The sequence below is a fragment of the Propionivibrio sp. genome (assembly GCF_047602565.1).
GTDB lineage: Bacteria > Pseudomonadota > Gammaproteobacteria > Burkholderiales > Rhodocyclaceae > Propionivibrio.
In genome coordinates, this window is the sequence record NZ_JASGGX010000001.1 from 111,361 (window position 1) to 572,733 (window position 461,373).

The window sequence follows — 461,373 nt, forward strand, 5'->3', positions numbered from 1 at the left end:
CTGTTCCCGGCCTGGAGCGGCGCGCTCACCTTCACCGACGATGACGGGCTGACGGGAGTCCGCGCCGCCTGGGGAGAAGCGTTCATTCAGGCGGGTTCCGCCACGCCGGGCAAGTGCTGGGCGGAGCGCCGGGGCCGGCTGCACCAGTGCGCTCCCGACGCCTCCGGTCCGCTGTCGCTGATGTGCTCCCATTTCGTCCGCTGCGGCCTGAACCGGCGCGTCCGGCATGCCGTCTGCGCCCCCTTGCCGATCAGCGAGGATCGTTCCGGCGTCCTGCATCTGGTTTCCTTCGAGGCGATGAACGAGTGGGAACTGCGCCGGGCAGGGTGGGCCGCGGAAGCGCTGGCCGACGCCCTCAAGATGTCGCTGGCGAACCTTCGCCTGCGCACCGCGCTCCGCCAGCAGGCGGTCAGCGACGCGATGACCGGACTCTACAACCGCCGCTATTTCGACGAGATGATGCGCCGGGAACTGAATCGGGCCCAACGGACCGGCGAGAGTCTCGTCCTGGCGATCATCGACATCGACGACTTCAAGCAATTCAACGATTCCTTCGGCCATGAGGCGGGCGACAGGGTGCTCAGAGTCGTCGCCGACGAGATCCGCCGCTTCGTCCGGTCCTACGACATCGCCTGCCGGATCGGCGGCGAGGAATTGGCCATCATCATGCCGCGCGTCCTGGTCGACGAGGCGAGCGCCCGCCTGGAGGAGCTTCGCCACCAGATCGGCCTCCTCGACGTGGCGCATGCTGGCATCCGGTTGCCGCCGATCTCCGTGTCGATGGGCCTTGCCGCCATGGACCCCGACAGGCCGGACGACCTGCAGCACCGCGCCGACATGGCGCTGTATGCCGCGAAACGCACCGGCAAGAACCGCATACGATGCTGGGAGGCGGCCCTCGATCCTCTTGCCGGGAATCGGAAGCCGCCCGATCGAACCACGGACGGCCGGCATGCGGCCGATGAGTAGAACTTGCGGCATTTCTTACCGGGCGACACGTTCCCGAGTCCGGCGGTCCCGTCCGCTTTCTCCGCTCTTCCGCGCGCGGCGCATGCGATGCGGAGCACGCGCGCCGACGGCGTGGGCGGCATGCGTTTTGCCGACTGTTCTCCGATGATGGCAAGCGCACTCCCCTCGGAGAAATCTTCCCGGGCGTCAAGACGGCGTTGAAAGACAGGACACTGATCCCGGGGCGCGGGCGGAGCATGCCGGCGGCGCCGGCGCCATCTTTTTTCGAACCTCCAGCCGATGCGAAGGAAAAGCCCATGACTACCCGCAAGAAATCAGGCCAGGACACCCCCGATACGAACGCCAAGCCCCGGCGGCGCGGCGAAACCCGGCAGGAAAAGAAGGAGGCGGCCGAGATGCCCCTGCGCTCCAACGACGTCACGGCGGAGCAGGGGCACGCGGCCAGCGCGCTGGCCGCGTCCGTGCCGTTCAACCGCCTGAAGGCGCTGGAGCACGGCCACGACAACGCGCTGGCGCCGCCCGCGGGCAGCGCCATGGAACCGGCCGCCGCGCCCCTGACGGCGAGCACCTGCTCGGAGATCAACGGCACGGTCAAGACGGGCGGCGCGGCGGCCCCCGGCATGAACGCGGCGATCGCGCCGCTCGACCGCGTGCGCGCGGACGGGGGAGGGCAGCGGCTGACCACCAACCAGGGCGTGCCCGTCGCCGACAACCAGAACTCGCTGAAGGCCGGGCTGCGCGGGCCGGCGCTCCTGGAAGACTTCATCCTGCGCGAGAAGATCACGCACTTCGACCACGAACGCATTCCCGAGCGCATCGTGCATGCGCGCGGCTCGGGCGCGCACGGGTTCTTCCAGGCCTACCGGGCGCTGGGCGAATACACGCGCGCCGCGCCGTTCGCGGCCGAGGGGAAGATCACGCCGGTATTCGTGCGCTTTTCCACGGTCGCTGGCGAGCGCGGCTCGAAGGACACGGCGCGCGACGTGCGCGGGTTCGCGGTCAAGTTCTACACGGAAGAGGGCAACTGGGACCTGGTCGGCAACAACATGCCGGTGTTCTTCATCCAGGACGCCATGAAATTCCCGGACCTGGTGCACGCGGTGAAGCCCGAGCCGCACCACGGCATGCCGCAGGCCGCCTCGGCGCACGACACCTTCTGGGATTTCGTGTCGCTGATGCCGGAATCGACGCACATGCTGATGTGGCTGATGTCGGACCGCGCCATCCCGCGCAGCTACCGCATGATGCAGGGCTTCGGCGTGCATACCTTCCGGCTGGTCAACGCCGACGGCGCGTCCGTCTTCTGCAAGTTCCACTGGAAGCCGCTGCTCGGCACGCACGCGCTGGTGTGGGACGAAGCGGTGAAGATCTCCGGCGCCGATCCCGATTACCACCGGCGCGACCTGTGGGAGGCGATCGAGGCGGGCGACTTCCCCGAATGGGAGCTCGGGCTGCAGATCTTCACCGAGGAGCAGGCCGAGGGCTTCAGCTTCGACGTGCTCGACGCCACCAAGCTGATTCCCGAGGAACTGGTGCCGCTGGTTCCGGCCGGGCGCCTGGTGCTCAACCGGAACCCGGACAACTTTTTCGCCGAGACCGAGCAGGTGGCGTTCTGCGCCGCGCACGTCATCCCCGGCATCGACTTCAGCAACGATCCGCTGCTGGCCGGCCGCATCCATTCGTACGTCGATACGCAGATCTCCCGCCTCGGCGGCCCGAATTTCCACGAGATTCCCGTCAATTCGCCGGTCGCCGCGGTGCACAACAACCAGCGGGACGGCATGCACCGGCAGGCGATCCATCGCGGGCGCGTGGCCTACGAGCCGAATTCGCTGGGCGGCGGCTGCCCGCACCAGGCCGGGACGGCGGGATTCGTCTCCTTTCCGCAGCCGGTGGCCGAGGACAAGGTGCGCGGCAAGCCCGAGAAATTCGCCGAGCACTACGCGCAGGCCACCCTGTTCTTCAACAGCCAGAGCGACGTGGAAAAGGAGCACATCGCCGCCGCCTTCCGCTTCGAGCTGAGCAAGGTGACGGTGCCCGCCGTGCGCGAACGGATGGTGGCTTCGCTGATCAACGTGTCGGCCGAACTCGCCGCGGAAGTCGCCGCCGGGCTGGGCATGAAGCTGCCGGCGGCGCTGCCCGTGGCCGCCGCCGCGCCGCCGACGCCGGAGGTGGAAGTCTCGCCGGCCTTGTCGCTGCTGGCGCTGCCCGGCGAATGCGGCATCCGCACCCGGCGCGTCGCCCTGCTGATCGGCGACGGCGTGCATGGCGCCTCGATCGGCGCGGTGCTGGCGGCGCTGGACGCCGGGGGCGCGGTCGGGCATCTGGTCGGCGGGCACGTCGGGAAATTCGTCACCGACACCGGTGCCGAGATCGAGGCCGACCGCTCGCTGGAGAACTCCCCGTCGGTACTGTTCGACGCGCTGGTCCTGCCCGACGGCGCGCGGACGGCCACCGCGCTGGCGCTCGATCCCCACACCACCGCGTACCTGTCGGACGCCTTCAGGCACGGCAAGCCGATTCTCTGCCTGGGCTCGTCGCAGCGGCTGCTGGAAATGGCCGGCATCCCGGAGCCGCCGACCGGCGACGGCCGCGTGCTGGTGAGCGGCGGCGACGAGGTCGACGGCATCCTGCCCCGCTTCATCGCCGCGCTGGCCGCGCACCGCCTTGCCCCGCGCGGCCGTCCGCCGCAGCCGTGAACGGACGCGCCGGCCGCGCGCCGGGCCGCCTAGCGTTCCCCGGAATACTCCTTGAGGCGGTTGTAGAGCGTCTTCAGGCTGACGCCGAGCGCCGCGGCGGTGCGCTCCTTGTGATGATTGAAATGTTCGAGCGTGGCCATGATCAGGTTGAACTCGGCCTCCGCCATCGAGGTGCCGATGGGAATGGTGATGCTCGGCGGCGCATCCGACGGCTCGGGCGCCGCGAGCGGCGGGGCCGCCTCGGAGGAGGGCTCGCCGGCCGGCAGCCAGTCGTCGCCGACGATTTCGCCCGGCGCCATCACGTAGGCGCGATGCACGAAATTGCGCAATTCGCGCACGTTGCCGGGCCAGGCGTATTCGGCGAGGCGCTTCAGCGTTTCGGGAGAGAAGCGCTTGACCACGCCTTCCTTCTTGTTGATCTCGGCGAGGAAATGCTCGGCCAGGATGGGCAGGTCGTCGCTGCGCTCGCGCAGGGGCGGCACCGCGATGGGAAAGACGTTCAGCCGGTAATAGAGATCCTCGCGCAGCTTGCCGGCTTCGATGGCCAGCTTGGGCGAGCGGTTGGTGGCGGCGATCACCCGCACGTCGGTGTCCTGTACCTGCGTCGAGCCGACGCGCATGAAGGTCCCCGTTTCCAGCACGCGCAGCAGTTTCACCTGCAGTTCGAGCGGCATTTCGGTGACCTCGTCGAGGAACAGGGTGCCGCCGTTGGCGCGCTCGAAGAAGCCCTGGTGCTGGCGGTCCGCGCCGGTGAAGCTGCCTTTCTCGTGGCCGAAGATCTCGCTTTCCATCAGGTTCGGCGAGATGGCGCCGCAATTGATCGCCAGGAACGGGCGCGTGCGGCGGCGCGACAGGTCATGCACGCTGCGCGCCACGACTTCCTTGCCGGTGCCGCTTTCGCCGGTGATCAGCACGGTCACGGAAGTCACCGCGACGCGGGCGATCTGCTGATAGATCTCCTGCATGCACGCCGAGCGGCCCCACAGGTTGCCGAAGTGCCCCTCGCGCGCCAGCTCCTCGTTGAGGGTTTCCACTTCGGTCTGCAGCATCGCCGGCTGCGTCACCGTGGCCAGGATGTTCTTCAGGTGCTTGACGTTCAGGGGCTTGACCAGATAATCGGCGGCGCCCAGGCGAAAGGCCTGGATCGAGGTCTCCAGGCTGGCGTAGCCGGTGATCAGCACCACCTGCGAATGCCGCAGCAGTTCGGGATCATCGAAGAGTTCTATGCCGCTCCCGTCGGGCAGCTGCAGGTCCAGCAGCACGATGTCCGGACGCTGCAGCGTGATCTGTCGCCGGGCCTCCAGCAGGGAAAACGCCGTAGCCACGGTGAAGTTCTCGGCGGCGACGAGCACCGCCATCATTTCCGCCGAATCCCGGTCATCGTCAACGATCAGTGCGTGGGGCATCGGAAACATCCTGTCTCAAGTTGAAACGGAGAATGACATGCGCTTTTCCCCGGAAGAAGGGCGCCGCGCGCGCCGGGGGGATGGCGCCTGTGCTGATTTCGCCATAGGGACATCGCCGTCCAGGAAAAGTGCCTCCGATCATGGGCACAGGATTTGCCTCGAACCGTTACGCCGAAAGGCGGCTGTGCCGACTCTTTCCTGGAGAAGCAAGATGACGACGAATACGGATTCTATACTCGGTTCCGGCAATGGGGATGACAACGCGCCCGAACGGGACGCGGACAAGGCGAACCCCGCGATCGACCGCCTGCGCGAAAAGGCGAGCTGCGCCAGCGAGGCGCTGCGGCATGGCCTCGAAGACCTCGGCGAACTGCAGGACCGCTGTCTCGACGACTGCCGCGCCTGCGTGCGCGAACACCCGCTGTCCTCGGTGCTGATCGGGGTGGCGGCGGGCCTCATCCTGGCGCGCCTGCTCTTCCGCTAGGCCATGCGCCCGCAGGGGACGGAAAGCGGCGGCCGGCCGCCGCGCGGGGCGGCCGGGGAGGCGAGCCGCGCCGGCCCGGCGCCGCGTTCGGCGCGGGAGGCGCTGGGCTGGCTGCTGGAGGACGTGCCGGGGCTGATCGGCGACCGCGTGCGCATCTTTTCCCTGGAGCTCAGGCGCGTGCGCCTGTCGGCCGGGCAGGTGGCCCTCCTGGGCGCGGCGGCGGCCATCCTCGGCCTGACCGCGTGGCTGGCGGCCTGGGTGCTGCTGGCCGTCGCGCTGCACGCCGGCGGACTGTCCTGGGCGGCCGCGCTGGCGATCGTCCTGGCGATCAACGCGCTCGGCGCCTGGCTGGCGCTGCGGCGCATCGCCGCGCTGGCGCGGGCCTTCGCCTTTCCCGCCACCCTGCGCAGCCTGGGCATCGCCGAGGCGCCGGCGCGGCAGCCCGCGCCGGCGGCCCCGGAAAACGCGGCGAGGCCGCTGTGAACGAGTCCGCGCCCCGGCACGCTGCCCATGCGGCGCCCGCGTCCGCCGACGAGCTCGACGCCGCGCTCCGGGAGGCTGAACTGGTCATGCTCCGGCGCGACGAGCGCGTGCGGCGGACGCTCGAACGCCTCACGCGCGGCGCGCGGCTCGCCGGCTTCGGGCGCGTCGCGCTGGTCCTCGCCGCCGGCGCGGCGCTGTGGGGCCTGCGCGCGCTGTTCCGCGGCGGACGCGGCGGCAGCTCCGGCGTGGCGCTCGCCGACCGCGTCGGGCCGCTGCTGCCGCCGCAGTGGCAGGGCGTGTCCCGCCTCGCGCTCAGTCTGGCGGCCACGGCCGCCGGCCAGTATTTCGCCGCGCGCCGGGCCCGCCGCGCCCGCGCCGGCGCGCCTCCCGACGTGCCTCCCGACGTGCCGCCGCCATGAGCGAGCTGTTCACGTTCACCCTGCCGCCGCTGGAAATCGTCGTGCGCGGCACGCTGGTCTACTGGTTCATCTTCCTGCTGTTCCGCCTGCTGCTGCGGCGCGACGTCGGCGCCATCGGCATCGCCGACGTGCTGTTCCTGGTGCTCATCGCCGACGCCTCGCAGAACGCCATGGCCGGCGAATACAAGTCGGTCGCCGACGGTTTCCTGCTGATCGCCACCATCGCCGGCTGGAACTACCTGCTCGACTGGGCGAGCTACCGCTTCCCCGCCTTCCACCGCCTGATCGAGCCGAAGCCCCTGCTGCTGATCGAGAACGGACGCCTGCGGCGCGACAACATGCGGCGCGAGTTCATCACGCTGGAAGAGCTGGAAGCCAAGCTGCGGGAGAAGGGGATCACGCGCATCGAGGACGTGTGGCAGGCCAACCTGGAAAACGACGGCGAGATCAGCCTGGTCAAGAAGGAGCAGGCCGGCGCCCCAGCCTCCTGATCCGCGCCGCCGCCGGGAATGGGGCTTGCCCGTTCCGCTCGGCGTTTCTTGTCTGGAGAGCGGCTATGGCGAAGAAGGCATCCTCAAGCAAACTCACCGCGCGCAGGAAGGCGGCGCACCGGCCGCCCGCGCCGGCCGGCCCGCGCGGCGGATCGCCCGGCGCCTGGAGCGACGAGGAAATCGAAGCGACGTCGCGCGATTCGCTGATGGAGGAAAACGTGGACATCGCCCCGGAGGACGCGGCCAGCTCCGCGCCGCCGGCGCCGGAAGCGATCGAGGTCGATCCCCCGGATACGCCGGAGGATACGTCCGGCGCGGAGAGCGAGACCGGCAGCGCACGCCCGGCCGGCCGCGAGCGCCCTAGTCGTCCAGGATGATCCGCATCAGCTTGCCGACGGGCACCGGCTTGAGGAGGTGCTCGTCGAAGCCGGCGGACAGCGCCTTCTGCCGGTCGCTCTCGTTGCCGTAGCCGGAGAAGGCGACCAGCTTGCCGCGGAAGCCGCTGCCGCGGCATATGCGGGCGATCTCGTAGCCGGTGAATTCCGGCAGGCCGATGTCCACCACGGCCACGTCCGGAGCGAGCTGCAGGATCATGTCGAGCCCGCCGCGGCCGTCGTGCGCGCCGAACACGGTATGCCCCTCGGCGCGCAGCAGCTCGGTCAGGCTGGCGACGATGTCCTCGTTGTCGTCCACCACCACGATGCGCCGGGGCCGGCGGTGGCCGGCGTCGCCCGCGGGCGGCTGCTCGCGCAGCACCTGCGGCTCGATCGCCGGCAGGGTCACCCGCATCAGCGTGCCGGTGCCCGGCGAGCGGTTGCCCGCCACGATCCGCCCGTGATGCATCTCCACCAGCCGCCGGACCAGGGTGAGGCCGATGCCCAGGCCGCCGCCCCGGCGGTCGAGGCTGCGCTTGCCCTGGATGAACAGGTCGAATATGCGCGGCAGCAGCTCCGGCGGGATGCCGGGGCCGTTGTCGGCGACCTCCAGCACCGCCTCGCCGTCCTCGCGCGCCACCCGGACGTCGATGCGGCCGCCGGCCGGCGTGTATTTCACCGCGTTGATCACCAGGTTGTTGACGATCTGCTCCATGCGCGTGGCGTTGCCCTCGATCCAGGCCTCGTGCAGGTCGGGCACCACATGGTGCTCGCGCAGCTCGCCGGAGAGGGCCAGGGTGTTGACCACCCGGTCGGCCAGCGCGTCGAGCGCCAGCGGATAGCGCGGCATCTCGACGCGGCCGGCCATGACCCGCGACACGTCGAGCAGGTCGTCCATCATGTGCGAGAGGTGGCGGGTCTGGCGGGCGATGATGCCGCGCGCCGTGCGCGCGATCTCGGTGTTGCCGTCAACCTGGTTGAGCACTTCGGTGCTGCAGCCGATCGCGGAGAGCGGATTGCGCAGTTCGTGCCCGAGCATGGCCAGGAACTCGTCCTTCGAGCGGTTGGCCGCCTCGGCCTCGCGCCGCGCCTCCTCCGCCCGGGCGACGAGCGCGTCGCGCTCGCGTTCCGCGATCTTCTGCTCGGTCATGTCCACGGTCACGCCGACGATGTGCTGCGGCTTGCCCTGGTCGTAGATGATGCGCAGGCGGCTCGACAGCCAGCGCGACGAGCCGTCGGGCAGATGCACGCAGTAGTCGACCTTGCCGATCTCCTCGCCGGCGGCGACGCTGCGGCGCACGGTGCGCAGGGTGCGCCGCCAGTCCTCGCCGTCGATGCGCCGCGTCCAGGCCGCGAGCGAGCCGAGATCCTGCGTTTCCGAGAAGCCGAAGAGCATCGACTGGCCGGGCGTCCACACCACGCTGCGCTCGTCGACCACGTACTGGAAGAAGCCCACGTGCCCGGTCTCCTGCGCCAGATCGACCAGGCGCTGGCTTTCCCGCAGCTTTCGCTCGGCGATCAGCAGGTGTTTTTCGGAGAGCTTGCGCGCCGTGATGTCCATGACCGCGCCGACCGCGCCCTGCGGCTGGCGGCGCTCGTCGAGCAGGGGGATCGCGCTGGCGATGACGAAGATCGGCTCGCGGCCCGGCGCCCGGACTTCCAGCTCCATCCCGGTGATCGTCTCGCCGCTGGCGGCCGCGCGCTGCAGCGGCTGCTGGTCCGGGCGCAGGAGCACGCCCTGGTAGAGCACCGCGGCCTCGTCCTGGCGCTCCGCGCCGCCGAAGAGCTTGCTCATGGCCTCGTTGTGGGTCACGTAGCGGCATTCGCGGTCGTGGGCGAAGGCCAGCCCGATGGGGCTGCCGAGCAGCACGGCCTCGAATTCGGCCGCCTTCTTTTCGAGCAGCTCGCCCTTCCGGCGGATCAGCTCCCGGTTTTCCTCCTCCTGCCGCCGCGCCTCGGCCAGCGAATCGCGCAGGATGGCGATCTCGCGCACGGCGATGGTCTCCGAGCTCATGGAAATGTCGTGGCCGGCCAGCCGGCGCAGCGGCTTGATCAGCTTCTGCGCGACCAGGAAGGAGATGAGGAAGCCCAGGCCCAGGCAGCTGCCCACCGTGGCGATCGCCATCAGCAGCGTCTTGGCGTGGATCACGTCCAGCGGCCGGGTCGGCATGCCCACCGCGACGATCCAGCCCGACGCCGGCACGGTGGCCCAGCCGACCAGCGAGGTGTCGTTCTCCACGGTGACCAGCTTTTCCAGCCCGGACGGGCGGCTGCGCATCAGCGCCTGGTTGGCCTTGGCCACTTCCGTGCCGATGAATTTCTCCGGCATGCGGTTGCGCGCCATCATCCGGAAATTGCGGTCGATGAGGGCGGTGCGGCCCGGCTCGGCCGGCGCCGAGTCCATGATGATCCGCTGCCAGACGGTGAACGACAGGCGCGCCCCCAGGTAAAGGCGGGTTTCGCCGTCGATGATCACCGGCACCTCGATGGCGGTGGCGAAGGTGCCGTCGTCCTCGCGCAGCAGGTTCGAGACGGCCCACTGGTGCATTTCCGGCGCGCCCTGCGCGGCGGAGGGCGGGGCGCCGTCGGGATGCGCCGAATCGAGCAGCATTTCCCCGGCGGCGCTTTTCAGGTAGATGCTGTTCCAGCCCTTCTTCAGCAGCGGCTGGCGGCGCAGCAGCTGCCCGAAGGCCTGGTAGTCGCCGTGCTGGATGTCGTCCTGGTAGCTGAGGATCTTGAGCACGTCGACCGACGACTGGATTTCCCGGTCCACGCTCTGGCTGATCGACGCGGCGCTCTGCACCACCTCGTCGAGCAGGCGCTGCCGGTTGATGTTGGACTGCACCCACACCTGCCCGGACATCAGCAGCGAGATGGGCAGGGCGGCGATCAGCATCACCGCCAGCACGTAGGTGCGGATCGAGGCGGTCGGCAGATGACAGAGTCGGCGGATCGAGTTGAGCACGCTGTCCGGATTCCCAGGAAAGGAAGAAGAGGCCGGCGCTCCGGCCTTCGGGATGACCCGTCCGGCGCGCGAACGTTCCAGTGGCCCGCGCTCCCTCCCCTTCAAGGGGAGGGTTGGGGTGGGGATGGGGTAAGGGATGTCAACTCGCTCATGGTATCGCAGCGAAACCCCATCCCCCTCCCAGCCTCCCCCTTGAAGGGGGAGGAGTTGACGGCCGTCAGGACGGCGGCGTTTTTTCCTACCGTTCCAGAAACGCCAGCAGCCTTCCCTCCGCCGCCCGCAGGCCGTCGCGCCGGTCGGGCGGTTCCGGCAGCCGGCTCAGCACGTCGGCCGGGCTGCCGGTCGCCGTCTCCTGGATCAGCGCCAGCACCTGCGGATGGATGTACGACTTGCGGCAGACGTCCACGGTATTGCCCAGCCTCCGGGCAATTGCCGCGACGATCTCGCGCGGGCGGCTCGCGCCGCCCGGGTTCATGCCGGCGAGGCACGCCTGCCGGGCCAGTTCGAGCGCCTCGACGCTGCCGTGCCAGGTGCGGAAATCCTTGGCCGTGAAGCGCTCGCCGGCCAGGTCCGACAGGTAGTCGTTCACGTCGCCCGAGCCGATGCCGCGCAGCACGCCGTCCTGTTCGTACCGGAACAGCTCCTGCCCCGGCAGCTCCTTGCAGCGCCGGACGATGCGCACGATGCGGGGGTCTTCGAGCTTCAGCCGGTGCACCACGCCGTGCTTGCCGCGAAAGGACAGGACCATGGCGCCGCCCGCGCTGCCGGCGTGGCGGTTGCGCAGGGTGGTCAGCCCGTACGAGCCGTTTTCCCGCGCATACACGTCGTTGCCGACGCGCGCGTAGGTGGTGTCGAGCAGGCGCACCAGCGTGGCCAGCGCCACCTCGTGCGAGACGGTCGTCCCGTCGTAGGCCGCCAGCGCGCGCATCACCTGCCGCCGGATGGACGGCAGCGCCCGGCCGAAGGCCGCGAGCCGGGAAAACTTGTCGGCGCCGCGCCGGGCGTTCCATTCGGCGTGGTAGCGGTACTGCTTGCGGCCGCGCGCGTCGCGGCCGGTCGCCTGCGGGTGTCCGTTGGGCAGGGGGCAGATCCAGACGTCGGTGTAGGCCGGCGGCACGGCCAGGCGGCGGATGCGTTCGAGCTCGGCGGCGTCGCCGATCGGTTTGCCGTCGGGCCCGCGATAGACGAACCCGTCCGGCCCCGGCTCGCGCCGGATTCCCGGACGGGCGTCGCTGACGTGCACCAGCCGCATGGGTCCTGCCCGGCGGACCGGGCCAGACCGCCCGGCGGCCCGGCACGGCGGGCCGGGGCTAGCGTCCGCCCTTGCCGGTGGCGCCGTTCAGGGCCTGCGCCTGGGCCAGGTGGTTACGCAGGTGGGGCAGCTGCTTCTCCGCCCACGCCTTGATCTCCGGGTCCTTCGCGTCGCGCGCCGCCTTCTGGAAGCGCTTGATGGCGTCCTGGTGGTCGTCGACGCCCACCTTCTTCACGAAGTCGCGATCGAAGTGGTCCGACTTGCGGAGATTGTCCATCGCCAGGCGTTTCATCGCCGGCAGCTCGCCCGGCAGCTCCACGTTGCGCATGCCCGCCAGCCCCTTGAGCTCCTCGTTCGCGGCTGCGTGATCGCCGGCGAGGGTCTGGGCGAAGGATTTCACTTCCGCGCTGGAGGCGTGTTCGACCGCCAGCCGGGCGGCTTCGACTTCGTAGGTGCCGGAGACGGCGGCGTCCTTCAGGAAATCCCGGTCGGCGCGGCTGACCTTGTCCTTGGCCGCCGCCTTGTCGTCGGCCACCAGCACCATGTCGACGCCGTACATCCGGCGCAGCGCCGCCGCCTGCGTCTGGCCGCCGCCGTCCCACAGGGTGGTGCTACCACCGGTGCCGGGCGCGGCGGGGCTCGGCGCACCGCTGCCCGGCGCCGGGGCCGGAGCCTCGGAAGCGGGGGGCGAGGGCGGCGGCGGAGGCGGCGTCTCCGGCATCGACGGTGCGGCCGGGCTGCCTGCGCTGGGCGGGGTCGCCGGCGCGGTCTGCGGCGGCGGCGGGTTGTTGCGGTTGCAGGCGGTCATCGCGGCGGCGAGGGCGATTGCCAGGAACAGGGTCTTCTCTTTGCTCATCGTATTCATCGGGTTTCCTTTCATGACTCATGAAGGCGGCAGGCGCCTACCTGTTCAACTGCAGGCTGTCGCGCAGCGCGCGCACCTGTTCGAGGTTGCGTTCCGCGCCCTCGTACTGGCGCTCGATCACCGACAGCAAGGGTTCCGGCAAGGACTTTTCGAGCGCCGCGCCATACTTCGCCACGGCGCTCCGTTCGCCGCGTTCGCATTCGTCGAGGACGGCCAGGTCGTCGGAAGCGGAAAGCGTGCTGCGCACCGAAACCCAGCCCCGGTGCAGCGCGCCCGGCACGGTGCCGCCGGTTTCCGGCTTGCCGCCCAGGGCGACCACGTGGCCCTGCAGTTCGCCCGCCGCCAGGCGGCAGTCCTCGGCGCGGCGGGTGAGCAGGGCGGCCAGGTCGCCCGACTTGGCGTGCTCGGCGCAGGAGCGGAATCCGTACTCCCCGTCCTTGCAGGTCTCGATCAGGTCGTTCAGCGTATCCAGGATGTCGTCGTCGTCCATCGTGTCCTCCTTTCCCGGTGTCGCGTCTCCGGGGGTGCATCGCCTTCGCGGCATCCGGCGTGCCTGTCCCCGGCGGCATGCCGCTTGCCCCGCGCAGGCATGCAAACGAAGAAGGACCGGCTCGACCCCGCGCCGCCGCCCCGCCACGTGCTCGACGCCACCATGTTCTGGAGCCGGGCCGGCGGCGGCGTCCACCGCTACCTGCTGCGCAAGCGGGCCTGGCTGCGCGCGCGGCCCGGCTGGCGCCACACCCTGGTCGCGCCGGGCGTGCACGGCGCCGGCATGGTGGACTGCGGCGGCTGCGCGCTGCCGTTTTCCGGCGGCTACCGCCTGCCGTGGCGGCGGCCGCACGCGGCGCGGCTGATCGAGCGCCAGCAGCCCGACCTGATCGAGGCCGGCGATCCCTTCCTGCTGGCCTGGGCGGCGCTCGACGCCGCGCGCCGGCAGGGCATCCCGACGGTGGCCTTCTGCCACAGCGATCCGGGCGCCATGGCCGCGCGGCTGCTCGGCGCGCTGTGCCGCCGCGCCGCCGACGCCTACCTGCGGCACGCCTACGCGCACTTCGATCTGGTGCTCGCCCCGAGCCGGACGACCGCCGAGGCGCTGGCGGCGCTGGGCATCGCACACGTCGAGCGGCAGCCGCTCGGCGTCGATGCCGGCCTCTTCCATCCGGCGCGGCGCGACGCGGGCTGGCGCCGCGCGCTCGGCTTTCCCGACGCGGCCCGGCTGCTGCTGTACACGGGCCGCTTCGCGCTGGAGAAGAACCTGGAGATCCTCGTCCAGGCCGTCGAACGGCTGGGGCCGCCGTACCTGCTGGTGGCCGTCGGCGCCGGGCCGCTGCCGCCAGCCGGCGCGCGGGTCAGGGTGCTGCCGTACGTGCCGGGGGAGCGCGCGCTGGCGCGCATCTACGCCAGCGTCGACGGCTTCGTCCATGCCGGCGACCAGGAAACCTTCGGACTATCGGCGCTCGAAGCGATGGCGTCTGGCACGCCGATCGCCGTGCGCGGCACGGCGGGACTGGCCGAACTCGCGGACGGCGGCTGCGGCGTCGCCGTCGCCTCCGCGTCGGTCGCCGCCTGGGCCGAGGCCATCGAGAGCCTGTTCGACGCCGGCCGGGAGCGCCGCGTCGCGGCCGCCCGGGCGCGCGCCGAAACGCTCGACTGGAATCGCGTGATCCCGGCGCTGGTCGGCCGCTACCAGCGGCTGCTGGCGGGCAAGGCCGGAGGCGGCGCGTGAGCATGGCGGGCGGCGAGGCCGGCGTCCTGACGGTGACCCTCCACGACGTGGCGCCGACCACCCGGCCGGCCTGCGAGGCCCTGCTGGCGGCGATCGCGCGCCGCGCCGGGATTCCGCTCACGCTGCTGGTGGTGCCCCGCTACCACGGCCAGCCGGCCGACGCGGAGTTCGAGCGCTGGCTGGACCGGGCCGCCGGCCGCGGCGCCGAACTGGCGCTGCACGGCTTCACCCACCGCGACGACGGCCGGCCGCGCGGCTGGCTCGATCGCCTGCGGCGGCGCTGGTACACGGCCGGCGAGGGCGAATTCGCCGGCCTCGACGAAGCGCAGGCCCGCCGCCTGCTGCATGCCGGCCGCAACTGGTTCGCGGCGCGCGGCTGGCCGCTGCACGGCTTCGTCGCGCCGGCCTGGCTGATGAGCGCCGGCACGCGCACGGCGCTGCAGACGGCCGGCTTCGACTACACCGCGACGCTGTCCCGCCTGATCCGGCTGCCCGCCGGGCGCGAGCTCGCCAGCCTGGGTGTGGTCTACAGCACGCGCGCGCCGTGGCGCCGGGCGGCGTCGCTGCGCTGGGGCGCGCTGGTCGCCGCCGCGCAGCGCGAGCGGGCGCTGCTGCGGCTCGAACTGCATCCGCCGGACGCGCTCTACCCGGACGTGCTGGCATCGTGGCTGGAACTGCTGGAGGCGGCGCTGGCCACGCGCCAGCCGCTCACGGTGGCCGACGCCGTGCGCCGGCTGGAGCCCCGTTTCGGGCCGCCGCGCGCGCCGTCACAGTGAGAGCAGCAGGGCGACTCCGGCGCCGAGGCTGGCGCCGGCCAGCACGTCGCTCGGGTAATGCAGGCCGAGCACCACGCGCGACGCGGCGACCAGCGCGACGAAGAGCCACAGCGGCACGGCCAGCGCGGGGTAATGCCGGGCGATGACGATGGCGAAGGCGACCGCGTGCATGACGTGCCCGCTGGGAAAGCTGAAGCGGTCGATGGCGCGAGCCCGGGCGCGGATGCCGGGACAGTCGACGAACGGGCGCGCCCGCCGCACGTGGTGCTTCAGGGCGACGTTGAGCGCCACGTTGGCGGCGCCGACCAGCAGCATGTCGAGCAGGCAGTCCTTCCAGCCGGGCGACTCCAGCCACGGCAGCACGACGATCGCCGCGTACCACAGCGGCCCGTCGCCGAGCCAGCTGGCCGCGCGCAGGACCGCCAGCATCGCCGGCCAGGACGCCGCGCGGTGCATGCGCGCGGCCAGGCGCCGGTCCGACTCGGCGTAGCGCCAGAACGCCGCCTGCCGCCGCGACGCGGCCGCCTGCTCACGCCAGGGCCACACGGCGCCGTCGTTCCGGGAAGCCGGCCACGGCGCGCAGCAGGCATTTCTCGAAATGCCCGAGCGCCGTGTTCCAGTCGGCCGCCAGTGCCGTCAGGCGGGCCTGCCGGCGCATTGCCGCGAGGCCGCCGTCCGGCGCGGCCGCCCGGCGACAGGCCGCGGCGAGCGTGGCGATGAAGGCCGGATCGTCGCCGGGTTCGACGGCGAAGCCGTTGTCGCCGTGCGCCACCAGTTCCGCGACCGCCGCGCTGCGGAAGCCGACCACCGCGAGTCCGGAGGCCAGGGCTTCCAGCGTGACGTTGCCGAAGGTCTCGCTTTCGCTGGGAAAGACGAACAGGTCGGCGCTGGCGTAGTGGCGGGCGAGGTCCTCGCCGCGGCGCTGGCCGACGAAGCGGGCGGCCGGGAAGCGCGCCTCCAGCTCGCGGCGCTGCGGCCCGTCGCCGACCACGATCATGCAGGCGGCGGGCACGGCCGCGCGCGCCGCGTCGAACGCCCGCAGCGCCAGATCGACCCGTTTTTCGCGCGCCAGGCGGCCGACGTACAGCAGTACCGGCGGCTCTCCGGCGGCCGCTCCCCAGGCCTCGCGCAGCCCGGGGCTGCGGCGCTTCGGCGAGAACAGCGCGGTATCGACGCCGCGCCCGGCCACTTCGAGCCGGTGGAAGCCGCTCTCGGCGAGCGCGCGCTGCGCCAGGCGGGTCGGCACGAAGGTGCGCGTCGCCCGGTTGTGGAAAATCCGCAGGTAGCGCGCGATGACCGGCTGCAGCCAGCCCAACCGGTAATACTTGCTGTAAGTGTGGAAGTTGGTCCGGAAATCGGTGGTCGCCGGCAGGCCGAGGCGCCTGGCGGCGCTCAGGGCGGCCCAGCCGAGCGGCCCCTCGGTGGCGATGTGCACCAGATCGGGCGCCTGCCGCGCGAAGCGCCGGGCGACCGTGGCCGGCAGCGCCAGCCCGCAGCGCAACTCCGGGTACATCGGCAGGGGAATCCCGGCGGTCAGCCATTCCTCGCGGTCCGGCCGGCGCGTTTCGCCCCGCTGCTGCGGCCGGATCAGGTCGACGTCGTGGCCGCGGGCGCGGAGAAAGCCGACGGTGCGTTCGACGGTCAGCGCGACGCCGTTGATCTCCGGCGGGTAGGTTTCGGTGACGTAGGCGATGCGCATGGCGGCGGAGTTCCTTCGCAAAAAGGGAAGCGGGGCGGCCGCCCGCCGGGGCGCCGTCTCCCCCGACGGGCGGCAACGGCTGTGCCCGGCGGGGCAAGGCGCGCCGTTTGCCCCGCCGGGGAGCAAGGCGCCGCGCCCGGCCGGGTTCGGCGCGTCCACCCGGAATGGAGCACGCCGCGAACCCGCCATGAAACCTTTCCCCTCCCTCGATTTCGACGCCCTGAAAGGCCGTTTCTGGCACGCCGTGCCGCGGCCGCTGCGCTGGCCCCTACACATCGCGGTGGACGCCGGCGAACGCTGGTCCGCCGCCAGCGGCGCCCAGCTGAGCGCCTCGATCGCCTTCTACACCATGTTCGCGCTGGCGCCGCTGCTGGTGATCACCATCGCGGTGGCCGGCGTGGTGTTCGGCCCCGAGGCCGCACGCGGGCAGATCGTCGGCGAGATCTCGCACCTCGTCGGCCCGGTCGCCGCGCAGGCCATCGAGGGCATGATCGCCTCGGCCTGGCGCAATCCGGGCGGCCTGCGCGCCGCGCTGATCGGCACGGTCACGCTGCTGATCGGCGCCTCGGGCGCCTTCCTCGAACTGCGCCGGGCGCTCAACGCCATCGGCCGCGTCGCGCCGCCGAAGGCGTCGGCGGTCGGCACCTTCCTGCGCATCCGGCTGACCGCCTTCGCGCTCCTGCTCGGCTGCGGCTTCCTGGCCATCGCCTCGCTGCTGCTCAGCGCGGCGCTGGTCGCCTTCACCAATTTCCTGACCGCGCGCTACGCGGCGCTGACCGTGCTCGTCACCGTGGTCGACCTGACCGTCTCCGCCGGCCTGCTGACCGCCGCCTTCGCCGCGCTGATCCGCTGGCTGCCCGACGTGCCGCCGTCGCGCAAGGGCATCTGGATCTCGGCCGCCGCCAGCGCGGTGTTGTTCACCTTCGGCAAGTCGCTGATCAGCCTCTACCTCGGCCGCTCGTCGGTGGCGTCGAGCTACGGCGCCGCCGGCTCGTTCGTGGTGCTGCTGCTGTGGATCAACTATTCGGCGCAGATCCTGCTCTACGGCGCGGCGCTCGGCCGCGTCAGCGACGAATACGACCGCACCCGCAGCCGCGCCCGCAAGCGCCGTCAGGCGCGCTGGCGGAAGCGCCCGGCGGCGGCCCCGCTGCGCGACCTGGCGGCGATGAAATGATCAGACGGCGAAGGCGCCCGCGCACGCCGGCAGCGCGTGCGCCGGCCGGGCGCCCTCGCTGACGGCCACCAGCGCACGCAGGACGGTCCGGGAGCCGCGTAGGGCGTCATGCGCCGCCTGGGACTGGGCCAGTTCATTGGCGATGAGCCGATGCACGACGTGGGCGCAGGCGTCCCACGAAAAGCGCGAAACCGCGCTGCGCATCGCGGCGAGGCGGCCGTCCCGCTCCCGGCCGCCGTGCAGCGCCTTTTCGCAGGCGGCGATGAAGGCCTCGATGCCGTCGGCCACCAGCACCACGTCGGAATGGATGGCGATCACGTCGTCGATCGAGGTGCTGATCACCGGCTTTTCCGCCGCCAGGTATTCGAGCGTCTTGGTCGGATTGACGAAGCGCGTGCTCTCGTCGCGCACGAAGGGGATCAGGCAGGCGTCCCAGCTGGCCATCAGGTAGGGCAGGCAGGCGTAGCTCTGCCGGCCCAGCCAGTGGATGTTGTCGCGCCGGGGCAGGGTGGCGGGATCGATGCGGGCGACCGGCCCGACCATGACGAAATGCCACTCCGGCCGGCGCCGGGCGACCCGTTCGAGCAGGTCGACGTTCAGGCGCTCGTCGATCACGCCGCAGAAGCCGAAACGCGGCGCGCCGACCGGGCCCAGGAGGCGGGCGGCGCGCGCCGCCAGCTTGCCGTCGGCGAGGCCGGCGGGGGAGAAGTGCGGCGCGTCGACCGCGCTCGGCAGGCAATGGACGTGCGGGTTGAGCCGCCGCTTGGCCTCGTAGAGCGACGGCCCGCCGGTGAACACCAGCGCGGCGATCCTGAGCAGCACGCTTTCGCGCCGGCGCCATTGCGGCGGCGCCTTCCGCGACGCGGACAGGGCGTCCACGCAGTCGTAGACCACCATGCGCGGGCGCAGGCCGGCGATCAGCGGCAGGGGCAGCGGCGTGCAGAACCAGGCCAGGTAGTCGTCGATGCGCTGGCGGCGCAGGTACTCGGCGAGCAGGGGGCGGAGCACCGCCAGCTGGTCGTCGTGGAAGCCCGGCGCCGCGACCGGCGTGCGCGGGCGCAGCACGTCGAGCCCCGCCAGCCGGGACAGCACGTCGAGGCGGGCCGGCCCGGCGCCGGGCACCGGCTCCTCGACGAAAACGACGTGATAGTGGCGCGCCAGGCGGGACATCAGGTGTTGCGCGCGCTGGTAGACGTCGTCCCAGCGCCGATGCGAGAAAACGAAAAGGTGGGTCATGGGGTTTCCTTGTAGGGACGGGCGGCCGCGTGGCCGCCTCGTGTCCGGCCCGATGGCAGGCGCGCGGGAATGATCGGACGCACGCCGCCTGGGGCAATCGACGTACCTCCGGCGCGGACCGTCGGCGGCCGCCCCGCGCCGCGCGGGAACCGTCCGGCCGGTAATTCTTACGGAAAAAAAGGCCGGACCGCGCGGCGCGCGCGGGAAGGATTCACCGGCCTCTTCCGGCCTCTTCCGGCCGAACGCCCGGCCCGTGGAGAAGGCGCCCGCATGCGGTCGCAATGGCATATCGCTTGCTTCAATCCTCCCGCGGCCTGTTCAGGGCCGTTTTGTTGCCGCGAACAAAAGGAGGACTGTCCATGGGATCACTCATCCAGAGCGCCGGGCAGCGGCAGCAGCAGGGGCTTTCCCCCCGGCTGCAGCGTGCCGTGCGCCTGTTGCAGCTGTCCTCGCTGGACTTCGCCCAGGAAGTCAACGAGATGCTCGGCCGGAATCCCTTCCTCGAAGCGGATGAAGACACCGGCGAGACGGTCGTCGGCGAGGAAGCGGCGGCTGTCGCCGAAATGCCGTTCGCCCACGAGGCGAAACCGGAATTCACCGCCGCGCCGGAGTCCGACGCCCTGCCGGAGAGCGCCGCCGGGGACGACGGCGCCGGCATCGACCCGCCGTCGATCCAGGAGACGTGGCATGCCGACGGCACGCCGATCACCCGCCGCAACGACGACGGCGTCAATTTCCTCGAAATGCACGCCATCGAGGATTCGCTCAGCGACCACCTGCTGGGCCAGCTCCACGTGCTCTCGCTGACCCCGCGCGACACGGCGATCGCCGAGGCCGTCATAGGCTCGCTGGACGACGACGGCTATTTGCGCTTCGCGCTGCCCGAGCTGCTCGGGATCACGGACCTGGCGCCGCCGCCGAACGAGGAGGAGCTGCAGATCGCGCTCTCGCGGGTACAGGCGCTCGAACCCGCCGGCGTGGGCGCGCGCAGCGTCCAGGAATGCCTGCTGCTGCAGCTGGCCGCCATCCCGTGCGACGACGCCCGCGCGCTGGCGCGCACGGTCATCGAGGGCCACCTCAACCTGCTCGCGGCGCGCGACGTGGCCGGCCTGGCGCGGCTCACCGGGCAGACGCCGGCGCGCATCGAGGCAGTGCTGGAATGCATCCGCCGGCTCGACCCCCGGCCCGGCTGGCGCTTCGGCGCGTCGCACGTGCACTACATCACTCCGGACGTGGTGGTGAAGAAGGTGCGCGGCGCGTGGACCGCCATGCTCAACCCGGCGATCGTGCCGCGCGTCCGCCTGAATCACGTGTATGCCGAGATGTTCCAGCGCAACCGCACCGGCCAGCACGCCGAACTGGCGGCGCACCTGGTCAACGCGCGCTGGACGGTGACCAACGTCGAGCAGCGCTTCGCCACCATCCTCAGCGTCGCGCAGGCCATCGTCAGGCACCAGAGCCTCTTTCTGGAATACGGGCCGCTGGCCATGAAGCCGCTCGGCCTGCGCGAGATCGCGGACGAGGTGGGCGTGCACGAATCCACCGTCTCGCGCGTCACCAACAACAAGTTCATGGCCACGCCGCTGGGCGTCTTCGAGCTGAAGTACTTCTTCTCGCGCGCCATGAGCACCGCCAGCGGCGGCGCATGCTCGGCCACCGCCATCCGCGGACTGATCAACGACATGATCGCCTCCGAATCCGCCGGCGCCCCGCTGTCCGACGTCGAGATCGCCCGGCTGCTGTCGCGCCAGGGCATCCGCATCGCGCGGCGCACGGTCACCAAGTACCGGCAGCAGCTCCGCCTGGAACCCTTCGAGAAACGCTGCCGGCACGGCTGATTCAGTTGGTCGGCTCGAAGCAGCTGCGCCACTGGCCGCAGCTGCCGGTGGCGCGGGTGCGGCGGCCGTCCGGCGCCGCCGGCACGGCGCGTTTGCCGCGAGCCGTGGATTCGTCGCCGGTGGCGGGAGTCGGACCGAGGTCGCATGCCGGCGGAGTCGCCGGTTGCATGGGCATCGATGACGGCCGAATCGGGCTGGAGGGCAGCATGGCGATTTCCTTTGCATGGCGGGAACGACGTCCGCAAGCGGCAAGTGCCATTCCTGCCGTCATCCCCGCCGGCTCCGGCGGGCACCCGGCTTGCCGCTCCGGGCCGACTTCCCACGGATGAAGGACGGTATGGTGACCGACATTTTGCCGAAACTGAGACAGTGGCTGCTGCATCGCCAGGCGGCCCCGGGCCGGAACCGACGCGGCCGGCGGGAACGGCTGTCGGAACGGGAAACCTCGCTGAACGCGCAGCTGTTCGGTACCAGCCAGATGGAGGAGTACGGCCGCACGCTGGCGCTGTCCCACCGGCTGGCCGGGCACCATCTGGCGGACCGGCTGATGGCCCGGCTGGACGCCAACGAGGCCGTCCTGCACGACGTCTGCAGCCTGCTGGTCGGGGACGTCACGGCGAAGCGCCCGATCGTGCCGGCCGGCGAATGGCTGCTGGACAACTTCTACCTCGTCGAGGAGCAGATCCGCGTTGCCCGGCGCGACCTGCCGAAGGGCTACAGCCGCGAACTGCCGCGCCTCGACCAGCCGCTGGCCGCCGCCGGCCCGCGCGAAGCGAAGACCGGCTGCCCGCGCATCTACGACATCGCGCTGCAGATCGTCGCGCACGGCGACGGCCGGGTGGATTCCGACATCCTCATCCGCTTCATCGCCGCCTACCAGAGCGTGGCCGTGCTCAAGCTCGGGGAGCTGTGGGCCACCTCGATCATGCTGCGCTTGGCGGTGATCGAGAACCTGCGCCGGCTGGCGGCGAGCATCGCGGCCGACCGGCAGCGCCGGGAAATGGCCGGCACCTGGGCGGAACACCTGATCGCGGTGGCCGAGCAGGACCCCAAGAACCTGATCCTGTCGGTCGCCGACATGGCGCGCTCGAATCCGCCGCTGGACAGCGCCTTCGTCGCCGAGATCGCCCGCCGCCTGCAGGGGCGGGGGCCGGCGCTGGCGCTGCCGCTGAACTGGATCGAGCAGCAGCTTTCGGACGCCGGGCAGACCATCGAGCAGGTGGTCAAGATCGAGAACCAGCGGCAGGCGGCCGATCAGGTCTCGATCAGCAACAGCATCGGCAGCCTGCGCTTCCTGGGCAGCATGGACTGGCGCGAGTTCGTCGAATCGATGAGCGCCGTCGAGCAGGTCCTCAAGGCCGACCCGAGCGGCGTCTACGGGCGCATGGACTTCGGCACGCGCGATCATTACCGCCACGCCGTCGAGCGCCTCGCGCGCCGCTCCAGCCTGCCCGAGACGGAGGTGGCGCAGAAGGCGCTGGCCCTGGCCACCGAGCCGCCGCCCTCGGTGCCGCCGGGCGACGCCGCCCAGGCGCGGCACGTCGGCTATTACCTGGTCGACAAGGGCCTGCCCGACCTGCAGGCGGCGATCGGCTACCGCGCCTCGCGGCGGGCCGCGCTGCGGCGGGGGTTCGCGCGCTTCGCGCTGGCTTCCTATCTGGTGCCCATCGGCCTGCTGACGGCGGCCGGCGCCGCGTTCCTGCTGTCGGTGACGGACCTGGGGAGCGCGTCCCGCTTCGCCGCGCCGTTCCCCGCGCTGGCCGGGCCGGCCGCCTGGGGGCTGGCCGGCGGCGCCGTCGTGCTGGCGCTGCTGGTCGCCAGCCAGCTGGCCGTGGCGCTGGTGAACTGGTGCGTGCCGATGCTGGTGCGTCCGCGTTTCCTGCCGCGCATGGACTTTTCCGGCGGCATCCCGGCGCGCGCCCGGACGCTGGTGGTGGTGCCCTGCCTGCTGACCAGCGAGGCGGGCGTCGAGGCGCTGCTCGAAGCCCTGGAAGTGCGGTTTCTCGCCAACCGCGACGACCGCCTGCATTTCGGCCTGCTCACCGATTTCGCCGACGCTGATCAACAGCACCTGCCGCAGGACGAGCCGCTGATCGAGCTGGCCCGCAGGCGCATCCGCGAACTGAACGACAAGTACCGGGTCGGCCAGGACCAGTCGTGGGACGACATCTTCTTTCTGTTCCACCGCGAGCGGACGTGGAATCCGGCGGAAGGCGTGTGGATGGGCTACGAGCGCAAGCGCGGCAAGCTGGCCGCGCTCAACGCGCTGCTGCGTCCGGAGCGGGCGGAGGACGTGCCGGCCAACGGCTTCGCGCTGGTCGTCGGCGACGCCTCCATCCTGAACAACGTCAAGTACGTGATCACGCTCGACACCGACACGCTGTTGCCGCGCGACGCGGCCCGCCAGTTCGTCGGGGTCATGGCGCACCCGCTGAACCGGCCGCGCTTCGACGCGGCGCGGAACGTGGTGGTCGACGGCTACGGCATCCTGCAGCCGCGCGTGGCGGCCCGGCTGATCGGCTCCAACCGTTCGCTGCACGCCCGGCTGCACAGCCGCGATTCGGGCATCGATCCCTACACGCGCGCGGTGTCCGACGTCTATCAGGACGTCTTCGGCGAAGGCTCGTTCATCGGCAAGGGCATCTACGACGTCGACGCCTTCGAGCGGGCGCTCGGCGGCCGCTTCCCGGAGAACCGGATTCTCAGCCACGACCTGCTGGAGGGGTGCTACGCCCGCTCCGGGCTGTTGAGCGACGTCGAGCTGTTCGAGGAATACCCGGCCCGCTACCTGGACGACGTGAGCCGGCGGCACCGCTGGATTCGCGGCGACTGGCAGCTGCTCGGCTGGCTGCGCCGCCGCGTGCCGGACCATCCGCGCGAACGCAATCCGCTGTCCTTCCTCTCCCAATGGAAGCTCTTCGACAACCTGCGCCGCAGCCTGGTGCCGGTGGCCACGGTCCTGCTGCTGCTCGCGGTCTGGGCGTTTTCCCCGGTGCCGGGCCTCGGCACGCTGCTCATCCTGTGCGTGCCGTTCTTCCCCATCGCCTGCGCCCTGGCCGGCGATCTGCTGCGCCGGCCGGACGGCGGCTCGTGGCGGATGCAGCTCGCGCTGGCCGGCCAGAACGTCCGCTGGCGGCTGGCCCAGCTGGCGTTCGAGCTGGCCTGCTCGGCCTACGAGGCGTTCTACTGCCTGTCCGCCATCGGCCGCACCCTCTGGCGCATGGGCGTCACCCACCGGCGGATGCTCGAATGGAACCCGGCGGCGCACGCCGACCGGGGCAAACCCCGCGGCTCCGAGGCGGGCCAGCTGGCGGCCAGCTTCGCCGCCATGGCCTTCGCGCCGCTGCTGGCCGCCGCCACGGCCGCCTGGCTGGCGGCCGGCCGGCCGGCGGCGCTGCCGGCCGCGGCGCCGCTCCTGCTGCTGTGGCTGGCCTCGCCGGCGCTCGCCTGGTGGCTGAGCCGCCCGCTGCGGTCGCGCGCGACGGCGCTGACGCGCGACCAGCTCGTCTTCCTGCGCAAGCTTTCCCGGCGCACCTGGGCGTTCTTCGAAACGTTCGTCGGGCCGGAGGACAACTGGCTGCCGCCGGACAATTTCCAGCAGTACCGCATCGCCCGCGCGGCGCACCGCACCTCGCCGACCAACATCGGCATGGCGCTGCTCGCCAACCTGTCGGCGCACGACTTCGGCTATCTGCCCGCCGGCCGCCTGGTCGAGCGCACGGCCAACACCCTGGCCACCATGCAGAGGCTCGAACGGCACGCCAGCCATTTCCTGAACTGGTACGACACGCAGACCCTGCAGCCGCTGCTGCCGCGCTACGTCTCGTCGGTGGACAGCGGCAACCTGGCGGGGCACCTGCTCATCCTGCGCGCCGGCCTGCTGGAGCTGCTGCATGCCCCGCTGGTCGACGCGCGCATTTTCGAGGGGCTCGGCGACACGCTGGCGCTGGCCGCCGAGAGCGCGGGCAAGGCGGCCGCCGGCGAGATCGACGCCTTCGACGACGCGCTGCGGGCGGCCTCGGCGCGGCCGCCGGCCGGCGTCGCCGCGCTGCGCACCGCGCTCGTCCGGCTGGAGCAGCGCGCCGCCGGCCTGCTGGAGCGCCTCGAAAAAATGGCGGCGCCCGGCCCGGCGCCGGCGGCCACCGAGGCGGGGGCGAAGCCGGGCCTGCCCGACGCCGTCGGCTGGGCGAGGGCGCTGAAAGAGCAATGCCGCGCGGCGATCGACGAGATGGAGTTCCTGCTCGCCGATGCCGACGACGTGCCGGGCACGCACACCGTGGCCAGGCTGGCCGCCGCCGGACACGCCGGCGCCGCCGCGCGCAAGGAGCGGATCGAAGCGCTGGCGCGGCAGGCCGCCGAACTGGCCGAATTCGACTACGACTTCCTCTACGACAAGTCGCACCGCCTGCTCAGCATCGGCTACAACGTCACCGACCACCGCCTGGACGCGAGCTATTACGACCTGCTCGCCTCGGAAGCGCGCCTGTGCGCCTTCGTCGCCATCGCGCAGGGCCGGCTGCCCCGCGAAAGCTGGTTCGCCATGGGGCGCCTGCTCACCGGTACCAGCCAGGGGCCGGTGCTGCTCTCCTGGAGCGGCTCGATGTTCGAGTACCTGATGCCGCTGCTGATCATGCCGACCTGCGAGGGTTCGCTGCTCGACCAGACCTACAAGGCGGCCGTCACCGCGCAGCAGGAGTACGGCGCCCTGCGCGGCGTGCCGTGGGGCATTTCGGAATCGGGCTACAACACGGTCGACGCCTACGCCAATTACCAGTACCGCGCCTTCGGCGTGCCCGACCTGGGGCTCAAGCGCGGCCTCGGCGACGATCTGGTGGTGGCGCCCTACGCCTGCATGATGGCGCTGATGGTCGCCCCCGAGGCGGCCTGCGCCAACCTGCAGCGCCTGGCGGCCGACGGCCTGCTCGGGCGCTTCGGCTTCTACGAGGCGGTCGACTACACGCCCGCGCGGCAGCGGCGCGGCGAGGCGCGGGCGATCGTCTACTCGCACATGGCGCACCACCAGGGCATGAGCCTGCTGGCGCTGCTCTACCTGCTGCGCGGCCGGCCGATGCAGGCGCGCTTCGTCGCCGACCTGCAGTTCCAGACCGCCTTGCCGCTGCTCGAAGAGCGCATCCCCAAGGCCATGGTGCTGTCCTCGCACACCGTCCAGCTGTCCGAGGTGCGCTCGGCGCGGGTGACCAAGGAAGCGCCGGTACGCATCTTCTCCACCCCCGAAACGTCGGTGCCGGAGGTGCAACTGCTGTCCAACGGCCGCTACCACGTCATGGTCACCCAGGCCGGCGGCGGCTACAGCCGCTGGCAGGACATCGCGGTGACCCGCTGGCGCGAGGACGCCACCCGCGACCACTGGGGCACCTTCTGCTACCTGCGCGAACTGCCCGACGGCCGCGCCCGGCCGGGCGCCGCGCCCGGCCGCTTCTGGTCGTCGGCCTACCAGCCGGTGCTCGGGCGGCCGGAGCGCTACCAGGCCATCTTCAGCGAGGGCCGCGCCGAGTTCCGCCGCCGCGATCCGGTCGGCGCCGGCGACGGCAGCGAGCCCGGCTACTTCGAGACGCACACCGAGATCGTGGTGTCGCCCGAGGACGATATCGAACTGCGCCGCATCCGCATCACCAACCGCTCGCGCCAGCACCGGCAGGTGGAGATCACCGGCTATGCCGAGATCGCCATCGCGCCGGCGGCCATGGACGAAGCGCATCCGGCCTTCAGCAAGCTGTTCGTGCAGACCGAGATCCTGCCCGGCCGGCAGGCCGTGCTGTGCACGCGGCGGCCGCGCGCGCCGGACGAACGGCCACCCTGGATGGTGCATCTGCTGACGCCGCACGGCATCGAACCGCTCGATGCCTCCTGCGAGACCGACCGGGCGCGCTTCATCGGCCGCGGCCGCAGCACCGCCGACCCGCTGGCCATGAACACGCTCGATCCGTTGCCGGGCAGCGCCGGCCCGGTGCTCGACCCGGTCGCCGTGGTGCGCTGCGTGGTCCGCCTGGAACCGGACCAGACGGCGGTTTTCGACATGCTGTCCGGCATGGCCGAGACGCGCGAGGCGGTGGTGGCGCTCGCCGGGAAATACCGCGACCGCCGGCTGGCCGACCGCGTCTTCGACCTGGCCTGGAGCCACAGCCAGGTGGTGCTGCGCCAGCTCAACGCCAGCGACGAGGACGCCGTGCTCTACGCCCGGCTGGCCGGCTCGATCCTGTTCGCCAACGCGGGCCTGCGGGCCGATCCGTCGCTGCTGGCGCGCAACCGGCGCGGACAGCCCGCGCTGTGGGGCTACGCCATTTCCGGCGACCTGCCGATCGTGCTGGTGCGCATCGGCGACGCGGCCAACGTCGGCTTCGTGAAGCGCCTGGTCGAGGCCCACACCTACTGGCGGTTGAAGGGGCTGGCGGTGGACCTGGTGATCTGGAACGAGGACCGCGCCGGCTACCGCCAGGAGCTGCAGGACCGCATCATGGGCCTGATCGCGTCGAGCGCCGAGGCGGCGCTGGTGGACAGGCCGGGCGGCATCTTCGTGCGCCAGGCCGAGCAGATCTCGGGCGAGGATCGCGTGCTGCTGCAGGCGGTGGCGCGGATCATCCTGAGCGACGCGCGGGGCAGCATCGAGCAGCAGCTCGACGACCGCCGCCGCGCCGAGCTGCGCGTGCCGCGCCTGCGGCCGACGCGCACCTACCGCCCCGAACGCGCGTCGGCCGACGCGCCGCCGCAGGGCCTGCTGCTGGCCAACGGGCTGGGCGGCTTCGCGGCCGACGGGCGCGAATACGTGATCACGCTGGCGCCGGGGCGGAAGACGCCGGCGCCGTGGGTGAACGTGCTGGCCAATCCGTCGTTCGGCTGCATCGTCTCGGAAAGCGGCGGCGGCTACGTGTGGGCCGAGAACGCCCACGAGTACCGGCTGACGCCGTGGCACAACGATCCGGTCGGCGACGCCTCCGGCGAGGCCGTGTACCTGCGTGACGAGGAGACCGGCCGCTTCTGGTCGCCGGCCGCGCTGCCGGCGGGCGCGGACCTCGCCCACGTGGTCCGCCACGGCTTCGGCTACAGCGTGTTCGAGACGACCGGCGAGGGCATCCGCTCGGAATTGTGGGTGTACGTGGCGCTCGATGCGCCGGTGCGCTTCTCGGTGCTCAAGCTGCGCAACGTCTCCGGGCGCGCGCGCCGGCTGACGGTGACCGCCTACGTCGAATGGGTGCTGGCGGACCTGCGCACGCGCTCGGCGATGCACGTGCAGACCGAGATCGATTCGGTCACCGGCGCGCTGTGCGCGCGCAACCCCTACAGCACGGAGTTCGGCGAGCGGGTTGCCTTTCTCGACGCCGACGGCGGCGAGGAACGGACGCTGACCGGCGACCGCGCCGAGTTCCTCGGCCGCAACGGCTCGCCGGCCGATCCGGCGGCCATGAAGCGCGCCCGCCTGTCGGGGCGCGTCGGCGCCGGCCTGGATCCCTGCGGCGCGCTCCAGCTCGGCGTCGAGCTGGCCGACGGGCAGGAGCGCGAGCTGGTCTTCCGCCTCGGCGCGGGCGCCGGCATGGAGGACGCCGTGGCGCTGGCGCGGCGCTTCCGGGGCACGGTGGCGGCGCGCGCCGCGCTGGAGAAGGTACGCGGGTACTGGAACCGGACGCTGGACGCGGTGCGCGTCGAGACGCCGGACGCGGCGGTGAACGTGCTGGCCAACGGCTGGCTGGTCTACCAGACCCTGGCCTGCCGCGTCTGGGGCCGCAGCGGTTATTACCAGTCGGGCGGCGCCTTCGGCTTCCGCGACCAGCTGCAGGACGCGATGGCGCTGGTGCACGCCGCGCCCGGCGTGCTGCGCGAGCAGCTCCTGCGCTGCGCCGGGCGCCAGTTCGCCGAGGGCGACGTGCAGCACTGGTGGCATCCGCCGGCCGGCCGCGGGGTGCGCACGCGCTGCTCGGACGATTACCTGTGGCTGCCGGTGGCGGCCCTGCGCTACGTGGAAACGACCGGCGACCACGGCGTGCTCGACGAATCGGCCGGCTTCCTGGAAGGCCGGCCGGTCAACCCCGGCGAGGAGTCCTACTACGATCTGCCCGGCCACGCGGCCGAGACCGCCACGCTCTACGAGCATTGCCGGCGCGCCATCCGGCACGGCCTGCGCTTCGGCGAGCACGGCCTGCCGCTGATCGGCGCGGGCGACTGGAACGACGGCATGAACCTGGTCGGCCTCGGCGGCAAAGGCGAAAGCGTCTGGCTCGGCTTCTTCCTGTACGCGCTGCTGACCCGCTTCGCCGGGCTGGCGCGCGGCCGGGGCGACGCCGGCTTCGCCTCGATCTGCGAGGAGGAGGCCGGGCGGCTGCGGACCAACCTGGAGGCGCACGGCTGGGACGGCCAGTGGTATCGCCGCGCCTACTTCGACGACGGCACGCCGCTCGGCTCGCGGCTCAACGAGGAATGCCGCATCGACTCGCTGGCGCAGAGCTGGTCGGTGCTGTCCGGCGCCGGTGCGCCCGAGCGGGCGCGGCAGGCCATGGAGGAGCTGGACCGGCAGCTGGTGCGCCGGGAGCCCCGGCTGGTCCAGCTGCTCGACCCGCCGTTCGACCATTCGGCGCTCAATCCCGGCTACATCCGCGGCTACGTCCCCGGCGTGCGCGAGAACGGCGGGCAATACACGCACGCCGCGGTGTGGGCGACGATGGCCTTCGCCGCGCTGGGCGACCATCGGCGGGCGTGGGAACTGCTCGGGCTGATCAATCCCGTCAACCACGCGCGGTCGGACGAGGAGGCGGAGCTCTACAAGGTCGAACCCTACGTCGTCTCGGCCGACGTCTATGCCCGGCCGCCGCATACCGGCCGGGGCGGCTGGAGCTGGTACACCGGCTCGGCCGGCTGGGCCTACCGGCTGATCGTCGAAGCGCTGCTCGGGCTGCGTCGCGAAGGATCGTCGCTCGTCGTCGAGCCGTGTCTGCCGGACGAGTGGGACGGCATGACGCTCCATTACCGGGTCGGCGAGGCGACGACCTACCGCATCGCCATCGGGCGCGACGCCGATCTGGCCGGCGAGGGGCCGCTCGGCGTCGCCGCCGTGCGGGTGAACGGGGTCGACCAGCCCGACGCGCGCATCCGCCTGGCGGATGACGGTCGGGAGCATGCGGTCGAAGTCAGGGTCGGCCGGGCGGCGGCGCCGCGGCTGTCCAGGCGGGCCTAGGCAGGAGTCAAGGTGATCGGGAAATCCGGGCGGCGCGGTGCGCTCAGCGGCGGGAGTGGGACTTGCGGCCGGCCGTTTCGCCGTGTTCGGCGCGCGTCTTGTTCACGGTCCGGGCCGCGATTTCCTTGGCCCGGTCCTCGTTCTCTCCGCGTTCCTCGGCGCTTTCCTTGATGTGCTCGTACTGGCGCTTGCGTTTGTTGCTCCATTGCGTCTGTGCCATGCCGTTCTCCTCAGGTGTTGATGATTTCGCCGCCGTTGGGATGCAGCACCTGGCCGCTCATGTAGCTGGCATCCGCGGAGGCGAGAAACACGTACGACGGCGAGATTTCGTCGGGCTGGCCCGGCCGTCCCATGGGCGTGTCCTCGCCGAATTTCCCCACTTTCTCCGCGTCGAAGGTCAACGGAATCAGCGGCGTCCAGACAGGGCCGGGCGCGACCGCGTTGACCCGGATGTTGCGCTCGGCGAGCTGCTTGGACAGCGAGCGGGTGAAGGCGACGATGGCGCCCTTGGAGGACGCATAGTCGAGCAGGGTCGGATTCCCCCGGTAGGCGGTGACGGACGCGGTGTTGATGATGCAGCCGCCGTCCGGAATGTGGGGCAGCGCCTCGCGGCATAGGTCGAATAGCCCGAAGAAGTTGGTGCGGAAGGTCTGCTCCAACTGCTCGCGGGTGACGTCGGCGATGTCCTCCTGCGGATGCTGCTCGGCCGCGTTGTTGATCAGGATGTCGATTTTCCCGAACACGTCGACCGCCTTGCGCACCAGCTGCCGCGGTACCTCCGGGTCGCGCAGGTCGCCGGCCGCGATCTGGCAGCGGACGCCTTCCGCGACGACCGCTTCCTCGGTCTGCCGGGCGTCCTCGTGCTCATCGAGGTAGGCGATGAACACGTCGGCGCCTTCCTTGGCGAAACAGATCGCCGTCGAGCGGCCGATGCCGCTGTCGCCGCCGGTGATCAGCGCCACCTTGCCGCGCAGCTTGCCGCTGCCGACGTACTGGGTGGCGAACGAAAGCGGCGTCTGCCGCATCTCGCTCTCCTTGCCCGGCTGGGTGTCCAGCTGCTGCGGCTGCGGCTTGAATTCCTCGGGGTCCTGCGTCTGCTGCCTTTGCTCTTCGCGCATGTCCGTTCTCCTTGCGTCGGGTCCGTATCCCCGTTCTCGGCAAGGCACATGCCTGCCCGGCGACGCCCCCGGAGAAAGAAACGCGGACGACGGGCCGATGTCGTTATGAGTTAATGAAATTTTCATATAACTGCCGAATGGAAAATCCTATTAGCTAATTTGCGCGGATGCTTTAAGCAAATAGGCAAAGAATCGTTCGTTTTACTTTTCCGTCACTCAATAATGCATAAGCCACTTGTCGCAACGTGGTTTTTTGGCCCGGCCCGTTCCTGCCTGCCGGGGCCACGACGGAAATACGATGGAATCAACGATACGAATTCTCGCGGCGACGTTTCTTGCGGTGTTCACGGCCCATGCTCAACCTCGCGCGCTTCTCGCGGCTCGGCCTGCCGGCGGCATTCGTCCTGTTCGCCCTGCTGATGGCCTCCGCCGCGATGCTCATCGGGCTGGGCGGCGAGCCGGTCGCGCACGCCGCGCTGGAAGGGGAATCCGATGTCGCGGCCCGATAGCGCCCCGTCCGTCGCGGCGGACATTCTTCTGCGGCGGTCCCCGGCCCGCCGCGACATTTCGACAAAGGATATCGATTCCATGAGCCAGCGCACACAGCACATCGCCATCTACGGCAAGGGCGGCATCGGCAAGTCGACGACCACCTCGAACATCGCGGCGGCGCTGGCCGAGGCCGGCTACCGCGTCGTCCAGATCGGCTGCGATCCGAAAAGCGATTCGACCGTCACGCTGCGCGGCGGCAATTACCTGCCGACCGTGCTGGACAGCACGCGCGACGGCGGCCGGGTCCGCCTCGAAGACATTTCCGTCGTCGGCTTCAAGGGCGTGCTTTGCGTCGAGGCGGGTGGTCCGGTGCCGGGCGTCGGCTGCGCCGGGCGCGGCATCAACGCGGCCATCACCTTGCTGCAGGAGTTGCGCCTGTTCGAGGATTTCAAGCCCGACGTGGTGCTCTACGACGTGCTCGGCGACGTCGTCTGCGGCGGCTTCGCGGTGCCCATCCGGGAGGGGCTGACCGACCGCGTGTACGTGGTTTCGTCCTCGGATTTCATGGCCATCTACGCGGCCAACAACCTGTTCAAGGCGATCAACAAATACGCGCCGTCGGGCGGCGCCCGGCTGGGCGGCGTCATCGCCAACGGCCTGGTGGCGCCGTATGCCAGGGCTCTGGTCGACGACTTCGCCGGCCAGACCGGCACCCGCGTCGTGGAGTACGTCCCGCGCTCGCCGGTCGTCGCTCAGGCGGAGCTGTACGGGCAGACGGTGATCGAGGCCAGCCCCGCCTCGGCGCACGCCGAGCTGTACCGGGCATTGGCCCGCGCCGTGCTCGGCGACGTCGAGGCGGTCATTCCGAAACCCTTGTCGGTCAACGACCTGCGCAACTGGGCGCGCAAGTGGGGCGACCTGATCCTGAAGGACGAACAGATCGTCGCGCCGGCCACCGCCGTGCTGTCGGCGGCGTAGGCGGGAGGGAGCACGGCATGTCCTACGTCCGCCAGCGCACGGCGCCGATCCGCGAGAAACGGCTGGGCACGCTCGGCGCCTGGTACGGCAGCGCCGGCAGCCTCCTGCGCGAAGCCGCCGGCGGCAGCCTGGTCCCGCGTATCCGCACCTTCGCGCAGGATGCCGCCAGCGACCTGACCTACGCGCTCGAACTGCTGTCGACGTGGGAGGACGTCGCCATCGTCGTCCACGGCCCGGCCGGATGCGCGGCCGGCCTGCGTGCCGGACGCGAGGCGCGGGCGCCCTGGCTGGTGACCAACATCGACGAGCGGGATTCGATCCTGGGCGGCGACGCCAGGCTGCGCTCGGCGATTTCCGCAGCGCATCGGCGGCACGCGCCGCGCGCCATCTTCGTCGTTTCGTCGCCGGTGGTGATCATCAACAACGACGATATCGATTCCACGACCGAGGCGGCGCGCGAAGAGCTCGGCATCCCGGTCGTGCCGGTCTATGCCGACGGCTTCCGCTCGAAGATCGCGGCGACCGGCTTCGACGTCGTCGCGCATGGACTGCTCAAGCATCTGGTACCACGGTCCGGCAAGCCGGGGGAGCACATCAACCTGCTGAGCCTGAGCGAGGGCCGCGCGGACGTCGACGGCATCCGGGCGCTGCTGGCCGAGGCGGGGATCGAGGCCTTGCCGTTCCCACGCTTCGGCCGTCCCGACGAAGCGCCCCGGACGGCCGGCGCGCGGCTCTCGGTCGCGCTCAACGCGGCCGAGGCGCATTACGCCGGCGAGGCGCTGCGGGCGGACCATGCGGTTCCGTTCCTCGCGCCGCCGGCGCCGGTCGGCGTCGAAGGCACGGCGCGCTGGCTGGCGGCGATCGGCGAGGCGCTTGGTCGGGGCGAGGGCATGGCGCGCCTCGTGGCCCGTGAAAAGCGGCGTCTCGAACCGCGCCTGGCGGATGCCGCGGCGCTGCGCGGACGGCGCGTCTTCATTCATCTCCCACCCGATCATGCCTTCGCCTTTGGGCGGCTGGCGGGCGAACTCGGCCTCGAAGTCGTCGGCGTCAAGGTGCCGTACCTCGACCCGGCGCACGTCGCCCAACTGCAGGACCTGGCGGCGGGCAACGACGCCTTGCCGGTTCTGGTCGGGGAAGGCCAGCCGTTCGAGGAAATCGGCCTGCTGCGCTCGTCCCGTCCGGATCTCTATCTCGGACGCGGCCTCGCGTCGATGCACGCCGCCCGTCTCGGTATCGCCGCCCTGGACGTCGGCGGGCTGGCCTATCTCGGCTTCGCCGGGGTGGAGAACCTGCTGGAGCGGATCGAGCGGCGCCTGGCGAACACGGCGTTCCAGGACTTTCTCGCCGAGGGGGAGACCGACCCCTACACCCAGGCATGGCGGCAGAAGAGCGCCTATTGGTACATCAAGCACGAGGTGAAATGATGTCGTCGATCCTGCAGGAAGACCGCAACGGCTGCGCCTTGCACGGCGCGCTCAAGCTGCTCGACGCCATCAAGGGCGTGGTGCCCATCGTGCACGCCAGCGCCGGCTGCGGAGTCAACGCGCGCTTCGTCGACAACGCGCCGCACGCGGCGGTCGGCCGGCATTTTCGCGGCGTGCTCGAAACCAGCGCGACCACCCTCTACGAGAAGCATGTCGTGTTCGGCGGCACCGCGCGCCTGCGCGAGCAGATCAAGAACACGCTCAAGGTGCTCAACGGCGATCTGTACGTGGTGGCCAGCGGCTGCGTGCCGGAGGTCGTCGGCGACGACGTGCCGGCCATGATCAAGGAAGCGCGCGACCAGCGCTTCCCGGTGATCGGCATCAGCACGCCCGGCTTCAAGGGCAACGCCTACGCCGGCTACGAGCTCGCCGCGCAAGGCGTGGTCGAGGGTCTTGCCGGCCTGTTCGAGGCGGGCGGCGAGGCCAGGGCCGGCCGAGTCAATCTGCTCGGCGTGGTGCCGGAGCAGGATGCCTTCTGGGAGGGCGACCTGCTCGAACTCGAGGCGCTGCTCGGCTCCATCGGGCTCGAAGCCAACCGTCTGGTCGGCATCGGACAGGACGTCAAGCACTGGAAGAATGCCCTGCACGCCCGGCTCAGCCTGGTCGTCTCCCCGTGGGGGCTGGGGGCCGCGCGGTTCCTGCGCGAGCGCTTCGGCATCCCGTACCTGCACTTCGGCTGGCTGCCCGTCGGCGGCCGCGACGTCGGCCGACTGCTCGAGGAAGTCGGCGCCGCGCTGCGGATCGAGGAAGCGGTGATCGACGACGCGCTGCGCCGCTACGAACGCCAGACCCGCTACTTTCTGCAGAAAGCGGCCGGCGCCTGGGTACGGGACGATCTGCAGAAGCGTGTGGCGATCGTCGCGCCGAGCGCGCTGGCGGTCGGGCTCGCGCGCTTTCTTGCCGGCACCTTCGGGCAGGTCGTCCGGCTCGCCGTGCTGACCGACGAGCCGCCGGAGCCGCTGCGCGACGATTTGCGCTCGGCGCTGCACGAGCGCTCGCCGGGCACCGAGATCGTCTTCGCCGCCAGCCGTGGCGATATCGCGGACCACCTGGCGCGCGCGCGGCCGGAAGCCGTCTTCGGTAGCGATCTCGAACGGGAGGAGGCCGACCGGCTGGACGCGGCGCTGGTCGAGGTCGCCACCCCGATACGCCGCACGCTCGTGCTGAACCGCAGCTGCATCGGCTTCGGCGGGGCGCTGGCGCTCGTCGAGCGCTTCGCCGAAGCCGCCCTGCGGCACGACACGGCGCGCACGGGAGGAACGCCGCGCAACCAGACACCCGAGGTATCCGAGCCCTCTTTTTTACCCGAAAGGAAGACAGCATGAGCGTCAATCAGGATAGCGCCATCGACATCAAGCGCAAGCTCTACCAGGAACTCGAACTGAAGGCCGAATTCAACCAGGACGGCTTCGCGCTCGGACACGACGTGCTGCGGCATATCGACGCCGGCGGCGGCAGGCAGGAACAGGTGCAGTGCCTGTTCAACTACAACCGGAACACCGATCCCCGGCTCAGCCTGCCGTCGTTTCTCGTCCTGCCGCACGGGCTGGTCGTGCCTTTCCGCCATGACGGCAAGTTGACGCATCGGCTCGAATTCGACGGCGGCAACTTCTACGCCGTGCATCGCGACGGCACCGCCTACCCGGTGACCGTGCCGGAACGGCCGAAGTACTACGACAAGCTGACCAGCGACGGCACGCCGATGCGCACGGTGGCCGTGCACAACACGGGCGGCGTGATCTTCGTGGCCTACTCGAACGAGTGCGCGCTGCAGTTGACGAGCAAGGATTGCCTGTTTTGCAACATCAATGCCACCAAGGCGACCTACGGCGAAATCCAGGGCGTCAAGTGGAAATATCCGGACCAGATCGGCGAGACGGCGGCCGCGGCCTACCAGGAAGGCAACCGCCATCTCACGATTTCCGGCGGATTCGTGCCCGAGCGGCGCGAAGTCGACTACTACCTGGATGTCGCCGAGTCGATCCGCGAGCACACCGGACTCGACGACTTCAACGGCACGGCGTGCATCGGCGCGCCGCGCGACCTGACGATCATCGAAAAGTACAAGGAAGCCGGCTACCGCACCCTGGCGATCAACATCGAGGTGTGGAACGAGCATTTCTTCCGCGCCTATTGCCCGGGCAAGGAAAAGGAATGTGGCGGCCGGGATCACTGGGTGGCGGCGCTGGAATACGGCGTCGGCGTGTTCGGTTTCGGGCGCGTCCGCTCCAACATGGTCGGCGGGCTGGAGAGCAAGGATTCGACGCTGGAGGGGATCGACTATCTCACCTCCAAGGGCGTTCTGGCCATTTCGCCGGCGTGGATTCCCAATCCGGGCTCGGCGCTCGAAGGGCACCGTTCGCCTGAGCCCGAATGGCATCTCGACGTGGCGAAGAAGACCTACGAGATTTATCGCAAGCGCGGGTTCACCTGGGATCAGGTTTACGACGGCAACGCGGCGCCGCTGACGCTCCTGCACGATATCTATCGCATCGAGGAACGGCGTTTCCCGGTTTTCGAGACGGCGCGCGCCGCCGCTCTGGCCGCCGCTTAGGGGAAAAGACAATGCCCCGGGTCCTGCTGATCACCGGCGCCTCTCGCGGCATCGGCGCCGCCACTGCCGTGCTGGCCGCCGAACGCGGTTTCGACGTCGCCGTCAATTACCGGCGCGACGCCGAGGCTGCCGGGCGCGTGGTCGACGCCGTTCGCGAAAAAGGCCGGCGCGCGGTGGCGATCCAGGCCGACGTCGCTGTCGCGGCCGACGTGGAACGCCTGTTCAAGACGGTGGATGAGACGCTCGGCCCGCTCTCCGCGCTGGTCAACGGCGCCGGCATCGGTTCCGGCGGCGCCCGCGTGGAGGATACGGACCCCGTGGAACTGGAGCGCCTGTTCCGCACCAACGTGATCGGCCTGATCCTGGCCTCGCGCGAGGCCGTCCGCCGGTTGTCCACGCGCCACGGCGGGCAGGGCGGGGCGATCGTCAACGTTTCCTCCATGGCCGCCACCATCGGCGGCCGCCCCGGCGCCTCGCACTACGCGGCCAGCAAGGGCGCCGTCGACGCCTTCACCACCGGGCTAGCCAAGGAGGTCGCGGGCGAGGGGATTCGTGCCGTCGCCGTGCGCCCCGGTTTCACGCGCACGGACATGACCCGATCCTGGTCCGCCGACCCGCAGCTGTTCGCCGACATCGCCGCCACCATTCCCTTCGGCCGGCCGGCGGAAGCTGCCGAGATCGCGCGGCCCATCGTCTGGCTGCTGTCGGAAGAAGCTTCCTTCGTATCCGGCGCGCACCTGGATATCTCCGGGGGAGGTTTCTTGATCGGGGCCGGGCGGCCTGAGCGGCCACGAAGAATATGAAATTGCACGGAATGCGGTTTTTTAACTACTGAAGAAGAGGATGTCATGAAAGTAAAAGGATTGATTCTGGCGCTACTACTCGAAGCCTCCGCGATGCTTTCTCCCGTATCGGTTTCCGCGGCTGAACCCATCAAGGTGCGTTTCGGTGTCGACTCGCATGTGTTCAGCACTCAATACTGGGTGGCCAAGGAGAAAGGATTCTTCGAAAAAAGGGGAATCGCGCCTGAAATATCGGTTTATTCGTACGGAATCGATACGATCAATGCCGCGCTTCTCGATCAGGTCGATTTCGCCGAGGGGTACGATTTCGCCATTCTTTCCCGATTGTCCGGCGGGGATCTGAAGATAATTTCCTACATTCAGCACATCAAGGCCGAAGCCAACCAAGTGGTGGCGCGCGACGGAATCACCAGGCCCGAGGAATTGGCAGGGAAAAAAATCGGCGTACAGAAGGCAACGCAGAACGAGTACGTCGTTCACAAATATCTCGCTCGATTCGGGCTTGAAGGCAAGGTGACGAAAGTCGGCTTCACGTCGAATCCGGAAATATTCGCCGCATTCGATCGCGGCGACATCCAGGCGACGATATTCAATTCGACGTTCCTGGAAAAAGCCTTGAAGATCAAGGGAGTCAAGGTAATCAACACCCAGGCCGACATCCCCCACGCGGGGAAAGGCTTCGCGCTGGTGACGGGCAAGTTCCACAACGCCCACCCCGAAGTCACCCGCAAGGTCCTCGAAGCGCTCGACGAGTCGACGAGATTCATCCTATCGAATCCGAAAGAGGCGGCGGACATAATCTTCAAAACGGTCAAGATTCCGAGGGATGTCCTTCTCGATGATCTGCAGGAGAAAAACATTCTTCTGGATATCCACTTCACTCAGGACGAGTATCGCCAACTCAGGGATATCGGCGAGTATTCCGTGAAGAACAACCTCATCCGCGGCGGCTACAACCTTGACGACCATATCCTCCTGGAGCCGCTTCGCTCTGTCCTGCCACAAAAAGTCTCCGTCGTGCAGGGCAAAAAATAATCCCCTCAAATGGAGATCGACATGTCGACCGGTTTGATTGAACGGAACAAGTCCGTTTCGATATTGAATCTCGGAAAGTCGTTTCGCGCACCTTCAAGAAGGCATGAACAGGTGCATGTGCTGAGCGACGTGAATCTGCATCTCGAACAGGGCGACTTCTACGTTCTTCTCGGTCCGAGCGGCTGCGGAAAATCGACACTGCTGAATATCATCGCGGGATTCATCGACAAAACGGAAGGTGATCTGGTGGTAAACGGCAGGCACACGCAACGGCCCGGCGTCAACCGTGGAGTCGTGTTCCAGCATCCCGATTCCTCTCTCTTCCCGTGGCTGAATGTCCGGGAAAACATCGAATTCGGATTGCGCATGCGTGGAGTAGGGCGCCGGGAACGCGAGGATACGATAGACAGGTTCATCGGGCTGGTGGGACTTTCCAGCCATGAGCACAAATTCCCCAGCGAGATCTCCGGCGGCATGAAACAACGGGTGCAGATCGCCCGGGTCCTTTCAAACAATCCTTCGATCATGTTGATGGACGAGCCGTTCGGAGCGCTGGACGCGCAGACGCGAAGGCTGATGCAAAGGGAGCTCGTCCGCATATGGCAGGCAACGGGCAACACAATAATATTCGTGACCCACGACATCCAGGAGGCCGTCCTGCTCGGGCAGCGGATCGGGATCATGTCGCGTTCGCCGCACGCGACCATCCGCACGGATTACGAGATTGATCTCCCGTATCCGCGGGACGAGACAAGCCCCGAGTTCAGCGCGTGGTACAGAAAAATCCTCTTTCACTTCGAAGACTACACAATATAGGGGCAACCGTAGCACGTATGGTCAAGGCTATATTCACCAAGCTTCTCAGGGCCGGGGTGATCTCCTGGATTCTGTTTGTCGTGGCATGGCAGATCATTGCCTCATGGTTTTCGAAGCCGGACTATCTACCGGGGCCGATAACGACGGTAATCGGATCGTTTGAACTGATCGAGGACGGCTCGCTGCTCAGCTTTTCCTTGATAAGCCTTTCCCGGGTCGTGCGCGGATGGCTGCTCGGCGTGAGCATCGCGCTCCCCTTGGGGCTTCTGCTCGGGCGCGTACGCGCCGCGCGGCTGCTGATCGAACCCTATCTGGACTTTTTCAGATTCATCCCGGCGCTTGCGTTTCTGACGTTGTTCGTGCTCTGGTTTGGCATCGACGATCTGTCAAAGGTCCTGCTGATCGCGTACGCGACGACTTTCATCATCACGATCAATACGGCGGCGGGCGTTTTCGCGCTCGAGGAAGACAAAATCAGAGCCGCGCGGTCGCTTGGCGCGAGCGAATTCCAGATTCTGAAGCATGTCGTCGTTCCGGCGACCATCCCGTATATCTTCACGGGAATGCGCATAGCGATGGGGAATTCCTTCGCCGCCATAGTCGGAGCCGAAATGATCGCCGCCAAGGAAGGGCTTGGGTACCTGATCTGGACATCCCGGCTTTACTTCAGAACGGACTGGGTGTTCATCGGGATAATTTTCCTTGGCATCCTCGGCTTCATCGCCGACCGGGTTCTTCGCTTTACGGGAGCGCGGGTTTTGAGGAAGTACGGCATAAAACATGAGTCAAATTTCAAGAATTAGCCGAAAGTCACCTGTGACCATTTCGAAGTCCTCGATACGGCCGAGGGCAACGCAGGGTTCTTCTACACTAAACGCGAGACCGTTTGATGGAACACATGTTATGGATAATACCATCTACTAAAGTTTACATAATACAAATTATGCGCTTATTTAACCACTCCAGGAGAACGGTTTTCATACCATCGTCACGCATCAACGTCAGTTAATTCGTTCCTCGCTTTTTGCCTTCGGCATCGGAGAAAATACCGCCTTTCGGAAAACAATAATTTAAGAACTATTTGTTTTCCGTCAAAAAGATTTGTCGATTTTTGGCGGTAATCATGGGCAGCCCCCGCTCCGGCCATCAGGCCGCTTACGAAAAATGGTTCGCCCGGCACGAAATCGCGCGGAAAAAAATGCGCATCGGCCGTGGCATGAAGGTTCCCGGCGAACCCCCGATGCCGCCCGGACCAGAAGACGTCCGGATCATCCTGCAGGAGAGCTTGCGCTACGTCGGCGAACGGCGCGCCGCACTCCTGTGCAATGTGCACCGCACCACGATCAAACGATGGCTGGACGGCACCGTTCAAATCCCGCAGGCCGCCTACGACATGATCCGGTTCCATGCGGAAGGCGTCCCGCCCGGATGCGGCGACGGCTGGCGCGGTTTTTCCTGGTCAGGCAATACCTTGACCTGCCCGGACGGCCGAACGACGCTCACAGCATTCGAGATCGCAGGCATCGGCTACAAGAACACCCTGATTGACGTGCTACGCGAGCGCATCCAGCAGCTGGAGCTGCAACTGGTGGAAATGACTACCCGCGTAAATTGGGGTTCGGCGAACGATGCTTATTCGCATGGCCAGGACGTGCGTTCCAAAGCTTTCAACCCCAAGTAAACAAATACCCACCTAACCAACAGCCCCAACGCTTGCCTCAACTTGCACCGGCTTCGGCCCAAAAATCGATTCACGAATCATAGTTTCGTTCGGTATATCGGACACCTTGAACCGAACAAGCTTCACACCCGCATCAGACAATGCCTTGTTTTTCTTGTCGTCAGCACGAATTCTGGACTCTTTAAGATGCGAGGAATCATCCAGCTCAACAGCAGCAACAACGGAAAAATTCTTGCGGCAGATCAGGAAATCAAGACTCATACGATTGATTCGATTGTTCCATTCGTGAAATCTAGCACCTTTTTCAACTCCCAACACGCGCGACAGCTGAACCTGAGAGAGAACGACATAGTCAGGCAAGGCCGTAACAAGTCGATGAAAAAGAACTTGTTCCGGTTGAGTCAGAATCTTTTTCACATAAAACGGCCATCGGCCTGAGGCTGTTTTTTTCTTCAAAAAAACACTAATCAAGGCTACCAAAAGTAATAGAACAATCAGAAAAATAACAACTTTCATATCTCCCCCATGAAAGCATGAAAAAACTAATCAGCTACCACACTTCAGCCGGTAAATCTCATCATTGACCTCACGATGCCGCCGATTCAGCTCATCGCTATTCCGCGTTCTCTGCCAATCGATGATCTGTTTCTTTTCTTCCCATAGCAGCTTGCAAGTCTTTTCATTGTCACGCTTGACTTTAGCGGCCTCACGGCGATCACGTTCGCGCTGATCCTGAAACTGGCGATCTGCCGAATTCAGCCGGTCCTTGAGGTATTGGCCTTGCTGCCGCTGATCGTTTGTCAACACTTGCGTGGTATTAACCGGAGGCATGTCCTGCGCATTAACACGCTTGGTTTCATTGGCCCCTTGTTCTTCACATCTTTGATCGGAAAAGATTTTCTTTCCGTTTTTCACACAATGGTAAATAGCGCTTTGCGATAGCGCGGCAGAACTGAAAAGCCCAAAAAGCACAGCAAGAAAGGTTTTCATGTTAGGTGGCAAAAAGACGAAATCATAGCGCATCCCTTCGGGAACGCGTGCTGCCAGGGGTTCCGTCGCTACGCGACCGGCTTCGCCGCCCTTCTGCCCGCTTGCGCCTACGCGCTCCGCTTGCTCAACAGCAGACGGAAGCACGCCGCTACGCGGCATCGAGTCGGGCCTTGCGGCCCTTGTGGTTTGCGGAAACCGAGACGCCTTTGCGCCTTCCTTGGCCGTGAACCGTCCTAAACGATTGCAGCGCCCTAAAACGCCGACGAATACCACGGGGCAAGCGGAATTCAAGGGCCGGAAAAAAACGGTAATGCGTGTTTTTTTCCTGAAATCCTCGCCCGTTCGGTCCTCGCTTCGCTCCGGTCCGCATGCGGCCTCCGGTTTCACCCTTGATTTCCGCAAGCCTGCCCCGTGGTATCCGACGGCACGGGCACTGCAATCAGGACGGATCACAACCAAGAAAGGAGAAATCATGCAAAAGCAATCTCAACCGCAAACCACCAACAACCCCAAGGAACGGGATGCATCAGTCCAGATCAGGGCAGGAAGGCATACGCCGGGACCGTGGAAAGTAGATGCCAATTGCGGAGACGCCGGCGGGTTAGTGGTTTTGGCTGCAAACAACGACCGTATTGCAAGAGTCTGCTGGTACGGAAAGCAATCGGAAACTCCGGGGGCTGAAAAAGACAACGCCCGACTGATCGCGGCCGCACCGGAATTGCTGGAGGCAGCGGAACAGCTGATCGAAGCCTTGCGAGCTGGCCCGCCCAGAGTCATCGGATACGACAGAGACGGCGCAAACCAAAAGGCTTTTAACCACGGATGGAACTCAAACGCCGACCGCCTGTATGAACTGGCCAGAAACGCCCGTGCCGCGATCGCAAAAGCTCGCGGTCAATAGAACACAAAGACCGGGAAACCGGCCTTCCAGAACACCCCAAAAACTACTGTATAAGGACACGAAAATGACTGACAAAGCAAGATATCTGCGGAATGGACTCAGAATGGAAGCAAAAAAAGAACATGAAGAAAACGGATGGAACATTCCTGACGAAAACCTCGATAGCTACTGCATAGGACGCCTATCGGTGATCACCAGCGACCTAACCAACAGCGATAAATACGCCCGAGAAAGAGCAAAAAAGAGAATCCGCGAACTGGTCAAAATCGGAAAGGAGGCGGAAGCAGAAAAACTCACGCCAGACAATGACAACGAACTTCCCGGCATGTGGACTAAATCCGACTTTACCGGAGGGCAATGCGGATGAAAGCAGCTGACCGGTCGGCCGCCCTCACGGCCGAACTGCCGGGCATGCCTCGCGCTGTACGGCGAGGACGCCCACCCAAGGCCAACGCCATGACTGACGCGGAACGGACCCGAAAATACCGACAAGCCAGAAAACCCATGAAGATCGGCGAACGGATGGCAACCACAATCCGACGGTTCGCGCAGGAATTCGATTTGACCGAGGACGAAGTTATAGCGCACCTCCTGCGCTTCGCCTTATGCAACCGCAACTGGCAACAAACATCTTGCCCGTCCAATCCAGTAACCGCGTGCTACGGGTGCTACAAGTTCATGCCTCTCAACGATCTTGATATCCACCGCCAAGTGCTGGCGGACTTTAGGTCAGTAGTGTCGTTCTTCTCAGAAGCATCGAGAGGTGACGAAAACTCGCCAGCTTACCTTCAGTTAAAGCGGACAATATCTAACGTGCAATCGATAATTGCGGAAATTGAAGGACGCGCAGATGAATGAGCATTACCGCACGTATGTCGATTTTGGCCGGCGCCTGGCAAGCGATCGCGGAATTCTCTGGGACGTTCGGCTCCAGGACGACGGAATGGCAGTGCAGGAAGATGCGTGGAACATCACGCAGTTTGTGAACGACTCCCCTCCCCCTGTCCACTGGGTGCGCGATTTCGGTCTCGATGTAAAGGCCTTGCAATCCATCAACGAAAAACGTGGACAACAGAACCTCACTGCGCTCGAGAAAACACCGCTATCACCTGCTTGGATCGAGTTCTTCAAGGCAGCGGTCGTCGAACAACTTTTCTTCAAGAAAAACACGACGGGACACGTCATTCAGAATGTTGCCCGGCCATTGAGGGTGTTGGCGACTGCTGCGATGGGTCGCGAACCCTGGGATTTGCGGCTGGACGATATTGCGTTTGCTTATGACGTGGCGAAGGGTATTCAGGCTTCCGGGAAATTGGCCGACCTCGTCCTTGGACTCGTGAAAACACTGATTGACGCGAACCATATTGCCGACGTTGGCCCCCTCTCCCCTTTGTTATCGTTCGAGCGCCAAGGCGTTAGAAACAAACGAGCCCGACACACAAAATCTGTGGATGAGCTACGTTCTGATCTCGTGGCCCGAAAACACGCCGAGAAACTCCCTGAACGTCGTGCATTCTGGGAGCTGGTGCGTATTGTTTTCACAGAGAATCCGAGAACTTTTCTTGATCAACTTCGATTTGCTCAAGCCAAGGTGATCCTACTGTGTGGGCTTCGTGTGGGTGAGGCCAGTCTACTGCCAGCGGACTGGAAGCGCGTGCGCGAGTATTACGACACTTCCGGTCGCGCGGCCGGCGAACTTGGCGGGTACTCAAAGGCGCTGATGCTGCGGCATTTTGCCGAAAAGCAGCAGAGCGAAAACGCCGATAGCGTCGCATTGTTTGAGGCAACTCAATATGTGCCGGAGATGTTTGAGGAAGTTCTGACAGAGGCGCTTGATCAGTCTGTCAGATTGACGCAGCCTTTGCGGGAAACACTTCGACGCCAAGTCGAGGAAAACCGAATTCTCCCGTGGTTTCAACGCGATCAGCTGATTTCCGCCGTTGAACTCTACCCTTTCCTCACTGGAAATCCTGTGTTGCTGGGCCTATCTGACGACGAGCAGAATATGTGGCAAACCAAGTATCGGGCCGGCTTTAACTATCAGTACTTCGATGAGCTCTACCACAGTCAATTGAAGCAATTGCGTTTCACCTCCGTCGGGCTGTCTCCCGCGCTCTATGTCTTCTATCATCGGCTCAAGGGCAAGATCGCGTTCCGCCAAAAGGATGGATCTCTTTGGCGGAATGCCCGAATGCAATGGGCGGAGGTCTTCTTTCGCGTGGAAGAGATGGAAGACTATCTCGCGGGAATCCAGACGAAACTCTCTGATCAGTCGCCTTTCCGTTTGTCGACCGGCGATGAAATCAAACCGTGGGATCTCATGTTCTTGATGCCAAAACGCGCACTTGCTGAAGGGCGAAACGATGGGCTCTGCGACATCACTCGGTACTATTCGGTCGGCCGTTTTAGTCCTGAGATGATGATGCTTTCCCTCTCTGGAAAAGAGAATGATGGCTACCCTACCCTCTTCTCTTGCTACGGAGAGAATGATGAAGATCGATCATTGTCGTTAAAACCGCATTCCTTGCGACATCTACAGAACACCGAGCTGTTCAGGCTCGGCGTTGCCGACACGATCATCACCAAACGTTTTAATCGCAAAAGCGTCGCGCAGAGTTACGAATACGATCATCGAAGCTTGGCTGAGGATCTTGAGCAAATCGAGCTGTCGCAAGAGGTTGAGATTGCATTGGGAAGTAAGGCGGCGACCGTCGCGCGCCTGATAAAAGCTGGAAAGGCAACTGGCCCAATCGTCGAAGCATTCAAGAAGATCCAGCAAACGCGGGGCGATGACGACGCCTTCGAGTTCCTGAAGATCGAGGCCGATGGATTTCATTCAACGCCCTATGGGCATTGCATCAACAGTTTTACCGTTGATCCTTGCCCGAAGCATCTTGAGTGTTTCGCCGGGTGTCGCCATCTAACGGCGACCGACATGCCGAAACAGCGGCAGCATCTTATTCAACTTGAAGGACGATTCAAAAACGCCTTGGAAGCCGTTGCCGCACGTCCTGCCAATACGATTGGCAGAGACAATCAATTGATACACGTAAAGAACCGCCTGGAGGCAGTTCGGCAGGTACTGGCCACACCGCATGGCCATGCCGTTTTTCCAGACGGAAAAGACTTGTCCGAGTCCAATACGCAACCAAGGAGTGTGCTTGATGTCCGCCCAGAGCTCTGATGAAAAGCAGCCTGCTGACACGGCTTTGATTGAAATCCTTGAAGGCTTGCTGGAACGTAACGAGGACATCACAGCACGTGCTGTGGCTCGCTTACACCCAGCTATTGGTCACGCATCCACCATCACAAGAAGTCCGGAGCAGTTGGCACTGGTCAGTCAGTTTCAGATGAAGCAGCGGGAAATCCGCAAACACTTGGGTCGCCAGACAAAGCGATCTAAAGAGAGCATCGCGGCCGAATTGGCAACCAAAGATCAGCGAATTGCCGAACTAGAAAAACAAGTCGATATCCTTCGTGCCTCTCACATCGCCATGATTCGGGCCGTTGGGGAAATGGGGGGTATGAGCAAATGGATGAAGTTTTATGAGAATTTCAAGGAGGTTCGCAATCAACTGGACATCTCGCCCTGATTGGATTCAGCTTCTGGCTGAGGGCTTGTTACCTCACAAAGCCTAGGCTCGGATTGGCGTAGGCCAAGGAGCCAGATTTAGATCCGGGGTACTTGAGATTCCGCTGGTTCTGGTTTTCAATCACCGATCAGTGAGCAGGCAACATAGTAGAACTGCCATTCCAGGCGAACTCGCCGGCGGGTCCTTTACCAATACCGATCGTGAGTATCACGCCGGATTCGGGACGGCTATGCGCGGCTTGATTCACGCGCTGTTTTCTGTCGATCCAGATCTGGTGCGGAAACGTGCCGTGAGCACTAGCCCTATCTTCTGCCGTCGTTTAATGTGGTCCGTCCAACGATAAGAAGGAGGAACAAGATTGCAGAACCATACGACACGCCCGCGGCCCGTTTACCACCTTGGAAACGCGGAGCACGCGGAGGATTTAATCCGCGCGGTCGGTGAGGCGTTCGATGTCCGTTGGCTGAGTCAGCATGGCACTCATCGGATCGGATCGGTTTGGGCTCGACGGGATCCACTCGCGTCATCGGAGCTTGTTTGCTTTGGCAGTGCTTTGGTACGCGTACGGGATCTCGCACCAGGGTGGCTTAAGAAGACCGTTCGGCGCATCAAAAAATCTCCTGCCGATGCACACGGTCTGATCTCCGAGATTCTGACGTTCGGACAATTGTCAGTGCCCGATGGTTCGCTCGAGTTGGCAGTCGATAGTCAGCCAGGTTTTGACGCCATCGCGCATCATGGGAATGGATGGAAGCATTTCATCTCCGTAAAGAACCACGACATATCGGACAAGGAAAAACAGTTCCAGCAGGCTGGGCGTCGAATCCGCAAAGCGTGGCAGAACCGGATCGGACTGGAAAAAAGATCGGGAGGGGTTGTTGTGATCTCCCAAGTTCCGTTTGAAGCACATCACGAGGCCGCAGTTGTTGAGCTATTAAAAAGTGAGTGCGCGCCAGACGGCAGGCGGTTGCTATTCGATGAAGCGATATACGTGAGTTGGGGAGGCCCCTACAATCACATTCAACCGTTAAGTACAGCACGCCTCTCGGATCACATTGTCGTCGTTGCTGCCCAACCCACTAGTGAGCAGGACCGTTTCAAAACTGGTTTGCGAAAGGCCATACAACAGATTGAAAAGCACACCCCCAACGAACCGAATACCTGCAGAATCGTCCATATGCGGGTTCACGAAAGCGCGGACCTCGGCCTACTCGAAGCATTGGCAAACGAGCTTGCAGCGCAGCCAGCTTATGCCGTGGATGGAGTATTTCTGTTACAACCCAGTCTGCTTCACGACGCAGTGAGCTCGCAAGTTCTCCACACAGTGAGGATGGGGGGAGCAGGACGAAAATTCATCCAATTTGCTCAAAGTCGCGCCGGAAGTCACACCACCCCGTACACCTACCAATTCGGTGTCGGTGCGTTATCAGATAAGCCTTCCCAAATACAACTAAGTGGTCCGCTCGGCTCTAGTGTTACGTTGCACCCTCACTCGTACGTTTTTCAGCAAGGTGACTATTACGTTGACGCGACGCCTGGCAAGGGTGGAGTACTCGAAGCAAACATCAGTACACCGGCGCCAGGGATTGCGATACACGCCGTCGCCAGGATTCAGGGAGGCGAGTTCGTTATACAGCCATTAAGTCCGGAATCTGATCGCCTGTACCTGCTTTAGATCGCGACCGGCATATGCCCTATGCTTCGTACCATACTGGCGGAGAAAAGTAGCCTTTCAGGGATGAAGAAAAATGAATGGCAGCAGCCACACCCACTGCAGCCGCACGGTTCGCGAGAGCTGAACGGCCGCATTGGCCGAGGCCCGATCGTCGGCCAATACTGCCATTGAACTCCTAGCGAAACTCAGGCTGTAACGTGGCGGTTACATACCTTTGTCACGCATAGTAGTCTGAAGGGCCGTTTGCCGTTCTGCGTTAAGCCGATTGTTATGCGGCATGTAGCCTAGTTTTCATGGGGTTCAGATTTCTCGAAGAGATATTTACCTGTGAACCAAACCGCTCGCCCGAGGTTGTGGATAAGCTGCTCACCTTGCCTTAGATACGAGTTGCTTTGGTCAATGCCTGCGAGCTTGATGGCATCCGTGACTTTTGATCCAGTCGGATGCGCATCACCGACGCGCATATCATAGGTGCCAGCAATTTCGGCAAAAACTTGGCGGGCTTTATCGGTTCCAACTTTCTGGGACAATATATCTTGCAAAAGCTTGTTTGAGCCGAGCTTTTCTTTCTCCGCGTGGATTGAAAGTTTGCGAAGGTCGCGAATATTGAGTCGGTCTGAGAATACGCGGACAAGCTCTTTCGCCAGTCTTAGCAATGACGCCTGGTCCCTGCTGTGGAAGCGAGACACCTGCTGCATCGCCGACTCGTCATCGATATCGTGGCTGAACAAGGCAACCCCGAACTTGTCGCGGAAGCCTTGTTCGAGCATTCGCATGCTCCCAAAGAGCTTTTCCTCAACCGCATGTGTAGACGCCGGTTGGGTCTTGACTTGCGCCGATAACAATTCTCCTGAGACCTTCCCGTCCGGAGCAACGTTATGGGCTGCCCAGATATGCTGCTCCCAAGCTGTGAGACGAGCGATGTCATAGGCGTAGACGGTTAGCAAGTCAGCCGAATTGATACCGAAGTGCGTAGCGTAGCCGGAAGTCGAGCAAATAGCACCAGTCTCTGCCGTGTACCACTTCAGGGCGAAGCCGCGGTGGCCTAGAAGGTCGGTCACTACACTTGAACGAAACCACAGCCATCGACCAATATCTTCGTTGTCCAATTCGGAAGACGCCATACGTTTGCCGTCAGTCTCGACAATAAACTGAGGGAGATTTGCGTCTGCATCTCCACGAACTCGCATGCTTCGGGATTGATGTTCAATCCATTCATCTCGCCAGAATTCACCCTCAACCCGAATACCTTCATAACCGCCACGTTGACCTTTCGAGCTTTCATGGCCGGTGTTGTGGTCATTTTCTGGCCCCATCACAGGAGCGTCTTCATCTTCATCGACGTCCGTTCGCCAGGCACGGAACATCGCCCAGCTCCCTCCGAAAACGTCACTAATGTCGCGGATGAGGAGTTCAAACCGGCCGCCGTCCCGCTCTTCTTGAAGTTCTGCCAGTTCTGCGTAGTCACTGCCTTCAAGCGATGGCACGTTTTCCACTCTTTGATGGTAATAGGAGAGGCGAAGTGAAAGATTTCTTGCGGCCAAATAGTCAAGGAGAAATTCTCGCTTGATCTCGATCAGTTGATGTTCGCCGCTTTCATTGAAACTCTCGCGGGCTACCACAACGAAATCCTCTTCAGGCCGAACCCAGTTCGCTCCCTCTTTAATTAGGCGGAGCGCAACTACCAAATCAGGATTCAATATCCATCGTTTTCCACCCACCACAGGCTGAAGATGTTCGAAGACGAGGTTGACGCCTATTGGCTCCTTATCGTTGTACTGGAATTGGTCGATGGACGCGTAATAACCGTCTTCATAAGCATAAGGCGCCACGGTATGCCCTATTCCAATATCGCTCCAGCCAAGGTGCTCCTCCACCAACTTCCGATGCTCTGGTGGAAATGCAGCAGACCCACAACCAAAATAGTCGCCAATATGGCCTACGTCTTTGACATCTCCCTTCTTGTTATTCACTGATGCCCTCAACGGAACCCAAGTTGCGCTCGCGAATGCTCGGCGAGTCTCTTTTTTTGGGTAATCCAATCTCTATTCATAGTCAGTCTTCCGCCATCAACTCAATGCAACGTGGATTCCTGTCACATAACGTGAAGGTCACCGGCGCCTTGCGGCTTTATCGTGCAGCGCCGGCGGACCAAAAGGCTAGAGCTTAAAGTGCTTTCGAATACTTGGAATAAGCTCATTTGCCAGGTCAGCCGAAGAAGCCTTTTCGGGAAGGCGGACATACTTCTTCATTTGAAGAAATAACGGTAGGTCCTCATGTGCAACAGCACTATCAACAGCGGTAAGTAGCAGTATGTCATGACCAGTACCGAAGCGAGTGAGGAAGCCCTCCATCTCTTTTTCGCACCAAGATGACTTTAGGAAATAGGGCGTAACGAAGAAAATCACCGCCCCGGATGAAGAAATTCCTTCCTGAATTGCAGTAACTATCGTTTGTCCATAGTCAATACTGACTTTGTCGTACCAAACTGGCAGCCCCTTTGCGGTGAGGTATGGGATGACATCTTCGACAAACGGCTTGTCATATGAGGCATGGCTGATGAAAACTGGTAAGGTTTTCCCAAGGGGGCGCATCGAAATCACCGTCGCGATCTCTGATCGCTCTTTAAAGCGGAACAAGGACTCAGCAATATCGACACTGTCGGGTTGAGCCGCGGTTGCCATGTTGAATCGCTTCCTCCCTGACTCGGCAAGCAGCTCATCCATCGGGATGTCGGGCCTATATCGGGCACCGCATGAGCGCAACAAGTCTCTCATCGCCTGAATCTGGTTGTCAGTTGGTCGCTCATACCCAAGAACAACAAAGAATTCCAGGTTGTATGGATTGCTGTTGACGAATAGTGCACACATCGCCAATTCGTCTGCATTCTGATCTGCTAGAAGGGTTTTAAGCACACGGAGAACCCGGGAATGCTCGCCGTAATCGCATTCCCAAACAAAATCGCGATGTTGGAGTGTCATGAGGCCTGTAAAAAAGTAGTTGAGTGGTCGAGATAAGCCGTTATCGCGAGTGGAAGAAATATTCTTTCAATATGGCGCCAAGGTTCCCCGCCTAGTCTTTCTATCTCCTGCCATCAGGAGCAATCAGAAATGGCACACCTTAAAGCCCTAAACGAATGCACGCTTGAAGATCATTCCTGAATCGCTATCGGTATATCGAGCAACAACAGCGCCATCCAAGCTGAAATCAAATGTTCCATCAAGTTCTTTGCGCTCTTCCGGAATGTAAATTTCGTCCTCGTTGAACGTCACGATGTACTGGAATCCAGGATACAACTGGCTTTGTCGATGAACGTAGTTGAGGGTGTTAACCATTGTCCGTTTGGCAATGCCATGAAAAACACCATCATGAACCAAGAATCGGGGAAGTTGCCGTTGTGTCCTGACGGAATGCAGGAATACTAATAAGTCGTAGGCGACAAGTTTCAAATTGAAACGCCCAAGAGCGTCCGACTTGGGTACTTCAATTCCAACATTAAACGGGATTTGGTTGCGCCTAGTATTAGAAGTTGTTGACACGTCAAAATAGGCGGAAGCACTAAGATCAGAGCTTGTCAAAATGGCGTTATCGACGATCTCTCTGAACAAGGTGCGAAGAGCATCCAGCTTGTCTTCGGCACCTTGAATGTCTTCATAAATCGATACCCGAGCCTCAGAGATGTCAATATCAATCTTTTGAAGCTCGCCATTGGTCTCATCGATTCTGTGCAGTATTTGGACGTTCTTCTCTAAAGCGGATTTCTCGGCAGCTAATTCTTCGTAAGTGTTGGCAATGCTATCTAGCTCACCCTTTTCTTCAAGTTGGTGCAGGAGGGCCGCGCGCTGGTTCTCTAGAGCTGTGATTTCTAACTCAACCTCACGCAAAGATGACTCAATATGTTTTTCTCTTTCGAGGTTGTGGCGCAGGCGATTTTCTATAAGGGTTTTCTTAAATTCGATAATCTCGTCCAACTGCTTCTTTACCAAAGCGGCAAAGGCAGTTGAAAGCTCTTCGTACATTGATGTTACTTCAGCAACATCAATATTGAGCGAGGAAACGCTCAATTCACGAAGACGCTTGAGCTTTCTTGATAGTGAGTGAAAGGTCTTTAGCCGATCGTTGATTTGATCATTGATGGTAGAAAGGCTAGCTTCAATCTCCTTGTACTTTTCAAGGAACTTGTAGTCGCGTAGGCTCTTCTCCAAAAGCGATACCCGTTGCTCAAGAACCAAGCGCTCAGATTTGAATTCTGATAATTTCTTGCCGGTTGAGCGTTCGATTTGTTCCGTCAGTGTTTTGACGAATTTTTGTTGATCGCGATAGCGCTTGAGACGTGAACCATATTCAAATAAAGCATCGTTTGGCAGCCCAAGCAGAAAGAAGTTGTATGCGAATTTCTCATGCGCCGTAGCCCGATACGGGAAAAAGTCAAGCGGGTCGGATCGCTGCCTTTGGTCCAGATCGTCCTTCACGAAAAAATTGAAGAGGGTGCGGAACCTATCCCCTTCATAACGAACCGATTCGTCAGTGATTGGAAACATCTTGTCGATTAGGATGGATCGAATTTCGCGAATTTCGTAATCGGACAATCTGTTCGGGCTTGTGCCAAACTCGATGATTCCCTTTTTCTTGCCAAAACTACGGCGGATATAGTGACTCTCGCCAAGAATTTTCAGCTTAAGCGTTATGGTATGGTGCTCGTCGCGAAGGAAGTCGTATCGTTTCTGAGCAAATAGTGTGTCGGCGCCCTCGGACAGCAAAGCGTAATCGATCAAGCGGATGAGGGATGATTTGCCGATCCCATTGATACCGCTTTCCTGCTTATTCCGTCCGTATTTTCCAAGAATAATGTTAAGCCCATGTCGAAACTCAACCTCCTTGTTCAGCAGCCCGGAGTCGGAGTACAGTTCTTCAAGCATAGGGGGGCATTTCAAAGGAAAGTTGTTCTACTCGGTGAATAGCGGATTCATCGAGGCGAAGGCGTGAATTCTCCTGCTCTATGTAGCCAAGGGCGAAAAGGAATGTCACTGAGTTGATAAACATATCCGGTGTTCTGCGCTTGTCTTTCTTTAGGAAATCTTCCATTAGCAATGCAGCGAGAACGAAACTCCCACGTTTTTTTAGGAAGCGAATAATGTCTGCCGCCATGACCATAATGTTCATCGACAGGTCGCTTTCCGGGTGCGGTAGGATCAAAGTACAACCTCAGCAACGTGTGATCCCGATTTCTCGGCGGGGGTCTGCGTTCCGATCAGGCATTGTTCAAAAATCCAGAAGAGCAATGCCCGAATGATGTCGCGGTATTCGCCGTCATCGACGCTTGAATACTTGCCAAGATATTGAAGGGTCAGGTTGTTGATCTTCACAGCAAAAGAATCGCCATAGGCTGATACGTAGTCGTTTCGAATTCGGCGCTTGATTCGCTTCTTCTCTTCGTCATCAAAAGCCTCGAAGGCACTCGCAATGGCGACGAAATACTCTTCTTGTAGATCGCTGTATTCCTGATCGACGGTATCGACTTCATGGGGGGCAAAATTTAAGCGAATCTTATCGGTCACGTAGAGCGGTGAGTTGTATTCGATTACCCCATCGCCGTCTGCATTTTTAAGGATGTCTTCCAATAGCCCACTAATAACATCCAGCGAAAGCAGGTCGGTAGAAATCTTCAGGCTCTCAACAACCTTGCGACGGCTTGCGCATGTAAGCTCGTTGTTGATCATGTGGAGAATTGCATCAATTCCCATGACCGGACTTCCGGCCTGTAATTCGTCAACAAATTTGATTTCGTGTGGCGCAGGCTCTCGGTTGATCACCACGATCCAGTTGGGGTACGTGACGTGCCAGTTTTGCTTGTAGGAAGTGTGGTCGCCCTGTACCTTTTTCTCGAAAGCTTTTTTCACCTTGGATGGAGCTTGCCCATCGGGCCCCCAACAAGCTATCACTGCGTTCTTGGAGAAGATAATCCCGTCTGCGCCGCCATCCTTTACCCGGCGTGTGGCCATGAAGCCATCTGAACCGTAACGATGGTGCATAAGTTCGACAACGAACTCTTGGAAATCATCGCCAGTAAGGCTGGAAACTTGCAGGCGAAGCTGATTCTGGAGTGCGTCCCGGATCATTATTCCCCCTAAAGAGTTGTTTTTAGCTATTTGAAGTTGCGTATTTTAGACCTGATCATCCCCTGAATGAAGCAGAATGGGCGCGCCAAGGACGACGAGTTCAGGGGTTCCCGAGCCGGTTGGGTTGGCAGGCGCGGCTGCCAGCGTCGCAAAGCGGGTCAGGTCGACGTTCCCCCAGATTTCATGAATGATCGTCAGCAAGGCATTCAGGACCGCGATCCATTCGACGGCTGGGACGGTAGCTTTGAATCAGAAGCGACCGACAAGGACGCTGACTGACGACCGCGTGTCCGGTCTGGCGCGCTCGCGGTGTTGCATCAGACGTCGGGATCTTGGTAATTGCTGTTGCGTTGTCGCGTTAATTGCACGCAACAAAGAGGTTGAGTGTTGTTTTGCAACGATTATTTTGTACAAATCGACCCGCAATTTACATGCTGCGGCTTATTGGAGATGCAACACTTTCCATTATTACCTAGATTGCGATTTACGACTATCCCAGTCGTCCCTTTCCCCGTACCCAAATCATCCATGCAAAAACCGGGTCGGAGTTTCGAGATCGGAATACGTCTTGCTGTGATAAAGCGCCGACACGAACTTACGCCACAGGAGATCCGGTTCTCCCAAACTGAAACCGTAGAAGCCGTCGGCTCCATTGTTGTTGCCGCGCAGCGCCAGGGAACGTATGTGTGAAATGTCGCTGCGCCCGAGTTGCACGACCGTTTCGAACCAGACATTCAGCGGCAGCGGCTTGTTGGCGCGAGCCTGGAAGCCATAGCGCGATACTTCGATGACTTCGATGGGGATTCCGTGGCCTTCTTCCGTCCCCTGTCCCTGTACGATGAGTTTCGCCGGACACCTCACCGAGAAACGTTCATGGCGCCGGATAGGAATGGCGTCGGCCCCCGTCGAGAGTTCAGGAAGGACTTCTCTGTAGTCGGGCAAATCGTAGATGGTGTGCAGCAGTACCTTTTTCCTGGCGCTCAGATTCCGGAACGTATCGGTGCGAACGTTGAAGAAATAGTCGATCAGGTCAGGCGTCAATACCGGATCGTTCGTGGTGTAGAAGCGCCGGTTCGGAAATTCGATATTGGGCAGTTTGATTTGCGTGAAGTAGGCGTAAAGGTTCCGGTGCGGCGGTTTGGAGGCGTAGTGCTTGCGGAAGATTTCCGGGGCTTCCTTGAGATCGAGCGTCGCTCCGACGGCGGGAGCGCCATTCACGAAGTCATAGTTTTCCACGACGTTCGCCGTGAGCCGTTGAAAGAACAGCAGCGACTCATACATCTCGATGTGGCTGGGATTGACGGCGATGACGAGATGTCGCGTATCGAAGAAGGTCGTGCAGTACTCATACATGAACTTCATCAGCGGGAACAGGATGCTGCCGCCGGTTCTGCGAAACCCCTTGTGCACCGCTAGTGCGGATACTTCGGCAATCTGCCCTTTCTTTGCCCGGACGGCGCTCAGATCGAAGATTTTCTGCAGCGGAACGCCGAGGGCGCTCTCACGAATCAGAGAAATGGTTCCCACCACCTTGCCGTCGTATTTGGCGCACAGCGTGGTCGTCGTCGGCAAGGCGTGATAGATCGTCACGCGCATTCCGGACGGATGCGGTTTCATGAAGCCGCTGTCCACATAAGCGTCGTGCAGGAGCTTGAAACAGGCCTCCAGCTCCTCGCGGGTTTCGGCGATTTTCAGGACCAGCCTGGGATTCGGGGACGGGTTGCAGTCGGCGAATGAGCGAAACACTTTGAAGCGCTGACTCTTTGGCAGCCACGAGACCGCTTTCCTGGAGGCCTGATGCACCATTCTGCGCGCGACCAAACGGAGTCTTTTCAGCATCTTGCGCTCCCCCATGCCTGCCAAATTCCCGGTTTCATCATACTAGCTTTGCCGGGAAAACAAAGCCTGAGCTTCCGCCGGACTTCGAGTCCGGCCTCTGTCTCATCGTTGCTCGTCGTTCGTAAACGGTGCTTCCCATGATGCCGGCGTGGAACGGCGGACGGCCTTGTGCAGCAGATGGTATGTAAGGAGAGGAAACGGCATGCGGAGCCAGTGCGAGCGGACGTAAAGCGCGCCTCGCGCGAGAGGCGTCCCGGCCGTGTTGCAGCTCGCATGCGCCGGCCGCAATGCGCGCCGATAACAGAAGTCCGTGAGCAAGGACGTTATGGGGGCAGGTTTCCCCGCCTCGGTCGTCGCCTCGACGACGTCCGGAGGAATCGGCGTTTCCAGCAGTTCGCCGCAAAACCTCGCCGCGTAATGGAGCGGGCGTGTCAGCCCCAGTTCTCGGGCGCGCGGCACGACCCTGCTCCAGAAATCCGGATTTTTTCCGAAATGCCTGAACAGGCTGTCCAGATCGAAAAGATCGCGCAAACCGTTGTCGAGGCTGCCTTCATGAAAGAGATGGGCCGCGCTGTGCAGCAGCATGTTAACCGGCTCCAGGACGAAAAGTCCGTCATGTCCGGGCAAGGCAACGCTGTTTCGGAAGAGCGCCGGAGTGTTGACCTTGAGCCGCGCCGTCTCGGGCAGGATCGCGTGATGCACGTCGATGTTGGTACCTCGCCGGATATGGCGCATTGGCGGAATCTCGTGCATCCATCGGCGGTAGTAACGCTGATCGTACTCGTCGTGATGCGTTCCCTGCCATCCGTTCAACATCAGCCGGCTTTCGACCGCAGCGAGGCGGGATTTGGGCACCAGGATGTCGATGTCGGAAAAGGTTCGTCCATGCGCTGCCGGCAGATCCGCCATGACGTAGGCGGCGCCTTTCAGGAGAATGACGCCTGTTTCGGCGACGACGCCTTCCAGCGCCGCGAGGATGCACCGTACTTCCCAGCGCATCGCCTTGTCCTGCCTTTCGACCATGCGCAGCGCGGAAACCAGGTGCAGACGCGACCGCTGGGGAACGGCGCCAAGCAAACCCGCCTCGATCAGCCGATACGCCAGACGCGCCAGCAGATTGGCGCGTCTGCCCTGCCGGATCAGCAGATCCCACTCCACCTCGGACAAACGCAGCGATTCCCGCGGCTCCAGCAAAGCCGTCACGATGAGATCGCGCGGCATCATTCGGCGCCTTCCGCCTGCAGCGCGTCGAAGGCACGCACGGCATCGTCCAGATCGCTGTACGTGAAACGAAGGCAGCGACAGGCATCGATCAACCGCCCCACCGCTGAGAATCCATGGGTACCGTGAATGTCGTAATTGAACGACTGCTGGGCGAGCAGCATGAAGGTTTCCGCCTTGCGATGCGCCTCCAGCAGCGGGGACGACTCCGCGGAATAACGCGGCACGACGACCCAGGCCGGCCGCGCCGGACGCTCGACCATCCCGACGCTTCCCGCCGGCGGGCGCATCAATGCGATCGTCCCTTTGCTGGTATCGCTGACGGGGCGCGTCATCACGACCTCCGGGGCAAACCGCTGGATGATGCCGATCGAGGCGTTCTTCAGATTGACCGGACGGCACATCCCGTACAGCAGGTTCGTGTCCATGTCGAGGAGCGCGAGTTCGTCCGAGAGAAGACGCCAGCCTCTGGTGACGAGCGCCGCGCAAAGCGTGCTCTTTCCGGCGCCCGGCGGGCCGGGCAGGACCGCCGCCCTCCCCCCTCTTTCGACGACCGCGGCGTGGATGATCAGGTACTGGTGGCTATGGGCGGCGACACACCAGTTCAGGCCCCACTCCAACATGGCGAACGCCTGATTCGCAGGCAGCGGGATGAACGAGGGCCGTCCATCGAAAAAGAAACGGGCTCGCGCCCGGATTCGGCCGAACACACCCGAATCGTAGAGGACGGCGACGTGGAAATCGGCAAACGAATCAACCGCGCGAATATCGAATTGCGCGTACATCAACCCGATGTCCCGGGCAACGCTCTCGATATCGGAGCGTACGCGTACGACGAAAGGCTTCAGATCCAGCAATAGCTCGCCGCGCCGGAGGAGCGCCACGAGTTCCTTTTCCGAATGGTCCGATACTTTCAATTCTGATGGGCGGACACCAGCTGGATATCCTGGAGTTGGGACAAGACCTCCCGGATTATATCCAGCGCGGCGCCGGCATCGTGATCCCTGAAAGCGTCGGCCAGGTGCTCGTACACCATTTCCGGAGTGCGGGGAGCGGTTTCCAACAACCGGAGAACCTCGACCGCCAGGGCGCTGACCAAATGGGTATCGCCGCTGGCGCCGCTATAGACGACTGCCAGCTCGTCGTCCCAGGAGTAAAACTGGGTCTCTTCGGGCGAAACGAGTGTCCAGGCCACCCTTTCGCGTTCCGACCGGTCCGTCGCCACCCTCGAATCGGCGATCAGGGCGTCGCGATCCAGTTATTCTGGAGGTATTGAACGATGTCGCTCTGGCTCCACACCACGGACGCCAGATGCGGCGGGCTGTACGATCCGCTGGCCATCGTTTTCAGCGTCTGTAGGGAGATGCACCTGCTGATGGAAGGAAGAAGATACGCGTTGAGCTGGGCGACGACGATTGTTCTCTGGAAAAGCGTGCTGTCCCTGCTCAGGAAGTCCACCACCTTGGCGTCCGTCTTGACTCCCGGCGGCAACACCAGCCCTTTGCCCTGGATGGCCGACATCTTGGCCTTTTTCCAGTACTTGTCCTTGTCTTTTTCGTTGTCGCTGAATCCCAGCTTTGCCCACGGCTTGCCGAGACCGGCACGAGCGGTGTTGTTCTTCCAGTTGTCTATGGTCCACGTCTCGTCAACGTAGGAGTCGTGCCCCGCATTGGTCATCAGGCTGGTGGTCGGGTCCAATTGCTCGGACCCCCAAGCCGACGGAGATTTGCAGTGCCATGCCAGAACGGGACGGCTCGCCAGAGTCAGGACGATCGGCGCGAGTCCCACGCCTTTCTTGAGCATCCGCCGCCGTGCGGAACCCGTCGCCGTATCCACGGACTCGGGTACGTGTGGCGCCAAGTTGCTTTCTTGTTCAGGTGTATTTGCCTTGTCACTCATCGCGGATCCCTAGTTTCTGAATCGGGCTGTTGAGCCACTATAACGACATCCGGGGTACTCGGATGTGATCTATGGCACAGTTCTGTGGCACCCCATCCATGCAAAATCTGTACCTGATACTTAAAACCCTTCTCTAACCATCTATTAATAATGATCTTTTTCAGCGCCCGAATCTTCGGCCTGTGGATCGCAATGAGGATGTGTAAAGTTTAGCGACAGTCTGTTTCGAGTTCACTGTCCAAGCAGTTCCCGCAAATAGACTACCGGTATGGCGAAGCTTATCCCCGACGGTTGGGAAAGCGAGGATTCTTTCGTGCCCTTGACGAAGACCATGTTGATGATGCCGATGACCTCCCCGGTATCCATATTCAAAAGCGGTCCGCCACTGTTGCCGGGATACGCCGTGCCGTCGAGTTGATAGATATCGAAGGTGCCGCTTTTCAGGCGCCGGATCACCTTCTCGGTGAGCTGCTGCGCCGTCGCGCCCGGTAGCGCAATGGGCGTGATCGCCGAAATGATCGCGCGGTGCGTGACCGGCGTCAGGCCGAGCACCGCGCCGATCGGGAAACCGATGAACGCCACCTCCTGCCCTTCCCTCACCGTTTCCTTGCTGAGGGAAATCGGTGGCAGCGGCGGCCCTTCGATTTTCAGCAATGCCAGGTCGTGGGATTTGTCGATCTCGATCAAGCTCGCCGTGCGCTGCTGCGACTCGCTGCCTCCCGAGGGAATCCGCACCACCAGTGCTTCGCTGCCCGACGCGGACAACGATTCCGGAATGACGTGGGCGTTGGTCGCGATCACGTTTCCCGTGCCCAGGACGAAGCCTGTTCCACGCATACCGAAAGCGGGACTCCGGGTGCGGTCGAAGGTGCCGACGGCAACGATCGAGGGCTTGACGCGCTGGATCATGTCGGGCAGCGGCGAGGCGATTGCCGGAAACGCCAATGCCAGCACGGTCAGGACGACCGCAAGCATCTGGCCGAATGCGCGCCGGAGTCTGTCGTACGGCATCGTGGCCTCCCCTGGATTACCCTTGCCGCTTGTTGGCACGGCGAATGCGCGGAAGTTCCGGCGAAGGGTCGGTGATCTGCGGATCGAACGGATGCTCATCCTGCTCGAACAGGTGCAGAATCCGGCCGACGTAATCCCGCGTTTCCGCATACGGCGGAATCCCGCGATATCGGTTGACCGCGCCCTCCCCGGCGTTGTACGCGGCGGCGACCAGCGAAACGTTGCCTTCGAAATAGGCCAGCAGCCAGCGCAGATAGGCCATCCCGCCGCGGATGTTCTGTTCGGGATCGAACGGCTTCTTGACGTTGAAGCGCGCCGAAGTCTCGGGGATGAGCTGCATCAGGCCCTGCGCATTCTTGGGCGAGACCGCGGCCGGCTCGAAGTTCGACTCCGCGCGGATGACCGCCATGGCCAGCCGCGGGCTGATGCCGTATTCGGGCGCCAGTTTCCGCACCAGACCGAGTATCTTCTGCTGTACTAGGTTGTCCGCGCGGAACACGTAGTCGTCGTCGATGACCCTCTTTGCCGCAATCATGCAGTCGGGCAGCGGCGTCGCCGATTCGCCGACGAAACGCAGCATTTTCCTGGACTGTTCGTGCCCCTGGCGCGCCGCGAGCTGGAAGAACGCCGAGGCCAGTTCGTCGTTGTGCGGAACGCCACGCCCGTTCGCATACATCCAGCCGAGGCTGAACTGCGCTTCCGCATCGCCATGCCGGGCGCCGTCGCAATAAAGACTGGCCGCGCGCAAGGGGTCCTTGGGAACGCCTTCTCCATGTTCGTAGGAGCGCGCCTCCATGCGCAACAGCAGCAGTTCCTCCGGGCCGGGCCGGGCTGCAGACTTTTCCGCCGCCTGCGAGGAAAGGCAAAGCGGCACGATGATCGCCCCGGCCAACGCCGCCACAGCGGTGCGGGATTTAACGGAAGGAGCTCTCACGATCAGGCTCCACAGGCGCGGCCGGCGACGCAAGCCGCGCTAGGTACCAGGGCATGGCGACCCGTATTCCCTCCGCCAGCCTGTGCGTCGGCGCATAGCCGAGCAGCCGCGCCGCCTTGGCAATATCGGCCTGCGAGTGGCGCACGTCGCCCGCGCGAAAATCGCGATACAAGGGCGCGTCCACGCGCCAGCCGGGACGATGTTCGAGCAGGGCGTCGCGCAACAGCCCGAACAGCATATTCAGGGAGGTACGTTCGTTGAGGGCGATGTTGTAAACCTGGTTGACCGCCTCCGGATTCTCGGCTGTCGCCGCCAGCAGATTGGCCTGCACGGCATTCGCCACGAAACAGAAATCGCGGCTGGTCTCGCCGTCGCCGTTGATCAGCACGTCTTCGCCGAGCAGCATCGCCCGCGTCCAGCGCGGGATCACCGCGGCATAAGCGCCCTCCGGGTCCTGGCGCGGACCGAACACGTTGAAATAGCGCAGCCCGATCGACGCCAGACCGTAACAGCGGCCGAACACGTCGGCGTACAACTCGTTGACCCGCTTGGTGACGGCGTAGGGCGACAGCAACTGGCCGATGTTCTCCTCGACCTTGGGCAGTGCCGGATGGTCGCCGTACGTCGAACTCGACGCGGCATAGACGAAACGCCTCACGCCGGCGTCCCTGGCCGCCACCAGCATATTGAGGAAGCCGTCGATGTTCGCCGCGTTGGTCGTCAGCGGATCGGCCAGCGAGCGCGGCACCGAACCCAGGGCCGCCTGATGCAGGACGTAGTCGACGCCCTGGCAGGCGGTGCGGCAGTCGTCCGGCCGGCGGATGTCGCCTTCGATGAACAGGAATTTCCGCCATTGGGCCGGCGTCACCGCATCGCGGATTTCATCGAGATTGCGCCGATGTCCCGTCGCGAAGTTGTCCAGGCCGACCACCGTCTGATCGAGCGCGAGCAGGGTTTCGACGAGATGCGAGCCGATGAAGCCGGCACAGCCGGTCACCAGCCAGCGCGCCGGGCGCGACGGCAGGCCTTGCCGAAGCTGTTCGTAAGCGGTCAGAGGCGCCACACGGTGACTCCCCATTTTTTCAGCTGCGCTTCGTCGAACAGGCTTTTCACGTCCGTCAAGACGCCTCCGGGCTGCAATTTTTCCAGGTAGTCGGCAAGGGGCCGGTCCCGGAAAACCTGGTGCGCCACCGCGGCGACGATCGCTGCCGCCTTCGGCAGATCCTCCCAAGGCGTCAGCTCGACGCCGTACTCGTGCCCCGCCTCCTCGGCGTCCGCCACGGGCTCATGCACGATCACGCGCGCGCCGTAGGACTGCAATTCGCGGATGACGTCGATCACTCGCGAGTTGCGCAGGTCCGGGCAATCCTCCTTGAAGGTCAGGCCCAGCACGACGATCGGGGCATCCTTGATCTGCCAGCCGTTGCGCACGAGGTTCTTGACCGTCTGTTCGGCGATGAACTTGCCCATCCCGTCGTTGATCTTGCGCCCGGCCAGGATGACCTCGGGATGGTAGCCGAGCATCTCCGCCTTGTGCGTCAGGTAATACGGGTCCACGCCGATGCAATGGCCGCCGACCAATCCCGGCCGGAAAGGCAGGAAATTCCATTTGGTCCCCGCCGCCTTGAGCACCTCCTGCGTATCGATGCCGACGCGGTCGAAAATGATGGCCAGCTCGTTCATCAACGCGATGTTCAGGTCGCGCTGCGTGTTTTCGATGACCTTGGCCGCTTCCGCGACCTTGATGCTCGACGCCGGATAGACGCCCGCGGCGACGATGCTCGCGTACATTTCGCGGACACGTTCGAGCGTCTCGGGCGTGTCGCCAGACACCACCTTGACGATCTTGGTCAGCGTACGTTCCTTGTCGCCCGGGTTGATCCGCTCCGGCGAATAGCCGACAAAGAAATCGCGCTTCCATTTCAGCCCGGATTCCCGTTCGATGATCGGGATGCAGACTTCTTCGGTCGCGCCAGGGTAAACCGTCGATTCGAAGACGACGATCGCGCCGTGCTTGAGGTTCTTTCCGACCGACCGCGAGGCGCCGACCAGCGGACCGAAATCCGGCTGATGCGCCGCATCGACCGGCGTCGGTACAGCCACCACGATGAAGTCGGCTTCCGCCAGGGCGGCTGGATCGTTTCCGACTTCGAGCCGCACCGCCGCCCGCAGCTCCTCCTCGCTGACTTCGCCCGTGGGATCGATGAACTTCCGGTAATGGGCGATCTTGCTTACCGACAGATCGAAGCCGATCGTCCGCCATTTCTTGCCGAATTCCACGGCCAGGGGCAATCCCACGTAGCCCAGGCCCACTACTGCGACTGTCGTCATCCTCACACTCCCTTCGGGTCGTTATTTCAGGCCTTGCAGCAGCTCGTTGACCTCGCCGCTTCTTGGAAACCTGTCGCCAAGCGTCGCCAGTTCGTCGAGCATCGGCTTGGCGTCCGTGTTCTTTCCGGCCTTGACGAGCGCTTTGGCCAGGTTGAGCTTGATCATCGCATTGTTCGGAGCAAGCGAATGCGCCGTCTTCATCAGTTCGACGCCCCGCTCGAGATCGCCCTTGGCCACCAGCAGCGAGCCTAAGGTATCGACGATGTTTGCCTGATCAGGGGCCAGCTTGTACGCTTTTTCCGCCAGCTCGATGGCCTTCGGGTCCTTGGTCTGCCCCAGAGCCCAGGCCAGGTTGTTCAACAGGGCCGGGTTGTCGGGTTGATTGTCCAGCAACGTCCGGTAGTGCCGGATCGCCACCGGATAGTCGTTGCGGGAGATGGCCGATTCGGCCAGATAAAGCCGGAACTGGAGATCCTTGGGATGCTCCTTCAGCCATCCTTCGGCAAACCTGTCGGCTTCGCCGGGAACGTTCTGCGCCGACAACGCGGCATGGAGCTTGATCGCCAGCTCGTTGGCGCCGGTCTGCCTGATGCCGTTGCGATAGGCGTCCGCTGCCTCTTTCCACGCCTTGCCCACGGCATGAGCATCGCCTTCGAGCAGGTAGCCGACCGGGTTCTTGGGAGCCTGTTTCTGGATGTTGCGCGCCGTCGCCAAGGCGTTCGCGGTACGCCCGGCGTCCAGATCCAGCATCATCATGCCGCGCTGCGCCTCGATCGAATCGGGTTTGATCGACAGCGCCTTGCGCAGACTTTGCATGGCGGCGTCCTTGTCCTTCGCTGCCACGTGGATTTCGGCCATGCGCAGGTAAGGCTGCACGGAGTTGGGCGTCAGGGTGGCCAGACGGCCGTAAACGGAAAGCGCCTGGTTGTAATTCTCGGCCGCCTGCTGCGCCCTGCCCTCGGCGTCCAGGATCAGCGGGTTGTCGGGCAAGGACCCCGATGCCTCCTGGGCGGCCGCCACCGCCTTCTTCGGCTCCTTCGTACCCAGGTGGAAATTGATCAGCGCCAGGCGCGAGGCAACATCGGTGGGGTTCACGGCCACGGACTTGTTGATCAGCGCCAGCACGTCGTCCGGCTTTCCGCCGGTACGCGCCTGCAGTTCCGCGAGCGCGAGCAGCGCCGGCGAGCTCTTCGGATTCTTGGCCAGCACGCCGTCGAAACGTTTCTTCGCCTCGTCCGGCTTCTTATCGGCCAGGTCGAGCCGCGCCAGGCTCGCCGCCGCCGGGAAGTACGCCGGGTCCTTCTGCAGGGCTTTCTCGAAGCTCTTCCGGGCGCCCCCCATGTCGCGCTTGCCGAGCAGCGCGGTGCCGCGCAGGTTGTCGATCAGCGGATTGTCCGGCTGCTTTTTCTCCAGGCCATCGACGGATTTCAGCGCCTGGTCGAATTTACGGTCGCGCAGCTGGGAGGCGATCAGCGCCATGTCCGCCCGGACCCCGGTATCGGTGGAGGCGATCTTCTCCAGTTCCTTGTAGGCCGTTTCGGTTTCGCCCCTGGCCAGGTGCGAGAGCGCGACCGCCGTCTGCTTGCTTTTGTTTTCCGGGTCGAGAGCCGCCGCTTTCGCGAAATAGAAACCACCTCGCTCGACGTCGCCGTTCTGAACGTAGACTTCGCCGGCCAAGGCGAGCATGTCCGAATTGTCGTCGATCTTGTCGAGGATCGGCTGCAGGATGCCGAGCGCCTTGTCGGGCTGTCCGCTGCGCAGGTAGGAGGCAATCAGTATGCGGCGCGATATGCCGAGCTCGGGTGTTTTGGAGAGCACGGCATGCAGATATCGTTCGGCGGTGGCATAGGATTTGAGTTCGTACTCGATGGCTCCCGCCAACTGCTGCCCGATCACGCTGTCGGGAACTACCCGGAGGTGCTGCTGGATCGCCTCGCGCGCTTCCTTGAATTTTTTCTGCCGATAGAACAATTCCGCCTGGACGTACGTCGTCTGCGGGCTTGCCGGCATGAGCTTGCGCATGGCTTCGAACTGCTTTTCCGCCTCGTCGAGCTTGCCGGCTTCCATCTGGCGCGAAATCAGCGAGATGTGCGCCGGCACGTAGTCCGGCCGGGCATCGAGAATCTGGCGGTAGAGGTCCTGCGCCTCCTGGGATTTGCCCTGGAAAGCCAGAAGATCCCCCTTGAGTTGTCTCGCCTCGAGGAATTTGGGATTTTTTTCCAGCGCCGAATCGAGCAGCGCCATCGCCCCGGCCACGTCACGGCCGGCTACCTTGAGTCTGGCCTGGCCGAAAACCGCCGGTCCGTAATCGGCCACGGCGGACAGCGCGGCGTCAAACGCCTGCTTCGCCGCATCCGGCTTGCCTTGGACCAGATAGGCGTTGCCGAGCGTGGTCTGCAGCTCCGCCCGGCCTTCCGGCGAGGACAACTGCGTCTTGCCGAACTCGTCGACGACCTTCTTGGTCTGCCCGAGCTGCAGCAGAACCCGCGCCTGGAGAGGAACCAGCTGGTCCGCCGGATATTTCAGGTCGGCCGCCTTGCGCAACTCCACGTCGGCGCCCGAGACGTCGCCTTCGTCGAGCAGCGCCTTGCCCAGCAGGAACCGCGCTTCGGCCAGGTCGGGCTTGCTTTGCAGCGCGTTCTTCAACTGAATCACCGCCGCCTTGGCGTCGTTCTTCGCCAGATAATCCTTGGCCGACGCCAGCATGGCATCCGGGCTGTCGGTACCGCAGGCGGTCAGCGACAGGACGAGCAGAAATGCTGAAACCGCTTTGAAACCAGTTATTTTCGGATTTTTCATGAAGGTTCCAATCAGAAAGCCGAGCATTCGGAAAGTCGGATCATTTTAGTCCGTAGCGGTACATCAGGTCGTACAGCGTCGGCCGGCTCACGCCGAGCGATTCGGCGGCGCGCAGCACGTTCCCGTCGACGCGCCCGAGCGCCGCGATGATCACGCGCTTCTCGGCATCCTCGCGCGCCTGCCGCAGATCGAGCGCGACGTCTTCCTGGCCCGCGGCGGCTCCCAGGCCGATGTCATCGAAGGTGATCTGGTTGCCGTCGGCCATGATCACCGCCCGCTTGATGCAGTTTTCCAGTTCGCGCACGTTGCCCGGCCAGGGATGTTTTTCGATGGCGCGGATCGCGTCTTCGCGCAGGGTCATGCCACCGCGCTTGTACTCGTCGGCGAAACGGCGCACGAACGCATGCGCCAGCAGCGCCGCGTCACCCCGCCTGTCGCGCAGCGGAGGCAGGGCGACGACGATTTCGGCGAGGCGATAGTACAGGTCTTCGCGGAACCGGCCTTCCTTGATCAGCGTCTTGAGGTCCTGGTGCGTCGCGCAGACGATGCGCACGTTGACGGGAATTTCCTGCCGCCCGCCGATGCGCTCGATGACGCGCTCCTGCAGGAAACGCAGGAGCTTGGCCTGCAGCGGCATCGGCAGGTCGCCGATCTCGTCGAGCATCAGCGTGCCGCCGTTGGCCACTTCGATCTTGCCGGGCGTCGTCTTCACCGCGCCGGTGAACGCGCCTTTCTCGTAGCCGAAAAGCTCGCTTTCCAGCAGGGTATCCGGGATCGCCGCGCAGTTGATGGCGAAGAAACGCTCCTTGCGCCGCGACGAGGCGGCATGCACGCCGCGGGCGATCAGCTCCTTGCCGGTGCCGCTTTCGCCGAGCACGAGCACGGTCGCGTCGCTGGCCGCGACCTTCTCGACGGTGCGGCACACCCGCAGCACGTCCGGATCGCGCGTGATCAGCCCGGCCAGCACGTCCGGCTGGTGCATGAGCTGCAGGCGGACGTTTTCTTGCTGCAGGTCGTACAGGCGGTAGGCGCGGTCGATCGTCAGTCCCAGCATGTCGATCTCGAACGGCTTGGCGAAGAAATCGTAGGCGCCCAGGGCGACCGCGCGCAGCGCGTTGCTGCGATCGTTCTGGCCGGTGAGGACGATGACTTTCGTTTCCGGCGCGATGGAGAGCGTGTCCTCGAGCAGCTTGAAGCCTTCGGAAACGGAGTCGGCGTCCGGCGGCAAGCCCAGGTCCATGGTCACTACCGGCGGCTGATGGCGGCGGATCAGGGCCACCGCGCTCTCCCGATCGCCGGCGGTCAACGTCTCGTATTGATCGAACGCCCAGCGAAGCTGCTTCTGCAGCGCCGGATCGTCCTCGACGATCAGCAACGGACGCTGTTTTTCGGTACTCATACGGAAACTCCTACTCTTGAAGGCATTTCAGTTCCCACTTCGGTCAATGGTAGCAACAAACTTACTTGAGTACCGACGCCGACTTCGCTATCGACCGATATTTTTCCGCCGAGTTCGTGGACGTACTGAAAACTCTCGTAGGCACCGATTCCCATGCCCGCCGGCTTGGTGGTCTGGAAGGGCTTGAACAGGCGCTCCCGCAGGAATTCCGGACTCATGCCGTGCCCCGTATCGCGGACGAGCACGAAGGCATACCCGTCCCGCTTCTCCATCTTGACCCACACCCGCCCGCCCTGCTCCGTCGCATCCAGGGCATTCTGCACGACGTGGCCGATGACCCGCTCCACCCGATCCTCGTGCCCCTTGGCGACGACCTTGTCGGCCAGGTCGACCTCGACCTCGCGGCCCTGGCGCGATTTTGCCGTCTGGATACGGCGGATCACCGCGCCGAGATCGATGCCGCGCGGACTATCCAGCGGCGTCGCGCCCTCGCGCAACTGCATCATCAACTGCCGCATGCGCTCGACCGCGTGCTCGACGGTCATCAGCATGTCCTGCTGGAATTCCGGGTTGTCCCGATGGCGCTCGGCGTTCTTCAGCATCAGCGACAGCTGCGCGACGATGTTCTTCAGATCGTGCACCACGAAGGCCGACATGCGGTTGAAGGCATCGAACTTGCGTACTTCGAGCAAGGCCTCCGCCGCCCGCATCTGCCCGAGAAACGCCCCGGCCTGCCGCCCGGCAGTTTTGAGCAGATCGTTGACTTCCCAATTCACCTCCATCGCGGTGCGCGCCGTCGCCAGGATCACGAAGCCGATCATTTCGCTGCCCGCGGCCAGGGGCACGACCAGCCATGCATTGGGCACGTCGGTGAGCCAGGCGGGCAGTTCCAACGTCCCGTAACGGCGCGGCACCACCCGGTACTCCTCGAGATTGATGATCCAGCCGCTGGTCAGCAGGAAGGTGCACAGGCTGCTGCCGGCATCCTCCGTCATCGCGGTTTCCGGCATGTTCCAGCAGGTGGACTGCGCGTAGAAGCGCCCGGACGAATCCTTCAGCCAAAGCGACCCCGCCGGACTCTCGACCATGTCGGCGAGGCCCTTGATCACGTGCCTGCCCATCTCCGAGGAACCGTCCTGCGCGGACAAGGTGTTGGTAAACCGCAGCCACTCCTCGCGGTAGTCGTACCGGTAGCTGAAAAAGTGTTTGCCGATCAGCACCCTGAGCTTTGCCCGCAACGCCCCCGACAGGCTGAGGACGCCCAGCAGCAGCAGCGCGGCGAAAAGCAGCGCCAGCTGAAAGGCGCGCCCCCATTCGCCGCCGAAGTAGCGCACGTAATAGCCGGCCGCCGACATGAATATGAGATAGATGCCGACGGCGATCAGCGACACCGACCGCAGCGCGGCGCGCTGCGACAGGACGAGGCGTCTCCTCCAGTCCTTGCTGCGCGAGGTGGACAGGGCCACCAGGGGAACCGTCAGGGCGTGCACGAAACCGCGGATACTGAAGGCATCGCCGTCTATCCGGCTGAACAGCAGCGCGTCGGAAAAAAGGTAGAGGTCGAAGAGTATCGCCCCGCCCAGGCCGAGGCACAGCGGTTTGACGCTCCACCGCAATTCGTGGCTGACGCTGCGCCACAACTGTTCGAGCAGCACCAGGGCGAACACGGCGCCTCCCAGCGCGTCGAGCAGCACGATGCGCTGCGGCGGCAAGCGAAAGGCGACGTTCCAGAACATCATGATTTGCGCGATGGCGCCGATCGCAAGCAGGGTGACGCCGATCGACGCCAGCGAATTCCATCGTGAGGACGGCTTTTGCGAGGAGGAATCTGCCGGCAGCAATAGGACGAGCAGGAAGCAGAACCAAGCGCCGTAGCGCAGCAGATCGGCAAACAGGCTGCCCGCCAGGAAAGCTGCATGGCCGGTCAGGGAAAAGGCCAGGCTGAAAACGCCCCACAGGGCGCTCAGCACCACGGCCACGAACAAGGTCCGGCTGCGCAGGCTGGTTTTCCATGCGGCCGCATGAAAAATGGCGAAAGCCGCAAAGACGAAACCGGCCAAGCCGTAACTCCAGGCGCTCAGGGTGTTCAAGCCCGTTTCCACCCGACCAACCTCCTCAGTTCAGGTTCCGCACGAAAGACACTATGACACATCCTGAGAAGGCCCGGGAGCGTCCGGCCGAAACCTCGGAACCCGCCCTGCATCGCGGCATTGACGCCCGTCGACGCACCGTCGCGGAGCTATTGCGCGCCCTTGCCGGTCACCACCACGCCGATGGTTTCGAACAGAATGACGATATCCAGGAAAAGCGTATGGTTCTTCACGTAGTAAAGGTCATACTGGAGCTTCTGGATGGAATCATCCACCGAGGCGCCATAGTGGTAGCTGACCTGGGCCCATCCGGTCACGCCCGGCTTGACGCTGTGCCTGACCGCGTAGAAGGGAATGTCGCGGGTCAGCTGGTCCACGAAATACGGCCGCTCCGGACGCGGGCCGACCAGGCTCATGTCCCCCGTCAGCACGCTGTAGAGTTGCGGCAGCTCGTCGATGCGCAGTTTCCGGATCACCCGGCCGACGCGGGTCGTGCGGTCGTCGTTGGCCGTCGCCCAGCGCGGCTTGCCGTCGCCTTCCGCGTCCCGGCGCATGCTGCGGAACTTCACCACGTTGAACAGGCGTCCGTTGAGCCCGACGCGCTCCTGTCGGTAAAAGACCGGAAAGCCGTCTTCGATGATGATCGCCAAGGCCGTCAGCAGCATCACCGGCGCGGCCAGCAGCAACAGAATGCTGGCCGCGGTGACGTCGAACACGCGCTTGACGAAGGTGCGCGCCCAGCCTTGGCGGAAACCCTCGCCGAAAATCAGCCAGCCGACCTTCAGCGAATCCAGCCGGATCTGGCCGAGCGCCCGCTCGAAATAGCTCGCCAAGTCGAGCACATTGACGCCGGACAGCTTGCAGTCGAGCAGTTCGCGCAAGGGCAGCACGCCGCCACGGCGTTCCTGTACGGCGATGATGATCTCGTTGACGTTCAGCGCGTACGCCGTATCCGACAAGGAACGGGAGCGCGGCAGCAGCAGTTGCTCCGGCACGCAGACCTCGGATTCGGACGGCCCCGGATAGAAGCCGACGATCTGGATGTCCGGGTCCGACTTCTTCAGCACCTTGCCGACGGTTCTCGCCTCCGGCCCCGACCCGAAGATGAGGACGCGATTGACCATGAGCACTCCCGTGCGGCTGTGCATCGTATATACGCGGTGCGCCAGCGTTCCGAACAATGCCGCCAGGCCGGACAAGAGCAGCAGTTTCTGGTTTTCGTCGGCGATCGAAAGCAGGGCGAAAACCGTGTAGGCGATGGGGATCGAGAGATACAGCGACAGGACGACGCGCGCGCGCGTCTGCGCCACCGTCCGGTTGTGCGCGCGGTTGTACAGCCCCAGCCAGGAGTTGAACATCACCATGATGAAGGCGTAGACGGCCGCATAGACGACGACCGTTTCCAGGTCGGTCCGTCCGCCGATGCCCCACAGCAGCACGGCCAGCACCACGCATACGACCGGAAACACGATATCCAGAACGATCTGCAGGATCGTCTTCCAGTGAATCCAATGGCTGAATACCTTGATCATGCTTGCTACCCCTGGCCGCTACCCCGGGTACAGGGGCCGTCCGACACCACAGTATCGGCCCCGACGGAGTTCATTTTGAAACAGAAACGCCGACTTCTTTTCTTGAGGGGATTAAACATCCAAACAGATTTCAACGCCGTGACAAAATTCACAAGCGATACAAATAATTCGCAACTCTGTTTTTGATGCCAACACAAAACACTATAAATCAATGAACTATATAAACCAGAAAAGCAAAAGGATATACAGCCAACATCGATGAAAAGAATGTGACTATACCATGGACATCGGTTGAATCAAAATGACTTTGTCGATCGTTGTTCTTCAAATCCGACGACCATGGCCCAGGCGAGGAACGAGCCGGCCAAGGTGGCCACCCGGGGCATGTCGAGAATGCTGACGATCGAGCCCAACACCAGCATTCCTGCAACGGAAGACAGCAGTTCGATCGAGAAAGTTTCTCCCGCCGAAGCGGCCCGGAAAAGCCGCCGGCACACCAGGAAGACGGCACACAGGAATCCTGCCAGTCCCACGGCTCCCGTTTCCACGAGAAGTTCGAGGTAGAAATTGTCGATATGCCACGGCAGAAAGTACCGGAACGACTGGGGAAACCAGCGCCCCTCGGCTTCGTCGAAACCCGCGTTGGCCAGCAGGTTCCCGCCGTCGGCCGCGAGCCGCATTGCCGAGATCTCGATGGTGCTGCCGGGCGTCAGCACGGACGCCAGGAAGACTCCATGCCCGATGGCGCGCCACGAGGTTTCGGCGCCAAACACGCGGCTGGAGAACGACGCGCTCCGCTCCTGCCATTCGCCGCCCTCGACGCTTACGATTCTCGCGCTGCAGCGCGATGGATAAAGCAGATGGGCAGCACAGACCTGCAAGAGCAGCGTGCCGCCCCGCTCGCTGCGCGCCTGCATGGAAAACCGGTACGGCACGCCCGGGACGGGATCGATCCGCTGCGAAAGCGCAAAAAATGTGCCGGGCGATCGCCCTTTCAGCAGCCCATCCGGGCCGGACAATCTCGCCCCGCGCGTGCCGTCGCCCAAACCGGCCGCCGCGAAGTTTCCCGGCAGCACCACGCCCAATTTCCGCTGAACCTCAGGCGACGGGAATCTCCCGAGCCCGATTCCGAAAAGCCAGTCCGTGGGGGACTCCAACGCGCCGAGCGCCTGCTCCCAGTGTGCGAGCCGCCCGGCGAAATCGCGCGTCGTCTCCTGCAAGCGGCTGTTCATGAAGGAATCCGTCCCGAAAACCATGAACGCTTCGACGCCGACCAGGGCGATGAGCGACAGGCTGGCGGGCCGCACCCGCGCCGGCTGCGATGAATGCCGCCGGCGCGCCTGCCAGCGATGCAGCAGTCCGTGCATGATCGCGGCGCCGGCCGCCGTGAATACGACCCCGCGCGAGAAGGTCGTCAGACAGGCGTACACGAAGGCCAGGATGAACGCGCCCAGGAGCAGGCGCCCGATTGGCGGCAACGGTCGCCTCCAGGCCCAGGCCAGCAGCGGCGCGATCAGCACGAGGTAGACGTCGAGCGCCGCGCCGCCGTGATGCATCTCCCAGAAAAGCCCGACGGTCCGGTAAGGCGTATGCACGTTCAGCAGACCGGGATAAGACGCCCGTTCCCAAAGGACCGCCAGGACCACCCAGACGCTGCCCAGCAGCGATGCCCAGAAAAACCTTGCCAGCATTTCCGGGCGCGGCACGGCAGCGCGGGAGGCGTCCAGTAAGGGCAGCAGCAGCGCGGTCCACACCAGGCTTTTGCCGACCCGCAGGGCGTTCAGCGGCGAAGCGTATCCGGCGAAGCTATTGACGTCCTGCATCGACACCCCGGCCGCTCCCCATGCGATCAGGCAGCCGGCGGCGGCCGTCAGCCAGGCCAAGGTCCCGGCATGGCGCAGATCGGAACCACCCCACCACACCCTGAAATAGCCACCTGCCAGCACGGCCAGTACCAGCAGATCGAATTCATCGACGATCAGCCAGCCGGTCCACGGCGCGAAGTTGAGGATTGGGAGCAGCGCCGGCAAGGCGAGGATGCCCAGCCACGGCCGCCAGGCGGACAGCAGCGCGGCGGCAAGAAAGGCCGACACCGCGAACGCCGGCCATAACGGATGCGCCACCGCCAGGACGGATCCCGCCGTCAGGCAGACCAGCGCGATCGCCGCGCCGGCCCGGCGACGGCATGGGCCTACCCGGCCCGGTGGTCGTTCGGGATGCGCGCCAGCCATTGCAGGGTGGCGTTTTCCACTTCGTCCCGCCAGGCAGCGGTGGAAAACGTATGGTCGGCATCGGGCAGATCCACCCGGCTTACGTTCCCGGCCGCCAACAGGCCGGACCAGGCGGCGTTGACGCGGGTATATTCGATGAATTCCTTCGCCGTGTAATCGCGCCCGCTGAGGATCAGCAGTACCGCGCCGCGAAAGATCCCCAGTCCATTCACCATGCGTTCTCGGAACGACGGCGCACGTATCGGGGAATCCGCCGTTCCGCGCGTTTTTACGGCGCTTGCAAGAAAGTCGCGCAGGGAAGCGGCGACGTTCATTTTCCCTGTCAGCAGCCGGCTCCAGAATTCCCGTTGCAGTAGCCGTTGTCCGTAGTAGTGCTTGATGCGGGTCTGCGCCAGGCCGGCTTCCGAACGGACCCAGGGATTGAGCAGCGCCACGCCGGCGATGCGGGCATCGTCGGTCGTATCCAGATGCATGAGGATCGCCGACGCGGCATCGCACAATCCCCACAGCACGCACCGGCTCATCTGCGGACACTGGCGCATGAACGCGTCGATGGCGCCGGCGATATCCTCGCCGACCTCTTCGAAGGAACGCATGGCGCCTTCGCTGTCGCCCATGCCGCGGTAGTCGAAGCGGAGCACCGGGTAGCCCGCGGCGGCCAGCCGGCGCGAGAGCAGAAGAAACTGCCGATGACTGCCGGCCCGGTATTGCGGCCCGCCGACGGCGATCAGGACGCCGCAGTCGCGGGGCGTTTCCGGGAGCGCCGCGATGCCCAGCAAGCACTCGCCGGCAACGTGGAACGTCAGCGGGACTTCGACGAAGTTCATGCCGTCGCGCCGCCGTCCAGCGCGGCCAACGTCGCCGTCAGCAAACCGGGACATTCCGCGATTTCCGTGGTCTGCCAGAACGACGGTCCGTACACGGCGGAGCCGCGAACGGCGTGTCCCTGCACCCGCCATTTTTCCAGTTCGACCGGTCGCGGCCGGCGACAAGCCGCCTTCCGGCGCGCCGGCAATCTCCAGCCATTCGATCCGCAGGGTCCGTCCGGGCAAGGCCAGTCCGGCGCCGCCCAGGCCGCGCGCCAATCCGGGAGAAAGCGTGTAGCCGGCGATCTCGACCGGGCGATCCTGTTCCAGGTCAGCTTTCAGCCGATCCATCATGCCCTGCCCCTGCCCGGACAGCATTTCTCCGGCGATCTTCAGGCGCAGGAACTGCTGGAGGTGCTGCCGGCCCGAGGAAACCGGCTGCCAGAACAGTAGCCCCGCAACCTCATCGAGCCGATGCGCCGCCGCCGTGGCGACCAGGCAGCCGGCGCGCAGGCCCCACAACCATGGCGCGGTGCCGGTCCGCCGGCGCAACCAGGCGGCGGCCAGGCACACGTCGTCGATCCAGTCCGGCCACGCGGCGTCTCCGAAATCGCCGGCGCTGTCGCCACAACCGTACAGGTCGATCTGCAGCACCGCGTAACCGGCCGCCGCCATGGCGCGCGCCTGCAGCGCCGCCATGCGCCGCGCCTTGTTCATCTCCTCGGCGAAGGGATGGACATAGACCAGCGCCCCGCGCACAGGGATACCGGGTTCGGCGCTATGCAGGATGCAGAACCGCTGCCCTCGCCCGGCCGGCAGGAAAAAAGCCTCGAACGCCATGCGGCGGACAGATCAGCCGTTCAGCTTGCCCTGCACGAAATCGGTCAGCGTACCCACCGTCGCAAAGGCCGTGCCATCGATCTCGTCGTCCTCGACGATGAAGCCGAAACGCTCTTCCATCGACGTGATCAGCGCCACGACGGCCATCGAATCGAGCTTCCGGAATGGCGCCGAGCAGCGCGGTGTCGCGCGTGAAGGAACGGCTGCGCCCCTTGAGGCTCAGCACGTCGTCGAGGATCGCCAGCACCTCGTTGTGAATGTCCATGTATTCTCCTCGTCCGCCGGTGCGGCGGAACTGCCGAAATGGTTTGGGGGCAGAGATTATACTGTCACGGATGCGCGGGGAATCCGTTCCCGTCGCCGCCGCCGGCCGTGCCGGCATCGAATGCGCCATCCGACGCGACACGCCGACGGAACAAATTCGCTGCGCCATGAATCTCTAGTCGATAAAATCGAACTTCGAGTCTGCCTCGTGAGGAAAAAAATGACCGACTCCTGTCTGCTCCCGGATCTCATTGCGCGCTCGGCCGAGCGCTTCCCGGAAAACACCGCGTTGACCTACGGCACGGACTCGATGACGTATGCCGGCCTGCATGCCGCCGTCACCCGGTTCGCGGGCGGGATCGTCGGCCTGGGCCTGCAGCGCGGCGAGCGCGTCGCCATCTACCTCGAAAAGCGCTGCGAGACCGTGATCGCCAGTTTCGGCGCGCCGGCCGCCGGCGGCGTGTTTGTGCCACTCAATCCGCTGCTGAAGCCCGAACAGGTCGCCTACATCCTGCGCGACTGCAACGTGCGCATCCTGGTCACTTCGCCGGAGCGCCACGCGCTGTTGGCGGAGACGCTGGCTGCTTGCGCCGATCTGCGCCACGTGGTGCTGGTCGGCGACGATTCGCCCGCAACCCGCGAGGAGACGTACGCACGCATCGGCTGGAATGCGCTGCTGGCGATGCCTGCGCGCGCCGGCCACCGGGTGATCGACACGGACATGACGGCGATCCTCTACACCTCCGGCAGCACGGGCAAGCCGAAAGGCGTCGTACTTTCGCACCGGAACATGGTGGCCGGCGCGAAAAGCGTCGCCGGTTACTTGGAAAATACGGCCGAGGACACCTTGCTCGCCGCCCTCCCCCTGTCGTTCGACGCCGGTTTCAGCCAGCTCACCACGGCGTTCCACGTCGGCGCCCGTGTGGTGCTGCTCAATTACCTGCTGCCGCGCGACGTGTTGAAGGCGCTGGAACGCGAGCGCGTCACGGGACTCACCGCCGTGCCGCCGCTGTACATCCAGCTGGCGCAGCTCGACTGGCCGGCGACGATCACCGAACACCTGCGCTATTTCGCCAACACCGGCGGGCGCATGCCGCGCGAGACGTTGAGCGCCTTGCGCGCGCGCATGCCGAAGACCCGGCCTTTCCTGATGTACGGGTTGACCGAAGCCTTCCGTTCGACCTTCCTGCCGCCCGACGAGGTCGACCGGCGCCCGGATTCGATCGGCAAGGCTATCCCGAACGCCGAGATCCTGGTCCTGCGCGAGGACGGCACGCCCTGCGCGCCCGAGGAGCCGGGAGAACTGGTGCACCGCGGCGCGCTGGTCGGCATGGGCTACTGGAACGATCCGGAAAAGACGGCGGAACGCTACAAGCCGCTGCCTGCCCGCACGCCGGGCCGCGAACCGGGGCTGGTGATTCCCGAACTGGCGGTTTACTCGGGCGATACCGTGCGCATGGACGCGGAAGGCTTCCTGTACTTCATCGGCCGGCGCGACGAGATGATGAAGACCTCCGGCTACCGCGTCAGCCCGACCGAGGTCGAGGAAGTGCTCTACGCCACCAGGCTGGTCGGCGAGTGCGTGGCCTTCGGCGTCGATCACGACGTGCTCGGCCAGGCGATCCAGGTCGTCGCCACGCCGCCCGACGGCGCCGGACTCGACGTCGAGGCGCTGCTTGCCGAATGCCGTAAGCGCATGCCGGCGTACATGGTGCCGCACGGCATCGACGTGCGCCCCGGGCCGCTGCCGCGCAACCCCAACGGCAAGATCGACCGCAAGACGCTGTCGACCGAATGGGTGGAGAAACGCGCGTGATGGCCGACACGACGGCACTCACAACGCCAGGCCGCAAGACGGCCAATTGACCACGGAGCCGATCATGCAAGCCAGCGAACGCGCCACGCCCAGGCACGCGCCGATGCACCAGTTTCCTGTCGAGGACGGCGAACTGCGGGTCGGCGGCATTCCCCTGACCCGTCTCGCCGCGCGCGTCGGGCAGACGCCTTTTTACGCCTACGACCGCCGCCTGGTGACGCAGCGCGTCGAAGCCTTGCGCGCCGCATTGCCCGAGGCGTTGAAGATTCATTACGCGATGAAGGCTAACCCCATGCCGGCGCTCGTCGCGCACATGGCGCAGCAGGTGGACGGCATCGACGTGGCCTCCGGCGGCGAGCTCAAGGTGGCGCTGGACTGCGGCGCCGATCCGCGCGACGTGAGTTTCGCCGGACCGGGCAAGAGCGAAGCCGATCTGCACCGGGCCGTGGCGGCCGGCGTCCTGATCAACGTCGAATCGTTCCGGGAAGTCGCCGTGCTGGCGCGCATCCACGCGGAAACGGGCTATGCCGTGCGTGTCGCCGTGCGCGTGAACCCGGATTTCGAACTCAAAAGCTCGGGCATGAAAATGGGCGGCGGCCCCAAGCAGTTCGGCGTGGACGCCGAGCAGGTGCCCGAACTGCTGGCCGGGATCGGCCGCGCGGAACTGGATTTCGAGGGCTTCCACCTCTTCGCCGGTGCGCAGAACCTGAAAGCCGAGGCCATCGTCGAGGCCCAGCGCAAGAGCTATGAGCTGGCGCTGACATTGTCCGAATCCGCCCCCGCGCCGGTGCGCACGCTGAACCTGGGCGGCGGCTTCGGCATTCCCTATTTTCCGGGCGAACAGCCGCTCGACCTGGCGCCTGTCGCCGCGAATCTCGGAGAACTGTCGCAACGCGCCGGACGCGATTTCCCGGGCGCAGAACTGGTCGTCGAACTCGGGCGCTATCTCGTCGGCGAGGCCGGGCTCTACGTCGCCCGGGTCATCGACCGCAAGGTCTCGCGCGGCCAGGTGTTCCTCGTCACAGACGGCGGCCTGCACCATCATCTGTCCGCTTCCGGCAATTTCGGGCAGGTCATCCGCAAGAACTACCCGGCCGCCATCGGCAGCCGGATGGCATCGTCCGAACGCGAAACGGCGACGGTCGTCGGCCCGCTGTGCACCCCGCTCGACCTGTTGGCCGACCGGATGGAACTCGCCAGGGCCGAGCCCGGCGACCTGGTGGTGATCTACCAGTCCGGCGCCTACGGCTTCACCGCCAGCCCGCAGGCTTTCCTGGGCCATCCGGCCTGCGTCGAAGTGCTGGTGTAGCGGCTGCCGTCCCGCGATGTCGTCGATGCCCTTGCAGCTCGCGCGTTTCGATCCTTCGTCGTTCGATTTCCCCCGGCCAAAAGTGCCGTTGCTGCCCAATCGCACCGTGAGTTCCGGCAACGGCATTCCGATCACGGGCTTTTTCAAGACCACCCAATACGGTTTTCGCAGTTTCGCGCGCGGACGCTATGCCCTGGGAGCGGCATACCGCCTGTGCGGCATCGGCCCAGAAAAGATCCTGATGGCGCCGGCCTACCACTGCCTGAGCATGCTCGATCCGGCCATCGCGCTCGGCGCCAAGGTGCTGCTTTATCCACTTCGCCCCGACCTCTCGCCCGACATTGAAAAGTTCGACGCCCTGTTCGCCAAGGCCGACCGTCCGGTGAGCGCCCTACTCGCCACGCATTACTTTGGGCTGGCGCAGAATTTTGTGCCGCTGCGGAGTTGGTGCGCGGCAAAAGGCATCACCCTCATAGAGGACTGCTCGCACGTTCTGTTTACCGAAACGGTGCAGGCGCCGCGCACCGGCACTTTCGGAAAATACGTCACCGCCAGTCCGTACAAGTTTTTTGCTTGCGAAGATGGCGGCCTGTTGTGCGCGGCCGAGCCGGGTCTGCTCGGCATGACCGTTGTCGAATCTCCAAGCTGGCGCGACGAAGCGCGCGGGTTTAAACACCTCATGGAAATGCGACGGCCTCCGCCGCTCGCCAATACCGGATCAGCGTCGACCGCCCACCCGCTACCCGCTGAAACTCCGCTCTTCGAGTTGGCCTATGGCCGACCTTCGCCGTACTTCGTCCCTGCCGACGCGCGAAAATCGGCCTTGCGTCTCTCGCGTTGGCTCGTCCGCCGCGCCTCGGTGCATGACCTTGCCGCTGCCCGGCGCCGCAACTACGCGCGCTGGCTCGACGCCACGGCCACGCTGCCGAACTGCCTCCCTCTTTACCCCGACTGGCCGGCGGACGGCGTGCCCTACATGTTTCCGCTGTTGATCGATACTCCCCTCCCGCACTTCTTCTTGCTGAAGCAGGCCGGCATGCCCATCTGGCGCTGGGACGAGATGGCCATCTCCGATTGCCCCGTCTCGCGCCGTTACCAGTTGCATCTGCTGCACCTGCCTTGCCACCAGGGCCTGGACGAAGCGCAAATGGACTGGATGATCGATGTGCTGAGATCGGTCCTGCGACGGACTGGCGAGGACGGCTGCCGCGAGGCTGGCCGATGACTTGGGAAGTACACGCGGCGCGCGAGGCGTTCCCCCGATTTGCCGGAGAGTGGGATCGTCTGAACGAAACGCTGTTCGGCGGGCACCCTTTTTTCGACAGCCGCTTCGTCGGCCCGTTACTGAAGCATTTCGCCACCGGAGACGAGTTCCTGTGCATCGAGCGATCGGACGGACCGAAGGGGCGGATAACCGGGGCGCTCATCGCGCAACCCCAAGGGTACGGACGCTGGGTTTCGTTCCGTCCTTCGCAGGCGCAGATTACCGCGGTACTGCTCGATGACGCCGAGCGGCTCGCCACGCTGTTACCCGCTTTGCCGGGATTCGCCTGGACCATCGAGTTGATTGCCATCGACCCGCGATTTGCGCCTTGCATGGAAAAAATGAATCGCACGGCGCACGTTTCGGCCCAGGCATATACGATCGGTATCGACGGCGCCCTTGCTTTCGATGGCTATTGGAGCCAGCGGCCGAAGAATTTGCGCGCCAACCTGCGTCGCTATTTCAACCGGCTCGACCAGGAGTTCGGCGGCTTTTCCCTGATCCGGCATGCGCGGCCAGAAGACATGGACGAAGCCGTCACGCGTTTCGGCACGATCGAATCGTCCGGATGGAAGGGCAAGGCCGGAACGGCCGTCGCGCCCGACAACACCCAGGGAAGCTTCTACGCGGAAATCATGGAATCGTTCGCGCACGCCGGACAGGCGGCGGTCTACGAGCTGCGCGTCGGCGACCGGTTGGCGGCGTCGCGTTTGATGATCGAAAACGCGGACCTGTCGATCATCTTGAAGACCACTTATGACGAAACGCTGGCGCGGATCGCGCCGGGACGTCTGCAACTCAATCGCGTGATCGAAGACCGCCTGACGAACCATCCGGGACAAACGCTTGAGTTCTACACCAACGCCACCCGTGATCAACGCGAGTGGGCCACCTTCGGTTGCACGATCCTGAACGTGCAGATATTCCGCAGAGCTTTTTTCTCGACCGCTTTCGCCGTGCTCAAAAGCTTGCGCAACGCGCTGCCAGGAGCATCGATGCCGGGCGAACCGCCCGAAGGAGTGATAGTGGACACCTGCACCGGGCTGGAAACGCTGCGCGAGGCGGGATTGGATCTGTCCGGCCTGTCGCGGGAAAAACCGATCGAAGCCTCCACGGAGTGGTTCGAGCTGCTGCAACGCTCGGTATTTGCCGGCGATGCCGGCGTGCGTTACCACTACATGGCCGACGACAAGCGGGTCACGGCGCTGCTGCCGACGCGCCACACCGGTCTGAGAGTCAGGAAAATCGAGGCATTGGGCAATTTCTACACGTCGCTGTACGCGCCGCTCAAGACGGATGAATCGGATTCGGACGCATTGAAACACCTGCTGGCGCACGTGGCGGCTCATCGAGGCGGCGCCCACCTCATGCGTTTCGCGCCGATGGACCCGGATTCACCTGCGTTTTATGAGCTGTACGATCATTTGCTGGCGATCGGCTGGACGCCATTCCGCTTCTTCTGCTTCGGCAACTGGTATTTGAAGATCGAAAGGAACTGGGAAGACTACCTCAAGCACCGCAGCGCCAACCTGCGCAGCCGAATCAAGCGGAAAACCCGGCGGTTCACCGAAGAAGGCGGTGTTCTGGAAGTTGTCTCCGATCCGAGGCGGGTCGATGAGGCGATCTCAGCATTCCAGGAGGTCTATTCAGCCAGCTGGAAAATACCGGAACCGTTTCCCGAATTCGTCCCCGCGCTGATCCGCCAGCTCGCATCGTCCGGCGCGCTGCGCATGGGGATCGCCTGGCTGCGGGGCCGGCCTGTCGCGGCGCAACTATGGATCGTCACGGACAGTACGGCCAGCATCTACAAAGTGGCGTACCACGAGGGTTTTGCCTCCTACTCGCCGGGAACCGTGCTCACCGCCCATCTGATGCAACACGTTATCGATCGTGACCGGGTGAGCGAAGTGGACTTCCTGATCGGTGACGACGATTACAAAAAAATCTGGATGAACCACAGGCGGGAACGCTGGGGAATCGTGGCCTACAATCCGCTGACATTCATCGGCTGCATCCTGCTGCTGCGCGAGATGCTTGCACGCTGGGTAAAATCGGTGCTCGTCAAGGCGGAGCCGCATGCCTTGCCGCAACCGGAGTCGCACCCCTCATTCAAGGACAAATAACTCTTCACGCATGAAGCGACTTCTCATGATCGCCTACCACTTCCCCCCTCTGGCGGGAAGCAGCGGTATCCAGCGCACCTTGCGCTTTGCGCAGCACCTGCCGAAATTCGGCTGGGAACCTCTCGTGCTCACGGCACACCCGCGCGCCTATGAACGTACCAGCGACGACCTGATGGCCGATGTGCCGCCCGGCGTGATCGTGCGGCGGGCCTTCGCGCTCGATACCGCGCGCCATTTGTCCGTTGGCGGGCGCTACATGGCCGCCATGGCCCGGCCCGATCGCTGGATGAGCTGGAAATTCGGCGCCGTGCGCGAAGGGATGCGCATGATCCGCGAGTTCGCGCCGCAGGCCATCTGGTCAACCTATCCCATCGCCACGGCCCATGCAATCGGTGCCGCGCTCCAGAAGCGCAGCGGCCTGCCGTGGATCGCCGACTTCCGCGACCCGATGGTGCAGGACGGTTATCCGGCCGATCCGCTCGTGCGCAAGAGCTTCCAGCAGATCGAAAAGGAGACTTTCTCGTCGGCAAGCGCCTCCACCTTCACTACGCCAAGCGCGGCGCGGACCTACCGCGAACGTTTCCCGGCCTCCGCCGGCAGCATCGAGGTCCTGGAGAACGGCTACGATGAAGAAACGTTCGCACAAGTCGAAGCAGCGGCCGGACTGCCCGCCGGCGATCGCGCGCGGGAAGTCGTGCTGCTGCACAGCGGAATCGTCTATCCCTCCGAACGCGATCCGACACAGCTGTTCGAGGCGCTGGGGCAACTCGGGTCGAGCGGGCGGATCGCGCCCGGCATGCTGAAGATCCGCTTTCGCGCCGCCGTGCATGACGGCTTTCTGCGCGATCTCGCGGCCCGATATGGCGTCAACAAATTCATCGAATGCCTGCCCCCCATTCCTTACCGCGAGGCGCTCTCGGAAATGCTCGCGGCCGACGGACTCCTAGTCATGCAGGCGTCGAACTGCAATGAGCAGATTCCGGCCAAGATTTATGAATACTTACGCTCGAAGCGCCCGATCCTGGCGCTGACCGACCCGCACGGAGACACGGCCGCGGTGCTGCGCCAGGCGGGCATCGCGGATATCGTGCGCCTGGATTCGGTCTCCGAGATTCAGGAGAGGCTTCCATCTTTCACGGAAACGATCCGCCAGAACAGCTACACTTTACCTTCGCAGCAGGCCGTGAAAAGTGCGTCGCGCGAGGGGCGGACGGCTCAACTGGCCGGATTGCTTGATTCGCTGATGGCTGGCCGCAACCGGACAGCCGGAACTGGAGGATGAAGATGATTCGTCTGTTGCGGGCACTATCGCTGCCACTCCTCTTCGCTGCGTGGATGCAGGCCAACGGCGCCGAACCCCTCCTGCCCGGCGAACTGGTGCGTGTAGGCCCGGACCGGACGGTCAAAACGATTTCCGCCGCGGCCAAGCTGGTTCCCGATGGCGGCGTGGTCGAGGTCGATGCCGGGGAGTACGTCGGTGACGTCGCCGTCTGGGTCAACAAGAACGTCAAGGTGCGCACCGTCGGCGGCCGCGTGCGTCTCGACGCCGCCGGAGCCGCCGCCGAGGGCAAGGGCATCTGGGTCGTGCGCGGCGGCAAGGTCGAGGTCGATGGTTTCGACTTCGTTAACGCCGCGGTTTCCCATCACAACGGTGCCGGCATCCGGCTGGAGAAAGGCCAGCTGACCGTACGCAACAGCACTTTCACGCGGAATCAGAACGGCATCCTTACCGGAAACGACAAGGCGGGCATTGTCGAGATCGAAAACTGCGAGTTCGGTTACAACGGTTTTGGCGACGGGCAAAGCCATAATCTGTACGTCGGGGGCATTGCCCGGCTGACCGTGACCGGCAGTTATTTCCATCATGCCAACGTCGGGCACCTGCTCAAAAGCAGGGCGGCCGAAAACCACATCTTCTACAACCGGCTGACCGACGAAACAGGCGGGAAAGCCAGTTATGAACTGGAATTTCCGAGTGGAGGCGTCGTTTATGCCGTGGGCAACGTCATCCAGCAAAGTTCCACCACCGAGAATCCCAGCATCGTCTCCTACGGGGCGGAAGGAAGCTTCTGGCCGGTCAACGCGCTCTACCTGGTGAACAACACGCTGGTGGACAATCGCCCGCAGAACGGGGTTTTTCTGCAAGTCCGCAAAGGCCTTGGCACTGTGACCGCGGTGAACAACCTGCTGGTCGGCCAGGGCAAGCTGGAAACCGCCGGTCCGGGCGACTATCGCAACAACTTCAACGTCGACTGGGACGAATTCGTGCTCGCGGCGCGCGAGGACTACCGCCTGCGTCCGGCTTCGAAACTGCGTGGCAAGGGAATCGAACCACCGGCGGTTGCCGGTGTCGATCTCCGGCCGGCCAAGGAATACGTCCACCCGCGCTCGGTACATGACGTTCGCCCGAAAAAATTGAGTCCCGGAGCATTCCAGAATTGAAACCCATCCTGGCACGACAAGACAAACAGACCATGCATTCCGCGACGACGACCGCTTCTTCCGGCTTCGTTTCCGGCTATCCCCGCTTCCCGGACGCCGAGACGTCCGCGCTCGCCCGTGAGGAAGGCGATCTGGCCGCCTGGACGCGGCTGATCGGCGGGACGGGGATCGGGGCGTTCGCCGGAGTCGCCGGGGATTTCGCCGTGGCCCTGCAGCTGGATGGACGGACTTTCCTCGCCATCGACCGCTTCGCGATCCAGACCTTGTGCTATCGGATCGACGACGGCGTGCTGAAATTCGCTCCGCGCGCCAATGAACTGGCCGACCCGACCACCGAGATAGATCCGCAGGCGATCTTCGATTACCTGTACTCGCACGTCATCCCTTCGCCGCGGACCATTTTCAAGGGGATATACCGCGTTCCGCCGGCGCATTACGTGCTGTTCGAGGATGGCCAACTGACCGTGGCGCCCTACTGGACTCCCGAGTTTCGGGAAGACGGCTCCCGTTCGTTCGAAAGCCTGCGCGACGAATTCCGCGACCTGTTGCGGCAGGCCGTCGCGCGCCAGCTCGCGCTGAATGGAGGAAAGGCCGGCTGCTTCCTGAGCGGAGGAACGGATAGTTCGACAGTCGCCGGGATGATCGGTCTGGTTCGCGGCACGCCGGCGGCAACCTATTCGATCGGATTCCAGGCCGAAGGCTACGACGAAATGGCCTATGCCCGTATCGCCGCCCGCCATTTCAATACCGAGCACCACGAGTACTACGTCACGCCGGACGATCTGGTGCGCAGCATAGCCGAGGTCGCCATCCATTATGACCAACCGTTCGGCAACTCGTCCGCCCTGCCGGCCTTCTACTGTGCCCGCATGGCCAAGGAGAACGGGATCACCCGGATTCTTGCGGGCGACGGAGGCGACGAGCTTTTCGGCGGCAATTCGCGCTACGCCAAGCATCGTGTCTTCGACTGGTATCAGTACGTCCCGGGAGCCGTCCGCAAAGGACTCATGGAACCCATTCTGAAAACGGATCTTGCCCGGCGGTTGCCGCTCGCCCGCAAGGGGGCGAGCTATGTCGAACAGGCCCGGGCACCGATGCCCGACCGGCTGGCGATGTACAACCTGATCGCCCGGCTCGGTCTCGACGAGGTGCTGACGCCGGAACTCCTGGCGCAGGTCGACGTCGACGCGCCGTTGCGGCAGCAGCAGGACGTGTGGAACGGCGCGGTGACCGGCAGCGGCACCAACCGGCATCTCGCCTTCGACTGGCGCTTCACGCTCGCCGAATGCGACTTGCCCAAGGTATACGGAACGACGTCCCTGGCGGAGTTGGACGTGGGTTTCCCGATGCTCGATGACGATCTGCTGGCGTTCTCGCTGCGGTTGCCGGCGGAGTACAAAGTCAAGGGCCTCAAACTGCGCTGGTTTTTCAAGGAAGCCTTGCGCGGTTTCCTTCCGGACGAAATCATCGTCAAGAAGAAACAGGGATTCGGCCTGCCCTTCGGCCCATGGGCGACCCGGCACGATGCGTTGAGAAAACTGGCTTCCGAATCCGTGCGAGGCCTGGCCGACCGCGGCATCCTGCGCACCGATTTCGTGGAGACGCTCCTGACCAGGCACCTCCACGAGCATCCCGGCTATTACGGGGAAATGATCTGGATTTCCATGATGCTCGAACAGTGGCTGCAGTCCCGGTCCCCGAGATTCACTCTCGCGGGCGGTTAGCCCGAGCCCGACCCGATCGGCTCCAATCACGAAGAGAGGGAAACATGTTGAATATCTGCGTTCTTTACGGCGGCAAATCGGGCGAACACGAGGTATCCCTCAAATCGGCGGCCTCCGTCGTCAAAAATCTCGACCCCTCGAAATATCGCGTCACCGTGATCGGCATCGACAAGGCCGGGTACTGGCATCTGCAAGATCCAGTGATATCCCGGACTGTTCCGGGCGAAGGCGAGGCGCTGTGCATCACGCCCTCCTCCACGCCGGTGTCGATCGTGCCGGCCGACGGCATTCACGCCGGAGCAGCCGGGCGGCTGGCCATCGATTGCGTGTTCCCGGTATTGCACGGCAGTTTCGGGGAAGACGGCACGGTCCAGGGCCTGCTCGAGATCGCGGGCCTTCCCTACGTCGGGGCGGGCGTGCTGGGCAGCGCCGCCTCGATGGACAAGGAAGCCGCCAAGCGCCTGTGGCGGGATGCGGGGCTGCCGATCGTGGACTTCGCGGTCGTCGACCGGGCGAGCACCCGGGACGAGTGCGCGGCGGCTGGAGATCGCCTGGGCTGGCCGCTTTTCGTCAAGCCCTGCTCCGCGGGTTCGTCGCTGGGGGCTGCGCAGGTGGCGGACAAGGCAGCGCTGGAAGCCGCCCTGACGGATGCCCTCAAGTACGACCGGCGCGCGCTGCTCGAACGCTTCATCAATGCCCGCGAGATCGAATGCGCGGTCATCGGCAACTCCGGAAACATAAGCGCCTTCGTGCCTGGCGAGATCGTCCCCGGAGGCACGCACGGATTCTACGACTACGCAGCGAAATACACCGACCCGGACGGGGCGAGCCTCGTCGACACGGCTGTCCTGCCGCAGGAGACCCGCGACTTCATCATGCGCACGGCAAAGGCCGCTTACGTGGCAGTCCGCTGCGAAGGCATGGCGCGCGTCGATTTCTTCCTCGACAAGGATACGGGCCGGGTATTTCTAAACGAAATCAACACGATACCGGGGTTTACCAACATCAGCATGTTCCCGCGGATGTGCGTCGCGTCCGGCCTCTCCTATCCGGCGCTGCTGGACACCCTCATCGGGATGGCAGTGGCGCGGCACGAGGAGAGAAAATCCATTCGCTGTGAAAAATAGCGATTGAGGACCGCTTCCCGACAGGTTCGCGGACAACCGCCCGGCCGGGTCCGGAATCCTTGCAGGCGAGCTCTTTGGCAGGAACCCACTCATGCAGCGAAGAGACTTTTTGAACGGTCTGATTGCCGCTTGCGGCTGGGGGTTGGCGGCTAGCGCGAAAAGTGCGCCCCGCGCCGAGGCTGCCGCCGAGCAGGAGCATTTCCGCATTCCGGCGTGGCGGCAGGCGATCCAGCCGGGCCGGATCGCGCAGATCGGCCGCAACCGTCTTTCCGATCTCGATCCCGCGAAAAACCCGGCGATCAACCCCGTCTATCCGAACGCTCCCGAATGGAGCGGATCGCTGGGACAAGCGGGAGTCGTGCTGCCGTGGTGCGGCGCCTGCTGGGATGAGCACGGAGGAACCCTTTGGCTTCCCCTGCAGGGAGGACACGGCGATTACGCGGGAAACGAAGGGTACCGACTCAGGCTGATCGACGACCAGCCCGCATGGGTCATGACCCGTCCGCCCTCCGGCGCCATCGGGAACATTCTGAAGACCCAGGACGGAAAGGAGTTGACCGGCAACTATGCGGACGGCCGCCCGCGCGCGGTGCACAGCTTCAACAAGCCCGTCTATGTTCCCGGCATTGGGCCGGTCATGGTCGTGCAGGGCAACACCTCCTGGAACGGCTCGATGGGGACCGCGCGGACGCTGCTGCTTGATGAGCAGACCGGCGAATGGTCGGTCAAGGCCGTGCATCCCTCGCCCGGCGCGACGATGGCCGGCGCCGGCTGCTACGACCCCTCCCGGCACCTGATCTGGTACAAGAGCTCCGCGGAAGGCCACCCGAGCTATCTGGATCTGCGCAACTGGAACTGGGTCGTGCTCACCCGCTGGGCCAAGGACCCCTCATGGAGCGCGAAGCGTCTGATCTTCCTGCCCGAACACGATCTCATCTTCCAGGTGGACGGCGCCAAACCAAACAAATTCTGCGTGTGGGACCCGGAAAGAGGTTCCCTTTACACCCCTACAGCCATCGGCACCTTCCCGAAAGGATTGGTCTTTAACGGAGGTTCCGGCTGTGAATGGGACGGAACCAGAATACTGGCCTGGCACCATGCCGGCAGCACAACGTCCATAGGAACTTTGACGCCCACCGGCGAACCAAGAAGGGACCCCTGGGCATGGGGGGAAATCGAGTTCTCCGGTATCACGCCGAGTGCCGCCGTGCCAAACGGAACGTATGGCCGGTTCGCCTACAGCAGAAAGCTGAAAGGGTGTGTGTTGCAAAACGCGGTCAACACGCGGACATATTTTTTCGCAATCGGTTGAGAAGACCGCAAGAGCGCGTCGAGACGTTCCATGCGGCACCCCGGCGCCGCGCCTGTGCTTGCGGGAGGCTAGACCGATGAGTGACAAGGTAATGGACCGTTCGCCCGGCAAGACACTCGGGGATTTCCGATCCGCCCTGGCCTGGAGAATCCGGCGGACGTGGGCCCCTTTCGTCGAGCGCGCCACCGATCGTTCGGCCATCGCGGCCGCCAAGGCCTGGCGGCCGTTTTAGCGGAATCCGGTATTCTTTGGCATCACCGGCAGCGCGGGCAAAAGCACGACCAAGGAACTACTGACCGGCATCCTGGCGCAGCGAAGGCGAGGACTCGGGACATCGGGCAACGAGAACGTGCTGCCGTTCATTGCGCGCATGATCCTCAGGATGCGCCCCGAGCACGATTTTTGCGTAGCGGAGCTCACCGAGGGCAAACCCGGCGTGATGGACGAATGCTGCCCCTGCTACGACCCGGCGTGGGCATCGTCACGGTGGCCAGGAATGACCATGTATCCGCTTACGAGTCGCCAGAAGGCATCGCGCGGAAGATGGGCAAGTTGGTGGCCTCGCTGCCGCGGTCCGGAACGGCGGTGCTCAACGCGGATGATGAGCGCGTTCTGGCCATGGCCGACGCATGCCGGGGCCGGATCATCACGTACGGACTTTCCCCGGCCGCTCGCCTGCGCGCGGAAGCATCGACGCGGCATGGCCCGGCCGCCTCGCGCTGACCGTCATTTACGGCGATGAACGCGTCCGGGTGCGTACCCGGCTCTGCGGCGCGCATTTCGTGCCGTCGGTGCTCGGCGCCATCGGTGGCGGACTGGCGAGCGGCCTGAGCCTGACCGAATGCGCGGAAGCCATCGAACACATTGCGCCTTTCACAGGGCGCATGCAGCCTGTGACTACCGACGACGGAGTGACCTTCATCCGCGACGATTTCAAGGCGCCGCTATGGACGCTTGACGCTTCCCTCGAATTCATGCGCGCGGCGCACGCGGCGCGCAAGATCGTGGTCATCGGCGAGTTGTCGGATACGGGCCCGGGCAAGGGAGAAAAATACGCCAAAGCCGCGAACAAGGTGCTCGACGTCGCTGACATTGCCGTGTTTGCCGGCCCCTGGGCCTCGAGCGCCCACAAGGGCCGTTGCGGCGAGCCGCCTGGAGATCATCCTCGCGCGCAGCGGCAGCATTGCCTGCTGGAGAGACGACTGCAAGCGGGTGATGTTCTGCGATGCCTGCCCCGGCAGGCATCGTCCCTGGGAAGTGCCTACTCAGGCATCCCTTGACCGTTCGGCCCTGGAATCGACGACCCTCCGCTCGCGCCTTTGCAACCGGAAACCACCGTCGTCGTTGGCCTTGGCAACTGCGACGCCAAGTACGATGGAACGCCGCACAACATCGGCTTTGCCTGCATGGATCACATGGCGGCTTTCCTTGCGTTCACCTGGGAGACATTGCCCGGAGCCTGGATGGCACGCAGCATGGAGAGCGGTTAACTGATCTGCCTCATCAAGGAGCGGCAGCACATGAACCTGACCGGCGGCGTGCTGAAACAGCTTGCGGAGAATCTGGCCTTCACGCCGGAGCGGTGCATCTTGGTGTTTGACGATCTTGACCTGCCGCTCGGGAAAGTACGCCGGCGAATAGCCGGAGGCGCCGGCACCCATCGCGGCCGTCGCCTCGGTTCTTGAAGCATTTCAGACCGACGCGTTCCGGCGGGTGAAGATCGGAGTGGGCAAGGATGGGGCGAAAAGCAGGCAGATCGACTACTTGCTGTCACCGTTCGATGCATCGGACCGCGAAGCTGTCCGCCAGTCGATTCAGGCAGCCGCCGCGCAAGTGCTCGAACTCGCAAGAACACTAAATTGCCTTGACCGCCGACAGCAGCACCAGAACGCCGTCAAGCGACCTGAGCCTCTGTAACGCCGAGCGTGGTCGGCAATTCATATTTCCCTTTGCAGGTCTTCATGCATTCGTAGTAGGCCAGCCCTGCTTTCAAGGCATAGCCATAGTTTCCCAGCCCGAGTTTCGTAGCCCACAACATCAGCCGTAGACTGCCTTTATGCAGCACGCGGAACGGGAAATCCGGAGCCGACAACATGGCTTTGGCGCGTTCGATCAGATCATCGTCCGGACTCGATCGATACGCGCTGGACGAACCTCCACCCCATTGATCCGGCAGATCGTCGGGCACCGGAACAATGCTTGGCGTGTGCCCCGGATACGCTTGCCAGGGAACTTCGCGAACAGCCGGATCGAAGGACGACAGCCACTGCACGTAAAAGCGATGATACAGGCACGGATCGACGGGAAGTGCTGTCAGGTATTCGAGAAACTCGCTGTCGTAGAACGGAACCTGGAATTCGAGGCGGTGCTGATCGATCGTCTCGAAATGCTTTACCAGGTGCCGGCGCGGCCCATTGAGGTTGAGGAAGATGTAGAACGCACGTACGGGATCGGGATAATCGATTTCCTTCAATTCGTCCAGCAGGCGTTTCTGCAGATGTCCCCGCAAGGACGAAGCGACATCGTCATTCAGGATTCTCGATAATAGCGACTTCCTTTGCTGTTGCAGGAAGACGTCGACAGCGCCGGCGCTGTCTCCGGCCCGCAAGGTCTTGACGATCTCCGGCGTGATATAGACGTGCCCCAGGCCGACGCTTCCCCCCTCCCCGGTCCATACGACGTTGAGACGCTCGGGCATCCGCTCCGCGCGGCGCGGCGATGCGCGCCACGCATCCGCCATGATCGCCGACCAGTTGGGGTTGGCGCCCGCGGGAGTTTCGTGATGGACGGCGCCGCTCTTTTCCGCATACTGGAGCGCGAAAACTTGGTCCTGCGTGCGCGGGGGCGAGAAATTGAAGGTATATACCCGTGCGCCTTCGGCAAGAAGGCCCGCCACCGTACAACGCGAATCGAGTCCACCGCTGAGATAGGCGAACGTCGTCCGGTCGCCGCGAAGACGCCGGCGTATCGCCTGCTGGAACAGATGATGCGTCGCCTCCCGCATCTCCTCGCCAGAAGCCTGCACCAGCTTGATCGCATCCCACCGGAAGTAGCGTGACGAGCGGATGCCATCCGGCCCCACGGTGATCATCTCGCAGGGCAGCATCATTCTGATTCCCGCATACGGCGTACCGCCGCCGAAGGGATAGCCAAAACCGGTGATCTCCACGAGAGCGACCACATCCATCGTCTTGGGCAGGTCGTCGAGTGCCTCCAGAATCCTCAACGCGCTGGAAAAAAAGACGAATTGCTCGGTGACGGCATAATAAAGCGTGCGCAGGCCGAGGCGGTCGGCCACCAGTCGCGCAGTGCCATGGCGCGGATCGAAATACGCGGCGCAAAAAGTGCCGCTTGCATGGCGCAGCGGGCTGAAATCCCCATTGTCCCAGGCTGCCTGCAGATACTCGAGATGCGCGTCGCGTTCCTCGCCTCGCGGACCGTCGCAGACGAGCAGCGGCTCGCCAGCCAGCATGGCAAAGCTTCCCTCCGGCGATTGGTGGTGCGCCGGCCGGCCGAAGGCGCCAATGTCAACCTTGATGAAAAAACAATGCGGCGTACGAAATTCGATCGGCCGATCGGCCGGGTCCCGCGAAATCGTTCGCCTCAATGCGGCGCACAGCGCATCCGGGACGGACGCCGAAGGAGTGCGGCTGATCACGCCTGCGAGAATTGTCATTGCGTTCTCCGTTTTTTTCTTCCGGTGCCGAGCATAATGCAAAGCGGGCCGGGCGTAGCCATATCCGCGTGGCGCACCGTCGTCCTCGTCAGGCCACTTCCCGGAGCCTTTCGACCACCCTGCTCATCCGGGTCGACGCGGACCCCTTGACGAAAACGCAGTCGCCGGGATGTACCAGCTTGGCGATTTGATCGGCGCATGCTTCGCTGGTCTCGAACCAGATATCCGGATTGTAGCGCCTGGCAAGGTCCCCTACGCCGACCAGGAGATCCGACCGACTGCGGGCATAGGCTGCAATCTCCTCGTGGAAGGATGCGTCGTTCTCGCCCAGTTCACTCATGCCACCCAATACCGCCAGCTTGCGGGTGCCTTGTCCGGCTTCACGCGCCAAAGTGTCGAGACCGAGTTTCATCGATAGGGGGTTCGCGTTGTACGTATCGTCAATGATCAGAATATCGCCAACCTGCAGCCGATTCAGGCGACCTTTCGGGTTCTTGAAATCCTTGAGCGCGGAGGCGACGACTTCATCCGGAATACCCATGTACCGGCAGATGGCGCGGGCAATGTTCTGCGAGAGTTCCACCCCCTGGCCCGGTACCTTGACGACGGGAGCGCGTGCCATCTGCTCGAAGCGCGCGACATACTCATGATCCTGCCCCAGGACGACCAGTCCCGACGGCGGCACGGCACGGACGAGCGCCCCCTTTTCCTCGATCACGCCATCGATGGTCTTGAGCTTTTGCAGGTGGGCCGCGCCGATGCGCGTCACCACGGATACCGTCGGCGGCGCCAGGGCTACCAGCTCATGGAGATTGGCCGTATCTCCGACCCCGCACTCCAGGACCATGACCTTCGGGTAGCTGCCGCAGAGGACGCGCATGGCCCGAAATGGCAGCAACAGGAGCAGCGCCATCCTGTCCAGGTAGTTCCAAGGCAGTTCGAGCACGCCGTCAAACCTGAGCAGGGTCGCGGCAACCCCGAGATTGTCGTTCATGTTCTCGACGGTCGAGCCCACCGGACCGACGATCCTCCCGGCTTCCTTGCTGGCAAGGACGGAGGCGATCAGCGCGGTCGTCGTGCTTTTCCCGACGGACCCCGTGACGGCGATGATGAACGGCTTGCGAATCCGGAAAACGAGCTTCCCCAGGAAGATGGTGAATGACTCCAGTCTGCGTAGCGGAACCAATGGCTCCAAGATCCGATCTACAACGAATCTCTTTAGTCTGTGGACCATTTCACATGCTCCATGGTTATGGACCGTCCGGATGTTTCGGAAAGGAAGCGACTTTGCGCAATGTCACAAGAAACGTTGCACCGCCGAAGCACTGGCAAGATCATCGGTTTTCGAGGTATGGGCTTCCGCATTTTTTTGGGTTAACTTACTCTAACCCCCTAGAGCCACTCGGGCGCCCGGAAGTTCCTCGACAGCCGAACAGATCCAAGGGAGGACACGGGAGATGCAGTTCATCATCCGGAAAGTGAAACGTTTCTTCATCGACCGCATACTGGAATCGATCATTCCGGAAAGGCGCCTGGTGGCGTACGTGATTTTTCTCGGCCGATGCGTACATCGGATGCGCAAGCCGTACGTCATCGCGGTAACCGGATCGGCCGGCAAGAGCACGACGACGGAGATGATCGGCTCCACCCTGTCGCACCCCGATGCCGAAAGATTGATCGGGCCGATCTTCTACACCCGGGAGAACATGAACGACAATTGGGGAGTAGCCGCCACCCTCCTCCGCTTCGACCAGTTTCTAATGGTTCCATGGAATCAGGCGGCGCGGATGTGGCTGGTGATTCGCGCCACGTACCGGGCCCTGCGCGCGCTGATCGGAACGTATCCCAAAGTATTCGTGCTGGAGTGCGGCGTCGGCCCCACGGCGGACCTGGAACGTCTCGTCACCATCGCGCCGCCGGATATTACCGTCGTCACCACGATCGGCGCGGCGCATCTGGAGAAGATGAAGACGCTCGACGGCCTGGTCGAGGAAAAAGGCGCCCTGGTCCGGGCCGTACCTTCCCGCGGACTGGTGATCCTGGGCGACGGCCACCCTTACGTGGAGCGGCTGCGCGGGATGGCGCGCGCGCCCGTGGTGACGGTCCAGGGCCGCGGAGTGGAACTGGCGCGGAACGTCGCCCTGGCCGTCTGCCGGCAGCTCGGCATACCGGCGCCAATCGCCGAATCGGCGACCCGTGACTTCAAGAATCCGCCTGGCCGGCTCGACAGCTTCGATGTCGGAGGAATGACGGTCATCGACGACACCTACAATGCCAACCCGCTGTCGATGAGGCTCGGCCTCGATACGCTCAAGGAGGTCGCGGGCGATCGACGGCGACTGGCCATTCTCGGCGCCATGGCTGAACTGGGTGACGACGGCTCGCGCTACCACGAGGAAATCGGCGTTCACGCGCGAGTCTGCGCCGATGTGGTGATCGGTGTCGGCGAGCTCGCCAGGCACTACAAACCGGATATCTGGTTCGAGACCAGCGCGGCGTGCGCCGAACGCATCGCGCAACTCATCCGCGAAAACGACTACCTTCTGGTCAAGGGGTCGCATTCCTCCCAGATGTGGAAGGTGGTGGTCCGGCTTAAGGAAATGACTAAAGCTTCGGTGGCCTAGGCGCGTTTCGTCACGACGATGCTGCGCACGACGTCGAGCACCTGCAGCGCTCCCTTGCGGTCGATAACCAGCGACGCGCCCAGGTAAGACAACGCGCCGACGGCAATCAGGACGCACATGCGCATCGCGCCGTGCAGTTCGTCACCGATCAGATGGCGTACTGCGAAAACGGCAGCGTACATGATCAATGCCGCGCCTGCCGGCGACGACAGCGCCTGGAAAAACTGCCTCGGACGCAATCCGAGCACCGGCGCGCAGCTCACGTAGAAAGGAAGATATACCGCCGGAGCGATGATCAGCGAAACAAGGCTCAAACCGGTCAACCCGCCTACCGAGGTGCCGAGGAACAGCAGCGGAGGTCCGATCAGAAGGGCACGGCAGGTGTTGCGTAGCGTAAGATCGGTGCGACCCAGCCCCTGCGTGGCCGTCCCCACGAAATTGGCGAAGATCCGCAGCGGCACCACCAGCGCCAGCACCTGCAACGGCAGGATCGACATCATCCATTTGGGGCCGAGGATCACTTCGACGATCTCCGGCGCGATGCTGGACATTCCCCATAGCACCGGAAACGCGAAACACGCCAGCACCCGGATGCCCAGCAGGACATACTGGGAAACCCTGGCAAGATCGCCCTGGATGCTCGAAAAGGCGGGAAACGCGACGCCGTTGACCAGTCCGTTGAGCTTCTGGCTCGGCAAGGATGCGAGATTCACGCCGACGGAATAGAAGCCGTACAGTTCGTTCCCCAGTATCCGCGCCCCAATGAACGTGTCGCTCTGCGCGCAGAACATGCCGATCATCCCGGCCAGCGTCATGTTGCCGCCGAAGGTCAGCACCGAGCGCATGCCTTTCAGCGAGAAGCTCGGCAAGTGGGGAAACGGCGACAGCCAGTTCATGCCGATCGTGTGCAGGATCTGCCCGACGAAGGTTCCGGCCACCAGCGACCAGACGCCGCCCCCCGCCCAGGCCACGCCAAGCGTCGTGCAGCTGGCGAGAATGGTTTCGATCAGGTCGAGCAGCGACCGGCTGCGGTACTCCATCCGCCGCAGCAGCTGGACGCTCGGGATGACGTTCAACGCGCCGAGGAGAAACTGCAGCGAGAGAACCCGGATCAGCAAGGTCACTTTCGGTTCGCTGTAAAACGCCGCGATGAGCGGTGCGGCGAGGAACAGGATCAACGCCAGCCCCACATTGATCGCCAGGACGATGCCGAACGTCTGCTTCATCATGTCCAGGCCCAGCTCGGCCTTCTGCACGAGAGCGGGGCCGAGCCCCAGTTCGGCGAACATCTGGAAGAACATGATGAACGCCGTGGCCATCGCCAGCAGCCCGTAGTCGGCCGGCGTCAGGATGCGCACCACGAGAAGCGTGATTGCCCAGGAAATGACCTGGCTGGCCAGTCTGACGCTGGCAGTCCAGCGAAACCCGGACAGCGTCTTTGCTCTGAGAGTCATCGTATTTTGATCTGCAACGGGCCGCCGCTCGGGGATTCGTCGGGAACCCGCGAGGGACGCCGATCCGTCATCTGAAAGTCTGCGATTCTAGCAGCCGCGTCGCGCCGGGAAGACAGAAACGTTCACGCAGGAGGCGAATCCGCCGCTGTTCGAGGAGCATGCAAGGCATCCTTGATCAACCTGAACACCTGGCCGGACGCCTTGCTCAAGGCTGCGTCCACCTCAGCTTGTTTTTCGGGCGGGAACGGCTCCAGAACGAATTCATCGACGGTCTGCCCCGGTTCCGGTTTCCCGACTCCGATTTTCACGCGGCCGATCCGATCGTCCTGGAAGGCCTCGATGATCGACCGGACGCCCCGGTGCCCGCCATCGCCGCCGCGCAATCGTCCGCGAATGGTCCCCAGCGGCAAGTCCATGTCGTCGTGCAGGAGGATGCACTCGCCGGGGCCGAAGCCGGCTTTACCAGCGAGCCGGGCCAGCGGCGGCCCGAGATCATTCATCCGGGCCAGCGGCTTGACCAGAAGAATGTCCTGGCCCTCCCATTTCGTCCGGGCGAGGTGTGCCAGCTCCATCTCTGTCGTCCACGCCGCGCCCAGGCGCTCGGCCAGCAGATCGACGGCCTGTTGCCCGATGTTGTGGCGCGTAGATGCGTAACGTTCGCCCGGATTGCCGAGTCCGATGATGACGAAATCCGGTTTCGCCTCCTTCCCCGGATCGGCCGGCAACGGCTCATCCCCGTCCGTATCCGGCTCCTCTGCGAAAGGTGCGCTGCCGTCCGCCTCGGCCGCCACGTGGACAAGGTCGCACTGATTGCACCAGTACATGCGGTGGCATGCCAGGCGCCAGCAGGCCACTTTACCCGTACGTGCCAGGACCAGACGCTCCAGATGATCGGTACGCACCGAGCCCTTCAGCAAGACGAGATCGCCCGGCCGAAGATAATCGTCAAGAAAAGCCGCCGCGTTCTTGATCGCCGGAAACGCATACAGCGGTTCGCTTTCGTCTTGCCTGGCCCGCATGCATGCCGAAGCGCGCGGGCCGACAAACACCACGCAATCGGCAATATCGAGCGCCTGGCGGGCGACTTGGACGTAGCGCGGCGTGTAAGGTCCGGAATAGTCCGAGATCGTGCCCATCACGATGATTTTCCGGGATGCGCGCGCCTCCCGCATGAATTCGAAGGACGGGGCGATGCCCCAGAACGGCGCCTTCCAGTCATCGCGGATGAACGTGACGCCATCATCCAGCTCCACCGGACTCATGCGCCCTTCGAACGGCTCGACGGCCGACATGGCTGCCGCCGCCGTGGCCAGCGGAACGCCCATGGCCAGCGCCGCCGCCAGCGCGGCCATCACCGCGGGGAGCCAATGCGCGCCGCACAACCGGGTCTGGACACGGACGGTTTCCCCTTGCCAAGTCACCGTGAAGGCAAGGCGCTCGGGCCACGCCGCCGCTATGGATTCCGCCCGGACCATCGCGCTTGCGCCCGTGCCGAAGGTGACGACGCGTCCGGAAAAACCGGCGCCCATCGCCAGTACCCTAGGATCGTCGGCATTGAGCACGGCGATCCCGTCCGCCGGCAGCGACCTGACGAGCTTGGACTTCTCCTGGGCGACGCCGTCGAGACTGCCGTAGGCGGCGACATGATCGCCGCCGATGGTGGTCACCACGCCGATCGACGGCCGAAACAGCGCCAACGGAAAATCGATTCCGGCCTCGTTGGTGATGGCGATTTCCGTAACGCAATAGGCGTCGGACGGCCGGGTACGCAGTACGAGCCGGGCTACGTCATAAGGACCGTTGAGCGTCCCCTCTCCTTTCCTTCCCTTGGGGAACTGGCGTTCCAGGATGCTCGCCAGCAAGTCCTTGGCCGTGGTCTTGCCGGCGCTTCCGGTGATGCCGATAAATACCGTTTTGCCCAACATCATGCGGCGCACGCGTGCGAGCCTGTAGATCGATCTGCTGAAAACCGACCAGGCATAGGCATTCACCCGCCACTGGATACCCTTCCTACACCGTTCCAGCACACCGGCAGAGAGGTTCCTAAGGCGAAGCAGGCGCCACTCACATCCCTTTCTGATTGCGCTGATGGTCATCATCCCGTCGGCACCGGCCATACGCCGTTTCTATATCCGTCCAGCGACGGCAAGCGCACAACGCGCCGCAAACCGCAGCGGCGTACGATCCCACGGCGTAAAACGAGGAATCAAAAGAGGATCGGAATCACTTTTTCCCACACCGCGCTCGGTAGTCACCGCGGCGGCGAAACCCGCCTCACGGATCATTGCGACATGCTTGGGCGAAAAGTCACGCTCCGGATTGCCGTTGGGATAGGCGAACAGGTTGATGTTTTCCCGGAGTATTGCCTCCAGTTCGGTCTTGCCCCGCACGATTTCCGAATAGGCTTCATCGTCGCCGACGGAATTCAAGATCGGATGCGACCACGTATGCCCGCCAATCTCCATGCCCGCCGCGCGCAGGCTTCTGACCTCATCGGCGGTCATCATCAGGTCCGATGCATCCTCGACTCCGGCACGGCGAGCGATTTCCCGTGCCGCTCTTGCGCGCTGGTCATGGGGCGCGTATTTGAGCTTGCCCAGCACGGCGGCGATCGTCGCCCGGCGATGGTCGTCGGAGGCAAGATCGTGCCGGCCGAGTTCGAACTCGGACCAGTCCAGCAAACCTGCAGGGGATAGCCGGATCGCTTCAATGATGTCGTCGTTCCACATGCGGCCGCCATCGAGAAAACCCGCAGCGACGAAAAAGGTGGCGAAGAGTCCGTACCGCCTCAGCAGCGGCAAGGCTACCGTCAGGTTGTCCTTGTACCCGTCGTCGAAAGTGATGCACGCCGCGGCGGCAGGCAGCGTTCCACTTTTCAACCGTTCCACTGCCTTTCCCAATGGCAGGACCGTGAAATTCCTGCTGATCAGCCGCAGCATCCAGTCGAACTGAAGCGTATCGGGATCGTCCCTGCGCAAAGGGTCCCTCTCCGGCAAAACCCGATGGAAGATGAACACCAATAGCCGGCCCCGATTCCTGCCGGGGGAAAAGACCCGCAGTAGCGGCCGCAAAGCTCCCATGGCCGTCACTTCTTGGCCGACGTACCCTTGCCTCTTATTTCTTCGATAAGCTTGGCCAGTGATTTCGAATCCGGAGCGTTCTTTTTCCCCTCCTCCGCCACCGCCAGGGCTTCGCCGGTTTTTCCCTGCTTCAGGAGAGCCTGCGCCCACCACACGTAGGGAGGCGCATAGGACGGATTGATCTCCCAGGAACTCCGGAACGCTATTTCCGCGTTTCTATAATCCCGCACGCCAAGCAGCGCTTCACCGAGCTTCGTGTACATTTCCGGCAACAGCGCGCTGCCGGGGGACTTCCCGCCGTTGAGCAGCGTGGCATTGATGGAGAACCGGAAATCGTCGGCGGCTTCTTCGAACTGGAAACGGCCTTTTCCCGAGGTTACGCCCAGCCTGTAGGCATTAAGCATGTGCACCAATCCCCAGCAATAATGGTGAATGTGCAGATAATCCTGTCCGAGACGGCGCCTCCATTCGCCCTCGGCGGTCGGACGATACAGAAACCGTGCCACGTGTTCCTGGTTTCGGCAGTACTCCGGCAGTAACTGGTACTGTTCCTTGGTTACGGGATCAGACGCAGCCTCCGCGCTGCCGCACGCCAAGGCAAGAACGACATAAAAACCCAGCCGCTGAAGCATGGACATGTTGAAAGATCTCCCGGCACGAGCAAGCCGATGTCGCCGATGCGATGTTTCAGGATGGTCATGCCTGACGAGTTTGCCGAAAAGTGCAACGTTCATGTAATACGCCTTCCATCTGCAAATATCGGAGACCACGGACTAGAGGACACGCGCATTTGCGAGCAGCCTCGATGGCGGCCACTGCTCCCAGGATCTGGGAATGATCCACACCGAGATGAATGTTGACCTGGACATCAGGATCGCCGCCAGATATGCCAGGCCTATCGCGCCGAACTCGGTCAGGCAGCCATGGACCCAATATCCGAGCGGGCCCATAGGATCATCCGGCCGGGCGATCCATACCCTCCCCAGGACGACATACGCCACCGGGTGGAACAGATAAATCCATATGGAGTTTTTTCCAAGCGCTTCGAGCCACTGGAATTTTGGCGTCAGGCTGGCCAGCCAGACGATGGTCAGCACGCCCGACATTCCAGCCAGGTCCTGCAGGATCATGGTTCCGGGCGCATTGATGCCCGCCAGTTCAAAGGTGGCCATTTCCAGATGCACGGGAACGGATACCAGTCTTCCATAGCTCGCCACGAAGATCGCCGCGACGACCAGCCCCCAGTATCTCGGCAGCCGCACGCTGAGGAGCCGCTGCCAGATCAGTCCAAGAATAAACACATTGGCCATGATGGCCAGTCCGAACGGTATCCACAGCATCGTCAGCCGCGGCAGCAATGGGAGAAGCAAATGGGCCAGGACGGCAAGGCCGACGGCCAGGGATTGCCCCCAGCGCGTCTGGATCGTGTTGTACAGGGCGATCAGGCACGTCAGGCCGAACAGGCTGGGCAGGAACCACAGCATCAGGAAGCCCGAGGCCGGCTTGACGAACGGCGCGTTGCCGATCACCGCGGCCAAGGCCCACGCGGCTACGCTCTCCGCGGGGTTGGTGTGCCGCTGGTACATGAAGTAATAAGCGACCGAGGCCGCCGTCAGCGCCCACCAGTAGGGAACCAGATAACGGGCACAACGGTCGGCGATGAATTCCTTGCTCCATATCTTCCTGCCGAACGTAAATATCAGGAGGAAATAACCGAACACCGGAAACGTTATCGGTTCGAAAAGGGTCGGGAAAAGCTTCCAGAAAAACTCGTTATGGTCCGCCGCAACGACAAAGGCAAGGAGCGCCTTGATGCAGTTCACGTTCGAACCGATCAAGGCCTTGAGCGTGCTTGCTGGTGCGTTTCCGGTCATGATCTCCCTCAAGTCATCGATCCGGTTCTGACCGGAGCGTTGCCCTTTGGACAATCGACAAGCCCTCTTAGTGCGATGAGGATCGCAAAGACCATGTACATGAAATCGAAATAGGCCATGTTCAGTGCGGCACCAGCGACAACGTAGGCGAAAATGCTGTATTGAAGGGTTCTCGCCAGATCGCGCGCCCAATGCCAGTCAGGGCGGTCGCGGACCGCCCGTATCACGTTCGAGGCATTGCGCCAGGACGTGAAAAGAATCGCCAGGAAAAGACCCAATCCTACGAATCCCAAATCGCCGAGCGTCTGGAAATAGATGCTGTGGGCCGCAAATGCGACCCGTATGTTCGGGTCCGGTGTCGGGATGAAATCCAGTTTTCTGAACTCCCGCGCGTATTTCAGCCAGACCGCCAAATCCTGCACAGCGTAGAACCCGCCCCCGAACAGCGGGTTGTCGAGGGCGATCAGCGTGCTTTGTTTCCAGGCGATCACCCGTCCCATGAAAGACGTGTCCTCTTCGACGGACTTGATCGTATCCATGCGGTCGGCCCATCGCTGGGGCGCAAACGACACCGCCGCGATGATGAGCGGCACGGCGATGATGGCGTTGCGAATCTTTTTCGGGCTGCGGATGAATGCGAGAAAGCCCACGGCAACCAGACCGATCAGCCCCCCGCGCGAAGACGTGCCTATGACCGTTGCCACCAGGAACGGTATGGACCCCAACAGCCCCCACCTGAGGAAGCGGTGCGTCGCCTGACGGTAAAGGTAGAAGAATACGGGCAGGATCGTGATGACCGCCAGGGCGAAATGATTGTTGTCGCCAATGATGGAGGAGCCCGGCCCATAGATGTGCGAACCTCCCCGGGAAGCAATGAACTTGGCGCCGGCGAGAACGCCGTGGAAGCCGAGCGACAATACCGCAGCGTAAAGAAGCGCGATTATCCTGTCCTTCGAGGTCATGAGGCCGGCAACCACGAAGACGAAAAGAACGATCTTGAGGAATTCCTGCCATTCTCTCAGCGCATCTCCAGAACTGGAAATCGCGGTGAAAGCCGACACGGTTCCGCAAATGCCGAACAGGACAAACAGCACCAGCGTGCCATTCCACGGCAGCTTCTTCGGTTCGCGCGAAAACAGCCAGGACGCCAGCGCGACGATCGCCACGATCTTGTTGTAGTGGATGGCGCGCGCGAATCCATAAACGAAGGTGTTCGGGATCAACAGCGCCGTCCAGCACCACAACAATGCGCCAATGTGTGGATATCTGAATATCTTCCCCAACAGCAGCATGGCCAGAAAGCCGGAGAGCAGAACGATATCGCGCATCTATTTTCAGTCAGTGAATGAAAACACAGGGTATGGATCGAGTTCGGCGAGGTCGAAAGAACCGCTTTCGGCTTTTCAATTCACGATGCACTGTCTTTGGTTTTGATCTGTTCGCGTCGGACGCTCCACATCACGAGCACGATCATTGCCAGGACATCACAAGCCAGCAGCACTGATTCCATTTTCTCGAACTCCCGACACCATCAATCAAACATAACTTGGGCGCTAGGATATCACCCACCCATGATCTCTCTGAATAAACCGATTTGCGCCCGCGTGGTAAGGTCCCAGCCGAATCCTTCGGCGAAGGCCCGCACGGCTACTGCATCATGGCGGTCGGAAAAAAGTCTCTGGCATGCATCGACCAATGCCTGAGGAGTACGGTTCTCCATTATCCGTCCGGCAACCGGATTCATAATTATTTCCGGCACCCCTCCCACATTCGTGGCAATGGCCGGCACGCCACACGCCATCGCTTCAAGCAGAACGTTCGGCCAGCCCTCCCGGCTGGAGCAAAGAACCAGAGCGTCGGCGGCGCTATACCACCACCTGAGCTCCTGGTTGTCGATTCCCCCGGCAAACAAGACACGATCGCGCACATGGAGATCGTCTGCGCGCTGCTCCAGTTTCTGGCGCTCGGGACCGGAACCCGCAATGACCAAAGACACGTCCGAAGGCAGTCCGGGCAAGGCCTCTATTGCAATATGGTGGCCCTTGAGCTCAACCAGATTTCCCACGGACAGCAAGATTCTGCCCGCGCCGAGTCCCAGCCGCCGCCGCGCCGCAGATTTGGCTTCCGGGCGGAACCGCTCCAGATCGACGCCATTACGGAAGACCCGCAGTTTCTCTCTCACCGCGCCCAAGCAAGCGAGCTTATCCACGAGCGCCTTGCTGACGCCGATCGAAGCAAAGGCCTGCCCTGCCGTTCGGAGTATCAGCCGCCTGGGGACGGCATATCGAGCAATCAGATTCAGATCGGTACCGCGCGCCGTCACGACGAACGGTTTTCCGAGCCATTCGGCGAGCAGCCCGGCCGCCACGCCATCCGGGTAGTAGTAATGCGCGTCGATCAGATCGAAGTCGAATCCATCCCGAATCAGTTGTCTGACTACGGGCAACGCGCCTCGCGCGAGGGTGTAAGGCGCGACGTGCATGCCGACTTTTGGCGGCAGGAAATAGCGCGGATGATGAACCTCCACGCCGTTGCGGCGCTCGAAGCGCGGCGTGGCCGCGAATCTGCCATATTCTCCGAAACGCTCTCCCGGGAACGGAAACCAGGGCACTGGCGCCACCACCTGCGTCTCGACCTCGCCGCTTTTCAGCAGTTCACGCAGGCGCGTCTCGACGAATAAACCGTGCATCGGCCGCGACGAACTCGGGTACAGCGTCGAAAAGAGCAGCGTGCGGATCATCGCGGGGACAGGCCGCTTACCTTCCAATCGGGAAATACTCGATGCCCATGCCACGCACGAGCTTCGGATCGTAGAGATTGCGCCCGTCGAAGATCAGCGGCTGTTTCAAGTGTTCCTTGATGGCATCGAAATCGGGACTGCGGAACTCCTTCCATTCGGTCACGATGATCAGCGCATCGGCGCCGCAAAGCGCTTCCATCATCCCGTCCGCGAATTCCAGGCGCGCATCCTGGCCGTAGATGCGCCGCGCTTCGTGCATCGCGGCGGGATCGTAGGCAGTGACGGTCGCTCCGGCTTCGAACAGGTCGGCGATCAGTTCCCGGCTCGGCGCCTCGCGCATGTCATCCGTATTCGGCTTGAAGGCCAGCCCCCACAAGGCGAAATGCTTTCCGGCGAGGCTGCCGAAACGACGCTTCAGCTTTTCGGCAAGGATGTGCTTTTGCACTTCGTTGGCCTGTTCGACCGCGCTCAGTACCTGCAAACGGAGTCCCGCGTCGTCGCTGGCGGTCTTGATCAAGGCTTTCACGTCCTTCGGAAAGCACGACCCGCCGTAACCGCAGCCCGGATAGAGAAAATGGTATCCGATGCGTGGATCGCTGCCGATGCCCTGGCGGACCATCTCGATGTCCGCGCCGACTCGCTCGGCCAGGTTGGCCAGTTCGTTCATGAAGCTGATGCGCGTGGCCAGCATGGCGTTAGCCGCGTATTTGGTCAGTTCGGCGCTTTTCACGTCGGTGACGATCAGGCGCTCGTGGTTGCGCTGGAACGGCGCGTACAGCGCGCGCATCAGGAGGATGGCCTGTTCGTCCTCGGCGCCGACGACTATGCGATCCGGACGTATGAAATCCTCGACGGCGGCGCCTTCCTTGAGGAACTCGGGATTGGAGACCACGCTGTAGGGAATATCGACGCCGCGCTTCCGCAGCTCGCCGGCAATGACCGCCTTGACCCTGGCGCCGGTGCCCACCGGCACGGTGCTCTTGTCCACCACCACCTTGTAGTCGGTCATCAGGCGGCCGATGTTGGCCGCGGCGGCCAGCACGTAGCTGAGGTCGGCCGAACCGTCTTCGTCCGGCGGCGTCCCCACCGCGATGAACTGGATCGTGCCGTGCCGGACGGCCTGTTCGGTATCCGTGGTGAAGTGCAGCCGCCCGGCCGCTGCGTTGCGCCGGACCATTTCCTGCAAGCCGGGCTCGAATATGGGGATTCCCCCTTCCTGCAGTATCCGGATTTTTTCCGGGTCGACGTCAAGGCAGAGCACCTCGTTGCCGACTTCGGCCAAGCATGCGCCACTGACCAGTCCTACATAGCCGCTGCCCACCACGGTTATTTTCATTGCTTCCCCAATCGTCTGGCTCGATTCATTCCCGGCATCACGCCGTCTGTGCTTCCTGCTCTGTCGTACCGATCAGGCTGCCGTAGACCTGCTGGTAGTTGGCCACGCTGCGCGTCCAGTTGCGTTCCTCGACGACGTAGCGCCGGCCGGCGATTCTGAGTTCCGGCCAATATTCCCGCTTGGCCAGCAGCCTCATGACGGTTTCTGCTAAGGAGTTGACGTTCCCGGCCCGGAACAGCATGCCCGTTTCCCCGTCGCGGATCAGTTCACGATGCCCGCCCACGTCGGAGGCTACCACGAGGCGGCCTTGCGCCATCGCTTCGAGCGGCTTCAGCGGGGTCACCAGATCGGTCAGGCGCATCGAGTGCCGGGGATAGGCCAGGACGTCGATCAGATCGTAGTAGCGCTGGACTTCCTGGTGCGGCACCCGGCCGGTGAACACCACCTTGTCGCCGATGCCCAGATGTTCGGCCTGCGCCTTGAGCGCCGCCTCCTGCGGTCCGCCGCCGACGAGCAGCAGGCGCACGTCCGGCAGGCGGGCAAGAATGCGCGGGAGGGCCTCCAGCAGCAAATCGAGCCCCTCGTAGGCGTAGAACGAGCCGATGAAACCGACCAGCGTGCACGAGGCGAGGCCCAGCCGCGCCTTGAGCGATGTGTCGGGTTCACCGCCGAAGTCGAACGATTCGATGTCAACGGCGTTGGGAATCACCGTCACCTTCTCGGCGGAAATGCCGCGCGCGACGATGTCCGAGCGCAACCCTTCGCAAATGGTCGTCACCCGGTCGACCCTTCGCAACGCCCAGGTTTCCAGGTCGCGGGTCATCCGGTAGCGCAGGCTTCCCTCCGTCGTCGTGCCGTGGTCAACGGCCGCATCCTCCCAGAACGCACGGATTTCATAGACTACCGGCAGGCCGAGCCGGCGCCCGACGCGCAGCGCCGGGATGGCGTTAAGCACGGGCGAATGCGCGTGCAGGATATCCGGCCGGATTTGCCGGGCAACGGCCGCCAGCCGTTCCTCGAGCTGCCTCATCAGCTTGAATTGGCCCAGGACGGGCCAATTCGCCGAAGCCCCTTTCAGCGCCGGGGTCCGGTAGAAATGCCAGCCGTCGACCTCCTCTTCGTCCGCCGTGCAGCCGACCTGTTTGGGCGACGTCAGGTGCGACGTTGCCCATCCCAGTTTGCGCTGTTCGCGCAGGATCGAGAGCGTACGGAAGGTGTAGCCGCTGTGCAGCGGGATCGAATGATCGAGGACGTGCAGGATTCGCAGGGTCATGGCATTACCGGAGAGGCCAGTTGCGCGCCGGACGCTTTCGCCGGGCTGCCGTCCAGCACGTTGCGCAGGAAGGCCTCGAACATCAGCAAGGTCCACAATGACGCGCTGTAGTCGCGCGCGCCGGACTGATGCGCGTCGACGAGATGCTGCAGGTAGGCGCGATCGAACCAGCCGGTGTCGGCCAGCCGCGCCCCGAGCATGGCGTCGCGGACACGCTCCTTGAGCGGTCCCCGGAACCAGCGGGCCAGGGGAACGGCGAAGCCCATCTTCGGGCGGTAGAGGACGTCCTCGGGCAGCAGCGGCTCCATCGTCTTCTTGAGCAGGTACTTGCCCTCCCGGCCGCGCAGCTTGAACGACGAAGGCAAGGTGGCCAGCCACTCGATCAGCGGATGATCCATCAGCGGCTCCCGCACTTCCAGCGAATGCGCCATGCTGGCCTTGTCCACCTTCGTGTTGATGTCCCCGACGAGATAGGTCTTGAGATCGAGATATTGGATCAAGGCCAGCGGGTCGTCCGTTCCCGCGCGCGCCGCATGGCGTTCGAACACCTCGCGCGCGTCGTACCCGGCGATTTCGCGCTTGAAGCGGTCGCTGAACAACTTGTCGCGCATCGGTCCGCGCAGGATCGACACCGAATGGAAATAGGCTTCGACCGGCGTGCGCGCCATGCCCTCGAAGGTCGTCTTGGCGCGCAGGAAACGCGGCGCCCAGTCGGCCTTGGGGTACAGGCGTCCGAGCAGACCGAACACCGGACGGCGGATTCCATGAGGCAGCATCGAGCGCATCTGCTCTTCCATCATGTGCAGCCGGTAGCGCCGATAGCCGCCGAAGCTCTCGTCGCCGCCATCGCCCGACAACGCCACGGTGACATGCCGGCGGGCCAACTGGCAGACGCGATAGGTGGGGATCGCCGAACTGTCGGCGTAGGGTTCGTCGTACAGGGACGCGAGCGTGTCGATCAGGTCGAAGTCCTCGCTTTCCACGACATCGACGTAATGATTGGTGTTGTAACGCGCCGCGACCTTCTTGGCGAATTCGGACTCGTTGAATGCCGGATCGGTGAAGGCGATCGAACAGGTGTTCACCGGATCGTCGGACAGGCCCGCCATCAGCGCCACCACGGCGCTCGAATCGACGCCGCCGGAAAGAAACGCGCCCAACGGCACTTCGGACATCAGCCGCAGCCGGATCGATTCCTTCAGGCGCTCGGTCAGTTCCTCGCGCGCCTGCGCCTCGTCGATCCGGGAATCGACGGTGAAATTCACGTCCCAGTATTCGCGCGGCTCGCCCACGGCCTGCCCGCGCTTGATCAGCAGGGTGCTCGCCGGCGGCAGCTTGCGCGCCTGCATGAAGATGGTGCGGGGTTCGGCCACGTAGCCGAGCGCGAAATACTCCTCGACGGCAAGCGGATCGACATCCTTGCGCAGCCCGCCATGCGCCAGCAAGGATTTCAGCTCGGACCCGAACAGCAGGGTTCCGTCGGGCAGCAACGCGTAATGCAAGGGCTTCACGCCGAGCCGGTCGCGCGCCAGGAACAGCGTTTCGCGGTTGCGATCCCACAGCGCGAAGGCGAACATGCCGCGGAAACGCTGTACGCTCGCCTCGCCCCACGCCTCCCAGGCGTGGACGATCACCTCGGTGTCGCTGCGGGTGTGAAAGACGTGGCCGAGGGCCTGCAGTTCCGGAATGAGTTCCAGGTAGTTGTAGATCTCGCCGTTGTACACGACGCATACGCTGCCGTCTTCGTTGTAGAGCGGCTGCTGGCCGGTCGACAAGTCGATGATCGACAGCCGCCGATGCCCCAGGCCGACGCCGGGCTCGACGTGCAGACCGCCTTCGTCGGGGCCGCGGTGGTGCTGGGCTTCGTTCATGCGCGTCAGAACGGCCCGGTCGATGCTGCTCCGGCCGCGGGTATCGAATATTCCTGTTATTCCGCACATCGTTGTGGCTCCGTTCTTGTCCGTCCCGGCCCGCGAGGATCGGCCGTCCGCTACCGCGCCCTGGCTGCCAGGCAGTGGTCATACAAGCCCTGATATTGCCGGACCATCGCCGCCATGCTGTACTTCCGCTCGACCGCCAGGCGACCGGCCCGGCCCATATCCTGTGCCCTTTCACGGTTCCTGGCCAGCGCCACGATTTCCCTCGCCATGGCCTGCACATCGCCCGAGGAAACCAGCGTGCCGGTCATTCCTTCTTCGATCAGTTCCCGGTTTCCTCCCACGTCGGTCGCCACGACCGGCAGCCCGCTGGCCATCGCCTCCAGAATCGTGTTCGAAATGCCTTCCGCCAGCGAAGGCAACGCGAAGCAGTCCAGGCCGCGCAGGATTTCCGGCACGTCGCCGCGCTCGCCCGGCAGCCACGCCAGATCGGCGCAACCCGCCTGTTCCAGCAGTGCGAGCGATGCCGCCCGCAGCGGTCCGTCGCCGACCATGACTAGGCGCATCGCAGATTTCAACTCCGGCGCCATCCGCAGCGCGGCGATGAAGGCCTTCGCCAGATCCGTCTGGTTTTTCACGGTCTGCATGCGCCCCACGGTCCCCACCAGCCACAAATCCTCCCCAGTAAACGGGCAGTCCCGAATCTGCTCACGCCTGGCGGCCGGAAAGAAACGCTCCGCATCGACGCCGTTGTAGATCTGCGCCACTTCGGTGCGCGCCATGCCGACCGTGTCGGTCAGATAATCCTCAAGGTCGCGCGAAAGAGCAATGTAATACGTCACAAAAGGCCGGTAAAAGCGCCGCACCCACTGGTATTTCCTGTTGGAGCCATCCAGGTCGCCCACGTCGCGCCCATGTTCGCCGTGGATGCGTACCGGGACGCCCGCCGCCCATGCCGGCACGACCAGTTCCAGCGCGGCCAGATTGCGGGTATGGATGATCGACGGCCGCAGTTTCCTGAAGAGCCTGAAAAGCCGCGGATAGTTCCACAGCGCATGCCCCGGGCGCTTGTTCAGGGCAATGAACTCGACATCGTCGCGCCTGATGCGCTGTCGGAAATCGGTGATCTCGGTCAGCGCGATGATGACATGCCGGTAGGCATCGGGCGGCATGTGGTTGATCAGGTTGACCACGCCGTTCTCCAGCCCCCCCACGTCAAAGCGGTACATGACGTGGGCAATCAGCGGCCGCGCGTCCCGGCTAGCCATGAGCATCCCGAGCCTTGCGCAGGACCTGTTCGATCGCCGGAGCGGCCGCCTCGATGAACTCCTGCAGCACCGCATGCGGATCGTCCGCAGCGTCCTTGGCTACGTACGCGATCACCACCGCCGAGTCGTCGCCCTGCCCCAGCAGACGGAACAGCGCGGTGTAGGCCTTGGCCAGATAGTCGCTGGAAGTCAGCCGGCCGTTGACCCAGTACCACCGCCAGACGACCAGGCGTTCGTTGTTGGCCGGGGAGCGCAGCTCCGCCGTCCTGACGTCGATCGATGCCCCCTGCACGACGCTGGCGCGCCGGCCGCCGGAGACGCGCAGCCAGTTCCGATCGTCGCTTTTTACCAGGACATTGTTGGAACTCACCATCTTCCGCTCGGCCCCTTGATTCCGGTAATAGCCGACATACAGCCCCACCGATCGTCCATCCTTGCCGTAGATCTGGCGCAGGTAGGCGGAAGCGTTGTTGTAATGCGGGGTCCAGGCGGGGACGCCGCCCGCTTCACCGGTCCAGCCGGGAATCTCCGCCGGCACGCCGAGCGTCGCGATGTTCGGCTTCGCGTTCCGTTCGATCCGCCACTCGGCGAAAGGCCACACGCCCGTCAGAACGACGGCCGCCAGCACGGCGGTCAGCAGGGCCTGCCCGTAATTGTCCGCCCGGTACGGAACGGCCGCGGACCGCCCGGCGGAAGCCGGCTCATCGTCTTCCCGCCAGCGCGATCCGATCCAGAACATCGCCATGATGACGATGCCAAAGAACAGCCAGCCGTAGATGAGATGGTCGACGCCCGCCGCCAGCCTGTTGCCCGAAAGATGGCCCAGCATGACGATGATGTAGGCCCGCAGCCAGTTCGCGATGATGGGCACCACGCAGGAGACGCCGATGAAAACCAGTCGCCTCTTCAGTGATTGATAGTTCAAGTACGCGAACAGCGTTCCCACCATCAGGGAGGCGATAAGATAGCGCACCCCGCTGCATGCTTCGACCACCGACCAGCTGCCGGACGGAATGATGAAATGCAATCCCTCGCGGTAAACAGGCACGCCGCTGAAACGCAGGCACAGAACGGTGACGTTGGCCGTCCATTCCATCAGTTGCGGCATCGCGAATTCGCCGAACGGCACGGCGAACAGAAGGAACGCGAGGGGGAAACCCATTCTCCGGGTCAGTCGCACTCCAAGAACCGCCGCTACCGCCATGACCAGCATGCCGATCAAGGCGAATTGCGAGAGAGGGGCAACCGTGGCCATCTCTCCCAACAGCCACATGAAGCCGGCACAGCCGATGCCCAACGCCAGCCAGGCGTTGGGCATCGGCTCCATTGCGGCAAGCGCGCGGCGCTCGCGCCAGATCAGCCACAGGGAGATCGGAAACACCAGGAATCCGTGCGCGAACGTGTCGCTGCGCGCCCAGATGGCCACCATCGACAGCGCCGTTTCCCGGTAGAGCACGAACTCGGCGACGATAATCGCCGCCAACGCGCCTATCGCCAGCCGCCACCGGCAGGCCGATTCCCGGCCTGGAACTTCCACGATTTCACTGGTCTGCATGGGCTTGTGTGTTTTCAGGAACTGACAGGGCTGGCCGATTCGAGATATCGATCAATAATCGACAAATGGGCATCCCAGCTATACCGCAGAACCACCTGCCGGCGGGCCGCCCGGCCCATCGCCGAGCGCCGTTCGGGTGATTCGAGCAGCGCGGTTATTTGCCGAACGTGATCCTCGGCGCTCTCCCCCAGCAGCAGGTCCCTTTCCGGAACGGCATCCACCGCCTCGCCGCATTCTCTGGCGACGACGACCGGCTGTCCCATGGCCATGGCCTCGAGCACTTTGTTCTGGATGCCCCTGGCGATGCGCAGCGGCGCCACCACCACGCAGGCGTGCCGCAGATAGGGGCGCACGTCGGGCACGGTCCCGGTGACGACCACCCGTTCCCCGGCGAGCTCCTGCACGGCCGGCGAGGGACTGCGGCCGACGATGTAAAAGCGCAGGCCCGGCCACCGCGGCAGCAACCGCGGCAGTATTTCCCCGGTGAACCATTTGACGGCATCGACGTTCGGCCAGTAATCCATCGCGCCGGTGAACACCAGCGGGATTTCGTCCGCAGCGTAGGGCGACGCCAGATCGTGTTCCGGAGAAAAAAAATCGGCATCGACGCCGTTGCACATCGGCAGGGTTCTTTCCCGGCATTCCGGCGCGCGCTCCAGGAAAAGCTCCGTCTCGTTCTCGGTCACGAAAAAGGAACGCGCCGCCGACGCGGCGACCTGCCGCTCGAAGGCCAGCAGGCGTTCGCCCTCGCGCCGGTAGATCCAGGATAGCGGCCAGCGGTGCGCCGGCGCGTATTGCGTCCACTTGGCCGAGTCGACGTCGCAGAAATCGACCAGGGTCCTGTCCTGCGGAAAGTCCCCGAGGTATTGGGCCATCGCCGACGAGAAGACCACGGCGGCATCGATCCCGCCCTCGGCGATCGTCCGGTTCACCCACGCCTGCAGGCCGCCGTCGCGGTAATACGGCAGCGTCAGCGCCTCGCCGCTCACCAGGCCGCGCAGGCTGCGCAGCTTGGCCAGCTCCGGCGACAGCCGCGCGACGTGCATCCCGGCGCAGTAATCCCCCAACGTCCCGACATGGGCCTCGTCCGCCGGATCGTCGATGAAGGTGCCCAGGAAAACCCGATGCCTGGCCGCCAGATGCTTGAGCAGGTGGAACGAACGCACCTTGTCGCCCTTGTTGGGCGGGTACGGCAGGCGGTGCACGAGGTACAGCAGATTGCTCATGGACTACCCCAGGTTGCGCACGATGAACGGCCCCAGCCGGTTGGCCACGCCAACCGGCAAACGCCGCCACGCCTCGATGAAAAGGCGGTACTTGGCGTTCGACGGATTATTCTGCGGGATGCCGTCGCGCCGATAGAGGCGGTATTCGTAGTACAACGGCTTCGGCTCGAATCCCCAGTTCTTCTTGAACGAATACGAGCCGGTGCCCTGCTTGCTGCGGCCGTAGTCGAACACCTTGATGCCCCGCTCGCAGGCGCGGCGCATCAATTCCCAGTACTTGAAATCGTTGCCGGCCAGATCGCGCGCGGCCACGTCGTCGCCGGCGTAATACGGCAGGATTTCATCGCGGAAATAGAAACTGAGCACGCTGCTGACCGCCCTGCCCTGCGCGTCGGTCACGGTCAGCACGTCGCAGTCGCGGCCGAACGTTTCGAGCAGCTGCCGGAAATAGCGCCTGGGCAGCGCGGGCGTGCCGTGCCGCAGGACGTTGTCGGCATAGAGCGAGAAGAACCGTTCGACGTCGCCGTCGATCTCGCTGCGTAGTCCGTTCTTGATGCCCTTGCGCACCATCGCCCGCTGCTTGCGGGGAATGGCCAGCAGGTTGGCCTCGAGGTCCGGCTCGATGGCCTTGCGGAAGCAGACGTAGAGGTCCTGCATCGGCCAGTCGGCGTGGCGGCGCTCGCAGTTGCGCAGTTCGAGATGGTCGACGCCCAGTTGGCGGGCGATCGCCTGCGCTTCGTTTTCCAGCGCCGTGGCGGCCGGCTCGCCGTCGGCCGCCACGCCGCCGTACACGGCGAACGGCAGCGAAACGAGGGCGTTGCCGAAGAGCAGGCTCTTGACGTGCGCGAGCGGCAACACGCCTTCGATGGCACCGTCCCGCTCGGCATAGAGAAAGTAGGTCGGATGCCGGAAGACGCCCGCCACGATGTCCTGCCAGCCGGCACGATGGAAGAACGTCGCCTGCGGGCAGGCATGGACGAAGTCGTCCCAGCGCCGCGCCGTCCGCGCGTCGCCGGGCGCCAGCCGCAAGACAGTCGGCGCCGATGCGGCTTCTGCCGCCTCTTCCGTGTTTTCTCCGCGAGGCAGCGTCATCCGGCGTCCCCGCCCTGCCGGCCAAGAAAGATCGCGTCCATCCGTCCCCAATGGAAATCGCCCAGCAGCCGCCGGATGCGGCCTTCGGTCCGGTGCAGGTTGAGGTAGTGCCGGAAGCGCGTCTTCAGGTCGATGCCCGGAATCCTCGGCTGTTCGTGATCGATTTCCCAGGGGTGGAAATAGAAGATCGCCGGCTGCCCGTCGCGGCAGTTGACCCGCTCCAGCAGCCAGCGCGACACGCGGTACGGCATCAGGCGGAAATAGCCGCCGCCGCTGGCCGGCCAGTTACGGTCGAAGAAGCACGACGTCGTCGCCGGAATCTCCAGCAGGCCGCCGCGCACCCGGTGCGCGAAGCGCGGCGCGTCCGGCATGCCGTAATGATCGTGGCGTATCGGATAGATGCTCGAGCTATACACGTACCCGGCCCGTTCGAGGCAATCGAAGGCCCACAGGTTACTCTTCCCGATCGAGAAGCTCGGCGCACGATAGCCCTTCACCGGCTGCCCGGAAAGGTCTTCGAGCAGCTTGCGCGAGGCGTCGATGTCCGCGAAGAAGGCCGCTTCGTCCAGGTCGCTGGCGCGCTGATGGCCGTAGCCGTGGCTGGCCAGTTCGTGGCCGCCGTCGACGATCCGCCGGACCAGCTGCGGATAACGCTCGGCGATCCATCCCAGCGTGAAGAAGGTGGCCTTCGTCCGGCGCTCGTCGAGCAGCGCCAGGATGCGCTCGATGTTGCGCTCGACCCGGCACGCGCGGCTGTCCCATTCACTGCGGGGGATGTACGGGGCGAGCGCGGAGACCTGGAAATAATCTTCGACGTCTATCGTCAGCGCATTGATGATCGGCGTTCTTGGCATGACCGGGCTCCCATTTCATGGTCCGACGACGGGCATGCCACAAAGTTCAACGACCGCCGCATGCCGCCTGCCGGTCCATCAACCAGCCGGCCAGATGGGAGGCGATACGCTCCGCGGCATGACCGTCCCATAACTCCGGAATGCGCCCGCGCTTGCCGCCTCCAGCAAGGATTTCGGAAACGCCGGCAAGGATCGCCCGCCGGTCGCGCCCGACCATCGTATTAGTGCCCTGTTCGACCGTGATCGGACGCTCCGTGTTCTCGCGCATCGTCAGGCAGGGAATTCCCAGCGCCGTGGTCTCCTCCTGCAACCCGCCGGAATCGGTGAGCACCAGCCGCGCCCCGGCCATCAGGCCGAGCATTTCGAGATAGCCCTGCGGCGGCAGCAGCACGATCCGCGGTCCGGCGACCAGATCGTTCAGCCCGAAGCGTTCGATGTTGCCGCGCGTGCGCGGATGCAGGGCGATGATCAACGGCAACCGTTCGGACACCTCGCGCAAGGTTTCGAGCAGCGGCCGCAGGGTCTCCTCCTGGTCGACGTTGGACGGGCGATGGAGCGTCACCACGGTGTAGCCGGCGGGGGACGCCGCGACGGCGCCGTCGAACCCCGCCGCATCGAGGATTTCCGCCGGCCGGCGCGCATGCTCGCGGTTGGCTACCAGCGAATCGATCATCACGTTGCCGACGAACGCCACCCGCTCCGGAGCAATGCCCTCGCGCAGCAGGTTGTCGAGCGCGCTGCGCTCGGTGGTGTAGAGCAGATCGGCCACCTGGTCGGTCAGCACGCGGTTGATTTCCTCCGGCATGCCCCGGTCGAAACTGCGCAGGCCGGCTTCCACGTGTGCGACGGGAATGCCTTTCTTGACGCCGACCAGGGTGCAGGCCAGGGTCGAATTCACGTCGCCGACGACCAGGATGCACGACGGTTTGTGCTCGTCGACCACCGGCTCGAAGCGCTTCATCACCTCGGCGGTCTGCACGGCGTGCGTTCCCGAGCCGACTTCGAGATTGATGTCCGGGTGCGGCAGGCGCAGGTCCTCGAACAGCCGGTCGTTCATGTCCCGGTCGTAGTGCTGGCCGGTGTGCACCAGCAGCGCGGGAATCGCCGGCCGGTGCGCGGCGAAGGCGCGCAGGACCGGCGCCATTTTCATGAAGTTCGGCCGCGCGCCCACGATGCACAGGACGGGGCCGAGGGTTTCGGGCCAAGCTGGGCAGGTCAAGTCTGGTTCTCCGTCGGATTGTTCTTCTGCACCCGGATGGCATTGACCAGCTGCTGCAGCAAGGTCAGCGTCGCCGCGGTGCTGCGCTCGATCCGGATCATGCTGCGTTCCAGGCGCACGATGCGCTGTTCGTTGATGCCATGCTTCAGGTCCCCGATCGCGTGCAGCGCCTCGTCGGCCGCCTGCGCGTCCAGTTCGAGCCGGGCCAGGTTCAGGTCCATGATGCCGGTGTCGGTCAGGCGCACCTCATGCGGGTGGCTTTCCGCCACGCCCGGCGGGTCCTGCGGCGCCACGCCGGGGGCCAGCGTCTCCTCGTTGAGTTCCCGCGCCACCTCCTCGACGTCGGCCGCCGCGAATCCGGATTTCCCGCCGAGGAAACCGGACAGGAGAATCCTGTCGCACAGCGAATTGATGCGCCGCGGCACGCCGCCGCTGGCCTTGAACAGCGCGGTGTACGCCTCGTCGTCGAACAGCGGCTGGCCTTCGTAGCCGGCGCATTTGAGCCGATGCTCGATGTAGCCGCGGGTTTCGTCCTGGTCCATCGGGCCGATGTGGCACGCCGCGATGACGCGCTGCCGCAGCTGCTGCATGTGCGGGCTCTGCATGATGCTGCGGAATTCCGGCTGGCCGATCAGGAAACTCTGCAGCAGGGCCTGCGTCTCGAACTGGAAGTTGGATAGCATCCTCAGTTCCTCGACCGCGTGCGGCGTCAGGTTCTGCGCCTCGTCGACGATCAGCAGGCAGCGTTTGCCCTGGCGCGTCACGTCGACCAGGAAGGCCTCCAGCGCGAGCAGCACGTCGGATTTGCCGAGATTCTTGGAACGCACGCCGAAGGCGGCGGCCACCATGCGCAACGTGTCGTCGGCGTCGAGCTGGGTGCTCACCAGCTGCGCCGCGATCACCTTCGCTGAATCGAGCTTGCCGAGCAGGCCGCGGACGATGGTCGTCTTGCCGGCGCCCACTTCGCCGGTCACGACGATGAACCCTTCGTTCTGGTGCAGCCCGTACTCGAGGTAGGCCGTCGCACGCCGGTGCTGCTTGCTGCCGAAATAGAAATTCGGATCGGGATTCAGCTGGAACGGCTTGCTGGCCAAGCCATAATAGGATTCGTACATGACTTTGGACTAGAACCGGTGGGAGAACGTCCCGGTCAACGCATTTTCCGTGTAATTCGTGGTTCCATCCACCTCGATCCGGCGGGCGCTCAGGCCCGCATTGGTCTTCGGCCCCAGCTGGGTGACGAAATTGACCGTATACATCGTCTCGTCGGTTTTCAAGGGCGAATCCCCCGTCCCTTTGCTCTGCAGGCGCGAAACGGACCCGGACAACGACGAAAGTCCGCTGAGCTTATGCGACCAGTTGACGCTGGCGCCGGTCTGCTTGACGTTGTTGAGGGTGGAGAAATCCGTGCCGAGGAACCATCCCGAGCCCGTCCCATTGGAAACATCCTGGGTCTCGCTCCGGGTCGCCGCGAAGGTGACCGTGTTGCGGGCACCGAGCAGGGCCAGCGACAATTCCTTGCGTTCCTGCAATGTCACTCCCGTCGTCAGGAAGCCGCCCTGCAGCGCCGCGTTCGGCGACAGGCCGCTGCTCAACAGCATGGCGTTCACGAAAGCAGCGCGCGCCACGGGATCGGGAATGGCCGAGGAGAACATGCTGTCGAGCAAGCTGAAATACGTGCCGACGGTGCCCGATATACGATCGTTGGACGTCTGGGTATCCTTGGTCTGGATATATTTCCACGCGGTTCTGGCCGTCCGGTGCGTGAAGGAGATGTTATCGCTGTTACCGAAGAAGCGGTCCTCGCGGAAGGCCGACAGCAAGGTTCTCTCGGTCGGCGCCCATTCAAATCCTCCGCCCTTGATGGTATGGGATTTTTCATCGACGCTGACGTAATCGTTGGACTCCCGGCCGCCGATCAGGGAAACGCGGAGCTGCGGCGAGTAACGGTAGGTGAGCATTCCCCGCACGAGATTCGACGTCGTATCGCGCCCCTGATCAAAGTCGTTTTTCTGGCGGTTGGCGTCGAGCGACCAGCCGAGCCAGGAAAATCCCGCGGTGCCGGCCAGCCGGCCGGTCAATTGCCTGGTTTGCGTGCTGAAGGCGTTGCCTTCATCCGAGCTCGTTTTGCCCAGATCGTAGCGCAGCAGGTACTCGGTTGAAGAGCCGAGGATGCCCTTGAAATAGGGAGAGATCCGGTAGGTCCTGGTTTCGGTCGTGTTGCCGCTGTCGTTGATGTTGACGGAGGTGTTCGTCGAGCCGCCGAAGGCCGACAGATTCTGTTGGGAAATCGTCGCGTTGGCATCGATGAAGAACAGGTTCTCCAGCACTTCCAGCGACCCGAGCGCATTCAGCGAATTCTGGATGTTGTTGCGCGAGGAGTCGTTGGCGTAGTACAGACCGTGCAGCCGGTAATCGAAACTCAGCTTGAGACGATCTCCACGGCCATTGATGTTGATTCCCGGTGCAATATCGGTGATCCAGTCGCTTTCCCGATTTTTGTCGATCAGGCCGACATTGTCCGTTGCCGTCTCATTGACCGTGATGGAAGGCGTGATCTGCCAATTGCCGGCCCATGCGGGCATGCCCCCCGCACCGCCATACATGCAAAGGAAAACCAGAAAGCGCAGGTCAAGCCGAGGCGCTGTAGCCATAGCCATACCCGTAACCGTAGCCATATTCGTCCTTGCCCATCGTTCTTACCTGGTTAAGAAGCATGAGCCGCACGGGACAGGACTCGATCGCGGCCAACGCGTTTCTCACGTCGGAGTGGGTCGTTCTTTCCGCGTTGACCACGATCACGACCTGCCCCATGTGCGACGCCAAGGTTCTCGCCTCCGTCGTCACCAGCAGGGGCGGCGAATCAAAAATGATGATACGGTCCGAGTAGCGGCTGGACATTTCCTCCAGCAGGCGCGCCATGGCTTCGCTGGCAAGCAGTTCGGTGGCCCGGGGATGCTGGGTGCCGCTCGGCAGGACGGTCAGTTTCTCGATATTGGTTTTCAACAGCACATGCGACAGGGAAATCGAGTCGTCCACCAACACATCGAGCAGGCCCTTGGCCGGCGCCAGCCCCATTTTGTTCAGCAAGGTCGGTCTGGCCACGTCGGCATCGACCAGCATCACGGTATTGTCGAGCTCCATGGCGATGCTTACCGCGAGGTTGAGCGCGGTGAAGGTCTTTCCCTCCCCGGGCAAGGCGCTCGTGATCATGATCAGGTTGCCGTCCTTGATGCGCGCCGCGCCTTTCCCCATCGCATTGTCGATGAGCGGGCGCTTGATGACGCGAAACTCGTCCGCCTTGCGGGAGCGGGGAGCATTGGGACAGACGATCCCGGAAGCGGCAAGTACATCAAGATTGACATCGACCCGGCGCGACACGGGCACTTCCGGCGTCTGCACCGCGGCCGATCCTGTCCCTGGCGCTACCGGCCTGGCAGAACCCTCGCCTTCACGTTCCGCCGGGCGACCGCCGACCTCGCTGCCTCCGTTTGCGCTCGGCCCCGAGCTTTCCTCTTGAGACGGCGAGTGGATATCGACTCCGGCCTTTCTCAATTGCTCCAGACGTTGCGCCGCTTGTTCGATGAGACTCATTGTCGTTCCTCAAGCAGTGCGGGACGTGAAATAAACCAACAGGGCGATTCCCACCCCATAGGCGCCCACGAATGACAGGACCCCGGCAATGAACTGCCGCAGCCTCGTCTTCTCCCTGGCGATGTCGGCATCCGCCACTTTCTTCGAGACGGTCCCGAGCAATGGTAAACCGCTCACTTCCCGCAATGCCCGCGCGTCGAAGAAAACCGGACGGATCTGGCTTGCCGCGAACGGGATGAAGAATCCCGCTCCGAGCGCCAATATGAGCGTCAGCGGCAACAGCAGCAGGCGGTTCGGATACACGGGCTTGGGCGAAACGCGGGGAGGATCGATCAGACGGAAATCAACGGCCGCCGACGACGCGTCCATCTCGCCGGAAATCGTCGCGGATTCCCGGCGTGCCACCAGACCTTCGTAATTCTTCTTGTTGATGTCGTAGTCGCGGTTGAGCTGGGTGAGTTCCGCCTCGATTTGCGGAATCATCTTCATCGAATCCTTGAGTTGATTGTAGCGGCTCTGATACTCCGCCACCCGGACCCGCAGCGACGCCACGGTCGCCTCGCTTTCCGCCAGCGAGATTTTCAATTGCTGATACACGGGGTTGGTACTGGTTACCGCGGCGGGACTCGAGACAGCCACTTTCTTGCGCGCGGCGATCTCCTCGCGTTTCTGCTCTTCCAACTCCTTGATCATCCGCCGCGTCCCGACGACATCGGGATGAAGCTCGGTATATCGCTGCAAAAGCCCATCCAGATTGCGTTTCAGAGAATCGATACGCGCATCGATGTCGGGTACCGAAACCACCGAGGTAATTTCAGGCGCGTCCGACAGCAGTGAGGGTTCTTCCCCTACGATTTGCCGCTTGAGCGCATCCCGTGAATTCTCGGCTTCGCGCAACTCGAGCTTTGCCCTCTCCAGAGACCCACTCACGTCGCCGAGACGGCCGAAATAGTCCTTGCCCTCGGAGGTCTGGGCGGCAAGATTCTTCAGTTTGAACTCCTTCAGGCGATTTTCCGCTTCTTCAAGCTTTTTCTGATACACCTGAATCTGGTCGTCGATGAATTTCCTGGCGGTATCGGCGTCCTTGCGTTTATCCCCCAGGCTCGACTCGACGAAGATCGAGACCAGCGACTGCACGACGCGCTTCGCCCGTTCCGGCTGCGGATCGCTATAGGACAGCGTGTAGAGGTTGTCGCGGGAAGTACTTCTGATCGCCACCGCCTTTATCAGGTCATCCACCAAGGCTTCCTGCGCGGCCTTGGTTTTGACGTTGAGATCGAGATCGGCCATGCGGATCAGCTTCTCGATGTTGGGCCGGCTGATCAGCGTACGGCTGAGAATCAGTATCTGCTGATCCATGTTGGGCTCGATCGCCAACCCCGACATGAGCGGTTTCAGAATCGACTGCGTATCGACATAGATGCGTGCCGACGCCTCGTATCGGTCCGGAATGCGAAAAACCACGACGACGCTGACCGCCGCGACGACCCAGGCGACCACGAGTCCAAGCCAGCGATGTTTCCACATTCCCCGCAGAATGATTGTTGCCTGGCGGAGGAGTTCATCCATTGGTCAATTGTTTCATCAAAGGTTGAAAAATCGCATTGCGTCCGGAAACGCAATGCGAGTCGGAGAAAAACCCGTCAGAACCAGCTGCGCGGGATGATCAGCACGTCGCCCGGCTTCATGTCGACATTGGCCGACACGTCGCCGCGCTTGATCAGATCCGCGACGCGCACGCTGTATTGCTTGTCGCCCTCGGCCGTCCTGAGCAGCGTCGTCGCGTTGCCGTCCGCGAAGTCGGTCAATCCGCCCACGGCGATCATCACGTCGAGCAGGGTCATCTTCTGCTTGTACGGCAGCGTCTGCGGCTTGCCGGCCTCGCCGACCACGCGGATCTGTTCGCTGTACGGGCCGACGAACTGGGTGACGATCACGGTCACGACGGGATCGCGGATGTACTTGCCGAGTTCCTTCTCGATGTCGCGCGCCAGCGTCGTCGGATCCTTGCCCATCGCCGGCAGGTCCTCGACCAGGGGCGCCGCGATCTTGCCGTCCGGACGGACCGGCACCGACATCGAAAGTTCCGGGTTGCGCCAGACCACGATGTTCGACAGAATCGCCGGGACCGATGATGTAGTTGTAGCTCGACGAAGCGGCGCTAGCCGGCGCGGGAGGAACGGAGTTGCCCGTCGCACAGCCGAAGATTGCTGCTCCGAGCACTCCCAGCATGACCCAGCGCATCACTGTAGCAACACCTTGTTTCAGGCTGACCGACATTTCATTCTCCTTAGGCAGCAATCGATCCATGAAAGAAAGATAACATTCAGGATTAAATCTTATCCGAAAAGTCCTGATTCGAATTAAGATTATTCTTACATCAATAACACAACAAACTGATTCTGTTGCCTATTCGCACCGCCACAGCATATTCCACAGGTTACCCGGTCGCCGGCAGCCGGCAAAACAACTAAGTCACACTCCCTGCCGCAGGGCGTCGACCACGTTCAGGCGGGAGGCGCGGCGCGCCGGCAGCACGGCGGCCAGGATCGTCGCCGCGACGCCGATGGCGCCCGCCAGGACGATTTCGCCCGGCACGAGGCGGATCGAAGCCGTATAGCCGATGTTGGCGTTGGGCGGCGGCGGCATGGGAATGCCGATGGCCGAGATGATCATGGCCGCCGCGCACCCGACCGCCACGCCGATCGCCGCGCCCAGCACGCCCAGCAGCGCGCTCTCGGTCATGATCAGCCTGAACACCGTCCCCGGCCGGTCGCCCAGCGCCAGCAGCGTGCCGAACTCGCGCGTCCGCTCGAACAGAGTCATGTTCACGCTGTTGGTGACGCTGAGGAGCACCATCAGCAGGATGATCAGCCGCAGCACGCCGAACTGCCGGTCATAGAGCTTCAGCGTCTTGTCGTAGAAGTCGGACAGTTCGCGCCAACTGGCCAGTTCGAAACCCCGGTCTTCCAGGCGGTTTTTCAGGGAGGCGAGCACGGCGTCGGTATCTTCCGTCCTGTCCAGCATGACGACCAGGACATGCGCCGACGCGGTATCCATGAGCTCGCGCGCCGCCCGCAGCGGGATGCGCACGGCGCGCGCGTCGAAATCCTTGGAAAAGCTCTGGAAGACGCCGATCACCTCGAAATCCAGCGTATTGACCGCGCCCTGGGCCAGACTGATCACCAGGTTGACCCGGTCGCCGGGCTTGAGCCCCAGCGACCTGGCGACGCCCTGCCCCATGACGATGCCGTCCAGGTCTCCGTCGCGCAGCGGACGGCCCTCGATGTAGCGCAGATAGGTGCCCAGTTTTTCCTCGGCCGACGGCTCGACCCCTTCGCCGATGATGCCGAGATCCCGCTTGCCGTTGTTGATGACGCCCGCGAAACCGAGCCGTTCCAGCGTCAGTTGCACGCCGGGCGCCTCGCCGATCATGCGCTTGAGTTCGTCGGGCCGGTCGATGAGAAACGCTTCCGGCGCGCGCACGCGCCCCTCGCGGTAGCCCTTCTTCGCCACCTGGATGTGTCCGCTCTGCGAATGGATCACTGCCTCGCCGAGCTGGAAGAAAATGTCCTGGACGAAGCCGCCGGCGAGGATCAGCCCGGCCACGCCCAGCGCGATCGCCGCGAGCGTCCCCGCCGAGCGCGCGCGCTGCCGGAACACGTTGCGCAGGGCGAAATTCAGGCGCTGGCGGAGATCGGCCTTCATTGGTTCCGCCTCAGCGCATCGACGATGATCATGCGGCTCGCTTTCCAGGCGGGCAGGAGGCTAGCCGCGAAGGTGGTGAACACCGCCAGGACCAGCGCGTCCGCCGCCAGCTGCGGCAGTATCCGTATTTCCCCGAGGAATCCCCTGGCCATGCCGGGCGGCGGCGGCATGGGGATGCCGATCGCGGAGATCGCCTGGGCCAGCACGAATCCGAGGAGCAGCCCCAGCACGCCGCCGACGGCGCCGATCAGCGCACCTTCGGCGACGAACATGCGCATCAGCGCCCGCCGCCGCACCCCGATCGCCAGGCTGGTTCCGATCTCGGTGGTGCGTTCGAGGACGCTCATCATCTGGGTATTGGAAATGGTCAACACGATGATCAGGCCGATGATGAACTTGACGACGCTGACTTGCCTGGAGAAGAGCACGACCGTCTTGTTGTAGAAGTCGGCCAGCGCCGTCCAGGGCACGATCTCGAATTTGTCCCCGGGCAGTTTTTCGGACAGGTAACGGCTCGCCTCGGCCGTCCTTTCCGTCTCGTCGAGAAGCACGACCCAGGAGGTCGCCCCCTTGACCTTCATCAGTTTTCTGGCCGTCTGGATCGGCAGGCGCAGCGCCGAATCGTCGTACTCTTTCGTGGTCGTGGCGAACGTCCCGGCGACCTTAACCTCGATTGCGCTCGGGCTGCCGCTGGCAGCCGTCGCCAGCAGGACGACGTCGTCGCCGGGCGCCACGCCCATGCTGCGCGCGAGCCCTTCGCCGAGAATGACGGCGGCTTCGTCGGCGGTTTCGAGGTCGCGGCCGCTCATGATGTTGACCTGGCTGCTCACCGGCTTTTCGTTGGCCGGATCGACCCCGTCGCCGATGAAGGCGATCGTCGTTTCGCCGTGGCTGATCAGGCCGCTGAAGGCGAGGCGTGGCGCCAGGCTGCGGAACCCCGGCATGCGTTCGACGAGCGACTGTTCCGCCGATTTCTCCGGCAGTAGAAAGGCGTAGGGATCGGCGATGCCTTTTTCGAAGAAATGCGGACGAACGATCTGCACGTGCCCGAACTGGGAATGGATCGCGCTTTCCCGCATCTGCTCGAAAATCCAGGCGATGAACCCGCCGGCCAGCAGGAAGGCGACGATCCCGAACGCCACCGTCAGCGTCGCCACCAGCGTCCGCTGCGTATTGCGCCTGAGGTTTCTTGATGCCAGGCGGAAATCGGCGATCAGGCTATTCATCGGAAGCCGTTGGTCTGCTAGATTAACAGAGGGTTCCCATCATACGACAAGGACTCATCATGCAGGCGTTCGATTACGGAATGGCGTTTTCGAGAAACATCGGATGGGTGACCGAGGCCGAGCAGGAACGCCTGCGAAACGCGCGCGTCGCCATCGGCGGGCTGGGCGGCGTCGGCGGGGTGCATCTGCTCACGCTGGCCAGGATGGGGATCGGCCGTTTCACGATCGCCGATTTCGACGTTTTCGACATCGTCAATTTCAACCGCCAGGTCGGCGCGCTGGTCAGCACGCTCGGGCGCCCGAAAATAGAAGCCCTCGCGGAAATGGTCAAGGATGTCAATCCGGAGATCGAGCTGCGCGCCTTTCCCGGCGGGATTCAGGGCGACACGCTGGAGGAGTTTCTGGCCGGCGCCGACGTCTATGTTGACGGCCTCGATTTCTTCGCTTTCGAAGCCCGGCGCATGACCTTCGCCGCCTGCGAACGCAAGGGCATCCCGGTCGTCACCGCGGCGCCGTTGGGACTGGGCACGGCGCTGCTCGTCTTTGGTCCCGGCGGCATGCCGTTCGAAGACTATTTCGGCTTCGCGGAGTGCCGGAACGAAATCGACATGGCCGTGCGCTTCCTGGTCGGACTTTCTCCCGCCATGCTCCAGCGCGGCTACGTGGCCGACATGTCGCGCGTCAATCTCGCCGAACGCAAGGGACCGTCCTGCATCGCCGCCTGCCAGTTGTGCGCTGGCGTCGCCGCCATCGAAACGCTGAAACTCGTGCTCGGGCGCGGCGGCGTCCGGCTCGCTCCCTGGGCCAGCCAGTTCGACGGCTACCGGATGCGCTACGTCAAGACATGGCGGCCTGGGGGCCACCGCAACCCGCTGCAGCGGCTGATGACCTTCCTCGTCAAGTCCCAGCTGGCCCGCGCCGCCAAACCAGGAAAGTGACTCGCCATGCCGCGCGAAACCCTCGAAAAGATCCTCGCCCTCGCCCGCTGGGCGCCCAGCGGCGACAACACGCAGCCCTGGCAGTTCGAGATCGTCTCGGATTCGCAGATCGCCATCCACGGCTTCGACACGCGCCGGTACGTCCTCTACGATTTCGACGGGCACGCCAGCCACATGGCGCATGGCGCGCTGCTGGAAACGCTGCGGCTCGCCGCCACGCGCTTCGGCCTGCGCACCGACTGGACGCTCCGCCCCGGCAGTGCGGATGAGGAGCCCGTTTACGACGTCGCGCTTACCCCGGCCGACATAGCCGAGGACCCGCTGGTCCGCCACATCGAATCGCGTTCTGTGCAGCGCCGGCCCATGCGGACGACAGCGCTGAGCCAGACCCAGAAGGACGCCCTGACGGCCGCCGTGGGCGGCGGCTACACACTGCAGTTCTTCGAATCGTTCCAGGACCGGCTCGCCGTCGCCCGCCTGCTCTGGCAGAACGCCGGAATCCGGCTGACCTGTCCGGAGGCCTACCCCGTGCACCGCGACATCATCGAGTGGAACGCGCGCTACAGCGAAGACCGAATTCCCGACCAGGCCGTCGGCGTCGATCCGGCGACCGCCAAGCTCATGCGCTGGGTGATGCAGCGCTGGGAGCGCGTCGATTTTTTCAACCGCTATCTCGGCGGCACGATCGTCCCGCGCGTGCAACTGGATTTCGTCCCCGCGCTCGCCTGCGCGGCGCATGTCCTGATGAAGCCGGCCGTCGCGCCCGCGGCGCTCGCGGACCACGTCCAGGCCGGCATCGCCCTGCAGCGCCTCTGGCTGACCGCGACGTTCCTCGGCCTGCACCTGCAGCCGGAAATGACACCGGTCATCTTTCGCTGGTATGCGCGGACGGGAAAGCGCTTCTCCGCGCTTCCGGCAATATTCAGTCAAACCCGAACGCTCGCAGCACGTTTCGAAACCATCGCGGGAGCCGGGCAGAACGACAGCTTTTCCTTCTTCTGTCGGGTGGGACGTTCACGTTCACCGTTTTCCCGTTCCATTCGCAAGCGCCCGGAGGATATTCAGTTCAGTGACAGTGAATAAGCCTGACAAAAAACCCGCCGAAGCGGGTTTTTTGTCAGGTGCGGATGAACAGAATCAGATCTTGCGGCGACGCAGGGTGCCGATGCCGAGCAGGCCCAGTCCCATCAGGGCAAGCGTTGCAGGCTCAGGAACGCTGTTGAAATCGGTACCGCCATTTTCCGAATTGATCGCCACTATCGTCGCGCCCACACAACCGGCGGTATTGCACTGGATACCTTGGCTCGTGTTGTTGAAGTTGCTGAACGCCAACGAATAGAACGGGACCGGATCGGTAAAGAAGGCCTTGCCCGCGTCGGTCAAAAGGAAATTGGTAGTCACGTTCTCAAAGGCGCCGCCGAGGGAATTGATTCCGGCTAACCCGGCAAGAATCAGATTGGCTGATCCCAGCAGTACGTCGTTCGAGCCGTGATCCGTCACAGTCGGAGCACTCGCGAGGGTGGCGCCCGTGAAGGTGTTGATATTCCCGACTACCCCGTTCCAGATATCAGCATACAGACTCAGGCTGATGGAGGTCACGGCGCACGTGACACCCGGGCTGAGAAGGCTGGCGCAGGTGAAGGTCTGGGAGAACGTTGCGTAGAGTCCATACTGGCTGCCCAGTCCGCTCGCAAGCGACTGAACCGGGTTTCCCGCGAGCGAGAACTGCCCATAGGAAATGTAGCCGCTGGAATCGTAGTTAAAACCGCCAATATTCGTAACCCGCGCCGAGGAGACGCCATTGACGAAATCGGCTTCAAACGGTGCCGACGAAACACCCGAGAGCGAACCGGGGGTTACTTCGAAAACAGGTGCCGCGATAGTGCCACCCGCTCCAACTGCCAACGCCGCGCCCGTAGCGATCGCGAGTAGGTGCTTATTGAAAATTGACATATTGAACTCCTGACTTCAGGGTTGGAGAAACTCGAAGAAGCTCTTCGCACGGTGACATAAGCAATGCATATGCCAGCCTTGAAAAGCAGCCATTAACACCTTGTTTTATAAACGTCTTCAATCCCTGAAAGAACTTCCTACCGCAACTCCCTTCAGCGAGTGTAAAAGAAATCGACATTCTCAAAAGCCGAAGACACGGAAGGTTTCATCAAGCCATACCCTTTGGCAACGCCTGCAATTCTCCTCAGCTCGTACGTGTAAGCTTTTGCTTTTGATACTAGACTGATCGGGAAACAGAAATGCAGAGGAGGTGTACTATGCCCAGCCTGTCCGTGATGAAGGTCCTTGTAAAGGAATTGCTATCGCGACCGCAGGTGATGAGGAGCAATGAGCCCTCTCTGGTCATGGACGATCCGCAACAGGTTCGGGAATACACCCAGGCCGGGCTTGAGGGCGGCGTCATGGCGCCCGTGTATCTTTTCCACTCGGCCCAGATCTGCGAGGCCATACGTCCCGGCGATCGCGTACTCGACCTGGCCTGCGGCCCGGCCAATCAGCTGGCGCAGGTTGCCCGCCTGAATCCGGATTGCGAATTCGTCGGGCTGGACCTCTCGCCGGAAATGTTGCGCAGAGCCAGGGATTTGGCGGTCTCGCAGCAACTATCGAACGTCGCCTTTGCTGAAGGATCGATAACCGATTTGGGGCAATACGGCGATGACAGTTTCGACGCCGTGATGTCGACGATGGCGCTGCATCATCTTCCCGATACCGAGGCGCTGAACCGGACGTACAGCGAAGCCGCCCGAGTCCTGAAACAGGATGGCGGTCTGTACCTGGTGGATTTCGGCCGGCTGAAGCGCAAGGACTCGATCGACTACTTCGCTTACCAATATGAGGATCGCCAACCGCCCTTGTTCACCCTTGACTACCTTCATTCATTGCACGCGGCCTTTGCCCTTGAAGATTTCCGGACGGCCTGCCGGCAGAGTTTCGGGAACCGTGCCAGCGTAATGAGCACCTGGTGCGTGCCGTATATGGTGGTGACCAAGACGCCTCCACGCAGGGAGCTTTCGCCGGAAATCGTTAGGTCCCTGCGCAGCTTGCGGGAAGCATTACCCGCTTACCACAAAACCGACCTGGCGAATATGCTGACGTTTTTCCGCCTGGGAGGCGTATCCAGCAAGGTCCTCGCCTGATTCAGAAGCTGTAGCGCACTTCCGAATAAACCCTGTCCTGCCCGTCGTACCGGCCGAAAAGCCCGAGCCGCGGGCCTTTGAAGACATCGGCGCCGACCGCCAGCCGCCAGTTCCGTTCGAAATTCCAGGTGATCCTCGGGCGAAGCAGCCAGTCGGTCCGGTTCAGGCTGGAAATCCACAGCGTCTGGGCTTCCAGCTTGTCGGTGAATTTGTGGCTGAGCAGCAGGCTGTAGCCGTTCTCGCGCGCGTCGGCGATCAGGTCGGAATCGTGGGAAAAGTACTGCCGCTGGAAAAACTGGACGTTGAAACGGGTATCCGCCGGCAGGCTGAAATCGAGGCCGAGCGCCCAGTCCAGGGTGTTCTGCGGAACGACGCCGTTGCTGTCCGAGGCGCGCAGGACGGTGAACTGGCGGCCATGCGTATAGACCATTTCGCCCTTCAGGACGACCTCCCCGAAATCCTTGGCCACGGTGCCGCCGTACTGCTGGATACGGTCATGCTTGGCGCGGTAGATGTAGGTGTCGGGAACGCTTGCGGCGTCGCGGTAGAAGGTCGGCGACACGTCCATGCTGCTGTAGGCGAAGCCTGAGACGTCCCAGCCGTTGGCCAGCGTCGACAGGCGGATGCCGTAGTTGGAATTTTCCAGCGTCCTGGACGGAATGTCCTCGTTCCGATAGACGACGTTCACGCCGGGCGGCTGAATCTGCCACGGGTAGAATTCGGCGCCCGGCTTGCCGATCAGGTCGTAGCTGGCGACCGGAATCCACAGGAATTCGGCGTGGAAATCGTCGTTGAAATACTCCGCCCGGGCCGCCCATTGGGGAATGCGCATCATGTCGAATTCCGGCAGGATGAATTCGCGCATGTCCCTGGCCGACACGACATCGGCGAAGAACAGGCCGACCATCTCGCCCCACACCACGTTTTGCTTGCCGAGGCGGAAATCCCAGTTGCCCGCGCCGACGTCGAGATAGTTCTCGCGCAGGTAGACGTTGAAGCGCTGGTCCCGCTCGACGCGGCCGGGATAGTCGTCGTAGAGGCTATACACGGCGTCGTAATCGACGCGCGCGCCGAGCTTCCACTTGATTCCGTTGCCCAGGTTGCCGCTGCCGGAGAAATCGGCGCGCGTGATCATCTTCGACCAGTGCGCAGGCGATTCCGTGGTCCGCGCCATCTCGAACTGGAGGAAGCCCTTGATCCCGTTGCCGCCGGATGACGGCGCGCCCTGCTTGGGCGCATCCTTGAACGGATCGTCATCGTCGCCGAACAGCACATCCCGGCTTTCCCCCGCGCCGGCCGCATCCGCCGCCAGAAGGACGGACGGCCAGCAGGCGCCCAGCATGACGCCGAAGCAGGCCGACAAGGCCGTGGCGATTCCACTTTTCTCTGCGTTTTCCGGTCGCATGGGTTCTCCTTATTCCTCCCGGGTGCCCTTCGCCGCCACGGATCTGCCCTTGCGCTGGCGCACCAGCGACCATTTGGCGTCCGAGCGGACTCCGAGAATGCTGATCTGGCCGTCCTCGACGCGGACCAGCCGGTCCGCCTTGGCGATGACACGCTTGTCGTGCGTTGAAAAAATGAACGTCGTGTTGAACGCCCGGTTGATCTGCTTCATCAGGCTCAGTATCTCCTCGCCCGTCTTGTGGTCGAGGTTGGCGGTGGGTTCGTCCGCGAGCACGATCGAGGGGAGGATCGCCAGGGCGCGCGCGATCGCCACGCGCTGCCGCTGCCCGCCGCTCAGCTGGTTCGGCCGGTGCTCGGCGTACCGGGACAAGCCGACGATGTCCAGAAAGTAATCGACGCGCTTCTTGCGTTCCTTGGGCGACACGTCCTTGCGCTGCAGCAGGGGATATTCGACGTTTTCGGCCGCGGACAGGACGGGCAGCAGGTTGAAGGTCTGGAAGATGAAGCCGATGGTGCGGTTGCGCAGGTCGGCCAGCTCGTCCGGCGTCTTCCCGCTGATGTCCATGTCGTTGATGTAGATCTTGCCGCTCGTCGGCACGTCGATGCAGCCGATGAGGTTGAGCAGCGTGGTTTTGCCGCTGCCGGACGGGCCGGCGATGGCCAGGAACACGCCGGGCTCGAACGCCAGCGTGATGTCCTTGAGGGCTTGGACTTTCTGATCGCCGAGCAGATAATCCTTGTATACGTGTTCGATGCGGACGACGCTCATCAGCAAACTCTCTCCCGACATTGCCTGAGTTGTCGGCGCAAAGGGGAAAAACCATGCAAATCATGACGATCCGGCATAAATGTGTCAAGGCTGCGCTGGCGCTTGCCTCGCTCCTGTGCCTCGCGGCGTCCGCCCAGGAAGCCGCCCCGGAGAAGCCTTCCGCTCCCGCCGACGATCCGGCCGCGCGCAGCATCGTCGAGAAGGCCGACCTGGTTCGTTTTCCCGCGGAAGGCTTCCAGGTGGACGTGCGCATCGCCACCTCCAAGTCCGGAGAGGACCCGGAATTGCGCCGGTACCGCGTGCTGTCCAAGGGCAACAGCAATACCGTGGTGATGGTCACCGAACCGGCCTCGGAACGCGGCCAGATCATCCTGATGAAAGGCCGCGACCTGTGGGTGTTCATGCCGGACGTGTCGCAGCCGATCCGCATCGCGCTGTCCCAGCGGCTGACCGGGCAGGTCGCCAACGGCGACCTGGCGCGCGCGAATTTCGCCGGCGACTACAACGCGCGCCTGCTGCGCACCGAAACCATCGGTGCCGAGACCTACAACGTGCTCGAACTGAACGCCATCGACCGGGGCGTGACCTATCAGAAAGTCGTCTACTGGGTTAATCAGAAGAACAACTGGCCGTTCAAGGCCGAGTTCTATTCGCTGTCCAACCGCCTGCTGAAGACCTGCAAATACGAGAACTACCAGACGATGGAGGGCCGGCAGCGCCCGACGCGGCTGGTCATGGAGGACGCCATGCGCAGCGGCGAGCAGTCGGTGCTCGAATACGGCAACATGAAGCTGCGCGACCTGCCGGACAAGGTGTTCACCAAGGACTACCTGAAGAAGCTGGATTAACGCCGGAAAAACGCAGCGGACGCTTCAAGACCGTGAAGCGTTCCTGACCAGCGGGCCGATGGCGTCGAGCAGCCCCTGGCCGGCCGCCTCGCACAGATCGAGCACCCGCTCGAAGCCCTCCGCGCCGCCGTAATAGGGGTCGGGAATCTCCTCCTCGCCGGCGTCCCTGGCGAACGCCATGAAAAGTCCCAGCTTGCCGTGGAATTCGGCGGGGCACACGCGGCGCATGAATTCCAGATTCTGGCGGTCCATCGCCAGGAGCCGGTCGAACCGGGCGAAATCCCCGCCGTTCAGCCGCCGGGCGCGCAGGCCGTCGAGATCGTAGGCGCGCCGCGCCGCCGCCTTGCGCATGCGCGAGTCCGGCCGCTCTCCTTCGTGGTAGGCGTGCGTGCCGGCCGAGTCGAGCTCCAGGAAGCGGGACAAGCCCGCCTTGCCGGCCAGGCTCCTGACCACGGTCTCGGCCGCGGGCGAGCGGCATATGTTGCCCATGCACACGAACAGTACGCGATACAAGTTCGAAACTCCGTCGATGAATAAAAAAACACGGCGGGCATTGTAGCCCGCCGCGCCGTTTTTGCCGCCGCTTGCGCGCGGAGGCGGCTGCTCAGACTTTGTACGCCTTCAAGGCCGTCTCGATTTCCCGGCTGATTTCGGTCAGGCGATGGACCGCCTCGGCGGTACTGCCCGCCGCGGCCGTATTGCGCTCGGTCATCTGGGCGATCTGCTCGATGCGCTGCGATATCGAGGTGCTCGCCGCGCTCTGTTCCCGCACGGCTTCCGAGATCTCCTCCACCGCGCCGACCACCGTACCCGACCCGGCCTTGATCTCGCCGATCGACCGCCCCGCTTCCTGCGCGTTCTGCACGCCGGCCTCCACCTCCCGCACGGCGGCGGCCATCGTGTCAACGGCCTGCTTGGCGCTGCCTTGCATCTGGGCGAGCAGCGTCGATATCTCCTGCGTCAACTTCGACGTGCGTTCAGCCAGCTTGCGCACTTCGTCGGCTACCACGGCGAAGCCCCGGCCCTGCTCGCCGGCCCGCGCGGCCTCGATCGCCGCGTTCAGCGCCAGCAGGTTGGTCTGGTCGGCGATTTCCTTGATGATGTTGGCCACCGAGGAAATGCTCTCGCTGTCGTGGCGCAGCGCATCGATCCGGTCGGACGCCTCGCGCACCGAATCCGAGATCGTCTGGATGCCGCTGACCGTGTTGAGGATGACTTCCGCACCCTGGTCGGCCTTGGCCCGCGATTCCTGCGTATGCACGCTGGCATCCTGCGCCTGGGTGGCGACCATGGAGATGCTGACGGTCAGCTCTTCGATCGCGGCCGCCATGCCTGAGGAGGCATCGCTCTGCTGCTGCGAGTTTTCCGCGATCTCCCTGGACGTCTGGTCCACTTCGGTCGTGATGGCGGCCATGCGCGCGGCGACCGTCTGGATGTCGGAAAAACTGCTGCGCAGCTTGGCCAGGAGTTCGTTGTAAACCTGCAGCGTGGCGCCGACCTCGTCGCGGGAATTCACTCTGAACGACTCGGTGAAATCGAGTTCGCTGGCCGTGCGCATGATCGCCCTTTGCATCTCTCCGAGCGGTTTCGTGATCGACTTGCCGAGCATGAAGCCCATCACGCCGATGAGCGCCACGCCGATCACCGCCGCCGTGAGCGTGATCGTCAGCGTCCGGGTGAAGGCTTCGGAGGCGTCCTGGGCGACGGAGTTGACGTTGCCGGTGTTGATCTTCACCAGCGCGTCGAACGACTTGGACAAGCGCTCGTGCAGCGGGCCGATGTCCCGCTGGATCATTTCCAGCGCCGTCTGGACTTCGCCCATGCTCGTCAGGGCGTTGATCTGCTTGATGCGCGTCACGAATGAAATGAGGCTGAGCTTGGCTTCGTCGAGCGCCTGCTTTTCCGCTTCGTTGGTGACGTTCTCGCCGTACGCCGTGATCTGCTTGATCAATGCGTCGTTGCCCTGCTCCAGTTCCTTCTCCAGGGCCGTGCCGCGTTCGGCTTCGGTCGTCGTCGCGCGGTTGTAAAGCTGCGGGATCAGCGCCAGGTAGGTGGCGCGCATGTCGCTGACGCGCAGCAAGGCTGGAACGGATCTGTCGGCGATTTCGACCATGTTCGAGTTGACGGTCTTCAACCCGTACAGGCCGAAACAGGAAACCATGGCCGACGCCGCCATCGCGATTCCAACCAGCAACCAGATTTTTCTGCTTATCAGCATGTTGTCCCCATCCCTTCAAAAGCCCGCCGCTCAAATGAGAGCCGAGCGAATCGACACGCAAAAAAAATGTAAAACACTATGAATCGTGACGGCGATTGGAGGTTGAGTCAACAATCAGCGCGCCCGAAACGCACTGCTTCGGCAGAAAATCCGACGAGCGGGGACGCTGGCCGGATCGGCGCGGCGGCGGAGGCGATGCTTACTGCGCCTCGTCGATCCACGCCTGCTGCACGGCTTCGAGGATTTTTTCGCCGCAATGCCGGGGATCGTCGTCGAAGCCCGGCAGATCCATGATCCAGCGCGCCAGGTCGACGAAATTCACCCTGGTCGGATCGACGTCCGGGTGCGTTTCAGCGAGTTCGATGGCGATGTCGTTGATGTCGGTCCATTTCATCGCTTGCCCTCCTTGGCCATATTGATCGAATAACGAGGGATTTCGATGACCAGCGGCGTATCGCCGACGATGGCCTGGCAGGACAGCCGGGAATTGGGTTCAAGCCCCCACGCCTTGTCGAGCAGATCGTCTTCCTCCTCCTCGGAAGGAGGCAGCGATTCGAATCCTTCGCGCACGACGACGTGGCAGGTCGTGCAGGCGCAGGACATTTCGCAGGCGTGCTCGATGTAGATCTCGTTGTCGATCAGGTTCTGGCAGATGGACACGCCTTCCTTGGCTTCGATGACCGCCCCTTCCGGGCAAATTTCGAGGTGCGGCAATACGATGATCTGCGTCATGCGTGTTCTCCCGTTTTTGCCGCCGCGGCGTCCGGGGCGGCGAGGTCGTCGATCCGTTTTCCGGTCATGGCCTGGCGGATCTTCTTGTCCATGCGGCGGGCGGCGAATTCGCGCGTTTCGGCTTCGAGGTCGTTCATCGCCTGGGCGATCTGGCGGCGGTCCTCGCCCAGCGCCGCCGCCTGCAGGCGGGCCACCGCGGTTTCGATCGACGCGTGCTGCGCGTCCGTCAGCAGATCGCGGTCGCTCCGGGTGGCCGACTGGACGGCCTCGATCAGGCGCTGCGCCTCGACCTGCGCTTCCTTGAGCGCGCGCCGCAAGGCGTCGTCCTTCGAGTGGCTCATGGAGTCCTTGAGCATGTTGGCGATCTCGTCGTCCGACAGGCCGTAGGACGGCTTGACCACGATGCTGGCCTCCACGCCGGAGGTCTGCTCGCGGGCGGTCACCGCCAGCAGGCCGTCGGCGTCAACCTGGAAGGTCACCCGTATCCGCGCCGCGCCGGCCACCATCGGCGGAATGCCGCGCAGCTCGAAGCGCGCCAGCGAACGGCAGTCGGTCACCAGCTCGCGCTCGCCCTGCACCACGTGCACCGCCATTGCCGTCTGTCCGTCGCGGAAGGTGGTGAATTCCTGGGCGCGCGCCACCGGGATCGTCGAGTTGCGCGGGATCAGCTTCTCCACCAGGCCGCCCATCGTCTCGAGGCCCAGGGACAGCGGGATGACGTCGAGCAGCAGCCAGTCGTCCCCGGCGTTGCGGTTGCCGGCCAGCAGGTTGGCCTGCGTCGCCGCGCCGAGCGCCACCACCTTGTCGGGATCGAGGTTGTTCAGCGGCTCGCGCTGGAAAAACTCGCCCACGGCGCGCTGGATCTGCGGCATGCGCGTGGCGCCGCCGACCATCACCACGCCCTTGACGTCCGCGACCGCCAGCCCCGCGTCGCGCAAGGCTTTCCTGATCGGCTGGATGGTCTTGGCCACCAGCGTGCGGGTGATTTCGGTGAACACTTCGGTGGTCAGGCGGAGGTCGACCAGTTCGCCGCTGCGCAGGCGCGCGTTGATCGGCGCCACGCCGTGGTTGGTCAGGTATTCCTTGGCTTCGCGCGCGCACGTCAGCAGCAGGCGCGCGTCCTCGGCGGACAGCGGATTGAGCTTGGCCGCCTCGAGAATCCAGCAGAAGATGCGCTGGTCGAAATCATCGCCGCCCAGCGCGGAGTCGCCGCCCGTAGACAGGACTTCGAAAACGCCGCGCGACAGGCGCAGGATGGAAATGTCGAAGGTGCCGCCACCCAGGTCATAGACGGCGTAGACGCCTTCCGCGGCGTTGTCCAGGCCGTAGGCGATCGCCGCGGCCGTCGGTTCGTTGAGCAGGCGCAGGACGGACAGGCCGGCCAGGCGGGCCGCATCCTTGGTCGCCTGGCGCTGCGCATCGTCGAAATACGCCGGCACGGTGATCACCGCCCCGACCAGTTCGCCGCCGAGCGACTGTTCCGCGCGCTCGCGCAGGGCGCGCAGGATTTCCGCGGAGACCTCGACGGGGCTTTTCACGCCGGCCGCCGTTTCCAGCCGCACCATTCCCGGCGCGTCCTGGAACTCGTAGGGCATGCTCTCGCGGTGGGCGATGTCCTTGATGCCGCGTCCCATGAAACGCTTGACGGAGACGATGGTGTTGCGCGGATCGCGCGTCTGTTCCGCCTGCGCCTCATATCCGACCCACGCTGTCCCGTCCGGCCGGTAGCGCACGACCGACGGCAGCAGGGGCCGGCCGAGCTCGTCGCCGAGCACCACCGCCAGGCCGCTGCGCACGGTGGCGACGAGCGAGTTGGTGGTCCCGAGATCGATGCCGACCGCCAGCCGGTGCTGGTGCGGCGCCGCCGATTCGCCGGGTTCGGCTATTTGCAGAAGGGCCATGAAATTCCTGTTTCCTCAGTACTCGTTCCGTTGATGGATTACCCGCGCCACGGCGGCGAACCGCCGGCGGATCGTGCCGCACGCGCGGCGAAGTCGTCGATGTTCGGGGCGTTCGGCGGACGGAATCACGCTTCGAGGGCGGCCATTCCGTCGTCGATTTCGGCCAGCAGCTTTTCGAGGAACATCAGCCGCCGCACGCGGTCTGCCGCCGTCACGTAGTCGCGCCGGTCGTCGAGCAGTTCGGCAAGCTGGTCGTAGCGCTTGTTCATGCGCTGCTTGACACGGTGGTGCAGCTGCTCCAGTTCGGTGACTTCGCGCCCCTGCCGCGCCTCGGCGACCGCCTCGCGCCACTCCATCTGTTCCATCAGGAACTCGGGCGGCATGGCCGTGTTGTTTTCCTTGTCCACGCCCTGCCCCGCCAGGTCGAGCAGGTACTGCGCGCGGGACAGCGGATTCCTCAAGGTCTGGTAGGCCTCGTTGACCCGCGTGGCCCACTGCAGCGAGACGCGGCGCTCGGATTCCCCGGCATGCGCGAAACGGTCCGGATGCACGCGCGCCTGCAGTTCCCTGAAACGCTTGTCCAGCGCCCGCGGATCGATCCGGAAGGCCGGGGGCAGGCCGAAAAGCGCGAAATGATCGGAGCCGAAATCGATGTCGTCCAGCGCAGAAGCCACGTCACCGCCCTTTCACAGAGACCGCCGGGTCCGCATGCGTCCACGTCACACGCTGAAACTCTCGCCGCAGCCGCAGGCATCCTTGACATTGGGGTTGTTGAACTTGAAGCCCTCGCTCAAGCCTTCGCGAGTGTAATCCAGTTCGGTGCCGTCAAGATACGGCAAACTCTTGGGATCGACCAGCACCTTGACGCCGTGCGATTCGAACTCGATGTCGTCCGGCGCCGCCGTGTCGGCGAACTCCAGTTTGTACGCCACGCCCGAACAGCCGCTGGTGCGCACGCCCAGGCGCAGGCCGATCCCCTTGCCGCGTTTCTGCAGGTATCTCGCCACGTGCCTGGCTGCGTTCTCGGTCAGCGTCACCGCCATTTGCACATCTCCTCTTTTCAGACTTTCCCCGGGCCCGGCGCTCACGCGCCGCCCTGTTTCTTCCGGTAATCGGCGACGGCCGCCTTGATGGCGTCCTCGGCCAGGATCGAGCAATGGATCTTGACCGGCGGCAGCGCCAGTTCCTCGGCGATCTGGGTGTTCTTGATCTCCAGCGCCTGATCCAGCGTCTTGCCCTTGACCCATTCGGTCACCAGCGACGACGAGGCGATGGCCGAACCGCAGCCGTAGGTCTTGAACTTGGCGTCCTCGATCACACCGTCCCGGCCGACCTTGATCTGCAGTTTCATCACGTCGCCGCACGCCGGCGCGCCGACCATGCCCGTCGCCACGCCCGACTCATCCTTGCCGAATGAACCCACGTTGCGCGGATTCTCGTAATGATCCAGCACTTTCTCGCTATATGCCATTGCCTGCTCCTGTCTAACCAATCAATGCGCCGCCCACTGAACCGTGTTCAGGTCGACGCCGTTCTGCACCATTTCCCACAGCGGGGACAGTTCGCGCAGCTTGCCGATCTTTTCGTGCAGCAGTTTCACCGCGAAATCGATTTCCTCTTCCGTATTGAAACGCCCGATCGTGAAACGGATCGAGCTGTGCGCCAGCTCGTCGTCGCGGCCGAGCGCGCGCAGCACGTAGGACGGTTCGAGCGAGGCCGAGGTGCACGCCGACCCCGACGAAACCGCCAGGTCCTTGACGGCCATCAGCATCGATTCGCCCTCGACGTAGGCGAAGCTGACGTTTAAGTTATGCGGGACGCGATGCTCCAGGTCGCCGTTGACATAGACATGGTCGATGTCCGAAACGCCCCTGAGCAGCCGGTCGCGCAGCGCGCCGATGCGCTTGTTCTCCACGGCCATTTCCTCGCGCGCGAGGCGGAAGGCCTCGCCCATGCCGACGATCTGATGCGTCGCCAGCGTGCCGGAACGGAAGCCGCGTTCGTGCCCGCCGCCGTGCATCTGCGCTTCGAGCCGGACGCGCGGCTTGCGCCGGATGTACAGCGCGCCGATGCCTTTCGGCCCGTAGGTCTTGTGCGCCGAAAAGCTCATCAGGTCGACCTTCAGCGCGGCCAGGTCGATTTCCACCTTGCCGGTGGCCTGCGCCGCGTCGACATGGAAGATGACGCCCTTGTCGCGGCAGATCTCGCCGATTTCCGCGATCGGCTGGATGACGCCGATCTCGTTGTTCACGAACATCACCGAAACCAGGATGGTGTCCGGCCGCAGCGCCGCCTTGAACGCCTCCAGGTCGATCAGGCCGTTTTCCAGCACGTCGAGGTAGGTCACCTCGAACCCCTGCCGTTCCAGTTCGCGGCAGGTGTCCAGCACGGCCTTGTGCTCGGTCTTGACGGTGATGATGTGCTTGCCCTTGCCCGAATAGAAATTCGCCGCGCCCTTGATGGCCAGGTTGTCGGATTCCGTCGCGCCCGACGTCCACACGATCTCCTTGGGGTCGGCATTGACCAGGCGGGCGACTTCCTCGCGCGCTTCCTCCACCGCCGCTTCGGCTTCCCAGCCGAAGGAATGCGAACGCGACGCCGCGTTGCCGAATTTCTCGACGAGGTACGGAATCATCTTTTCCGCCACGCGCGGGTCGACCGGCGTGGTTGCCGAATAATCCAGGTAGATCGGCAGTTTCAGCATTTTCCTAGCTCCATTTCAAAAAATTGTTTCAGACCGCCAAGGCCGTCAATTGCTGCAATTTCGTCGTCGTGCCGCGCAACGCGGCGAGAAAGGCATCGACCTGCGCGGGCGTATTGTCCCCGCCGAGGCTGGCCCGCACCGCGCCGCGCGCCACGTCGTCGGCCACGCCCATGGCCTTGAGCACGTGCGACGGCTCCGGATTGGCGCTCGAACACGCGGCGCCGCTGGCCAGCGCGTAGCCGGCGCGATCCAGGTGCGCGACCAGGGTTTCGCCGTCGAACCCCGCGAGCGCGAAATACACCGTGTTCGGCAGGCGCTGCGCGCCGCCGCCGAAAAGCGTCGCGCCCATGCCGCGCAGACCGTCTTCCAGCCGTTCGCGCAAGGCGGTCAGCCGCAGCGCGCGTTCGGCCAGCCGCTGCGTCGCCAGTTCGCATGCCGCGCCGAAGCCGACGATCGCCGCGACGTTTTCCGTGCCCGAACGCAGCCCGCGTTCATGTCCGCCGCCGGCGATCAGCGGGTCGAGCTCGATCCGCTTGTCCAGCACCAGCGCGCCCGCGCCCTTCGGGCCGCCCAGCTTGTGCGCCGACAGGGTCAGCGCATGCACGCCGCGGGCGTTCAGCGCGCGGAAATCGACGGCGATCTTGCCCAGCGCCTGCACGCCGTCGGTATGGAAGAACGCCCCGGATTCGGCGGCCGCCTCGGCCAGCGCCCCGACGTCCTGCAACACCCCGGTCTCGTTGTTGGCCAGCATCACCGACACCAGTTTCGGCCGCAGCGACAAGGTGTGCCGATACGCCGCCCGGTCGATGCGCCCTTCGCCGTCGACCGCCAGCTTGTGCAGTTGCCAGCCGCGCCGCGCGAGCTGTTCCGCCGGCTTGATCACGCACGGATGCTCGACCGCGCTGACGGCCAGCGCGCCAGGCTTCAGGAAAGCCGCCGCGCCCTTGAGGAACAGGTTGTTCGCCTCCGAGCCGCCGCTGGTGAACACCACCTCGGTGGCATGCGCGCCGGCCGCCGCGGCAACCCGTTCGCGCGCTTCGTCGATCGCCTTGCGCGCCGCCCGGCCGTATTCGTGCCGGCTGGAGGCATTGCCGAACTGCGTGGAAAACCACGGCAGCATCGCCTCCAGCACCGCGGGATCGACCGGCGTCGTCGCGTTGTGATCGAAATAGACCAATGCCGCCATCTTCTTCTCAGGCCACCGCCGGCAACGCCCCGCCGCGCGCCCGCGCACCGGGACGGCGCGCGTCCTTGAGCAGGGAAATCTCGGCGCCGGGCTTGTTCAGATGCTTCTCCACCAGGTCGGACAGGGTCACCGACTCCAGGTATTCGTACATCTTGAGATTCAGCGTCGCCCACAGGTCGTGGGTCAGACAGCGCTCCTCGTCCTTGCAGTTCTCGCGGCCGCCGCATTGCGTCGCGTCCAGCGCCTCGTCCACGGCGCGCACGATGTCGGCCACGGAAATCCGGCTCATCGGCCGCGCCAGGCAATAGCCGCCGCCGGGGCCGCGCACGCTGTCGACCAGCTTGTGCCGCCGCAGCTTGCCGAACAGCTGTTCGAGATACGAAAGGGATATCTTCTGCCGGTCGCTGATACCGGCCAGGGTCACCGGCCCGGCGCCGCCGTTCAGCGCCAGATCGGTCATTGCAGTGACGGCGAAACGCCCTTTAGTCGTCAGTCGCATGGTGCCTCCGGTGTGTCCGTTAATACCTGATTAGTTTTGTCGAACCATCGACAAGTTCCCGCGATCAGTCAACAATTCTGCCCAGGTACTTCGGATCGAACTTGTCCGCCGTGGCCAGCTCGTCCTCGACGCTGACGCCGCTGGATTCGAGCTTCTTGATCAGCGCCTCGATGCGCCGGTCGGTTTCCACGGCATGATCGAGCAGGCCGTGGATGGCCTTGGCCAGCGGATCGTCCTGGCTGGACGACAGGGCGTACGCCGAAAAGCCCATCTGGCCGGCCTTTTCCTCGCGTCGCTGCGCCTGCTCGCCGTCGATGATGCGGGCCGGATTGCCGACCGCCGTGGTTCCCGGCGGCACGCTCTTCACGACGACGGCATTGGAGCCGACCTTGGCGTTGGCGCCCACCGTGATCGGCCCGAGCACCTTGGCCCCGGCGCCGACGACCACGCCGTTTTCCAGCGTCGGATGGCGCTTGCCCTTGTTCCACGAGGTGCCGCCGAGCGTGACGCCGTGGTACAGGGTCACGTCGTCGCCGATCACCGCCGTTTCGCCGATCACCACGCCCATGCCGTGGTCGATGAAGAAGCGGCGGCCGATGGTGGCGCCGGGATGGATTTCGATGCCGGTGAAGAAGCGGGCCAGGTGCGAAACGAAGCGGCCGAGCCAGCGGAACCGGCGGGTCCAGAACCCGTGCGCGATGCGGTGCATGAGCACCGCATGCAGGCCGGGGTAACAGGTCAGCACTTCCCACGAGGTTCGGGCAGCAGGATCACGCTCGAATACCGAGCTGATATCTTCTCGCAGGCGGCTGAACATGGAAGCGGTTTTCCGGTTTGGATAAACGGTGAATTTTAGAATACCCGAGTGCTTCTATCAAGATTTTCCGGGCGTGTCCGTGGCAACGTGTTTTTCGACGGCGTCGAGAATCCCGCGCAGGATGTTGATTTCATCGCGTTCGAGCGCGGCCCGCCCGTAAAGGCGGCGGATTTTCGACATCAGCCGCCTGGGCTGGTTCGGGTCGAGGAAGCCGGTGCGGACCATCACCCGCTCCAGGTGCGCGTAGAAACGCTCGATGTCGTCGCCGGTGGCCGGCGGCGAGCTGAACGGCACGGTCCGGGTCACTTCCGCCGGGCGCCCGCCGTACGCCGCCAGCCGCAATTCGTAGCACAGCAGTTGCACCGCAGCGCCGAGATTGAGCGAGGCGTATTCCGGGTTGGCCGGGATGAAGACGGTGCGCTGGCAGCGCAGGACGTCGTCGTTCGACAGGCCGGCGGTTTCGTTGCCGAATACCAGCGCCGCGTCGCCCGCGCCGGCCTCGGCCTTGGCCAGGATCAGCGGCGCCGCCTCCCTGGCCTGCAGGCGTTCCGGCCCCAGGTTGCGGTGCCTGGCGGAAAGCGCCACCGCGAAGACGGTGCCGGTCAGCGCCTCGTCGAGCGTCGTGCAGACGACTACGTCGGCGAGCACGTCGTCGGCGCCCGCCGCCCGCGCCACGGCCTCGGGATCGGGAAACCTTTTGGGATTGACCAGGTACAGGCGGGACAGGCCCATGGTTTTCATGGCCCGTGCGGCGGCGCCGACGTTGCCCGGATGGCTGGGGTTGGACAGCACGATGCGCACCCTGGACAGCGCATCTTGCGGGGCGCCGGGCAGCGTCGGTAAAGACGGGGAAGGCCGGTTCATATTAAAATCCGCGGTTCCATAAACGAAACGGGCGAACCGGAATCCTCCGTCCGCCCGCCGGACTCTTTAAAAGACACGCCATGCATCCAGCACTGAACATCATGGTCAAGGCCGCGCGCCGCGCCAGCCAGATCATCAACCGCGCCGCGCAAGACGTCGAGCACCTGCGCATCACCCCGAAGAAATACAACAACGATTTCGTCACCGAGGTGGACAAGGCGGCCGAAGCGGCGATCATCGAGATCCTGCGCGAGGCGTATCCCGACTACGGGATTCTAGCAGAAGAGTCCGGCCTAGCCGACGCCGGCGAAGGCGGCAAGGACTACCAGTGGGTCGTCGATCCGCTCGACGGCACCACCAACTTCATCCACGGCTTCCCGCAATACGCCGTGTCGATCGCCCTGACCTACAAGGGCCAGCCGAACCAGGCGGTAGTCTACGATGTCGTACGCAACGAGATGTTTACCGCCAGCAAGGGCGGCGGCGCGTACCTGAACGAACGGCGCATCCGCGTCACCAAGTGCGACCGCATGGAGCAGGCGCTGCTCGGCACCGGCTTTCCGTTCCGCAACTTCGAGCACGCCGACGCCTACCTCGGCGTATTCAAGGATCTGGCCAAGCGCACCGCCGGCATCCGCCGCGCCGGCTCGGCCGCGCTCGACCTCGCCTACGTCGCCTGCGGACGCTTCGACGGTTTCTGGGAATTCGGCGTGCTGCCCTGGGACGTCGCCGCCGGCTGCCTGCTCATCACGGAAGCCGGCGGACTGGTCAGCGATCTCGCCGGCGGCGACAGCCACCTGAAGACCGGCAATCTGGTCGGCGGGACGCCGAAGATCTTTTCGCAGATGCTGCAAGTGATCGACGGCCACCGCACGCCGACGCTGCAGGCATAGCACGGAGGGCCCACCATGGCCGCTCATCCCCTCGCACCCGGCGACGCGCTGGTGATCGTCGACGTGCAGAACGACTTCCTGCCCGGCGGACGCCTGGCGGTACCGCGCGGCGACGAGGTCATCGCGCCGCTCAACCGGTGGATCGAGCGGTTCGCGGCGGCCGGCCTGCCCATATACGCCACCCGCGACTGGCACCCCGCCGACCACTGTTCGTTCGCCGCCCAGGGCGGCCCCTGGCCGCCGCACTGCGTGGCCGAGACGCCGGGCGCGGCCTTCGCCGACGCGCTGCGGCTGCCCTCCGGCGCGACGGTGATCAGCAAGGCCGCGCGCCCGGAGGCCGACGCCTATTCGGGCTTCGCCGGCACCGACCTGCATGAACGGCTGCGGCAGGCCGGCGCGCACCGCCTGTTCGTCGGCGGACTGGCGACCGATTATTGCGTGCTGAATACCGTGAAGGACGCGCTCGGCCTCGGCTACGGCGTCGCTCTGCTGACCGCCGCCATCCGCGCGGTCGACGTCCAGCCTGGCGACGGCGACCGCGCCCGCGCGGAAATGCTCGCCGCCGGCGCCGTGGCCATGGAGGAGTGATCTTGAGTCCGACCCGCGAAAGCGTTCTGCTCACCGACCTGTACCAGCTGACCATGCTGCAGGCGTATTTCGACAAGGCAATGAACGCCACGGCGGTGTTCGAGTTCTTCGTGCGCAAGCTGCCGGGCAACCGCAATTTCCTGCTCGCCGCCGGGTTGGAACAGGTGCTCGATTACCTCGAAGGCCTGCGGTTCACCCCGGAGGAACTCGACTGGCTGCGCGCGAGCGGCCGCTTCAGCCCGGCCTTCGTCGACTCGCTGGCCGACCTGCGCTTCACCGGCGACGTGTGGGCCATGCCCGAGGGCACGCCCTTCTTCGCCGACGAGCCGATCCTGCGCGTCACCGCGCCGCTGCGCGAGGCGCAACTGGCCGAGACGCGCATCATCAACCTGCTGCAGTACGAGACGCTGATCGCCACCAAGGCGGCGCGCGTGCGCCAGGCGGCGCCGGACCGGCATCTGGTCGATTTCGGCCTGCGCCGCGCCCATGGCGACGAGGCCGGCCTGCTCTCGGCGCGCACCAGCTACCTGGCCGGTTTCGACGGCTCGTCGAACGTGCTGGCCGGCATGCGCTGGAACATTCCGCTCTTCGGCACCATGGCGCACTCGTTCATCCAGGCGCATGACGGCGAATTCGCGGCGTTCGAGGACTTCGCGCGTTCGCATCCGCGCGCCAACACCCTGCTCATCGACACCTACGACACCGAAGCCGCCGCGCGCGGACTCGCACCGCTCGCCCGCAAGCTCGCCGCCGACGGGATCGCCATCCAGGGGGTGCGCATCGACAGCGGCGACCTCGGCCAGCGCGCCGCCGACGTGCGCGCCATTCTCGACGCCGACGGCCTGCGCGACATCCGCATCTTCGTCAGCGGCAACCTCGACGAATATTCGGTGCAGGCGCTGCTGGCGGCCGGCGCTCCGATCGACGGCTTCGGCGTCGGCACGCGCATGAACACGTCCAACGACTGCCCCTACCTCGAATGCGCCTACAAGCTCCAGGAATACGCCGGCGCGGCGCGGCGCAAGCGCTCCGAGGGCAAGGCCAGTTGGCCGGGGCGCAAGCAGGTGTTTCGCCGCTTCGACGCCGACTGGCGGATGGCCGGCGACACGCTCGCCCTCGCAGACGACGACCTGCCCGGCACGCCGCTCCTGGAATGCGTCATGCGCGGCGGCCAGCGCACCGGCCCGAGTCCGGCGCTGACTACGGTCCGCGACTACGCGCGCGCGCAGATGGCGCGGATGCCGGAGACCTGGCGCAAGCTGGAGACGGGCGTGCCGTACCCGGTGGAAGTCGCGCCGACGCTGCAGGCGTTGGCGCGGCAGGTCGATTCGCGCCCGGTCTGACGAAGACGGCGGGCGCCCCGCGCGCACGTCACGCCCCTTTCTGGTACGTGCCGATCAACTGCGCCTCGGCGAGGACGTGCCCCCGCATCGCCTGTTCGAGCGCCTTCTTGTCCGGGCTGCCCAGATCCGGCAGCGCCACGTCGAGCGCGTACAGCTTGTGGAAATAGCGATGCCGGCCGATCGGCGGGCACGGCCCGCCGTAGCCGGCACGCTTCCAGTCGTTCAGCCCCTCCCGTGTCCCCGCCGGCAGTTCCCGCACGGCTTCCGCCAGCTCGGAACCGGCGACCGGCAGGTTGTACAGCACCCAGTGCACCCAGGTCATGCGCGGCGCCGCCGGATCGGGCGCGTCGGGATCGTCGACGATCAGCACCAGGCTGGCGGCGCCGTCCGGCACGCCGCTCCACGCCAGCGGCGGCGAGACGTTGCGGCCTTCGCAGGTGTATAGCCGGGGAATCGCGCCGTCGGGCGCGAATGCGCTTGAAGTCAGTTGCATGGCGTTCCTCCTGTCTCCATGGTCGTCATCCAGCATAGACGCTCCCGTCCGGACCGGCCAGGCTGGTAATATCCATCCCTTCGCTTCCGGCGCCATCCCCGCACGACCGCACATGCAGACAGATCAGACCATCGCCCTGGAAAACCATACTCCCATGATGCAGCAATATCTGCGCCTGAAAGCGCAGCATCCCGGCCTGCTGCTGTTCTACCGGATGGGCGATTTCTACGAGACCTTCTATCAGGACGCCGAGAAGGCGGCCCGCCTGCTCGACATCACCCTGACCACGCGCGGCCAGAGCGCCGGCGTGCCGATCAAGATGGCCGGCGTGCCGCATCATGCGCTCGAACAGTACCTCGCGCGCCTGGTCAAGCTCGGCGAATCGGCGGTGATCTGCGAACAGGTCGGCGACCCGGCGGCGAGCAAGGGGCCGGTCGAACGCGCCGTCTCACGCATCGTCACGCCGGGCACGCTGACCGACGCGGCGCTGCTCGACGACAAGCGCGACGCCCTGCTGCTGGCGCTGGCCCCGGCGCGCCAGCACGTCGGCCTGGCGTGGCTGAATCTGGCCAGCGGCGAGTTCCGCGTCTGCGAAATCCCGCCGGAAAAGCTGGCGGCGACCCTGGAACGCATCCGCCCGGCCGAAATCGTCGTGCCGGACGGCCTCGAACTGCCTTTCTCGCCCGAGGCGGCGCTCACCCGCCGGCCGGACTGGCATTTCGACGGCGAAGCGGCGGCGCGCGAACTCTGCGCGCACTTCAAGACCGCCTCGCTGGCCGGCTTCGGCGCCGACGGGCTGCACCCCGCCATCGCCGCCGCCGGCGCGCTGCTGCGCTACGCGCAGGCCACGCAGACGCGCGCCCTGCCGCACGTGCAGGCGCTGATCGTCGAGCGCGACGGCGCCTACCTCGGCCTCGACACCGCCACCCGGCGCAACCTGGAACTGACCGAGACGCTGCGCGGACAGCCGGCGCCGACGCTGTTCAGCCTGCTCGACGCCTGCGTCACCTCGATGGGCTCGCGCGCGCTGCGCCACGCGCTGCATCATCCGCTGCGCGATCCGGCGCTGCCCGCGGCGCGCCACGCCGCCGTGGAGACGCTGATCGGCGACGGCGGCCGGACGCTGCGCGAGGTGCGCCAGGCGCTGCGCGGCTTCGCCGACATCGAGCGCATCGCCGGCCGCATCGCGCTGTTCAGCGCCCGGCCGCGCGATCTCTCCAGCCTGCGCGACAGCCTGCACCGGCTGGCCGAACTGCGCGCGCCGCTGGCCGACGCGCCGGCGCCGCTGCTGCGGGAACTGCTGGCCGAACTGGCGACGCCGGAGGCCGCGCTCGATCTTTTGTCCCGCGCCATCCTGCCGGAGCCGTCTACGCTGCTGCGCGAAGGCGGCGTCATCGCAACCGGCTACGACGCCGAGCTCGACGAACTGCGCGGCATCAACGACAACTGCGGCGCCTACCTCGTCGAACTGGAGGCGCGCGAACGCGAACGCACCGGCATCGCCAGCCTGAAGGTCGAGTACAACCGCGTGCACGGCTTCTACATCGAGATCACCCATGCCAACGCGGCCAAGGTGCCGGACGACTACCGGCGCCGCCAGACCCTGAAGAACGCCGAACGCTACATCACCCCGGAACTGAAGTCCTTCGAGGACAAGGCGCTGTCCGCGCAGGACCGCGCGCTGGCGCGCGAGAAGGTGCTCTACGACGCCGTGCTGACGGGCCTGCAGGCCGACCTCCCGGCCCTGCAGGCGATCGCCCGCGCCGTCGCGCACGCCGACCTGCTCGCCGCCTTCGCCGAGGTCGCGCTCGCGCGCAACTACTGCCGCCCGCGGTTTTCCACCGAGCCCGGTCTGCTGATCGAGGGCGGCCGCCACCCGGTGGTCGAGAACGAACTCGCCGGCGGCGAGACCTTCATCGCCAACGACACCAGACTGGGCGATGGCCGCCGCCTGCTGCTGATCACCGGCCCGAACATGGGCGGCAAATCGACCTACATGCGCCAGACGGCGCTGATCGCGCTGATGGCGCACGTCGGCAGCTTCGTGCCGGCCGCGCGCGCGGTGCTCGGCCCGCTCGACCAGATCTTCACCCGCATCGGCGCGGCCGACGACCTGGCGTCCGGGCGCTCGACCTTCATGGTGGAAATGACTGAATCGGCCGCCATCCTGCACCACGCCACGGCCAACAGCCTGGTGCTGATGGACGAGGTCGGGCGCGGCACCTCGACCTTCGACGGCATGGCGCTGGCCTTCGCCATCTGCCGCCACCTCGTCGAGAAGAACCGCGCGCTGACGCTGTTCGCCACCCACTATTTCGAGCTGACGCTGCTCGCCAACGAATATCCCGAACTCGCCAACGTGCACCTCGACGCGGTCGAGCACGGCGAGAAGATCGTCTTCCTGCACGCCGTCGAGGACGGGCCGGCCAACCAGAGCTACGGCATCCAGGTCGCCGCGCTGGCCGGCATCCCGGCCTCGGTGGTCAAGGCGGCCAAGCGCCAGTTGCGGGAATTCGAGCAGCGCGCGTCGATCAATCCCCTGCAGCCCGACCTGTTCGCGGCAGTTCCCGACCGCCCCGAACCGGCCAATCCCGAACCGCACCCGGCGCTCGAACGCCTGGCCGCCATCGATCCCGACGAACTGACGCCGAAACAGGCGCTCGACGCTCTCTTCGAGCTGAAGTCGCTGGCCCGATAAGCACCGTATGGCCTTGCCTTATAGTAACCTATAAGTTACCATTCGGCGATGAAGATCCGGCTCGAAGAATATATCGGCGAAGACGGAGTCAATCCGTACCAGAGCTGGTTCAACGGGCTGGACGCACCGGCTGCGGCGAAGGTCGCCAGCGCCAAGATCCGGCTGCAGTTGGGGAATACGTCCAACGTCAAGTGGTTTAGAGGTATTGGCGAGTACGTGATCGACTGGGGACCGGGCTATCGCATCTATCTGGCCCGAGAGGGCGAAACGCTGATCATCCTGTTCGGTGGCAGCACCAAGAAAGGGCAGCAGAAAGCCATCGACCGGGCGGTAGCGTTGCACGAGGAATACAAGGCGAGAAAGAAGGCCCTCGCCGCAGCCAGGAAAGGGAAAAAGGCATGACGCTTACCCGTGATTTCAAGCAAACCATCGTCGAGCGCGTCGAACGCGACCCGGATTTCGCCAAGGCACTGCTGGACGAAGCGGCCACGCTCTTTCTTAGTGGCGAACCGGACGCGGCGCGCCTCATTCTCCGCGACCTCGTGAACGCGACGGTCGGCTTCGAGGGATTGGCGGAGCTGACACACAAGCCCAGCAAGAGCCTGCATCGCATGCTGTCCCCGAAAGGCAATCCGAGCATGGACAATCTGGCCACCATCTTCGGAGCGATCGGCAATCGGCTGAAGGTGGCGTTCGACGTGCGGCTCGTGGAAACGGCGTAAAGGCGTCAGCGTCGATCCTCCAAAAAGCAAAAAGCCGGGTCGCTGACCCGGCTTTCCCAACGGCGGTCAAAGCCGCAGATTCAGTCCTCCTCGCACTCCCCGTCGTGGATGTGCCCATGCGCGATCTCCTCGGCGCTCGCCGGGCGCACCGCGGTCACCGTGCAGGTGAACACCAGCGCCATGCCCGCCAGCGGGTGGTTGCCGTCGAGCACCACGCGGTCGTCGGCGATTTCCGTGACGCGATAGATCAGCGCCTCGTCGTCGTCTCCGCCTTCCGGCAGCCCCTCGAACTGCATGCCGACCTGCAGCTCCTTGGGGAAATCCTTGCGCGACTCGATCTGGATCAGGTCGGCGTCGTATTCGCCGAAGGCGTCGTCCGGCTGCATCTTGACCACGACGGTCTCGCCAACCTTTTTGCCCTGCAGCGCCTCCTCGATCATCGGGAAGATGTCGTCGTAGCCGCCGTGCAGGTAGACCAGCGGCTCCTTGCCCGCGTCGACGAGCTCGCCGTCCGGATCGGTGACGTTGTAGTCGAGGGTGACGACGGTGTTCTTGATGACTTGCATGTTCATGAATTGAGTTCCTTCGCCGTGCGCAGGACTTCCAGCGCGTGGCCCTTGGCGTTGACCCCGTACAGCACGAAGCGGAGCACGCCCTGTTTGTCGATAACGAAAGTCGAGCGGACGATGCCGTGCTTTTTCACGCCGTCAACTTCCTTCATTTGCCACACGCCGTACTGCTTGCAGACCTGCCCGTCGGCATCCGAGAGCAGCCTGACCGAAATGCCGTGCTTGTCGCGGAACTCGGCGTGCCGGATGCAATCGTCGCGGCTGATGCCGAGCACGACGCAGCCATGCCGCGAGAACTCATCTTCATGATCGGAAAAATCGGTGGCTTCCAGCGTGCAGGTCGGCGTGTCGTCTCTCGGGTAAAAGAAAAGGACGACGTGACGCTTGCCTCGATAGGCGGCAATGTCAACGGCATCCATATCCGCATCGGGGAGGACGAACATCGGTGCCGCTTCTCCTACTTTCAGCATGCTGCCTCCTCAAAGACCCAGGCTCGTCGCAGTGGTACGATCGAGTTGGCCGGATTGTACCAAGCTTCCCTGCCCGGCCACGCGTTAACACTACACTAGACAGCCGCCGCCGCACGACGCGCCGGCCGTCGAAGCCCCTTGATTTCCGAACGGAGAAGACATGCCCCTCACCTCCTCTACCCCGCGCGCATCCCTGCCGTTTCGCTGCCGTCTGCCGCACGCGGCGCTGGCCGCTTTTTCGCTGCTCGCCGCCGGCGCCGCCCTCGCCGAGCCGTTGACCGTCAACCTGTCGTCGGAGGCCAGCCGCCCGGCGGCGAACGACCTGATGCAGGCCACGCTGTCCGCCGAGGCGTCCGGCGCCACGCCGGCGGAGCTGTCCAGGCGGGTCAACCAGGCCGTCGCCGAGGCGCTGAAGCTGGCCAAGGCCTACCCGGCGATCAAGGTCCAGAGCGGCGGGACGAGCACCTACCCGGTCTATGCCAAGGGCGGCGCGATCGAGTCCTGGCGCATGCGCTCGGAGATTTCGCTCGAATCCGGCGACACGGCCAGCCTGTCGGAGCTGCTCGGGAAACTGCAGACGTCGCTGGCCGTTTCCAGCCTGCGCATGCTGCCCTCGCCGGAGACGCGGAGAACGGCCGAGAACGCCGCCATCCTCGACGCCATCGATCTGTTCAAGGCGCGCGCGAAGCTGGTGGCCGACGCGCAGGGCAAGAGCTACGGCATCCGGGAACTGTCGGTCAGCACGGGCGGGCATTTCGCGCCGCCGGTGCCGGTGCTGCGCGCCGCCAAGGCCATGTCCGCCGACGCCGCGCCGATGCCGATCGAGTCGGGCGAATCGCTGGTCAGCGTCTCGGTTTCGGGAAGGATAGAGATCGAGTAGGCGCCGGGCGGGAAGGCGGCGCGCGGAACGCTACTCTTTCTGCTTCACGCCGCCGCTTTCGGCCGGAGAGGCCGTCTTGCCGGGCATCTTCTCGGGAATCTGCACGAAGACTTCGTCCTGGCGGATCATGCCCAGCTCGAAACGCGCCCGTTCCTCGATCGCGTCATAGCCCTGCTTGAGGTCGCGCACTTCGGCGTCGAGGCCCGCGTTGCGCACCTCCAGCGTGCGGTTGCTTTCCTTTTGCTGCTCCAGTTGCCGGGCGACGTCCCACACCCGCAGCCAGCCGCCCTTGCCCAGCCAGAGCGGATACTGCAGCACTATGAGCAGGGCGATCAGGGCGGCGGAGAGCCAGCGCATCGGTTCGAAAAAAAGCGGAGGTCAGGGCGCGAGGCGCGGGAGCGCGGCCGCCCCCGGAACGTTTGCCTCGCCTTCGCCCCGGCTCTTTATCTGAGGTTGTAAAACGCGTCGAGCCCCGGATAGCCGGCCGTATCGCCGAGATCCTCCTCGATGCGCAGCAGCTGGTTGTACTTGGCGATGCGGTCCGAGCGGGAGAGCGATCCCGTCTTGATCTGCAGCGCGTTCATGCCCACGGCGATGTCCGCGATGGTGCTGTCCTCGGTCTCGCCCGAGCGGTGCGAGATCACCGCCGTATAGCCGGCGCGCTTGGCCATTTCGATCGCCGCGAAGGTCTCGGACAGCGTGCCGATCTGGTTGATCTTGATCAGGATCGAGTTGGCCACGCCCTTCTTGATGCCTTCCTTGAAGATGCGGGTGTTGGTCACGAAAACGTCGTCGCCGACGATCTGCACCTTGGCGCCGAGGCGGTCGGTCAGCAACTTCCAGCCGTCCCAGTCGCCCTCGGCCATGCCGTCCTCGATGGACACGATGGGGAACTGGTCGACCAGATTGGCCAGATAGTCGGCAAGCTGGTCCGAGCTCAGCTCCAGCCCCTCGCCCGCCAGGAAGTACTTGCCGTCCCGATAGAACTCGGAGGCGGCGCAGTCCAGGCCGATCAGCACGTCCTCGCCGGGGAAGTAGCCAGCCGCCTCGATCGCCTGCACGATCAACTGCAGCGCGTCGGCGTGGCTGGCGAGGCTGGGCGCGAAGCCGCCCTCGTCGCCGACCGCCGTGGAAAAGCCCTTCTGGTCGAGCAGCTTCTTCAGCGCGTGGAAGACCTCGGCGCCGCAGCGCAGCGCCTCACGGAAGGAGTTCTGGCTGACCGGCAGGATCATGAATTCCTGGAAGTCCAGGTTGTTGTTGGCGTGCTCGCCGCCGTTGACGATGTTCATCATCGGCACCGGCATCTGCATCGGCCCGGAACCGCCGAAGTAGCGGTACAGCGGCAGCCCCGACTCCTCCGCCGCCGCCTTGGCGACGGCCATCGACACAGCCAGCAGCGCGTTGGCGCCGAGCCGCGACTTGTTCTCGGTGCCGTCGAGCTGGATCAGCGTCTGGTCGATGAACGCCTGCTCCTGCGCGTCCAGCCCGATGATCGCCTCGGCGATCTCGGTATTGACGTTCTCCACGGCCTGGGTGACGCCCTTGCCGTTGTAGCGGGCCGCATCGCCGTCGCGCAGTTCGATGGCCTCGCGCGAGCCGGTGGAGGCGCCGGACGGCACCGCGGCGCGTCCCATCACGCCCGATTCCAGCAGCACGTCGCACTCGACGGTGGGGTTGCCGCGGGAATCGAGTATTTCGCGCGCGACGACATCGACGACTGAACTCATGATTTTTCCTTTTCGTCAGAGATGATCAAGCGACCGCGCCCGGGCAACGGGCGGCGATCAACGCATTTCCTCGAAACCGGCCCGCTTGACCGCGCGGTCGAGCTCCGCCAGCGTCGCCAGCAGGCTTTCCATGCGCTGCAGCGGCCAGCTGTTCGGCCCGTCGGACAGCGCCTTTTCCGGACGCGGGTGCGTTTCCATGAACAGGCCGGCGATGCCCACCGCCACCGCCGCGCGCGCCAGCACCGGCACGAACTCGCGCTGCCCGCCCGACGAGGCGCCCTGCCCGCCCGGCAGCTGCACGGAGTGGGTCGCGTCGAAGACGACCGGGCAGCCGGTCTCGCGCATGATCGCCAGGCCGCGCATGTCGGACACGAGGTTGTTGTAGCCGAACGAGGCGCCGCGCTCGCAGACCATCAGCGTGTCGGCGCCGCCGTTGGCCTCCCTGGCCTTGGCGACGACGTGCTTCATGTCGCTGGGCGCGAGGAACTGGCCCTTCTTGATGTTGACCGGCTTGCCGCTGGCCGCCACGGCATGGATGAAATCCGTCTGGCGGCAGAGGAAGGCCGGCGTCTGCAGTACGTCGGCCACGGCGGCGACCGCGCCGACCTCGGCTTCGGTATGCACGTCCGTGAGGATCGACACGCCGACCTGCCGGCGCACTTCGTCGAGCAGCTTCAGCCCGGCGTCGAGCCCCGGCCCGCGCGGCGATCCGCCCGAGCTGCGGTTGGCCTTGTCGTAGGAGGCTTTGAAAATGTAGGGAACGTTCAGCCGGGCGCAGATTTCCCGCATCGTCCCGGCCACTTCGACGCAGAGTTCGAGCGATTCGGCGGTGCACGGCCCGGCGATCAGAAACAGCGGCCGGTCCAGCCCGACCTCATGCCCGCACAGTTTCATGCCTTGCCCTGCCCGGCCTGTCCGGCGATCGCGGCATTGACGAAGGAGGTGAACAGCGGGTGCCCGTGGCGCGGCGAGGAGGTGAACTCGGGGTGGAACTGGCAGCCGACGAACCACGGATGCACGGCGCGCGGCAATTCGATCATCTCGCACAGGTCGGTGCCCGGCGCGCGCCCGGAGATTTGCAGGCCCTTGGCCTCCAGCTCGGAGAGCAGCACGTTGTTCACCTCGTAGCGATGGCGGTGGCGCTCGACGATTTCGGCCTTGCCGTAGATTTCGCGGGCCAGCGTGCCGTCCCGCAGCTTGCAGACCTGGCCGCCGAGGCGCATGGTGCCGCCGAGGTCGGAATGCTCGTCGCGCCGCTCGACCTTGCCGGAGACGACATCCTGCCATTCGGTGATCAGGCCGATCACCGGGAACGGCGAATTCTTGTCGAACTCGGTGCTGTGCGCCCCGTCCATGCCGGCCACGTCGCGCGCGTATTCGACGACGGCGAGCTGCATGCCGAGGCAGATGCCCAGGTACGGCACCTTGTTCTCGCGCGCGTAGCGCACCGCGGCGATCTTGCCCTCCGTGCCGCGCCGGCCGAAGCCGCCGGGCACCAGGATCGCGTCCATCCCCTTGAGCACGGCGCAGCCCTTGGTTTCGATCTCCTCCGAGTCGATGTAATGCACCTTGACCTTGCTGCGGGTGTAGATGCCGGCATGCACCAGCGCCTCGGTCAGCGACTTGTAGGATTCGGTCAAATCGACGTACTTGCCGACGAACGCCACGTTGACCTTGTGCTCCGGGTGTTCCAGTGCATGCACCAGGCTCTTCCAGACCGACAGATCGGCGGCGCGCGCCAGGATGTCGAGCTTGTGGCAGACGATCTCGTCGAGCATCTGGTCGTGCAGCATGGCCGGGATCTTGTAGATCGAATCGGCGTCCAGGCATTCGATGACCGCCTCGCGCTGCACGTTGCAGAACAGCCCGATCTTGGCCTTCTCGTCTTCGGGAATGGACCGGTCGGCGCGGCAGAGCAGGACGTCCGGCTGGATGCCGATTTCGCGCAGTTCCTTGACCGAATGCTGCGTCGGCTTGGTCTTGAGCTCGCCGGCGGTCGGGATGTAGGGCAGCAGCGTGAGGTGGATGTAGCAGGCGTTGCTGCGCCCCTCCTGCAGCCCCATCTGGCGGATCGCCTCCAGGAAGGGCAGCGACTCGATGTCGCCCACCGTGCCGCCGACCTCGATGATGGCCACGTCCGCGCCTTCGGCGCCGCGGCGGATGTGCGCCTTGATCTCGTCGGTGATGTGCGGGATGACCTGCACGGTCTTGCCGAGATACTCGCCGCGCCGCTCCTTCTTGATCACCGTCTCGTAGATCTGGCCGGTGGTGAAATTGTTGCGCTTGCCCATCTTGGCGCTGGTGAAGCGCTCGTAGTGCCCTAGGTCCAGGTCGGTCTCGGCGCCGTCCTCGGTGACGAACACTTCGCCGTGCTGGAACGGGCTCATCGTGCCGGGATCGACGTTGATGTAGGGATCGAGCTTGAGATGGGTGATCTTGATGCCGCGGGATTCGAGGATGGCACCCAGGGATGCAGCAGCGATGCCCTTGCCCAGGGAGGACACCACACCGCCGGTAACGAAGACGTATTTGGTCATTTGGAATGTATGCAGCGGGAAATGCGAATTGTAGCCCAAAACACGTGGACGCAATCAGTCCGCGCGCGGGCGGCGGCCTCCCGGACCCGGCGTAATCGTATAAGATTGGACCTTCACGGTATCCGCCTGCCGCCGCGGCGGGAATGAGATGAACAGCGAACGCCACTTTGCCCGACACAACAGAAAAACCGCGCTTGCGCTCGCCCTGGCGATCGGAATTCTCACCCTGACCACGGGAGGTTGCGGAAAGAAGGAAGGACAGCCGGCGCATGCGAACCACCCGGTGGTCAACGGCACCTTCCCCATGGCCGAACCCGCCCTATCCAACGCGGTCATCGCGGGAAACATCGCCGAAATCCAGAAGATCATCGACGCCGGGACCGACATCAACGCCAAGGATGCGCTGGACAGGACGCCGCTGCATCTGGCCGCCTTCTACGGACAGACGAAAATCATCGCCCTGCTCGTGGCGAATGGCGCCGAGATCGACGCCAAGGATCACACCGGGCTGACCCCGCTGCATGCGGCGGTGATCTCGGGCGGGCGGCAGAGCGTCCAGCTGCTGCTCGACCGGCAGGCCGACCTCCAGGCCAGGAACGAGGAAGGCCAGACCGCGCTGCATCTGGCGGCGGCGACCGGACAGCCCAAGCTGACGAAACTCCTGATCGAGCGCGGCGCCGAGCTGCAAAAGAAGGATTTCGACGGCAAGACGCCGGTGTACTACGCCAAGAAGAACTATCACCCGCAGACGACGGCCGTGCTGGAGCAGGCCGCCAGAAAGACATCCCCGGCGCCCGGCGCGGCGGCGGCCGCGTCCAAATAAGCGCTACATCGCCTCGCCGCCGCGGATCAGCCCGACGGCGATGCCTTCGATTTCCACGTGCCGCTCGCGCGTGTCGATGACGATCGGCGCGAAATCCGGGTTTTCGGCGACCAGTTCGACGATCGCGCCGTGCCGGCGGTAGCGCTTGACCGTCACGTCGTCCTCCATGCGCGCCACCACGATCTGGCCGTCGTGCGCCTCGCTGCTGCGGTGCACCGCCAGCAGATCGCCGTCGAAGATGCCGGCGTTGATCATCGACAGGCCGCGCACGCGCAGCAGGAAGTCGGCGCGCGGTTTGAACAGGCTGGCGTCCAGGGCGTAGCGCGCCTGCACGTTCTCCACCGCCAGGATCGGACTTCCCGCCGCGACGCTGCCGACCAGCGGCAGGCCGAGCTGCTCGACCAGGCGGATGCCCCGCGCCGAACCGGGTTCGAGCACGATGACGCCTTTCTTGGCCAGCGCCTTCAGGTGCTCCTCGGCCGCGTTGTGCGAGGCGAAGCCGAAGGCGCTGGCGATTTCCGCCCGCGTCGGCGGCGCGCCGAGGACTTCCAGCGAATTGCGGATGAAATCGAGAATTTCCCGCTGGCGCGGCGTCAGTTTTTCCATCACGGTCTCTCCGGACAAGATGGACTGTATTTTTATACAGCCTTGGCAAGAACGCAAGCGCCGGAATCCCGAACCACCGCGGTCCACTCCTCCCCCTTCAAAGGGGAGGTTAGGTGGGGGATGGGTTTGTGAGTCAGGAGCACCCACCCCATCCCCACCCTAACCCTCCCCTTGAAGGGGAGGGAAAAGAGGCCGTGCCGGAAGTCCGCTAGCGTATCCAGCCGCTGGCGAAATCCTCGATGGTGCGCGCCAGCTTGCGCGGGTCGTGGCGGATGTAGTCGGTTTCGCTGGTGAAATCGCGCTCGACGAGCTTGATGCCCTTGCGCAACAGCGCCGGCCCGTCGCGCAGGCGCACCGGCGCCTTGCCTTCCTGCTCGTACTTGCGGACCAGGCTGGCGCGCAGTTCCCCGTTGTTGACCAGCAGGTAGTCGATCGTCCCCTCGCCGAGATACTGTTCGAGCACGCGCACGAAGTCCTCCACGGCGAACCCGTCGGTTTCGCCGTGCTTGGTCATGATGTTGCACACGTAGATGATCTTCGCCGGCGAACTGCGCAGCGCGTCAACCATGCCGCCGCAGAGCAGGTTGGGCACGATGCTGGTGTAGAGATCGCCGGGCCCGACGATGACGTAGTCCGAATTCTCGATCGCCTCCTTGGCGCGCGGGTTGAGCTGGCCGCCGCCGAGCAGGAAGGCGTCGCGGATGGGCACGTTGCCGTCGTGCTTGGGCACGTCGATGTCCGTCTCGCCGAGAATCCGCTCCCCGTTTTCCAGCGTCACGCCCAGGCTCACGTTGTCCAGCGTCACCGGGATCACCTTGCCGTGCACGCTGAACATCTCGGACAGCTCCTCGATGCCGCGCTCGAAGTCGCCCATGATGTCGGTCAGCGCGGTGAGCAGCAGGTTGCCGATGGTGTGCCCGGCGATGCGCCGCCCTTCCTTGAAGCGGTACTCGAACAGCCGGCGCACGACTTCGGTGTCCTCGGCCAGCGCCACGATGGCCCGGCGCACGTCGCCGGGCGGCAGGATGCCGAATTCGTCGCGCAGCTCGCCGGTCGAGCCGCCCGAGTCGGCCACGGTGACGATGGCCGCCAGGTTCAGATGCCGGTTCTTGCCCAGGCCGGACAGGACGTTGAAGGTCCCGGTCCCGCCGCCGATGGTGGTGATGTTGCACTTCACTTCCGACGGTTGTTTTCCCATTGCCGTTCTCTTTCTGTCGTGAAGATTCAGGTAAACGCCGGCCGCGCGCTTCATCCCCCGATCATTTGCCGCCGGCGTCCGTTTCCATGCGCGCCGAGAATAGGCTGGCAGTCAGAATCATCGCACCACCGACCGTCTCGCGCCAACCGAAGGACTCGCCGGCCAGCAGCCAGGCCGACACCGCCGCGATCCCCACCTCCACCAGCATGATGACGATCGCCCGGTTGGCGGCCATGTTCGACAGCCCGTGCTGCACCACGACGTTGCCCGCGACGAGCACCAACCCGAGCAGCGCGAACAGCCCGGCCATCGTCCACGCATCGCCGGCGGCGACCGTGACCGGCGCGCCGAACCCGGCGCCGAGCAGCGCGCCGCCGACCGCGACGCCGCCGACGAAGGAGGCCATCGATTTCACCTCGACGGGAACGTTCCGCGCGAGGCGCGACAGGACGTTGAACAGGGCGAAGAGAAAGCCCGAGCCCAGGCCGAGCCAGTCCGCCGCGTCCTGCGGCAAGGGGATCGCCATGCCCGCCTCCCACAGCAGGACCGCGGCGCCCGACAGGGAGAGCAGCACGATGAACGCCCCGCAGCGGTTCAGCCGCTCGGCCAGCAGCACCCTGGACAGCAGCACCGTCCACAACGGCGCCAGATAGAACAGCAGCAGCACGCGGACCACTTCCCCGTTCAGCGTGGCGAGCACGTAGCCGAGATTGCAGCTGCCCGCGGCAGCGGCCAGCCACAGCAGCAGGACGCGCTCCGGCCGCGCCGGACGCCAGGACGACAGGCGGCGCCGGAACAGCCCGCATCCCAGGAGCAGCGCCACCGCGTAGGTCAGCGTCGACGCCAGGATGCCGTCCACCCCGGCGTCCCGCGCCACGCGGTAGGGATACCAGATCAGGCCCCAGACCAGCGCCCCGGTCAGCAGCGCCAGCACGGCGGTCGCCGCGCCGCGCTTCTCCGTTCCTGCCCCCGCCTCCCGCGTCTTTTCCCGTCCTGGACTCATGCTCCCGCCGCGCATCCGATAAGCCATTCGCGCCATGCTTCCTTTATAATCGCCTTCCCATCCCCGTTCCCAGCGCCGACAGTGAATCCCGATCTTCGCAAGCTGCAGACCTACCCGTTCGAAAAACTGCGCCAGTTGATGGCCGGCACCACGCCCAACCCGGACTTGAATGCCATCCGGCTGTACATCGGCGAACCCCAGCATGCGACGCCCGCGTTCATCAAGGAGGCCCTGATCGCCGGGCTGGACGGGCTGTCGAGCTATCCTAGCACGCTCGGACAGCCGGCCTTGCGGCAGGCCATCGCCGACTGGATGACGCGGCGCTACGCGCTCGACGGCATCGATCCGGAGACCGGGATCATCCCGGTCAACGGTTCGCGCGAAGCCCTGTTCTCCTTCGTGCAGGCGGTCGTCGACCCGAGCCGCGGCTACGTGCCGCTGGTGGTCAGCCCCAACCCGTTCTACCAGATCTACGAAGGCGGCGCCTACCTGGCCGGCGCCGACGTGCGCTTCCTCAACTCGCTGCGGGAAAACGATTTCGCCTTCGACTACGCCAGCCTCTCGGACGAGGAATGGCGGCGCGTGCAGCTGCTGATCGTCTGCTCGCCGGCCAACCCGACCGGCAAGGTGCTGGACCTGGACGACTGGAAAGAATTGTTCGCGCTCTCCGACAAATACGGCTTCGTCATCGCCTCCGACGAATGCTATTCGGAAATCTACTTCGACGAGGGCCGGCCGCCGCTCGGCGGCCTGCAGGCGGCTAGGCTGCTGGGCCGGAATTTCGACCGGCTGGTCATGCTCTCCAGCCTGTCCAAGCGTTCCAACGTGCCCGGCATGCGCTCCGGGTTCGTCGCCGGCGACGCCGCGATCCTCAAGGACTACCTGCTCTACCGCACCTACCACGGCAGCGCCATGAGCCCGGCCTTCCAGACCGCCAGCATCGCCGCGTGGCGGGACGAGGCGCACGTCGTCGACAACCGCGCGCAGTACCGCGCCAAGTTCGCCGCGGTCACGCCGCTGCTGCAGGACGTGCTCGGCACGTCGATGCCGGACGCCAGCTTCTACCTGTGGGCGAAGGTGCCGATGGCGGACACCGAGTTCGCCCGCCGCCTCGCCGCCGACCACAACGTCCACGTGCTGCCGGGCAGCTTCCTGGCGCGCCAGGCGCACGGCGTCAATCCCGGCGCCGGCCACGTGCGCATCGCGCTCGTCGCGCCGCTGGCCGAATGCCTCGAAGCCGCCCGCCGCATCCAACAGTTCGTCACCCACCTCTAGGAAAGTCAAATGCAGGAATTCCAACAGATCATCGAAGAAGCCTGGGAAGACCGCGCGTCGCTGCAGCCCGGCACCGCGCCCGCCAAGGTCGGCGAGGCCGTCGGCCAGGTGCTCGCCGGACTCGATGCCGGCACGCTGCGCGTCGCCGAGAAGACCGGCGACGAATGGATCACCCATCAATGGATCAAGAAGGCGGTCCTGCTCTCGTTCCGCCTGGAAGACAACGTGCTGCTCGACAACGGCCCGCTGCGCTACTTCGACAAGGTGCCGACCAAGTTCGCCAAGTACGACGCCGAGAAATTCCGGCGCGGCGGCTTCCGCGTGGTGCCGCCGGCCACCGCCCGGCGCGGCAGCTTCATCGGCAAGAACGTGGTGCTGATGCCCTCCTACGTCAACATCGGCGCCTACGTCGACGAAGGCACCATGGTCGACACCTGGGCCACCGTCGGCTCCTGCGCGCAGATCGGCAAGAACGTGCACCTCTCGGGCGGCGTCGGCATCGGCGGCGTGCTGGAACCGCTGCAGGCCAACCCGACGATCATCGAGGACAACTGCTTCATCGGCGCGCGCTCGGAAGTCGTCGAGGGCGTCATCGTCGGCGAGGGCTCGGTGATCTCGATGGGCGTCTACATCGGCCAGTCGACCAAGATCTTCGACCGCGAGACCGGCGAGGTCAGCTACGGCCGCATCCCGCCCGGCTCGGTGGTCGTGTCGGGCAACCTGCCGTCGAAGGACGGCAGCTACAGCCTCTACTGCGCGGTGATCGTCAAGAAAGTCGACGCCAAGACGCGCGCCAAGACGAGCATCAACGACCTCCTGCGCGGCGACTGACGGTTCCCGCGCTCCTCTCGGGCAAAAACATGCGGTGGAGATGACATGATCCTGGACAGACTCTTCCAACTGATGTCGGAAAAACAGGCTTCCGACCTCTTCATCTCCGCCGGCATTCCCATCCACATCAAGATCCAGGGCAGCACCATGCCGGTCAACCAGCAGGTGATGGATTCGGGAATGATCGAGAAGATCGCCTACGAACTGATGACGCCCGACCAGGCCAAGACGTTCGAGGCGACGATGGAAATGAATCTTTCCTTCGGCGTGCCGAACGTCGGCAACTTCCGCATCAACCTGTTCCGCCAGCGCGCCTCGATCTCGATCGTCGTGCGCTTCATCCTCGGCAACATCCCGGCGCTCGACACCCTGAACCTGCCGCCGGTGCTGGCCGACCTGGTCATGGAAAAGCGCGGCCTGATCCTGATCGTCGGCGCCACCGGCTCGGGCAAGTCGACCACCATCGCCTCGATGCTCGACTACCGCAACGCCAACCGCACCGGCCACATCCTGACCATCGAGGACCCGATCGAATTCCTGTTCAAGCACAAGAAGTCGATCGTCAACCAGCGCGAGCTCGGCATGGACACCCTGGGCTGGGAACACGCGCTCAAGAACGCCATGCGCCAGGCGCCCGACTGCATCCTGATCGGCGAGATCCGCGACAAGGAAACCATGCAGGCGGCCATCGCCTACGCCCAGACCGGGCACCTGTGCCTCGCCACGCTGCACGCCAACAACAGCTACCACGCGCTCAACCGCATCATCAACTTCTTCCCGCTGGAAAATCGCACGGCGCTGTACCTCGACCTCTCGGCCAGCCTCAAGGCCATCGTCTCGCAGCGCCTCGTCGCGCGGCCCGACGGGCGGCGCCTGCCGACCGCCGAAGTGCTGCTCAACACCCGCCACATCCAGGAACTGATCGAGCGCGGCGAAATCATCGCCGTCAAGGAAGCCATGGAACAAAGCCTGGCGCCGGGATCGCAGACCTTCGAACAGGATCTTTTCCGTCTCTACCACGAGGGAACGATCACGCTGGACGAAGCCCTGGCCAACGCCGATTCGCCGACCAACCTCTCCTGGCTGATCAACAACTCGGGCATCGACTCGGGCAAGAAAGAGGAAAAGAATTCCGAACCGCCCCTGGAATTCGGCGAGATCGACGGCAACGGTACCTCGTTCAGGGAATTCACCCTGAGCCTCGATGCCGCCCTGGAAGACGAGAACGCGCATGCCTGAAACGCCGGCCGATCCCGCGCTCGACCTCGCCGAACGGCTGATCGCCTGCCCGTCCGTCACGCCGGACCCGGGCGGCTGCCTGGCCATCGTCGAGGAACGCCTGCGGCGCATCGGCTTCACCACCGAATACATCGACCGGGGCGGCGTCACCAACCTGTGGGCGCGGCGCGGCGCCGGCCGGCCGCTGTTCTGCTTCGCCGGCCACGTCAACGTGGTCCCGCCCGGCCCGGCCGACCAATGGCGCAGCCTGCCCTTCGCACCGACCCGGCGCGACGGCTACCTCTTCGGACGCGGCGCGGCGGACATGAAAAGCTCGATCGCCGCCTTCATCGCCGCGGCCGAAGCCTTCGTCGCCGCGCGGCCGCACCACGCCGGCTCGATCGCCGTGCTGCTCACCTCCGACGAGGAAGGCGACGCCATCGACGGTACGGTGGCCGTGGTCGAGGCGCTGCGCCGGCGCGGCGAAGCCATGGACTACTGCCTGGTCGGCGAGCCGACCTCCGCCGCTCGCCTGGGCGACACGCTCAAGAACGGCCGGCGCGGCTCGCTGTCCGGCAAGCTGACCGTCAAGGGCGTGCAGGGACACATCGCCTACCCGCACCTCGCCCGGAACCCGATCCACCTCGCCGCGCCGGCCCTCGCCGAGCTGGCGGCCACCGTGTGGGACGAAGGCAACGCGCATTTCCCGCCGACCACCTGGCAGGTTTCCAACATCCACGGCGGCACCGGCGCCACCAACGTGATTCCCGGCCACGTCAACGTCCTGTTCAATTTCCGCTTCTCGACCGCCAGCACGCCGGAACAGCTGCAGTCCCGCGTGCACGCCCTTCTCGACCGGCACGGCCTGGACTACGAACTGGCCTGGACCCTCGGCGCCAAGCCCTTCCTGACCGGCGGCGGCGAACTGGTGGACGCCACCCGCCAGGCCATCCGCGACGAACTCGGCATCGACACCGAACTGTCGACCAGCGGCGGCACCTCCGACGGCCGCTTCCTCGCCGAAATCTGCCCGCAGGTGATCGAGCTCGGCCCGGTCAACGCCAGCATCCACAAGATCGACGAATGCGTCGAGATCGCCGCGCTCGCGCAGCTTTCGGCCGTCTACCGGCGCATCCTCGAACGACTGCTTCCGTAAACCTCCCGCCACCGCCAGCCACGTGACCAAAGACCTTTACGACCAAGCCCGGGAAGAACTGTCCACCCTGCGCGACCTGATGCGCTTCGCCGTCAGCCGCTTCAACGAGGCCTGCGTGTTCTTCGGCCACGGCACGGACAACGCCTGGGACGAAGCCGCCTACCTGCTCCTGCACAGCCTGCACCTGCCGGTGGATTCACTCGACCCGTACATGGACGCGCGCCTCACCGCCGCCGAGCGCGCCGCCGCGCTGGAGCTGATCCGGCGCCGCATCGCCGAACGCCTGCCGGCCGCCTATCTCACCCGCGAAGCCTGGCTCGGCGACTACCGCTTCTATGTTGACGAGCGCGTGATCGTGCCCCGCTCGCACATCGCCGAGCTGCTGCGCGAACAGCTGAGTCCGTGGGTCAACGACCCCTGGGCCGTCGGCCGCGTGCTCGACATGTGCACCGGCTCGGGGTGCCTGGCCATCCTCGCCGCCGAAGCCTTCCCCGAAGCCGCCGTCGACGCGGTCGACCTCTCGCCGGACGCGCTCGACGTCGCGCGCCTCAACGTCAAGGAGTACGGCCTCGAAGAGCGCGTCCGCCTGATCGAATCGGACGCCTTCGCCGCGATCCCCGGCGAGCGCTACGACGTGATCGTCTCCAACCCGCCCTACGTCAACGCCGAGTCGATGGCCGCGCTGCCCGCCGAATACCGGAGCGAACCGCAGCTCGCCCTCGCCAGCGGCGAGGACGGCCTCGATTTCGCGCGCGTCCTGCTCGCCGAAGCGGCCCGGCATCTCACCCCGGACGGCATCCTGATCGTCGAGATCGGCAACAACAAGGACGAACTCGAACGTGCATTCCCCCGCCTCTCCTTCGTCTGGCTCGACACCAGCGCCGGCGACCGCTTCGTGTTCATGCTGCGGCGCAAGGACCTGGGCTGAGTCAACGGCCGGACGGGCGGGTGCGCCACGAGGCCGGCTCGCAACGTCCATCATCTCCTCGCCGGTGACTTCGCACAGGTAATGGCCTTCGCCATCGTGATCGCCGGTGTGCGGTTCAGCGTGGCCTGAAGATTTCCGCGCTATCCCCGCAACGGACGCCTCGGTGGTATCTCCGGCCGCCCGCTGTAGCCGCGCGCGCCCGCATTTCAGGGCGTGAACAAGGAAAGACTGCAGGCGCCCAGCCATCGAGAACCTTCGTCAGACGACGATAAAAACCGGGATGACATCTTCCGCCATGCCCCAGGTTCCGGCCCCGGACCACGAGCAATATAGTTTACGTCATATTGCAAGGGCATTAAAAAATCATTAGAATCCATTCAGCATCTATCCATTGACTACCATACGTCATTGGTTAGGTTGATTTCGGTATTTAGGTATAGACACTGCACGATTCGCACTTCCTGCAGACCGGAACAGCTCATCCAGGTTTATATGCCAATAGTTATAGAGGATGAAGAAACGCATAAAAGCACAACGTATGCGCCAAAGCGGGTATTCGGTTCAATTCCAGCAAGCGTGGCCGGCAAGAGAATCAGCGGCAAAGCGACGCTTCACTATCACCAGTTGAAAAGTAGATGGATTTCGAGTTCTGAACGGAGGAGGAAGCACATGAAAATCCAACGAGGAAATATCGAAATTTCACCGACCCATTTGTACTAGTTCTAGCTTTCCTATCGGAGCAAATATGTATGAACACCATACTTTTCTTAGTGAAATTTTATCTCGTTATATGGATCGTAATTTACGTTCTTTTCTGGCTTTCTTTCCCAATAACAAAATCGGATTGTGAGCGGGTACGCAATGAGTTCAGAGGTCGTTCCTGGGGTTTATCGAAATTAGCATTCCTTATATTTAATGCACATGCAATCTTTCCAATTCGATCAATAACAATGGCTGTATTTGCCCTATTAATGCTGTATTTTCTTGGATGACATTACATGGAAGCGAATATTCAAAACATTCGATATAAGGGGTCGGAGACATTAATTTTTGACAATGAAATATTTAAATGTAACTGACCCATTTATACACAATCGAAACATCACCGACCCCTTTGTACGTACGGACTCTTCGTACGCTCTTTAAATCTCTTATTCCTCAACTCGGGAGGCGCTGTTGAAAACAATTTGGCTCATTTGGGGTTGCGGTTTGTTTTGCATTATTTATTTGATTGCCAGTGCAATTTATTTAATCTTGGTTAATAAATTCGATGGAAAGTCAACTCAGGTTAAGGTATGGATTAAGCATGAGAACAAATTCTCACCAATCGGCCTAGATAAATTTCAATTAACTACTTGGCGAATAACTCTGATCTCTCGATGGATTGGCGGCGGGCTTGGTGCTCTTTTCATTATTATTGAAATATTAATTATGTTATTTATGGGATAATAAATGTCAAATCCAATTGATGCTGGATTAAATGCTATTCAACTCATGACTGGACTAGAAGGCTCCTATAATGCGAGCACACCAGTTGCAATGGCGAATAGCCTTACTCAGTTGGCCGCTGGAGTTTCTTCTGCATTGGCATCTCCCTTAGTCTCTATTGAAACCAACGCTGCAGCGGCGTTATTAACTATAAGTACAATTCAAGGCGATTTGGAAAATGGAAGAGAAACGAATCTTGAAGATTGGTTAAATCTCGCTGGGAATATCATAGCTATTGGTGTTGCTGCTGCGATAACGTTTACCCCTGCGGGTAGGGCAGCAAGACTGATGATTTATGCGTCGAGGGTCATCGGAGCTGGTCAGGTCATTAATTGGAGTATTAATAAAGCTCATGCGGATGAGATCGACCCTGCCACCAACACCACCTATCTCTCCGGCCGCAATTGGCGACAAGTCGATCCTCTGGCCCTCGATCTTGACGGCGACGGCCTCGAAACCACCGGCATCGCCTCCACCAACACCACCCTCTTCGACCACGACGGCGACGGCGTGCGCACCGGCACCGGTTGGGTCAAGGGCGACGACGCCCTCCTCGTCCTCGACCGCAACGGCAACGGAATCATCGATTCCGGCCGCGAACTCTTCGGCGTCGATACCGTCCTTGCCAACGGCCAGAAAGCCGCCAACGGCTTCGCCGCCCTCGCCGACCTCGATTCCAACCACGACGGCCTCTTCTCCGCCGCCGACGACCAGTTCGCCCACGTCAAACTCTGGCGCGACCTCGACCAGGACGGCATTTCCGATACCGGCGAACTCGTCAGCCTCGCCGACGCCGGCATCGCCAGCATCAACCTCGCCAACACCGCCACCAATACCGGCCTCGCCGGCGGCAACACCCTGACCGCCACCGGCACCTACACCAAGACCGACGGCACCACCGGCACCGCCGGCAACCTCAACCTCGCCGACAATCCCTTCTACAGCGACTTCACCCAGGCCGTCCCCCTCTCCGACGCCGCCAAGGCCCTCCCCGGCATGCAGGGCTCCGGCATGGTCCGTGACCTGCGCGAAGCCGCCAGCCTCGATGCCCGCATCGTCTCCGACGTCAATGCCCTCGCCGGCCTCTCCCGCACCCAGATGCTGAGCGCCCTCGACAGCCTCATCGCCCATTGGGCCGGCACCTCGTCCATGAAGACTTCCATGGACGAGGCCGAAGGCCGCAACTTCCGCATCGCCTACCTGCCGCCGGGCCTGACCGCCGCCGACTACCGCGCGGACCCCGGCAACGACCACTTCAGCGATGCCGTCGCCACCTTCAACGCCAAGGCGGCCTACCTCCGCAACCTGATCGGCATCCTCGAAAAGTTCAACGGCACCCTCTTCGTCACCGTCGGCAACGACCGCGTCACCACCGGCGCCGGGGCGACGGTCAGCGTGAGCGCGGGAGCGGGGACCGGCTCGGGCGGCAGCGGCGGCATGACCGGCGCCGACATCGTGCCGTACGCTTTCGTCACCCTCAGCGCCGCCCAGGTCACCCTGCTCGAACAGAGCTACACCCAGCTCAAGGAATCCATCTACGCCGGCCTGGTGCTGGAAACGCGCCTGAAACCCTACCTCGACCAGATCAGCCTGACCATCGACCAAAACGGCATCCGGCTCGACTACAGCGCCATGACCGCCGCGCTCGACGCCCTCTATGCCACCGACCGCGTGCGCGCCTTCACCGACGCACTGGACCTCAACAGCTACGGCGCCACGCTCGGCTGGAATTCCGCACAGAAACTCGTCGCCTGGGCCAACGAGGCCAGGGCCAGCGGGCAGCTCGAAGCGCTCAAGGCCGGATTGGCGGCGGTGTTCGCAGGAAGCCCGGACGTCGTCCCCGAATTCAGGATCGGCACCGACGCGAACGACACGCTGAATGGCGGAGCAACGTCGGACATCATTTCCGCCGGGGCAGGCAACGACACGCTCAATGGAGGCAACGGCAACGACATCCTGGATGGCGGCGCCGGCAACGACGTGCTGTACGGCGGATTGGGTAACAACATCTACCTCTTCGGCAAGGGCGACGGACAGGACATCATTGGCACCAGCCACGACACCACGGCCGGCAAGCTCAACGTCCTGCAGTTCAAGGCCGGCGTGCTGCCAGCCGAGGTGACGGTGACACGCGTGGACAACGACCTGGTCCTCCGCGTGGCCGGCACGACCGACCGGATCACGGTGCAGTACTTCTTCTATGGCGACGACCCGGCCACGCCCTACAACTCGGTACAGCAGGTCCGCTTCGACGACGGCACCGTCTGGGACATCGCCACGCTCAAGGCCAAGGTTTTTGGGGGTACCGACGGCAACGACACCCTGCGCGGCACGATCGGGAACGACCTCCTTTCGGGCGGCTTGGGTAACGACACGATTAATGGTGCGGCAGGTGACGATAAATTGTTCGGCGGGGATGGCGCCGACACGTTGTACGGCGACAACGGCAACGACATCCTGGACGGCGGCGCCGGCAACGACGTGCTGTACGGCGGATTGGGCAACAACACCTACCTGTTCGGTAAGGGTGACGGACAGGACCTGATCACCGGTACCACCTACGACGCCACGGCCGGCAAGCTCAGTACCCTGCAGTTCAAGGCCGGCGTGCTGCCTTCGGAGGTCGTGATCCGCCAGGTCTACGACAACTATTGGGGCGGCAACCGTGCTCTGGAAATCTCCATCGCCGGCACCACCGACAAGGTGACGATCAGCGGCTTCTTCTACGCCGACGATCCGGGCGGCATCTACAACGGCGTCCAGCAGTTCAAGTTCGACGACGGCACCGTGTGGAAAATGACCGACATCCTGGCCAAGCTGTACGCCGGCACTGACGGCAACGACGTGGTGCGCGGCACGATCGCGGCCGAAACATTGAACGGCGGCTTGGGCAACGATACCCTCAACGGAGCGGCGGGCAACGATGTGCTACTTGGCGGCGACGGTGCCGACAGTCTGTATGGCGAGGCCGGCAACGACACCCTCAACGGGGGCCTCGGCAACGACATGCTGGACGGAGGCGTCGGCGACGATACGCTCGATGGCGGCACAGGAAACGACACCCTGACCGGTGGAGTGGGCAACAACCTCTACCTCTTCGGCAAGGGCGACGGGCAGGACCTGATCACCGGCACCACCTACGACGCCACAGCCGGCAAACTCAGTACCCTGCAGTTCAAGGCCGGCGTGCTGCCGTCGGAGGTCGTGATCCGCCAAGCTTACGACAACTATTGGGGCGCCAACCGCGCCCTGGAAGTCTCCATCGCCGGCACCGCCGACAAGGTGACGATCAGCGGTTTCTTCTACGCCGACGATCCGGGCAGCATCTACAACGGCGTCCAGCAACTCAGGTTCGACGATGGCACCGTGTGGAACATCGCCGACATCCTGGTTCGATTGTATGCCGGCACGGCCGGGGCCGATGTCCTGGCAGGCACGGTCGGGTCCGATACCCTGAGCGGCGGGGACGGCAACGACACTCTGTCAGGACGTGGCGGTAACGATGTGCTCTATGGCGGTGATGGCGCCGACAGTCTGTATGGCGAAGCCGGTAACGACACCCTCGATGGAGGCCTCGGCAACGACATGCTGGACGGAGGGGTCGGCGACGACCTTCTCGATGGCGGCGCAGGAAACGACACCCTGACCGGTGGAGTGGGTAACAACCTCTACCTCTTCGGCAAGGGCGATGGGCAGGATTTGATCACCGGCACCACCTACGACCCCGCGGCCGGCAAGCTCAGTACCTTGCAGTTCAAGGCCGGCGTGCTGCCGTCAGAGGTCGTGATCCGCCAAGCCTACGACAGCTATTGGGGCGCCAACCGCGCCTTGGAAGTCTCCATCGCCGGCACCTCCGACAAGGTGACGATCAGCGGCTTCTTTTACGCCGACGATCCGGGCGGCATCTACAACGGCGTCCAGCAACTCAGGTTCGACGACGGCACCGTGTGGAACATCGCCGACATCCTGGCTCGATTGTATGCCGGCACCGATGGCAACGACGTGGTGCGCGGCACGATCGCGGCCGAAACATTGAACGGCGGCTTGGGCAACGATACCCTCAACGGAGCGGCGGGCAACGATGTGCTACTTGGCGGCGACGGTGCCGACAGTCTGTATGGCGAGGCCGGTAACGACATCCTCAACGGAGGCCTCGGCAACGACTTGCTGGACGGAGGGGTCGGCGACGACCTTCTCGACGGTGGCATAGGAAACGACACCCTGACCGGCGGATTGGGCAACAACCTCTATCTCTTCGGCAAGGGCGACGGGCAGGACCTGATTACCGGCACTACCTACGACGCCACGGCCGGCAAGCTCAGCACCCTGCAGTTCAAGGCCGGTATCCTGCCCTCCGATATCGTGGTCCGCCAAACCTACGACAGCTATTGGGGCGCCAACCGCGCCTTGGAAGTCTCCCTCGCCGGCACTTCCGACAAAGTGACGATCAGCGGCTTCTTTTACGCCGACGATCCGGGCAGTATCTACAACGGCGTCCAGCAACTCAGGTTCGACGACGGTACCGTATGGAACATGGCCGACATCCTGGCCAAGCTGTACGCCGGCACTGACGGCAACGACGTGGTGCGCGGCACGATCGCGGCCGAAACGTTGAACGGTGGCCTGGGCAACGATACCCTCAACGGAGCGGCCGGTAATGATGTACTGCTCGGCGGCGACGGCAATGATGCCCTGTATGGCGAGACGGGTAACGACATTCTCAACGGGGGCCTTGGCAACGACATGCTGGATGGAGGCGTCGGTGACGACCTTCTCGACGGTGGCACAGGAAACGACACCCTGACCGGTGGAGTGGGCAACAACACCTATCTCTTCGGCAAGGGCGACGGACAGGACCTGATCACCGGCACCACCTACGACGCCACAGCCGGCAAGCTCAGCACTTTGCAGTTCAAGGCCGGTATCCTGCCCTCCGACATCGTGATCCGCCAAGCCTACGACAACTACTGGGGTGGCAACCGCGCCCTGGAAGTCTCCATCGCCGGTACTACCGACAAGGTGACGATCAGCGGCTTCTTCTACGCCGACGATCCGGGCAGCATCTACAACGGCGTACAACAGTTCAGGTTCGACGATGGCACCGTGTGGAATTTGGCCGGCATTCTGGCCCAGTTGTACGCTGGCACTGACGGCAACGACGTGGTGCGCGGCACAATCGCAGCCGAGACGTTGAACGGCGGCCTGGGCAACGATACCCTCAACGGAGCGGCCGGTAATGATGTACTGCTCGGCGGCGACGGCAATGATGCCCTGTATGGCGAGGCCGGTAACGACACTCTCAACGGAGGCCTCGGCAACGATATGCTGGATGGAGGCGTCGGCGACGATACGCTCGATGGAGGAACAGGGAACGACACCTTGACCGGCGGAGTGGGCAACAACACCTATCTCTTCGGCAAGGGTGACGGGCAGGACCTGATTACGGGTACCACCTACGACGCCACGGCCGGCAAGCTCAGCACTTTACAGTTCAAGGCCGGTATCCTGCCCTCCGACATCGTGCTCCGCCAGGCCTACGACAGCTATTGGGGCGGCAACCGCGCCTTGGAAGTCTCGATCGCCGGCACCGCCGACAAGGTGACGATCAGCGGTTTTTTCTACGCCGACGATCCGGGCAGCATTTACAACGGCGTACAACAGTTCAGGTTCGACGACGGTACCGTGTGGGATATGGCCGGCATCCTGGCTCAGTTGAATGCCGGTACGGATGAAGCCGATACCCTGACGGGCACAGTGGGGGCCGACGCCATCAACGGCGGGGCCGGCAATGACACCTTGAGCGGACGCGGCGGCAACGATGTACTCAATGGTGGCGACGGAAACGACATGCTGTACGGCGAAGCCGGCAACGATACGCTCAATGGCGGCGCCGGCAACGACATCCTGACCGGCGGAGCAGGCAACAATACCTACCTCTTTGGCAAGGGCGACGGACAGGATCTGATCACCGGCACCACCTACGACGCCACGGCCGGCAAGCTGAGCACCTTGCAGTTCAAGGCCGGCGTGCTGCCTTCGGAGATCGTGCTTCGCCAGGCCTACGACAGCTATTGGGGTGGCAATCGCGCCCTGGAAGTCTCGATCGCCGGAACGACAGACAGGATCACCATCAACGGTTTCTTCTATGAGGACAATCCGGGTAGCGTTTATAACGGCGTGCAGCAGTTCAAGTTCGACGACGGCACCGTGTGGGACATGGCTGGCATCCTGGCTCAGTTGAATGCCGGCACGGATGGAGCCGATACCCTGACGGGCACGGTGGGGATCGATACCATCAACGGCGGGGCCGGCAATGACACCTTGAGCGGACGCGGCGGCAACGATGTACTCAATGGTGGCGACGGAAACGACACGCTGTACGGCGAAGTCGGCAACGATACGCTCAATGGCGGCGCCGGCAACGACATCCTGACCGGCGGATCAGGCAACAATACCTACCTCTTTGGCAAGGGCGACGGGCAGGACCTGATTACCGGTACCACCTACGACGCCACGGCCGGCAAGCTCAGCACCTTGCAGTTCAAGGCCGGCGTGCTGCCCTCCGACATCGTGCTCCGTCAGGCCTACGACAACTACTGGGGTGGCAATCGCGCCCTGGAAGTCTCGATCGCCGGAACGACAGACAGGATCACCATCAACGGTTTCTTCTATGAGGACAATCCGGGTAGCGTTTATAACGGCGTGCAGCAGTTCAAGTTCGACGACGGCACCGTGTGGGACATGGCTGGCATTCTGGACCAGCTGTATGCCGGCACGGATGAAGCCGATACCCTGACGGGCACGGTGGGGATCGATACCATCAACGGCGGGGCCGGCAATGACACCTTGAGCGGACGCGGCGGCAACGATGTACTCAATGGTGGCGACGGAAACGACACGCTGTACGGCGAAGCCGGTAACGATACGCTCAATGGCGGCGCCGGCAACGACACCCTGACCGGCGGATCGGGCAACAATACTTACCTCTTCGGCAAGGGCGACGGACAGGATCTGATCACCGGCACCACCTACGACGCCACGGCCGGCAAGCTGAGCACCTTGCAGTTCAAGGCCGGCGTGCTGCCCTCCGACATCGTGCTCCGCCAAGCCTACGACAGCTATTGGGGCGGCAATCGCGCCCTGGAAGTCTCCATCGTCGGCACCACCGACAAGGTGACGATCAGCGGTTTCTTCTACGCCGACGATCCGGGCAGCATTTACAACGGCGTGCAGCAGTTCAAGTTCGACGACGGCACCGTCTGGGACATCACCACCCTCAAAGCCAAGGCTTTCGCGGGCACCGACGGCAACGACACGTTGCGCGGCACGATCGGGAACGATCTCTTTTCCGGCAGTCTGGGCAACGATACGATCGAGGGACTGGCCGGCAACGACATCCTGCAAGGCGGTGCGGGCAACGATACCCTGACCGACACGTCGGGGACGGCATTGTTCGACGGCGGCGCGGGGAGCGACACGCTCACCGGCGGCGCCTCCGCCGAGGTGTTCATCGGCGGTACCGGCAACGATACCTACACCACCGGCGCCGGCAACGACGTGATCTGCTTCAACAAGGGCGACGGGCAGGATACCTTCGCCGCCGGCGGCACCGGCGCCGATACCCTCTCGCTCGGCGGCAACTTTGCCTATGGCGATCTGGCCTTCGCCAAGTCGGCCAACGACCTCGTGCTCAAGCTGGGCGCGGACGACCGGATCACCTTCAAGGACTGGTACGCCGCCTCGCCGTCGAAGCCGGTGGTCAACCTGCAGGTGATCGCCGAGGCGATGGATGCCTTCGCGGCCGGCGGCAGCGATCCGCTGCTCGACCAGAAGGTGGAGACCTTCAACTTCGCCGGTCTGGTCGGGGCGTTCGATGCGGCGCGCACGGCCAATCCGGGACTCTCCGCCTGGGCGCTGACCAATGCCCTGACGCAGTTCCAACTGGCCGGGTCGGACACCGCCGCGCTGGGCGGCGACCTCGCCTACCAGTACGGCCGGAACGGTACCCTCGCCGGCCTCGGCCTCGCGGCCGCGCAGGGCGTCATCGGCGAGACCGGCTTCGGCACCCAGGCGCAGACGCTGCACGACCCGGCGTCCCTGCAGACCGGAACGGTGCGGCTGGGCTGATCCGCCACCCCCGCCCCGTGCCGAAACGCATCCTCCGCGGCACGGGGCGGGGTGAATCCGGCCGTGTCAAGGCGCGTCCTGTTGCCCCGCCGCGCCGGGATCGAAGTAGTAGCTGAGCTGCCGGCGCGGGCTGAGGTAGTTGTAGATTTCGCGCGGCAGTTGCGCCGGCCGGATGGCCTTGGCGATGTTCACGTCGTCCTCGCCGTCCAGGTCGACGAGAATCGCTTCTTCCTTGGGGACCGCCGGGTCGTACACCATGACCATCGGTTTCATCGGCTTGGCCGTGTTGACCGTGACGACCATGCCGATCGCGTCGTTGGCAAGCTGCACGACAGTCCCCGGCGGATAGACGCCGAGACAGCGCACGAAGGTCTGCAGCAGCTTGGCGTCGAACCTGGCGCGCAGGCGGGCGAACATGGTGGCCAGCGCCTCGTGCGGCGTCAGGGCGTTGAGGATGTTCACCGGATTGCAGAGCTCGTCGTAATGGTTGGCGATCGCCACGATGCGCGCCAGCGGGTCGAGCTGTTCGCCTTTCAGCTTGCGCGGGTAGCCGCTGCCGTCGATCATCTCGTGGTGTTCGTGGATGATCGCCAGCACCGGCGGCGGCAGTTTCAGCGTGCGGCCGATATCCACGCCGTACTGGCAATGCAGTTCGTAGTAGTTGCGCTCGGCCTGGGTCAAGGGTTCCAGCTTCATCAGGATCTTGTCGGGAATCTCCCGCAGCCCGAGGTCGTGGAACAGGCCGCCCAGGCCGAGAAATCGCGCGCTTTCCGGCGGCAACCCGATGTCGCGCGCGACCATCAGCGACAGCATCGTGACGTTCAGCGAGTGGAGGTAGGTTTCCTCCCCGCCCATCTTGTCGCCCATCACGTGGATGGCGAGGTCCGGGGCGGCAAGGATCGATTCGGCGATGCGGCCCACCAGCGCGCCGGCCTGCTCGATCGCTTCCTCGGGGCGCGCCTGCAGGTTGCGCTCGATGTCGCGGATCGTCCGGGCCGTGTCGAGGAAGGCCGTGTCGATGCGCGCGACCGTCTCCCGCTGCGCCCGGAGTTTCTCGATCAGGGCGCGCTTGGCGGCAAGCACCTGCAATCGTTCGGCTTGCCGTTCGGCGTCCTCGGCTTCGCCGGGAGCTGCCGCCTCCGGCGGCGCCGGCACGCCGGCCGGTAGCGTGGCGGGAGGCGCCGCGTCGCTGCGCGCCGGGTCGTAGCGTACCCGCTGCAGGCGGAGGCCGCGGATGATGCGGATCTGCTCGGCGTCCTTGATCTTGAAACTGCCGAAGGCGAACGGATGCTCGAACCATTTCATGTCCAGATGGACGTACATCCCGATCTGGAGTTGATCCGGCGTGACGAACGAATTTTCAGCTTGCGCCATGATTGGAAATTCATCCCGGCGGGTGGGCCGGAAAGCAGTGCGGAAGAAAAATCAACGGGCGCCATTTTCCATGAAAACCGCCCGTTCCCGGCGCCGCCCCGGGGCGCGGCGCGCCCTCGGGAAAGCTCCGCCGGCCCGCGCCGGACGCTACCGGCTTATTTCAGCCACTTGTTGATCACGCGCGACAGCGTGCCGTCGCCCTTGATCAGGTTGATCCACTGGTCCACGTACTGTTTGAACGCCTCGTCGCCGCGCGGCAGCATGAAGGCTTTTTCGGCGAAGGTGAACGGCCTTTCCGGGTGCACCGCGCAGAGTCCCGGCCGCAGCTTCTGCTGCAGCAGGGTTTCCTCGGCGTCGGTGATCATCAGGTCGGCCTTGCCGGCGAGAATCTGGTCGAAGATGTGCACGTTGTCCGGGAACACCTCGATCTGGGCCTGCTTCAGGTTGGCGCGGGCGAAGCGCTCATTGGTGCCGCCGGGATTGACGATGGCCTTCGTCGTCGGCTGGTCGATCTGTTCCAGCGTCTGGAACTTCGCCGCGTTCTCGCAGCGGGTGATCGGCGTCTTGCCGGAAAGCGCGATCGCCGACGAGAAATACGCCTGGCGCGCGCGGTCCAGCGTGATCGACACGCCGCCCGCGCTGATGTCGCACTTGCCGTCGAGGAAATCCTTCATCAGCGTCGGCCAACTGGTCTTGACGAACACCACTTCGACGTCCTTGCCCAGGCTTTGCCCGAGCATCTGCGCCAGTTCGATGTCGATGCCCTCGAACTTGCCCGTGGCCGGGTCCAGGTAGGTGTAGGGCTTGTAGTCGCCCGCCGTGCACACGGTCAGTTTTTTCTTTTCCAGCACCTGGTCGATACGGCTGGCCGGAAACTCGGCGGCGCCGACGTTCGCCGCCGCGATGCAGCCGGCCAGCGCAAGCAGGACAGAGAGTCGTTTCATCTTCTTTTCCTTTTACGGGTTGAAAAAATAGCGTGCGTAGACCGAACGTTACGCGCCCAGGCGCAGGGCGTCGAGCGGGGACTGGCGCAGCAGCCGCGCGGCGGCGAACCAGCCGGCGCCGACCACCAGCAGGGCGCCGCCCAGCGCCGCGGCCGGCGGCAGCCACCACGCCGGCGCGAGCTCCAGGTTGAAGACCCGCTGCGCCAGCACCTGCCCGATCGCCAGGGCCGCCAGCGCGGCGATCAGCCCGGCCAGGCCGCCGATCGCCGCGAACTCGGCGAGCACGGCCCGCCGCAGCTGTTCCCGCCGGGCGCCCAGGGCGCGCATGATCGCCAGTTCGTAGCGGCGCTCCTCGGCCGCCGACGCCAGCGCGGCGTAGAGCACGACGATGCCGGCCGCCAGCGTGAACAGGAAGACGAACTGCACCGCCCGCGCCGCCTGATCGGTGACCGACTGCAACTGGCGCACGATGGCGGCGACGTCGATCACGGTCAGGTTCGGAAACGCACGCACCAGGCGGCCGACGAAGTCCTCCCGGTCGTCGGCCAGGTGGAAACTGGTGATCCAGCTCGCAGGCTGGCCGTCGAGCACGCCGGGCGGCGTCAGGACGAAGAAGTTGACCCGCATCGAATCCCAGTCCAGCTTGCGCAGCCCGACCACTTCCATGGCGACCGGCGCGCCGGCCACCGAGAACTCCAGCCGGTCGCCGACCTTCAGCCCCAGCGTCGCGGCCAGGCCCTCCTCGACCGAGGCCTCGCCCCGGCCCGCTTCCTCCGCCGCGAACCAGCGGCCGGCCGTGACCGTGTTGCCGGGCGGCAGATTGGCCCGGTAGGAGAGATTGAACTCGCGCTCGACGAGCCGCCGGGCGCGCTCGTCCGCGTAGCGTTCAGGGGCGACCGGCGCGCCGTTCACCCTGGCGAGGCGGCCGCGCACCATCGGCGCGAACTCGGGTTGCAGGCCGTCCGCAGCGAAAAACCGCTGCACCGCATCCCGCTGGTCGGGCTGGATGTTGATCACGAAGCGGTTCGGCGCGTCCGGCGGCACGGCCCGCTGCCATGCGGAGAGCAGTTCGGTGCGCGTCACCGTGAGCAGCAGGAGCGCGGTGAAGCCGAGCGACAGGGCGACGACCTGCACGACGCTGGCCGCCGTATGCCGCCGCAGGCTGGCGATGCCGTAGCGCCAGCCGAATCGGCCATCACCGCGGCCGTCGCTCCGGCCGTCGTCCCGCCCGGCGCCCGCCGACGCGGCCGGCCGCAGCCGCGCGGACAGGCGCACGGCCAGCCACGCCACGCCCGCGAAAGCCAGCAGGGCGGCGGTGAAACCGGCGACGACGTAGGCGCCCAGGCGCGCCTCGCCGGCCACCCAGAACATCAGCCCGGCCAGGGCCGCCAGCCCGGCGGCGTAGCCGGCGGCCAGCCGGGGGGACGGCATGCCGGCCGTGAACAGCTCGCGCCGCAGCACGCGCAGCGTGGAAACGCGCCGCAGCTGCAGCAGCGGCGGCAGGGAGAAGCCGAAGAGCAGCAGCAGCCCGACGAAGATGCCCTGGACCGCCGGCAGCGCGCCCGGCGGCGGCAAGGACGTGGCGAGCAGCTGCGCCAGCCAGGCGTGCAGCACGAGGTGGGCGGCGAAGCCGAGCGCGCATCCCACCGCCGAGGCCAGCACGCCGAGCAGGGCGAACTGCCCGACGTACACGCGCAGCAGGAATCCCTGCGTGGCGCCCAGGCAGCGCATCACCGCGCAGGGATCGAGGTGGCGGTGCAGGTAGCGCCGCGCGGCCAGGGCCACGGCCACCGCCGCCAGCACCACGCTCAGCAGCGCGGAAAGGCCGAGGAAACGCTGCGCGCGTTCGAGCGCCGAACGGATTTCCGGGCGTCCGTTCTCGGCGTCCTCGATCCGTTGTCCGCGTTCAAGCAGTTTGTCAACTATCGTCCTGAACTCTTTGATTGATTTGTATTCTCCGGCCAGGAGCAAGCGATACGAGACGCGGCTGCCCGGCTGGATCAGGCCGGTCGCGTCGAGGTCGGCGCGGTTCATCAGCAGGCGCGGCGCGACGCTGAAGACGTTGAAGCCGCGGTCCGGTTCGTAGGTGAGAATCGCGGCGACGCGCAGGCCGGCCTGCCCGAGCGCGAGGCGGTCGCCGACCCGCGCGTCCAGCGCCGACGCCAGCCGTTCGTCGACCCAGACCTCGCCCTTGGCCGGAACGCCGTCGGCGGGCGCGTCGGCCGCGTGCGTCGCCGGCGCCACGCGCAGCCGGCCGCGCAGGGGGTAGCCGGTGGAAACCGCCTTGATATCGGCCAGCTGCACGCGCGCCGCGTCGCTTTCCCGGCCCTCCCCGCCCTGCGCCACCATGCTCGGAAAAGTCTGCGTTTCCGCCACCGTCAGGCCGCTCCGGCGCGCCGCCTCGGCGACGCCGGGCGCCCAGGCGTGATCGGAGATCAGCAGCAGGTCGGCGCCGAGCAGCTGGTTGGCTTCCAGCAGCAGTGCCTGGCGCACGCGGTCGGTGAAGAAGCCGACGGCGGTGAGCGCCGCCACGGCCACGACCAGCGCCGCCGCGAGCAGGTGCAGCTCGCCGGCGCGCGCGTCGCGGCGCAGCATGCGCAGGAGGAAGCCGAGGGTGTTCATGGTGCGCGTGCCTCCGGCGCCGGCTTCATTCGAGTTCGCGCAGCTTCTGGAAGGCTTCTTCCACGCGGCGCACGGCGATGATCTCCATGCCGGCGACCGGCTGCCGGGGTTTGTTGGCTTCCGGGATCAGCGCCCGGGTGAAGCCGAGCTTGGCGGCTTCCTTCAAACGCTCCTGGCCGCGCGGCGCGGGGCGGATCTCGCCGGCCAGGCCGACTTCGCCAAACACTATAAGTTTCTCAGGCAACGCTTTGTTTTTCAAAGAAGACACGATCGAAAGAAGAACCGCCAGATCGGCCGCCGGCTCGCCGATCCGCACGCCGCCGACGGCGTTCACGAAAACGTCCTGGTCGAAGCACAGGATGCCGGCGTGGCGATGCAGCACGGCCAGCAGCATGGCCAGGCGCTGCGCGTCGAGCCCGACGGTCAGCCGGCGCGGATTGCCGTGCGCCTGGTCGACCAGCGCCTGCACCTCGACCAGCAGCGGCCGCGTGCCCTCCTGGGTGACCAGCACGCACGAGCCGGGAACGTTCTGGCCGTGCTGCGAGAGGAACATCGCGGACGGGTTGCTCACCCCTTTCAGCCCGCGGTCGGTCATGGCGAAGACGCCGATCTCGTTGACCGCGCCGTAGCGGTTCTTCACCGCCCGGATCAGGCGGAAGCTCGAATGCGTGTCGCCCTCGAAGTAGAGCACGGTGTCGACGATGTGCTCCAGCACGCGCGGCCCGGCCAGCGCGCCTTCCTTGGTGACGTGCCCGACCAGGATCACCGTGGTGCCGCTCTGCTTGGCCAGCCGGGTGAGCTGCGCCGCGCACTCGCGCACCTGCGCCACCGAACCCGGCGCCGAGCCGAGCTGTTCGGACCACAGCGTCTGGATCGAGTCGATCACCGCCACGTGCGGCCTTTCCGCCTGCAGCGCGGCGAGGATCTTTTCCAGGTTGATCTCCGCCAGCAGCTTGAGCTGCCGGGTGTCCAGCGCGAGGCGCCGCGCGCGCAGGGCGATCTGCTGGCCGGATTCCTCGCCGCTCACGTAGAGCACCGGCGAGGCGGCGGACAGCGCGGCCAGCGCCTGCAGCAGCAGGGTGCTCTTGCCGATGCCCGGATCACCGCCGATCAGCACCACGCCGCCGGCCACCAGGCCGCCGCCGAGCGCGCGGTCGAACTCGCCGACGCCGGTCGGCAGCCGGTCCTCCTCGCGCGCCTCGATCTCGGAGAGCGTCTGCACCCGCGCGGTGCCGGCCAGCGCGGCGAAGCGCCGCGTCGCCGGCGTGTCGGCCTCGGCCACGGTCTCGACCAGCGTGTTCCACGCTTCGCACCCCGGGCATTGCCCCTGCCACTTCGACGACGTGGCGCCGCACTCGGTGCAGGAGTAGATCGTCTTCCCCTTGGCCATCTCAGCCGCCGCTCCCCGCCTCGACCACCGGCACGCGCCGGGCCAGGGCGCAGAACAGCTCATAGCTGATGGTGCCGGCGGCGGCGGCCACCTCGTCGGCGGGCAGTCCGTCGCCCCACAGCACCACCTCGCTGCCGACGCCGGCCTGCGGAATATCGGTCAGGTCGCAGGTCAGCATGTCCATCGATACGCGGCCGACGGTCGCCGTGCGCGCGCCGGCCACCTGGATCGGCGTTCCGCTCGGCGCGTGGCGGGGATAGCCGTCGGCGTAGCCGCAGGCGACCACGCCGATGCGCATCGGCCGGGACGCCGCGAAGGTGCCGCCGTAACCGACCCGCTCCCCCGGACCGATCTCCTGCACGGCCAGGACGCGGCTGGTCAGGGTCATCACCGGGCGCAGCCCGAAGCTGGCGGCGCTCTCGTCCGCGAACGGACTGCCGCCGTACAGGACGATGCCCGGCCGCACCCAGTCTCCGGCCGTGTGCGGGTGGCGCAGGATCGCCGCCGAGTTGGCCAGCGACGCCGGCAGGTCCCAGCCCGCGGTCATCCGCCGGAAACGTTCGAGCTGCCAGTCCACGCCGTGCGCGTCGTCCGCCGTGGCGAAATGCGTCATCAGCGTGACCGAGGCAAGGAAAGGGGCCGTCTCCGCCAGTTCACGACGCAGCGCGGCGACCTCCTCCGCCAGGAAGCCGAGGCGGTTCATGCCGGTGTTGAACTTGACGTAGATCGGCAGGCGCGCGGGCAAGGCCGCGTCGCGGATCATGCGCAGCTGATCGAGCCGGTGCACGGCGGGCGTCAATCCGTACGCCGCGCAGGCCTCCAGGTCGGGACGGTCGAAGAAGCCTTCCAGGAGCAGGATCGGCTGCCGGAACCCGGCGTCGCGCAGCGTCACGGCGGCCTCGACGTCGAGCAGGGCGAAGCCGTCCGCGACCCCGGCCAGCGCCCGCGCCGCGCGCATCAGGCCATGCCCGTAGGCGTCGGCCTTGACCACCGCCCAGGCCCTGGCCGCGCCGCCGGAGCGCGCCGCATGCGCCTTGGCGACGCCGTAATTGTGGCGGATGGCGGCAAGATCGATACGGGCCTGGATCGGTCGCGGCATCTGCAAAACCCCCTCTGGACGGGCACGCCGGACGACGTGCGACAGCCCGACATTCTGCCTCAAAGGGGCACCGATGTCCGGCCGGAGCGTGACTTTGTCAACGCATCTCCCCCGGAATTTCGTGATATAAACGCGCACCAGACAACAAAAAGCGGTCGGATTTCGATGCCCTTTGGCTTCTACATCATCATGGCGGCGCAATTCTTTTCCGCGCTGGCCGACAACGCCCTGCTGATCGTCGCCATCGCCGCCTTGCGTGAGATGCAGGCGCCGCCGGCCTATGAGCCGCTGCTGAAAACCTTCTTCACCGTCTCCTACGTGGCGCTGGCCGCCTTCGTCGGCGCCTTCGCCGACTCGATGCCCAAGTGGCGGGTCATGTTCATCAGCAACACGATCAAGATCATCGGCTGCGCCATGATGTTCTTCGCCGTCAACCCGCTGCTCGCCTACGCCGTGGTCGGGCTCGGCGCCGCCGCCTACTCGCCGGCCAAGTACGGCATCCTCACCGAATACCTGCCGCACCGCCTGCTGGTCATCGCCAACGGCTGGATCGAAGGCCTGACCGTCGGCGCCATCATCCTCGGCGTGGTCATCGGCGGCACGCTGATCCAGCCGGCCATCGCCCACCGCCTGCTGGGGCTCGACTTCCCGCTCATCGACACCGGCATCGACACGGTGGGCGAAATGGCGCTGTGCTTCGTCAGCGCGTTCTACGTGGTGGCCTCGATCTTCAATCTCTACGTTCCCGACACCGGCGTCGACCACAAGCCGCTGCACAAGAACCCCTGGTACCTGATCCGCGAATTCAACCACTGCCTGACGCTGCTCTGGCGCGACCGCCTCGGGCAGGTCTCGCTGGCCGTCACCACCCTGTTCTGGGGCGCCGGCGCCACGCTGCAGTTCATCGTGATCAAGTGGGCGGAAGTCTCGCTCAACCTCGATCTCTCGAAGTCGAGCATGCTGCAGGGCGTCGTCGCCGTCGGCGTGGCGCTCGGCGCGGTGGCGGCGGCCAAGGCCATCACGCTGCGCAAGTCGGTCAAGGTCATCCCGCTCGGCATCGCCATGGGCCTGATCGTGCTGGTGATGAACTTCGTGCATCACACCTGGCTGGCCGTGCCGCTGCTGATCATCATCGGCGCGCTGTCGGGCTACTTCGTGGTGCCGATGAACGCCCTGCTGCAGCACCGCGGCCACATCCTGATGGGCGCCGGCCATTCGATCGCGGTGCAGAACTTCAACGAAAACCTGTCGATCCTGGCCATGACCGGCCTGTACTACGTGATGGTCAAGGCCAACCTGTCGATCTACTGGGTGATCACCCTGTTCGGCCTCTTCGTCAGCGCCAGCATGATGCTGGTCAAGCGCCGCCACGAAGCCAACCAGCGCGAACACGACGACATGGTCCATCTCGACGACCACGCCATGCATTGATCGCCGGGTTGCCGCGGCGGAGCTGCTACCGCGCGTTCAGCCCGCGCATCAGCGCCCGCGCGCGGCACAGATCCTCCCAGGCCTTGGCCTTGTCGGGCAGGTTGCGCAGCAGGTAGGCGGGGTGGTAGGTCACCAGCACCGGGATTTCGCGGTCGCCGTCGCGGTAGGCCAGGGTCTTGCCGCGCAGGCTGGACAGCGAACCCTCCTGCCCGAGCACCGCATTGACCGCCGCCCGGCCGAGCAGGACGATCAGGCGCGGGCGGATCAGCGCGATCTGCCGCTGCAGGTAGGGGAAGCAGGCGGCCATTTCGGCGTTTTCCGGCGTGCGGTTGCCGGGCGGCCGGCATTTGACGGCGTTGGCGATGTAGACGTCCTCGCCGCGCTTCAGGCCGATGGCCGCCAGCATGGCGTCGAGCAGGCGGCCGGCCTGGCCGACGAAAGGCTCGCCGCGCGCATCCTCCTCGGCCCCCGGCCCTTCGCCGATGAACAGCCACGCCGCGTTCTCGTCGCCCACGCCGGGGACGGCCTGCTTGCGGTTGGCGCACAGGCCGCACGCGCGGCAGTCGAGAATGGTCCGGCGCAGTTCCTCCCACCCCATGCGGGCGATCTGCGCCGCCCGATCGCCGGATTCCCGCGTGCCGGCCCGTTCCTCCGGCGGCGCAGCCGGACGAACGGCCGGCGCGGCGATATCAATATCTTTGGTTGCCGGAGAGGACGTTGGCTCATCCTCCCTCCGCGCCACGCCTGGCTCGTCGCGCCGGACCCAGACGGGCGACAGGCCCATTTCCGCGAGGATCGCCTTGCGCGGCAGGCTCATGCGCGGGTCTCCCCGAGGCCGCAGATCAACACCAGCGCATCCTCGCGCCCGATAGCGGCGGGATAGTAGCCGCGGCGCACGCCGATCTGGCGGAAACCGAAATGGCGGTACAGGGCCAGCGCCCGCTCGTTGGACGGGCGGACTTCGAGCAGCAGCGTCCCGGCGCCGCCCCGCCGCGCGGCGTCCATGGCATGGCGCAGCAGGCGGGCGCCGAAGCCGAAGCCCTGGCGTTTCTCGGCGACGCTGATGTTGAGCAGATGCGCCTCGTTGACGGCCAGCATGAGCACGAAATAGCCGACCAGTTCGCCGCCGACGCGGCACACCCAGCAGCTGTAGCCGCTGCCGATCGAATCGGCGAAGTTGGCCCGGCTCCAGGGGTGCGAGTACGCGCGGTACTCGATGCGCAGGACTTCGTCGATGTCCCGCGCGGTCATCGGCAGCATCTCGACGGCCGGTTCGAGCACGGCGTTCATCAGGCCCGGCCTCCCTCGGCTAGGCGCTCGGCGACGGTCTTGGCCACCTTGTCGCGCACATAGAGCGGCGCGGCGTCCGCCGGATCCACGCGCTCGCCCCGTTCCATACGCGGCCCGGCCAGGCGTGCGACGAATCCGGCGTGCGGCAGGATTTCCGGTTTCCATTCCGCGACCCGCTCGGCCAGGCGTTCGCGCAGCGCGGGATAGGCGGACAGGCCGTTGCCGCAGGCCAGCCAGCCCGGCGACGCGGGCAGCGGCACGGACTCCGGCGGGCAGACGCCGATCTCGCCCTGCAGCACGCCGTCGATGAAGCACCCGTGATAGATCTCGCCCATGCGCGCATCGAGCAGCGCGATTACCCGCTCGCCGTCGGCCGCCAGGGCCATAGCGTCGAGCGTGCCGATGCCGAGCAGCGGCAGATCGCGGGCGACGGCCAGGCCCTGCGCCACGCCGCAGGACACGCGCAGCCCGGTGAACGAGCCCGGCCCCATGCCGAAGGCGATGCCGTCGAGGACGGAAAAACCCAATCCTTCCGCCTCCAGCAGCGCCTGCGCGACCGGCAGCAGCGACGCGGAATTGGACAGCTCGGCGGGACAGACGCGGGCGACGACCCGGCCGTCCAGCCACAGGGCGACGGACCCCGGATCGGTGGCGGTTTCGAGGGCGAGGATTTTCATGGGGGACTATTTTACCCGCTGCCCCCGGTCACACCTATTGCTTCCGAGGACAAGTGCACCACCGGCTCCTCCCCCTTCAAGGGGGAGGCTGGGAGGGGGATGGGGTGGTGTTTGCGGCGATTGAGGCAGCTCTTACCCCATCCCCACCCCAGCCCTCCCCTTGAAGGGGAGGGAGAAAGAGCTTTCCCGCCTACTTCTCGACGAACGCCCGTTCGATCACGTAGTCGCCGGTGTCGCCGATGCGCGGCGAGACCTGGAAGCCCAGGCGGTCCAGCAGGCCGCTGGTGTCGGCGAGCATGGCCGGGCTGCCGCAGAGCATGGCGCGGTCGTGCTGCGGGTCGATCTGCGGCAGGCCGATGTCCCGGCAGAGCTTGCCCGATTCGAGCAGGTCGGTCAGCCGCCCCTGGTTGCGGAACGGTTCGCGGGTCACGGTCGGGTAGTAGATGAGCTTGTCGCGCACTTCCTCGCCGAAGAACTCGTTCTGCGGCAGTTCCTGGTTGATGAACTCGTCGTAGGCCAAGTCGCAGACGCGGCGCACGCCGTGCACCAGCACCACCTTCTCGAAGCGCTCGTAGGCTTCCGGGTCCTGGATCAGGCTCATGAAGGGCGCGAGGCCGGTGCCGGTCGACAGCAGGTAAAGGTTCCTGCCGGGACGCAGGTCGGAGAGCACCAGCGTTCCCGTCGGCTTGCGGCTGACCAGGATCGAGTCCCCCTCCTTGAGATGCTGCAGGCGCGAAGTCAGCGGGCCGTTCTGCACTTTGATGCTGAAGAACTCCAGGTGCTCCTCGTAGTTGGCGCTGGCGATGCTGTAGGCGCGCAGCAGCGGCCGTTCGTTGACCTGCAGGCCGATCATCACGAACTGCCCGTTCTCGAAACGCAACCCCTGGTCGCGCGTGGTCTGGAAGCTGAACAGCGTGTCGTTCCAGTGGCGAACGCTCAGCACGCGTTCCATGCTCAATGTGCTCGGTATGGTCATGATACGGGTTCTTCCTCAGTTCAAGGCGCGGGGATCAGCCCTGCGCGTTTTCCTCGTTCAGCGCTGCGTTCAACGCCGTGGTCAGCGCCGGGACGGCGTCGAACAGGTCCGCCACCAGGCCGTAGTCGGCGACTTCGAAAATCGGCGCCTCGGGGTCCTTGTTGATGGCCACGACGATCTTGCTGTCCTTCATCCCGGCGGTGTGCTGCACGGCGCCCGAGACGCCGATGGCGAAATAGAGGTCGGGGGCGACGATGGTGCCGGTCTGCCCGACCTGCATCTCGTTCGGGGCGTAGCCCGCGTCCACCGCCGCGCGCGTGGCGCCGAGCGCGGCGCCGAGCGCCTCGGCCAGCGGCGAGAGCACTTCGTCGAAGCGTTCCGCACTGCCCAGGCAGCGCCCGCCGGAAACCACCACCCGCGCGCTGCCGAGTTCGGGGCCGCCGCCGGCGCCGTGCCGCGCCCCGATCCGGCGCGAGCCCGGGAAGGCCGGTCCGGCCGCCAGCGCGACGATTTCCGCCTGGCCGCCCTCTTCCGCCAGCGCGAAGCGGCTGCCGCGCACGGTGAGCACCTGGATCGGATCGCGGCTCTGCACGGTGGCAACCAGGTTGCCCGCGTAGATCGGACGCAGGTACGTGTTGTCGCCGAGGATTTCGAGCACGTCGGAGAGCATCGCCACGTCGAGCATCGCCGCCGCGCGCGGCAGCGCGTTGCGGGCGAAGGTGGCGTGCGGCGCGACGATCGCCCCGTAGCCGCCGGCCAGCGAGACGAGCAGCGCCGCCACGTCCTCGGCCAGCAGCGATGCGAGATGCGGCGCGTCGGCCACCAGCACGCGGGAGACGCCGCGCAGCGCCCGCGCGGCCGCGGCGACGCCGTCCAGCTGGTGCCCGACCAGCAGCAGATCGGCTGCTTCGCCGAGCTGGCTGGCCGCCGTCACGGCCTGCCGGGTGCCGACCTTCAGCTGCCGGCCGTCGTGTTCGCCAAGAATCAGTACTTTCATTGCAACACCCCCGCTTCATCCTTCAGCCGCTGGACCAGTTCGGCGACGCTGCCGACCCGCACGCCGGCCTTGCGCGGCGGCGGTTCGGCCACCTTCAGCACGGCCAGGCGCGGCGCGGCATCGACGCCCAGGGAATCCACGGGAATCGTCTCGATCGGCTTCTTCTTCGCCTGCATCAGATTGGGCAGGCGCACGAAACGCGGTGCGTTGAGGCGCAGGTCGGCGGTGACCACGGCGGGCAGCGCGAATTCCAGTTCCTCGGTGCCGCCGTCGATCTCGCGGGTCACGCGCACGACGCCGTCGGCCACCTTGAGGGCGGAGACGAAGGTGCCCTGCGCCCAGCCGAGCAGGCCGGCCAGCATCTGCCCGGTCTGTCCCGCGTCGTCGTCGATCGCCTGCTTGCCGAGCAGCACCAGCGGCGCCTGCTCGCGGTCGACCAGGGCGCGCAGGATCTTGGCCGTGGCCAGCTGCTGCGGCGCCTGCGCGCTGTCCACCAGCACGGCGCGGTCGACGCCCATCGCCAGGGCGTGGCGCAGGACGTCCTGCGCCGCCGCGGTGCCGATCGACACCGCCACGATTTCCGTGGCGATGCCCGCTTCCTTGAGGCGCAGCGCCTCCTCGACGGCGTTTTCGTCGAACGGATTCATGCTCATCTTGACGCCGGCGACGTTGACGCCGGAATTGTCGGGCAGCGCTCTGACACGCACGTTGTGATCGACCACCCGCTTCACCGCGACCAACACTTTCATTTTGTCTTCCTGGGGAAAGCCACGTAAATTGCCGTGAATTCTAGGGTTGCGTACAATATCTGTAAACTGGATTGTTGTTATAAGTTATATCTAAAAGATAGATAAGCCCATGAAGTTCACGCTCCGGCAGCTGGAAGTCTTCGCCGCGGTGGCGCGCCACGAAAGCGTGTCGCGCGCCGCCGAGGAGCTGGCCATGTCGCAATCGGCGGCCAGCACGGCGCTGGGCGAGCTCGAACGCATCCACGCCCGGCCGCTGTTCGACCGGGTCGGCAAGAGCCTGCGGCTCAACGAGGTCGGCACGCTGCTGCTGCCGGCGACCGTGGAACTGCTCGACCACGCGGCCGAGATCGAGAACGTGCTCGAAGGCCGCTCGGGCTTCGGCACGCTGCAGATCGGCGCCACGCTGACCGTCGGCAACTACCTGGCCACGCTGATCGTCGCCGAGTACCTGCAGCGCTACGTTAACAGCCGCGTCGAACTGCGGGTCAACAACACCGCGACGATCATCGAGCAGGTCGCCAGGTTCGAGCTCGACCTGGGCCTGATCGAAAGCGACTGCCAGCACCGCGACCTGCTCGCCACGCCGTGGGTCGACGACGAACTGGTGGTGTTCTGCGCCCCCTCGCACCGGCTGGCCGGACGCGCCGCGGTGCCGCTCGACGAACTGCGCGAGGAGGCCTGGATCATGCGCGAGCTCGGCTCGGGCACCCGCCAGACGCTCGACCAGGCGCTCTCCCGCAACGGCTTCCGCGCCCGCGAGCGGCTGGTCCTCGAACACACCGAGGCGATCAAGCGCGCCGTCGAATCGGGCCTGGGCATCGGCTGCATCTCGCGGCTGGCGCTGCGCGAGGCCTTCCGCCGCGAGAGCCTGAAGCCGATCGAGGTGCCCGAGCTCGACCTGCGGCGGCGCTTCCATTTCGTCTGGCACGCCCGCAAGCACCAGACGCGCGGCCTGCGCGCCTTCCTCGAACAATGCCGCGCCTTCACCGCCGGCGTGCGCCGCAGCGACGAGATCGACCTGCCCTATATCCCCTGAAACCGGGAATCGGTTACCATCGCCGCCCCGCGCGGGCCGCCGGAACGAGGAGAACGCACCATGGAACGAGACGTGATGAACTACGACCTGCTGATCGTCGGCGCCGGCCCGGCCGGGCTGGCGGCGGCCATCCGCGCCAAGCAGCTGGCGCAGGCGGAGAACCGCGAGATCAGCGTGTGCGTCCTGGAAAAGGGCGCGCAGGTCGGCGCGCACATCCTGTCCGGCGCGGTGATCGATCCGATCGCCCTGAACGAGCTGCTGCCCGACTGGCGGGCGCAGGGCGCGCCGGTGCGCACCGCGGTCAGCGAGGACCGCTTCCTTCTGCTCGGCGAGACGGGCTCCCGGCGGATTCCCAACGCCCTGCAGCCGCCGCTGATGCACAACCACGGCGCCTACATCGTCAGCCTGGGCGAACTCTGCGCCTGGCTGGGCGAGCAGGCCGAGGCGCTCGGCGTCGAGATCTATCCCGGCTTCGCCGCGGCGGAGATGCTCTACGACGGCGACGGCGGGGTGCTCGGCGTGCTCACCGGCGACATGGGGCGCGACGCGCGCGGCGCGGAAACCGCCCGCTTCGCGCCGGGCATGGAGCTGCGCGCGGCCTACACGCTGATCGCCGAGGGCGCGCGCGGTTCGCTCACGCGCGAGCTCGAAGGGCATTTCGACCTGCGCCGCGGCGTCTCGCCGCAGAAATACGGGATCGGCTTCAAGGAGCTGTGGCGCGTGCCGGCGGAGCGGCACCGCCCCGGCCTGGTGCAGCACACGCTCGGCTGGCCGCTCGGCCGCGCCACCGGCGGCGGCTCGTTCATCTACCACTATGGCGAGCAGCGGGTGGCCATCGGCTTCGTCGTGCACCTCGACTACGCCAATCCCTTCCTCTCGCCGTTCGACGAGTTCCAGCGCTTCAAGATGCACCCCGAGATCCGGCCGCTGCTGGCCGGCGCGGAACGCCTCGGCTACGGGGCGCGGGCCATCGCCGAAGGCGGGCTGCAGTCGATCCCCGAACTCGTCTTCCCCGGCGGCGCGCTGATCGGCTGCAGCGCCGGCATGGTCAACGTGCCGCGCATCAAGGGCACGCACAACGCCATGAAGTCCGGCATGCTCGCCGCCGAGGCGGCCTGCGCGGCGCTGGCCGAGGGCCGCGCGCACGACCGGCTGGCGGCCTACCCCGAGGCGCTGCGCCGTTCCTGGGTGTGGCGCGACCTCGACGCGGTGCGCAACGTCAAGCCCTGGCTGTCGCGCCTGGGCACTTTCGCCGGCTCGGCCCTGGGCGGCATGGAAATGTGGCTGGCCGCCCTCGGCCTGCGCGCGCCGTGGACGCTGCGCCACCGCAAAGCGGACCACGACTGCCTGACGCCCGCGGCGCAGGCGGAGCGCATCGCCTATCCGAAGCCCGACGGCGTGGTCGCCTTCGACCGCCTGGCTTCGATCGCCCTGTCCAACATCGCCCACGACGACGACCAGCCGTGCCACCTGCGCCTGAAGGACGCCGGCGTGCCGATCCGCATCAACCTGCCCCGCTACGACGCGCCCGAACAGCGCTACTGCCCGGCCGCCGTCTACGAGATCGTCGGCGAACCGGACGCCCCGGCGCTGCAGATCAACGCCCAGAACTGCATCCACTGCAAGACCTGCGACATCAAGGACCCGACCCAAAACATCGTGTGGGTGCCGCCCGAAGGCGGCAGCGGGCCGACGTTCGTGGGGATGTGACCGAAAAATTTCAACCACAACGACACGGCGGGCACGGCGAAAAACGAGATTCTGCTTTTCGCCGTGCCCGCCGTGTCGCCGTGGTCGAACTGCTTCCTGCTTTTTATCCTCTCTCCGCCGATCAATCCTCGACCGGCAGCGGCCAGACGCTCCCCTGTTTGTCGCCGACCGGGCGCGCCTTGCGCGGCGGCTTGAGCACCAGCGACGGCCGCGTGGTCGCGGCGTCCGGCAGCGGCGCCAGCGCGGCCAGCGTGCCGTGCTGCCGGCGCAGTTCGCCGACATCGCCGAACTCCAGGGCACGCTGCGGACAGGCGTCCACGCAATTCGGCTGCGCCCCGGCCGCCAGGCGGTCCTGGCAGCCGTCGCACTTGGTCATACGGCGGATCGAGCGGTTGAACTGCGGCGCGCCGTAGGGACAGGCGTCCTCGCAGGCGCGGCAGCCGATGCACTTCTTGACGTCGATCAGCACCAGCCCGTTGTCCGCGCGCTTGCTGATCGCGTCCTTCGGACAGACCTCGATGCACGCCGGCTCGGCGCAGTGGTTGCAGGCGATCGACACGTAGTAGGCGAACACGTCCTGCTGCCAGGCGCCGTGCACCTCTTTCCATTCGCCGCCGGCGTACTCCGCGACGCGGCGGAAATTGCGCCCGACCTCAAGGTTGTTCATGTCCTTGCAGGCCACCTGGCACGTCTTGCAGCCGGTGCACTTGGACATATCGACAAAGAAACCGTATTGCATATGCTGTTCTCCCCTCAGACCTTGGCGACCTGAACCAGGTTGGTGTGTTGCGGATTGGCCTTGGCCAGCGGCGACGGCCGCAGGCTGGTCAGCGTGTTGATGCAGCCGCCTTCGTCGACTCCGGCCTTGTTGGGCTTGTACCAGGCCCCCTGAGGGAAGGCGACGACGCCGGGCATGATGCGCGGCGAGACCTTGGCCGGCAGCAGCACGGTGCCGCGGTCGTTGAACACGCGCACCGGATCGCCGGTCTTGAGGCCGCGCGCCGCGGCATCCACCGGATTGATCAACAGCATGTCCGGGTGCACCTCGCGCAGCCACTTGACGTTGTGGTAGGTCGAGTGGGTCCGCCCGTGGCCATGCAGGCCGTAGAGCTGCAATGGGTACTTGGCGCTCTTCGGATCGAGGTGGCTTTCCCAGGTGGTCACGTACTGCGGCAGCGGGCTGATCACGTCGCCGGGCGGCAGTTCCCACTCGGCGGCGATCCTGGCCAGCCGCTCGGAGTAGATTTCGATCTTGCCCGACGGGGTCGGCAGCTTGTTCTTCACCGGGTCGTTGCGGAAGGCGGCGAGCGCGACCGGCGTCTTGCCCTTGCCGTACATCTTGACCACGCCCTGCTTCTGGAATTGCGCGAAGTCGGGCAGCTCGGGATTTTTCTTGCGCGTTTCCTCGTAGCACCACTCGACCCATTGCGCCTGCGTGCGCCCTTCGGTGAACTTCTCCTCCAGGCCGAAGCGCCGGGCGATGCCGCGGCAGATTTCATACGAGCTGCGTTCCTCGAAGCGCGGCTTGACCGCCTGCTGGATGGCCACCAGGAAGCTGCCGGTGCCCGAGGCGTAGCCGTCGGCGGCGTAGTCGAAGTTCTCCTGCGCCATCAGGTCGGGCAGCAGGATGTCGGCGTAGCGCGCCGAGGCGGTCATCTGGTTGTCGATGACCAGGATGAACTCGCACTTGCTCTCGTCTTGCAAAATCCGGTGCGTGCGGTTGAGGTCCGAATGCTGGTTGGCGGGCACGTTGCCGGCGTAGTTCCAGAGGAACTTGATCGGCACGCTCAGCTTGTCGACGCCGCGGATGCCGTCGCGTTTGGCGGTCATCTCCGCGCCGCGCTCGATGGCATCGGTCCACAGGAAGAACGGCAGCACCGCCTTGACCGCGTTCTTGCCGACCGGCAGGCCGACGGCGCCCATCTCGACGTCGCCCTCGCGCGCGCCGGTGTTGGTGCCCGGCAGGCCGATGTTGCCGGTCAGGATCGGCAGCATGGCGATGGCGCGCACCGATTGCTCGCCGTTGGCCTGGCGCTGCACGCCGTAGCCCTGCGAGATGAAGGCCGGCTTGGTGTCGCCGAGTTCGCGCGCCAGCCGCACGATGGTCGACACCGGCACGCCGGTGATGCGCGACGCCCAGGCCGGCGTCTTGGCCAATCCATCCGGCCCGTTGCCGAGGATGTAGTTCTTGTAGTCGCTCTTCGGCGGCGCGCTTGCGGGGAGCGTCTTTTCGTCGTAGCCGACGCAGTATTTGTCGAGGAATTCCTGGTCAACCTTGTGCTCGGTGATCAGCACGTAGGCGATGCCCTCGCACAGCGCGGCGTCGCTGCCCGGCCGGATCGGAATCCATTCGTCCTCCTTGCCGAGCATCGAGTCGGTGTACATCGGATCGACGAAGATGCTGCGCACCCCGCCCGCGTCCTTGGCGCACTGCCACTCGTAGCCCTTGCCGCCGCCCGACTGCCGGGTGTTCAGCGGGCTGTTGCCGAAGGTGAGGTAGAGCTTGGCGTTGGCCACCTCGGTCATGTAGCTGCCGTTGCCGCCGGAGCCGTAGGTATAGGGCATGCCTTCGCGGATCTGCGCGCTCGAATAGGTGCCGTACTGGTCCATGTAGCCGCCGAGCAGGTTGAGCAGCCGGAAATTCGGCGCGCGCCCGGCGACGAGCTGGTAGGTGCCGGAACCGTACTGGTAGTAGACGGCCTGGTTGCCGTATTGCTCGATGGTCTTCTTGAGCGCCGCCGCCACGGTGTCCAGCGCCTCGTCCCAGCTGATGCGCTCGAACTTGCCCTCGCCGCGCGCGCCGACCCGCTTCATCGGATATTTCAGGCGCTCCTCGCTGTACAGGCGCTGGCGCATCGCCCGCCCGCGCACGCAGGCGCGCACGTGCGGCGTCGCGCAGGCGTCGGCGCCGGTGTTCTCGGCCTCGATGCGCACCACCTCGCCGTTCCTGACCACGACCCGGAGCGGACAGCGGCTGCCGCAGTTGACCACGCACGAGCTCCAGAACGTCGTCTCGCCGCCCGCCGTCGCCGACTCCACCGCCTGGGCGATGCCGGAACGCAGGAACGGCGGCACGGCCAGCGTGGCGGTCAGCGCCGAGCAGGCGGTCATGAACTGGCGGCGCGAAATACCCTGGCGCGCCAGATGTTCGAGCATCGAGTATTCGCTGCTCGCCGGTGCTTCTTCCTTCGGATTGGTCATGTTTCCTCCCCTAGTAAAAATGATCCGTCGCACTCCCGCCAAGTATCCTACGCCTCCGCGCGCGCCTCCTCCGCAAAGACGCGGACGCGGTTGCGCCCCTGGTTCTTCGCCTCGTAAAGCGCCTGGTCGGCGCGCCCCATCAGCGTGTCGATATTGACGCCGGCCGCCGCCAGCGACGCGACCCCGATCGACACCGTCACGTACAGCGGCAGGCCGCGTTCGAGCGCGATCTCGCGGCGTTCCACGGCGCGGCGCAGGCGCTCGGCCACCTCGCCCGCCTGTCCGACGGAAGTCGCCGGCAGGACCATGGCGAACTCCTCGCCGCCGATCCGGCCGACCATGTCCACCTCGCGCAGGATGCCGCAGAAGACTTCGCCCAGCGTATTCAGCACGCGGTCGCCGACCTGGTGCCCGTGCGTGTCGTTGACCTTCTTGAAATGGTCGACGTCGAGCATCAGCACCGACAGCGGGCCGCCGTAGCGGCTGGTCCGCGCCAGTTCCTTCTCGGCCAGCGCCATGAAATGGCGGCGGCTGAAGACGCCCGTCAGGGGATCGACCTGCGCCAGCCGTTCGAGCTCGCGCTCGACGTTCTTGCGGTCGGTCACGTCCTGGATGACGCCGAACACCGTCCGCGTCGCCCGGTCGAAGGTGGCGATGGAATGGACGTCCTTGATTTCGCCCGTATCCACCGCCTGGATGCGGAACTCGACGTCGTAGGGCACGCCGCCGCGGATCAGGTCCGCCAGCGCGGCGTCGAGCCGGGGACGGTATTCGGGCAGGGGAATCGCCCTGATCGCGGCGATGTGGAGGCAATCGGCGGCCACGCCGTACACCTTGGCCGCGCCCGCCGAGCCGACGATCAGGCCCGAATCCAGGCTCAACTCCCAGTTGCCGGACTTCGCCGCCAGCTCGGCGCGCGCCAGCCGTTCCTCGCTCATGCGCGTGGCGATCTCGGAGCGGACGAGCCGCCTGACGTCGTTCTCCAGCTCGGCGTGCAGGCGCCGGTTGACCATCAGCACGAGGCTGCAGGTCAGCGCGACGTTCAACACCTGGTAGGTCAGGTAAAGCGCCGCGTCGTACATGCCGACCTCGAAGAAATCGTTCGACGGCGGCACCAGGAAGCAGAAGACCAGCCGGCCCACGTTCAGGATCACGTAGCCGATCATCACCGCGCCGACCAGCGTGGTGCCGAAACGCTTGTCGGGATCGACCCGGAACAGCATCAGCCAGGCGCACTGCGCGCTGGTGAGCAGCATGAACACGGCGTAGTTCGCCGCCCGGAAGGGAATGCTCGGCTCGACGTAGGCGAAGTAGCCGTGGATCAGCAGGCACGCGGCAAGGAGCACGTAGTCGCTCCGCCGCCTGCGCTCCTTGCCGAGATAACGTTCCAGGCCGACCCGCAGGTGGATCATGCCGCCGACGACCAGCGCGACGGGCAGCATGATCGACAGAAAATCGGGGATCAGGCCGCGCAGCGCCAGCAGCAGCGTCCCCACGAAGGCCATGACCAGGCTGCGCAGCCAGTAGCCGGTGGCCGGAAAGCGGCCGTGGCTGTAACGCCAGGCCACTCCCATGAAGATGACGCAGATGAGCAGGCAAACCACGTTTCCCGCCAGCAGCGTCCGCATGTCGAGGACATTGATGGACTGCATGGGCCGCATTATCCATCTTTTCAAATTGCATGGCCGCCCGCGCACGCAAAAAGAGCGAGGCGCCGCCGGGCGCCGGCCGCTGCGCACAAATGTAAATTCAACCCAACGAATCATGTATATTGCCCGCGTGAATGCTGAGAAGAAGATCCTCAGAAATGGCGTTCCGCTCCATGAGAGTCTGTTCGTGCGTATGGGAACGCTCGTTGCCGGCGCCGTGGCGCTGGTGGGCATCGTTTTCTTCGAATTCGGCATGGAACCCCTGGCGCGCCGCGCCGCCGAAAGCCAGCTCGCCGAGGCCGCGGCCCGCGTCACGGCCGATCTCGACGGCGTGTTTCTGCCCACCGAGCACATCCTCGGGATGAGCCGGCAGTGGATCGCCGGCGCACCGCCGCCGCCCGGCGCCGCCGATGCATTCAACGCCGTCTTCATGCCCGTCCTGGAGGCCCTGCCGGAAGCCTCCTCGATCAACGTCGGCACCTCGGCGGGCGAGGGATGGATGCTCATGCAGCACGCCGACGGCGGCTGGGGCAACCGCCTCACCGACGTCGGCCGCTGGGGCCGCCGGCAAGTGTTCGTCGAGCGCGCGCCCGACGGCGCCGTGCGGCGGCGCCACGAGGACGTCGACTACGATCCGCGCCTGCGCGCCTGGTATGCGGCGGCGGCGGCGCGGCCAGGCCGGGTGCAATGGACGCCGCCCTACGCCTTCTTCACCACCGGCGATCCGGGGATCACCGCCTCGGTCAGCGTCCCCTCCGCCGATGGACGGCTGTTCGTGATTGGCATCGATCTCATGCTGCGCGACCTGTCGCTCAAGACCATGCAGGCGCGTCCCGGCAGGCACGGGCTGGCCGCGGTGCTGACCGCCGACCGCCGCGTGCTGGCCCTGCCCGCGCCGCCGCCGGAGGTTTCCCGGGAGGACTGGCTCGGCAAGCTCATGCGGCCGGCCGGCGAGCTGGGACTGGCGCCCCTGGCCGCCGCGCAACAAGCGCTGGCGACGCCCCCGGCCACGGAGATCGCCGCCTTCACCGCCGACGGCACGGCCTGGCTGTCGAGCGCGCACCCCTACCTGCTCGGCGACCAGCCGCTGTGGGTGGTGACGCTGGCCCCGGCGGCCGATTTCGCGCCCGACTGGCCAGCGATCCTGACGCCCCTGGCCGCGGCCTCGGCCGCGCTGTTGCTGCTGGTCGCCGGCTTCGCCCGGCGGCAGGCCCGGCGCATCGCGCATCCCCTGGAAACCCTGACCGCGGCGAGCGACCGGATCGGCCTGCTCGACTTCGCGCGGACGGCGGTGCCCGGCGCCGGCATCGCCGAAATCGACCGGCTCGCCGCGGCGCAGGAACGCATGCGCCGCCTGCTGCTGCGGCACCAGCAGAAGATTTCCAGCCAGCAGGCCCGGCTGCGCAGCCAGATCCGCGCGCTTTCCGCCGCCCGGCGGAAGGTGCGCGAGAGCGAGGCGTACAACAAGGCGTTCTACGCCGATTCGCGGATTCCGCTGCTCATCCTCGATCCCGAAACCGGGCGCTGCATCGACTGCAACCCCGCCGCCGCGCGGATCAACGGGCTGCCGGACCGGGACGCGGTGATCGGCAAGTCGCCCGCCGAGCTGTCGCCGCCCCGCCAGTACGATGGCACGCCGTCCGACATCGCCGCCGCGGAAGCGATCAAGGCCGCGCTGGAACGCGGCGCCACCATCCGCGCCTGGCGGCACCAGCGGCCGGACGGCACGGAATGGGACGGCGAGATTCACCTGATGCCGTTCCACGACGGCCGGCGGCTGCTGGTGCAGTGCAGCATCCAGGACGTCACCCAGCGCACCGAATCGCTGCGCGCGCTGCAGCGGCTCGCCCTCTACGACACGCTGACCGGGCTGATCAACCGCGCCCCGTTCATCGAACGGCTCAGCGAGACGCTCGCCGCGGCGCGCGAGGCCGGCAAGAGCGTCGCCATCCTCTATCTCGACCTCGACCGCTTCAAGGAAATCAACGACGCGCAGGGGCACACCGTCGGCGACGAGGTGCTGCGCGAGGTGGCGCGGCGCTTCGCCGGCGCGCTGGACGCGGAGCACGTGCTGGCCCGGCTGGGCGGCGACGAGTTCGCCATCCTCGCCGCCGACGCCGATGCCGCAGGCGCGGCGCTCATCGCCGAACGCATCATCAGCACGCTCGCCTGGCGCATCGAGGTCGGGCAGCACGCCTTCACCCTCGGCGTGAGCGCCGGCATCGCACTGTTCCCGGGCGACGGCGAGGACCCCGACACGCTGCTGCGCCACGCCGACATCGCCATGTACCGCGCCAAGTCCAGCCGCCGGGGCCACATGCGCTACGCGCCGGAAATGAGCTCGGGGCTGGCCGAGAGCATCACGCTGGCGCGCGACCTGCAGGAGGCGCTGCGCGAGCGCCCCGGGGAGCTGTCGCTGCACTACCAGCCGCAGTTCGACCTGCGCGGCGGCCGCCTGCTCGGCGCCGAGGCGCTGATGCGCTGGACGCACCCGACGCTGGGCCCGGTCCCGCCCGCCGTGTTCATCCCGGTGGCGGAATCGCGCGGCATGATGGCCGCCATCGGCCGCTGGGTTTTCGCGGAAGGCTGCCGCCAGATCCAGGCGTGGCGCCGCGACGGCCGGCCGTTCACCGGGCGGCTGGCGATCAACATCGCCACGCAGCAGATCGAGGACGCCCGTTTCCCGGAACGGATCAACGAGATCATCTGCGCCGCCGGGCTCGAACCCCGGCTGTTCGAACTCGAACTCACCGAGAGCGGGATGATGAAGAACGTCGAGCAGTCGATCGACCTGTTCACCCGGCTCAACGCCTTCGGCTTCTCGCTGTCCATCGACGATTTCGGCACCGGCTACTCGTCGCTCTCCTACCTGAAGCGCCTGCCTGCCCGCAAGATGAAGATCGACAAATCGTTCGTGCGCGACATGGTCGACGACGTCAACGACCACACCATCGTCGCCACCATCATCGCCATGGGTCGCACGCTGGGCATGCGTACCATCGCCGAGGGCGTGGAGACCCAGGCGCAGGCCGACGCGCTGCTCGCGCTCGGCTGCGACGAGGTGCAGGGCTATTACTTCGGCTACCCCGAACCGGCCGCCTCCTTCGCCGAGAAGTGGCTGTGCCCTTCACCGCCGGACGGCCGGGGCGCGCGGGGCGTTTCCGGCTGACCGTGTATTGCCGGGCGGAAATCCGGCCGCCGCCTCCGGGCAACGAACTCTCTTCCCGGAATCCGCTCGAAAGCCTACGGGAACCGGCGGTCTGGTTCTCCATCCGGGGAAACCGGCCGGTCTACGCAATGAATCCTTTCCGGACGCGTTTACCCACGTGCACGTTCCCCTACCCAGGAGACTTCCATGAAGATCCGCATCCTTACCCGCATCGCCCTGCTGGCCGCTGCATCGGCGGCCAGTTTTGCCCACGCCGCGCCGGCCATGGTGACGGAGGGCATACTCACCGGCGGCAATGGCATGACCCTGTACACCTTCGACCGGGACGCTGCGGGTAGCGGCAAGAGCGCCTGCAACGACGCCTGCGCCAAAAACTGGCCGCCGCTGAAGGCCAGGGACGACGACATCGCCGGCGGCGACTACAGCATCGTCATGCGCGACGACGGCAGCAAGCAGTGGGCCTACAAGGGCAAGCCGCTCTACTTCTGGGTCAAGGACCAGCAGCCCGGCGACAAGACCGGCGACGGGGTGAACAACGCTTGGCATGTCGTCAAGCCCTGAGCCCGCTCGTGCAGGGCACGCAGCCGCCGGGCCACGGCGGGCCGGCGAACGAAGCGTCTCCCCGAAAAACGTCATGAAAGGAGCTTCACGATGAACACCGGAAACCATCTGCCGGCCGCCGCCTGGCTGTTCGTCCTGCTCGCCGCACCGGCCGCCACGGTGCACGCCGCCGACGCCAGGATGAGCTTTTTCGTCACCAGCGAAGGCCCGGGCAAGGGCGGCGACCTCGGCGGGCTGGCGGGCGCCGACAAGCACTGCCAGTCCCTGGCCGCCGCGGCCGGCGCCGGCAAGCGCACCTGGCACGCCTACTTGAGCACCAGCGCCGCGGGCGGCGCGCCGGCGGTCAACGCCCGCGACCGCATCGGCAAAGGCCCCTGGTACAACGCCAAGGGCGTGCTGATCGCGCGCAACGTCGACGAGCTGCACGGCGACAACCATCTCAACAAGGACACCGCGCTCACCGAAAAGGGCGAGATGGTCAACGGCCGCGGCGACAATCCGAACCAGCACGACATCCTGACCGGTTCCGATTCCATGGGCATGGCTTTCCCGGCAGGCGCCGACGCGACCTGCGGCAACTGGACGCAGAGCACCGGCGGCTCGGCCCAGGTCGGGCACCACGACCGGCGGGGACTGGACGAGAAGCCGCCGGCGAAATCCTGGAACCACGCGCACCCGTCGCGCGGCTGCAGCCTGGACGAGCTGCGCACCACGGGCGGCAACGGGCGCTTCTACTGCTTCGCGGTGAAGTGATCCCGCGCGCGGCGCGGTCGGTCCGCCGGCTTCGCCGCTCCCCGCGCCGCGCCGGTCACCGGCGTTCCCAGACGGTCACCTCGGACAGCGTGTGCTGGAATTTCCGCCTCGTCTCGCGGATCACGAACGGCACGCCCGCCGGTTCGCGCGCGAGGCGGAAGTGCTCGCCGAGGATCGCCTGCAGGCCGTCGAGCGTGGTGAAGTTCTCGCCGTCCTTCTTGAATCCTCCGATCCATTCCTCGCGCCTGGTGTGCTCGGGCAGCCAGGTGTACGGCGAGGCGATCACCAGCAGGCCGCCGGGGTTGAGGCGCGTGTGCGCCGTTTCGAGGAAGCGGCGCGGACTGTAGAGCCGGTCGATCAGGTTGGCGGCCAGGATCAGGTCGTAGCCGGCGAAGATCGGCTTGAGGTTGCAGGCGTCACCCTGCAGGAACTCGACCTTGGCCGCCACCGCGTCGAGCCCCAGCTCGGCGAGGCTGCGCTCTTTGTACGTGAGCAGTTCGCCTTCCTCGACGAGCGTGTAGCGCAGGCGGCCCTGTTCGGCCAGCTGGGTGCCCAGCTGGATGAAACGCGCAGAGAAGTCGATGCCGGTGACGTGTTCGAAATACCGCGCCAGCTCGAACGACGCCCGGCCGACGGCGCAGCCCAGATCCAGCGCCCGGCGCACCGGCCGCTTGCCCATCGCCTCGACGGCCAGGCGCGCCAGGGCGCGCGGGAAATTGGGCACGTTGAAATAGGCGTCGCCGTAATGGAACTCGGCGTATTGCGAAATCTGCGCGTCGGTTTCGTAGCGCGAGGCGGGAATCGCGGCGGGCGCCCCGGCGACCACGTAGCGGAACCCGGCATGCTGAAAGAAGTGGCGGCGGAAGGCGTAGCGCGCTCCGGTCAGCGCCTCGTTGCCGCAGGCGATCCAGGAACCGCCCTTGATCAGGTTGTGCCGGTCGTCGAAGGTCGGCACCGTGAAGTCGTCGTAGATCGGATGCGTGGCGAAGCCCGCGAACGGGTAGGTCGGCGTCTCGGTCCATTGCCAGACGTTGCCGACCACGTCGAAGAACGGCCCGTGCGCGAATTCGGTGACCGGGCAGGACGAGGCGTAATGGTCGAGCTGGAGGTTCGCCGCCACGGCGCGCCCGTCCGGCGGCCCCTCGGCGCCGGCGTGGCGGCACAGCGCCTGCCATTCGTCCTCGGTCGGCAGGCGCACCGGCTGCCCGGTGGCGCGTGCCTTCCAGCGGCAGAACGCCCTGGCCTCGTGGCAGTTGGTTTCCACCGGCCAGTCCCACGGCATCGGCACTTCCTCCAGCATCAGGCGCAGGCGCCATGCTTCGCCGTCGCGGACCCAGAAGGTCGGATGCGCGGCCTGTGCGAACTTCCGCCAGCCGGCGCCCTCCTCGTCCCACAGCGCGTCGTCGGCGTAGCCGCCGGCGTCCACGAAATCCAGGAACTCGCGGTTGGAGACGAGATGGCGGCTGGCCCGGAAGGCCGGCACGGCCGCGGCGTGGCGGCCGAATTCGTTGTCCCAGCCGTAAACCACCGGGTCGTCGATCGACCGGCCGAGGCGCACTTCGGTGGCCGGCACCGGCACCAGCGCGTTGTCCGGCGCCGCGCCGGATTTCCGGCACGGCGTCCAGGCCGGGTGCGGCCGCACGTAGCGCAAATGGTGCTGGCGGATCAGCACCGACGAGGTTTCGAGATGGATACGCTCGTGCTCGATGCCCATCAGGACGATCCACCACGGATGGTCCCAACCGATCGGCAGCGTCAGCGGCCGGGTGCGGATCAGCCGGTCCACCACGTCGCGCACCGAGCGGCGGTAGGCCTTGACCGCCTCGACGGCCGGCCAGTCGTAGCGTTCGTCGTTGAGATCGTCCCAGCTCATCTCGTCCACGCCGATGGCGAACATCGATTCGTAGGCGGGATCGATGCGCCGGTCGATCAGGTCGGCCAGCACCAGCTTGTTGATGAAGAAGGTGGCCGTGTGGCCGAGGTAGAAGATCAGCGGATGGCGCAGGGCGATCGGCTTGCGGTAGTACGCCTCGTCGCAGGTCAGCGTCTCGAACAACTGCTCGTAGCGGTCGAACGTGGCGTGGAAATAGCGCAGGATTTCCGCCCGTTTCTGCTCGCTGTCGCTCCCCGTCAGCAGGGGAGTCCTGGGAAAGACCGGCTCTGGCATGCTCCCTCCGTTCCCGGCCCGGACGGCCGGATCGATCAAACGCCCGGCGGCGCCGATGGGCTGGTATTCAGATTGCCGCCGGGCGGGTTGGTTCAGGAATCGGCGGCCGGCGCCTCCGGCTCCGCCGCGTCGAGCAGCAGGCTGAAGCGCGTCGTGCCGTCGGCCGAGGCCACCGCCACGCTGCCGCCGTGCGCCGCGGCGATCGACTTGACGATCGCCAGGCCGAGGCCCGAATGCGACCCGTCGCCGCCGCGCGCGGGGTCCGCCCGGTAGAAGCGGTCGAACAGGCGCGGCAGGTGTTCGGCGGCCAGCGTCTCCCCCGTGTTGACCACGTCGATGGCGATCGTTCCCGGTGCCGGCCGCCGGACCGCGACGGCGACCCGCCCGCCCGCCGGCGTGTGGCGGATGGCGTTGGACAGCAGGTTGCCGATCGCCCGGCGGATCATCAGCGGATCGCCGTCGACCGCGCCGTCGCCCTCGCCGGCGAGGACGACGCCCTTCTCCTCCGCCGCCAGCCGGTGGAACTCGACCAGATCGCCGACCAGCGGCGCCAGCCGCAGCCGCTCCCGCGTCGGCACGATGCGCCCCTCGTCGGCCTTGGCGATGAACAGCATGTCGGCGACCATGCGCGACAGCCGTTCGTATTCCTCGACGTTCGAGCCGAGCACCTCGCGGTATTCCTCCGGCGTGCGCGGCCGCGACAGGGTGACCTGCGTCTGCGTCATCAGGTTGCTGATCGGGGTGCGGAATTCGTGCGCCAGATCGGAGGCGAAGTCCGAGAGGCGGCGGAACGATTCCTCCAGGCGGGCGAGCATGTCGTTCAGCGTGGCCGCCAGATCGGCCAGCTCGACCGGCACGGTTTCCACCGCCAGCCGCGCGTGCAGGCGCTGCGCGGTGATGCCTTCGGCCTTGCGCTTCATCGCCTGCAGCGGCGCCAGCCCGCGCCGCACGGCCAGCCAGCCGAGCACGCCGGTGAGCAGCGCGGCGGCGGCGACGAACGACCACAGGGTGGCCCGGAAGCCGGCCATGTAGCGCTCGTGGTGGGAAATGTCCGTCGCCACCCCGACCACCACCGGCGCCGCCCCGGCGATGCCGGTCGGCACGCGCGCCGAGATGCCGCGCATCGGCACATCGCGCGGGGTCCGCCAGACCAGGGGATGCGCGGCGTCGGCCACGCCGCGGCGAGCCAGCAGCGCCTCGGGGAAACCCGCGCCGCTGGTGGCGAAGAGCAGCTGCCCGTCGGGCGCCGCCACGGCGACGGCCAGGCCGGGATGGCCGAGCAGCGCGTCGTCGAGTTGCTGCGGCACCGCCGCCAGATCGGCCTCGGACGCCGCCCGCGCGAGGATGCGCCGCGCGGCGTCCAGCCGGCCGGAGAGCACTTCGACGTCCTGCTCGACGAAATGCTGCTCGACGGTGCCGCCGATCAGGTAGCCGAGGCCGAGCAGCACCGCCGTCGATCCCGCGGCGAACAGCGCCGTCAGGCGCAGCGTGAGCGAGGCGCGGCCGTTCATTCGCCGACGGGCGCTTCGAGGACGTAGCCCATGCCGCGCACGGTGCGGATCAGCTTGGGAGCGAAATCGTCGTCGATCTTGGCGCGCAGGCGGCGCACCGCCACCTCGACGACGTTGGTGTCGCTGTCGAAATTCATGTCCCAGACCTGCGAGGCGATCAGCGCGCGCGGCAGCACCTCGCCCTGGCGCCGCAGCAGCAGTTCGAGCAGGCCGAACTCCTTGGCCGTCAGGTCGATGCGCCGGCCGCCGCGCGTCACGCGGCGGCGCAGCAGGTCGACTTCGAGGTCGGCGGCACGCATCACCTCCGCCTCCTTGGCCTTGGCGCCCCGGCGCAGCAGCGTGCGCACGCGGGCCAGCAGCTCGGCGAAGGCGAACGGCTTCACCAGATAGTCGTCGGCGCCGAGCTCCAGCCCCTTCACGCGATCCTCGACCTGATCGCGCGCGGTCAGGAACAGCACCGGCAGCTCGTTGCCCGCGCGGCGGATGCCCTGCAGAATCTGCCAGCCGTCGAGGCCGGGGAGCATCACGTCGAGAATCGCCAGATCGTAGGCCTCGCTGGTCGCCAGATGCAGCCCGTCGAAGCCGTCGGCGACCAGATCGACCACGAACCCCGCCTCGACCAGCCCCTGTTTCAGGTAGGTGCCGGTCTTCGTCTCGTCCTCCACCACCAGGATCTTCATTCGCTTCCTTCACGTTCCGCGTGCGCCGGGCGATTTTCCCGCGATGCGCCGTCCGGCGCAAAAGATTACGGAAATGTAATTTTCCGGTCAGCTTGGCGTCGGCAGGCCTTCCCCATACTGCGCCCCGTTCAACACGAGGAGCGGACGCATGGCACGAAAGTTCTCGATTCTCCTGGCGGCGCTGGCGCTGGGCACCGCCGGGGCGGCCCTGGCCCAGACGGCGAGCACGGTGGAAATCTACAAGAGCCCGTATTGCGGCTGCTGCGGCAAATGGGCCGAGCACATCGCCAAGGCGGGCTTCTCCGTCAAGACGCACGAGGTCGAGGACGTTCCCGGCACGCGCCGCAAGCTGGGCATGCCCGAGGCGCTCGGCTCGTGCCATACGGCGAAGGTCGGCAGCTACCTGATCGAGGGGCACGTGCCGGCCGAGGACATCCGGCGGCTGCTCAAGGAAAAGCCCAAGGCGCTCGGGCTCGCCGTGCCCGGCATGCCGCAGGGCTCGCCCGGCATGGACGTGCCGAACTCGCCGCCCTACGAAACCCTGCTGGTCCAGCGCGACGGCAGCACGCGCGTGTTCGCGAAGCATTGAAAGCCCTCTCCCTCCCCTTCAAGGGGAGGGATGGGGTGGGGATGGGGTGCGAACGGTGGCTGGACGCCGGACCCCATCCCCCACCCGACCTCCCCCTTGAAGGGGGAGGAGCCGATGTACAACGTTCATGGGATTACCCAATTCACTTCCCGGAGAACCCGACATGAAAACCACGATCGCCATCCTGCTCGCCGCCCTCTTTCCCGCCCTGGCCATGGCCGCCGGCGAGCACGGTGCCCACGGCGCCATGCCGGCGCACACCAGCGCGCCGGACGCGAAGATGGTCGACGGCCAAGTGAAGAAGGTCGACAAGGCCGCCGGCAAGGTCACGCTGGCGCACGGGCCGCTCGCCAACCTCGGCATGGACATGCCGATGACCATGGTCTTCCGCGTCAAGGACGCCGCCTGGCTCGACCAGATGAAGGAAGGCGACAAGATCCGCTTCGTGGCGGACAACGTGAACGGCGCCATCACCGTCGTGCGCTTCGAAAAGGCCCAATGATTCCGGCAGCAGTCGGCATCGCCCCGAGACATCCATGCGCAATTCCTTCTCTCCAGCCGGCCTGATCCTGGCGCTCCTGGTCGCGCTGGCGCCGGCCGCGTCTGCCCAGGAAGCCCAGGGCGAGCCGCCCGGCCGCACCGCGGCCAGCCTGCTCGACTACGCCCGCCAGAACAATCCCGAATACGCCTCGATGCGCCACGAGGCCGACGCCGCCGCCGAGCGCGTGGCGCCGGCGGGCGCCCTGCCCGATCCCCGCTTCCGGCTCGAACTGATGGACATCACCCGGATGGGCGAGCAGAACCCCACGCTCTCGCCGGAGCGCGTCGGCAGCACGAAATACACCCTTATCCAGGAACTGCCCTGGTACGGCAAGCGCGACCTGAAGCGCGAGATCGCCGAGCTCGACGCCGACGGCGCCACGGGGCGCGCGCGCGGCTCCTGGTCCGAGATCGCCGCGCGCCTGAAGAGCGCGCACGCGCAGCTGTACCTGCTGCACCGCAACGAGCGGATCACCCGCGAGCTGCTCGACCTGACGGTCCGCCTGGAACGGATCGCCCAGGCGCGCTACGCCGGCGGGCTGGCCATGCAGCAGGACGTCATCCGCGCGCAGGTCGAGCAGACCGCCATGCGCGGCGAGCTGATCATGCTGGAGAACGAGGGCAGGATGCTGCAGGCGCGCGTCAACATGCTGCTGGCGCGCCCGGCCGGCGCGCCGCTGGCCGAGCCCGAGGCGCTGCGCCCGCTGCCGGCGCCGGCGCGGCTCGACTTCGCCGCGCTGGAGGAGCGCGTGCGCGGACGCAACCCGCGCCTGTTCGCCGAGGACGCCGCGATCCGCTCGGCGGAGAAGAAGCGCGAGCTGGCGTACAAGGAGCGCTACCCGGACTTCATGCTCGGCGTGACGCCGGTGCAGTACGGGAGCTCGGTCAAGGAATGGCAGCTGATGGTCGAGTTCAACATCCCGCTGCAGCAATCCTCGCGCCGGGCCATGGAGCGCGAATCCGAATCGATGCTCTCGGCCGCCCGCGCGCGCCGGGACGCCACGGCCAACGAGGTGCTCGCCGAACTCGCCGAGAACCTTTCCGGTATCGAGGCGGCCCGGCGCACCGAAGCGCTGGCCGCGACCAGCCTGCTGCCGCAGGCCGAACTGGCCTTCAATTCCGCGCTCGCCGCCTACGAGAACGGCAAGGCCGATTTCACCACGCTGGTCGAGGCGCAGCAGCAGATCCGCAAGGCGCGCCTGAGCCGGATCAAGGCGCAGGCCGAGGCGCAGGTCCGCCTCGCCGAGCTCGAACGACTCCTGGGAGAAGATCTATGAAGCAGGGAACGGCACTGGCCGTCGGCATCGCGCTCGGCGCCCTGGCCGCCGGCGCGGCCGGTTACTGGCTGGGCGGCGGCGCGTTCCGCGGCGACGCGGCGCAGACCGCCGCCGCGCCCGCCGGCGAGGCCGCCGGCGAGGAACGCAAGATCCTGTATTACCGCAACCCGATGGGCCTGCCCGACACCTCGCCGGTGCCGAAGAAGGACCCGATGGGCATGGACTACATCCCGGTCTTCGCGGGCGACGAGAGCAACGAACCGGCCGCCGCCGGCCAGCTCAGCATCAGCGCCGAGAAGATCCAGAAGCTCGGCGTGCGCACCGAGCCCGCGCAGTTGCGCGCGCTCGACCGGAGCGTCAGCGCGGCCGGCCGCGTCGAGCCGGACGAGCGGCGCGTCTACGCCATTTCGCCGAAGTTCGAGGGCTACGTCGAGCGCCTGCACGTCAACGTCACCGGCCAGCCGGTCGGCAAGGGACAGGCGCTGTTCGAGGTATACAGCCCCGAGCTCGTCTCGGCGCAGCGCGAGTACGCCGTCGCCGCGCAGGGCGTCGAGGCGCTCAAGGACGCCGACGGGCAGGCGCAGGCGGGCATGCGGCAACTGGCCGAGGCGAGCCTGCTGCGCCTGCGCAACTGGGACGTCTCCGAGGAACAGGTCAAGTCGCTGGCGCGCTCGGGCGAGACCCGGCGCACCCTGACCTTCCGCTCGCCGGTGGCCGGCGTGATCACCGGCAAGAAGGCGCTGCAGGGCATGCGCTTCATGCCCGGCGAGGAGTTGTACCAGGTCGCCGACCTGTCCGCGGTGTGGGTCGTCGCCGACGTCTTCGAGCAGGACATCGGGCAGATCGCCGCCGGCGCGCCCGCCACGGTGCGCATCGACGCCTATCCGGACAAGGTGTTCACCGGCCGCGTCGGCTACGTCTATCCGACGCTGAACGCCGCCACGCGCACCGTGCCGGTCCGCGTCGAACTGGCCAATCCGGGGCTGCTGCTGAAGCCCGCGATGTTCGCCCGGGTCGAGCTGCCGGTCGGCGGCAGGAACCGGGTGCTGACGGTGCCGGAATCCGCGGTCATCGACAGCGGCACGCGGCGCAGCGTGCTGGTGCGGCTCGGCGAAGGCCGCTTCGAGCCGCGCGAGGTCAAGCTCGGCGCGCGCGGCGACAGCCACGTGGAAATCCTCGACGGGGTGAAGGAAGGCGAGGAGGTGGTGGTCGCCGCCAACTTCCTGATCGACGCGGAGAGCAACCTCAAGGCCGCCTTCGGCGGTTTCGCCGCGCCCGAGGCGAAAGCAGGCGCGGGCAAGCCGGTGGGACACCGGGCCAGCGGCCGCATCGACACCTACGACCCGCGCACGGGCACGGCCAGCGTCGAGCACGGCCCGGTCGCCAGCCTCAATTGGCCGGCCATGACCATGGAGTTCAAGATCGCCAACGAGGGCCTGCTCAAGGGCCTGCAGCCCGGCGCGCGCATCGACTTCGAATTCGTCGAGCGCGGTCCGGGCGAATGGGTGATCACCGCGCTCAAGCCGACGCAGGCGAACCCGCACGCGGGCCATTGACGGGTTGCCGGGGAGACGACGCGCCATGCTCGCCAAAATCATCGAATGGTCCGGACGGAACCGTGCCCTGGTCCTGCTGGGCACGCTGTTCATCGTGCTCGGCGGCGTCTTCGCCGTGCTGCGCACGCCGGTCGACGCGCTGCCGGACCTGTCCGACGTGCAGGTCATCGTCTACACGGAATACCCCGGCCAGGCGCCGCAGGTGGTCGAGGACCAGATCACCTACCCGCTGACCACGGCCATGCTCTCGGTGCCCAAGTCGAAGGTCGTGCGCGGCTTCTCGTTCTTCGGCGCGTCGTTCGTGTACATCATCTTCGAGGACGGCACCGACACTTACTGGGCGCGCTCGCGCGTCCTGGAATACCTCAACTTCGCCTCGGGCCGCATGCCCAAGGGCGTCACGCCGCAGATCGGACCGGACGCCAGCGGCGTCGGCTGGGTCTACCAGTACGTCCTGCTCGCCAGGGACAAGACGCTCGCCGAGCTGCGCTCGATCCAGGACTGGTTCGTCCGCTACCAGCTGACCAAGGCGCACGGCGTCTCGGAGGTCGCCTCGATCGGCGGCTTCGTGCAGACCTACCAGGTCACCGTCGATCCGGTCCGGCTGCGCGCCTACGGCATCCCGCTGATGAAGGTGGCGCAGGTGATCCGCGATTCCAACCGCGACGTCGGCGGGCGCGCCGTGGAGATGGCCGAGACCGAGTACATGGTGCGTGGCCGGGGCTACCTGCGCGGCGCCGGCGACATCGCCAACCTCGTCGTCAAGAGCGACCAGGGCGTGCCCGTGTTGATCCGCGACGTCGCGCGCGTCGAACTCGTCCCCGACGAACGGCGCGGCCTGACGGAATTGAACGGCGAAGGCGAGGTCGTCTCGGGCATCGCCATGGCCCGCTACGGCGAGAACGCGCTGGAGGTCATCCACAATATCAAAGAGAAGATCGGCGAGGTCTCGGCCGGCCTGCCGGAGGGCGTCAGCATCGAGACGGTCTACGACCGATCGGAGCTCATCCACCGCGCCATCGACACGCTCAAGCGCACGCTGGCCGAAGAATCGCTGATCGTCGCGCTGGTGTGCGTCGTCTTCCTGCTGCACGTGCGCAGCGCGCTGGTCGCCATCCTGATGCTGCCGGTCGGCATCCTGGCCGCCTTCATCGCCATGCGCCTGCTCGGCATGAACTCCAACCTGATGAGCCTCGGCGGCATTGCCATCGCCATCGGCGCGATGATCGACGCGGCGATCGTGATGATCGAGAACGCGCACAAGCACCTCGAAAAACTCTCCTCCCCCTTCAAGGGGGAGGCCGGGAGGGGGATGGGGTCAGCAGCAGCAGCCGAACCCCATCCCCACCCTGCCCCTCCCCTTGAAGGGGAGGCAACCGCGGCCGAACGCGCCCGCGCCATCATCGACGCCTGCAAGGAGGTCGGCCCGGCGCTGTTCTTCTCGCTGCTGATCATCACCGTCTCCTTCCTGCCGGTGTTCAGCCTCGAAGGCCAGGAAGGACGGCTGTTCTCGCCGCTCGCCTACACCAAGACCTTCGCCATGGCCGGCGCCGCCTTCCTGTCGGTGACGCTGGTGCCGGTGCTGATGATGTTCTTCATCCGCGGCAAGATCATGCCGGAGGAAAAGAACCCGGTTAACCGCATCCTCATCCGGCTCTACCGGCCGGTCATCCGCGCCGTCATGCGCGGGAAGGCGCCGACCATCGCGCTCGCCGTCCTGGCGCTGGGGCTCACGGTTTATCCCGCTTCGAAGCTCGGTTCCGAATTCATGCCGACGCTCAACGAAGGCACGCTGTTCTACATGCCCGCCTCGCTGCCCGGCATGTCGATCACCAAGGCCGCCGAACTGCTGCAGACGCAGAACAAGATCATCAAGAGCTTCCCCGAGGTGGCCTCGGTGTACGGCAAGGCCGGCCGCGCCAACACGGCCACCGATCCCGCGCCGACCGAGATGTTCGAGACGGTGATCAACCTCAAGCCCGCCTCCGAGTGGCGCGCCGGGATGACCGTCGACACGCTGATCGCCGAGATGGACAAGGCGCTGCAGTTCCCCGGCATCGCCAACGCCTGGACGATGCCGATCAAGGCGCGCATCGACATGCTGTCCACCGGCATCCGCACGCCGATCGGCATCAAGGTCTTCGGCAACGACCTGGAGGGGATGGAGCGGCTGGCCAAGGAGATCGAAGCGGTGGTGAAGACCGTGCCCGGTACTTCCAGCGCCTTCGCCGAACGCATCACCGGCGGCTTCTACCTCGACATCGAGCCGGACCGCCTGCAGCTCGCGCGCTACGGGCTCTCGGTCGGCGAACTGCAGGACGTGATCGCCAGCGCGCTCGGCGGCGAGATGGCGACCACCACGGTCGAGGGCCGCGAACGCTACGGGGTGACGGTGCGCTACCCGCGCGAGCTGCGCTCCGACCCGCAGCGCATCGCCCGCGAGGTGCTGGTGCCGACCATGGACGGGGCGATGGTGCCGCTCGGCCAGCTGGCGCGGGTCGGCATCGCCAAGGGCGCGCCGGGGATCCGCACCGAGAACGCCCTGCTCTCGGCCTACATCTACGTCGACATCCGCGACGGCGACATCGGCGGCTACGTGGCGCGGGCGAAAAAGGCGGTGGCCGAGCAGGTGAAGATCCCGGCCGGCTACTACATCACCTGGAGCGGCCAGTTCGAGAACATGGAACGCGCGATCGAAAAGATGAAGATCGTCGTGCCGGTCACCCTGCTGGTGATCTTTCTGCTGCTCTACCTGAATTTCCGGCGCCTGACCGAAACGCTGATCGTCATGCTCTCCGTGCCCTTCGCGCTGGTCGGCGGCGTCTGGCTGATCTGGGCGCTCGGCTATCACATGAGCGTCGCGGTGGCGGTCGGCTTCATCGCCCTGGCCGGCGTGGCGGCCGAGACCGGCGTGGTGATGCTGATCTACCTCGATCACGCCTGGGAAGAGGTCCAGGCCGAGTGCCGCGCGGCCGGCCGCGCCCCGGCCGCCGCCGATCTGCACCGGGCGATCATGGCCGGCGCCGTCGAGCGCGTGCGCCCGAAAATGATGACCGTCGTCGCCATCATGGCCGGCCTGCTGCCGATCATGTGGGGCACCGGCACCGGCTCCGAGGTGATGAGCCGCATCGCCGCGCCGATGGTCGGCGGCATGGTGTCGTCGACGATCCTGACGCTGGCGGTGATCCCGGCGATCTATGCGCTGGTGAAGCGGCGTTCGCTGGGGTGCGGCCACTGAGCGGCAAAGCCCCTGCCGCCGTGTCGGTATTATTTACATTTCTTAACAAACGCAATCCGGTCAAAGCTATTTTTCCTGTCGGGTCAATCACTTGCGCATTCTGGCACGAGAATCGCTTTATCTCGTCCGCAGCGAAGAAATTCGCGGATGAAACGCGATAGTGCCAATCCAACGCAACGAAGGACTCGTCATGAAACTACAAAAACTGATCGCCACCGCCGCGCTCGCCGCGCTGATCGCGCCGGCCCAGGCGGCCATCGAATACTTTCCGCAATCCTCGCTCACCCCGACGACGCAGCTCTACACCGACACGATCGGCGGCGGCATCGGCAACGTCGTGGTGATGACCGGCGGCGGCAACGCCAACGGCGCCGGGCAAGCCTCCGGCCGCAACGACGACGGCTTCAGCGGCCCGATCAATTTCGGCTACACCTTCTCGTTCTTCGGGACGAACTACACCAGCTTCTACGCCAACAACAACGGCAACATCAGCTTCACGGGCGGCAATTCGGCCTATGTCCCGAACGGCCCGATCGGCGCCAGTTTCCCGACCATTTCGATCTGGTTCGGCGACGTGGATACGCGCAACCTGCTGAGCGGCGTTCTGCACATCCGTCAGGACATCCCCAATCAGACCATCCTCACGTGGGACCACGTGGGTTATTACAACAGCCAGGGGAACCTGCTGAATACCTTCCAGATGGTCATCCGCGGTTCCGACTACGACATCCCCAGCGGGGAAGGCGCCATCGGCTTCTTCTGGCTGGATATGCCTTGGGAAGCGACCGGTACCAGCCAGACCGCGGCCGTCGGCTTCGGCGACGGCGGCGGCAACGCCGTGGTTCTGCAGGGATCGAACACCGCCGGCCTGAACACCGCCGTGGCCTTCCATCAGACGTGGTTTACGGAGAACCTGACTCCGGTCTGCGGCGTGCCGGGAACGCCCGCCTGCACCAACGACGTGCCGGAACCGGCCACGCTGGCCCTGATGGCGCTCGGCCTGCTGGGGCTCGGCGTCCTGCGCAGACGCAGCGCGTAGTAAGGCCATTCGCCATTCGGCGATAAAAAAGCCGCCCGGAACGCCGGGCGGCTTTTTCTTTGCCCGCGGGCGGGATGCTTCGGCTACAGCACCTTCCCCGGATTCATCATGCCGCGCGGGTCCAGCGCCTGCTTGACGGCGCGCATCATGTCCATTTCGACCCGGCTCTTGTAGCGGAGAATCTCCTCGCGCTTGAGCTGGCCGATGCCGTGCTCGGCGCTGATGCTGCCGCCCAGGTCATGGACGATGTCGTGCACGATGCGGTTGACCTGCGGCTGCGCGGCGATGAAGGCGGCGTTCTCGCCGGCTTCGGGCTTGGACTGGTTGTAGTGCAGGTTGCCGTCCCCGACGTGGCCGAAGGCGACGATGCGGATGCCCGGATAGGCGGCCTGCAGCGCCGCGCCGGCGCGGTCCAGGAACTCGCCGATGCGCGACACGGGCACCGAGATGTCGTGCTTGATGCTCACCCCCTCGATCTTCTGCGCCTCGCTCACGCTCTCGCGCAGCGTCCACAACTGCCCGGCCTGCTCGCTGCTCTGCGCCACCACGGCGTCGGCGATCTCGCCGGCCTCCAGCGCGCTTTCAAGAAAGCGTTCCAGCGATTCGCGCAGCGCCGCATCCTCGCCCGGCCCGGACAGTTCGACGAGCAGGTGCCACGGACTGTCCGCCAGCGGCGCCCGCGCCCCGCGGATGTTCTTGAGTACCAGCCCGAGCGAGACGTCGGAGACCAGCTCGCACGCCGTCAGCGCCGTGCCGAACGCCGCCTGCAGTTCGCTCAGCAGGCGCACCGCCGTATGCGCCGAGTCGATCGCCAGCCAGGCCGTGGCCGTCGCCCGCGGCAGCGGAAAGAGCTTGAGGACCGCCGCGGTGATGATGCCGAGCGTGCCTTCGGAGCCGATGAACAGCTGCTTGAGGTCGTAGCCCGTATTGTCCTTGCGCAGCCCGCGCAGGCCGTCCCACACCTCGCCGTCCGGCAGCACCACTTCCAGCCCGAGCGTCAGCTCGCGGGCGTTGCCGTAGCGCAGCACCTGCACGCCGCCCGCATTGGTCGCCAGGTTGCCGCCGATCTGGCAACTGCCTTCGGCGGCCAGCGACAGCGGGAACAGCCGGCCGGCCGCCTCAGCCGCTTCCTGGACATTCTGCAGGACGCACCCGGCTTCGACCGTGATCGTGTTATTGGCCGCATCGACCGCGCGGATCGCGTTCATCCGCGACAGGCTGACCAGCACCGCGCGGCCCGTCAGGTCCGGAATGCTGGCGCCGCAATGGCTGGTGTTGCCGCCCTGCGGCACGATCGGCGCGCCGGCCGCGCCGCACGCGCGCACCACGGCCGCCACCTCGGCGGTACTGCCCGGACGCACCACGCACAGCGCCGCGCCCCGGTAGCGCCCCCGCCAGTCGCCCAGGTAAGGCGCCGTGTCGCCGTCCGCGGTCAGCACCTGTTCAGGGCCGACGATCGCCGCCAGCGCCTCGATCAGAGTCCCGTCTTCCATTCGTTCCGCTCCCGGAAATTCACGCATCCGCCAGTTCGGCGTACAGATCGTGCTCGTCGGCATCGACCACGCGCACCTGCAGGAAATCGCCCGGCTCGGCGTCGAAATGCCCGTCGATGAAGACCAGTCCGTCGATTTCCGGCGCATCGGCCGGCGAACGCGCGATCGTGCCCTCGTCGTCAACCTCGTCGACCAGCACGGTGATCTCGCGCCCGATCCTGGCCGCCAGCAATTCGGCCGAAATGTCCTCCTGCACGTCCATCAGGCGGCGGCGGCGCTCCTCACGCACCTCGTCCGGCACGGCACCCGGCAGCGCGTTGGCCGCCGCGCCGTCGACCGGCGAATAGGCGAAGCAGCCGACGCGGTCGAGCCGCGCCTCCTCGATGAATTCGAGCAGTTCCTCGAACTCGGCCTCGGTCTCGCCCGGAAAGCCGGCGATGAAGGTGCTGCGGATGGTGATCTCCGGGCAGACCGCGCGCCAGGCCCTGATGCGCTCCAGGTTGTTCTCGGCGCTGGCCGGGCGCTTCATGGCCTTGAGGATGCGCGGATTGGCGTGCTGGAACGGCACGTCGAGGTACGGCAGGATCTTCCCCTCGGCCATCAGCGGAATCAGGTCGTCCACGCTCGGGTAGGGATAGACGTAATGCAGGCGCACCCAGATGCCGAGTTCGGCCAGCGCCTCGCACAGTTCCTTCAGCCGCGTCCTGACCGGCCGGCCGCCGGCGAAGCCGGTGCGGTACTTCACGTCGACGCCGTAGGCGCTGGTGTCCTGCGAGATGACCAGCAGTTCGCGCACGCCGGCCTCGGCGAGATGCTTCGCCTCCTGCAGCACGTCCCCGATCGGCCGGCTGACCAGCGGCCCGCGCAGCGAGGGAATGATGCAGAAGGTGCATGAATGGTTGCAGCCCTCAGAAATCTTGAGGTAGGCAAAATGCTGCGGCGTCAGCTTGACGCCCTGCGGCGGCACCAGGCTGGTGAACGGATCGTGCGGCTGCGGCAGGTGCGTGTGCACATGCCGCAGGACCTCGTCCGCCGCGTGCGGCCCGGTGATCGCCAGCACTTTCGGATGCGCTTCGCGCACCAGCTCCTGCTTCGCCCCGAGGCAGCCGGTGACGATCACCTTGCCGTTTTCCTGCAAGGCCTCGCCGATCGCTTCGAGCGATTCCTCGACCGCCGCGTCGATGAAGCCGCAGGTGTTGACCACCACCAGATCGGCGCCCGCGTAGGTCGGGGAAATCACGTAGCCTTCGGCGCGCAGCTTGGTCAGGATCTGCTCGGAATCGACCAAGGCTTTCGGGCACCCGAGTGAAACGAAGCCGACGTTCGGCGGCTGTCTGGAATCGGTCATTGCGGAATCGGATCGGAAAGACGGGAAACGCCGGCACGCGACGCGCCGCGAACGGAGGAGAAAATGAAAGTGGCGAGCCTTACCCCGGCACTCGCAGTAAATGGCTGTGGCTGCTTCCTTCCGGACCTGACCAGGTTCACCACCCTGCGATGCGGGGAGACCCGCCGCCGCGAATGGTATCACATCGAACCCGCGCCGGAGCAGGCTCATCAGTGCTATATTTGCCGGGCTTTTTTTCCCGCAAAGGAATCCGCACGTGGCGCTTTACTTCGACGTTCTCGTAATCGGGAGCGGCCTCGCCGGGCAGGCGGCGGCCATCCGCCTCGCCGAGTTCTGCAAGGTCGGTCTGATCAGCAAACGCACGCTGGACGACAGCGCCTCCGCCCGGGCCCAGGGCGGCATCGCCGCCGTGCTGGACAGCAAGGATTCGGTCGAGGACCACATCCGCGACACCTTCATCGCCGGCGCGCACCTCAACGATCCCGCGGCCACCCGCTTCGTCGTCGAAAACGGCAAGCGGGCCATCGACTGGCTCATCGAACAGGGCGTCAAGTTCTCGCGCGACGAGGCCGGCTACCACCTGACCCGCGAAGGCGGCCACAGCGCGCGCCGGGTGATCCACGTCGCCGACGCGACGGGCTTCGCCGTACAGGAGACGCTGACCAACATCGTCCGCCAGCATCCCAACATCACGGTGCTCGAACACCACATCGCCATCGACCTGATCACCGGCGAAAAACTGGGGCTGGCGGAAAACCGCTGCCACGGCGCCTACGCCCTGGACAACGCCAAGGGCGAGGTGGTCACCATCGGCGCGCCGCACACCCTGATCGCCACCGGCGGCGCGGGCAAGGTCTACCTCTACACGACGAGCCCGGACACCTCGTCCGGCGACGGCATCGCCATGGCCTGGCGGGCCGGCTGCCGGGTCGCCAACATGGAATTCATCCAGTTCCACCCGACCTGCCTCTACCACCCGCAGGCCAAGTCCTTCCTGATCTCCGAAGCCGTTCGCGGCGAAGGTGGCCTGTTGAAGCTGCCCGACGGCACGCGCTTCATGCCGGAGCACGATGCGCGCGCCGAACTCGCGCCGCGCGACGTCGTCGCCCGCGCCATCGACTTCGAGATGAAGAAGCGCGGCCTGGATTGCGTGTACCTCGACATCTCGCACAAGCCGGCGGAATTCCTGCGGGAGCACTTCCCGAACATCCTGGCGCGCTGCTCCGAACTGGGCATCGACATCACCCGCGACCCCATCCCGGTCGTCCCAGCGGCGCACTACACCTGCGGCGGCATCGTCACCGACCTGCACGCGCGCACCGACATTCCCGGCCTCTACGCCGCCGGCGAGGCCTCCTGCACCGGCCTGCACGGCGCCAACCGGCTGGCCAGCAACTCGCTGCTCGAATGCCTGGTCTTCGCGGAAGCCGCGGTCAACGACATTCTTGCCCAGCCGAAAAGGGAGCGGCCCACGCTGCCCGAATGGGACGAAAGCCGGGTCTCGGACCCCGACGAGGAAATCGTCATCGCGCACAACTGGGAGGAACTGCGCCGCTTCATGTGGGACTACGTCGGCATCGTGCGCACCACCAAGCGCCTGCAGCGCGCCCAGCACCGCATCCGCCTGCTGGAGAAGGAAATCCACGACTACTACGCGAACTTCCGGGTTTCCCACGATCTGATCGAGTTGCGGAACCTGGTGGTGACCGCCGACCTGATCGTCCGCTGCGCCCTGAAACGCCGCGAGAGCCGCGGCCTGCATTTCAGCCGCGACTACCCGGACATGCTGAAGAAGGCGAAAAACACGGTCCTCAGGAAACAGGCGCGGGATCGTTCCCGGGATTGACGCTCCAGCGCAGCCACAGGCGCAGGACGCGGAATTCCTCGCGCGACATGTGATCCGGGAAGAGCGGCAGCGAAACCGGCCGCTTCTCCCCTTCCATCCTGAGGCGCAGCACCACCAGCCACGAAAAGACGGCGGTGTCGGCCAGCGGCGTCGCCGGCAGGCGCGTGCCGTCCGGCAGGATGCATTCGAGCCCGCCGTTGCCGTTCAGGCGCAGGGAAGCGATGCGCGGCGGACGCAGCGCGCGCCAGAGCGACACCGCCAGACCGACCACCAGCGCGCCCCGCAGCCAGAGCGGCCACGGCAGGCAGAGCAAGGCGCCGGCCGCCGCGCCATGCATGACGCAGAGCGAGCCCGCGAGAAAACGCGAACGGCGCAGTCCGATGAAAACCGGAAACTGCACCGTTCGCCGGTGAGACAGTGAAAGCCTAGATGCGCTTGAAAACGGCCGTGGCGTTGGTGCCGCCGAACCCGAACGAATTCGAGATGGCCACGTCGATCTTCATCTGCCGCGCCTCGTTGGCGCAGTAGTCGAGGTCGCACGCCTCGTCCTGGTTGAAGATGTTGATAGTCGGCGGCGAAACCTGGTGGTAGATGGCCAGCGTGGAGAACACCGCCTCGATGCCGCCCGCCGCGCCGAGCAGGTGGCCGGTCATCGACTTGGTCGAGTTCGACCACCAGCTTCTTCGCGTGATCGCCGAACGCGCGCTTGACCGCGACGGTCTCGGCGACGTCGCCCAGCGGCGTTGACGTGCCGTGCGCATTCAGATAATTCACCTCGTCGATGGCGACGCGCGCATTGCGCAGGGCGTTGGTCATGCAACGGGCGGCGCCTTCGCCGTCGTCGCAGGGCGCGGTCATGTGGTTGGCGTCGGCGCTCATGCCGAAGCCGGCCAGCTCGCCGTAGATCCTGGCGCCGCGCGCCTTGGCGTGCTCATACTCCTCGAGCACCATCACGCCGGCGCCTTCGCTCAGGACGAAGCCGTCGCGGTCCTTGTCCCACGGACGGCTGGCGGTCTTGGGATCGTCGTTGCGCGTCGACAGCGCGCGCGCCGCGCAGAAGCCGCCCAGGCCGAGCGGCGACACCGTGCATTCCGCCCCGCCGGCGACCATGATGTCCGCATCGCCGTACTCGATCAGCCGCGCCGCGTCGCCGATGCTGTGCGTGCCGGTGGAGCAGGCGCTGACCAGGGCGATGTTCGGCCCCTTGTAGCCGTACATGATCGACAGGTTGCCGGAAATCATGTTGATGATCGAACCCGGCACGAAGAACGGCGAAATCTTGCGCACACCGGAGGCCACGAATTCGTCGCGGGTCGTCTCGATCATCGGCAGGCCGCCGATGCCCGAGCCGATGGACACGCCGATCCGGTCCGCGTTGGCCGGATGCGCTTCGAGGCCGGCGTCCTTGATCGCCTGGATGCCCGCCGCCATGCCGTAGTGGATGAAGATGTCCATGCGTCGCGCGTCGCGCGCCGGCAGGTACTGGGTAATGTCGAAATCCTTCACCTCGCCAGCGATCTGGACCGGGAACGACGAAACGTCGAACCGCGTGATCCGGTCGATCCCCGAGCGACCGGCAAGGATGTTCTGCCAGGCTTGTTCGACGGTGTTGCCGACCGGTGAAACGATGCCAAGACCTGTGATGACGACTCTGCGTGTCAATTTATTCTCCGGGGAAACAGGAAAGGATGGGGGTCAGAAGAAAAACGCCTGTGGACGGAACGTTCCGTCCACAGACGTTTTCCGGGTGAATCACTTTTTGTGGCTGACGACGTAGTCGATGGCCTGCTGGACGCTGGTGATCTTCTCAGCCTCGTCGTCCGGGATCTCGCACTCGAATTCCTCTTCCAGCGCCATGACCAACTCAACGGTATCCAACGAATCCGCGCCGAGATCGTTGACGAATGAAGATTCGTTCTTGATGTCAGCTTCATTCACGCCAAGTTGTTCCGCAACGATCTTTTTGACGCGTTGTTCGATATTTTCCATTAAGGGACTCCTTTTAAAGGTTCATGTGTGAAACAAAACCGTCTCATTTTAACAAACTGACCGGCTCTTACCAACGATTCAGCGGGCGAACCGGCCAGTCGCCCACTGCCCTTGCGGGCTTCAACTCATGTACATGCCGCCGTTCACGTGGATCGTCGTGCCGGAGATGTAGGCGCCTCCGGGCGAGGCCAGGAAGGCCACCGCGGCGGCGATGTCCTCGGGCTGGCCGAGCCGCCCGAGCGGCACGTTGGCCACCAGCGCGGCACGCTGCTTCTCTTCCAGCACCTTGGTCATGTCGGTGTCGATGAAGCCGGGCGCCACGCAGTTGACCGTGATGTTGCGGCTGCCCAGCTCGCGCGCCAGCGCGCGCGACATGCCGGCCACGCCCGCCTTCGACGCGCAGTAGTTGGCCTGTCCGGCGTTGCCGGCGTAGCCGACCACCGACGAGATGTTGATGATGCGCCCGTCGCGCGCCTTCATCATCCCGCGCATCGCCGCGCGGCACAGGCGGAAGACGGCCTTGAGGTTGGTGTCGAGCACCGCGTCCCACTCCTCGTCCTTCATGCGCATCGTCAGGTTGTCGCGGGTGATCCCGGCGTTGTTGACCAGCACGTAGATGCCGCCGTATTCCTTCTCGATCAGCGCGATGCCCGCTTCGATCTGGGCCGGATCGCGCACGTCCATGACGATGCTGCGTCCCGGAATCTTCGCCTCGGCCAACGCCGCGTCGATGCGCTCCGCGTCCTTTTCGTTGATGCCCGTGCCGACGATCGTCGCTCCATGACGGCCGAGTTCGCGGACGATCGCCGCGCCGATGCCTTGCGCCGCGCCGGTGACGAGTACGACTTTGTCTTTCAGGTACATGGATTACTCCAGGTTGAGGTTGGCTTCGATCGAAGCGGCATCGCACAGGGCGATTCCATTCACTCCGTCGGCGCAGCGCTTGACCAGGCCGGCAAGGACCTTGCCCGGACCGCATTCGGCGACGTCGGTCACGCCCATGGCGGCGATCTTCTGCACGGTCTCGACCCAGCGCACGGGCGAATAGGCCTGGCGGACGAGCGCGTCCTTGATCTTCGCCGGGTCCGTTTCGATGGCGACGTCGACGTTGTTGACCACCGGAATGGCCGGCACCTTGAAGTCGAGCTCGGCCAGGCGCGCGCCCAGCTTGTCCGCCGCCGGGCGGATCAGCGAGGAATGGAAGGGCGCGGAGACCGGCAGCAGCACGGCACGCTTCGCGCCCCGCGCCTTGCAGCCCTCGCAGGCGCGCTCGACGGCGGCCTTGCTGCCGGCGATGACGGTCTGCCCCGGCCCGTTGAAATTGACCGGCTGCACGACCTGCCCCTCGCCGACCTCGGCTTCGGCCTCGGCGCAGGCTTCGCGGATCTTGTCGTCGTCCAGGTTGAGGATCGCCGCCATCGCGCCCGTGCCGACCGGCACGGCTTCCTGCATGGCGCTCGCGCGCAGGCGCACCAGCGGCACCGCGTCCTTGAACTCGATGACGCCGGCCGCGACCAGCGCCGAGTACTCGCCCAGGCTGTGCCCGGCGACCACCGCCGGCTGCCGGCCGCCCTTCTCCAGCCACAGGCGATAGGCCGCGATGGCCGCGGTCAGCATCAGCGGCTGCGTATTGACGGTCTGCGCCAGCAGTTCGGCGGGCCCTTCGGCGACGAGCTGCCACAGATCCTGGTCCAGCGTCGCGGAGGCCTCGTCGAAGGTGGCGCGCACCACCGCCGAATCGCCGTACGCGCCCATCATGCCGACCGACTGGGAACCCTGCCCCGGAAACACGAATGCGAATGCCATGGTTTTTCTCCTTCTAGAACTGAAGCAGTACGGCGCCCCAGGTGAATCCGCCGCCGACGCCTTCGAGCATGAGCTTCTGCCCGCGCCGGATGCGCCCGTCGCGGATCGCCGCGTCCAGCGCCAGCGGAACGGAAGCCGCCGAGGTGTTGCCGTGGCCATCCACCGTCACGACGACCTTGTCCATCGGCAGCCCGAGCTTCTTGGCCGTCGATTCGATGATGCGGATGTTGGCCTGGTGCGGAATCAGCCAATCGACCTCCGACGACGCGATGCCCGCGCTGTCGCAGCATTCCTGGGCGATTTCCGAGAGGACGCGCACGGCGAACTTGAAGACGGCCTGCCCGTCCATGCGCAGGAACGGATCGCCGGTGACCTGCCCGCCGGACACCTGCCCCGCCACGGAGAGGATGCCGAACTGGGAACCGTCGGCGTGCGCCGCCGTGGCCAGTATCCCCGGCGCGTCGGAGGCTTCGAGGACCACGGCGCCGGCGCCGTCGCCGAACAGCACGCAGGTGGTGCGGTCCTGCCAGTCCAGGATGCGCGAGAAGACTTCCGCGCCGACGACCAGCGCCTTCTTGTGGCTGCCGGAACGGATGAATTTCTCGGCGACGCTCAGCGCATAGACGAAGCCGCTGCACACCGCCTGCACGTCGAAGGCCATGGCGCCGACGTTGCCGAGTTTCGCCTGCAGCAGGCACGCCGTGCTCGGGAAGATGAAATCGGGCGTCGAGGTGGCGACGATGATCAGGTCGAGCTCCGCGGCCTCCGCGCCCGCGGCTTCGAGCGCGCGGCGGCTGGCCTCGAGAGCGAGGTCGCTGGAGGTGACGCCGGGCTCGGCCAGGTAGCGCGTCCGGATGCCGGTGCGGGTGACGATCCACTCGTCGGTGGTGGCGACGCCGCGCCGGGCGAGGTCGTCATTGCTGACGGGCGAACCCGGCAGATAACTGCCGACGCCTGCGATACGTGCATACATCATGCTGCGGTCTCCTGAATCGGTTGTTGCTGCGCCTGCTGGGCCACCCGCAGGGAGATGCGCTCCAGGACGCCGTTGCGCACGGTATCCGCCGCGCGGTCGAGGGCGTTGCCGAAGGAAAAGGCGTCGGCGGACCCGTGGCTTTTCACCACGATGCCCCGCAGCCCCAGCAGACTGGCGCCGTTGTAGCGGCGATGGTTGACGCGGCGCTTGAAGTGCTTGATCACGGGCAGGGCGACCAGCGCCGCCAGCCGGGTCAGCAGGTTGCGGCTGAACTCCTGGCGCAGGAAGGTCGCCAGCAGCTGCGCCAGCCCCTCGGACGCCTTGAGCGCCACGTTGCCGACGAAGCCGTCGCAGACGACCACCTCGGCCTCGCCCTTGTACAGGCCGTCGCCTTCGACGTTGCCGACGAAGTTGAGCCCGGAATCCTTGAGCAGTTCCGCGGCGCGCTTGACCACGTCGTTGCCCTTGATGTCTTCCTCGCCGATGTTGAGCAGGCCGACGGTCGGACGCTCCTTGTGCTCGATCGCGCCGACCAGCGAAACGCCCATGATGGCGAACTGCAGCAGGTGCTCCGGGGAACAGTCCACGTTGGCGCCGAGATCCAGCACGTGCACATGGCCCGAGATGGTCGGCAGCACGGCGCAGATCGCCGGCCGGTCGATTCCCGGCAGCATCTTGAGGACGAACCGCGAGATGGCCATCAGCGCGCCGGTGTTGCCCGCCGACACGCAGGCGTCGGCCTCGCCGTTCCTGACGAGGTCGAGCGCCACGCGCATCGACGAATCCTTCTTGGTGCGGATAGCGAGCGCCGGCGACTCATCCATCGCCACCACCTCGCTGGCGTGCCGGATCACCAGGCGCGAAGCGTCCGCGCTCCCGAGGAAGGGGCGGATCTTCTCCTCGATGCCCACCAGGATGGCGCGAACGTCATCGTGCTTGCGCACGAATTCCAGCGCCGCCCGCACGGTGACCTCGGGACCGTGGTCCCCGCCCATGCAGTCGATAGCGACAGTGACAGTCATCCAATAAAGGCAAAAGAAAAGGCAGGCTGCCCACCCACGGGATTCAACCTGCCTAGTTCCAGAGTCTTATTCAGCGGAACCCTTGGCAACCTTCTTGCCACGATAGTAGCCGGTGGGGCTGACGTGATGGCGGAGATGGACCTCGCCGGTCGTCGGCTCGATGGCCAGCGGCGGGTTGGTCAGAAAATCGTGGGCGCGATGCATGCCGCGCTTGGACGGGGACTTCTTGTTCTGTTGGACGGCCATAATTCCTACTCCATGATCAAATTCACCGCACCTTGCCCTTCAGCACGGAAAAGGGGGAAACCTTTTCCGACAGACCACCTGCCTGGGGCAAAGCACAACTTTCGTGACGCGGCGCCGCGGGAAGATCGAGAATGATCTCGTCCTCGATCAACGCCACGACATCGAGTTCCTTTTGCGCCGTGAGGAAATCCTTCGAGTCATCCTCGATTTCCTCCTGCGTCAGTTCTTCTTCGTCCTTGACCAGTTCCAGCAGGGAGCGAATCCTGACCGGAGAGTCAATTCCTTCGAGGCAACGCTGGCAGCGCACGGACAGTACGCCATCCACTTCCAGAACCAGTTGCGGCCGGTTGCGCGGCCCCATCCGTCCCTGTACGCGATAGCTAAGATCGCCGGCCGGATCGGTCAGCATGTCGAGCACTCGCGCCAGACTTGCCACCGGCAATTCGCCTTGCAGCGAACCGCCTTCCCGCGCAAAGGCCAGGCTGTCTATTACGACCCGTTGCGACATAAGGCGCGCATGATATTATTTTCGCCCCCCGAAGTCAAAGCAATTTAAACAAAGCACCCGTCGCAACTATCTGGATTTCTTCCCTTTTTTGAATCCTGCTGCGAAAACGCCGCGATTTTCGCCTATCTTCCCATGACCTGCAGACAACTTGTCCTGGCATCGACCTCGCCGTTCCGCCGCGAGCTGCTCGGCCGCCTCGGCGTTTCGTTCGAAATCGCCAATCCCCGCACCGACGAATCGCCGCTGCCCGACGAAGCCCCGGAAGACACCGTGCTCAGGCTGTCCGAGGCCAAGGCCCGCGCCGTCGCCGCGCAGTTTCCCGAGGCCCTGATCATCGGCAGCGACCAGGTCGCCGTGCTCGACGGCCAGGCCTACGGCAAGCCTGGAACGCACGACAACGCGGTCCGGCAGCTGCGGACGATGCGCGGCCGGACGGTCGAACTTCTTCACCGGCTTGTGCCTGCTCGACGCCCGCACCGGGCAGGCGCGGGTGCGCGGCGTCCCCACCCTGGTCACCTTCCGCGACCTGGACGACGCGGCCATCGAAAGCTACCTGCGCCGGGAACAGCCCTACCAATGCGCCGGCGCCGCCAAGTCCGAGGGGCTCGGCATCGCCATCATCGCGCGCATGCAGGGCGACGATCCGAACGCCCTGATCGGCCTGCCGCTGATCGCGCTCTGCGATCTGCTAGAGGAGGCCGGATGCCCCGTGCTGTGAAAAGAGCCGCCCGGTGAGCGCGGGCACGCTCTACCTGATCCCGGTGCCGCTCGGCCCGGCGCCCGCGCGGGAAGTCCTGCCGGAGCCGGTGGTCGCGCAGGCCGCGCGGCTGACGCATTTCGTCGCCGAAAACGCGAAGTCGGCGCGGGCGTTCCTCAAATCCCTGCCGTCCGCCTCGCCGCTGCAGCATATAGATATACAGGAGCTCAACGAACACACGCCGCCGCAGGCGGTCGCGCAGCTGCTCGTGCCCCTGCTCGCCGGCGACGACGTCGGCCTGGTCTCGGAAGCCGGCTGCCCCGCCGTGGCCGATCCGGGCGCGGCGCTGGTCGCCCTGGCGCACGAGGCCGGCATTGCGGTGATGCCGCTGGTCGGCCCGTCGTCCCTGCTGCTGGCCCTGATGGGCTCGGGGCTGTGCGGGCAGAGCTTCGCCTTCCACGGCTACCTCCCGGCCAAGGACGACCAGCGCAAAAAGCGCATCCAGGAACTCGAAGGCGAATCCCGCCGCGCCGGCCGGACCCAGCTGTTCATCGAGACGCCCTACCGCAACCGGAAGATGCTCGAATCCCTGCTCGCCGCCTGTTCGCCGCAAACCCGCATCGGCATCGCCACCGACCTCACCCTGCCCGGCCAGCGCATCATGACGCTGCGTTGCGGCGACTGGAAGCGCCGGGAACTGCCCGACATCGACAAACGCCCAACCGTATTTCTGTTGCAGGCGTGATCAGGCCAATCGCCCGAATGCCCGCGCGGCGGCCTCTCCCTCCCCTTCAAGGGGAGGGCCGGGGTGGGGATGGGGTAAAAGGCGTGCGTTGCCTCACGTCATCGCTGCAAAGACAACCCCATCCCCCACCCAACCTCCCCCTTGAAGGGGGAGGAGCCGGATTGGAGGCGCTCGTGCGACGGAACTCCAACTCCAGGCGTGACCGCCTCCCCGGCGGCGGGTTATGATGGCGTCGATTACGGAACGGCAAGCGATGCGCCAGGCAGGCTAGGAGGAATTCCGGATGCGTTTCGTCGCTCCAGACCGCTTCGCAGAACTCAAGGCCACGGGCAAGCTGCCTTCGCCCAAGGGCGTGGCTTTATCGATCATCCGGCTGCTGCAGCGCGACGACTACCGCGTCGCCGACCTGGTCCAGCTCGTCCAGTCCGACCCGGCGATCGCGGGGCGCATCCTCTACTTCGCCAACGCCGCGGCGTTCGGCCGTTCGCGCCCGATCATCTCCCTGCAGCGGGCGATCGTGGCGCTCGGCTCGTTCCGCGTGCGCGACCTGGTCATCGGCCTGTCGGTCATGCACAGCCACCGCAGCGGGCAATGCGCCGAGTTCGACTACGAACGCTTCTGGGGCCACTCCCTCGCCACCGGCATCGCCTGCCAGGAACTCGCCCACGTCGCCCAGATCGCCAGCGAGGAAATCTTCACCATCGGCCTGCTCTCGCGCGTCGGCGAGCTGGCCCTGGCCACGCTGTTCCCGGACGACTACGCCGGCGTCCTGATCAAGGCGCGCGAGCGCGGAACGCCGATCGAGGAACTGGAGCAGAAGCGCTTCCAGTTCGATCACCATGAACTCGCCGCCAGCCTCCTGTGCGAATGGGGCCTGCCGGAAGTGCTCATCCAGGCCGCCTTCCACTACGAAAACCCCGACGCCGCCGGCTTCGACGCCGGATCGCGGGTGCAGACCCTGACCTATTCGCTGAGCTTCGCCAGCGCGCTCGCCCAGATCTGCATGGTCGAGGAAGAATCGCGCTGGAGCCTGCTGCCCGGCCTGCTCTCGCGCGCCGCGCGCCTCGGCATCAGCGGCGGGACGCTCAACGAGCTCGTCAACCGGGTGGTCGCCGGCTGGCGGGAATGGGGCGCCAAGCTGCAGGTGCGCACGCGGGACATCCCGCCGTTCGCCGAAATCCTGGCGGCCACGCCGCCGATGCGCCGGATGGCGGCCACGCCGCCCGGCGAGGACCGCCGCGCGCGGGCGGCCGGCCTGAACGTCCAGCTGATCGGCATCCCGCTGGACGAACTCCAGCCGCTGATGCGCCTGATTGAAGCCATGGGGCATCAGCCCGTGCTGGTCGACGACGGCCCCAAGGCACTGGCCGCACTGCTCAAGCGCCCCGCCCAGATCGTGATCGCCGACCTGTCCGCGCCGGGACCGGACCCGGTGGACTTCTGCCGCCGCCTGCGCCGGAGCGCCGCCGGCGAAGACTGCTACGCGCTTTTCCTGGCGTCTCCCGAGCAGGAAGGCCGTTCGCTCGAACTCATCGACGCCGGTGCGGACGACGTGCTGATCAAACCGATCAACGAACAGGCCTTGCGCGTCCACCTCACCACCGCCGGCCGCATGCGCATGCTGAGGGAGCAGATCCATCGCGAGCGCCAGGGCGTGATGCGCTCGACCGACGAATTCGCCACGGCCCAGAAAAAGCTCCTGCAGGACGCGCTGACCGACACCCTGACGCAACTGCCCAATCGCCGCAACGGCATGGATTTCCTGGCCTCGGAACTGCTCTTCACGCAATCCAGCGGCGCGCCGCTGGCCTGCCTGATGATGGACATCGACCATTTCAAGCAGATCAACGACACCTTCGGGCATGCCGCGGGCGACGCCGTGCTCAGGCAGTTGGCCGCCATCCTGCGCAGCGCCGCCCGTACCGAGGACATGGTGTTCCGCTACGGCGGCGAGGAATTCGTCGCCATCCTCACCAACGCTCCGTCGAAGATCGCCCTGCAGATCGCCGAGCGCATCCGGATGCAGGTCGAGGACGCCGATTTCATCTGGGAAGGCCGGCGGATTCCGGTCACTCTCAGCATCGGCGTCGCCCTGGCCGGCGGCAAGACGCAGGACAGCCAGGCGCTGATCCAGACGGCCGACGCTGCCCTGTACCAGGCCAAGAAAGCCGGCCGCAACCGGGTGGTGGCCGAAGGCGCGGCGTAGGGCCGGAAAAAGCTGAATCCGGGAACACCGACGACCCGGCCCCCGGCCTCCGGCCTCCGCCAGGGTAACGAATAAATCAGCGTTTTCTCATCGGCTCGGCCCGATGAAATAGAAAGTCGCCGTCATACCGGCGCAAGCCGGTATCCAGTGTCGGAGAGCAGCCGCCGACTGGCCCCCGGCTTGCGCCGAAGTGACGGATTCATACATCTTCGGGCCTCATCGATAGCTCGCCACCGGGATAGCTCTATAACTTTCGTCATATTGCATCCGCATGATATGAGCCTTAAAATCGTTGCCTTCTTAACCATTTTTAATAATACGAAAGGTTATCGGCATGTCGGCTCCGGAGGCGCTGCGCCATGAAGACCTGCTCTGGCTGCTCGGCAGCCTGAGCGGCCTGTTCCGCCTCCCGTTCGACGCCGCGCTGGTCGCCCAGGACTTTCCGCCACCGACCACCCGCGCCACCCTGCATGACGCCGCCCGCGCCCTCGGCTTCAAGACCGGCGCCTGCCGCCTCGCCGGCCTCGACTGGCACCGCCTCCACTTTCCCGCCATCGCCTTCCTGAAGGCCCCCGTTGCCGAAGCGCCTTCCCCGTCCCCGGAGCCCCCGTCACCCCGGCGCACGCCGGGGTCCAGTAAAGCGGAGGAGGAGCCCCCCGCACCGGCCACCCCACCCACCCCACCCACCCCACCCACCCCACCCACCCCGCTCCTTCTGCTCAAATCCGACGGCCGCCAGCTCCTCGCCTTCCGCGCCGGCGCCCAGGCCCCCGAAACCCTCCCGCTCGACGACCTCGCCCCCCGCCTCCACCCCGAACTCATCCTCGTCGCCCGCGACCGCGCCGCCACCGGCGAGAACGAAGCCATCCCCGGCTTCGAGACCGAGAAGAAAGCCTTCGGCTTCGCCTGGTTCCTCCCCGAACTCCTGAAACACCAAGCCATCTGGCGCGACGTGCTGCTGGCCTCCCTCGCCCTCCAACTCGCCGGCCTGGTCACGCCCCTGTTCACCCAGGTGATCATCGACAAGGTCGTCGTGCACCAGACCCAGAGCACCCTGCTCGTCCTCGGCGTCGCCCTGGTGATGTTCATGCTCTTCTCCGCCGGCATGACCTGGCTGCGCCAGTACCTCGTCCTGCACACCGGCAACCGCATCGACGCCGTGCTCGGCAGCGCCGTCCTCCGGCACCTCCTGCACCTGCCGCTGCCGTACTTCGAACACCGCCCCACCGGCGTCCTCGTCGCCCGCCTGCACGGCGTCGAGACCATCCGCGAATTCGTCTCCGGCGCCGCCGTCACCCTGATCCTCGACTTTCCCTTCCTGCTCATCTTCCTGGCGGTGATGTTCGCCTACTCCTGGCAGCTCTCGCTGATCGCCGTCGGCCTGCTCGGCACCATCGGCCTGATCAGCGTCCTGGTCGCCCCGCTCTTCCGGGACAAGCTCAACCGCCAGTTCATGCTCGGCGCCCGCAACCAGGCCTTCCTCACCGAGTACATCGCCGGCATGGGCACGGTCAAATCCCTGCAGATGGAGGCGGACATCGACCGCAAATACGGCGACCTGCTGGCCGACTACCTCGCCGCCGGCTTCTCCACCAAGCAGGTCGGCAACAGCTACAACGTCCTCGCCAATGCCCTCGAACAGGTGATGACCCTGTCGATCCTGATCGTCGGCGCGCTGCTGGTCATGGAGAGCGGCCGGGACGGCAGGGTCTTCACCGTCGGCATGCTGGTCGCCTTCCAGATGTTCGCCGGGCGCATGAGCCAGCCGATGCTGCGCCTGGTCGGCCTGTGGCAGGAGTTCCAGCAGGCGCGCATCGCGGTGGCCCGCCTGGGCGACATCCTCGACCTGCCGCAGGAGCCGCACACCCTGACCCCGGCACGCGAACCGTCCCGGGGCGCCGGCCACCTCGTCATCGAGAACCTCGCCTTCCGCTACGGCGAGCACCTGCCCTGGCTGTACCGCCACCTCGACCTGGCCTTCCAGCCGGGACGGCTGACCGTGATCATGGGCCCGTCCGGCTGCGGCAAGAGCACGCTGGCCAAGCTCATGCTCGGCTTCTATCCGCCCCAGGAGGGGCGGATCACCCTGGACGGCCAGGACATCCGCACGCTGGCGGCCAACGAACTGCGGCGCGTCTTCGGGGTGGTGCCGCAGGAGACGGTGCTCTTCTCCGGCACGCTCTACGACAACCTGGCCATGGCGCATCCGCACGCGAGCTTCGAGGACGTCATCGCCGCCTGCAAGGCCGCCGAAATCCACGAGGTGATCGAACACCTCCCGGACGGCTACCAGACCGAGATCGGCGAGCGGGGGACGGGACTCTCCGGCGGGCAGCGGCAGCGGATCGCCATCGCGCGAGCCCTGCTGAAACGCCCGAAGATCCTGATCTTCGACGAGGCCGTCTCCAACCTCGACCAGCACACCGCCGAGCACTTCGCGAGAACGATCAACCAGCTCAAGGGCAAGGTCACGATGCTCTTCATCACCCACCAGATTCCCAAGGGACTGCACGTCGATGCCGTGTTCTCCTTCGGACAGGATAGCCAGCACAGCACTCAGGTCGGTGTCGTGGGAGAGGACAGGGAATGAAATCCATGCGTGATGCGCGTCGGTTTTGGTGTTTACATGACTTCCATTTCACATTCCGCCTGAATGCTACCGAGCTTGATGCACTGAACCGGTCACAAATTGTGACCGGTTCAAGCACGACTTGGATCGTTTCCCGAGGATTTCATGCTCCAGTTTGAGAATCATGACATTGCAGCTTTGAGATCACGGATTGTGATCTCAAACACTGGGCATGGCGGCTACCACACGGCACCGTATGCCTTTACCGAACAAGGCGTCACACGTCGCATACCAGCCGCTGACAATATAGCTTACGTCATATTGCAAAAGCATTAACAAGCCGATAGAATCCATTCAGCATTTTATCAGACAGCATTGATGAGATCGGTTTTTGTATGCAAAGAATGCTTTTATGGACTTTTTTAAGTGGTGTATTTCTTTCACTTACCGCTTTTTTTATTTCTCAACTTATAAAACGTATGTTTTCCTCAGAAAAAGCAGCCTTTCATTTCTCACAGTGGCTAATTCTTTCACTAATTTTCGGAACACTAATTTTAATAACTTTTATTAATTCATAAAGAGAAATGATACTGAGGCTTTAAAAATTCAACTTGCTGGTATGAAAGAAGCTGCTGATTACTTATTAAGCACGTTCACTGTTTGGGCGCCAATAATATGCCTTTCTGAATTTAGTCTTGGCATGGAAATGGACAAAAAATATAGCGACACCTCGTTAGCAAGATTTCTTTTTGAAAAAAAATCCAGATGGGCCGTCTCAATTATGAGCTTGATAACCTATTGCTTTCTGTTTTAGCAGCGTACTACCCGCTCAATGAAATACGTGGAATCTAATGAGAAAAATGAAATGGTAGCGCCTCCTTTGGCTCGATTCTTTAACAAGAGAATGGTGTTATTTAGCATTTTTCCAGGCTGGTTAGATACTGTAATTATTATTCTTTTATTTGTTGTACAAAAAAAATATTCTTTCGAGGTAAATGAACTTACAGGAATAATATTTAGTATCGGATTTTTAAGGTATTTATTTCAAGCATCTCTAATTGGTTTCATAAACTTCTCTTCAAGAAATTGGTATATCAAAGAGATTATTTTGCTTGCTGTCGCAATATCTTTACTGTTTTTATATAAGCAAAATACATTTATATGGATATTTTCAGCCTACTACGCTGAACTATCTTTTTTCCAACTAATTGTCTCAATATATAAAACATAAAATGTCGTAAACACTAATTTTATAACGATGAAATATTGAAATGTCACTTACCTATTTGTAATTTATACGTTTAGGGTGAAATTCTATATGAGAACAATATGGCTTCTTTGGGGATGTGGTTTCTTTGGTGTTATTTGTGTTGTTGTAGGTAACATATATTCCAGTTCGGTTGAAAAATACGGAAGACAATCAGCTCAATACCAGGCATGGCTTAAAAACAGCAATGATTTTTCGCCAAGTGGTTTGAAAAAATCACAACTATATCTTTGGAGAATCAGTTTAATTTCACGATGGATTGGTGGTGGACTGGGGTTTATTTATATTTTCATTGAGTTTGTGTTCTTAATTTTTAGAAAAGGATAAATCATGGGAATGGGGAACGCAGTAGATGCCGGACTAAATGCCATTCAACTTATGACAGGATTACAATCGGCATATAACTCAAACAATGCAGTTGATAAGTTGAACAATATTATTCAGTTGGGCGCTGGACTTGCCACATGGCTGGCCTCTCCTCTTGCCTCAGGCGGGGCTAACGCTACCGCAGCAATGTTGGCTATAGGGAAAATTGAGGCAGACATCCAAAACGGAAGAAGCACAGATATCGAAGATTGGTTAAATTTGGCTGGTAATGTTATTGCCATTGGGGCTGCTGTTGGACAGGTATTTTGCCCAGCAGGCAGAGCTGTAGGACTGATGGTAAAGGCTGCGAGAGCAATTGGAGCTGCTCAGACAATCAAGTGGGGTACCAACCAGGCTTACGCCGATGAGATCGACCCCAACACCAACACCACCTATCTCTCCGGCCGCAATTGGCGACAAGTCGACCCCCTGGCCCTCGACCTCGATGGTGACGGCCTCGAAACCACCGGCATCGCCTCCACCAACACCACCCTCTTCGACCACGACGGCGACGGCGTGCGCACCGGTACCGGCTGGGTCAAGGGCGACGACGCCCTTCTTGTCCTCGATCGCAACGGCAACGGAATCATCGATTCCGGCCGCGAACTCTTCGGCGTCGATACCGTCCTTGCCAACGGCCAGAAAGCCGCCAACGGCTTCGCCGCCCTCGCCGACCTCGATTCCAACCACGACGGCCTCTTCTCCGCCGCCGACGACCAGTTCGCCCACGTCAAACTCTGGCGCGACCTCGACCAGGACGGCATTTCCGATGCCGGCGAACTACTCAGCCTCACCGACGCCGGCATCGCCAGCATCAACCTCGCCAACACCGCCACCAATACCGGCCTCGCCGGCGGCAACACCCTGACCGCCACCGGCACCTACACCAAGACCGACGGCACCACCGGCACCGCCGGCAACCTCAACCTCGCCGACAATCCCTTCTACAGCGACTTCACCCAGGCCGTCCCCCTCTCCGACGCCGCCAAGGCCCTCCCCGGCATGCAGGGCTCCGGCATGGTCCGTGACCTGCGCGAAGCCGCCAGCCTCGATGCCCGCATCGTCTCCGACGTCAATGCCCTCGCCGGCCTCTCCCGCACCCAGATGCTGAGCGCCCTCGACAGCCTCATCGCCCATTGGGCCGGCACCTCGTCCATGAAGACTTCCATGGACGAGGCCGAAGGCCGCAACTTCCGCATCGCCTACCTGCCGCCGGGCCTGACCGCCGCCGACTACCGCGCGGACCCCGGCAACGACCACTTCAGCGATGCCGTCGCCACCTTCAACGCCAAGGCGGCCTACCTCCGCAACCTGATCGGCATCCTCGAAAAGTTCAACGGCACCCTCTTCGTCACCGTCGGCAACGACCGCGTCACCACCGGCGCCGGGGCGACGGTCAGCGTGAGCGCGGGAGCGGGGACCGGCTCGGGCGGCAGCGGCGGCATGACCGGCGCCGACATCGTGCCGTACGCTTTCGTCACCCTCAGCGCCGCCCAGGTCACCCTGCTCGAACAGAGCTACACCCAGCTCAAGGAATCCATCTACGCCGGCCTGGTGCTGGAAACGCGCCTGAAACCCTACCTCGACCAGATCAGCCTGACCATCGACCAAAACGGCATCCGGCTCGACTACAGCGCCATGACCGCCGCGCTCGACGCCCTCTATGCCACCGACCGCGTGCGCGCCTTCACCGACGCACTGGACCTCAACAGCTACGGCGCCACGCTCGGCTGGAATTCCGCACAGAAACTCGTCGCCTGGGCCAACGAGGCCAGGGCCAGCGGGCAGCTCGAAGCGCTCAAGGCCGGATTGGCGGCGGTGTTCGCAGGAAGCCCGGACGTCGTCCCCGAATTCAGGATCGGCACCGACGCGAACGACACGCTGAATGGCGGAGCAACGTCGGACATCATTTCCGCCGGGGCAGGCAACGACACGCTCAATGGAGGCAACGGCAACGACATCCTGGATGGCGGCGCCGGCAACGACGTGCTGTACGGCGGATTGGGTAACAACATCTACCTCTTCGGCAAGGGCGACGGACAGGACATCATTGGCACCAGCCACGACACCACGGCCGGCAAGCTCAACGTCCTGCAGTTCAAGGCCGGCGTGCTGCCAGCCGAGGTGACGGTGACACGCGTGGACAACGACCTGGTCCTCCGCGTGGCCGGCACGACCGACCGGATCACGGTGCAGTACTTCTTCTATGGCGACGACCCGGCCACGCCCTACAACTCGGTACAGCAGGTCCGCTTCGACGACGGCACCGTCTGGGACATCGCCACGCTCAAGGCCAAGGTTTTTGGGGGTACCGACGGCAACGACACCCTGCGCGGCACGATCGGGAACGACCTCCTTTCGGGCGGCTTGGGTAACGACACGATTAATGGTGCGGCAGGTGACGATAAATTGTTCGGCGGGGATGGCGCCGACACGTTGTACGGCGACAACGGCAACGACATCCTGGACGGCGGCGCCGGCAACGACGTGCTGTACGGCGGATTGGGCAACAACACCTACCTGTTCGGTAAGGGTGACGGACAGGACCTGATCACCGGTACCACCTACGACGCCACGGCCGGCAAGCTCAGTACCCTGCAGTTCAAGGCCGGCGTGCTGCCTTCGGAGGTCGTGATCCGCCAGGTCTACGACAACTATTGGGGCGGCAACCGTGCTCTGGAAATCTCCATCGCCGGCACCACCGACAAGGTGACGATCAGCGGCTTCTTCTACGCCGACGATCCGGGCGGCATCTACAACGGCGTCCAGCAGTTCAAGTTCGACGACGGCACCGTGTGGAAAATGACCGACATCCTGGCCAAGCTGTACGCCGGCACTGACGGCAACGACGTGGTGCGCGGCACGATCGCGGCCGAAACATTGAACGGCGGCTTGGGCAACGATACCCTCAACGGAGCGGCGGGCAACGATGTGCTACTTGGCGGCGACGGTGCCGACAGTCTGTATGGCGAGGCCGGCAACGACACCCTCAACGGGGGCCTCGGCAACGACATGCTGGACGGAGGCGTCGGCGACGATACGCTCGATGGCGGCACAGGAAACGACACCCTGACCGGTGGAGTGGGCAACAACCTCTACCTCTTCGGCAAGGGCGACGGGCAGGACCTGATCACCGGCACCACCTACGACGCCACAGCCGGCAAACTCAGTACCCTGCAGTTCAAGGCCGGCGTGCTGCCGTCGGAGGTCGTGATCCGCCAAGCTTACGACAACTATTGGGGCGCCAACCGCGCCCTGGAAGTCTCCATCGCCGGCACCACCGACAAGGTGACGATCAGCGGCTTCTTCTACGCCGACGATCCGAGCGGCATCTACAACGGCGTCCAGCAGTTCAAGTTCGACGACGGCACCGTGTGGAAAATGACCGACATCCTGGCCAAGCTGTACGCCGGCACTGACGGCAACGACGTGGTGCGCGGCACGATCGCGGCCGAAACGTTGAACGGTGGCCTGGGCAACGATACCCTCAACGGGGCAGCCGGCAACGATGTGCTGCAAGGCGGCGACGGCAATGATGCCCTGTATGGCGAGACGGGTAACGACATTCTCAACGGGGGCCTCGGCAACGACTTGCTGGACGGAGGCGTCGGTGACGACCTTCTCGACGGTGGCACAGGAAACGACACCCTGACCGGTGGAGTGGGCAACAACACCTACCTCTTCGGCAAGGGCGACGGACAGGACCTGATCACCGGCACCACCTACGACGCCACAGCCGGCAAGCTCAGCACTTTACAGTTCAAGGCCGGTATCCTGCCCTCCGACATCGTGATCCGCCAAGCCTACGACAACTATTGGGGCGCCAACCGCGCCCTGGAAGTCTCCATCGCCGGTACCACCGACAAGGTGACGATCAGCGGCTTCTTCTACGCCGACGATCCGGGCAGCATCTACAACGGCGTGCAACAGTTCAGGTTCGACGACGGTACCGTGTGGAAGATGACCGACATCCTGGCCCAGTTGTACGCTGGCACTGACGGCAACGACGTGGTGCGCGGCACAATCGCAGCCGAGACGTTGAACGGTGGCCTAGGCAACGATACCCTCAACGGAGCGGCCGGTAATGATGTACTGCTCGGCGGCGACGGCAATGATGCCCTGTATGGCGAGGCCGGTAACGACACTCTCAACGGAGGCCTCGGCAACGATATGCTGGATGGAGGCGTCGGCGACGATACGCTCGATGGAGGAACAGGGAACGACACCTTGACCGGCGGAGTGGGCAACAACACCTATCTCTTCGGCAAGGGTGACGGGCAAGACCTGATTACCGGTACCACCTACGACGCCACGGCCGGCAAGCTCAGTACCTTGCAGTTCAAGGCCGGTATCCTGCCCTCCGACATCGTGCTCCGCCAGGCCTACGACAGCTATTGGGGCGGCAATCGCGCCCTGGAAGTCTCCATCGTCGGCACCACCGACAAGGTGACGATCAGCGGTTTCTTCTACGCCGACGATCCGGGCAGCATTTACAACGGCGTGCAGCAGTTCAAGTTCGACGACGGCACCGTCTGGGACATCACCACCCTCAAAGCCAAGGCTTTCGCGGGCACCGACGGCAACGACACGTTGCGCGGCACGATCGGGAACGATCTCTTTTCCGGCAGTCTGGGCAACGATACGATCGAGGGACTGGCCGGCAACGACATCCTGCAAGGCGGTGCGGGCAACGATACCCTGACCGACACGTCGGGGACGGCATTGTTCGACGGCGGCGCGGGGAGCGACACGCTCACCGGCGGCGCCTCCGCCGAGGTGTTCATCGGCGGTACCGGCAACGATACCTACACCACCGGCGCCGGCAACGACGTGATCTGCTTCAACAAGGGCGACGGGCAGGATACCTTCGCCGCCGGCGGCACCGGCGCCGATACCCTCTCGCTCGGCGGCAACTTTGCCTATGGCGATCTGGCCTTCGCCAAGTCGGCCAACGACCTCGTGCTCAAGCTGGGCGCGGACGACCGGATCACCTTCAAGGACTGGTACGCCGCCTCGCCGTCGAAGCCGGTGGTCAACCTGCAGGTGATCGCCGAGGCGATGGATGCCTTCGCGGCCGGCGGCAGCGATCCGCTGCTCGACCAGAAGGTGGAGACCTTCAACTTCGCCGGTCTGGTCGGGGCGTTCGATGCGGCGCGCACGGCCAATCCGGGACTCTCCGCCTGGGCGCTGACCCATGCCCTGACGCAGTTCCAGCTGGCCGGGTCGGACACCGCCGCGCTGGGCGGCGACCTTGCCTACCAGTACGGCCGGAACGGTTCCCTCGCCGGCCTCGGCCTCGCGGTCGCGCAGGGCGTCATCGGCGAGGCCGGCTTCGGCACCCAGGCGCAGACGCTGCACGACCCGGCGTCACTGCAGACCGGAACGGTGCGGCTGGGCTGAGGGATGGCGTTGGGGTGGGGATGAGGTCGGCTGGGCCGGCCTGCGTACCCCATCCCCACCCCGGCCCTCCCCTTGAAGGGGAGGGAGTGTCTGATCCTGCGATTGTCTGCCTTCATTCCTTCGCTTTGAAATGTTGAGCCATCCTGTGCCTGCCCTGACCCAACGCCTCTCGCCCCGCGATCCCGATCCGCTGGCTTTCTCGCCGCCGCTCCTGCGCTTGACCGAAACGCCGCCCAATCCGCTGGGCCGCCAGGTGCTCTGGCTGCTCCTGTCCCTGCTCGCCGCGCTGCTCGTCTGGGCGCTCGTCGGGCAACTCGATATCGTCGCCGTGGCCGAGGGCAAGCTCATCCCGCAGAGCTACCTCAAGATCGTCCAGCCCGCCGAGTCGGGCATCGTCAAGGATATCCTGGTCAAGGAGGGCGACGCCGTGCGCGCCGGACAGGCGCTGCTGCGCATGGACCCCTTGATCGCCGACGCCGACGCCCAGGCGCTCGACGCCGAGTACCGCCGCAAGCGCCTGTCCCTGCGCCGCATCGATGCGGAGATCGCCAACCGGCCCTTCGCCGAAGAGGCCGGCGACCCGCCGGCGCTCTACCGCGAGATCGCCGCCCAGTACCGCGCCAACCGGGCGGCGCTGGAGGCGGCGCTGGCAGAGGAGCACAGCCGGCTGGTGCGCTACCGGCACGATCTCGCCTCGTCCGAGCAGGTGCGGGAGAAGCTCGAAGCCATCCTGCCGCATTACCGGGCGCAGGACGCGGCTTTCGAGAAACTGGCCAAGGACGGCTTCGCCGGCACGCTGATGGCCAGCGACAAGAAGCGCGAGCGCATCGAGCGGGAGCAGGAACTGCAAAATCAGGTGCACCTCGTCGCCTCCAACCGCGCCTACGTCACCCAGTCGGAGAAACGGCTAGCGCAGATCGATTCGGATTACCGCCGGCAGTTGCACGCGGAACGCAACGAACTGCACGGTCAGGCCGAGAAGCTGGCTCAGGAGATCGCCAAGCAGGCGCACCGGCAGGGCCTGCAGGAACTGAAGGCGCCGCAGGACAGCGTGGTCAAGGAGCTGGCGACGCACACCGCCGGCGCGGTGGTGCAGCCGGGCACAGTGCTGGTGACGCTGGTGCCGAAGGAGGAGACGCTGCGCGCCGAGGTGTGGGTGAGCAACGAGGACATCGGCTTCGTGCGGCCCGGCCAGCGCGTGAAGCTGAAGTTCGCCGCCTATCCGTTCCAGAAGTACGGCATGGCCGAGGGCACCGTGGAGCACGTCAGCGCGGATGCGGCGGACAATGCCGGCACCGGCGCGGCGTCCGGCGACAAGTCCGCCGGCGCGGCCGCGCCGCTGCGCTACAAGGCGCTGGTCACGCTCGCGCGCATGGAGCTGGAGATGGACGGCCGGCGCTTTCCGCTCTCCGCCGGCATGCAGGCCAACGCCGAAATCCTGCTCGGCACCCGCACCGTCATGGAGTACCTGCTCTCGCCCGTGCGCAAGGCGTGGCATGAGGCGGGACGGGAACGGTAGGACGGCGGATAGGGGAGCGGCCAAGCACCCCATCCCCACCCCAACCCAGCAGTGCTGGCTTTACACAGCCAGCCCGTTCGGACGGCGCAGAGCGGTGCTCTGCGAAACCCCGTCCTCACCCCCTTGAAGGGGAGGGAGTCGGCGGCGAAGCGCTTGTGCGAATGCCCAGGAGAAGGAACGCCCGCCGACGCTTCACTCGATCCGTTTGCGCTCCTCGTCCACCCGCACGGCTTCGCCCTCGATGATGTCCGCGTCGGTCGGGGCGTTGCGCGGGGGTTCGCCGGGGGGCGGGTCGAAGCCCTGGGCGCGCATCTGTTCCTGCATCGCCCGGCGCAGGGCGCGGGTTTTCCACCAGAAGTAACCCCAGAACGCCAGCGCGGCCAGCACGAGGCCGACGAAGACGACGGCGGAGAACATCAGTGCCACGCCGAAGGCGATCACCGCGCATACCCCGCCGACGATGCGGGCGGCGAGGCTTTGCGGCGGCCGGCCCGATGAATCGAAGTTAAAGTTGATAGGCATCATCCGCTCCCGTGCCTTCCATCGCCATGTCAACGGCCCGTTTGGACAGGTGCGAGGCGAACAGTTCAATGAATTCGTATTCGAAGCGGCGCAGGTAGGTGCCCCGGCGCAGCCCGATGCGCGTGGTGTTCAGCCCGAACAGCTGCGATACGTCGCGCGCCTGCAGCCCCTGGTCGCGCGCCGGGTCGTAGGCCATGCCGGCGATGATGCCGAGGCCGAGGCCGAGGCTGACGTAGGTCTTGATCACGTCGGCGTCGATGGCCGCCAGGACGATGTTCGGGACCAGTTCGGCCCGCTCGAACGCGCGGTTGATCAGCGACCGGCCGGCGAAGGCCGGATCGTAGGTGATCAGCGGCCAGCGCGCCAGCGAGGCGAGCGTGATGTCGCCCTCCTCCAGGATCGGATGCCCGTCCGGCGCGACGACGCTGTGCCCCCACTGGTAGCAGGGCAGCATCACCAACTGCGGGTACTGGTCGAGCGATTCGGTGGCGATGGCGATGTCCGCCTCGCCCTTGAGCGTCCATTCGGCGATCTGCGTGGGGTTGCCCTGGTGCATCGACAGGCGGACTTCCGGATGCCGCTCGATGAAGCGCTTGACCACGGTCGGCAAGGCGTAGCGCGCCTGGGTGTGGGTGGTGGCGATGATCAGGCTGCCGCTGTCGCCGCCCGCGTATTCCTCGCTGACCCGCTTGATGTTGGCGACTTCCTGCAGGATGCGCGCGGCGATGTCGAGCACGCGCCGGCCCGGTTCGGTGATCGCGGTGAGCCGCTTGCCGCTGCGTTCGAAGACGACGACGCCCAGCTCGTCCTCCAGCATCTTGATCTGCTTCGACACGCCGGGCTGGGAGGTGAACAGGGTCTCGGCGGCTTCCGAGACGTTGAGTCCGCTGCGCGCCACTTCGACCAGATAGCGCAACTGCTGTAGTTTCATTGCACAGTCCAAATAACATTAAGTTCTAATAACCTAACTTAATATTCTTTTTTGTTCAAGTCATACGCACTACCATGCGCGGATCGATTCATCCTGAGACACGGAACCGTCCACCATGTATCGCTACGACAGCATTGACCAGCAGCTCGTCAACGCGCGCGTCGCCCAGTATCGCGGCCAGATCGACCGCAATCTGGCCGGCACGCTTTCCGACGACGAACTGCGCCCGCTGCGCCTGCAAAACGGCCTGTACATCCAGCGCCACGGCCCGATGTTGCGCATCGCCATTCCCTACGGCCAGCTCGCCGCGGCGCAGTTGAGGAAGCTCGCCGACATTTCGCGCCGCTACGACAAGAGCTACGGCCATTTCACCACGCGCCAGAACATGCAGCTCAACTGGCCGAAGTTCGAGGAGACGCCGGCCATCCTGGGCGAGCTGGCGACCGTGCAGATGCACGCCATCCAGACCTCCGGCAACTGCATCCGCAACATCACCACCGACCAGTTCGCCGGCATCGCGCCCGACGAGCTGACCGACCCGCGCCCGTATTGCGAGATTCTGCGCCAGTGGTCGACCTTCCATCCGGAATTCGCCTTCCTGCCGCGCAAGTTCAAGATCGCGGTCAACGCCGCGGCCGAGGACCGTGCGGTGATCCGCGTGCACGACGTGGGCATCGAGGTGGTGCGCGGCGGCGGCGACGATGCGGACGAGATCGGCGTGCGCGTGTTTGCCGGCGGCGGGCTGGGACGCACGCCGATGACCGGCAAGCTGGTGCGCGACTTCCTGCCGCGCCGGCACCTGCTGACTTACCTGGATGCGCTATTGCGGGTCTACAACCGCTACGGCCGCCGCGACAACATCTACAAGGCGCGCATCAAGATCCTGGTCAACGCGCTCGGCGTCGAGGAATTCGCGCGCCAGGTCGAGGAGGAATGGAGCTTCATCAAGGACGGCCCGGAGACGCTGACCGACGCGGAGTTCGAGCGCGTCGCCGCGCATTTCGCGCCGCCGCCGTATGAATCGCTGCCGGCCGACGATGCGGGCTTTGCCGCCGCCGTGGCGGAGAACAAGGCCTTCGCCGCCTGGGTGAAGCGCAGCGTGCATGCGCACCGGGTGCCCGGCTACGCCGCCGCGACGCTGTCGCTGAAGGCGACGGGCCAGGCGCCGGGCGACATCACGTCCGACCAGATGGAGGCCGTTGCCGGGCTCGCCGAGCGTTTCAGCTTTGGCGAACTGCGCGTCACGCACGAGCAGAACGTGGTACTCGCCGACGTGCGCCGGCAGGACCTGTTCGAGGTGTGGAGCATCGCCCGCACGCACGGCCTCGCCACCGCCAACGTCGGCCTGCTGACCGACATGATCTGCTGCCCCGGCGGCGATCTCTGCGCGCTGGCCAACGCCCGCTCGGTGCCGATCTCACTGGCCGTGCAGGAGCGCTTCGACGACCTCGACTACCTGCACGACCTCGGCGAAATCTCGCTGAACATTTCCGGCTGCATGAATTCCTGCGGCCACCACCACGTCGCCAACATCGGCATCCTCGGCGTCGACAAGAACGACGAGGAGTGGTACCAGATCACGGTCGGCGGCCAGCAGGGCAACGATGCGACGATCGGCAAGGTGATCGGCCCGTCGTTCGCGGCCGAGGAAGTGGCGGACGTGATTTCCGCGCTGATCGCCGTCTACGTCGACAACCGGACCGAGGACGAGCGCTTCATCGACACCTTCTGGCGCATCGGCATCGAGCCGTTCAAGGAGCGCGCCTACGCCGGCCGCGACCGCCGCAAGACCGCCACCGCCGACGCAGGAGCCGCCCATGCCTAAGATCATCAAGAACGACCGGATCGTCAACGACGCCTGGCAGGTGCTCAAGCTGGCCGAGGGCGAAACGCCCGCGTCGGTCGCCCTGCCCTCCGGCGCCGAAGTGCTGGTGCCGCTGTCCGTCTGGCAGGCGCGCCGGGAGGAAATCCTGGCGCGCGGCGTGCCGGCCGGCGTCTGGCTCGACGCCGGCGAAGGGCCGGAGGCGATCGCCGCCGACCTCGATCATTTCGCCGTCATCGCCGTCAACTTCCCGAAATTCGCCGACGGGCGCGGCTACTCGACGGCCCGCCTGCTGCGCGAACGCTACGGCTACGTGGGCGAAGTGCGCGCCATCGGCGACGTGCTGCGCGACCAGCTGTTCTTCATGCGGCGCGTCGGTTTCGACGCCTACGCCGTGCGCGCCGACAAGGACATCGAGGAGGCGCTGGCCGGCTTCGGCGATTTCCCCGAAGCGTACCAGGCCGCCGCCGACCAGCCGCTGCCGCTGTTCCGGCGGCGCTCCGCCTGAGGGACGGCCGCATGCATCCGATCCGCGACCCCGACCTCGGCGACGCCGCGTTGCTGGCAGCGCTGGCGCAAAAGACCGCAGCGGCCGCCGCACTGCTGCGCAGCATCGCCGCCGACTACCGGCCGGCCGCGCTGGCCAACAGCCTGAGCGCCGAGGACATGGTGCTCACCGACCTGATCGCGCGGGAAAAGCTCGACATCGGGAACTTCTCGCTCGACACCGGCCGCCTGCCGCCCGAGACCTACGACCTGATGGCCGAGATCCGCACGCACTACGGACTGGCGCTGACCGTGTATTACCCGCGCCACGAGGCGGTCGAGGCCTACGTGCGCGAGCACGGCATCAACGCCTTCTACGAGTCGGTCGAGCTGCGCAAGGCCTGCTGCCACGCGCGCAAGGTCGAACCGCTGCAGCGCGCGCTGGCCGGGAAGAAGGCCTGGATCACCGGCATGCGCGCGCAGCAGTCGGCGACGCGCCAGGGCCTGCCGGCGCAGGCGTACGACGAGGCCAACGGCCTGGAAAAGTTCAACCCGCTCGCCGACTGGACGGAGCGCGAGGTGTGGGCCTACATCCGGCTCAACGGCGTGCCCTACAACGCGCTGCACGACCGGCATTACGCCAGCATCGGCTGCGCGCCGTGCACGCGCGCCATCACCGTCGGCGAGGACGTGCGCGCCGGCCGCTGGTGGTGGGAGGACGCCGACACCAAGGAATGCGGACTGCATGTGAAGAAAAGCACACCCCTGAAAGCCCACGTATGACCACGCTGACCAAACAAACGCTGACCCACCTCGACTGGCTCGAATCCGAGGCCATCCACATCATGCGCGAAGTGGCCGGCCAGTGCGCCAACCCGGTGCTGCTGTTCTCCGGCGGCAAGGATTCGATCTGCATGCTGCGCATCGCCGAAAAGGCCTTCCGGCCCGGCCGCTTTCCCTTTCCGCTGATGCACATCGATACCGGCCACAACTACAGGGAAGTGACCGACTACCGCGACAGGCGTGCCGCCGAGCTCGGCGAGCGGCTGATCGTGCGCTCGGTCGAGGATTCGATGCGGCGCGGCACGGTGGTGCTGAAATCGCCGGACGAGTCGCGCAACAAGCACCAGTCGGTGACGCTGCTCGAAGCGATCGAGGAATTCGGCTTCGACGCCTGCATCGGCGGCGCGCGGCGCGACGAGGAAAAGGCACGCGCCAAGGAGCGCATCTTCTCCTTTCGCGACGAGTTCGGCCAGTGGGACCCGAAGAACCAGCGTCCCGAGCTGTGGGACCTGTACAACGCGCGCGCTTTCAAGGGCGAGAACATCCGCGTCTTCCCGATTTCCAACTGGACCGAGTTCGACGTGTGGCAGTACATCGAGCGCGAAAGCCTCGAACTGCCGTCGATCTACTACGCGCACGTCCGGCCGGTGGTGCGCAGGAACGGCGGCCTGCTGCCGGTGACGGACATCACTCCGGCGCGGCCGGAGGACACGGTGGAACATCTCAAGGTGCGCTTCCGCACGGTCGGCGACATCACCTGCACGGCGCCGGTCGAATCCGACGCCGACACGGTCGCCAGGATCATCGCCGAGACCGCCGAGACGACGATCACCGAACGCGGCGCCACGCGCCTCGACGACCAGACTTCGGAAGCGTCGATGGAGCAGCGCAAGAAGGAAGGCTATTTCTGAAAACGGAATCCCCCATGAACGCACCGGAAAAACTCCCGCAACTCACCGATCACGGCCTGCTGCGCTTCCTCACCTGCGGCAGCGTGGACGACGGCAAGAGCACGCTGATCGGCCGCCTGCTCTACGACACCAAGGCGATCCTGGTCAACACGCTGCACGCCATCGAGCGCACCTCTAAGAAGCGCGGCATGGAGGCCATCGACCTCTCGCTGCTGACCGACGGGCTGCAGGCCGAGCGCGAACAGGGCATCACCATCGACGTGGCCTACCGCTACTTCACCACCGGCACGCGCAAGTACATCATCGCCGACGCGCCGGGGCACGAGCAGTACACGCGCAACATGGTCACCGCCGCGTTGACCGCCGATCTCGCCGTCATTCTGATCGACGCGCGCAAGGGCGTGCTGACGCAGACGCGCCGGCATTCGTATCTCGCGCATCTGGTCGGCATCCCGCACCTGGTGGTGGCGGTCAACAAGATGGACCTGGTGGACTACGCGCAGGAGGTGTTCGACCGGATCGTCGCGGATTACCGCGATTTCGCGGCCCAGCTCGGCATCGAGGACGTGCGCTTCGTGCCGATGTCCGCGCTGGCCGGCGACATGGTCGTCGAGCGCGGCGACCGGCTCGGCTGGTACCGGGGGCCGACGCTGCTCGCGCTGCTCGAAACCGCCCAAGCCTCGCACGCCGAGCGCACCGAGAACTTCCGCTTCCCGGTGCAATACGTCTGCCGCCCGCAGGATTCGGCCAACCCGGAACTGCACGATTACCGCGGCTTCATGGGGCGCGTGGAATCCGGGAGCATCGCGGTCGGCGACGCCGTGACCGTGCTGCCGTCGGGCCGCGCATCGCGCGTCAAGGACATCCAGGTATTGGGCCGGTCGCTGCTCTCGGCCTTCGCCGAACAGTCGGTCGCCCTGTTGCTCGAAGACGAGATCGACGTCTCGCGCGGCGACATGATCGTGCGCACCGGCGAGCAGCCGGACGCGGTGCGGCAGATCGGCGCCATGCTCTGCTGGCTCTCGGAAACGCCGCTCGACCCGCGCCGCAAGTACCTCGTGCGCCACACCACGCGCGACAGCAAGGCGCTGGTCGCCGGCATCGATTTCTGCATGGACGTCAACACCATGGAACGCCGGCCGGCGGAGGCGCTGGCGATGAATGACATCGCCAAGGTCAGCCTGAAGCTGGCGCAGCCGATCTTTCCGGATGCCTATGCGCGGAACCGCAGCACGGGGGCATTCATCGTCATCGACGAATCGACCAACAACACGGTCGGTGCGGGGATGATTCTCTGAACGAGAATTCCCCAAAGACCATGCAAGTGCTTCCCCTCCCCTTCAAGGGGGTGAGGACGGGGTTTCGCAGAGCATAGCTCTGCGCCGTCCGGACGGGCTGGCTGTGCAAAGCCAGCACTGAACCGGGCCAGGGTGAGGATGGGGTAAAAGTTGCGCGTAAAGTTTGCGCATTACCTCTTCCCGCCAAACCCCATCCCCCTCCCAGCCTCCCCCTTGAAGGGGGAGGAGTTGCGGCGCCTGGCACTGCCGGGCGTCTGTCGTTTACGCGCCGCGTCGCCTGCGCGCGACGCGACAGGAAAAAAATGCCGATGCCCGTGCCCGCGAAGACACATGACATGCGGGACTTATCTCTTTCCATCCGTGGCTCGACTGAACCGCAGAGAGATGGAATTCACGAAAAAAGCAGACTTCACCCCGCCTGGAGCACCCGCGAAAAACAGCATTCAACTAGCTGATTTTTCCAACTTTTTTCTTTCGAGGAAACGACCATTTCCCGCTCGGCATGTTGACGACCGCCCGCATCGCATGCCATGACACCGAACTTTTCCCGCCACGCGCCCGGCCGTTCGTTAATTGTTTTTTATAGTTTGACGTAAATAAATGGGCGTCGCTATTCAGCGACACGGCAAGCCCTTGTTTCTACTTGATTTAAATAATTCCGTAATCATCCTGTCGCCGGATGGCGACGGAATGGAGCCGGTTTGGCGCAAAACCCCCCGCTCCGCCGCGCACTGCTTCAGTGCAGGCATCTCTTATCCCATTGTTTTTTCTAGCCTGTATGCCAACGGGCACGGAGCTTGCCAACGGTTGGGAGGACCGAGCGGCCGCGAGGCCATGCTTTTGACCGAATTTCAGCGCCTTGACCCGAGCATGTCGTCAGAAAACACACTAGCCCTGTCGCCTCCGGGCATCTCCCTCCCCCCGACGCTGGAAACCCCGGCGCGGAACAGCTTCCTGCAAGCCATCGAAATGATTCTCGAACCGGCCATGCAGGCGCTGTCGCTGTGCCTGGCCGGCCTGTACTTCGAGCACCGGCTGCCGCAGCCCTACCTCATCCTGGCGGCGCTGACCTTCGCCGCGTCATTCCCCGGGCGCTCGCGGCTGCAGTTTCCGCGCACCAAAATGGTCCTCGACATCGTCTTCGGCTGGCTGGTCATCGCCGGCCTGCTGGCGCTGCTCGGCGCGGCCACCCATTCGTTCGAGTACTTTTCCAGCCGCGCGCTGGCCGTCTGGCTGGTCGCCGCGCCGCTCTGCTCGATCGGCGCGCAGCTGGCGCTGCGCACCTGCGCGCCGGTGCTGGTCCGCATCCAGTCCCGCGCGCAGCGCGCCATCATCGTCGGCATGAACCCGCAGGGACTCGAACTGGCGCGGCGCATCGGCGGCGCCGGCTACGCGCACATCGCGTTGACCGGGTTCTTCGACGACCGCTCGGCCGAACGGCTGGGCGCCACCGGCCAGCACCCGCTGCTCGGCAACCTCAAGGACCTGCCCGCCTTCGTCAAGGAGCACCGCATCGAGCTCATCTACCTGTCGATGCCGATGACCTCGCACCCGCGCATCCGCGAGGTGCTCGACGAACTCAAGGACACCACGGCGTCGATCTATTTCGTGCCCGACATGTTCGTCACCGATGTGATCCAGGGACACCCGGACGAGATCTGCGGCATGCCGGTGATCTCCGTGTGCGAGACGCCGTTCCGCGGCCGCAACGCGATGATCAAGTGGCTCAGCGACAAGCTGCTGGCCAGCGTGATCCTGGTCCTGATCTCGCCGCTGCTGCTGGTCATCGCGCTGGCGATCAAGCTCGGCTCGCCGGGGCCGGTCATTTTCAAGCAGCGCCGCTACGGCCTCAACGGCGAGGAAATCCTGGTCTACAAGTTCCGTTCGATGACCGTCTGCGAGGATGGCGGCATCATCCGCCAGGCCAGCAAGAACGACGCGCGCATCACCCGGCTCGGCGCCTTCCTGCGCAAGACCTCGCTCGACGAACTGCCGCAGTTCATCAACGTCCTGCAGGGGCGCATGAGCATCGTCGGGCCGCGCCCGCACGCGGTGGCGCACAACGAGCTGTACCGCAGCCTGATCCGCGGCTACATGCTGCGCCACAAGGTCAAGCCGGGCATCACCGGCTGGGCGCAGGTCAACGGCTATCGCGGCGAGACCAACACGCTCGACAAGATGCAGGCGCGCGTCGATTACGACATCGACTACCTGCGCAACTGGTCGCTTCTGCTCGATCTGAAAATCATCCTGCGCACCGTGCTGGTCGTGTTCCGCGACCAGGCGGCGTACTGAAGACGCACATCGCCTTCCGGCGGGAAAGACAGCGGCCCCGATTGATCCGAACGATCCATAGAGACGACGACACGCGAGAGCGCGGCGCACGGAGCCGGGCGGCCCGGCGCCGCCCGCTCGGGCGTGCCGCGCTCGTCCCGCGCCTGAGCCGAATCATGCTTGCCACGACCCTGGCCGCCGCCACGGCGGCGCTCCACGCCCAGACCCCCGACGACGGCGATCCCTTCGACCTGATCGCCGGCTATTCGGTGCGGCACGAGAGCAACCTGTTCCGGCTGGCCGACGGCGCCGACCCGCAGGCCGCGCTCGGCAGCTCGTCGAAGTCCGACCTGATCGGCATCGCCACGCTGGGCATCAAGGTGAACAAGCCCTACTCGCTGCAACGCTTCGAACTGGACGCCTCGCTGGTCAACTACCGCTACCGCGACTTCGATTATCTCGACTTCACCGCCCGCAACTACGCGGCGGCCTGGCGCTGGCAGCTGACGCCGGCGCTGCGCGGCAACCTGACCAGCACGCGCACCGAGGCGCTCAACAGTTTCAGCGACTACACCAACTACGGCGTGCGCAACGTGCGCACCGACGAGCAGCACCGCCTCGACGCGGTGTTCGACGTGGACGGCGCGTGGCGGCTGCTGGGCGGCGTCGCGCGCACCGAGCGCCGCAACAGCGAGACCTTCTTCGAGGAATCCGACAACCGGTTGGATACCGTCGAGGCCGGCGTGCGCCGCGACTTCCTTTCCGGCAGCTCGGTGAGCCTGATCGCCCGGCACGGGCGCGGCGAATATTTCAACCGCCCCGACCTCTCGTCGGTCTACCAGCTCGACGACGGCTTCACCCAGCGCGAGCAGGAGCTCCGCGCGGGCTGGACGGTCAGCGCCAAGACCACGCTGCAGGGGCGCCTGGTGCACGTCGCGCGCGAGCACGAGCATTTCCCGGACCGCGACTATTCCGGCATGGTCGGCAACCTCTCCGTCGCCCTGCGCGCCACCGACAAGCTCACGTTCACCGGCAACGCCGGCCGCGAACTCGGCGCGTACCAGTCCGACGCCAGCAGCTACGCGACCACGCAGCGCGTCGCGCTCGGCGCGGCCTGGAAGATCGGCGCGAAGACCACGCTGCGCGGCCAGTTCGACCGGGGGCGGCGCGACTTTCGCGGCGCGCTCGCCGAGGTGCCCGACAGCGGCCGCGTGGACCAGTTGCGCAACGCCCGGCTGGCGGTCGAATGGCAGCCTTCCCGCAGCATGCTGCTCACCGCCGCGCTGGAAAAGGAAAAGCGCGACTCGAACCGGGCCGCCTACGACTTCGACAATTCCACGGCCACCGTCTCGGCCCAGTTCTCCTTCTGACCGCCCACCACGATGCACGCCATGAACGACTCGACCGCTTTCTCCCCTTTCCGCCATTTCCTCCCGGCCGGCGCGGTTTGCCTGCGCCGCGCGCTGGCCGTTTTTTTCTTCGCGCTGGCCTGCCTGTCCGGCGGCGCCGCCACGGCGGCCGAACCGCCGAACCGGCAGGACTACCTGCTCGGCGAGGGCGACGCCATCCGCATCCAGGTCTTCCAGAATCCCGACCTGGCGCTGGAAACCCGCGTCTCGGAGACGGGCTCGATCACCTACCCGCTGATCGGCGCCATCCGGGTCGGCGGGCTGTCGATCGCCGCCGCCGAACAGGCCATCGCGCGCGCGCTCAAGGACGGCGGCTTCGTGCAGCAGCCGCAGGTGAACATCGTGCTGGTGCAGATCCGCGGCAACCAGGTCAGCGTGCTCGGCCAGGTCAACCGGCCCGGCCGCTTCCCGCTGGAGACCTTCAACCTGCGGGTCAGCGACATGCTGGCGGCGGCCGGCGGCACCACGCCGACCGGCGACGACGTGGCCATCGTCAGCGGCGTGCGCGACGGCAAGCCGTTCCGCAAGGAGATCGACATCCCGGACCTGTACATCGGCGCGCACCCGGAAAACGACATCGTGCTGGCCGGCGGCGACACCATCTACGTGCATCGCGCCCCGGTCTTCTACATCTACGGCGAGGCGCAGCGCCCCGGCGCCTACCGCATCGAGCGCGGCATGACCGTGATGCAGGCCCTCGCCCAGGGCGGCGGCCCGACCGCGCGCGGCAGCGAGAGCCGGCTGCGCCTGCACCGCAAGACCGCCTCCGGGGCCGTGCAGCAGCTGACCCCGGAAATGAACGAACCCGTGCGGCCGGACGACGTGATCTACGTCCGCGAAAGCCTTTTCTGAGGAGGCCCCCATGACGCTCCACCAGATCCTGCTCGTCCTGCGCGTCCGCTGGCGGACGGTGCTGTACACCGCGGCGCTGGCCGCCTGCGCGGCGCTGGCCGTCAGCCTGGTCATGCCCAAGCAGTACACCGCCGGCACCGCGGTGGTGATCGACGTCAAGTCGCCCGACCCGATCGCCGGGCTGGTGCTGCCCGGCATGATCTCGCCGGGCTACATGGCCACCCAGGTGGACATCATCAACAGCGACCGCGTGGCCCGGCGCGTCGTCGAGCGCCTGCGCCTCGACGCGGACCCGGAACTCGTCGAGCAGTGGCGCGAGGCCACGCAGGGCCAGGGCGACCTCGCCGCCTGGCTGGCCGGGCGGCTGCAGACCAAGCTCGACGTCAAGCCCTCGCGCGAGAGCAACGTCATCAACATCGTGTTCAAGGCGCCCCGCGCCGACGAGGCGGCACGCATCGTCAACGCCTTCGCGCAGGCCTTCATCGACGTCAACCTGGACCTCAAGGTCGAGCCCGCCCGCCAGAACGCCGCCTGGTTCGAGGAGCAGACCCGCGCCCTGCGCGACCGGCTGGACGCGGCGCAGCAGGCGCTGTCCGCCTACCGCCAGAAGGCCGGCATCGTCGTCTCGGAGGAGACGCTGGACTTCGAGACGACCCGGCTCAACGAACTGTCGTCGCAGCTGGCGCTGGTGCAGACGCAGAACGCCGAAAGCCGGGGCAAGAGCCGCGCGGCCGGCGGCGCCCTGGCCGAGGTGCTGCAGAACCCGCTGGTCAACAGCCTCAAGGCCGACGTCGCGCGGCTCGAATCGAAACTGCAGGAGAGCAACGTCAATCTCGGCCGCAACCACCCGCAGACGCAGCGCGCCGAGTCGGAACTGGCGGCGCTGAAGGCGCGCCTGGACAGCGAGACGCGCAAGATCTCGGCCAGCGTCGACACCGCCTACCGCATCGGCCAGCAGAAGGAAAAGGACCTGGCCGCCGCCATCGAGGCGCAGAAGCAGCGCGTGCTCGGCCTCAACCGCCAGCGCGACGAGGTGAGCATCCTCACCCGCGACGTCGAATCGGCGCAGCGCGCCTTCGAAGGCGCCAGCCAGCGTTCGGCGCAGACGCGCCTGGAAAGCCTGTCGGTGCAGACCAACGCGGTGATCCTCAACCCGGCCGCCGTGCCGGTCGATCCCTCGCGTCCGAAGATTCCGCTCAACGTGCTCGTCGCGCTGGTGCTGGGCACCCTGCTCGGCACCTCGTTCGCCCTGCTGCTGGAATTCCTCGACCGCCGCGTGCGCGCCGCAAGCGACCTGGCGCTGGCCGACGGCGTGCCGCTGCTGGCGGCCATCGACCACCTGGCGGACGTGCCGGCGCGGCCGGTCCGCCGGCGGCGCTCCTTCTTCAAGCGGCTTTCGCTCGACCCGGTCCGGAGCACCCCATGAACCGCATGCACAGCCCCTCCCTGCCGGCCTTCGGGGAAACGCCGTCCGACCGCTCGATCGGCGCCATCCTGATCGACGCCGGCCGCCTCTCGCCGGCCGACGCGGAAAGCATCCTGCGCTTCCAGAAGCAGCACGGCGGCCGCTTCGGCGACGCCGCCGTCGAGCTCGGCCTGCTCAGCCGCGAGGACATCCGTTTCGCGCTCGCCCGCCAGTTCGACTACCCGTGCCTGACCGCCGGCGACCCAGATTCGGGCCGCGACCCCCGGCCCGACGGCAGCCTGGTCGCCGCGTACCGCCCCGACGTGCGCATCGTCGAGCAGCTGCGCGGACTGCGCAGCCAGCTCATGCTGCGCTGGTTCGAGGCGGCGCGCGCCGGCAAGGCGCTGGCCGTGGTCGGCGCCAGCCGGCGGGAAGGCCGCAGCTTCATCGCCGCCAACCTGGCCGTGGTCTTTTCCCAGCTCGGCGAGCGCACGCTGCTGATCGACGCCGACCTGCGTTCCCCGGCGCAGCACCGGCTGTTCCGGCTCGACGGCCGCGCCGGCCTGTCCGAACTGCTGTCCGGCCGCGCCGGCGCCGAGGCCATGGTGCGCATCCCCGGCCTGCGCGCCCTGTCGGTCCTGCCGGCCGGGGCCCTGCCGCCGAATCCGCAGGAACTGCTCGGCCGCCCGGCCTTCGGCGAACTGCTGCAGGCGGCCTGCCGCGACTACGACGTGGTGCTGCTCGACACGCCGGCGGCCGGCGAGTACGCCGACGCGCTGACCCTGGCCGCGCGTGCCGGCGGCGCGCTGCTGGTGGCCCGCCAGGATCACGCCTCGCTGCCCGCCTTCGCCTCCCTGGCCGCCGGCCTGGGCAGGACCTGCACCGTGGTCGGCTCGGTGCTGAACGACGTGCGCCGCTGAATCCTGCCGCCAAGCCCGTTTCTCCCGCCAATGCCCGAGGACAACAATGAAAAGACTCCTGCTCCCGCTGCTGGTCTCGCTGGTGCCGCTCAACGCCCTGCGGGTGACGCTCTACCGCCTGCTCTTCGGCTACCGCATCGGCACCGGCGTGCGCATCGGCTTCGGCACGGTGATCGGCGTGGAATCGCTGGAAATCGGCGACGGCGCGGCGATCGGCCCGCTCAACGTGTTCAAGGGGCCGATCCAGGTGCGCATCGGCGCGCGGGCGCGGATCGGGCGCCTCAACCAGTTCTTCTGCTCGTGGCACATCGTCTCGGACAAGTTCGCCGCGCGCGGCTACACGCCGGTCCTCGAACTGGGCGAGCGGTCGCTGGTGCTCAACTCGCACTTCTTCGACGTCTACGGCCGCGTCGAGATCGGCAACGACAGTTGGATCGCCGGCAACGGCAGCCAGTTCTGGACCCACGGCCTGTCGGTGATGGACCGCGACATCATCATCGGCGAGAAGAACTACATCGGCTCGGCCGTGCGCTTCGCGCCGGGCACCTCGATCGGCCACCGCAACATCGTCGCGCTCGGCACCGTCGTGCTCGGCCGCGTCGAGGCCAGCGATTCGCTCATTTCCGGCTTCCCGGCCAAGGCCGTCCGCTCGATCGCCGAGGACGTGCAGGCCGGGCGCTACCGTTTCAGCTTCGAGGACTGGTGAGCCGCATGCGAGAGAACGCAGGAATCCAAGAGGCACGGCTCGTCTCGGTGTGCATCGCCAGCATCGGCCGGCCGTCGCTGCGCGACACCGTCGACGCGGCGCTGGCCTGCGCGCTGCCGCCGGGCTTCGCGCGCGAAATCGTGATCGCCGACGACAGCCGGACGGACGCAGTGGCCGCCGCGCTCGGCGGCCTGATCGGCCGGGACGGCGTGCGCGTGGTCGCCAGCGGCGCGCGCAACATCTCGCTGGCGCGCAACCGGGCGATGGCCCACGCCGCCGGGGAATACCTGGTGTTCGTCGACGACGACGAGGTACCGGCCCCGGACTGGCTGGAGCAGCTCGTCCGGCAGGCCGAGGAAAGCGGCGCGGACGGCGTGCAGGGCCGGGTGATCGGCGTCTATCCCCGGCACGCGCCGGCCTGGGCGAAAAAGCTGCGTCCCTACGACAAGACCTACGGCGCCGCCGGACAGGCCATCCGGGTCGGCTCGACCTGCAACCTGCTGCTGCGCCGCGCGGCGCTCACGGCACGCGGGCTCGAATTCGATCCGGCGCTCGGCCGCAGCGGCGGCGAGGACACCGACCTGTGCTTCCGCCTCACCGCCAGCGGCGGCCGGATCGTCTGCTCGGCCACAGCGATCGTGTACGAGCACGTTCCGACCGAACGGCTGGAGCGCCGCCACCTGCTGCGCCGCTACGCGCGCGGCGGCCACAGCTACGCCTCGACCGTGCTGGCGCACGCCGGGGCGCCGCGCCGGGCGCTGGAGATCGCCAAGGCCGCCGCGCTCGCCGCCGCCTTCTCGGTGCTGGCCGCCGCCGCGTGGGCGGTGGTGCCGGCGGCGTCGATGCGCTTCGCCCTGCGCACCTCGGGCAACGTCGGCAAGCTGCTGTTCTTCGTCGGCCGGCCGGCCTGGAACCTCTACTGAACCCACCCGGAAAGGGAGAGAAAACATGAAAGTCGCCGTCGTCGCCATCACCTACAAACGGCCGGACGGCCTGCGCAAGCTGCTGCGCGGGCTGATCAGCCAGGACCTCGCCGCCACGGGGATCGACGAGATGAACGTCATCGTCGTCGACAACGACCCGCAGGGCAGCGCCGCGGCCGTGCTTGCCGAATTCCGCGACGGCGGCGGCATCCGCCTGACCGGCCTGCGCGAAAACCGTCCCGGCATTCCCTTCGCGCGCAATCGCGGCATGCTGCACGCGATCGTGGACCACGACTTCTTCGTCTTCATCGACGACGACGAGTACCCGTCGCCGAACTGGCTGCGCCGCCTGGTGGAGGTGGCCGAGGAGCTCTACAGCGACTGCGTGCTGGGGCCGGTGACGCCGGTCTTCCCGGAGGGTACGCCGCGCTGGATACGGCGCAGCCGCGTTTTCGAAGGCTGGCGGCATGCGCACCGCGCGCAGATCTTCGAGGCCGCGACCAACAACGTGCTGGTGCGCAGCGCCTTCATCCGCGAGCACGGCATCCTGTTCGACGAGCGCATGCAGGCCAGTGGCGGCTCGGACTACCGTTTCTTCCGCCAGTGCGTGGCGGCCGGCATGGTCATCCACTGGGCGGCGGACGCCGAGGTGTTCGAGGACATCCCGCGCGCGCGCACCACGCTGCGCTGGATGGCGCAGCGGCAGATCCGCCTGGGCAACACCTTCGCCCTCGACGCCCGCCTGTCCGGCGGCACGGGGCGCATCGCCGAGCTCTACGCGCTCGGCCTCGCCCGCGCCGGCGCCGGGCTGCTCGGCCTGCCGTCGCTGCTGCTGTCCACGCGCTGGGGCAGCGGCGCGGCGATCCACCTGTTGCGCGGCGTCGGCATCCTCACCGGCCTGCTCGGCTACCGGCACCAGGAATACGCCAAGGGCCGGCTCGAACGCGAAAGGTCGGCGGCATGAACGCGGCCCACGTCCCCGCCATGGACGGCGCGCACGCCACCCGCTCGCTGCTCGGCGTCGATTTCCACGCGCTGCCGGCCGGCCGGGCGATCGACATCCTCGACGCGCACGTGCGCCACCGCGTGCCGATCAAGGTGGCCTTCGCCAACGCCCACACGCTCAACACGGCGCGCGTCAACCCGCGCTACCGCGAGGTGCTGCAGCGCTTCGCCGTGTTCAACGACGGGGTCGGCGTCGATCTGGCCAGCTGGCTGCGCTTCGGCGAACGCTTCCCGGACAACCTGAACGGCACGGACTTCGTTCCCGCCTACCTCGAACGCACGCTCCTGCCGCTGCGCATTTTCATGCTCGGTACCCGGCCGGAGGTGATCGGCCGCGCCTTCGCGGCGGCGCGCCGCCGCTTCCCGCGCCACGAATGGGTCGGCTGCCGCGACGGCTACTTCAGCCGCGACGAGGAGGACGAACTGCTCGCCACGCTGCGCGCCGAGCGCATCGACCTGCTGCTGGTCGGCATGGGCAACCCGCTGCAGGAGCTGTGGATCGACCGCTGCGCGGCGGCCAGCCGGGCCACCGCGTGCATCGGCGTCGGCGCCCTGCTCGACTTCCTGGCCGGCGAGGTCGGCCGCGCGCCCGCCTGGGTGCGCCGCGCGCGGCTCGAATGGGCCTGGCGGCTGCTGCTCGAACCGCGCCGCCTGTGGCGGCGCTATCTGGTCGGCAACGCCACCTTCCTGTGGCACGCCTGGCGCGAGCGGCGATGACTCCCAGGCACGACGGCACGGCCGCCTCTCCCTCCCCTTCAAGGGGAGGGCTGGGGTGGGGATGGGGCAAGGGCTCCGGCTTCGGGTCCTCGGCGCACGCACCCCATCCCCCTCCCGGCCTCCCCCTTGAAGGGGGAGGAGCCGGCAACTCCATCGCCGCCGCGGCAACCCTCGCCGCCCTGGCGATCGCCGGCGGCGCGCTCTCGGCGCTGGCGCCGTGGTGGCTGGCGCTCGGCGCCTTCGCCGCGATGGCGGTCGGGCTGGCCATCCTCGCCTCGCCCTACTTCGGCCTGATGCTCACCCTGGCCCTCGCCGCGCAGGCCATTCCCGGCGCGCCGATCCCGGCGCTGCCGCTGGGCGGCGCGCTGGTCCAGCCGGCCGAGCTGGCACTGCTGGCGACGCTGGCCGCGGCCGCCGTGCACGTCCTGCTCGACGGGCGGATGCCGGCCGCTTCCGGCGAGCGCGCCGGCGGCTTCGACCTCCGCTTCGCCGCCCTCGCGCTGTTCACCTTCGCCGCGCTCGGGCTGTCCTTCGCCGCCAGCGCCTACCTCATGGGCCAGCGCGATTTCGCCTTCCCGGTGCTGCGCAATTTCCTGCCGCTGGCCCTGCTGCCGCTGCTGCCGCGCCTGCTGCCGGACCGGCGGCGCGTCGAGCTGACCGAGCGGCTGCTCATCGCCTTCGGCGTGCTGATCGCGCTGTTCATCGCCGTGCAGGCCTTCGCCGACGTGCAGTTGCTGAGCGGGCGCTTCGAGGACCTCGGCCTCGAACAGACCACCGGCGTCACCCGCACCGTGCTGTGGGGGCCGGAACTGCTGATCATCCTGGCGCTGCTGCTGATCGGGCGGCGCGGCGCGAAGTTCGCGCTGTCGCACGTCTGGCCGCTGCCGGCCGCGGCCATCCTGCTGCTCGGGCTGATGGGCACCTACACACGCACCTTCTGGATCGCCACCGTGATCTGCGTGGCGCTGCTCACCCTGCTCACCGCCGGCGCGCGCGGCTGCCTGCGCCTGGCCGCGGTGATCGTGCCGGCGACGATCGTGGTCTGGGCCGCCGTCTACGCCGCCAGCCCGCGCATCGGCGAGGCGGCGCTCGACCGCGCCTTCGGCATCGGCCGGGAGATCGAATCCGGCGATTCCTTCGGCTGGCGCGGCAAGGAAAACGCCATGGCCATGGAATCCATCGCCAAGCACCCGCTGCTCGGCATCGGCTTCGACGGCGTGTACAAGAAGACGATCTCCACGCGCGGCCACTTCGCCGGCGAGGAGACGTACATCCACAACGCCTACCTGTACTTCCAGCTCAAGATGGGACTGCTCGGTTCGCTAGTGCTCGCCGCCTTCCTGCTGCTCTATCTGCGGCTGATGGCCGCGGCCGCCGCCATCCCCGACGCGCGCGACCGGACCAGCGCGCTGTGCCACGGCGTGCTCGGCGTGGCGATCATGCTGATCGGCTACAGCGGGCAGACCGTCAGCCGCTTCGTCACCCTGCTCATCATCTGCCTGATGTTCACGCTCATGAGGTTCTATGCCGCGCGGCACTGATTCGGCGCTGTCCGCGCCCGCGGCGAACCCGGCCGCGCCGCTCGCCGGCGCGGAGGCGCGCGCGCTGCGCGACGACATCCAGTGGCTGCGCGGCCTGTCGGTGCTCGCCGTGCTGTTCTACCACGCCGACAAGGATTTCCTGCCCGGCGGCTACCTCGGGGTGGACGTGTTCTTCGTCCTCTCCGGCTTCCTGATCACGCGCAACATCTTCCCGGCGATCGAGCGCGGCGCCTTCTCCTACGCCAGCTTCATCGCCCGCCGCTTCCGGCGCCTGCTGCCGGCCTGCTACGCGATGCTGGCCTTCAGCGCGGCGCTCGGCGCCCTGCTGCTCTCGCGCGCCGACCTGCTCGAACTGCTCAAGCAGATGGCGGGCACCCTGAGCTTTTCCGCCAACGTCGTGCTGTGGCAGCAGGCGGGCTACTTCGACACCGCTTCCGCGCTCAAGCCGCTGCTGCACACCTGGTCGCTGTCGCTGGAGGAGCAGTACTACCTCGTGCTGCCGCCGCTGCTCTACCTCGGCCTGCGCGGGCGGCGCGCCGATCCGCTCAAATTGCTCGCCGCGCTGTGCCTCGGCAGCCTGCTGGCCTGCCTCGCCGCCGTGCATTTCAAGCCGGAGGCGGCCTTCTTCCTGCTGCCCTTCCGCGCCTGGGAACTGCTGGCCGGCTCGATCTGCGCGGTGCTCTCGCTGCAGGGCCGCACGCCGGCGGTACCGGCTCCGGCCCGGTGGCTGGCGCTGGGCGTGCTGATCGCCACCCTGGCCTACCCGCCCGCCGCGCCGCATCCCGGCCCGGCCGCGCTGATCGTGGTCCTGGCCACCTCGCTGCTGATGCTCGGCGCGCTCGACTTCGGCACCCGCGCCCCGGCCCGCGCCATGTACTTCCTGGGCGACATCTCGTATTCGCTCTACCTGTTCCACTGGCCGCTGTTCGCCGTCGCCAACCACGTCTTCGCGGAAAAGGTGCCGCTGGCGGCCAGCGTCTTCCTGATGCTCATCGCGCTGATCCTCGCCGCGCTGTCCTACCGCTTCGTCGAACAGCCCTTCCGCACGGCGCGGGGCGTGCCGCGCCGGCGCGTCTTCCTGCTCGCCGGCGCGGGCGCCGCCGCGCTCCTGCTCGCCGCGTCGGTGGCGCCAGTGCTGCGCCCCGCCCCGGACCGGGACCCGGCCGGCCGCGCTCCGAACTACGGCCTCGGCCGGGCCTGCGCCGCCGACGACGCCTTCGCGCCGCGTCCCGAATGCCAGTCGTCGCCGGCGCCGTCGGTGCTGCTGTGGGGCGACTCGTACGCCATGCACCTCGCACAGGCGCTCTCGTCCGACCCGCGCTTCGGCTTCCATCAGGCGACCAAGAGCCTGTGCGGGCCGCTGCCCGGCATCGCCCCGCCGGGCGGCGCCTACGGCGACGGCTGGGCCGCGAAGTGCCTGGCCTTCAACGATTCGGTGCTGCGCTTCCTCGACGAGCATCCGGAAATCCGCGTGGTGGTGCTCGGCTCGAAATGGCGGCAGTACTTCGAGCCGGAGGGGGATGGCGCCTTCGCCGTGCGCGATGCCTCGGGGACGGTTTCCCGCGACGCCGCGGCGCTCTCACCCGAGACCGTCGAGGCGGCCGTGCGCGCGCTGGTCTCACGGATCGGCGCGGGCGGCAGGAAGGTGGTGCTGGTGCTGCCGCCGCCTTCGGCGGACTTCGACGTGCGCCGCTGCGTCGAGCGCCGGCGCGAGGACCTGCCCTACATCGGCGCGCCCGCCGACTGCCGCATCGACCGCGCCGCCTGGAGCGGACGGGACGCCGCGCTGACCCGCGCGCTGGTTGCCGCCGGCGAGGCGGCGGGCGCCGCGCTGTTCTCGTTCGAGCCCTTGCTATGCGCGGACGCGGAATGCGCGGCCGAGCTCGACGGCGTGCCGCTGTACCAGGACGCGGGCCATTTCTCGCCGCGCGGCAGCGCCGTCGCGGGCGCGCGGTCGGGACTCCGGGGGCGCGTCGCCGCGGCCCTGGCCGACGCCGCGAAACGCACGCCGGAAGGACGGCCATGAACCCCGCGCGCACGCTTCCCCGCGATCCGTCCGCCGCCGCCCCCGGCGGCCGCTACGCCGTGCTCGACCTGATGCGCGGCCTGGCGGCGCTGGCCGTGCTGCTCTTCCACATGAACTACATGCTGGGCACGGAAACGCACGTCGTGGCGCGCGGCTACCTCGCCGTCAACTTCTTCTTCATCCTGAGCGGCTTCGTCATCGCCGCCAACTACCATGCCTCGGTCCGCCCGGCCCTGTCGTGGAACGATTTCCTGTCGGCGCGCATCGCGCGGCTGTGGCCGCTGTTCCTGCTGTCCACGCTGATCGGCTTCGTCGCCGTGACGATGAAGGCGACGCGCGACTTCGGTTTCCTCGACGCGCCGAACGTCTTCTACGCGCTGGCCTTCAACAGCCTGATGCTGCCGAGTTTCGTGCAGTCCTACGGCGTCGACCGGCTGTTCTACTTCAACGCGGCGTCGTGGTCGATCTTCTTCGAGCTGGCGGTCAACCTCGTCTTCATCGCCGGCCTGCGCCGCCTGAGCCTCAAGCCGCTGCTCGCGCTGGCCGCCGGATTCGCCGTGCTGCTGACCGTCGCCGCGCGGGCCAACGGCAGCCTGGACGGCGGCCTGACGGCCGCGACCTTCCACGTGGGCAGCCTGCGCGTGCTGTTCGGCTTCACCGCCGGGATGGCCGTCTACCTGTACGCGGCGCGCTTCCCCCGGCAGGCCGGCGGCCCGGCCACCACCGCCGCCGTGGCCGGGCTGTGCCTGGCGTTCTTCGCCGACGGCAACTGGGTCAGCGACAGCGTCCTGGCCGTCGCCGTCTTCCCGCTGCTCGTGCTGATCGGCGCGCGGGGCAGTCTGCGCGGGGCATGGCGGCGCGTCGGCGGCTGGCTGGGCGATATTTCCTATTCGGTCTACCTGCTGCAGACGCCGGCCATGCTCTTCGTCTCGTGGGCGTTCAAGCTGGCGGTCGGCCGCAAGATCGCCGAATTCGCGCCGTATTCCGGCGTGGCGTTCGTCATCGCCCTGCTCGGCGTGAGCTACCTGTGCTGGCGCTTCTTCGAACTGCCCGCCCGGAACTACCTGCGCCGCCGCCTGACGTCCCCGGCTCCTCCCCCTTCAAGGGGGAGGCTGGGTGGGGGATGGGGTCCGCACGCCGATGGCGCGGGGGCTAGTCCCTTACCCCATCCCCACCCCATCCCTCCCCTTGAAGGGGAGGGAGAAGCAGCTGTCGGGACTTACGGGAGGAACACCCGGTGAGCCGCCACCTGACCCTCTCGATCGCCGACCAGGGCATCGTCTCGGCCTTCAACTTCGCCCTCAACCTGTATCTCGTGCGCGTGGCCGCGCCTGACGATTTCGGCTTGTTCGCCATCGTGAACGCGGCCTCGCTGTTCGCCGCGATGGTACAGAACGCGATCGTGAACACCCCGCTCTCCGTACACCTCCCGGCCGCGCACGACCCCGGCGAGAAAAGCCTGCTGCTGCGCGCCTTCTCGGCCGTCAACCTCGCGCTGGCGGCCTGCGTCCTGCTGGCCGGCGCGGCGATCCTCTCCTGGCGCCTCGGCGCGGCCGCGCTGCCGGTGGCCGGCTGCGCGTGTTTCTACCTGTGCTCGCAGTTCGTCCGCGAATTCCACCGCGCGCAACTGGCGGTCGAGGGCCGGCTCGCCGCCCTGCTGGTCTCCGACGCCGCCTGCGCCGTGCTGGCCGCCGCCGCGCTGGCCGCGCTGCACCGGCTGGACTGGCCGCTGCTCGCCGCCGACCCGCAGTGGCGGATCGCGCCGTCGGCCTTCCTGGTCGTCGGCCTCGCCGGGACGCTCACCGCCGCACCGTGGATCGCCGCCTCCTTCAAGGTGCCGTCGTACCGCCGCCTGCCGGGCGAGGCGGCGCGGGTGCTCAAGGGCCAGCTGCACGAGATCCGCTGGAGCCTGCTCGGCGTGATCACCACCGAGATCCAGAACCGGGGCTACCTCTACATCGCCGCCGCCGTCTTCGGCCCGGCCACGGTGGCCCTGCTGCAGGCCGGGCGCATCCTGTACGGGCCGCTCAACCTGCTCAGCGCGGCCTGGGCCCGGGTCGCCCGCCCGCAGTTCGCCGCGCTGATCGCGCGGGACGACGCGCCCGGCTTCCGCCGCGCGCTGGCGCGCGCCTTCCGCGCCTTCGCCGTCTTCAACCTGCTGTTCGTGGGCGCGCTCTGGCTGGCCTGGCCGGTGCTCTCGCCGCTGGTCTTCGCCGGCAAGTACGGCGCAGACCTCGCGATCATCGTGGCGCTGTGGGGCGCGGCCAACCTGGTGTCGCAGGCCCGCGCGTGCCTGGGCATCGGCGCGCAGGCGCTGCGCCGCTTCCGCGCGCTGAGCATGGCCACCATCGCCGGCGCCGCGGTGTCGCTGGCGCTCGTCGGCGTGGCCTGCGCGCTCAGCCGGCCGGGCTGGCTGGTCGCGCCGGTCATCGCCGGGGAATGCGTGGCGATGCTCTTCGTGCTGCGTATCCTGCGCGGCGACGCGCCGCGCCCGGCCTTCGCCGCCTGACCTGGAGGACGAGATGAGCCTGACGACCCGTATCCGCACCTGCGCCGCCGCGCTGCTGGCACCGCTTCTGGCCCTGTTCCTGGCCCTGCTGCCGCCCCTGCCGGCGCAGGCCGCCGCGTCGTGCGCCGGACAGGTGCGCGGCATCAACCTGGTGCCGCTGCCGACCGGCTGGTACGACAACGCGGTGGAAATGAAATTTCCCGACGCTTCCTACGTGGCCTATTACAAGGGCGTCGGCCTGCGCGCCATCCGCCTGCCGCTGTACTGGGAGGATATGCAGCCGATCTTCGGCGCCTCGCTGAACGCGCGCTACCTGCAGCACACGCGCGAATTCCTCGACATCGCGCAGGCCAACGGCATGAAAGTGCTGATCGACCTGCACAACTACGCGCGCTACCGCAAGGTGCTGATCGGCTCGGAGGACGTGCCGGTGGCGGCCTTCGCCCGCTTCTGGAAGCGCCTCGCCGCCGAACTGAAGTCGCATCCGGCCGTCTTCGCCTGGGGCCTGATGAACGAGCCGCACCAGACCGGCGGCACCTGGCCGGCCATCGCCCAGGCCGGCGTCGACGCCATCCGTTCCGAGGATTCCACGCGCCCGATCTACGTCGGCGGCGACAACTGGAGCAACGCGCAGACCTGGCCGGCGCAGCATCCGGCGCCCTTCGTCAACGACCCGGCGAACAGGATCGTGTACGAGGCGCACGTCTATTTCGACGACGATTTCAGCGGCCGCTACAAGGTGCCGCTGGGCGCCGGCGTCGACGCGGCGGCGCGCGCGGCGCAGCGCCTGCAGCCGTTCATCGACTGGCTGAAGAAGCACAACCAGCGCGGCGCCATCGGCGAGGTCGGCGTGCCGATGGACGACCCGCGCTGGCTGCAGGCGCTCGGCCGCTTCCTGGACATGGCCGACGCGGCCTGCCTCGACTGGTTCATGTGGGCCGGCGGCGCGTGGCGGCCGAACTACGAACTCAACCTCGAACCGATCGACGGCAAGGACCGGCCGCAGATCGAACTGATCCGCTCACGCATGTGATGCCATGACCATCCTCAGGAACCGCCCATGAAAATAACCGTCATCGGAACCGGCTACGTCGGCCTGGTTTCCGGCACCTGCCTCGCCGAAGTCGGCAACGACGTGCTCTGCCTCGACCTCGACCCCGCCAAGATCGACACGCTGCAGAACGGCGGCATGCCGATCTTCGAACCGGGGTTGAAGGAGATGATCCGCCGCAACGCGGCCGCCGGCCGCCTGCACTTCACCACCGACGTCGAACGCGCCGCGCACTTCGGCACCGTCCAGTTCATCGCCGTCGGCACGCCGCCCGACGAGGACGGCTCCGCCGACGTGCGCCACGTGGTCGCGGCAGCGCGCAACATCGGCCGCTTCATGACCGACTACAAGCTGGTCGTCAACAAGAGCACGGTCCCGGTCGGCACGGCCGACGCGGTGCGCGCCGCCATCGAGGAGGAACTCGCCGCACGCGGTATCGCGGTGCCCTTCGGCGTCGTCTCCAACCCCGAATTCCTCAAGGAAGGCGCCGCCGTCGCCGACTTCATGAAGCCCGACCGCATCGTCGTCGGCTGCGACGACGAGAAGGCCGCGCTGCTCGTGCGCGCGCTGTACGCCCCGTTCCAGCGCAACCACGAACGCCTGATCATGATGGACGTGCGCAGCGCCGAACTGACCAAGTACGCGGCCAACGCCATGCTGGCCACGCGCATCAGCTTCATGAACGAACTGGCCAACCTCGCCGAACGCCTCGGCGCCGACATCGAGCACGTGCGCCGGGGCATCGGCAGCGATCCGCGCATCGGCTACGACTTCCTCTACCCCGGCGCGGGCTACGGCGGCTCGTGCTTTCCCAAGGACGTCAAGGCCCTGATCCACACGGCGGCCGAGGCCGACGTCAACCTGCGCATCCTGCGCGCGGTGGAGGCGGCCAACGAGGCGCAGAAGCACGTGCTCGGCCGCAAGATCGGCGCGCGCTTCGGCCGCGACTTGTCGGGACGGCGCTTCGCCCTGTGGGGCCTGGCCTTCAAGGCCAACACCGACGACATGCGCGAGGCACCCAGCCGCGCGGTCGTCGCCGACCTGCTCGCCGCCGGCGCGAGCGTCGCCGCCTACGACCCCGAGGCGATGGACGAAGCCCGCCGCTGCTTCCCCGACGCGCCGGGCCTGACCCTCGCCGAAAGCCGGGAAGCCGCGCTCGACGGCGCCGACGCGCTGGTGATCGTCACCGAGTGGAAGGAATTCCGCAGCCCCGATTTCGACGACATGCGCGCGCGCCTGAAGACGCCGGTGATCTTCGACGGCCGCAACCTGTTCGACCCGGCGTTCGTGCGCGGACGGGGATTCGAGTACCTGGCGATCGGCAGGTAGCCCCCGCTCCCTCCCCTTCAAGGGGAGGGCCGGGGTGGGGATGGGGTAATAGGCCCCGCACCATCTCCGTAAAACACCCCCATCCCCCACCTGACCTCCCCCTTGAAGGGGGAGGAATGAGAGGCCTCGCGCGTTTGCCCGACCCGGCCACCGCCCACCGCGCCATCCCCCGATTCTTCTGTAGAATGGCCCGCTATTCGGGATCATCGAGGGTCGGCATGTTCCAGAGCCATAAAAACATAAATGCGCTCACAGGCAAGCCGGACGGCGCCAGAGGCGGCGGCGCGCTGGCCGGCCTGCGCGTGCTGATCGCCGAGCGGCATTTCAGCGTGCGCACCTGGATGCGCGAGCAGATGTCGGTGATCGGCGCCACCTCGATCTCCATGGCCGCCAACGCCTCCGAACTGATGCGCATGGCGCGCACCCTGCCCTACGATATCGTCATCTGCGACCATCACCTCGACGAAAAGCGCGACGGCCAGCAGTTGCTAGAAGAATTGCGCTTCCAGCACATCCTGCCGCTGCGCAGCGTGTTCATCATCGCCACGGCGGAACGGAAATACAACCACGTCGTCGCCGCCGCCGAATTCGCGCCCGACGACTATCTGGTCAAGCCCTATACGCCGGAGCAGCTGTCGGTCCGCCTGGACCGCTCCCTGCGCAAGAAAAAGGCCCTGCGCCAGGTGTTCGACCACCTCGAAAAGGCCGATCACGAGGCCGCCATCGCCGCCTGCGACGACGTCGTCAAGCAGACGCCGCGCTACCTGCTCGACGCGCTGCGCATCAAGGCCGAATCGCTGGTGACGCTGGGGCGCGTCGAGGAGGCGGCGGCGATCTACGAATCGATCGTGTCGACCCGCGCCGTGCCCTGGGCGCGCATGGGCTACGCCATGACGCTGCAGCGCCAGAAACGGCTCGACGAGGCGCTCGGCGAGGCGCAGCGACTGAACGACGAGCATCCCGAATTCATCTCGGTGTACGACATGCTGGCCCAGATGCACGAGGAGGCCGGCGAGTATGACAAGGCGATCGAATGCCTCGAACGCGCCTCGGCGATCACCTCGTCGAGCACCACCGAGCGGCTGCGCAAGATCGCCGACATCGCCGAAGCCGCGGGCGACCGGCCCAAGGTGATCAGCACCATGAAGCGCGTGGTCGAGCGCACGCGCAAGTCGTCCATGCTCAAGGTCGACGATTACCTGGCGCTGACGCGCTCGCTGATCGACGAGGAACGGCTCGACGAGGCCGCCAAGGTGGCGGAGGAGCTGCGCGCCGAGGCGAAGAACGCCAAGGCGGGCGCCATCGGCACCGAGGTCGCCGCCGCCATGGTGCATCGCGGCAAGGGCCAGATGGTCGAGGCGAAGAACTGCCTGGAGCGCGTGCTGGGACTGTTCGACAGCGCCCCGGCGGAGGCCACCGACGCCATGGCCATGGAGATCGCCGAGGAAGCCGCGCAGCACGGCGACGTCGGCCGTGCGGCGGCGATCATCGCCAAGGTATCCGTCAAGTCGGCCCTGCCGAGCAGGATCAAGTCCCGTCTCCATGCGTGGTTCGGTTCAGAGACCGAGCCGGAGGAAACGGGCGAGGCGGCCGCAAAGATCTCGCGCAAGGCCGTGCTCGCCGAGCAGATCGTCCTGTCGATGCTCGATTCGATCGCCGCGCTGGAAGACGACTGGTCCGATGAAACGGCCGCCAACGCGCGCGAGAAGCTGATCGACGCCTTCACCCTGATGCCGCGCGACAAGCGCGTGATCAACGCGCACATCCGCTACAACTCGATCGCCGTCAAGCACGGCGGGCTGCGCCACGCGCCGACGACCCGGACGAACCCGCAGTAGGGAAAGGCGCCGTCAGGCGGCGGCCTTGGCCCGCCGGGGCAGGCGCAGCAGGCCGGCCAGCTCCTGCCCCTCGACTAGGCGGATGCGGTGCTTGCCGGCGAAGGCGCGGGCATTGTCGGTCACCCCGGCCAGCGCCACGTAGAGCGCGTCGTGCGCTTCTTCCGCCTCGCGCCGCCGGTCCAGCTCGCGCAGCGGTTCGAGGCCGTGGCTGGCCGCCTTCCAGCGCTTGCAGCAGACCAGCGTGGTCTTGCCCATCTTCACCAGCTTGAAGTCCGCCGCGCCGGACAGGCGGGTCACCGTGTAGCCCTCGCGCTGGAAGGCCTGCTCCACCAGCGCGGAGAAGTCGCGCCAGGACATCGCGTTGACCGCCTCGACGGTCGCCGCCACGCGGCCCCGGCCGGGCAGCCTGAGCTGCTTCCACGCGGCGATGGCGCCGATGACGAGGAACGGCAGCGCGAGCGACGCGGCGGGCACGAAATACGCCTCGGGCGCGATCAGCCGCGCCAGCACCAGCACGCCCAGCGCGACGGCGAAGCTGATCCACCAGCTGGAACGCAGCAGGATGGAGAACAGGGAATTCTCGGAGACTTTGAATTTCAGTTGCACGCGGGGGCTCTCTCAGGACAAATGAATGGGTGGGGCGGGCGCTCAGGACGCCTCCGCCTCGCCGGCGCCCTTCTTCATCGCCTTGCCCTCGGCCGCGCGCTGCTTGCGCACTTCCTTCGGGTCGGCGATCAGCGGGCGGTAGATTTCCACCCGGTCGCGGTCGCGCAGCGGCGTGTCGGGCTTGACCAGCTTGGCGAACACGCCGAGCTTGTGCTTCTCCAGGTCGATCTCGGGAAACTTCTCCGGCAGGCCCGAGCGTTCGATCGCCTCGCGCGCCGTGGCGCCGGCGGGCAGCTTGAGCGCCACCAGCTCCTGCCGGTCCTGCAGCGCGTACACCACTTCGACGGTGATCGGCTCAGCCATGCGACGCTCCGTAAACCTGCTGCGCCCGCTTCACGAACGCCTCGACGAAGGTGTTGGCGATCTGGCTGAACACGGGCCCGATGATCTTTTCGAACAGGCGGTTGGAGAATTCATAGGAAAGCTGGAATTCGACCTTGCAGGCGTTCTCGGCCAGCGCCTTGAAGCGCCACAGCCCCTCCAGGCGCCGGAACGGCCCGTCGACCAGCCGCAGGGTCATCCAGGCGGGGTTGTCCTTCTCGTTCTCGGTGGTGAAATGCGCCTTGACGCTGTGGAAGTTGATGTGCAGGGTCGCCACCGTCCGGCGCGCGTCGCGGAAATCGACCCGCGTCGCGCTGCACCACGGCAGGAATTGGGGGTAGCTCTCGATGTCCTCGACGAGATCGAACATCTGCTGCGCCGAGCGCTCGATCAATACCGATTTTTCGACCAATGGCATCGCCGGCCGCGTCCTTCGAATCCTGTAGAATGGCCGGATTCTAGCATTCCCCGCCGCGACATCCGCCGGAAACGCCGCCATGAGCATCATCTCCAACAAGAAAGCTTTCCACGACTATTTCATCGAGGAGCAGTTCGAGGCCGGCATCGTGCTGGAAGGCTGGGAAATCAAGGCCATCCGCGCCGGCCGGGCGAACATCAAGGAGTCCTACGTGATCGTGCGCGGCGGCGAGGTGTTCATCTTCGGCATGCACGTCACCCCGCTCACGCAGGCGTCGACGCACGTCAAGCCGGACCCGATCCGCACCCGCAAGCTGCTGCTGCACGCCGCGCAGATCAGCAAGCTGATCGGCAAGGTCGAACGCGCCGGCTTCACCCTGATGCCGCTCGACCTGCACTACGAACGCGGCCGTGTGAAGGTACAGATCGGCCTGGCCAAGGGCAAGAAGCAGCACGACAAGCGCGAGGCCGAGAAGGAACGCGACTGGAACCGCGAAAAGGCGCGGCTGATGCGCACCAAGGTCTGAGCGCCGGCAGGGCGGCGGTGGAACGCCCGTCGGCATCTCCTGTCGAACGCCATTCCCAGCCAACTCGGAAGCTCGCGCCATGCACCCGTTCCATTGCTCCTGCGGCCAGACGGTCTTCTTCGAGAACACCCTGTGCCAGTCCTGCGGCGCCGCGCTCGGCTACTCCCCGGGCCGGGACGCGATGCTGGCGCTGCCGGCGGAACCGGCCGTGCCTTCAGTTCCGCGCTGCGCCAACGACTTCTGCAACTGGCTGGTCGAGGACGGCGCGGCACATTGCCTCGCGTGCCGGCTCACGCGCACGATTCCCGACCTGGCGGTGCCGGGCAACCGCGAGTCATGGATCAAGATCGAGCAGGCCAAGAAGCAGGTCGTCGTGCAGCTGCTGGCGCTGGGCCTGCCGCCGCAGCCCAAGCAGGACGACAGCGACGCCCTGGGCCTGGCCTTCGACCTGCTCGCCGACGTGGCGGGGGCGCCGAACGTGCTCACCGGGCATGCCGACGGCGTCATCACGCTGAACGTCGCGGAGGCCGACGACGTGGCGCGCGAGGCCATCCGCACCGCGCTCGGCGAACCGATGCGCACGCTGCTCGGCCATCTGCGCCACGAGGTGGCGCACTACCTGCAGTACCGCTGGCTGGCCGGCGACGAGGCGGCGATGGCGCGCTGCCGCGAGGTCTTCGGCGACGAACGGGCGGACTACGCCGAGGCGCTGGCGCGCCATCACGGCGAAGGTCCGCCGCCGGACTGGCAGTCGCATTTCATCAGCGCCTACGCCAGCGCCCATCCCTGGGAGGACTGGGCCGAAACCTGCGCCCACACCCTGCTCGTCGTCGATGCCGTGGAAACCGCGGCGGCCTGGGGCCTGCGGCTGGACGGCCAGGCGGCGCGGACCCGGCTGACCGGCCCGATCGCCGAAAAGCCGGTCGACGACGTGGTGCTCGAACACTGGCTGCCGGTGGCGCAGTTCCTCAACGCCATGAACCGCAGCCTGGGCCTGCGCGACAGCTATCCCTTCCTGATGCCCGACGCCGTGCTCGCCAAGATGGCGACCGTGCAGGCGCTGCTGCGCGCAGCCGCCGCGCGGCGCGCGCAGGCGCCCGCGGCGGACGCCCCGGCATGAGTTGTCTCCAAAGGCGGCGGCCGGCGTCGCGCTACCGCGTCTCCCCGCCGTCCGGCGCCTGGGCGAATATCAGCACGCTGTAGGCACCGATCGCCAGCGCGGCGCTGGCGGGCTGGTTGTCGTAAGCCTCTTCGGCGGCATCGGCGTCCGCCGTTTCGGTGCCCTGGAAATCCCGGCTGTAGCCCTCCCAGTCGCTGTTGAGCAGCAGGCGCCAGCGGCCCGCCTCGGGAAAGCCGATCCGGTAGTCGGCCAGCACGTTGGCGGACAGATTGGCGACGACCACCACCGTGTCGCCCGCACCGCCGACGTCCCAGCGCTTGAAGGCGACGACCTTGTCATCGTCGTTGCAGTGCGTGACTTCGATGTGCTGGCCGCAGAGCCCGCGCGTCGTGCCGTCGCGGTTCAGGCGCAGGCGGATCAGGTCGCGGTACAGGCGGACGATGCCGCGGAATTCGCGCAATTTGTCCCAGTCCACCGGCACCGTGTCCTGGAACCAGCCGCCTTCGAGGAATTCCTGCCCCTGGAAGAGCATCGGGATACCCGGCGCGGTGAACACGAACGCGGCGGCGAGCGTGGAGCGCTTCTGCGCGAAATAGCCCTCGGGATTGTCGGCGTCGACCTCGTGCGGCACGCGCGCCTTGCCGTTGGCCACCTCGTCGTGCGACTCGCTGTAGATCACCCGCTCGAAGGCGTCGAGGTTGTAGCGGAACGCCAGGGCATCGGCGACCTGCGGCATCGAGCGCCATTCGTCGCTGGCGGCGGTGACGCTGGCGCGGATCGGGTGCACGAAATTGGCGTCCCACTGCGCGCCGAAACCGGCGCCGCCCTCCCCGGTCTCGCGGGTCAGCGCCGCATCGTTCTGCAGGTCCTCGGCGATGGTGATCTTGCCGGGGAAACGCTCCGAGATTTCCCGGTTGATCCACTGGATCAGGCTCCAGCCGTCGTCGATGACCCGCCCGCCCGGCTCGGACAGGCGGATGTAGAGCGTCATGTCCATGCGCAGCCCGTCCAGCCGGTAGTCCTCCAGCCACATCAGGGCGTTGTCGCGGATGAACTGGCGCACCGGGCCGCGCCCGTAGTCCGGGCGCGTGTCGCCCCAGGGCGTGCGCCGGCGGTCGTCCTGGTAGAAGTAGATGCCGCCGCCCTCGTCCTCGCTCCAGCCGTCGAAGCGCCAGAGGTCGAGGTCGGACGGCCCGAAATGGTTGTAGACCACGTCGAGGATGACCGCGAAACCCGCCGCGTGCGCGGCCTTGACGAACTGCTTGAGCGCCTTGGGGCCGCCGTAGGTCGAGCTGACGGCGAACAGGTGCGCGGGGTTGTAGCCCCACGAGCGGTCGCCGGGAAACTCGGCGATCGGCATCAGCTGCAGCGCATTGACGCCGAGCCGCCGCAGGTGGCCGAAACGCGCGGCGATCGAGTCCAGCGTGGCGGGCGCCGGGTCGTCGGGGCTGTCGTCGCTGAAGGTGCCGACGTGCATCTCGTAGACGACCAGCTCGTTCCACGGCGGCATGACGAACTCGTCGCCCGCCCAGTCGAATTCCGGATCGGCGATGACGCTGTTGCCCGCGGAGTGCGTGACCTCGCGCGCGTACGGGTCCATGCGCGTGAAATCGCCGGAGGGAGTGCGCAGCGCGAAGCGGTATTCCTGCCCGACCCGCGCCCCGGCCACCTCCGCGTACCAGTACCCTTCGCCTTCCGCCGCCAGCGGGTGCGCCGTCTCGTTCCAGTCGTTGAAGTCGCCGACCACCGCCACGGCCTCGGCGTGGGGCGCCCACACGCGGAACGCGACGCCGCCGTCATGGACGACGGCGCCCATTCCCGGATGCGCTGCCGGCCGCGGTGCGGACCGCCGCGCCGCGGGCTTCCGACTCTTCGATTTCGTCATCTTCTACGCTCCTTTCCAAAAAGCCCGGCCGGCAGACGTCCGGCCGATGCATTCTGAGTGCTTTTGCACGCCTCGTCTGTAGGACACCGCCGACTGAACATTCGGCGGCGTCCGACAGCATTCGGCCGGCGCAGCCCGTACCATGCAAGCGTCGCTCAAAGGCCGTGCGGCCCGCATGCGATTCGACCCATTGACCAAGGAGACGCATATGAACAACGCAAAAACGACCCTCGCCACCCTCGTGATCGCCGGCTTCGTGGGCCTTGGCGCCGCCGGCTGCGCGGTGACCCGCGACCAGTCCACCGTCGGCGAATACATCGACGACTCGACCATCACCACGCGCGTGAAGGCGAAGTTCGCGGAAGACCGCGAAGTCAGCGCCATGGCCATCAGCGTGGAAACGCTGCGCGGCGTCGTGCAGCTCTCCGGCTTCGCCAAGACTTCGGCCGAGAAGGCGAAGGCCGAGAACCTCGCGCGCAACACGTCCGGCGTGAAGGGCGTGCGCAACGACATCGTCGTCCGGCCGTAAGGCGCGACCGGTCCGGGACGGCCCGCCCGCGCTGCGGCCGGGCGATCCTGAGAACCTCCGTCCGCCGGTACCGTCCGGCGGACGCCATGAACAACCACTGCGGTGCGGCCGCCGACGCCGCTCCCTGGAAAGGAGTTGCCATGATCAAGTGGGCCATCATCTTCGCCATCATCGCGGTCGTCGCGGGCCTGCTCGGATTCAGCGGCATCGCGTCGGGCGCGGCCTCGATCGCGAAGGTCCTGTTCGGACTGGCCGTGGTGATCTTCCTCGTGCTGATCGCCCTGGCCATCTTCGGCATCAACGCGCTGGGCTGAGCGCGGACCGGCCGCGTCGCGTGCATCCCGACACCGCCGCCCGCCACGGACCGGGGCGCCTGATGCGCGCGTTGCCGCTTCGTCCGGACTCCTGAACCCCACCGCCCGCTCCAACCGCCGCCATGCCGACCGGAACTTCCAGCGCCACCACGAACTCCGCGGCCGAGGCGCCGGCCGGGCGGCTCAGGTGCTTCCTCGTCGAGGACAACGCCCTGATCCGCGAGAACCTCATCGCCACCTTGCAGGAACTGCTCGTCGTGGAAATCGTGGGGTTCGCGGTCGATGAAAAATCGGCGATCGACTGGATCGACGCGGGCGGCCGCGACTGCGACCTGATCATCATCGACATCCTGCTCAAGAGCGGCACCGGCTTTGCCGTGCTCGCCCGGGCAAAGAAGGTCCTGCCCGCCGCCAAATGCGTGGTGCTCACCAATTTCGCCAGCCCGGACATCCGCCGGCGCTGCCACGAGCTCGGCGCGGACGCCTTCTTCGACAAATCCGCCGAACTGGAACAACTGATCGAGTATTGCGCCGGCCTTCCGTAGTCCGGCCAGGTACCCAGACAAACAGTCGGCATAGTGATGAAAGGCCGGGAAGCGCATTCCCGGCCTTTCGCCGTGCACCGGCCATGCATGGGTTGTCCGTCGGGATTTCCGTCGACGGAGCGGGCGGAGGCCCCCGCGAGCGCCCTCGTCCGGGGCGCTCCGCGCGCCGGGTCAGGCGTCGGGGCGGCGCGAGCGCGTCAAGGCGTTGATCAGACAGGCCAGCAACACGCCACCCAGGGCGGCGATGAACACGGCCTGGGCCGGCTTTTCCCTGACGTACGACGCCGTGCATTCGCCGGCGTCCGCCAGACGGCCCTTGACGGCGCCGCAGGCGTCCGAGGCATAGTCCCTGCCGGCGCGCACATACCTGCGGACCTCGTCGGCGGCATGGCCCGCCTTCTCGGAAATGCCTTCGCGCAGGTTCTCGACGCTTTCCTCGGCGGCGTCCAGGGTTCTGTTCGCCGCGCCGCGCGTCGCGTCGATGGCGTCCTTGACCGAGTCCGCCGCGCGGCCGGCCAGTTCTTCGGATTTCGCCGAAACGGTTTTCGGGTCGATTTTTTTCATCACATTCTCTCCTGTCTTGGAAACCGCCGGATGCGGCGTTCAGCGCTTGCGCAGCAATCCGGCAAGGAAACTGATCAGCGCCATCACGATGAAAAAGAAGAATAGCATCTTGGCGATGCCGGCCGCGCTGGCGGCGATGCCGCCGAATCCGAACAGCGCGGCGATCAGGGCGATGACGAAAAACACCAGGGCATAATGCAGCATGACGGTCTCCTTTGATGGCCGGTCCGGCCCGCGCGGGCGGGGTCCGGCGATAAGGTCGTATCGCGGCTGCAATATCGGCCACGACGAGGAAACTGTACGCCATCGATCGCGCCGCGCCGGACAGCGCATGCCGCGGCGTCCTGTCGGCGGCGGCCGCACGCCGAAGTAGGAGGAAACCTACGCGCGGCACGGCAGCGCCGCCGGCGTTCAGGCCTCGTCCGCTTCGAGCGGCAGCGCCGCCTCGATGACGGAGCCGGCGCCGGGCGACGAGGCGATGGTCAGGAGGCCGCGCTCCGCCTCGACCCGGAAACGCATGCCGCGCAGGCCGTGGCTGCTGTGTACCGCGCGCTCCGGATCGAACCCGACGCCATCGTCGCGGACGCGCACGCGCGCCATGCCGCCGTCTTCGCGCAGCGACACCTCGACGTGCCTGGCCTTGGCATATTTCGAGATGTTGGTCAGCGTCTCCTGCACGATGCGGAACACCGTCGAACTGCGCGCTGCCGGTGAGGCGGACGGGCTCCAGGTCCGGCAGCACCTCGATCTCCATGCGCGCGGCGAAATCCCGGCACAGGATCTCCAGCGCCGGGCACAGCCCGAGGTTGTCCAGCGTCAACGGCCGAAGGTCCTCGATGATGCGCCGCTTCAGCGCGATGACCGCATCGAGCGTCTCGGTCAGGTGCCCCAGGCGGCTGGACAGATCGGCGGCGGCGGCCGGCAGCTTCGGGCGCATGCGCGCCACGTCCAGCTTGGCCGCCGTCAGCAGCGCGCCGAGTTCGTCATGCAGCTCGCGGGCCAGATGCGAGCGTTCGTCCTCGCGCGCCAGCTCCAGGTGCGCGGCCAGTTCCGCCAGCTCGGCGGTGCGCCGGCGCACCTCCACTTCGAGCTGGTCGCGTTCGGCCTTGATCGCCAGCTCCTTGGCGACACGATGCTCGTCGAGCAGGCGGCTCTGGCGCCGGAAGCGCACCAGCAGCAGCACGATGATCACGGTCATCGCGCTGACGCCGATGCGGTTCAGCGCCAGCGTGTCGAAGACGCCGCCGAGATGCGCGTCGAACAGCCTGGCCTGCAGTTCCTGCAGCTCGCGGGTGTCGGCGCGGATGCGGTCCATCTGGCGCAGGCCGAAGCCGGTGAGGATCATCGCCCGCGCCTCATCCAGCCGCTTCTCCTCGATCAGCGCCAGCACGCCGGCGAGCTCGTCGAGCTTCTCGTTGACGTCGTCTTCGAGGCGCTCGCACAGGCTCAACGCCGACTCCAGTTCGAGTTCGGCATAGATCCCGCGCAGGGTGGCCAGCGAGGCGCGCGCGTCGGCGGCGGCCGACTGATAGGGCCCCATGTACTCGCGCCGGCCGGTGATGATGTAGCCGCGCTGCGCGGTTTCGGCGTCGGTGACGCGCTGCACGAGCCCCTGCAGCGCGAAACGCGCGGCGCCCATCTTGACGAGTTCGTTCAAGCCCCCGTGCGCGCCGCGGTATGCCAGCTCGTTGATCGAAATCGTCAGACCGGCCACGACGAGGGTGAGTATGAGGAAGATCCCTTCCCTCTTGAAACGACCTTTTGTCTTTACCATCGCCTCTCGCATCGCCTACACTTCACAGCGTGAATAGCGGCATAAAGGGTTCGCAATGATCCGGATCGCCATCGTCGATGATCATGCCATCGTGCGCGCCGGCCTGCGGCAGTTCCTGTCCGAGCAGGCGGACTTCAGGATCACCGGCGAAGCCTGCAACGGTCGCGAGACGCTTGACATCGTGCGGCGGAAAGACGCCGATGTGATCCTACTGGACCTTTCCATGCCTGACCAGAGCGGCATCGAACTGCTCGCCGCGATCAAGGCGCGCGAACCCGACCTGCCGGTGCTGATCCTCAGCGGTTTTCCCGAAACGCATTATGCGACCGCGCTGCTGCGCCAGGGCGCCGCCGGCTATCTGAACAAGGAATGCGATCCGGAAGAGATCGTCACCGCCATCCGCACGGTATGCCGGGGACGGAAGTACATCACCCCGGCCGTGGGCGAGCTGCTGGCCGAAGGCCTCGCCGGCAACGCCGACGGCCCGGCGCACGAACAGCTTTCGGAGCGTGAACTGCAGGTCTTCCTGCGCCTCGCGCGGGGGGAAACCGTCGGCCACATCGCCGACAACATGGCGCTCAGCGTCAAGACCGTGAGCACCTACCGTTCGCGCGTGATGGAAAAGCTCAAGCTCGCCTCGAACAGCGACCTGACCTACTACGCGCTCAAGAACGGGCTGATTCAGTAAGCCGCCGCCGCACCGTCTCGAACAGGCACACCGCCGCCGCCGCGCCGACGTTGAGCGATTCGGCGTGGCCCGGCATCGGGATGCGCAGGCGCTGCCCGGCGAGCGCCGAGACCTCCGGCCGGACGCCCTGCCCTTCGCTGCCGAACACCCAGGCGACCGGCCGGCCCAGTTCGGCGGTGAACAGGTCCGCGGCGCCATCCGGCGCGGTGACCAGCGACTGGCCGCGATAAGCGGCGAGGAAACCCGGCAGGTCGCCGTTCTCGTGGATGGCGAGCGAGAAATGCGCCCCCATCGCGGCGCGCAGCGTCTTCGGCGACCACGCCTGCGCGCAGTCGGACGACAGCAGGACCTGCCCGAAGCCGGCCGCCGCGGCGGTGCGCAGGATCGAGCCGAGGTTGCCGGGGTCCTGGATGCCGTCGAGCAGCACGGCGTCGGCTGCCGGATCGGGCTGCCGCCCGCCGCGCGGCAGCGCGGCGACGGCCATGATCCCGCTCGGCGTATCGACCGTCGCCAGTTCGGCGAACAGCGCGTCCGCCAGCACGGTGGCCGCCCGGCCGGGGCGCTGCTCCAGGCAGCGCGCGATTTCCGCGCGCCCCAGGCCCGCTTCGCTGACGACGATCTCGTCCGGCGGTCCGAAACGCTCGACGTAGCTTTCGATCAGGTGCATGCCGTCGAGCACGATGCGTCCGGACTTGCGCCGCTCGCGGCCGCTGCGGCAGAGCTGTTTCAGTGCGCGGAAATGGGCGTTGTCGCGCGAGGCGATGCGTTTCATAGCAGCACGAGCTGGGCCACGGGCGCGTAGCTGCGCCGGTGCACGGGGCTCGGCCCATGCGCGCGCAAGGCTTGCAGATGGAAGGCGGTGGGATAGCCCATGTGCCGGTCGAAGCCGTACAGCGGATAGACGGCGTGCAGCGACAGCATCCCCGCGTCGCGCACGGTCTTGGCCAGGATCGAGGCGGCGGCGATCGAGGCGACCTTGCCGTCGCCGCCGACGATCGCTTGCGCGGGGCAGTCCAGGCGCGGGCACTTGTTGCCGTCGATCAGCGCCCGCTCCGGCCGCAGCGCGAGGCCGTCGACCGCCCGGCGCATGGCGAGCAGGCTGGCCTGCAGGATGTTGATGCGGTCGATCTCCTCGACGCTGGCCTCGGCCACCGCCCAGGCCAGCGCCCGGGCGCGGATCTCGACGGCCAGCGCGGCGCGGCGCTTGGCGGAAAGCTTCTTGGAATCGTCGAGCCCGTCGATCGGATCGGCCGGATCGAGGATGACCGCCGCGGCGACCACCGGACCGGCCAGCGGACCGCGCCCGGCCTCGTCGACGCCGCAGGCCAGCCCGTCAGGCAGCAGCAAGGGCAGCATGCTTGCCCGCCTCTCCCGGCAGCGAGGCCAGCACCGCCTCGGCGGCCTTCTCCGCGGTGTTTTGCCTGAGCTGCAGGTGAATCTCGCGGAACACCTCGCCGATGCGCGCGCAGAGGTCCTTGTCGGCCAGGAAGTTCAGCAGCGCCTGCGCCAGATTTTCCGGCGTCGCGTCGTCCTGGATGAACTCCGGGACGACGAAGCGGCCCGCCAGGATGTTCGGCAAGCCGACGTAGGGCTGGTACGCCATGCGCCGCATCAGGCGATGCGACAGCGGCGCCATCTTGTAGGCGATGGCCATCGGGCGCTTGAGCAGTGCGGCTTCCAGCGTCGCCGTGCCGCTCGCCACCAGCACCGCGTCGGACGCCGCCATGGCCTCGTGCGCGTGCCCGAAGAGCAGGCGGATCGGCAGGTCGCGCGCCTGCCGGCGGTACAGCGCCGATTCGAACAGCAGGCGCGTCTCGCGCGTGGCCATCGGCACCAGGAACAGGGCGTTCGGCACGCGCTGATGGATCAGCCGCGCCGTCTCGATGAAGGTTTCGGCCATGTAGGCCAGTTCGGATTGCCGGCTGCCCGGCAGCAGCGCGAACACCGGCTGCTGCGGCGGCACGCCGAGCAGTTCGCGCGCTTCGTCGCGGACGTCCTCCACCGGCAGCATGTCGGCCAGCGGATGCCCCACGTAGCTGACCGGGATGTTCTCCTTTTCGTACAGTGCCGGCTCGAAGGGAAACAGGGCCAGGATGCGGGAGACCGATTGTCCGATGGTGCGGATGCGCTTGCCGCGCCAGGCCCAGATCGACGGGCCGACGTAATGGACGGCCGGCACGCCGCGCCGTTTCAGCGCCCTTTCGAGCGCCAGGTTGAAGTCCGGCGCGTCGACGCCGATGAACACGTCCGGCGCGTCGGCCAGCAGGCGGCGCCTGAGCTCCTTGCGTATCCCGGAAATCTCCCGGTAGTGCCTGAGCACCTCGACGTAGCCGCGCACGGCCAGGGATTCCAGCGGGAACCAGGCGTCGAACCCCTGCCCGATCATCTTCGGCCCGCCGATACCGTAGAACAGCGCGTTCGGCGCCTTCGCCCGCAGTGCCTGGATCAGGTGGCTGGCCAGCAGATCGCCCGATGCTTCGCCGGCCACCATGGCGACACGCAGGACGCGGGAGGTCATCGGATGATGCCGCGCTTCGAAACCGCCAGAAAGTCGAGGATCGGCTGGATCTCCGCATGCGCCTTGGCGTCTTCTTCCAGCCTGGCGCGGGCCTCTTCCAGCATCAGGCCCGACTTGTACAGCGTACGGTAGGCGCGCTTCAGGGCCATCAGCGCCTCGGCCGAAAAGCCGCGCCGCTTCAACCCTTCCGCGTTGATGCCGTAAGGCGTCGCCGAATTGCCAGCGGCCATCACGTAAGGCGGAACGTCCTGCAGGACGACGGTGCCGACGGCGGTCATGGTGTGCGCGCCGATGCGGCAGAACTGGTGCACGCCGGTATAGCCGCCGAGGATCGCCCAGTCGTCCACATGGACGTGCCCGGCGAGCTGCGAGTTGTTGGCGAAGATCGTGCGGTTGCCCACCTGGCAGTCGTGCGCGATATGCACGTAGGCCATCACCCAGTTGTCGCTGCCGACGCGGGTGACGCCCGCGTCCTGCGCGGTGCCGAGGTTGAAGGTGCAGAACTCGCGGATGGTGTTGCGATCGCCGATTTCCAGCCGCGTCGGCTCGCCGGCGTACTTCTTGTCCTGCGGGATCTCGCCGATCGAGGAGAACTGGAAGATGCGGTTGTCGCAGCCGATCGTGGTATGCCCCGAGATCACCACGTGCGGACCGATCCAGGTGTTGTCGCCGATCTCGACGTGCTCGCCGATGATCGAATACGGTCCGACGCTGACGCCGGCGCCCAGCTTGGCGCCGGGATGAATGATTGCCGTGGGATGAATCATGTTACCGCTGCCCGGACCGCGATCAGACCACGTCGCGCTTGGCGCACATCAGCTCGGCGTCGGCGACCACCTCGCCGTCGACCCGCGCCTCGACCTTGTACTTCCAGATGCCGCGCATCTGGCGCGCGATCTCGACGTGCAGGTGCAGCTGATCGCCGGCCGTGACCGGCTTCTTGAAGCGCGCGTTGTCGATGCCGACGAAGTAGAACACCGAGTTCTCGTCCGGCAGGCTGCCCATGGTCTTGAACGACAGGATGCCGGCGGCCTGCGCCAGCGCCTCCATGATCAGCACGCCGGGCAGGACCGGATGGTGCGGGAAGTGACCGACGAAAAACGGCTCGTTGATGGTGATGTTCTTGTACGCATGGAGAAACTTCCCCGGCTCGAAATCGACCACCCGGTCCACGAGAAGGAACGGATAGCGATGGGGGAGGTGCTTCAAAATTTCGTGAATATCCATTGTATTCAAGACCTTTTCTCCATTAGTTCGAGTTTTTTCTCAAGTTCCGCCACGCGCTCGGCGAGCTTCGTCAGACGCCGCATCTGCGCCGCGCTCCGCAACCACTCCTCATGCGCCTCGAAAGGAAAGACGCCGGTGTACTGGCCCGGCTGGTGCAGGCTCTTGGTGATCATCGTGCCGGCGGAGACGTGGACGTCGTCGGCCAGCTCGATGTGGCCGACGATCATGCCGGCCCCCCCGATCGTGCAGCGCCGCCCGATGTGGGCGCTGCCGGCGATGCCGACGCAGCCGGCCATCGCCGCGTGGTCGCCGACCACCACGTTGTGCGCGATCTGGATCTGGTTGTCGAGCTTGACGCCGTCACCGATCACGGTGTCGTCGAGCGCGCCCCGGTCGATCGAGGTGTTGGCGCCGATTTCGACGTCGTCGCCGATCACCACGCGGCCGAGCTGGGGAATCTTGATCCAGCGCTCGCCTTCCTTGGCGAAGCCGAAACCGTCGCTGCCGATGACGGCGCCGGCATGCACCACGGCCCGGCTGCCGATGACGCAGTCGCGATACACCACCACGTTCGGGTAAAGCACCGAGTCGGCGCCGAGCGAAACGCCGTCGCCGATCACGCAGCCGGGGTAAAGCGTCACGTTCTCGCCGATCGTCGCGTTCCTGCCGATCACCACGTTTTCGCCGATGCGCGCCGTCTCCGGCACAGCGGTATGGATCACCGCGCTCGGATGGACGCCGGCCGGCCGCGCTTCCGGCGGATTCAGCAACGCCGCGACGCGCGCGTAGTAGGCATAGGAATTCTGATGGACGATCCTGGGCAGCTCGGTGTCGCCGGCGAACTTCGGCGGCACGATGACCGCCGCCGCGCGGGTCGCCTGGAGCTGCTGGCGGTACTTCGGATTGGCCAGGAAAGCGATCTGGCCGGCTCCCGCCGAGGCCAGCGTGGCAACCTGCGAGACAACGACGGACGGGTCCCCTTCGAGCTGCCCGCCCAGTCGCGCAACGATCTCCTCGAGACGCAGCCCTCCGTGCTTGGTCACGTCGATTACTTGCTGTCGGCGGCCAAGGCCTTGATTATCTTGTCGGTAATGTCAAGCTTCGGGCTCGCCCATACCACGTCCTGCACGATCAGGTCGAATTTTTCGCTTTCGGCGAGCTGCTTGATGGCCTTGTTGGCTTTCTCGATGATGGCCGCGTTTTCCTCGTTCTGGCGCAGGTTCAGATCCTCGCGGAATTCGCGCTGCTTGCGCTGGAATTCCCGCGACAGTTCGTTCAGTTCCTTTTCCTTGGCGCGCCGGTCGGTTTCACTCATCGTCACGGCGTTCTTCTCGAGCGTTTCCTGCATGCCTTGAAGCTGCTTGGCCATACCCTGCAGTTCCTGGTCGCGCCGGGAAAACTCCGCCTCGATCTTCTTCGCCGCCTTCACCGCGGCGGGCGCGTCACGGAAAATCCGTTGCGTGTTGACGTAGCCAATTTTCACCGAATCCGCTGCCGCCACGTACGACGCTGGCAAGGCGATCATCAGCGCGACCAGCAGGGTGGCAAATTTCGTTCTCAAGCTGTTTCTCCTCGGCTAGAAAGTAGTTCCCATCTGGAACTGGAACCTTTGAATATTATCATTCTTCTGTTTGTTCAGCGGTTGGGCGAAGCTGAATTTTAGCGGTCCCAGGGGGGACAGCCAAGTCGCCGCGAGGCCCACCGACATGCGCACCGGGCCTTCCTCGCAGACGATGCCGGAGCCGCTGCTGCAGGCGCCGGTCTTCTCATCGGAATAAACCTGGCCGGCATCGAAGAACGGTCCGAAGCGGAACGACTTGTCGACGCCGAAACCGGGCACCGGCATCGACAATTCGGCGTTGAAGACGAACCGGCGCGTGCCGCCCAGGCGCACTTCGTCGCCGTCCGTGTCGATTTCATACGGGCCCAGGCTGGCCGTGTCCCAGCCGCGCACGGAGCCCGTGCCGCCGGCGTAGAAGTTCTTGAAAAACGGCATGTCCTGTCCGCGCAGCCCCTTGGCGTAGCCGACCTCGCCGTTGAGCATCAGCGTCAGGTTCCGCGTCACCGGGAAGAAGCGCTGGTGCTGATAGGTCGCCTTGTAGTAGCGCAGGTCGCCGCCCGGGCTGACCTCGAACGTGGCCTTCTGGTACGTGCCCTGCGTCGGATTGATCGCGCTGTCCTTGCCGTCGCTGATCCAGCCGACGGTGAGCGGCACCGACAGGTTGCCGCAGGTATCCGCATTGGAGCCGCAGAACTTGTCGATGAAGCGCTGGTACTGCAGCGGCGTGTCCTCGTCCTCGCGGTCGATGGTGACCTTCGTGTAGTCGACCGCCGCGCCGAAGTTGATCGACTGCTTTTCGGAGATCGGGATGCCGAACTTGATGCCGCCGCCGGTCGATTCGGTCTTATAGACGTATCCCAGCGACGTCGGATTCGATTTCCGGTGATAGATGTCGAAGCCCTGGCTCACGCCGTCGACCGTGAAATACGGGTTGTTGTAGCTGAACCCGATGGCGCGGTTGATCTTGCCGGTGCCGATCTGGACCGAGGCGAACTTGCCGCTGCCGAAGATGTTGGCCTGTGAGATCGAGCCGGACAGGATCACCTTTTCCGACTGCGAGTAGCCGGCGCCCACCGTGATGTTGCCGGTGGACTTCTCGGTCACGTTGTAGTTGACGTCGATCTGGTCCGTGGTGCCCGGCACGGGCGGCGTCTCGACCGTCACTTCGGAGAAGTAGTCGGTCTTGTCGATGCGCTGCTTGGAGAGCTTGACCCGCTCGTCGTCGTACCAGCCGCCTTCCATCTGGCGGATTTCCTGGCGGACCACCTCGTCGCGCGTCTTGGTGTTGCCGCCGATGTTGATGCGGCGGACGTACACCCGCTTGCCCGGATCGACGAAGATGGTAAACGCCACCTGCCGCTTCTCCTTGTCGACCTCCGGCGCCGCATTGACGTTGGCGAAGGCGTAGCCCCGCCCCGACAGCTTGTCGCTGATGGCCTTGGTGCTCTGGTTCAGCGCCTCGCGCGAGAAGACGTCGCCCGCCTTGATCTTCATGGCGGTCTTGAACTCGTCCTCGGACAGGATCAGGTCGCCCGCCAGTTTGACCGAGGAGACGACGTAGCGCTCGCCTTCCGACACGCTGATGGTGATGTAGATGTCCTTCTTGTCCGGGCTGATCGAGACCTGCGTCGATTCGATGCTGAATTCGAGAAACCCGCGGTTCAGGTAGAAGGAGCGCAGCGTCTCCAGGTCCGCCGACAGCTTCTGCTTGGAATACTGGTCGTTCTTCGTATACCAGCTGATCCAGTTCGGCGTCTGCAGCTGGAAGGTGTCGAGCAGTTCCTTTTCCTTGAACGACGTCGCCCCGACGATGTTGATCTGCCGGATGACCGCCGAGTCGCCTTCGTCGATCTTGAAATTGATGCCCACCCGGTTGCGTTCGAGCGGCGTCACCGTGGTGGTCACCGTCATCGAATACTTGCCGCGGGTCAGGTATTGCCGCTTGAGTTCCTGCTCGGCCCGCTCCAGCATGCCGCGGTCGAACGAACGCGAGACCGCGAAGCCGGCTTCCCGGAGGCCCTTGATGATCTGGTCCTTGTCGAACTCCTTGAGGCCGACGAAATCGATCTGGGCGATGGCCGGCCGCTCCTCGACGACGACCACCACGACGGTGCCGTCGATCTCGATGCGGACGTCCCTGAAAAACCCGGTGGCGAACAGCGCCTTGATCGCCTGGGCGGCCTTCTCGTCGGTCATCGTCTCCCCGACCTTGACCGGCAGATAGCTGAACACGGTTCCGGCTTCGGTCCGCTGGATGCCTTCGATGCGGATGTCCTTGACGGTGAAAGGTTCGAAGGCAAAAGCGTTTGATACGCACAGTGCGGCGATCGCACCGGCAAGCAGAATTCTCTTCATGGGTCAGCCAGGAATCAATCGGGTGAAGTCATTGTAGAGGGCGAAGGCCATCAACATCAGGATCAACGCCAGTCCGATCTTCTGGCCGATCATCAGGCACCGCTCGGACAACGGCCTGCCTCTCACGATTTCCGCGACATAATACAGTAAATGCCCCCCATCCAGAACGGGAACGGGCAGCAGGTTGAGCACGGCCAGGCTGATGCTCACCAGCGCCATGAAGCGGAGGTACTGGGCGAGGCCCAGCTTGGCCGACTGGCCGGCGTAGTCGGCGATGGTCACCGGGCCGCTGATGTTGTGCCAGGACAGCACGCCGGTGACCATCTTGCCCATCATCCGGAGACTGAATATAGACTTGTCCCAGGTCTCCTCGATCGCCTTGCCCAGAGCCGGCAAGGGGCCGTAGCGTACGGTGATCAGCAGGTTGTCCCTTTCCAGCCCGGAATCGGCGACCGCCGCGCCGATCCGGCCGATCTCGCGGCCGCCGCTCTCAATCCGCACGGGAGTGATTTCGACCGTGGACGCCGCCCCGTCCCGTTCGTATTCAAGGAGCAGCGTCACGCCCGGCGAAGCGCGGACCGTTTGCACCACGTCCGCCCATGAAGCGACGTCCCGGCCGTCGATGCTCACCACCACGTCGCCCGGCCGCAGGCCGGCCGCGGCCGCGGCGCTGCCCGGGGTGATGCTGCCCAGCACGGCCGGGACCACCGGCCGGAAGAAGCGCAGGCCCAGCAGTTCGATGGGGTCCTCGCCGGGCTCGGGGTCCCTGGCCTCGGCCAGCGCCAGCGGGCGGAAGCTGATCTCGTCGCGCTCGTTGACCACTTCCAGCTCCACCGAATCCTGTTCCACCATCCGGCGCAGCAGCTCCCAGCGCAGGTCGGCCCAGGTCTCGACGCTCTCGTCGCCGACCTTGAGCACCCGCTCTCCGTTCCGTATGCCGGCCTGTTCCGCGGCACTGGCGGCGACCGGCTGCCCCAGGACGGGACGCAGTTCCTCCGAGCCGTGCATGAACAGGCCCCAGTAGACGGCGACGGCCAGCACCAGGTTGGCCAGCGGCCCCGCGACGACGATGGCCATGCGCTTCCAGACGCTCTGCCGGTTGAAGCTGCGGTGCGCTTCGTGCGGCGCCACCTCGCCTTCGCTCTCGTCCAGCATCCTGACGTAGCCGCCCAGGGGAAACGCGCCGATCGCCCATTCGGTCCCGTCCTTGCCGGCCCGCCACAGGAACAGCGGGCGGCCGAAGCCGACCGAGAAGCGCACCACCTTAACGCCGGCCAGGCGGGCGACCAGGTAATGGCCGAACTCGTGCACCACGATGAGCACGCCGAGCAGCACGGCGAAGGCCATCGCGTAAAACAGGAAATCGCTCATCGCCGCTGCATCCCCTCGACGATCTGTTCGGCCATCCGCCGCGCGGCGGCGTCGGCGGCGAGCACGTCGTCCAGGGTATCGAGGCGCGCGGCCGGCATCCGCTCCATGACGCGCGCGATGACCCCGGCAATGTTGACGAAGCCGATCCGCCCCTCCAGGAAGCGCTGCACGGCCACTTCGTTGGCGGCGTTGAGCGTCGCCGGCGCGTTGTCGCCGTCCCGCAGCGCCCCGTAGGCCAGCGCGAGACAGGGAAAACGCTCGAAGTCCGGCCGCTCGAAATGCAGCGCGGCGACGTCGAACAGGTCGAGCGGCTCGACGCCCGCGGCAATCCGCTCCGGGTACGCCAGCGCCTGCGCGATCGGCGTGCGCATGTCGGGATTGCCCAGTTCGGCCAGCACGGAGCCGTCGATGTACTGGACGAGCGAATGGATCACGCTCTGCGGATGCACGACGACCTGGATCTTTTCCGCCGGCACGTTGAACAGCCAGTGGGCCTCGATCACCTCCAGCCCCTTGTTCATCATCGTCGCCGAGTTCGACCGAAATCTTGCGGCCCATGACCCAGTTCGGATGGGCGCACGCCTGTGCCGGCGTGACGTGCGCCAGGTCCGCGCGCGGCGTCGTCCTGAATGGACCGCCCGAGGCGGTCAGCAGGATGCCCCGCACGCCGCTCCGGTCGAGGTCGCCCGCATAGTCGGCCGGCAGCGACTGGAAGATCGCGTTGTGCTCGCTGTCGATCGGCAGCAGCCGGGCGCCGCCGCTGCGCACGGCGCGCATGAAGACCGGCCCGGCCATGACCAGGGCTTCCTTGTTGGCGAGCAGGATTTTTTTCCCGGCCAGCGCCGCGGCCAGCGTCGGCGGCAGCCCCGCGGCACCCACGATGGCGGCCATCACCGCATCCACTTCCGGCAGTTCCGCCATGCGCACCAGCGCCTCGGGACCGTGCAGGACTTCCGTGGCGCAGGCCGCCGCCTTAAGCCGCCCGCGCAATTCCGCCGCCAGGGGTTCATCGCGGACGACCGCGTAGCGCGGCGCGAACTCGACACATTGCGCGTACAGGCGGTCGATCTGGGTATGCGCGCACAAGGCTTCGACGCGGTAGCGCTCCGGATGCCGCCGGACCACGTCGAGCGTATTGACGCCTATCGAACCGGTCGAGCCAAGAATCGTGAGCTTCTGCGTCATCGACGGGCGGAATCCTTTGTCAAATGCCCATGCCGAACCGGACCAGCGCGACGAGCGGCAAGGTGGAGGTGAGGCTGTCGATCCGGTCGAGCACGCCGCCGTGGCCGGGCAGCACGTTGCTGCTGTCCTTCAGCCCGGCCTGCCGCTTCAGCAGCGACTCGAACAGGTCACCGACGATGCTGATCGCCGTGAGCGGCACGAGCAGGACGGCCAGCAGCCAGACATGGCCGGCAAGCGTCGCCGGCAGGTGGGAAGAGAACAGCAGTCCATAGGCTACCACCGCCAGGACGCCGCCGACGGCCCCTTCCCATGTTTTTCCGGGGCTGATGGTCGGCGCCAGCTTGTGGCGGCCGAACGCCCGGCCGCAAAAGTAGGCGGCGGTGTCCGCCACCCAGACGATCGCCATGACGGCCAGCAGCTGTCCCGCCCCCAGTTGCCGCAGCTGGATCAGCGCCAGGCAGGCCGGCAGGATGACCAGGGCGCCGGACAGGATGCCGGTCAGCGGACGCGCCACGGTCCAGCGCCGCTGCAGCCACAACGGCACGACCACGCACCAGAAGGCCGCGGCGGGAAGGTACAGCCAGCGCCCCGCCTGCCAGGCGTCCGCGGGTCCGTCGCCGAGGCCGAGCGCGGACGGGAAAACCGCGGCCAGCGCCGCGACGGCAAGCGCGCCGCCCGCGCCCAGGGCCAGCCGCGCCGGTCCGCCCAGGGCCATCAGCCCGCCCCATTCCCAGAACGCCAGCGCCGCGACCAGGGCGCAGAAGCCGAGCCAGCCGGCCGGCGGCAACAGGAACAGCGCGCAGAGGAAGGCGGCAACGAGGCAGAGCGCGGTGACGATCCGCGTTTTAAGCATCGATCTTGGCGTCCGCAGGATGCCCATCGCCGGCCGCCAGCTGCTCGCTGGTCCGCCCGAACCGGCGCTCGCGTTTCTGGTAGGAGGAGACGGCCTTGTCGAATGCCGTGGAATCGAACTCCGGCCAAAGGGTGGCGGTGAAATAGCACTCGGTATACGCCAGCTGCCAGAGCAGGAAATTGCTGATCCGCTCCTCGCCGCCGGTGCGGATGAAGAGATCGGGCTCGGGCGCGTAGCTCATCGCGAGATACGGCGCGAGATCGTCTTCCGTCCACTCGCCGCGCTTTTCCGGACGCTCGACGGCCATGCGGTTGACCGCCTGGACGATGTCCCAGCGGCCGCCGTAGTTGGCGGCGATGGTCAGCGTCAGCTTGCCGTTGGATACGGTCTGCCGCTCGGCGGCGTCGATCAGCGCCTGCAACTCCGCGTCGAAACGGGACAGGTCGCCGACGATCTTCAGGCGCACCCCGTTGGCGTGCAGCTTGGACACTTCCTGCATCAGCGCCCGGGCGAAAAGCTGCATCAGCAGCGACACCTCTTCCGCCGGCCGGCGCCAGTTTTCGGAACTGAAGGCGAACAGCGTGAGATAGCCGATTCTCCGGTCCAGGCAGTACCGGACCGCCTCGCGCACTGTCTCGACGCCGCGGCTGTGCCCGGCGAAACGGGGCAGAAAACGCTTTTTGGCCCAGCGCCCGTTGCCATCCATGATGATGGCCACATGCCGGGGAACGCGGCCGGTATCCGGGATCGTGCGGGTCGAGCTCTTGAAGGAGGCCATCAGCCGGATTCCCTCGGCCTAGATGGCCATCAACTCGGTTTCCTTCTGGGCGAACTGCTTGTCGACTTCCGCGACGTACTTGTCGGTCAGTTTCTGGATGTCGTCCTGCGCCTTGCGCTCCTCGTCCTCGGAGCATTCCTTCTTCTTGAGCAGGTCCTTGAGCGTGGCGTTGGCGTCGCGCCGCAAGTTGCGCATGGCCACGCGGGCATTCTCGCACTCGTGCTTGACCACCTTGATCAGGTCGCGGCGCCGCTCCTCAGTCAGCGGCGGCATCGGCACGCGGATCAGTTCGCCCTGCGCGGCCGGATTCAGGCCCAGATCGGAGTCGCGGATGGCCTTCTCGATCTTCGCCGCCATGCCTTTTTCCCACGCCTGCACGCCCAGCGTGCGCGGATCGAGGACGGTGATGTTGGCCACTGTGTTCACCGCCACCGGCGAGCCGTAGTAGTCGACCTGCACGTGGTCCAGCAGGCCGATGTGCGCCCGGCCGGTACGAATCTTCGCCAGGTCGACGCGCAGCGCCTCCAGCGATTTCTGCATCTTGTGTTCCGCGCCCTTCTTCACCTCAGCAATCGACATCGCATCCTCCCTCAGCAATACACCAGCGTGCCCTCGTTCTCACCAAGGACCACCCGCTTGAGCGCCCCCGACTTGAAGATCGAGAACACCTTGACCGGCAGTTTACGGTCGCGGCACAACGCGAAGGCCGTAGTATCCATGATGGCGAGATTTCTGGAAATAGCGTCGTCGAAGCTGATCGCGTCGTAGCGCGTGGCCGTCGGGTCCTTTTTCGGGTCGGCCGTGTAGATGCCGTCCACCTTGGTCGCCTTGAGCACGATTTCGGCGCCGATCTCCGCGCCGCGCAGCGCCGCCGCAGTGTCGGTGGTAAAGAACGGGTTGCCGGTGCCGCCGGCGAAGATGACCGTGCGCCCCTGCTCCAGGTAGCGGATGGCGCGGCCCCGGATATAGGGCTCGACCACCTGTTCGATGTTCAGCGCCGACTGCACCCGGGCGACCATGCCGGCCACGCGCATCGCGTCCTGCAGCGCCAGGCCGTTCATCACCGTGGCCAGCATGCCCATGTAGTCGGCCTGGGCGCGGTCCATGCCGTTCGCCGCGGGCGCGATACCGCGAAAGATGTTGCCGCCGCCGATGACCACGCCGACCTGCACTCCGAGATCGACGACGCTTTTGACCTCCTGGACGATCTCGGTGATCGTCTGGCGGTTGATGCCGTAGGAGTCGGAGCCCATCAATGCCTCGCCCGAAAGCTTCAGCAGGATGCGTTTGTACTCCGGAATGGCTGCGGTTTCGGTCATGGCGGCGATCCTTGTTTTTGTCGTATCAGTTCTTCGCCGCGGCCGCCTGGGCGGCAACTTCGGCAGCGAAATCGTTCGAGCGTTTTTCCAGGCCTTCGCCGACCACGTACAGCGTGAACCCGGCGACCGAAGCGCCCTTGGCCTTGAGCAGCTGCTCGACCGTTTGCTTGCCGTCTTCCGCCTTGACGAACACCTGCGCCAGCAGGGTGACGTCCTTCAGGTACTTCTGCACCGTGCCTTCGGCGATCTTCGCCAGCATGGCTTCCGGCTTGTTGTCGGCGCGCGCCTTCTCGATCGCGATGCGGCGTTCGGTTTCCAGCAGATCCGCCGGCACGCCGTCGGCGCTCAGCGCCTTCGGCTTGGAGGCGGCGATGTGCATCGCCAGGTCCTTGCCCAGTTGCTCGTCGCCGCCGACCAGGTCGAGCAGCACGCCGATCTTGGCACCGCCGTGAATGTAGGACACCAGCCGGCCCTTGGCCTCGACGCGTTCGAAACGGCGGATCGACATGTTCTCGCCGATCTTGCCGACCAGCGCGGTGCGCACCGATTCGACGGTGCCGTCGCCCAGCGGCAGGCTGGACAGCGCGGCGACGTCGGCCGGATTCCTGCTGACGACCAGCTCGACGCAATTCTTGGTCAGGGCCTGGAACTCGTCGTTCTTGGCCACGAAATCGGTTTCGCAGTTGACCTCGATGATCGCGCCCTGCTTGCCGTCGGCGGTGATGCTGACGGCGACCAGGCCCTCAGCGGTGATCCGCGCGGCGGCCTTGGTGGCCTTGTTGCCCAGCTTGACGCGCAGGACTTCCTCGGCCTTGCCCAGGTCGCCGTCGGCCTCGGTCAGGGCCTTCTTGCACTCCATCATCGGCGCGTCGGTCTTCGCGCGCAGTTCTGCCACCATGCTTGCGGTAATTGCCGCCATTTTTCATCTCCATTTACGGGCACGGCCGGAAAACCGGCCGTGCCTTGTTGAAACAACGAATGATCAGGAAAAGATCGCCTTTGCTCTACCGGGACGGCGAGGCAGGAATTACTCGGACTCCTCGACGAATTCGTCTTCCGAAGTCGCGGCAATGATGTCCTCGACGAACTGGCTGCGCCCTTCGAGGATCGAGTCGGCGACGCCGCGCGCGTACAGGCGGATCGCGCTCGACGAGTCGTCGTTGCCGGGAATGACGTAGTCGATGCCGTCCGGGGAGTGGTTGGTGTCGACCACGGCGATGACCGGGATGTTCAGTTTGTTGGCCTCGGAAATGGCGATCTTGTGATAGCCGACGTCGATGACGAACAGCGCGTCGGGCAGCGTGTTCATTTCCTTGATGCCGCCGATCGACTTTTGCAGCTTGGCCAGTTCGCGCTGCATCATCAGCGCTTCCTTCTTGCCGAGCTTGTCGAGGGAGCCGTCCTCGGCCATGGTTTCCATTTCCTTGAGGCGCTTGGTCGACTGCTTGATCGTCTTGAAATTGGTCAGCATGCCGCCCAGCCAGCGCTGCTCGACGAACGGCGCTCCGGCGCGCGTCGCTTCCTCGGCGATGATCTCGCGCGACTGGCGCTTGGTGCCGACGAACAGGATGGTGCCCTTGTTGGCCGAAAGCTTGCGCACGAAGGCCATCGCCTCGTTGTACTTGACCAGCGTCTTTTCGAGGTTGACGATATGGATCTTGCTCCGCGAACCGAAGATGTACGGCGCCATCTTGGGATTCCAGAAGCGTGTTTGATGGCCGAAGTGAACGCCGGCCTCCAGCATTTGACGCATTGTTGCAGACATGTTTTTTCCTTTCAGGGTTGAGCCACCACTCGTCCAGCTACACGCTCTTCCCGCGTGGGAGGAGCACCCTTGAACAGACGAGTGTGCGTATTTGCAGGCAACCGGTACGCCGCCTGCCGCCTTGCCGAGCCACGAGACTGGCAAAGCTGCGGGATTTTACCACCGCGAAGCGGCCAATTCCAGCGGCGGGACGAGCAAAAACCATCCGGCCGCCCCGGTCGCCGGTCCGCCGCAGCCAAGGCGCGCTTCCCGAATGCGGAAGCAGTCCCGCAGGTGCCGCGGAAGCCTTAGAATGTCAGCCACCCATTTCCACGCAGACCGCGAACGATGAACAGCACCAGAAGCGCGCCGCGCGCCCGGCAGAACGAGTCATCGTCGATCAGCGCCCAGGTCTATCGCCAACTGCACAGCGCCATCATCCGTGGGGAAATCTGTCCCGGCGAGGGGCTTTCCGAATCGGAGATCGCCCGCCAGTATTCGACCAGCCGGCAGCCCGTGCGCGAGGCGTTCATCAAGCTGGCCGAGGAACGCCTGGTCAGCATCCAGCCGCAGCGCGGCACCTTCGTCGTCAAGATTTCCGTCGCCGACGTGCTGGACGCCCGCTTCGTCCGCGAAGCCATCGAGATCGCCGTGACCCGCGAGGCCGCGACGTCCGCACCGCTTTCCGCCATCCGGGAGCTGCGCGACCTGATCGCCAGGCAGCATGCCCTCGACCCCGGCCACAACGACGAATTCCTCGCCCTCGACGAGGAATTCCACCGCACCCTCGCCCTGTCGGTGGGCCGCGCGCATGCCTGGCGGGTGATCGAAGGCATCAAGGCGCAGATGGACCGCATCCGCTACCTCAGCCTGGACGACGCGACGCCGATCCCCCGGATCATCGAGCAGCACGAACGCATCGTCGACGGCATCGAGGCGGGCGACCCCACCGTGGCGGCCGCCGCGATGCGCAGCCATTTGCGCGAGATCACCGTGTCGCTGCCGGCGATCGCCAGCCGCTTTCCGGAGTTGTTCTCGATCGATTGAACGGCCCGGCGGCGGCCGGGCCGGACGCGCGTTACGCCGCCGTCCTGCCGGCCAGGGCCAGGACCTCGGCCCAGACGCCGTCATCAACCACCACGCCGTTGGCGCGATGCTCGGCCCGGATGCGCAGGGTCGATTGCCCCGGATAAAGCACTTCCTTGCTTCTTTCGTCGGGGGTCGACGAATTCACATAATCGGCGACGCTGTCCGCCACCTTGTCGGTGAATTCCTCGCCGCCCAGCTGCCGCGGATCGAACACGATGAACACCTGCGAACAGCCGGTGCAGCTGCCCCGTCCGACCTGGTCGATCTGGCTGGTGGGCAGGCCTTCCGAAAGGACCGCCGCCAGCGTGTCGAGCAGGATGGCGAAGCCGGACCCCTTCCAGTAGCCCATCGGCAGGATGCGCATGGACTGCTCGATCGGACCGGGCTCGGCGGTCAGGTTCCCGTCCTTGTCAAACCCGCCGGGATACGGCAGCTGCGCGCCCTTGAGCCGGGTCACCTGCAATTTGCCGTACGAATACTGCGACATGGCCATGTCGAGGACGATGTTCCCTTTCTTGCGCGGCACGGCCATCACGAAGGGATTGTTGCCCAGGCGCGTGTTCTTGCCGCCCCAGGACGGCATGCACGACTCGGTGTTGGTCCAGCTGATCGCCGCGTAGCCCTTGTCCGCCGCGTACCAGCCGTAGGTGCCACCGCGCATCCAGTGCGTGGTGTTGCGCAGCGTCACGATGCCGACGCCCTGCTCCGCCGCGATGGCGATCGCCCGGTCGGCGGCGAAATACGCATTGAGGATGCCGGGGCCCTGGTGGCCGTCGTAGATCTCGATCACGCCGAGTTCCTTGACGATGGTCGGCCGGGCATCGGGATCGACCCAGCCTTTCTTGAGATAGTCGACGAACCGGGCGACGCGGTTGAGCCCGTGCGAGTAGACGCCGTCGCAACTCGACTCGGCATGGGTCCGCGCGCACGTCCGGGCATCCTCCGGCCGCATGCCGGCACGGACGAACGCCTCGGTCACCACTTCATAAACCGTTTCAAACGGAACACGTGTCATTCTTTTCACTCCAGGGGTTGCCGGGGCACCCGCCCCGGTCATGGTCAAGCAGACGTCACCAGTTCCACAGGGTTCCGTCTTCCAGGCGGGCCACCGGCAGATAGGCGGGTTCGTAAGGATACTTCGCGGCCAGCGCCTCGTCGATCTCGACGCCGAGACCCGGCTTCTCGCCCGGATGCATGAAACCGTCGTCGAAGCTCCAGGCGCACTGGAAGACTTCCATCGTCTGCTCGTGATAGCCCATGTATTCCTGCATGCCGAAGTTGGGCACCGACAGATCGAAATGCAGCGCGGCCCCCATGCACACCGGCGAAAGGTCGGACGGGCCGTGGCTGCCGGTGCGCACCTGGTATAGGGCGGCCAGATCGGCGATGCGGCGCAGATGCGTGATCCCGCCCGCGTGGGTCACGGTCATGCGGATGTAGTCGATCAGCTGCTCTTCGATCAGGTCCTTGCAGTCCCAGATGGTGTTCATGATTTCGCCGACGGCGATCGGGGTGACCGTGTGCTGGCGGATCAGGCGGAAGGCTTCCTGGTTCTCGGCCGGCGTCGGATCTTCCATCCAGAACAGGCGGTAGTCTTCGATCGATTTCCCCAGACGCGCGGCTTCGATCGGCGTCAGGCGATGATGCACGTCGTGCAGCAGGTGCGTGTCGAACCCGAATTTTGCACGCACCGCCTCGAACAGTTTGGGCACGTAGTCCAGGTATTTCTCGGTCGACCACGATTGTTCTTCCGGCCAACCCTTGGTCGCCGGCTCGTAGGCGCCGCCCTTGGAAACGCCGTAGACGGATTTCATGCCCGGAATGCCGCACTGCGCGCGAATGGCCTTGAAGCCCTGCTCCTGGTACTTGGCGAAGGCGTCGAGCGTTTCCGGGATGTCGCGGCCGGTGGCATGGCTATAGACCATCACGCCTGCACGCGAGGCGCCGCCGAGCAACTGGTAAACCGGCATGTCGGCCAGCTTGCCTTTGATGTCCCACAGCGCCATGTCGACCGCGGCGATGGCGGACATGGTCACCGGCCCGCGCCGCCAGTAGGCGCCGCGGTACAGGTACTGCCAGGTGTCTTCGATCTTCTGCGGATCGCGCCCGATCAGCAGCGGGCAGACATGGTCCTTCAGATACGACGCCACCGACAATTCACGGCCGTTCAGCGTGGCGTCGCCGAGGCCGGTCACTCCTTCGTCCGTGGTGATCTTCAGCGTTACGAAGTTCCGCCCGGGACAACAGACAATCACATCCGCACTGACAATCTTCATCTTTCTCTCCTTTCAGACCTCGGTCTCGACGGCCAGGACGCCAGACGGCGCACAGCACACGGCAGTGTAGCACAACTACCATACAAGCTTGATACGAATTCAAACACCGTCCCGCTCCCCCAGAAAATGCCATCGAGGGTAGCCAGTCCTCCGGGAAAATTTACCCCGCCGGACCCCTCTTGCACTGGGAGATAAAGCCCCCTACCATACAAGGGTGCATGCCCGCAGGTCGATTCGAAAGAATGAACGGCCCAGGAGGGACGGGGGTTGGAGGGACTTCCGGCGGCCGGCGCGGGTTCGGGGTCTACCGGGGGAGACGCTCCGGTCGGTGGTCACGGGTTGCCGCTTGAGCACCCAAAATCTTTTTCAAACGGAGGAGGCGAAAAATGAAACTCAACAAAATCCTGGCGACATGTCTGACGCTTGTCGCGGCAAGCGGCGCTTTCGCGGCCAATCCGATCACCCTCAAGGTCGGCGACAACTGGGGCAACACCCACCCGATGGCGGCCGCCCTGGATACCGTGTTCAAGCCCATGATCGAGAAGGGCAGCAACGGGGCCATCAAGGTCGACGTGTACCACTCCGGAACGCTCGGCAACGAGGCCGATCTGTGGAACGGGGTGCGCAACGGCACCATCGAGGTCGCCGTCATCGGTTCGGGCATGAACCAGGAATACCCCACCATGCTGATCACCGACTGGCCGTTCCTCTATCGTGATCTCAACCACGCGAAGAAGGTCTGGACCGGCCCGATCGCGGACGAGCTCAGCGCGGGATTCCATCAGAAGTTCCCGACCACGCATGTCCTGGGCTGGGGGCCGAACAGCGCGCGCACCTTCACCAGCAACAAGAAGCTGACCTCGGTGGCCGACTTCAAGGGCCAGAAATTCCGCATGCCGTCCAATCCCATCCACGTCGGCATCGCCAAGAATCTCGGCGCCAGCGCCCAGGTCATTCCGCTTGGCGAACTGTTCAGCGCGCTGGAAACCGGCGTCGTCGACGGCCAGGATAACGGCATGGTGACGGTGATCAGTGAAGCCTTTTACGAGGTACAGAAATACCTCTACGAAACCAACCACATCATCGCCACCCTGGAAGTCATCGTCAGCGCGCCGTTCTTCGACAAGCTCAGCGCCGAGCACCAGAAAGTCATCCGTGACGCCGCCAAGGCGGCTTCGGTGACGGCCTGGGACAACTACATCGCGAGCGTCGACAAGGACCGGCAGTTCCTCAAGAGCAAGGGCGTGACGGTGACCGCCGTCACGGAAGCGGACCGGCAGAAGATCATTGAAATGCTCAAGCCGCTCACCGACAAGCTGTACGCGGATCACACCTGGGCGAAGCCGCTTACCGACAAGATCAAGGCCGTTCAGTAGAAACAGGCCGAAATGCCGGCAAAACCCTCATGGTTCCCCCATGAGGGTTTTTTGTCCTGTTGCCGCGAGGATTATGATGAATAAATCTAACCTGCTGTTCCGGAGCATCGAGGTCCTGATGGCCTTCTTTCTGGCGGTCATGATTGCCCTGGTCTTCCTGAACGTCGTCTTGCGCTACGTCTTTTCCACGGGTTTCGAATGGTCCGAGGAAATCGCCCGCCTCTGCTTCATCTATCTGGTTTACCTCGGCTCCATCGGAGCCATGCGGGACAACCAGCATCTCATCATCGACAGTCTGCTGACCCGCATCCCGGTTCTCGTCCAGAAGATCATCTATTTCCTGGTCCAGGTCGGGGTCATCTGGGTCATGGTCGTGCTGACCCTGGGCAGCTGGCAGCTGGTCGTGCAAAACCTCGGTGATCGCTGGGTCGCCACACAATTCCCCATCTTCCTGGTCTATGCCGTCGGCCTGGTGACCGGCATTTCCATCATCATCATCGCGCTGGCGAACATGTATCGCCTGATCGTACTCAAGATGTCCGTCAGCGAACTGCTGTCGATTCGCGACGATTCCGGCTCGGAGCAGGTGCAGGACAACCTGCAATAGGAGAAGACCGTGACCCTGATTATTCTGTTCATGTTGTACCTGTGCGGCGCCATGATGCTGGGGCTGCCCATCGCCTTTTCCCTGCTGCTCGGCTCGATCGCCACCGCGCTGCACATGGGGGGAAGCGCGACCAACCCGCAGATCGTGGCCGCGCAGCTCATGCGCGGCGTCGACAGCGTGACCATGATGGCCCTGCCGTTCTTCATCATTGCCGGCGAATTGATGAATCGCGGCGGGCTGACCAAGCGCATCATCGACTTCTGCAATATTTTCGTCGGGGGCGTGCGCGGCGGACTGGGCTACGTCACGATCCTGGCCTGCCTGATTTTCGCCAGCCTGGTCGGTTCGGCCGTCGCCAGCACCGCGGCGCTGGGCGCGATCCTCATCCCGATGATGGCCGATTCCGGCTACAACCGCCCGAAAGCCGCCGGACTCGTGGCCGCCGGCAACATGGTGGCGCCGATCATGCCGCCTTCGGTGCCGATGATCGTCTATGGCGTCGCCGCCGGCGTCTCGATCAAGTCCCTGTTCCTGGGCGGCATCGCACCGGCGATATACCTGACCATCATCATGAGCATCGCGTGGTTCTTCGTTTCCCGCAAGGACGCGGTCGGCGCCACCACGCAGAAAACCACGCTGAAGGAAAAAGCGCGGATCTTCCTGAGCGGCCTGTGGGCGCTGCTGTTGCCGGTGATCATCATCGTCGGGCTGCGGGGCGGTGTGTTCACGGCCACCGAGGCGGGCGTCGTCGCCGTGGTATACGCCCTCTTCGTGGGCATCTTCGCATACCGCGAGCTGACGCCCAGGGACATGTTCAAGGCCCTCACCAGCGCCGCGAAAACGTCCGCCGTGGTCATGTTCCTCGCCGCGGCCGCCCAGGTCGCCGGCTACATCATGACCATCGCGCGCATGCCGCAGCTCATCACCGCCGCGCTGGACGGGCTGGTCGACCGGCCGATCCTGCTGAACGTCACGCTGATGGTGGTGGTGCTGCTGGTGGGCACGGCCATGGACGTGGTGCCGACGATCCTCATCCTGACCCCCATTTTCCTGCCCCTGCTCAAGGCGGCGGGGATCGATCCGGTCTACTTCGGTATCATCTTCACCCTGGTCAACGTCCTCGGCCTGCTGACTCCGCCGGTGGGGCCGGTGCTCAACGTCGCCTGCGCCGCGGGCAAGGTCAAGATGGAGGAAATCCTCATGCCGACTCTGCCCTACTTCATCGCCCAGTGCATCCTGCTGTTCGCGATGACGCTGATTCCCGAGATGATTCTGCTGCCGCTCAAGTGGATTGCGGGCTATGTGCCGAGGGTGCCCGTGCCGTCGCTGCTGAATTACTTCTGAGCGCGGGTTCCCGCGCCGCGGCGCGGGAACCGCCCGTCAGGCAAGCCGCGCAGCCGCTTCGATCCCCGCCAGATGGCGGGGATCGTTTTTCATGTCCGGGACCTCCGGGACGGGAAGCAGCCGGGCGACGTGCGCGGAGCGCCGGGCGTCGAAATCCGGACGCCAGCCCGCCAGCACTTCGTCCACCTTGCCCGGCGCGTTGCACACCAGCAGCATATCGCAGCCGGCATTCCAGGCGGCGGCCACCCGGTCGACGATGCCGCCTGCCACGCTGGCGCCCTCCATCGACAGGTCGTCGCTGAAAATCACGCCGGCGAAACCCATTTCCCCGCGCAGCTTCGCCAGCCATACCGGCGAGAAACCGGCCGGCCGCGAATCCACGCGCGGATAGATCACATGCGCCGGCATGACGGCGTCGAGCGGCAGTTCCCGGAACGGCCGCATGTCTTCCTCGATCTCGGCGGGCAGGCGGTCGTCCACCGGGATCGCCACGTGGGAATCGGCCTCCGCCCAGCCGTGCCCCGGGAAGTGCTTGCCGCACGCCCGCATCCCGGCCGCATGCAAACCGTCGATCAACTGGCCAGCGAGCAGGACGACCACGCGCGGATCGCGATGGAACGCGCGATCGCCGATCACGCCGCTGCGCCCCCGATCGAGATCGAGGACGGGCGTGAAGGACAGATCGACCCCGTGCAACCGCAGTTCGCGGGCCAGCACATAGCCGATGTCCCGGGCCGACGCCTGCGCCAATTGCGGATCGCGTTCCCACAATTCGCCGAGACGCCGCATCGCCGGCAGACGGGTGAAGCCGTCGCGGCAGCGCTGCACCCGGCCGCCCTCGTGATCGATGGCGATCAGCAGCGGTGGCGAGCGCAAGGCATGGATTTCGGCGGTCAGCCTCGACAACTGCTCGGGCGAGGCATAGTTGCGGGCGAACAATATCAATCCGCCGACCAGCGGATGGCACAGGCGCTGCCGATCGGCATCGGTCAGTCCGGTCCCCGCGACGTCGATCATCAGCGGACCGTGCGGCAAGTTCATGGGCATGTCGAATCAGGCGCTTTCCAGGACGACGAACGCCACGGCATAGGCGGCTTCGTCGCTGATCGAAAGATGGACGGACAGACCGCGCTCGGCCAGATAGCGCGCCAGCGGCGGCGCGTAGCCGAACGCCGGCTTGCCGAGCTCGTCGTGCGTCACCGCGATGCTGGGCAAGGTGGCCGGCGCGGCGACGCCGATGCCCAGCGCCTTGCCGAACGCCTCCTTGGCCGCGAAGCGCTTGGCCAGGAAGCGCGCCGGATCGGCAGCCCGGGAGAAGTCGGCGAACTCCGACGGAGCCAGCAGCTTCTCCAGCGCCCGCGCCCCGTGGCGCGCGTAAAGCCTGCCGAGCCGGGCGACCGCCACGATGTCGGTGCCGACGCCGGCGATCATCAGGGCTGTGCCGCCGGACAGGCGGCCGCCTCGCGCATCAGGCGCTTCATCTCGCGGACGGCTTCGCGCAGGCCGACGAAGACCGCGCGGCTGACGATGGCGTGCCCGATGTGCAGTTCGCGGATGCCCGGCAGGCGCGCCACGGGCTGTACGTTGAAGTAGTTCAGCGCATGGCCGGCGTTGAAACGCATGCCCAGCCCGCGGATGGCGTTTCCCGCCGCGCCGATCTTGTCGAGCTCGGCCAGCACCGCGGGACTCTCTGCGTCGCGCCCCAGGTTGTGGAAGGCATGCGCGTACGGGCCGGTGTGGATCTCGCAGACGCGCGCGCCGATGCGCGCCGCGGCCTCGACCTGGGCCAGCTCGGCGTCGATGAAGACGCTGCTGATGATGCCGGCCTCGGCCAGCCGGTCGACCGCCTTTTTCAGCTTGCCCTCCTGCGCGACGATGTCGAGCCCCCCTTCGGTGGTCACTTCGTGGCGCCCCTCGGGGACCAGCATGGCCATTTCCGGCTTGAGCCGGCAGGCGATCGCCACCATTTCGTCGGTCGCCGCCATTTCCAGGTTCAGCTTGATCTGCGTCAACGTCCGCAGTTTTTCGACGTCGGCGTCCTGGATGTGCCGCCGGTCCTCGCGCAGATGCACGGTTATGCCGTCCGCGCCGCCGATGTGCGCCTCGACGGCGGCCCAGGCGGGTTCGGGTTCGTAGGTCTTGCGCGCCTGGCGGATCGTCGCCACGTGGTCGATATTTACGCCCAGTTCGATCATGGTTCCTGTAGCTCCAGAAAAATCTTGCGTGTCTCCAGCCCCTTGCCGCCCGTGTAATGGGCGATCAGGGTCCTCATCAACTGCTTGGCTTCGAGCAAAGAGCGCGGATCGGAAAAATCCCCGGCATCCAGATCGATCAGGGTCTTGCCGCTGACGGCCAGCGCCGAGTCGCCGGCCGCCTGCAACCGGACCGGACCGCGTTCGATCTCGTACGCATAGTACCGCGCCGGATCGATGGGCTGCCCCTCGTCGTCGTGCTGCAGCGTCAAACCGTAGCCGAGCTCCTGCAGAAACGCCCGTTCGAAGCGGCGGAGGTCCGATTCTTTCGGCCCGTCGGCGAACCGCCGCAAGGTTTCCGCATACACTGAGAACAGGCGCGCGTGGGCGTCCTCCCGCGGCAGCAGATCAAGCAGCAGCTCGTTGAGATAGTAGCCGCAGAAAAGCGCCCGCCCGGACAGCAGGGGCTGTCCGCCCTGCCATTCGGCCTTCATGATCGTCTTGATCTCGCCCTTTCCCGCCCAGGACAGTTCGAGCGGCTGGAAGGCCATCAACAGTCCGCGCAAGGCCGAGCGCGGACGCCGCGCGCCGCGCGCCAGCAAGGCGATGCGGCCGACGTCCCGGGCGAACGCCTCGACGATCAGGCTGGTTTCGCGGAAGGGGTAGGCATGCAGCACGAACGCCGGCTGTCCATCGACCCTGTGCCGTTGCATGGCCTCGATTCCCGGTCCGGACTCACTCGTAGCCGAGGCTCTTGAGCAGGCGCTCGTCGTCCGACCAGCCCGACTTGACCTGGACGAAGACTTCCAGGAAAACCTTGCCGTCGAACAGCCGTTCCATGTCCTGGCGCGCCTCGGTGGCGATGCGCTTGAGCGTCTGCCCACCCTTGCCGATGACGATGCCCTTGTGCGCCGGCCGGTCGACGACGATGGCGGCGCTGATGCGGCGCAGCGCGCCGTCCACTTCGAATTTTTCGATCTGCACCGTCGAGGCGTAGGGCAGTTCGTCCCCCAGCAAGCGGAACAGCTTCTCCCGGATGAACTCCGCCGCCAGGAAGCGTTCGCTGCGGTCGGTGATCTCATCCTCGCCGAAGAGTATTTCGCCGTGGGGCAGATGCCCGCGCACTTCGGCGAGCAGGTCGTCGGTCTGGGTCCCCTTGGCCGCGCTCACCGGCACGATGGCGGCGAACGGAAACTCCGGCGAGAGGCTGGCCAGCATCGGCAGCAGCGCCGCCTTGTCCTTGAGCTGATCGACCTTGTTGACGGCCAGAACCACCGGCTTGTCCTGCGGCAGCAGGCGGAGCACGGCCTTGTCCTGGGCGTCGAAATGGCCGGCCTCGATCACCAGGACGACGACGTCCACGTCCGCCAGCGCCTGCGTCACGCCGCGGTTCATCGCCCGGTTCAACGCACCCGCGTGGCGCGTCTGGAAGCCGGGCGTGTCGACGAAGACGAACTGGGCGTCCGGCCGGGTCAGGATGCCGGTGATTCGGTGGCGGGTCGTCTGCGCCTTGCGCGAGACGATGCTGATCTTTTCACCTATCAGGCGATTGAGCAGGGTGGACTTGCCGACGTTCGGACGGCCGACGATGGCAACGTAGCCGGATCTCAGTTCATTCATCGACGTGCAGCTTTTCCAGGGCTTTCTCCGCCGCGACCTGCTCGGCCGCGCGCCGGCTGCCGCCGTGCCCTTGCGTCCTGATGCGCAGGCTGTCGATCTCGCAGACGACGTTGAACGACTGCGCGTGCGCTTCGCCGTCCGTCCCGGCCAGCACGTATTTCGGCAGAGGCAGGCGCCGGCCCTGCAGGTGCTCCTGCAGGCGCGTCTTGGCATCCTTGACCGGCTTGCCCGAGGCGATGCCGGCAAGCATGCTTTCGTACAGGCGGACGATCACCCGGTTCGCGCCGTCGAATCCGCCGTCCAGCCACACGGCGCCGAACACCGCCTCGAGCGCGTCGGCCAGGATCGAGGGGCGGCTGGCGCCGCCGCTTTTGAGCTCACCTTCGCCAAGCCTGAGATGATCGCCGAGCGACAGCGACAGCGACAGCCGGTGGAGGCTGTCCTGGCGGACCAGATTGGCGCGCATCCGCGACATGTCGCCTTCGGAGATGCGGGGAAAACGTTCGTAGAGCTGGCGGGCGATCACCGCATTGAGAATCGAATCGCCCAGGAATTCCAGCCGTTCGTTGTGCGGCGAACTGTGGCTGCGGTGCGTCAACGCCGTGAGCAGCAGCGAGGCATCTGCGAAGCGATAATCGATCGCCCGTTCGAGAGAATTGGCCATGCGCTTGTTCAGCGTTGCGCCGACGATCCCTGGAAATCGATCAGTAGACTAACGTTGTGGAACAAGGAAATGCGTTTCTCGTAGGCGAAGGCCACGACCACTTCGTTGCCCTCCTTGGAGATATCCAGATCGGTTCCCTTGATCGTCTGGATGGAGTCCACGTCGGCGTATTTGTCGAAGATCGCGCGGATTTCGGGGACCGTCTTGCCGCTCGCATTCATGGCCGTCGAGGCGACGATCTTCTTGATCTTGTAGTAGTCGATGACGTCCGGGACCACCCGCATGCCCAGTATGGCCACCAGGGCGATGACCACGCCCCAGACGATCAGCCCCGACAGAGTAACTCCTCGCTGGTATTTCATCTTCACATTCCTCACTTGAATGGCCCGATGCGTTTCAGATCGCCGAAATTGAGCCAGATGAAAAACGCCTTGCCGACGATGTTTTCGTCCGGAACGAATCCCCAGAAACGGCTATCGCGGCTATTGTCCCGATTATCGCCCATCATGAAATACTGGCCTTCCGGGACGGTGCAAATTACACCCGAGTTATTGTAGAGGCAATTCTCCCGATATGGAAACCGCGATGCGTCCGGGATGAACGCCGGCGCGTCCTGATCGTTGAGCACCCGGTACTCGATGCCATCCATCTTTTCGATGAACTGCCGGGAGTAGTACAAGCGTTCCGGATGCAGATAATCGTCGATCCGGCGCATTTCGACCGGCTTGCCGTTGATGGTCAGCTGCTTGTTCTGGTAGGCCACCTTGTCGCCGGGAATGCCCACCACGCGCTTGATGTAGTCGAGCGACGGATCTTCCGGATAGCGGAAGACCATCACATCGCCCCGCTGCGGCGTGTTGAATTCGATGATCTTCTTGTTGATCACCGGCAGACGGATGCCGTAGGTATATTTATTGACCAGGATGAAGTCGCCGACCTGGAGCGTCGGGATCATCGAGCCCGACGGAATCTTGAACGGCTCGACGATGAACGAGCGCAGCACGAAGACGAGCAGGATGACCGGAAAGAAGCTCGCCCCGTATTCGACCCACCAGGGGTCCTTGGCGTCCGGCGCCCTGCGCTTGCGCAGCACCAGCACGTTGACGAACCAGATGGCGCCGCTCACGACCAGCAGGCAAAACAGAATCAATGCGAAATTCACGGTGACCGGCTCCTTTATTTATCGACGCGGAGAACCGCCAGGAACGCCTCCTGCGGAATCTCGACCGACCCGACCTGCTTCATGCGCTTCTTGCCGGCCTTCTGCTTTTCCAACAGCTTGCGCTTGCGGGTGATGTCGCCGCCGTAGCACTTGGCCAGCACGTCCTTGCGCAGCGCCTTGACGTTCTCGCGCGCGATGATGTTCGAACCGATGGCCGCCTGGATGGCCACGTCGTACATCTGGCGCGGAATCAGCGAGCGCATCTTGGACGCCAGTTCACGGCCCCGATAGACGGAATTCGCGCGGTGCACGATGACCGACAGGGCATCGACCTTCTCGCCGTTGATCAGAATGTCCAGCTTGACGACGTCCGCCGCCCTGAATTCCTTGAAATCATAGTCCAGTGATGCATAGCCCCGCGACACGGACTTCAGCTTGTCGAAGAAATCCATGACCACCTCGGCCATCGGCATCTCGTAAACCAACTGCACCTGGCGGCCGTGGTAGGTCATGTCGACCTGGTTACCGCGCTTCTGGTTGCACAGGGTGATGACGTTGCCGAGATAGTCCTGCGGCACGAAAACGGTGATGGTGATGATCGGTTCGCGGATTTCGAGGGTCTTCGTCGTCTCCGGCAGCTTGGCCGGATTCTCGACCTGGACGACGGTGCCGTCGCGGGTCACCACCTCGTACACCACCGTCGGCGCGGTGGTGATCAGATCCTGGTCGAATTCCCGCTCCAGCCGCTCCTGCACGATCTCCATGTGCAGCAGCCCCAGGAAGCCGCAACGGAAACCGAAGCCGAGCGCCTGGGAAACCTCGGGCTCGTAGTGCAGGGAAGCGTCGTTCAGCTTGAGTTTTTCGAGCGCCTCCCGCAGGGAATCGTACTGGTTCGCCTCGACCGGATAGAGCCCGGCGAAAACCTGCGACTTGATTTCCTTGAAGCCGGGCAGCGGCTCGCCGGCGGGCCGGTCGGCGGACGTCAGCGTGTCGCCGACCTTGGCCGCCTGCAATTCCTTGATCCCGGCGATCACGTAGCCGACCTCGCCCGCCGCCAGCGAATCCCGCTGCACGGCCTTGGGCGTGAACACGCCGACCTGCTCGCACAGGTAGTTGGCGCCGCTGGACATCAGCCGCACCTTGTCCTTCGGACGCAAAAAGCCATCGACCACACGGACCAGCATGACGACGCCCACGTAGTTGTCGAACCAGGAATCGATCAGCAGCGCCTTGAGCGGGCCGTCGGGATCGCCCTTGGGCGTGGGGATACGCGCGATGATCGTCTCCAGGATGTCTTCCACCCCGAGGCCGGTCTTGGCCGACGCCAGCACGGCGTCCGAGGCGTCGATGCCGATGACGTCCTCGATTTCCTGCCGCGCATTGTCCGGCGTGGCCGAAGGCAGATCGATCTTGTTCAGCACCGGCACGACTTCCACGCCGAGATCGATGGCGGTGTAGCAGTTGGCGACCGTCTGCGCCTCCACGCCCTGCGAGGCATCGACGACCAGCAATGCGCCCTCGCAGGCGGAGAGAGAACGCGACACTTCGTAGGAAAAATCGACGTGTCCGGGCGTATCGATCAGATTCAGGTTGTACACCTGCCCGTCGCGGGCTTTGTACTGAAGCGCCGCCGTCTGCGCCTTGATGGTGATGCCGCGTTCCCGCTCGATGTCCATCGAATCGAGTACCTGCTCCTCCATCTCCCGGTCGGACAAGCCGCCGCAGAGGTGGATAATCCGGTCGGCCAGCGTCGACTTGCCGTGGTCGATGTGGGCGATGATTGAAAAATTTCGAATGAATTGCAGTTGCATTGCGCCTTACCGTCGCGGCCTCGCCGCACCTGTAAAAAAGGGTGCCGGCGGGCACCCTTCGTCGATACTGCCAGAAAGGGAGGAATTCTAACGGATTTCTTCCAGATAATCACGGACTTTGCTCATGTCCAGGCGGAATCGGCTCAGCTCCGTATTTCCCGACAGCAGCACCGGAACGAACTCCCCGAATCTTGCCTCCAGCTCGGGATCGCCATCGACATCCACGATTTCCATTTCCACGCCGTATTCATCCAGCAAGGGCGCCACCGCCATGGCCATCTCCTCGCACAGATGGCAATACGTGCGTGAAATCAAGGTCAATCTGAGTACGCTGCCCATGCCGATCAGGCCATTCACTTTATGCGTGGCTCGAAGTCCGGCCCGAGCAGGAGATCTTGCACCCATCGTATCCTCTGAGTTCCCCAAGCCACGGCTAGACCGCACACCGCACCGATCATCGAACCGACTTCCCCTGCGAAGGCCACGCCAAGCGCCGCCCCGAGGAATAGGCCTAGCAAGGGAAGGCCATAGCCGGCGACGGCGCTGCGCAACAGCGTCCGGTCGTGGATCACTATCACCACCGCCTCGCCCACTTTCGCCCCCCTGGAATTTAAGACCCGATAGATTTTCGGGGACAGGCAGAACGCCTGCGCGAGATTGCCGCCACCGCAACCGCCCGGCTCATGGCACCGGCCGCACCCTTCCTCGGTAATGCGCACGAGGGCGCGATCGCCGTCGAGCGCGGTCACCGTTCCTCTCACTTCAGCCATCGGAAAAAACAACCGCCAAGTGAGCCAAAAGCCTTCGGCGCCTGCTTACCAGCGATGGTCCGGCGCCGTATCGAGCAGAGGCCGCAGTTTCTCGGCGACGGCCTCGCGAGCCCGGAATATCCGGGAACGCACCGTGCCGATCGGGCAGTTCATCTCCACGGCGATTTCCTCGTAGCTCAGCCCCTCGATTTCGCGCAGCACGATCGCGTTGCGCAACTCTTCCGGCAACGCCTCCATGGCGGCGTTAACCGTCTGCCCGATCTGCTTCGACTGCAACAGCCTTTCCGGCGTATTGATGTCGTGGAGGTGTTCCGCGTCCTCAAAGGATTCCGCTTCGTCGGCGTCGAATTCCGTTGACGTCGGAGCACGCCGTCCCTTTGCAACCAGGTGGTTTTTGGCCGTGTTTATGCCGATTCTATATAACCAGGTATAGAAGGCGCTTTCTCCGCGAAATGTAGGCAAGGCACGATAAGCCTTGATAAAGGCTTCCTGTGCCACATCCTCCACCTCGGCATGATCGCGTATGAAGCGTGACAGCAATCGTCCCAACTTGCGCTGGTACTTCCCCACCAGCTGTTCGAATGCCTGTTTATCGCCTTTCTGTGCGCGCTCGACCAAAGCCTGGTCAATTTCGCGTTCGCTCATTCTTATAAATCCTAGTTGGGACAGATATCAAATCCTTGTCAGTATAAACCAACATTAGAAGCATAGCATGAAGCCCGGGCACACCCTCACGGCAATCACGGAAGTCAAGTTGAGGTTATTCTCAAGGTACTGATTTATTTAGTTTTTTAGTGATTTTTGAGGAGCCGTTGAGATGAACGGAGGTTTTGTGGGGGTGTACCCGGATCACTTGCCGATCCACAGCCTTTTTTATTTTCTTTTTTTTGTGAAATAGAGAAGCCCTCTGGCCTATGAAGGCGAGAGGGCTTTGAGAGGGGAGCCTGGCGGTGACCTACTTTCGCACACGAGCTGTGCACTATCATCGGCGCGACTTCGTTTCACGGTCCTGTTCGGGATGGGAAGGGGTGGGTCCGAAGGGCTATGGCCGCCAAGCATAACTTGTCCGCACGGCCGGTGGGCCATGCGCAAAACGGGAGAAGGTTGGTTGCAATTGCAGCGTCGAGTTGCTGCGCAAGGTTATAGGATCAAGCCGCACGGGCAATTAGTACTGGTTAGCTTAACGCATTACTGCGCTTCCACACCCAGCCTATCAACGTCGTGGTCTTCGACGACCCTTCAGGGGGATCGAGTCCCCGGGGAAATCTCATCTTGAGGCGAGTTTCACGCTTAGATGCTTTCAGCGTTTATCTCTTCCATTCATAGCTACCCGGCGATACGACTGGCGTCATAACCGGTACACCAGAGGAATGTCCACTCCGGTCCTCTCGTACTAGGAGCAGGCCCCCTCAAATTTCCAACGCCCACGGCAGATAGGGACCAAACTGTCTCACGACGTTTTAAACCCAGCTCACGTACCACTTTAAATGGCGAACAGCCATACCCTTGGGACCGGCTACAGCCCCAGGATGTGATGAGCCGACATCGAGGTGCCAAACACCGCCGTCGATATGAACTCTTGGGCGGTATCAGCCTGTTATCCCCAGAGTACCTTTTATCCGTTGAGCGATGGCCCTTCCATACAGAACCACCGGATCACTATGACCTACTTTCGTACCTGCTCGTCTTGTGGGACTCGCAGTCAAGCACGCTTTTGCCATTGCACTATTAGCACGATGTCCGACCGTACCTAGCGTACCTTCGTACTCCTCCGTTACACTTTGGGAGGAGACCGCCCCAGTCAAACTGCCTACCATGCACGGTCCCAGACCTGGATTCACAGGCCATGGTTAGAACCTCAAACAAATCAGGGTGGTATTTCAAGGACGGCTCCATGAGAACTAGCGTCCTCACTTCAAAGCCTCCCACCTATCCTACACAGACCGGTTCAAAGTCCAATGCAAAGCTACAGTAAAGGTTCATGGGGTCTTTCCGTCTAGCCGCGGGGAGATTGCATCTTCACAAACATTTCAACTTCGCTGAGTCTCAGGAGGAGACAGTGTGGCCATCGTTACGCCATTCGTGCAGGTCGGAACTTACCCGACAAGGAATTTCGCTACCTTAGGACCGTTATAGTTACGGCCGCCGTTTACCGGGGCTTCGATCAAGAGCTTGCACCCCATCACTTAACCTTCCGGCACCGGGCAGGCGTCACACCCTATACGTCCACTTTCGTGTTTGCAGAGTGCTGTGTTTTTATTAAACAGTCGCAGCCACCTTTTCACTGCAACCCTTTCAGCCTTCGCGAGTAAATCGCTACAACCTACCAGGGCGCACCTTTTCCCGAAGTTACGGTGCTAATTTGCCGAGTTCCTTCTCCTGAGTTCTCTCAAGCGCCTTAGAATTCTCATCCTGCCCACCTGTGTCGGTTTGCGGTACGGTCTCTTCATAACTGAAGCTTAGAGGCTTTTCTTGGAAGCAGGGTATCAATCACTTCGCGGTACAAGACCACTCGTCGTCACGCCTCATCTTAGCCCGGCGGATTTGCCTACCAGGCACGACTACACGCTTAAACCGGGACGTCCAACACCCGGCTGACCTAACCTTCTCCGTCCCCCCATCGCATTACAAAGAGGTACTGGAATATTGACCAGTTTCCCATCGACTACGCTTTTCAGCCTCGCCTTAGGGGCCGACTCACCCTGCGCCGATGAACGTTGCGCAGGAAACCTTGGGCTTTCGGCGAGCGGGCTTTTCACCCGCTTTATCGCTACTCATGTCAGCATTCGCACTTCTGATACCTCCAGCAGCTTTCACAAGCCACCTTCAACGGCCTACAGAACGCTCTCCTACCATATGTACAAGTACATATCCGCGATTTCGGTGCATAGTTTGAGCCCCGTTACATCTTCCGCGCAGGACGACTCGACCAGTGAGCTATTACGCTTTCTTTAAAGGATGGCTGCTTCTAAGCCAACCTCCTGGCTGTCTAAGCCTTCCCACCTCGTTTCCCACTTAACTATGGCTTGGGGACCTTAATCGGCGGTCTGGGTTGTTTCCCTCTCGACACCGGACGTTAGCACCCGATGTCTGTCTCCCACGCTCGCACTCTTCGGTATTCGGAGTTTGCAATGGTTTGGTAAGTCGCGATGACCCCCTAGCCATAACAGTGCTCTACCCCCAAAGGTGATACGTGAGGCACTACCTAAATAGTTTTCGGAGAGAACCAGCTATCTCCGGATTTGTTTAGCCTTTCACCCCTATCCACAGCTCATCCCCTAGTTTTTCAACACTAGTGGGTTCGGACCTCCAGTGCGTGTTACCGCACCTTCATCCTGGCCATGGATAGATCATCCGGTTTCGGGTCTACGCCCAGCAACTAATCGCCCTTATCAGACTCGGTTTCCCTACGCCTCCCCTATTCGGTTAAGCTCGCTACTGAACGTAAGTCGCTGACCCATTATACAAAAGGTACGCAGTCACCCCTTGCGAGGCTCCCACTGTTTGTATGCATGCGGTTTCAGGATCTATTTCACTCCCCTCCCGGGGTTCTTTTCGCCTTTCCCTCACGGTACTGGTTCACTATCGGTCGATTACGAGTATTTAGCCTTGGAGGATGGTCCCCCCATGTTCAGACAGGGTTTCACGTGCCCCGCCCTACTTGTCGCAAGCTCAGTACCACGATCGGGTTTTCATGTACGGGGCTATCACCCACTACGGCGCCACTTTCCAGAGGCTTCCATTAACGCGATCGCTATCACTTGCAGGCTGGTCCCATTTCGCTCGCCACTACTCTGGGAATCTCGGTTGATTTCTTTTCCTCGGGCTACTTAGATGTTTCAGTTCACCCGGTTCGCCTCGTGCCCCTATGTATTCAGAACACGATACTCCTTGCGGAGTGGGTTTCCCCATTCGGACATCTCCGGATCAAAGCTTCATTGCCAGCTCCCCGGAGCTTTTCGCAGGCTTGCACGTCCTTCTTCGCCTGTAATCGCCAAGGCATCCACCACATGCACTTAGTCGCTTGATCCTATAACCTTGCGCTCTCTTGCGAGACCGCGAAGCTACAGGCAACTCGTTTGTGCAACTTCTTGCTAGCTGTAACAAGAAGTTGTCGATGCAATTACAACCGTATCACTGGCCTTGGTTTGTCGGCAGCCAGCGATACAACCTTCTTCCATTTTGTTAAAGAGCGTACAGATTTTCATCCGTCAGAAGTAAATACTGGACCCAGTACTTACTTCTGACCCCGGAAATCCCAGGCAATGGTGGAGGATGACGGGATCGAACCGACGACCCCCTGCTTGCAAAGCAGGTGCTCTCCCAGCTGAGCTAATCCCCCGATCAGATCTCCGCCGCTTGAACACCTCATCGTTCAAACGTTGGTGGGTCTGGTTGGAATCGAACCAACGACCCCCGCCTTATCAAGACGGTGCTCTAACCGACTGAGCTACAGACCCTCCGTCTGTACCGCATGTGACGATCGATAGGTTGTGGGTTCTTGATCCCGGTTTTTCTCTAGAAAGGAGGTGATCCAGCCGCAGGTTCCCCTACGGCTACCTTGTTACGACTTCACCCCAGTCACGAACCCCGCCGTGGTAAGCGCCCTCCTTGCGGTTAGGCTACCCACTTCTGGCAGAACCCGCTCCCATGGTGTGACGGGCGGTGTGTACAAGACCCGGGAACGTATTCACCGCGGCATGCTGATCCGCGATTACTAGCGATTCCGACTTCATGCAGTCGAGTTGCAGACTGCAATCCGGACTACGATCGGCTTTCTGAGATTAGCTCCCCCTCGCGGGTTGGCAACCCTCTGAACCGACCATTGTATGACGTGTGAAGCCCTACCCATAAGGGCCATGAGGACTTGACGTCATCCCCACCTTCCTCCGGTTTGTCACCGGCAGTCTCATTAAAGTGCCCAACTGAATGATGGCAATTAACGACAAGGGTTGCGCTCGTTGCGGGACTTAACCCAACATCTCACGACACGAGCTGACGACAGCCATGCAGCACCTGTGTCCAGGCTCCCTTTCGGGCACCCCCACCTCTCAGCAGGGTTCCTGGCATGTCAAGGGTAGGTAAGGTTTTTCGCGTTGCATCGAATTAATCCACATCATCCACCGCTTGTGCGGGTCCCCGTCAATTCCTTTGAGTTTTAGCCTTGCGGCCGTACTCCCCAGGCGGTCAACTTCACGCGTTAGCTACGACACTAAGAGGTTTAACCCTCCCAACATCCAGTTGACATCGTTTAGGGCGTGGACTACCAGGGTATCTAATCCTGTTTGCTCCCCACGCTTTCGTGCATGAGTGTCAGTAATAGCCCAGGGGGCTGCCTTCGCCATCGGTATTCCTCCACATCTCTACGCATTTCACTGCTACACGTGGAATTCTACCCCCCTCTGCCATCCTCTAGCCGTGCAGTCTCAAATGCAGTTCCCAGGTTGAGCCCGGGGATTTCACATCTGACTTACACAACCACCTGCGCACGCTTTACGCCCAGTAATTCCGATTAACGCTCGCACCCTACGTATTACCGCGGCTGCTGGCACGTAGTTAGCCGGTGCTTCTTATGCGGGTACCGTCATCTACACTCGGTATTATCAAGTGCAATTTCTTCCCCACCGAAAGAGCTTTACAACCCGAAGGCCTTCTTCACTCACGCGGCATGGCTGGATCAGGCTTGCGCCCATTGTCCAAAATTCCCCACTGCTGCCTCCCGTAGGAGTCTGGGCCGTGTCTCAGTCCCAGTGTGGCGGATCATCCTCTCAGACCCGCTACGGATCGTCGCCTTGGTAAGCCTTTACCTCACCAACTAGCTAATCCGACATCGGCCGCTCCAAAAGCGCAAGGCCTTGCGGTCCCCTGCTTTCCTGCTCACAGAATATGCGGTATTAGCGTAACTTTCGCTACGTTATCCCCCACTCTCAGGTACGTTCCGATGTATTACTCACCCGTTCGCCACTCGCCACCAGGTGCAAGCACCCGTGCTGCCGTTCGACTTGCATGTGTAAGGCATGCCGCCAGCGTTCAATCTGAGCCAGGATCAAACTCTTCAGTTCAATTCCTGTTAAAACTCTCGCTTGACGTCCTTCCAACTGCAAACCCAAGTTCCCTCAAGTCCGCAGCCTTCCTACTTCGCGCGAGCTTCCAATCTCTTAATAACCCACTTACGCAGGTCATCCCAAAGACCAAAAACCCACACCTATCAATCGTCTCATTTTTAAAGAACAATACTGCTCGGTACTGCTTGGTTGCGGGGACAGGATTTGAACCTGTGACCTTCGGGTTATGAGCCCGACGAGCTGCCAGACTGCTCCACCCCGCGTCCGCTAAAGAAACGAGATTATATACAGATCGTTTCCTTCTCGTCAACACTGCTGATCATTTGTTCAATCAGCGAAACGCTTAGTGAAACGTGCGTCGTGTTGCGAGGGGGCGAACTATAGCAACCCGGGCCGCCTGCGTCAACAACGACGTCAAAAAAATGCTCTTGCCTCTACCGCGTTCCGCTACTTTCCCGTTTTGCCCTCTTCCCAGGCGCCGTTTTTGCGGGCGCTGGCTTGCCGGAGGGAGCTTTTTTTGTTTCGGCTGCCTTGGGTTTTCTTTTCGGCGCGTCCGCGGGCTTGATCTGGGCGTACGGGTTCTCGGTGACGTTGAACTGGATGCGCAGCGGCGTGCCCTGCAGCTTGAAGACTTCCCGGAACACGTTCTCCAGGTAGCGGCGGTAGGAATCCGGCACTTTGTCGAGTGCATTGCCATGGATCACGATCAGCGGCGGATTGCGCCCGCCCTGATGAGCGTAGCGCAGTTTGGGTCGGAATATGCCGCTGCGCGGGGGCGACTGGCGCGCCACGGCATCGATCAGCGCGCGCGTGAGCCGGGGCGTGGAGAGGTCGATCGTCGCCGCACGGTAGGCGGCGTCGACGGAGCGGAAAACGGCTTCCAGGCCCTGTCCCGTCAAGGCTGAGACGTAGTGGAACTTGGCGAAGTCCAGGAACTTCAGGCGGGCTTCGAGGGTTTCCTTCACCTGGCTGCGCTTGTAGGCGTCCAGCCCGTCCCACTTGTTGACCGCAACGACGAGCGCCCTGCCGGATTCGACGACGAAACCCGCGATGTGCGCGTCCTGATCGGAGATGTCCTGCCGGGCATCGAGGACGAGAACGACGACGTTGGCGTCTTCGATGGACTGCAGGGTCTTGATGACCGAAAATTTCTCGATCGTCTCGAAAACCTTGCCCTTGCGCCGCAGGCCGGCGGTGTCGATGAGCGTGTATTTTTTTCCGTTCCGCTCGAAGTCGATGAAGATGGAGTCCCGCGTCGTTCCCGGCTGATCGAAGGCAATGACCCGCTCCTCGCCGAGCAAGGCATTGATCGTCGTGCTCTTGCCGACGTTCGGACGGCCGACGATGGCTACCTTGAGCTGGTGTTCCTCGCGCTCGCCGTCCTCGGGTTGCGAGAACGGTTCGAGAACGTCCTCGATCAGGCCGCGCACGCCTTCTCCGTGCGTCGCCGAGATGGCGTACGGGGTGCCCAGGCCGAGCTCGTGGAAATCGGCGATCACCACGCCGTGGTTCATCCCCTCGGATTTGTTGACGGCGACCGTGACGGGGCGCTGCGCGCGGCGCAATTTGTTGGCGATCTCCTTGTCGAGCGCCGTGACTCCGACCCGTCCGTCGACCACGAAGATGACGGCGTCGGCCTCCGCGATGGCCTGCTCGGCCTGGCGCGCCATCTCGTGCATGATGCCGTCCTTGGCCAGCGGCTCGAATCCGCCGGTGTCGACGACGAGATACGGTTTGCTGCCCAGCTTGCCGTGTCCGTAGTGACGGTCGCGCGTCAGGCCGGGGATGTCGGCGACCAGGGCATCGCGCGTCTTAGTCAGGCGATTGAACAGGGTCGATTTGCCGACGTTGGGCCGGCCGACGATGACGATGGTGGGCTTCATTCCGCCTCGATGGCGTAAAGTCCGCCCTTGCCGGTCTGCACCAGGAGGTTGCGCCCGAACGCCTGTGGCGAGGCCAGCACGGGACTGCCGTCGGTGTTCACCCGGACGGCGAAGGCGCCATCCTCCCGATTGAGGAAATGGACGACTCCCTGCGCGTCCGCCACCGCAACCAGCCCGCGGCGCGGCACCGGCGCCGAAACGCGGCGCATGAAGAGCGCGTCCTGCTTCCATACGCTGGCGCCGCTGGCCAGGTCGAGCGCATGCACGGCGCCCTTGTCGTCCGTCACGAAGAGATAGCGCGAATCCATGGACAGCCCGACCGAGCTGGACATGTCGCGCGCCCAAAGGAGGTTGCCGTTGTTCAGATCGAAACACGCTACCCGCCCCTGGAAGGCGACGGCGCATACGGTGCGCCCGGCTATGACGGGCGGGCTGGTGACGTCGGCCACCCGTTCGAGTTCGGTCGTGCCTTTGGGCAGGGCGACCGTGCCTTCCCAGACGGACACGCCGTTGCTGAGGTTGACGGCGACCAGCTTGCCGCCGGGAAAACCGACGAAGACGTATTTTCCGTCGATGACCGGAGGCGCCGTGACGCGCAGCGCGAGCGCCGGCGCCGGGCGCTGGAACAGCCATTTCCGCCGGCCGTCGGCCGCGTCGAAGGCGGCCAGGCGATTGTCGCCGCTGCGCACGATCACCAGTCCATCGCCCACGGCGGGTGGCGACAGGATTTCGCTGGTCGCCTTGGCTTTCCACGCCAGCTTGCCGTCGGCGGCCGAGAACACCAGCACGTCGCCTTTCGGCGAGCCGACCGCGACGAGGTTGCCGTCCGTTCCGACGCCCGCGGACAGGGGTTGGCCCGCGTTGATTTTCCATGCGACCTTGCCGTCATCGACGCGGATTACGCTGCCGTCGCTTGCCGCGGCATAGACTGAGGAGCCGGACACGGCCGGGGAGAACACGTAGTCTCCGCTTTTGCCGACGCTCTCGCTCCATAGCACGCGCGCTTGCGCCGCCGCCGTGAACGGCTTCAATTCAGCCATTTTCGGCCCCTTGCTGGCAAAGGGATTGATCGCGTCGAGCGAACTGCAGGCGCAGACGGCCAACGCCGCCAGGGAAACCAGGGCCAAGCGCCAGCGCATCATTTGCTCCCGCCCAGGGCGTCGATCTTCTGTCCGATCAGGTCGCGGAAGATGGCGTTCGACTCGCCCTGCCATTCAAGGCCCGCGCCACCGCTCTTGCCGCTTTTTTCCAGCTCGTCGAGCTTGGCCAGCGCCGTCCGGTAGGCGGATACCGCGTCCGCCTTCTTGTCCTGGGCGACGAGGATGTCGCCGCGCATGTCCAGGAAACGGATCTCGAACGCCGGGCCGGAGGCGCCGTCGAGCTGCGCGAGCGCCTGATCGTAGGCCTTTTCGTCGAGCAGCACCGCGGCGGCCCGCAGGCGCGCCAGATCGCGCAGTTCGTCCTTGGCATGCTCGGCCGCCCACAGCAACTGCGCCTTGGCAGTCTGCGCATCGCCGGCTTCGACCATGGCCTTGGCCGAGGTCAGCGCCCCCAGGACCGCGTAGGGCGTCCTGCCGAACTTTTCCAGCAATTCGCCGCTGGCCGCCTTGATCCGTTGCGTGTCCTTTTCCTGAACGGCCTTCTGCAGCACGCCGTAGACGACCGATGCCTGGCCGACCTGATTGCGCTGGTACCAGTTCCAACCCTGCCAGGCGATCACGATCAGCGCGACGACGGTCGCCACATTGACCAGGCGATTGCCGTATTGCTTCCACCAGGCCTTGATTTCGGCTAGTTGTTCCTGTTCTTCAAGATCGTAGGCAGCCATCAGGCATCGTCTCCATCAAAAAAGGCATTCATGATTTCGTCAGCGACCTGATCGACGCTGACGCGCTTCTGTTCGTTGCGCTGGTCGCCTTCGGCGCGCAGCGCCTTCAGCGTCACTTCGCCGGCGCTGGCTTCGTCGTCGCCGATGATCACGGCGAAGGCCGCGCCGGAGGCGTCGGCTTTCTTCATCTGCGCCTTGAAGCTGCCGCCGCCGCAATGGAACAGCACGTCGATCCCCTGGTCGCGCAAGCCCTCGGCCACGCGCGGCGCGAGGCGTGCGGCGGCGTCGCCCTGGTGCACGACGTAGACGTCCGTCGTCTCGGGCTCCAGTTCGCACCCCGACTCGCGCATCAGCGTGACCAGCCGTTCGACGCCCATGGCGAAGCCGCAGGCGGGCATCTGCTTGCCGCCGAGCTGTTCGACCAGCCCGTCGTAGCGGCCGCCGGCGCAGACTGTGCCTTGCGCGCCGAGGCGGTCGGTGACCCATTCGAAGACGGTCAGGTTGTAGTAGTCGAGGCCGCGCACCAGGCGCGGGTTGATTTCGTACGGCAGGCCGACGTCGCGCAGCACTTGCTGCACGCCCTCGAAATGCGCCATCGATGCGGCGCCGAGGTGTCCCATCAGCCGCGGTGCGCCGGCGATCATCTCCTGCATCGCCGGGTTCTTGCTGTCGAGGATGCGCAGGGGGTTGGTGTGCAGACGCCGACGCGCGTCCTCGTCCAGCAGGCCGGCGTATTTCTCGAAATAGGCGACGAGTTCCTCGCGGTACTTCGCCCGCTCTTCGAGCTGGCCGAGCGAGTTGAGCTGCAGCCTGACGCCGTCCAGGCCGAGGTCGTCCCACAACCGCGCGCCCATGAGAATCTGCTCGGCGTCGATGTCCGGGCCGGCGAAGCCGAACGATTCGACGCCGACCTGATTGAACTGACGGTAGCGCCCCTTCTGCGGGCGCTCGTGGCGGAACATCTGGCCCATGTAGTAGAGCCGCTGCGGACGCTGCGCCGCCAGGTTGTGCTGGATCACCGCCCGCACGCAGCCGGCCGTGCCTTCCGGCCGCAGCGTCAGCTGCTCGCCGTTCAGGCTGTCCTCGAACGAGTACATCTCCTTTTCGACGATGTCGGTCACCTCGCCGATGGCGCGTTTGAACAGCGGCGTCGGTTCGACGATGGGCAGGCGGATCGGACGGTAGCCGTAGCTTTTCAGCCACGACCGCACGGTCTCCTCGAACAGTTCCCACACTTCGGATTCACCGGGCAGGATGTCGTTCATCCCGCGCACGGACTGGATGCTCTGGCTCATGATGTCGATGCAATCTTTCTCTTGTAGGTACGCGCCACGTAGCGATCCACGATGGCGATGAATTCCTCGGCGATGTTCTCGCCGCGCAGGGTGACGGTCTTCACCCCGTCCTCGAACACCGGCGCGGTGGGCGCCTCGCCCGTTCCCGGCAGGCTGATGCCGATGTTGGCGTGCTTGCTTTCGCCCGGCCCGTTGACCACGCAGCCCATCACCGCCAGGGTCATGTTCTCGACGCCGTCGAATTCCGCGCGCCACTGCGGCATGTGCTCGCGCACGTGGGTCTGGACGGACTGGGCGAGTTCCTGGAAGAAGGTGCTGGTCGTCCGGCCGCAGCCCGGACAGGCCGTGACCATCGGCGTGAAGGCGCGCAGGCCCATGGTCTGCAGCATTTCCTGCGCGACGACGACTTCCTGCGTGCGCTTGCCGCCCGGTTCCGGGGTCAGCGACACGCGGATCGTGTCGCCGATGCCTTCCTGCAGCAGCACGGCCATCGCGGCCGTGGACGCGACGATCCCCTTGGAGCCCATGCCGGCTTCCGTCAGGCCGAGGTGCAGGGCGTAGTCGGACTGCTGGGAAAGCTCGCGGTAGATGCCGATCAGATCCTGCACGCCGGAGACCTTGCACGACAGGATGATGTGGTCGCCGGGCAGTCCCAGTTCCTCGGCCCTCGCCGCGGACTCCAGCGCCGAGGCGACCATCGCCTCGCGCATCACGCCGACCGCGTCGAGCGGCTGCGGGCGCCGGGCGTTGTCGTCCATGATGCGCGCCAGCAGATCCTGGTCGAGGCTGCCCCAATTGACGCCGATGCGCACCGCCTTGTCGTACTTGCAGGCGATCTCGATCATCTGGGCGAACTGTTCGTCGCGCTTCCTGCCGTGGCCGACGTTGCCCGGATTGATGCGGTACTTGGCCAGGCGCTGCGCGCATTCCGGATAATCGGCCAGCAGGCGGTGGCCGTTGTAATGGAAATCGCCGATCAGCGGCACGTCGACGCCCATGCGTTCGAGCTGCTCGCAGATACGGGGGACCGCCGCCGCGGCTTCGGGCGTGTTGACGGTGATGCGGACGAGTTCCGACCCCGCGCGCGCCAGTTCGGCGCTCTGGATCGCCGTCTTGACGACGTCCGCGGTATCGGTGTTGGTCATCGACTGGATGACGACCGGCGCATCGCCGCCGACGACGACCCGGCCGATCCGGACCGCTTGCGTCGGGCGACGCTTGACAAAAGTATTCATGGTCATTCGAGAGTCAAACGGGCAACGTCGTCCCTGCTGCGCTGCGACAGATCGACGGGCTTGCCCTTGTATTGCAGGGTGACGTGGGCCGCGTTACCGACGATCAGGGAAAAAGGCGGCTGGCCAACGACTTCACGCTGGCTGCCGGCCGGGTTGAGCTGGGAAAAGACGATCTTGCCGCCGCGCTCGCGTACTTCCACCCACGACTGCCGGTCAAAGGAGAATACCAGCGTCCCGTCGGACGCGGAGGATACCGCGGGCGCCAGCGCCGAGGGAGCGGCCGGCGCGGGCGCGGCCGGTGCCGGAACGGCGGCGGGCGGCAGCGTTGCGGGCGCCGGCGCCGTTTCCAGGGCCGGGGGCACGGGAACGGGCGTCGCTTCCGGCGCGGCCGGTGCGTCGGATTCCTGGCCGGAGGTTTCGGCCGGCGCCGTGGCTGCCTCACCCCCCGCCTGTCCGCCCGAGACCAGCGCCTTGATCGAGCCGAGGGTCGATCGCCACGTTTCGGTGGGAACGAAAAAATAGGCCAGCAGCGCCAGCGCGAGGATCAGCAGCCCGGCTGCCACGCGGACGTAGTCGCGCCGGTCGCCCCTCCCCTCGCGCGGCATGCTGACCGGGGCGCCGTCGCTCACGGCGAGCTCCGGCCCCTGCGGCATCTGCACGCCGTCCATCGCCGCCATCAGCGGCGCGGCATCGAGTTCGAGATAACGCGCATAGTTGCGCACGAACCCGCGGGTGACCGTCCTGGGCAGATGGAACCAGTCGTTCGTCTCCAGGGCTTCCACCTGGCGCGAACTTAATTTGAGCGCCATCGACGCCTCGTCAACCGAAATGCCGCGGGCTTCGCGCGCCGCGCGCAGGCAGTGCCCGACGTCGATGGCGGCGTCCGCCGACGCCCATTCCTGTCCGTCCTGCTCCTGGCGAAGCGCCGGATTACGGACGGTTCTCTCCTCACTCATTCGAAGTTCCCTTTCAGCAATTCCTGGTACTCGGCGGAATCGGGAAATTTGCGGCGCAACTGGGCGGTCAGGCTCCTCTCGTCCGCCTGGTTGCCCAGCCGGCGCTCGACGCGCACGGACAGCCAGAGCATTTCCGGTCCCGGCTCGACCAGGCGGCTCGCATCCGTCAGCTGTTTCCGGGCGGCGTCGAAGTTGCCGCGCCGGTAGCTGACGTCGGCCAGGTAATACAGCGCCTGCGGACTGTCCTGCGCCAGGCGCAGGCTCTTGCGCAGCGCATCCTCGGCCTGATCGAGCTGGCCGGTCTTGATGTAGCAGGCCCCGGCATTGAGGTAGGCGTTGGCCGGCGTCTGGTACATCGGGTTCCTGTAGGCGCGCTCGAAATACGGGATCGATTCCTTTGCCCGGCCCGTCTGGCACAGGAACCAGCCGTAGTTGTTGTTGATGTCCGGATTCCTTTCCTCGAGGCTCAGCGCCCGCCGGAAATCCTTCTCGGCCGAATCGAACTCCTTCACGTAGTAGAGCACCAGCCCCCGCGTGCTGAGCGCCGGCGCATAGTCCGGATCGATCGCGGCGGCGAGCGTCAGCTCTTCGAGCGCGACGATCAGGTTGCCGTCCTGGAAATACAGCGCGCCCAGTTCGGTATGCGCCTTGGCGCGCGTCCGCGGGTCCTTGGGCAGGGGCGACGCGGAGAAGCCCGCCGGGTCCGGCAGCGGCTGCTGCGCGCTCGCCGACAGGGCGAAGCCGGACAACAGCACCGCGGCGCAGAAACGTGCGAACCAGTTGCTTACGGCTGTAGTCATTGCGATCTCACCTCATGAATGCCGATCACCGGACGCCCTGAGCGCCGGGTTTTATCCCTGACCTGCCCGGCCAATTGGCCGCATGCCGCGTCGATGTCCTCGCCGCGGGTCTTGCGCGTCGTGGTGACGATCCCGGCGTTCATCAGGATCTCCGCGAACCGCCGGATGCGCGGCGACGGAGAACGCCTGAACGGCGAACCCGGAAACGGATTGAATGGAATCAGGTTGAACTTGCACGGCACGTCGCGCGTCAGGTGCAGCAGCCGGCGGGCGTGCTCGTCCGAATCGTTGACGCCGTCGAGCATCACGTATTCGAAGGTCACGAAGTCGCGCGGCGCCTGCTCCAGGTAGCGCTGGCAGGCGGCCATCAGTTCGCGCAAGGGGTATTTCCGGTTGATCGGCACCAGCTCGTCGCGCAAGCCGTCATCCGGCGCATGCAGCGAAACGGCCAGCGCGACCGGGCAGGCGTCGCGCAGGCGGTCCATCACCGGCACCAGGCCGGAGGTCGACACCGTCACCCGCCGCCGCGACAGGCCGTAGGCGTTGTCGTCTAGCATCAGGCGCAGGGCCGTCACCGAGTTGTCGAAATTGGCCAGCGGCTCGCCCATGCCCATCAGCACGACGTTGCTCACCGCCCGCTCGCCGTCCGGCCGCGCGCCCAGGGCGCGGTTGGCCTGCCACAGTTGGCCGATGATCTCGGCGGCCGTCAGGTTGCGGTTGAAGCCCTGCTTGCCGGTCGAGCAGAAGGCGCAGTCGAGCGCACACCCGGCCTGGGTCGACACGCACAGCGTGCCGCGGTCGTCCTCGGGAATGAAGACGGTCTCGACGGCGTTGCCGCCGCCGACGTCGAACAGGAATTTGCGCGTGCCGTCGTCGGACAGCTTGTCCGAGACGACGGCCGGCGGGACGATCTCCGCCTCCGCCTTGAGCTTTTCGCGCAGGCTGCGGGCGATGTCGGTCATCGCGTCGAAGTCGCTCTGCCCGGAGCGATGCATCCAGCGCAACACCTGCCGGGCGCGGAACGGCTTCTCGCCCAGCTCGGCGAAATACGCCGAGAGGCCCGCGGCATCGAAATCGAGCAGATTGACGGTCATGCAAAAATCTCCGGCGCCCCGTTTCAGCGGCCGGCGTAAAGGTTCATCGCCGGGAAGAAGAAGGCGATTTCGACCTTGGCCGTATCGGGGCCATCCGAACCGTGGACCGCGTTGGCGTCGATGGATTCGGCGAAATCCGCGCGGATGGTTCCCGGCGCGGCCTTCTTCGGGTCCGTCGCGCCCATCAGATCACGGTTCTTAGCGATGGCGTCCTCGCCTTCGAGCACCTGCACCATCACCGGCCCGGAAGTCATGAACTCGACCAGCTCGCCATAGAACGGCCGCTCCTTATGCACCACGTAGAACTGCCCGGCTTCCTGCGGCGACAGCCAGGCCATCTTCGCGGCGACGATCTTCAGTCCATTGGATTCGAAGCGGGAATAGATTTTTCCGATCACGTTCTTGGCGACGGCGTCGGGCTTGATGATGGAAAGCGTGCGTTCGATGGCCATGGGGTCAAATCTCCTGGTTGGGTAGGAAGAGAAACAGCCGCGGGTGCGGTGGGGACCTCTGAAAAATTCTTTATTCTACCAACAACCCACTGATCGGCGACGGATTTACAGCGAAAACCTTGCCCCGGCGGACGCTTATCGCACATGCTGCGCCGCGCTCCGACGGCGGTCTCGGGCGCCGGGGCTTGCGACCCGCAACCATAGCGGGTACCATGGCCCGGCTCAAAAACACGCCTTTTTGAATCAACGAATTAGCCCTACTTTCTCGTGCACTTTTCAAGGTCGAGCCGATGGTCGATCAGCCCTTCGAAGCAATGGACGCATGGATCGAGTACTTCGGTACGGTCGACATGCCGATCCTGCGCCAGACCGCGCGCCGGCTCGAAGAAGCCCGCCAGAGCATCGACCGGGTCAATGGGCGCGAGATCGCCGCGATCGTGCTCCAGGACCCCTTGCTGGCCATCAAGGTGCTCGCCTATATCCAGCGCTTCCAGGGCAAGCGCCTGCATTCGGACATCACGACCATCGCCAACGCGGTCATGATGCTGGGCGTCGAGCCCTTCTTCGCGCACTTCGAGGCGCCGACCACGATCGAGACGCTGCTCAAGGACGAGCCGCAGGCGCTGCTCGGCGTGCTGCACGTGATCCGCCGCGTCCAGCGCGCCTCGCGCTACGCGCACGACTGGGCGTTCGAGCGGCACGACATGAACATCGAGGAAGTCGAACTGGCCGCGCTGCTGCACGACCTGGCGGAAATCCTGCTGTGGTGCTTCGCCCCGCAGCTGGCGATCGAGATCCGCCGGCGGCAGCAGGCCGATCCGACCCTGCGCAGCGCCGCGGCGCAGGTCGAGGTGCTCGGCATCCGCCTGTTCGACCTGCAGTTGGCGCTGTGCGACGCCTGGCACCTGCCCGAGCTGCTCAAGACGTTGATGGACGACGCCAATGCCGGTCTGGCGCGGGTGCGCAACGTCGTCCTGGCGGTCAACCTGGCGCGCCACTCGGCCAACGACTGGAACAATCCGGCCTTGCCGGACGACTTCGAGGCGATCGAGAAGCTGCTGCACGTCGATCGCCCGACCCTGCTGGCGCGGCTGAACGTCCCGGACGAGGCGGCCGCGCAGTACCTGGCGCCCCGGCACCGTCCGCCCCGGGGGGACGATCAGGGATAAAGATCGCCGGCGTCCGGCCGATACCTCGTCATCCACGACACACACAAACAAAAAAGGGAGCCCTGCATGACCACCGCCAACATGATCTTTTTCGGCATTCTCGCCGTCGTCCTCATCTACGGCGTCATGCTCTACAACGGGCTGGTCGCGCTCAAGCACAACGTCGCCAAGGCTTGGGCCAACATCGACGTGCTGCTCAAGCAGCGGCACGACGAGCTGCCCAAGCTGGTCGAGGTCTGCCGGCAGTACAAGCAGTTCGAACAGGAGACCCTGCAGCGCGTGATCGAGGCGCGTTCCCAGGTGCACTCGGCGCGCGAGACGCAGGACATCGGTGCGCTCGGCGAGGCGGAAGGCGCCCTGCGTATGGGCCTGGGCCGGCTGTTCGCGGTGGCCGAGGCCTATCCGGAACTGAAGGCCAACGATAATTTCATGCAGCTCCAGCAGCGCATCACCACGCTGGAGAACGGCATCGCCGACCGGCGGGAGCTGTACAACGACGCGGTCAACATCAACAACGTGCGCGTCGAGCAGTTTCCCGACGCCGTCATCGCCCGGCTGTTCCATTTCGAGAGCAAGCCGCTCCTCGAATTCTCCACGGCGGAAAAGACCGACGTCGATCTGAAACAGCTGTTCGGCTGACCGGCGCCCGTCCGCCGCGGACTCCGGCATGATTCTCTCCTTCCGGAAGAGCTACGGCCAGTTCATCACCTCGGGTTTCCAGCTCCTGTTCTTCGTCGCCGGGCTGCAGGCGAAATCGCGCGAAGGCTGGATCGTCTGCCTCGCCCTGATCGCCGTCGTCAGCCTGTTCGCCTGGACGGCAGCGCTGCGGCGCCGGCGCGCGATCACGGATACGCCGACCTCGCGCATCGCCTCCGCCGCGCAGGGCTACGTGGAGCTCTCCGGCGTCGGGCGGCCGCTGGATCATCCGCCGCTGCTTTCCCATCTGACCTGCCTGCCCTGCCTGTGGTACCGCTTCCACGTCGAAGAAAAGACCAGCGGCAACAAATGGAGAACCGTGGAAAACGGGGAAAGCGACGTCCCGTTCATCATCGACGACGGCAGCGGACGTTGCGTGGTCAACGTGGAAGGCGCCGAAATCCTGACCCGGCACAAGGAAACCTGGACGCAGGGAAATTACCGCAATACCGAATGGAAGCTGCTGGTCAACGACCGCATCCACGCGCTCGGCGAGTTCAAGACGCTGGGCGGCGGTTCGGTCAACCTCGACGCGCGGAGCGACATGAACGAACTGCTGGCCGCATGGAAGAAGGACAAGGCGGCGCTGCTCAAGCGCTTCGACCTGGACGGCGACGGCGAGCTGAACATGAACGAATGGGGACTGGCACGCCAGGCCGCACGCCGCGAGGTGGCCAGGATGCATCGCGAGGCGCGCGCCGAATCGGACGTCAATACGCTGAGCTGCCCGCGCAACGGCCGCCACTACCTGCTTGCGAACATCGACCCGAACCGGCTCGCCCGCCGCTACCTGCTGTGGTCGTTGTTCCACCTGACGCTTTTCCTGGCGGCGCTCGGCACGCTGCCCTGGGTGCTGCATCAGCGCTTCTGACGTCCGAGGCCGCCATGGCGCGGCCAGACGGCATCCGGACCGGCTAGTTTTCCAGTGCCTCCCAGCGTTCGAGCAAGGCGATCAGCTCGTCGTCGATCTCGGCCAGACGCGCCGACAGCGCGTTCCCCGCTTGCGGGTCGGTCTGGTACAGGGCGGGGTCTGCGAGGCGCGCGGCGATTTCCTTCTGCTCGTCTTCGAGCGCGCTGATCCGGCCGGGCAGCTCGGCCAGCTCGCGCGTCTCCTTGTAGCTCAGCTTGCGGCTGCCGTCGGCCTGGGTCCTGGGCGCGGCCTCGGCGCGGGCGTTCTCGCCGCGCGCATTTTCATTGGGTTTTGCCGGCGAAGGCGGCGCGGCATCGGCCTGGCGCCGCGTCTGGCAATCGGCCCAGTCCTGGTAGCCGCCGGCGTATTCGCGCCAGTATCCATCGCCTTCCGCGGCGATGGTCTGGGTCACCACGTTGTCGAGAAACGCCCGGTCGTGGCTGACCAGGAACAGCGTGCCCGGATAGTCCTGCAACAACTGTTCGAGCAGCTCCAGCGTTTCGATGTCCAGGTCGTTGGTCGGTTCGTCGAGCACCAGCACGTTGGCGGGACGAGCGAACAGGCGCGCCAGTAGCAGGCGGTTGCGCTCGCCGCCGGACAGCGAGCGGACCGGCGAACGCGCGCGTTCCGGCGCGAACAGGAAGTCGCCGAGGTAGCCGATGACGTGCTTGCGCTCGTTGCCGATCTGCACGAAATCCGAACCCGGCGAAATGACGTCGACCAGCGCCGCCTCTTCGTCCAGCTGGGTACGGAACTGATCGAAATACGCGGCCTGGATATTCGTGCCCAGGCGCACCGTGCCGGCGTCCGGCGCCAGCTCACCGAGGATCAGGCGCAGCAGCGTGGTCTTGCCGGCACCGTTGGGGCCGATCAGGCCGATCTTGTCGCCGCGCTGCAGGCGGCAGGAAAAGTCGCGCACCACATGTTTCTCGCCGAAGCTCTTGTACACGCCGACCAGCTCGGCCACCAGCTTGCCGCTGCGGTCACCCGCGTCGATCGCCAGTTCCACCCTGCCCTGCCGCTCGCGCCGTGCCGCCCGCTCGCGCCGCAGCTGCTCCAGGCGCAGCACGCGGCCTTCGTTGCGCGTGCGCCGCGCTTCAATGCCCTTGCGAATCCAGACTTCTTCTTGCGCCAGGAATTTGTCGAACTTCGCGTTCTGCACGGCCTCGTCGTGCAGCATCTGTTCCTTGCGCGCCTGGTAGTCGGCGAAATGGCCCGGAAACGAGAGCAGCCGGCCACGGTCCAGCTCGACGATGCGCGTCGCCACCCGGTCGAGAAAACGGCGGTCGTGGGTGACGAACACCAGCGACACGCCGGACAACAGCAGCAATTCCTCCAGCCACTCGATGGCGCCGATGTCCAGGTGGTTGGTCGGCTCGTCGAGCAGCAGCAGATCCGGCGTCACCGCCAGCGCCTGCGCCAGCGCGAGACGCTTCTTCTGTCCGCCGGAAAGGGTGCCGACCGTCGCGTCCGGGTCCAGTGAGAAACGCTGGATCACGCGCTCGGCCTGCGCCTCGAACGACCAGGCGTCGCGGGCATCCAGTTCGCCCTGCAGCGCGTGCAGGCGCTCGCCCAGCGCGGCGTAATCGGCGGCCGGGTCGGCCATGGCGTGCGACACCGCGTGGTACTGCGCCAGCAGCGCCGCGACGTCGCCCATGCCCGCCACCACGGCCGCGAAGACGGAAAGCGCCGGATCGAACGGCGGTTCCTGGGGCACATAGCCGACGCGGATGCCCGGCTGGCGCCAGGCCGACCCGTCGTCCAGCGTCCCCTGCCCGGCCAATGCGCGCAGCAGGGACGACTTGCCGCTGCCGTTGCGGCCGATCAATGCGACCCGCTCGCCGGGATCGACCTGCAGGTCGGCGTGATCGAGCAAAGGCACGTGGCCGTAAGCGAGCGAAGCGTCGGAAAGAATCAGATGGGGCATTGCAACCGGATTTCGGAAACGCGAAGAGGCGAATGATAAGGTAGGAACGCCGGTCGGACCGCCCACGCCGCAAGGATCGGCGAAAAAAGCCGCCTGCATGGTGCTAGAATACGCGCCCGACCTCCTCGTAGCATAATGGATAGTGCACGCGCCTCCTAAGCGTGAGATACAGGTTCGATTCCTGTCGAGGAGGCCACTCTGACGGCCCTGTGGCAGTCCGCGCCAGATCAGGCCCGGACCTTTACGGCGACGGCGTTCCTTCCCCGATCACCACTGCGAAAGAAGCGCTTTTTCCGCCCAGAAAAGCGCGGTGATCGTCTTCGCGTCGGTGATTTCCCCATCGCGGACCGCCGCCACGGCCTCTTCCAGCGTCAGTGTCAGCACGTCGATGAATTCCCCGTGATCGAGGTTTTGCCCGCTTTGCCGCGCCAGCCCGCGCGCCAGGAAAATCTCGATGCGTTCGTCCGAATACCCGACGCAGGGATGCATGACTCCGAGGTGCCGCCATTCTTCGGCGACAAAGCCGGTTTCCTCCAGCAATTCCCGCCGCGCCGTAGTCTCGACCAACTCCCCGGGATCGATCTTGCCGGCGGGAAACTCGATCATGGCGCGGCCGAGTGGATAGCGGAACTGGCGTTCGAACAGGAGTTCGCCGCCATCCAGCACGGGGATCACCACGACGGCGCCCTGGTGCTTCACGTATTCGCGCGTCGCCTCGCTCGCATCCGGCAGACGAACCCGGTCCAGGCGGACGTCGAGGAGCTTGCCGCGAAAGACCTGCGAACTTTCGATCGTGGTCTCGGCAAGGTGGGCATGGTTTTCCGGAGGACGTGTATTCATTTTGCGGGCCGAAGAAAAAGACAAACGCCCCGGCGGACGGGGCGTCGTCGATTCAAAAAAGTGAGCCGAAGGTCAAAAGACGATGGACCCCGTCAAGCTCGTCGCGCAGAGCATCATCAGGCCGTTCGGGAAAATCCCGATCAGGGCGACCGCCAGGCCGTTGGCCGACATGAGCACCTTGGCGTCCATCGGCGCCTCGATCGGCGCGGTGCTCGTCGGCGGATCGAAATACATGACCTTGACGATGCGCAGATAATAGTAGGCGCCCACCAGCGAGAAGAAGACGGCGACGAGCGCCAGCCAAAGGTGCCCGGCGGCCACGACCGCCTGCAGCACCGAGAGCTTGGCGAAGAAGCCGACGAAGAACGGTATGCCGGCCAGCGAGAACATCATCATCATCATGATTGCCGCATACCAGGAGTTGCGCTTGTTCAGGCCGGCGAAATCGCTGATCTCGTCCGATTCGAATCCCGCGCGGGAGAGCAGGAGGATGGTTCCGAAAGCGCCCAGGCTGGCGAGGACGTAGGTCACGACGTAGAACATCGCCGAGCTGTAGGCGTTGAAGATGAAGCGCACGTCGCCCATGATCACGCCGGTGGCCATGCCGAGCAGCATGAATCCCATGTGAGAGATCGCGGAATACGCCAGCATGCGCTTGATGTTGGTCTGCGCGATGGCGGCGAAGTTGCCGACCGCCATGGACAGGACGGAGAGGATGATCAGCATCATCTGCCAGTCGCGGGACGCGACGATCAGCCCGCTGACCAGCACGCGGATCACGACGGCGAAGGCCGCGAGCTTCGGAGCGCTGGCGATGAACAGCGTCACGGCGGTCGGAGCGCCGTGGTACACGTCCGGAATCCACATGTGGAACGGCACCACGCCCAGCTTGAAGGCGATCCCGGCGATCACGAAGACCAAGCCGAAGGACAGGATGATCCCGTTCCCCTCGCCGCTGAACAGGCGCGCGGCCAGCGCCGGAATCTCGAGCGTCCCGGTCGCCCCGTAGAGCATCGAGATGCCGTAGAGCAGCAGACCGGAGGCCAGCGCGCCGAGCACGAAGTACTTCATGGCCGCCTCGGTCGAGGCGACCGAGTTGCGGTTCATCGCCACCATGGCGTAGAGCGCCAGCGACAGCATCTCGATCCCGATGTACACCGTGAGGAAATGGCTGGCCGAGATCATGACCATCATGCCGAGCGTGGCGAACAGGCTCAGCACGTAGAATTCGCCCCGGGCCATCTCCGGGCGATCCAGGATGTAGGTGCGCGAATAGAACAGAACGACGATGACGCTGATATAGACCAGGAATTTCAGCAGATCGCCCATCAGGTCGCTGACGAACATGTTGCTGAAGGTATAGGAAACCTGTCCCGTGCTGGTGGCGAAGGTCACCACCGCGGCCCCGACCAGCGCCAGCTGCGTCAGCACGTACGTGACGGTCCGGTTCTTGTCCTTGACGAAGAGGTTGACGATCAGGATCGCGCACGCCATCGCCAGCACAAAGATCTCGGCGCTGGCGATGCGCAGCTCGGGCACAACAAATTGCATTTCGGCAAGCGTCATAGCGAACACCAATTATTGAATCTTGCTTACGGAGATGTGGCGCAGCAACTCGTTGACCGAGCTGTGCATGACTTCGGTGAAGGGCTGCGGGTACAGGCCCATGACCAGCGCGCCGGCCGCCAGCAGCGCGAGCACCAGGAATTCGCGCGCGGTGATGTCGGTCAGCTCGGCCACATGATGGTTGCCCACGGCGCCGAAGACCACCCGCTTGTACATCCACAGGGTGTAGGCGGCGCCGAGGATCAGCGTCCAGGCCGCGGCGAAGGCCACCCAGAAGTTGAACTTGACCGAGGCCAGGATGACCATGAATTCGCCGACGAAGCCGGAAGTCGCCGGCAGGCCGGCGTTGGCCATGGCGAAGAGCATGAAGAAGGCGGCGAACTTCGGCATGGTGTTGACCACGCCGCCGTAGTCCGCGATCAGGCGCGAATGCACCCGGTCATACATCACGCCGATGCAGTAGAACATCGCGCCGGCCACGAAGCCGTGCGAAACCATCTGCACCAGCGCGCCCTCCATGCCCAGCGGGCTGTAGATGAAGAACCCGAGCGTCACGAAACCCATGTGCGCGATGGACGAGTAGGCCACCAGCTTCTTCATGTCCTCCTGCACCAGCGCGACGAAGCCGATGTACACCACGGCGATCAGGGACAGGCCGATGATCAGCCCCGAGAAGGCATGCGAGGCATCGGGCGCGATCGGCAGCGAAAACCGCAGGAAGCCGTACGCGCCGAGTTTCAGCGCGATGGCGGCCAGCACGATGGAGCCGCCGGTCGGCGCCTCGACGTGGGCGTCCGGCAGCCAGGTATGCACCGGCCACATCGGCACCTTGACGGCGAAGGCGGCCAGGAACGCCAGGAAGATCCATTTCTGCTGCAGCATCGGCAACGGCATCTGGTGCCAGTCCTGGATGGCGAAGCTGCCGCCCGAATAAAGGTACAGGTAGATCAGCGAGATGAGGAAGAGCAGCGACCCCATGAGGGTGAACAGGAAGAACTTGAAGGCGGCATACACCCGCCGCGGCCCTCCCCAGACGCCGATGATGAGATAGAGCGGGATCAGGGACGCTTCGAAGAAAACGTAGAACAGCATGCCGTCCAGCGCGGCGAAGATGCCGTTGAGCAGGCCCGACATGATCAGGAAACAGGCGTTGTATTGCGCCACCTTGCTCTCGATCACCTTCCAGCCGGCCAGCACCACGATGACGGTGATGAAGCTGTTGAGGATCACGAAGAGCATCGAAATGCCGTTGACGCCCAGATGGTAGTTGATGTTGAAGCGCCTGATCCACGGCAGGAGTTCGACGAACTGCATCGCGGGCGTCGTCGTGTCGAAGCCGGCATAAAGCGGCAAGGTCACGAGCAGGCCGGCAAGCGCGCCGAGCAGGGCCAGCGCGCGCGCCAGGGGCGAATTCCGGTCGGACCCGGTGAGCAGCACCACGCAGCCTGAGAAAATCGGCACCCAGATGGCTAGCGAGAGAATCGGCAATCCTGACATAGTGTTCCCAGTCGTATTATTCAGTTCAGGCGCGCAGGAGCCAGAAAGTGAGAAGCGCGCAGACTCCAAAGATCATCGTGAAGGCATAGTGGTAGATGTGGCCGGACTGGAACAGGCGCACCAGCATGGCGATCCAGCCCACGACGCGCACGGAGCCGCCCACGATCAGGCCGTCGATGATCCCCGCGTCTCCCCCCTTCCACAATCCGCGGCCGAGCAGCCGGGCGCCCCCGGCAATCACCACTTCGTTGAACTTGTCGAAGTAGTATTTGTTTTCCAACACCGTGTAGATCGGCCCGCAGGCGGCCTTGATCGCCGCCGGAATGCCGGGTTTCTTGAGATAGAAGAACCACGCCGAAACCACGCCGGCGACCGCCAGCCAGAATACCGGCGACGAGAGCGCGTGCGTCGCCATGGCGACGGCGCCGTGGAAATCGCTCGCCAGCTCCTCCATGACCGGATGGGCTTCGGCATTGACGGCGATGGCGTTGCCGAAGAAGTCGCCGAACAGCATCGGCTCGATGGTGAAGTACCCGATGACCACGGACGGGATCGCCAGCAGGACCAGCGGCAGCGTCACCACCCAGGGCGTTTCGTGCGGTTTCTGTCCCGGCGCGAGGCCGTGATGATGATCGGCCGAAACCTCCTCGTCGTCGTGATCACCGGCATGCTCGCCATGGTCGTCCGCGTGGCCATGCGCTTCCTCTACCGCATGGGGCTTGCCGAAGCGCTCCTCACCGTGGAACACGAGGAAGTACATGCGGAAAGAATAGAACGCCGTGACGAACACGCCGACCATCACGGAGAAGTAGGCGAAGCCGGAACCCGGGATGTGCGACAGCTTGACGGCCTCGATGATCGAGTCCTTCGAATAGAAGCCTGAGAAGAACGGCGTCCCGATCAGCGCGAGCGAACCGACCAGCGAGGTCAGCCAAGTGATCGGCATGTACTTGCGCAGCCCGCCCATGTTGCGGATGTCCTGGTCGTGGTGCATGCCGATGATCACCGAACCGGCGGCCAGGAACAGCAGCGCCTTGAAGAAAGCGTGCGTCATCAGGTGGAAGATGGCCACCGAGTAGGCCGACGCGCCGAGCGCCACGGTCATGTAGCCGAGCTGCGACAGCGTCGAATAGGCGACCACTCGCTTGATGTCGTTCTGGATGACGCCCAGGAAGCCCATGAACAGCGCGGTGATCGCGCCGATGACGATGACGAACGACAGCGCCGCATCCGAAAGCTCGAACAGCGGCGACATCCGCGAAACCATGAAGATGCCGGCGGTGACCATGGTCGCCGCGTGGATCAGCGCGGAGATCGGAGTCGGGCCTTCCATCGAGTCGGGCAGCCAGACGTGCAGCGGCACCTGGGCGGACTTGCCCATCGCGCCGATGAACAGCAGGATGCAGGTGGCGCTCATTACCGAGACCGTCGCCGCGTCCCAGCCGGGGATCAGGCTGATCGTCGCGTCGGCCAGGCCTTGCGCCTGATCGAAGACTGTCTGATAGTCGAGCGTGCCGAAATTGGCCAGGATCAGCCCGATGCCGAGAATGAAGCCGAAATCGCCGATGCGGTTGACCAGGAACGCCTTCATGTTGGCGAAAATCGCGGTCGGGCGCGTATACCAGAAGCCGATCAGCAGATAGGACACCAGGCCGACGGCTTCCCAGCCGAAGAACAGCTGCATGAAATTGTTGCTCATCACCAGCATCAGCATGGAAAAGGTGAACAACGAGATGTAGCTGAAAAAGCGGTTGTAACCGGGATCGTCGTGCATGTAGCCGATGGTGTAGATATGCACCATCAGCGAGACGAAGGTCACCACCAGCATCATCGTGACCGTCAGGGGATCGATCAGGAAGCCGACCTCGAAGGTGTAGTCGCCCGAGGAAAGCCACTGGTACACCGGGCCGTTGAAGGTGTTGCCCGCCGCCACGTCCCGGCAGATGAGGACCGAGGCCACGAAGGCGATGGCCACGCCGGCGATGGTTACCGAATGGGCCAGCCAGCGCGGGATCACGCGGCAGAACAGGCCGGCGACGATCGCGCCGAACAGCGGCGCCATAGGGACGAGCAGGTAGAGTTTTTGCATTTCCATGTTCACCCCTTCAGGCTGTCCAGGTCATCCACGTGGATGGTCTTCAGGTTGCGGAACAGCGCGACGAGAATGGCCAGGCCGATCGCCGATTCGGCGGCCGCCACGGTCAGGACGAAGAAGACGAACACCTGTCCGGCCAGATCCTGCAGGTAGTGTGAAAAGGCGATGAAATTGATATTGACGGAAAGCAGCATCAACTCGATCGACATCAGGATGATGATCAGGTTTTTCCGATTCAGGAAAATCCCGACGATGCTGATCGCGAACAAGACCGCGCCTAATATCAGAAAATGGGACAGTGTTAACAAGGTGCCTCCCTGATTGCCTTCCGCAAACGGCAGCGGAACCCGCTACCGCACGACATTCTTCAGTTCAATTGCTCTTCACGTGACCGGACGGAACCCGCCGCCGGCCTCAATCGTTTTTTTCCGCCGGCATCTGCAGGATGCGCACGCGATCCTTGGCTTTGACGAACACCTGCTGCGACGGACTGACCGACTTGCTCTTGCGTTTGCCGCGCAGCGTCAGCGCGGCGGCGGCAACGATACCGACCAGCAGGACGACCGACGCCAGTTCGAACGGATAAACGTATTCGGTGAACAGCAGCCGGCCGACTGCCTGCACATTGCTGTAGCCTGCTTCTGCCTGCGGCACGTCGCTTTCCAGGACGCCCCAGTACATGCCGCCCAGCACCAGCCCCATCTCGGCGACCACCAGCAGCGCGACGATCGAGCCGAGCGGCAGATAGCTCCAGAACCCCTCGCGCAGACGGTCGAGATTGATGTCGAGCAGCATCACGACGAACAGGAACAGCACCATCACCGCGCCGACATACACCAGGATGAGCGCGATGGCCAGGAATTCGGCCTGCAGCAGGATCCAGATGCCGCTGGCGCTGAAAAAGGCCAGCACCAGATGCAAGGCCGCATGCACCGGATTGCGCAGGGTCACCACGCGCAGGCTGGCGAACACCAGGATCGCCGCCAGAAAGTAAAAGACGAAGGTTCTGAATTCCATCGTATCGACGCCCGTTAGCGGTATTTCGAATCGAGCTCGCGGTCGGCGGCGATCTGCGCTTCATAGCGGTCGCCGTTGGCCAGCAGCATGGGTTTGGTGTAGTACAGATCGCTCTGGCTCTCGCCGTGATACTCGAAGACGCGCGTCTCGACGATCGCATCCACCGGGCATGCCTCCTCGCAGAAACCGCAGAAGATGCACTTGTTCAAATCGATGTCGTAGCGCGTCGTCCGCCGCGAGCCGTCCTCGCGTTCGGCCGACTCGATGGTGATCGCCAGCGCCGGACAGACCGCCTCGCACAGCTTGCAGGCGATGCAGCGCTCCTCGCCGTTGGGATAGCGCCGGAGCGCGTGCAGGCCGCGGAAGCGGAAGCTCTGCGGCGTCTTTTCCTCGGGATACTGCACCGTGATCTTGCGGGCAAAGGCATGACGCCCGGTCACGGACAACCCTTTGAGCAGCTCCTTGAGCAAAAGGCTATTGAATATTTCCTTCATCGAACCCATGACCAGCCTCTCACTTCCAGATATTCCAGGGCGACAGCATCCAGCACGCGACGACCGCCAGCCAGATCAGGCAGATCGGGATGAACACTTTCCAGCCGAGGCGCATGACCTGATCGTAGCGATACCGCGGGAACGTGGCGCGCGACCAGAAGAACAGCACCAGCACGCAGAACATCTTGGCGAACAGCCAGAGCGCGCTGTCGGGCAGGAAGGCCACCGGCGACAGCCAGCCGCCCAGGAAGAGCAGGCTGATCAGCGCACACCCCATGAGCATCGCGGAATATTCGGCCAGCTGGAATACCGCGAAGGCCATCCCGGAATACTCGACGTGGTAGCCGACGATCTCCGATTCGCCCTCGGCGAGGTCGAACGGTGCCCGGTTGCACTCGGCGAAAATGGACACGACGTACACGACGAACATGGGCAGCAGCGGCAGCCAGTTCCACGACAGGAACTTCAGCCCCATGTCGGCGAACAGCCCGCGGCCCTGCCCCTGCACGATATCGACCAGGTTGAGGCTGTTGGAGACCATCAGGACGACCACCAGCGCCAGTCCCATCGCCACTTCGTAGGAGATCATCTGCGCCGCGGAACGCATGGAGCCGAGGAAGGCGTATTTCGAGTTCGGCGCCCAGCCGGCCAGGATGATTCCGTAGACGCCCACGGAGGTGACCGACATCACGAACAGCAGGCTGGCATTGACGTTGGCCAGGACGAGGAAATCGCTGAACGGGATCACCGCCCAGGCGATCAACGCCGGCGCGAAGGAGAACAGGGGCGCCAGGAGAAATACGGCCTTGTCCGCGTTGGCGGGAATCACGACTTCCTTGAGCAGGACCTTGAGACCGTCGGCCAGCGGCTGGAACAGCCCCCAGGGACCTACGCGGTTCGGCCCGATGCGCACCTGCATCCAGCCGATGACCTTGCGTTCGGCGAATGTCGTGTACGCGACGACCATCAGCAGTGGCGCGACGATGAGCATCACCTTGATCACCGTCCAGACGACCGTGACGATGTTCGGCCAGGCGGCGCCGAACGTGTTCTGGCCGAGTTGCATCAACCAGTCCAGATGCGGAACCAGGAATCCCGGCAACAGTTGCTGCAGCGTCTCGACCATCATGCACGCTCCACGTTAATCGGTCCGAACATCTCGCCCAGCGCAGCGGTCGCCGCGTGCGCCGCCGCCACCCGGACGCAGCCCGGAGGCACCAGGGCGTCGGCGTAGGCGACGAGAACGGCCTCTCCCTGCCCTTGCTTCACCCTGACGCGGGTGCCGGGAGCGACCGCGAAGCGATCGAGCGTTTCCGGATGCATGCGCGCGGCGGGCTCGGCCGCATCCCGCGTCTGCTGCAGCGAGGCGGCCCGGCGCACCAGCGCGTCGGCGAAGTAGATCGGCACGTCGGCGATGCGCTCCAGCCCTTCGGCGGAAGCCGCCGCTACCGGCGCCAGGGGCAGATCGAGCCCGTTGTCGAGGTTGCCGACGAAGGAGGTGCCGACGGGAATGAACTCGTCGCGGACCTGCTCGCTCGACTCGTAGTCGAAGCCCGGCAGCGCCAGCACGTTGCCGAGCACGCGCAGCACTTTCCAGCCCGGACGTGCCTCGCCCTGCGGCCGGCAGGCGCCGTTGACGCTCTGCACGCGCCCTTCGGTGCTGACGTACGTGCCCGAGGTCTCGGCAAAGGCCGCCACCGGCAGCAGCACGTCCGCATAATCCGCCGCCGCCTGATTGCGGAACGGCGTCATCATCACCACCAGCGCCGCCTGCTTGAGCGCGGCAAGCGCCTCCTGCGGGTTGGCGCAATCGAGTTCCGGCTCCACGCCCATCAGCAGGTAGGCCTTGCGCGCCTGGGCGAACATCTGGCGGGCATCGAGTCCGCTGGGCAGGGCGCCCGCGACGTACCCGCCAACGCTGTTGGCCGCTTCGCCGATGAAGCCGAACGAGGCGCCGGTCAGTCTGGCCAGTTCGGCGCCGAGCGCGTGCAGTTGTCCTGCCTGATCGACCTGCTCGGCCACGTTGCCGAGGAAAATCGCTTTCTTTTCACCATTGACCAGGCTTTCGGCGATGGCCTTCGCCTGCTCGCCCGGTTCCACGCCTTCGAGCCCGGCGGGCGGCACCGCTCCGCGCAGCGCCGCCGCGGCCTTGAGCACTTCCGCCAGCGCGCTCGCCAGTTGCCGTGGCGCGACCGCAATTTGCGCATGCAGATTGATCAGCGACTCGTCGCCGGTCACCGAGACGACGCTCACCTTGCCGGCTTTCTTGGCCAGTTGCCGCAGCCGCTGGGCGAAGAGCGGATGATCCTTGCGCAGGAAGCTGCCGACCACCAGCGCGGCGTTCAGATCCTTGATTTCGGCGATGCGCATCCCCAGCCAGGGCGTGCCGGCGCGCGTGCCGTCCATGGAAAAATCGCGCCGGCGCGGACGGAAATCGACGTTGCCGGACCCCATTCCGCGCACCAGCTTTTGCAGCAGATACAGTTCCTCGGCCGTCGAATGCGGCGACGCCAGCGCCGCGATCGACTCCGCGCCGTGGTTCTTGGCGATGTCCTTCAAGGCATGCGAAACGTAGTCGAGCGCGACGTTCCATTCGACTTCGCGCAGGGCGCCGTTGACGCGCACCATGGGCTTGAGCAGGCGTTCCGCCGAATTCACCGCCTCATACGAAAAGCGATCCTTGTCGGAAATCCAGCACTCGTTGATTTCTTCGTTTTCCCGCGGCAGCACGCGCATCACGCGGTTGTTCTTCACCTGCACCGTCAGGTTGGTCCCCAGGCTGTCGTGGGGGCTGACCGACCGGCGGCGCGACAGCTCCCAGTTGCGCGCCGAATAGCGGAAAGGCTTGGAGGTCAGCGCGCCGACCGGGCACAGGTCGATCATGTTGCCGGAGAGCTCGGAATCGACGGTCCGCCCGACGAAGGTCTGGATCTCCGAATGCATGTTGCGGTTGGCCATGCCCAGTTCCATCACGCCCGCGATTTCCTGCCCGAAACGGACGCAGCGGGTGCAGTGGATGCAGCGCGACATTTCCCGCATCGAGATCAGCGGCCCGACTTCCTTGTAGAACACGACGCGCTTGGCTTCCTGGTAGCGCGACGCCGAAGCGCCGTAGCCGACCGAGAGATCCTGCAGCTGGCATTCGCCGCCCTGATCGCAGATCGGGCAGTCGAGCGGATGGTTGATCAGCAGGAACTCCATCACGCCCTTCTGCGCCGTCACGGCGAGTTCGGAATGCGTGAATACCTTCATGCCGTTGGTCACCGGCGTGGCGCAGGCGGGCAGCGGCTTCGGCGCCTTTTCGACCTGGACCAGGCACATCCGGCAGTTGGCCGCGATGGACAACTTCTTGTGGTAGCAGAAATGGGGAATGTAGGTACCCAGCGCCTGGGCCGCATCCATGATGGTGCTGCCGGGAGGCACCTGAATCTGTTTGCCGTCAATCTCGATGTCTAGCATATCGCAGCCTTAAACCGTCGCCTTGAAGAACGTACTGCCGGCGCGTTGTACTTCCGGCGGGACGAGGCATTTCCCGTTTTCGATGTGGTACGCGAATTCGTCCCGGAAATGCTTGACGAAGCTTTGCACCGGCATCGACGCCGCATCGCCCAGGGCGCAGATCGTCCGTCCCATGATGTTCGTCGTCACGCTGCGCAGGAGGTCCAGATCCTCCTGGCGCCCCTCTCCATGTTCGATGCGATGCACGATCCGGTACAGCCAGTTGGTGCCTTCGCGGCATGGCGTGCACTGGCCGCAGGATTCCTCGTAGTAGAAATACGACAGGCGTTCCAGCGCCTTGACCATGCAGGTCGTCTCGTCCATCACGATGACCGCGCCGGAACCGAGCATCGACCCCGCCTTGCTGATCGAGTCGTAATCCATGGTGCAGTCCATGATCACCTCCGCCGGCAGCACCGGCGCGGACGATCCTCCCGGAATGCAGGCTTTCAGCTTGCGCCCGCCGCGCATGCCCCCGGCCATTTCGAGCAGGGTGGCGAACGGCGTGCCGAGCGGAATTTCATAGTTGCCCGGACGGTTGACGTGCCCCGAGACCGAGAACAGTTTAGTGCCGCCGTTGTTCGGCTTGCCGGCCTCGAGATAGGCGTCAGGGCCCATGTTCAGGACGAACGGCACCGCGGCGAAAGTCTCGGTGTTGTTGATGGTGGTCGGCTTGCCGTAGAGGCCGACGCTGGCGGGGAATGGCGGCTTGAAGCGCGGCTGCCCTTTCTTGCCCTCGATCGATTCGAGCAGCGCGGACTCCTCGCCGCAGATGTAGGCACCGTAGCCGTGGTGGGCGAACAGCTCGAAATCGAAGCCCGAACCGAGGATGTTCTTGCCGACGAAGCCGGCAGCGCGCGCCTCGTCGAGCGCTTCCTCGAAGCGCTTGTAGATATCCCAGATCTCGCCGTGGATGTAGTTGTAGCCACGTACCGCGCCGACCGCGTAGGCGGCGATCACCATGCCTTCGATCACCGAATGCGGGTCGTAGCGCAGGATGTCGCGGTCCTTGAACGTGCCCGGCTCGCCTTCGTCGGTGTTGCAGACGATGTACTTGTCGTCCCTGAAGTCCTTCGGCATGAAGCTCCACTTCAGGCCGGTGGGGAAGCCCGCGCCGCCCCGCCCGCGCAGGACCGATTTCTTGATTTCGCCGATGACCTGCTCTGCGGGAATCTTTTCTTCGAGGATTCTGCGCAGGGCCTTGTAGCCGTCCCGCTTGACGTAATCCTGCAGATGCCATGCGCCGTCGCCGTTCCAGCCGGCGGTCAGTAGCGGGTTGATCGCGCCGAGGAGTGCCATTATTCGAGCTCCTCCAGCAGTTTGTCGATTTGCTCCGGCTGCATACAGCTGCACATGCGCCGATTGTTCACCAGCATGACCGGCGCGTCGCCGCAGGCTCCCATGCACTCGCCTTCCTTGAGCGTGAACTTGCCGTCCGGGGTCGTCTCGTTGAAATCGATGCCCAGTTTCTTCTTGAGATAATCGGCGGCATCGACGCCGCCCGACAGCATGCACGGCAGGTTGGTGCACACCGTCAGCTTGTGCCTGCCGACCGGCTTGAGATCGTACATGTTGTAGAAGCTGGCGACTTCATACACGGCGATCGGCGCCATGCCGAGGTAGTTCGCCACGAATTCGATCGCCTCGCTCGGCAACCAACCCAACTCTTCCTGCGCGATGGCCAGCGCCGCCATCACCGCGGACTGCTTCTGGTTCGACAGGATACTTGGCGATCTCCCGATCGATTTTCTGTATGGATTCTGTAGTCAGCATCAGCGGTCTATCTCGCCAAAAACGATATCGATAGTGCCGACCATGGTCACCACGTCGGCAATCATGTGGCCGCGCACCAGCTCGTCCATGGCCGACAGATGGACGTAACCCGGCGGACGGATCTTCAGCCGGTAAGGCTTGTTGGCGCCGTCGGAAACGGCATAGATGCCGAATTCCCCCTTGGGATGCTCGACGGCCGCATAGACCTGCCCTTCCGGGACGTGGATGCCTTCCGTGAACAGCTTGAAATGGTGGATCAGCTCTTCCATGTTCGACTTCATGTTCGACACGGCGCGGCGGCGCGACCTTGTGGTTGTCGGTGATCACCGGGCCGGGATTGACGCGCAGCCAATCGATGCACTGCTGGAGGATGCGGTTCGACTGGCGCATTTCGTTCACCCGCACGAGGTAGCGGTCGTAACAGTCGCCCGTCACGCCGACCGGAATGTCGAAATCGAGACGGTCATACACCTCGTACGGCTGTTTCTTGCGCAAGTCCCAGGCGAACCCGGAGCCGCGCAGCATGGGGCCGGTGAAGCCGAGTTGCAGCGCGCGCTCGGGCGACACGATGCCGACGTTGACCAACCGCTGCTTCCAGATCCGGTTGTCGGTCAGCAGGGTCTCGTAATCGTCGAGAATCTTCGGGAAGCGATTGACGAAATCCTGGAGGAAATCGAGGAAGGTGCCGCTGCGGACCTCGTTCAGCTGCTTCAGCCGGGCGCCGCTCTTCCACTTGGATTCCTTGTACTGGGGCATGCTGTCCGGCAGGTCGCGGTAAACCCCGCCGGGGCGATAATAGGCGGCGTGCCAGCGCGTTCCGGAAACCGCTTCGTAGCAGTTGACCAGATCCTCGCGCTCGCGCATGGCGTACAGCATCATGGTCATGGCGCCGACGTCGAGGCCGTGCGCGCCGATCCACAGCAGATGATTCAGTACCCGGGTGATCTCGTCGAACAGCACCCGGATGTACTGCGCGCGAATCGGCACCTCGATGCCGAGCAGCCGTTCGATGGCCAGGCAGTAGGCATGCTCGCTGCACATCATCGACATGTAGTCGAGCCGGTCCATGTACGGGACCGACTGAATCCAGGTCCTCGTCTCGGCCAGTTTCTCGGTGGCCCGGTGCAGCATGCCGATGTGCGGATCGGCGCGCATGACGACCTCGCCGTCGAGCTCGAGCACCATGCGCAGCACCCCGTGCGCCGCCGGGTGCTGGGGCCCGAAATTGATGGTGTAGTTCTGGATATCAGCCATTTTCCACGTCCCCGTAATTCTCTTCCCGGACAATCCGGGGCGTTATCTCCCGCGGCTCGATGGTGACAGGTTGATAGACGACGCGCTTCTGTTCCGGGTCGTAGCGCATTTCGACATAACCGCTGATCGGGAAGTCCTTGCGGAAAGGATGCCCGATGAAGCCGTAATCGGTCAGCAGACGGCGCAGGTCGGTATGCCCCGGGAAGACGATCCCGAACAGATCGAAGGCCTCCCGCTCGAACCAGTTGGCCGAGTTCCAAATCGCGACCACCGACGGCACCGCGGGAAAATCGTCGTCCGGCGCGAAGCAGCGGACGCGGAGGCGCCAGTTGTGGGTGATCGAGGTGAGATGGGAGACGACGCCGAAACGCTTGCCCTGCCAGCGGCCGTCGCCGTAGGTCGAATAATCGACGCCGCACAGGTCGATCAGCTGTTCGAAACGAAGTTCCGGCTCATCGCGCAGACCGAGCATCACCTCCGGATAGACGGCCGCATCGACGTCGATGGTAATTTCGCCCAAGGCCGTTTCCAGCCCGACGATCCGGTCCCCGAAATGCTTCTGCAGGTTCTGGCTAAGCAGTTCAAGCTTGGCGGACATGACTTTCTTTCGGATTGATTAACGGGCGATGGTGCTGGTACGGCGAATCTTGTTCTGTAGTTGCAGCAGGCCGTAGATCAGCGCTTCGGACGTGGGGGGACAGCCCGGGACGTAGATGTCCACCGGGACGATGCGGTCGCAGCCGCGCACGACGGAATAGGCGTAATGGTAATAGCCGCCGCCGTTCGCACAGGAGCCCATCGAAATGACCCAGCGCGGCTCGGCCATCTGGTCATAGACTTTCCTCAGCGCCGGAGCCATCTTGTTGGTCAGCGTCCCGGCGACGATCATCACGTCGGACTGGCGCGGGCTGGGGCGGAAGACGATGCCGAAGCGGTCGAGGTCGTAGCGCGAACAGCCGGTGTGGATCATCTCGATGGCGCAGCAAGCCAGACCGAACGTCATCGGCCACATCGAGCCGGTGCGCATGTAATTGATCAGCTTGTCGGCGTTCGTGGTGATGAAGCCTTCCTGGAGAATTCCTTCGATACCCATTGCTCAATCACTCCCAATCCAGGGCACCCTTGGCCCACGCATAGGCGTAGCCAACGACCAGAATCGCTATGAAAACAAGCATCTCGATGAAGCCGAACCACTTCACGGAGTCGGTGTGCACGATTTCCTTGAAGATCGTCGCCCACGGCACCAGGAAGGCGACTTCCAGATCGAAGAGGATGAACAGGATCGCGATCAGGTAGTAGCGGACGTCGAACTTCATGCGCGCGTCTTCGAAGGCCTCGAAGCCGCACTCATAAGGGGAAAGTTTTTCGCTGTTGGGGCGAAAGGGGGCGACCACCAGGCCGGTGATCACGGGCGCGACCCCGAAAACAATGCCGATCAGAACGAAGACAAACACCGGGAAGTAATTTTCCAGCATGATCCGCCACGCGCATTAGTTGTAGAACGAAGCCATCCCCGCTGAATGACTGTGCTTGGTGCCGACGATGAGACTCGAACTCATACGACCGAAGTCACTACCCCCTCAAGATAGCGTGTTTACCAATTTCACCACGTCGGCACAACCACGTCATGGCGGCGAGATCAAACGAGGGAAAGCCCTCTCGCCGCCAATCGACTCCCACTATTACTTGGGAATGTCCTTTGCCTTGGAACCAGGATCTGCAGGACTTCCGGCCTTTTCGCCATCCGTCTGGACAGGCTGCGATTGTACAGCATCCGGCATTACGCTACCAGACGTTTTTGGCTTGTTCGAGGCCAGGTAGGCGAGCGAGAGACTGGTCAGGAAAAAGACGACCGCGAGCACCGCCGTCGTCCGGCTGAGGAAGTTGGCCGAGCCGGTCGCGCCGAACAGGCTGCCGGACGCCCCGCTGCCGAACGCCGCTCCCATGTCCGCGCCCTTGCCGTGCTGGACCAGGACGAGCCCGATGATGCCGAGCGCGGACAGGACGTGTACCAGCAGGATGATCGAGAAGAAGTAGTTCATTTTGTCGAATTAGCGCCCAGCGGCCGTGCAGATGGAAAGGAAATCGGCGGCGACCAGCGAGGCACCTCCGATCAGGCCGCCATCGATGTCCGGCATGGCGAACAGCTCCGCCGCGTTGCCGGGCTTGACGCTGCCACCGTACAGAATCTGCAGTCCGTCGGCGACCTTGGCGTCGGCCTTGGCGATCTGGGCACGGATGGCGGCATGCACCTCCTGCGCCTGCGCCGAAGTCGCCGTCCGCCCGGTGCCAATGGCCCAGACGGGCTCGTAGGCCACCACGGCGCCCGAAAACGCCGCCACGCCGACGCGATTCAGCACGGCGTCGATCTGCGCCGAAACCACTTCCAGCGTCTTGCCCGCGTCGCGCTGCTCCAGGGTTTCTCCGACGCAAAGCACGGGACGCAGCCCCGAGGCCAGCGCCGCGGCGAATTTTTCAGCGACGAGCTTGTCGGACTCGCCGAAAATCGAGCGGCGCTCGGAATGGCCGACCAGCACGTAGCGGCAGCCGAAATCCTGCAGCATCGCCGCGCTCACCTCGCCGGTGAAGGCGCCCTGCGCCTGTTCGCTGAGGTTCTGGGCGCCCCACGCCACCGGCGTTCCACTCAGGACCGACTGCGCCTGGGCCAGATAGGGAAAAGGCACGCACACCGCGACGGCCACGTCGCGCAGGCCCGATACGCCGGCCACGACATCCTGCAGCAATTGCTGGTTGGTCTTGAGCCCGCCGTGCATTTTCCAGTTTCCTGCAACAAGCTTCTGACGCATAGAACACCTTGTGCGAAAAAGAGGAATTATAGCCAGGGCCGGCACGGACGGTCAATTGAACGGACGATCCGGACGGCGCGGCGAAGCAGCGGCAGGCGCCCTCCCCGTCCCGGGAAAGGGACGCGCAGCCGGCCGCGGGACCGCCCGGTCAGCCGAAGCGGCCGGTGATGTAGTCCTCGGTTTCCTTGCGCCGCGGCTTGATGAAGATCTGGTCGGTGACGCCGAACTCGACCATTTCGCCGAGGTACATGTAGGCGGTGTAGTCCGAGATGCGCGCCGCCTGCTGCATGTTGTGCGTAACGATGAGGATGGTGACCTTTTCCTTCAGTTCGGTGATCAATTCCTCGATGTTGGCCGTGGCGATCGGGTCGAGCGCCGAGGTAGGCTCGTCGAACAGCAGGAGCTCCGGATCGGTGGCCAGGGCGCGGGCGATGCACAGGCGCTGCTGCTGGCCGCCCGACAGGTTGGCGCCGAGATCCTTCAGGCGGTCCTTGACCTCGCCCCACAGCGCCGCGCTTCTGAGCGCCGCCTCGACCTTGTCGTCGATGACCGAGCGCGCCGACTCGCCGCGCACCCGCAGGCCGTAGGCGACGTTTTCGTAGATCGACTTGGGAAACGGATTGGGTTTCTGGAACACCATGCTGATGCGCATCCGCACTTCGATCGGGTCGACCGCCTTCGACAGCAGGTCGGTGCGGTCGGGATGGAACTCGATCGTTCCGTCGTAGCGGTTGCCCGGATACAGGTCGTGCATCCGGTTGAAGCAGCGCAGATAGGTCGACTTGCCGCAACCGGAAGGACCGATCAGCGAAGTCACCTTCTTTTCGTAGATGGACATGCTGATGTTTTTCAGGGCCTGGAAGCTGCCATAGAAAAAACTCAGATTCCTGGCCTCGGCTTTGAGGGCCGGCGCGGTTTCCACGTCGTTTTCTGCGAAAGCGGTCATTGTCTTCATCGTCAGTTCTTTTACCATTTGATGTTTTTGCGCAGCCGGTAGCGCAGCCAGATGGCCAGGCCGTTCATGGTCAGGGTCATCAGCACCAGGATGAAGCCGGCGGCGGCAGCGTTGTCGAGAAAGGCCGCGTCCGGCCGCGAGGTCCAGTTGAACATCTGGATCGGCATGACGGTGAACGGGGCGAAGAGCCAGTCGAAGGGGCCTGCCGGCGGGTCGCCGGAGAACGGCGCCGGCGGCAGGAAGGCGATGAAGGTCAGCGCCCCCACGGTGATGATCGGAGCGGTTTCCCCGATCGCCCGCGCCATGCCGATGATCACGCCGGTGAGGATGCCGGCGCTCGAATACGGGACGATGTGATCCCGCACCACCTGCCAGGTCGTCGCGCCGCAGGCGTAGGCGCCCTCGCGGATCATCTGCGGAATGGCGCGGATGGCTTCGCGGGTGGCGACGATGACCACCGGCAGGATCAGCAGGGCCAGCGTCAGCCCGGCGGTGAGGATGCTCTGCCCGAGCCCGAAGGTATAGACGAACAGGCCCAGCGCCAGCAGGCCGTAGATGATCGAGGGCACGCCGGCCAGATTGGTGACGTTGATCTCGATGATGTCGGTCAGCCAGTTCTTTGGCGCGTACTCCTCGAGATAGACGCCGGCGGCCACGCCCATCGGCACCGCCGCGCAGGCCGTCACCAGCATGACCAGGACCGAGCCGACCCAGGCCGACAGGATGCCGGCGTTGGCCGCTCGCCGCGATGGAAACGAGGTCAGGAAATCGAGGTCGATCCGGCCGAAGCCGTGGATGGTCATGTCGGCGAACAGGGCGACGAAGGTCATCAGGCCGATCATCAGCGCCAGAATGCCCAGGACGCCGAACATCAGGTCCCAGCGTTTGTGCGCGGCGATCATTGCGCGCATCGAGTGGAGATCCTGCGTATTCATTTCAATAGGCCTCGCGGTATTTCTTGCGCATGTAGTAGCCGACCAGGTTGAACGCCAGCGTCAGCAGCATCAGCGTCAGGCCGGCGGCGAAGATGGTCTGGTAGCCGATGCTGCCGTGCGGCAGGTCGCCAAGCGCCACCTGCACGATGAACGAGGTCACCGTCGCGCCCGGCTCGGTCGGATCGAAGGTCAGGTTGGGCTGCATACCCGCGGCCACGGCCAGGATCATGGTCTCCCCGACGGCGCGGGAGACGCCGAGGATGTACGCCGCCGCGATCCCCGAAATGGCCGAGGGAACCACCACCCGCAGCGCCGTCTGCAGCCGCGTCGCGCCGGTCGCGTACGAGCCTTCGCGCAGCGCCATCGGCACGGCGCGCATGGCGTCCTCGGACAACGAGGCCACGTAGGGGATGATCATGATGCCCATCACGATCCCGGCCGACAGCAGGTTGAAGCCGGGCAGGCCGGGAAAGACCTTCTGCAGCAGCGGCGTCAGGAACAGCAGCGCGAAATAGCCGTAGATGATCGTCGGGATGCCGCCGAGCAGTTCCAGGAAGGGTTTGGCGACTTCACGCAGGCCGAACGGCGCGAACTCGGAAAGATAGATGGCGATCACCGTACCCAGCGGTATCGCGACCAGCAGGGCGACCGCCGAACTGGTGATCGTGCCCGAGAGCAGGACCATGATGCCGTAGTGGGCGTCATCGAAGAGCGGCGTCCATTGCGTATCGAACAGGAAATCGGTCAGCGGCACGTGCTGGAAGAAGGCCCACGACTCCCTGACCAGGATATACACGATGGCGGTCGTGGTGAACACCGACACGCAGGCCGCCAGCAGAAGCAGGGCTTCGATCACCCGTTCCTTGAAATGGCGGGTATGGTCCTTTTTCAGCCGCGCGCTGGGTTCGGGCAGGGTCTGCAGCCTTCCGGCAGTGGCGGCGCTTGGATTTGGAGGCATCTCGTGATCGGTCTCGAAAGAAGTCCCCGGGAAGTCCCCGGGGCGCGTGGCAAAACGATTCTTCACCAACCGGCGTGTGCCATTGGACGGCGCCCGCCGGCCGGACGTTCGCCGCGGGCGCGCGGCCAACGCCTCGTCACTTGGCTTCCAGCTTCATCAGCTCTTCGATGGTCATGCCGACCTTGTTCTCGCCGCCGAACTTGGTGCCCTTGGCCCGCTTGGCGAAGTGGTCGAGATTGTAGGCGTAGGCTTTCGCCGGCAACGGCACGTATTTCACTTCCTTGGTCAGCTTCTCGCCGTTCTTCATGTAGTACTCGACGAATTCCTTGACTTCCGGACGCTCGGCCGCCTTGGCGTTGACGTAGATGAAGATCGGGCGCGCCAGCGGCTGGTAGGTGCCGTTCACCACCGACTCGATCGACGGCGCGACGGCCGCCTTGCCGCTTTCCGTGGCAACCGACACCGCGGCCAGCTTGTCCTTGTTCTCGATGTAGTAGGCGAAGCCGAAGTATCCCAGCCCGCCGACGTCGCGCGCCACACCCTGCACCAGAACGTTGTCGTCCTCGGAGGCGGTGAAGTCGCCGCGGGTCGCCTTGGCCTTGCCGTTGATGGCTTCGGTGAAATACTCGAAGGTGCCGGAATCCGCGCCCGGCCCGTAGAGCTTGAGCGGACGGTCGGGCCACGCCGGGTTGACCTGCTTCCAGCTGGTGATCTTGCCCTGCGCCGCGGGTTCCCAGATGGCCTTGAGTTCGGCGACCGTCAGGGTCTTGGCCCAGTCGTTCTTGGGATTGATCACCACCGTCAGCGCATCGTAGGCCACCGGCAGCTCGATGTATTCGATGCCCGCCTCCTTGCAGTCTTCCATCTCCTTTTTGGTGATGGGACGGGAAGCATCCGAGACGTCCGTCTCGCCGCGGCAGAATTTCTTGAAACCGCCGCCGGTGCCGGAAATGCCCACCGTCACGCGCACGCTGTTCTTCTTGGCTTTCTGGAAATCCTCGGCCACCGCCTCGGTGATCGGATACACCGTCGAGGAACCGTCGATCTTGACCAGCGTCTGCGCCTGGGCCGCCCCCGACGCCACGGCGCCCGCCAGAGCCGCCATCGCGGCGAAATTCGTCATTTTCATGCAACACTCTCCTTGGAATGGTCACACCACAACGATGTGACGTGACCAGTCTATCCGGCGAATGTTACGTCTCCGTTACACCACGGTGACCTTACGCGCTCACCGCTTCCCGCACGGCGCTGGCCAGCTTCTCCGCGGCCGCGGAGACCTTCTCGGCGTCCCGGCCCTCGACCATGACGCGCAGCAGCGGCTCGGTCCCGGAGGCGCGCAGCAGGACCCGCCCCGCCCCGGCCAGCCCGGCCTCGACCTCCCGCCGGGCCGCGTGGATTCCCGGATGGTCCTGCCAGGGGAAGCCCTTGCCCAGCGGCACGTTGATCAACTGCTGCGGATACAGTTCGAGCCGGGCCAGCAGCGCATGCAGGTCGCCGCCCTCCTCGCGCAGCGCGGTCAGCACCTGCAGCGCGGACACGATGCCGTCGCCGGTGGTGTGCTTGTCGAGGCAGAGAATGTGCCCCGAGTTCTCGCCGCCGTAGAGCCAGCCGTTTTCCTGCAGCTTTTCCAGCACGTAGCGGTCGCCGACCGCCGCGCGCGCGAAAGGCACACCGAGTTCGGCCAGCGCGTGCTCGAACGCCAGGTTGGTCATCAGGGTGCCCGCCACGCCAGCCACCGGGCCGCGCCGCAGGCGGCTGCGCACGACCGCCAGCAGCAACTGGTCGCCGTCGAACAGGTTGCCGTTGGCGTCCACCATCATCACCCGGTCGGCGTCGCCGTCCAGCGCGATGCCGAGGTCCGCCCGGCTGGCCAGCACCGCCCTGGCGAGCGCCGCGGTCGAGGTCGCGCCGACCTCCTTGTTGATGTTCAGCCCGTCGGGCTCCGCGCCGATGGCCACGACCTCGGCGCCCAGCTCATGGAAGACGTGCGGCGCGATGCTGTACGCCGCGCCGTGGGCGCAATCGACGACGATCTTCAACCCGCGCAGGTCGAACTCGTTCGGGAACGTGCTCTTGCAGAACTCGATGTAACGCCCCTCCGCGTCCGCGATGCGGCGCGCGCGGCCCAGCTCCGACGAGGGCACGCAGGCGATCGGCGCCTCGATGCCCGCCTCGATCTCCGCTTCGATCGCGTCGTCGAGCTTGGTTCCCACGGCGGAAAAGAACTTGATGCCGTTATCGTAGTAAGGGTTGTGCGAGGCAGAGATCACGACGCCGGCCTGCAGACGCAGCGCCCGCGTCAGATAGGCCACCGCCGGCGTCGGCATCGGGCCGACCAGGCAGACGTTGACGCCGGCGGCCGAGAAACCCGCTTCGAGCGCGGCTTCGAGCATGTACCCGGAGATGCGCGTGTCCTTGCCGATGAGGATTTCCGGCCGTTCGCCGGCTTTCAGATGCCCCTGTTTGCGGCCCTGGTCCACCAGCACCTTGCCCGCCGAAAAGCCGAGCTTCATGACGAAATCCGGCGTGATGGGCGCCTGCCCGACGCGGCCGCGCACGCCGTCGGTTCCGAAATACTTTCTGGTCATGACCGTTTCCCGTCCGTACGAAAAGGGTGTCATTGTACTGAAATCTCGGCAGGCTAATTTGCGAGGATTCAATGCCTTGTCCGGAGCACCGACCATGACTGCGCTGGCGTATGCCTCGCCGTTCCATCTGTCCTTGATCGATTCCGCGTCGCCGACGCTGCACGCGGGCGAGGCGCACCGCCTGCGCGCGATCATCGAAAATTCACAACTGAGCGCGGTTTTCCAGCCGATCGTCGACTTTCGCAACCACACGTATTTTGCCTTCGAAGGCTTGATCCGCGGCCCGGAAAACTCGCCATTGCACACGCCGAAGGCGCTGTTCGAGACGGCCGACCTGATCGGCGCCCGGCCGCTGCTCGAACGCGCCTGCCGGGAAACCGTATTCCGGGCGTTCGCCCGGCTGCAGCTGCCGGGAAAATTGTTCATCAACGCCAGTCCCGACAGCCTGGACGACCCGGAATTCCTGGATGGCACGACGGAAGAGCTGCTGCGCCAGCTCGGCATCAAGCCGAACCGGGTGGTCATCGAGATCACCGAAAATCAGCACATCAACGATTTCCCCGGCGTCCACCAGGCCGTCTTCCGGCTGCGCGATCTGGGCTACCAGATCGCCATCGACGACCTCGGCGAGGGATTCGCCAATCTGCGCATGTGGTCGGAAATCCATCCGGACTACGTCAAGATCGACCGGCACTTCATCGACGGCATCGCCGAGGACACCCTCAAGCACCATTTCGTCAAGGCCATGCAGAACCTGGCCGAGAGCTGCGCGGCGACGATCGTGGCCGAAGGCATCGAATCGGAGGCCGACTGCCTGGCCGTCCGCGACCTGGGTATCGCCTGCGGACAAGGTTTCCTGATCGCCCTGCCGGTCGCCGCGCCGAGAACGATTCCCTCCGAGAAACTGGTGCAGATGGTCAAGCAGAAGAACATCATCGTGTTCCCGCACGCCTCGACACCGGTCGGCAACATCACCGTGCGCAGCCTGATGCGGCGCGTCGAGCCCGTGTCACCGGGCGCTTACAACGACGAGGTCTACCTGCGCTTCGACGGCGATCCGGAATTGATGTCGATGCCGATCGTCATGTCCGACGGCACCGCCGTCGGCATGATCAACCGCCATGAGCTGGTCGACCGCATGGCCCGCCCGTACCATCGCGAGCTGTACGGCCGCAAGGCGTGCTCGCTGTTCATGGACGATTCGCCGCTGTGCATCGACGAAGGCGCCACGATCCAGGAGGCCGCGCTGATGGTCAGCCGCTCCGCGCGCCGCCACATCTACGACGGCTTCATCATCACCCGCAACGGCCGGTATGCCGGGATCGGCAGCGCGCACGACCTGATGGGGATGATCACCGAAATGCAGATCCAGGCCGCCCGCTACGCCAACCCGCTCACCCAACTGCCGGGCAGCGTGCCGATCAACGAGCACATCGACCGCCTGCTGGAACGCCGCGTCCCCTTCCACGCCTGCTATTTCGACATCGACTGCTTCAAGCCCTTCAACGACGCCTTCGGCTACCGCCGGGGCGACGACGTGATCGCGCTGCTGGCGCAGACCCTGCACGACATCGTCAATCCGCTGGCCGACTTCTGCGGCCACATCGGCGGCGACGATTTCATGGTGCTGTTCCAGAGCGCCGACTGGGAAAGGCGCTGCCGCGAGGCGCTGGCGCTGTTCGACGGGCGCTTGCAGGAACTGGTCGGTCCGGACCTGCTGACGGACGGCGGCTACTACGCCGAAAACCGGCGCGGCCAGATGGACTTCTATTCGCTCCCCGGCCTGTCGATCGGCGCCGTTTTCATCGGCGGCAGCGAATTTTTCGAGTCGCACCGCGAGGTCGCCGCCGCCGCGGCCGAAGCCAAGAAGAACGCCAAAAGGATGCCCGGCAGCAGCCTGTTCATCGAACGGCGCAAACCGGCCTGACGCCGCCCCGCGCGGCGGTCACGCGGCGTCGAGAAAGCGATGCATCACGTAGGCGTTGACATAGCCGAGCGCGCGGTGCCGGAACGCTTCCGGCAGGACGCCGACGACCTTGAACCCGAGCTTTTTCCAGAGCGCCACCGCGCCGGCATTGGTGCTCACCACGAAATTGAACTGCATGGCCCGGAAGCCCCTTTTGCCGGCCTCCTCCAGACAATGCCGCCCGAGCGCCTCGCCGACGCCCAGGCCCCGGACGTCCGGGCTGACCATGAACGAGGCGTTGGCCACGTGCGCGCCGAGATCGCGCTGGTTGGGGATCAGCTTGTACATGCCGGCGATCCGCCCGTCGATTTCGGCGACGAAGGAAACCACGCCCGGCCCGAACCAGTAATCGAAAGCATCCGCCTGGGTGGCCTCCGGGGAAAAGACGTAGGTGTCGCCCGGCGCCACGACGGCCTGGAAGATCGGCCAAAGGCCCGCGAAATCATCCTCAGCCGCTCTGCGAATCCGCATGGCCGGCAACGTCCTTGCCACGATTTTCCTGGGCTGTTCTACCACGGCTTGCGCAAGGCGAGGAAGTCGGCCAGGGCCTCGATCAAAGCCTGGGTCAGCAGGTGTTTCCTGCCGGCGATCCAGCCCGTCATCAGCGACGTGGCATCGTCGTCCGGCCCCAATTCTTCGATCAGCCGCGCGGCGGTGACCTGATCGTTGAATTTCCCCAGCAGGTCCTGGATCGCGACCAGCCTCTTCAGGTAACGGCGCAGGCACTTGCGCGGCAGGAGCGGCGCGAAGAATTCGAGGGTGTAGCGCAGCCTCTTGAAGGCGATGCGCAGGCGATGCCAGCCGGCGTCATCGAGGCGCGCTGGCTTGCGTGCGATTTTCCGGATCGCCGCCAGGCATTTCTGCAGCCGCCGTCCCGCGAATTTGCGCAGCACGCCCTTGCCCCCTTTGCTCCCTTCTCCGGAGTCGATCGTCGGCGGTTCCTGGCGGAACAGGGCCGCGGAAAAAGCCAGCACGAGGCGGCTGTACTCCTCGCCCGACAAGGCCACCGCGGCCGACGCCTGCGCCGCGGACTGGACGGCCAGGCTGCGCTCGCGCAGGCGGTCCAGACCCGCGTCGCGGGGAAAAGCCTTTTCCAGGGGCGCCAGCGTCTCGGCCAGGAACACGTCCCAGTCGCGGGTGCCGCCGAGCTGGCGGCCGAGTTCGCTCCAGCGCGGCGCATAGGTTTCCGCGAACGCCGGGGCGAGCGCCGGCGCGAAGGCCCGGAAGCTGGAACGCAGGCGCCGGATGCCGACGCGCGCCTGGTGCACGTATTCCGGGTCTCGGCCGGAAACGACGCCCTGCTCGTTGCGCTGCAGCTGCAGCAGGCAGGCCAGCGCGATCGAACGGAATGCCTCGCCGGGCGACATCCGGCGCTCGACCGGCGACGGTACGGACTTGGCCGGCGGCGCGACCGCCGCCACGGCCAGCGCATAGCCGCGCTCCGCCTTGCTGGCGATCGCCGGATGCAGATGCACGTCGGCGGCGAGTTCGATGGCGAGCTCGAAAAGCGCGTCGGGAGACGGGCCCTCGATGAGCTCCAGTTCGAGTTCACAGATCGGTTCGCTGGCCTGCGTCACGCCGTCCGCCAGGCTGACGGCATCGATCCGCCCCCGGTCGAGCGCCACCTCGACGCGCGCACCGGAGCGTTCGACGGTCCAGGCCGTGCGCGTGAAGTCGGTCGAAAACACCGGGCGCAGCTCGGCCTGATGCGCCTTGAGGAACGCGCACAGCCCGTCGTCGGTGACGATGTCGAAATCGAACACGTCCGGCTGCGTCGGCGCTTCCCATTCGCTGCGGCGGGCCAGCGCGCCCGCCGCCGGATCGCCGCCCTTGACGGTCATCAGCCACTCGCTCCGGCCCTTGCGGCGCAGGCGCAGGGCGATGCCCTGCCGGCACAGGTCGAGTCCGGGCGTATCGTAATAGGTGTTGAACAGCCGGAAGCGCTGCGGTCTGACGGCAGCCAGCGCGGGTTGCGCCGCGAGGCGCCTGGCCTGCGCGGAGGACACGCTCAGTTTGAGTTCGATTTCACTGGGCATTCGAATTTTCTCCCTCGCCTCGTGCGAACTTCCCGAGCGTAGCAGAGTTGCGCGGCCTCTGTCATGCCGGGCGCGCCGCCGCGACGGCCTGCCACACGCTCAGGGCGTCGCGCGTCTCGGCGACGTCGTGCACGCGCAGGATGCGCGCACCCCGTGCGGCGGCGAGCAGCGCCGCCGCCACGCTGGCCCCCAGCCGCTCGCCCACCGGCCGGCCGGTGATGGCGCCGAGCATCGACTTGCGCGACATGCCGGCGAGCACCGGCAGGCCGGCACAGGTCGTCTCGTCCAGGCGCGCCAGCAGCGCGAGGTTGTGGTCGAGCGTCTTGCCGAAGCCGAATCCCGGATCGAGCACCAGCCGGTCGCGCGCGATGCCCGCCGCGCCGGCCGCCGCCACCCGCCCGGCCAGGAAATCGCGCACCTCGCCGACCACGTCGGCATACTCGGGATGCTGCTGCATGGTCAGCGGCTCGCCCTGCATGTGCATCAGGCAGACCGCGCAGTCGCTGGCCGCCACCGCCTCGAGCGCGCCGGGGCGGCGCAGGGCAAAGATGTCGTTGATCATCGCGGCGCCCTGCGCCAGCGCGGCGCGCATCACCTCGGGCTTGTAGGTGTCCACCGAGATCGGCACCGGACAATCCGCCAGCGCCTCCAGCACCGGCAGCAGGCGCGCGATCTCCTCGTCGCGCGTGGCCGGGATCGCGCCGGGACGCGACGACTCCGCGCCGAGGTCGATCAGGTCGGCGCCCGCCGCGATCTGCCGCCGCGCGTGCTCGATCGCCCGCTGCGTATCCGCCGCCAGCCCGTCGCCGGAAAAGGAATCCGGCGTCAGGTTGACGATGCCCATGATCAGAGGGCGTTCCAGCGACAGGAGAAATTTTCCGCAACGGAGCATGGCTCGGCCCGCAATGAAAAGGGGGAGTCGCCTCCCCCGTTGTGTTGTCTGTATCCGATCGCTCAGGCCGGCGCGGTGGCGCTCGGCGCGGCGTCCGGCGGCGTCGTGCCGGCGTTCCCGCTCGTTTTCGTCGGCTGGTCCTTGGGCGGACGCGGCGGCTTGCCGGCCATGATGTCGTCGATCTGCTCGGCGTCGATGGTTTCCCATTCGAGCAGCGCCTTGGTCATCGCCTCGACCTTGTCGCGGTTCTCGTCCAGCAGCCGCCGGGCCAGCGCGTACTGCTGATCGATAATGCGCCGGATTTCGGCGTCGACCTTCTGCATCGTCGCCTCGGACACGTTCTTGTGCGTGGTCACCGAACGACCGAGGAACACCTCGCCCTCGTTCTCGCCATAGACCATCGGCCCGAGCACGTCGGACATGCCGTAGCGCGTCACCATGTCGCGCGCCATCTGCGTCGCCCGCTCGAAATCGTTCGAGGCGCCGGTGGTCATCTGGTTCATGAACAGCTCTTCGGCGATCCGCCCGCCGAACAGCACGGCGATGCGGCTCAGCAGGTAGGTGCGGTCGTAGGCGTAGCGGTCTTCCTCCGGCAGCTGCATGGTCAGGCCCAGCGCGCGGCCGCGCGGGATGATGGTGACCTTGTGCACCGGGTCGGACTTCGGCACCAGCTTGGCGACCACCGCATGGCCGGATTCGTGGTAGGCGGTGTTGCGCTTCTCCTCCTCGTTCATCACCATGCTGCGCCGCTCGGCGCCCATCATGATCTTGTCCTTGGCCTTCTCGAAGTCCTCCATGTCGACCAGGCGCTTGTTGCCGCGCGCGGCGAACAGGGCCGCCTCGTTAACCAGGTTGGCGAGGTCGGCGCCCGAGAAGCCCGGCGTGCCGCGCGCGATGATGTCGGCCTTGACGTCCGGCGCCAGCGGCACCTTGCGCATGTGCACGTTGAGAATCTGCTCGCGGCCGCGGATGTCGGGCAGCGGCACCACCACCTGGCGGTCGAAGCGTCCCGGACGCATCAGCGCCGGGTCGAGCACGTCCGGCCGGTTGGTGGCGGCGATGACGATCACGCCCGAGCTCGCCTCGAAGCCGTCCATCTCGACCAGCATCTGGTTCAGCGTCTGCTCGCGCTCGTCGTTGCCGCCGCCGAGGCCCGCGCCCCGCTGCCGGCCGACGGCATCCAGCTCGTCGATGAAGATGATGCACGGCGAATGCTTCTTAGCGTTGTCGAACATGTCGCGCACGCGGGCCGCGCCCACGCCGACGAACATTTCGACGAAGTCCGAACCGGAGATCGAGAAGAACGGCACCTTCGCCTCGCCGGCGATGGCCTTGGCCAGCAGCGTCTTGCCGGTGCCCGGGTTGCCCACCAGCAGCACGCCCTTGGGAATGCGCCCGCCAAGCTTCTGGAACTTGGACGGATCGCGCAGGAAGTCGACCAGTTCGGCGACTTCCTCCTTGGCTTCGTCGCAGCCAGCGACGTCGGCGAAGGTGATGTTGTTGGTCGATTCGTCGAGCAGCCGCGCCTTGCTCTTGCCGAACGAGAAGGCGCCGCCCTTGCCGCCGCCCTGCATCTGCCGCATGAAGAACACCCACACGCCGATCAGCAGCAGCATCGGGAACCAGCTGATGAAGATGTTCATCAGGAAGGACTGCTCCTCTTCCGGCTTGGCCTCGACCTTGACGCCGTGCTTGAGCAGGTCGGATACCATCCACAGGTCGGGCGGCGCATACGTGGTGAGCTTGCGGCCGTCGCTGGTCGTAGCCTTGAGCACCCGCCCCTCGATGACCACCTTGGTGATCGAGCCGCGCCCGACTTCCTCCATGAACTGGGAGTACTCCATCGAGGCCTGGGTGACCTGTCGGGAATTGAACTGGTTGAAGACGGTCATCAGCACAAGACCGATCACCAGCCAGACCGCCAGATTCTTGAACATGTTATTCAATGCCGTACCTCATCCTCGTTGCTCCCCGGGGCGGCCGGAGAAGAATACATTCGAAAAACAACATTCTAACCCTTCTGCACTGATTCGTCAGATCAGCTTCCCCGGCCCGAGGCACGCATTTCAAGCCGCCGGCCTCAGTCCGGTTTCAGCGCTTTTCCCAGCAGATAAACTTCCGCGCTGCGATCGCGCGACGCATCCGGCTTGCGCGTCGCCACGCTCTTGAAAACCTGCCTCATCTCGCGCACGAAGTCCTCGTAGCCATAGCCCTGAAAAACTTTGACCAGGAAAGCACCGTCCGGTTTCAGCCACTGCCGGCAGAAGTCCAGTCCGAGTTCCGCCAGGTGCATGATCCGCGCCTGATCGGAAACCGGCACACCGGATATGTTGGGGGCCATGTCGGAAAGCACAAGGTCCACGCGCTCGCCGGCGAGCAGCGCTTCGAGCTGGCGCAGGACGCTCTCCTCCCGGAAATCGCCCTGGATGAAGTGGACGCCGTGCAATCCGTCCATTTCCAGCAGATCGAGCGCCACCACGCGGCCGCTCCCCTTCATCCGCTGCGCCGCCACCTGCGACCAGCCGCCGGGCGCCGCGCCGAGGTCGACGACCGTGCCGCCGGGACGGATCAGGTGGTCGCGATCGTCGATCTCCATCAGCTTGTACGCGGCGCGCGACCGGTAGCCCGCCGCCTTGGCCCGCTGCACGTAGGGATCGGTCACGTGCTCGTGCATCCACGCCTTGCTCGTCCTGGTTCGTTTCATCGCGCAAACCTGTAAAATGGGCGTTTCGAAAGGTCCCGCCAATGCTTGAAATCACTGCCGCCCAGCGGCGTTCGCTGCGTGCCCGGGCGCATGCCCTGAAACCCGTCGTCTCGATCAGCCAGAACGGACTCACCGAGTCGGTCCTCAAGGAAATCGGCGTCTGCCTCGACAGCCATGAGCTGATCAAGATCCGGGTTTACAACGACGACCGCGAGGAACGCGAACACCTCATCGCGGCCATCTGCGAACAGCTCGGCGCCGCGCCGGTGCAGCACATCGGCAAACTGCTGGTGGTCTGGCGCCCCGCCCCGGAGGACAAGGCGGCTCCAGGTTCCCGTCCCACCCCACACCGCAGGGCCGAGCCCCGGCGCAGCAAGCGCAGTTTTCAGCAGTAGCCGCCCCGAGCCGGAAGAGCGCCGCGCCGTTCCGGCATTTCCCTTTCCCGCTACTCGTAACGCACGTCCAGCACTTCGTATTCCCGGATGCCGCCCGGCGCCTGCACCTGCGCCACGTCGCCGGCGTACTTGCCGATCAGCGCCCGGGCGATCGGCGAATTGACCGAGATCTTGCCCGACTTGATGTCGGCCTCGTCCTCGCCGACGATCTGGTAGGTCACCTGGTCGCCCGAATCCTGATCCTCCAGCTCGACCGTGGCCCCGAACACGCAGCGCCCGTCGGCGTCGAGCAGCGTGGGGTCGATGATCTGCGCGTTGGACAGCTTCAGTTCGACCTCCTTGATCCGTCCTTCGATGAAAGCCTGGCGCTCCTTGGCCGCATCGTATTCGGCGTTCTCGGAAAGGTCGCCGTAGGAACGCGCCTCGGCGATCGCGGCGATCACGTTCGGACGCTCCACCGATTTCAGGTGGTGCAGTTCGGCGCGGAGCTTCTCGGCTCCGGCAATGGTCAGCGGTGTCTTGTTCATCGTTGTCTGCCAGAAAACAAAACCGCCGGGCCACGCTAGCGTGCCGCTCCGGCGGTGAATGAAAGCGAATATTAACCGAGTTGTGCGTGCAGTGTCTGCAACGGGTAGACCACCAGGTCGCCCCGGTTCTTGATGCCCACCGCCGCCGCCTCGGCACCCCACACGGTCGTGTAGATGGTCACCCGCGCGGCCAGCGCCGACGTGCGGATCGACCGCGAGTCGTTGATGGCTTTGCGTTTTTCATCGACCGTGTTGACGATCAGCGCGATCTCGCCGTTCTTGATCATGTCAACGATGTGCGGCCGGCCCTCGGTCACCTTGTTGACCACGGCCACCGGAATCCCCGCCGCGGCGACGGTCGCCGCCGTGCCGCGCGTGGCGAGCAGGACGAAGCCGGCGTCGTGCAGGTCGCGGGCGATCGCCGCCACCTTGTCCTTGTCGGAATCCTTGACGCTGAGGAACACTTTCCCCTGGCTCGGCAGCCTGACGTTGGTGGCCGCCTGGCTCTTCACGAAGGCTTCCTCGAAGGTGGTGCCGACGCCCATCACTTCGCCGGTCGACTTCATTTCCGGCCCGAGGATGGTATCGACGCCGGGGAACTTGTTGAACGGGAAGACGGCTTCCTTGACCGAGAAATACGGCGGGATGACTTCCTGCGTCACGCCCTGCCCGGCCAGCGAACGCCCGGCCATGCAGCGCGCGGCGACCTTGGCCAGCGGCAGCCCGGTGGCCTTGGAGACGAACGGCACGGTGCGCGACGCGCGCGGATTGACTTCCAGCACGTAGACCACGTCGTGCTGGATGGCGAACTGCACGTTCATCAGGCCGCAGACGTTGAGTCCCTTGGCCATCAGCTTGGTCTGCCGGCGCAGTTCGTCCTGGATCTCCGGCGAGAGCGAGTACGGCGGCAGCGAGCAGGCCGAGTCGCCGGAGTGCACGCCGGCCTGTTCGATGTGCTCCATGACGCCGCCGATGATCACTTCCTCGCCGTCGGACAGCGCGTCAACGTCAACCTCGCAGGCATCGTTGAGGAAGCGGTCGAGCAGCACCGGCGAATCGTTGGACACCTTCACCGCCTCACGCATGTAGCGTTCGAGGTCGCGCGGCTCGTGCACGATCTCCATGGCCCGCCCGCCGAGCACGTAGGACGGACGCACGACCAGCGGGTAGCCGATCTCCTCGGCCAGGCGCAGCGCGTCCTCCTCGGTGCGCGCCGTGCGGTTGGGCGGCTGCTTGAGGCCGAGGTCGTTGAGCAGCTGCTGGAAGCGTTCGCGGTCCTCGGCGGCGTCGATCATGTCCGGCGAGGTGCCGATGATCGGCACGCCGTTGGCTTCCAGGTCGCGCGCCAGCTTCAACGGCGTCTGGCCGCCGAACTGGACGATCACGCCCTCGGGCTTCTCGACGGCGACGATCTCCAGCACGTCCTCCAGCGTCAGCGGCTCGAAATACAGGCGGTCGGAGGTGTCGTAGTCGGTCAACACGGTCTCCGGGTTGCAGTTCGACCATGATCGTCTCATAGCCGTCCTCGCGCATGGCCAGCGCGGCGTGCACGCAGCAGTAGTCGAACTCGATGCCCTGGCCGATGCGGTTCGGCCCGCCGCCGAGCACCATGATCTTCTTGCGGTCGCTCGGATTGGCCTCGCATTCCTCCTCGTAGGTCGAGTACATGTAGGCCGTGCTGGTGGCGAACTCGGCGGCGCAGGTGTCGACGCGCTTGTACACCGGGCGGATGCCGAGCAGGTGGCGACGCGCACGCACCTGGGATTCGGTGGTGCGCAGCAGCTTGGCCAGGCGCCGGTCGGAGAAGCCCTTGCGCTTCAGCTCGCGCAGGGTCGGGGCGTTGAGGTCGTTCAGCTTCATGTCGTCGAGCTGCATCTCGATGCGCACGATGTCCTCGATCTGCGCCAGGAACCACGGATCGATGTGCGTCAGCTGATGCACCTCATCGAGCGTGAAGCCGTTCTCGAAGGCGTCGCCGACGTACCAGATGCGCTCCGGGCCGGGCTCGCCGAGCTCCTTTTCCAGCTCCTCGCGGTCGGTGGTGCGCTGGTTCATCCCGTCAACGCCGACTTCCAGGCCGCGCAACGCCTTCTGGAACGATTCCTGGAAGGTGCGGCCGATGGCCATCACCTCGCCGACCGACTTCATCTGCGTGGTCAGGCGCGAATTGGCCGTCGGGAACTTCTCGAAGGCGAAGCGCGGCACCTTGGTCACCACGTAGTCGATCGACGGCTCGAACGACGCCGGCGTCCGGCCGCCGGTGATCTCGTTGGCCAGTTCGTCGAGCGTGTAGCCGACCGCCAGCTTGGCCGCCACCTTGGCGATCGGGAAGCCGGTGGCCTTCGAGGCCAGCGCGGACGAGCGCGACACGCGCGGGTTCATCTCGATGACGATCATCCGCCCGTCGTCGGGGTTGATGGCGAACTGCACGTTGGAACCGCCGGTGTCGACGCCGATCTCGCGCAGCACGGCGATCGAGGCGTCGCGCATGATCTGGTATTCCTTGTCGGTCAGCGTCTGCGCCGGCGCCACGGTGATCGAATCGCCGGTGTGCACGCCCATCGGGTCGAGGTTCTCGATCGAGCAGACGATGATGCAGTTGTCCTTGCGGTCGCGGACCACCTCCATCTCGAACTCTTTCCAGCCGATCAGCGATTCCTCGATCAACAGCTCGTGCGTCGGCGAGGCTTCCAGCCCGCGCTTGCAGATCTCGACGAATTCCTCCTGGTTGTAGGCGATGCCGCCGCCCGAGCCGCCCATGGTGAAGGACGGCCGGATGATCGCCGGGAAGCCGAGCGCGGCCTGCACCTGCTGCGCCTCCTCCAGGCTGTTGGCGATCATCGAGCGCGCCGAGCCGAGGCCGATGCGGGTCATCGCCGCCTTGAACTTCTCGCGGTCCTCGGCCTTGTCGATGGCCTCCTGGCTGGCGCCGATCATTTCCACGCCGAACTTCTCCAGCACGCCGTGGTGCGCCAGGTCGAGCGCGCAGTTCAGCGCCGTCTGCCCGCCCATGGTCGGCAGCAGCGCGTCGGGCCGCTCCTTCTCGATGATTTTTTCGAGCACCTTCCAGTTGATCGGCTCGATGTAGGTCACGTCGGCCATTTCCGGGTCGGTCATGATCGTCGCCGGATTGGAGTTCACCAGGATGACCCGGAAGCCTTCCTCGCGCAGCGCCTTGCACGCCTGCGCGCCCGAGTAGTCGAACTCGCAGGCCTGGCCGATGATGATCGGCCCCGCGCCAATGATCAGGATGCTGTGGATGTCTGTACGCTTCGGCATGAGTTACTTTCCCTCGGCCTTTCTGGCTTGCATCATCGAAATGAAACGGTCGAACAGGTAGGCCACGTCGTGCGGCCCCGGACTCGCCTCCGGGTGGCCCTGGAAGGAGAGCGCCGGCCGGTCGGTCCAGGCCATGCCCTGCAGCGAACCGTCGAACAGGGAGACGTGGGTGACCCGCACGTTGGCCGGCAGGGTCGCCGGATCGACGGCGAAACCGTGGTTCTGGCTGGTGATCAGCACCTGCCCGGAATCGAGGTCCTTGACCGGGTGGTTGGCGCCGTGGTGGCCGAACTTCATCTTCAGCGTGCGGGCGCCGGCGGCCAGGCCCATCAGCTGCTGCCCGAGACAGATACCGAACGTCGGCAGCTTGCACTCGAGGAATTCACGGATCGCGGCGATGGCGTAGTCGCAGGGCTCGGGATCGCCCGGTCCGTTGGACAGGAAGATGCCGTCGGGCGCGTACTTGAGCGCCTCGGCGGCCGGGGTCTGCGCCGGCACCACCGTCACCTTGCAGCCGCGCGAGGCGAGCATGCGCAGGATGTTGCGCTTGACGCCGTAATCGTAGGCCACGACGTGGTATTTCGCTTCAGCCGCCGGCCGGTAGCCCGTCAGCGTCCACTCGCCCTCGCTCCACTCGCAGGGCGACTCGACGCTGACCACCTTGGCCAGATCCATGCCGGCCAGCCCCGGGAACGCCCGCGCCTCGCGCAGCGCCTTGCCTTCGTCAATCTCGCCCGCCATCAGGCAGCCGGACTGGGCGCCCTTCTCGCGCAGGATGCGCGTCAGCTTGCGCGTGTCGATGCCGGCGATGGCCACCACTCCGTACTTCTTCAGGTAGTCCGGCAGCGACATTTCCAGGCGCCAGCTCTCGGCACGCAGCGGCAGATCCCGGATCACCAGCCCGGCGGCGAAATTGGCGCGCGACTCGAAATCCTCCGCGTTGCAGCCGACGTTGCCGATGTGCGGATAGGTCAGCGTGACGATCTGCCCGCAGTACGACGGATCGGTCAGGATTTCCTGGTAGCCGGTGATCGCCGTATTGAACACCACCTCGCCGCTGGCGATGCCGGAGGCGCCGATGGCGTAGCCGCGGAAAACGGTTCCGTCGGCCAATACGAGAACCGCGGGCGGAAAAGAGGGTAGCAATGACACAGAAGGCTCCTGTTCCGTAGCGTAGATATGCAAAAGCGGGAGAGCACTCGACTCTCCCGCTTAATGTCTTGAAAACGTTCGGATTATACCCCGAGGGCGCCGCTCTCGGCAACGCGCGGCGCTCTGCCGGCGGAAAACCGGCGCGCCGCCGGCCGGCGATCCGGCCTCAGCGCAGGCCGAGCACGTCCTGCATGTCGAACAGGCCGTTCTCCTTGCCCGCCAGGAAACGCGCGGCGCGCAGGCTGCCCAGCGCGTACGGCATGCGGCTGCCCGCCTTGTGGCTGATCTCGACGCGCTCGCCGATGCCGCAGTACATCACCGTGTGGTCGCCGACGATGTCGCCGCCGCGGATGGTGGCGAAGCCGATGGTCGACGGATCGCGCTCGCCGGTCACGCCCTCGCGCCCGTAGACGGCGCATTGCCTGAGGTCGCGCCCCAGCGCCGCGGCCACCACCTCGCCCATGCGCAGCGCCGTGCCCGAAGGCGCGTCGACCTTGAGCCGGTGGTGCGCCTCGACGATTTCGACGTCGTACCCCTGCGCCAGGATGCGCGAGGCCACGTCCAGCAGCTTGAACGCCACGTTGCAGCCGACGCTCATGTTCGGCGCGAAAACCACCGGGATTTCCTTCGCCGCGTCGGCCACCGTCTGCCGGCCCTCGTCGTCCAGCCCGGTCGTGCCGATCACCATCGCCACCCGGTGCCGCCGGCAGATCGCCAGATGTTCAAGCGTGCCCTCCGGCCGCGTGAAGTCGATCAGGCAGTCGGCACTGGCGATACCGGCCTCGGCGTCCGAACTCACCCGCACCTCGCACGGCATGCCGACCAGTTCGCCGACGGGTTTGCCGATCATCGGATTGCCCGGCAGGTCGATGGCCGCCGCCAGCTCGGCCACGTCGTCCTTGAGCACCGCCTCGATGACCATCCGCCCCATCCGTCCGGTCGCCCCGACCACCGCGATCTTCAATGCACTCATCTCAGAACCCCATGCTTTCCATCATTTTTCCGAAAAATCCCTTCTCCTCGATCGGCGGCGCCACCGTGCCCTCCGGCACCGAGCCCAGGTCGATCTCGCGCATCCTGTTCTCCGGCGCCGCGGACGCGCCGCCCGCGGACTGCAGGGCGGCCACGTCGCCGCCGACGCGGACCAGCCGGTCGTTGTCGTCGAAGAAGGTCGAGAACTTGCGCATCTCGACTTCTCCCGTGCTGCCCTTCTGCAGGCGGTAAACATAGTCCCAGCGATTGGCGTGGAACATGTCCATCAGCACCGGTGTCCCAAGGATGAAGCGGACCTGGTCCTTGGTCAGCCCCGGCTTGAGCTGCGCAACCATGTCCTGGGTCAGGACGTTGCCCTGCTGGATGTCGATCTTGTACTCGCTGATCGGGCGCGGCACCCATGAACACGCTCCGACCAGGGAGACGAAAACGGCGGCGGCCGCGATCCGCCCGCAGCGTGCTCCCCCCGTTAATAAAATTTTGTGGAATGGCATTAAACTACGGTCCCGAGTCAGAGTCATAGCAAGCGGTATATCATAACCGAAAGAACGCATCGTTACTTCTCCACAGCCATGAACAAATCCAGCGAACTCAAGAGCATCGGGCTCAAGGCCACCTTCCCGCGCATGAAAATCCTCGAGCTGTTCGACAGAGCGGAAGGCAAACACCTCACGGCCGACGACGTCTATCGCCTGCTGCTCAGCGACAACATGGACATTGGTCTGGCCACGGTCTATCGCGCGCTGACCCAGTTCGAGCAGGCCGGTTTGCTCGAACGGCACCATTTCGAATCGGGCAAGGCGGTGTTCGAACGCAAGGCGATGCAGCACCACGACCATCTCGTGTGCACCCACTGCGGCCACGTCGAGGAATTCCACGACGAGGAAATCGAGCGCCGCCAGAAGCGCATCGCCAAGGAGCGCGGCTTCGCCATCCAGGCGCACGCCATGTATCTCTACGTCGAATGCACCCGGCCGGACTGTCCGAACAAGGACAAGCACGGAACGGCGGCGACGGAGCACGCCGGCGGGTAAACGGCAGGCGGCGCGACGGCGCCGGCCCGCAGGCCTCAATCAAGGTCAGCCGAGACCCAGCATCTCCCGCGCGTGCTGCCGCGTGATCGCGGTGATTTCCACGCCGCCCAGCATGCGCGCCACTTCCTCGACGCGGCCGGATTCGTCCAGCGCGACGACCTGGCTGCGCACCTGGCCGTCGCGGCTGTTCTTGGCGACCTGCCACTGCCAGTTGGCCCGCGCCGCGACCTGCGGCAGGTGGGTCACGCACAGCACCTGCCGTTCGCCGCCGAGTTCGCGCAGCAGGCGGCCCACGACCTCGGCGACGCCGCCGCCGATGCCCACGTCGACCTCGTCGAACACCAGCGTCGGCACGCTGGCCGCCTGGCTCGTCACCACCTGGATGGCCAGGCTGATGCGCGACAGTTCGCCGCCCGAGGCCACCTTGGCCAGGGGCCGCGATTCGTTCCCGGCCAGCCCGGCGATGCGGAATTCGACCTGCTCCAGCCCGAACGCGCCGCCCTCCGCGACCGGCACCAGGGCGATCTCGAAGCGGCCGCCGCCGAGCGCCAACTGCTGCATCACGCGGCTGACCTCGGCGCCGAGCTGCTTCGCCGCCTTGGCGCGCGCCGTGGAGAGCTTCCGCGCCAGCACCTCATATTCCTGGCGCGCCGCCTGCATGCGCGCCTCCAGCGTCGCCGTGTCGGCCGCTTCGCCCAGCGCCGCCAGGCGCTCCCGCCAGCGCGCCAGCAATTCCGGCAGTTCCTCCGGACTCGCGCGGTACTTGCGCGCGCAGGCCAGGACCGCCTCGATGCGCCGTTCGATCTCGCCCAGGCGCTCCGGATCGAGCTCCAGGCGGTCGGCGTAGCGGTGCAGCGCGGAGATCGCCTCGGCCAGTTCGGCCTGCGCCGACTGCAGCAGGGCGGCGATCTCGCCGAGCGCTGGATCGAAGCCGGCCAGGTCGTCGAGCCGCGCCAGGGCCGCGTCGAGCTGCGCCTCGCACGATGCGTCGTCCTCGGCCAGCGCGGCCAGGGAGAAGCGCGCGCCTTCGACCAGGCTCGCCGCGTGCGCCAGCCGCTTGTGCTCGACGTTGAGGCCGTTCCATTCCTCGGCGGAAAAGCCCAGCGTTTCGAGTTCGCGCACCTGCCAGGCGAGCTGCTCGCGCTCCTGTGCCAGCGCCTCGGCGCCTGCGGCGGCGGATTCCAGCAGATTCTTCGCCTCACGCCAGCGGCGCCAGGCGTCCGCCACCTGCGCCGCCGGGCCGGACAGGCGCGCGTGCGCGTCGAGCAGCAGGCGCTGGGCCTCGGGGCGCAACAGCGACTGGTGCGCGTGCTGGCCGTGGATGTCGACCAGCAGTTCGGAAACCTCGCGCACCTGATGGACGGTCGCCGGCGACCCGTTGAGGTAGGCGCGGGAACGCCCGGTGGCGTCGAGCACGCGGCGCAGCAGCAGGCCGTCGCCGCCGTCGAGGTCGTTGTCGCGCAGCCAGGCGGACACGGCGGGCGCGTCGCCGAGCGCGAACTCGGCCGCGACCTCGGCGCGCTCGCAGCCGGCGCGGATGGTGCCGGCGTCGGCCCGTTCGCCGAGCACGAAGGCCAGCGCGTCGACCAGGATCGACTTGCCCGCGCCGGTTTCGCCGGTCAGCGTGCCGAAGCCCGCCGCGAATTCGAGCTCCAGCCGGTCGACCAGGACGAAATCGCGGATGGTCAGGCGCTGCAGCATGTCAGCGCGTCGTCGGCTGCCGGCTCCAGTGCAGCTTTTCGCGCAGCATGGCGAAATAGCTGTAGCCGGGCGGATGCAGGAAACACACGGAATCCTCCGAGCGCCGGATGCGCATGGCGTCGCCCGGCTTCATGTCGAAGGTGACCTGGCCGTCGAAGTGCACCCGTGAATCGTCGGCGCGCACGATGCGGATCTCGATCGCGTTGCGGTCGCCGACCAGCACCGGCCGGTTGGTCAGCGAGTGCGGGCACAGCGGCACCAGCGCGATGCCGGTGACCTGCGGGTGCAGGATGGGGCCGTTGGCGGCGAGCGAGTACGCCGTGGAGCCGGTCGGCGTCGACACGATCACCCCGTCCGAGCGCAGGTTGTAGAGGAATTCGCCGTCGACGTACAGATCGAAGTCGATCAGACGGCCGATGGCGCCCTTGTCGACCACCACCTCGTTGAGCGCCAGGTTGGAGGCGACCACCCGGCCGTCGCGCACGATCTCGCCGGACAGCAGCATGCGGCTCTCGGCGGTGAATTTGCCGGCCAGCAGGTCGTCCACGCAGGTCAGCATGTCGGCCCGGGCGATGTCGGTCATGAAGCCGAGGCGGCCCTGGTTGACGCCGACCAGCGGCACGCGGTGGCGCGCCAGGTGGCGGGCGGCGTTGAGCATCGTGCCGTCGCCGCCCAGGACGATCGCGGCGTCGGCCCGCGCGCCGATCTCGGCATAGCCGCAGCGCGTCCAGATGTGCGGCTCGACGCCCGTCTCGGACAGGCTGGCGGTGGCTTCCTCGACCAGCACCCCGACGCCCCGGTCGTGGAGGTTCTTCGCCAGCAAGGACAGCGATTCGGCGATTTCGCGGCTTTGATACTTGCCGATCAGCGCGATTGTCTGCGGCGGGAACTGGCAATCCCGGCAGCTTGATGGGTTCGAGGGGTGGGGGGCGGTCATGGGACGGAATTAAACCACAAATCCCAAACCCCAATCGCCTCCGTGCCGCTTGCGGCCCGGGAGGCTTGGGCGATCGCCAAACCGATCTTCACCCTGGTCCTGGAACGACTCGGGCTGACGTCCAAGCTCCGGTAGCCGGATGCATCGCGCGCGATTCAGAAGATCGAACCCCAGGCCCTGGGCGTGAATCCCGACGACGTCCTCGGCGCCATCACCGACGAGGGAACCGGCAACGAATCCGTGGCCAGCCGGAGCTAAGCCATGGTCACCCCCCGGCAAACTGAAAAGCCGCCCAAGCGCACCCTCGGTTCGATTTCCCATCGCTTGCAGATCCGACGGAATCCTCATCAACACCCCGAGCGAATTCATTGCCGGTCGCGTCCGCAACCCTATCATGACCGATTCGATCAAGCGGAGGCCTTCTTCGCGTCGAACTACCCCGTCAAAAGCAAGGTCACGGCGCAGATTTTCGCTACACACATCCCAGAATGGCACCCTGGCCGGCTATTTGTGCATGCGGTTCGGCAAGGGAACACCGTTCGAGGATCTTCTCTGCGGAGAGAACCATCAGGATCCGTCGCTCATGATCTTCTTCACACGGTTTGACCAGGCTTTCAATCATTGACTGGCTGTCCGAGAGCATGCTCGGGACAGGCTCGATGCGATGCGTTTCGATTTCCGTCACTTCGGCCAGACGATCGACAATCAACCCGAACAGCACCTTGTGGCGGACGGATTTCAAGACAAGAATCTGCTGCTTGTCGCTAAAACCATCACTCCATCGCCGTCTTTCATGCGGCGGGCGAATGGCCTGTATGGCCGCGGCAATGTTGACGACGGATATTGCATTGTCCTCATACATGAGACAGCCGACGATCCAGTTCGAGGAGCCTGGAATCGGCGTCAGTCTTTCCGCGTCTACGGCGGCGACGACCGATGTCGGCTGAATGCCGTACCAGTTGTGACCGATGTAAAAACTGGCGATGTCGCGGGTGTCTTGGCTGCCTGCTTGCCTCAGGAGGCGCCCCTCTCCGGCCTCCCCGTGGCGAAGCATTCTCTGTGGACGCGGATCGGCCAGTCTGTCCGAGAGCGGCATGAAGATGAGCGCGACAATTTCCTTCTGGTACGAATCGCTTGCCGACTTGTACTCGCGATACCCCGCGCTTTTGCAGGAGCCGACAGCGTAATAGATGTCATCGTAAGCGATGATGTTGGCGGTGGTCTCGCCGCGCTGCAGGGTAAAGAACTCATCACTGACATCGATAGATCCGTTGGCCGGCAGCGCCGGATTGGTGCTCGCGATAATACGACCGTCGCTGTCCGCAAATACGGCAAATGCGTTCGGAACGGGGGTACCATCTTCTTGTCTGGGTAGTGCGTCTTTGAGCATGGCCTGGAACTGAGACGTCGAGTCGAAGACGATGGCGATGCCGCCGACGGGGTTGTCGTTTTCGACAGACCGGACGGCTGCCGCGAAGACATAGGTCGCCTGATCGGCATAAAGGCTACTGGGTGAAAAATCCGAAACGCAATAGCTCTGCGTGTCGCGAAGGCCGAGGCACGGTCTCACCCAGGCCTCCCCGAGGACGCTCCCCAGACGATCGTTGTATGCCGCATTCGATACGGCAACGACCCGGCCGCTGTTGTCGAAAAGAATCAAGTTGCTGTAGACCGTATAGAGGTCGTTGATATGACGCAATACGGTAGTCAGCTTCTGTCGAAGCGCGGGCGTCTGTGTCTGCGAACCGTCGAGTCCTTCGCGAAAAACGCGGGATAGTGCCCACCACCGGCAATCGTTGGCACGTTCATAGAGATTGCGGTCCATGATGTCGATGGCCAGGGCGGCTTGCGCGCCACAATCGAAAAGTACCGACGAGACGACTGTCTTGTAAAGGTTGTTCGTCGATTCGCTGAAGACGTTGCGGGTACGAACGCCGGTGCTGCCGATTTCGCGCAGCAGTACCTTTGCAAATTGCGAGTTGTGCGCGTTACTTTCCCTTGCCAGCCAAATGTTGCCGTTCCAGACGGCGCGATTAAGTTCCTGCTGGATCGTGGTTGCCCGGACGGGGATGTCCCGGAGGGCTGTGCCGAGCAGTGTTGCCACATCGAGCACCCCGGCGAGGATAGTGTCCGGGACGCCAGACAGCTCGGACGCCTCGGCCATCTCGAAGGCATGATTGAGCGGCGCCATGACGTGTCCGAGCCAACCGGGGCCGCAATAGCCTTGATAGGGGTCGGCCTGGCGCGTCGTAGCAAGATACTCCCGCCCGGCGAAACGCACGATTCGGCATTCGTTGTCCGGGACCGGCTCCACACGCGCACCGAGCGGAAACTGGTACGGATCGCTGCTGGCAATGACGTGGCCGCTCGGATCCAGCAGGGTAATCACCGTCCAGTCATCTTCCGAAACGAGGCTGTCGAAAATTCGTTGACACTCGTCCATGAAGCGGAAACATAGGCAGAGCACTCCGACGGGACGGCTTCCGTCGTCCGCCATCACCCGATAGGCATAAATCAGCGGGCTCGGCTCGTCAGGAAGCAGATCCGTCGGCCGGAAAATTTCGACGTAACCTTGAGACGTCGTCAGCGCTTCATTCAGAAGGCGATCGCTTGTCTGTTTGACGGTATTGGATGGATCCAATTGAGCAAGCACGTCGCCGGAAGGCGATAGCAACATGATGTTGTGGTAAACCGAGTACTTGGCGACGTATTCGGAGAAGTGCGAGTGCAGGCGTGCAAGTCGTTCCTCATCCCGCGCCGCCATGGGGTCGGCTACAACGGACTCGGCGAAAGTGCGGATCTCGTTATCCGTGGCGAGAAACCCGATGTCAGCCGTACGTTCGAAGAGATTGCGGACCAGGATGTCAATCGCAACCCGCGCGCATGAACTGAGGTTCAGCTTTGCCTTCTTGTAATGCTCGCGCGCCAACTGGTCGAGCAATACCGAGGCCAGTTCCTGAAAATCCTGACGCATGCTGGTGATGTCGGTGCCGGCGCCGAGGAGTTGACCGAGCAAGGTCAAGTTGTCGTAAACCGCTTGTATTTCGCCGAGACGCTTTTGGTCGGGAAATAACGATCCCATGAAACGGGTCAGATATTCGGGATCGGCCTTCATGCACGATTTGTTGGGCTTTCTCATATCAGAGTGGTGGAGTCAAGGTGATCGATCAGGTGTCTGGGCGGATAAAGCAATGCATGTGCCATCCGGAATTCCACGTACGACAATGTCCGTCGGGCGAATCGTTACCATGATGCGCGCGCGACAGCACCATCGCTGGGCGCTGCGTAGGGGAATGTCCCGTATTAGGGAGATGTCGCCCCGCAAAAATCGCCTTGTTGAGCCGGCGCCATCTTCTCGGTCCAGGTGATGTCGCCGCATATGACCCGTTGTTCGTCCCCCGCCAGAAAACCGACGGAAACCGTAACGCAAAGACTACCGCTTGAAATTGACAGATAAGGACGGGTGATCTGGACCTTTCCAAAGTGCTCGATGGCACGCCGGAAGTAAGGACAGCGCGACCACCGCGCCCGATGCGTGTCTCTCAGCGGCTCGAGGCGTGGGTCGGGGAACGCCGCAATACCATTGCCTCTAAGATTCACGCCGATTTGCCGCCCCCCTGCATCGAGCAAGTAGCATATCGATGTCTCAGACAACGCCAGAAAGGCAGCGCAGGCCTCTGCTATCGGACGATCAGCCGCCAGAAGAACCGAAGCGTTTCTGATGGCGTTGATATAAGGGGCCATAATTTGGTGCTGCCGCACCGTGTTGACAGCACCGTGTTGATCGAATACCTGCCATATCAACTGCAGTGAATCCTGAACTTCCTCATGTTCTGTACAGAACGGCTCGGGGTGGCCAAACAAATAGCCCTGGGCAAGATCGGCGTTCGCCTCCAAAGCGATGTAAGCCTCTTCTTTGGATTCGATTCCTTCCACCAACACCATCGCCCCTGCCTCATGCAGCAACGATATCAGCTGAGGCAGAATGCGCCTCACCCGCGACTTTCGCGTGACGTCAGCAATCAGGCTGCGATCGAGTTTGACGATCTTGGGCCGCAGGCTGCAGACCCTGTCGAAATTGGAGCTCCCAGCACCAAAGTCATCCAAAGCAATCAAGCAGCCAAGTTCGCGAAAGTACGCGACAGCGCCTTCAAATTCGGCCGAATCACGGACATCCCTTTCCAGGAGCTCAATAACGACATTGTTGGGATTAATGCCCCGGGTCGATAAGGTGTCGCTGAAGGTGTTTCCTGTTTTCGCATGCCTAGTTTGCAGAAAGACCTCCGGGGTCATGTTCAGGAATATCCACCTGTCGCCTGTAGCGTACTGCTTGAAGTTATCCAGGTGCAATTGATGGGAGATGCAGTCAAGCACCATCTGCTTTTCCGGAGCGAGACCGGAAAAGAGTGACACTGGCGAGGTCGCCTGACCGGCAACGTCGCAAGCGCGCAATAGTGCCTCGTGTCCGACAATACGTTGAAGCGAGAGACTGACAATCGGTTGGAAAGCGCTTGCCAGGCGGAATCCTTCGAATGCGACTTGGTTGGGAATCGTAATGTCTGAACGCCCCTCCGCCACGGCGGGGCGCGGTGAGAGGGGAATGGGGGCTATCGAACAGTTCATGATCGAATTAGAAAAATATCCGTCTGCAATCTTGGTATGCTGAATGTGTGGAAAATCGTATGAAGATGACTCGCGCGTAACGATTCCCGCATGATCGTTCTCCCGGTAGTCCTGCCAGTCGTATCCGTCGGCGAAAGGCATCTCATTGGTGCTTCCATCCCCTAATCGGTGCATTGAGGACAGTCCAGATAGTGTTTTGCCTCAATGATGGCGAACGGCATGAGATGGGACGCCCCCATTTCGATGAGCAAATTGGACGGAAACATGGCGGGCGCTTTTTTTTGCAGTTGGTCACGCGAAACATTGAGCATTTGGCGTGCCAGGTAATCTCCGGGCGGCGTCGATGCGACGCCGGGCGCCGAGGTGAACGCAGCCGAGGGCGACGATTTCTTGAAGTCGTTTTTTTGGAGAAGAGAAAGTAAATAACGGCATTTTGTTAACGGGAATTTCCGCTGACGGAAATTTACCTATTCGTAAAACACCTTCTAACGTCTCAGTATTTCCCGGAACCTCTTCGTAATCGTGAGACTAGCTTGTGTAGTAGCCATACCCTAACAAGGAAGCGGTTTTAAACATATATACTTGACAACACAACACGGTATCTCCGGTTTCTTTTGTAGAATCGGCCCCATGCTCGACGAACGCGCCCGGACCCTGCTCAAGACCCTGATCGAACGCTACATCGCCGACGGCCAGCCGGTCGGTTCGCGCGCACTTTCCCGGTACTCGGGGTTGGACCTGTCGGCGGCGACCGTGCGCAACGTGATGGCCGACCTGGAGGACCTGGGCTTCATCGCCAGCCCGCACACCTCGGCCGGCCGGGTGCCGACGCCGCGCGGCTACCGCTTCTTCGTCGACAGCCTGTTGATCACGCAGCCGCTGGAGAGCGAGAAGATCCACGCCATCGAGGGCCGCCTGCATCCGTCGCACCCGAAGGACCTGATCAGCAACGCCTCGGAGCTGCTTTCCGGGTTCACCCATTTCGCCGGCATCGTCCTCACGCCGCGCCGCAAGCCGCAGCGCATCCGGCAGATGGAGTTCGTCAGCCTGTCGGAAAAGCGCATCCTGCTGATCCTGGTGACCACGGACGGCGACGTGCAGAACCGCATCCTGTTTACCGAGCGGCCCTATTCCGCCGCGGAACTGGTCGTCGCCACCAACTACCTGAACCAGTATTTCGCCGGCCACGACTTCGAGCAGATCCGCAACCGCGTGCGGGAAGACCTGCTCAAGCTGCGCAGCGACCTGCAGAACCTGATGGCCGCGGCGCTGGCGGCGGGCGACGAAGCGCTGAGCCGGGCCGATGACCAGTACGTCATCTCGGGCGAGCGCAACCTGCTCGAAGTCGAGGAACTGTCCTCGAACATGAAGCGCCTACGCGAGCTGTTCGATCTCTTCGAACAGCGCACCGCGCTCATGCGGCTGCTCGACATCTCGCACCGCGCCGCCGGCATCCAGATCTACATCGGCGGCGAATCCGGCCTCGCGCCGCTCGACGAATGCAGCGTGGTCACCGCGCCCTACGAGGTCGACGGCCAGATCGTCGGTTCGGTCGGCGTCATCGGGCCGACGCGCATGGCCTACGAACGGGTCATCCCGATCGTCGACATCACCGCCAAGCTGCTTTCCTCGGCATTGACCTACCAAGCCAGCTCCTGATGCCGTCCGTACCGGAGCCCCATCAGGAAGCAGCCGGCAGGACGGCCGTGCTGCTGATCAACCTCGGCACGCCCGACGCGCCGACCGCGCCCGCACTGCGCCGCTATCTGCGCGAATTCCTGTCCGACCCGCGCGTCGTCGAAACGCCGCGGCTCCTCTGGTGGCCGATCCTCCACGGCATCGTGCTCAACCTGCGCCCGCGCAAGTCGGCCGAGCGCTACGCCGCCATCTGGACGCCCGAGGGCTCGCCGCTCAGGCTGTACACCGAGCGGCAGGCCAAGCTGCTGCGCGGCCTGCTCGGCGAAGCGGGACACGCCGTGCGCGTCGATTACGCGATGCGCTACGGCCAGCCGTCGATTCCCGACGCGCTGACCCGGCTGGCGGCCGAGGGATGCGCGCGCATCCTGCTGCTGCCGCTCTATCCGCAGTACTCCGCCGGCACCACCGCCACGGCCTTCGACGCCGCCTTCGCCTGGGCCGGCACCTTGCGCGACCAGCCGGAACTGCGCACGGTGCGCAGCTTCCCCGCCGAACCGGACTACATCGCGGCGCTCGCCGCCAGCGTCCGCCGGCATTGGGCGGCGCACGGCCGGCCGGCATCGTCCTACCGGCTGATCCTCAGCTTCCACGGCATCCCGGCCAAGGCCGTCGAACTCGGCGACCCGTACCGCGACGAGTGCCTAGCCACCGGCCGGCTGCTGGCGCGCGCCCTGGAACTCGACGAGGAGACCTGCGTCGTCTGCTTCCAGTCGCGCTTCGGTTTCGCGCAATGGCTGCAGCCGTACACCGCCGTGACGCTCGAAAATTTCGGCCGGCAGGGCATCGGGCGCGTGGACGTGCTGTGCCCGGGCTTTCCCGCCGACTGCCTGGAAACGCTCGAGGAAATCGCCATCGAAGGCAAATCCCTCTTCCTCACGGCCGGCGGCCGGGAATATTTCGCCATCCCCTGCCTGAACGAAAGCGACGACTGGATTCGCGCGCTGGCAACGCTGGCCCTGCGGCACCTGCAAGGCTGGCCGACCCGCTAGCCGTCCGGCGGGATGCGCGGCCGCCGGACGCCGCTCAAGATTTCCTATTCCTTTCCGTTAGTTCTTTACACGGTTTTACTTGCGGGAAGGACAGTCACCATGAAGATCGCCGGTTCGTCGCTGCAACTCGAATCGAGCCACAGCCAATGGCAGCGCCATGAAGTCTCGGAATCCATGCGCATGTGGGTCGGCGACCGCCGGCCGGATTCCGGCAGTGGCACCGGCGCGGCCTCCTCCGGCGCGGCGATCGGCAGCGTGCTCATCTCCGACGCCGGGCGCTCCGCCCAGGCCGGGGAAAGCGCCTCGCTGGGCAGTCTCGCCTCCTCCGACCGGGACCCCGTGCTCAGCCTGATCCGCCTCCTGCTGGCGCAGCTGACCGGCGAGGACGTCGACGTCTTCGACGCGAGCGACCTCGGCGGCGGCGCAGCGGCGCCGGCGGCATCAGCGCCCAGCGCCGGGTACGGCGTCGAATACGACCGCCGCGAGTCCTACACGGAAGTCGAGCGGACCTCGTTCGCCGCCAGCGGCGTGGTGCAGACGGCCGACGGCCAGACCATCAATTTCAATCTGTCGCTGTCCATGGCGCGCAGCTATCACATGGAGTCCAGCGTAAGCGTGCGCCTGGGCGACGCCCGCAAGACCTGCGATCCGCTGGTGATCAACTTTTCCGGCACGGCCGCGCAGCTGACCGACCAGCGCTTCGCCTTCGACCTCAATGCCGACGGCAACGCCAGCGAGCGCATCAATTTCCTGGCCGGCGGCAGCGGCTTCCTGGCCTTCGACCGCAACGGCGACGGCACGATCAACGACGGTTCCGAACTGTTCGGCGCGAAGACGGGCGACGGCTTCGCCGAGCTGGCCGCGCTGGACGACGACAACAACGGCTGGATCGACGAGAACGACGCGGCTTACGCGCAGTTGTCGGTGTGGACCCGCGACGGCGCCGGCGTCGACGTCCTGCGTTCGCTCATGGCAGCGGACGTCGGCGCGATCAGCCTGGCCCGCGTCGCCACGCCTTTCGCCGTCAAGGACGCGAACAACGCGCTGCAGGGCCAGGTGCGCAGCAGCGGCGTCTATCTCCGCGAAAGCGGCGGCGTGGGCAGCGTGCAGCAGGTCGATCTGACGGTTTGAGTCACCCGCCGAGCACGCGCAGGATCTCCCGCCCGTAGGCTTCCAGTTTCTTCGCCCCGACGCCGCCGATCTCGGCCAGGGCCGCCAGGGTTTCGGGCATTTCCTTGGCCATCTCGGCCAGGGTGGCGTCGTGGAAGACGACGTAGGCCGGCACGTTGTGCTCGCGGGCGACGCCGGCCCGCCAGGCCTTCAAGGCCTCGAAGCGCGCCATTTCCTCGTCGTCCATCGACAGCGGCGCGCGCCGGGCCTTGCCGCGCGCGTCCGGCGCGCCGCGCCGGGTCCTGGCAGTCTTGCCGAGCGGGTTGGCCGGATGGCGCAGGAACAGCTGCACCTCGCCGCGCAGGACGGCGCGCGCGCTTTCGGTCAGCTCCAGCGTACTGAACTCGCCCTCGACCCGCAGGTGGCCGAGCGCGATCAGCTGGCGCAGCACCGCCCGCCACTGCGCGTCGGCCAGATCGGCGCCGATGCCGAAGGTGGAGAGACGCTGGTGCCCGTACTGCGCGACCTTCTCGGTCGTCTTGCCGCGCAGCACGTCGATCAGATGCACGGCGCCGAAACGCTGGCCGCCGCCCTGGTAGAACCGGTAGACGCAGGACAGCGCCTTGCGCGCGGCCTCGGTCGCATCCCAGGTTTGCGGCGGATGCAGGCAGTTGTCGCAGACGTTCTGCGCGGCCGCGCAGGGCGCGCTTTCCTCGCCGAAATAGGCGAGCAGGCGCACCCGCCGGCAGTCGTGCGCCTCGGCCAGCGACAAGAGCGCGTCGAGCTTGCCGCGCTGGCCGCGCTTGAAGGTCTCGTCGGCGGGGCTTTCGTCGATCATCCGGCGCTGGTTGACCACGTCGGCCAGGCCGTAGGCCATCCAGGCGTCCGCCGGCAGGCCGTCGCGGCCGGCGCGGCCGGTCTCCTGGTAGTAGCTCTCGATGTTCTTGGGCAGGTCGAGGTGCGCGACGAAACGCACGTCCGGCTTGTCGATGCCCATGCCGAAGGCGATCGTGGCGACCATCACCAGCCCTTCCTCGCGCAGGAAGCGGTCCTGATGCTCGCGCCGCAGTCCGGCATCCATCCCGGCGTGGTACGGCAGCGCCGGGATGCCCTCGGCCGACAGCCAGACGGCCGTCTCCTCGACCTTCTTGCGCGACAGGCAGTCGACGATGCCCGCGTCGCAGGCGTGCTCCTCGCGCAGGAACGCCAGCAGCTGCCGCCGCGCGTCGCCCTTCTCGACGATCACGTAGCGGATGTTCGGCCGGTCGAAGCTGCTGATGAACACCCGCGCGCCGCCCAAGTCCAGCCGGGCGATGATGTCGGCGCGCGTCAGCGCGTCGGCGGTGGCGGTCAGGGCGATGCGCGGCACGCCGGGATAGCGTTCGTGCAGCACGTCGAGCGCCAGGTAGTCCTCGCGGAAGTCGTGCCCCCACTGGCTGACGCAGTGCGCCTCGTCGATGGCGAACAGGCTGAGCAGGCCGCGCGCGTGCAGGGCGTCGAGCTGACCGAGCATGCGCGGCGTGGTCAGGCGCTCCGGCGCGACGTAGAGCATGACCAGCCGGCCGCTCATCATCTCGCGCTCGACGCGCTGGACCTCTTCCAGCGTCAGGGTGGAATTCAGGAAGGCGGCGTGCACGCCGGCCTCCTCCAGCGCGCCGACCTGGTCGTGCATCAGCGCGATCAGCGGGCTGATCACCACGGCCACGCCCCGGCCGGCGCGGTGCCGGGCGATGGCCGGAATCTGGTAGCACAGGCTCTTGCCGCCGCCGGTGGGCATCAGCACCAGCGCGTCGCCGCCGGCGATCAGGTGCGCGACGATCTCCGCCTGCGCGCCGCGGAAGGCGCCGTAGCCGAAAACGTCCTGGAGGATGGTGGAGGCGGAGGTCGGATCGGAAGAAACGGAAAGCACGGGGAATCGATGGCAACGGCGCTAACGGGACGAAGCCCCGTATGATATACGAATCCGGCCCGGCGGTCGCGGCCGGATCAGGGCGGCGCGAGTTCCAGGTCGCAGGCGGCGGCGCGCCCCTGCACCGCCGGCGGGCCGGAACGGGCCAGGGCCTTGTCGGCCGCGCGCAGGCGCGCCAGCACGTTGGCCAGCAGCGTCTTGCGGAAGCGTTCGAGCAGTTCCTCGGAGGCGAGGTCGAGCGCCGAGCTGTTGATCTCCAGGAACAGCGTCGGTTCGAGCGTGACCACCGTCGCCGAACGTTTGTTATCGCTCGGATGCAGGTAGGCCATCTCGCCGACGACCTCCCCGGTCCCGAGCCGGCACAGCGATTTCCCCTCGACCGACACCTCGACGAAACCGCGGATGATCACGCCGAACGAGCGATGGCTGTCGCCTTCCCTGATCAGCGCGACCTTGTCCGACACGTCGCGCCAGACGCTGATGCGCAGGACCTCCCACAGCTCGACGTCCTCGAATTCGCGGAAGAAGTCCAGGCCGCGCAGGATGTCGAAGTGCTCGGTGTCCTGCTGCGTCTCGTTCTCGTCGTACATCTGGTAGCGGACGGTCAACAGGTCCTTGGCGAACTCCGCGCCGTTGCGATAGCGGTTGTAGAGGTCCTTCTCCAGCGCCTTCTTGAGGATCGGGCCGAGGCCGGCCGGCAGGTTCGGGTTGAGGTCGCACACCGACGGCGGGTCCATGTTGACGATCTTGTAAACCAGCGCCCCCTGGTTGGCGGCCCGGAACGGCAGGCGCCCGGTCAGCAGCTGGAAGAGCACGACGCCGAGCGAATACAGGTCGGTCTTGTGGTTCAGCGGGTAATTCTTGATCTGCTCGGGCGACATGTAGGCCGGCGAACCCACGCCCATGATGAAGGTCGAGTCCCGGTTCATGTCCTTGTGCAGGTTGAGCGCCAGCCCGAAATCGGTGATCTTCGGGTTGTCGTCGGCGTCGATCAGGATGTTCGCCGGCTTGATGTCGCGGTGCACCACGCCCTGCCGGAAGGCGTGGTCGAGCGCCAGGCAGCACTTGAAGACGATGCCGATGGCCCGGTGCATCGGCAGCAGGCGGTTGATCGCGCAGTAGTAATCGAGCGCCTTGCCGTCGAACGTACTCCATCACGATGTAGGCCTGGTCGCTTTCGATCTCGGCGTCGTGGATCTTGACGATGTTCGGATGATCCATGCGCCGGCCGACCGAATCCTCGACCTGGAACAGCTTGCGCAGGCGGCGCGACATGGCGGCGTTGTCGTCGTTGAAACGGATCAGCTTGATCGCCACCTCGCGGCCCGAATCCGGATCGCGCGCGAGGTAGACGACCGCGGTCGCCCCCTTGCCGAGCGTGCGGACGATTTCGTATTTGCCGATCTTGTCCATCCGTTTCGCGGCCCCCTGCCTGCCGATCATTTCAACGCGCCAGCATATCGCAACGCGGCCGAACAAGCACGGTAAAAGTTTTACTTGAAATTACAGGTTTTGTCCCCAAATGGTTCGAAGTTTTCCGGGAGACCACCAACCATGCAAGAACTCGAGAAAGACATCGCCCCCCACCCCGCCGGCGAAAACGCGCCGGAGACCCCCGCGACGGAGCCGGCGGAAAGCACGCCCAGCATCGAAGAGATGATCCGCCAGGCCGAACTGAAGGTGGAGGAGCATCACGACGCCTGGCTGCGCGCCAAGGCGGAAACCGAAAACGTCCGCCGGCGCGCGCAGGAGGACATCGCCAAGGCTTCCAAATTCGCCATCGAACGCTTCGCCGGCGAACTGCTGGCCGTCAAGGACAGCCTGGAGGCCGCGCTGGCCGCCGAGAACCCCAGCGTGGACAGCCTCAAGGCCGGCAGCGAACTGACGCTCAAGCAGCTCGTCGCCGCCTTCGAGAAGTCGGGCCTCAAGGAAATCGACCCGGCCGGGGAAAAGTTCGATCCGAACTTCCACCAGGCGATCAGCATGATCGAGGCGGACCAGGAGCCCAATACGGTCGTCACCGTCCTGCAGAAGGGCTACCTGATCGCCGAGCGCGTGCTGCGCCCGGCGCTGGTCATCGTGGCCAAGCCGAAGGGCTGAACGCCCGCGCTTGAAAACCTTCTCCCCCGGCCCCAGATAGGCGTCGGTACACGATTAACGAAGGGGAGCGCGGCGTGAGGAAGTGCGATTCCTCGCTCCTCACCCCTCACTCCTCACCTGAAAGGACTTGAAAATGGGCAAAATCATCGGCATCGACCTCGGCACGACCAATTCCTGCGTCGCCGTCATGGAGGGCGGCAAGCCGAAAGTCATCGAAAACTCGGAAGGCGCGCGCACCACGCCGTCCATCGTCGCCTACACCAACGACGGCGAAATCCTGTGCGGCGCCCCGGCCAAGCGCCAGGCGGTGACCAACCCGCACAACACGCTGTTCGCGGTGAAGCGCCTGATCGGCCGCCGCTTCGAGGAGAAGGAAGTGCAGAAGGACATCGGCCTGATGCCCTTCAAGATCCTCAAGGCCGACAACGGCGACGCCTGGGTCGAGGCGCGCGGCGAGAAGATCGCGCCGCCGCAGGTCTCCGCCGAAGTCCTGCGCAAGATGAAGAAGACCGCCGAGGACTACCTCGGCGAGGAAGTCACCGAGGCGGTGATCACCGTCCCGGCCTACTTCAACGACAGCCAGCGCCAGGCCACCAAGGACGCCGGCCGCATCGCCGGGCTGGAAGTCAAGCGCATCATCAACGAGCCGACCGCGGCCGCGCTGGCCTTCGGCATGGACAAGAAACAGGGTGACAAGAAAATCGCCGTGTATGACCTGGGCGGCGGCACCTTCGACATTTCGATCATCGAAATCGCCGAGATCGAGGGCGAGCACCAGTTCGAAGTGCTGTCGACCAACGGCGACACCTTCCTGGGCGGCGAGGACTTCGACCAGCGCCTGATCGACTACATCATCGAGGAGTTCAAGAAGGAGTCCGGCGCCAACCTCAAGTCCGACGTGCTCGCGCTGCAGCGCCTCAAGGACGCGGCGGAAAAGGCCAAGATCGAACTGTCGTCGAGCCAGCAGACCGAAATCAACCTGCCCTACATCACCGCCGACGCCTCCGGTCCGAAGCACCTGACCATGAAGATCACGCGCGCCAAGCTCGAAGCGCTGGTCGAGGACCTGGTCGATCGCACCATCGAGCCGTGCCGCATCGCGCTCAAGGACGCCGGCTGCAAGATCGGCGACATCGACGACGTGATCCTGGTCGGCGGCATGACCCGCATGCCCAAGGTGCAGGACAAGGTCAAGGAGTTCTTCGGCCAGGAGCCGCGCCGCGACGTGAACCCCGATGAGGCCGTCGCCGTCGGCGCCGCGATCCAGGGCGGCGTGCTGCAGGGCGAAGTCAAGGACGTGCTGCTGCTCGACGTCACCCCGCTGTCGCTGGGCATCGAAACCCTGGGCGGCGTGATGACCAAGCTGATCAAGAAGAACACCACCATCCCGACCAAAGCCTCGCAGGTCTTCTCGACCGCCGAGGACAACCAGTCGGCGGTGACCATCCACGTGCTGCAGGGCGAGCGCGAAATGGCCGGCGGCAACAAGAGCCTCGGCCAGTTCAACCTGTCCGACATCCCGCCGTCGCCGCGCGGCATGCCGCAGATCGAGGTCACCTTCGACATCGACGCCAACGGCATCCTGCACGTCTCGGCCAAGGACAAGGCCACCGGCAAGGAGAACAAGATCACCATCAAGGCCAACTCCGGCCTGTCCGAGGATGAAATCCAGCGCATGGTGCAGGACGCCGAGTCGCACGCCGAGGAGGACCAGAAGGCGCACGAGCTCGCCGACGCGCGCAACCAGTGCGACAGCATGATCCACATGGTCAAGAAGTCGCTGAACGAGTACGGCAAGGACCTCGCCGAGGAGGAAAGGGGCAAGATCGAGGCGGCCATCAAGGACGCCGAGGAAGCCCACCGTGGCAACGACGTCGACGCCATCAAGCAGAAGAGCGAGGCGCTCGGCACCGCTGCCCAGAAGCTCGGCGAGAAGATGTACGCCAAGCAGCAGGCCGAAGCCGGCGCGGCGGGCGCGTCGGCCGGCGCCGGACCTGAAGCGGGCGCCGGTGCCCCGGGCAACGGCGGCGCGAAGGACGACGGCGACGTGGTCGATGCCGAGTACACCGAAGTGAAGGACAAGAAGTAAGCAGCGCCAGTCGTCGCGGGCGAGGAGCGTATAATCGCGCCCTCGCCCTTTTGCGTTCTATCACCCGGCACACCCACTCATGGCAAAACGCGATTTTTACGAAGTTCTCGGCGTCAACCGGGACGCTTCCGAAGACGAAATCAAGAAGGCCTACCGCAAACTGGCCATGAAACACCATCCGGACCGCAATCCGGACAACCCCAAGGCGGAAGAGCATTTCAAGGAGGCCAAGGAAGCCTACGAGGTCCTTTCCGACGGGCAGAAGCGCGCCGCCTACGACCAGTACGGCCATGCCGGCGTCGACCCGCAGGCCGGCATGGGCGGCGGCTTCGGCGGTTTCGGCGGCGCGGGCGGTTTCTCGGACGCCTTCGGCGGCATCTTCGACGAGATTTTCGGTGGTGGTGGCGGCCGGGGCGGACGCTCGAACGTCTATCGCGGCGCCGACCTGCGCTACAACCTGGAGATCACCCTCGAACAGGCGGCCTTCGGCACGGAGACGAAGATTCGCATTCCGACCATGGAGGTCTGCGAGTCCTGCAAGGGCACGGGCGCCAAGGCCGGCACCCAGCCGAAGACCTGTCCGACCTGCCAGGGCAGCGGCCAGGTGCGCCTGCAGCAGGGCTTCTTCTCGATCCAGCAGACCTGCCCCAAGTGCCACGGCACCGGCAAGTTCATCGCCGATCCGTGCGGCCACTGCCACGGCGCCGGGCGCGTCAAGCAGCACAAGACGCTGGCGGTGAAGATCCCCGCCGGCGTGGACGAGGGCGATCGCATCCGTCTCTCCGGCGAGGGCGAACACGGCATCAACGGCGGCCCGTCGGGCGACCTGTACGTGCAGATCCACCTCAAGCCGCACGCCGTCTTCCAGCGCGAAGGCAACGACCTGCACTGCGAGATGCCGATCAGCTTCAGCACCGCGGCCCTCGGCGGGGAAATCGAAATCCCCACGCTCGACGGCGCGGCCAAGCTGCGGATTCCGGAGGAAACCCAGTCCGGGAAAATCTTCCGCCTGCGCGGCAAGGGCATCAAGGGCGTGCGCAGCCACGCGCATGGCGACCTGCTCTGCCACGTGGTCGTCGAAACCCCGGTCAACCTCACCGAACGCCAGAAGGAACTGCTGCGCGAACTGGAGGAATCGAGCCGCGTCGACGCCGAACGCCACAATCCCCGCGCCAAGTCGTGGATGGACAAGGTCAAGGAGTTCTTCGCGGGCTGAGCGGGGCGGGCCGCTCAAACAGAAAAAGAAAAGGGCACCTCGCGGTGCCCTTTTTTCGTGCCGCGACGGCGGCTAATTCAGCCAGCGCCCGACGATGCGCTGGTACTCGCCGGTGGCCTTGATCAAGTGCAGCCACTGGTCAACGTACTCCTTCGTCGCCACGTCGCCGCGCGGCAGCAGGTAGGCCATCTCGCCGTACTGCAAGGGCTTGTCCGGATTGACGCCGCACAGGCCGGGACGCACGCGCTGCTGCACCAGCGTTTCGGCCGATTCGGTGACGAACACGTCGGCGTTGCCCTTGAGCACTTCGTCGAAGATGCCGATGTTGTCCGGGTGGATGGTCAGCTTGGCGTTCTTGAAATTGGCGCGGGCGAAGCGTTCGTTGCTGCCGCCGAGGTTGGCGATCACCCGCACCTCCGGCTTGTCGATGTCGGCGACCGTCTGGAAGCGCTGGACGTCGGCGCAGCGCACCAGCGGCGTCTTGCCGTTGACCATGTAGGCCGTGCTGAAGGACGCCTGCTTCTGGCGCTCCAGCGTCACGGAGATGCCGCCGACGGCGATGTCGCATTTGCGGGCGACGAAATCGGGCATCAGGTTGGCCCAGGTCGTCTTGACGTACTCGACCTTCACCGCCAGCGAACTCGCCAGCGACTGCATCAGGTCGATGTCGAGGCCCTCGAAGGCGCCGTCCGAGACGGCGTAGCTGAACGGCCGGTAGTCGCCCGGCGTACACACCTTGAGCACGCCGGCCTTGACCACTTCGTCGATGGTCCCGGCGTGCGCCTGGACGCCGGCGAGCGCGACGGACGCTCCGGCAAGCAACTGCAGCAACGGTTTCACTTTCATAGATCACCCTCCAGAAAAAGACCCGACCACGTTGTCATCACCACATCACTCCTAGGCGCGCCGCCAGGTCGTTCCCTGCGGCCCGTCCTCCAGCACGATGCCGGCCGCGGCCAGTTCGCCGCGGATGCGGTCGGCCTCGGCGAAGTTCTTCGCTTTCTTGGCGGCGATGCGCTCGGCGATCAGCGATTCGATCCGCTCGGCCGGGCAGCCGCCCGATTCGCCGGCGCCGCTCGCCGGCGTCGCCTGCAGAAACTCCGTCGGATCGCGCCGCAGCAGCCCCAGCAGGCCGGCCAGCGCGCGCAGCTGCCCGGCCAGCGCGGGCGACCTGGCGCGGTTCACCTCGGTGGCCAGGTCGAACAGCACGGCGCACGCCTCCGGCGTGTTGAAATCGTCGTCCATCGCCGCGCGGAAGCGCAGCGCGTGCGGCTCGTTCCAGTCGACCGGGACGTCCGCCGGCGCCACCGCCTTGAGCGCGGTGTACAGCCGCGACAGCGCCTGGCGCGCGTCGTCGAGGTGCTTGTCCGAATAGTTGAGCGGGCTGCGGTAGTGGGCGCGCAGGATGAAGAAGCGCACGACCTCCGCGTCGTATTTCTTGAGCACTTCGCGGATGGTGAAGAAATTGCCGAGCGACTTGGACATCTTCTCGTCGTCCACGCGCACGAAGCCGTTGTGCATCCAGTAGTTCACGAAGCGGCAGTTGTGCGCGCCCTCGGACTGGGCGATCTCGTTCTCGTGGTGCGGGAACTGGAGGTCCTGCCCGCCGCCGTGGATGTCGAACTGCTTGCCGAGGAGGTCCGAGCTCATCGCCGAGCATTCGATGTGCCAGCCCGGCCGGCCGCGTCCCCACGGCGACTCCCAGAACGGTTCGCCCTCCTTGGCGTGCTTCCACAGGACGAAGTCCAACGGGTCCTGCTTGGCCTGGTCGACGTCGACGCGCTCGCCGGCGCGCAGGTCGTCGAGCGACTTGCCGGAGAGCTTGCCGTAGCCCGGAAACTTGCGCACCGAGAAATTGACGTCGCCGTCGCCGGCTTGGTACGCCAGGCCGTTCGTTTCTAGCTGGCCGATCAGGTTCAGCATCTGCGGCACGTACGCGGTCGCGCGCGGCTCGAAATCGGGCTTCTCGACACCGAGTGCCGCCGAATCCTCGTTCATGAAGGCGATGAAGCGGTCGGTCAGCTGGCCGATGGTTTCGTTGTTTTCCAGCGCGCGCTTGATGATCTTGTCGTCGATGTCGGTGATGTTGCGCACGTAGGTCACGGCGAAGCCGCTGGCGCGCAGCCAGCGCTGCACCATGTCGAAGATGACCAGCACGCGGGCATGGCCCAGGTGGCAGTAGTCATACACCGTCATGCCGCACACGTACATGCGCACCTTGCCGGGTTCGAGGGGAACGAAGTCCTGTTTTTCCCGCGTCAGGGAATTGTAGATTTTCAGCATTTTCTGACTCGCGTGGACGGCTCCGCAAAACGGCGGAACGCATGGAATGCTTTGGTTTCGGGGGGCTTCTTGCTAGAATCCACAGGATTTGAACAAGCCCGAAAAGTATAGCACAGCGATGTTTCCGACCTCTCCAAAGCCTTTGCGGACGCGCCTTCCGGGACTGTTGACCGGAGTCGCCCTGGCCGTTTCGGCGCAGCTCGCGGGCGCGCAGACGCTCGCGGAAATCCAGGGCCTGATGAAGCAGGGGAAAATGCCGCAGGCGTTGGAAAAGGCCGATCTCTACATCGCCGCGCAGCCGCGGGACGCCCAGGGGCCGTTCACCAAAGGCCTGATCCTGACCGAGCTGGGGCGCCCGGACGAGGCGATCGCGGTGTTCACCGGCCTCACCGAGAATTTCCCCGAACTGCCGGAGCCGTACAACAACCTGGCCGTGCTGTATGCCCGGCAGAAGCAGTACGACAAGGCGCGCACGGCGCTGGAAATGGCGATCCGCACGCATCCGGGCTACGCGGTGGCCTACGAGAACCTGGGCGACATCCACGCCAAGCTGGCCAGCCAGTTCTACGACAAGTCGCTGCAGCTCGACGCGGCCGGCAAGACGGCGCGGGCCAAGCTTACGATGGCCAACGAACTCGTCAAGCTGTCGACCGGGCCAGGTACCGGCCCGGCCGCGGCGGCGCCCCGAAGCGCGGCGGTGCAGGCGGCGGTTCCGGCGCAGGCCGGCGAACCCGCCTCCGTCCTCACCGAGGTCGTCCAGGACTGGACGCAGGCCTGGTCGCGCAAGGACCTGAACGCCTACCTGGCGTTCTACGCGGACGACTTCCAGACGCCCAAGGGCATGTCCCGCCGGGAGTGGGAGGACGAACGCCGGCAGCGCCTGGATAAGCCGGGAAGCCTGCAGGTGACCGCCAGCGACGTCCGGGTTTCCATTGCCGGCGAGACGGCGACGGTCCGCTTCCACGAGGAGTATGCGTCGCCGACGTTCAAGTCTTCCGCCGAGAAAACGCTGGTGTTCGTCAAGTCGGGCGGCAGATGGCTGATCCGGCAGGAAAGCGTCAGCTGAAAACACCGTCCGTCCGGACGCTTCATCCATTCCGTCCGCGCCTCGCCGCCCGCCACGCCGGGGCGGCCGCCGGACCGACTTTCACAGGAGGAACCATGAAATCACTGTTCGCCGCGGCCGCGCTGGCAATCGCCACTGCGGCCACCGCCGCAGCGGCCGCGCCCAGCGTGGAAATGCAGACCAGCCAGGGCCGCCTGGTCATCGAGCTGAACGCCGACAAGGCGCCCGCCACCGTGGAGAACTTCCTGAAATACGTGAAGGACGGCCACTACGACGGCACGATCTTCCACCGCGTGATCGACGGTTTCATGATCCAGGGCGGCGGTTTCACGGCGTCGATGGAGGAGAAGAAGACCGGCAAGCCGATCCAGAACGAGGCGAAGAACGGCCTGAAGAACCAGCGCGGCACGATCGCCATGGCGCGGCGCGCCGACCCCAATTCGGCCACCGCGCAGTTCTTCATCAACCACCGGGACAACGCCGCGCTCGACTATCCCGGCCAGGACGGCTGGGGCTACGCCGTGTTCGGCAAGGTCACCCAGGGCATCGACGTGGTCGACAAGATCGCCAAGGTGCCGACCGGCAATCGCGGCATGCATCAGAACGTGCCGGTTGAACCGGTCGTCATCCAGTCCGTCAAAATCCTCTCCGACAAATAACCAGGAACCGCCATGATCAAGCTGCACACCAATTTCGGCGTCATCGCCCTCGACCTCGACGCCGAAAAGGCGCCGGAAACCGTGAAGAACTTCCTCGCCTACGCCGAGGCGGGGCACTACGACAACACCATTTTCCACCGCGTGATCGACGGCTTCATGATCCAGGGCGGCGGCTTCGAGCCGGGGATGAAGCAGAAGCCCTGCAAGACGCCGATCAAGAACGAAGCCGACAACGGGCTGAAGAACGACGCCTACACCATCGCCATGGCGCGCACCGGCGATCCACACTCGGCCACCGCGCAGTTCTTCATCAACGTGGCGGACAACGACTTCCTCAACTTCAAGCTGCCGAGCGGCAACGGCTGGGGCTACTGCGTCTTCGGCAAGGTGGTCGAGGGCACGGACGTGGTCGACAAGATCAAGGGCGTCAAGACCGGCAATTCGGGCTTCCACCAGGACGTGCCGAAGGACGACGTGATCATCGAACGCGCCGAAGTCTGCTGAACCTCCCGCCGGGTCCGCGCCGTGCTCCACTTCCTGTCGGACCTGCACCTCTCGCCCGACGCGCCCGGCATCACGCGCCTGTTCCTCGACTACCTCGCCGGCGAGGCGCGTAGCGCCGAGCGGATCTTCATCCTCGGCGACCTGTTCGAGGCGTGGCCGGGCGACGACGCCCTCGACGACCCCGAGGACGATTTCGCCCGCGCCGTCGCCGACCGCCTGCGCGCCCTTGCCGACAGCGGCACCGGCGTCGCCGTCCAGCACGGCAACCGCGACTTCCTGCTCGGCGACCGTTTCGCCGAGCGATCCGGCGCCACTCTGCTGCCGGACCCGTACGTCCTCTCGCTGCCCGCCTGGCAGTTCGTCCTCTCGCACGGCGACGCGCTATGCACCGACGACGCCGACTACCAGGCGTTCCGCGCGCAGGTGCGCGCGCCGGCCTGGCGCGCCGCGTTCCTGGCGCGGCCGCTGGCCGAGCGCCAGGCCGCCGCCGCCGCGATGCGCCTGCGCAGCGAGGCCTCCAAGCGCGAAAAGACCGCGCAGGCGATGGACCTCAACGCCGCGGCCACGGACGACTTCCTGCGCCGGCACGGCTACGCCACGCTGATCCACGGCCATACGCACCGCCCCGCCGAGCACGATCACCTGGTCGACGGCATCCACGTGGAACGCTGGGTGCTGGCCGACTGGCGCGAGGAGCGCGGCGAATACCTGGCGTGGGACGGCCATCGGTTCGCCCGCCACGCCCTGCTCCCGGTGGCCGCGCCACGCCTGCCGGCCGGAGCGCGATGATAGAATTCCCCTTCCCATTCCACACCTCCAGCCCCCCATGAACAGCCCTGCCCCATCCCTGCCCGACTACCTGAGCGACGCCGAGATCGAACGCAACGTCGCCGCCGCGCTGGCCGAGGACGTCGGCGCCGGCGACCTCACGGCGCAGCTCGTGCCGGCCGGCCGCATCGCCCGCGCCACCGTCGTCTCCCGCGAGCACGCCGTGCTGTGCGGCACGGCCTGGTTCGAACGGTGCTTCAGGAAACTCGACGCCACCATCGAAATCGTCTGGCACGCCCGCGACGGCGAACGCCTGGCGCCGGGCCAGCTGGTCTGCGCGCTGGCCGGCCCGGCGCGCGCCCTGCTGACCGGCGAGCGCACCGCGCTGAACTTCCTGCAGATGCTTTCCGGCGTGGCCAGCAAGGCGCGGCAGTACGCCGACGCGGTGGCCGGCACCCGCGCCCAGGTGGTGGACACGCGCAAGACGCTGCCCGGCCTGCGTCTGGCGCAAAAATACGCGGTGCTGTGCGGCGGCGGCGGCAACCACCGCATCGGCCTGCACGACGCCATCCTGATCAAGGAAAACCACATCGTGGCGGCCGGCGGCATCGCCGCGGCCGTGGCGGCGGCGCAGGAAATCGCCGGGGCGTCGGGCCGCTGCAAGTTCGTCCAGGTCGAGGTCGAAAATCTCGATCAGCTCCGGCAGGCGCTCGCGGCCGGCGCGGCCATGGTCCTGCTCGACAACATGAATCTCGAGCGGATGCGCGAGGCGGTCGCCATCGCCGCCGGCAAAGCGGTCCTGGAAGCCTCCGGCAACGTCAGCCTGGAAACCGTGCGGGCCATCGCCGAAACCGGCGTCGACCGGATTTCGGTCGGCAGCCTGACCAAGGACGTGCGCGCGCTGGACCTGTCGATGCGTTTCCAGGAGGAATAGAAGCGACGGGCAACCCAGGGGGAAATCCGGCAGATACCCCTAATGAAGTCGCCGCGGTTGCCGATATAAGAATTCATTGCGGGCGTACATCTGCCGGCCGCACCCATAAAAAGAAAGGGAAGTTATGCTGTTCGCGTTGTTCTACGTGGTTGCTATAACCATCCTGATCCTCCATTTCACCGGATTCCTCGCCCGCCACAACCTCGAATGGCTGGTGATCGCCCTGGCGGTGCTGGTCTTCCCGGCCGTCCTGTACCTCTGACGCCTCCGCGCGGAGAAAACGAAAAAGGGCACATGGCGTGCCCTTTTTGCATTCGCGGCGGGCCGCGGACTAGCGCGCTGCCAGCTGCCGCGCGATGAAGCGCTTCACGGCGTCGGCGTCAACGTCCATCACCTCGACGCGCTGCGGCAGCGCTTCGATGCCGGCCATGGCGGCCGGGCGATCGGGCCGGCGGCCCAGCGCCTCGACGATGGTTTCCTCGAACTTGGCCGGCAGCGCGGTTTCCAGCACCAGCGTCGGCATGTCGTCCGGGCGCTGCTCCAGCGCCACCTTGAGGCCGTCGGCGGTGTGCGTGTCGATCATCACGCCGTAGCGCTCGTAGGTCCGGCGAATCGTCGCCAGCCGGTCGGCGTGGGTGCTCTTGCCGGAGACGAAGCCGAATTCCGGCAAGGCGGCGAAGTACGGCGTCGCCGACAGGTCGAAGCTGCCGCCGGCGTCGACCTTGCTCCACAGTTCGCGCACCACGGCCGGGTCGCGGCCGACCAGGTCGAAGACGAAACGCTCGAAGTTGGACGCCTTGGAAATGTCCATCGACGGGCTGGTCGTCGTCCAGGTATCGGCCGTGCCGCGCGGGCGATAGACGCCGGTGCGGAAGAACTCGTCGAGCACGTCGTTCTCGTTGGTCGCCAGCACCAGCCGGCCGATCGGCAGGCCCATCATGCGCGCGACGTGGCCGGCGCAGATGTTGCCGAAGTTGCCCGACGGCACGGCGAAGGCCACCCGCTCGTCGTTCGACCGGGTGCCGGCGAAATAGCCCTTGAAGTAGTAGAACCACCTGCGCGGCAACGCGCGCCCAGTTGATCGAATTGACCGCGCCGATCTTGTAGCGGGCCTTGAAATCGTGGTCGTTGGAGACCGCCTTGACGATGTCCTGCGCGTCGTCGAACACGCCGCGCACGGCGATGTTGAAGATGTTGGCGTCCTGCAGCGAATACATCTGCGCGCGCTGGAACGCGCTCATGCGCTCGTGCGGCGAGAGCATGAACACGCGGATGCCGTACTTGCCGCGCATGGCGTACTCGGCCGCCGAGCCGGTATCGCCGGAGGTCGCGCCGAGGATGTTGATCGCCTCGCCCTTTTTCGCCAGCACGTACTCGAACAGGTTGCCGAGCAGCTGCATGGCCATGTCCTTGAACGCCAGCGTCGGGCCGTTCGACAGTTCGAGCAGGCCGAGCCCCGGCTCCAGCCAGCGCACCGGCGTGATCTCGGCCGCCCGTTCCGGATTGCGGCCGTTGCAGTACACGGCGGCGGTGTAGGTCGTGTCGGCCAGCGCCTGCAGGTCGGCCGCCGGAATGTCGTCGATGAACTTGGCGAGCACGGCGCCGGCCAGCTCGGCGTACGACAGCCCGCGCCAGCGGTCCAGCTCGGCGCGCGTCACCTGCGGATAGTCTTCCGGCAGGTACAGCCCGCCGTCGGGCGCGAGGCCGCCGAGCAGGATTTCGGTGAAGGTCTTGCTGGGCGACGAGGCGCCGCCGCGGGTCGAGATGTAGCGCATGGAGGCCGTGTCCGGGTGGAAGGTGATGGAACGCCGAAAGTCCGGGAGTTTACCATCACCGCGCCCGGCGGCCCGAGGGCCGGCGGCGATCAGCCGGCGACGATGCGGTTCTTGCCGGCGCGCTTGGCGGCGTAGGTGGCGGCGTCGGCCCGCTGGAGGGCTTCCTCCAGCGATTCGAAGTAATCGTGGCCGATCACGCCGGCGCTGAAGGTCGCCGGCTGCGCCATGCCCGGCGCCCGGCGCGCCGAGAATTCGCCGAGGAAGCGCCGCACGGCCTTGCAGGCGTCGCCGACCGAGGTGTCCGGCAGCATCAGCACGAATTCCTCGCCGCCGAACCGGCACAGCGCGTCGGACGGACGCATCGCGTCCTGCAGCACGCGCACCAGGTGCACCAGCACCCGGTCGCCGACCATGTGCCCGTACCGGTCGTTGAGCGCCTTGAAGTCGTCGAGATCGATCATCACCAGGGCCAGGCGTCCGCCGCTGCGGCGGGTGCGCGCCATTTCGCGCGCGTAGGCGCGCTCGAAACCCCGGCGGTTGAGGGCGCCGGTGAGCGGGTCGGCGAAGGCCGCGCTGCGGGCCTCCGCCAGGGCCTTCTCCAATTCGGCGATGCGCATTTCCGCGGCCAGGAGTTGGAGCATGCCGGCGTCCCGCACCACCTCGCTCGACAGGCCGAGCAGCGTCTGCACCGCCGCCGTATGGGCGCGCGGCGTGAGGACCGCGCACGGCTGCGCGGGCACGGGCTGCGGGAAACGGCGGTGCAGGCGGCGCGAGGCCGGCCGGTTCGACTGGAATAGCGAGGTATTGTCGTGACTCATGTTGTTCTGCCTTCTCTCCCACGATCCCCAAACGTTTTCCGGCGCCGGTGTGCCGGATTCCGGTTTCCCGGGAACGGCGGCGCCGCTTTCCAAGCGTTCTAACGGAAAAAAAGGGCGAAACTTTACATTTATTTTAGGAAAACATCGCAATATATTGTTTTAAATAATAAATTGCGAAAAATTTCCGCCCTGCGGCGAACAATGGAACACCTCGGCGTCCCGGCGGAAGCCGGGCGTCGAAGCGAACGCGCGCGGCGCCTCAGCTGCCTTCGCTGCGCAACGCCCGGCGGCGTTCGTGTTCGGAAAGGTAGCGCTTGCGGATGCGCAGGCTTTTCGGGGTGATTTCCACGAGTTCGTCGTCGTCGATGAACTCGACCGCGGATTCCAGCGTGAGCTGGACCGGCGGCGTCAGGCGCACCGCCTCGTCGGTGCCCGAAGCGCGGACGTTGGTCAACTGCTTGCCCTTGATCGGGTTGACCACGAGGTCGTTCTCCCGCGAGTGGATGCCGATGACCATGCCTTCGTACAGGCGATCGCCGGGCACCACGAACATGCGGCCGCGGTCCTGCAGCTTCCACAGCGCGTAGGCCACGGCCTCGCCGTGCTCGGCCGAGATCAACACGCCGTTGCGGCGGCCAGGGATGTCGCCCTTGACCGGCGCGTAGTCGTCGAACACGTGGCTCATCAGGCCGGTGCCGCGCGTCAGGTTCATGAATTCGCCCTGGAAGCCGATCAGGCCGCGCGCCGGCACGCGGTATTCGAGGCGGACGCGGCCGCGCCCGTCGGAAACCATGTCCTGCAGATCGCCCTTGCGGTAGCCGAGGGCTTCCATGACCGCGCCCTGATGGTTTTCCTCGACGTCGAGCGTCAGCATTTCGTAGGGCTCGCACTGCTCGCCGGCGATCGTCTTGAAGATCACGCGCGGCCGCCCGACCGCCAGTTCGTAGCCTTCGCGGCGCATGGTTTCGAGCAGGATCGTCAGGTGCAGCTCGCCGCGCCCGGAGACCAGGAAGGAATCGGTGTCGCTGGTGTCCTCGACGCGCAGCGCCATGTTGGTCAGCAGTTCCTTGTGCAGGCGCTCGCGGATCTGGCGGCTGGTGACGAACTTGCCTTCGGTGCCGGCATACGGCGAGTTGTTGACCATGAAGGTCATGTTCAGCGTCGGCTCGTCGATCTTGAGCATCGGCAGGGCTTCCGGCGCGTCCGGCTGGGTGATCGTGCAGCCGATCGACAGCTCTTCGATGCCCGTCACCAGCACGATGTCGCCGGCCACCGCCTCGTCCATCGGCGTGCGCTCGATGCCGCGGAAGCCGAACACCTGGTTGACCTTGGCGTTCTTCGGCGCGCCGTGCTCGAAATTGCCGTCGGCGTCGGGCTGGCCGTACATCACCGTCACCTGCTGCGCGGGCCGCAGCCGGCCGCGCTGGATGCGGCCGATGCCGATGCGGCCGACGTAGGACGAATAATCCAGCGCGGCGATCTGCAATTGCAGCGGGCCGTCAACGTCGTCGGCTTCCGGCGCCGGGACGTACTGCAGGATCGCCTCGAACATCGGGCGCATGTCGGTGCCGGGCGTCTTCAGGTCGGCCGTGGCGTGGCCGTCGAGCGCCGAGGCGTAGATCACCGGGAAGTCGAGCTGCTCGTCGGTCGCCCCGAGCTTGTCGAACAGGTCGAAGGTGTGGTCGACGACCCAGTCGGGGCGCGCCCCGTCGCGGTCGATCTTGTTGACCACGACGATCGGCTTCAGGCCGAGGGCCAGCGCCTTCTTGGTCACGAAGCGCGTCTGCGGCATCGGCCCCTCGACCGCGTCGACCAGCAGCAGCACGCCGTCGACCATGCCCAGCACCCGCTCCACCTCGCCGCCGAAGTCCGCGTGTCCCGGCGTGTCGACGATGTTGATGTGCACGCCCGCGTAGTCCACGGCCAGGTTCTTGGCCAGGATGGTGATCCCGCGTTCCCGCTCCAGGTCGTTCGAATCCATGACGCGCTCGGCGACGTGCTGGTGGGCGGCGAAGGTGCCGGCCTGCTGGAGCAGCTTGTCGACCAGCGTGGTCTTGCCGTGGTCGACGTGGGCAATGATGGCGATGTTGCGGACGGGGCGGGACATGGAGGGGCAACTCATTGAAAAGGGGTGCGATTCTATCACACGCCGGGCCGGCCGCTCCGCCGCCGGACGCTCGCCGGCGCGGCCCGGAGCGGACTGTAATACGGCAGTAACCGCCGTGCTCCAGAATGACGCGACAAAAATGCGCTGCGGATGAACGAAAACAACATGAACGTACCGACTTCCTTCGGCAAATACGCCGGCCTGGTGCTGGCCATCGTGCTCTTCCTGGTGATCGACGTCGGCGTGCTGGCCTTCAACGTGGTGGCCTCGCGGGAAATCGAGCAGGACGCCTCCGAGATCAACACCGCCGGCGAACTGCGCATGGTTTCCCAGCAGCTCGCCAAGGCGATGCTGACGCTGGAGGACGAGGTGCGGGACGGTTTGCCGACGCAGACCAGCCTGGCCCAGATTCTCGAAGCCGGCGACGAATTCGACGATGCGCTGGCCAGGCTGGGAGAGTCGCGGCAGGGCCCGTTCGCCGGGCTGTTCGGCGACCGCGAGGCGCACGACGAGCGCAACCGGCTGCTGGAGGAACTCGCCGCCGAATGGCGCCCGCTCGGGCGCGACGTCGGGAGAATGCTCGAACGCAAGGACGGGCTGACGCTCGGCGACATCCAGCCGGTGTCGGTCAAGACGGTGTCGCGCAACCTGAAACTGCTGCAGCTCTCCGACGACCTGACGCAGCAGATGGAGGACATCTCGCGCGGCAAGACCACGGCCATCCGCACCATCCAGATCACCGCCATCTCGCTGGCGCTGCTCAACTTCGTCTTCATCGTCTTCAAGTTCATCCGCCAGCTCGAGGCCAGCGACCGGCGCGCCGCCGCGGCGCGCAAGGAGACCCTGGACATCCTCGGCACGGTACACCAGGGGCTGTTCCTGCTGCACGCCGACGGACGCATCGGCGCACAGCGCTCGGCCTCCCTGGAACGCCTGTTCGGCCGGCCGCTCCCGCCGCAGGCGCATTTCATGGACGACGTGCTGGCGCCCGTGCTCGCCGACGCCGAGGCGCGCGAAAACGCCGCCGGCTTCATCGCCATGCTGTTCGACAGGAAGGTCAAGCCGGTCCTGCTGGAACAGCTCAATCCGCTGACGGAAATCGAGGTCGCCACGCCGGACGACGCGCGCCACCGCACCAAGCACCTGAACTTCACCTTCGAGCAGGTCCGCGTCGGCGGCGCAGTCGATTCGCTGCTGGTGTCGGTCCTCGACGTCACCCGCGAGGTGCTGCTGCAGCGCGAACTGGCCTCCACCGAGGCGCGCGCCAGGACGGAAGTCGAACTCCTGCTCGGCGTGGTCGACCAGGACCCCGCGCTGGTGCAGGCCTTCATCGCCGACGCCAAGGCGCGCATCGGGCAGATCAACGGCGAGTTGCAGAACGTGCGCCCGGACGCCGCGTCCTACGCCCGCACCCTCAACTATGCGGCGCGCAACATCCATGCGATCAAGGGCGAGGCGGCCCTGCTGAACATCGGCGCGGTCGAGCGCCACGCCCATGCGCTGGAGGACGATCTGGCCCGCCTGCGGGAAGACAAGGCGCTCGCCGGCGAGGACTTCATCGCGGTCGCGGTCGGCGTCAACGAACTGCTCGAGCGGATCGGCACGGTCGAATCCGTGGTCGGCCGGATAGCCCGGTTCGCCGCCGCGGGCGACGCTACCGCCGAAGCTGCGACGCCTGACGCCCTGACGCCGATCGTCGCGGCGCTCGAACGGCTCGGCGCCGAAATCGCCGGCGAGCTGGGCAAGGAAGTGTTCTTCGAAGCCGAGTTTCCGCCGCTCAGCGCGGTTTCCGACGAGCTGCTGGAACTGTGCCGGGAGGCGTTGCCGCAGTTGATCCGCAACGCCGTCGTGCACGGCATCGAGGACCCCGAGACCCGCGTGCGGCGCGGCAAGGCGCCGTCCGGCTGCATCCGGCTGCGCTTCACGCTCGAAGGCGCCGCCGGCTACCGCATCCACGTCCGCGACGACGGCGCCGGCATTTCCCTGCCGGACCTGCGCCGCCGCGCCATCGAGACGGGACGCGGCTCGGAATCCGACGTGCGGAACATGGGCGACCGCCAGATCGTCTCCCTGCTCTTCGAGCCGGGCTTCTCGACGCTGGACGCGGCGCACCGGCACGCCGGCCGGGGCGACGGCATGGCCGTGGTGCGCGCGGCGATCGACCGCGCCGGCGCCGGCCTGCGCCTGCTGTCCGGCACCGGACGGTTCACCGAGTTCGTCATCCACAAGCCCGCATGAACGCCATGGCCGCCACGCATCGCCTGCTGATCGTCGACGACTCGATGCTCGTGCGCAACCGCATCGCGCGGCTGTGTTCCCGCGCCGAGCTGTCCGGCATCGCCATCGTGGGCCTCGCCGCCAACGGCGCGCAGGCGCTCGCCGTGGCGCGCGAGCAGTCGCCGACGCTGGTCACCCTGGATCTGACGATGCCGGAACTCGACGGCGAGGAATGCATCGGGCAGCTGGCCGCCATGCTGCCCGACGCGCGGATTCTCGTGGTCTCGGCCCTGTCCGACAAAGCCACCGCGCTGCGGGCGGTGCGCCGCGGCGCCCACGGCTTCATCCACAAGCCGTTCCGCGACGAGGAAATCGCGGACGCCCTGATCGAACTCATGGAATGACCGCATGTCCTGCGAACTGCAACCCGAAGACATCGAAATCCTGGCCGGCGCCATCACCGAATATTTCGAGGTGACTACCGGCGACCCGGCGCAGATCCGCTCGGCCTGGCTGCTCCAGCAAAGCGAGCCGGTCCTGCGCGAGGATTACAACGGGCTGATCGAGATCGGCGGCGGCTACCGCGGCAGCATCTGCTTTTCCGCCCCCCGGCGGCTGCTCGACTTCATCCTCCTGGCCTCCGGGCACGGCAGCTATGCGGAAGCCGACTACCTGGACGTCGTCGGCGAGATCGCCAACACCCTCTCCGGCCGCGCGCGCCGCTATTTCGGCGAGACGCTCGCCATCTCGCCGCCCCGCGCCTTCAAGCGCGACGACCCGGCCGTGGCGCCGCGGACCGACGGCACGCCATACGCCATCCCGATCGTTTTCCGCGCCCAGGAGGCGAATCTCGTCGTCCACCTGAGCCGCGCCTGATTTTTTTCTCCGCCCTCGCCGCCCCGCTCCGGAAACCAACATGACCCCGCACACGCTCCTCGCCGCCGTCGCCGCCGCATGCCTGACCCTGCCAGCCGCCGGTGCCGCCGTCGTCAAAATCGACGGCTCCTCGACCGTCTACCCCATCTCCAACGCCGTGGCCGAAGAATTCGAAGCGGCGAGAAAGAACGTCAACGTCGAGGTCGCGGTGTCCGGCACCGGCGGCGGTTTCGCCAAGTTCTGCCGCGGCCAGACCGACGTCTCCAACGCCTCGCGCCCCATCTCGGCCAAGGAGATGCAGGCCTGCCGCGAAGCCGGCGTCCGCTACGTGGAAATGCCGGTGGGCTACGATGCGCTGACCGTCGTGGTCAATCCGCGGAACGATTTCGTGCAGTCCCTGACGCCGGCGCAGCTCAAGCGGATGTGGGAGCCGGCGGCCAAGGGCCGGGTCGCCACCTGGCAGCAGATCGACCCGTCCTTTCCGGACGTGCGCCTCCGGCTCTACGGACCGGGGGCCAACTCGGGCACCTTCGATTACTTCACCGAGGCCATCGTCGGCAAGGCCAGGCAAGCGCGCAGCGACTACATCGCCTCGGAAGACGATTACCTGATCGTGCGCGGCGTCAAGCGCAACCCGGGCGCGATCGGCTACTTCGGGTACGCCTACTACCTCGAAAACCGGCGCAAGCTCAAGGCCGTGCCGATCGACAACGGCCACGGCCCGGTGCTGCCGTCGCCGGCGACCGTCGAAAACGGCAGCTACGCCCCGCTCTCCCGGCCGATCTTCATCTACGTCGCCGAGCGCGCCCTGGAGCGGAGCGAGGTCCGCGCATTCGTCGAGCATTACCTGGACAACGGCGCCCGCATCGTCAAGCGGCAGAACTACGTCCCGCTCGCCGACGCCGTTTACCGGAGCAACCGGAAAAACCTCGACGACCGCCGCTACGGCACCGTTTTCGGCGGCACCGAGGCCGTCGGCGCGCGCATCGAGGACATGCTCAGGCGGCCGGCGCAGGAATAGCGCGCCACGGCGCCGGTGACGCTCGACGGATCACGGCTCCGGAATCTCCGCCTCGACCAGCCACGCCAGCAACTGCAGCGACTCCTGCCAGCCCAGATAACAGGCTTCGGCCGGAATCACGTCGGGGATGCCTGCCTGGACGATATCGGCCTCGGTGCCCACGCTCACCGGACGCAGCGTGACCGAGGTGCGCATCTCGCCCGGCAGATTGGGGTCTTCGAAACGGTCGGTGTAGACCAGGCGCTCGTTGGGTACGAGTTCGAGGTATTCGCCGCCGAAGGCCTGACTGTGGCCGGTGGCCAGGTTGGTGAAGGACATCCGGTAGCTGCCGCCGACGCGGGCGTCCAGGTGATGCACGCGGCCGGTGAAGCCGTGCGGCGGCAGCCATTTGGCCATCGCGTCGGAATTGAGGAAGGCGCGATACAGGCGCTCGGCGGGCGCGCGGAAAACGCGGTGCAGGCGGACGGAATTGCTCATGACGTTTCCTTTCTCAATGGTGTCGCCCGGCCGGGCGCACCGGAAAAACGCTTGCGCGTTTGACCCGCCGGCGCCTCGCGGATCGCCAGGCGATCGTCGGGGACGTCAACGGCCTTGCGGTGTTCGATCCGCCGCTTGCCTGCGCGTTCCGGTTCGATACGCGGCGCCGCGCCCGGACATGACCGGATGCGTCCTCACTCCAGGGGCCGGATGACACGGCAGGGATTGCCCGCCGCGAGCACGGCGGGAGGCACGTCCCGGGTGACCACGCTGCCGGCCCCGATGACCGCGCCCGCGCCGATCGTGACGCCGGGGCAGATCACGACGCCGCCGCCGATCCAGACGTCGTCGCCGATGGTGACGGGCTTGCCGAACTCGAGCCCCCGCCGCCGCTGCTCCGCGTCGAGGGGATGCCCGGCCGTATACAGCTGCACCGACGGACCGAACAGCACGTTGTCGCCGATGACCACCCGGGCCACGTCGAGGACGACACAGTTGAAGTTGAAATAGACGTTCCTGCCCAGGGTGATGTTCACGCCGTAGTCGCACTGGAACGGCGGCGTGACGTGCGCATCCGTCGCCCGGCCGAACAGTTCCGCCAGCAGCGCAGCGCGCTCCTCCTCCGTGGCCGAGAGCGGCAGCGTGCTGAAGCGCCGGCACAGATCCCTTGCCCGGCGGCGTGCGGCGACGAGCACCGCGTCCGAACTGTCGTAGAGCTCGCCGGCAAGCATCTTGTCCTTTTCCGATTTCACCGTGCGCTCCTTTCCAAGTGGGTCATGCCACGAATTTTGGCATTGTTTGGTTTACATACGCCACCCAATCAAACTAGACTAACGAGACTTAGTTTACCTGAGATCATCATGCAAACAGTCAATATCCATGAAGCCAAGACACATCTGTCGCGTCTGGTCGAACAGGCTGCGGAGGGGGAATCGTTCATCATCGCCAAGGCGGGCAAACCGCTGGTCAAGGTGGTGGCATTGAACGCGCCGGAATCCGGCCAGCAAAAACGCCTGGGATTCATGGCCGGACAGATCGAGGTGCCCGACGACTTCGACCGTATGGGTGAGAGCGAAATTGCGCGGCTTTTCGAGGGTGAGGCATGAAGCTCCTGCTCGATACCCATCTGCTGCTGTGGGCCGCCGGAATGCCTGACCGCCTGCCTGCCGAAGCACGGAAACTGATGGATGATCCGGAGAACGAATTGTTTTTCAGCGCCGCCAGCCTGTGGGAAATCGCGATCAAGCAAGGGTTGGCCCGAGACGACTTCAAGGCCGACGCACGGCTGCTGCGCCGTGGGCTGTTCGACAACGGTTACAGCGAATTGCCGGTTGCCAGCGAACATGCGGTGGCGATAGATAGCCTGCCGCCCATCCACAAAGACCCGTTCGACAGGATGCTGGTGGCGCAGGCCACCGTCGAAGGCATCACTCTGCTGACGGCGGACGCGATGGTGGCCCGCTATCCGGGCCCGGTACGGCGGGTGTGAAACGCACCCGCCGATGCAAACCCGCAGTCAGGCCGCCGTCCGTGCCAGCGCCCGCTCGTAAACCCGCAAGTCATTGGCGGAGAAGCAGCAGAAGATGACTTCCGCGACGGTGGACGGCTGCTGCAGCGACTGTCTCACCGTCGACACGGCAATTTCGGCCGCGAGTTCGATCGGGTAGCCATACACGCCCGTGCTGATGCTCGGCAGCGCGATCGAGACGACGCCGGCCGAGGCCGCCAACTCCAGCGAGCGCCGATAGCAGGAGGCCAGCAGCTCAGGCTCCCCGCTCGCTCCGCCATGCCATACCGGCCCCACCGTGTGGATGACGTACCTGGCCGGCAGGCGATACCCCTTGGTGAGCTTGGCGTCGCCCGTCCGGCAGCCGCCGAGCAGCCGGCACGCTTGCAGCAATTCCGGCCCGGCGGCCCGATGAATGGCCCCATCGACCCCGCCGCCGCCAAGCAGCGACGAGTTCGCCGCGTTGACGATGGCGTCGACGGCCAGGGTGGTGATGTCGGCTTGAAGCGCGCGGAGGATTGTCGGCATTGGGGGTAGCGTCCAATAGTCGAAGTGCAAGTGTACTCAGGACATGTAACCGCATGACAAGGCGCGAGCCCAGTCGGGCCTTTGCCGCGCCAGGGCAAGCTGTTCCATGGAGCGGTGATCATATGAAATCGAAATAAGCTCGCATGACCAACGCCCTTCTGTTCGTTCAATGATGGCATAACGCGCGTCGGGAGAACCCGTTTCCACGACATGCGGGAAAGGATGAATGTCGTCGTAGGCGGGCAGTCCAACGCTTCCCGGATTGACGATCAGTTGACCGCTGGAAGAGCGTACCGACCGGGGAATATGGGAGTGTCCGCAGACGACGACCGCCGAACGCTCTTCGCCGAGGCGCGCATCGATTTCCATGCGTCCCGCCATGCGAAGACCGCCAGGCTCGACCGTCTCGAGGAAGTACTCCATATCGCTTGCCGGGGTGCCGTGGCACAACAGGATGTCGTGGGTGTGTCGAACACTCTTCTGTAGCGAGGCAAGCCAAGCGAATTCCGTGGACGTCAGCTGGGAATGCGCGAATTCATCGGAGGCGCTGCGTTGCCCCGGACCATGTGTCAAAAGCTGACGCTCATGATTGCCGGCAAGATGCATCCAGTCCTGCGACATGAGGAATTGCGCCGTTTCCCGTGGCAACAATGGACCGGAAAGACTGTCGCCAAGGTTGACGACGGTGTCGACACTTCGCCGCTTCATGTCCTTGACCACCGCTTCAAGCGCGGCAAGGTTTCCATGAATGTCGCTGAGCACAGCCACACGTTTAGAGGACATGGCGCGTAGAGATGGTCGAGAGTGAGGCCGGCTGACGGGTCAGGCCGGATAGGGAGAGTACTGATCCGCCACCGCCCACCACCTGCCATTTTCCCTGACGAAGAAAAACATGTCCCGCCCTCCCGTGTCGATTGTCTGTCCCCCCATGTCGAAGGACATGTCGAAGTAGTAGGAGACGACGGCGGAATCGCCATAGACGTGGATTACCGGATCGATTTCCTCCCAGCGATGAATACGGGCCGCATTGGAAAAGCCCTTCCACCCGGCGATGCAGGCAGCGCCGCCGTCGAGGCGATTTCGATCAGTCGCGGTGATGGCCACCATGTCTCGATGAAAAAACTTGCCAAGGTCGTCCGGGTCGCCCTTTGTCCAGGCGTCATTCATGGCGCGCACGGTCGCCCAGATTTCCTGTTTCAGCGGATCGTTGAAGTTGAAAGTCATAGGAACGCCCCTGGTGATTTCGGCAAGATCTGGCCGCCCCTCGTTTTGATGTCGTCTCGATCACGTCCGCGAAGGAAGCTCATCCGGCGGCAGGTTGGTTTATCGGCGGACATGCCGAACGCAATTCTACCGTGCCAGGACGCCAGAAAGGCCGAAAGGACTTTCGGCGGCTAATCCCGCAGCGTCGCCACGAGGCGCAACGGATTGGCGAGAAGATCCAGGGCGTCCAGGATGCTCGTGGCGGCGACGTCGGACGCCGCCAGCGCCACCGTGGCAGCGCCCTCCTGCTGGATGACGGCGATGCCGAGCGCCGCGTGTTCGAGCATCAGCCGGTCGTTGCGTCCGTTGCCGATGCTGGCGCATTTGGCGGCATCGAGTTTTTGCAGGTACGCCAGTTTCGCCGCCGCCTGATTCCCAGCCGGAAGCACGGAGACGCCGCAGGGCAAGCCGCGCAACGCCTCCTTTGCCTGGCCGAACGTATCGGCGGTCACGACATGGACCCGCAGCCGCCGGGCCAACGCCGTCAGGCGTTCGCCGACACCCGGCAACAGGCATCCGTCGCAGGCGAGCGTGCCGTTGAAGTCGAGTACGAGATGTTCCAGAACGAATGTTCCCGATCCCGGGATGCTGAGTTCGATCATCGTTTTTCCTCCGGTAAACAAAACTGCCCGCCAATCACGGCGGCGGAGCGCGCCTGCCCGTCCCGCGCCCGGACCGCTACGCTTCCGCGCCGAAGATCGTTGCATACAAATCCTCGCCGTAACTCGTTTCCAGCGGCTCCCCGGGCACCACCCGGAAGCTGCGCTGCCCATCGGCCAGGCGTTCCGCGCGCAGGAAGAGCGTTTCGTCCCCGTCTTGCTCGAAGCGGCTGCGCGCGAAATCGTACTGGTGCGTCACGAAGAACACCCGGATGCGCCGTTCCAGCAAGGCGTCGACCACCTGCCGGGCGATTTCCGAGCCTTCGCGCTCGTTGGTCGAAGCGAACGATTCGTTGCACAGGAGGATCGAACCGGGCGTGATGGCGTCGGCGATCTCGCTGAGGCGGGCCAGTTCCTCGTCGAACTTGCCGTGCGCCAGCGACGCATCTTCTTCGCGCTTGTAATGGGTGAACAGGCCGGCGCACGGGGCGGCGCCGAAATCGCTCGCGGCTACGAACATGCCGGCGTGCATCATCACGTATGCCAGCCCGAGGCTGCGCAGGAAGCTCGATTTGCCGCCCTGGTTGGCGCCGGTCACGACGACCAGCCCTTTTCCGTCGGCGTTCACCGTGTTGGCGACCACGGCGCGTTCCATCGTCAGCGCGAGCGAGACGTCGCTCAGGCCGGCGCAATGCAGGCCGCGTTCCGGCGCGTCCGCCGGGACGGGAAAGCTTGAGTGAACGCCCAGCGCATCCAGCCTGCGATGCAGATTCAGGCAGCCGATGTAAAAGGCCAGTTCCGTGCGCAGCGTCGCGAAGAAACCGGCGATGTGCTCGGCCGATTGTGCGACGGCGTTGGCGACCAGGCCGATTCCCCGGCTGCGCAAATCCGACAGGATTCTCGCGCCGGCCTCGTCGCGCTCGCCGATGCGGAAGCTGTATCCGGGCTGGCCCCGGCCGAGCAGGCGCGCGAGCCAGTGCGGAGGCTTCCCGCGCGGCTGCCGCAGCACGTGCCCGCAGCTTGCATGGCCCACGCCGAGCTGCGCGCTCAGCAGGAGGCCATCCTTGAATTCCAGTCGTTTCAGGTGTTCCCGGATCACGGCGAGATAGTCGTCGGAAAGCTCGCGGCGCAGCATCGCCATCAGGGCGGACAGCCCCTGCGATTCGAACAGGCCGGCATGCGCGTCGGCGAAATGCCTGACCTTCACGAGGGAGTCCATCAGCATCCGCATCAGGGCCATCGCGTCGTACAGGATGCCGGGAGGATAACGGGAGAAGATGCTGAAGCGGAGCTTGTCCTTGCCGTCGATGGCCCCGGCGGCGAGCCCGTAGAACTGGGCGATCGCTTCCGGATGCCGCAGGCAGTCCCTGACGATCTCCTGCCGGTACAGGATCGTTTCCCGGTCGCTGCCCAGGCTCGACAGCAGCGCCGCGTGCGCCACGTCGTGGAGGAAGCGGTCGTCGCCGGCCATGGCGTGCTGCACCGTCTCCAGGGCCAGGTCCTGCGTCACGGCCGGTGCGTGGCGGGGCAGGTCCTGCTCCGGGTCGAAGTCGCGGTCCAGGTGCATCAGGAGCGCCTTCATGGCCGAATCCGCGCCTTCAGGCGTTCCCGCGTGACGCCGTGCTTTTCGGCGATCGCCAGGGCGTAGGCCAGCCCCTCGGCCGGCCGGCGCTCCACCCGATAGGTGCGCAGCGACGGATCGGCCTGCGACGCCGAACCGACCAGGCTGACGGTTTTGCCGTCGAAGGCCGTCGAACTCGTCGAGGAAGGTGACGAGCAGCGCGAGCATGTCGCGCCGCGATAGTTCCGCCATGATCTTCCTGCCCAGATAAACGGCGTCCCTGAGCGTCGTCGAGGAAAATATCTCGTTCATGATCACGATGCTGTCCGGCGTCGCCCGCTCCAGTATCCGGCGAATCCTGACCAGATCGTCCTGCAGCTTGCCGCGCTGGTTGCCGATGTCCTCCTGGCGTTCGAAATGCGTGAACAGGCGGTCGCAGAGAAACAGCCGGGCGCTGGCGCCGGGGACCGGGACGCCGAGGCGGGCAAGGTAATGCAGCTGGCCGAACATCCGGGCGAACGTGGTCTTCCCGCCCTGGTTCGGACCGGTGACGACCTGGATGCGCTCGCGCCCGGAAAGGTGCAGGTCGTTGCAGACCACGGGCGTTTTCTCGTCGACGAGCTTGCCGGCGAGCGCGGCATCGAAGGCGCCTTCGACGGCGATTTCCTTCGAGCGGCGCGACAGTTCCGGGTAGCAGAAGCGCAGGCCGGCACGCCTGAACTTCTCGACGTAGCGGAGAAAGGCGAGGTAGAACTGAACGTCCCGGTCGCAGCGCGCGATCATCCGGTCCTGGAAATCGGCATGCTCGGCGCAGAACGCGCGCAGGCGGCCGAAGACCTCCGGGAAAAGGAGCGCCACGCGCTCGACGATCTGCGCCTCGACGTGGTTCATTCCCGCCTGTTCGGGAGACTCGACGAGGCGATTGCGCGCCGCGTCGCGCCGGAATTTGGCGAAGGTTTCCTCGACGGCTGCGCTGTAGTCGTCACCGCCGTCGTACGGCCGCACGGTGATGACCGGACCGTGGAGCAGCAGCCCGTAGCGGATCGCGCCGAGATCGGACTGGAGCCGCCGCATCTCCGAACGGAGGCGGACGAAACCGGCGGAATCGACGTAGTCCGCGAGCGCGTCGCGCAAGGCCCGCAGGCCGGCCGCGCCGAGGTCCAGCCCGCCGAGGCCGTCGCGCAGCGCCTCGACGCCGGTGCAGTAGCTGTCGCAGGCGGCGAGGAACCAATACTGCTTCTCGTGCGCGTAATAGCTTTTGTCGCGGTTCTCCAGGCGGACGCGCAGCGTGCGCATCCGCTCGGCAAACGCCCGGACGGCCGGCAAGGCCCCGCCGCCGTCGAGGTCGCGCATGATCTCCTGGCGATAGCGGATCGTGGCGGGGTCCGACAGCAGGCTGCGGAACAGCGGCGCCAGGTCGTATTCCCGCCAGTCGGCGGTGATGGCGTCGATGATCCGGTCGAGGGACAGATCGCGGAAGAAGTCGGCGGAGTAGATTTCCCCCTCCGCCTCGCCTTCCGTCTCCCGAAACAGGAGGCTGTGGAACCGGGGGCGGCCGGTGGGCAGGCTGGCCGTCATCCGTTCCGGCTCCACGGCGGGCTCCGTTCAGGCGCCGAAGCGCGCCGCCCGGCCGAGTTCGGCCTCGATCTCCAGCAGCCGGTTGTACTTGGCGATCCGTTCGCTGCGGCACATCGAGCCGGTCTTGATCTGCCCGCCGCCCATGGCCACGGCGAAATCGGCCATGAAGGCATCCTCGGTCTCGCCCGAGCGGTGCGAGATCACGAAGCCCCAGCCGGCCTTGCGGCACAGGCGGATCGCGTCGATCGTCTCGCTGACCGTGCCGATCTGGTTGAGCTTGATCAGCGCCGCGTTGCAGGCCTTCTCGGCGATGCCGCGGGCGACGTACTTCGGATTGGTGACCAGCAGGTCGTCGCCGACGATCTGGATGCGTCCCCCCATCCGCTGCGTCATCGCCGCGAAGCCTGTCCAATCATCTTCGGCCAGACCGTCTTCGATGGAAACGATCGGGTAGCGGTCGATCCATTGCTCGAACAGCGCGATCATCTCGGCGCTGGTCTTGTCACCCTGGCCGCTGCGGCTCAAGCGATATTTGCCGTCCTCGTAGAAAGACGACGCGGCCGGATCGAGCGCGATGGCGATGTCGCGGCCCGGTCGATAACCGGCCTGCTCGATGGCCGAGACGATCAGTTCACAGGCTTCGTCGTTGCCGCCCTTGAGCTGCGGCGCGAAGCCGCCTTCGTCGCCGACCGAGGTGGCGTAGCCCTTGCTGTACAGGATCTTCTTCAGCGCCTGGAAAGTCTCGGCGCCGTAGCGCAAGGCTTCGGCGAGCGACGGCGCGCCGACCGGCATGATCATGAATTCCTGGAAGTCGAGGCTCGAATCGGCGTGCTTGCCGCCGTTGAGCACGTTCATCATCGGCACCGGCAGATGCGTCGCGCCGGCGCCGCCGAGGTAAGCGTAAAGCGGCAGGCCGCAGGAACAGGCGGCGGCGCGCGCCACCGCCTGCGAGACGCCGAGAATCGCGTTGGCGCCGAGCCTGGCCTTGTTTTCCGTGCCGTCCAGCTCGATCAACAGCGCGTCGATCGCCGCCTGTTCGGTGGCGGCGCGTCCGGCGAGCGCGGCCGCGATCTCGGTATTGACGTGGTTGACGGCCGTGCGGACGCCCTTGCCGAGGTAGCGCCCGGCGTCGCCGTCGCGCAGCTCGACCGCCTCGTTGGCGCCCGTTGACGCGCCGGACGGGACCGAGGCGGTCGCGCTGCTGCCATCGTCCAGCGCCACGCGCACGCGGAGGGTCGGGAAGCCCCGCGAATCCAGGATCTCCAGGGCGCGGACGGATTGGATGGTACGTATCATGATGCTGATCTCCTTTTAGTATGGGTCGATGATGGCGGTATCCGGTTCGAAAATGCCGGATGCCGCCGGAAGCTTGAATCGTCGGGCCGGCGCGTTCACTGCTCAGCGCGCCAGCAGCACCGGACACCCGGCATGGTTGAGAATCTGCTTGGCGATCGAGCCCAGCAGCCAGCGCTGCATGAGGCCCCGCCCGCGGTGGCCGATGACGATCAGATCGGCGCCCCAGCGCTCGGATTCGATGAGGATGCGCTCGGCCGGATGGCCGACCGCCACCGCGCAGTCGAGGTCGATGCCGCGATCCGCCGCCAGTTGCCGCAGGGGTTTATGCACCTCGTGGTAGTGCTTGCGGGAATGCTCCAGCACGGCCTCGGTCTCGACCTCCTCGCCGAACTCCGGCGGCCGGGCCACCGACAGCACGCGGATCGCCGCGTGGCAGCGTTCGGCGAGATCGAGCGCCAGGGCGATGGCCTTGTCGGCCGGCTCGGAACCGTCGTAACCCACGAGAATCTTCTGGAACATGGCTTCGCCTCCCTAGGATGATCGAGCTTTGCCGCCGGCATCCTGCAGCAGGTGCCGGGGCAGGAAGAATGCGTTGGCGACCAGGGTCGGCACGACCGCGCTGCCGATCACGGCGGCGACCAGGTAGGAATACTGGGCGCGGTCGATGATCGCGTGCGAGAGTCCGAACAGCGCCGAAATCGTCCCGAACGTCAGGCCGGTTGACATCAGCAGGGTCGTATAGGCGGCTTCCTGGCGCGGCGACTTGTAGAACCGGGCGACCGGATAGACGCCGGCGACCTTGATGAACATCTTGGCGAAGAGCAGGACGAACAGGGCGAGCGGCGCGGCGACGATCGTCTGCATCGAGACCAGCGAACCGGCGCGGATGAAGTAGAACGGCGTCAGCAGTCCGAAGGTCAGCGTGCGCAGGCGGCGGATCAGCGCATGGTCCTTGCCGACCGTTCCCGCCAGCACCATGCCGATCAGGTACGCCGGCAGGACGGCCTCGCTGTCCGCCCAGGCGGCCAGCCCGCCGAAGGCGAACAGCCAGAACAGCAGAAACTTGGCTTCGAGCTCCGAGGGGCGATTGCCGTAGCGGTGGAAAAACCGGGGCGTGCCCCAGGGCAGCACGGCGGACGCCGCCGCGCAAACCGCGAAGAAGATCGCCGTCCGGACGGTGAATGGCGCGAAGATGAAGCCGAGCGCCAGCACCGTCGCCAGGTCGGTGATGAAGCAGGCGGCAAGCACCGTCTTGCCGTAGTCCGTAGCGTTGAAGCCGAATTCCAGCATCACCGCATAGACCACGGCGACCGAAGTGGTCGACATGGCGATCCCGGCCAGCCAGCTCGCCGGCGCGCCCCAGCCCAGCCCCCAATGGGCGACCGCCGCGCAGCCGAAGAACGGCGCGGCGAAGCTGATCAGGCCGACGGCCATCGATTCCTTCCACTTGCGGCGCAGCACGTGCGGATCGAGTTCGGCGCCGGCCAGGAAAGTGAGGACGATGGCGCCCGTGCCGGCGAGGAATTTCACCCAGGACTCGTCGGCGCCCAGGGCGATACCGCCGACGAACGCGCCGATCAGCAGTTGCGCGATGGCGCCGACGACGATTTCCGAAAGCGCCGTCGCGATGCGCAGCCAGATCGAGAGCAGGCTGGCCACCAGCGCCAGCCCGAGCCAGAGGGCGGCCAGCAGCCAGGTATCCGTCATTGGTCGAGCTCTCCGAGCGTGCCGTATTCGACGACCGATTTCACGTAGAACAGGTGGATGCCCTCCTGCTCCAGGAAAGCGAAAAGGCGGACGGCTTCCTCCTCCGACATGGCCATCAGCACTTCCTGCGGCTGATCCGCCAGTTCGAAGAAGCGGGCCGAGTGGATTTTTCGGTGTTTGCCGTAGCCTTCGGTGCCCGAGATGACGGTCGCGCCCCGGACTCCCAGTTCGCGCGCGGCATGCATCAGCCATTCGGCGGCCGGCTTGTTGCGATGCATGTGATCCTGCTGGGTAAAGAAGGTGATTTGGTAGCCTTTCATGCCATGCTCCTCGATGTTCAGGCGGATTTGATCAGGTGCCAGGTCGCCAGGCCGGCCAGGGTGGCCAGGAGCGAACCGCTCACATGGGTGGCGATCGCGCCGATGGCCCAGGTCACGCGACCTTCCTGGAGCAGAGAGGTAACTTCCGCCGAGAAGGTGGAAAAGGTGGTGAGTCCGCCGCAGAAGCCGGTGATGATGAACAGGCGCCATTCCGGCGCGATGCCCGGCGCCTGGGCGAAGAAGGCGGCGGCGACGCCGATGATGTAGCCGCCGATCAGGTTGGCCATCAAGGTGCCGGGCGGCAGCGTGGGGAAAATGCTGTTGAGCCGGGCGCCGAGCTGCCAGCGCAACAGGGCGCCCAGCGCCGCGCCGATCGAGATTGCGAGAGTTGGTCTCCACATGGTCCTGTCCTGTTGTTGATCTTGATCGGACAAGAGCCGTGCCTACGCCTCCCATCCGGGGTCACGTAGGCATCATCAGCCTCGCTGAACTACTGAAGCGGGGCGTTTAAGGGAGGAATGCCATCTCCAACTGCTCCCGGAGTATAGCCAAGGCGCCGGCGGGCCGCAAATCCGGGTTGCTCGCGGCGGTCACCGCTTCTTTTTGATCTTGGCGCCGGGCGGGGGACGCCGCCCGGCGGCGCGCTCCGTCGCATTGGCCGTTGCGGCGCCGGCCCGGCCCTGCCGCAGCCCGGTTCCCGCGGGCTGGAAATGCGGCACCAGATGTTTCTTGCCGTTGCCGATCAGGTCGGCGCGGCCCATCTGGCGCAGGGCCTCGCGCAGCAGCGGCCAGTTCTCCGGGTCGTGGTAGCGCAGGAAGGCCTTGTGCAGCTTGCGCTGGCGGCCGGCGCGCACGGTGTCCACCTTCGGCGATTGACGGCCGACCTGCTTCAGCGGGTTGCGTCCGCTGTGGTACATCGTCGTGGCCAGCGCCATCGGCGTCGGCAGGAAGGTCTGCACCTGGTCGAGGCGGAAGTCGTTGCGCTTGAGCCAGAGCGCCAGGTTGAGCATGTCCGCGTCGGTGGTGCCGGGATGCGCGGCGATGAAGTACGGGATCAGGTACTGCTCCTTGCCGGCCTCCTTCGAGAAGCGCTCGAACATCTGCTTGAAGGCGTCGTAGCTGCCGATGCCCGGCTTCATCATGTGCGCGAGCGGTCCCGGCTCGACGTGCTCGGGCGCGATCTTGAGGTAGCCGCCGACGTGGTGCGCCACCAGCTCCCGCACGTACTCCGGCGCGCGCACGGCGAGGTCGTAACGCAGGCCGGAGCCGATCAGCACGCGCTTGACACCGGGGATGGCGCGGGCCTTGCGGTAGAGCGCGATCAGCGGGCCGTGGTCGGTGCCCATGTTCTCGCAGACGTCCGGGTAGACGCAGGAAAGCCGCCGGCAGGCGCGCTCGATGCGCTGGTCCTTGCAGGCCAGGCGGTACATGTTGGCGGTCGGCCCGCCGAGGTCGGAGATGATGCCGGTGAAGCCCGGCGTCCTGTCGCGGAGGTCCTCGATCTCCCGCAGGATCGATGCCTCGGACCGGCTCTGGATGATGCGCCCCTCGTGCTCGGTGATCGAGCAGAAGGTGCAGCCGCCGAAGCAGCCGCGCATGATGTTGATCGAGAAGCGGATCATTTCGTAGGCCGGAATCTTCGCGTCGCCGTACGCGGGATGCGGCCGGCGCTGGTACGGCAGGCCGTAGACGCCGTCCATCTCCGGCGTGGACAGCGGGATCGGCGGCGGATTGAGCCAGACGTCCCGCCGCCCGGCGCCCTCGCCATGCGCCTGCGCCAGCGCCCGCGCGTTGCCGGGGTTCGATTCCAGGTGGAAGGTGCGCGAGGCGTGCGCGTAGAGCACCGGGTCGTCCCTGACCTGTTCGTAGGACGGCAGCCGGACCACCGTGCGGGCGCGGTCGAGCTTGCGCGCGGCCGCCGGCTGGAAGCGGACCGGCTGGGTTTCCCGTCCGTCCGGTGGAATATCCGGCGGCACGCCTTCCGCTTCGCCGTAGGGATTGGCGTGCCGGATCAGCGGCCCCGGCGTATCGACGTCCGTCGAGTCGACCTCCGCCCAATCGGCGCCGGGGCGCCAGCCGGGCGGGACCATGAAAGCCGTGCCGCGCAGGTCGCGGATCTGCGCGATCGGTTCGCCGGCCGCCAGCCGGTGCGCCAGGGCGATCAGCGCGCGCTCGGCGTTGCCGTAGATCAGGAGGTCGGCCTTGGAATCCGGCAGCACCGAGCGCCGCACCTTGTCCGACCAATAGTCGTAGTGGGCGATGCGGCGCAGGCTGGCCTCGATCGAGCCGATCACCACGTTGGCTTCCGGGTAGGCCTCGCGGCAGCGCTGCGCGTAGACCACCACGGCGCGGTCGGGACGCCGGTCGGCCGCGCCGTCGGGCGTATAGGCGTCCTCTGAACGGATCTTGCGGTCGGAGGTGTAGCGGTTGACCATCGAATCCATGTTGCCGGCCGAGACGCCGAAGAACAGGTTCGGCCGGCCCAGCGCGCGGAACGGTTCGGCCGAATGCCAGTCGGGCTGCGCGATGATGCCGACGCGGAAGCCCTGCGCCTCCAGCAGCCGCCCGACCAGCGCCATGCCGAAGCTGGGGTGGTCGATGTAGGCGTCGCCGGAGACGACGATCACGTCGCACGAATCCCAGCCGAGCGCGTCCATCTCGGCCCGCGACATGGGCAGGAACGGGGCCGTGCCGAAGCGTTTCGCCCAGTACGGGCGATAGGAGAAAAGCGGCTTGGGCGTATCGGGCGGCATCGGGTCCTGCGGCGGGTCGGCTGAGGCAAGGGGCGGATTCTACAGGGTTTTCGGCCACTATCGATGCAGACCCGCGGCGCCCGCCGAAGTTCGCGCCGGCAACCGCCCCGCGCGGGCGCGGCGGCGCTGTCACGCAAACGCAACACGCCTTTTCTATGCTGGGCGCTCTCCCAGCAACCACGAGGACAGGCCCATGCGTCTTGCTTTCTTTCCCCGGACGGCGCTCGTCGCCGCCGCCTTCGCCCTGCCGCCGCTGACTGCCTCCGCGCAGGCCATCTACCCGATCGACCGGGCGGAGATCCTGTCCGGCGCGCGCTTCGACTTAAAGGTGGAATTCCCGGGCGTCGTCGATCCGGACAAGGTCTCGGTCACCATCAACGGCCGGGACCACGCGCAGGTGCTGGGCAAGGCCGCCGAACTGATCGTCCGCGAGGACGGCAAGGACGCTTCCAGCCTGCTGCTGCGCGACGTGTCGATCGCCCGGCCGGGCACCTACACGGTGACGGCCGGCGACGGCACGGCCAGCAGGTCGGTCGAATGGACCGTCTACGCCACGCCCGGCAAGCGCGCGGCGAAGAACGTCATCCTGTTCATCGGCGACGGCTTCTCGATCGGCCACCGCACCGCCGCCCGCCTGCTTTCCAAGGGCGTCGACAGCGGCAAGCTCAAGGGCAAGCTGGCGATGGACCAGATGCCCTACATGGCGCTGCTGACCACGCAGGGCACCGATTCGATCATCACCGACTCGGCCAACGCCGCGCACGCCTACACCACCGGCCACAAGTCCTGCGTCAACGCGCTCGGCGTCTACTGCTCGCGCGCCGCCAACTCGCTCGACCATCCCAAGGTGGAAACGCTGACCTCGCTGGCCAAACGCAAGGGCCTGGCCGTCGGCGCGGTGACCAACTCCGAGGTCGAGGACGCGACGCCGGCCGCGATGGTGGCGCACACGCGCCGCCGCTCGGATTACAACGACATCGTGCAGATGTTCCACGACAGCAGGATCGACGTGCTGATGGGCGGCGGCTCGCCGAACTTCCTGCCCAAGAGCACGGCCGGCTCGAAGCGCGCCGACGACGACGATTACATCGCCCGCTTCAGGGACGCCGGCTACGCGCTGGCCACGACCAGGAGCGAAATGCTCGCCGCGGCCGACGACGCGAAGACGACGAAACTGCTCGGCCTGTACAACACCGGCAACGTGGACGGCGCGCTCGACCTGAAATTCCTCAAGAAGGGCTCGGTCGCCAAATTCCCGGACCAGCCCGACGTGGTCGAGGAAATGCGTGCCGCGATCAAGATCCTCGCACGCAACAGGAACGGCTTCGTGCTGATGGTCGAATCGGCGCGCATCGACAAGTACTCGCACTCGATGGACCCGGAACGCGCGATCTACGACACGATCATGCTGGACAACGCGGTCAAGGCGGCGCAGGACTGGGCCAAGGCCAACGGCAACGACACCCTGATCCTGGTCACCGCCGACCACAGCCACCCGGTCAGCGTGATCGGCACGGTCGACGACAATGCGCCCGGCGGCGAGCTGCGCAACAAGGTGGGCATCTACGAAGGCGCCGGCTTCCCCGACTACCGGCCGAACGACGAGGGCTATCCGGTCAGCGTCAACGTGCCGCGCCGCCTGCGCTTCGTCTTCGGCGCCTACCCGGACTACTACGACACCTTCCGCCCCTTCCTCGACGGCGAATTCGTGCCGGCGGTCAAGAACGGCGACGGCGTGATGGTCGCCAACGAGAAGTACAAGGACGTGCCGGGCGCCGTGCTGCGCGTCGGCAACCTGCCCAACACGGGGCCGCGTGCCGCCAACCAGGGCATCCATTCGGGCGACGACGTGATCCTCACGGCAATGGGTCCGGGCGCCGGGAAAGTGCGCGGCCAGATGGAAAACACCGACGTCTTCCGCGTCATCGCCGAGGCGCTCACCCTGGCGCCGCGCGGCAAGGCCGCCGCCGGAAAGGCGAGCAGCCAGTGACCGTCGCCGGCCGCCGCCTCGGCCCGCCCGCCGGGGAGCGCCGCGCGCTTTCCCGGCGCGCGTTCGTGCTGCTGCCCCTGCTGGCCTTCCCCGCGCTGGCGGGCGCCACCGAGGCGCTGACCTTCGACGGGCTGTACCAATCGATCGGCGTGCTCGGCGTCCAGTATTCCGAACGCGCGCTCGCGCTCAAGGGACGGCCGGTGCGCATGCGCGGCTACATGGCGCCGCCGCTCAAGCCGGAAAGCACTTTCTTCGTGCTCACCCGCGAGCCGGTCGCGGTCTGCCCGTTCTGCGCGTCCGACGCCGAATGGCCGGTCAACATCGTCGTCGTCTATCTCAGGAAGACGCTGATTCCCGTCAACGTCCAGCAGCGCATCGCGGTCGAAGGACGGCTGGAGATCGGCTCCTGGACCGATCCGCGCACCGGATTCGTCAGCCAGGTGCGCCTGGTCAACGCGGACGTCGGGCGCTGAGCGGAGACGGCCATGGGACAGACGCTGCACGTCGAGAACCTGGTCTGGCGCTTTCCAGGCCAGCAGCAGGCGCTGTTCGAGATCGCCGCACTCGACGTGCCGGCGGGTTTCAGCCTCGGCATCCGCGGCCCCTCGGGCGCCGGCAAGACCACGCTGTTCCACTGCCTGTCCGGCATCGCCGCGCCCCACTCCGGCAGCGTGCGCTGGGACGGCGCCGACCTGTGCGCGCTCTCCCCCGAGGCGCGCGACCGCTGGCGCCACCGCCACCTCGGCCTGGTCTTCCAGGACTTCCACCTGATCGACGGACTGGCGGCGTTCGACAACGTGCTGCTGCCCGCCCACTTCGGCCGCTGGCGCGCGCCGGCCGAGTTGCGCCGCCGGGCCGGCGAACTGCTCGACGCGGTTGGCATCGGCTGCCCGGAACGCGACGTCGCGCTGCTCTCGCGCGGCGAGCGGCAGCGCGTCGCCTTCGCCCGCGCCCTGCTCTTCGCGCCCGGCATCGTCATCGCCGACGAGCCGACCGCCAGCCTCGACCCCGACCACCGCGCGCGCATCGGCGACCTGCTGGTCGACCTCGCGCAGGCGCGGGGCGCCACGCTGATCGTCGTCTCGCACGACCAGGAACTGCTCGCCCGGCTCGACCGCCGCGTCATGCTGGAAGACGGGAGACTGCAATGAACCCGTGGCCGATCGTCCGCGCCGACCTGCGCCGCAACCGCCTGCTGGCGGCGGCGACCATCCTGCTGGTCGCTCTTGCGCTGGCCACGGGAATCGCGGTGATTTCGCAGGAACGCGCCCTGCGCCAGGGCAGCGCGCGCGCCGCCGACGACTTCGACCTGCTGATCGGCGCGCCCGGCAGCCCGACGCAGCTGGTGCTGAGCACCGTCTTCCTGCAGCCGCAGGCCATTCCGCTGGTCAACGGCGACGTGCTGGCGCGAGCCGCCGCGTCCCCCGGCATCGCCTACGCCGCGCCGATCGCCTTCGGCGACCACTGGCGGGGCCATCCGATCGTCGGCACCACGGCCGCTTTCGCGCTGCGCGGCGGCACGCTGAAGCCGAGCGAAGGCCGGATGTTCGCACGGCGCGGCGAAGCCGTCGTCGGCGCGGCCGTGCCGCTCGCCATCGGCGCCGAAATCACGCCGCAGCATGGCCACGGCGAACACCATGATGACGACGAAGACCACGACGACGATGACGATGCGCATGAAGCCGGGCATGCCGGCATCCGCTACGCCGTCGTCGGGCGCCTGCCGGCGAAACACACGATCTGGGATGCCGCCGTGCTGGTGCCGGTCGAGGACGTGTGGGCGATCCACGGCCTGGCCGACGGCCACGGCGCCGGGGACGCGCGCATCGGCCCGCCGTGGGACGCCGCGCGCCTGCCCGGCGTGCCGGCCATCGTCGTCAAGCCGGCATCGGTGGCCGGCGCGTACGCGCTGCGCGGCGCCTTCCGCACGCCGCAGAGCATCGCGCTGTTTCCCGCCGAAGTGCTCAACGAGCTGTACGCCGCGCTCGGCAACGTGCGCGACCTGATGTCGCTGCTCGCCGTCGCCGCGCAGGCGCTGGTCGTCGCGGCGGTGCTGATGGCGCTGCTGGTCGGCTTCCTCGCGCGCCGGCGCCAGTTCGCCGTGCTGCGCGCGATCGGCGCCGGCCGGGCCTACGTCTTTGCCGCGATCTGGATCGAGGTGGCGCTGCTGGTCGGCGTCGGCGCCCTGCTCGGCCTGCTGCTCGGCTACGGCAGCGCCGCGGCGCTCTCGCTGTGGCTGCAGGGCAAGACCGGCTTCGCCATGCAGGCCCGCCTGGGCCTCGAGGAATTCGTCCTGGCCATCGGCCTCGTTCTGGCCGGCGCGCTCTTCGCCGTCCTGCCGGCGTGGCAGGTGTTCCGGCGGCCGATCGTCGCGGGGCTGACCGCGCGCTAGGAAGTCACTCCCGCGAAAGAAACTGTTCGATCGCCGCGGCCACGCGCTCGGGCTGGTCGTGCTGCACGCTGTGGCCGGAATCGGGAATGGACACCGTGCGCAGGTCGCGGAAGCTGGACAGCCGGCGCTCGAATTCCGGCGGGTCGTTGCCGAAGCGTTTGACGACGAAGCCGTGCTCGGCGATCTGCAACTGCACCGGCGCTTCGACGCGCCGCCAGCAGGCCAGCGTGTCGTCAACGTGATAGGCCAGCGGCGACGGCACGCGATGCCAGGGATCGCAGGCCATCATCACCGTGCCGTCGGCGTTCATGCGGCTGACGTGCCAGGAGAGGAACGCGGCGCGCGCCTCGGTGAGGCGCGGATTGGCTTCCATCAGGCGGGCGGCGAGCGCCTCGCAGTTCGGATACAGGCTCGACGGCGGGCCGTTCTCCACGTTGTGCAGCCACGCGCCGAGCAGCTTGGGCGAGTCGTCGTCGATGGCTGGCTTGAGGCCGAGGAAGTCGAGCATGGCCAGCTGCGCCACCCGTTGCGGCCGCACGCCGGCATACGAGCCGGCGACGTTGGCGCCCATGCTGTGGCCGACGATGCGCGCCGGCCGGTCCGGGGAGTAATGCGCCAGCAGGCAATCGAGATCCGCGTAGTAGTCCGGGAACCAGTACGGCCGGCCCAGCCACTCCGATTCGCCGTAGCCGCGCCAGTCGGGCGCGATCACGTGCCACGGCCGTTCGAGCGCGTCGACGAGGAACTGGAAGGTCGGCGAACAGTCCAGCCAGCCGTGCAGGAAAAACACCGCCGGCGCATCCTCCGGCCCCCAGTGGCGGACGTTGTAGCGCAGGCCGCGGATGTCGATTTTCTCGGTTCTCGATTTCTTGTGCTGCATGGCGGACGAAACGGCGGTTGGCGAAGGCATGGGATTCTGCCACGACGGCAGGCCGAAAGGGACTGCCCGCGGGCTCAGCCCTTTCCGCCGACCATGTCCTCCGCCCGCACCCAGCGGTCGAAGTCGGCCTCGCCGACGTAACCCAGCGCCAACGCCGCCTCGCGCAGCGTCGTCCCTTCGCGGTGGGCCTTCTTGGCGATCTCGGCGGCGCGGTCGTAGCCGATGTGCGGCGCGAGCGCGGTGACCAGCATCAGCGAGCGGTGCATGAGTTCGTCGATGCGCTCGCGGTTGGCCTCGATGCCGCGCACGCAGTGCGCCTCGAAGCTGGCCATGCCGTCGGCGAGCAGGCGGATGCTCTGCAGGGCGTTGTGGGCGAGCAGCGGCTTGAACACGTTGAGCTCGAAATTGCCGAGCGCACCGCCGATGCCGACCGCCGCGTCGTTGCCCATGACCTGCGCGCAGAGCATGGTCAGCGCCTCGCACTGGGTGGGGTTGACCTTGCCGGGCATGATCGAGCTGCCCGGCTCGTTCTCGGGGATGCGGATCTCGCCGAGCCCGGAACGCGGACCGGAGGCCAGCCAGCGCACGTCGTTGGCGATCTTCATCAGCGCCACGGCCAGCGTGCGCAGCGCGCCGTGCGCGGCGACCACGGCGTCGTGGGCGGCCAGCGCGGCGAACTTGTTGGGCGCGGCGGCGAACGGCAGGCCGCAACTTTCCGCCAGCGCCGCCGCGACGCGCGCGCCGAACTCGGGATGCGTGTTCAGCCCGGTGCCCACGGCGGTGCCGCCTATCGCCAGTTCATACAGTGCCGGCAGCGTCGCCTCGATGGCCGCGCGCGCGTGGGCGAGCTGCGCCACGTAGCCGGAGAATTCCTGCCCCAGGGTGAGCGGCGTGGCGTCCTGCAGGTGGGTGCGGCCGATCTTGACGATGCCGGCGAAGTCCGCCGCGCGCGCCTCCAGCGCCGCGCGCAGCCCGTCCAGCGCCGGCAGCACGCGCCGCGCGACGCCGAGGGCGATCGCCACGTGCATCGCGGTGGGGAAGACGTCGTTCGACGATTGCCCGAGATTGACCTCGTCGTTCGGATGCACCCGGCGCTGCAGGCCGCGTTCGCCGCCGAGCAGTTCGGAGGCGCGGTTGGCGAGCACCTCGTTCATGTTCATGTTGCTCTGCGTGCCCGAGCCAGTCTGCCACACGACGAGCGGAAACTGCGCCGCGTGCCGGCCGTCGAGCACCTCGTCGGCCGCTGCCGCGATCGCCGCCGCCTTGTCCGCCGGCAGCAGGCCGAGATCGCGGTTGACCACGGCGGCCGCCCGCTTGACCTGCGCCAGCGCGTGGATCAGCGCATCCGGCAGGCGCTCGCCCGAAATCCGGAAGAATTCGAGCGAGCGCTGGGTCTGGGCGCCCCACAGGGAATCGCCGGGCACCTCGATCGGCCCGAAGGAGTCGCGTTCGGTGCGGGTGGCGGGAAGTCCGGCGGTATCGCCGGAAGTGTGCGTCGTGTTCATGGGATTCGTTCCTCCTCCATGTCGGCCGGGCGCTGCGAGCGTCAACTCTCCTCCCCCTTCAAGGGGGAGGCCGGGAGGGGGATGGGGTGTTCGAAGGCCGTGATTCCATGAGGTTACCAGCGCTCGAACCCCATCCCCACCCCAACCCTCCCCTTGAAGGGGAGGGAGAACGTCAGGCCAGCCGTCCTTCGCGGTAGTCGCCGAGCGCCCGGTAGATTTCCTGCTCGCTGTTCATCACGAACGGTCCGTATTGGACTATCGGCTCGCGCAGAGGTTGCCCGGCGATCAGCAGCGCGCGCGTCCCGGCCGCGCCCGCCGCCTCGATCAGCACGCCGTCGGCCTCCGGGTCGTTGGCCAGGATCGCCATGCGCTGCGCGGGCACCGCCGTGCCGGCCACGCTCGCCTCGCCGCGATAGACGTAGAGGAAGGCGTTGTGCCCGGCCGGCAGCGGCTGCGCGAAGCGGCCGCCCGGCGGCAGATGGAGATCGAGGTACAGCGGCGCCGTGGCCTCGCGCGTCACCGCGCCCGCCACGCCGTGGCTCTCCCCGGCGATCACCGTCGCCTCGACGCCCGCGTCGGTGGTGAAGCGGGGCAGCTCGGCGGCGGCGAAGTCGCGGTACCACGGCGCGTTCATCTTGTCGCGCGCCGGCAGGTTCAGCCAGAGCTGGAAGCCCTCCATGCGGCCGGCCTCCTGCTCCGGGATCTCGGAATGGATGACGCCGCGCGCGGCCGTCATCCACTGCACGCCGCCGTTCTCCAGCAGGCCCTCGTGCCCCGCGCTGTCGCGGTGGCGCATGCGGCCGGCGAGCATGTAGGTCACCGTCTCGAAGCCGCGGTGCGGGTGATCGGGAAAGCCGGCGATGTAGTCCTGCGCGTCGTCGCTGCCGAAGGCGTCGAGCATCAGGAAGGGGTCGAGACGATGCTGCAGCCCCTGCGACAGCACGCGCGTGAGCTTCACCCCGGCGCCGTCGGACGTGGCCCGGCCGGCGACCAGTTGTTCGACGCCGCGCGAACGGCGAACGGATTCAGTCTGGCGGATGGTTGCCATGATGTCTCCTTTCCATATTCAACGGCCTCAGGCGAAGGCCGCGGCGATTTCCGCCTCGGCTTCGGCGAAGCCCTGCCGCGCCGCCTCCGGCCCCATGTTGAGACCCTCGGCGTAGAAAAAGCTCACGTCGCTGATGCCGAGCAGGCCCAGGATGGCCTTCAGGTACGGCACCTGCGTGTCGAGCGGCGTGCCGCGGTAGCGCCCGCCGCGCGCCAGCGCGACATACACCTTCTTGCCTTCGAGCAGCCCCTGCGGCCCCTTCTCGGTGTAGCGGAAGGTGACACCGGCGCGCGAAATCGCGTCGATCCAGCTTTTCAGCTGCACGGGCACGCCGAGGTTGTACATCGGCACGCCGAGCACGATCACGTCGGCCGCCTGCACCTCGGCGATCAGCGCGTCGTCGAGCGCCACGCGCGCCGCCTGCTCGGGCGTGCGCTCGGCGGCCGGCGTGAACAGGGCGCCCAGCGCGACCTCGTCGAGGATCGGGTGCGGCATCCTGGACAGATCGCGCACGTTCCAGCGCGCGTCCGGATAGGCGGCGCGCAGGCGCGCGGCGATGGCGTCGGCGACGCGGGTGGAATTGGCGTCGCGGCGGACGCTGGCGTTGATTTGCAGGATGTTCATGCGGGCTCTCCTTGAGTGGCGATGGCGATGGCGATGGCGTCACTCTATTGGTTTGAAAATGTCGAATAAAGCCCGTCAATCGGATAATATCGTTCCACAAATGGAACAATACGACCCCAACGACCTGCTGATCTTCGCCCGCGTCGCCGAAGCGGGAAGCTTCAGCCGCGCGGCGGAGCGCATCGGCCTACCGAAGTCGACGGTTTCCCGCCGCGTCACGCTGCTGGAGAACCGCCTCGGCGAGCGCCTGATGCTGCGCACCACCCGCCGCCTGACGCTGACCGAGTTCGGCCGGCAACTGCTCGAACACGCCCGCCAGGTGGCCGCCGAGGTCGACGCGGTGCGGGCGCTGGCCGAGCATCGCCAGGCGCGGCCGAGCGGCCGGCTGCGCGTGTCGATGCCGAGCGACTTCGCCAGCCTGCTGCTCACCGACATGCTGGCCGCGTTCATCGCCCTGCATCCGGAGGTGTCGCTGGAACTCGACCTGTCGCCGCGCCGCGTCGACCTGCTCGGCGAGAACTTCGACATTGCCATCCGCATGGGCGAACTGCCCGACGACGCGCTACTGGCCGCCCGCCGGCTGACCGATTTCCGGGCCGGACTCTACGCCGCGCCCGCCTATCTCGCCGAGCATGGCGATCCGGCGGCGCCGGCCGATCTGGAGCGGTACCGCTCGCTGCGCCTGCTCGGCCGCAATGGCGAACCGCTGGCCTGGACCCTGCAGCGCGGCAAGGAAACCTGGACAGGCCTGCCGCCCGGCGCGGCCACGGCGAATTCGCCGGAACTGCTGATCCGGCTGGCCATCGCCGGCGCCGGCATCGCTTCGGTGCCGGATTACTTCGCGCAGCCCGACGTGCGCGGCGGCCGGCTGCGCCGGGTCCTGCCCGACTGGAGCCAGCCGGCGCATACCGCCTGGGCCGTCTTCCCCGGCCGCCGGCTGATGCCGGCCAAGACGCGGGCTTTCCTGGACATGCTGCAGGCGGCGATGGAATAGCGTTTTTTTCCGGCGAGAAGCCTTTTATGGGAAGGCAATCGCCGGAATTGGACTGCGGCAAAGGCGCTTTTACCCCATCCCCACCCTAGCCCAGCAGTGCTGGCTTTGCACAGCCAGCCCGTTCGGACGGCGCAGAGCGGTGCTCTGCGAAACCCCGTCCTCACCCCCTTGAAGGGGAGGGAAAGGAGTTGGGTGGGCCTGCGCGGTCAGTTGCCGTGCCGGAGCGTTGCGACGTAGGCGCCCGCGCCGAACAGGCAGAGCGCGCCCGTCCGGTTGAACGTCCGCCGCGCGGTCCGGCTGGCGAGCAGCGCCCTGAACCGGACGGCGGCCAGGGCGTACATGGACAGCACGGAGAAGGCGAGCGCGATGAAGACGACCGCCAGGACGGCCATCTGCGGCAGCGCGGCGCGCGCCGGATCGATGAACTGCGGCAGCAGCGCCGCATAGAAGGCGAGACCCTTCGGATGGAGTACGTTGACCGTGAACGCGCGCAGGACGATCCTGCGCGCGCCGCGCTCGACCGGCCCGTCCGCCTCTCCTGTCGCGGCGGGCGCCCGCCAGAGCTGCAGCCCCAGGTACGTCAGGTACAGCACGCCGGCCCACTTGAGCAGCGCGAAGATTTCCGCCGAGGCCGCCAGCACGGCGCCCAGGCCCGCGAAGGTCAGGGTCATGGCCGCGGCGTCTCCCAGGCAGACGCCGAGGATGCACAGCCAGGCCGACCGCCGGCCTTGCGAAATCGCGTAGCTCGAAACGAGCAGCACCGTCGGCCCCGGAATCAGGATCACGGCGAACGCCGCCGCGCCGAACGCAAGAAGCAGGTCAGGAGATGGCATGGTTTTTCGGGCGGAGGGTCATTCCGGCGCGCTGTCGTGATGTCGTTCGCCATCATACGGACAAACCGCCATCCGGGGAGGTCTCCATCCGTTCGAGGCTGTCTAGGTACGCGCAGAACATGCCGGCCATGACTTTGGCTTAGCGGGCGATCTCCCCGGGCGTCCGGGGGCTTTCCGAAAAGCGCTGAGCGTGGTGGTGATCAGGTAGCCGGCGGCGCCACGCGCATTTCGGCTTGAGCCCTGAAATTATCCCGATAAACGCAACATTGATTTAATTATTTTCGTATTTATCCCAAAAAATATTGAAATTATAGTGTGTCGCATGCATCGGATACGGATGCACGGCCATTACGGTCATTTCAATCGAGTCACACGGCAAATACGGAAAGGACAAATCATGAACGTTACCGTCATCGGCGCAGGCAACATGGGTTCGGCCCTCGTCAAGCAACTGGCCCGCGCGGGCCACCAGGTCAGGGTCACCGCCAGGAATCCCGAGAAGGCCCAGGCCGTCGCGGCCGCCAACCCGGGCGTCACGGCCGTCCGGCCGGGCGACGCCGCCGCCCAGGCGGAGGTGATCATCCTGGCGACGGGCTACGGCGACGCCGTGGCCGCGCTGAAATCCGCGGGCGATCTGCGGGGCAGGATCGTCGTCGACATCACCAATCCGCTGACCGCCGACTACATGGGCCTGACCATCGGCCACGCCACCTCGGCCGCCGAGGAAATCGCCAAGGCCGTTCCGGAAGCCGAGGTGGTCAAGGCGTTCAACACGGTGTTCGCCCAGGTGCTGGCCGAAGGCGGCGACTTCGGCAACGGGCAGACGGTGCCGGTATTCGTCGCCGGCGACAGCGAGCGCGCCAGGCAGACCGTCGCGGACTTGGCCAAGAGCATGGGGTTCGCCGGCATCGATGCCGGCGGCCTGAAGAACGCGCGCTACCTCGAACCGCTGGCCGGCCTCAACATCTACCTGGGCTACGGCGCGGGCTGGGGAACTTCGATCGCCCCGACCTGGATCAAACGGCAGTAGAGCCGGCGGGCGTCCCGGCAGCGGGACGCCCTCCCGCCCTCTTCCCGGAAGCAGCGGTTTTTCGGGGTCATTCCTCACCGGCGGACGGAAAGGAAGGTGAAATGTCGGCAACGGACACCACGCAGGAGATGCGGAGGCGCTATGCGGCGGCGCTGTCGTCGTTCGGCCCGGCGAGCCGGGGCCGCCATGTGGCCGTGCTGTCGATCGGCCCGACGGAGACGGCGGTGGCGACGGGCCGGGGCGAGGACCCCGACGCCGTCCTGGTGCTGCGGATCGGTGCCGAAACCATTGCGCGCGGCCATTTCGGACACATGCCGCCGACCGCCCTCGAACTCGAAAACGCCATCCTCGCGGTCGAGGACGAGATCGCCCGCGCCCTGTTTCCGCCGGATACGGTGCTCCTGAGCATGGATGCGCCCCTGCGCGAACTGGCGCTGCTGTCGGGCATCCGGCAGGCGGACGCCATGGCCATGAGCCGCGCGGCGGTCGAGGGAACGTTCGAGCGGCTGGCGCAGGCCGCCTCGGGCCGGCCGCTCTCCTCGTGCGGCATCCCGGCCGACCCGGAGTTCGCGGCGCGCCTGCTGATCCTGCGCGAATTCATGCATCACCTGCAATTCGACGAAATCGTCTGCCTGCGGGAGCGGCACGGCCAGACCGCCACCGTCGGCGGACACCCCGTTTGAGCGAGGAATGAAACCATGACTGCAAAAACCAGCGCAGAGAAAGTGCAGGCCGCCTCGGACTGGTGGTTGACGGAAATCATCGACATCCATCCGGGCGAGATCGCCATTCGCGGCTATCCGATCCAGGAACTGATCGGGAACGTGGGCTTTGCCGAGATGATCTGGCTGATGCTGCGCGGAGAGCTGCCCACGCGCGGCCAGGCCGAACTGCTGGAGGCGGCGATGGTGCCCGCCGTCGATCACGGCCCGCAGGCGCCGTCGATCGCCATCGCGCGCATGTCGGTGACCTGCGGGCTGCCGCTCAACGGCGCGATGGCCTCGGCGGTCAACGTGCTGGACGACATCCACGGCGGCGCCGGCCAGCAGTGCATGGAGCTCTATTACGAGATCGACCGGGAGGCCGGCGCCGGCGGCGACCTGGTCGCCACGGCCGGCGCGGTCCTGCAGCGCCGTGCGAAGATCGTTCCCGGCTTCGGCCACCGCTTCCACCCGATCGATCCGCGCGTCGAGCCCCTGTTCGCGCTGGTCGACCGGGCCGTGGCGCGGGGCACCGTCAGCGGCCGCTTCGCGGCCATCGGCCGCGCCGTGGAAACCGCGCTCAAGGCGGGCAGGTCGCGCCCGATCCCGATGAACATCGACGGGATCACCGCGGTCATTTTCTGCGAACTGGGATTCGAACCGGAGCTCGGCCGCGGCATTTTCGTGCTCTCCCGTTCAGTCGGCATCCTGGCGCACACCTGGGAGCAGAAACGGCAGGGCGGCAGGATCAAGGGACCGCTGCCGAGGGAAATCCCCTATACCTACACGGGACAGGCGAAACGCCCCCTGCCGCGCCGCCGGGAAGAGTGAAAAGGCGCGGGCGGAGAACCGCCGATCCGACGGTTCTCCGCCCGCAACGCTGGGGCGGGCGCGTTCTACAGCTTGCCGAGTTCGACGATCATGGTGTTGGCCTGCGCGGCCAGGTAGTCGGCCGTGGCCTGCGAAATGCTCTTCTCCGTCGCTGCCTCCGCCTGCACCAGCGCGATGTAGGCGGTGAGCGAGGCAATCGCCCGCTGGAAGAACGGCCGCGCCGCCGCCGCGTCGCTGAACAGGTAGCCCGTGGCGATCTGTCGCGTCGCGTCGTCGATGTAGGCCAGGATCTTGGCCCGGCTGGCGATGTCGTAGGCGAAGAAATGCAGGCGCAGCGTCAGGATGGACGGTTTCTTGGGGAACTGGCTGACGTCCGCGCACAAGGCGCCGTCGCAGTTCAGCCCTTCGCCGATGATCGAGGCCTCGGCGTTGGCGATCGCCTCGTCGGCGTCCTCCTGCAGCAGATAGCCCTGCGCGACGGCCTGCTGGGCGTACGACCTGTACTTGTTCACGTAGTCGGCGTGCGTCGGATACAGCGCGTCGAGGACGGCCTTGGCGAACGGCACGTGCGTGCCGATGTAGGCGGTGATGCCCGGCAAGGTGGTGTGTCCGGTATCCGTGGCGATCGGCGCGTCAACGTCTGGCAGGCGCAGGCCGCCCAGCGCGTTGCCGTACGCATCCCGTACCACCGTGGGCACGCTGGCGTCGGCCACCTGCATCGGGGACGCCTTCGGCAGCGGCGTGCCTTTGTCGAGGTACTTCTCGATGTTGACGATGGCGCTGTTGGTCGCGTAGCGGAACGGAATGCGGCTGCGCGTGGGAACGCCGCCGGTTTCGCCGATCTCCCGGTCCAGGTCGCGCTTGAGAATGGTGCCGCGCACGACCGCGCCGTAGATTTCCGAGTGCGAGGTGCCGGTGACCTGCCAGGTGACGAAATTGGCGGCGTCGGCCTGCAGCACCGGGTTCTCGTTGGTGATGCTCGCCAGTTCGCTCTCGCTGAGCACTTTCATGATCGGAATCTCCAGGTCCGTGCGGATCTTCGGACCGCCGACCACTAGGATCGCTCCGTCATAGATCTTGTGCAGCGGCTGGATGCCGTTCAGATAGACCCCGAGCCGCGCCGCCGACTGCGAATTGCCGATGGCGATGAGCTTCTTCGTCTGCAGGCCGCCCATCACCGGGGCAACGCTGCGGATGGCCTTGGCCGCCTGCGAAAAGATGTCGTAGGACAACAGGTCGCCGCTCACCGTACCGCCAGCGGTCACGTCGAGCGTGCCGTAGCGGGCAGGGCTCCAGACTTTCAGGCCGGTCGTGGCGTTGGTCAGGCCCATGCTCTGCGCGGAGACCTCCACCCAGGCATAGCCGTTCCTCAGGGCGAAATCCTTCTGCTGAATCCATTGCACCGGCGTGTCGTAGCCGTTGGTCACGTTCTGCCATTCCACGATGGTGGTGCCGTTGAAGCGGGCCGCGTCGGTCGGGCGGTAGACCACCATGCGCGTCTTGTAGCCATTGTCCCTGGTCACCACGCTGGCGGTCGCGCCGGCCGTCGTCAGGTTGTTGCCCACGCCGCTCGGCGCCGGCGTGTCGTACGTGTTGGCCTTGCCCTCGAAGAAAAACTCCTGCTCGACGTAGCCCAGCTTGTCGAGGTTCATGTCCCAGGCGAAGAACGGATAGTTGCGGTCCGCGCCGCCGATCGTTCCCGTCGGCACCAGGGTCGCGGCCGGGGTGGGCACGGCGGCGTATTTGTCGACGACGGGAGGCGGCGCCGGCGTCTCGTCGTGCCCGCCTCCGCCGCCGCCCAGGCACCCGTGCATCGACACGGTGATGACCGCGGACAGGCCAGCGGCAAGACAACGGCGCGGAATTTTCGCCCACCCCCGGCCACGGCCCGGAAAACCGAACATACCGTTCATTTTTTTCCCCTTTCGCGCATGTGGTGATCGTTCATCGCTTCGCTCGGCCCCGCACCGGCAGGACGGCCGCCGGGCCGCACGGGCGCCGCATCGATTCCGCCGATGCCTCCGGCGCGCCGGATCGGGTGCGGCTGAAAGGCATGCTATTTTTGTCAATGCGAAATGTGCATCGGGGAATTCCTGAAAAACGCTTCCATTTCTCCTAGTGGGAAATAATGCGTTTCACCCCGCAAAGGACTTTCGCCCGCATGTGAAATCCGTCACGCGCCGCCGGCCGGGCCGGTGTTAACCTGCCGTCGAGCCATTCGAACGGCACCGCATCGCGAGCGCGCCCATGTCCCTATTCGACGAAAAACGCAAGCTGACCGACCGCCGGGCCAAGGACGACGGCCCGCCCTCCGGCTATCGGGAGCGCCGGCACAGATTGAACCGGCGGCAGATCGAGATCGCCGAAATCACCTTCCACGAATGGATCAGGCATTTCCTGGGATTCAGGAAAAGGGTGGAGGCGAAGGCCAGGACGCGGTAAGCCGCGGTCCGTTCCCCGCGCGCCCGGTTTGTTACTCCCGTCTGACCCAAAGGATGTCGGGCAGGGTGGCGCGCTGCCGGTAGAGGAGCGCCTGCAGGCGGACGTGGGCGCGGCCGAACCAGGCGTCGGCCTCGGACAGGAAGTACTGGCTCTCGACGGTGTAGAGGGCCGGGCGGGCCGTGGTGCGCAGGGCCTCCGGCAAGGCGTTGACGAAGTCCTGCCCCGACGTGAAATGCCCGCGCGCCCGGCGGCCGACCAGGACTTCGGCGTCCTGCAGCGACAACCCCGGCGTCACCGCCATCAGCACCTCCGGCGGCGCGAAGTTCGACGTTGACCGACGTCGCTTCGGGCAGCAGCACGGTGAAGGGTTCGAACGCCGCCAGCCGCTCGGCGTCGCCGCCGGACAGCCCCGCCAGCGCGGCGAGTTCGGCCAGGCCCGCCGCCGGCAGCAGCTTGCTGGTAAGCCGCGCCGCCGCCGCGTCGGCCTTCTTCGCCTCCTGCCAGAGCGTGACCTGCGCCGCCAGCGCCGCGGCCAGCTGGCCGGCCCAGTCGGACGGCAGGTTCTGCGTGGACAGCAGCCGCTGCAGCGCGAGCACGCCCTCCGCGCTCACCTTGCCGTCGCGCTGCAGGGTGTAGAGATTGAGGCGCCCCTGCAACTCGACGAGGCGGCCGCCGACGCGCCCTGCCTCGACGTTGATCGGCGGCACCGGCACGGTCCACGCTTCGAGCAGGTGGTCGACCTGGTTGTTGCGCATGTCGTCGCGCAGGGTCAGCCGCGCCAGATCGATGGCGCTCAGCGCCGTGGACTGCGCCGCCGCGAGGTCGTCGCGGTTGCCGAGCTGGGTCAGCCACAGCCGTTCGCGGGCGCTCAGCGCGAAGGCCAGCGAGGCCACCAGCGCGGCGATCAGGATCGCCGTGATCAGCGCCATGCCGCGCTGCCGGCGCCGGGCGGGAAGCTGAGGACTCATGGCAGGACGAACACCCGTTCGAACACGCCCTGCCCGGCCAGCGCCAGACGCAGGCGGATCGCCCGCGGCCGCGCCAGCGACTGGTCGCCCGGCCAGCTGTCCAGCCAGGCGTTGGCGGCGGTGAGGAAGGCCGCCTCGCAGCGTTCGACCGCGCCGAGCAGCGGCGTGTCGAGCGGCCGCCCCGCCTCGTCCACGCCCGTCGCGGCGAGCAGGCGCGCGGGGCTCACGCGCAGCGTCAGCGTGCGCCGGTCGCAGAGATAGCGCACGCGCACCGGCCCGCGGTCCGCGTCCTGGCGGATCAGTTCGATGAAGAAGCCGTCGTTCTCGTCGTCGCCGCCGAGTTTGCCGCCGCGCACCGGCGGCCGCACGCGGTCGGGACCGTCGCGCAGCGGCTGCGGCACGCTCTGCAGGAAGTCCGTCTCCATGCGGTCGAAGACCAGGCCGAGCTCACGCCAGAAGCGTATTTCCTTTTCCAGCGCGCCCTTGGTCGAGGCCACGGCATCGAGCCCGGCGTAGGCGATCACGCTGGCCAGCGCGAAGATCGCCAGCGCGACCAGGATCTCCAGGAGGGTGAAGCCGCCCGCGGCCCGCGCGGCCTCAGTTCTGCTGGCGCGCGACATAGACGATCTGCCGGGCCACGGCGTGCTCCGGCTGCTCCGGCAGGAAGACCTTGATCTCGACGCGCCGGAAGCTGTAGTTGGGCGTGCCGCCGATCTCCTCGCGCCAGAGGAATTCCTGCCGCCCCTGCACGGCCCGGCCGCTGGCCGCGCCCATCGCGGGGAAGGCGCGCGTGGCGCGCAGTTCGCCGGCCAGGTTCTGGGCCACCCAGGCCGCAGCCGTGCGCGTGCGCAGTTCGGCGACGGTGTCGACGGCGAAGCGGGTCGAGCGCATCGCCGCGGCCATGGCGATGCCGACCACCGCCAGGGCCACCAGCGTCTCCAGCAGGGTGAAGCCGCGCGTCGGTTTCACGGCGTGTCGCGGATTTCGATGCGCCCGAGCGCATCGCCGGCGATGTCGAGCGACTGCGGGCCGGCCGTCAGGGTCAGCGCGAACGCCTCGGCCAGGCCGCCGAACGAGAAGACGAGCCGTTCGCCGAGCGGCCGCGCCGCGCCGTTGATGCGCAGCGCGCTCAGCGCCACGCCGTCCGCCAGGCGGCCCGCGGCCACCGTGTCGGCGTCGGCGAGCGCCACCCAGGCGCCGCGCTCGCGGTCGGACACCCAGAACTGGAAGCCCTGCCCGTCGCTGGAGAAGGCGACCGGCTGCCCGCGGATCACCGCCTCGTCGCGCGCGGCCTCCAGGCGGCCGGCCAGCATCTCGGCGGCTTGGCGCAGGCGCCGGCCGTCGGAGGCATCGAGCTTGATCATGGTGATTCCCAGGACGATCGCCGCGATGGCGCAGGCCACGAGGATCTCGATCAGCGTGAAGCCCCGTGCCCGGCGCCGGGGGTGAGTTCCGTGGGGCATGGCCTCATCCACATCCCCGGCTCACGGCATCCAGGAGCCGATGTCCGCGTCGTAGCCCTCGCCGCCCTGCTGGCCGTCGGCGCCGTAGCTCATCACGTCGATCTCGCCCTTGAGGCCGGGATTGAGGTAGATGTAGTCGTGCCCCCACGGGTCCTTCGGCGCCTTCTCCAGGTAGCCGCCGCTCTTCCAGTTGGCCGGCACCGGCTCCGACGCGGGCTTTTCAAGGAGGGCCTTCAGGCCCTGCTCGGTGCTCGGATAGCGGCCGTTGTCCAGCTTGTACAGCTTGAGCGCGGCGACCAGCGTGCCGATGTCCTGTTTGGCGGCGACCACCCGCGCCTCGTTCGGGCGGTCCATGATCTTGGGCACGATCAGCGCGCCGAGAATCGCCAGGATGGACACCACGACGAGGATCTCGATCAGGGTGAAGCCGCGCGCCGTATGCGGATGCGTGGGTGTTTGCATGGAAGCTCCTTGCTTCATTTGACGAACTGGTTGATCTCGAAGACCGGCAGCAGAATGGCCAGCACGATGAACAGCACCACGCCGCCCATGAGCAGAACCACCGCCGGCCCGAGCAGGGTGGTGAACGCCTCGATGCGCCGCGACAGCTCGCGCGAGAGTTCCTGTGCGGCCCGTTCGAGCATGCGGTCGAGGCGGCCGGTGGCTTCGCCGCTGGCGGTCAGGTGGATGAGGATGGGCGGGAACTGGCGCGTGCCGGCGAGCGCCCGCGACAGGCCCATGCCCTCGCGCACCTGCGCGGCGGCGGCGTTGGCCGCCGCGCGCTGCACGCGGTTGGTCATCACCCCTTCCGCCGCGGCCAGCGCGGACAGGAGCGGCACGCCGCTGCCGACCAGGATGGCCAGCGTGCTGGCGAAACGCGCGGTGTTGGCGGCGCGTTCGAAATGGCCGAACAGCGGCAGTTCGAGGCGCCAGGCGTGCACGCGCAGGCGGCAGGCTTCGTGGCGCATGGCCAGCGCGAACAGCGCCCCCGCGATCGCCGCCGCGGCCAGCAGCCACAACCCCCAGTCGCCGACGAAGGCGCTGATCGAGAGCAGCAGGCGGGTCATCAGCGGCAGCGTCTGGCGGGCGCCCTGGAACACCTGCACCATCTGCGGCACCACCCAGGTAAGCATGCCGACGATGACCAGCGCCGAGACCACGAAGACCACGGCCGGGTAGATGAACGCCAGCGCCACCTTGGCGATCAGCTCGGCGCGCTCTTCCAGGTAGACGGCGAGCCGCTGCATCACCCCGGCCAGCTTGCCGGACTCTTCGCCCGCCTTGACCAGCGTCGGGTAGAACGACGGAAAGGCGCGCGGCAGCGCGGCCATCGCCGCGGAGACCGAGAGGCCGCCGGCGATGTCGCCGCGCAGCGCGGCGATCAGGCGCTTCTCACGTTCGTTGTCGGACTGGTCGGCCAGCACGGTGAGCGCCTCGTCCACGGTCAGCCCGGCGTCGAGCAGCGCCGAGAGCTGGCGCGAGAAGCGGGTCAGCAGCGCGCCGCCCAGGCGCAGCCGGGAACGCTCGGCCGCGCCGCTCTTCTGCGCCTCGATTTCGGAGGCGAGCAGGCCGCGTTCCTTGAGCACGGCCCGCGCCTGGCGCGCGCTCTCGGCGTCGAGCGTGCCCTTGACGGGCCGCCCGCCGGCCAGCGGGATGGCGGTGTAGCGGAAGACGGGCAAGGTTCCTCGCGTTCTTCAGAAACGTGCGTGGCGGCCAGGATCGGGCAACGGCATGCCGATCCGCTCAGAACGTTACCACGAAGCCCTCGCCGTCCTTGGGCAAGGAAGCCAGCACCGGGGAGAGGCCGGGGATCGGCGCCTGCGGCGTCAGCACGGCGCGGCCGCCGAGCCGGCCGCGGTTGGCGTCGAAGCTGCCCTGCCCCGCGACCTTGAGCGTCCCGGCGACGGTGGCGAGCTGCCAGTCGCCCTGGCCGTCGGCGCCCTTGAGGTCCAGGCGATAGCTGCCGAGCTCGCCCGCCGCGGCCAGCGGCGTGAACAGCTGCTCGATCGCCACCGTGGCCTCGACCGGCGCCTGCGCGGCTAGCCGTCTGGCGGTGACGCGCAGCGTGGCACCGAGCTGCGCCGGCTTCAGCTGCGGATGCAGCGCGGCCAGCGGTTCGAGCGGCAGCGCCAGGCTCACGCCGTTCAGCTCCGCGCCGCGCGGACGCAGCGCCAGTTCGAGCCGGCTGGTCTGGTCGGCCAGCCGGCCACGCACCGCCCAGGCCAGCTTCGCGTCGAGCAGCGCGCCCGGCAGGAAGCTCCACGCCACCTGTTCCTGGACGAGCACGCCGTTGATACCGACGGCGGACGCCCGCCCTTCCCAGAAGGAGCCTTCCACGCCCCGGAGCTGGATGGCCGGCGGCAGCGCCAGCGTGGCGAAGCCGGCCGGCAGCCGCACGACCAGGGCGATCACGAAGAGGCCCACGGCCAGGACGAACTGGCGCCGCGCGGGCAGCAGCGGCCGTTTCATGGCGCCCGCTCCAGTTCGACGACGAGGCGCGCGGCCTGGCCGGCGGCGCCGTCGCTCTTCGCGCCGAACACCGCGACGCGCGCGCCGGTCTGCCGGCGCAGGGCGTCCAGCAGGTCGAGCGCGTCCTGCATCGGCAGCTCCGGCAGGCGCATCTCGACGCGCGTCGGCGACAGGGCCCGCAGCTCCGCGCTGAGCTTGCGCTCGGCGAGCTGGCCGTAGAGCGCGCTGCGCAAGTCCTCGCCGGACGGCGGCGCGGCGGCGGCCGCGCCTTTGACGGCGGGCGGCTGCGCGCGCATGCGGGTGAGCAGCCGTTCGAGTTCCGGGATGCGATTTTCCAGGACGGCGATGCGCTGGACCAGCGGCGCGACCACGCCGAACCCCAGCGACAGCACGGCGACGGCCGCCACCCATACCGCCAGCAGGCGGCGTTCGCGCACGGAGCGTCCCTGCCACCACGGCAGCAGGTGCTCCTGAAGTCTTTGCTGAACCTGCACCTTCTTCCCTTCAGCGTGGTTCCCGCCCGAGGCGGTAGGTCAGTTGCGTGAAGCCGGGCCCGGCCGGCAGGCGTTCCGGCGTGCCGGGCGCTTCGAGCTGCGGCTTGAACTGCGCGGCGTCGCCCTCGCTCAGCGTCAGGCGCACGCCGCCTTCGCTCACTTCGAGCGCGCGCGGGCGCAGCGGGACGTTGAGGCGGGCGGCGAGGCGCACGGCGGTGTCGAGCGCGTCGTCCCGCGCCTGCAGCGATTCGCGCCGCTTGCTTTCCCATTGCAGGATGGGATCGACGATCGGCGTGCCGGGATAGGCCGCCGCGAAGGTCTGGCGGATTTCGTGCTGCAGGCCGGCCAGACGGTTTTCCAGATGCCGCCAGTGCGCGACGGCGCCGGTCAGCGCCAAGAGGGCCGACACCACCAGCAGCGCGCCCGCGCGGCGCAGCGGCCGCAGGTTGACGCGCCGGCCGGCGAAGCGCGCGAGCGCCTCCGGCAGGCCCGTCCGGCAGGCGGACGGGCACGGCCGGCCGGCGAGGTCCTCGACGCGCCGCAGCGTCTGCCCGCCGGCCAGCGGGGCGAGCGCCGCCTCGTTGCCGACGATGCCGCACTGCCCCGCGGCGTTGCGGAAGATCGTGCCGCCCGTGGCCGCGGCGAAGACCGTCGCCGCGTCGTCCTCGGGCAGCAGTTCGTACTCGGGGATCAGGCGGGCCGCGTGGCGGCCGGCGCCGGCCAGGCGTTCGAGCGCGCCTTCGAGCCAGCGGCGGCTGCACACCCACACGCGCCGCTGCGTGCCCTGCGCGCCGCCCGCCACGGCCAGCGCGTCGGCCCGGTCGCCGAGCAGGCGGTCTTCGAGCGCCTGCCGGATCAGGGCGTCGAGGTGCTTGCCCGCCCGTTCCGGCAGGTCGAGCCGGTGCATCGACACGCGGCAGGCCGGCAGCAGGAATTCCAGTTCGTCCGCCGCCGGCAGCTCGGCGAGCGGGCTCATGCCGCACCCGGCCGGCACGTGCCCGGCGGTGAAGCCGCGCCAGTCCAGGCATTCCCGCTCCGCCCACGCCTCGCCCGGCGGCAGGCTGACGCGCAGGACGGCGAAGCGGCGCGCGACGGCGGATGCAGGGGAGGAGGAAGATGACGCGGCGGCCATGGGTTCAGCCCTCCCGGGTGACGCGCAGCACTTCGTCGAGCGTGGTCTCGCCGGCCAGCACGCGGGCCACGCCGTCGCTGCGCAGCAGCATCATGCCGTGCGCCAGCGCCAGGGCGCGGATGTCCTGTTCGTTGCCGCCGCGATGCACCAGCGCGCGGATGGCGTCGTCCACCACCAGCAGTTCGTAGAGGCCGGTGCGGCCGCGGTAGCCGGTCTGGTTGCACTCGGGGCAGCCGGCCGCGCGGAACAGCGTCTGCGGCTGCGCGAGGCCGAGGAGTTCCATTTCACCGGCGTCGGATGCGTAGGCCTGCCGGCAGGCCGGGCACAGCCGGCGCGCCAGGCGCTGCGCCAGCACGCCGATGGTCGAGGAGGCCAGCAGGAAGGGCTCGATGCCCATGTTGACCAGCCGCGTGATGGCGCTCGGCGCGTCGTTGGTGTGCAGCGTGGCCAGCACCAGGTGGCCGGTCAGCGAGGCCTGCACGGCGATCTGCGCGGTCTCGCGGTCGCGGATCTCGCCAATCATGATCACGTCCGGGTCCTGGCGCAGGATGGCGCGCAGGGCGCGCGCGAAGCTCATGTCGATGCGGGTGTTGATCTGCGTCTGCCCGACGCCGTCCAGGTCGTATTCGATCGGGTCCTCGACGGTCATGATGTTGGTGGCGCGGCTGTCCATGCCGGCGAGCGCGGCGTACAGGGTGGTGGTCTTGCCCGAGCCGGTCGGGCCGGTGACCAGCAGGATGCCGTGCGGCTGCTGCAGCAGGTGCTGCAGGCGCGCCAGGGTGTCCGGCCGCATACCGAGCCTTTCCAGTTCGAGCCGGCCGGCCGATTTGTCGAGCAGGCGCAGCACGACCCGCTCGCCGTGGCCGCCGGGCAAGGTGGACACGCGCACGTTGACCGGCCGCCCGGCGATGCGCAGGGCGATCCGCCCGTCCTGCGGCAGACGCTTCTCGGCGATGTCGAGCCCGGCCATGACCTTGATGCGCGAGACCATCGCGGCATGCAGGCCGCGCTTGGGTTCGATCACGTCGCGCAGCTGCCCGTTGACGCGGAAGCGCACGGTCGCCCGCGTCTCGAACATTTCGAAATGCACGTCGGAGGCGTTCTCGCGCAGCGCCTGGGCGAGCAGCGTGTTGATCAGGCGGATGACCGGGGCGTCCTCCTCGGCGTCCATCAGGTCTGCGAGCTCGGGCATCTCTTCGAGCAGGTTGGCCAGATCATCCATGCCGGCCAGGTCGTCGACCATGCGTGCCGCGCCCGCGCCGCCGTCGTTGAAGGCGCGCGCCAGGCGCTCCTGGAAGGCCTCGAGCGCCAGGACCTGCACGCTCAGGGGCTGCGGGCAGTGGCGCTGCAGCTCGCTCAGCGCGCCCGGATCGCCGCCGGCGCGGAACAGCACGCGCCGCACGCCGTTCTCCTCGCCGGCGTCGAACAGCCCGAACTCCCGGGCGTAGGCGTAGGTGACGACGGCCGCGCTCATGGCATCGACGGGCTCACCAGTGCCGGGGGCGGAACGACATCGCCCGCCGTCTGCGGCGGCAGTTGCACGGGGGGCTCGCCGGCCGGCGCGCCGAACCGCGCCTGCTCGGCGCGCAGGTATTCGTAGCGCTCGGAGGAGAGCGCCTGGCTCGACTTGGCGTCGCGCAGGATGACCGGACGCAGGAAGACCATCAGGTTGACCTTCGAGCGGTCGCGCGTCTCGTAGCGGAACAGCGCGCCCATCCAGGGGATGTCGCCGAGCAGCGGCACCTTGTACTTCGATTCGGAGACCTTGTCCTCGATCAGGCCGCCGAGCACGATGGTCTGGCCGTCGTCGACCAGCACCTTGGTGTCGATCTGCCGCACCTTGGTGGCGAGGCCGGCGCCGTTGGTGTTGACCGAGTTGTCGACGCTGGAGACTTCCTGCGCGACCTTGAGGGTAATCGAGCCGCTGTCGGAGATCTGCGGCCGGATCTTGAGCACGATGCCCACGTCCTTGCGCTCGACGGTCTGGAAGGGGTTGGTCGTGCTGCCGGAGACGGTGGTGTAGGAGCCGGTCAGGATCGGGATGTTCTGCCCGACCATGATCCGCGCTTCTTCGTTGTCGAGCATCAGCAGGTTGGGCGTGGACAGGATGTTGCCGTTGCCGTTGCTCTCCAGCGCGGTGATCAGCATGCCGAAGCTGCCGTTGAACAGCCCCAGGCTGAAGGTGGTGGGGATCGTCAGCGAATCCGAGACGAAGCCGGAATACAGCGTGCCGAGGTTGGTGGCGGTCGGGCTGATGTTGGACAGCGCGCCGCCCTGCAGCGAGCCGTTGCTGCCCGCGGCGGCCCACTGCACGCCGAGTTCCTTGCTCCTGGAGACGTTCACTTCGGCGATCAGCGCCTCGATGTAGATCTGCGCCCGGCGCACGTCGAGCTTGTCGATCACCGCGCGCAGGTTGTTATAGACGTGGTCCGGCGCGGTGATCACCAGGGCGTTGGTGGTGCTGTCGGCGCGGATGATCACCGTGGCGCCGCCGACCTGGACGCTGACGCCCGACGCTTGCGACGCGCTGCCGGCGGACGACGAGGCGGCGGCGTTGGACAGCATCGAGGTCTGCGACGCCGTGCCGGAGGTGGAGCTGCCGCTGGTGCCGCTCGTGCCGCCGAAGCTGGTGCTCGCGCCGCTCAGCCCGCTGCCCAGGGAGGAGGCGCCGGTGCCCGTGGCGCCCGACGACGCGGGCGCGTCCTGGCCGCTGCCGGTGAGGATGCCCTTCAAGGTGTTGGCCAGCGCCACGGCCTCGGCGTTGCGCAGGTAGACGACGTTGATGTTGCTGCCGGAGGCGGCCGGCGTGTCGAGGCTGGCGACCAGCGCGCGGATCTGCTTGCCGTGCGCCGCCGCTTCGCTGCGCACCAGCAGCTGGTTGTTGCGGATGTCGGGAACCACCACCGTGCGCCGGACCCCTTCCGGCAGCGGCATCGGCGAGGCCACGCCCTGCACGAAGACTTCCGGCATCAGCCGGCCGAGGGTCTGCGCCACGTCCAGCGCCGAGGCGTGCTGGATGCGGATCGTCGAGATTTCGTTGCCCGCCGGCTGGTCGATGTTCTCGATGATCTGGCCGATGCGCGCGACGTTGTCGGCGTAGTCGGTGATCACGATGGTGTTGCCGCCCGGGTACGCCGCCAGCAGGTTATTCGCGGACACCAGCGGCCGCAGGGTCGCCACCAGCTGCGTGGCCGATTCGTGGGTCAGCGGGAAGACCTTGGTCACCACCCGGTCCCCGGCCGCCTTGCCGCCGCGCGCGAAGACCTGCAGGGCCTGGGTCTTGGCGTCGGCGTCCGGCATGATCTTGACGATGCTGTCGTTCTCCACCGCGGTGAAGCCCTGCTGGCGCAGCGCCGAGAGCAGGATCGGGTAGATCAGCGCGCGCGCCACCGGCTGGCTGGAGACGATGTTGATCGTGCCCTTGACCTTCGGGTCGATCACGAAGTTCTTGCCGGTGATCACCCCCACGGCCTTGACCGTGGATTCGATGTCGGAATTGACGAAGTTGAGGGTGACCGTGTCTTCCGCCGCCCGCGCCGCCGTCAGGCCGGCGCCGAGCAGCACGATGCACAGGAACCGGCAAAGGATGAGTGTCTTGGTGATCATGGCTGGATGTCGTAATGCTGGATCAGGGGAACGCCGCGGCGGATGAGTTCGAGGTTGACCGACGGCTGCTGGCCGAAGTGGAAGAACAGGAGCGATACGTCGGCGACCCGTTCGAGCGGGCGCCGGTTGACCTTCTTGAGCACGTCGCCGTCCTTGAGCTGCAGCAGCACGGCGAACGGCTGCGCCGCCACCCGGTCGAGGCGGATGCCACCGTCCGGCGCGCCGGACAGGCCCGTGTCCCAGCCCGCCACGTTGCCGCCGCGCATCACCGCCACCATCTGGCCGTGGGTGAGGCGGATCGGTTTCAGGACCGCGGCCTTCGGGGCCGAAGCCGAGGCCGGCGCGGCCGGGGCCGGCGCGCCGCCGGGCCGGCCGAACAGGGGGCGCGCCTCGGCCTGCGGCAGCTTGATCTCCTGCCGCACCCCGCCGCGCTCGATGATGGCCCCGCCGGGTTCGACCGCGATCAGGCGGCTCGACGCATCCAGCGCCTCCCCCGTGCGCACCGCTAGGCTCTTGCCGTCGCTGCCCCGGAACAGCGCTGCCCCGTTCCGCCCGGCGATCACCGCCATCAGCGCGTACTCGCTCGCCGCCGCCGCGTCCGCCTTGGCCTCGGCGCCAAACCACCCGATCAGCGCCTCGCGCGAATCAACCCGCGCCGGCGCCGCCCGCGCCGCCACCGGCTGCGGTCCTCCAGAACCCGGCGCGAACACCCACCACACCAGACCCGCCAACTGCCAGCACACCACGGCCAGAACGATGCGCTCGAGCCATGCCGGCAGCCTGGCGGCCAGCGCGCGCACGCGCTCCCCCACGATCACGACCGGTCACCCATCAGGAATCCCGACCCGCCACGCTGCGTACCGCGATATCCGCCACCTTCACGACCTCTCCCCATCCCTTGCTGCCTGCTGCCGGGCTGCGCTGTTTGTTCTATTCGGCGAGATCGCCCTGTTTCCCGGCCCCGCGGACGATGCTGCATCGGCCTGGGAGATTATCGAATCAATCGCCTTCGAGACATCAGGAATTCCCCGATTTTGCTTTCCGAAATCCCTGACGGCTGCGCCGCGCCAGCGCGCCTTGCGGAGTGCGATGATAGCATTCCGGTTTTTCACCGGTCTATCAGAAAGCTGCGCGGCACCAGCAAAATCGTGTGCCCGATCAACGCTGTTGCCGCATCGGCCGAAAGGTTTCGAGATCAACATTTTCAAGCATCGTGTTATGAAAAACCGGCGAGCCGGACATGATCGGCCCGCCGGCATGGAAAGCCCCGCGTACTGCGGTTACCGGGTGAACGTTCCCGCCTGCAACAGGTCCTTCGGCGCGGACGAACTACCGACCAGCACCGTATAGCTGCCCGACGGCGTGACCCAGGCGTTCGTCGCCTTGTCCCACACGCCGAGCGGATGGTTGCTGGCGGCGGGATCGATCGAGACGGTCACGTCCTGCTGCGCACCGGCATCGAGCTCGACCTTGGCAAAACCGACCAGCCGTTTCGGAGGCTGCACCAGACGGCCCGCATTGGCCGAAGCGGGCAGCTGGAGGTAGACCTGGACCACTTCCGCGCCTTTCTTGCCGCCCGTGTTGGTCACCTTGACCTTGACGTCGTACTTGCCGCTGTTCGCCGCGACGGACGGGTTGGTGAAGGCGAACGTGGTGTAGGAAAGACCGTGGCCGAACGGGAAGGCGACGCAGGCGTTTTCCCCGTTGCTCACGGTGCACCCCGCGGCCGAGACGAAATTGGCGTCGTACCAGCGATAGCCCATGTTCAGGCCTTCGCTGTAGTTGACCACCGGCAGGCCGCCGGACATCGTTCCGGGGAATTGATCCACGGTGATGTAGTCGATGAAGCTCTTGCCTTCCCTGGGGAAGGTGACCGGCAGCTTGCCCGACGGATTGACCTTGCCGAAGAGAAGGTCGGCGGTGATGTTGCCGTCTTCCTGGCCGGGGAACCACACCTCGAGGATCGACGCCGGACCGTTGGCGCCGATCAGGCTGTCGGGCACCGAGAAGCTGGCATTGTCCTTCAGCACCAGCACGGTCCGGTCCTTGAGGCCGGCGTCGGCCGCCAGGATGGCGTTGATCATGGCCATGGTGCCGCTGCTTCGCGTGCCGGCCTTCTTGGTCTGGGCGCTGGGGCCGGCCGAGGCATACCAGTCGAGCGTCATGCCATTCCTGGGATGGTAGGCCGGATCGGCATCCCACCCGATGGACGTGACCTGGCAGCCCGCCACGAAGCCGCAATACGATTCCATCCCCACGCCAGACAGGGAGGTCAGAAAATCGACCGTGCCCCGGTCGCCGCCTTCCTCGGCGATGGTGCCCGCCATGACGATGATCGCCTTGTTGGCCGGCTTGTTGATATGGTTGGCCAGCGCGTCGGCAAAACTCATCGGCGTGCCATTGACCGACGCCAGGTTGTTGGCGTCATCGACGAGGATCAGCCGCACCTTGCTGGACCCGGCGCTGACGCCCAGCGCCTTGGCGATGCCCTCGGCCGGCGTGACGGTGTAATCGGGAATCACGTCCGAGCTTCCGCCCGCGGCGATCTTGCCGACCGTTGCCCCGCCCATGACCGCCTGCTGGGCGTAGGGCTGGGTGGCCTTGCCGATGATGGTGACGTAATCGGAGCTGCCCAGCGTCGCGGACAAGGGCAGGAAGCTGCTCCTGTTCTTCAGCAGCACGGACGACTTGGCCCCGATTTCGCGCGCCTTTTCGCCGCCCGCGGCGAAATCGATCGGCGTCTGCTTGACCGGGCGGTCCAGGATGCCGGCCTTGAACATCTGCGTAAACCGCCGTTCCAGCGCCAGATCGATGCGTTCCCAGGTCACGCCGCTGCTCGGATCGGCCAACGCGGCCTTCACCTTGTCGGGCGCCCACAGGCTGGGCGCCGGCATTTCGTGATCCATGCCGCCCAGCAGCGCCGCGCCGAGCGTCCGGGTGGCCAGGAAGTCGGACTGGATGTAGCCGGTGAATCCCCAGTCGTCGCGCAGGATCTTGTTCTGCATTTCGTCGTTCTCGCAGGCCTGCGTGCCGTTGAGGTAGTTGTACGCGCACATGATCGAGCCGACCTTGGCGTCCTTCACCGCCATTTCGAACGGGATCAGATAGATTTCGCGCAGGACCTGGTTATCGACCGTCGAATAGGTCTTCTGGCGCATCGTCTCCTGCTCGTTGGCCACGAAGTGCTTGGGCATGGCGATCAGGCCGGCCGCCTGGATGGCCCTGGATTCCTCGACCGCCATCGTGCCGGAGAGGAAGGGATCTTCGCCGAAGTATTCGAAGTTGCGCCCGAGCAGCGGTATCCGCGCCATATTGACGCCCGGCGCTTCGAAGACGTGCAGCGCGAGGTTGTTCATTTCGGTCGCGATGACGTTGCCGTACAGGTGGGCGGTACTCCTGTCGAACGAGGCGGCCATGGCGATCGCCGAGGGCAGCGCCGTGGCCTTGGCGGAAAACTCGGTGGTCAGCGGCTGCTGGGTGCCGATCGGCGCGCAGTCGTTCTGCCCCACGCCCACCGGCCCGTTGGTGATGCGCAAGGTGGCGATGCCCAGCTCGGGAATGTTCTTCACGTGCCGGCCGCCGTAGCAGTCGGGCAGCTCGGGAACGATGGTGTTGCCGGCTCCGGTCAATTGATCCAGCTTCTGGTCCTCGGTCATCGCGGCGATCAGTGCCTTGGCGCGCCTTCTCGCCACCGCCTCCTTGGCTGCATCGGTGGACGCGGCGTTTTGCTCGGCGATGATCTTCGGATCGAACCAGGCGTGACCCGTGTAGGGTGGTTCGGTAACCGGCGGGGTCGTCGCCACGTCGTCGTGGCCATCGCCGCCGCCGCATGAAATGAGGCCGATGGCCATGGCGACGCTGGCGGCAAGCACCGACAACCGTATCCCGGTATTGAGCATTCGCATTGTTTTCCCTTCCCGTTTCGTTGTGATGGAAATGAGCGCGATGCCGCAAACCTCACGCAGGCAGACCGGCTGGACTCCCTGACTGTTTATCGGCTTGGCATCGCCCGTCGCCTGTTCGCGGGCGGAGAGCCCTGCGGAACAGGTTACGGAGCACGATTTTTCTTTACCGTTTCGCTGCTCGTCCAATGCCGAATAGGCATGAATTTCATGCCTTTCCTTTATTGGCAAGGAAGCCGGCCGCTTGCATAGAATGCGTCGTGTCGGGAATGCCTGAATAACCATACGAAGGGGCTGGGAGGATTCATGGATACACGTTCTCTCGTCTACTTCATTGCGGTTGCCGAGGAGCAGCACATTGGCCGCGCCGCGTCGCGCCTGCACATCACCCAGCCAGCGCTGACCCGCCGGGTCCATGCATTGGAGGACGAGGTGGGCATGCCGCTGTTCACGCGCACGCCGACGGGTATGAAGATCACGCCGGCGGGCATCGCCCTGCTGCAGCACGCGCGCGCCGTGCAGGCCGAACTGGCGCAGGCCAAGCTCGCCGTGAAGCAGATGGGCCGCAAGGAGCGCCAGTCCTTCAACGTCGGCGTTTATGGCTCGGCGATTTTCAACGTCGTGCCGCGGATACTGGGCGAGTTCTCCAGGAAAAACCCGCATGTCGAACTGCGGCTGCACCATGTGCGCAAGGATCAGCAGATCGAGCTGCTGCGCCAGGGCAAGGTGCAGATCGCCTTCGACCGCTTCCTGCCGCAGGAGCCCGATTTCGCCTACGAACTGGTGCACCGCGAGCATCTCTGCGTCGCCCTGCACGAGGATCATCCGCTGGCGGCGCGGGAGATCATCAATATCGGCGACCTCGACGGCGAGCTGTGCATCGACGCCAATTTCGACAGCGAAATAGCGTCCAAGCTGGCGCAGTTCTTTGGTTCCTCGCCGCAGGTCAACCATCATGCGGACGACGTCCTGAGCTGTCTGGCGCTGGTCAGCTGCGGCCTGGGGATTTCCTTCGCCCCGGTCTCCATCCGCTCCCTCGGCATCCCGAACGTGGTTTACCGCCCCTGCCTGGAAGCCTCCGAGATTCCCTTCAATCTTCTGTGCATGTACCGCAAAGGCGACTGTTCGGCCCTGATCCAGGACATGCTGGAAACGATCAGCGAGTTCCGCTCGGCGCAGGGCGACGCGGCGCCATGAACGCCCGCCGGCCTGCGCCGCGACCGATCGCCGCGTCCTTCGGCCGGGACGGCACGCCGCCTGTAGAATGCACCCGCGCCGAGAGCGCAAAATACCGAAGGGGCGGGGCGACTCATGGATACACGTTCTCTCATCTATTTCATCGCGGTTGCCGAGGAAAAGAACATCGGCCGGGCCGCGGCGCGCCTGCACATCACCCAGCCGGCGCTGACCCGGCGGATTCACGCGCTGGAGGACGAAATGGACGTGCCGCTGTTCATCCGCACGCCGGCAGGAATGGAGATCACGCCGGCGGGCACCGCCCTGCTGCGGCGCGCGCGGACCATCCAGGCCGAACTGGCCCAGTCCAGGCACGACGTGAAACACGCGGACCGCGCGGAGCGCGTGCCTTTCGACATCGGCGTCTTCGGCTCGGCGATGTTCGACGTCGTGCCGCGCGTGCTCGGCGAGTTCTCGAAGCGGAATCCGCACGTCGAGCTGCGGCTGCACAACGTGCGCAAGGATCAGCAGGTCACGCTGCTGCGCCAGGGGAAAATCCAGATCGCCTTCGACCGCTTCCTGCCGCAGGAACCCGATTTCGCCTACGAGCTGGTGCACCGCGAACAGCCCTATGTCGCCCTGCACAAGGATCATCCGCTGGCGGCGCGGGAAATCGTCGACTTCGAGGAACTGGCCGGCGAGCCGTGCGTCGGCTCCAGTTTCGACACCGAGACGGAGTCGGCGCTGGCGCGGGCTTATGGCCGCCAGCCGCCCAGGCATCACCGGGCGGACAACGTCCTGACCGCCCTCGTCCTGGTCAGCTGCGGCCTGGCGTTCACGTTCGCGCCGCCGTCCATACACATGCCGAACGTCGTATACCGGCGCTGTTCGGGAGCCCCGCAGATTCCCTTCGATCTCCTGTGCATGTACCGCAAGGACGATGGATCGGCGTTGATCCGGGAAATGCTCGAAACGATCAGGGCACTCCGCGCCGCGCAGGACGCTACCCCGGCCGCCGGAAAATGACGGATACGAAACCGCTGGCATGGTCCGGCGGCGTCGGCTGGCCTGGGCGGCATGGCCGGCGGTTTCATCGCCTCGACAGGATGCATGTCCCCGCTGCATTGCTTTCGCGCCGGCGATACCGAATCCTGGCACCTAGAGTCCGCTCACGCCGCTCTTCGAGCGCGCCGGCAGGGGCATCCCCTTCTTCCAGCCGTCCGCCAGGCTTCCGGCTTCCCGGAGCTGCGCCGGCGACATCCTGGCGGCGACGGCATCCCGTCCCTTGAGCGCATCCGCGTGGCCGCCCTTCCCGGCCAGATCGAACATCGCGAAGGCGAGAACCGGGTCGCGCGCGATGCCCTGGCCGTCCCGGTAAAGCTGGCCGAGGCCGTTCAGCGCGGCCGGCAGGCCTTGCCGCGCGGCCTTGCGCATCCATCTGAGCGACTCGGCCGGATTCTTTTTTATCCCGTAGCGCTCGCCGTGCATCACGGCCAGATTGAATTGCGCCTGGGCATCGCCCTGCTCCGCCGCCTTGCGCGTCCACGCCAGCGCCAGATCGTTGTTCTGCGACACGCCTTCCCCGATCAGGCACAAATAGCCGAGCGCGGCCTGGGCTTCGGCCAGCCCCTGTGCCGCGGCCTTGTGGAACCATTCCGCGGCGCCGCGAGGGTCCCGCGGCACGCCCTGGCCGAGGCTGGCCATCCTGCCGAGCCGGTACTGGGCCGCGGCGTCGCCCTTTTCCGCCAGCGGCGCCAGTTCCCTGAGCGCCGCCGCGTAGTCCGCCCGGTCGTAGGCCACCAGGCCTGCGGCGAGGCCGGCCCGCGCGGGGAAAGGCGCGGCCAGCAGCAGCGTGGCGAACAGCGCGGCGATCAGGCGGCAAGCCGGATCGATTCCGGCACGGAGGATTTTTTTCATCGTTTCGCGGACCCTGTTGGAAGGAGAACGGGCCCCTCCCTGAACGGAGGGGCCCGTCGTCAACCGGCCTTTCAGTAGGTCAGGCCGTAGCCGAACTTGTAGAGCGCTCCGTCGGCCGTTTCATCGAAGCCGGGCAGATCGGTCTTCTGCTCCTGCACGGCCGCCTGGGTCTTCGGCAGCGCGAACGGCAGCTTGCCTTGCGGCTTGAACTTGCCGGACAGGACGTCCATCATCGCCACGTCGGTCACGCCGAAGGTGGCCAGGATCGCGCCGGCGTCCTTCATGCCGCTGGCGTCGTCCAGGACGTACGGCGCGCGGAAATAGACGCTCAGGACCACCTTCTTCGCATCGCCGATTTCAGCCATGATGGCCTTGATGTCGGCCAGCGTCGGGTAGATGCTGCGCGACTGGGCCGCGGCCATGCCGGTGAAGCTGATGTCGCCGATTTCCCACGGCAGCGCGCCGCCGAACACCAGGCTCGGTCCGTCCGTGCAGGTCGCATTGACGGCCGGGAACATCCGGCACGGGTCCTCGGCGCCCCAGGTCTTGCCGGTCAGCGGGTTGAGGTAGAGCGGATTGTCGCCGGTCGCCGCGTCCTTGCTGCCGTACGCGGCGGTGCCGTCCCGCACCAGCACGCGGATGATCGCCACGTCGGTGCCGGCCGGCACGGCGGGCCGGGTCTGGCTCTTGCTCGCGTCGTAGTTGCCGTCGGTCACGGTGTAGCCGTATTTCTCGACGTCCGACTTGCCGAAGCCGATCGTGTACACCTTGGCGCCGGCCTGGAGCGGCAGGACCTTGCTGCCGCCGGTCCCGGTCTCGTTCTTGAGCAGGACCACCGACTTCTTCTGCAGTTCGAGGCCCGTGGCGCGGCTGGCGTCGGAGCCGATCACGCCGTTCGCCTGGGAGGCATCGATATACGGGTTTTCGAACAGCCCGAGCTGGAACTGCTCCTTGAGCAGGCGCGTCGCCGCTTCGTTGACGCGGTCGCTGGAGATCAGTCCGGCGTCGAGCAGGTCCTTGATGGTCTTGTTCGTGGCGAAGCCCGAGAGGGTTTCCGTGCCGCCGTTGATCGCCGCCGCCACGCGCTCCGGAACGGTCTTGTCTTCCAGGCCCCAGGCGCGGTCGTTGATGATGCCGGTGTCGGAATTGACGTAGCCCTTGAAGCCGAGCTTGCCGCGCAGCAGATCGGTGACGATCGATTTCGAGAAGGCGAAGCCGGTGAGCGGATAGGTCACGCCGTCGTGCGTCAGCGGGATCGGGTTGCCGCCCGCGTCGCGGCCGCTCATCGGCACGCCGTAGTACGGCATGATCGCCGACACGCCGGCATTGATCGCGGCGATGAACGGCTTCATGTGGTAGGCGAAGTTGCCGTCGTAGCGCTGGTACTTGCCGAACGAATAATGCGGGTCCATGCCCAGTTCCTGCGGACCGCCGCCCGGGAAGTGCTTCATGGTCAGCGCCACCCTGGTGCTCGCGCTGACCGAGGTGCCGTCCTTGATCGTCGTGCCCTGCAGCCCTTCGACCAGGGTCTTCATGATGTTGGCGTTGAGGTCGGCGTCCTCGGTGTAGACCTCGTGCGCGCGGTACCAGCGCGGCTCGGTCAGCAGGTCGGCCATGTAGCCGTACATGGCGCGCAGGCCGACGGCGTTGTATTCGCGGCCCATCACCTCGGTGAAGGTCTTGATCACGGACATGTCGCCGGTGGTCGCCTTGCCTTCCTTGAGATACTGCTCGCCGAGCGCGGCCGCCGCCAGGCCGGCCTCCTTCGGGAACTGGCTGAACGCGCCCGAACCGGCGCCGATGCCCTGGCGCGGATCGGTCTCGACGTGATTGCGCGCGTTGTCCTTGAACACCAGCGGGATGCCGAGGCGGGTCTTCTCGGCCATTTCCTGCAGCGCATTGGTATAGGAAGCCAGCTGCTGCGGCGTCACCTTGTAGCCGCCGCGCCCCGGCGTCACGCTGCCGTCGCAGGGATCGGCGGCGGCCGCCGCCGTGGAGCGCAGGATGAAGCGGGTCATCTTCTGGGTGTTGATGTAATCGTCGGCAGTCGCCGTGACGGCGCCGGCGCAACCGGCGTTGTTGTCGTTGATCATCATCATCCCGACCTTTTCCGTGTCGGTCATCTGCGCGACGAGGTCGTTGATGCGTTCGTCCACGCTCAGGCGCCAGTCTTCGTACTTGTCGAGCTTGCCGTTGCCGTTCAAGTCCTTGAACTGGTATTTATCGACCGTGATGATGGGTTTCGCCTTCGCGCCGAGCGCCGGCTGGGTAAACGAAGGTTCGTCATCCCCGCCGCCGCCTCCGCAGGCGACGAGCGCCAGCGTGGAGCAAACGACGCCACCGCGCAGCAGAACCGGAATGATCTTCCGTGAAAGGCCCTTCCGCTCCGGCATGGCTTGCGAGCGCATGAAACTCGTATTCATATGTCCGACACCTCATTGTGCTTATTCGAAGAATGGCCTGAATTGCTCCAGACCCGCGTTGCCTCGGGAAGCGCCGTGAGCCGGCGTTCCGGAGTTCGCGGGAATCATTGCAAAAAGGAATCGGCCGTTCCAATGCCGATTTGCGTTAACGCCATACCGCTGCGGTATGCCGCCGCCGGGGGCGCTCAGGAGAGTTCTTCGCAGCGCTCCGCGGGGGACGCCTGGCCGGCGCTCATGCCGCCGGCGTTGCCGTGGGCATGCACGACGGCGAGGAAATCCCGCAGCAGCTCCGGCTGCGCGCCGGGCCGGAAAATGCAGTAGAGATCGATGCCGACGTCGATTTCGGCGATCAGCGGACGATAGACGACGTTGGGCAGTTTCAGGATCTGCAGCGACTGCGGCACGATGCAGCTGCCGAACCCGCCCGCCACCATGGACACCGCCGAGATCAGGTTGTCCGATCGCTGCACGACATGCAGATCGAAGCCATAACGCTGCACGAGGGCGTGCATCGGCTTCTGCACGTTGCGCGGGAAACGTCCGCTGATCATCGGCCGATCGCGCAGTTCGGTGAAATGTATGGCTTCCCTGGCGGCCAGCGGATCGTTCTGGTTCAACGCGACCAGCAGCGGCTCCCGCATCACCTTTTCCTTCCGCAGATCGGGGAAATCGGGCACCACGCGATCGAAGAACACCAGCAGCCGTCCCTGGCGGAGCGCTTCGGCCATCTGCTCCTTCGGCAGGTTGTGGATGACCGTCTCGACCGCCGGATACCTGCTTTTGTAAGCCTCCAGAACGCTCGGAACGTAGGTCAGCAGCACCGCCCCGAAGGCGCCGATGTCCAGGCGGTCGGCCTGCCCGCACGCCTGGCTGCGGGCCTGCTCAACCAGCAGTTGCAGGTGGTTCTGGATGCCTCTCGCCCTGACCAGAAGCATCTTGCCGGCCTCGGTCGAACTGGACGCCCCAGGTCGTGCGCTTGAACAGCAGGACGCCCAGTTCGTCCTCGAGCTCCTGGATGTGCCGGGTGAGCGGCGGCTGCGACAGGTTCAGGCGGACGGCCGCCCGGCTGATGTTCAACTCCTCGGCCACGGCGATGAAGTACTTGAGGTGTCGGGTGTCCATGCGCGAATCCTTCGTTACGCGAGGCTTGCCGGCGACATCCGGGACGGATTCTGGTGGTGGTAGCCGTGGATGCAGTCGAGCAACGAGCGGAGCAACGGCGACTGCTCGTTCCGGCGATAGGCGCAGTGCAGGTCGATGAAGCATTCGACGTCGGTGTGCAGCGGACGGTAAACCACGCTCGGCAACTGGACGTTCAGCACCGATTCGGGCACGAACGCGCTGCCGAATCCGCCGGCGACCATGGCCACGGCGGAGATCATGTCAACGGCCTTGTGCGCGACGCGCGGCTCGAAGTCGTAATGCCTGAACAGCGCCCGGCAGGTCGGATACACGCACGGGTCCTGCTCGCCGATCAGCGGGGACGCGCGCAGGTCCTCCAGGGATATTTCCGGCCGGCGCGCCAGGGGATCGTTCCGGTTGAGCGCCACCCACAAGGTTTCCCGGCAGACCAGCTCGCAGTGGAGCTCGGGCGTGTCCGGCAGATAGCGGTCGAAGGCGATCAGCAGGCGTCCCCGGTGCAGGGACTCGATCTGCTTGCCCCGCGACGCCACGTGGAGCACCACCTCGACATCCGGATGGGACGACGAATACGCGCCGAGAATCTTGGGAATGCTGTCCAGCATGGCCGAACCATAGACGCCGATGTCGATTCTGCCGGCCTGGCCCCGGGCGACCTTGCGGACCTGCGCGGTGGCCTGTTCGACCTGGGTCCTGATCGCCCGGGCGTGGCTCAGGACGGTCTTGCCGACTTCCGTGAGCTCCACCCCGCCGCTGGTGCGGTTGAACAGCGGCACGCCCAGTTCCTTTTCCAGCGACTGGATGTGGCGGGTGAGCGGCGGCTGCGTGATGTGCAGCCGCTCGGCCGCCCGGCTGATGCTCCGCTCCTCGGCCGTGACCACGAAATATCTCAGCCTGCTGATGTCCATGGTGTCCACCTTGCCACGCGCCCGACAAGCCGCCATGATTACACGGTGTGGCCCATTCAACCAATAACGTCGCAGCCGGCCACGAACCCGTATCGTCCCTCGCGCGACAGCCGGCCGCCGGCTCGCCCTCACCGCGGAGTATTCCATGAGCGTCGCCCGGCCCCTCACCTGGTTCAACGTCATCGGCTACGGCGCGGGCGACATGGCCAACAACCTGGTCTTCGCCATGGGCTCCCTGTTCCTGCTCCACTATTACACCGACGTCGCCGGCATTCCGGCGGCGGCGGCCGGCACCCTGCTCGCCGCCGTGCGCATCTACGACGCGGTCATGGACGTGGCGGCCGGCCGCGTGGTCGACCGCACTGCGACGTGCTGGGGGCGCTTCCGGCCCTTTCTGCTCGGCGGCGCGCTGCCGCTGCTGCTGCTGAGCGTCGCCGTATTCTCGGTGCCGTCCGGCTGGAGCGCGGGCGCGAAACTGGCCTATGCCTACGTGACCTACGCGCTGCTCGGCACGGCGTACTCCTTCGTCAACATCCCCTACGGCTCGCTGGCGACCGTGATGACGCAGGACCCGCGCGAACGCGCGCGCCTGGGCGCCTCGCGCACGTTCATGGCGGTATGCACGGCCAGTTTTCTGACCATGGTGGTCGGTCCCACGGTCGCCGGCCTCGAGGGCCAGGCGCTGCAGGCGTGGCTGACCCGGCTCACCCTCGGGCTGGCGATCGCGGGCGCCGTGCTGTACGCCTCCTGCTTCGCGGCCACGCGGGAAATCGTCGAACGCCAAGTCGAGCGCCCCCGGCTGGACGACAGCCTGGGCACGCTGATCCACAACACGCCGCTGCTCATGCTGTGCGCCGCCGCGCTGTGCGCGCTGACCGGATTGGCCTCGTCGACCGCTTCCCTGGTTTATTTCGCGCGCTACATCCTGGGCGATGCCGGGCTGTTCTTCTTCGCCATCGGGCTCATGTCCTTGTTGACGGCGTCGGTTTCCGCCGCCGTGGTGCCGATGCTCGCGGGCCGCATCGGCAAGAAGCACACCTTCCTGCTGGGACTGGCCATCGCCGTCCTTGGCTACGGCATGCTTTTCCTGGCTCCCGGAGCGGGCAAGGCGTGGGTCTTCGGTTCGTTCGCAGTCGCCGCCCTTGGCGCCAAGGTGTCCATGGCCATCATGTGGGCGATCGAAGCCGACACCGTGGAATATGGCCAATGGCGCACCGGCGTGCGTATCGAGGGGCTGACCTATGCGCTCTTTTCCCTGACGCGCAAATGCGGGCAGTCGCTCGGCGGCTCCGTTCCCGCCTTCCTGCTCGCGGCCGGCGGCTACGTCCCGAACGCGCCGGTCCAGGACGAAACCGCGCGGCAGGCCATCCTGCAGGCCGTCGCGCTCGTGCCGGTCCTCGCCTTTGCCGCGGCGTTCGCCATCATGGCCTGCTACCCGCTGACCGACCGGCGTTTTGCCGAACTGCTCGCTGAGATAAAGGACCGGACGGCCGGCGCCGGTTGACGCGCGCCGGGCTGGCTCCGTTGACCCCGTGCGCCCGGCGTGACCGGCCCCCGGCATGACGAAATCGCCGGAGACCGGCCGTCGACGAGGCGCCGCCGGAATGGCGCCTCCTCATCGGGCGGCCGGTCCGGCGGACCCTCAGCCTACTGGCACGTCCAGGTCGTGCCGCCGTCGGCGCTCCTGGCCTGCGTCGGGTAGGCGCACAGCGGCCGGGTGATGCCGGCCGCGATCAGGGAGGTCGGCTTGTAGGCGGCCCAGGCGCCCGTATACAGGTAGTTCTGGTCGCGCGAGGAGGCGGCCACGGAACCCGGGGCCACGCCTTTCTCGACCCAGTCGACCAGGGCGCCGAGCATGTCGAACTTGTCGGTCGACGGTCCGCCCGAGCAGTGGTTCATGCCCGGAATCGGGAAGTAGCGCGCGAACGCCGCCGCGTTGCCGCCGTACGCCGCGTTCAGCGCCTGGTACCAGTTGCGGGTGTCGTTCGACGAGAACACCGGGTCGCTGGTGCCGTGCGCGACGATCAGTTTCGCGCCGCGCGCGCGGAAGGTGTCGTAGTTGATGCCATTGCCCGAGATGAAGCCGACGCCGCGCTCGGTCTTGCTCATCGACGGCGTGGTGAAGATGCCGGACGTGGCGTAGATCTTGTCCGGATCGACGGCGCCCGTGCTGGCGGCGGCGGCCGTGGCGATGGAAAGCTGCAGGTTCAGCGCGTTCGTCGAGCCGGTCAGCACGCTGTCGCCGGTGATCACCGTTCCCGGCGACATGAAGATGGTCGGCAGGGCGTGCGCGCCGATGGAAATCGCGGAACTCGCGCCGCTGGCAGCGCCGGACGCGGCGACGTCGGCGCGGCCGATCTTCCAGTTGCGCCAGTCGCGGTAGCTCAAGCCGGCATCCCACGGGAAATCGGCATAGATGCTGCCGCCGCCGGCGTACCTGGCGCCGCCGAACACGGCCTGCAGGACCGCCTTCTGGGCCGCCAACAGGCAGGTGCCGTCGTTGGCGCCCGGGCAGGTGGCGAGGTCGGTGGCGGGGACGAACGCGGTCGAGCAGGCGGCCTGGTCCTGGATCAGGCCGTCGACCGCGCCGTCGAGGGCGTCGCACTTGGCGAGCACCTTGCTCGATACATAGTCGAGATCGGCCTTGGAAAACGAATCGTGGATGGCCGGGCTCAGGCTGTAGAACTGCTGTGTGTCCCAGGCCTGATTGACCGCCGCCTTGGCCAGCTGGAAGCCGGGATTGAGCGCATACACGCCGTCGAATTCGTTGGGCAGGCGCTGCGAGGCCACCATCGCGTCGCGGCCCCCGTTGGAGCAGCCGACGAAGTAGGAATGGTTCGCCGCCGTGCCGTAGCGCTTGGCGACCAGCGCCTTGGCGATCGTCGTGGTCCGCGCCACGGCGTTGTAGCCGAAATCCAGCCGCGCCTGGGGGTCCATGCCGAACAGGACCTGGTTCTGCGCGTCGGTGCCGGACCTGGCGAGGTGGCCGCCGTCGGTGGCGGCCACGGCGAAGCCGCGGGACAAGGCGTTGTCGTAGGGAACGCCGCTGGCGTCCACCAGGTTGCCGCGCAGGTTGCCGTACGCCGTGGCCAGGAAGCCGTTGCTGCCGCCGCCGCCCTGGAAGAAGAAGCGGCCGTTCCAGCCCGTCGCCGGCATGCGCACTTCGAAGCCGATGGCATAGGTGCTGCCGTCCTGCCCGGTGCGTTCATCGGCCTTGCCGCGCACCAGGCAGTGCGCCGGCAGCGGGCCGGTGTTTTCGGTCGTGCCGCTGGGGCCGACGCCGGCCAGGTTGGCCGTGGCGTCAACCGCCTGGGCCTCGGTCAGCGTCACGCCGGCCATCGTGAATTTGGTCAGTAGATCTGCGCAGGCGATCTCCACCGGCTTGGTCTCGACCGAATCGCTGCTGCCGCCACCGCCGCCTCCACCCAGGCAGCCGCCCAGCAGGGCGAAGCAGCCCGCGACCGCGAGACCCGTTGCCGTCCTTGTCGCCATGTTCCCGTGCTTCATTGCTTCCCTCCGATGTCAGGATCGAAAAAGCGAGGCGCGTCCGCTGCGCAACCGCGGCCCGCGCTTCGCGCCGGCGCCCGGATGAGGGAAAGGCAATCAAGCATGATGGGCGGCCGAGGCGCCCGCTCCCCTCTTTTTTTGCTTATCCGGACACCGGCAACGCGAAGCTTACGAATGCCGATCGTCCCGGTCTTCCAAAAAGCGGGGGAGACGCTTGCGAATACCTGCTCAGAGCTCCCGTTCGCCCGCGCCGGCTTCCCCGGCCCGCACGCCGTCACGGAACCCTTTCACCGCGCCGCCGAGATCGGTGCCGACGGTCCGCAGTTTCTTGGTGCCGAAAACGAGCAGCACGATGGCGAGGACGATCAACCAGTGCCAGATGCTGAGACTTCCCATGCCTTTCCTCCTGTTCGATCCATGCAAAGTGGAGTGAAAAAAACCCGCCTGGCCACGTGCGGACCAGGCGGCACCCGTTCCATCGACCGGCTGCGCTGGCGCGCAGCTGGCCCCGGCCCCGGCCTAGACCAGGACCACCGTGAACGTGTAGGAACTCGACGTGCTTCCGTCCGGCGCCACGATGTCGACCGTGATCTTGGTGCCTGCCGATACGGCCACCGTCACGCTGTCTCCCTGCTTGATCGCCGCCCCATTCACTTTCATCGACGCGATCTTGTTCGACATGGCCGTCGGCTTGAAGACGATGCTGCTTGTCCCGCTCTGCACGTTGATGGTGTAGGCATAGGTCCACGGATCGAACTTGTTGGACAGCTTTCTCGGGACGTTGTACGTGACGCCGTTGTAGGTCGGGCTGTAGGCGGCGCCCCAATAGACATCGACGCCGACGAGCGTGCCGCCCGCGATCTGGACGTTGCTCAGCACTGAATATTTCTTGTGGCCATCGGTGGCGTTGTAGTCGATCGCGACGCCGCTCGGATAGGTCGTGACCGGCGCGCTGTATTGGCTGATGGTTCCGGAATTCCAGTTGCTGCCCAGCGAATTGCCGATATCCATCCAGTCCTTGTCGCGCCACATGTCGCCAACCCGGGAAGAACGGGAATTGCCGGAGCTCGTCGGGTTGCCGGAAATGCCGCCGCGAACCGAAGGCTCCGTGGCCGCATCGCCCTGATCGATCAGCTGCTGGAAGCACTCGATGAAATTCTCGGCGCACACCATGCCGACCGAGCGTTCCTGGTGAGCGTTGGTCAACTCCGTCACCGCGCCGCTGGTGCTGCTCTTCTGGTAATTGGCCAGCAACTGCTGGACCAGCGAGAGCATCCGGTCAACCTTGACGCCGTTGTACTGGGTCGTATCCGCCGTATAGGCGCGGTTGCACCCCCACATGTCGGACGCGTAAACCCAGCCGGTTTCGTTGACCAGCAGGGTGGCCAGGCCATCGGTATGGCCCGGCTGCATCCAGTACGATACCGTGCAGTTGCCGAGCGGAAAGACATGGCCGTCCGGAATGACGATCGCCGCCGCCGCCGCGGCCTTCTGGTCGGCCCGCCCGGAACTGATCAGGTTGGCCTGTTCGACGGCGTTCAGGTAGAAAGCGACGCCGGCGTTCGTGAAGTTGGAGATCTGCTCCGAATGGTCGGGGTGATGGTGCCCGAGCACGAGATCGTAGGGTTTCGTGGCGATCGTGTCGATGAAACTCTTCAGGTTGGCCTTCGTGTAGCTGTACTCGCCAGCGTCCCAGCAGATGCCGCGCGCCGATCCTTCGATGTAGAAGACGTGCGCCTGGAAGTACTCGGCCCGATTGCTGATCCGGTAGACCTTCGGCGAGGTCGCCGTCGCCTCATGCATGATTTCCGCATAGAAAACGCTTTCCACCGGGCGGTAGATGTTCCAGCTGTATTCCATGATGGGACTGCTGACCATGCCGTTTTTCACGGCCACGGCCTTCAGCCGGTAAAACCGGTAATCCGTCACGGCCACGCCGGTATCAGGATTGGTAAAACCCGGGTTGCCGTTCCCTGCCGTGGGGCTGGGATTGACGAACTGCAGCACGCCGTTCGTCCGCAGATCGAAACTGTAGGTACTGTCCTTGCTGTAGGTCCTCACTGTCGCCGCCACCGCCGTTGCCGGATCGGGGTCTTTCGGCTCGCTCGTATCGTAGGTATAGGTGTAATAGATCGTCGCTCCGTCCGTCGGCGTCGAAATGGTGACGTAGCGGCGCGGCGCCGTCGTTCCCGACTTGCACATCACCTGCGGCGGCGCAACCATGGACGAAGAGATCTTGGCCAAGATCGCCTTGGCATCGTTGACGGATAACGTGCCCTTGGGCGAGAACAGCGTCGAACTGGTACCGCCCATGTAGCCCGCGGCCACGATGGCGTTGACGCTGGCCTTCCTGCTGGCGCTGATCGTGTCGGCATCGGAGAATCCGGTCAGCGCATTGGTTGCCGACGCCGGAATCCTGAAGGCCTTGACATACATGTCCGCCGCATCCTCGCGGGTAATCGACCGGGCCGGATAAAACTCCCCGTCCGAATTGCTGACGACCCCGGCTTCCAGAGCCATCTCGATCTCTTTGGCGTGGTCCGTCGCGCCAAGCACGACATCGACGAAGGTGGCCGGAGTCTTCGCGTAAGGATCGACGTACTCCGAATAATGCACCCAGTCGAAATAATCGGAAATCGTCGCCACGAAAGCGGCGCGGGAAAGCGCCTGGGTCCCCGGATCGACGGGCGTTTCAGGATTGGCCGACGTTTCATCGTCCGATCCGCCGCCGCCCCCCAGGCAGCCCGACAGCGACACCGTCGAGGCCAGCACCGTCTGCGCGCCGAGCAGCTTGCCGAAGCTCCGCCGCGATATCTTCTCCGTCAGCAGGCCGCCCAATCCGGACGTGCGCGACTCTGCCGAAGCCTGTTCGACTTCTCCCTTGGTTTTCTCGGTCATTTCTCCCTCTGCTTTCTGATTCGATCAAGACCCTGCCACCGTACCGGGGCGGGCGTTTCCACCGCCCCCGGATGACTCGGGGACGAACCCGCGCGCTCGATCCGATGGACGGCCGACGCGGGCTGATGCGGATTGTAGGGAGGCGGGAAATGGGTAGAAATCGGGATAATCTGTACCGAAGCAGCTAAATACCTGAGGACGGGTCAGGGAAAAACGAAGGCATGGCCCGCTTCCATACCGGAATCGCCCGTCACCTGGTCAACTTCCGCCGGCCGTGCCGTGGCGATGGGTCCGCGGCGCGTTGTCGCGTCCCGAATACCTGCCGACGCGCCGCCTTTTCGTTCGATGACCAAAAGGAACCGCCCGATCCTTTACGAACCGGGCGGTTCCATGACCACGTCTGCCAAAACCCGATCAGGACTTCGTATTGGTCACCGTGAAGGTGTACGTGCCCGTCTGGCTGCCATCCGGAGAAACGATGACCACGGTGATCTTGCTGCCGGCCGTTGCCGCCACCGTCGTGCCCGCCCCCTGCTTCACGGCCGTGCCGTTGAGCGTCATCGACTTGAAGTTGCTCGACATCGCCCACGGCACCACCGTGATGCTACCGGTTCCGGCCGGCACGTAGATCTGGTAGCTGTAGGTCCAGGGATCGAGCTTGTTCGCCAGCTTGCGGGGGACGCTGCCCGCGCTCTGATTGGTGTTCCAATAGACATCGACGCCGATGAGCTCGCCGCCCGTGATTTCGAGGTTGGCCAGCACCGAATATTTCTTGTAGCCGTCGGCGGTGTTGTAGTCGACCGTGTTGTTGCAGGGATAGGCCAGGCCGGTGCCCGTCATGACGCTGCTGGAGCCTTCGGTGAACGTCGTGAAGTCCTTGTGCGCCGAGGGATTGCCGCCAATCTCGACGGCCATCCAGTTCCTGCCGCGCCACATGCCTTTGACGTTGCTCTCGCCTTCGCGGACCATGCTCATCCGGTTGACGCCGCCGCGGATGGAGCCCTCGGTGGCGGACGGACCGTCGTCGACCATCTTCTGGAAGCACTTGATGAAGACGTCGATGCCCTGGCCGGTCAACGGCGCCTCGTTGTGCGCGTTGGTGACTTCGAGAATCTGGCCGCCGGCGATGCACTTCTTGTAGTTGGACACGAGCTGCCGCGTCATGGCCAGGAACAGGTCGCTGCGCATGCCGGCATAGTTCGTGGTGTCCGCCGTATAGGGGCGGTTGCAGCCGAACATGTCGCTGGCGTACACCCAGCCGTTGCTGGTCACCAGCGTCACCAGTCCGTCTTCATGCGCCGGGGCGTGCCAGGCGGTGACCGCGATGCCGCCGCCCAGGTCGAACACATGGCCGTCCTCCAGTTCGACCGCCTCGTCGCCGGCCGCCTTGTAGCCGGCATTGGTCGAGGCCGAGACGGCCATCAGCTGGTATTTGTCCAGCTTGGTCGTGTAGATCTTGCCGCCCCAGGACGCCACCCCGCCCGAGCCGTCCGTCGCCACGCTCGTGAAGTTGCCGATCTGCGCCACGTGGTCGACGTGGTTGTGCCCGAGCACCGCGTCGTAGGGAACGCCGTTCGCCAGCCGGTCCACCAGCGTCTTCATGTTGCCGCTCAGGTAGTGCACCTGGAGGAAGTCGAAGACGATGCCCCGGGTGGGCCCCATGATCAGGTACGAGAAGGCCTGCACCGATTCGGACATGTTGTAGATCTTGTACACCGTCGGCGAGGTGCTGGTTCCCTGGTGCACCACCTTGTATTCGAACGGCTGCGTCTGCTTTTCCGCCGGTTCCTTGATGTTGGAGCCGGGACGGTTGAGATACCAGGTGAACGACTGCACGTTGCTCGTGGCCAGGCCGTCCTTCTTCGCCACCGCCTTGACGCGGATGGTTCCGCCCGGCTGCGTGACCTTGAGCGTGCCCGCCCGGCCGTCGTCCACGACGTAGGCCCGCGTGCCGATCGTGACGAAATCGTAGGCGATCGCCTTGCTCGAAGTCGTCGGGTCTTCCGGCTCGCTGCCGTCGAAGGTCTCGGTGATGTAGATTTTCGCGCCCGGCGTCGGCGTGGTGTAGCTCACGTAGCGCCGCGGCGAGGTCGTCCCCGGCTTCGGCATGGCCTGCACCGGCGCCACGAGCGTGGAGGTGACCTTCGCCAGGATCGCCTTGGCGTCGTCGGCGGAGACCGTCCCCTGCGGCGAGAACGCGGTCGTGCTGGTCCCGCCCATGAAGCCCGCCGCGACGATCGCCTTGACGCTGGCCAGTCGGTCCGAGCTGATGCTGCTGGCGTCCGAGAACCCTGTCAGCGGATTGGTCGTCGCCGCCGGAATCCTGAAGGCCTTGACGTAGATGTCCGCCGCGTCTTCGCGGGTGATCGGCTGATCGGGATAGAAATAACCCTGGCTATTGTCGAGCAGGCCGGCTTCCAGCGCGGTCTCGATCTGCTTCCCGTAAGGCGTCACGCCCAGCGTCACGTCGCTGAAGGTCGGCTGCAGCGCCTTGAACTGATCGAGGTATTGCGACGAATGCGTCCAGTCGAAATAATCGGAAACCGTGGCCACGAACTCCGCCCGCGTCAGCGTTTTCGCTTCCACGGGAGGCGTTTCTTCATCGTGCGATCCGCCTCCGCCGCCCCCCAGGCAGCCCGATAGCGACACCGTCAACGCCAGCACCGTCTGCGCGCCGAGCAGCTTGCCGAAGCTCCGCCGCGATATCTTCTCCGTCAGCAGGCCGCCCAGCCCGGACGTGCGCGACTCCTCCGAAGCCTGTTCGACTTCTCCCTTGGTTTTCTCGGTCATTTCTCCCTCTGCTTTCTGATTTCTGATGCGTCAAAAATTCGGCCGCCCCACTCCGGAGCCGGCTGCTTCACCTGCCTTCCCGACGTACCGGCACGCGGCCCGAACCACTTGCCGATACGCGACCAAGGCACGTGCAAAAAATTGTAAGGACGGCGGAAAACGCCGGTAATCGGGGGCAACCCGCGCGGCGTTCGCGAAATCCCCTATGGCGATTAGGGGAAAACGCGGCATCCGGCGGGAAACCGCGCCGCGGCGCATCGCGGCATTCCGCGCAGCGGGGGATGGTCAGCAAACGGCATCGCTCCCGCGGCAAGCGGGAGCGGAGACCGCGGCCCGCCGCGAACGCGGGCTAGAGGGGAACGATGCCGTGGCGGATCGCGTAGCGAACCAGGCCGGCGATGTCATGGATATCGAGTTTTTCCATGATCTGCGAGCGGTAGGTTTCGACGGTCTTGACGCTCAGATTGAGGTTGCTGCCGATCTGTTTCGTGCTCTGGCCCTCGGCGATCATCTTCAGCACCTGGCCCTGCCTTTCGGTGAGCAGCGACAGCGAATCGTCGTTGCCGCTGCGGCCCAGATAGCCGTCGATCACCGTTTTCGAGATCGCCGAGGACAGCCAGGTATCGCCCCTGTTGACGGCGGCGATGGCCAGCACCAGTTCGTCGGGCAGAACGTCCTTGAGCAGGTATCCCGCGGCGCCCAGCTTCAACGCGCGGTGCACGTGTTCGGCGCCGTCGTGCATGGAAAGCACGATGACCTTCACGCGGCCGCCGCCCTCGCCGATCCGCCCGAGCACGTCGAAGCCGGACATCTTGGGCATCGCCAGGTCCAGGATCAGCACGTCGGGATCGACTCCGGCGATCAGTTCCAAGGCCTGGGCCCCGTCCGAGGCCTCCCCCACGATCTCGATTTCGGGAATCTCTTCGAGCAACGCCACGATGCCCGCCCGGACCAGGCGGTGATCATCGGCGACCACGATGCGCGTGACCATCAAACCTCCTCGACTGCCTTGAATACCGCCTTGACTTCGGTCCCCCCGGAGGGCAGCGCCTGGATCAGCAGCTGTCCGCCGTTCGCCGTGACGCGCTCGCGCATGCCGACGAGGCCCAGCGCGCCGGGGGAAATCTGGGCCGCATGGTACTGCGCGACGTCGAAGCCGACGCCGTCGTCCCGGATGGCGAGTTCCAGGCAGGGCGCGTCGAACGACAGCGAAACCTCGACCCGCTCGGCCTTGGCGTGGCGCAGGCAATTGGTCAGCGCCTCCTGCGCGACGCGGAAGCAGCACAGTTCGAGGTCGCGGGAAAACCGCCGGTGCCCGACGTTCTCGGTCAATTTGACCTCCTGGCACACGGGGCGGACCATTTTGTCGAGATGCGAGCGCAAGGCGGCAGCGAGGCCGAGCTGGTCGAGTTCGGACGGCCGCAGCCGATAGGCGATCTCGCGCACGCCGCCGACCATCTCCTCGACCATCCGCTGGCCGCTGGACAGCAAGGCTTCGGTTTTTTCGCGGTCCTGCAGGTTCTGCCGGGCGCGGTTGAGGGTGATCTTGAGCGCCGTCAGCGACTGGCCGATCTCGTCGTGCAGCTCATGCGAGATGCGGGCCCGTTCCCGCTCCTGCGCCCCCAGGATGCCCTGCGCGACGTCCTGCAGCTCGGCCTGCTTCCGCGAGAACAGCCGCTCCGCCTGATGCTTGGCGAGCATCAGCCGATAGATCGCCAGACCGCCGGCGAGCATCAGGACCGCCAGCAGCAGCGGCACCCTCGTCCGCGTCCACCAGCCGGTCCTGATGAAGGACGCGGGAACGCTGATGAAGGCCGTCACCGGATAATTGACCAGCCGCTGATAGACCACCAGCGATTGCGCACCCGTCGCTTCCTGATTGATCGTGACGTACCCCGTGGTGGGGAAGCCGCCGGTCTTGACGTATTTCGACAGCGCCGCCGCCTCGGCGTCGCCGAATCTGCCCGCGGACTCGACGCCGGGATTCGCCGCATACCGGTTGATCAGATAACCGTCGTCGTGGATGAAGCCGATCGTCGATTCCTGCGGAATCAGCGAGGTTCTCCACACTTCCTGCAGCGCCCCGATCCGCAGGCGCGAGCGGACGACGTAGCGGAGTTCCCCGCCGCCGTCGCGCACGGCGTAGCGGAAAGGCATGATCAAGCCGTCGTCGAGAATGCCCTGCCCCGGGTATTCGAATTCCAGCCGCTCGTTGACCAGTATGTCGTCCGGCACTTTCCTGGACGGTATCTCCGACAGGTAGTACGGTCTGCGCTCGTTCAGGTCGGTGTCCGTTTCCGCGATCAGGTCGCCGTTTCCGGCGAGCAGCGCGAACCACCGCTGGTCGTGGTTGATCCCCTTGTAATTGTTCAGCATGGTGACCGCCTGCTCGGCGGAAACCTGCCGGCGCGCATGCAGCAGTTCGGCGGCCAGTATGCGATGCTGCTTTTCGACCCGGCCGAAATAGGTTTCGCAGTACTGCGTGGAATAGCGCAGGATGGACGAGAGCTTGCCGACCACGTATTCCTGCTCCGTCACCCAGGAGTACCCCGCGAAGCCGGCCAGAAACACCAGCGACACGCCGGCCATGACCTTGGCCAGCAGCTTCATGTTGCGCAAGTCGGCGTCGGGATTTTCGCCTCGAACCATGGGTGACACGCACATCCTGTATGAATGGGGACGGCGCTTATCGTTGTCGTCGCTTTTTCCGTCCGGGTTCCGCGAAGCCGGTCCGGCATCCCGGATCGCCGCGGAAATCAGGCGGCAATACTAGCAAGCCCGGCCGCGCGAAGCCAATTTTTCGGCGGCGGAGGGTCAGGAGGCCCGCCAGCGGGCCGGCGTCTGGCCCAGGTGCGCCTTGAACGCCTGCGTCAGGTGCGCCTGGCTGGCGAAGCCGACCGCCAGCGCGATGTCCGCCACGGTCCTGCCCGGCTCGGCGCGCAGCAGATGCGCCGCCCGCGCGATGCGCATCTGCAGGACGTAGCGGTAGGGAGAAACGCCGAAACTCGCCCGGAACAGCCGGGAAAAGTGGAACGGGCTGATGCCCACCACGGCCGCCATGCCTTCCACCGTCAACTCGGCATCCATGCCCGCATCCACGAAATCGCGCACCCTGGCCTGCTGCGCCGGCGAAAGCGCGCGGGCTTTCGGCGCGGCGCCGGCCGGCCGCACCGCGTGATGGCGGCTCAGCCAGCCGATGATCGTCAGCGAGAGCCCCTCCGCGTAGAGCACGCCGTTCGGCAGCTGATGCTGCATTTCCTCGGCCAGCGCGAAGACGGCGTTCACCAGGGCATCGTCCCGGACCGAGTAGTCCGTCTCCAGGTCGAAACGGTACGCCTCGTCCTGGATGTAGCGCCGGACGACGTCCGGGTGCAGGCGCAGGCAGAGGGTCTCGCCGCCGGGCTCGCACTCCCAGCGCCCGGCGTCGCGCTCGTAGGCGGCGCCCAGGAGATCGACCCCCGGCGCGATCATCGGGATCTCCCGCATGCTGCCGTTGCACTTGTACCAGCGCCGTCCGGGCGAATACCTGGACGCGATCACCATCGGCACTCCCGAGAACTGCGGCCCGCACTCCGCGCGCACCGGAATCTCCTTGCGTTCCAGGATCAGGCCCTGCCAGTCCCGGGGCCGGCTCAGGACGGGCCGCCCGTCGACCCCCAGGATTTGCGCACTGTGCGCCCCAAGCAATTCCCTTTGCCCGACCATGTCCCTGCTCCCCTTCCCCGCCGAAGCCGTACGGCGGCCCGGAACGCCGCCCCTTCGCTCGTTATTTTTTTACTCCCGCCGCCCGGAAAACGCGCACGCATCCCCGAGGCGACCGCCCGCGGAAGAGTAGGAGCGTGCGCGCGCCGAGTATTTCAGAATCCTGCCCCGCCTTTGCGGATACGTGCTCCGGCGGACGGTGCCGCGCGAATTCGCGCGGCGCTACCCTACCAGTAGAACGCGATCATCGCGGGGCCGCCCTCGCGTACGTCCACGCGCCGGGACTGCGAACGGCCCTCGTAGGTGACGTCGATCCGGTAGGCGCCCCTGGGCAGCTTGGCGAGCAGGTAGGGCCCGGCGTTGTTGACGTCGAGCACCGTCTTGCCCGCGCCCTCCGCGATCACCACACGCGCGCCGGTCACATAGGCGCCCCCTTTTCCGCCAGCAGCAGGCGGACGTTGGAATCGCCGCTGGCCGTCTTGATCGAGGCCAGTTCCTCCTCGCCGACGCCGCCGGTGAGGTATGGCGTCCCTCCCTGGTTCTGCCAGGACGGCGCGGAACCCTGGGCCATCGCGAGGCTGCAGGCCAGGCCCAGCGCAAGAAAGGCGACATTTCTCTTCATCGGAATCTCCTTCGTGCAACGTGGAAAACGCCTCGAACGGATGATCTCGCCGAGGAATCAACGGTCGCGGGAGGCGTGCGCGGGCCTATCGCATGCGCGGCGCCTCCCGCGACAGCTTCTGCACCAGCGGATGATGCTGGCTGCGGCGGGTGCGGATGGCGTAGATATCCTCGTTGACACCCTCGCAACAGCCCAGCAGAAGCAATCCGGGCATCAGCCCGAGGTCGTCCGCGCCCAGGCGGCTGACGGGAAAAACGCCCAGCCCGCGCGCGGCGAACACCGACATCAGCGCGCTGTCCTCGAACTCGCCGACCACCCTCACCTGCAGGCCCTGCGCATGGAACCAGTGATCCAGGCTGGCGCGCAGCGCGGAATGGCCCGTCGGCAGCAGCACCGGCAGACGTTCCAGCGAGCGCGGAAAAGCATCGACGGTATCCTGGTCGATCAGCCGGGCGGGGCCGTACCAGGCCACCGGCGACGACACCAGGCGCTCGCTGATCAGGCGCAGGTTCGGGTTCTCCGGCAAAGGCTGCCCGGCCAGCACCAGGTCGAGGTCGTGCAGCGCCAGTTCGGCCTGCAGCTGCTCCAGTTCGCCCTCGTGGCAGATGAGGCGCAGGTCCGGCGTATCCAGGATCGGCCCGAGCAGGGCGTGGGCGGCGAGCTTCGAGATGCCTTCGGACAGGCCCACCGCGAGCCGTATCACCCGCCCGGTGGCCGCATCCTGCACGGCTTCGACGAGCGACTTGCCCATCTGGAAAATGCCCTCCGCGTGGCTCAGCGCCACCTGCCCCGCCTCGGTCAGGATGACGCCCCGCCCGAGCGGCTTGAACAACTGCTGGCCGAGCGACCTTTCCAGCTCGCGCACCTGTGCGCTGATGGTCTGGACCGCCATGTCGAGCCGCTCGGCGGCCCGGGCGAAGCCGCCTTCCTTGCTGACCATCCAGAAATAATAGAGGTGACGGTAATTCAACATGGACGACGCCATACTTCGTAAATTTCGAACATAAATTAAGTTTTATACAGATTTATACGACAAAATAAAACCCGGAGTATCATGCGTTTCGATACCGATTACCTGAGGGCAACCATGGATTTCCTGCTCGATCCCAACGTCTGGATCGCCTTCGCGATGCTCACCATGCTAGAGATCGTGCTTGGCGTAGAACAACATCATCTTCATCTCGATCCTGGTCGGCCGGCTGCCGCCGGAGCGGCGCGACGTCGCGCGCCGGCTCGGCCTCAGCCTGGCGATGGTCAGCCGCCTGATGCTGCTGGCCTCGCTGAGCTGGGTGATGGGCCTGAAGGCCGACCTGTTCCATGTGCTGGACCAGGGCATCAGCGGGCGCGACCTGGTGCTCCTGCTCGGCGGCCTGTTCCTGCTCTACAAGGCCTCGCACGAAATATTCATCGAGGTGGAAGCGGACGAAGAAGACAAGCCGCCGGAAACCGACCCCGCCGCGCTCAAGGCCGCGGGAAAGAAGCTGTTCTGGACGATCATCGGCCAGATCGCGGTCATCGACATCGTCTTCTCGCTCGACTCGGTGATCACGGCGGTCGGCATGGTCGACAACCTCGCGGTCATGGCGGCGGCCGTCGTCGCCGCGGTCGGCGTGATGCTCTTCGCCGCCAAGCCGATCGGCGACTTCGTCGACAGCCACCCGTCGGTCAAGGTGCTCGCCCTGGCCTTCCTGGTCATGGTCGGCATGGTGCTGGTCGGCGAAGCCTTCGACATGCACGTGCCCAAGGGCTACATCTACACCGCGATGGCCTTCTCGCTGGCCGTCGAGGCGCTCAACATCCGGGCGCGCAAGAAACGCAAGGCGGCGCGCCATTCGGCCTCGGCCGCCTGAGGCCCCGGCGCGGCATCGCCGGCCGGGAAGCCGCCCGGTTCCGCCGCGCTATTC

393 protein-coding genes, 5 tRNA genes, 3 rRNA genes, 1 other RNA gene, 15 pseudogenes and 1 riboswitch (2 of these 418 cut by a window edge) are annotated in these 461,373 nt (G+C 65.6%); of the genes and pseudogenes, 152 read left to right on the forward strand and 265 right to left on the reverse strand.

The window, feature by feature from the left end; all coding sequences use genetic code 11:
* Both QM701_RS00555 and QM701_RS00560 read left to right on the forward strand, forming a co-directional pair.
* Positions 1-969: the 3' end of a diguanylate cyclase gene (locus tag QM701_RS00555; RefSeq protein ID WP_415165166.1), read on the forward strand. The gene continues 1,653 nt to the left of window position 1, outside the view; only the last 969 of its 2,622 coding nucleotides appear in the window; the start codon falls outside the window, past its left edge; its stop codon occupies positions 967-969.
* 296 nt (positions 970-1,265) lie between these two features.
* Positions 1,266-3,668: a catalase gene (locus QM701_RS00560; protein ID WP_415165167.1), complete on the forward strand. Its 2,403-nt coding sequence runs from the start codon at positions 1,266-1,268 to the stop codon at positions 3,666-3,668.
* A gap of 29 nt (positions 3,669-3,697) precedes the next feature.
* Here the strand turns inward: QM701_RS00560 and QM701_RS00565 are convergent, their stop codons facing one another.
* Positions 3,698-5,074 (reverse strand): sigma-54-dependent transcriptional regulator, encoded by a 1,377-nt coding sequence (locus QM701_RS00565; RefSeq protein WP_415165168.1) that lies wholly within the window; start codon positions 5,072-5,074, stop codon positions 3,698-3,700.
* Positions 5,075-5,285: 211 nt separating this feature from the next.
* Between QM701_RS00565 and QM701_RS00570 the strand changes: the two genes are divergently transcribed.
* From QM701_RS00570 to QM701_RS00590, 5 genes are all read left to right on the forward strand, one after another.
* Entirely contained in the window at positions 5,286-5,558 is a 273-nt protein-coding gene (locus QM701_RS00570) for a hypothetical protein (RefSeq protein WP_415165169.1), read from the forward strand.
* Positions 5,559-5,561: 3 nt separating this feature from the next.
* On the forward strand, positions 5,562-6,041 hold the full coding sequence (locus QM701_RS00575) for a phage holin family protein (RefSeq protein ID WP_415165170.1): 480 nt from the start codon (positions 5,562-5,564) through the stop codon (positions 6,039-6,041).
* On the forward strand, positions 6,038-6,460 hold the full coding sequence (locus tag QM701_RS00580; RefSeq protein WP_415165171.1) for a hypothetical protein: 423 nt from the start codon (positions 6,038-6,040) through the stop codon (positions 6,458-6,460). The genes QM701_RS00575 and QM701_RS00580 overlap by 4 nt, the downstream gene beginning before the upstream one ends.
* Positions 6,457-6,951: a DUF421 domain-containing protein gene (locus tag QM701_RS00585; RefSeq protein WP_415165172.1), complete on the forward strand. Its 495-nt coding sequence runs from the start codon at positions 6,457-6,459 to the stop codon at positions 6,949-6,951. The genes QM701_RS00580 and QM701_RS00585 overlap by 4 nt, the downstream gene beginning before the upstream one ends.
* Before the next feature lie 65 nt (positions 6,952-7,016).
* A complete protein-coding gene (locus QM701_RS00590; RefSeq protein WP_415165173.1) occupies positions 7,017-7,328 on the forward strand; it encodes a hypothetical protein in 312 nt (103 codons plus the stop codon).
* On the opposite strand, the gene QM701_RS00595 is transcribed toward QM701_RS00590, so the two are convergent.
* From QM701_RS00595 to QM701_RS00610, 4 genes are all read right to left on the reverse strand, one after another.
* Positions 7,312-10,290, reverse strand: a complete 2,979-nt coding sequence (locus tag QM701_RS00595; RefSeq protein ID WP_415165174.1) for an ATP-binding protein — start codon at positions 10,288-10,290, stop codon at positions 7,312-7,314. The genes QM701_RS00590 and QM701_RS00595 overlap by 17 nt on opposite strands.
* A 238-nt stretch (positions 10,291-10,528) precedes the next feature.
* Entirely contained in the window at positions 10,529-11,542 is a 1,014-nt protein-coding gene (locus tag QM701_RS00600) for a DNA topoisomerase IB (protein WP_415165175.1), read from the reverse strand.
* A gap of 58 nt (positions 11,543-11,600) precedes the next feature.
* A complete protein-coding gene (locus QM701_RS00605; RefSeq protein ID WP_415165176.1) occupies positions 11,601-12,407 on the reverse strand; it encodes a DUF4142 domain-containing protein in 807 nt (268 codons plus the stop codon).
* A gap of 37 nt (positions 12,408-12,444) precedes the next feature.
* The gene (locus QM701_RS00610; RefSeq protein ID WP_415165177.1) at positions 12,445-12,897 is read right to left on the reverse strand and encodes a ferritin-like domain-containing protein; all 453 of its coding nucleotides are present in this window, start codon (positions 12,895-12,897) and stop codon (positions 12,445-12,447) included.
* A gap of 99 nt (positions 12,898-12,996) precedes the next feature.
* Here QM701_RS00610 and QM701_RS00615 point away from each other — a divergent pair, with 99 nt between their 5' ends.
* Together QM701_RS00615 and QM701_RS00620 are read left to right on the forward strand one after the other, a co-directional pair.
* Positions 12,997-14,133: a glycosyltransferase gene (locus QM701_RS00615; protein ID WP_415165178.1), complete on the forward strand. Its 1,137-nt coding sequence runs from the start codon at positions 12,997-12,999 to the stop codon at positions 14,131-14,133.
* A 2-nt stretch (positions 14,134-14,135) separates the two neighbouring features.
* Positions 14,136-14,909: a DUF2334 domain-containing protein gene (locus QM701_RS00620; protein WP_415169321.1), complete on the forward strand. Its 774-nt coding sequence runs from the start codon at positions 14,136-14,138 to the stop codon at positions 14,907-14,909.
* Here QM701_RS00620 and QM701_RS00625 read toward each other — a convergent pair.
* Together QM701_RS00625 and QM701_RS00630 are read right to left on the reverse strand one after the other, a co-directional pair.
* Positions 14,901-15,455 carry a phosphatase PAP2 family protein gene (locus QM701_RS00625; protein WP_415165179.1) on the reverse strand — a complete coding sequence of 185 codons (555 nt, stop codon included), beginning with the start codon at positions 15,453-15,455 and terminating at the stop codon, positions 14,901-14,903. The genes QM701_RS00620 and QM701_RS00625 overlap by 9 nt on opposite strands.
* On the reverse strand, positions 15,439-16,608 hold the full coding sequence (locus QM701_RS00630) for a glycosyltransferase family 4 protein (RefSeq protein WP_415165180.1): 1,170 nt from the start codon (positions 16,606-16,608) through the stop codon (positions 15,439-15,441). The genes QM701_RS00625 and QM701_RS00630 overlap by 17 nt, the downstream gene beginning before the upstream one ends.
* Before the next feature lie 187 nt (positions 16,609-16,795).
* On the opposite strand from QM701_RS00630, the gene QM701_RS00635 reads away from it, so the two are divergent.
* Complete coding sequence (locus tag QM701_RS00635) at positions 16,796-17,782, forward strand: YihY/virulence factor BrkB family protein (RefSeq protein WP_415165181.1); 987 nt, start codon at positions 16,796-16,798, stop codon at positions 17,780-17,782.
* On the opposite strand, the gene QM701_RS00640 is transcribed toward QM701_RS00635, so the two are convergent.
* A complete protein-coding gene (locus QM701_RS00640) occupies positions 17,783-19,018 on the reverse strand; it encodes a glycosyltransferase (RefSeq protein WP_415165182.1) in 1,236 nt (411 codons plus the stop codon).
* A gap of 359 nt (positions 19,019-19,377) precedes the next feature.
* Here QM701_RS00640 and rpoN point away from each other — a divergent pair, with 359 nt between their 5' ends.
* A complete protein-coding gene (gene rpoN, locus QM701_RS00645) occupies positions 19,378-20,856 on the forward strand; it encodes an RNA polymerase factor sigma-54 (RefSeq protein ID WP_415165183.1) in 1,479 nt (492 codons plus the stop codon).
* Position 20,857: 1 nt separating this feature from the next.
* Here rpoN and QM701_RS00650 read toward each other — a convergent pair whose 3' ends face one another.
* Positions 20,858-21,064, reverse strand: a complete 207-nt coding sequence (locus QM701_RS00650) for a hypothetical protein (protein WP_415165184.1) — start codon at positions 21,062-21,064, stop codon at positions 20,858-20,860.
* 129 nt (positions 21,065-21,193) lie between these two features.
* Between QM701_RS00650 and QM701_RS00655 the strand changes: the two genes are divergently transcribed.
* On the forward strand, positions 21,194-30,040 hold the full coding sequence (locus QM701_RS00655) for a GH36-type glycosyl hydrolase domain-containing protein (RefSeq protein WP_415165185.1): 8,847 nt from the start codon (positions 21,194-21,196) through the stop codon (positions 30,038-30,040).
* Positions 30,041-30,083: 43 nt separating this feature from the next.
* On the opposite strand, the gene QM701_RS00660 is transcribed toward QM701_RS00655, so the two are convergent.
* Both QM701_RS00660 and QM701_RS00665 read right to left on the reverse strand, forming a co-directional pair.
* Complete coding sequence (locus QM701_RS00660) at positions 30,084-30,260, reverse strand: hypothetical protein (protein WP_415165186.1); 177 nt, start codon at positions 30,258-30,260, stop codon at positions 30,084-30,086.
* A gap of 10 nt (positions 30,261-30,270) precedes the next feature.
* Positions 30,271-31,158, reverse strand: coding sequence for an SDR family oxidoreductase (locus QM701_RS00665; protein ID WP_415165187.1), 888 nt, complete (start codon positions 31,156-31,158; stop codon positions 30,271-30,273).
* A gap of 353 nt (positions 31,159-31,511) precedes the next feature.
* On the opposite strand from QM701_RS00665, the gene QM701_RS00670 reads away from it, so the two are divergent.
* The 10 genes from QM701_RS00670 to QM701_RS00715 all read left to right on the forward strand — a co-directional run bounded on the left by QM701_RS00670 (position 31,512) and on the right by QM701_RS00715 (position 41,001).
* Entirely contained in the window at positions 31,512-31,667 is a 156-nt protein-coding gene (locus QM701_RS00670; protein WP_415165188.1) for a hypothetical protein, read from the forward strand.
* Between the two features lie 79 nt (positions 31,668-31,746).
* Positions 31,747-32,628 carry an AAA family ATPase gene (locus QM701_RS00675; protein ID WP_415165189.1) on the forward strand — a complete coding sequence of 294 codons (882 nt, stop codon included), beginning with the start codon at positions 31,747-31,749 and terminating at the stop codon, positions 32,626-32,628.
* Between the two features lie 17 nt (positions 32,629-32,645).
* On the forward strand, positions 32,646-34,052 hold the full coding sequence (locus tag QM701_RS00680) for a nitrogenase component 1 (RefSeq protein ID WP_415165190.1): 1,407 nt from the start codon (positions 32,646-32,648) through the stop codon (positions 34,050-34,052).
* A complete protein-coding gene (locus tag QM701_RS00685) occupies positions 34,049-35,437 on the forward strand; it encodes a nitrogenase component 1 (RefSeq protein ID WP_415165191.1) in 1,389 nt (462 codons plus the stop codon). The genes QM701_RS00680 and QM701_RS00685 overlap by 4 nt, the downstream gene beginning before the upstream one ends.
* On the forward strand, positions 35,434-36,666 hold the full coding sequence (locus QM701_RS00690) for a radical SAM protein (protein WP_415165192.1): 1,233 nt from the start codon (positions 35,434-35,436) through the stop codon (positions 36,664-36,666). Before QM701_RS00685 ends, QM701_RS00690 begins: the two co-directional genes overlap by 4 nt.
* A gap of 11 nt (positions 36,667-36,677) precedes the next feature.
* Entirely contained in the window at positions 36,678-37,469 is a 792-nt protein-coding gene (locus QM701_RS00695) for an SDR family oxidoreductase (protein WP_415165193.1), read from the forward strand.
* 45 nt (positions 37,470-37,514) lie between these two features.
* A complete protein-coding gene (locus QM701_RS00700) occupies positions 37,515-38,504 on the forward strand; it encodes an ABC transporter substrate-binding protein (RefSeq protein WP_415165194.1) in 990 nt (329 codons plus the stop codon).
* Positions 38,505-38,525: 21 nt separating this feature from the next.
* Positions 38,526-39,320, forward strand: coding sequence for an ABC transporter ATP-binding protein (locus QM701_RS00705; RefSeq protein ID WP_415165195.1), 795 nt, complete (start codon positions 38,526-38,528; stop codon positions 39,318-39,320).
* Between the two features lie 80 nt (positions 39,321-39,400).
* Positions 39,401-40,123 carry an ABC transporter permease gene (locus QM701_RS00710; protein ID WP_415165196.1) on the forward strand — a complete coding sequence of 241 codons (723 nt, stop codon included), beginning with the start codon at positions 39,401-39,403 and terminating at the stop codon, positions 40,121-40,123.
* Between the two features lie 320 nt (positions 40,124-40,443).
* Complete coding sequence (locus QM701_RS00715) at positions 40,444-41,001, forward strand: hypothetical protein (RefSeq protein WP_415165197.1); 558 nt, start codon at positions 40,444-40,446, stop codon at positions 40,999-41,001.
* A gap of 12 nt (positions 41,002-41,013) precedes the next feature.
* Here QM701_RS00715 and QM701_RS00720 read toward each other — a convergent pair whose 3' ends face one another.
* The gene (locus QM701_RS00720; RefSeq protein WP_415165198.1) at positions 41,014-41,517 is read right to left on the reverse strand and encodes a DUF2726 domain-containing protein; all 504 of its coding nucleotides are present in this window, start codon (positions 41,515-41,517) and stop codon (positions 41,014-41,016) included.
* Between the two features lie 30 nt (positions 41,518-41,547).
* Positions 41,548-42,378 (reverse strand): hypothetical protein, encoded by an 831-nt coding sequence (locus QM701_RS00725; protein WP_415165199.1) that lies wholly within the window; start codon positions 42,376-42,378, stop codon positions 41,548-41,550.
* Between the two features lie 85 nt (positions 42,379-42,463).
* Here QM701_RS00725 and QM701_RS00730 point away from each other — a divergent pair, with 85 nt between their 5' ends.
* The 6 genes from QM701_RS00730 to QM701_RS00755 all read left to right on the forward strand — a co-directional run bounded on the left by QM701_RS00730 (position 42,464) and on the right by QM701_RS00755 (position 48,160).
* Positions 42,464-42,892: a hypothetical protein gene (locus tag QM701_RS00730; RefSeq protein WP_415165200.1), complete on the forward strand. Its 429-nt coding sequence runs from the start codon at positions 42,464-42,466 to the stop codon at positions 42,890-42,892.
* A 64-nt stretch (positions 42,893-42,956) separates the two neighbouring features.
* Positions 42,957-43,259: a hypothetical protein gene (locus QM701_RS00735; RefSeq protein ID WP_415165201.1), complete on the forward strand. Its 303-nt coding sequence runs from the start codon at positions 42,957-42,959 to the stop codon at positions 43,257-43,259.
* Positions 43,256-43,750 carry a hypothetical protein gene (locus tag QM701_RS00740; RefSeq protein WP_415165202.1) on the forward strand — a complete coding sequence of 165 codons (495 nt, stop codon included), beginning with the start codon at positions 43,256-43,258 and terminating at the stop codon, positions 43,748-43,750. Before QM701_RS00735 ends, QM701_RS00740 begins: the two co-directional genes overlap by 4 nt.
* Positions 43,743-46,076 (forward strand): hypothetical protein, encoded by a 2,334-nt coding sequence (locus QM701_RS00745; RefSeq protein ID WP_415165203.1) that lies wholly within the window; start codon positions 43,743-43,745, stop codon positions 46,074-46,076. The genes QM701_RS00740 and QM701_RS00745 overlap by 8 nt, the downstream gene beginning before the upstream one ends.
* The gene (locus QM701_RS00750; RefSeq protein ID WP_415165204.1) at positions 46,057-46,485 is read left to right on the forward strand and encodes a hypothetical protein; all 429 of its coding nucleotides are present in this window, start codon (positions 46,057-46,059) and stop codon (positions 46,483-46,485) included. Before QM701_RS00745 ends, QM701_RS00750 begins: the two co-directional genes overlap by 20 nt.
* A gap of 358 nt (positions 46,486-46,843) precedes the next feature.
* Positions 46,844-48,160: a hypothetical protein gene (locus QM701_RS00755; protein WP_415165205.1), complete on the forward strand. Its 1,317-nt coding sequence runs from the start codon at positions 46,844-46,846 to the stop codon at positions 48,158-48,160.
* Positions 48,161-48,444: 284 nt separating this feature from the next.
* Here the strand turns inward: QM701_RS00755 and QM701_RS00760 are convergent, their stop codons facing one another.
* From QM701_RS00760 to QM701_RS00865, 22 genes are all read right to left on the reverse strand, one after another.
* Positions 48,445-50,133: a hypothetical protein gene (locus QM701_RS00760; protein WP_415165206.1), complete on the reverse strand. Its 1,689-nt coding sequence runs from the start codon at positions 50,131-50,133 to the stop codon at positions 48,445-48,447.
* A gap of 186 nt (positions 50,134-50,319) precedes the next feature.
* Positions 50,320-51,141: a toll/interleukin-1 receptor domain-containing protein gene (locus QM701_RS00765; protein ID WP_415165207.1), complete on the reverse strand. Its 822-nt coding sequence runs from the start codon at positions 51,139-51,141 to the stop codon at positions 50,320-50,322.
* A 147-nt stretch (positions 51,142-51,288) separates the two neighbouring features.
* Positions 51,289-53,079, reverse strand: coding sequence for a DUF2326 domain-containing protein (locus tag QM701_RS00770; protein WP_415165208.1), 1,791 nt, complete (start codon positions 53,077-53,079; stop codon positions 51,289-51,291).
* Entirely contained in the window at positions 53,072-53,323 is a 252-nt protein-coding gene (locus QM701_RS00775; RefSeq protein ID WP_415165209.1) for a hypothetical protein, read from the reverse strand. The genes QM701_RS00770 and QM701_RS00775 overlap by 8 nt, the downstream gene beginning before the upstream one ends.
* A 29-nt stretch (positions 53,324-53,352) precedes the next feature.
* Positions 53,353-54,279: a hypothetical protein gene (locus tag QM701_RS00780; RefSeq protein WP_415165210.1), complete on the reverse strand. Its 927-nt coding sequence runs from the start codon at positions 54,277-54,279 to the stop codon at positions 53,353-53,355.
* A 45-nt stretch (positions 54,280-54,324) separates the two neighbouring features.
* Positions 54,325-54,480, reverse strand: coding sequence for a hypothetical protein (locus QM701_RS00785; RefSeq protein WP_415165211.1), 156 nt, complete (start codon positions 54,478-54,480; stop codon positions 54,325-54,327).
* Positions 54,481-54,801: 321 nt separating this feature from the next.
* A complete protein-coding gene (locus QM701_RS00790; RefSeq protein WP_415165212.1) occupies positions 54,802-56,118 on the reverse strand; it encodes a GNAT family N-acetyltransferase in 1,317 nt (438 codons plus the stop codon).
* 102 nt (positions 56,119-56,220) lie between these two features.
* Entirely contained in the window at positions 56,221-57,342 is a 1,122-nt protein-coding gene (locus tag QM701_RS00795; protein WP_415165213.1) for a nucleotidyltransferase family protein, read from the reverse strand.
* Entirely contained in the window at positions 57,339-58,223 is an 885-nt protein-coding gene (locus QM701_RS00800; protein WP_415165214.1) for an HprK-related kinase A, read from the reverse strand. Before QM701_RS00800 ends, QM701_RS00795 begins: the two co-directional genes overlap by 4 nt.
* Positions 58,224-58,252: 29 nt before the next feature.
* Positions 58,253-58,534 (reverse strand): HPr-rel-A system PqqD family peptide chaperone, encoded by a 282-nt coding sequence (locus tag QM701_RS00805; RefSeq protein ID WP_415165215.1) that lies wholly within the window; start codon positions 58,532-58,534, stop codon positions 58,253-58,255.
* Between the two features lie 44 nt (positions 58,535-58,578).
* The gene (locus QM701_RS00810; protein WP_415165216.1) at positions 58,579-59,238 is read right to left on the reverse strand and encodes a hypothetical protein; all 660 of its coding nucleotides are present in this window, start codon (positions 59,236-59,238) and stop codon (positions 58,579-58,581) included.
* A gap of 231 nt (positions 59,239-59,469) precedes the next feature.
* Positions 59,470-60,249, reverse strand: coding sequence for a S1C family serine protease (locus QM701_RS00815; RefSeq protein WP_415165217.1), 780 nt, complete (start codon positions 60,247-60,249; stop codon positions 59,470-59,472).
* A 16-nt stretch (positions 60,250-60,265) separates the two neighbouring features.
* A complete protein-coding gene (locus QM701_RS00820; protein ID WP_415165218.1) occupies positions 60,266-61,183 on the reverse strand; it encodes a transglycosylase SLT domain-containing protein in 918 nt (305 codons plus the stop codon).
* Positions 61,164-62,246: an SDR family oxidoreductase gene (locus QM701_RS00825; protein WP_415165219.1), complete on the reverse strand. Its 1,083-nt coding sequence runs from the start codon at positions 62,244-62,246 to the stop codon at positions 61,164-61,166. Before QM701_RS00825 ends, QM701_RS00820 begins: the two co-directional genes overlap by 20 nt.
* On the reverse strand, positions 62,234-63,514 hold the full coding sequence (locus QM701_RS00830; RefSeq protein WP_415165220.1) for a nucleotide sugar dehydrogenase: 1,281 nt from the start codon (positions 63,512-63,514) through the stop codon (positions 62,234-62,236). Before QM701_RS00830 ends, QM701_RS00825 begins: the two co-directional genes overlap by 13 nt.
* A gap of 21 nt (positions 63,515-63,535) precedes the next feature.
* A complete protein-coding gene (prsT, locus tag QM701_RS00835; RefSeq protein ID WP_415165221.1) occupies positions 63,536-66,313 on the reverse strand; it encodes an XrtA/PEP-CTERM system TPR-repeat protein PrsT in 2,778 nt (925 codons plus the stop codon).
* A gap of 40 nt (positions 66,314-66,353) precedes the next feature.
* Positions 66,354-67,712 carry a PEP-CTERM-box response regulator transcription factor gene (gene prsR, locus QM701_RS00840; RefSeq protein ID WP_415165222.1) on the reverse strand — a complete coding sequence of 453 codons (1,359 nt, stop codon included), beginning with the start codon at positions 67,710-67,712 and terminating at the stop codon, positions 66,354-66,356.
* A complete protein-coding gene (gene prsK / locus QM701_RS00845) occupies positions 67,709-69,802 on the reverse strand; it encodes an XrtA/PEP-CTERM system histidine kinase PrsK (RefSeq protein WP_415165223.1) in 2,094 nt (697 codons plus the stop codon). Before prsK ends, prsR begins: the two co-directional genes overlap by 4 nt.
* Positions 69,803-69,951: 149 nt before the next feature.
* Positions 69,952-71,334, reverse strand: a complete 1,383-nt coding sequence (locus tag QM701_RS00850; protein ID WP_415165224.1) for a TIGR03013 family XrtA/PEP-CTERM system glycosyltransferase — start codon at positions 71,332-71,334, stop codon at positions 69,952-69,954.
* 296 nt (positions 71,335-71,630) lie between these two features.
* Positions 71,631-73,565, reverse strand: coding sequence for a hypothetical protein (locus QM701_RS00855; RefSeq protein ID WP_415165225.1), 1,935 nt, complete (start codon positions 73,563-73,565; stop codon positions 71,631-71,633).
* Positions 73,526-75,211, reverse strand: a complete 1,686-nt coding sequence (locus tag QM701_RS00860) for a hydrolase 1, exosortase A system-associated (protein WP_415165226.1) — start codon at positions 75,209-75,211, stop codon at positions 73,526-73,528. Before QM701_RS00860 ends, QM701_RS00855 begins: the two co-directional genes overlap by 40 nt.
* 12 nt (positions 75,212-75,223) lie before the next feature.
* Positions 75,224-75,358 carry a hypothetical protein gene (locus tag QM701_RS00865; RefSeq protein WP_415165227.1) on the reverse strand — a complete coding sequence of 45 codons (135 nt, stop codon included), beginning with the start codon at positions 75,356-75,358 and terminating at the stop codon, positions 75,224-75,226.
* A 337-nt stretch (positions 75,359-75,695) separates the two neighbouring features.
* Between QM701_RS00865 and QM701_RS00870 the strand changes: the two genes are divergently transcribed.
* From QM701_RS00870 to QM701_RS00935, 14 genes and pseudogenes are all read left to right on the forward strand, one after another.
* A complete protein-coding gene (locus QM701_RS00870; RefSeq protein ID WP_415165228.1) occupies positions 75,696-77,291 on the forward strand; it encodes an acyl-CoA ligase (AMP-forming), exosortase A system-associated in 1,596 nt (531 codons plus the stop codon).
* A 64-nt stretch (positions 77,292-77,355) separates the two neighbouring features.
* Positions 77,356-78,600 carry a pyridoxal-dependent decarboxylase, exosortase A system-associated gene (locus tag QM701_RS00875; protein ID WP_415165229.1) on the forward strand — a complete coding sequence of 415 codons (1,245 nt, stop codon included), beginning with the start codon at positions 77,356-77,358 and terminating at the stop codon, positions 78,598-78,600.
* Between the two features lie 25 nt (positions 78,601-78,625).
* Entirely contained in the window at positions 78,626-79,825 is a 1,200-nt protein-coding gene (locus QM701_RS00880; RefSeq protein ID WP_415165230.1) for a DegT/DnrJ/EryC1/StrS family aminotransferase, read from the forward strand.
* A complete protein-coding gene (locus tag QM701_RS00885) occupies positions 79,822-81,987 on the forward strand; it encodes a GNAT family N-acetyltransferase (protein WP_415165231.1) in 2,166 nt (721 codons plus the stop codon). Before QM701_RS00880 ends, QM701_RS00885 begins: the two co-directional genes overlap by 4 nt.
* Before the next feature lie 25 nt (positions 81,988-82,012).
* Positions 82,013-83,269 carry a glycosyltransferase gene (locus QM701_RS00890; protein ID WP_415165232.1) on the forward strand — a complete coding sequence of 419 codons (1,257 nt, stop codon included), beginning with the start codon at positions 82,013-82,015 and terminating at the stop codon, positions 83,267-83,269.
* Positions 83,266-84,429 carry a right-handed parallel beta-helix repeat-containing protein gene (locus tag QM701_RS00895; protein ID WP_415165233.1) on the forward strand — a complete coding sequence of 388 codons (1,164 nt, stop codon included), beginning with the start codon at positions 83,266-83,268 and terminating at the stop codon, positions 84,427-84,429. Before QM701_RS00890 ends, QM701_RS00895 begins: the two co-directional genes overlap by 4 nt.
* 32 nt (positions 84,430-84,461) lie before the next feature.
* Positions 84,462-86,153, forward strand: a complete 1,692-nt coding sequence (locus QM701_RS00900; protein WP_415165234.1) for an asparagine synthetase B family protein — start codon at positions 84,462-84,464, stop codon at positions 86,151-86,153.
* Between the two features lie 44 nt (positions 86,154-86,197).
* Positions 86,198-87,280 (forward strand): D-alanine--D-alanine ligase family protein, encoded by a 1,083-nt coding sequence (locus QM701_RS00905; RefSeq protein ID WP_415165235.1) that lies wholly within the window; start codon positions 86,198-86,200, stop codon positions 87,278-87,280.
* A 91-nt stretch (positions 87,281-87,371) separates the two neighbouring features.
* Complete coding sequence (locus QM701_RS00910) at positions 87,372-88,592, forward strand: hypothetical protein (protein ID WP_415165236.1); 1,221 nt, start codon at positions 87,372-87,374, stop codon at positions 88,590-88,592.
* A 253-nt stretch (positions 88,593-88,845) separates the two neighbouring features.
* A pseudogene (locus QM701_RS00915) lies at positions 88,846-89,010 on the forward strand (Mur ligase family protein); the annotation flags it as partial.
* A gap of 29 nt (positions 89,011-89,039) precedes the next feature.
* Positions 89,040-89,315, forward strand: coding sequence for a Mur ligase family protein (locus QM701_RS00920; protein ID WP_415165237.1), 276 nt, complete (start codon positions 89,040-89,042; stop codon positions 89,313-89,315).
* A 29-nt stretch (positions 89,316-89,344) separates the two neighbouring features.
* Positions 89,345-89,872 (forward strand): glutamate ligase domain-containing protein, encoded by a 528-nt coding sequence (locus QM701_RS00925; protein WP_415165238.1) that lies wholly within the window; start codon positions 89,345-89,347, stop codon positions 89,870-89,872.
* Positions 89,873-89,911: 39 nt separating this feature from the next.
* Positions 89,912-90,277 (forward strand): annotated as a pseudogene (locus QM701_RS00930) (hypothetical protein).
* A complete protein-coding gene (locus QM701_RS00935; protein ID WP_415169322.1) occupies positions 90,252-90,509 on the forward strand; it encodes a hypothetical protein in 258 nt (85 codons plus the stop codon). The pseudogene QM701_RS00930 and the gene QM701_RS00935 overlap by 26 nt, the downstream one beginning before the upstream one ends.
* On the opposite strand, the gene QM701_RS00940 is transcribed toward QM701_RS00935, so the two are convergent.
* The gene (locus tag QM701_RS00940; protein ID WP_415165239.1) at positions 90,487-92,268 is read right to left on the reverse strand and encodes an asparagine synthase-related protein; all 1,782 of its coding nucleotides are present in this window, start codon (positions 92,266-92,268) and stop codon (positions 90,487-90,489) included. The genes QM701_RS00935 and QM701_RS00940 overlap by 23 nt on opposite strands.
* Positions 92,269-92,356: 88 nt before the next feature.
* On the reverse strand, positions 92,357-93,454 hold the full coding sequence (locus QM701_RS00945; protein WP_415165240.1) for a Mur ligase family protein: 1,098 nt from the start codon (positions 93,452-93,454) through the stop codon (positions 92,357-92,359).
* A gap of 271 nt (positions 93,455-93,725) precedes the next feature.
* Here QM701_RS00945 and QM701_RS00950 point away from each other — a divergent pair, with 271 nt between their 5' ends.
* Positions 93,726-94,892, forward strand: a complete 1,167-nt coding sequence (locus QM701_RS00950) for a Mur ligase family protein (RefSeq protein ID WP_415165241.1) — start codon at positions 93,726-93,728, stop codon at positions 94,890-94,892.
* On the opposite strand, the gene QM701_RS00955 is transcribed toward QM701_RS00950, so the two are convergent.
* The 23 genes and pseudogenes from QM701_RS00955 to QM701_RS01065 form a co-directional block, all read right to left on the reverse strand.
* A complete protein-coding gene (locus QM701_RS00955; protein WP_415165242.1) occupies positions 94,889-96,346 on the reverse strand; it encodes a lipopolysaccharide biosynthesis protein in 1,458 nt (485 codons plus the stop codon). The genes QM701_RS00950 and QM701_RS00955 overlap by 4 nt on opposite strands.
* A 122-nt stretch (positions 96,347-96,468) precedes the next feature.
* Entirely contained in the window at positions 96,469-98,463 is a 1,995-nt protein-coding gene (pth, locus tag QM701_RS00960) for an aminoacyl-tRNA hydrolase (protein ID WP_415165243.1), read from the reverse strand.
* A gap of 9 nt (positions 98,464-98,472) precedes the next feature.
* Positions 98,473-99,324, reverse strand: a complete 852-nt coding sequence (locus tag QM701_RS00965; RefSeq protein ID WP_415165244.1) for a polysaccharide deacetylase family protein — start codon at positions 99,322-99,324, stop codon at positions 98,473-98,475.
* Between the two features lie 107 nt (positions 99,325-99,431).
* A complete protein-coding gene (locus tag QM701_RS00970; protein ID WP_415165245.1) occupies positions 99,432-100,064 on the reverse strand; it encodes a hypothetical protein in 633 nt (210 codons plus the stop codon).
* A 135-nt stretch (positions 100,065-100,199) separates the two neighbouring features.
* Positions 100,200-101,300: an acyltransferase family protein gene (locus QM701_RS00975; RefSeq protein ID WP_415165246.1), complete on the reverse strand. Its 1,101-nt coding sequence runs from the start codon at positions 101,298-101,300 to the stop codon at positions 100,200-100,202.
* Between the two features lie 8 nt (positions 101,301-101,308).
* Positions 101,309-102,628 carry a putative O-glycosylation ligase, exosortase A system-associated gene (locus tag QM701_RS00980; RefSeq protein ID WP_415165247.1) on the reverse strand — a complete coding sequence of 440 codons (1,320 nt, stop codon included), beginning with the start codon at positions 102,626-102,628 and terminating at the stop codon, positions 101,309-101,311.
* Between the two features lie 233 nt (positions 102,629-102,861).
* Complete coding sequence (locus QM701_RS00985) at positions 102,862-104,040, reverse strand: glycosyltransferase family 4 protein (protein ID WP_415165248.1); 1,179 nt, start codon at positions 104,038-104,040, stop codon at positions 102,862-102,864.
* A gap of 16 nt (positions 104,041-104,056) precedes the next feature.
* Complete coding sequence (locus QM701_RS00990) at positions 104,057-105,376, reverse strand: UDP-glucose dehydrogenase family protein (protein WP_415165249.1); 1,320 nt, start codon at positions 105,374-105,376, stop codon at positions 104,057-104,059.
* Positions 105,377-105,413: 37 nt separating this feature from the next.
* A complete protein-coding gene (locus tag QM701_RS00995; RefSeq protein WP_415169323.1) occupies positions 105,414-106,643 on the reverse strand; it encodes a TIGR04063 family PEP-CTERM/XrtA system glycosyltransferase in 1,230 nt (409 codons plus the stop codon).
* A gap of 2 nt (positions 106,644-106,645) precedes the next feature.
* Positions 106,646-108,589, reverse strand: a complete 1,944-nt coding sequence (locus tag QM701_RS01000) for an XrtA/PEP-CTERM system amidotransferase (RefSeq protein ID WP_415165250.1) — start codon at positions 108,587-108,589, stop codon at positions 106,646-106,648.
* Positions 108,590-108,639: 50 nt separating this feature from the next.
* On the reverse strand, positions 108,640-109,794 hold the full coding sequence (locus QM701_RS01005; RefSeq protein ID WP_415165251.1) for a TIGR03088 family PEP-CTERM/XrtA system glycosyltransferase: 1,155 nt from the start codon (positions 109,792-109,794) through the stop codon (positions 108,640-108,642).
* Positions 109,787-111,349, reverse strand: a complete 1,563-nt coding sequence (xrtA, locus tag QM701_RS01010) for an exosortase A (protein WP_415165252.1) — start codon at positions 111,347-111,349, stop codon at positions 109,787-109,789. The genes QM701_RS01005 and xrtA overlap by 8 nt, the downstream gene beginning before the upstream one ends.
* Before the next feature lie 14 nt (positions 111,350-111,363).
* Complete coding sequence (locus QM701_RS01015) at positions 111,364-112,575, reverse strand: TIGR03087 family PEP-CTERM/XrtA system glycosyltransferase (protein ID WP_415165253.1); 1,212 nt, start codon at positions 112,573-112,575, stop codon at positions 111,364-111,366.
* Between the two features lie 3 nt (positions 112,576-112,578).
* Positions 112,579-113,667: a FemAB family XrtA/PEP-CTERM system-associated protein gene (locus tag QM701_RS01020; protein ID WP_415165254.1), complete on the reverse strand. Its 1,089-nt coding sequence runs from the start codon at positions 113,665-113,667 to the stop codon at positions 112,579-112,581.
* Positions 113,664-114,521 carry an XrtA system polysaccharide deacetylase gene (locus QM701_RS01025; RefSeq protein WP_415165255.1) on the reverse strand — a complete coding sequence of 286 codons (858 nt, stop codon included), beginning with the start codon at positions 114,519-114,521 and terminating at the stop codon, positions 113,664-113,666. The genes QM701_RS01020 and QM701_RS01025 overlap by 4 nt, the downstream gene beginning before the upstream one ends.
* Positions 114,522-114,567: 46 nt before the next feature.
* Positions 114,568-115,740, reverse strand: coding sequence for a non-hydrolyzing UDP-N-acetylglucosamine 2-epimerase (wecB, locus tag QM701_RS01030; protein ID WP_415165256.1), 1,173 nt, complete (start codon positions 115,738-115,740; stop codon positions 114,568-114,570).
* Entirely contained in the window at positions 115,737-116,855 is a 1,119-nt protein-coding gene (locus QM701_RS01035) for an XrtA/PEP-CTERM system-associated ATPase (RefSeq protein ID WP_415165257.1), read from the reverse strand. The genes wecB and QM701_RS01035 overlap by 4 nt, the downstream gene beginning before the upstream one ends.
* 9 nt (positions 116,856-116,864) lie before the next feature.
* Positions 116,865-118,394: a TIGR03016 family PEP-CTERM system-associated outer membrane protein gene (locus QM701_RS01040; RefSeq protein WP_415165258.1), complete on the reverse strand. Its 1,530-nt coding sequence runs from the start codon at positions 118,392-118,394 to the stop codon at positions 116,865-116,867.
* The gene (locus QM701_RS01045; protein WP_415165259.1) at positions 118,372-119,334 is read right to left on the reverse strand and encodes an XrtA-associated tyrosine autokinase; all 963 of its coding nucleotides are present in this window, start codon (positions 119,332-119,334) and stop codon (positions 118,372-118,374) included. The genes QM701_RS01040 and QM701_RS01045 overlap by 23 nt, the downstream gene beginning before the upstream one ends.
* Positions 119,335-119,343: 9 nt before the next feature.
* Positions 119,344-120,903 carry an XrtA system polysaccharide chain length determinant gene (locus tag QM701_RS01050; RefSeq protein WP_415165260.1) on the reverse strand — a complete coding sequence of 520 codons (1,560 nt, stop codon included), beginning with the start codon at positions 120,901-120,903 and terminating at the stop codon, positions 119,344-119,346.
* A gap of 74 nt (positions 120,904-120,977) precedes the next feature.
* Positions 120,978-121,578: pseudogene (locus QM701_RS01055) on the reverse strand (XrtA/PEP-CTERM system exopolysaccharide export protein).
* A 231-nt stretch (positions 121,579-121,809) separates the two neighbouring features.
* A complete protein-coding gene (locus QM701_RS01060) occupies positions 121,810-123,042 on the reverse strand; it encodes an ABC transporter permease (RefSeq protein ID WP_415165261.1) in 1,233 nt (410 codons plus the stop codon).
* Positions 123,039-124,268, reverse strand: coding sequence for an ABC transporter permease (locus QM701_RS01065; RefSeq protein WP_415165262.1), 1,230 nt, complete (start codon positions 124,266-124,268; stop codon positions 123,039-123,041). The genes QM701_RS01060 and QM701_RS01065 overlap by 4 nt, the downstream gene beginning before the upstream one ends.
* A gap of 56 nt (positions 124,269-124,324) precedes the next feature.
* On the opposite strand from QM701_RS01065, the gene QM701_RS01070 reads away from it, so the two are divergent.
* Positions 124,325-125,206 carry a ThiF family adenylyltransferase gene (locus QM701_RS01070; RefSeq protein ID WP_415169324.1) on the forward strand — a complete coding sequence of 294 codons (882 nt, stop codon included), beginning with the start codon at positions 124,325-124,327 and terminating at the stop codon, positions 125,204-125,206.
* A 6-nt stretch (positions 125,207-125,212) separates the two neighbouring features.
* The gene (locus QM701_RS01075; RefSeq protein ID WP_415165263.1) at positions 125,213-126,289 is read left to right on the forward strand and encodes a nitroreductase family protein; all 1,077 of its coding nucleotides are present in this window, start codon (positions 125,213-125,215) and stop codon (positions 126,287-126,289) included.
* 54 nt (positions 126,290-126,343) lie between these two features.
* On the opposite strand, the gene pepA is transcribed toward QM701_RS01075, so the two are convergent.
* Positions 126,344-127,159 carry a flocculation-associated PEP-CTERM protein PepA gene (gene pepA, locus QM701_RS01080; RefSeq protein WP_415165264.1) on the reverse strand — a complete coding sequence of 272 codons (816 nt, stop codon included), beginning with the start codon at positions 127,157-127,159 and terminating at the stop codon, positions 126,344-126,346.
* 317 nt (positions 127,160-127,476) lie between these two features.
* Here pepA and QM701_RS01085 point away from each other — a divergent pair, with 317 nt between their 5' ends.
* Positions 127,477-128,355 carry a class I SAM-dependent methyltransferase gene (locus tag QM701_RS01085; protein WP_415165265.1) on the forward strand — a complete coding sequence of 293 codons (879 nt, stop codon included), beginning with the start codon at positions 127,477-127,479 and terminating at the stop codon, positions 128,353-128,355.
* A gap of 1 nt (position 128,356) precedes the next feature.
* Here QM701_RS01085 and QM701_RS01090 read toward each other — a convergent pair whose 3' ends face one another.
* Together QM701_RS01090 and QM701_RS01095 are read right to left on the reverse strand one after the other, a co-directional pair.
* Positions 128,357-129,760, reverse strand: coding sequence for a DUF1302 family protein (locus QM701_RS01090; RefSeq protein WP_415165266.1), 1,404 nt, complete (start codon positions 129,758-129,760; stop codon positions 128,357-128,359).
* Positions 129,761-129,769: 9 nt separating this feature from the next.
* A complete protein-coding gene (locus QM701_RS01095) occupies positions 129,770-130,528 on the reverse strand; it encodes an ABC transporter ATP-binding protein (RefSeq protein WP_415165267.1) in 759 nt (252 codons plus the stop codon).
* 53 nt (positions 130,529-130,581) lie between these two features.
* On the opposite strand from QM701_RS01095, the gene QM701_RS01100 reads away from it, so the two are divergent.
* On the forward strand, positions 130,582-131,376 hold the full coding sequence (locus tag QM701_RS01100) for an outer membrane lipoprotein-sorting protein (RefSeq protein ID WP_415165268.1): 795 nt from the start codon (positions 130,582-130,584) through the stop codon (positions 131,374-131,376).
* Between the two features lie 24 nt (positions 131,377-131,400).
* Here the strand turns inward: QM701_RS01100 and QM701_RS01105 are convergent, their stop codons facing one another.
* From QM701_RS01105 to QM701_RS01165, 13 genes are all read right to left on the reverse strand, one after another.
* Positions 131,401-131,889 carry a low molecular weight protein-tyrosine-phosphatase gene (locus tag QM701_RS01105; RefSeq protein WP_415165269.1) on the reverse strand — a complete coding sequence of 163 codons (489 nt, stop codon included), beginning with the start codon at positions 131,887-131,889 and terminating at the stop codon, positions 131,401-131,403.
* A gap of 91 nt (positions 131,890-131,980) precedes the next feature.
* Complete coding sequence (locus tag QM701_RS01110; RefSeq protein WP_415165270.1) at positions 131,981-133,594, reverse strand: methyl-accepting chemotaxis protein; 1,614 nt, start codon at positions 133,592-133,594, stop codon at positions 131,981-131,983.
* A gap of 199 nt (positions 133,595-133,793) precedes the next feature.
* Positions 133,794-133,988, reverse strand: a complete 195-nt coding sequence (gene iscX / locus QM701_RS01115; protein ID WP_415165271.1) for a Fe-S cluster assembly protein IscX — start codon at positions 133,986-133,988, stop codon at positions 133,794-133,796.
* Complete coding sequence (fdx, locus tag QM701_RS01120) at positions 133,985-134,326, reverse strand: ISC system 2Fe-2S type ferredoxin (protein WP_415165272.1); 342 nt, start codon at positions 134,324-134,326, stop codon at positions 133,985-133,987. The genes iscX and fdx overlap by 4 nt, the downstream gene beginning before the upstream one ends.
* A complete protein-coding gene (gene hscA / locus QM701_RS01125) occupies positions 134,323-136,227 on the reverse strand; it encodes a Fe-S protein assembly chaperone HscA (RefSeq protein ID WP_415165273.1) in 1,905 nt (634 codons plus the stop codon). Before hscA ends, fdx begins: the two co-directional genes overlap by 4 nt.
* Positions 136,228-136,352: 125 nt before the next feature.
* The gene (gene hscB, locus QM701_RS01130; RefSeq protein WP_415165274.1) at positions 136,353-136,901 is read right to left on the reverse strand and encodes a Fe-S protein assembly co-chaperone HscB; all 549 of its coding nucleotides are present in this window, start codon (positions 136,899-136,901) and stop codon (positions 136,353-136,355) included.
* 45 nt (positions 136,902-136,946) lie between these two features.
* Positions 136,947-137,270 carry an iron-sulfur cluster assembly protein IscA gene (iscA, locus tag QM701_RS01135; protein WP_415165275.1) on the reverse strand — a complete coding sequence of 108 codons (324 nt, stop codon included), beginning with the start codon at positions 137,268-137,270 and terminating at the stop codon, positions 136,947-136,949.
* 41 nt (positions 137,271-137,311) lie between these two features.
* Positions 137,312-137,698 (reverse strand): Fe-S cluster assembly scaffold IscU, encoded by a 387-nt coding sequence (gene iscU / locus QM701_RS01140; protein WP_415165276.1) that lies wholly within the window; start codon positions 137,696-137,698, stop codon positions 137,312-137,314.
* Between the two features lie 21 nt (positions 137,699-137,719).
* Complete coding sequence (locus QM701_RS01145; RefSeq protein ID WP_415169325.1) at positions 137,720-138,928, reverse strand: IscS subfamily cysteine desulfurase; 1,209 nt, start codon at positions 138,926-138,928, stop codon at positions 137,720-137,722.
* Positions 138,929-138,959: 31 nt separating this feature from the next.
* Positions 138,960-140,117, reverse strand: coding sequence for a cysteine desulfurase family protein (locus tag QM701_RS01150; protein WP_415165277.1), 1,158 nt, complete (start codon positions 140,115-140,117; stop codon positions 138,960-138,962).
* Positions 140,118-140,124: 7 nt separating this feature from the next.
* On the reverse strand, positions 140,125-140,616 hold the full coding sequence (gene iscR, locus QM701_RS01155) for a Fe-S cluster assembly transcriptional regulator IscR (protein WP_415165278.1): 492 nt from the start codon (positions 140,614-140,616) through the stop codon (positions 140,125-140,127).
* Positions 140,617-140,680: 64 nt separating this feature from the next.
* Positions 140,681-141,433, reverse strand: coding sequence for a serine O-acetyltransferase (gene cysE, locus QM701_RS01160; RefSeq protein ID WP_415165279.1), 753 nt, complete (start codon positions 141,431-141,433; stop codon positions 140,681-140,683).
* A 57-nt stretch (positions 141,434-141,490) separates the two neighbouring features.
* Positions 141,491-142,297, reverse strand: coding sequence for an RNA methyltransferase (locus tag QM701_RS01165; protein WP_415165280.1), 807 nt, complete (start codon positions 142,295-142,297; stop codon positions 141,491-141,493).
* 80 nt (positions 142,298-142,377) lie between these two features.
* Here QM701_RS01165 and QM701_RS01170 point away from each other — a divergent pair, with 80 nt between their 5' ends.
* Genes QM701_RS01170 through QM701_RS01180 form a run of 3 tightly spaced genes read left to right on the forward strand, consistent with a single transcriptional unit; the run spans position 142,378 to position 145,121 of the window.
* Positions 142,378-143,190: an inositol monophosphatase family protein gene (locus tag QM701_RS01170; RefSeq protein ID WP_415165281.1), complete on the forward strand. Its 813-nt coding sequence runs from the start codon at positions 142,378-142,380 to the stop codon at positions 143,188-143,190.
* Between the two features lie 15 nt (positions 143,191-143,205).
* A complete protein-coding gene (locus tag QM701_RS01175; protein ID WP_415165282.1) occupies positions 143,206-143,778 on the forward strand; it encodes an isochorismatase family protein in 573 nt (190 codons plus the stop codon).
* On the forward strand, positions 143,775-145,121 hold the full coding sequence (locus tag QM701_RS01180; RefSeq protein ID WP_415165283.1) for a nicotinate phosphoribosyltransferase: 1,347 nt from the start codon (positions 143,775-143,777) through the stop codon (positions 145,119-145,121). Before QM701_RS01175 ends, QM701_RS01180 begins: the two co-directional genes overlap by 4 nt.
* Before the next feature lie 28 nt (positions 145,122-145,149).
* Here QM701_RS01180 and QM701_RS01185 read toward each other — a convergent pair whose 3' ends face one another.
* On the reverse strand, positions 145,150-145,614 hold the full coding sequence (locus tag QM701_RS01185) for a YbhB/YbcL family Raf kinase inhibitor-like protein (protein WP_415165284.1): 465 nt from the start codon (positions 145,612-145,614) through the stop codon (positions 145,150-145,152).
* 112 nt (positions 145,615-145,726) lie between these two features.
* Between QM701_RS01185 and mutS the strand changes: the two genes are divergently transcribed.
* The 3 genes from mutS to QM701_RS01200 are packed head-to-tail and all read left to right on the forward strand — an operon-like array spanning position 145,727 to position 149,034.
* Entirely contained in the window at positions 145,727-148,312 is a 2,586-nt protein-coding gene (mutS, locus tag QM701_RS01190) for a DNA mismatch repair protein MutS (RefSeq protein WP_415165285.1), read from the forward strand.
* A gap of 48 nt (positions 148,313-148,360) precedes the next feature.
* Positions 148,361-148,714, forward strand: a complete 354-nt coding sequence (locus QM701_RS01195; RefSeq protein ID WP_415165286.1) for a type II toxin-antitoxin system RelE/ParE family toxin — start codon at positions 148,361-148,363, stop codon at positions 148,712-148,714.
* Positions 148,711-149,034 carry a DNA-binding protein gene (locus QM701_RS01200; RefSeq protein ID WP_415165287.1) on the forward strand — a complete coding sequence of 108 codons (324 nt, stop codon included), beginning with the start codon at positions 148,711-148,713 and terminating at the stop codon, positions 149,032-149,034. The genes QM701_RS01195 and QM701_RS01200 overlap by 4 nt, the downstream gene beginning before the upstream one ends.
* An 80-nt stretch (positions 149,035-149,114) precedes the next feature.
* On the opposite strand, the gene QM701_RS01205 is transcribed toward QM701_RS01200, so the two are convergent.
* Together QM701_RS01205 and QM701_RS01210 are read right to left on the reverse strand one after the other, a co-directional pair.
* Positions 149,115-149,606, reverse strand: a complete 492-nt coding sequence (locus QM701_RS01205; protein ID WP_415165288.1) for an FKBP-type peptidyl-prolyl cis-trans isomerase — start codon at positions 149,604-149,606, stop codon at positions 149,115-149,117.
* Positions 149,603-150,073, reverse strand: coding sequence for a peroxiredoxin (locus tag QM701_RS01210; RefSeq protein WP_415165289.1), 471 nt, complete (start codon positions 150,071-150,073; stop codon positions 149,603-149,605). The genes QM701_RS01205 and QM701_RS01210 overlap by 4 nt, the downstream gene beginning before the upstream one ends.
* A gap of 160 nt (positions 150,074-150,233) precedes the next feature.
* Here QM701_RS01210 and QM701_RS01215 point away from each other — a divergent pair, with 160 nt between their 5' ends.
* Entirely contained in the window at positions 150,234-150,953 is a 720-nt protein-coding gene (locus tag QM701_RS01215) for an SIMPL domain-containing protein (protein WP_415165290.1), read from the forward strand.
* A 30-nt stretch (positions 150,954-150,983) separates the two neighbouring features.
* On the opposite strand, the gene ftsB is transcribed toward QM701_RS01215, so the two are convergent.
* The 4 genes from ftsB to QM701_RS01235 all read right to left on the reverse strand — a co-directional run bounded on the left by ftsB (position 150,984) and on the right by QM701_RS01235 (position 155,217).
* Positions 150,984-151,310, reverse strand: coding sequence for a cell division protein FtsB (gene ftsB, locus QM701_RS01220; protein WP_415165291.1), 327 nt, complete (start codon positions 151,308-151,310; stop codon positions 150,984-150,986).
* An 86-nt stretch (positions 151,311-151,396) separates the two neighbouring features.
* Positions 151,397-152,680, reverse strand: coding sequence for a phosphopyruvate hydratase (gene eno / locus QM701_RS01225; protein WP_415165292.1), 1,284 nt, complete (start codon positions 152,678-152,680; stop codon positions 151,397-151,399).
* A gap of 57 nt (positions 152,681-152,737) precedes the next feature.
* A complete protein-coding gene (gene kdsA / locus QM701_RS01230; RefSeq protein WP_415165293.1) occupies positions 152,738-153,574 on the reverse strand; it encodes a 3-deoxy-8-phosphooctulonate synthase in 837 nt (278 codons plus the stop codon).
* Positions 153,571-155,217, reverse strand: a complete 1,647-nt coding sequence (locus QM701_RS01235) for a CTP synthase (protein WP_415165294.1) — start codon at positions 155,215-155,217, stop codon at positions 153,571-153,573. The genes kdsA and QM701_RS01235 overlap by 4 nt, the downstream gene beginning before the upstream one ends.
* Positions 155,218-155,365: 148 nt before the next feature.
* Between QM701_RS01235 and QM701_RS01240 the strand changes: the two genes are divergently transcribed.
* Positions 155,366-156,040, forward strand: a complete 675-nt coding sequence (locus tag QM701_RS01240; protein WP_415165295.1) for an ankyrin repeat domain-containing protein — start codon at positions 155,366-155,368, stop codon at positions 156,038-156,040.
* 3 nt (positions 156,041-156,043) lie between these two features.
* Here the strand turns inward: QM701_RS01240 and lexA are convergent, their stop codons facing one another.
* The 3 genes from lexA to QM701_RS01255 all read right to left on the reverse strand — a co-directional run bounded on the left by lexA (position 156,044) and on the right by QM701_RS01255 (position 158,847).
* Complete coding sequence (gene lexA, locus QM701_RS01245) at positions 156,044-156,646, reverse strand: transcriptional repressor LexA (protein ID WP_415165296.1); 603 nt, start codon at positions 156,644-156,646, stop codon at positions 156,044-156,046.
* Positions 156,647-156,854: 208 nt separating this feature from the next.
* Complete coding sequence (locus QM701_RS01250) at positions 156,855-157,844, reverse strand: gluconeogenesis factor YvcK family protein (protein ID WP_415165297.1); 990 nt, start codon at positions 157,842-157,844, stop codon at positions 156,855-156,857.
* 61 nt (positions 157,845-157,905) lie between these two features.
* The gene (locus QM701_RS01255; protein WP_415165298.1) at positions 157,906-158,847 is read right to left on the reverse strand and encodes a DMT family transporter; all 942 of its coding nucleotides are present in this window, start codon (positions 158,845-158,847) and stop codon (positions 157,906-157,908) included.
* An 81-nt stretch (positions 158,848-158,928) separates the two neighbouring features.
* Between QM701_RS01255 and dapC the strand changes: the two genes are divergently transcribed.
* The 7 genes from dapC to QM701_RS01290 all read left to right on the forward strand — a co-directional run bounded on the left by dapC (position 158,929) and on the right by QM701_RS01290 (position 173,870).
* Positions 158,929-160,122 carry a succinyldiaminopimelate transaminase gene (gene dapC / locus QM701_RS01260; RefSeq protein WP_415165299.1) on the forward strand — a complete coding sequence of 398 codons (1,194 nt, stop codon included), beginning with the start codon at positions 158,929-158,931 and terminating at the stop codon, positions 160,120-160,122.
* 9 nt (positions 160,123-160,131) lie between these two features.
* Entirely contained in the window at positions 160,132-160,953 is an 822-nt protein-coding gene (dapD, locus tag QM701_RS01265) for a 2,3,4,5-tetrahydropyridine-2,6-dicarboxylate N-succinyltransferase (RefSeq protein WP_415165300.1), read from the forward strand.
* A gap of 45 nt (positions 160,954-160,998) precedes the next feature.
* On the forward strand, positions 160,999-162,192 hold the full coding sequence (locus QM701_RS01270) for a PilT/PilU family type 4a pilus ATPase (protein WP_415165301.1): 1,194 nt from the start codon (positions 160,999-161,001) through the stop codon (positions 162,190-162,192).
* On the forward strand, positions 162,185-163,327 hold the full coding sequence (gene dapE, locus QM701_RS01275; RefSeq protein WP_415165302.1) for a succinyl-diaminopimelate desuccinylase: 1,143 nt from the start codon (positions 162,185-162,187) through the stop codon (positions 163,325-163,327). The genes QM701_RS01270 and dapE overlap by 8 nt, the downstream gene beginning before the upstream one ends.
* Before the next feature lie 22 nt (positions 163,328-163,349).
* Positions 163,350-164,255 carry a 50S ribosomal protein L3 N(5)-glutamine methyltransferase gene (prmB, locus tag QM701_RS01280; RefSeq protein WP_415165303.1) on the forward strand — a complete coding sequence of 302 codons (906 nt, stop codon included), beginning with the start codon at positions 163,350-163,352 and terminating at the stop codon, positions 164,253-164,255.
* A 1,176-nt stretch (positions 164,256-165,431) separates the two neighbouring features.
* Positions 165,432-165,704 carry a hypothetical protein gene (locus tag QM701_RS01285; protein WP_415165304.1) on the forward strand — a complete coding sequence of 91 codons (273 nt, stop codon included), beginning with the start codon at positions 165,432-165,434 and terminating at the stop codon, positions 165,702-165,704.
* 327 nt (positions 165,705-166,031) lie between these two features.
* Positions 166,032-173,870, forward strand: coding sequence for a calcium-binding protein (locus tag QM701_RS01290; RefSeq protein WP_415165305.1), 7,839 nt, complete (start codon positions 166,032-166,034; stop codon positions 173,868-173,870).
* Between the two features lie 66 nt (positions 173,871-173,936).
* On the opposite strand, the gene QM701_RS01295 is transcribed toward QM701_RS01290, so the two are convergent.
* The 5 genes from QM701_RS01295 to alr all read right to left on the reverse strand — a co-directional run bounded on the left by QM701_RS01295 (position 173,937) and on the right by alr (position 181,299).
* Positions 173,937-175,244, reverse strand: coding sequence for an HD-GYP domain-containing protein (locus QM701_RS01295; protein ID WP_415165306.1), 1,308 nt, complete (start codon positions 175,242-175,244; stop codon positions 173,937-173,939).
* A gap of 155 nt (positions 175,245-175,399) precedes the next feature.
* Positions 175,400-176,188, reverse strand: coding sequence for a transporter substrate-binding domain-containing protein (locus tag QM701_RS01300; protein ID WP_415165307.1), 789 nt, complete (start codon positions 176,186-176,188; stop codon positions 175,400-175,402).
* 48 nt (positions 176,189-176,236) lie between these two features.
* Complete coding sequence (locus tag QM701_RS01305; protein ID WP_415165308.1) at positions 176,237-178,810, reverse strand: ABC transporter permease; 2,574 nt, start codon at positions 178,808-178,810, stop codon at positions 176,237-176,239.
* Positions 178,811-178,835: 25 nt separating this feature from the next.
* On the reverse strand, positions 178,836-180,200 hold the full coding sequence (gene radA, locus QM701_RS01310; protein ID WP_415165309.1) for a DNA repair protein RadA: 1,365 nt from the start codon (positions 180,198-180,200) through the stop codon (positions 178,836-178,838).
* Between the two features lies 1 nt (position 180,201).
* Positions 180,202-181,299, reverse strand: coding sequence for an alanine racemase (gene alr / locus QM701_RS01315; RefSeq protein WP_415165310.1), 1,098 nt, complete (start codon positions 181,297-181,299; stop codon positions 180,202-180,204).
* A 165-nt stretch (positions 181,300-181,464) separates the two neighbouring features.
* On the opposite strand from alr, the gene lplT reads away from it, so the two are divergent.
* On the forward strand, positions 181,465-182,730 hold the full coding sequence (lplT, locus tag QM701_RS01320; protein ID WP_415165311.1) for a lysophospholipid transporter LplT: 1,266 nt from the start codon (positions 181,465-181,467) through the stop codon (positions 182,728-182,730).
* Positions 182,731-182,755: 25 nt separating this feature from the next.
* On the opposite strand, the gene QM701_RS01325 is transcribed toward lplT, so the two are convergent.
* From QM701_RS01325 to QM701_RS01350, 6 genes are all read right to left on the reverse strand, one after another.
* Positions 182,756-183,547 (reverse strand): uracil-DNA glycosylase, encoded by a 792-nt coding sequence (locus QM701_RS01325; protein ID WP_415165312.1) that lies wholly within the window; start codon positions 183,545-183,547, stop codon positions 182,756-182,758.
* A complete protein-coding gene (gene rimI / locus QM701_RS01330; RefSeq protein WP_415165313.1) occupies positions 183,544-184,020 on the reverse strand; it encodes a ribosomal protein S18-alanine N-acetyltransferase in 477 nt (158 codons plus the stop codon). Before rimI ends, QM701_RS01325 begins: the two co-directional genes overlap by 4 nt.
* A complete protein-coding gene (tsaB, locus tag QM701_RS01335) occupies positions 184,020-184,697 on the reverse strand; it encodes a tRNA (adenosine(37)-N6)-threonylcarbamoyltransferase complex dimerization subunit type 1 TsaB (protein WP_415165314.1) in 678 nt (225 codons plus the stop codon). The genes rimI and tsaB overlap by 1 nt, the downstream gene beginning before the upstream one ends.
* A gap of 190 nt (positions 184,698-184,887) precedes the next feature.
* Positions 184,888-185,673: a ferredoxin--NADP reductase gene (locus QM701_RS01340; protein ID WP_415165315.1), complete on the reverse strand. Its 786-nt coding sequence runs from the start codon at positions 185,671-185,673 to the stop codon at positions 184,888-184,890.
* A 34-nt stretch (positions 185,674-185,707) separates the two neighbouring features.
* Positions 185,708-186,670: an electron transfer flavoprotein subunit alpha/FixB family protein gene (locus tag QM701_RS01345; protein WP_415165316.1), complete on the reverse strand. Its 963-nt coding sequence runs from the start codon at positions 186,668-186,670 to the stop codon at positions 185,708-185,710.
* Positions 186,667-187,419 (reverse strand): electron transfer flavoprotein subunit beta/FixA family protein, encoded by a 753-nt coding sequence (locus QM701_RS01350; protein WP_415165317.1) that lies wholly within the window; start codon positions 187,417-187,419, stop codon positions 186,667-186,669. The genes QM701_RS01345 and QM701_RS01350 overlap by 4 nt, the downstream gene beginning before the upstream one ends.
* 109 nt (positions 187,420-187,528) lie before the next feature.
* On the opposite strand from QM701_RS01350, the gene QM701_RS01355 reads away from it, so the two are divergent.
* Both QM701_RS01355 and QM701_RS01360 read left to right on the forward strand, forming a co-directional pair.
* Positions 187,529-188,455, forward strand: coding sequence for a LysR substrate-binding domain-containing protein (locus QM701_RS01355; protein WP_415165318.1), 927 nt, complete (start codon positions 187,529-187,531; stop codon positions 188,453-188,455).
* A 60-nt stretch (positions 188,456-188,515) separates the two neighbouring features.
* Entirely contained in the window at positions 188,516-190,165 is a 1,650-nt protein-coding gene (locus tag QM701_RS01360; RefSeq protein ID WP_415165319.1) for an electron transfer flavoprotein-ubiquinone oxidoreductase, read from the forward strand.
* A 121-nt stretch (positions 190,166-190,286) separates the two neighbouring features.
* Here the strand turns inward: QM701_RS01360 and QM701_RS01365 are convergent, their stop codons facing one another.
* From QM701_RS01365 to QM701_RS01375, 3 genes are read right to left on the reverse strand one after another with little or no spacing between them, the layout of a single operon-like run.
* Positions 190,287-190,904, reverse strand: coding sequence for a DMSO/selenate family reductase complex B subunit (locus QM701_RS01365; RefSeq protein WP_415165320.1), 618 nt, complete (start codon positions 190,902-190,904; stop codon positions 190,287-190,289).
* Between the two features lie 14 nt (positions 190,905-190,918).
* Positions 190,919-193,366, reverse strand: a complete 2,448-nt coding sequence (locus QM701_RS01370; protein ID WP_415165321.1) for a DMSO/selenate family reductase complex A subunit — start codon at positions 193,364-193,366, stop codon at positions 190,919-190,921.
* Positions 193,367-193,413: 47 nt separating this feature from the next.
* On the reverse strand, positions 193,414-195,018 hold the full coding sequence (locus QM701_RS01375) for a GGDEF domain-containing protein (protein ID WP_415165322.1): 1,605 nt from the start codon (positions 195,016-195,018) through the stop codon (positions 193,414-193,416).
* 190 nt (positions 195,019-195,208) lie between these two features.
* On the opposite strand from QM701_RS01375, the gene QM701_RS01380 reads away from it, so the two are divergent.
* The 3 genes from QM701_RS01380 to QM701_RS01390 all read left to right on the forward strand — a co-directional run bounded on the left by QM701_RS01380 (position 195,209) and on the right by QM701_RS01390 (position 199,498).
* Positions 195,209-198,184, forward strand: coding sequence for an EAL domain-containing protein (locus tag QM701_RS01380; protein ID WP_415165323.1), 2,976 nt, complete (start codon positions 195,209-195,211; stop codon positions 198,182-198,184).
* A gap of 186 nt (positions 198,185-198,370) precedes the next feature.
* On the forward strand, positions 198,371-198,745 hold the full coding sequence (locus QM701_RS01385; protein WP_415165324.1) for a hypothetical protein: 375 nt from the start codon (positions 198,371-198,373) through the stop codon (positions 198,743-198,745).
* Positions 198,746-198,835: 90 nt separating this feature from the next.
* The gene (locus tag QM701_RS01390; RefSeq protein WP_415165325.1) at positions 198,836-199,498 is read left to right on the forward strand and encodes a hypothetical protein; all 663 of its coding nucleotides are present in this window, start codon (positions 198,836-198,838) and stop codon (positions 199,496-199,498) included.
* A 55-nt stretch (positions 199,499-199,553) separates the two neighbouring features.
* Here QM701_RS01390 and ovoA read toward each other — a convergent pair whose 3' ends face one another.
* The 3 genes from ovoA to QM701_RS01405 form a co-directional block, all read right to left on the reverse strand.
* Positions 199,554-201,665 carry a 5-histidylcysteine sulfoxide synthase gene (gene ovoA / locus QM701_RS01395; protein WP_415165326.1) on the reverse strand — a complete coding sequence of 704 codons (2,112 nt, stop codon included), beginning with the start codon at positions 201,663-201,665 and terminating at the stop codon, positions 199,554-199,556.
* Between the two features lie 92 nt (positions 201,666-201,757).
* Positions 201,758-203,176 carry a heavy metal sensor histidine kinase gene (locus QM701_RS01400; RefSeq protein WP_415165327.1) on the reverse strand — a complete coding sequence of 473 codons (1,419 nt, stop codon included), beginning with the start codon at positions 203,174-203,176 and terminating at the stop codon, positions 201,758-201,760.
* A complete protein-coding gene (locus QM701_RS01405) occupies positions 203,173-203,856 on the reverse strand; it encodes a heavy metal response regulator transcription factor (protein WP_415165328.1) in 684 nt (227 codons plus the stop codon). The genes QM701_RS01400 and QM701_RS01405 overlap by 4 nt, the downstream gene beginning before the upstream one ends.
* A gap of 148 nt (positions 203,857-204,004) precedes the next feature.
* Between QM701_RS01405 and QM701_RS01410 the strand changes: the two genes are divergently transcribed.
* The 6 genes from QM701_RS01410 to QM701_RS01435 all read left to right on the forward strand — a co-directional run bounded on the left by QM701_RS01410 (position 204,005) and on the right by QM701_RS01435 (position 212,095).
* Positions 204,005-204,445 carry a DUF411 domain-containing protein gene (locus QM701_RS01410; protein WP_415165329.1) on the forward strand — a complete coding sequence of 147 codons (441 nt, stop codon included), beginning with the start codon at positions 204,005-204,007 and terminating at the stop codon, positions 204,443-204,445.
* A gap of 163 nt (positions 204,446-204,608) precedes the next feature.
* Positions 204,609-204,947 (forward strand): copper-binding protein, encoded by a 339-nt coding sequence (locus QM701_RS01415; RefSeq protein ID WP_415165330.1) that lies wholly within the window; start codon positions 204,609-204,611, stop codon positions 204,945-204,947.
* A gap of 34 nt (positions 204,948-204,981) precedes the next feature.
* Positions 204,982-206,262 carry a TolC family protein gene (locus QM701_RS01420; RefSeq protein WP_415165331.1) on the forward strand — a complete coding sequence of 427 codons (1,281 nt, stop codon included), beginning with the start codon at positions 204,982-204,984 and terminating at the stop codon, positions 206,260-206,262.
* Complete coding sequence (locus QM701_RS01425; RefSeq protein WP_415165332.1) at positions 206,259-207,818, forward strand: efflux RND transporter periplasmic adaptor subunit; 1,560 nt, start codon at positions 206,259-206,261, stop codon at positions 207,816-207,818. Before QM701_RS01420 ends, QM701_RS01425 begins: the two co-directional genes overlap by 4 nt.
* 25 nt (positions 207,819-207,843) lie before the next feature.
* Entirely contained in the window at positions 207,844-211,056 is a 3,213-nt protein-coding gene (locus QM701_RS01430; protein WP_415165333.1) for an efflux RND transporter permease subunit, read from the forward strand.
* A gap of 190 nt (positions 211,057-211,246) precedes the next feature.
* The gene (locus tag QM701_RS01435) at positions 211,247-212,095 is read left to right on the forward strand and encodes a nidogen-like domain-containing protein (protein ID WP_415165334.1); all 849 of its coding nucleotides are present in this window, start codon (positions 211,247-211,249) and stop codon (positions 212,093-212,095) included.
* Positions 212,096-212,178: 83 nt separating this feature from the next.
* Here the strand turns inward: QM701_RS01435 and QM701_RS01440 are convergent, their stop codons facing one another.
* From QM701_RS01440 to ffs, 3 genes are all read right to left on the reverse strand, one after another.
* Positions 212,179-213,588, reverse strand: coding sequence for an FAD-binding oxidoreductase (locus QM701_RS01440; RefSeq protein WP_415165335.1), 1,410 nt, complete (start codon positions 213,586-213,588; stop codon positions 212,179-212,181).
* Between the two features lie 19 nt (positions 213,589-213,607).
* Positions 213,608-214,936: a 30S ribosomal protein S12 methylthiotransferase RimO gene (gene rimO / locus QM701_RS01445; protein WP_415165336.1), complete on the reverse strand. Its 1,329-nt coding sequence runs from the start codon at positions 214,934-214,936 to the stop codon at positions 213,608-213,610.
* Between the two features lie 68 nt (positions 214,937-215,004).
* Positions 215,005-215,102, reverse strand: an RNA gene (gene ffs / locus QM701_RS01450) — signal recognition particle sRNA small type.
* A gap of 90 nt (positions 215,103-215,192) precedes the next feature.
* Between ffs and nadB the strand changes: the two genes are divergently transcribed.
* Positions 215,193-216,782 carry an L-aspartate oxidase gene (nadB, locus tag QM701_RS01455; RefSeq protein ID WP_415165337.1) on the forward strand — a complete coding sequence of 530 codons (1,590 nt, stop codon included), beginning with the start codon at positions 215,193-215,195 and terminating at the stop codon, positions 216,780-216,782.
* Here the strand turns inward: nadB and QM701_RS01460 are convergent.
* From QM701_RS01460 to QM701_RS01500, 9 genes and pseudogenes are all read right to left on the reverse strand, one after another.
* Positions 216,748-217,119, reverse strand: coding sequence for a protein YgfX (locus QM701_RS01460; protein WP_415169326.1), 372 nt, complete (start codon positions 217,117-217,119; stop codon positions 216,748-216,750). The two genes, nadB and QM701_RS01460, sit on opposite strands and share 35 nt — an antisense overlap.
* Before the next feature lie 88 nt (positions 217,120-217,207).
* A pseudogene (gene fabF, locus QM701_RS01465) lies at positions 217,208-218,444 on the reverse strand (beta-ketoacyl-ACP synthase II).
* Between the two features lie 90 nt (positions 218,445-218,534).
* Entirely contained in the window at positions 218,535-218,771 is a 237-nt protein-coding gene (acpP, locus tag QM701_RS01470; RefSeq protein WP_415165338.1) for an acyl carrier protein, read from the reverse strand.
* A 120-nt stretch (positions 218,772-218,891) separates the two neighbouring features.
* Positions 218,892-219,635 (reverse strand): 3-oxoacyl-ACP reductase FabG, encoded by a 744-nt coding sequence (fabG, locus tag QM701_RS01475; protein WP_415165339.1) that lies wholly within the window; start codon positions 219,633-219,635, stop codon positions 218,892-218,894.
* Between the two features lie 3 nt (positions 219,636-219,638).
* Entirely contained in the window at positions 219,639-220,577 is a 939-nt protein-coding gene (gene fabD / locus QM701_RS01480) for an ACP S-malonyltransferase (RefSeq protein ID WP_415165340.1), read from the reverse strand.
* Positions 220,578-220,590: 13 nt separating this feature from the next.
* Positions 220,591-221,553, reverse strand: coding sequence for a beta-ketoacyl-ACP synthase III (locus QM701_RS01485; RefSeq protein ID WP_415165341.1), 963 nt, complete (start codon positions 221,551-221,553; stop codon positions 220,591-220,593).
* Positions 221,550-222,575, reverse strand: a complete 1,026-nt coding sequence (plsX, locus tag QM701_RS01490; protein WP_415165342.1) for a phosphate acyltransferase PlsX — start codon at positions 222,573-222,575, stop codon at positions 221,550-221,552. Before plsX ends, QM701_RS01485 begins: the two co-directional genes overlap by 4 nt.
* Before the next feature lie 66 nt (positions 222,576-222,641).
* On the reverse strand, positions 222,642-222,821 hold the full coding sequence (gene rpmF, locus QM701_RS01495) for a 50S ribosomal protein L32 (protein WP_415165343.1): 180 nt from the start codon (positions 222,819-222,821) through the stop codon (positions 222,642-222,644).
* Between the two features lie 22 nt (positions 222,822-222,843).
* Positions 222,844-223,329, reverse strand: coding sequence for a YceD family protein (locus QM701_RS01500; RefSeq protein ID WP_415165344.1), 486 nt, complete (start codon positions 223,327-223,329; stop codon positions 222,844-222,846).
* Positions 223,330-223,461: 132 nt separating this feature from the next.
* On the opposite strand from QM701_RS01500, the pseudogene QM701_RS01505 reads away from it, so the two are divergent.
* From QM701_RS01505 to QM701_RS01545, 9 genes and pseudogenes are all read left to right on the forward strand, one after another.
* Positions 223,462-223,701 (forward strand): annotated as a pseudogene (locus QM701_RS01505) (Maf family protein); the annotation flags it as partial.
* Positions 223,702-223,783: 82 nt separating this feature from the next.
* On the forward strand, positions 223,784-224,047 hold the full coding sequence (locus QM701_RS01510) for a Maf family protein (protein ID WP_415165345.1): 264 nt from the start codon (positions 223,784-223,786) through the stop codon (positions 224,045-224,047).
* A gap of 13 nt (positions 224,048-224,060) precedes the next feature.
* Positions 224,061-224,771: an SAM-dependent methyltransferase gene (locus QM701_RS01515; protein WP_415165346.1), complete on the forward strand. Its 711-nt coding sequence runs from the start codon at positions 224,061-224,063 to the stop codon at positions 224,769-224,771.
* Between the two features lie 283 nt (positions 224,772-225,054).
* A complete protein-coding gene (locus QM701_RS01520; protein WP_415165347.1) occupies positions 225,055-226,977 on the forward strand; it encodes a diguanylate cyclase in 1,923 nt (640 codons plus the stop codon).
* A gap of 334 nt (positions 226,978-227,311) precedes the next feature.
* A complete protein-coding gene (locus tag QM701_RS01525) occupies positions 227,312-229,567 on the forward strand; it encodes a peptidase domain-containing ABC transporter (RefSeq protein ID WP_415165348.1) in 2,256 nt (751 codons plus the stop codon).
* Positions 229,568-229,705: 138 nt separating this feature from the next.
* A pseudogene (locus QM701_RS01530) lies at positions 229,706-229,882 on the forward strand (ORF6N domain-containing protein); the annotation flags it as partial.
* Between the two features lie 982 nt (positions 229,883-230,864).
* On the forward strand, positions 230,865-231,140 hold the full coding sequence (locus tag QM701_RS01535; protein ID WP_415165349.1) for a hypothetical protein: 276 nt from the start codon (positions 230,865-230,867) through the stop codon (positions 231,138-231,140).
* Positions 231,141-231,473: 333 nt separating this feature from the next.
* Complete coding sequence (locus QM701_RS01540; protein ID WP_415165350.1) at positions 231,474-236,579, forward strand: beta strand repeat-containing protein; 5,106 nt, start codon at positions 231,474-231,476, stop codon at positions 236,577-236,579.
* A 145-nt stretch (positions 236,580-236,724) separates the two neighbouring features.
* A complete protein-coding gene (locus tag QM701_RS01545; protein WP_415165351.1) occupies positions 236,725-238,098 on the forward strand; it encodes an HlyD family type I secretion periplasmic adaptor subunit in 1,374 nt (457 codons plus the stop codon).
* 192 nt (positions 238,099-238,290) lie between these two features.
* Here QM701_RS01545 and QM701_RS01550 read toward each other — a convergent pair whose 3' ends face one another.
* Both QM701_RS01550 and cysB read right to left on the reverse strand, forming a co-directional pair.
* Entirely contained in the window at positions 238,291-238,620 is a 330-nt protein-coding gene (locus tag QM701_RS01550; protein ID WP_415165352.1) for a hypothetical protein, read from the reverse strand.
* The gene (gene cysB, locus QM701_RS01555) at positions 238,604-239,551 is read right to left on the reverse strand and encodes an HTH-type transcriptional regulator CysB (RefSeq protein ID WP_415165353.1); all 948 of its coding nucleotides are present in this window, start codon (positions 239,549-239,551) and stop codon (positions 238,604-238,606) included. The genes QM701_RS01550 and cysB overlap by 17 nt, the downstream gene beginning before the upstream one ends.
* 115 nt (positions 239,552-239,666) lie before the next feature.
* Here cysB and QM701_RS01560 point away from each other — a divergent pair, with 115 nt between their 5' ends.
* The 21 genes from QM701_RS01560 to QM701_RS01660 all read left to right on the forward strand — a co-directional run bounded on the left by QM701_RS01560 (position 239,667) and on the right by QM701_RS01660 (position 265,356).
* Positions 239,667-241,376 carry a nitrite/sulfite reductase gene (locus QM701_RS01560; protein ID WP_415165354.1) on the forward strand — a complete coding sequence of 570 codons (1,710 nt, stop codon included), beginning with the start codon at positions 239,667-239,669 and terminating at the stop codon, positions 241,374-241,376.
* A complete protein-coding gene (locus QM701_RS01565; RefSeq protein ID WP_415165355.1) occupies positions 241,369-241,881 on the forward strand; it encodes a DUF934 domain-containing protein in 513 nt (170 codons plus the stop codon). The genes QM701_RS01560 and QM701_RS01565 overlap by 8 nt, the downstream gene beginning before the upstream one ends.
* 11 nt (positions 241,882-241,892) lie before the next feature.
* The gene (locus QM701_RS01570) at positions 241,893-242,642 is read left to right on the forward strand and encodes a phosphoadenylyl-sulfate reductase (protein WP_415165356.1); all 750 of its coding nucleotides are present in this window, start codon (positions 241,893-241,895) and stop codon (positions 242,640-242,642) included.
* Positions 242,639-243,553 (forward strand): sulfate adenylyltransferase subunit CysD, encoded by a 915-nt coding sequence (cysD, locus tag QM701_RS01575; RefSeq protein ID WP_415165357.1) that lies wholly within the window; start codon positions 242,639-242,641, stop codon positions 243,551-243,553. The genes QM701_RS01570 and cysD overlap by 4 nt, the downstream gene beginning before the upstream one ends.
* A gap of 14 nt (positions 243,554-243,567) precedes the next feature.
* On the forward strand, positions 243,568-244,851 hold the full coding sequence (locus QM701_RS01580; RefSeq protein WP_415165358.1) for a sulfate adenylyltransferase subunit 1: 1,284 nt from the start codon (positions 243,568-243,570) through the stop codon (positions 244,849-244,851).
* An 870-nt stretch (positions 244,852-245,721) separates the two neighbouring features.
* Positions 245,722-247,146 carry an undecaprenyl-phosphate glucose phosphotransferase gene (locus tag QM701_RS01585; protein WP_415165359.1) on the forward strand — a complete coding sequence of 475 codons (1,425 nt, stop codon included), beginning with the start codon at positions 245,722-245,724 and terminating at the stop codon, positions 247,144-247,146.
* Between the two features lie 155 nt (positions 247,147-247,301).
* Positions 247,302-248,495: an XrtB/PEP-CTERM-associated polysaccharide biosynthesis outer membrane protein EpsL gene (epsL, locus tag QM701_RS01590; protein WP_415165360.1), complete on the forward strand. Its 1,194-nt coding sequence runs from the start codon at positions 247,302-247,304 to the stop codon at positions 248,493-248,495.
* 21 nt (positions 248,496-248,516) lie between these two features.
* A complete protein-coding gene (gene epsE / locus QM701_RS01595) occupies positions 248,517-249,386 on the forward strand; it encodes a polysaccharide export protein EpsE (RefSeq protein WP_415165361.1) in 870 nt (289 codons plus the stop codon).
* Positions 249,387-249,396: 10 nt separating this feature from the next.
* Positions 249,397-250,812 (forward strand): chain length determinant protein EpsF, encoded by a 1,416-nt coding sequence (gene epsF, locus QM701_RS01600; protein WP_415165362.1) that lies wholly within the window; start codon positions 249,397-249,399, stop codon positions 250,810-250,812.
* The gene (epsG, locus tag QM701_RS01605) at positions 250,809-251,711 is read left to right on the forward strand and encodes a chain length determinant protein tyrosine kinase EpsG (RefSeq protein WP_415165363.1); all 903 of its coding nucleotides are present in this window, start codon (positions 250,809-250,811) and stop codon (positions 251,709-251,711) included. Before epsF ends, epsG begins: the two co-directional genes overlap by 4 nt.
* A 46-nt stretch (positions 251,712-251,757) precedes the next feature.
* Positions 251,758-252,417 carry an acyltransferase gene (locus QM701_RS01610; protein WP_415165364.1) on the forward strand — a complete coding sequence of 220 codons (660 nt, stop codon included), beginning with the start codon at positions 251,758-251,760 and terminating at the stop codon, positions 252,415-252,417.
* A gap of 5 nt (positions 252,418-252,422) precedes the next feature.
* Positions 252,423-253,340, forward strand: a complete 918-nt coding sequence (locus QM701_RS01615; RefSeq protein WP_415165365.1) for a glycosyltransferase family 2 protein — start codon at positions 252,423-252,425, stop codon at positions 253,338-253,340.
* A 25-nt stretch (positions 253,341-253,365) separates the two neighbouring features.
* Complete coding sequence (locus QM701_RS01620) at positions 253,366-254,304, forward strand: glycosyltransferase family 2 protein (RefSeq protein WP_415165366.1); 939 nt, start codon at positions 253,366-253,368, stop codon at positions 254,302-254,304.
* Positions 254,301-255,062, forward strand: coding sequence for a WecB/TagA/CpsF family glycosyltransferase (locus QM701_RS01625; protein WP_415165367.1), 762 nt, complete (start codon positions 254,301-254,303; stop codon positions 255,060-255,062). Before QM701_RS01620 ends, QM701_RS01625 begins: the two co-directional genes overlap by 4 nt.
* A complete protein-coding gene (locus QM701_RS01630) occupies positions 255,059-256,603 on the forward strand; it encodes an O-antigen ligase family protein (protein WP_415165368.1) in 1,545 nt (514 codons plus the stop codon). The genes QM701_RS01625 and QM701_RS01630 overlap by 4 nt, the downstream gene beginning before the upstream one ends.
* The gene (locus QM701_RS01635) at positions 256,587-258,629 is read left to right on the forward strand and encodes an acyltransferase family protein (protein WP_415165369.1); all 2,043 of its coding nucleotides are present in this window, start codon (positions 256,587-256,589) and stop codon (positions 258,627-258,629) included. Before QM701_RS01630 ends, QM701_RS01635 begins: the two co-directional genes overlap by 17 nt.
* Positions 258,626-259,870 carry an acyltransferase family protein gene (locus tag QM701_RS01640; protein WP_415165370.1) on the forward strand — a complete coding sequence of 415 codons (1,245 nt, stop codon included), beginning with the start codon at positions 258,626-258,628 and terminating at the stop codon, positions 259,868-259,870. Before QM701_RS01635 ends, QM701_RS01640 begins: the two co-directional genes overlap by 4 nt.
* Positions 259,867-261,138 carry a lipopolysaccharide biosynthesis protein gene (locus tag QM701_RS01645; protein ID WP_415165371.1) on the forward strand — a complete coding sequence of 424 codons (1,272 nt, stop codon included), beginning with the start codon at positions 259,867-259,869 and terminating at the stop codon, positions 261,136-261,138. The genes QM701_RS01640 and QM701_RS01645 overlap by 4 nt, the downstream gene beginning before the upstream one ends.
* 13 nt (positions 261,139-261,151) lie before the next feature.
* A complete protein-coding gene (locus QM701_RS01650; protein WP_415165372.1) occupies positions 261,152-262,171 on the forward strand; it encodes a glycoside hydrolase family 5 protein in 1,020 nt (339 codons plus the stop codon).
* A 27-nt stretch (positions 262,172-262,198) separates the two neighbouring features.
* Complete coding sequence (locus QM701_RS01655; protein ID WP_415165373.1) at positions 262,199-263,518, forward strand: UDP-glucose dehydrogenase family protein; 1,320 nt, start codon at positions 262,199-262,201, stop codon at positions 263,516-263,518.
* Positions 263,519-263,736: 218 nt separating this feature from the next.
* Positions 263,737-265,356 carry a response regulator gene (locus QM701_RS01660; RefSeq protein WP_415165374.1) on the forward strand — a complete coding sequence of 540 codons (1,620 nt, stop codon included), beginning with the start codon at positions 263,737-263,739 and terminating at the stop codon, positions 265,354-265,356.
* A gap of 12 nt (positions 265,357-265,368) precedes the next feature.
* Here the strand turns inward: QM701_RS01660 and QM701_RS01665 are convergent, their stop codons facing one another.
* Genes QM701_RS01665 through QM701_RS01675 form a run of 3 tightly spaced genes read right to left on the reverse strand, consistent with a single transcriptional unit; the run spans position 265,369 to position 266,761 of the window.
* A complete protein-coding gene (locus tag QM701_RS01665) occupies positions 265,369-265,962 on the reverse strand; it encodes a restriction endonuclease (RefSeq protein WP_415165375.1) in 594 nt (197 codons plus the stop codon).
* A 42-nt stretch (positions 265,963-266,004) separates the two neighbouring features.
* A complete protein-coding gene (locus tag QM701_RS01670; RefSeq protein WP_415165376.1) occupies positions 266,005-266,325 on the reverse strand; it encodes an RnfH family protein in 321 nt (106 codons plus the stop codon).
* Positions 266,318-266,761 (reverse strand): type II toxin-antitoxin system RatA family toxin, encoded by a 444-nt coding sequence (locus QM701_RS01675; protein ID WP_415165377.1) that lies wholly within the window; start codon positions 266,759-266,761, stop codon positions 266,318-266,320. The genes QM701_RS01670 and QM701_RS01675 overlap by 8 nt, the downstream gene beginning before the upstream one ends.
* Positions 266,762-266,840: 79 nt before the next feature.
* On the opposite strand from QM701_RS01675, the gene smpB reads away from it, so the two are divergent.
* Both smpB and QM701_RS01685 read left to right on the forward strand, forming a co-directional pair.
* Complete coding sequence (smpB, locus tag QM701_RS01680) at positions 266,841-267,287, forward strand: SsrA-binding protein SmpB (RefSeq protein WP_415165378.1); 447 nt, start codon at positions 266,841-266,843, stop codon at positions 267,285-267,287.
* 79 nt (positions 267,288-267,366) lie between these two features.
* Positions 267,367-268,407 (forward strand): putative zinc-binding metallopeptidase, encoded by a 1,041-nt coding sequence (locus tag QM701_RS01685; protein ID WP_415165379.1) that lies wholly within the window; start codon positions 267,367-267,369, stop codon positions 268,405-268,407.
* Between the two features lie 31 nt (positions 268,408-268,438).
* On the opposite strand, the gene QM701_RS01690 is transcribed toward QM701_RS01685, so the two are convergent.
* The gene (locus QM701_RS01690) at positions 268,439-270,223 is read right to left on the reverse strand and encodes an alpha-amylase family glycosyl hydrolase (RefSeq protein ID WP_415165380.1); all 1,785 of its coding nucleotides are present in this window, start codon (positions 270,221-270,223) and stop codon (positions 268,439-268,441) included.
* Positions 270,224-270,500: 277 nt separating this feature from the next.
* On the opposite strand from QM701_RS01690, the gene QM701_RS01695 reads away from it, so the two are divergent.
* The 3 genes from QM701_RS01695 to QM701_RS01705 all read left to right on the forward strand — a co-directional run bounded on the left by QM701_RS01695 (position 270,501) and on the right by QM701_RS01705 (position 271,680).
* Entirely contained in the window at positions 270,501-270,821 is a 321-nt protein-coding gene (locus QM701_RS01695; protein ID WP_415165381.1) for a BON domain-containing protein, read from the forward strand.
* A 140-nt stretch (positions 270,822-270,961) separates the two neighbouring features.
* Positions 270,962-271,135 carry a DUF1328 domain-containing protein gene (locus QM701_RS01700; protein WP_415165382.1) on the forward strand — a complete coding sequence of 58 codons (174 nt, stop codon included), beginning with the start codon at positions 270,962-270,964 and terminating at the stop codon, positions 271,133-271,135.
* Positions 271,136-271,257: 122 nt separating this feature from the next.
* Positions 271,258-271,680, forward strand: a complete 423-nt coding sequence (locus QM701_RS01705) for a response regulator transcription factor (RefSeq protein WP_415165383.1) — start codon at positions 271,258-271,260, stop codon at positions 271,678-271,680.
* Between the two features lie 171 nt (positions 271,681-271,851).
* Here QM701_RS01705 and QM701_RS01710 read toward each other — a convergent pair whose 3' ends face one another.
* The 4 genes and pseudogenes from QM701_RS01710 to QM701_RS01725 all read right to left on the reverse strand — a co-directional run.
* Positions 271,852-272,244, reverse strand: coding sequence for a DUF883 family protein (locus QM701_RS01710; RefSeq protein WP_415165384.1), 393 nt, complete (start codon positions 272,242-272,244; stop codon positions 271,852-271,854).
* Positions 272,245-272,283: 39 nt separating this feature from the next.
* Positions 272,284-272,448 carry a DUF1328 domain-containing protein gene (locus tag QM701_RS01715; RefSeq protein ID WP_415165385.1) on the reverse strand — a complete coding sequence of 55 codons (165 nt, stop codon included), beginning with the start codon at positions 272,446-272,448 and terminating at the stop codon, positions 272,284-272,286.
* Between the two features lie 207 nt (positions 272,449-272,655).
* Positions 272,656-272,934, reverse strand: coding sequence for a sensor histidine kinase (locus tag QM701_RS01720; protein ID WP_415165386.1), 279 nt, complete (start codon positions 272,932-272,934; stop codon positions 272,656-272,658).
* 184 nt (positions 272,935-273,118) lie between these two features.
* Positions 273,119-274,030: pseudogene (locus QM701_RS01725) on the reverse strand (CHASE3 domain-containing protein); the annotation flags it as partial.
* Positions 274,031-274,073: 43 nt separating this feature from the next.
* On the opposite strand from QM701_RS01725, the gene QM701_RS01730 reads away from it, so the two are divergent.
* Positions 274,074-274,706, forward strand: coding sequence for a response regulator (locus QM701_RS01730; protein WP_415165387.1), 633 nt, complete (start codon positions 274,074-274,076; stop codon positions 274,704-274,706).
* Here the strand turns inward: QM701_RS01730 and QM701_RS01735 are convergent.
* From QM701_RS01735 to rpsB, 16 genes and pseudogenes are all read right to left on the reverse strand, one after another.
* Positions 274,684-275,478 (reverse strand): TrmH family RNA methyltransferase, encoded by a 795-nt coding sequence (locus tag QM701_RS01735; protein WP_415165388.1) that lies wholly within the window; start codon positions 275,476-275,478, stop codon positions 274,684-274,686. The genes QM701_RS01730 and QM701_RS01735 overlap by 23 nt on opposite strands.
* Positions 275,475-276,062, reverse strand: coding sequence for a ribonuclease HII (gene rnhB, locus QM701_RS01740; RefSeq protein WP_415165389.1), 588 nt, complete (start codon positions 276,060-276,062; stop codon positions 275,475-275,477). The genes QM701_RS01735 and rnhB overlap by 4 nt, the downstream gene beginning before the upstream one ends.
* Positions 276,040-277,224, reverse strand: coding sequence for a lipid-A-disaccharide synthase (gene lpxB, locus QM701_RS01745; RefSeq protein ID WP_415165390.1), 1,185 nt, complete (start codon positions 277,222-277,224; stop codon positions 276,040-276,042). The genes rnhB and lpxB overlap by 23 nt, the downstream gene beginning before the upstream one ends.
* On the reverse strand, positions 277,221-277,991 hold the full coding sequence (lpxA, locus tag QM701_RS01750) for an acyl-ACP--UDP-N-acetylglucosamine O-acyltransferase (protein ID WP_415165391.1): 771 nt from the start codon (positions 277,989-277,991) through the stop codon (positions 277,221-277,223). The genes lpxB and lpxA overlap by 4 nt, the downstream gene beginning before the upstream one ends.
* Before the next feature lie 22 nt (positions 277,992-278,013).
* Positions 278,014-278,451 (reverse strand): 3-hydroxyacyl-ACP dehydratase FabZ, encoded by a 438-nt coding sequence (gene fabZ / locus QM701_RS01755; protein WP_415169327.1) that lies wholly within the window; start codon positions 278,449-278,451, stop codon positions 278,014-278,016.
* Positions 278,452-278,456: 5 nt separating this feature from the next.
* Positions 278,457-279,494: a UDP-3-O-(3-hydroxymyristoyl)glucosamine N-acyltransferase gene (gene lpxD / locus QM701_RS01760; RefSeq protein WP_415165392.1), complete on the reverse strand. Its 1,038-nt coding sequence runs from the start codon at positions 279,492-279,494 to the stop codon at positions 278,457-278,459.
* A 5-nt stretch (positions 279,495-279,499) separates the two neighbouring features.
* Positions 279,500-279,976 (reverse strand): OmpH family outer membrane protein, encoded by a 477-nt coding sequence (locus tag QM701_RS01765; protein WP_415169328.1) that lies wholly within the window; start codon positions 279,974-279,976, stop codon positions 279,500-279,502.
* Between the two features lie 51 nt (positions 279,977-280,027).
* Positions 280,028-282,367: an outer membrane protein assembly factor BamA gene (gene bamA, locus QM701_RS01770; protein ID WP_415165393.1), complete on the reverse strand. Its 2,340-nt coding sequence runs from the start codon at positions 282,365-282,367 to the stop codon at positions 280,028-280,030.
* Between the two features lie 3 nt (positions 282,368-282,370).
* Complete coding sequence (rseP, locus tag QM701_RS01775; protein ID WP_415165394.1) at positions 282,371-283,738, reverse strand: RIP metalloprotease RseP; 1,368 nt, start codon at positions 283,736-283,738, stop codon at positions 282,371-282,373.
* Positions 283,735-284,923 (reverse strand): annotated as a pseudogene (ispC, locus tag QM701_RS01780) (1-deoxy-D-xylulose-5-phosphate reductoisomerase). Before ispC ends, rseP begins: the two are co-directional and overlap by 4 nt.
* A gap of 19 nt (positions 284,924-284,942) precedes the next feature.
* Positions 284,943-285,776: a phosphatidate cytidylyltransferase gene (locus tag QM701_RS01785; RefSeq protein ID WP_415165395.1), complete on the reverse strand. Its 834-nt coding sequence runs from the start codon at positions 285,774-285,776 to the stop codon at positions 284,943-284,945.
* Entirely contained in the window at positions 285,769-286,554 is a 786-nt protein-coding gene (uppS, locus tag QM701_RS01790; protein WP_415165396.1) for a polyprenyl diphosphate synthase, read from the reverse strand. The genes QM701_RS01785 and uppS overlap by 8 nt, the downstream gene beginning before the upstream one ends.
* Positions 286,555-286,572: 18 nt before the next feature.
* Entirely contained in the window at positions 286,573-287,133 is a 561-nt protein-coding gene (frr, locus tag QM701_RS01795; RefSeq protein WP_415165397.1) for a ribosome recycling factor, read from the reverse strand.
* Positions 287,134-287,144: 11 nt separating this feature from the next.
* Positions 287,145-287,873 carry a UMP kinase gene (gene pyrH, locus QM701_RS01800; RefSeq protein WP_415165398.1) on the reverse strand — a complete coding sequence of 243 codons (729 nt, stop codon included), beginning with the start codon at positions 287,871-287,873 and terminating at the stop codon, positions 287,145-287,147.
* A gap of 25 nt (positions 287,874-287,898) precedes the next feature.
* Positions 287,899-288,792: a translation elongation factor Ts gene (gene tsf / locus QM701_RS01805; protein WP_415165399.1), complete on the reverse strand. Its 894-nt coding sequence runs from the start codon at positions 288,790-288,792 to the stop codon at positions 287,899-287,901.
* 108 nt (positions 288,793-288,900) lie between these two features.
* Entirely contained in the window at positions 288,901-289,638 is a 738-nt protein-coding gene (rpsB, locus tag QM701_RS01810) for a 30S ribosomal protein S2 (RefSeq protein ID WP_415165400.1), read from the reverse strand.
* Positions 289,639-289,965: 327 nt separating this feature from the next.
* Between rpsB and QM701_RS01815 the strand changes: the two genes are divergently transcribed.
* Positions 289,966-290,664: a GntR family transcriptional regulator gene (locus QM701_RS01815; protein ID WP_415165401.1), complete on the forward strand. Its 699-nt coding sequence runs from the start codon at positions 289,966-289,968 to the stop codon at positions 290,662-290,664.
* A gap of 31 nt (positions 290,665-290,695) precedes the next feature.
* Here QM701_RS01815 and yiaK read toward each other — a convergent pair whose 3' ends face one another.
* Complete coding sequence (yiaK, locus tag QM701_RS01820; protein WP_415165402.1) at positions 290,696-291,721, reverse strand: 3-dehydro-L-gulonate 2-dehydrogenase; 1,026 nt, start codon at positions 291,719-291,721, stop codon at positions 290,696-290,698.
* Between the two features lie 55 nt (positions 291,722-291,776).
* Positions 291,777-292,982 (reverse strand): D-mannonate dehydratase ManD, encoded by a 1,206-nt coding sequence (gene manD / locus QM701_RS01825; protein ID WP_415165403.1) that lies wholly within the window; start codon positions 292,980-292,982, stop codon positions 291,777-291,779.
* Between the two features lie 386 nt (positions 292,983-293,368).
* On the opposite strand from manD, the gene QM701_RS01830 reads away from it, so the two are divergent.
* The 3 genes from QM701_RS01830 to QM701_RS01840 all read left to right on the forward strand — a co-directional run bounded on the left by QM701_RS01830 (position 293,369) and on the right by QM701_RS01840 (position 296,309).
* Entirely contained in the window at positions 293,369-294,358 is a 990-nt protein-coding gene (locus QM701_RS01830; RefSeq protein WP_415165404.1) for a TRAP transporter substrate-binding protein, read from the forward strand.
* 76 nt (positions 294,359-294,434) lie between these two features.
* The gene (locus tag QM701_RS01835) at positions 294,435-294,965 is read left to right on the forward strand and encodes a TRAP transporter small permease (RefSeq protein ID WP_415165405.1); all 531 of its coding nucleotides are present in this window, start codon (positions 294,435-294,437) and stop codon (positions 294,963-294,965) included.
* 9 nt (positions 294,966-294,974) lie between these two features.
* Complete coding sequence (locus tag QM701_RS01840; RefSeq protein WP_415165406.1) at positions 294,975-296,309, forward strand: TRAP transporter large permease; 1,335 nt, start codon at positions 294,975-294,977, stop codon at positions 296,307-296,309.
* 36 nt (positions 296,310-296,345) lie between these two features.
* Here QM701_RS01840 and nagZ read toward each other — a convergent pair whose 3' ends face one another.
* The 27 genes from nagZ to ndk form a co-directional block, all read right to left on the reverse strand.
* Positions 296,346-297,356 carry a beta-N-acetylhexosaminidase gene (gene nagZ, locus QM701_RS01845; RefSeq protein WP_415165407.1) on the reverse strand — a complete coding sequence of 337 codons (1,011 nt, stop codon included), beginning with the start codon at positions 297,354-297,356 and terminating at the stop codon, positions 296,346-296,348.
* Positions 297,357-297,362: 6 nt separating this feature from the next.
* A complete protein-coding gene (gene acpS, locus QM701_RS01850; protein WP_415165408.1) occupies positions 297,363-297,740 on the reverse strand; it encodes a holo-ACP synthase in 378 nt (125 codons plus the stop codon).
* Complete coding sequence (locus QM701_RS01855) at positions 297,740-298,504, reverse strand: pyridoxine 5'-phosphate synthase (RefSeq protein WP_415165409.1); 765 nt, start codon at positions 298,502-298,504, stop codon at positions 297,740-297,742. The genes acpS and QM701_RS01855 overlap by 1 nt, the downstream gene beginning before the upstream one ends.
* Positions 298,501-299,214 (reverse strand): DNA repair protein RecO, encoded by a 714-nt coding sequence (recO, locus tag QM701_RS01860; protein ID WP_415165410.1) that lies wholly within the window; start codon positions 299,212-299,214, stop codon positions 298,501-298,503. The genes QM701_RS01855 and recO overlap by 4 nt, the downstream gene beginning before the upstream one ends.
* Before the next feature lie 22 nt (positions 299,215-299,236).
* Positions 299,237-300,121 carry a GTPase Era gene (era, locus tag QM701_RS01865; RefSeq protein WP_415165411.1) on the reverse strand — a complete coding sequence of 295 codons (885 nt, stop codon included), beginning with the start codon at positions 300,119-300,121 and terminating at the stop codon, positions 299,237-299,239.
* Entirely contained in the window at positions 300,114-300,785 is a 672-nt protein-coding gene (gene rnc, locus QM701_RS01870) for a ribonuclease III (RefSeq protein ID WP_415165412.1), read from the reverse strand. Before rnc ends, era begins: the two co-directional genes overlap by 8 nt.
* Positions 300,786-300,793: 8 nt before the next feature.
* Positions 300,794-301,147, reverse strand: coding sequence for a DUF4845 domain-containing protein (locus tag QM701_RS01875; protein WP_415165413.1), 354 nt, complete (start codon positions 301,145-301,147; stop codon positions 300,794-300,796).
* Positions 301,148-301,158: 11 nt separating this feature from the next.
* Positions 301,159-301,947: a signal peptidase I gene (gene lepB / locus QM701_RS01880; RefSeq protein WP_415165414.1), complete on the reverse strand. Its 789-nt coding sequence runs from the start codon at positions 301,945-301,947 to the stop codon at positions 301,159-301,161.
* A gap of 14 nt (positions 301,948-301,961) precedes the next feature.
* On the reverse strand, positions 301,962-303,752 hold the full coding sequence (gene lepA, locus QM701_RS01885; RefSeq protein ID WP_415169329.1) for a translation elongation factor 4: 1,791 nt from the start codon (positions 303,750-303,752) through the stop codon (positions 301,962-301,964).
* 93 nt (positions 303,753-303,845) lie between these two features.
* Positions 303,846-304,115: a glutaredoxin family protein gene (locus QM701_RS01890; RefSeq protein WP_415165415.1), complete on the reverse strand. Its 270-nt coding sequence runs from the start codon at positions 304,113-304,115 to the stop codon at positions 303,846-303,848.
* Positions 304,112-304,507, reverse strand: coding sequence for a SoxR reducing system RseC family protein (locus QM701_RS01895; protein WP_415165416.1), 396 nt, complete (start codon positions 304,505-304,507; stop codon positions 304,112-304,114). The genes QM701_RS01890 and QM701_RS01895 overlap by 4 nt, the downstream gene beginning before the upstream one ends.
* A 66-nt stretch (positions 304,508-304,573) precedes the next feature.
* A complete protein-coding gene (gene rpoE / locus QM701_RS01900; RefSeq protein ID WP_415165417.1) occupies positions 304,574-305,173 on the reverse strand; it encodes an RNA polymerase sigma factor RpoE in 600 nt (199 codons plus the stop codon).
* Between the two features lie 297 nt (positions 305,174-305,470).
* Positions 305,471-305,584 (reverse strand): 5S ribosomal RNA (gene rrf / locus QM701_RS01905).
* A gap of 88 nt (positions 305,585-305,672) precedes the next feature.
* Positions 305,673-308,558, reverse strand: a 23S ribosomal RNA gene (locus tag QM701_RS01910).
* Between the two features lie 236 nt (positions 308,559-308,794).
* Positions 308,795-308,870, reverse strand: a tRNA-Ala gene (locus QM701_RS01915).
* Positions 308,871-308,911: 41 nt separating this feature from the next.
* A tRNA-Ile gene (locus QM701_RS01920) sits at positions 308,912-308,988 on the reverse strand.
* Positions 308,989-309,050: 62 nt separating this feature from the next.
* Positions 309,051-310,590 (reverse strand): 16S ribosomal RNA (locus QM701_RS01925).
* Together the 16S, 23S and 5S rRNA genes with 3 tRNA genes alongside form the textbook arrangement of a ribosomal RNA operon.
* 189 nt (positions 310,591-310,779) lie before the next feature.
* Positions 310,780-310,856: transfer RNA gene (locus QM701_RS01930), tRNA-Met, on the reverse strand.
* A 171-nt stretch (positions 310,857-311,027) separates the two neighbouring features.
* Complete coding sequence (der, locus tag QM701_RS01935) at positions 311,028-312,476, reverse strand: ribosome biogenesis GTPase Der (RefSeq protein WP_415165418.1); 1,449 nt, start codon at positions 312,474-312,476, stop codon at positions 311,028-311,030.
* On the reverse strand, positions 312,473-313,615 hold the full coding sequence (bamB, locus tag QM701_RS01940) for an outer membrane protein assembly factor BamB (protein WP_415165419.1): 1,143 nt from the start codon (positions 313,613-313,615) through the stop codon (positions 312,473-312,475). The genes der and bamB overlap by 4 nt, the downstream gene beginning before the upstream one ends.
* Complete coding sequence (locus QM701_RS01945; protein WP_415165420.1) at positions 313,615-314,304, reverse strand: YfgM family protein; 690 nt, start codon at positions 314,302-314,304, stop codon at positions 313,615-313,617. The genes bamB and QM701_RS01945 overlap by 1 nt, the downstream gene beginning before the upstream one ends.
* On the reverse strand, positions 314,304-315,599 hold the full coding sequence (gene hisS / locus QM701_RS01950; protein ID WP_415165421.1) for a histidine--tRNA ligase: 1,296 nt from the start codon (positions 315,597-315,599) through the stop codon (positions 314,304-314,306). Before hisS ends, QM701_RS01945 begins: the two co-directional genes overlap by 1 nt.
* Positions 315,596-316,834: a flavodoxin-dependent (E)-4-hydroxy-3-methylbut-2-enyl-diphosphate synthase gene (gene ispG, locus QM701_RS01955; protein ID WP_415165422.1), complete on the reverse strand. Its 1,239-nt coding sequence runs from the start codon at positions 316,832-316,834 to the stop codon at positions 315,596-315,598. Before ispG ends, hisS begins: the two co-directional genes overlap by 4 nt.
* Positions 316,835-316,836: 2 nt before the next feature.
* The gene (locus QM701_RS01960; RefSeq protein WP_415165423.1) at positions 316,837-317,790 is read right to left on the reverse strand and encodes a helix-turn-helix domain-containing protein; all 954 of its coding nucleotides are present in this window, start codon (positions 317,788-317,790) and stop codon (positions 316,837-316,839) included.
* On the reverse strand, positions 317,787-318,590 hold the full coding sequence (gene pilW / locus QM701_RS01965) for a type IV pilus biogenesis/stability protein PilW (RefSeq protein ID WP_415165424.1): 804 nt from the start codon (positions 318,588-318,590) through the stop codon (positions 317,787-317,789). The genes QM701_RS01960 and pilW overlap by 4 nt, the downstream gene beginning before the upstream one ends.
* Positions 318,587-319,684, reverse strand: coding sequence for a 23S rRNA (adenine(2503)-C(2))-methyltransferase RlmN (rlmN, locus tag QM701_RS01970; protein WP_415165425.1), 1,098 nt, complete (start codon positions 319,682-319,684; stop codon positions 318,587-318,589). Before rlmN ends, pilW begins: the two co-directional genes overlap by 4 nt.
* Before the next feature lie 23 nt (positions 319,685-319,707).
* Positions 319,708-320,136: a nucleoside-diphosphate kinase gene (gene ndk, locus QM701_RS01975; RefSeq protein ID WP_415165426.1), complete on the reverse strand. Its 429-nt coding sequence runs from the start codon at positions 320,134-320,136 to the stop codon at positions 319,708-319,710.
* A gap of 290 nt (positions 320,137-320,426) precedes the next feature.
* Here ndk and QM701_RS01980 point away from each other — a divergent pair, with 290 nt between their 5' ends.
* From QM701_RS01980 to QM701_RS01990, 3 genes are all read left to right on the forward strand, one after another.
* On the forward strand, positions 320,427-321,305 hold the full coding sequence (locus QM701_RS01980) for an HDOD domain-containing protein (RefSeq protein WP_415165427.1): 879 nt from the start codon (positions 320,427-320,429) through the stop codon (positions 321,303-321,305).
* A 66-nt stretch (positions 321,306-321,371) separates the two neighbouring features.
* Positions 321,372-321,944, forward strand: a complete 573-nt coding sequence (locus QM701_RS01985; RefSeq protein ID WP_415165428.1) for a LemA family protein — start codon at positions 321,372-321,374, stop codon at positions 321,942-321,944.
* A gap of 28 nt (positions 321,945-321,972) precedes the next feature.
* The gene (locus QM701_RS01990) at positions 321,973-322,872 is read left to right on the forward strand and encodes a hypothetical protein (RefSeq protein WP_415165429.1); all 900 of its coding nucleotides are present in this window, start codon (positions 321,973-321,975) and stop codon (positions 322,870-322,872) included.
* Between the two features lie 43 nt (positions 322,873-322,915).
* Here QM701_RS01990 and QM701_RS01995 read toward each other — a convergent pair whose 3' ends face one another.
* Complete coding sequence (locus tag QM701_RS01995) at positions 322,916-324,838, reverse strand: ATP-binding cassette domain-containing protein (RefSeq protein WP_415165430.1); 1,923 nt, start codon at positions 324,836-324,838, stop codon at positions 322,916-322,918.
* 121 nt (positions 324,839-324,959) lie between these two features.
* Between QM701_RS01995 and QM701_RS02000 the strand changes: the two genes are divergently transcribed.
* Positions 324,960-325,034: transfer RNA gene (locus QM701_RS02000), tRNA-Arg, on the forward strand.
* A gap of 71 nt (positions 325,035-325,105) precedes the next feature.
* Here the strand turns inward: QM701_RS02000 and QM701_RS02005 are convergent.
* From QM701_RS02005 to glmM, 23 genes and pseudogenes are all read right to left on the reverse strand, one after another.
* Positions 325,106-325,678 (reverse strand): NUDIX domain-containing protein, encoded by a 573-nt coding sequence (locus QM701_RS02005; protein WP_415165431.1) that lies wholly within the window; start codon positions 325,676-325,678, stop codon positions 325,106-325,108.
* A gap of 72 nt (positions 325,679-325,750) precedes the next feature.
* Positions 325,751-327,229, reverse strand: a complete 1,479-nt coding sequence (nuoN, locus tag QM701_RS02010) for an NADH-quinone oxidoreductase subunit NuoN (protein WP_415165432.1) — start codon at positions 327,227-327,229, stop codon at positions 325,751-325,753.
* A 27-nt stretch (positions 327,230-327,256) separates the two neighbouring features.
* The gene (locus QM701_RS02015) at positions 327,257-328,741 is read right to left on the reverse strand and encodes an NADH-quinone oxidoreductase subunit M (protein WP_415165433.1); all 1,485 of its coding nucleotides are present in this window, start codon (positions 328,739-328,741) and stop codon (positions 327,257-327,259) included.
* A gap of 25 nt (positions 328,742-328,766) precedes the next feature.
* A complete protein-coding gene (gene nuoL / locus QM701_RS02020) occupies positions 328,767-330,836 on the reverse strand; it encodes an NADH-quinone oxidoreductase subunit L (protein ID WP_415165434.1) in 2,070 nt (689 codons plus the stop codon).
* 2 nt (positions 330,837-330,838) lie between these two features.
* Positions 330,839-331,144 carry an NADH-quinone oxidoreductase subunit NuoK gene (gene nuoK / locus QM701_RS02025; protein WP_415165435.1) on the reverse strand — a complete coding sequence of 102 codons (306 nt, stop codon included), beginning with the start codon at positions 331,142-331,144 and terminating at the stop codon, positions 330,839-330,841.
* Positions 331,145-331,250: 106 nt separating this feature from the next.
* Positions 331,251-331,853 carry an NADH-quinone oxidoreductase subunit J gene (locus QM701_RS02030; RefSeq protein WP_415165436.1) on the reverse strand — a complete coding sequence of 201 codons (603 nt, stop codon included), beginning with the start codon at positions 331,851-331,853 and terminating at the stop codon, positions 331,251-331,253.
* Between the two features lie 14 nt (positions 331,854-331,867).
* Positions 331,868-332,356: an NADH-quinone oxidoreductase subunit NuoI gene (gene nuoI, locus QM701_RS02035; protein WP_415165437.1), complete on the reverse strand. Its 489-nt coding sequence runs from the start codon at positions 332,354-332,356 to the stop codon at positions 331,868-331,870.
* Between the two features lie 10 nt (positions 332,357-332,366).
* Positions 332,367-333,476 (reverse strand): NADH-quinone oxidoreductase subunit NuoH, encoded by a 1,110-nt coding sequence (gene nuoH, locus QM701_RS02040; protein ID WP_415165438.1) that lies wholly within the window; start codon positions 333,474-333,476, stop codon positions 332,367-332,369.
* Entirely contained in the window at positions 333,473-335,806 is a 2,334-nt protein-coding gene (gene nuoG / locus QM701_RS02045; RefSeq protein ID WP_415165439.1) for an NADH-quinone oxidoreductase subunit NuoG, read from the reverse strand. The genes nuoH and nuoG overlap by 4 nt, the downstream gene beginning before the upstream one ends.
* Before the next feature lie 9 nt (positions 335,807-335,815).
* A complete protein-coding gene (nuoF, locus tag QM701_RS02050; RefSeq protein ID WP_415165440.1) occupies positions 335,816-337,144 on the reverse strand; it encodes an NADH-quinone oxidoreductase subunit NuoF in 1,329 nt (442 codons plus the stop codon).
* Positions 337,144-337,618 (reverse strand): annotated as a pseudogene (gene nuoE, locus QM701_RS02055) (NADH-quinone oxidoreductase subunit NuoE). The gene nuoF and the pseudogene nuoE overlap by 1 nt, the downstream one beginning before the upstream one ends.
* A pseudogene (locus QM701_RS02060) lies at positions 337,618-338,872 on the reverse strand (NADH-quinone oxidoreductase subunit D). Before QM701_RS02060 ends, nuoE begins: the two co-directional pseudogenes overlap by 1 nt.
* The gene (locus tag QM701_RS02065; protein ID WP_415165441.1) at positions 338,865-339,470 is read right to left on the reverse strand and encodes an NADH-quinone oxidoreductase subunit C; all 606 of its coding nucleotides are present in this window, start codon (positions 339,468-339,470) and stop codon (positions 338,865-338,867) included. The pseudogene QM701_RS02060 and the gene QM701_RS02065 overlap by 8 nt, the downstream one beginning before the upstream one ends.
* Before the next feature lie 18 nt (positions 339,471-339,488).
* A complete protein-coding gene (locus tag QM701_RS02070) occupies positions 339,489-339,965 on the reverse strand; it encodes a NuoB/complex I 20 kDa subunit family protein (RefSeq protein ID WP_415165442.1) in 477 nt (158 codons plus the stop codon).
* Positions 339,966-339,972: 7 nt separating this feature from the next.
* On the reverse strand, positions 339,973-340,347 hold the full coding sequence (locus QM701_RS02075; RefSeq protein ID WP_415165443.1) for an NADH-quinone oxidoreductase subunit A: 375 nt from the start codon (positions 340,345-340,347) through the stop codon (positions 339,973-339,975).
* Between the two features lie 56 nt (positions 340,348-340,403).
* Positions 340,404-340,488: transfer RNA gene (locus tag QM701_RS02080), tRNA-Leu, on the reverse strand.
* 66 nt (positions 340,489-340,554) lie between these two features.
* Positions 340,555-340,914 carry a preprotein translocase subunit SecG gene (secG, locus tag QM701_RS02085; protein WP_415165444.1) on the reverse strand — a complete coding sequence of 120 codons (360 nt, stop codon included), beginning with the start codon at positions 340,912-340,914 and terminating at the stop codon, positions 340,555-340,557.
* A 9-nt stretch (positions 340,915-340,923) separates the two neighbouring features.
* Positions 340,924-341,679 (reverse strand): triose-phosphate isomerase, encoded by a 756-nt coding sequence (gene tpiA / locus QM701_RS02090; RefSeq protein ID WP_415165445.1) that lies wholly within the window; start codon positions 341,677-341,679, stop codon positions 340,924-340,926.
* A gap of 148 nt (positions 341,680-341,827) precedes the next feature.
* Positions 341,828-342,625, reverse strand: coding sequence for a phosphate ABC transporter ATP-binding protein PstB (gene pstB, locus QM701_RS02095; RefSeq protein ID WP_415165446.1), 798 nt, complete (start codon positions 342,623-342,625; stop codon positions 341,828-341,830).
* A gap of 20 nt (positions 342,626-342,645) precedes the next feature.
* Positions 342,646-343,545, reverse strand: coding sequence for a phosphate ABC transporter permease PstA (gene pstA, locus QM701_RS02100; protein WP_415165447.1), 900 nt, complete (start codon positions 343,543-343,545; stop codon positions 342,646-342,648).
* Positions 343,546-343,570: 25 nt separating this feature from the next.
* Entirely contained in the window at positions 343,571-344,527 is a 957-nt protein-coding gene (pstC, locus tag QM701_RS02105; RefSeq protein ID WP_415165448.1) for a phosphate ABC transporter permease subunit PstC, read from the reverse strand.
* A gap of 136 nt (positions 344,528-344,663) precedes the next feature.
* Positions 344,664-345,656, reverse strand: coding sequence for a PstS family phosphate ABC transporter substrate-binding protein (locus QM701_RS02110; protein WP_415165449.1), 993 nt, complete (start codon positions 345,654-345,656; stop codon positions 344,664-344,666).
* 91 nt (positions 345,657-345,747) lie between these two features.
* Positions 345,748-347,115, reverse strand: coding sequence for a phosphoglucosamine mutase (gene glmM / locus QM701_RS02115; RefSeq protein WP_415165450.1), 1,368 nt, complete (start codon positions 347,113-347,115; stop codon positions 345,748-345,750).
* Between the two features lie 94 nt (positions 347,116-347,209).
* Here glmM and QM701_RS02120 point away from each other — a divergent pair, with 94 nt between their 5' ends.
* On the forward strand, positions 347,210-349,042 hold the full coding sequence (locus tag QM701_RS02120) for a GGDEF domain-containing protein (protein ID WP_415165451.1): 1,833 nt from the start codon (positions 347,210-347,212) through the stop codon (positions 349,040-349,042).
* A gap of 18 nt (positions 349,043-349,060) precedes the next feature.
* On the opposite strand, the gene QM701_RS02125 is transcribed toward QM701_RS02120, so the two are convergent.
* The 5 genes from QM701_RS02125 to rlmE all read right to left on the reverse strand — a co-directional run bounded on the left by QM701_RS02125 (position 349,061) and on the right by rlmE (position 354,713).
* Positions 349,061-349,552 carry a GNAT family N-acetyltransferase gene (locus QM701_RS02125; RefSeq protein WP_415165452.1) on the reverse strand — a complete coding sequence of 164 codons (492 nt, stop codon included), beginning with the start codon at positions 349,550-349,552 and terminating at the stop codon, positions 349,061-349,063.
* 38 nt (positions 349,553-349,590) lie between these two features.
* The gene (locus QM701_RS02130; RefSeq protein WP_415165453.1) at positions 349,591-351,117 is read right to left on the reverse strand and encodes a CHAD domain-containing protein; all 1,527 of its coding nucleotides are present in this window, start codon (positions 351,115-351,117) and stop codon (positions 349,591-349,593) included.
* 61 nt (positions 351,118-351,178) lie between these two features.
* Positions 351,179-352,009, reverse strand: coding sequence for a dihydropteroate synthase (folP, locus tag QM701_RS02135; RefSeq protein WP_415165454.1), 831 nt, complete (start codon positions 352,007-352,009; stop codon positions 351,179-351,181).
* Positions 352,010-352,071: 62 nt separating this feature from the next.
* Entirely contained in the window at positions 352,072-353,955 is a 1,884-nt protein-coding gene (gene ftsH / locus QM701_RS02140; protein WP_415165455.1) for an ATP-dependent zinc metalloprotease FtsH, read from the reverse strand.
* A 134-nt stretch (positions 353,956-354,089) separates the two neighbouring features.
* Positions 354,090-354,713 (reverse strand): 23S rRNA (uridine(2552)-2'-O)-methyltransferase RlmE, encoded by a 624-nt coding sequence (gene rlmE / locus QM701_RS02145; protein WP_415165456.1) that lies wholly within the window; start codon positions 354,711-354,713, stop codon positions 354,090-354,092.
* Between the two features lie 41 nt (positions 354,714-354,754).
* Between rlmE and yhbY the strand changes: the two genes are divergently transcribed.
* The gene (yhbY, locus tag QM701_RS02150; RefSeq protein WP_415165457.1) at positions 354,755-355,108 is read left to right on the forward strand and encodes a ribosome assembly RNA-binding protein YhbY; all 354 of its coding nucleotides are present in this window, start codon (positions 354,755-354,757) and stop codon (positions 355,106-355,108) included.
* 50 nt (positions 355,109-355,158) lie between these two features.
* Here yhbY and greA read toward each other — a convergent pair whose 3' ends face one another.
* The 5 genes and pseudogenes from greA to QM701_RS02175 form a co-directional block, all read right to left on the reverse strand.
* Positions 355,159-355,635, reverse strand: coding sequence for a transcription elongation factor GreA (gene greA / locus QM701_RS02155; RefSeq protein ID WP_415165458.1), 477 nt, complete (start codon positions 355,633-355,635; stop codon positions 355,159-355,161).
* A gap of 71 nt (positions 355,636-355,706) precedes the next feature.
* A pseudogene (carB, locus tag QM701_RS02160) lies at positions 355,707-358,914 on the reverse strand (carbamoyl-phosphate synthase large subunit).
* Between the two features lie 3 nt (positions 358,915-358,917).
* Positions 358,918-360,066: a glutamine-hydrolyzing carbamoyl-phosphate synthase small subunit gene (gene carA / locus QM701_RS02165; protein WP_415165459.1), complete on the reverse strand. Its 1,149-nt coding sequence runs from the start codon at positions 360,064-360,066 to the stop codon at positions 358,918-358,920.
* A gap of 166 nt (positions 360,067-360,232) precedes the next feature.
* Positions 360,233-361,039: a 4-hydroxy-tetrahydrodipicolinate reductase gene (dapB, locus tag QM701_RS02170; protein WP_415165460.1), complete on the reverse strand. Its 807-nt coding sequence runs from the start codon at positions 361,037-361,039 to the stop codon at positions 360,233-360,235.
* Position 361,040: 1 nt separating this feature from the next.
* Positions 361,041-361,457, reverse strand: coding sequence for an outer membrane protein assembly factor BamE (locus QM701_RS02175; RefSeq protein ID WP_415165461.1), 417 nt, complete (start codon positions 361,455-361,457; stop codon positions 361,041-361,043).
* A gap of 174 nt (positions 361,458-361,631) precedes the next feature.
* On the opposite strand from QM701_RS02175, the gene fur reads away from it, so the two are divergent.
* The gene (gene fur / locus QM701_RS02180; RefSeq protein WP_415165462.1) at positions 361,632-362,093 is read left to right on the forward strand and encodes a ferric iron uptake transcriptional regulator; all 462 of its coding nucleotides are present in this window, start codon (positions 361,632-361,634) and stop codon (positions 362,091-362,093) included.
* A gap of 45 nt (positions 362,094-362,138) precedes the next feature.
* Here the strand turns inward: fur and recN are convergent, their stop codons facing one another.
* From recN to QM701_RS02200, 4 genes are all read right to left on the reverse strand, one after another.
* Positions 362,139-363,794 carry a DNA repair protein RecN gene (gene recN, locus QM701_RS02185; protein ID WP_415165463.1) on the reverse strand — a complete coding sequence of 552 codons (1,656 nt, stop codon included), beginning with the start codon at positions 363,792-363,794 and terminating at the stop codon, positions 362,139-362,141.
* Between the two features lies 1 nt (position 363,795).
* Positions 363,796-364,731: an NAD kinase gene (locus QM701_RS02190; protein WP_415165464.1), complete on the reverse strand. Its 936-nt coding sequence runs from the start codon at positions 364,729-364,731 to the stop codon at positions 363,796-363,798.
* A gap of 472 nt (positions 364,732-365,203) precedes the next feature.
* On the reverse strand, positions 365,204-367,846 hold the full coding sequence (locus tag QM701_RS02195; RefSeq protein WP_415165465.1) for a chemotaxis protein CheW: 2,643 nt from the start codon (positions 367,844-367,846) through the stop codon (positions 365,204-365,206).
* 188 nt (positions 367,847-368,034) lie between these two features.
* Positions 368,035-369,495, reverse strand: coding sequence for an EAL domain-containing protein (locus QM701_RS02200; RefSeq protein ID WP_415165466.1), 1,461 nt, complete (start codon positions 369,493-369,495; stop codon positions 368,035-368,037).
* A gap of 489 nt (positions 369,496-369,984) precedes the next feature.
* Between QM701_RS02200 and hrcA the strand changes: the two genes are divergently transcribed.
* The 3 genes from hrcA (at position 369,985) to QM701_RS02215 (ending at position 373,172) form a co-directional block, all read left to right on the forward strand.
* Entirely contained in the window at positions 369,985-371,013 is a 1,029-nt protein-coding gene (gene hrcA, locus QM701_RS02205; RefSeq protein ID WP_415165467.1) for a heat-inducible transcriptional repressor HrcA, read from the forward strand.
* Positions 371,013-372,041: a ferrochelatase gene (gene hemH, locus QM701_RS02210; RefSeq protein ID WP_415165468.1), complete on the forward strand. Its 1,029-nt coding sequence runs from the start codon at positions 371,013-371,015 to the stop codon at positions 372,039-372,041. Before hrcA ends, hemH begins: the two co-directional genes overlap by 1 nt.
* 99 nt (positions 372,042-372,140) lie before the next feature.
* Positions 372,141-373,172, forward strand: coding sequence for a VCBS repeat-containing protein (locus tag QM701_RS02215; RefSeq protein WP_415165469.1), 1,032 nt, complete (start codon positions 372,141-372,143; stop codon positions 373,170-373,172).
* A gap of 1 nt (position 373,173) precedes the next feature.
* On the opposite strand, the gene recQ is transcribed toward QM701_RS02215, so the two are convergent.
* The 3 genes and pseudogenes from recQ to QM701_RS02230 all read right to left on the reverse strand — a co-directional run.
* Positions 373,174-375,060, reverse strand: coding sequence for a DNA helicase RecQ (gene recQ, locus QM701_RS02220; RefSeq protein ID WP_415165470.1), 1,887 nt, complete (start codon positions 375,058-375,060; stop codon positions 373,174-373,176).
* 77 nt (positions 375,061-375,137) lie between these two features.
* Entirely contained in the window at positions 375,138-376,154 is a 1,017-nt protein-coding gene (locus QM701_RS02225) for a protein kinase domain-containing protein (RefSeq protein ID WP_415165471.1), read from the reverse strand.
* Positions 376,155-376,227: 73 nt separating this feature from the next.
* Positions 376,228-376,503, reverse strand: a pseudogene (locus tag QM701_RS02230) (protein kinase domain-containing protein); the annotation flags it as partial.
* 111 nt (positions 376,504-376,614) lie between these two features.
* On the opposite strand from QM701_RS02230, the gene grpE reads away from it, so the two are divergent.
* The 3 genes from grpE (at position 376,615) to dnaJ (ending at position 380,465) form a co-directional block, all read left to right on the forward strand.
* Positions 376,615-377,160: a nucleotide exchange factor GrpE gene (grpE, locus tag QM701_RS02235; protein WP_415165472.1), complete on the forward strand. Its 546-nt coding sequence runs from the start codon at positions 376,615-376,617 to the stop codon at positions 377,158-377,160.
* Between the two features lie 133 nt (positions 377,161-377,293).
* On the forward strand, positions 377,294-379,249 hold the full coding sequence (dnaK, locus tag QM701_RS02240; protein ID WP_415165473.1) for a molecular chaperone DnaK: 1,956 nt from the start codon (positions 377,294-377,296) through the stop codon (positions 379,247-379,249).
* 79 nt (positions 379,250-379,328) lie between these two features.
* On the forward strand, positions 379,329-380,465 hold the full coding sequence (dnaJ, locus tag QM701_RS02245) for a molecular chaperone DnaJ (RefSeq protein ID WP_415165474.1): 1,137 nt from the start codon (positions 379,329-379,331) through the stop codon (positions 380,463-380,465).
* 72 nt (positions 380,466-380,537) lie between these two features.
* Here the strand turns inward: dnaJ and QM701_RS02250 are convergent, their stop codons facing one another.
* Positions 380,538-381,311, reverse strand: coding sequence for a transporter substrate-binding domain-containing protein (locus QM701_RS02250; protein WP_415165475.1), 774 nt, complete (start codon positions 381,309-381,311; stop codon positions 380,538-380,540).
* Positions 381,312-381,362: 51 nt separating this feature from the next.
* Positions 381,363-382,748 carry a cysteine--tRNA ligase gene (cysS, locus tag QM701_RS02255; protein ID WP_415165476.1) on the reverse strand — a complete coding sequence of 462 codons (1,386 nt, stop codon included), beginning with the start codon at positions 382,746-382,748 and terminating at the stop codon, positions 381,363-381,365.
* 166 nt (positions 382,749-382,914) lie between these two features.
* Here cysS and QM701_RS02260 point away from each other — a divergent pair, with 166 nt between their 5' ends.
* The 6 genes from QM701_RS02260 (at position 382,915) to QM701_RS02285 (ending at position 386,941) form a co-directional block, all read left to right on the forward strand.
* Positions 382,915-383,814: a tetratricopeptide repeat protein gene (locus QM701_RS02260; RefSeq protein ID WP_415165477.1), complete on the forward strand. Its 900-nt coding sequence runs from the start codon at positions 382,915-382,917 to the stop codon at positions 383,812-383,814.
* Positions 383,815-383,909: 95 nt separating this feature from the next.
* A complete protein-coding gene (locus tag QM701_RS02265; RefSeq protein WP_415165478.1) occupies positions 383,910-384,473 on the forward strand; it encodes a peptidylprolyl isomerase in 564 nt (187 codons plus the stop codon).
* 12 nt (positions 384,474-384,485) lie between these two features.
* A complete protein-coding gene (locus QM701_RS02270; RefSeq protein ID WP_415165479.1) occupies positions 384,486-384,977 on the forward strand; it encodes a peptidylprolyl isomerase in 492 nt (163 codons plus the stop codon).
* A gap of 21 nt (positions 384,978-384,998) precedes the next feature.
* On the forward strand, positions 384,999-385,766 hold the full coding sequence (locus QM701_RS02275; protein ID WP_415165480.1) for a UDP-2,3-diacylglucosamine diphosphatase: 768 nt from the start codon (positions 384,999-385,001) through the stop codon (positions 385,764-385,766).
* Between the two features lie 37 nt (positions 385,767-385,803).
* Entirely contained in the window at positions 385,804-386,679 is an 876-nt protein-coding gene (nadC, locus tag QM701_RS02280) for a carboxylating nicotinate-nucleotide diphosphorylase (RefSeq protein WP_415165481.1), read from the forward strand.
* 124 nt (positions 386,680-386,803) lie between these two features.
* Positions 386,804-386,941, forward strand: a complete 138-nt coding sequence (locus QM701_RS02285; protein WP_415165482.1) for a hypothetical protein — start codon at positions 386,804-386,806, stop codon at positions 386,939-386,941.
* A gap of 69 nt (positions 386,942-387,010) precedes the next feature.
* Here QM701_RS02285 and thrC read toward each other — a convergent pair.
* From thrC to typA, 3 genes and pseudogenes are all read right to left on the reverse strand, one after another.
* Positions 387,011-388,454: pseudogene (gene thrC, locus QM701_RS02290) on the reverse strand (threonine synthase).
* Positions 388,455-388,543: 89 nt separating this feature from the next.
* Positions 388,544-389,272 (reverse strand): GGDEF domain-containing protein, encoded by a 729-nt coding sequence (locus QM701_RS02295; RefSeq protein WP_415165483.1) that lies wholly within the window; start codon positions 389,270-389,272, stop codon positions 388,544-388,546.
* Between the two features lie 259 nt (positions 389,273-389,531).
* Positions 389,532-391,379 carry a translational GTPase TypA gene (typA, locus tag QM701_RS02300; RefSeq protein ID WP_415165484.1) on the reverse strand — a complete coding sequence of 616 codons (1,848 nt, stop codon included), beginning with the start codon at positions 391,377-391,379 and terminating at the stop codon, positions 389,532-389,534.
* 165 nt (positions 391,380-391,544) lie between these two features.
* Here typA and QM701_RS02305 point away from each other — a divergent pair, with 165 nt between their 5' ends.
* The 4 genes from QM701_RS02305 to QM701_RS02320 are packed head-to-tail and all read left to right on the forward strand — an operon-like array spanning position 391,545 to position 395,493.
* On the forward strand, positions 391,545-393,617 hold the full coding sequence (locus tag QM701_RS02305) for an ATP-binding protein (RefSeq protein WP_415165485.1): 2,073 nt from the start codon (positions 391,545-391,547) through the stop codon (positions 393,615-393,617).
* On the forward strand, positions 393,614-394,000 hold the full coding sequence (locus tag QM701_RS02310; RefSeq protein WP_415165486.1) for a response regulator transcription factor: 387 nt from the start codon (positions 393,614-393,616) through the stop codon (positions 393,998-394,000). Before QM701_RS02305 ends, QM701_RS02310 begins: the two co-directional genes overlap by 4 nt.
* A gap of 4 nt (positions 394,001-394,004) precedes the next feature.
* Entirely contained in the window at positions 394,005-394,472 is a 468-nt protein-coding gene (locus QM701_RS02315) for a chemotaxis protein CheX (protein ID WP_415165487.1), read from the forward strand.
* A gap of 40 nt (positions 394,473-394,512) precedes the next feature.
* The gene (locus QM701_RS02320) at positions 394,513-395,493 is read left to right on the forward strand and encodes a PstS family phosphate ABC transporter substrate-binding protein (RefSeq protein WP_415165488.1); all 981 of its coding nucleotides are present in this window, start codon (positions 394,513-394,515) and stop codon (positions 395,491-395,493) included.
* A gap of 30 nt (positions 395,494-395,523) precedes the next feature.
* On the opposite strand, the gene QM701_RS02325 is transcribed toward QM701_RS02320, so the two are convergent.
* Positions 395,524-395,970 carry an SRPBCC family protein gene (locus tag QM701_RS02325; protein ID WP_415165489.1) on the reverse strand — a complete coding sequence of 149 codons (447 nt, stop codon included), beginning with the start codon at positions 395,968-395,970 and terminating at the stop codon, positions 395,524-395,526.
* A 194-nt stretch (positions 395,971-396,164) separates the two neighbouring features.
* Positions 396,165-396,722, reverse strand: a complete 558-nt coding sequence (locus tag QM701_RS02330) for a maltose acetyltransferase domain-containing protein (protein WP_415165490.1) — start codon at positions 396,720-396,722, stop codon at positions 396,165-396,167.
* A gap of 108 nt (positions 396,723-396,830) precedes the next feature.
* Between QM701_RS02330 and QM701_RS02335 the strand changes: the two genes are divergently transcribed.
* Positions 396,831-397,076, forward strand: a complete 246-nt coding sequence (locus tag QM701_RS02335) for a type II toxin-antitoxin system Phd/YefM family antitoxin (protein WP_415165491.1) — start codon at positions 396,831-396,833, stop codon at positions 397,074-397,076.
* Positions 397,073-397,459: a type II toxin-antitoxin system VapC family toxin gene (locus QM701_RS02340; RefSeq protein WP_415165492.1), complete on the forward strand. Its 387-nt coding sequence runs from the start codon at positions 397,073-397,075 to the stop codon at positions 397,457-397,459. Before QM701_RS02335 ends, QM701_RS02340 begins: the two co-directional genes overlap by 4 nt.
* 27 nt (positions 397,460-397,486) lie before the next feature.
* Here QM701_RS02340 and QM701_RS02345 read toward each other — a convergent pair whose 3' ends face one another.
* The 11 genes from QM701_RS02345 to QM701_RS02395 all read right to left on the reverse strand — a co-directional run bounded on the left by QM701_RS02345 (position 397,487) and on the right by QM701_RS02395 (position 409,001).
* Complete coding sequence (locus QM701_RS02345) at positions 397,487-398,005, reverse strand: O-acetyl-ADP-ribose deacetylase (protein ID WP_415165493.1); 519 nt, start codon at positions 398,003-398,005, stop codon at positions 397,487-397,489.
* A gap of 36 nt (positions 398,006-398,041) precedes the next feature.
* Positions 398,042-398,767 (reverse strand): metallophosphoesterase family protein, encoded by a 726-nt coding sequence (locus QM701_RS02350; RefSeq protein ID WP_415165494.1) that lies wholly within the window; start codon positions 398,765-398,767, stop codon positions 398,042-398,044.
* Positions 398,768-398,827: 60 nt separating this feature from the next.
* The gene (locus QM701_RS02355) at positions 398,828-399,229 is read right to left on the reverse strand and encodes a nuclear transport factor 2 family protein (protein ID WP_415165495.1); all 402 of its coding nucleotides are present in this window, start codon (positions 399,227-399,229) and stop codon (positions 398,828-398,830) included.
* Positions 399,230-399,399: 170 nt separating this feature from the next.
* Positions 399,400-399,870, reverse strand: a complete 471-nt coding sequence (locus QM701_RS02360) for an HAD family hydrolase (protein WP_415165496.1) — start codon at positions 399,868-399,870, stop codon at positions 399,400-399,402.
* A gap of 76 nt (positions 399,871-399,946) precedes the next feature.
* Positions 399,947-403,006, reverse strand: a complete 3,060-nt coding sequence (locus QM701_RS02365; RefSeq protein ID WP_415165497.1) for a MutS-related protein — start codon at positions 403,004-403,006, stop codon at positions 399,947-399,949.
* A 27-nt stretch (positions 403,007-403,033) separates the two neighbouring features.
* Complete coding sequence (gene eno, locus QM701_RS02370; RefSeq protein WP_415169330.1) at positions 403,034-404,299, reverse strand: phosphopyruvate hydratase; 1,266 nt, start codon at positions 404,297-404,299, stop codon at positions 403,034-403,036.
* A 105-nt stretch (positions 404,300-404,404) separates the two neighbouring features.
* A complete protein-coding gene (locus QM701_RS02375) occupies positions 404,405-404,821 on the reverse strand; it encodes a universal stress protein (protein ID WP_415165498.1) in 417 nt (138 codons plus the stop codon).
* 12 nt (positions 404,822-404,833) lie between these two features.
* A complete protein-coding gene (locus tag QM701_RS02380) occupies positions 404,834-406,009 on the reverse strand; it encodes a cation:proton antiporter (protein WP_415165499.1) in 1,176 nt (391 codons plus the stop codon).
* The gene (locus QM701_RS02385; protein WP_415165500.1) at positions 406,006-406,329 is read right to left on the reverse strand and encodes a DUF190 domain-containing protein; all 324 of its coding nucleotides are present in this window, start codon (positions 406,327-406,329) and stop codon (positions 406,006-406,008) included. Before QM701_RS02385 ends, QM701_RS02380 begins: the two co-directional genes overlap by 4 nt.
* A gap of 17 nt (positions 406,330-406,346) precedes the next feature.
* Complete coding sequence (gene crcB, locus QM701_RS02390; protein ID WP_415165501.1) at positions 406,347-406,730, reverse strand: fluoride efflux transporter CrcB; 384 nt, start codon at positions 406,728-406,730, stop codon at positions 406,347-406,349.
* A 59-nt stretch (positions 406,731-406,789) separates the two neighbouring features.
* A riboswitch (Fluoride riboswitch) is annotated at positions 406,790-406,867 on the reverse strand.
* Between the two features lie 52 nt (positions 406,868-406,919).
* On the reverse strand, positions 406,920-409,001 hold the full coding sequence (locus QM701_RS02395) for a YgiQ family radical SAM protein (protein ID WP_415169331.1): 2,082 nt from the start codon (positions 408,999-409,001) through the stop codon (positions 406,920-406,922).
* Between the two features lie 274 nt (positions 409,002-409,275).
* On the opposite strand from QM701_RS02395, the gene QM701_RS02400 reads away from it, so the two are divergent.
* Genes QM701_RS02400 through QM701_RS02415 form a run of 4 tightly spaced genes read left to right on the forward strand, consistent with a single transcriptional unit; the run spans position 409,276 to position 413,464 of the window.
* The gene (locus QM701_RS02400) at positions 409,276-411,072 is read left to right on the forward strand and encodes an alkaline phosphatase (RefSeq protein WP_415165502.1); all 1,797 of its coding nucleotides are present in this window, start codon (positions 409,276-409,278) and stop codon (positions 411,070-411,072) included.
* Positions 411,069-411,545 (forward strand): hypothetical protein, encoded by a 477-nt coding sequence (locus QM701_RS02405; protein WP_415165503.1) that lies wholly within the window; start codon positions 411,069-411,071, stop codon positions 411,543-411,545. The genes QM701_RS02400 and QM701_RS02405 overlap by 4 nt, the downstream gene beginning before the upstream one ends.
* A gap of 12 nt (positions 411,546-411,557) precedes the next feature.
* Complete coding sequence (locus QM701_RS02410; RefSeq protein ID WP_415165504.1) at positions 411,558-412,223, forward strand: ABC transporter ATP-binding protein; 666 nt, start codon at positions 411,558-411,560, stop codon at positions 412,221-412,223.
* Complete coding sequence (locus QM701_RS02415) at positions 412,220-413,464, forward strand: FtsX-like permease family protein (RefSeq protein ID WP_415165505.1); 1,245 nt, start codon at positions 412,220-412,222, stop codon at positions 413,462-413,464. Before QM701_RS02410 ends, QM701_RS02415 begins: the two co-directional genes overlap by 4 nt.
* Positions 413,465-413,468: 4 nt before the next feature.
* Here QM701_RS02415 and QM701_RS02420 read toward each other — a convergent pair whose 3' ends face one another.
* From QM701_RS02420 to QM701_RS02435, 4 genes are all read right to left on the reverse strand, one after another.
* On the reverse strand, positions 413,469-414,374 hold the full coding sequence (locus QM701_RS02420; protein ID WP_415165506.1) for an alpha/beta fold hydrolase: 906 nt from the start codon (positions 414,372-414,374) through the stop codon (positions 413,469-413,471).
* A 44-nt stretch (positions 414,375-414,418) separates the two neighbouring features.
* Positions 414,419-415,849, reverse strand: coding sequence for a class II fumarate hydratase (gene fumC, locus QM701_RS02425; RefSeq protein ID WP_415165507.1), 1,431 nt, complete (start codon positions 415,847-415,849; stop codon positions 414,419-414,421).
* A gap of 172 nt (positions 415,850-416,021) precedes the next feature.
* A complete protein-coding gene (locus tag QM701_RS02430; protein WP_415165508.1) occupies positions 416,022-416,897 on the reverse strand; it encodes a pirin family protein in 876 nt (291 codons plus the stop codon).
* A 27-nt stretch (positions 416,898-416,924) separates the two neighbouring features.
* The gene (locus QM701_RS02435; protein ID WP_415165509.1) at positions 416,925-417,521 is read right to left on the reverse strand and encodes an FMN-dependent NADH-azoreductase; all 597 of its coding nucleotides are present in this window, start codon (positions 417,519-417,521) and stop codon (positions 416,925-416,927) included.
* A gap of 100 nt (positions 417,522-417,621) precedes the next feature.
* Here QM701_RS02435 and QM701_RS02440 point away from each other — a divergent pair, with 100 nt between their 5' ends.
* Complete coding sequence (locus QM701_RS02440) at positions 417,622-418,515, forward strand: LysR family transcriptional regulator (protein ID WP_415165510.1); 894 nt, start codon at positions 417,622-417,624, stop codon at positions 418,513-418,515.
* A 206-nt stretch (positions 418,516-418,721) separates the two neighbouring features.
* Here the strand turns inward: QM701_RS02440 and QM701_RS02445 are convergent, their stop codons facing one another.
* Entirely contained in the window at positions 418,722-419,348 is a 627-nt protein-coding gene (locus QM701_RS02445) for a LysE family translocator (protein ID WP_415165511.1), read from the reverse strand.
* 397 nt (positions 419,349-419,745) lie between these two features.
* On the opposite strand from QM701_RS02445, the gene QM701_RS02450 reads away from it, so the two are divergent.
* The 3 genes from QM701_RS02450 (at position 419,746) to QM701_RS02460 (ending at position 421,910) form a co-directional block, all read left to right on the forward strand.
* Positions 419,746-420,378: an NADPH-dependent F420 reductase gene (locus tag QM701_RS02450; RefSeq protein WP_415165512.1), complete on the forward strand. Its 633-nt coding sequence runs from the start codon at positions 419,746-419,748 to the stop codon at positions 420,376-420,378.
* A 101-nt stretch (positions 420,379-420,479) separates the two neighbouring features.
* On the forward strand, positions 420,480-421,061 hold the full coding sequence (locus QM701_RS02455) for a hypothetical protein (RefSeq protein WP_415165513.1): 582 nt from the start codon (positions 420,480-420,482) through the stop codon (positions 421,059-421,061).
* A gap of 15 nt (positions 421,062-421,076) precedes the next feature.
* Entirely contained in the window at positions 421,077-421,910 is an 834-nt protein-coding gene (locus QM701_RS02460; protein ID WP_415165514.1) for a citryl-CoA lyase, read from the forward strand.
* 65 nt (positions 421,911-421,975) lie between these two features.
* On the opposite strand, the gene QM701_RS02465 is transcribed toward QM701_RS02460, so the two are convergent.
* The 15 genes and pseudogenes from QM701_RS02465 to QM701_RS02535 form a co-directional block, all read right to left on the reverse strand.
* Positions 421,976-423,823, reverse strand: coding sequence for an alpha/beta hydrolase domain-containing protein (locus tag QM701_RS02465; protein WP_415165515.1), 1,848 nt, complete (start codon positions 423,821-423,823; stop codon positions 421,976-421,978).
* Between the two features lie 560 nt (positions 423,824-424,383).
* Positions 424,384-424,653, reverse strand: a complete 270-nt coding sequence (locus QM701_RS02470; RefSeq protein WP_415169332.1) for a type II secretion system protein GspK — start codon at positions 424,651-424,653, stop codon at positions 424,384-424,386.
* Positions 424,654-424,708: 55 nt separating this feature from the next.
* Positions 424,709-425,320: pseudogene (locus QM701_RS02475) on the reverse strand (general secretion pathway protein GspK); the annotation flags it as partial.
* Positions 425,317-425,940: a type II secretion system minor pseudopilin GspJ gene (gspJ, locus tag QM701_RS02480; protein ID WP_415165516.1), complete on the reverse strand. Its 624-nt coding sequence runs from the start codon at positions 425,938-425,940 to the stop codon at positions 425,317-425,319. The gene gspJ and the pseudogene QM701_RS02475, both read right to left, overlap by 4 nt.
* Positions 425,918-426,289 (reverse strand): type II secretion system minor pseudopilin GspI, encoded by a 372-nt coding sequence (gene gspI, locus QM701_RS02485; protein ID WP_415165517.1) that lies wholly within the window; start codon positions 426,287-426,289, stop codon positions 425,918-425,920. The genes gspJ and gspI overlap by 23 nt, the downstream gene beginning before the upstream one ends.
* Positions 426,286-426,783 carry a GspH/FimT family pseudopilin gene (locus QM701_RS02490; RefSeq protein ID WP_415165518.1) on the reverse strand — a complete coding sequence of 166 codons (498 nt, stop codon included), beginning with the start codon at positions 426,781-426,783 and terminating at the stop codon, positions 426,286-426,288. The genes gspI and QM701_RS02490 overlap by 4 nt, the downstream gene beginning before the upstream one ends.
* A gap of 21 nt (positions 426,784-426,804) precedes the next feature.
* Entirely contained in the window at positions 426,805-427,245 is a 441-nt protein-coding gene (gspG, locus tag QM701_RS02495; protein WP_415165519.1) for a type II secretion system major pseudopilin GspG, read from the reverse strand.
* A gap of 14 nt (positions 427,246-427,259) precedes the next feature.
* Positions 427,260-428,462 carry a type II secretion system inner membrane protein GspF gene (gspF, locus tag QM701_RS02500; protein ID WP_415165520.1) on the reverse strand — a complete coding sequence of 401 codons (1,203 nt, stop codon included), beginning with the start codon at positions 428,460-428,462 and terminating at the stop codon, positions 427,260-427,262.
* Between the two features lie 64 nt (positions 428,463-428,526).
* Positions 428,527-429,252, reverse strand: a complete 726-nt coding sequence (gene gspN, locus QM701_RS02505) for a type II secretion system protein N (protein WP_415165521.1) — start codon at positions 429,250-429,252, stop codon at positions 428,527-428,529.
* Entirely contained in the window at positions 429,249-429,746 is a 498-nt protein-coding gene (gspM, locus tag QM701_RS02510) for a type II secretion system protein GspM (protein ID WP_415165522.1), read from the reverse strand. Before gspM ends, gspN begins: the two co-directional genes overlap by 4 nt.
* Before the next feature lie 10 nt (positions 429,747-429,756).
* Positions 429,757-430,878, reverse strand: coding sequence for a type II secretion system protein GspL (gene gspL, locus QM701_RS02515; protein ID WP_415165523.1), 1,122 nt, complete (start codon positions 430,876-430,878; stop codon positions 429,757-429,759).
* A 4-nt stretch (positions 430,879-430,882) separates the two neighbouring features.
* Positions 430,883-432,352 (reverse strand): type II secretion system ATPase GspE, encoded by a 1,470-nt coding sequence (gene gspE, locus QM701_RS02520; protein WP_415165524.1) that lies wholly within the window; start codon positions 432,350-432,352, stop codon positions 430,883-430,885.
* Positions 432,349-434,484, reverse strand: coding sequence for a type II secretion system secretin GspD (gene gspD, locus QM701_RS02525; RefSeq protein WP_415165525.1), 2,136 nt, complete (start codon positions 434,482-434,484; stop codon positions 432,349-432,351). The genes gspE and gspD overlap by 4 nt, the downstream gene beginning before the upstream one ends.
* Entirely contained in the window at positions 434,481-435,302 is an 822-nt protein-coding gene (locus tag QM701_RS02530) for a hypothetical protein (RefSeq protein WP_415165526.1), read from the reverse strand. Before QM701_RS02530 ends, gspD begins: the two co-directional genes overlap by 4 nt.
* Positions 435,303-435,764: 462 nt before the next feature.
* Positions 435,765-438,389 (reverse strand): beta-glucosidase family protein, encoded by a 2,625-nt coding sequence (locus QM701_RS02535; RefSeq protein ID WP_415165527.1) that lies wholly within the window; start codon positions 438,387-438,389, stop codon positions 435,765-435,767.
* Between the two features lie 303 nt (positions 438,390-438,692).
* Here QM701_RS02535 and QM701_RS02540 point away from each other — a divergent pair, with 303 nt between their 5' ends.
* On the forward strand, positions 438,693-439,583 hold the full coding sequence (locus tag QM701_RS02540; protein WP_415165528.1) for a LysR family transcriptional regulator: 891 nt from the start codon (positions 438,693-438,695) through the stop codon (positions 439,581-439,583).
* Between the two features lie 114 nt (positions 439,584-439,697).
* Positions 439,698-440,588: a LysR family transcriptional regulator gene (locus tag QM701_RS02545; RefSeq protein WP_415165529.1), complete on the forward strand. Its 891-nt coding sequence runs from the start codon at positions 439,698-439,700 to the stop codon at positions 440,586-440,588.
* 132 nt (positions 440,589-440,720) lie between these two features.
* Here the strand turns inward: QM701_RS02545 and QM701_RS02550 are convergent, their stop codons facing one another.
* The 5 genes from QM701_RS02550 to QM701_RS02570 all read right to left on the reverse strand — a co-directional run bounded on the left by QM701_RS02550 (position 440,721) and on the right by QM701_RS02570 (position 445,950).
* Positions 440,721-441,479 (reverse strand): tetratricopeptide repeat protein, encoded by a 759-nt coding sequence (locus QM701_RS02550; RefSeq protein ID WP_415165530.1) that lies wholly within the window; start codon positions 441,477-441,479, stop codon positions 440,721-440,723.
* Positions 441,480-441,550: 71 nt separating this feature from the next.
* On the reverse strand, positions 441,551-443,902 hold the full coding sequence (locus tag QM701_RS02555; protein WP_415165531.1) for a glycoside hydrolase family 3 protein: 2,352 nt from the start codon (positions 443,900-443,902) through the stop codon (positions 441,551-441,553).
* 185 nt (positions 443,903-444,087) lie between these two features.
* Entirely contained in the window at positions 444,088-444,837 is a 750-nt protein-coding gene (locus tag QM701_RS02560) for a LysR substrate-binding domain-containing protein (RefSeq protein WP_415165532.1), read from the reverse strand.
* Positions 444,785-445,024, reverse strand: coding sequence for a LysR family transcriptional regulator (locus QM701_RS02565; protein WP_415165533.1), 240 nt, complete (start codon positions 445,022-445,024; stop codon positions 444,785-444,787). The genes QM701_RS02560 and QM701_RS02565 overlap by 53 nt, the downstream gene beginning before the upstream one ends.
* 14 nt (positions 445,025-445,038) lie before the next feature.
* Complete coding sequence (locus QM701_RS02570; protein ID WP_415165534.1) at positions 445,039-445,950, reverse strand: LysR family transcriptional regulator; 912 nt, start codon at positions 445,948-445,950, stop codon at positions 445,039-445,041.
* A gap of 145 nt (positions 445,951-446,095) precedes the next feature.
* On the opposite strand from QM701_RS02570, the gene uidB reads away from it, so the two are divergent.
* Positions 446,096-447,454, forward strand: a complete 1,359-nt coding sequence (gene uidB, locus QM701_RS02575; protein WP_415165535.1) for a glucuronide transporter — start codon at positions 446,096-446,098, stop codon at positions 447,452-447,454.
* A gap of 143 nt (positions 447,455-447,597) precedes the next feature.
* Here the strand turns inward: uidB and QM701_RS02580 are convergent, their stop codons facing one another.
* The 10 genes and pseudogenes from QM701_RS02580 to QM701_RS02625 form a co-directional block, all read right to left on the reverse strand.
* Positions 447,598-449,457: a tannase/feruloyl esterase family alpha/beta hydrolase gene (locus QM701_RS02580; RefSeq protein ID WP_415165536.1), complete on the reverse strand. Its 1,860-nt coding sequence runs from the start codon at positions 449,455-449,457 to the stop codon at positions 447,598-447,600.
* A gap of 246 nt (positions 449,458-449,703) precedes the next feature.
* Positions 449,704-449,853, reverse strand: a pseudogene (tatA, locus tag QM701_RS02585) (Sec-independent protein translocase subunit TatA); the annotation flags it as partial.
* 123 nt (positions 449,854-449,976) lie between these two features.
* Entirely contained in the window at positions 449,977-452,355 is a 2,379-nt protein-coding gene (locus QM701_RS02590; RefSeq protein WP_415165537.1) for a cadherin-like beta sandwich domain-containing protein, read from the reverse strand.
* A gap of 414 nt (positions 452,356-452,769) precedes the next feature.
* Positions 452,770-455,145 (reverse strand): S-layer homology domain-containing protein, encoded by a 2,376-nt coding sequence (locus QM701_RS02595; protein ID WP_415165538.1) that lies wholly within the window; start codon positions 455,143-455,145, stop codon positions 452,770-452,772.
* Between the two features lie 349 nt (positions 455,146-455,494).
* The gene (locus QM701_RS02600; protein ID WP_415165539.1) at positions 455,495-456,136 is read right to left on the reverse strand and encodes a response regulator; all 642 of its coding nucleotides are present in this window, start codon (positions 456,134-456,136) and stop codon (positions 455,495-455,497) included.
* Entirely contained in the window at positions 456,136-457,794 is a 1,659-nt protein-coding gene (locus QM701_RS02605) for a histidine kinase (protein ID WP_415165540.1), read from the reverse strand. Before QM701_RS02605 ends, QM701_RS02600 begins: the two co-directional genes overlap by 1 nt.
* A 165-nt stretch (positions 457,795-457,959) precedes the next feature.
* Positions 457,960-458,850 (reverse strand): helix-turn-helix transcriptional regulator, encoded by an 891-nt coding sequence (locus QM701_RS02610; protein ID WP_415165541.1) that lies wholly within the window; start codon positions 458,848-458,850, stop codon positions 457,960-457,962.
* Positions 458,851-459,074: 224 nt separating this feature from the next.
* On the reverse strand, positions 459,075-459,254 hold the full coding sequence (locus tag QM701_RS02615; RefSeq protein ID WP_415165542.1) for a hypothetical protein: 180 nt from the start codon (positions 459,252-459,254) through the stop codon (positions 459,075-459,077).
* An 11-nt stretch (positions 459,255-459,265) separates the two neighbouring features.
* Entirely contained in the window at positions 459,266-459,469 is a 204-nt protein-coding gene (locus QM701_RS02620) for a hypothetical protein (RefSeq protein ID WP_415165543.1), read from the reverse strand.
* An 85-nt stretch (positions 459,470-459,554) separates the two neighbouring features.
* Positions 459,555-460,442 carry a LysR family transcriptional regulator gene (locus QM701_RS02625; protein ID WP_415165544.1) on the reverse strand — a complete coding sequence of 296 codons (888 nt, stop codon included), beginning with the start codon at positions 460,440-460,442 and terminating at the stop codon, positions 459,555-459,557.
* Between the two features lie 226 nt (positions 460,443-460,668).
* Between QM701_RS02625 and QM701_RS02630 the strand changes: the two genes are divergently transcribed.
* Entirely contained in the window at positions 460,669-461,319 is a 651-nt protein-coding gene (locus tag QM701_RS02630) for a TerC family protein (protein ID WP_415169333.1), read from the forward strand.
* A gap of 48 nt (positions 461,320-461,367) precedes the next feature.
* Here QM701_RS02630 and QM701_RS02635 read toward each other — a convergent pair whose 3' ends face one another.
* Positions 461,368-461,373, reverse strand: the 3' portion of a protein-coding gene (locus QM701_RS02635) for a dodecin (RefSeq protein ID WP_415165545.1). The gene runs 207 nt beyond the window's last position; only the last 6 of its 213 coding nucleotides appear in the window; its start codon lies beyond the right edge, outside the window; it ends in the stop codon at positions 461,368-461,370.

Bases quoted from the DNA above. Each gene is read 5' to 3' on its own strand.
- manD (WP_415165403.1), bottom strand. From the start codon at position 292,982: ATGAAGATTGTCAGTGCGGATGTGATTGTCTGTTGTCCCGGGCGGAAC.
- QM701_RS01430 (WP_415165333.1), top strand. From the start codon at position 207,844: ATGCTCGCCAAAATCATCGAATGGTCCGGACGGAACCGTGCCCTGGTC.
- QM701_RS02620 (WP_415165543.1), bottom strand. From the start codon at position 459,469: ATGAAGAGAAATGTCGCCTTTCTTGCGCTGGGCCTGGCCTGCAGCCTC.
- QM701_RS00605 (WP_415165176.1), bottom strand. From the start codon at position 12,407: ATGAATACGATGAGCAAAGAGAAGACCCTGTTCCTGGCAATCGCCCTC.
- QM701_RS02325 (WP_415165489.1), bottom strand. From the start codon at position 395,970: ATGAGCAATTCCGTCCGCCTGCACCGCGTTTTCCGCGCGCCCGCCGAG.
- QM701_RS02215 (WP_415165469.1), top strand. From the start codon at position 372,141: ATGAAGATCGCCGGTTCGTCGCTGCAACTCGAATCGAGCCACAGCCAA.
- lpxA (WP_415165391.1), bottom strand. From the start codon at position 277,991: ATGATTCATCCCACGGCAATCATTCATCCCGGCGCCAAGCTGGGCGCC.
- nuoI (WP_415165437.1), bottom strand. From the start codon at position 332,356: ATGGGTTCGATGAAGGAAATATTCAATAGCCTTTTGCTCAAGGAGCTG.
- QM701_RS01035 (WP_415165257.1), bottom strand. From the start codon at position 116,855: ATGTACGAATCCTATTATGGCTTGGCCAGCAAGCCGTTCCAGCTGAAT.
- nuoH (WP_415165438.1), bottom strand. From the start codon at position 333,476: ATGATGGTCGAGACGCTGCAGCAACTGTTGCCGGGATTCCTGGTTCCG.
- QM701_RS00670 (WP_415165188.1), top strand. From the start codon at position 31,512: ATGCTCAACCTCGCGCGCTTCTCGCGGCTCGGCCTGCCGGCGGCATTC.
- QM701_RS01550 (WP_415165352.1), bottom strand. From the start codon at position 238,620: ATGCCTATCAACTTTAACTTCGATTCATCGGGCCGGCCGCCGCAAAGC.
- nagZ (WP_415165407.1), bottom strand. From the start codon at position 297,356: ATGCCCATGAACTTGCCGCACGGTCCGCTGATGATCGACGTCGCGGGG.
- QM701_RS01765 (WP_415169328.1), bottom strand. From the start codon at position 279,976: ATGATCGCCTTGCCAGCGTCGTACGTGGCGGCAGCGGATTCGGTGAAA.
- QM701_RS00940 (WP_415165239.1), bottom strand. From the start codon at position 92,268: ATGACAATTCTCGCAGGCGTGATCAGCCGCACTCCTTCGGCGTCCGTC.
- QM701_RS02200 (WP_415165466.1), bottom strand. From the start codon at position 369,495: ATGCCTTTCGCCGACGGATACGACTGGCAGGACTACCGGGAGAACGAT.
- QM701_RS01015 (WP_415165253.1), bottom strand. From the start codon at position 112,575: ATGAGCAATCTGCTGTACCTCGTGCACCGCCTGCCGTACCCGCCCAAC.
- QM701_RS01405 (WP_415165328.1), bottom strand. From the start codon at position 203,856: ATGAAGATCCTGGTGGTGGAGGACGAGACGAAGACCGGCACCTACCTG.
- QM701_RS01165 (WP_415165280.1), bottom strand. From the start codon at position 142,297: ATGAACCGGCCTTCCCCGTCTTTACCGACGCTGCCCGGCGCCCCGCAA.
- rlmN (WP_415165425.1), bottom strand. From the start codon at position 319,684: ATGACCGTCAATCTGCTCGATTTCGATGCCGCGGGCCTCTCGGCGTAT.
- QM701_RS00660 (WP_415165186.1), bottom strand. From the start codon at position 30,260: ATGGCACAGACGCAATGGAGCAACAAACGCAAGCGCCAGTACGAGCAC.
- epsG (WP_415165363.1), top strand. From the start codon at position 250,809: ATGAACCGCATGCACAGCCCCTCCCTGCCGGCCTTCGGGGAAACGCCG.
- QM701_RS00680 (WP_415165190.1), top strand. From the start codon at position 32,646: ATGTCCTACGTCCGCCAGCGCACGGCGCCGATCCGCGAGAAACGGCTG.
- QM701_RS00740 (WP_415165202.1), top strand. From the start codon at position 43,256: ATGAAAGCAGCTGACCGGTCGGCCGCCCTCACGGCCGAACTGCCGGGC.
- radA (WP_415165309.1), bottom strand. From the start codon at position 180,200: ATGGCCAAGGGGAAGACGATCTACTCCTGCACCGAGTGCGGCGCCACG.
- folP (WP_415165454.1), bottom strand. From the start codon at position 352,009: ATGCTCCGTTGCGGAAAATTTCTCCTGTCGCTGGAACGCCCTCTGATC.
- QM701_RS01110 (WP_415165270.1), bottom strand. From the start codon at position 133,594: ATGCTGATAAGCAGAAAAATCTGGTTGCTGGTTGGAATCGCGATGGCG.
- QM701_RS00765 (WP_415165207.1), bottom strand. From the start codon at position 51,141: ATGACACTCCAACATCGCGATTTTGTTTGGGAATGCGATTACGGCGAG.
- glmM (WP_415165450.1), bottom strand. From the start codon at position 347,115: ATGACCAGAAAGTATTTCGGAACCGACGGCGTGCGCGGCCGCGTCGGG.
- QM701_RS00900 (WP_415165234.1), top strand. From the start codon at position 84,462: ATGCATTCCGCGACGACGACCGCTTCTTCCGGCTTCGTTTCCGGCTAT.
- QM701_RS00690 (WP_415165192.1), top strand. From the start codon at position 35,434: ATGAGCGTCAATCAGGATAGCGCCATCGACATCAAGCGCAAGCTCTAC.
- rimI (WP_415165313.1), bottom strand. From the start codon at position 184,020: ATGAACGCCGTGCTCGAACCGGCCGTCGAGATGCTGCCGATGACCGCG.
- QM701_RS01585 (WP_415165359.1), top strand. From the start codon at position 245,722: ATGTCGTCAGAAAACACACTAGCCCTGTCGCCTCCGGGCATCTCCCTC.
- gspL (WP_415165523.1), bottom strand. From the start codon at position 430,878: ATGGCCGCCGCGTCATCTTCCTCCTCCCCTGCATCCGCCGTCGCGCGC.
- QM701_RS01945 (WP_415165420.1), bottom strand. From the start codon at position 314,304: ATGGCTGCCTACGATCTTGAAGAACAGGAACAACTAGCCGAAATCAAG.
- QM701_RS01660 (WP_415165374.1), top strand. From the start codon at position 263,737: ATGTTCCAGAGCCATAAAAACATAAATGCGCTCACAGGCAAGCCGGAC.
- QM701_RS01620 (WP_415165366.1), top strand. From the start codon at position 253,366: ATGAAAGTCGCCGTCGTCGCCATCACCTACAAACGGCCGGACGGCCTG.
- QM701_RS02380 (WP_415165499.1), bottom strand. From the start codon at position 406,009: ATGACGGATACCTGGCTGCTGGCCGCCCTCTGGCTCGGGCTGGCGCTG.
- pilW (WP_415165424.1), bottom strand. From the start codon at position 318,590: ATGACTACAGCCGTAAGCAACTGGTTCGCACGTTTCTGCGCCGCGGTG.
- epsF (WP_415165362.1), top strand. From the start codon at position 249,397: ATGACGCTCCACCAGATCCTGCTCGTCCTGCGCGTCCGCTGGCGGACG.
- fur (WP_415165462.1), top strand. From the start codon at position 361,632: ATGAACAAATCCAGCGAACTCAAGAGCATCGGGCTCAAGGCCACCTTC.
- QM701_RS00890 (WP_415165232.1), top strand. From the start codon at position 82,013: ATGATCGCCTACCACTTCCCCCCTCTGGCGGGAAGCAGCGGTATCCAG.
- QM701_RS01485 (WP_415165341.1), bottom strand. From the start codon at position 221,553: ATGATGTATGCACGTATCGCAGGCGTCGGCAGTTATCTGCCGGGTTCG.
- lpxB (WP_415165390.1), bottom strand. From the start codon at position 277,224: ATGACCTCCCGCGTCCTGCGTGTCGCCATGGTGGCCGGCGAAGCATCG.
- QM701_RS01520 (WP_415165347.1), top strand. From the start codon at position 225,055: ATGCGTTTCGTCGCTCCAGACCGCTTCGCAGAACTCAAGGCCACGGGC.
- QM701_RS01500 (WP_415165344.1), bottom strand. From the start codon at position 223,329: ATGTCGCAACGGGTCGTAATAGACAGCCTGGCCTTTGCGCGGGAAGGC.
- QM701_RS00600 (WP_415165175.1), bottom strand. From the start codon at position 11,542: ATGCGGCTGGTGCACGTCAGCGACGCCCGTCCGGGAATCCGGCGCGAG.
- acpP (WP_415165338.1), bottom strand. From the start codon at position 218,771: ATGGAAAATATCGAACAACGCGTCAAAAAGATCGTTGCGGAACAACTT.
- QM701_RS02250 (WP_415165475.1), bottom strand. From the start codon at position 381,311: ATGAAAGTGAAACCGTTGCTGCAGTTGCTTGCCGGAGCGTCCGTCGCG.
- QM701_RS01290 (WP_415165305.1), top strand. From the start codon at position 166,032: ATGATTTATGCGTCGAGGGTCATCGGAGCTGGTCAGGTCATTAATTGG.
- rlmE (WP_415165456.1), bottom strand. From the start codon at position 354,713: ATGAAACGAACCAGGACGAGCAAGGCGTGGATGCACGAGCACGTGACC.
- QM701_RS01610 (WP_415165364.1), top strand. From the start codon at position 251,758: ATGAAAAGACTCCTGCTCCCGCTGCTGGTCTCGCTGGTGCCGCTCAAC.
- QM701_RS01250 (WP_415165297.1), bottom strand. From the start codon at position 157,844: ATGGGAAAACAACCGTCGGAAGTGAAGTGCAACATCACCACCATCGGC.
- QM701_RS02340 (WP_415165492.1), top strand. From the start codon at position 397,073: ATGAAGCTCCTGCTCGATACCCATCTGCTGCTGTGGGCCGCCGGAATG.
- ovoA (WP_415165326.1), bottom strand. From the start codon at position 201,665: ATGCCAGAGCCGGTCTTTCCCAGGACTCCCCTGCTGACGGGGAGCGAC.
- QM701_RS01045 (WP_415165259.1), bottom strand. From the start codon at position 119,334: ATGAGTCTCATCGAACAAGCGGCGCAACGTCTGGAGCAATTGAGAAAG.
- plsX (WP_415165342.1), bottom strand. From the start codon at position 222,575: ATGACTGTCACTGTCGCTATCGACTGCATGGGCGGGGACCACGGTCCC.
- QM701_RS01435 (WP_415165334.1), top strand. From the start codon at position 211,247: ATGAAACTACAAAAACTGATCGCCACCGCCGCGCTCGCCGCGCTGATC.
- nadC (WP_415165481.1), top strand. From the start codon at position 385,804: ATGAACAGCCCTGCCCCATCCCTGCCCGACTACCTGAGCGACGCCGAG.
- QM701_RS02075 (WP_415165443.1), bottom strand. From the start codon at position 340,347: ATGCTGGAAAATTACTTCCCGGTGTTTGTCTTCGTTCTGATCGGCATT.
- QM701_RS00655 (WP_415165185.1), top strand. From the start codon at position 21,194: ATGGTGACCGACATTTTGCCGAAACTGAGACAGTGGCTGCTGCATCGC.
- prsT (WP_415165221.1), bottom strand. From the start codon at position 66,313: ATGAAAAATCCGAAAATAACTGGTTTCAAAGCGGTTTCAGCATTTCTG.
- QM701_RS02360 (WP_415165496.1), bottom strand. From the start codon at position 399,870: ATGATCGAACTCAGCATCCCGGGATCGGGAACATTCGTTCTGGAACAT.
- QM701_RS02315 (WP_415165487.1), top strand. From the start codon at position 394,005: ATGTCCTGCGAACTGCAACCCGAAGACATCGAAATCCTGGCCGGCGCC.
- QM701_RS01300 (WP_415165307.1), bottom strand. From the start codon at position 176,188: ATGAAACGACTCTCTGTCCTGCTTGCGCTGGCCGGCTGCATCGCGGCG.
- QM701_RS02430 (WP_415165508.1), bottom strand. From the start codon at position 416,897: ATGGCAACCATCCGCCAGACTGAATCCGTTCGCCGTTCGCGCGGCGTC.
- QM701_RS02195 (WP_415165465.1), bottom strand. From the start codon at position 367,846: ATGAAGGCCGATCCCGAATATCTGACCCGTTTCATGGGATCGTTATTT.
- QM701_RS00575 (WP_415165170.1), top strand. From the start codon at position 5,562: ATGCGCCCGCAGGGGACGGAAAGCGGCGGCCGGCCGCCGCGCGGGGCG.
- fumC (WP_415165507.1), bottom strand. From the start codon at position 415,849: ATGAACACGACGCACACTTCCGGCGATACCGCCGGACTTCCCGCCACC.
- QM701_RS01690 (WP_415165380.1), bottom strand. From the start codon at position 270,223: ATGGGCGCCGTCGTCCATGACGGCGGCGTCGCGTTCCGCGTGTGGGCG.
- QM701_RS01835 (WP_415165405.1), top strand. From the start codon at position 294,435: ATGAATAAATCTAACCTGCTGTTCCGGAGCATCGAGGTCCTGATGGCC.
- QM701_RS01540 (WP_415165350.1), top strand. From the start codon at position 231,474: ATGGTAAAGGCTGCGAGAGCAATTGGAGCTGCTCAGACAATCAAGTGG.
- QM701_RS01380 (WP_415165323.1), top strand. From the start codon at position 195,209: ATGGGAACGCTCGTTGCCGGCGCCGTGGCGCTGGTGGGCATCGTTTTC.
- QM701_RS00720 (WP_415165198.1), bottom strand. From the start codon at position 41,517: ATGAAAGTTGTTATTTTTCTGATTGTTCTATTACTTTTGGTAGCCTTG.
- recN (WP_415165463.1), bottom strand. From the start codon at position 363,794: ATGCTGCAGCGCCTGACCATCCGCGATTTCGTCCTGGTCGACCGGCTG.
- QM701_RS02400 (WP_415165502.1), top strand. From the start codon at position 409,276: ATGCGTCTTGCTTTCTTTCCCCGGACGGCGCTCGTCGCCGCCGCCTTC.
- gspN (WP_415165521.1), bottom strand. From the start codon at position 429,252: ATGAAACGGCCGCTGCTGCCCGCGCGGCGCCAGTTCGTCCTGGCCGTG.
- QM701_RS00895 (WP_415165233.1), top strand. From the start codon at position 83,266: ATGAAGATGATTCGTCTGTTGCGGGCACTATCGCTGCCACTCCTCTTC.
- QM701_RS01365 (WP_415165320.1), bottom strand. From the start codon at position 190,904: ATGCAATACGGTTTCTTTGTCGATATGTCCAAGTGCACCGGCTGCAAG.
- QM701_RS01240 (WP_415165295.1), top strand. From the start codon at position 155,366: ATGAACAGCGAACGCCACTTTGCCCGACACAACAGAAAAACCGCGCTT.
- QM701_RS01630 (WP_415165368.1), top strand. From the start codon at position 255,059: ATGACTCCCAGGCACGACGGCACGGCCGCCTCTCCCTCCCCTTCAAGG.
- QM701_RS00635 (WP_415165181.1), top strand. From the start codon at position 16,796: ATGAAACCTTTCCCCTCCCTCGATTTCGACGCCCTGAAAGGCCGTTTC.
- QM701_RS01460 (WP_415169326.1), bottom strand. From the start codon at position 217,119: ATGCATGGCGCGGCGGCCGGCGCCTTGCTCTGCCTGCCGTGGCCGCTC.
- kdsA (WP_415165293.1), bottom strand. From the start codon at position 153,574: ATGAAACTGTGCGGGCATGAGGTCGGGCTGGACCGGCCGCTGTTTCTG.
- QM701_RS02030 (WP_415165436.1), bottom strand. From the start codon at position 331,853: ATGGAATTCAGAACCTTCGTCTTTTACTTTCTGGCGGCGATCCTGGTG.
- QM701_RS00910 (WP_415165236.1), top strand. From the start codon at position 87,372: ATGCAGCGAAGAGACTTTTTGAACGGTCTGATTGCCGCTTGCGGCTGG.
- QM701_RS00715 (WP_415165197.1), top strand. From the start codon at position 40,444: ATGGGCAGCCCCCGCTCCGGCCATCAGGCCGCTTACGAAAAATGGTTC.
- QM701_RS00970 (WP_415165245.1), bottom strand. From the start codon at position 100,064: ATGTCCATGCTTCAGCGGCTGGGTTTTTATGTCGTTCTTGCCTTGGCG.
- QM701_RS01170 (WP_415165281.1), top strand. From the start codon at position 142,378: ATGCATCCAGCACTGAACATCATGGTCAAGGCCGCGCGCCGCGCCAGC.
- QM701_RS02320 (WP_415165488.1), top strand. From the start codon at position 394,513: ATGACCCCGCACACGCTCCTCGCCGCCGTCGCCGCCGCATGCCTGACC.
- QM701_RS02610 (WP_415165541.1), bottom strand. From the start codon at position 458,850: ATGGTCGGGCAAAGGGAATTGCTTGGGGCGCACAGTGCGCAAATCCTG.
- epsL (WP_415165360.1), top strand. From the start codon at position 247,302: ATGCTTGCCACGACCCTGGCCGCCGCCACGGCGGCGCTCCACGCCCAG.
- QM701_RS01535 (WP_415165349.1), top strand. From the start codon at position 230,865: ATGAGAACAATATGGCTTCTTTGGGGATGTGGTTTCTTTGGTGTTATT.
- QM701_RS01175 (WP_415165282.1), top strand. From the start codon at position 143,206: ATGGCCGCTCATCCCCTCGCACCCGGCGACGCGCTGGTGATCGTCGAC.
- lplT (WP_415165311.1), top strand. From the start codon at position 181,465: ATGCCCTTTGGCTTCTACATCATCATGGCGGCGCAATTCTTTTCCGCG.
- QM701_RS00780 (WP_415165210.1), bottom strand. From the start codon at position 54,279: ATGATCCGGGACGCACTCCAGAATCAGCTTCGCCTGCAAGTTTCCAGC.
- QM701_RS02455 (WP_415165513.1), top strand. From the start codon at position 420,480: ATGTCGGCAACGGACACCACGCAGGAGATGCGGAGGCGCTATGCGGCG.
- QM701_RS02465 (WP_415165515.1), bottom strand. From the start codon at position 423,823: ATGAACGGTATGTTCGGTTTTCCGGGCCGTGGCCGGGGGTGGGCGAAA.
- QM701_RS02450 (WP_415165512.1), top strand. From the start codon at position 419,746: ATGAACGTTACCGTCATCGGCGCAGGCAACATGGGTTCGGCCCTCGTC.
- QM701_RS02345 (WP_415165493.1), bottom strand. From the start codon at position 398,005: ATGCCGACAATCCTCCGCGCGCTTCAAGCCGACATCACCACCCTGGCC.
- cysB (WP_415165353.1), bottom strand. From the start codon at position 239,551: ATGAAACTACAGCAGTTGCGCTATCTGGTCGAAGTGGCGCGCAGCGGA.
- QM701_RS00950 (WP_415165241.1), top strand. From the start codon at position 93,726: ATGCAGTTCATCATCCGGAAAGTGAAACGTTTCTTCATCGACCGCATA.
- QM701_RS02225 (WP_415165471.1), bottom strand. From the start codon at position 376,154: ATGCACCGGGCCATCGGCATCGTCTTCAAGTGCTGCCTGGCGCTCGAC.
- QM701_RS01090 (WP_415165266.1), bottom strand. From the start codon at position 129,760: ATGCGACCGGAAAACGCAGAGAAAAGTGGAATCGCCACGGCCTTGTCG.
- QM701_RS02005 (WP_415165431.1), bottom strand. From the start codon at position 325,678: ATGAATACACGTCCTCCGGAAAACCATGCCCACCTTGCCGAGACCACG.
- gspE (WP_415165524.1), bottom strand. From the start codon at position 432,352: ATGAGCGCGGCCGTCGTCACCTACGCCTACGCCCGGGAGTTCGGGCTG.
- QM701_RS01360 (WP_415165319.1), top strand. From the start codon at position 188,516: ATGGAACGAGACGTGATGAACTACGACCTGCTGATCGTCGGCGCCGGC.
- QM701_RS02375 (WP_415165498.1), bottom strand. From the start codon at position 404,821: ATGTTCCAGAAGATTCTCGTGGGTTACGACGGTTCCGAGCCGGCCGAC.
- gspG (WP_415165519.1), bottom strand. From the start codon at position 427,245: ATGCAAACACCCACGCATCCGCATACGGCGCGCGGCTTCACCCTGATC.
- QM701_RS00810 (WP_415165216.1), bottom strand. From the start codon at position 59,238: ATGAGTGACAAGGCAAATACACCTGAACAAGAAAGCAACTTGGCGCCA.
- rpsB (WP_415165400.1), bottom strand. From the start codon at position 289,638: ATGTCTGCAACAATGCGTCAAATGCTGGAGGCCGGCGTTCACTTCGGC.
- prsR (WP_415165222.1), bottom strand. From the start codon at position 67,712: ATGAGTACCGAAAAACAGCGTCCGTTGCTGATCGTCGAGGACGATCCG.
- QM701_RS00975 (WP_415165246.1), bottom strand. From the start codon at position 101,300: ATGACCGGAAACGCACCAGCAAGCACGCTCAAGGCCTTGATCGGTTCG.
- iscA (WP_415165275.1), bottom strand. From the start codon at position 137,270: ATGGCGGTGACGCTGACCGAGAACGCAGCCAGGCACGTGGCGAGATAC.
- QM701_RS02335 (WP_415165491.1), top strand. From the start codon at position 396,831: ATGCAAACAGTCAATATCCATGAAGCCAAGACACATCTGTCGCGTCTG.
- QM701_RS01020 (WP_415165254.1), bottom strand. From the start codon at position 113,667: ATGACGCTGCCTCGCGGAGAAAACACGGAAGAGGCGGCAGAAGCCGCA.
- QM701_RS00565 (WP_415165168.1), bottom strand. From the start codon at position 5,074: ATGCCCCACGCACTGATCGTTGACGATGACCGGGATTCGGCGGAAATG.
- QM701_RS00615 (WP_415165178.1), top strand. From the start codon at position 12,997: ATGCAAACGAAGAAGGACCGGCTCGACCCCGCGCCGCCGCCCCGCCAC.
- era (WP_415165411.1), bottom strand. From the start codon at position 300,121: ATGAATGAACTGAGATCCGGCTACGTTGCCATCGTCGGCCGTCCGAAC.
- typA (WP_415165484.1), bottom strand. From the start codon at position 391,379: ATGTCCCGCCCCGTCCGCAACATCGCCATCATTGCCCACGTCGACCAC.
- tpiA (WP_415165445.1), bottom strand. From the start codon at position 341,679: ATGCGTCAGAAGCTTGTTGCAGGAAACTGGAAAATGCACGGCGGGCTC.
- QM701_RS00560 (WP_415165167.1), top strand. From the start codon at position 1,266: ATGACTACCCGCAAGAAATCAGGCCAGGACACCCCCGATACGAACGCC.
- dapB (WP_415165460.1), bottom strand. From the start codon at position 361,039: ATGAGTGCATTGAAGATCGCGGTGGTCGGGGCGACCGGACGGATGGGG.
- QM701_RS01040 (WP_415165258.1), bottom strand. From the start codon at position 118,394: ATGGCTACAGCGCCTCGGCTTGACCTGCGCTTTCTGGTTTTCCTTTGC.
- QM701_RS02440 (WP_415165510.1), top strand. From the start codon at position 417,622: ATGGAACAATACGACCCCAACGACCTGCTGATCTTCGCCCGCGTCGCC.
- QM701_RS00630 (WP_415165180.1), bottom strand. From the start codon at position 16,608: ATGCGCATCGCCTACGTCACCGAAACCTACCCGCCGGAGATCAACGGC.
- QM701_RS01000 (WP_415165250.1), bottom strand. From the start codon at position 108,589: ATGTGCGGAATAACAGGAATATTCGATACCCGCGGCCGGAGCAGCATC.
- QM701_RS01205 (WP_415165288.1), bottom strand. From the start codon at position 149,606: ATGAACATGCAAGTCATCAAGAACACCGTCGTCACCCTCGACTACAAC.
- tsaB (WP_415165314.1), bottom strand. From the start codon at position 184,697: ATGAAAATCCTCGCCCTCGAAACCGCCACCGATCCGGGGTCCGTCGCC.
- QM701_RS02270 (WP_415165479.1), top strand. From the start codon at position 384,486: ATGATCAAGCTGCACACCAATTTCGGCGTCATCGCCCTCGACCTCGAC.
- hrcA (WP_415165467.1), top strand. From the start codon at position 369,985: ATGCTCGACGAACGCGCCCGGACCCTGCTCAAGACCCTGATCGAACGC.
- dnaJ (WP_415165474.1), top strand. From the start codon at position 379,329: ATGGCAAAACGCGATTTTTACGAAGTTCTCGGCGTCAACCGGGACGCT.
- QM701_RS01420 (WP_415165331.1), top strand. From the start codon at position 204,982: ATGCGCAATTCCTTCTCTCCAGCCGGCCTGATCCTGGCGCTCCTGGTC.
- QM701_RS01325 (WP_415165312.1), bottom strand. From the start codon at position 183,547: ATGAGCCTGCCGCGCAAGGCGATCCTCGCGGAAATGGGCCTGTCGCCC.
- QM701_RS02415 (WP_415165505.1), top strand. From the start codon at position 412,220: ATGAACCCGTGGCCGATCGTCCGCGCCGACCTGCGCCGCAACCGCCTG.
- QM701_RS00775 (WP_415165209.1), bottom strand. From the start codon at position 53,323: ATGAACATTATGGTCATGGCGGCAGACATTATTCGCTTCCTAAAAAAA.
- QM701_RS01985 (WP_415165428.1), top strand. From the start codon at position 321,372: ATGACCACCGCCAACATGATCTTTTTCGGCATTCTCGCCGTCGTCCTC.
- mutS (WP_415165285.1), top strand. From the start codon at position 145,727: ATGCAGACAGATCAGACCATCGCCCTGGAAAACCATACTCCCATGATG.
- ftsB (WP_415165291.1), bottom strand. From the start codon at position 151,310: ATGCGCTGGCTCTCCGCCGCCCTGATCGCCCTGCTCATAGTGCTGCAG.
- QM701_RS01200 (WP_415165287.1), top strand. From the start codon at position 148,711: ATGACGCTTACCCGTGATTTCAAGCAAACCATCGTCGAGCGCGTCGAA.
- QM701_RS00705 (WP_415165195.1), top strand. From the start codon at position 38,526: ATGTCGACCGGTTTGATTGAACGGAACAAGTCCGTTTCGATATTGAAT.
- QM701_RS00980 (WP_415165247.1), bottom strand. From the start codon at position 102,628: ATGCGCGATATCGTTCTGCTCTCCGGCTTTCTGGCCATGCTGCTGTTG.
- grpE (WP_415165472.1), top strand. From the start codon at position 376,615: ATGCAAGAACTCGAGAAAGACATCGCCCCCCACCCCGCCGGCGAAAAC.
- nuoN (WP_415165432.1), bottom strand. From the start codon at position 327,229: ATGCAATTTGTTGTGCCCGAGCTGCGCATCGCCAGCGCCGAGATCTTT.
- QM701_RS01670 (WP_415165376.1), bottom strand. From the start codon at position 266,325: ATGGCTGAGCCGATCACCGTCGAAGTGGTGTACGCGCTGCAGGACCGG.
- QM701_RS00590 (WP_415165173.1), top strand. From the start codon at position 7,017: ATGGCGAAGAAGGCATCCTCAAGCAAACTCACCGCGCGCAGGAAGGCG.
- pstA (WP_415165447.1), bottom strand. From the start codon at position 343,545: ATGCGCGCAATGATCGCCGCGCACAAACGCTGGGACCTGATGTTCGGC.
- fdx (WP_415165272.1), bottom strand. From the start codon at position 134,326: ATGACGCAGATCATCGTATTGCCGCACCTCGAAATTTGCCCGGAAGGG.
- QM701_RS02120 (WP_415165451.1), top strand. From the start codon at position 347,210: ATGACTGCGCTGGCGTATGCCTCGCCGTTCCATCTGTCCTTGATCGAT.
- iscX (WP_415165271.1), bottom strand. From the start codon at position 133,988: ATGAAATGGACCGACATCAACGACATCGCCATCGAACTCGCTGAAACG.
- QM701_RS01005 (WP_415165251.1), bottom strand. From the start codon at position 109,794: ATGGCTAGCCGGGACGCGCGGCCGCTGATTGCCCACGTCATGTACCGC.
- QM701_RS01410 (WP_415165329.1), top strand. From the start codon at position 204,005: ATGGCACGAAAGTTCTCGATTCTCCTGGCGGCGCTGGCGCTGGGCACC.
- iscU (WP_415165276.1), bottom strand. From the start codon at position 137,698: ATGGCATATAGCGAGAAAGTGCTGGATCATTACGAGAATCCGCGCAAC.
- QM701_RS02535 (WP_415165527.1), bottom strand. From the start codon at position 438,389: ATGCGAATGCTCAATACCGGGATACGGTTGTCGGTGCTTGCCGCCAGC.
- QM701_RS01815 (WP_415165401.1), top strand. From the start codon at position 289,966: ATGAACAGCACCAGAAGCGCGCCGCGCGCCCGGCAGAACGAGTCATCG.
- QM701_RS00795 (WP_415165213.1), bottom strand. From the start codon at position 57,342: ATGATGCCGCGCGATCTCATCGTGACGGCTTTGCTGGAGCCGCGGGAA.
- QM701_RS02130 (WP_415165453.1), bottom strand. From the start codon at position 351,117: ATGCCCAGTGAAATCGAACTCAAACTGAGCGTGTCCTCCGCGCAGGCC.
- QM701_RS01855 (WP_415165409.1), bottom strand. From the start codon at position 298,504: ATGATCGAACTGGGCGTAAATATCGACCACGTGGCGACGATCCGCCAG.
- QM701_RS01525 (WP_415165348.1), top strand. From the start codon at position 227,312: ATGTCGGCTCCGGAGGCGCTGCGCCATGAAGACCTGCTCTGGCTGCTC.
- alr (WP_415165310.1), bottom strand. From the start codon at position 181,299: ATGCCGCGACCGATCCAGGCCCGTATCGATCTTGCCGCCATCCGCCAC.
- QM701_RS01195 (WP_415165286.1), top strand. From the start codon at position 148,361: ATGAAGATCCGGCTCGAAGAATATATCGGCGAAGACGGAGTCAATCCG.
- QM701_RS02555 (WP_415165531.1), bottom strand. From the start codon at position 443,902: ATGAATACGAGTTTCATGCGCTCGCAAGCCATGCCGGAGCGGAAGGGC.
- rnhB (WP_415165389.1), bottom strand. From the start codon at position 276,062: ATGCTGCCCTTGCTGCTGCCTGACGGGCTGGCCTGCGGCGTCGACGAG.
- QM701_RS01085 (WP_415165265.1), top strand. From the start codon at position 127,477: ATGCCCAGCCTGTCCGTGATGAAGGTCCTTGTAAAGGAATTGCTATCG.
- QM701_RS01785 (WP_415165395.1), bottom strand. From the start codon at position 285,776: ATGCTTAAAACGCGGATCGTCACCGCGCTCTGCCTCGTTGCCGCCTTC.
- QM701_RS02385 (WP_415165500.1), bottom strand. From the start codon at position 406,329: ATGAAAGGCTACCAAATCACCTTCTTTACCCAGCAGGATCACATGCAT.
- QM701_RS01255 (WP_415165298.1), bottom strand. From the start codon at position 158,847: ATGAGTCCAGGACGGGAAAAGACGCGGGAGGCGGGGGCAGGAACGGAG.
- hisS (WP_415165421.1), bottom strand. From the start codon at position 315,599: ATGAGCCAGAGCATCCAGTCCGTGCGCGGGATGAACGACATCCTGCCC.
- QM701_RS02190 (WP_415165464.1), bottom strand. From the start codon at position 364,731: ATGACCGCCCCCCACCCCTCGAACCCATCAAGCTGCCGGGATTGCCAG.
- cysS (WP_415165476.1), bottom strand. From the start codon at position 382,748: ATGCTGAAAATCTACAATTCCCTGACGCGGGAAAAACAGGACTTCGTT.
- QM701_RS01075 (WP_415165263.1), top strand. From the start codon at position 125,213: ATGCCGCGCGAAACCCTCGAAAAGATCCTCGCCCTCGCCCGCTGGGCG.
- QM701_RS01830 (WP_415165404.1), top strand. From the start codon at position 293,369: ATGAAACTCAACAAAATCCTGGCGACATGTCTGACGCTTGTCGCGGCA.
- QM701_RS01715 (WP_415165385.1), bottom strand. From the start codon at position 272,448: ATGCTGCATTATGCCCTGGTGTTTTTCGTCATCGCCCTGATCGCCGCG.
- QM701_RS02070 (WP_415165442.1), bottom strand. From the start codon at position 339,965: ATGGGTATCGAAGGAATTCTCCAGGAAGGCTTCATCACCACGAACGCC.
- QM701_RS01350 (WP_415165317.1), bottom strand. From the start codon at position 187,419: ATGAAAGTGTTGGTCGCGGTGAAGCGGGTGGTCGATCACAACGTGCGT.
- QM701_RS01875 (WP_415165413.1), bottom strand. From the start codon at position 301,147: ATGAAATACCAGCGAGGAGTTACTCTGTCGGGGCTGATCGTCTGGGGC.
- cysE (WP_415165279.1), bottom strand. From the start codon at position 141,433: ATGTTCAGCCGCCTGCGAGAAGATATCAGCTCGGTATTCGAGCGTGAT.
- QM701_RS00885 (WP_415165231.1), top strand. From the start codon at position 79,822: ATGACTTGGGAAGTACACGCGGCGCGCGAGGCGTTCCCCCGATTTGCC.
- rpmF (WP_415165343.1), bottom strand. From the start codon at position 222,821: ATGGCCGTCCAACAGAACAAGAAGTCCCCGTCCAAGCGCGGCATGCAT.
- QM701_RS02540 (WP_415165528.1), top strand. From the start codon at position 438,693: ATGGATACACGTTCTCTCGTCTACTTCATTGCGGTTGCCGAGGAGCAG.
- QM701_RS01980 (WP_415165427.1), top strand. From the start codon at position 320,427: ATGGTCGATCAGCCCTTCGAAGCAATGGACGCATGGATCGAGTACTTC.
- QM701_RS01440 (WP_415165335.1), bottom strand. From the start codon at position 213,588: ATGGAAGACGGGACTCTGATCGAGGCGCTGGCGGCGATCGTCGGCCCT.
- gspJ (WP_415165516.1), bottom strand. From the start codon at position 425,940: ATGTCGCGCGCCAGCAGAACTGAGGCCGCGCGGGCCGCGGGCGGCTTC.
- pyrH (WP_415165398.1), bottom strand. From the start codon at position 287,873: ATGACCGAAACCGCAGCCATTCCGGAGTACAAACGCATCCTGCTGAAG.
- ndk (WP_415165426.1), bottom strand. From the start codon at position 320,136: ATGGCCATCGAACGCACGCTTTCCATCATCAAGCCCGACGCCGTCGCC.
- QM701_RS01215 (WP_415165290.1), top strand. From the start codon at position 150,234: ATGCCCCTCACCTCCTCTACCCCGCGCGCATCCCTGCCGTTTCGCTGC.
- QM701_RS01150 (WP_415165277.1), bottom strand. From the start codon at position 140,117: ATGGCGGCATTGGTCTATTTCGATCACAACGCGACGACGCCGGTCGAT.
- QM701_RS02460 (WP_415165514.1), top strand. From the start codon at position 421,077: ATGACTGCAAAAACCAGCGCAGAGAAAGTGCAGGCCGCCTCGGACTGG.
- QM701_RS02410 (WP_415165504.1), top strand. From the start codon at position 411,558: ATGGGACAGACGCTGCACGTCGAGAACCTGGTCTGGCGCTTTCCAGGC.
- QM701_RS00735 (WP_415165201.1), top strand. From the start codon at position 42,957: ATGACTGACAAAGCAAGATATCTGCGGAATGGACTCAGAATGGAAGCA.
- QM701_RS01700 (WP_415165382.1), top strand. From the start codon at position 270,962: ATGATCAAGTGGGCCATCATCTTCGCCATCATCGCGGTCGTCGCGGGC.
- QM701_RS00650 (WP_415165184.1), bottom strand. From the start codon at position 21,064: ATGCTGCCCTCCAGCCCGATTCGGCCGTCATCGATGCCCATGCAACCG.
- QM701_RS01705 (WP_415165383.1), top strand. From the start codon at position 271,258: ATGCCGACCGGAACTTCCAGCGCCACCACGAACTCCGCGGCCGAGGCG.
- acpS (WP_415165408.1), bottom strand. From the start codon at position 297,740: ATGATCGCCGGCGTCGGCACCGACATCGTGGCGGTCGCCCGGCTCGGC.
- QM701_RS00905 (WP_415165235.1), top strand. From the start codon at position 86,198: ATGTTGAATATCTGCGTTCTTTACGGCGGCAAATCGGGCGAACACGAG.
- QM701_RS01065 (WP_415165262.1), bottom strand. From the start codon at position 124,268: ATGAATAGCCTGATCGCCGATTTCCGCCTGGCATCAAGAAACCTCAGG.
- uppS (WP_415165396.1), bottom strand. From the start codon at position 286,554: ATGGCCTCCTTCAAGAGCTCGACCCGCACGATCCCGGATACCGGCCGC.
- QM701_RS01385 (WP_415165324.1), top strand. From the start codon at position 198,371: ATGAAGATCCGCATCCTTACCCGCATCGCCCTGCTGGCCGCTGCATCG.
- QM701_RS00875 (WP_415165229.1), top strand. From the start codon at position 77,356: ATGCAAGCCAGCGAACGCGCCACGCCCAGGCACGCGCCGATGCACCAG.
- QM701_RS02065 (WP_415165441.1), bottom strand. From the start codon at position 339,470: ATGTCCGCCAAGCTTGAACTGCTTAGCCAGAACCTGCAGAAGCATTTC.
- rpoE (WP_415165417.1), bottom strand. From the start codon at position 305,173: ATGAGCGAACGCGAAATTGACCAGGCTTTGGTCGAGCGCGCACAGAAA.
- QM701_RS02285 (WP_415165482.1), top strand. From the start codon at position 386,804: ATGCTGTTCGCGTTGTTCTACGTGGTTGCTATAACCATCCTGATCCTC.
- rimO (WP_415165336.1), bottom strand. From the start codon at position 214,936: ATGACCGATTCCAGACAGCCGCCGAACGTCGGCTTCGTTTCACTCGGG.
- QM701_RS01675 (WP_415165377.1), bottom strand. From the start codon at position 266,761: ATGCCATTGGTCGAAAAATCGGTATTGATCGAGCGCTCGGCGCAGCAG.
- QM701_RS00695 (WP_415165193.1), top strand. From the start codon at position 36,678: ATGCCCCGGGTCCTGCTGATCACCGGCGCCTCTCGCGGCATCGGCGCC.
- QM701_RS00830 (WP_415165220.1), bottom strand. From the start codon at position 63,514: ATGACGACAGTCGCAGTAGTGGGCCTGGGCTACGTGGGATTGCCCCTG.
- QM701_RS02395 (WP_415169331.1), bottom strand. From the start codon at position 409,001: ATGTCGCGGGCCGAGATGGACGCGCTCGGCTGGGATTCGTGCGACGTG.
- QM701_RS00880 (WP_415165230.1), top strand. From the start codon at position 78,626: ATGCCCTTGCAGCTCGCGCGTTTCGATCCTTCGTCGTTCGATTTCCCC.
- nuoF (WP_415165440.1), bottom strand. From the start codon at position 337,144: ATGGCACTCCTCGGCGCGATCAACCCGCTACTGACCGCCGGCTGGAAC.
- QM701_RS01210 (WP_415165289.1), bottom strand. From the start codon at position 150,073: ATGCTGAAAGTAGGAGAAGCGGCACCGATGTTCGTCCTCCCCGATGCG.
- QM701_RS02590 (WP_415165537.1), bottom strand. From the start codon at position 452,355: ATGACCGAGAAAACCAAGGGAGAAGTCGAACAGGCTTCGGCAGAGTCG.
- der (WP_415165418.1), bottom strand. From the start codon at position 312,476: ATGAAGCCCACCATCGTCATCGTCGGCCGGCCCAACGTCGGCAAATCG.
- uidB (WP_415165535.1), top strand. From the start codon at position 446,096: ATGAGCGTCGCCCGGCCCCTCACCTGGTTCAACGTCATCGGCTACGGC.
- QM701_RS01185 (WP_415165284.1), bottom strand. From the start codon at position 145,614: ATGCAACTGACTTCAAGCGCATTCGCGCCCGACGGCGCGATTCCCCGG.
- QM701_RS02265 (WP_415165478.1), top strand. From the start codon at position 383,910: ATGAAATCACTGTTCGCCGCGGCCGCGCTGGCAATCGCCACTGCGGCC.
- QM701_RS01400 (WP_415165327.1), bottom strand. From the start codon at position 203,176: ATGAACGGCCGCGCCTCGCTCACGCTGCGCCTGACGGCGCTGTTCGCC.
- smpB (WP_415165378.1), top strand. From the start codon at position 266,841: ATGAGCATCATCTCCAACAAGAAAGCTTTCCACGACTATTTCATCGAG.
- QM701_RS01560 (WP_415165354.1), top strand. From the start codon at position 239,667: ATGTATCGCTACGACAGCATTGACCAGCAGCTCGTCAACGCGCGCGTC.
- QM701_RS02595 (WP_415165538.1), bottom strand. From the start codon at position 455,145: ATGACCGAGAAAACCAAGGGAGAAGTCGAACAGGCTTCGGAGGAGTCG.
- QM701_RS01570 (WP_415165356.1), top strand. From the start codon at position 241,893: ATGCATCCGATCCGCGACCCCGACCTCGGCGACGCCGCGTTGCTGGCA.
- QM701_RS00700 (WP_415165194.1), top strand. From the start codon at position 37,515: ATGAAAGTAAAAGGATTGATTCTGGCGCTACTACTCGAAGCCTCCGCG.
- QM701_RS02125 (WP_415165452.1), bottom strand. From the start codon at position 349,552: ATGCGGATTCGCAGAGCGGCTGAGGATGATTTCGCGGGCCTTTGGCCG.
- QM701_RS02565 (WP_415165533.1), bottom strand. From the start codon at position 445,024: ATGGACACCCGACACCTCAAGTACTTCATCGCCGTGGCCGAGGAGTTG.
- dapE (WP_415165302.1), top strand. From the start codon at position 162,185: ATGCCTGAAACGCCGGCCGATCCCGCGCTCGACCTCGCCGAACGGCTG.
- QM701_RS01425 (WP_415165332.1), top strand. From the start codon at position 206,259: ATGAAGCAGGGAACGGCACTGGCCGTCGGCATCGCGCTCGGCGCCCTG.
- ispG (WP_415165422.1), bottom strand. From the start codon at position 316,834: ATGAATACTTTTGTCAAGCGTCGCCCGACGCAAGCGGTCCGGATCGGC.
- hemH (WP_415165468.1), top strand. From the start codon at position 371,013: ATGCCGTCCGTACCGGAGCCCCATCAGGAAGCAGCCGGCAGGACGGCC.
- nuoG (WP_415165439.1), bottom strand. From the start codon at position 335,806: ATGCTAGACATCGAGATTGACGGCAAACAGATTCAGGTGCCTCCCGGC.
- lexA (WP_415165296.1), bottom strand. From the start codon at position 156,646: ATGGAAAAACTGACGCCGCGCCAGCGGGAAATTCTCGATTTCATCCGC.
- QM701_RS01340 (WP_415165315.1), bottom strand. From the start codon at position 185,673: ATGACCATACCGAGCACATTGAGCATGGAACGCGTGCTGAGCGTTCGC.
- QM701_RS01640 (WP_415165370.1), top strand. From the start codon at position 258,626: ATGAACCCCGCGCGCACGCTTCCCCGCGATCCGTCCGCCGCCGCCCCC.
- QM701_RS01355 (WP_415165318.1), top strand. From the start codon at position 187,529: ATGAAGTTCACGCTCCGGCAGCTGGAAGTCTTCGCCGCGGTGGCGCGC.
- pepA (WP_415165264.1), bottom strand. From the start codon at position 127,159: ATGTCAATTTTCAATAAGCACCTACTCGCGATCGCTACGGGCGCGGCG.
- QM701_RS01370 (WP_415165321.1), bottom strand. From the start codon at position 193,366: ATGACCAATCCGAAGGAAGAAGCACCGGCGAGCAGCGAATACTCGATG.
- dnaK (WP_415165473.1), top strand. From the start codon at position 377,294: ATGGGCAAAATCATCGGCATCGACCTCGGCACGACCAATTCCTGCGTC.
- QM701_RS01685 (WP_415165379.1), top strand. From the start codon at position 267,367: ATGCACCCGTTCCATTGCTCCTGCGGCCAGACGGTCTTCTTCGAGAAC.
- QM701_RS00640 (WP_415165182.1), bottom strand. From the start codon at position 19,018: ATGACCCACCTTTTCGTTTTCTCGCATCGGCGCTGGGACGACGTCTAC.
- rseP (WP_415165394.1), bottom strand. From the start codon at position 283,738: ATGAGCGATTTCCTGTTTTACGCGATGGCCTTCGCCGTGCTGCTCGGC.
- cysD (WP_415165357.1), top strand. From the start codon at position 242,639: ATGACCACGCTGACCAAACAAACGCTGACCCACCTCGACTGGCTCGAA.
- QM701_RS01095 (WP_415165267.1), bottom strand. From the start codon at position 130,528: ATGAGCGTCGTCCGCATCGAACACGTATACAAGGATTATCTGCTCGGC.
- QM701_RS01235 (WP_415165294.1), bottom strand. From the start codon at position 155,217: ATGACCAAATACGTCTTCGTTACCGGCGGTGTGGTGTCCTCCCTGGGC.
- QM701_RS01025 (WP_415165255.1), bottom strand. From the start codon at position 114,521: ATGCCAAGAACGCCGATCATCAATGCGCTGACGATAGACGTCGAAGAT.
- QM701_RS00730 (WP_415165200.1), top strand. From the start codon at position 42,464: ATGCAAAAGCAATCTCAACCGCAAACCACCAACAACCCCAAGGAACGG.
- xrtA (WP_415165252.1), bottom strand. From the start codon at position 111,349: ATGCAGACCAGTGAAATCGTGGAAGTTCCAGGCCGGGAATCGGCCTGC.
- QM701_RS00990 (WP_415165249.1), bottom strand. From the start codon at position 105,376: ATGAAAATAACCGTGGTGGGCAGCGGCTATGTAGGACTGGTCAGTGGC.
- QM701_RS00685 (WP_415165191.1), top strand. From the start codon at position 34,049: ATGATGTCGTCGATCCTGCAGGAAGACCGCAACGGCTGCGCCTTGCAC.
- QM701_RS02570 (WP_415165534.1), bottom strand. From the start codon at position 445,950: ATGGACATCAGCAGGCTGAGATATTTCGTGGTCACGGCCGAGGAGCGG.
- QM701_RS02625 (WP_415165544.1), bottom strand. From the start codon at position 460,442: ATGTTGAATTACCGTCACCTCTATTATTTCTGGATGGTCAGCAAGGAA.
- QM701_RS00955 (WP_415165242.1), bottom strand. From the start codon at position 96,346: ATGACTCTCAGAGCAAAGACGCTGTCCGGGTTTCGCTGGACTGCCAGC.
- QM701_RS00620 (WP_415169321.1), top strand. From the start codon at position 14,136: ATGGCGGGCGGCGAGGCCGGCGTCCTGACGGTGACCCTCCACGACGTG.
- pstB (WP_415165446.1), bottom strand. From the start codon at position 342,625: ATGACCGCTTTCGCAGAAAACGACGTGGAAACCGCGCCGGCCCTCAAA.
- QM701_RS01565 (WP_415165355.1), top strand. From the start codon at position 241,369: ATGCCTAAGATCATCAAGAACGACCGGATCGTCAACGACGCCTGGCAG.
- QM701_RS02545 (WP_415165529.1), top strand. From the start codon at position 439,698: ATGGATACACGTTCTCTCATCTATTTCATCGCGGTTGCCGAGGAAAAG.
- fabG (WP_415165339.1), bottom strand. From the start codon at position 219,635: ATGTACCTGAAAGACAAAGTCGTACTCGTCACCGGCGCGGCGCAAGGC.
- QM701_RS00610 (WP_415165177.1), bottom strand. From the start codon at position 12,897: ATGGACGACGACGACATCCTGGATACGCTGAACGACCTGATCGAGACC.
- QM701_RS00815 (WP_415165217.1), bottom strand. From the start codon at position 60,249: ATGCCGTACGACAGACTCCGGCGCGCATTCGGCCAGATGCTTGCGGTC.
- QM701_RS01580 (WP_415165358.1), top strand. From the start codon at position 243,568: ATGAACGCACCGGAAAAACTCCCGCAACTCACCGATCACGGCCTGCTG.
- QM701_RS01695 (WP_415165381.1), top strand. From the start codon at position 270,501: ATGAACAACGCAAAAACGACCCTCGCCACCCTCGTGATCGCCGGCTTC.
- QM701_RS01050 (WP_415165260.1), bottom strand. From the start codon at position 120,903: ATGGATGAACTCCTCCGCCAGGCAACAATCATTCTGCGGGGAATGTGG.
- tsf (WP_415165399.1), bottom strand. From the start codon at position 288,792: ATGGCGGCAATTACCGCAAGCATGGTGGCAGAACTGCGCGCGAAGACC.
- secG (WP_415165444.1), bottom strand. From the start codon at position 340,914: ATGAACTACTTCTTCTCGATCATCCTGCTGGTACACGTCCTGTCCGCG.
- QM701_RS01995 (WP_415165430.1), bottom strand. From the start codon at position 324,838: ATGCCCCATCTGATTCTTTCCGACGCTTCGCTCGCTTACGGCCACGTG.
- dapD (WP_415165300.1), top strand. From the start codon at position 160,132: ATGCAGGAATTCCAACAGATCATCGAAGAAGCCTGGGAAGACCGCGCG.
- QM701_RS02580 (WP_415165536.1), bottom strand. From the start codon at position 449,457: ATGAAGCACGGGAACATGGCGACAAGGACGGCAACGGGTCTCGCGGTC.
- QM701_RS02600 (WP_415165539.1), bottom strand. From the start codon at position 456,136: ATGGTCACGCGCATCGTGGTCGCCGATGATCACCGCCTGGTCCGGGCG.
- eno (WP_415165292.1), bottom strand. From the start codon at position 152,680: ATGAGTTCAGTCGTCGATGTCGTCGCGCGCGAAATACTCGATTCCCGC.
- nuoL (WP_415165434.1), bottom strand. From the start codon at position 330,836: ATGGAAATGCAAAAACTCTACCTGCTCGTCCCTATGGCGCCGCTGTTC.
- QM701_RS02470 (WP_415169332.1), bottom strand. From the start codon at position 424,653: ATGGCGGTGACGCCGGGGTTGTCGCTGCAGGACGCCGAAGTCCTGGTC.
- QM701_RS00860 (WP_415165226.1), bottom strand. From the start codon at position 75,211: ATGGCGTTCGAGGCTTTTTTCCTGCCGGCCGGGCGAGGGCAGCGGTTC.
- QM701_RS00745 (WP_415165203.1), top strand. From the start codon at position 43,743: ATGAATGAGCATTACCGCACGTATGTCGATTTTGGCCGGCGCCTGGCA.
- hscA (WP_415165273.1), bottom strand. From the start codon at position 136,227: ATGGCCCTTCTGCAAATAGCCGAACCCGGCGAATCGGCGGCGCCGCAC.
- QM701_RS01730 (WP_415165387.1), top strand. From the start codon at position 274,074: ATGATCCGGATCGCCATCGTCGATGATCATGCCATCGTGCGCGCCGGC.
- QM701_RS01710 (WP_415165384.1), bottom strand. From the start codon at position 272,244: ATGAAAAAAATCGACCCGAAAACCGTTTCGGCGAAATCCGAAGAACTG.
- QM701_RS00865 (WP_415165227.1), bottom strand. From the start codon at position 75,358: ATGGCCGTCGTGGCGCTGATCACGTCGATGGAAGAGCGTTTCGGCTTC.
- QM701_RS02435 (WP_415165509.1), bottom strand. From the start codon at position 417,521: ATGAACATCCTGCAAATCAACGCCAGCGTCCGCCGCGACGCCAATTCC.
- QM701_RS01625 (WP_415165367.1), top strand. From the start codon at position 254,301: ATGAACGCGGCCCACGTCCCCGCCATGGACGGCGCGCACGCCACCCGC.
- QM701_RS00675 (WP_415165189.1), top strand. From the start codon at position 31,747: ATGAGCCAGCGCACACAGCACATCGCCATCTACGGCAAGGGCGGCATC.
- QM701_RS02550 (WP_415165530.1), bottom strand. From the start codon at position 441,479: ATGAAAAAAATCCTCCGTGCCGGAATCGATCCGGCTTGCCGCCTGATC.
- QM701_RS00855 (WP_415165225.1), bottom strand. From the start codon at position 73,565: ATGGCTGGCGCGCATCCCGAACGACCACCGGGCCGGGTAGGCCCATGC.
- QM701_RS00770 (WP_415165208.1), bottom strand. From the start codon at position 53,079: ATGCTTGAAGAACTGTACTCCGACTCCGGGCTGCTGAACAAGGAGGTT.
- QM701_RS02490 (WP_415165518.1), bottom strand. From the start codon at position 426,783: ATGCCCCACGGAACTCACCCCCGGCGCCGGGCACGGGGCTTCACGCTG.
- QM701_RS01270 (WP_415165301.1), top strand. From the start codon at position 160,999: ATGATCCTGGACAGACTCTTCCAACTGATGTCGGAAAAACAGGCTTCC.
- QM701_RS00750 (WP_415165204.1), top strand. From the start codon at position 46,057: ATGTCCGCCCAGAGCTCTGATGAAAAGCAGCCTGCTGACACGGCTTTG.
- frr (WP_415165397.1), bottom strand. From the start codon at position 287,133: ATGTCGATTGCTGAGGTGAAGAAGGGCGCGGAACACAAGATGCAGAAA.
- QM701_RS02420 (WP_415165506.1), bottom strand. From the start codon at position 414,374: ATGCCTTCGCCAACCGCCGTTTCGTCCGCCATGCAGCACAAGAAATCG.
- QM701_RS01635 (WP_415165369.1), top strand. From the start codon at position 256,587: ATGCCGCGCGGCACTGATTCGGCGCTGTCCGCGCCCGCGGCGAACCCG.
- bamB (WP_415165419.1), bottom strand. From the start codon at position 313,615: ATGCGCTGGCGCTTGGCCCTGGTTTCCCTGGCGGCGTTGGCCGTCTGC.
- QM701_RS02110 (WP_415165449.1), bottom strand. From the start codon at position 345,656: ATGAAAATGACGAATTTCGCCGCGATGGCGGCTCTGGCGGGCGCCGTG.
- pth (WP_415165243.1), bottom strand. From the start codon at position 98,463: ATGGCCGGTGCCGACGGGATGATGACCATCAGCGCAATCAGAAAGGGA.
- QM701_RS02295 (WP_415165483.1), bottom strand. From the start codon at position 389,272: ATGAGTCACGACAATACCTCGCTATTCCAGTCGAACCGGCCGGCCTCG.
- crcB (WP_415165501.1), bottom strand. From the start codon at position 406,730: ATGTGGAGACCAACTCTCGCAATCTCGATCGGCGCGGCGCTGGGCGCC.
- QM701_RS00985 (WP_415165248.1), bottom strand. From the start codon at position 104,040: ATGATCCGCACGCTGCTCTTTTCGACGCTGTACCCGAGTTCGTCGCGG.
- fabD (WP_415165340.1), bottom strand. From the start codon at position 220,577: ATGGCATTCGCATTCGTGTTTCCGGGGCAGGGTTCCCAGTCGGTCGGC.
- QM701_RS01615 (WP_415165365.1), top strand. From the start codon at position 252,423: ATGCGAGAGAACGCAGGAATCCAAGAGGCACGGCTCGTCTCGGTGTGC.
- QM701_RS02305 (WP_415165485.1), top strand. From the start codon at position 391,545: ATGAACGTACCGACTTCCTTCGGCAAATACGCCGGCCTGGTGCTGGCC.
- QM701_RS00790 (WP_415165212.1), bottom strand. From the start codon at position 56,118: ATGCTGAAAAGACTCCGTTTGGTCGCGCGCAGAATGGTGCATCAGGCC.
- QM701_RS01345 (WP_415165316.1), bottom strand. From the start codon at position 186,670: ATGAAAGTACTGATTCTTGGCGAACACGACGGCCGGCAGCTGAAGGTC.
- bamA (WP_415165393.1), bottom strand. From the start codon at position 282,367: ATGAAGAGAATTCTGCTTGCCGGTGCGATCGCCGCACTGTGCGTATCA.
- QM701_RS01305 (WP_415165308.1), bottom strand. From the start codon at position 178,810: ATGAACACCCTCGGCTTCCTCCTGCGCATGCTGCGCCGCGACGCGCGC.
- QM701_RS01295 (WP_415165306.1), bottom strand. From the start codon at position 175,244: ATGGCGCAAGCTGAAAATTCGTTCGTCACGCCGGATCAACTCCAGATC.
- rnc (WP_415165412.1), bottom strand. From the start codon at position 300,785: ATGGCCAATTCTCTCGAACGGGCGATCGATTATCGCTTCGCAGATGCC.
- QM701_RS01655 (WP_415165373.1), top strand. From the start codon at position 262,199: ATGAAAATAACCGTCATCGGAACCGGCTACGTCGGCCTGGTTTCCGGC.
- QM701_RS02310 (WP_415165486.1), top strand. From the start codon at position 393,614: ATGAACGCCATGGCCGCCACGCATCGCCTGCTGATCGTCGACGACTCG.
- QM701_RS00570 (WP_415165169.1), top strand. From the start codon at position 5,286: ATGACGACGAATACGGATTCTATACTCGGTTCCGGCAATGGGGATGAC.
- QM701_RS01415 (WP_415165330.1), top strand. From the start codon at position 204,609: ATGAAAACCACGATCGCCATCCTGCTCGCCGCCCTCTTTCCCGCCCTG.
- QM701_RS00870 (WP_415165228.1), top strand. From the start codon at position 75,696: ATGACCGACTCCTGTCTGCTCCCGGATCTCATTGCGCGCTCGGCCGAG.
- QM701_RS02605 (WP_415165540.1), bottom strand. From the start codon at position 457,794: ATGGTTCGAGGCGAAAATCCCGACGCCGACTTGCGCAACATGAAGCTG.
- QM701_RS01735 (WP_415165388.1), bottom strand. From the start codon at position 275,478: ATGAAACGCATCGCCTCGCGCGACAACGCCCATTTCCGCGCACTGAAA.
- gspD (WP_415165525.1), bottom strand. From the start codon at position 434,484: ATGATCACCAAGACACTCATCCTTTGCCGGTTCCTGTGCATCGTGCTG.
- QM701_RS00850 (WP_415165224.1), bottom strand. From the start codon at position 71,334: ATGATCAAGGTATTCAGCCATTGGATTCACTGGAAGACGATCCTGCAG.
- QM701_RS02560 (WP_415165532.1), bottom strand. From the start codon at position 444,837: ATGCTTCTGGTCAGGGCGAGAGGCATCCAGAACCACCTGCAACTGCTG.
- fabZ (WP_415169327.1), bottom strand. From the start codon at position 278,451: ATGGATATTCACGAAATTTTGAAGCACCTCCCCCATCGCTATCCGTTC.
- recO (WP_415165410.1), bottom strand. From the start codon at position 299,214: ATGCAACGGCACAGGGTCGATGGACAGCCGGCGTTCGTGCTGCATGCC.
- epsE (WP_415165361.1), top strand. From the start codon at position 248,517: ATGAACGACTCGACCGCTTTCTCCCCTTTCCGCCATTTCCTCCCGGCC.
- iscR (WP_415165278.1), bottom strand. From the start codon at position 140,616: ATGCGACTGACGACTAAAGGGCGTTTCGCCGTCACTGCAATGACCGAT.
- yhbY (WP_415165457.1), top strand. From the start codon at position 354,755: ATGCTTGAAATCACTGCCGCCCAGCGGCGTTCGCTGCGTGCCCGGGCG.
- QM701_RS02445 (WP_415165511.1), bottom strand. From the start codon at position 419,348: ATGCCATCTCCTGACCTGCTTCTTGCGTTCGGCGCGGCGGCGTTCGCC.
- QM701_RS01990 (WP_415165429.1), top strand. From the start codon at position 321,973: ATGATTCTCTCCTTCCGGAAGAGCTACGGCCAGTTCATCACCTCGGGT.
- QM701_RS01060 (WP_415165261.1), bottom strand. From the start codon at position 123,042: ATGAAGGCCGATCTCCGCCAGCGCCTGAATTTCGCCCTGCGCAACGTG.
- pstC (WP_415165448.1), bottom strand. From the start codon at position 344,527: ATGCCTCCAAATCCAAGCGCCGCCACTGCCGGAAGGCTGCAGACCCTG.
- QM701_RS00665 (WP_415165187.1), bottom strand. From the start codon at position 31,158: ATGCGCGAAGAGCAAAGGCAGCAGACGCAGGACCCCGAGGAATTCAAG.
- QM701_RS02355 (WP_415165495.1), bottom strand. From the start codon at position 399,229: ATGACTTTCAACTTCAACGATCCGCTGAAACAGGAAATCTGGGCGACC.
- QM701_RS02015 (WP_415165433.1), bottom strand. From the start codon at position 328,741: ATGTCAGGATTGCCGATTCTCTCGCTAGCCATCTGGGTGCCGATTTTC.
- QM701_RS02365 (WP_415165497.1), bottom strand. From the start codon at position 403,006: ATGACGGCCAGCCTGCCCACCGGCCGCCCCCGGTTCCACAGCCTCCTG.
- greA (WP_415165458.1), bottom strand. From the start codon at position 355,635: ATGAACAAGACACCGCTGACCATTGCCGGAGCCGAGAAGCTCCGCGCC.
- rpoN (WP_415165183.1), top strand. From the start codon at position 19,378: ATGGGATCACTCATCCAGAGCGCCGGGCAGCGGCAGCAGCAGGGGCTT.
- QM701_RS01100 (WP_415165268.1), top strand. From the start codon at position 130,582: ATGCAAATCATGACGATCCGGCATAAATGTGTCAAGGCTGCGCTGGCG.
- QM701_RS01375 (WP_415165322.1), bottom strand. From the start codon at position 195,018: ATGCAGTCCATCAATGTCCTCGACATGCGGACGCTGCTGGCGGGAAAC.
- QM701_RS00920 (WP_415165237.1), top strand. From the start codon at position 89,040: ATGCTGCCCCTGCTACGACCCGGCGTGGGCATCGTCACGGTGGCCAGG.
- QM701_RS00585 (WP_415165172.1), top strand. From the start codon at position 6,457: ATGAGCGAGCTGTTCACGTTCACCCTGCCGCCGCTGGAAATCGTCGTG.
- QM701_RS01390 (WP_415165325.1), top strand. From the start codon at position 198,836: ATGAACACCGGAAACCATCTGCCGGCCGCCGCCTGGCTGTTCGTCCTG.
- yiaK (WP_415165402.1), bottom strand. From the start codon at position 291,721: ATGACACGTGTTCCGTTTGAAACGGTTTATGAAGTGGTGACCGAGGCG.
- QM701_RS01960 (WP_415165423.1), bottom strand. From the start codon at position 317,790: ATGAGTGAGGAGAGAACCGTCCGTAATCCGGCGCTTCGCCAGGAGCAG.
- QM701_RS01650 (WP_415165372.1), top strand. From the start codon at position 261,152: ATGAGCCTGACGACCCGTATCCGCACCTGCGCCGCCGCGCTGCTGGCA.